Origin of the sequence: Pseudaminobacter soli (ex Li et al. 2025), assembly GCF_029892515.1 — a bacterium.
GTDB classification, from domain to species: Bacteria; Pseudomonadota; Alphaproteobacteria; order Rhizobiales; family Rhizobiaceae; genus Pseudaminobacter; species Pseudaminobacter soli_A.
In genome coordinates this window covers 112,235-567,743 of the sequence record NZ_JARXVF010000001.1, presented here as the reverse complement: position 1 = coordinate 567,743, position 455,509 = coordinate 112,235, and the positions used below count along the sequence as shown (strand labels likewise).

At 62.7% G+C, this 455,509-nt stretch carries 427 protein-coding genes, 7 tRNA genes and 3 pseudogenes (1 of these 437 only partly in view); 247 read left to right on the top strand and 190 right to left on the bottom strand.

Annotation, left to right across the window (positions count from 1 at the left end):
• From M2281_RS02740 to rpsF, 8 genes are all read right to left on the bottom strand, one after another.
• Nucleotides 1-420 carry the 5' portion of a CvpA family protein gene (locus tag M2281_RS02740; protein ID WP_280819555.1) on the bottom strand. Its footprint begins 183 nt before the window's first position, so the window shows 420 of its 603 coding nt (coding positions 1-420); the start codon lies at nt 418-420; its stop codon lies beyond the left edge, outside the window.
• A gap of 53 nt (nt 421-473) precedes the next feature.
• Nucleotides 474-1,871, bottom strand: a complete 1,398-nt coding sequence (radA, locus tag M2281_RS02735; RefSeq protein ID WP_280819554.1) for a DNA repair protein RadA — start codon at nt 1,869-1,871, stop codon at nt 474-476.
• Between the two features lie 44 nt (nt 1,872-1,915).
• Nucleotides 1,916-3,406, bottom strand: a complete 1,491-nt coding sequence (locus M2281_RS02730; protein WP_280819553.1) for a replicative DNA helicase — start codon at nt 3,404-3,406, stop codon at nt 1,916-1,918.
• A gap of 242 nt (nt 3,407-3,648) precedes the next feature.
• Complete coding sequence (locus tag M2281_RS02725; RefSeq protein ID WP_425537698.1) at nt 3,649-3,999, bottom strand: YnfA family protein; 351 nt, start codon at nt 3,997-3,999, stop codon at nt 3,649-3,651.
• Between the two features lie 36 nt (nt 4,000-4,035).
• Nucleotides 4,036-5,331, bottom strand: coding sequence for a cyclopropane-fatty-acyl-phospholipid synthase family protein (locus tag M2281_RS02720; protein ID WP_280819551.1), 1,296 nt, complete (start codon nt 5,329-5,331; stop codon nt 4,036-4,038).
• Nucleotides 5,332-5,485: 154 nt separating this feature from the next.
• A complete protein-coding gene (rplI, locus tag M2281_RS02715; RefSeq protein ID WP_280819550.1) occupies nt 5,486-6,061 on the bottom strand; it encodes a 50S ribosomal protein L9 in 576 nt (191 codons plus the stop codon).
• 229 nt (nt 6,062-6,290) lie between these two features.
• On the bottom strand, nt 6,291-6,539 hold the full coding sequence (rpsR, locus tag M2281_RS02710; protein WP_019170551.1) for a 30S ribosomal protein S18: 249 nt from the start codon (nt 6,537-6,539) through the stop codon (nt 6,291-6,293).
• Nucleotides 6,539-7,030 (bottom strand): 30S ribosomal protein S6, encoded by a 492-nt coding sequence (rpsF, locus tag M2281_RS02705; RefSeq protein WP_280819549.1) that lies wholly within the window; start codon nt 7,028-7,030, stop codon nt 6,539-6,541. Before rpsF ends, rpsR begins: the two co-directional genes overlap by 1 nt.
• A 445-nt stretch (nt 7,031-7,475) precedes the next feature.
• Here rpsF and M2281_RS02700 point away from each other — a divergent pair, with 445 nt between their 5' ends.
• Entirely contained in the window at nt 7,476-9,140 is a 1,665-nt protein-coding gene (locus M2281_RS02700) for a pilus assembly protein (protein WP_280819548.1), read from the top strand.
• Between the two features lie 90 nt (nt 9,141-9,230).
• On the opposite strand, the gene M2281_RS02695 is transcribed toward M2281_RS02700, so the two are convergent.
• Nucleotides 9,231-11,039 (bottom strand): LTA synthase family protein, encoded by a 1,809-nt coding sequence (locus M2281_RS02695; protein ID WP_425537697.1) that lies wholly within the window; start codon nt 11,037-11,039, stop codon nt 9,231-9,233.
• A gap of 371 nt (nt 11,040-11,410) precedes the next feature.
• Here M2281_RS02695 and fabD point away from each other — a divergent pair, with 371 nt between their 5' ends.
• The 7 genes from fabD to gmk all read left to right on the top strand — a co-directional run bounded on the left by fabD (nt 11,411) and on the right by gmk (nt 18,185).
• Nucleotides 11,411-12,352: an ACP S-malonyltransferase gene (gene fabD, locus M2281_RS02690; RefSeq protein ID WP_280819547.1), complete on the top strand. Its 942-nt coding sequence runs from the start codon at nt 11,411-11,413 to the stop codon at nt 12,350-12,352.
• A gap of 61 nt (nt 12,353-12,413) precedes the next feature.
• Nucleotides 12,414-13,151: a 3-oxoacyl-[acyl-carrier-protein] reductase gene (fabG, locus tag M2281_RS02685; protein WP_280819546.1), complete on the top strand. Its 738-nt coding sequence runs from the start codon at nt 12,414-12,416 to the stop codon at nt 13,149-13,151.
• Between the two features lie 323 nt (nt 13,152-13,474).
• Nucleotides 13,475-13,711, top strand: a complete 237-nt coding sequence (locus M2281_RS02680) for an acyl carrier protein (RefSeq protein WP_106572369.1) — start codon at nt 13,475-13,477, stop codon at nt 13,709-13,711.
• 34 nt (nt 13,712-13,745) lie between these two features.
• The gene (gene fabF / locus M2281_RS02675) at nt 13,746-15,008 is read left to right on the top strand and encodes a beta-ketoacyl-ACP synthase II (RefSeq protein WP_280819545.1); all 1,263 of its coding nucleotides are present in this window, start codon (nt 13,746-13,748) and stop codon (nt 15,006-15,008) included.
• A 335-nt stretch (nt 15,009-15,343) separates the two neighbouring features.
• Nucleotides 15,344-16,534 (top strand): endolytic transglycosylase MltG, encoded by a 1,191-nt coding sequence (mltG, locus tag M2281_RS02670; protein WP_280819544.1) that lies wholly within the window; start codon nt 15,344-15,346, stop codon nt 16,532-16,534.
• Between the two features lie 97 nt (nt 16,535-16,631).
• The gene (locus tag M2281_RS02665; protein ID WP_280819543.1) at nt 16,632-17,522 is read left to right on the top strand and encodes a YicC/YloC family endoribonuclease; all 891 of its coding nucleotides are present in this window, start codon (nt 16,632-16,634) and stop codon (nt 17,520-17,522) included.
• Nucleotides 17,523-17,525: 3 nt separating this feature from the next.
• Nucleotides 17,526-18,185 (top strand): guanylate kinase, encoded by a 660-nt coding sequence (gmk, locus tag M2281_RS02660; protein ID WP_280819542.1) that lies wholly within the window; start codon nt 17,526-17,528, stop codon nt 18,183-18,185.
• 202 nt (nt 18,186-18,387) lie between these two features.
• On the opposite strand, the gene rsmA is transcribed toward gmk, so the two are convergent.
• The 6 genes from rsmA to lptF form a co-directional block, all read right to left on the bottom strand.
• Nucleotides 18,388-19,212: a 16S rRNA (adenine(1518)-N(6)/adenine(1519)-N(6))-dimethyltransferase RsmA gene (gene rsmA, locus M2281_RS02655; RefSeq protein WP_280819541.1), complete on the bottom strand. Its 825-nt coding sequence runs from the start codon at nt 19,210-19,212 to the stop codon at nt 18,388-18,390.
• Nucleotides 19,209-20,237 (bottom strand): 4-hydroxythreonine-4-phosphate dehydrogenase PdxA, encoded by a 1,029-nt coding sequence (gene pdxA / locus M2281_RS02650; RefSeq protein WP_280819540.1) that lies wholly within the window; start codon nt 20,235-20,237, stop codon nt 19,209-19,211. The genes rsmA and pdxA overlap by 4 nt, the downstream gene beginning before the upstream one ends.
• Nucleotides 20,238-20,243: 6 nt before the next feature.
• A complete protein-coding gene (locus M2281_RS02645) occupies nt 20,244-21,182 on the bottom strand; it encodes a peptidylprolyl isomerase (protein ID WP_280819539.1) in 939 nt (312 codons plus the stop codon).
• 98 nt (nt 21,183-21,280) lie between these two features.
• Complete coding sequence (locus tag M2281_RS02640; RefSeq protein WP_425537657.1) at nt 21,281-23,725, bottom strand: LPS-assembly protein LptD; 2,445 nt, start codon at nt 23,723-23,725, stop codon at nt 21,281-21,283.
• Entirely contained in the window at nt 23,726-24,814 is a 1,089-nt protein-coding gene (gene lptG, locus M2281_RS02635; protein WP_280819538.1) for an LPS export ABC transporter permease LptG, read from the bottom strand.
• Entirely contained in the window at nt 24,811-26,013 is a 1,203-nt protein-coding gene (gene lptF, locus M2281_RS02630; RefSeq protein WP_280821089.1) for an LPS export ABC transporter permease LptF, read from the bottom strand. Before lptF ends, lptG begins: the two co-directional genes overlap by 4 nt.
• 355 nt (nt 26,014-26,368) lie before the next feature.
• Between lptF and M2281_RS02625 the strand changes: the two genes are divergently transcribed.
• The 10 genes from M2281_RS02625 (at nt 26,369) to M2281_RS02580 (ending at nt 34,295) form a co-directional block, all read left to right on the top strand.
• Nucleotides 26,369-27,868, top strand: coding sequence for a leucyl aminopeptidase (locus tag M2281_RS02625; RefSeq protein WP_280819537.1), 1,500 nt, complete (start codon nt 26,369-26,371; stop codon nt 27,866-27,868).
• Nucleotides 27,869-28,134: 266 nt separating this feature from the next.
• Nucleotides 28,135-28,668: a hypothetical protein gene (locus M2281_RS02620; protein ID WP_280819536.1), complete on the top strand. Its 534-nt coding sequence runs from the start codon at nt 28,135-28,137 to the stop codon at nt 28,666-28,668.
• Between the two features lie 132 nt (nt 28,669-28,800).
• Nucleotides 28,801-29,604, top strand: a complete 804-nt coding sequence (locus M2281_RS02615) for an endonuclease/exonuclease/phosphatase family protein (RefSeq protein ID WP_280819535.1) — start codon at nt 28,801-28,803, stop codon at nt 29,602-29,604.
• 57 nt (nt 29,605-29,661) lie between these two features.
• Nucleotides 29,662-30,111, top strand: coding sequence for a DNA polymerase III subunit chi (locus M2281_RS02610; RefSeq protein ID WP_280819534.1), 450 nt, complete (start codon nt 29,662-29,664; stop codon nt 30,109-30,111).
• The gene (locus M2281_RS02605; RefSeq protein ID WP_280819533.1) at nt 30,108-30,677 is read left to right on the top strand and encodes an AAA family ATPase; all 570 of its coding nucleotides are present in this window, start codon (nt 30,108-30,110) and stop codon (nt 30,675-30,677) included. The genes M2281_RS02610 and M2281_RS02605 overlap by 4 nt, the downstream gene beginning before the upstream one ends.
• A gap of 165 nt (nt 30,678-30,842) precedes the next feature.
• Nucleotides 30,843-31,454 carry a hypothetical protein gene (locus tag M2281_RS02600; protein WP_280819532.1) on the top strand — a complete coding sequence of 204 codons (612 nt, stop codon included), beginning with the start codon at nt 30,843-30,845 and terminating at the stop codon, nt 31,452-31,454.
• Nucleotides 31,455-31,456: 2 nt separating this feature from the next.
• Nucleotides 31,457-32,317, top strand: coding sequence for a 23S rRNA (adenine(2030)-N(6))-methyltransferase RlmJ (locus tag M2281_RS02595; protein ID WP_280819531.1), 861 nt, complete (start codon nt 31,457-31,459; stop codon nt 32,315-32,317).
• A gap of 69 nt (nt 32,318-32,386) precedes the next feature.
• Nucleotides 32,387-32,836: a hypothetical protein gene (locus M2281_RS02590; protein ID WP_280819530.1), complete on the top strand. Its 450-nt coding sequence runs from the start codon at nt 32,387-32,389 to the stop codon at nt 32,834-32,836.
• Between the two features lie 16 nt (nt 32,837-32,852).
• Nucleotides 32,853-33,581, top strand: a complete 729-nt coding sequence (locus M2281_RS02585) for a ribonuclease T2 (RefSeq protein WP_280819529.1) — start codon at nt 32,853-32,855, stop codon at nt 33,579-33,581.
• Between the two features lie 117 nt (nt 33,582-33,698).
• Nucleotides 33,699-34,295: a glutathione S-transferase gene (locus M2281_RS02580; protein WP_280819528.1), complete on the top strand. Its 597-nt coding sequence runs from the start codon at nt 33,699-33,701 to the stop codon at nt 34,293-34,295.
• A gap of 68 nt (nt 34,296-34,363) precedes the next feature.
• Here M2281_RS02580 and M2281_RS02575 read toward each other — a convergent pair whose 3' ends face one another.
• Complete coding sequence (locus M2281_RS02575; protein WP_280819527.1) at nt 34,364-35,032, bottom strand: outer membrane protein; 669 nt, start codon at nt 35,030-35,032, stop codon at nt 34,364-34,366.
• A gap of 405 nt (nt 35,033-35,437) precedes the next feature.
• On the opposite strand from M2281_RS02575, the gene M2281_RS02570 reads away from it, so the two are divergent.
• From M2281_RS02570 to M2281_RS02545, 6 genes are all read left to right on the top strand, one after another.
• Nucleotides 35,438-36,202 (top strand): SDR family oxidoreductase, encoded by a 765-nt coding sequence (locus tag M2281_RS02570; RefSeq protein WP_280819526.1) that lies wholly within the window; start codon nt 35,438-35,440, stop codon nt 36,200-36,202.
• Nucleotides 36,199-38,265: an excinuclease ABC subunit UvrC gene (gene uvrC / locus M2281_RS02565; protein ID WP_425537656.1), complete on the top strand. Its 2,067-nt coding sequence runs from the start codon at nt 36,199-36,201 to the stop codon at nt 38,263-38,265. The genes M2281_RS02570 and uvrC overlap by 4 nt, the downstream gene beginning before the upstream one ends.
• A gap of 124 nt (nt 38,266-38,389) precedes the next feature.
• Nucleotides 38,390-38,980, top strand: coding sequence for a CDP-diacylglycerol--glycerol-3-phosphate 3-phosphatidyltransferase (gene pgsA, locus M2281_RS02560; protein WP_280819525.1), 591 nt, complete (start codon nt 38,390-38,392; stop codon nt 38,978-38,980).
• Nucleotides 38,977-39,243, top strand: coding sequence for a molybdopterin converting factor subunit 1 (moaD, locus tag M2281_RS02555; protein WP_280819524.1), 267 nt, complete (start codon nt 38,977-38,979; stop codon nt 39,241-39,243). The genes pgsA and moaD overlap by 4 nt, the downstream gene beginning before the upstream one ends.
• 5 nt (nt 39,244-39,248) lie before the next feature.
• Nucleotides 39,249-39,719 carry a molybdenum cofactor biosynthesis protein MoaE gene (locus M2281_RS02550; protein ID WP_280819523.1) on the top strand — a complete coding sequence of 157 codons (471 nt, stop codon included), beginning with the start codon at nt 39,249-39,251 and terminating at the stop codon, nt 39,717-39,719.
• Nucleotides 39,720-39,836: 117 nt separating this feature from the next.
• A complete protein-coding gene (locus M2281_RS02545) occupies nt 39,837-40,634 on the top strand; it encodes an META domain-containing protein (RefSeq protein ID WP_280819522.1) in 798 nt (265 codons plus the stop codon).
• A gap of 101 nt (nt 40,635-40,735) precedes the next feature.
• On the opposite strand, the gene ndk is transcribed toward M2281_RS02545, so the two are convergent.
• A complete protein-coding gene (gene ndk / locus M2281_RS02540; RefSeq protein ID WP_280819521.1) occupies nt 40,736-41,158 on the bottom strand; it encodes a nucleoside-diphosphate kinase in 423 nt (140 codons plus the stop codon).
• 182 nt (nt 41,159-41,340) lie between these two features.
• On the bottom strand, nt 41,341-42,039 hold the full coding sequence (locus M2281_RS02535) for a glutathione S-transferase family protein (RefSeq protein WP_280819520.1): 699 nt from the start codon (nt 42,037-42,039) through the stop codon (nt 41,341-41,343).
• 66 nt (nt 42,040-42,105) lie between these two features.
• Here M2281_RS02535 and M2281_RS02530 point away from each other — a divergent pair, with 66 nt between their 5' ends.
• Both M2281_RS02530 and M2281_RS02525 read left to right on the top strand, forming a co-directional pair.
• Nucleotides 42,106-42,618 carry a DinB family protein gene (locus M2281_RS02530; RefSeq protein ID WP_280819519.1) on the top strand — a complete coding sequence of 171 codons (513 nt, stop codon included), beginning with the start codon at nt 42,106-42,108 and terminating at the stop codon, nt 42,616-42,618.
• Between the two features lie 61 nt (nt 42,619-42,679).
• Nucleotides 42,680-44,557 carry an ABC-F family ATP-binding cassette domain-containing protein gene (locus tag M2281_RS02525; RefSeq protein WP_280819518.1) on the top strand — a complete coding sequence of 626 codons (1,878 nt, stop codon included), beginning with the start codon at nt 42,680-42,682 and terminating at the stop codon, nt 44,555-44,557.
• Nucleotides 44,558-44,663: 106 nt separating this feature from the next.
• Here the strand turns inward: M2281_RS02525 and M2281_RS02520 are convergent, their stop codons facing one another.
• The 3 genes from M2281_RS02520 to M2281_RS02510 all read right to left on the bottom strand — a co-directional run bounded on the left by M2281_RS02520 (nt 44,664) and on the right by M2281_RS02510 (nt 45,967).
• Nucleotides 44,664-45,083: a GFA family protein gene (locus M2281_RS02520; RefSeq protein ID WP_280819517.1), complete on the bottom strand. Its 420-nt coding sequence runs from the start codon at nt 45,081-45,083 to the stop codon at nt 44,664-44,666.
• Between the two features lie 93 nt (nt 45,084-45,176).
• On the bottom strand, nt 45,177-45,641 hold the full coding sequence (locus M2281_RS02515; protein WP_280819516.1) for an SRPBCC family protein: 465 nt from the start codon (nt 45,639-45,641) through the stop codon (nt 45,177-45,179).
• Nucleotides 45,638-45,967 (bottom strand): ArsR/SmtB family transcription factor, encoded by a 330-nt coding sequence (locus tag M2281_RS02510; RefSeq protein ID WP_280819514.1) that lies wholly within the window; start codon nt 45,965-45,967, stop codon nt 45,638-45,640. Before M2281_RS02510 ends, M2281_RS02515 begins: the two co-directional genes overlap by 4 nt.
• A gap of 112 nt (nt 45,968-46,079) precedes the next feature.
• Between M2281_RS02510 and M2281_RS02505 the strand changes: the two genes are divergently transcribed.
• Nucleotides 46,080-48,185, top strand: coding sequence for a molybdopterin-containing oxidoreductase family protein (locus tag M2281_RS02505; protein ID WP_280819513.1), 2,106 nt, complete (start codon nt 46,080-46,082; stop codon nt 48,183-48,185).
• An 89-nt stretch (nt 48,186-48,274) separates the two neighbouring features.
• On the opposite strand, the gene M2281_RS02500 is transcribed toward M2281_RS02505, so the two are convergent.
• Nucleotides 48,275-48,997 carry a glutathione S-transferase family protein gene (locus M2281_RS02500; RefSeq protein ID WP_280819512.1) on the bottom strand — a complete coding sequence of 241 codons (723 nt, stop codon included), beginning with the start codon at nt 48,995-48,997 and terminating at the stop codon, nt 48,275-48,277.
• Between the two features lie 96 nt (nt 48,998-49,093).
• Between M2281_RS02500 and M2281_RS02495 the strand changes: the two genes are divergently transcribed.
• Both M2281_RS02495 and M2281_RS02490 read left to right on the top strand, forming a co-directional pair.
• Entirely contained in the window at nt 49,094-50,011 is a 918-nt protein-coding gene (locus M2281_RS02495) for a LysR substrate-binding domain-containing protein (RefSeq protein WP_280819511.1), read from the top strand.
• A 72-nt stretch (nt 50,012-50,083) separates the two neighbouring features.
• A complete protein-coding gene (locus M2281_RS02490) occupies nt 50,084-50,983 on the top strand; it encodes a cation diffusion facilitator family transporter (protein ID WP_280819510.1) in 900 nt (299 codons plus the stop codon).
• Nucleotides 50,984-50,990: 7 nt separating this feature from the next.
• On the opposite strand, the gene M2281_RS02485 is transcribed toward M2281_RS02490, so the two are convergent.
• Genes M2281_RS02485 through purM form a run of 3 tightly spaced genes read right to left on the bottom strand, consistent with a single transcriptional unit; the run spans nt 50,991 to nt 53,322 of the window.
• Entirely contained in the window at nt 50,991-51,509 is a 519-nt protein-coding gene (locus M2281_RS02485) for a SixA phosphatase family protein (protein ID WP_280819509.1), read from the bottom strand.
• Nucleotides 51,510-51,553: 44 nt separating this feature from the next.
• Nucleotides 51,554-52,261, bottom strand: a complete 708-nt coding sequence (gene purN, locus M2281_RS02480) for a phosphoribosylglycinamide formyltransferase (RefSeq protein ID WP_280819507.1) — start codon at nt 52,259-52,261, stop codon at nt 51,554-51,556.
• The gene (purM, locus tag M2281_RS02475; protein WP_280819506.1) at nt 52,258-53,322 is read right to left on the bottom strand and encodes a phosphoribosylformylglycinamidine cyclo-ligase; all 1,065 of its coding nucleotides are present in this window, start codon (nt 53,320-53,322) and stop codon (nt 52,258-52,260) included. Before purM ends, purN begins: the two co-directional genes overlap by 4 nt.
• 226 nt (nt 53,323-53,548) lie before the next feature.
• Here purM and M2281_RS02470 point away from each other — a divergent pair, with 226 nt between their 5' ends.
• Genes M2281_RS02470 through hdaA form a run of 3 tightly spaced genes read left to right on the top strand, consistent with a single transcriptional unit; the run spans nt 53,549 to nt 55,961 of the window.
• Nucleotides 53,549-54,106, top strand: a complete 558-nt coding sequence (locus tag M2281_RS02470; protein ID WP_280819505.1) for a CDP-alcohol phosphatidyltransferase family protein — start codon at nt 53,549-53,551, stop codon at nt 54,104-54,106.
• Nucleotides 54,078-55,247: an AI-2E family transporter gene (locus M2281_RS02465; protein WP_280819504.1), complete on the top strand. Its 1,170-nt coding sequence runs from the start codon at nt 54,078-54,080 to the stop codon at nt 55,245-55,247. The genes M2281_RS02470 and M2281_RS02465 overlap by 29 nt, the downstream gene beginning before the upstream one ends.
• A gap of 12 nt (nt 55,248-55,259) precedes the next feature.
• Nucleotides 55,260-55,961 (top strand): DnaA regulatory inactivator HdaA, encoded by a 702-nt coding sequence (hdaA, locus tag M2281_RS02460; RefSeq protein WP_280819503.1) that lies wholly within the window; start codon nt 55,260-55,262, stop codon nt 55,959-55,961.
• Between the two features lie 162 nt (nt 55,962-56,123).
• Here the strand turns inward: hdaA and M2281_RS02455 are convergent, their stop codons facing one another.
• The 7 genes from M2281_RS02455 to M2281_RS02425 all read right to left on the bottom strand — a co-directional run bounded on the left by M2281_RS02455 (nt 56,124) and on the right by M2281_RS02425 (nt 61,736).
• Nucleotides 56,124-56,456 (bottom strand): hypothetical protein, encoded by a 333-nt coding sequence (locus M2281_RS02455; protein ID WP_280819502.1) that lies wholly within the window; start codon nt 56,454-56,456, stop codon nt 56,124-56,126.
• A 392-nt stretch (nt 56,457-56,848) separates the two neighbouring features.
• Nucleotides 56,849-57,706 carry a flagellin gene (locus M2281_RS02450; protein ID WP_342394243.1) on the bottom strand — a complete coding sequence of 286 codons (858 nt, stop codon included), beginning with the start codon at nt 57,704-57,706 and terminating at the stop codon, nt 56,849-56,851.
• A gap of 1,013 nt (nt 57,707-58,719) precedes the next feature.
• Nucleotides 58,720-58,796: transfer RNA gene (locus M2281_RS02445), tRNA-Arg, on the bottom strand.
• Nucleotides 58,797-58,831: 35 nt separating this feature from the next.
• Nucleotides 58,832-59,137, bottom strand: coding sequence for an ETC complex I subunit (locus M2281_RS02440; RefSeq protein WP_280819501.1), 306 nt, complete (start codon nt 59,135-59,137; stop codon nt 58,832-58,834).
• A gap of 23 nt (nt 59,138-59,160) precedes the next feature.
• A tRNA-Pro gene (locus tag M2281_RS02435) sits at nt 59,161-59,237 on the bottom strand.
• Between the two features lie 98 nt (nt 59,238-59,335).
• On the bottom strand, nt 59,336-60,436 hold the full coding sequence (locus M2281_RS02430; RefSeq protein ID WP_280819500.1) for a transporter substrate-binding domain-containing protein: 1,101 nt from the start codon (nt 60,434-60,436) through the stop codon (nt 59,336-59,338).
• A gap of 127 nt (nt 60,437-60,563) precedes the next feature.
• Nucleotides 60,564-61,736: a cystathionine beta-lyase gene (locus M2281_RS02425; protein WP_280819499.1), complete on the bottom strand. Its 1,173-nt coding sequence runs from the start codon at nt 61,734-61,736 to the stop codon at nt 60,564-60,566.
• Nucleotides 61,737-62,115: 379 nt separating this feature from the next.
• Between M2281_RS02425 and M2281_RS02420 the strand changes: the two genes are divergently transcribed.
• The 4 genes from M2281_RS02420 (at nt 62,116) to M2281_RS02405 (ending at nt 66,386) form a co-directional block, all read left to right on the top strand.
• Entirely contained in the window at nt 62,116-63,153 is a 1,038-nt protein-coding gene (locus M2281_RS02420; RefSeq protein ID WP_280819498.1) for an amino acid ABC transporter substrate-binding protein, read from the top strand.
• A gap of 65 nt (nt 63,154-63,218) precedes the next feature.
• A complete protein-coding gene (locus tag M2281_RS02415) occupies nt 63,219-64,409 on the top strand; it encodes an amino acid ABC transporter permease (protein ID WP_280819497.1) in 1,191 nt (396 codons plus the stop codon).
• A 4-nt stretch (nt 64,410-64,413) separates the two neighbouring features.
• Nucleotides 64,414-65,571, top strand: a complete 1,158-nt coding sequence (locus tag M2281_RS02410; RefSeq protein WP_280819496.1) for an amino acid ABC transporter permease — start codon at nt 64,414-64,416, stop codon at nt 65,569-65,571.
• A 65-nt stretch (nt 65,572-65,636) separates the two neighbouring features.
• A complete protein-coding gene (locus tag M2281_RS02405) occupies nt 65,637-66,386 on the top strand; it encodes an amino acid ABC transporter ATP-binding protein (protein ID WP_425537696.1) in 750 nt (249 codons plus the stop codon).
• Between the two features lie 66 nt (nt 66,387-66,452).
• On the opposite strand, the gene M2281_RS02400 is transcribed toward M2281_RS02405, so the two are convergent.
• Nucleotides 66,453-67,667, bottom strand: coding sequence for an FAD-dependent monooxygenase (locus tag M2281_RS02400; RefSeq protein WP_280819494.1), 1,215 nt, complete (start codon nt 67,665-67,667; stop codon nt 66,453-66,455).
• A gap of 16 nt (nt 67,668-67,683) precedes the next feature.
• Nucleotides 67,684-67,929, bottom strand: coding sequence for a zinc-finger domain-containing protein (locus M2281_RS02395; protein WP_280819493.1), 246 nt, complete (start codon nt 67,927-67,929; stop codon nt 67,684-67,686).
• A 155-nt stretch (nt 67,930-68,084) separates the two neighbouring features.
• Between M2281_RS02395 and M2281_RS02390 the strand changes: the two genes are divergently transcribed.
• Both M2281_RS02390 and ppx read left to right on the top strand, forming a co-directional pair.
• Entirely contained in the window at nt 68,085-70,286 is a 2,202-nt protein-coding gene (locus M2281_RS02390) for an RNA degradosome polyphosphate kinase (protein WP_280819492.1), read from the top strand.
• A complete protein-coding gene (ppx, locus tag M2281_RS02385; protein WP_280819491.1) occupies nt 70,286-71,824 on the top strand; it encodes an exopolyphosphatase in 1,539 nt (512 codons plus the stop codon). The genes M2281_RS02390 and ppx overlap by 1 nt, the downstream gene beginning before the upstream one ends.
• A 74-nt stretch (nt 71,825-71,898) precedes the next feature.
• Here ppx and M2281_RS02380 read toward each other — a convergent pair whose 3' ends face one another.
• The 3 genes from M2281_RS02380 to M2281_RS02370 all read right to left on the bottom strand — a co-directional run bounded on the left by M2281_RS02380 (nt 71,899) and on the right by M2281_RS02370 (nt 74,731).
• Entirely contained in the window at nt 71,899-72,282 is a 384-nt protein-coding gene (locus M2281_RS02380; protein WP_280819490.1) for a DoxX family protein, read from the bottom strand.
• Between the two features lie 166 nt (nt 72,283-72,448).
• The gene (fumC, locus tag M2281_RS02375; RefSeq protein ID WP_280819489.1) at nt 72,449-73,846 is read right to left on the bottom strand and encodes a class II fumarate hydratase; all 1,398 of its coding nucleotides are present in this window, start codon (nt 73,844-73,846) and stop codon (nt 72,449-72,451) included.
• 117 nt (nt 73,847-73,963) lie between these two features.
• Nucleotides 73,964-74,731, bottom strand: a complete 768-nt coding sequence (locus tag M2281_RS02370) for an NIPSNAP family protein (protein ID WP_280819488.1) — start codon at nt 74,729-74,731, stop codon at nt 73,964-73,966.
• Nucleotides 74,732-74,838: 107 nt separating this feature from the next.
• Between M2281_RS02370 and M2281_RS02365 the strand changes: the two genes are divergently transcribed.
• A complete protein-coding gene (locus M2281_RS02365; protein WP_280821087.1) occupies nt 74,839-75,432 on the top strand; it encodes a TetR/AcrR family transcriptional regulator in 594 nt (197 codons plus the stop codon).
• Between the two features lie 15 nt (nt 75,433-75,447).
• Here the strand turns inward: M2281_RS02365 and M2281_RS02360 are convergent, their stop codons facing one another.
• The 3 genes from M2281_RS02360 to groES all read right to left on the bottom strand — a co-directional run bounded on the left by M2281_RS02360 (nt 75,448) and on the right by groES (nt 78,218).
• On the bottom strand, nt 75,448-76,083 hold the full coding sequence (locus tag M2281_RS02360) for a hypothetical protein (protein WP_280819487.1): 636 nt from the start codon (nt 76,081-76,083) through the stop codon (nt 75,448-75,450).
• 124 nt (nt 76,084-76,207) lie between these two features.
• Complete coding sequence (groL, locus tag M2281_RS02355; protein ID WP_280819486.1) at nt 76,208-77,860, bottom strand: chaperonin GroEL; 1,653 nt, start codon at nt 77,858-77,860, stop codon at nt 76,208-76,210.
• 61 nt (nt 77,861-77,921) lie between these two features.
• Nucleotides 77,922-78,218, bottom strand: a complete 297-nt coding sequence (groES, locus tag M2281_RS02350; protein ID WP_106725576.1) for a co-chaperone GroES — start codon at nt 78,216-78,218, stop codon at nt 77,922-77,924.
• 298 nt (nt 78,219-78,516) lie between these two features.
• Here groES and M2281_RS02345 point away from each other — a divergent pair, with 298 nt between their 5' ends.
• The 5 genes from M2281_RS02345 (at nt 78,517) to M2281_RS02325 (ending at nt 82,934) form a co-directional block, all read left to right on the top strand.
• Nucleotides 78,517-78,825 (top strand): hypothetical protein, encoded by a 309-nt coding sequence (locus M2281_RS02345; protein WP_280819485.1) that lies wholly within the window; start codon nt 78,517-78,519, stop codon nt 78,823-78,825.
• 15 nt (nt 78,826-78,840) lie between these two features.
• Nucleotides 78,841-79,434, top strand: a complete 594-nt coding sequence (locus M2281_RS02340; protein ID WP_280819484.1) for a YdeI/OmpD-associated family protein — start codon at nt 78,841-78,843, stop codon at nt 79,432-79,434.
• Nucleotides 79,435-79,701: 267 nt separating this feature from the next.
• Nucleotides 79,702-80,178, top strand: a complete 477-nt coding sequence (locus M2281_RS02335) for a MarR family winged helix-turn-helix transcriptional regulator (RefSeq protein ID WP_280819483.1) — start codon at nt 79,702-79,704, stop codon at nt 80,176-80,178.
• Complete coding sequence (locus M2281_RS02330) at nt 80,175-81,344, top strand: HlyD family secretion protein (protein ID WP_280819482.1); 1,170 nt, start codon at nt 80,175-80,177, stop codon at nt 81,342-81,344. The genes M2281_RS02335 and M2281_RS02330 overlap by 4 nt, the downstream gene beginning before the upstream one ends.
• A 54-nt stretch (nt 81,345-81,398) precedes the next feature.
• Nucleotides 81,399-82,934, top strand: a complete 1,536-nt coding sequence (locus tag M2281_RS02325; protein ID WP_280819481.1) for a DHA2 family efflux MFS transporter permease subunit — start codon at nt 81,399-81,401, stop codon at nt 82,932-82,934.
• Nucleotides 82,935-83,059: 125 nt separating this feature from the next.
• On the opposite strand, the gene M2281_RS02320 is transcribed toward M2281_RS02325, so the two are convergent.
• Nucleotides 83,060-83,692 (bottom strand): LysE family translocator, encoded by a 633-nt coding sequence (locus M2281_RS02320; protein ID WP_280819480.1) that lies wholly within the window; start codon nt 83,690-83,692, stop codon nt 83,060-83,062.
• Nucleotides 83,693-83,979: 287 nt separating this feature from the next.
• Here M2281_RS02320 and M2281_RS02315 point away from each other — a divergent pair, with 287 nt between their 5' ends.
• Together M2281_RS02315 and M2281_RS02310 are read left to right on the top strand one after the other, a co-directional pair.
• A complete protein-coding gene (locus tag M2281_RS02315; protein WP_280819479.1) occupies nt 83,980-84,840 on the top strand; it encodes a TIGR01459 family HAD-type hydrolase in 861 nt (286 codons plus the stop codon).
• 8 nt (nt 84,841-84,848) lie between these two features.
• Nucleotides 84,849-85,832, top strand: a complete 984-nt coding sequence (locus M2281_RS02310) for a bifunctional riboflavin kinase/FAD synthetase (protein ID WP_280819478.1) — start codon at nt 84,849-84,851, stop codon at nt 85,830-85,832.
• Here the strand turns inward: M2281_RS02310 and M2281_RS02305 are convergent.
• Nucleotides 85,809-86,402, bottom strand: coding sequence for an HdeD family acid-resistance protein (locus M2281_RS02305; RefSeq protein WP_280819477.1), 594 nt, complete (start codon nt 86,400-86,402; stop codon nt 85,809-85,811). The genes M2281_RS02310 and M2281_RS02305 overlap by 24 nt on opposite strands.
• A 245-nt stretch (nt 86,403-86,647) precedes the next feature.
• On the opposite strand from M2281_RS02305, the gene M2281_RS02300 reads away from it, so the two are divergent.
• The 3 genes from M2281_RS02300 to M2281_RS02290 all read left to right on the top strand — a co-directional run bounded on the left by M2281_RS02300 (nt 86,648) and on the right by M2281_RS02290 (nt 91,428).
• Nucleotides 86,648-87,418 (top strand): MipA/OmpV family protein, encoded by a 771-nt coding sequence (locus M2281_RS02300; RefSeq protein ID WP_280819476.1) that lies wholly within the window; start codon nt 86,648-86,650, stop codon nt 87,416-87,418.
• Between the two features lie 235 nt (nt 87,419-87,653).
• A complete protein-coding gene (gene ileS, locus M2281_RS02295) occupies nt 87,654-90,575 on the top strand; it encodes an isoleucine--tRNA ligase (RefSeq protein WP_280819475.1) in 2,922 nt (973 codons plus the stop codon).
• Nucleotides 90,576-90,759: 184 nt separating this feature from the next.
• Nucleotides 90,760-91,428 carry a hypothetical protein gene (locus M2281_RS02290; protein ID WP_280819474.1) on the top strand — a complete coding sequence of 223 codons (669 nt, stop codon included), beginning with the start codon at nt 90,760-90,762 and terminating at the stop codon, nt 91,426-91,428.
• A 33-nt stretch (nt 91,429-91,461) separates the two neighbouring features.
• Here M2281_RS02290 and M2281_RS02285 read toward each other — a convergent pair whose 3' ends face one another.
• Nucleotides 91,462-91,914 (bottom strand): nucleoside deaminase, encoded by a 453-nt coding sequence (locus tag M2281_RS02285; RefSeq protein WP_280819473.1) that lies wholly within the window; start codon nt 91,912-91,914, stop codon nt 91,462-91,464.
• Between the two features lie 66 nt (nt 91,915-91,980).
• On the opposite strand from M2281_RS02285, the gene M2281_RS02280 reads away from it, so the two are divergent.
• The 5 genes from M2281_RS02280 to M2281_RS02260 all read left to right on the top strand — a co-directional run bounded on the left by M2281_RS02280 (nt 91,981) and on the right by M2281_RS02260 (nt 98,566).
• Nucleotides 91,981-94,119: a pseudouridine synthase gene (locus tag M2281_RS02280; RefSeq protein WP_280819472.1), complete on the top strand. Its 2,139-nt coding sequence runs from the start codon at nt 91,981-91,983 to the stop codon at nt 94,117-94,119.
• Nucleotides 94,100-94,654: a 16S rRNA (guanine(966)-N(2))-methyltransferase RsmD gene (gene rsmD / locus M2281_RS02275; RefSeq protein WP_280819471.1), complete on the top strand. Its 555-nt coding sequence runs from the start codon at nt 94,100-94,102 to the stop codon at nt 94,652-94,654. Before M2281_RS02280 ends, rsmD begins: the two co-directional genes overlap by 20 nt.
• Before the next feature lie 212 nt (nt 94,655-94,866).
• Nucleotides 94,867-96,354, top strand: a complete 1,488-nt coding sequence (locus M2281_RS02270; protein WP_280819470.1) for a M16 family metallopeptidase — start codon at nt 94,867-94,869, stop codon at nt 96,352-96,354.
• 14 nt (nt 96,355-96,368) lie between these two features.
• On the top strand, nt 96,369-97,727 hold the full coding sequence (locus tag M2281_RS02265; protein WP_280819469.1) for a M16 family metallopeptidase: 1,359 nt from the start codon (nt 96,369-96,371) through the stop codon (nt 97,725-97,727).
• Complete coding sequence (locus M2281_RS02260; protein ID WP_280819468.1) at nt 97,724-98,566, top strand: patatin-like phospholipase family protein; 843 nt, start codon at nt 97,724-97,726, stop codon at nt 98,564-98,566. Before M2281_RS02265 ends, M2281_RS02260 begins: the two co-directional genes overlap by 4 nt.
• A gap of 1 nt (nt 98,567) precedes the next feature.
• Here the strand turns inward: M2281_RS02260 and M2281_RS02255 are convergent, their stop codons facing one another.
• Nucleotides 98,568-99,950, bottom strand: coding sequence for an MATE family efflux transporter (locus M2281_RS02255; RefSeq protein ID WP_280819467.1), 1,383 nt, complete (start codon nt 99,948-99,950; stop codon nt 98,568-98,570).
• A gap of 34 nt (nt 99,951-99,984) precedes the next feature.
• On the bottom strand, nt 99,985-100,401 hold the full coding sequence (locus M2281_RS02250; protein ID WP_280821086.1) for a VOC family protein: 417 nt from the start codon (nt 100,399-100,401) through the stop codon (nt 99,985-99,987).
• 192 nt (nt 100,402-100,593) lie between these two features.
• Here M2281_RS02250 and M2281_RS02245 point away from each other — a divergent pair, with 192 nt between their 5' ends.
• The 6 genes from M2281_RS02245 to lpxK all read left to right on the top strand — a co-directional run bounded on the left by M2281_RS02245 (nt 100,594) and on the right by lpxK (nt 106,195).
• Entirely contained in the window at nt 100,594-101,949 is a 1,356-nt protein-coding gene (locus tag M2281_RS02245) for a TldD/PmbA family protein (RefSeq protein WP_280819466.1), read from the top strand.
• Nucleotides 101,950-101,959: 10 nt separating this feature from the next.
• A complete protein-coding gene (locus M2281_RS02240; RefSeq protein WP_280819465.1) occupies nt 101,960-102,742 on the top strand; it encodes a 3'(2'),5'-bisphosphate nucleotidase CysQ in 783 nt (260 codons plus the stop codon).
• A gap of 78 nt (nt 102,743-102,820) precedes the next feature.
• Nucleotides 102,821-103,075 carry a DUF4170 domain-containing protein gene (locus M2281_RS02235; protein WP_280819464.1) on the top strand — a complete coding sequence of 85 codons (255 nt, stop codon included), beginning with the start codon at nt 102,821-102,823 and terminating at the stop codon, nt 103,073-103,075.
• Nucleotides 103,075-103,866 (top strand): lysophospholipid acyltransferase family protein, encoded by a 792-nt coding sequence (locus tag M2281_RS02230; RefSeq protein ID WP_280819463.1) that lies wholly within the window; start codon nt 103,075-103,077, stop codon nt 103,864-103,866. The genes M2281_RS02235 and M2281_RS02230 overlap by 1 nt, the downstream gene beginning before the upstream one ends.
• Complete coding sequence (waaA, locus tag M2281_RS02225) at nt 103,863-105,173, top strand: lipid IV(A) 3-deoxy-D-manno-octulosonic acid transferase (RefSeq protein ID WP_280819462.1); 1,311 nt, start codon at nt 103,863-103,865, stop codon at nt 105,171-105,173. The genes M2281_RS02230 and waaA overlap by 4 nt, the downstream gene beginning before the upstream one ends.
• Before the next feature lie 2 nt (nt 105,174-105,175).
• Nucleotides 105,176-106,195, top strand: a complete 1,020-nt coding sequence (lpxK, locus tag M2281_RS02220; protein WP_280819461.1) for a tetraacyldisaccharide 4'-kinase — start codon at nt 105,176-105,178, stop codon at nt 106,193-106,195.
• Nucleotides 106,196-106,224: 29 nt separating this feature from the next.
• Here the strand turns inward: lpxK and M2281_RS02215 are convergent, their stop codons facing one another.
• The 4 genes from M2281_RS02215 to M2281_RS02200 form a co-directional block, all read right to left on the bottom strand.
• Nucleotides 106,225-106,467 carry a DUF2093 domain-containing protein gene (locus M2281_RS02215; RefSeq protein ID WP_280819460.1) on the bottom strand — a complete coding sequence of 81 codons (243 nt, stop codon included), beginning with the start codon at nt 106,465-106,467 and terminating at the stop codon, nt 106,225-106,227.
• Between the two features lie 55 nt (nt 106,468-106,522).
• A complete protein-coding gene (locus M2281_RS02210; RefSeq protein ID WP_280819459.1) occupies nt 106,523-107,632 on the bottom strand; it encodes a glycosyltransferase family 4 protein in 1,110 nt (369 codons plus the stop codon).
• A 49-nt stretch (nt 107,633-107,681) separates the two neighbouring features.
• Complete coding sequence (mutL, locus tag M2281_RS02205; RefSeq protein ID WP_280819458.1) at nt 107,682-109,538, bottom strand: DNA mismatch repair endonuclease MutL; 1,857 nt, start codon at nt 109,536-109,538, stop codon at nt 107,682-107,684.
• Nucleotides 109,539-109,603: 65 nt separating this feature from the next.
• Entirely contained in the window at nt 109,604-110,011 is a 408-nt protein-coding gene (locus tag M2281_RS02200) for a hypothetical protein (protein WP_280819457.1), read from the bottom strand.
• Nucleotides 110,012-110,095: 84 nt separating this feature from the next.
• Between M2281_RS02200 and M2281_RS02195 the strand changes: the two genes are divergently transcribed.
• Nucleotides 110,096-110,530 carry a MarR family winged helix-turn-helix transcriptional regulator gene (locus M2281_RS02195; protein WP_280819456.1) on the top strand — a complete coding sequence of 145 codons (435 nt, stop codon included), beginning with the start codon at nt 110,096-110,098 and terminating at the stop codon, nt 110,528-110,530.
• On the top strand, nt 110,530-111,015 hold the full coding sequence (locus M2281_RS02190; protein ID WP_280819455.1) for a GNAT family N-acetyltransferase: 486 nt from the start codon (nt 110,530-110,532) through the stop codon (nt 111,013-111,015). The genes M2281_RS02195 and M2281_RS02190 overlap by 1 nt, the downstream gene beginning before the upstream one ends.
• Before the next feature lie 3 nt (nt 111,016-111,018).
• Here M2281_RS02190 and M2281_RS02185 read toward each other — a convergent pair whose 3' ends face one another.
• Entirely contained in the window at nt 111,019-112,419 is a 1,401-nt protein-coding gene (locus tag M2281_RS02185; protein WP_280819454.1) for a PLP-dependent aminotransferase family protein, read from the bottom strand.
• A 103-nt stretch (nt 112,420-112,522) separates the two neighbouring features.
• Here M2281_RS02185 and M2281_RS02180 point away from each other — a divergent pair, with 103 nt between their 5' ends.
• Nucleotides 112,523-113,386, top strand: a complete 864-nt coding sequence (locus M2281_RS02180; RefSeq protein WP_280819452.1) for a DMT family transporter — start codon at nt 112,523-112,525, stop codon at nt 113,384-113,386.
• Here the strand turns inward: M2281_RS02180 and M2281_RS02175 are convergent.
• Complete coding sequence (locus M2281_RS02175; protein ID WP_280819451.1) at nt 113,381-115,465, bottom strand: putative bifunctional diguanylate cyclase/phosphodiesterase; 2,085 nt, start codon at nt 115,463-115,465, stop codon at nt 113,381-113,383. The genes M2281_RS02180 and M2281_RS02175 overlap by 6 nt on opposite strands.
• A 246-nt stretch (nt 115,466-115,711) precedes the next feature.
• Here M2281_RS02175 and M2281_RS02170 point away from each other — a divergent pair, with 246 nt between their 5' ends.
• Nucleotides 115,712-116,923, top strand: coding sequence for an acyl-CoA dehydrogenase (locus M2281_RS02170; RefSeq protein WP_280819450.1), 1,212 nt, complete (start codon nt 115,712-115,714; stop codon nt 116,921-116,923).
• A 67-nt stretch (nt 116,924-116,990) separates the two neighbouring features.
• On the opposite strand, the gene M2281_RS02165 is transcribed toward M2281_RS02170, so the two are convergent.
• Together M2281_RS02165 and M2281_RS02160 are read right to left on the bottom strand one after the other, a co-directional pair.
• Nucleotides 116,991-118,097: a mandelate racemase/muconate lactonizing enzyme family protein gene (locus M2281_RS02165; protein ID WP_280819449.1), complete on the bottom strand. Its 1,107-nt coding sequence runs from the start codon at nt 118,095-118,097 to the stop codon at nt 116,991-116,993.
• Nucleotides 118,098-118,236: 139 nt separating this feature from the next.
• Nucleotides 118,237-119,220, bottom strand: coding sequence for an isopenicillin N synthase family dioxygenase (locus tag M2281_RS02160; protein ID WP_280819448.1), 984 nt, complete (start codon nt 119,218-119,220; stop codon nt 118,237-118,239).
• 173 nt (nt 119,221-119,393) lie between these two features.
• On the opposite strand from M2281_RS02160, the gene M2281_RS02155 reads away from it, so the two are divergent.
• Nucleotides 119,394-120,581: a glycine C-acetyltransferase gene (locus M2281_RS02155; protein ID WP_280819447.1), complete on the top strand. Its 1,188-nt coding sequence runs from the start codon at nt 119,394-119,396 to the stop codon at nt 120,579-120,581.
• Between the two features lie 72 nt (nt 120,582-120,653).
• The gene (gene tdh, locus M2281_RS02150; RefSeq protein ID WP_280819446.1) at nt 120,654-121,688 is read left to right on the top strand and encodes an L-threonine 3-dehydrogenase; all 1,035 of its coding nucleotides are present in this window, start codon (nt 120,654-120,656) and stop codon (nt 121,686-121,688) included.
• Between the two features lie 24 nt (nt 121,689-121,712).
• Here tdh and M2281_RS02145 read toward each other — a convergent pair whose 3' ends face one another.
• Nucleotides 121,713-122,171 (bottom strand): MarR family winged helix-turn-helix transcriptional regulator, encoded by a 459-nt coding sequence (locus M2281_RS02145; RefSeq protein ID WP_280819445.1) that lies wholly within the window; start codon nt 122,169-122,171, stop codon nt 121,713-121,715.
• A gap of 163 nt (nt 122,172-122,334) precedes the next feature.
• Here M2281_RS02145 and hmgA point away from each other — a divergent pair, with 163 nt between their 5' ends.
• From hmgA to M2281_RS02130, 3 genes are read left to right on the top strand one after another with little or no spacing between them, the layout of a single operon-like run.
• Nucleotides 122,335-123,648, top strand: a complete 1,314-nt coding sequence (hmgA, locus tag M2281_RS02140; protein WP_280819444.1) for a homogentisate 1,2-dioxygenase — start codon at nt 122,335-122,337, stop codon at nt 123,646-123,648.
• Nucleotides 123,649-123,700: 52 nt separating this feature from the next.
• Nucleotides 123,701-124,717 (top strand): fumarylacetoacetate hydrolase family protein, encoded by a 1,017-nt coding sequence (locus tag M2281_RS02135; protein WP_280819443.1) that lies wholly within the window; start codon nt 123,701-123,703, stop codon nt 124,715-124,717.
• A gap of 45 nt (nt 124,718-124,762) precedes the next feature.
• Entirely contained in the window at nt 124,763-125,299 is a 537-nt protein-coding gene (locus tag M2281_RS02130; protein ID WP_280819442.1) for a DinB family protein, read from the top strand.
• 53 nt (nt 125,300-125,352) lie between these two features.
• On the opposite strand, the gene hppD is transcribed toward M2281_RS02130, so the two are convergent.
• Nucleotides 125,353-126,465: a 4-hydroxyphenylpyruvate dioxygenase gene (gene hppD / locus M2281_RS02125; RefSeq protein ID WP_280819441.1), complete on the bottom strand. Its 1,113-nt coding sequence runs from the start codon at nt 126,463-126,465 to the stop codon at nt 125,353-125,355.
• A 134-nt stretch (nt 126,466-126,599) separates the two neighbouring features.
• Here hppD and M2281_RS02120 point away from each other — a divergent pair, with 134 nt between their 5' ends.
• Nucleotides 126,600-127,067: an Lrp/AsnC family transcriptional regulator gene (locus M2281_RS02120; protein WP_280819440.1), complete on the top strand. Its 468-nt coding sequence runs from the start codon at nt 126,600-126,602 to the stop codon at nt 127,065-127,067.
• A gap of 29 nt (nt 127,068-127,096) precedes the next feature.
• On the opposite strand, the gene M2281_RS02115 is transcribed toward M2281_RS02120, so the two are convergent.
• From M2281_RS02115 to aztA, 7 genes are all read right to left on the bottom strand, one after another.
• A complete protein-coding gene (locus tag M2281_RS02115) occupies nt 127,097-127,438 on the bottom strand; it encodes a TIGR01244 family sulfur transferase (protein ID WP_280819439.1) in 342 nt (113 codons plus the stop codon).
• Nucleotides 127,439-127,539: 101 nt separating this feature from the next.
• The gene (locus M2281_RS02110) at nt 127,540-129,615 is read right to left on the bottom strand and encodes a 3-hydroxyacyl-CoA dehydrogenase NAD-binding domain-containing protein (protein ID WP_280819438.1); all 2,076 of its coding nucleotides are present in this window, start codon (nt 129,613-129,615) and stop codon (nt 127,540-127,542) included.
• A 155-nt stretch (nt 129,616-129,770) separates the two neighbouring features.
• A complete protein-coding gene (gene zigA, locus M2281_RS02105; RefSeq protein WP_280819437.1) occupies nt 129,771-130,979 on the bottom strand; it encodes a zinc metallochaperone GTPase ZigA in 1,209 nt (402 codons plus the stop codon).
• Nucleotides 130,980-131,033: 54 nt separating this feature from the next.
• Entirely contained in the window at nt 131,034-132,233 is a 1,200-nt protein-coding gene (aztD, locus tag M2281_RS02100; RefSeq protein ID WP_280819436.1) for a zinc metallochaperone AztD, read from the bottom strand.
• A gap of 160 nt (nt 132,234-132,393) precedes the next feature.
• Entirely contained in the window at nt 132,394-133,332 is a 939-nt protein-coding gene (aztC, locus tag M2281_RS02095; protein ID WP_280819435.1) for a zinc ABC transporter substrate-binding protein AztC, read from the bottom strand.
• 22 nt (nt 133,333-133,354) lie between these two features.
• Nucleotides 133,355-134,221: a zinc ABC transporter permease AztB gene (aztB, locus tag M2281_RS02090; protein WP_280819434.1), complete on the bottom strand. Its 867-nt coding sequence runs from the start codon at nt 134,219-134,221 to the stop codon at nt 133,355-133,357.
• A 9-nt stretch (nt 134,222-134,230) separates the two neighbouring features.
• Nucleotides 134,231-135,076, bottom strand: a complete 846-nt coding sequence (gene aztA / locus M2281_RS02085; RefSeq protein ID WP_280821085.1) for a zinc ABC transporter ATP-binding protein AztA — start codon at nt 135,074-135,076, stop codon at nt 134,231-134,233.
• A gap of 213 nt (nt 135,077-135,289) precedes the next feature.
• On the opposite strand from aztA, the gene M2281_RS02080 reads away from it, so the two are divergent.
• The 4 genes from M2281_RS02080 to M2281_RS02065 all read left to right on the top strand — a co-directional run bounded on the left by M2281_RS02080 (nt 135,290) and on the right by M2281_RS02065 (nt 147,476).
• Nucleotides 135,290-135,634 (top strand): RidA family protein, encoded by a 345-nt coding sequence (locus M2281_RS02080; protein ID WP_280819433.1) that lies wholly within the window; start codon nt 135,290-135,292, stop codon nt 135,632-135,634.
• Between the two features lie 408 nt (nt 135,635-136,042).
• Nucleotides 136,043-144,616, top strand: coding sequence for a GH36-type glycosyl hydrolase domain-containing protein (locus M2281_RS02075; protein ID WP_280819432.1), 8,574 nt, complete (start codon nt 136,043-136,045; stop codon nt 144,614-144,616).
• Nucleotides 144,617-144,861: 245 nt separating this feature from the next.
• Nucleotides 144,862-146,637, top strand: a complete 1,776-nt coding sequence (locus M2281_RS02070) for a glucan ABC transporter ATP-binding protein/ permease (protein ID WP_280819431.1) — start codon at nt 144,862-144,864, stop codon at nt 146,635-146,637.
• A gap of 74 nt (nt 146,638-146,711) precedes the next feature.
• A complete protein-coding gene (locus tag M2281_RS02065) occupies nt 146,712-147,476 on the top strand; it encodes a heme ABC transporter permease (protein WP_280819430.1) in 765 nt (254 codons plus the stop codon).
• Between the two features lie 56 nt (nt 147,477-147,532).
• On the opposite strand, the gene M2281_RS02060 is transcribed toward M2281_RS02065, so the two are convergent.
• On the bottom strand, nt 147,533-147,769 hold the full coding sequence (locus M2281_RS02060) for an Lrp/AsnC ligand binding domain-containing protein (protein ID WP_106725628.1): 237 nt from the start codon (nt 147,767-147,769) through the stop codon (nt 147,533-147,535).
• 132 nt (nt 147,770-147,901) lie between these two features.
• Nucleotides 147,902-148,732, bottom strand: coding sequence for an alpha/beta hydrolase (locus M2281_RS02055; RefSeq protein ID WP_280819429.1), 831 nt, complete (start codon nt 148,730-148,732; stop codon nt 147,902-147,904).
• 206 nt (nt 148,733-148,938) lie between these two features.
• Here M2281_RS02055 and M2281_RS02050 point away from each other — a divergent pair, with 206 nt between their 5' ends.
• From M2281_RS02050 to M2281_RS02025, 6 genes are read left to right on the top strand one after another with little or no spacing between them, the layout of a single operon-like run.
• Complete coding sequence (locus M2281_RS02050) at nt 148,939-151,239, top strand: bifunctional salicylyl-CoA 5-hydroxylase/oxidoreductase (protein WP_280819428.1); 2,301 nt, start codon at nt 148,939-148,941, stop codon at nt 151,237-151,239.
• Nucleotides 151,236-152,000: an SDR family NAD(P)-dependent oxidoreductase gene (locus M2281_RS02045; protein ID WP_280819427.1), complete on the top strand. Its 765-nt coding sequence runs from the start codon at nt 151,236-151,238 to the stop codon at nt 151,998-152,000. The genes M2281_RS02050 and M2281_RS02045 overlap by 4 nt, the downstream gene beginning before the upstream one ends.
• Nucleotides 151,997-152,485, top strand: coding sequence for a MarR family winged helix-turn-helix transcriptional regulator (locus M2281_RS02040; protein ID WP_280819426.1), 489 nt, complete (start codon nt 151,997-151,999; stop codon nt 152,483-152,485). The genes M2281_RS02045 and M2281_RS02040 overlap by 4 nt, the downstream gene beginning before the upstream one ends.
• Entirely contained in the window at nt 152,478-153,290 is an 813-nt protein-coding gene (locus M2281_RS02035) for an enoyl-CoA hydratase family protein (RefSeq protein WP_280819425.1), read from the top strand. Before M2281_RS02040 ends, M2281_RS02035 begins: the two co-directional genes overlap by 8 nt.
• Nucleotide 153,291: 1 nt before the next feature.
• Nucleotides 153,292-154,449, top strand: a complete 1,158-nt coding sequence (locus M2281_RS02030) for an acyl-CoA dehydrogenase family protein (protein ID WP_280819424.1) — start codon at nt 153,292-153,294, stop codon at nt 154,447-154,449.
• A 4-nt stretch (nt 154,450-154,453) separates the two neighbouring features.
• On the top strand, nt 154,454-156,076 hold the full coding sequence (locus M2281_RS02025) for an AMP-binding protein (RefSeq protein WP_280819423.1): 1,623 nt from the start codon (nt 154,454-154,456) through the stop codon (nt 156,074-156,076).
• A 72-nt stretch (nt 156,077-156,148) separates the two neighbouring features.
• Here the strand turns inward: M2281_RS02025 and M2281_RS02020 are convergent, their stop codons facing one another.
• Nucleotides 156,149-156,889 (bottom strand): Crp/Fnr family transcriptional regulator, encoded by a 741-nt coding sequence (locus tag M2281_RS02020; protein ID WP_280819422.1) that lies wholly within the window; start codon nt 156,887-156,889, stop codon nt 156,149-156,151.
• Nucleotides 156,890-157,864: 975 nt separating this feature from the next.
• Between M2281_RS02020 and M2281_RS02015 the strand changes: the two genes are divergently transcribed.
• From M2281_RS02015 to M2281_RS02000, 4 genes are all read left to right on the top strand, one after another.
• Nucleotides 157,865-158,653, top strand: coding sequence for a LuxR C-terminal-related transcriptional regulator (locus tag M2281_RS02015; protein ID WP_425537695.1), 789 nt, complete (start codon nt 157,865-157,867; stop codon nt 158,651-158,653).
• Between the two features lie 355 nt (nt 158,654-159,008).
• Nucleotides 159,009-160,448, top strand: a complete 1,440-nt coding sequence (locus tag M2281_RS02010; protein ID WP_280819420.1) for a hypothetical protein — start codon at nt 159,009-159,011, stop codon at nt 160,446-160,448.
• 300 nt (nt 160,449-160,748) lie between these two features.
• Nucleotides 160,749-162,530: a polysaccharide biosynthesis tyrosine autokinase gene (locus M2281_RS02005; RefSeq protein WP_280819419.1), complete on the top strand. Its 1,782-nt coding sequence runs from the start codon at nt 160,749-160,751 to the stop codon at nt 162,528-162,530.
• Nucleotides 162,531-162,788: 258 nt separating this feature from the next.
• Entirely contained in the window at nt 162,789-163,619 is an 831-nt protein-coding gene (locus M2281_RS02000) for a sugar transferase (protein WP_280819418.1), read from the top strand.
• Nucleotides 163,620-163,624: 5 nt separating this feature from the next.
• Here the strand turns inward: M2281_RS02000 and M2281_RS01995 are convergent, their stop codons facing one another.
• From M2281_RS01995 to M2281_RS01985, 3 genes are all read right to left on the bottom strand, one after another.
• Nucleotides 163,625-163,948: a hypothetical protein gene (locus M2281_RS01995; protein WP_280819417.1), complete on the bottom strand. Its 324-nt coding sequence runs from the start codon at nt 163,946-163,948 to the stop codon at nt 163,625-163,627.
• 162 nt (nt 163,949-164,110) lie between these two features.
• Nucleotides 164,111-165,517, bottom strand: a complete 1,407-nt coding sequence (locus tag M2281_RS01990) for a polysaccharide biosynthesis/export family protein (protein WP_280819416.1) — start codon at nt 165,515-165,517, stop codon at nt 164,111-164,113.
• A 9-nt stretch (nt 165,518-165,526) separates the two neighbouring features.
• The gene (locus M2281_RS01985; protein WP_280819415.1) at nt 165,527-166,399 is read right to left on the bottom strand and encodes a glycosyltransferase family 2 protein; all 873 of its coding nucleotides are present in this window, start codon (nt 166,397-166,399) and stop codon (nt 165,527-165,529) included.
• 263 nt (nt 166,400-166,662) lie between these two features.
• On the opposite strand from M2281_RS01985, the gene M2281_RS01980 reads away from it, so the two are divergent.
• Nucleotides 166,663-167,892, top strand: coding sequence for a glycosyltransferase (locus tag M2281_RS01980; RefSeq protein WP_280819414.1), 1,230 nt, complete (start codon nt 166,663-166,665; stop codon nt 167,890-167,892).
• Here M2281_RS01980 and M2281_RS01975 read toward each other — a convergent pair.
• Nucleotides 167,874-169,019, bottom strand: a complete 1,146-nt coding sequence (locus tag M2281_RS01975) for a glycosyltransferase family 4 protein (RefSeq protein WP_280819413.1) — start codon at nt 169,017-169,019, stop codon at nt 167,874-167,876. The two genes, M2281_RS01980 and M2281_RS01975, sit on opposite strands and share 19 nt — an antisense overlap.
• A 370-nt stretch (nt 169,020-169,389) precedes the next feature.
• Between M2281_RS01975 and M2281_RS01970 the strand changes: the two genes are divergently transcribed.
• The 3 genes from M2281_RS01970 to M2281_RS01960 are packed head-to-tail and all read left to right on the top strand — an operon-like array spanning nt 169,390 to nt 172,615.
• A complete protein-coding gene (locus M2281_RS01970; RefSeq protein WP_280819411.1) occupies nt 169,390-170,487 on the top strand; it encodes a glycosyltransferase family 4 protein in 1,098 nt (365 codons plus the stop codon).
• 43 nt (nt 170,488-170,530) lie between these two features.
• Nucleotides 170,531-171,508, top strand: a complete 978-nt coding sequence (locus M2281_RS01965) for a glycosyltransferase family 2 protein (RefSeq protein ID WP_280819410.1) — start codon at nt 170,531-170,533, stop codon at nt 171,506-171,508.
• 30 nt (nt 171,509-171,538) lie between these two features.
• On the top strand, nt 171,539-172,615 hold the full coding sequence (locus M2281_RS01960; protein ID WP_280819409.1) for a glycosyltransferase: 1,077 nt from the start codon (nt 171,539-171,541) through the stop codon (nt 172,613-172,615).
• A 13-nt stretch (nt 172,616-172,628) separates the two neighbouring features.
• On the opposite strand, the gene M2281_RS01955 is transcribed toward M2281_RS01960, so the two are convergent.
• On the bottom strand, nt 172,629-174,155 hold the full coding sequence (locus tag M2281_RS01955) for an oligosaccharide flippase family protein (protein WP_280819407.1): 1,527 nt from the start codon (nt 174,153-174,155) through the stop codon (nt 172,629-172,631).
• Between the two features lie 173 nt (nt 174,156-174,328).
• Here M2281_RS01955 and M2281_RS01950 point away from each other — a divergent pair, with 173 nt between their 5' ends.
• Both M2281_RS01950 and M2281_RS01945 read left to right on the top strand, forming a co-directional pair.
• A complete protein-coding gene (locus tag M2281_RS01950) occupies nt 174,329-175,756 on the top strand; it encodes a DUF4214 domain-containing protein (protein WP_280819406.1) in 1,428 nt (475 codons plus the stop codon).
• A gap of 149 nt (nt 175,757-175,905) precedes the next feature.
• Nucleotides 175,906-177,162 carry a polysaccharide pyruvyl transferase family protein gene (locus M2281_RS01945; RefSeq protein WP_280819404.1) on the top strand — a complete coding sequence of 419 codons (1,257 nt, stop codon included), beginning with the start codon at nt 175,906-175,908 and terminating at the stop codon, nt 177,160-177,162.
• 24 nt (nt 177,163-177,186) lie between these two features.
• Here M2281_RS01945 and M2281_RS01940 read toward each other — a convergent pair whose 3' ends face one another.
• Genes M2281_RS01940 through M2281_RS01930 form a run of 3 tightly spaced genes read right to left on the bottom strand, consistent with a single transcriptional unit; the run spans nt 177,187 to nt 179,950 of the window.
• A complete protein-coding gene (locus M2281_RS01940) occupies nt 177,187-177,840 on the bottom strand; it encodes a PIG-L deacetylase family protein (protein ID WP_280819403.1) in 654 nt (217 codons plus the stop codon).
• A complete protein-coding gene (locus M2281_RS01935; RefSeq protein WP_280819402.1) occupies nt 177,837-178,652 on the bottom strand; it encodes a sugar phosphate nucleotidyltransferase in 816 nt (271 codons plus the stop codon). The genes M2281_RS01940 and M2281_RS01935 overlap by 4 nt, the downstream gene beginning before the upstream one ends.
• Nucleotides 178,649-179,950, bottom strand: a complete 1,302-nt coding sequence (locus M2281_RS01930) for a class I SAM-dependent methyltransferase (RefSeq protein ID WP_280821084.1) — start codon at nt 179,948-179,950, stop codon at nt 178,649-178,651. The genes M2281_RS01935 and M2281_RS01930 overlap by 4 nt, the downstream gene beginning before the upstream one ends.
• Before the next feature lie 344 nt (nt 179,951-180,294).
• On the opposite strand from M2281_RS01930, the gene rfbC reads away from it, so the two are divergent.
• Nucleotides 180,295-180,837: a dTDP-4-dehydrorhamnose 3,5-epimerase gene (rfbC, locus tag M2281_RS01925; protein ID WP_280821083.1), complete on the top strand. Its 543-nt coding sequence runs from the start codon at nt 180,295-180,297 to the stop codon at nt 180,835-180,837.
• Here the strand turns inward: rfbC and M2281_RS01920 are convergent.
• From M2281_RS01920 to M2281_RS01910, 3 genes are all read right to left on the bottom strand, one after another.
• Nucleotides 180,834-182,153 (bottom strand): DUF4910 domain-containing protein, encoded by a 1,320-nt coding sequence (locus M2281_RS01920; RefSeq protein ID WP_280819401.1) that lies wholly within the window; start codon nt 182,151-182,153, stop codon nt 180,834-180,836. The genes rfbC and M2281_RS01920 overlap by 4 nt on opposite strands.
• Nucleotides 182,154-182,166: 13 nt before the next feature.
• Complete coding sequence (locus M2281_RS01915; protein ID WP_280819400.1) at nt 182,167-183,231, bottom strand: NAD-dependent epimerase/dehydratase family protein; 1,065 nt, start codon at nt 183,229-183,231, stop codon at nt 182,167-182,169.
• A gap of 163 nt (nt 183,232-183,394) precedes the next feature.
• Entirely contained in the window at nt 183,395-184,798 is a 1,404-nt protein-coding gene (locus M2281_RS01910) for a glutamate-1-semialdehyde 2,1-aminomutase (RefSeq protein WP_280819399.1), read from the bottom strand.
• A 225-nt stretch (nt 184,799-185,023) separates the two neighbouring features.
• On the opposite strand from M2281_RS01910, the gene M2281_RS01905 reads away from it, so the two are divergent.
• From M2281_RS01905 to M2281_RS01870, 8 genes are all read left to right on the top strand, one after another.
• Nucleotides 185,024-186,256, top strand: coding sequence for an acyltransferase family protein (locus tag M2281_RS01905; protein ID WP_280819398.1), 1,233 nt, complete (start codon nt 185,024-185,026; stop codon nt 186,254-186,256).
• Between the two features lie 321 nt (nt 186,257-186,577).
• A complete protein-coding gene (locus M2281_RS01900) occupies nt 186,578-187,255 on the top strand; it encodes a helix-turn-helix transcriptional regulator (RefSeq protein WP_280819397.1) in 678 nt (225 codons plus the stop codon).
• Between the two features lie 343 nt (nt 187,256-187,598).
• Complete coding sequence (locus tag M2281_RS01895; protein WP_280819396.1) at nt 187,599-189,134, top strand: ABC transporter substrate-binding protein; 1,536 nt, start codon at nt 187,599-187,601, stop codon at nt 189,132-189,134.
• Nucleotides 189,135-189,247: 113 nt separating this feature from the next.
• Nucleotides 189,248-190,210 (top strand): ABC transporter permease, encoded by a 963-nt coding sequence (locus M2281_RS01890; protein ID WP_280821082.1) that lies wholly within the window; start codon nt 189,248-189,250, stop codon nt 190,208-190,210.
• Nucleotides 190,207-191,073, top strand: a complete 867-nt coding sequence (locus M2281_RS01885; protein ID WP_280819395.1) for an ABC transporter permease — start codon at nt 190,207-190,209, stop codon at nt 191,071-191,073. Before M2281_RS01890 ends, M2281_RS01885 begins: the two co-directional genes overlap by 4 nt.
• Nucleotides 191,070-191,879 carry an ABC transporter ATP-binding protein gene (locus M2281_RS01880; protein ID WP_280819394.1) on the top strand — a complete coding sequence of 270 codons (810 nt, stop codon included), beginning with the start codon at nt 191,070-191,072 and terminating at the stop codon, nt 191,877-191,879. The genes M2281_RS01885 and M2281_RS01880 overlap by 4 nt, the downstream gene beginning before the upstream one ends.
• Nucleotides 191,876-192,622, top strand: a complete 747-nt coding sequence (locus tag M2281_RS01875) for an ABC transporter ATP-binding protein (protein WP_280819392.1) — start codon at nt 191,876-191,878, stop codon at nt 192,620-192,622. The genes M2281_RS01880 and M2281_RS01875 overlap by 4 nt, the downstream gene beginning before the upstream one ends.
• An 89-nt stretch (nt 192,623-192,711) precedes the next feature.
• Nucleotides 192,712-193,506 (top strand): DUF1684 domain-containing protein, encoded by a 795-nt coding sequence (locus tag M2281_RS01870; protein WP_280819391.1) that lies wholly within the window; start codon nt 192,712-192,714, stop codon nt 193,504-193,506.
• Between the two features lie 74 nt (nt 193,507-193,580).
• Here M2281_RS01870 and M2281_RS01865 read toward each other — a convergent pair whose 3' ends face one another.
• A complete protein-coding gene (locus tag M2281_RS01865) occupies nt 193,581-195,593 on the bottom strand; it encodes an amidase (RefSeq protein WP_280819390.1) in 2,013 nt (670 codons plus the stop codon).
• Between the two features lie 142 nt (nt 195,594-195,735).
• Here M2281_RS01865 and M2281_RS01860 point away from each other — a divergent pair, with 142 nt between their 5' ends.
• The 3 genes from M2281_RS01860 to M2281_RS01850 all read left to right on the top strand — a co-directional run bounded on the left by M2281_RS01860 (nt 195,736) and on the right by M2281_RS01850 (nt 198,781).
• Entirely contained in the window at nt 195,736-197,121 is a 1,386-nt protein-coding gene (locus tag M2281_RS01860; protein WP_342394242.1) for an aspartate aminotransferase family protein, read from the top strand.
• 110 nt (nt 197,122-197,231) lie between these two features.
• Nucleotides 197,232-198,002: an SDR family NAD(P)-dependent oxidoreductase gene (locus tag M2281_RS01855; protein ID WP_280819389.1), complete on the top strand. Its 771-nt coding sequence runs from the start codon at nt 197,232-197,234 to the stop codon at nt 198,000-198,002.
• Nucleotides 198,003-198,025: 23 nt separating this feature from the next.
• On the top strand, nt 198,026-198,781 hold the full coding sequence (locus M2281_RS01850; RefSeq protein WP_280819388.1) for an SDR family NAD(P)-dependent oxidoreductase: 756 nt from the start codon (nt 198,026-198,028) through the stop codon (nt 198,779-198,781).
• 18 nt (nt 198,782-198,799) lie between these two features.
• On the opposite strand, the gene M2281_RS01845 is transcribed toward M2281_RS01850, so the two are convergent.
• Both M2281_RS01845 and M2281_RS01840 read right to left on the bottom strand, forming a co-directional pair.
• Nucleotides 198,800-199,477, bottom strand: coding sequence for a GntR family transcriptional regulator (locus tag M2281_RS01845; RefSeq protein ID WP_280819387.1), 678 nt, complete (start codon nt 199,475-199,477; stop codon nt 198,800-198,802).
• Between the two features lie 238 nt (nt 199,478-199,715).
• Nucleotides 199,716-202,598: a DNA translocase FtsK gene (locus M2281_RS01840; protein WP_425537655.1), complete on the bottom strand. Its 2,883-nt coding sequence runs from the start codon at nt 202,596-202,598 to the stop codon at nt 199,716-199,718.
• 215 nt (nt 202,599-202,813) lie between these two features.
• On the opposite strand from M2281_RS01840, the gene M2281_RS01835 reads away from it, so the two are divergent.
• Entirely contained in the window at nt 202,814-203,683 is an 870-nt protein-coding gene (locus M2281_RS01835) for an alpha/beta hydrolase (protein WP_280819386.1), read from the top strand.
• Between the two features lie 9 nt (nt 203,684-203,692).
• On the opposite strand, the gene M2281_RS01830 is transcribed toward M2281_RS01835, so the two are convergent.
• Entirely contained in the window at nt 203,693-204,604 is a 912-nt protein-coding gene (locus M2281_RS01830; protein ID WP_280819385.1) for a LysR family transcriptional regulator, read from the bottom strand.
• Between the two features lie 122 nt (nt 204,605-204,726).
• Between M2281_RS01830 and M2281_RS01825 the strand changes: the two genes are divergently transcribed.
• From M2281_RS01825 to M2281_RS01750, 16 genes and pseudogenes are all read left to right on the top strand, one after another.
• Nucleotides 204,727-207,012, top strand: a complete 2,286-nt coding sequence (locus M2281_RS01825) for a xanthine dehydrogenase family protein molybdopterin-binding subunit (RefSeq protein ID WP_280819384.1) — start codon at nt 204,727-204,729, stop codon at nt 207,010-207,012.
• Nucleotides 207,012-207,974 (top strand): dihydrodipicolinate synthase family protein, encoded by a 963-nt coding sequence (locus tag M2281_RS01820; RefSeq protein WP_280819383.1) that lies wholly within the window; start codon nt 207,012-207,014, stop codon nt 207,972-207,974. The genes M2281_RS01825 and M2281_RS01820 overlap by 1 nt, the downstream gene beginning before the upstream one ends.
• A gap of 50 nt (nt 207,975-208,024) precedes the next feature.
• Nucleotides 208,025-208,570 carry a 3-hydroxyanthranilate 3,4-dioxygenase gene (locus tag M2281_RS01815; RefSeq protein WP_280819382.1) on the top strand — a complete coding sequence of 182 codons (546 nt, stop codon included), beginning with the start codon at nt 208,025-208,027 and terminating at the stop codon, nt 208,568-208,570.
• Between the two features lie 67 nt (nt 208,571-208,637).
• Nucleotides 208,638-209,807, top strand: a complete 1,170-nt coding sequence (locus tag M2281_RS01810) for an ABC transporter substrate-binding protein (protein ID WP_280819381.1) — start codon at nt 208,638-208,640, stop codon at nt 209,805-209,807.
• Between the two features lie 13 nt (nt 209,808-209,820).
• Entirely contained in the window at nt 209,821-210,771 is a 951-nt protein-coding gene (locus tag M2281_RS01805; protein ID WP_280819380.1) for an MBL fold metallo-hydrolase, read from the top strand.
• Between the two features lie 40 nt (nt 210,772-210,811).
• Nucleotides 210,812-211,975: an ABC transporter substrate-binding protein gene (locus tag M2281_RS01800; RefSeq protein ID WP_280819379.1), complete on the top strand. Its 1,164-nt coding sequence runs from the start codon at nt 210,812-210,814 to the stop codon at nt 211,973-211,975.
• Nucleotides 211,976-212,051: 76 nt separating this feature from the next.
• Entirely contained in the window at nt 212,052-212,966 is a 915-nt protein-coding gene (locus tag M2281_RS01795) for a branched-chain amino acid ABC transporter permease (protein WP_280819378.1), read from the top strand.
• Between the two features lie 19 nt (nt 212,967-212,985).
• Nucleotides 212,986-213,969, top strand: a complete 984-nt coding sequence (locus M2281_RS01790) for a branched-chain amino acid ABC transporter permease (RefSeq protein ID WP_280819377.1) — start codon at nt 212,986-212,988, stop codon at nt 213,967-213,969.
• Nucleotides 213,966-214,724, top strand: a complete 759-nt coding sequence (locus M2281_RS01785) for an ABC transporter ATP-binding protein (RefSeq protein ID WP_280819376.1) — start codon at nt 213,966-213,968, stop codon at nt 214,722-214,724. The genes M2281_RS01790 and M2281_RS01785 overlap by 4 nt, the downstream gene beginning before the upstream one ends.
• Nucleotides 214,718-215,419, top strand: a complete 702-nt coding sequence (locus tag M2281_RS01780) for an ABC transporter ATP-binding protein (RefSeq protein ID WP_280819375.1) — start codon at nt 214,718-214,720, stop codon at nt 215,417-215,419. Before M2281_RS01785 ends, M2281_RS01780 begins: the two co-directional genes overlap by 7 nt.
• On the top strand, nt 215,406-216,239 hold the full coding sequence (locus M2281_RS01775) for an aspartate dehydrogenase (protein ID WP_280819374.1): 834 nt from the start codon (nt 215,406-215,408) through the stop codon (nt 216,237-216,239). The genes M2281_RS01780 and M2281_RS01775 overlap by 14 nt, the downstream gene beginning before the upstream one ends.
• 25 nt (nt 216,240-216,264) lie before the next feature.
• Nucleotides 216,265-216,684 (top strand): annotated as a pseudogene (locus M2281_RS01770) (SRPBCC family protein); the annotation flags it as partial.
• Between the two features lie 57 nt (nt 216,685-216,741).
• Nucleotides 216,742-217,212, top strand: coding sequence for a (2Fe-2S)-binding protein (locus M2281_RS01765; protein ID WP_280821079.1), 471 nt, complete (start codon nt 216,742-216,744; stop codon nt 217,210-217,212).
• Nucleotides 217,209-218,024 carry an FAD binding domain-containing protein gene (locus tag M2281_RS01760; protein WP_280819373.1) on the top strand — a complete coding sequence of 272 codons (816 nt, stop codon included), beginning with the start codon at nt 217,209-217,211 and terminating at the stop codon, nt 218,022-218,024. Before M2281_RS01765 ends, M2281_RS01760 begins: the two co-directional genes overlap by 4 nt.
• A 126-nt stretch (nt 218,025-218,150) precedes the next feature.
• The gene (locus M2281_RS01755) at nt 218,151-218,579 is read left to right on the top strand and encodes a hypothetical protein (RefSeq protein WP_280819372.1); all 429 of its coding nucleotides are present in this window, start codon (nt 218,151-218,153) and stop codon (nt 218,577-218,579) included.
• A 106-nt stretch (nt 218,580-218,685) separates the two neighbouring features.
• Complete coding sequence (locus M2281_RS01750) at nt 218,686-218,925, top strand: YdcH family protein (RefSeq protein ID WP_280819371.1); 240 nt, start codon at nt 218,686-218,688, stop codon at nt 218,923-218,925.
• A gap of 65 nt (nt 218,926-218,990) precedes the next feature.
• Here M2281_RS01750 and M2281_RS01745 read toward each other — a convergent pair whose 3' ends face one another.
• Together M2281_RS01745 and aspT are read right to left on the bottom strand one after the other, a co-directional pair.
• Nucleotides 218,991-220,595 (bottom strand): bifunctional aspartate transaminase/aspartate 4-decarboxylase, encoded by a 1,605-nt coding sequence (locus tag M2281_RS01745; RefSeq protein ID WP_280819370.1) that lies wholly within the window; start codon nt 220,593-220,595, stop codon nt 218,991-218,993.
• A 10-nt stretch (nt 220,596-220,605) separates the two neighbouring features.
• On the bottom strand, nt 220,606-222,297 hold the full coding sequence (aspT, locus tag M2281_RS01740; protein ID WP_280819369.1) for an aspartate-alanine antiporter: 1,692 nt from the start codon (nt 222,295-222,297) through the stop codon (nt 220,606-220,608).
• A gap of 331 nt (nt 222,298-222,628) precedes the next feature.
• Between aspT and M2281_RS01735 the strand changes: the two genes are divergently transcribed.
• A complete protein-coding gene (locus M2281_RS01735) occupies nt 222,629-223,960 on the top strand; it encodes an APC family permease (protein WP_280819368.1) in 1,332 nt (443 codons plus the stop codon).
• A 22-nt stretch (nt 223,961-223,982) separates the two neighbouring features.
• Here the strand turns inward: M2281_RS01735 and M2281_RS01730 are convergent, their stop codons facing one another.
• A complete protein-coding gene (locus M2281_RS01730; RefSeq protein ID WP_280819367.1) occupies nt 223,983-224,756 on the bottom strand; it encodes a helix-turn-helix transcriptional regulator in 774 nt (257 codons plus the stop codon).
• A 128-nt stretch (nt 224,757-224,884) separates the two neighbouring features.
• On the opposite strand from M2281_RS01730, the gene M2281_RS01725 reads away from it, so the two are divergent.
• On the top strand, nt 224,885-226,318 hold the full coding sequence (locus M2281_RS01725; RefSeq protein ID WP_280819366.1) for an amidase: 1,434 nt from the start codon (nt 224,885-224,887) through the stop codon (nt 226,316-226,318).
• 24 nt (nt 226,319-226,342) lie between these two features.
• On the opposite strand, the gene M2281_RS01720 is transcribed toward M2281_RS01725, so the two are convergent.
• Genes M2281_RS01720 through M2281_RS01710 form a run of 3 tightly spaced genes read right to left on the bottom strand, consistent with a single transcriptional unit; the run spans nt 226,343 to nt 229,589 of the window.
• Nucleotides 226,343-226,855, bottom strand: a complete 513-nt coding sequence (locus M2281_RS01720) for a DUF302 domain-containing protein (protein WP_280819365.1) — start codon at nt 226,853-226,855, stop codon at nt 226,343-226,345.
• Between the two features lie 51 nt (nt 226,856-226,906).
• Entirely contained in the window at nt 226,907-229,117 is a 2,211-nt protein-coding gene (locus M2281_RS01715; RefSeq protein WP_280819364.1) for a xanthine dehydrogenase family protein molybdopterin-binding subunit, read from the bottom strand.
• A gap of 13 nt (nt 229,118-229,130) precedes the next feature.
• Nucleotides 229,131-229,589 carry a (2Fe-2S)-binding protein gene (locus tag M2281_RS01710; RefSeq protein ID WP_280819362.1) on the bottom strand — a complete coding sequence of 153 codons (459 nt, stop codon included), beginning with the start codon at nt 229,587-229,589 and terminating at the stop codon, nt 229,131-229,133.
• Nucleotides 229,590-229,913: 324 nt separating this feature from the next.
• On the opposite strand from M2281_RS01710, the gene M2281_RS01705 reads away from it, so the two are divergent.
• Nucleotides 229,914-230,945, top strand: coding sequence for a hypothetical protein (locus M2281_RS01705; RefSeq protein WP_280819361.1), 1,032 nt, complete (start codon nt 229,914-229,916; stop codon nt 230,943-230,945).
• Between the two features lie 191 nt (nt 230,946-231,136).
• Here the strand turns inward: M2281_RS01705 and M2281_RS01700 are convergent, their stop codons facing one another.
• From M2281_RS01700 to M2281_RS01620, 17 genes and pseudogenes are all read right to left on the bottom strand, one after another.
• On the bottom strand, nt 231,137-231,763 hold the full coding sequence (locus M2281_RS01700) for a class I SAM-dependent methyltransferase (RefSeq protein WP_280819360.1): 627 nt from the start codon (nt 231,761-231,763) through the stop codon (nt 231,137-231,139).
• Between the two features lie 8 nt (nt 231,764-231,771).
• Entirely contained in the window at nt 231,772-232,440 is a 669-nt protein-coding gene (locus M2281_RS01695) for a pseudouridine synthase (RefSeq protein WP_280819359.1), read from the bottom strand.
• Between the two features lie 207 nt (nt 232,441-232,647).
• Nucleotides 232,648-233,598 (bottom strand): polysaccharide deacetylase, encoded by a 951-nt coding sequence (locus tag M2281_RS01690; RefSeq protein ID WP_280819358.1) that lies wholly within the window; start codon nt 233,596-233,598, stop codon nt 232,648-232,650.
• 61 nt (nt 233,599-233,659) lie between these two features.
• On the bottom strand, nt 233,660-234,757 hold the full coding sequence (locus M2281_RS01685) for a hypothetical protein (protein WP_280819357.1): 1,098 nt from the start codon (nt 234,755-234,757) through the stop codon (nt 233,660-233,662).
• A 20-nt stretch (nt 234,758-234,777) separates the two neighbouring features.
• Nucleotides 234,778-235,389, bottom strand: a complete 612-nt coding sequence (locus M2281_RS01680; RefSeq protein ID WP_425537654.1) for an Isoquinoline 1-oxidoreductase subunit — start codon at nt 235,387-235,389, stop codon at nt 234,778-234,780.
• Between the two features lie 13 nt (nt 235,390-235,402).
• Complete coding sequence (locus M2281_RS01675) at nt 235,403-235,918, bottom strand: (2Fe-2S)-binding protein (protein ID WP_280819356.1); 516 nt, start codon at nt 235,916-235,918, stop codon at nt 235,403-235,405.
• A gap of 13 nt (nt 235,919-235,931) precedes the next feature.
• A pseudogene (locus M2281_RS01670) lies at nt 235,932-238,704 on the bottom strand (xanthine dehydrogenase family protein molybdopterin-binding subunit).
• A gap of 464 nt (nt 238,705-239,168) precedes the next feature.
• Nucleotides 239,169-240,128 carry an L-histidine N(alpha)-methyltransferase gene (egtD, locus tag M2281_RS01665; protein WP_280821077.1) on the bottom strand — a complete coding sequence of 320 codons (960 nt, stop codon included), beginning with the start codon at nt 240,126-240,128 and terminating at the stop codon, nt 239,169-239,171.
• Nucleotides 240,129-240,182: 54 nt separating this feature from the next.
• Nucleotides 240,183-241,442 (bottom strand): annotated as a pseudogene (gene egtB / locus M2281_RS01660) (ergothioneine biosynthesis protein EgtB); the annotation flags it as partial.
• A gap of 291 nt (nt 241,443-241,733) precedes the next feature.
• The gene (gene fahA / locus M2281_RS01655) at nt 241,734-243,032 is read right to left on the bottom strand and encodes a fumarylacetoacetase (protein WP_280819355.1); all 1,299 of its coding nucleotides are present in this window, start codon (nt 243,030-243,032) and stop codon (nt 241,734-241,736) included.
• 4 nt (nt 243,033-243,036) lie between these two features.
• Entirely contained in the window at nt 243,037-243,855 is an 819-nt protein-coding gene (locus M2281_RS01650) for a cyclase family protein (protein WP_280819354.1), read from the bottom strand.
• Between the two features lie 9 nt (nt 243,856-243,864).
• Nucleotides 243,865-244,611, bottom strand: coding sequence for an ABC transporter permease (locus tag M2281_RS01645; RefSeq protein WP_280819353.1), 747 nt, complete (start codon nt 244,609-244,611; stop codon nt 243,865-243,867).
• Nucleotides 244,611-245,357, bottom strand: coding sequence for an ABC transporter permease (locus M2281_RS01640; protein ID WP_280819352.1), 747 nt, complete (start codon nt 245,355-245,357; stop codon nt 244,611-244,613). The genes M2281_RS01645 and M2281_RS01640 overlap by 1 nt, the downstream gene beginning before the upstream one ends.
• The gene (locus M2281_RS01635; RefSeq protein ID WP_280819351.1) at nt 245,354-246,163 is read right to left on the bottom strand and encodes an ABC transporter ATP-binding protein; all 810 of its coding nucleotides are present in this window, start codon (nt 246,161-246,163) and stop codon (nt 245,354-245,356) included. Before M2281_RS01635 ends, M2281_RS01640 begins: the two co-directional genes overlap by 4 nt.
• Nucleotides 246,164-246,171: 8 nt before the next feature.
• Complete coding sequence (locus M2281_RS01630) at nt 246,172-247,146, bottom strand: ABC transporter substrate-binding protein (protein WP_280819350.1); 975 nt, start codon at nt 247,144-247,146, stop codon at nt 246,172-246,174.
• Nucleotides 247,147-247,170: 24 nt separating this feature from the next.
• On the bottom strand, nt 247,171-247,881 hold the full coding sequence (locus tag M2281_RS01625) for a TetR/AcrR family transcriptional regulator (RefSeq protein ID WP_280819349.1): 711 nt from the start codon (nt 247,879-247,881) through the stop codon (nt 247,171-247,173).
• Between the two features lie 221 nt (nt 247,882-248,102).
• A complete protein-coding gene (locus M2281_RS01620; RefSeq protein ID WP_280819348.1) occupies nt 248,103-248,540 on the bottom strand; it encodes an RrF2 family transcriptional regulator in 438 nt (145 codons plus the stop codon).
• Between the two features lie 175 nt (nt 248,541-248,715).
• On the opposite strand from M2281_RS01620, the gene M2281_RS01615 reads away from it, so the two are divergent.
• Nucleotides 248,716-249,696 carry an alpha/beta fold hydrolase gene (locus tag M2281_RS01615; RefSeq protein ID WP_280819347.1) on the top strand — a complete coding sequence of 327 codons (981 nt, stop codon included), beginning with the start codon at nt 248,716-248,718 and terminating at the stop codon, nt 249,694-249,696.
• A 248-nt stretch (nt 249,697-249,944) separates the two neighbouring features.
• On the opposite strand, the gene M2281_RS01610 is transcribed toward M2281_RS01615, so the two are convergent.
• The 4 genes from M2281_RS01610 to M2281_RS01595 form a co-directional block, all read right to left on the bottom strand.
• Nucleotides 249,945-250,715, bottom strand: coding sequence for an alpha/beta hydrolase (locus tag M2281_RS01610; protein WP_280819346.1), 771 nt, complete (start codon nt 250,713-250,715; stop codon nt 249,945-249,947).
• Nucleotides 250,716-250,939: 224 nt separating this feature from the next.
• Nucleotides 250,940-251,221 (bottom strand): hypothetical protein, encoded by a 282-nt coding sequence (locus tag M2281_RS01605; protein ID WP_280819345.1) that lies wholly within the window; start codon nt 251,219-251,221, stop codon nt 250,940-250,942.
• 156 nt (nt 251,222-251,377) lie between these two features.
• Nucleotides 251,378-251,451, bottom strand: a tRNA-Gln gene (locus M2281_RS01600).
• Between the two features lie 132 nt (nt 251,452-251,583).
• Entirely contained in the window at nt 251,584-252,513 is a 930-nt protein-coding gene (locus tag M2281_RS01595) for a lysylphosphatidylglycerol synthase domain-containing protein (RefSeq protein WP_280819344.1), read from the bottom strand.
• A 266-nt stretch (nt 252,514-252,779) separates the two neighbouring features.
• Here M2281_RS01595 and M2281_RS01590 point away from each other — a divergent pair, with 266 nt between their 5' ends.
• Together M2281_RS01590 and M2281_RS01585 are read left to right on the top strand one after the other, a co-directional pair.
• Nucleotides 252,780-254,156 (top strand): Ppx/GppA phosphatase family protein, encoded by a 1,377-nt coding sequence (locus M2281_RS01590; protein WP_425537653.1) that lies wholly within the window; start codon nt 252,780-252,782, stop codon nt 254,154-254,156.
• The gene (locus tag M2281_RS01585) at nt 254,153-254,845 is read left to right on the top strand and encodes an RlmE family RNA methyltransferase (protein WP_280819343.1); all 693 of its coding nucleotides are present in this window, start codon (nt 254,153-254,155) and stop codon (nt 254,843-254,845) included. Before M2281_RS01590 ends, M2281_RS01585 begins: the two co-directional genes overlap by 4 nt.
• Before the next feature lie 32 nt (nt 254,846-254,877).
• Here the strand turns inward: M2281_RS01585 and M2281_RS01580 are convergent, their stop codons facing one another.
• The 4 genes from M2281_RS01580 to M2281_RS01565 form a co-directional block, all read right to left on the bottom strand.
• Entirely contained in the window at nt 254,878-256,329 is a 1,452-nt protein-coding gene (locus M2281_RS01580) for an MFS transporter (RefSeq protein ID WP_280819342.1), read from the bottom strand.
• A 218-nt stretch (nt 256,330-256,547) separates the two neighbouring features.
• On the bottom strand, nt 256,548-256,739 hold the full coding sequence (locus M2281_RS01575; protein ID WP_280819341.1) for a hypothetical protein: 192 nt from the start codon (nt 256,737-256,739) through the stop codon (nt 256,548-256,550).
• 139 nt (nt 256,740-256,878) lie between these two features.
• Nucleotides 256,879-257,241: a hypothetical protein gene (locus tag M2281_RS01570; RefSeq protein ID WP_280819340.1), complete on the bottom strand. Its 363-nt coding sequence runs from the start codon at nt 257,239-257,241 to the stop codon at nt 256,879-256,881.
• A gap of 369 nt (nt 257,242-257,610) precedes the next feature.
• Nucleotides 257,611-257,685: transfer RNA gene (locus M2281_RS01565), tRNA-Asn, on the bottom strand.
• A 187-nt stretch (nt 257,686-257,872) separates the two neighbouring features.
• On the opposite strand from M2281_RS01565, the gene M2281_RS01560 reads away from it, so the two are divergent.
• From M2281_RS01560 to M2281_RS01515, 10 genes are all read left to right on the top strand, one after another.
• Nucleotides 257,873-258,175 carry a hypothetical protein gene (locus M2281_RS01560; RefSeq protein WP_280819339.1) on the top strand — a complete coding sequence of 101 codons (303 nt, stop codon included), beginning with the start codon at nt 257,873-257,875 and terminating at the stop codon, nt 258,173-258,175.
• A gap of 138 nt (nt 258,176-258,313) precedes the next feature.
• Nucleotides 258,314-258,631, top strand: a complete 318-nt coding sequence (locus M2281_RS01555; protein WP_280819338.1) for an RcnB family protein — start codon at nt 258,314-258,316, stop codon at nt 258,629-258,631.
• 224 nt (nt 258,632-258,855) lie between these two features.
• Nucleotides 258,856-258,929, top strand: a tRNA-Cys gene (locus tag M2281_RS01550).
• Nucleotides 258,930-259,016: 87 nt separating this feature from the next.
• Nucleotides 259,017-259,691 carry a protein-L-isoaspartate O-methyltransferase family protein gene (locus tag M2281_RS01545; RefSeq protein WP_280819337.1) on the top strand — a complete coding sequence of 225 codons (675 nt, stop codon included), beginning with the start codon at nt 259,017-259,019 and terminating at the stop codon, nt 259,689-259,691.
• A gap of 175 nt (nt 259,692-259,866) precedes the next feature.
• Nucleotides 259,867-261,249 carry a TolC family outer membrane protein gene (locus tag M2281_RS01540; protein WP_280819336.1) on the top strand — a complete coding sequence of 461 codons (1,383 nt, stop codon included), beginning with the start codon at nt 259,867-259,869 and terminating at the stop codon, nt 261,247-261,249.
• 223 nt (nt 261,250-261,472) lie between these two features.
• Entirely contained in the window at nt 261,473-262,195 is a 723-nt protein-coding gene (locus tag M2281_RS01535; RefSeq protein WP_280819335.1) for a PopZ family protein, read from the top strand.
• Nucleotides 262,196-262,386: 191 nt separating this feature from the next.
• Complete coding sequence (locus M2281_RS01530; protein WP_280819334.1) at nt 262,387-265,170, top strand: valine--tRNA ligase; 2,784 nt, start codon at nt 262,387-262,389, stop codon at nt 265,168-265,170.
• Nucleotides 265,171-265,534: 364 nt separating this feature from the next.
• Nucleotides 265,535-266,704: an outer membrane protein transport protein gene (locus M2281_RS01525; protein WP_280819333.1), complete on the top strand. Its 1,170-nt coding sequence runs from the start codon at nt 265,535-265,537 to the stop codon at nt 266,702-266,704.
• 301 nt (nt 266,705-267,005) lie between these two features.
• Complete coding sequence (locus tag M2281_RS01520) at nt 267,006-267,263, top strand: hypothetical protein (protein ID WP_280819332.1); 258 nt, start codon at nt 267,006-267,008, stop codon at nt 267,261-267,263.
• Entirely contained in the window at nt 267,250-268,071 is an 822-nt protein-coding gene (locus M2281_RS01515; protein WP_280819331.1) for a tetratricopeptide repeat protein, read from the top strand. Before M2281_RS01520 ends, M2281_RS01515 begins: the two co-directional genes overlap by 14 nt.
• 109 nt (nt 268,072-268,180) lie before the next feature.
• Here the strand turns inward: M2281_RS01515 and xth are convergent, their stop codons facing one another.
• Nucleotides 268,181-268,978 carry an exodeoxyribonuclease III gene (xth, locus tag M2281_RS01510; RefSeq protein WP_280819330.1) on the bottom strand — a complete coding sequence of 266 codons (798 nt, stop codon included), beginning with the start codon at nt 268,976-268,978 and terminating at the stop codon, nt 268,181-268,183.
• A 130-nt stretch (nt 268,979-269,108) separates the two neighbouring features.
• On the opposite strand from xth, the gene M2281_RS01505 reads away from it, so the two are divergent.
• Nucleotides 269,109-270,593 (top strand): nucleobase:cation symporter-2 family protein, encoded by a 1,485-nt coding sequence (locus tag M2281_RS01505; protein WP_280819329.1) that lies wholly within the window; start codon nt 269,109-269,111, stop codon nt 270,591-270,593.
• Nucleotides 270,594-270,667: 74 nt separating this feature from the next.
• Here M2281_RS01505 and erpA read toward each other — a convergent pair whose 3' ends face one another.
• The gene (gene erpA, locus M2281_RS01500) at nt 270,668-271,018 is read right to left on the bottom strand and encodes an iron-sulfur cluster insertion protein ErpA (RefSeq protein ID WP_280819328.1); all 351 of its coding nucleotides are present in this window, start codon (nt 271,016-271,018) and stop codon (nt 270,668-270,670) included.
• Nucleotides 271,019-271,094: 76 nt separating this feature from the next.
• Between erpA and M2281_RS01495 the strand changes: the two genes are divergently transcribed.
• The 14 genes from M2281_RS01495 (at nt 271,095) to M2281_RS01430 (ending at nt 287,633) form a co-directional block, all read left to right on the top strand.
• Nucleotides 271,095-272,309 (top strand): deoxyguanosinetriphosphate triphosphohydrolase, encoded by a 1,215-nt coding sequence (locus M2281_RS01495; protein ID WP_280819327.1) that lies wholly within the window; start codon nt 271,095-271,097, stop codon nt 272,307-272,309.
• 50 nt (nt 272,310-272,359) lie between these two features.
• Nucleotides 272,360-274,114 (top strand): arginine--tRNA ligase, encoded by a 1,755-nt coding sequence (gene argS / locus M2281_RS01490; protein ID WP_280819326.1) that lies wholly within the window; start codon nt 272,360-272,362, stop codon nt 274,112-274,114.
• Between the two features lie 102 nt (nt 274,115-274,216).
• Nucleotides 274,217-277,618, top strand: coding sequence for an SPOR domain-containing protein (locus tag M2281_RS01485; protein ID WP_280819325.1), 3,402 nt, complete (start codon nt 274,217-274,219; stop codon nt 277,616-277,618).
• Between the two features lie 145 nt (nt 277,619-277,763).
• Entirely contained in the window at nt 277,764-278,783 is a 1,020-nt protein-coding gene (nagZ, locus tag M2281_RS01480; protein ID WP_280819324.1) for a beta-N-acetylhexosaminidase, read from the top strand.
• A 72-nt stretch (nt 278,784-278,855) separates the two neighbouring features.
• The gene (locus M2281_RS01475; protein WP_280821075.1) at nt 278,856-279,656 is read left to right on the top strand and encodes a segregation and condensation protein A; all 801 of its coding nucleotides are present in this window, start codon (nt 278,856-278,858) and stop codon (nt 279,654-279,656) included.
• A complete protein-coding gene (scpB, locus tag M2281_RS01470) occupies nt 279,653-280,399 on the top strand; it encodes an SMC-Scp complex subunit ScpB (protein ID WP_280819323.1) in 747 nt (248 codons plus the stop codon). The genes M2281_RS01475 and scpB overlap by 4 nt, the downstream gene beginning before the upstream one ends.
• 32 nt (nt 280,400-280,431) lie before the next feature.
• Nucleotides 280,432-281,538 (top strand): ABC transporter ATP-binding protein, encoded by a 1,107-nt coding sequence (locus M2281_RS01465; protein WP_280819322.1) that lies wholly within the window; start codon nt 280,432-280,434, stop codon nt 281,536-281,538.
• Nucleotides 281,539-281,574: 36 nt separating this feature from the next.
• A complete protein-coding gene (locus M2281_RS01460; RefSeq protein WP_280819321.1) occupies nt 281,575-281,808 on the top strand; it encodes a twin-arginine translocase TatA/TatE family subunit in 234 nt (77 codons plus the stop codon).
• Between the two features lie 30 nt (nt 281,809-281,838).
• Nucleotides 281,839-282,552: a Sec-independent protein translocase protein TatB gene (tatB, locus tag M2281_RS01455; protein WP_280819320.1), complete on the top strand. Its 714-nt coding sequence runs from the start codon at nt 281,839-281,841 to the stop codon at nt 282,550-282,552.
• Nucleotides 282,549-283,421: a twin-arginine translocase subunit TatC gene (gene tatC / locus M2281_RS01450; RefSeq protein ID WP_280819319.1), complete on the top strand. Its 873-nt coding sequence runs from the start codon at nt 282,549-282,551 to the stop codon at nt 283,419-283,421. Before tatB ends, tatC begins: the two co-directional genes overlap by 4 nt.
• A 60-nt stretch (nt 283,422-283,481) precedes the next feature.
• On the top strand, nt 283,482-284,792 hold the full coding sequence (gene serS / locus M2281_RS01445; RefSeq protein WP_280819318.1) for a serine--tRNA ligase: 1,311 nt from the start codon (nt 283,482-283,484) through the stop codon (nt 284,790-284,792).
• On the top strand, nt 284,792-285,550 hold the full coding sequence (gene surE / locus M2281_RS01440) for a 5'/3'-nucleotidase SurE (protein WP_280819317.1): 759 nt from the start codon (nt 284,792-284,794) through the stop codon (nt 285,548-285,550). The genes serS and surE overlap by 1 nt, the downstream gene beginning before the upstream one ends.
• On the top strand, nt 285,547-286,200 hold the full coding sequence (locus tag M2281_RS01435; RefSeq protein ID WP_280819316.1) for a protein-L-isoaspartate(D-aspartate) O-methyltransferase: 654 nt from the start codon (nt 285,547-285,549) through the stop codon (nt 286,198-286,200). Before surE ends, M2281_RS01435 begins: the two co-directional genes overlap by 4 nt.
• A gap of 143 nt (nt 286,201-286,343) precedes the next feature.
• Nucleotides 286,344-287,633, top strand: coding sequence for a M23 family metallopeptidase (locus M2281_RS01430; RefSeq protein WP_280819315.1), 1,290 nt, complete (start codon nt 286,344-286,346; stop codon nt 287,631-287,633).
• Between the two features lie 98 nt (nt 287,634-287,731).
• Here M2281_RS01430 and M2281_RS01425 read toward each other — a convergent pair whose 3' ends face one another.
• On the bottom strand, nt 287,732-288,607 hold the full coding sequence (locus tag M2281_RS01425) for an ATP-binding protein (RefSeq protein ID WP_280819314.1): 876 nt from the start codon (nt 288,605-288,607) through the stop codon (nt 287,732-287,734).
• Nucleotides 288,608-288,941: 334 nt separating this feature from the next.
• On the opposite strand from M2281_RS01425, the gene yajC reads away from it, so the two are divergent.
• From yajC to M2281_RS01395, 6 genes are all read left to right on the top strand, one after another.
• The gene (gene yajC / locus M2281_RS01420; RefSeq protein WP_106725745.1) at nt 288,942-289,283 is read left to right on the top strand and encodes a preprotein translocase subunit YajC; all 342 of its coding nucleotides are present in this window, start codon (nt 288,942-288,944) and stop codon (nt 289,281-289,283) included.
• A gap of 51 nt (nt 289,284-289,334) precedes the next feature.
• On the top strand, nt 289,335-291,890 hold the full coding sequence (gene secDF, locus M2281_RS01415) for a protein translocase subunit SecDF (RefSeq protein ID WP_280819313.1): 2,556 nt from the start codon (nt 289,335-289,337) through the stop codon (nt 291,888-291,890).
• Nucleotides 291,890-292,279: an Mth938-like domain-containing protein gene (locus tag M2281_RS01410; protein ID WP_280821074.1), complete on the top strand. Its 390-nt coding sequence runs from the start codon at nt 291,890-291,892 to the stop codon at nt 292,277-292,279. Before secDF ends, M2281_RS01410 begins: the two co-directional genes overlap by 1 nt.
• Nucleotide 292,280: 1 nt before the next feature.
• A complete protein-coding gene (locus M2281_RS01405) occupies nt 292,281-293,138 on the top strand; it encodes a phytoene/squalene synthase family protein (protein ID WP_280819312.1) in 858 nt (285 codons plus the stop codon).
• An 82-nt stretch (nt 293,139-293,220) separates the two neighbouring features.
• Nucleotides 293,221-293,664, top strand: a complete 444-nt coding sequence (locus M2281_RS01400; protein WP_280819311.1) for a hypothetical protein — start codon at nt 293,221-293,223, stop codon at nt 293,662-293,664.
• Nucleotides 293,651-294,580 (top strand): sterol desaturase family protein, encoded by a 930-nt coding sequence (locus M2281_RS01395; protein ID WP_280819310.1) that lies wholly within the window; start codon nt 293,651-293,653, stop codon nt 294,578-294,580. The genes M2281_RS01400 and M2281_RS01395 overlap by 14 nt, the downstream gene beginning before the upstream one ends.
• A 33-nt stretch (nt 294,581-294,613) precedes the next feature.
• On the opposite strand, the gene M2281_RS01390 is transcribed toward M2281_RS01395, so the two are convergent.
• From M2281_RS01390 to M2281_RS01375, 4 genes are all read right to left on the bottom strand, one after another.
• Nucleotides 294,614-295,198: a sugar O-acetyltransferase gene (locus tag M2281_RS01390; RefSeq protein ID WP_280819309.1), complete on the bottom strand. Its 585-nt coding sequence runs from the start codon at nt 295,196-295,198 to the stop codon at nt 294,614-294,616.
• A 180-nt stretch (nt 295,199-295,378) separates the two neighbouring features.
• Entirely contained in the window at nt 295,379-296,788 is a 1,410-nt protein-coding gene (trmFO, locus tag M2281_RS01385) for a methylenetetrahydrofolate--tRNA-(uracil(54)-C(5))-methyltransferase (FADH(2)-oxidizing) TrmFO (RefSeq protein WP_280819308.1), read from the bottom strand.
• Nucleotides 296,789-297,278: 490 nt separating this feature from the next.
• Nucleotides 297,279-297,419 carry a DUF1127 domain-containing protein gene (locus M2281_RS01380; protein ID WP_106727352.1) on the bottom strand — a complete coding sequence of 47 codons (141 nt, stop codon included), beginning with the start codon at nt 297,417-297,419 and terminating at the stop codon, nt 297,279-297,281.
• A gap of 52 nt (nt 297,420-297,471) precedes the next feature.
• Complete coding sequence (locus tag M2281_RS01375; RefSeq protein ID WP_280819307.1) at nt 297,472-297,612, bottom strand: DUF1127 domain-containing protein; 141 nt, start codon at nt 297,610-297,612, stop codon at nt 297,472-297,474.
• A 227-nt stretch (nt 297,613-297,839) separates the two neighbouring features.
• Between M2281_RS01375 and M2281_RS01370 the strand changes: the two genes are divergently transcribed.
• Both M2281_RS01370 and M2281_RS01365 read left to right on the top strand, forming a co-directional pair.
• A complete protein-coding gene (locus tag M2281_RS01370; RefSeq protein WP_342394241.1) occupies nt 297,840-298,961 on the top strand; it encodes a DUF2157 domain-containing protein in 1,122 nt (373 codons plus the stop codon).
• On the top strand, nt 298,961-299,539 hold the full coding sequence (locus tag M2281_RS01365) for a GDYXXLXY domain-containing protein (protein ID WP_280819305.1): 579 nt from the start codon (nt 298,961-298,963) through the stop codon (nt 299,537-299,539). The genes M2281_RS01370 and M2281_RS01365 overlap by 1 nt, the downstream gene beginning before the upstream one ends.
• Nucleotides 299,540-299,615: 76 nt before the next feature.
• On the opposite strand, the gene M2281_RS01360 is transcribed toward M2281_RS01365, so the two are convergent.
• The 7 genes from M2281_RS01360 to M2281_RS01330 form a co-directional block, all read right to left on the bottom strand.
• Entirely contained in the window at nt 299,616-301,253 is a 1,638-nt protein-coding gene (locus M2281_RS01360; protein ID WP_280819304.1) for an ABC transporter ATP-binding protein, read from the bottom strand.
• 3 nt (nt 301,254-301,256) lie between these two features.
• A complete protein-coding gene (locus M2281_RS01355) occupies nt 301,257-302,084 on the bottom strand; it encodes an ABC transporter permease (RefSeq protein ID WP_280819303.1) in 828 nt (275 codons plus the stop codon).
• Nucleotides 302,085-302,089: 5 nt separating this feature from the next.
• Complete coding sequence (locus tag M2281_RS01350) at nt 302,090-303,049, bottom strand: ABC transporter permease (RefSeq protein WP_280819302.1); 960 nt, start codon at nt 303,047-303,049, stop codon at nt 302,090-302,092.
• A gap of 101 nt (nt 303,050-303,150) precedes the next feature.
• Complete coding sequence (locus tag M2281_RS01345) at nt 303,151-304,740, bottom strand: ABC transporter substrate-binding protein (protein ID WP_280819301.1); 1,590 nt, start codon at nt 304,738-304,740, stop codon at nt 303,151-303,153.
• 32 nt (nt 304,741-304,772) lie between these two features.
• A complete protein-coding gene (locus M2281_RS01340) occupies nt 304,773-306,263 on the bottom strand; it encodes an aldehyde dehydrogenase family protein (RefSeq protein ID WP_280819300.1) in 1,491 nt (496 codons plus the stop codon).
• Nucleotides 306,260-307,366: a mandelate racemase/muconate lactonizing enzyme family protein gene (locus tag M2281_RS01335; RefSeq protein ID WP_280819299.1), complete on the bottom strand. Its 1,107-nt coding sequence runs from the start codon at nt 307,364-307,366 to the stop codon at nt 306,260-306,262. Before M2281_RS01335 ends, M2281_RS01340 begins: the two co-directional genes overlap by 4 nt.
• A 24-nt stretch (nt 307,367-307,390) precedes the next feature.
• The gene (locus M2281_RS01330; protein WP_280819298.1) at nt 307,391-309,016 is read right to left on the bottom strand and encodes a GMC family oxidoreductase; all 1,626 of its coding nucleotides are present in this window, start codon (nt 309,014-309,016) and stop codon (nt 307,391-307,393) included.
• 167 nt (nt 309,017-309,183) lie between these two features.
• On the opposite strand from M2281_RS01330, the gene M2281_RS01325 reads away from it, so the two are divergent.
• On the top strand, nt 309,184-310,098 hold the full coding sequence (locus M2281_RS01325) for a LysR substrate-binding domain-containing protein (protein ID WP_280819297.1): 915 nt from the start codon (nt 309,184-309,186) through the stop codon (nt 310,096-310,098).
• Here M2281_RS01325 and M2281_RS01320 read toward each other — a convergent pair.
• A complete protein-coding gene (locus tag M2281_RS01320) occupies nt 310,095-310,532 on the bottom strand; it encodes a hypothetical protein (protein WP_280819296.1) in 438 nt (145 codons plus the stop codon). The genes M2281_RS01325 and M2281_RS01320 overlap by 4 nt on opposite strands.
• Before the next feature lie 927 nt (nt 310,533-311,459).
• A tRNA-Leu gene (locus M2281_RS01315) sits at nt 311,460-311,544 on the bottom strand.
• A gap of 365 nt (nt 311,545-311,909) precedes the next feature.
• Here M2281_RS01315 and tig point away from each other — a divergent pair.
• Nucleotides 311,910-313,388 carry a trigger factor gene (tig, locus tag M2281_RS01310; RefSeq protein ID WP_280821073.1) on the top strand — a complete coding sequence of 493 codons (1,479 nt, stop codon included), beginning with the start codon at nt 311,910-311,912 and terminating at the stop codon, nt 313,386-313,388.
• A 92-nt stretch (nt 313,389-313,480) separates the two neighbouring features.
• On the opposite strand, the gene radC is transcribed toward tig, so the two are convergent.
• Entirely contained in the window at nt 313,481-314,236 is a 756-nt protein-coding gene (gene radC / locus M2281_RS01305; protein ID WP_280819292.1) for a RadC family protein, read from the bottom strand.
• Between the two features lie 51 nt (nt 314,237-314,287).
• A complete protein-coding gene (gene map, locus M2281_RS01300) occupies nt 314,288-315,115 on the bottom strand; it encodes a type I methionyl aminopeptidase (protein ID WP_280819291.1) in 828 nt (275 codons plus the stop codon).
• A 519-nt stretch (nt 315,116-315,634) separates the two neighbouring features.
• On the opposite strand from map, the gene guaB reads away from it, so the two are divergent.
• Nucleotides 315,635-317,137, top strand: coding sequence for an IMP dehydrogenase (gene guaB, locus M2281_RS01295; RefSeq protein ID WP_280819290.1), 1,503 nt, complete (start codon nt 315,635-315,637; stop codon nt 317,135-317,137).
• A gap of 132 nt (nt 317,138-317,269) precedes the next feature.
• Here guaB and rnd read toward each other — a convergent pair whose 3' ends face one another.
• Both rnd and M2281_RS01285 read right to left on the bottom strand, forming a co-directional pair.
• Entirely contained in the window at nt 317,270-318,424 is a 1,155-nt protein-coding gene (gene rnd / locus M2281_RS01290) for a ribonuclease D (RefSeq protein ID WP_280819289.1), read from the bottom strand.
• A gap of 36 nt (nt 318,425-318,460) precedes the next feature.
• Nucleotides 318,461-319,732 carry an MFS transporter gene (locus M2281_RS01285; protein WP_280819288.1) on the bottom strand — a complete coding sequence of 424 codons (1,272 nt, stop codon included), beginning with the start codon at nt 319,730-319,732 and terminating at the stop codon, nt 318,461-318,463.
• A gap of 197 nt (nt 319,733-319,929) precedes the next feature.
• On the opposite strand from M2281_RS01285, the gene aspS reads away from it, so the two are divergent.
• A complete protein-coding gene (gene aspS / locus M2281_RS01280; RefSeq protein ID WP_280819287.1) occupies nt 319,930-321,720 on the top strand; it encodes an aspartate--tRNA ligase in 1,791 nt (596 codons plus the stop codon).
• A gap of 80 nt (nt 321,721-321,800) precedes the next feature.
• Here the strand turns inward: aspS and M2281_RS01275 are convergent, their stop codons facing one another.
• Nucleotides 321,801-322,898: a hypothetical protein gene (locus tag M2281_RS01275; protein WP_425537652.1), complete on the bottom strand. Its 1,098-nt coding sequence runs from the start codon at nt 322,896-322,898 to the stop codon at nt 321,801-321,803.
• 300 nt (nt 322,899-323,198) lie between these two features.
• On the opposite strand from M2281_RS01275, the gene parC reads away from it, so the two are divergent.
• The gene (gene parC / locus M2281_RS01270) at nt 323,199-325,478 is read left to right on the top strand and encodes a DNA topoisomerase IV subunit A (RefSeq protein WP_280819285.1); all 2,280 of its coding nucleotides are present in this window, start codon (nt 323,199-323,201) and stop codon (nt 325,476-325,478) included.
• A 109-nt stretch (nt 325,479-325,587) separates the two neighbouring features.
• Here parC and M2281_RS01265 read toward each other — a convergent pair whose 3' ends face one another.
• The 3 genes from M2281_RS01265 to M2281_RS01255 all read right to left on the bottom strand — a co-directional run bounded on the left by M2281_RS01265 (nt 325,588) and on the right by M2281_RS01255 (nt 328,847).
• Nucleotides 325,588-325,989, bottom strand: coding sequence for a winged helix-turn-helix transcriptional regulator (locus M2281_RS01265; protein ID WP_425537651.1), 402 nt, complete (start codon nt 325,987-325,989; stop codon nt 325,588-325,590).
• Nucleotides 325,990-326,967: 978 nt separating this feature from the next.
• Nucleotides 326,968-327,885 (bottom strand): pseudouridine-5'-phosphate glycosidase, encoded by a 918-nt coding sequence (locus tag M2281_RS01260; protein ID WP_280819284.1) that lies wholly within the window; start codon nt 327,883-327,885, stop codon nt 326,968-326,970.
• Nucleotides 327,882-328,847 (bottom strand): carbohydrate kinase family protein, encoded by a 966-nt coding sequence (locus tag M2281_RS01255; RefSeq protein ID WP_280819283.1) that lies wholly within the window; start codon nt 328,845-328,847, stop codon nt 327,882-327,884. Before M2281_RS01255 ends, M2281_RS01260 begins: the two co-directional genes overlap by 4 nt.
• 283 nt (nt 328,848-329,130) lie before the next feature.
• Here M2281_RS01255 and recA point away from each other — a divergent pair, with 283 nt between their 5' ends.
• Together recA and alaS are read left to right on the top strand one after the other, a co-directional pair.
• The gene (recA, locus tag M2281_RS01250) at nt 329,131-330,213 is read left to right on the top strand and encodes a recombinase RecA (protein WP_280819282.1); all 1,083 of its coding nucleotides are present in this window, start codon (nt 329,131-329,133) and stop codon (nt 330,211-330,213) included.
• Nucleotides 330,214-330,431: 218 nt separating this feature from the next.
• The gene (gene alaS, locus M2281_RS01245; RefSeq protein WP_280819281.1) at nt 330,432-333,095 is read left to right on the top strand and encodes an alanine--tRNA ligase; all 2,664 of its coding nucleotides are present in this window, start codon (nt 330,432-330,434) and stop codon (nt 333,093-333,095) included.
• A gap of 113 nt (nt 333,096-333,208) precedes the next feature.
• Here the strand turns inward: alaS and M2281_RS01240 are convergent, their stop codons facing one another.
• On the bottom strand, nt 333,209-334,423 hold the full coding sequence (locus M2281_RS01240; protein ID WP_280819280.1) for an NADP-dependent isocitrate dehydrogenase: 1,215 nt from the start codon (nt 334,421-334,423) through the stop codon (nt 333,209-333,211).
• 196 nt (nt 334,424-334,619) lie between these two features.
• Between M2281_RS01240 and M2281_RS01235 the strand changes: the two genes are divergently transcribed.
• The 3 genes from M2281_RS01235 to M2281_RS01225 all read left to right on the top strand — a co-directional run bounded on the left by M2281_RS01235 (nt 334,620) and on the right by M2281_RS01225 (nt 336,570).
• Nucleotides 334,620-335,450, top strand: coding sequence for an RNA methyltransferase (locus tag M2281_RS01235; RefSeq protein ID WP_280819279.1), 831 nt, complete (start codon nt 334,620-334,622; stop codon nt 335,448-335,450).
• A gap of 28 nt (nt 335,451-335,478) precedes the next feature.
• Nucleotides 335,479-336,267: a glutamate racemase gene (gene murI, locus M2281_RS01230; protein ID WP_280819278.1), complete on the top strand. Its 789-nt coding sequence runs from the start codon at nt 335,479-335,481 to the stop codon at nt 336,265-336,267.
• A gap of 114 nt (nt 336,268-336,381) precedes the next feature.
• Entirely contained in the window at nt 336,382-336,570 is a 189-nt protein-coding gene (locus M2281_RS01225; RefSeq protein ID WP_106724812.1) for a DUF3008 family protein, read from the top strand.
• A gap of 57 nt (nt 336,571-336,627) precedes the next feature.
• Here the strand turns inward: M2281_RS01225 and M2281_RS01220 are convergent, their stop codons facing one another.
• The gene (locus tag M2281_RS01220) at nt 336,628-337,266 is read right to left on the bottom strand and encodes an NAD(P)-dependent oxidoreductase (RefSeq protein ID WP_280819277.1); all 639 of its coding nucleotides are present in this window, start codon (nt 337,264-337,266) and stop codon (nt 336,628-336,630) included.
• A gap of 146 nt (nt 337,267-337,412) precedes the next feature.
• Here M2281_RS01220 and M2281_RS01215 point away from each other — a divergent pair, with 146 nt between their 5' ends.
• The 3 genes from M2281_RS01215 to ttcA all read left to right on the top strand — a co-directional run bounded on the left by M2281_RS01215 (nt 337,413) and on the right by ttcA (nt 339,637).
• Nucleotides 337,413-337,826 carry a winged helix-turn-helix transcriptional regulator gene (locus tag M2281_RS01215; RefSeq protein WP_280819276.1) on the top strand — a complete coding sequence of 138 codons (414 nt, stop codon included), beginning with the start codon at nt 337,413-337,415 and terminating at the stop codon, nt 337,824-337,826.
• A gap of 209 nt (nt 337,827-338,035) precedes the next feature.
• Nucleotides 338,036-338,653, top strand: coding sequence for a 30S ribosomal protein S4 (gene rpsD / locus M2281_RS01210; RefSeq protein WP_280819275.1), 618 nt, complete (start codon nt 338,036-338,038; stop codon nt 338,651-338,653).
• A gap of 126 nt (nt 338,654-338,779) precedes the next feature.
• Complete coding sequence (ttcA, locus tag M2281_RS01205) at nt 338,780-339,637, top strand: tRNA 2-thiocytidine(32) synthetase TtcA (protein ID WP_280819274.1); 858 nt, start codon at nt 338,780-338,782, stop codon at nt 339,635-339,637.
• Nucleotide 339,638: 1 nt separating this feature from the next.
• Here the strand turns inward: ttcA and M2281_RS01200 are convergent, their stop codons facing one another.
• Both M2281_RS01200 and grxD read right to left on the bottom strand, forming a co-directional pair.
• Complete coding sequence (locus M2281_RS01200) at nt 339,639-340,883, bottom strand: multidrug effflux MFS transporter (protein WP_280819273.1); 1,245 nt, start codon at nt 340,881-340,883, stop codon at nt 339,639-339,641.
• A 98-nt stretch (nt 340,884-340,981) separates the two neighbouring features.
• Entirely contained in the window at nt 340,982-341,314 is a 333-nt protein-coding gene (gene grxD / locus M2281_RS01195; RefSeq protein ID WP_280819272.1) for a Grx4 family monothiol glutaredoxin, read from the bottom strand.
• A gap of 136 nt (nt 341,315-341,450) precedes the next feature.
• On the opposite strand from grxD, the gene M2281_RS01190 reads away from it, so the two are divergent.
• Complete coding sequence (locus tag M2281_RS01190; RefSeq protein ID WP_280819271.1) at nt 341,451-342,284, top strand: phosphodiester glycosidase family protein; 834 nt, start codon at nt 341,451-341,453, stop codon at nt 342,282-342,284.
• Between the two features lie 70 nt (nt 342,285-342,354).
• Here the strand turns inward: M2281_RS01190 and M2281_RS01185 are convergent, their stop codons facing one another.
• The 7 genes from M2281_RS01185 to purC all read right to left on the bottom strand — a co-directional run bounded on the left by M2281_RS01185 (nt 342,355) and on the right by purC (nt 347,533).
• Entirely contained in the window at nt 342,355-342,588 is a 234-nt protein-coding gene (locus M2281_RS01185) for a BolA/IbaG family iron-sulfur metabolism protein (protein ID WP_106724819.1), read from the bottom strand.
• A 99-nt stretch (nt 342,589-342,687) separates the two neighbouring features.
• Nucleotides 342,688-344,904 carry a phosphoribosylformylglycinamidine synthase subunit PurL gene (gene purL, locus M2281_RS01180; protein WP_280819270.1) on the bottom strand — a complete coding sequence of 739 codons (2,217 nt, stop codon included), beginning with the start codon at nt 344,902-344,904 and terminating at the stop codon, nt 342,688-342,690.
• 155 nt (nt 344,905-345,059) lie between these two features.
• Nucleotides 345,060-345,473: a hypothetical protein gene (locus M2281_RS01175; protein WP_280819269.1), complete on the bottom strand. Its 414-nt coding sequence runs from the start codon at nt 345,471-345,473 to the stop codon at nt 345,060-345,062.
• Between the two features lie 60 nt (nt 345,474-345,533).
• Nucleotides 345,534-346,202 carry a phosphoribosylformylglycinamidine synthase subunit PurQ gene (purQ, locus tag M2281_RS01170; protein ID WP_280819268.1) on the bottom strand — a complete coding sequence of 223 codons (669 nt, stop codon included), beginning with the start codon at nt 346,200-346,202 and terminating at the stop codon, nt 345,534-345,536.
• Nucleotides 346,199-346,432: a hypothetical protein gene (locus M2281_RS01165; RefSeq protein WP_280819267.1), complete on the bottom strand. Its 234-nt coding sequence runs from the start codon at nt 346,430-346,432 to the stop codon at nt 346,199-346,201. The genes purQ and M2281_RS01165 overlap by 4 nt, the downstream gene beginning before the upstream one ends.
• Nucleotides 346,433-346,452: 20 nt before the next feature.
• Complete coding sequence (gene purS / locus M2281_RS01160; protein ID WP_280821071.1) at nt 346,453-346,695, bottom strand: phosphoribosylformylglycinamidine synthase subunit PurS; 243 nt, start codon at nt 346,693-346,695, stop codon at nt 346,453-346,455.
• 70 nt (nt 346,696-346,765) lie between these two features.
• The gene (gene purC / locus M2281_RS01155) at nt 346,766-347,533 is read right to left on the bottom strand and encodes a phosphoribosylaminoimidazolesuccinocarboxamide synthase (RefSeq protein WP_106725084.1); all 768 of its coding nucleotides are present in this window, start codon (nt 347,531-347,533) and stop codon (nt 346,766-346,768) included.
• Nucleotides 347,534-347,807: 274 nt separating this feature from the next.
• On the opposite strand from purC, the gene M2281_RS01150 reads away from it, so the two are divergent.
• Both M2281_RS01150 and M2281_RS01145 read left to right on the top strand, forming a co-directional pair.
• Entirely contained in the window at nt 347,808-348,128 is a 321-nt protein-coding gene (locus M2281_RS01150) for a DUF1476 domain-containing protein (RefSeq protein WP_280819266.1), read from the top strand.
• A gap of 106 nt (nt 348,129-348,234) precedes the next feature.
• Nucleotides 348,235-349,044 (top strand): HpcH/HpaI aldolase family protein, encoded by an 810-nt coding sequence (locus M2281_RS01145; protein WP_280819265.1) that lies wholly within the window; start codon nt 348,235-348,237, stop codon nt 349,042-349,044.
• Nucleotides 349,045-349,050: 6 nt separating this feature from the next.
• On the opposite strand, the gene M2281_RS01140 is transcribed toward M2281_RS01145, so the two are convergent.
• Nucleotides 349,051-349,605 (bottom strand): RBBP9/YdeN family alpha/beta hydrolase, encoded by a 555-nt coding sequence (locus tag M2281_RS01140; RefSeq protein ID WP_280819264.1) that lies wholly within the window; start codon nt 349,603-349,605, stop codon nt 349,051-349,053.
• A 108-nt stretch (nt 349,606-349,713) separates the two neighbouring features.
• On the bottom strand, nt 349,714-350,241 hold the full coding sequence (locus M2281_RS01135; protein ID WP_342394240.1) for a GNAT family N-acetyltransferase: 528 nt from the start codon (nt 350,239-350,241) through the stop codon (nt 349,714-349,716).
• A gap of 242 nt (nt 350,242-350,483) precedes the next feature.
• On the opposite strand from M2281_RS01135, the gene M2281_RS01130 reads away from it, so the two are divergent.
• On the top strand, nt 350,484-351,296 hold the full coding sequence (locus tag M2281_RS01130; RefSeq protein WP_280819263.1) for a VOC family protein: 813 nt from the start codon (nt 350,484-350,486) through the stop codon (nt 351,294-351,296).
• 89 nt (nt 351,297-351,385) lie between these two features.
• Here M2281_RS01130 and purB read toward each other — a convergent pair whose 3' ends face one another.
• Nucleotides 351,386-352,693, bottom strand: coding sequence for an adenylosuccinate lyase (purB, locus tag M2281_RS01125; protein WP_280819262.1), 1,308 nt, complete (start codon nt 352,691-352,693; stop codon nt 351,386-351,388).
• Nucleotides 352,694-352,908: 215 nt separating this feature from the next.
• On the opposite strand from purB, the gene M2281_RS01120 reads away from it, so the two are divergent.
• Nucleotides 352,909-353,166, top strand: coding sequence for a DUF2171 domain-containing protein (locus M2281_RS01120; RefSeq protein WP_280821069.1), 258 nt, complete (start codon nt 352,909-352,911; stop codon nt 353,164-353,166).
• Here the strand turns inward: M2281_RS01120 and M2281_RS01115 are convergent.
• The gene (locus M2281_RS01115; protein ID WP_280819261.1) at nt 353,135-354,148 is read right to left on the bottom strand and encodes a P1 family peptidase; all 1,014 of its coding nucleotides are present in this window, start codon (nt 354,146-354,148) and stop codon (nt 353,135-353,137) included. The two genes, M2281_RS01120 and M2281_RS01115, sit on opposite strands and share 32 nt — an antisense overlap.
• Nucleotides 354,145-355,215: a branched-chain amino acid ABC transporter substrate-binding protein gene (locus M2281_RS01110; protein ID WP_280819260.1), complete on the bottom strand. Its 1,071-nt coding sequence runs from the start codon at nt 355,213-355,215 to the stop codon at nt 354,145-354,147. The genes M2281_RS01115 and M2281_RS01110 overlap by 4 nt, the downstream gene beginning before the upstream one ends.
• A gap of 182 nt (nt 355,216-355,397) precedes the next feature.
• Between M2281_RS01110 and M2281_RS01105 the strand changes: the two genes are divergently transcribed.
• From M2281_RS01105 to M2281_RS01075, 7 genes are all read left to right on the top strand, one after another.
• Nucleotides 355,398-355,898: a flavin reductase gene (locus tag M2281_RS01105; protein WP_280819259.1), complete on the top strand. Its 501-nt coding sequence runs from the start codon at nt 355,398-355,400 to the stop codon at nt 355,896-355,898.
• Nucleotides 355,899-355,914: 16 nt separating this feature from the next.
• A complete protein-coding gene (locus tag M2281_RS01100) occupies nt 355,915-356,841 on the top strand; it encodes an AAA family ATPase (protein WP_280819258.1) in 927 nt (308 codons plus the stop codon).
• Between the two features lie 173 nt (nt 356,842-357,014).
• Nucleotides 357,015-358,271 (top strand): vWA domain-containing protein, encoded by a 1,257-nt coding sequence (locus tag M2281_RS01095; RefSeq protein ID WP_280819257.1) that lies wholly within the window; start codon nt 357,015-357,017, stop codon nt 358,269-358,271.
• A 42-nt stretch (nt 358,272-358,313) separates the two neighbouring features.
• Nucleotides 358,314-358,652, top strand: coding sequence for an XdhC family protein (locus M2281_RS01090; RefSeq protein WP_280819256.1), 339 nt, complete (start codon nt 358,314-358,316; stop codon nt 358,650-358,652).
• Nucleotides 358,653-358,654: 2 nt separating this feature from the next.
• Nucleotides 358,655-359,365: an XdhC family protein gene (locus tag M2281_RS01085; RefSeq protein WP_280819255.1), complete on the top strand. Its 711-nt coding sequence runs from the start codon at nt 358,655-358,657 to the stop codon at nt 359,363-359,365.
• A complete protein-coding gene (locus M2281_RS01080; protein ID WP_280819254.1) occupies nt 359,362-360,975 on the top strand; it encodes a molybdopterin-binding/glycosyltransferase family 2 protein in 1,614 nt (537 codons plus the stop codon). Before M2281_RS01085 ends, M2281_RS01080 begins: the two co-directional genes overlap by 4 nt.
• 55 nt (nt 360,976-361,030) lie before the next feature.
• On the top strand, nt 361,031-361,882 hold the full coding sequence (locus M2281_RS01075) for an alpha/beta hydrolase (RefSeq protein ID WP_425537694.1): 852 nt from the start codon (nt 361,031-361,033) through the stop codon (nt 361,880-361,882).
• A 110-nt stretch (nt 361,883-361,992) separates the two neighbouring features.
• Here the strand turns inward: M2281_RS01075 and M2281_RS01070 are convergent, their stop codons facing one another.
• Complete coding sequence (locus tag M2281_RS01070; RefSeq protein WP_280819252.1) at nt 361,993-363,039, bottom strand: DUF1176 domain-containing protein; 1,047 nt, start codon at nt 363,037-363,039, stop codon at nt 361,993-361,995.
• A 196-nt stretch (nt 363,040-363,235) separates the two neighbouring features.
• On the opposite strand from M2281_RS01070, the gene M2281_RS01065 reads away from it, so the two are divergent.
• From M2281_RS01065 to M2281_RS01045, 5 genes are all read left to right on the top strand, one after another.
• On the top strand, nt 363,236-363,724 hold the full coding sequence (locus tag M2281_RS01065; RefSeq protein WP_280819251.1) for a hypothetical protein: 489 nt from the start codon (nt 363,236-363,238) through the stop codon (nt 363,722-363,724).
• A gap of 147 nt (nt 363,725-363,871) precedes the next feature.
• Nucleotides 363,872-364,924: an aldo/keto reductase gene (locus M2281_RS01060; protein WP_280819250.1), complete on the top strand. Its 1,053-nt coding sequence runs from the start codon at nt 363,872-363,874 to the stop codon at nt 364,922-364,924.
• 84 nt (nt 364,925-365,008) lie between these two features.
• Nucleotides 365,009-365,551 carry a formaldehyde-activating enzyme gene (gene fae / locus M2281_RS01055; protein WP_106724840.1) on the top strand — a complete coding sequence of 181 codons (543 nt, stop codon included), beginning with the start codon at nt 365,009-365,011 and terminating at the stop codon, nt 365,549-365,551.
• A 188-nt stretch (nt 365,552-365,739) separates the two neighbouring features.
• The gene (locus tag M2281_RS01050) at nt 365,740-366,642 is read left to right on the top strand and encodes a DMT family transporter (protein ID WP_425537693.1); all 903 of its coding nucleotides are present in this window, start codon (nt 365,740-365,742) and stop codon (nt 366,640-366,642) included.
• Between the two features lie 115 nt (nt 366,643-366,757).
• Nucleotides 366,758-367,273: a hypothetical protein gene (locus tag M2281_RS01045; RefSeq protein ID WP_280819249.1), complete on the top strand. Its 516-nt coding sequence runs from the start codon at nt 366,758-366,760 to the stop codon at nt 367,271-367,273.
• Between the two features lie 7 nt (nt 367,274-367,280).
• On the opposite strand, the gene M2281_RS01040 is transcribed toward M2281_RS01045, so the two are convergent.
• The 3 genes from M2281_RS01040 to M2281_RS01030 form a co-directional block, all read right to left on the bottom strand.
• Complete coding sequence (locus M2281_RS01040; protein ID WP_280819248.1) at nt 367,281-367,637, bottom strand: bleomycin resistance protein; 357 nt, start codon at nt 367,635-367,637, stop codon at nt 367,281-367,283.
• 12 nt (nt 367,638-367,649) lie between these two features.
• Complete coding sequence (locus tag M2281_RS01035) at nt 367,650-367,964, bottom strand: antibiotic biosynthesis monooxygenase family protein (protein ID WP_280819247.1); 315 nt, start codon at nt 367,962-367,964, stop codon at nt 367,650-367,652.
• Nucleotides 367,965-368,097: 133 nt separating this feature from the next.
• Nucleotides 368,098-370,251, bottom strand: coding sequence for a TonB-dependent hemoglobin/transferrin/lactoferrin family receptor (locus M2281_RS01030; protein WP_280819245.1), 2,154 nt, complete (start codon nt 370,249-370,251; stop codon nt 368,098-368,100).
• A 269-nt stretch (nt 370,252-370,520) separates the two neighbouring features.
• Between M2281_RS01030 and hemP the strand changes: the two genes are divergently transcribed.
• Genes hemP through M2281_RS01005 form a run of 5 tightly spaced genes read left to right on the top strand, consistent with a single transcriptional unit; the run spans nt 370,521 to nt 374,628 of the window.
• The gene (gene hemP / locus M2281_RS01025) at nt 370,521-370,730 is read left to right on the top strand and encodes a hemin uptake protein HemP (RefSeq protein ID WP_280819244.1); all 210 of its coding nucleotides are present in this window, start codon (nt 370,521-370,523) and stop codon (nt 370,728-370,730) included.
• Between the two features lie 23 nt (nt 370,731-370,753).
• On the top strand, nt 370,754-371,809 hold the full coding sequence (locus tag M2281_RS01020) for a hemin-degrading factor (RefSeq protein WP_280819243.1): 1,056 nt from the start codon (nt 370,754-370,756) through the stop codon (nt 371,807-371,809).
• Between the two features lie 11 nt (nt 371,810-371,820).
• The gene (locus M2281_RS01015) at nt 371,821-372,717 is read left to right on the top strand and encodes a heme/hemin ABC transporter substrate-binding protein (protein ID WP_280819242.1); all 897 of its coding nucleotides are present in this window, start codon (nt 371,821-371,823) and stop codon (nt 372,715-372,717) included.
• Between the two features lie 40 nt (nt 372,718-372,757).
• A complete protein-coding gene (locus M2281_RS01010) occupies nt 372,758-373,828 on the top strand; it encodes a FecCD family ABC transporter permease (protein WP_425537692.1) in 1,071 nt (356 codons plus the stop codon).
• 8 nt (nt 373,829-373,836) lie between these two features.
• Nucleotides 373,837-374,628, top strand: a complete 792-nt coding sequence (locus M2281_RS01005; RefSeq protein WP_280819240.1) for a heme ABC transporter ATP-binding protein — start codon at nt 373,837-373,839, stop codon at nt 374,626-374,628.
• A 78-nt stretch (nt 374,629-374,706) separates the two neighbouring features.
• Here M2281_RS01005 and rirA read toward each other — a convergent pair whose 3' ends face one another.
• Nucleotides 374,707-375,171: an iron-responsive transcriptional regulator RirA gene (gene rirA, locus M2281_RS01000; RefSeq protein ID WP_280819238.1), complete on the bottom strand. Its 465-nt coding sequence runs from the start codon at nt 375,169-375,171 to the stop codon at nt 374,707-374,709.
• A 362-nt stretch (nt 375,172-375,533) separates the two neighbouring features.
• Between rirA and M2281_RS00995 the strand changes: the two genes are divergently transcribed.
• From M2281_RS00995 to M2281_RS00980, 4 genes are all read left to right on the top strand, one after another.
• Nucleotides 375,534-376,130, top strand: coding sequence for a GNAT family N-acetyltransferase (locus tag M2281_RS00995; protein ID WP_280819237.1), 597 nt, complete (start codon nt 375,534-375,536; stop codon nt 376,128-376,130).
• Between the two features lie 91 nt (nt 376,131-376,221).
• On the top strand, nt 376,222-377,511 hold the full coding sequence (locus M2281_RS00990; protein WP_280819236.1) for a DUF445 domain-containing protein: 1,290 nt from the start codon (nt 376,222-376,224) through the stop codon (nt 377,509-377,511).
• Between the two features lie 81 nt (nt 377,512-377,592).
• Nucleotides 377,593-378,021, top strand: coding sequence for a phasin family protein (locus M2281_RS00985; RefSeq protein ID WP_280819235.1), 429 nt, complete (start codon nt 377,593-377,595; stop codon nt 378,019-378,021).
• Nucleotides 378,022-378,293: 272 nt separating this feature from the next.
• The gene (locus M2281_RS00980; protein WP_280819234.1) at nt 378,294-378,782 is read left to right on the top strand and encodes a MaoC family dehydratase; all 489 of its coding nucleotides are present in this window, start codon (nt 378,294-378,296) and stop codon (nt 378,780-378,782) included.
• A gap of 13 nt (nt 378,783-378,795) precedes the next feature.
• On the opposite strand, the gene maiA is transcribed toward M2281_RS00980, so the two are convergent.
• Entirely contained in the window at nt 378,796-379,446 is a 651-nt protein-coding gene (maiA, locus tag M2281_RS00975; protein ID WP_280819233.1) for a maleylacetoacetate isomerase, read from the bottom strand.
• Between the two features lie 197 nt (nt 379,447-379,643).
• Between maiA and M2281_RS00970 the strand changes: the two genes are divergently transcribed.
• Nucleotides 379,644-380,327 carry a response regulator transcription factor gene (locus M2281_RS00970; protein WP_280819232.1) on the top strand — a complete coding sequence of 228 codons (684 nt, stop codon included), beginning with the start codon at nt 379,644-379,646 and terminating at the stop codon, nt 380,325-380,327.
• Nucleotides 380,328-380,406: 79 nt separating this feature from the next.
• On the opposite strand, the gene M2281_RS00965 is transcribed toward M2281_RS00970, so the two are convergent.
• Together M2281_RS00965 and M2281_RS00960 are read right to left on the bottom strand one after the other, a co-directional pair.
• Nucleotides 380,407-381,744: an ATP-binding response regulator gene (locus M2281_RS00965; RefSeq protein WP_280819231.1), complete on the bottom strand. Its 1,338-nt coding sequence runs from the start codon at nt 381,742-381,744 to the stop codon at nt 380,407-380,409.
• Nucleotides 381,745-381,756: 12 nt separating this feature from the next.
• Nucleotides 381,757-382,998 (bottom strand): FIST N-terminal domain-containing protein, encoded by a 1,242-nt coding sequence (locus tag M2281_RS00960; RefSeq protein WP_280819230.1) that lies wholly within the window; start codon nt 382,996-382,998, stop codon nt 381,757-381,759.
• A 211-nt stretch (nt 382,999-383,209) separates the two neighbouring features.
• On the opposite strand from M2281_RS00960, the gene M2281_RS00955 reads away from it, so the two are divergent.
• From M2281_RS00955 to M2281_RS00930, 6 genes are all read left to right on the top strand, one after another.
• Nucleotides 383,210-383,731, top strand: a complete 522-nt coding sequence (locus M2281_RS00955; protein WP_280819229.1) for a (2Fe-2S)-binding protein — start codon at nt 383,210-383,212, stop codon at nt 383,729-383,731.
• A gap of 119 nt (nt 383,732-383,850) precedes the next feature.
• Nucleotides 383,851-386,205: a xanthine dehydrogenase family protein molybdopterin-binding subunit gene (locus M2281_RS00950; protein ID WP_280819228.1), complete on the top strand. Its 2,355-nt coding sequence runs from the start codon at nt 383,851-383,853 to the stop codon at nt 386,203-386,205.
• 12 nt (nt 386,206-386,217) lie between these two features.
• Nucleotides 386,218-387,021, top strand: coding sequence for an FAD binding domain-containing protein (locus M2281_RS00945; protein WP_280819227.1), 804 nt, complete (start codon nt 386,218-386,220; stop codon nt 387,019-387,021).
• Between the two features lie 149 nt (nt 387,022-387,170).
• Nucleotides 387,171-387,500, top strand: a complete 330-nt coding sequence (locus M2281_RS00940; protein ID WP_280819226.1) for a hypothetical protein — start codon at nt 387,171-387,173, stop codon at nt 387,498-387,500.
• An 88-nt stretch (nt 387,501-387,588) separates the two neighbouring features.
• A complete protein-coding gene (locus tag M2281_RS00935) occupies nt 387,589-388,032 on the top strand; it encodes a hypothetical protein (protein WP_280819225.1) in 444 nt (147 codons plus the stop codon).
• A 99-nt stretch (nt 388,033-388,131) separates the two neighbouring features.
• Entirely contained in the window at nt 388,132-388,656 is a 525-nt protein-coding gene (locus M2281_RS00930) for a DedA family protein (protein ID WP_280819224.1), read from the top strand.
• Between the two features lie 85 nt (nt 388,657-388,741).
• Here the strand turns inward: M2281_RS00930 and M2281_RS00925 are convergent, their stop codons facing one another.
• The 4 genes from M2281_RS00925 to M2281_RS00910 form a co-directional block, all read right to left on the bottom strand.
• Nucleotides 388,742-389,032: a DUF982 domain-containing protein gene (locus M2281_RS00925; RefSeq protein ID WP_280819223.1), complete on the bottom strand. Its 291-nt coding sequence runs from the start codon at nt 389,030-389,032 to the stop codon at nt 388,742-388,744.
• Between the two features lie 236 nt (nt 389,033-389,268).
• Complete coding sequence (locus M2281_RS00920; protein WP_280819222.1) at nt 389,269-389,883, bottom strand: EF-hand domain-containing protein; 615 nt, start codon at nt 389,881-389,883, stop codon at nt 389,269-389,271.
• Between the two features lie 238 nt (nt 389,884-390,121).
• A complete protein-coding gene (locus M2281_RS00915) occupies nt 390,122-390,466 on the bottom strand; it encodes a hypothetical protein (protein WP_280819221.1) in 345 nt (114 codons plus the stop codon).
• A gap of 109 nt (nt 390,467-390,575) precedes the next feature.
• Nucleotides 390,576-390,791: a hypothetical protein gene (locus M2281_RS00910; RefSeq protein WP_280819220.1), complete on the bottom strand. Its 216-nt coding sequence runs from the start codon at nt 390,789-390,791 to the stop codon at nt 390,576-390,578.
• Between the two features lie 42 nt (nt 390,792-390,833).
• On the opposite strand from M2281_RS00910, the gene M2281_RS00905 reads away from it, so the two are divergent.
• Genes M2281_RS00905 through M2281_RS00870 form a run of 8 tightly spaced genes read left to right on the top strand, consistent with a single transcriptional unit; the run spans nt 390,834 to nt 397,697 of the window.
• Nucleotides 390,834-392,291: a hypothetical protein gene (locus tag M2281_RS00905; protein ID WP_280819219.1), complete on the top strand. Its 1,458-nt coding sequence runs from the start codon at nt 390,834-390,836 to the stop codon at nt 392,289-392,291.
• Nucleotides 392,292-392,972, top strand: a complete 681-nt coding sequence (locus M2281_RS00900) for a hypothetical protein (RefSeq protein WP_280819218.1) — start codon at nt 392,292-392,294, stop codon at nt 392,970-392,972. It abuts the gene before it with no gap.
• Nucleotides 392,972-393,577, top strand: a complete 606-nt coding sequence (locus M2281_RS00895) for a hypothetical protein (protein WP_280819217.1) — start codon at nt 392,972-392,974, stop codon at nt 393,575-393,577. The genes M2281_RS00900 and M2281_RS00895 overlap by 1 nt, the downstream gene beginning before the upstream one ends.
• Nucleotides 393,578-393,587: 10 nt before the next feature.
• Entirely contained in the window at nt 393,588-393,983 is a 396-nt protein-coding gene (locus M2281_RS00890; protein ID WP_280819216.1) for a DUF6950 family protein, read from the top strand.
• Entirely contained in the window at nt 393,977-395,788 is a 1,812-nt protein-coding gene (locus tag M2281_RS00885) for a fibronectin type III domain-containing protein (RefSeq protein ID WP_280819215.1), read from the top strand. Before M2281_RS00890 ends, M2281_RS00885 begins: the two co-directional genes overlap by 7 nt.
• 34 nt (nt 395,789-395,822) lie before the next feature.
• A complete protein-coding gene (locus M2281_RS00880) occupies nt 395,823-397,178 on the top strand; it encodes a hypothetical protein (protein WP_280819214.1) in 1,356 nt (451 codons plus the stop codon).
• A 1-nt stretch (nt 397,179) separates the two neighbouring features.
• Entirely contained in the window at nt 397,180-397,434 is a 255-nt protein-coding gene (locus M2281_RS00875; RefSeq protein ID WP_280819212.1) for a hypothetical protein, read from the top strand.
• Complete coding sequence (locus M2281_RS00870) at nt 397,431-397,697, top strand: hypothetical protein (RefSeq protein ID WP_280819211.1); 267 nt, start codon at nt 397,431-397,433, stop codon at nt 397,695-397,697. The genes M2281_RS00875 and M2281_RS00870 overlap by 4 nt, the downstream gene beginning before the upstream one ends.
• Before the next feature lie 18 nt (nt 397,698-397,715).
• Here M2281_RS00870 and M2281_RS00865 read toward each other — a convergent pair whose 3' ends face one another.
• On the bottom strand, nt 397,716-399,653 hold the full coding sequence (locus tag M2281_RS00865; RefSeq protein WP_280819210.1) for an acyltransferase family protein: 1,938 nt from the start codon (nt 399,651-399,653) through the stop codon (nt 397,716-397,718).
• Between the two features lie 362 nt (nt 399,654-400,015).
• Entirely contained in the window at nt 400,016-401,968 is a 1,953-nt protein-coding gene (locus M2281_RS00860) for an acyltransferase family protein (RefSeq protein WP_280819209.1), read from the bottom strand.
• Nucleotides 401,969-402,032: 64 nt separating this feature from the next.
• Between M2281_RS00860 and M2281_RS00855 the strand changes: the two genes are divergently transcribed.
• From M2281_RS00855 to M2281_RS00840, 4 genes are all read left to right on the top strand, one after another.
• On the top strand, nt 402,033-402,194 hold the full coding sequence (locus tag M2281_RS00855) for a hypothetical protein (RefSeq protein ID WP_280821180.1): 162 nt from the start codon (nt 402,033-402,035) through the stop codon (nt 402,192-402,194).
• Nucleotides 402,195-402,245: 51 nt separating this feature from the next.
• On the top strand, nt 402,246-403,097 hold the full coding sequence (locus M2281_RS00850; protein ID WP_280819208.1) for a glycosyltransferase family 25 protein: 852 nt from the start codon (nt 402,246-402,248) through the stop codon (nt 403,095-403,097).
• 785 nt (nt 403,098-403,882) lie between these two features.
• Nucleotides 403,883-404,527 carry a class I SAM-dependent methyltransferase gene (locus tag M2281_RS00845; RefSeq protein WP_280819207.1) on the top strand — a complete coding sequence of 215 codons (645 nt, stop codon included), beginning with the start codon at nt 403,883-403,885 and terminating at the stop codon, nt 404,525-404,527.
• Between the two features lie 126 nt (nt 404,528-404,653).
• Nucleotides 404,654-406,477 carry an ABC transporter ATP-binding protein gene (locus tag M2281_RS00840; RefSeq protein ID WP_280819206.1) on the top strand — a complete coding sequence of 608 codons (1,824 nt, stop codon included), beginning with the start codon at nt 404,654-404,656 and terminating at the stop codon, nt 406,475-406,477.
• Between the two features lie 431 nt (nt 406,478-406,908).
• Here the strand turns inward: M2281_RS00840 and M2281_RS00835 are convergent, their stop codons facing one another.
• The gene (locus tag M2281_RS00835; RefSeq protein ID WP_280819205.1) at nt 406,909-407,541 is read right to left on the bottom strand and encodes a hypothetical protein; all 633 of its coding nucleotides are present in this window, start codon (nt 407,539-407,541) and stop codon (nt 406,909-406,911) included.
• 127 nt (nt 407,542-407,668) lie between these two features.
• Between M2281_RS00835 and M2281_RS00830 the strand changes: the two genes are divergently transcribed.
• The 3 genes from M2281_RS00830 (at nt 407,669) to M2281_RS00820 (ending at nt 409,137) form a co-directional block, all read left to right on the top strand.
• Nucleotides 407,669-408,421, top strand: a complete 753-nt coding sequence (locus M2281_RS00830; protein ID WP_280819204.1) for a hypothetical protein — start codon at nt 407,669-407,671, stop codon at nt 408,419-408,421.
• Complete coding sequence (locus tag M2281_RS00825) at nt 408,421-408,654, top strand: hypothetical protein (RefSeq protein WP_280819203.1); 234 nt, start codon at nt 408,421-408,423, stop codon at nt 408,652-408,654. Before M2281_RS00830 ends, M2281_RS00825 begins: the two co-directional genes overlap by 1 nt.
• A 129-nt stretch (nt 408,655-408,783) precedes the next feature.
• Nucleotides 408,784-409,137, top strand: coding sequence for a hypothetical protein (locus M2281_RS00820; RefSeq protein ID WP_280819202.1), 354 nt, complete (start codon nt 408,784-408,786; stop codon nt 409,135-409,137).
• 106 nt (nt 409,138-409,243) lie between these two features.
• Here the strand turns inward: M2281_RS00820 and M2281_RS00815 are convergent, their stop codons facing one another.
• Nucleotides 409,244-409,951, bottom strand: a complete 708-nt coding sequence (locus tag M2281_RS00815) for a polysaccharide deacetylase family protein (protein WP_280821067.1) — start codon at nt 409,949-409,951, stop codon at nt 409,244-409,246.
• Nucleotides 409,952-410,096: 145 nt separating this feature from the next.
• Nucleotides 410,097-410,354 (bottom strand): hypothetical protein, encoded by a 258-nt coding sequence (locus tag M2281_RS00810; RefSeq protein ID WP_280819201.1) that lies wholly within the window; start codon nt 410,352-410,354, stop codon nt 410,097-410,099.
• A 621-nt stretch (nt 410,355-410,975) separates the two neighbouring features.
• Here M2281_RS00810 and M2281_RS00805 point away from each other — a divergent pair.
• Complete coding sequence (locus M2281_RS00805) at nt 410,976-411,644, top strand: outer membrane protein (RefSeq protein ID WP_280819200.1); 669 nt, start codon at nt 410,976-410,978, stop codon at nt 411,642-411,644.
• A 224-nt stretch (nt 411,645-411,868) separates the two neighbouring features.
• On the opposite strand, the gene M2281_RS00800 is transcribed toward M2281_RS00805, so the two are convergent.
• Entirely contained in the window at nt 411,869-413,080 is a 1,212-nt protein-coding gene (locus M2281_RS00800; protein ID WP_280819199.1) for a tyrosine-type recombinase/integrase, read from the bottom strand.
• Between the two features lie 123 nt (nt 413,081-413,203).
• Here M2281_RS00800 and dusA point away from each other — a divergent pair, with 123 nt between their 5' ends.
• The 4 genes from dusA (at nt 413,204) to M2281_RS00780 (ending at nt 415,700) form a co-directional block, all read left to right on the top strand.
• On the top strand, nt 413,204-414,220 hold the full coding sequence (dusA, locus tag M2281_RS00795) for a tRNA dihydrouridine(20/20a) synthase DusA (protein ID WP_280819198.1): 1,017 nt from the start codon (nt 413,204-413,206) through the stop codon (nt 414,218-414,220).
• Nucleotides 414,221-414,330: 110 nt separating this feature from the next.
• A complete protein-coding gene (locus M2281_RS00790) occupies nt 414,331-414,645 on the top strand; it encodes an ArsR/SmtB family transcription factor (protein WP_280819197.1) in 315 nt (104 codons plus the stop codon).
• The gene (locus M2281_RS00785; RefSeq protein WP_280819196.1) at nt 414,642-415,070 is read left to right on the top strand and encodes an SRPBCC family protein; all 429 of its coding nucleotides are present in this window, start codon (nt 414,642-414,644) and stop codon (nt 415,068-415,070) included. The genes M2281_RS00790 and M2281_RS00785 overlap by 4 nt, the downstream gene beginning before the upstream one ends.
• Before the next feature lie 21 nt (nt 415,071-415,091).
• Nucleotides 415,092-415,700, top strand: coding sequence for an ATP-dependent Clp protease proteolytic subunit (locus tag M2281_RS00780; RefSeq protein WP_280819195.1), 609 nt, complete (start codon nt 415,092-415,094; stop codon nt 415,698-415,700).
• Between the two features lie 6 nt (nt 415,701-415,706).
• Here M2281_RS00780 and M2281_RS00775 read toward each other — a convergent pair whose 3' ends face one another.
• A complete protein-coding gene (locus M2281_RS00775; RefSeq protein ID WP_280819194.1) occupies nt 415,707-416,414 on the bottom strand; it encodes a retropepsin-like aspartic protease family protein in 708 nt (235 codons plus the stop codon).
• A gap of 4 nt (nt 416,415-416,418) precedes the next feature.
• Complete coding sequence (locus M2281_RS00770; RefSeq protein WP_280819193.1) at nt 416,419-416,652, bottom strand: DUF1289 domain-containing protein; 234 nt, start codon at nt 416,650-416,652, stop codon at nt 416,419-416,421.
• 143 nt (nt 416,653-416,795) lie between these two features.
• Between M2281_RS00770 and M2281_RS00765 the strand changes: the two genes are divergently transcribed.
• A complete protein-coding gene (locus M2281_RS00765; RefSeq protein ID WP_280819192.1) occupies nt 416,796-417,785 on the top strand; it encodes a nicotinate-nucleotide--dimethylbenzimidazole phosphoribosyltransferase in 990 nt (329 codons plus the stop codon).
• On the opposite strand, the gene M2281_RS00760 is transcribed toward M2281_RS00765, so the two are convergent.
• Complete coding sequence (locus M2281_RS00760) at nt 417,777-419,312, bottom strand: sensor histidine kinase (RefSeq protein WP_280819191.1); 1,536 nt, start codon at nt 419,310-419,312, stop codon at nt 417,777-417,779. The two genes, M2281_RS00765 and M2281_RS00760, sit on opposite strands and share 9 nt — an antisense overlap.
• 146 nt (nt 419,313-419,458) lie before the next feature.
• Here M2281_RS00760 and M2281_RS00755 point away from each other — a divergent pair, with 146 nt between their 5' ends.
• The 4 genes from M2281_RS00755 (at nt 419,459) to M2281_RS00740 (ending at nt 421,887) form a co-directional block, all read left to right on the top strand.
• Nucleotides 419,459-420,004, top strand: coding sequence for a thermonuclease family protein (locus tag M2281_RS00755; protein WP_280819190.1), 546 nt, complete (start codon nt 419,459-419,461; stop codon nt 420,002-420,004).
• 45 nt (nt 420,005-420,049) lie between these two features.
• Nucleotides 420,050-420,661: a glutathione S-transferase gene (locus M2281_RS00750; RefSeq protein ID WP_280819189.1), complete on the top strand. Its 612-nt coding sequence runs from the start codon at nt 420,050-420,052 to the stop codon at nt 420,659-420,661.
• 4 nt (nt 420,662-420,665) lie between these two features.
• Nucleotides 420,666-421,286: a uracil-DNA glycosylase family protein gene (locus tag M2281_RS00745; RefSeq protein WP_342394239.1), complete on the top strand. Its 621-nt coding sequence runs from the start codon at nt 420,666-420,668 to the stop codon at nt 421,284-421,286.
• Nucleotides 421,287-421,395: 109 nt separating this feature from the next.
• Nucleotides 421,396-421,887 (top strand): Lrp/AsnC family transcriptional regulator, encoded by a 492-nt coding sequence (locus M2281_RS00740; RefSeq protein WP_280819188.1) that lies wholly within the window; start codon nt 421,396-421,398, stop codon nt 421,885-421,887.
• A 318-nt stretch (nt 421,888-422,205) separates the two neighbouring features.
• Here M2281_RS00740 and M2281_RS00735 read toward each other — a convergent pair whose 3' ends face one another.
• The gene (locus M2281_RS00735; protein WP_280819187.1) at nt 422,206-422,463 is read right to left on the bottom strand and encodes a GlsB/YeaQ/YmgE family stress response membrane protein; all 258 of its coding nucleotides are present in this window, start codon (nt 422,461-422,463) and stop codon (nt 422,206-422,208) included.
• 145 nt (nt 422,464-422,608) lie between these two features.
• On the opposite strand from M2281_RS00735, the gene M2281_RS00730 reads away from it, so the two are divergent.
• From M2281_RS00730 to M2281_RS00720, 3 genes are all read left to right on the top strand, one after another.
• On the top strand, nt 422,609-423,046 hold the full coding sequence (locus M2281_RS00730) for a YidB family protein (protein ID WP_280819186.1): 438 nt from the start codon (nt 422,609-422,611) through the stop codon (nt 423,044-423,046).
• An 83-nt stretch (nt 423,047-423,129) separates the two neighbouring features.
• Nucleotides 423,130-423,867, top strand: a complete 738-nt coding sequence (locus tag M2281_RS00725) for an adenosylcobinamide amidohydrolase (RefSeq protein ID WP_280819185.1) — start codon at nt 423,130-423,132, stop codon at nt 423,865-423,867.
• Nucleotides 423,868-424,040: 173 nt separating this feature from the next.
• Nucleotides 424,041-425,681 carry a Na+/H+ antiporter gene (locus tag M2281_RS00720; RefSeq protein ID WP_280819184.1) on the top strand — a complete coding sequence of 547 codons (1,641 nt, stop codon included), beginning with the start codon at nt 424,041-424,043 and terminating at the stop codon, nt 425,679-425,681.
• 120 nt (nt 425,682-425,801) lie between these two features.
• On the opposite strand, the gene M2281_RS00715 is transcribed toward M2281_RS00720, so the two are convergent.
• Both M2281_RS00715 and M2281_RS00710 read right to left on the bottom strand, forming a co-directional pair.
• A complete protein-coding gene (locus M2281_RS00715; RefSeq protein ID WP_280819183.1) occupies nt 425,802-426,017 on the bottom strand; it encodes a hypothetical protein in 216 nt (71 codons plus the stop codon).
• 270 nt (nt 426,018-426,287) lie between these two features.
• Nucleotides 426,288-426,364, bottom strand: a tRNA-Pro gene (locus M2281_RS00710).
• A 470-nt stretch (nt 426,365-426,834) separates the two neighbouring features.
• Here M2281_RS00710 and M2281_RS00705 point away from each other — a divergent pair.
• A complete protein-coding gene (locus M2281_RS00705) occupies nt 426,835-427,155 on the top strand; it encodes a hypothetical protein (protein WP_280819182.1) in 321 nt (106 codons plus the stop codon).
• Between the two features lie 520 nt (nt 427,156-427,675).
• Here M2281_RS00705 and M2281_RS00700 read toward each other — a convergent pair.
• From M2281_RS00700 to M2281_RS00690, 3 genes are all read right to left on the bottom strand, one after another.
• Nucleotides 427,676-427,966, bottom strand: a complete 291-nt coding sequence (locus M2281_RS00700; protein WP_280819181.1) for a hypothetical protein — start codon at nt 427,964-427,966, stop codon at nt 427,676-427,678.
• A gap of 381 nt (nt 427,967-428,347) precedes the next feature.
• The gene (locus M2281_RS00695) at nt 428,348-429,886 is read right to left on the bottom strand and encodes an undecaprenyl-phosphate glucose phosphotransferase (protein WP_280819180.1); all 1,539 of its coding nucleotides are present in this window, start codon (nt 429,884-429,886) and stop codon (nt 428,348-428,350) included.
• Nucleotides 429,887-430,007: 121 nt separating this feature from the next.
• A complete protein-coding gene (locus M2281_RS00690; protein WP_280819179.1) occupies nt 430,008-430,571 on the bottom strand; it encodes a polysaccharide biosynthesis/export family protein in 564 nt (187 codons plus the stop codon).
• Between the two features lie 242 nt (nt 430,572-430,813).
• Here M2281_RS00690 and M2281_RS00685 point away from each other — a divergent pair, with 242 nt between their 5' ends.
• Complete coding sequence (locus tag M2281_RS00685; protein WP_280819178.1) at nt 430,814-432,406, top strand: Wzz/FepE/Etk N-terminal domain-containing protein; 1,593 nt, start codon at nt 430,814-430,816, stop codon at nt 432,404-432,406.
• A gap of 58 nt (nt 432,407-432,464) precedes the next feature.
• Here the strand turns inward: M2281_RS00685 and M2281_RS00680 are convergent, their stop codons facing one another.
• Complete coding sequence (locus M2281_RS00680) at nt 432,465-432,680, bottom strand: DUF2842 domain-containing protein (protein WP_280819177.1); 216 nt, start codon at nt 432,678-432,680, stop codon at nt 432,465-432,467.
• A gap of 152 nt (nt 432,681-432,832) precedes the next feature.
• On the opposite strand from M2281_RS00680, the gene M2281_RS00675 reads away from it, so the two are divergent.
• On the top strand, nt 432,833-433,927 hold the full coding sequence (locus M2281_RS00675) for a COX15/CtaA family protein (RefSeq protein WP_280819176.1): 1,095 nt from the start codon (nt 432,833-432,835) through the stop codon (nt 433,925-433,927).
• A gap of 26 nt (nt 433,928-433,953) precedes the next feature.
• On the opposite strand, the gene M2281_RS00670 is transcribed toward M2281_RS00675, so the two are convergent.
• From M2281_RS00670 to M2281_RS00645, 6 genes are all read right to left on the bottom strand, one after another.
• On the bottom strand, nt 433,954-434,796 hold the full coding sequence (locus tag M2281_RS00670; RefSeq protein ID WP_280819175.1) for an aminoglycoside phosphotransferase family protein: 843 nt from the start codon (nt 434,794-434,796) through the stop codon (nt 433,954-433,956).
• Nucleotides 434,793-435,725 (bottom strand): N-acetyl-gamma-glutamyl-phosphate reductase, encoded by a 933-nt coding sequence (argC, locus tag M2281_RS00665; RefSeq protein WP_280819174.1) that lies wholly within the window; start codon nt 435,723-435,725, stop codon nt 434,793-434,795. Before argC ends, M2281_RS00670 begins: the two co-directional genes overlap by 4 nt.
• Nucleotides 435,726-435,809: 84 nt before the next feature.
• Entirely contained in the window at nt 435,810-436,766 is a 957-nt protein-coding gene (gene speB / locus M2281_RS00660; protein WP_280819173.1) for an agmatinase, read from the bottom strand.
• 226 nt (nt 436,767-436,992) lie between these two features.
• On the bottom strand, nt 436,993-437,466 hold the full coding sequence (rpsI, locus tag M2281_RS00655) for a 30S ribosomal protein S9 (RefSeq protein WP_280819172.1): 474 nt from the start codon (nt 437,464-437,466) through the stop codon (nt 436,993-436,995).
• A 2-nt stretch (nt 437,467-437,468) separates the two neighbouring features.
• On the bottom strand, nt 437,469-437,933 hold the full coding sequence (gene rplM / locus M2281_RS00650; protein WP_280819171.1) for a 50S ribosomal protein L13: 465 nt from the start codon (nt 437,931-437,933) through the stop codon (nt 437,469-437,471).
• Nucleotides 437,934-438,145: 212 nt separating this feature from the next.
• Nucleotides 438,146-438,613 carry a PaaI family thioesterase gene (locus M2281_RS00645; protein WP_280819170.1) on the bottom strand — a complete coding sequence of 156 codons (468 nt, stop codon included), beginning with the start codon at nt 438,611-438,613 and terminating at the stop codon, nt 438,146-438,148.
• Nucleotides 438,614-438,772: 159 nt separating this feature from the next.
• On the opposite strand from M2281_RS00645, the gene M2281_RS00640 reads away from it, so the two are divergent.
• The 5 genes from M2281_RS00640 to M2281_RS00620 all read left to right on the top strand — a co-directional run bounded on the left by M2281_RS00640 (nt 438,773) and on the right by M2281_RS00620 (nt 442,713).
• On the top strand, nt 438,773-439,591 hold the full coding sequence (locus tag M2281_RS00640) for an enoyl-CoA hydratase (RefSeq protein WP_280819169.1): 819 nt from the start codon (nt 438,773-438,775) through the stop codon (nt 439,589-439,591).
• Between the two features lie 13 nt (nt 439,592-439,604).
• Entirely contained in the window at nt 439,605-440,336 is a 732-nt protein-coding gene (locus M2281_RS00635) for a GNAT family N-acetyltransferase (RefSeq protein ID WP_280819168.1), read from the top strand.
• A gap of 20 nt (nt 440,337-440,356) precedes the next feature.
• Complete coding sequence (locus tag M2281_RS00630) at nt 440,357-440,878, top strand: CoA-binding protein (RefSeq protein WP_280819167.1); 522 nt, start codon at nt 440,357-440,359, stop codon at nt 440,876-440,878.
• 141 nt (nt 440,879-441,019) lie between these two features.
• Complete coding sequence (locus tag M2281_RS00625) at nt 441,020-442,303, top strand: O-acetylhomoserine aminocarboxypropyltransferase (RefSeq protein WP_280819166.1); 1,284 nt, start codon at nt 441,020-441,022, stop codon at nt 442,301-442,303.
• Nucleotides 442,304-442,353: 50 nt separating this feature from the next.
• Nucleotides 442,354-442,713, top strand: coding sequence for a cupin domain-containing protein (locus M2281_RS00620; RefSeq protein ID WP_280821066.1), 360 nt, complete (start codon nt 442,354-442,356; stop codon nt 442,711-442,713).
• 4 nt (nt 442,714-442,717) lie between these two features.
• Here M2281_RS00620 and M2281_RS00615 read toward each other — a convergent pair whose 3' ends face one another.
• The 3 genes from M2281_RS00615 to M2281_RS00605 all read right to left on the bottom strand — a co-directional run bounded on the left by M2281_RS00615 (nt 442,718) and on the right by M2281_RS00605 (nt 445,421).
• Nucleotides 442,718-443,374: a CatB-related O-acetyltransferase gene (locus M2281_RS00615; RefSeq protein WP_280819165.1), complete on the bottom strand. Its 657-nt coding sequence runs from the start codon at nt 443,372-443,374 to the stop codon at nt 442,718-442,720.
• A 79-nt stretch (nt 443,375-443,453) separates the two neighbouring features.
• Nucleotides 443,454-444,086 carry a type B chloramphenicol O-acetyltransferase gene (gene catB, locus M2281_RS00610; RefSeq protein ID WP_280819164.1) on the bottom strand — a complete coding sequence of 211 codons (633 nt, stop codon included), beginning with the start codon at nt 444,084-444,086 and terminating at the stop codon, nt 443,454-443,456.
• A 78-nt stretch (nt 444,087-444,164) separates the two neighbouring features.
• Nucleotides 444,165-445,421 (bottom strand): cytochrome P450, encoded by a 1,257-nt coding sequence (locus M2281_RS00605; protein ID WP_280819163.1) that lies wholly within the window; start codon nt 445,419-445,421, stop codon nt 444,165-444,167.
• Between the two features lie 107 nt (nt 445,422-445,528).
• On the opposite strand from M2281_RS00605, the gene M2281_RS00600 reads away from it, so the two are divergent.
• Nucleotides 445,529-446,632, top strand: a complete 1,104-nt coding sequence (locus tag M2281_RS00600; RefSeq protein ID WP_280819162.1) for an NAD(P)/FAD-dependent oxidoreductase — start codon at nt 445,529-445,531, stop codon at nt 446,630-446,632.
• Nucleotides 446,633-446,745: 113 nt separating this feature from the next.
• Here M2281_RS00600 and M2281_RS00595 read toward each other — a convergent pair whose 3' ends face one another.
• On the bottom strand, nt 446,746-446,967 hold the full coding sequence (locus tag M2281_RS00595; protein WP_106724901.1) for a hypothetical protein: 222 nt from the start codon (nt 446,965-446,967) through the stop codon (nt 446,746-446,748).
• Between the two features lie 183 nt (nt 446,968-447,150).
• On the opposite strand from M2281_RS00595, the gene M2281_RS00590 reads away from it, so the two are divergent.
• Complete coding sequence (locus M2281_RS00590; RefSeq protein WP_280819161.1) at nt 447,151-447,723, top strand: peroxidase-related enzyme; 573 nt, start codon at nt 447,151-447,153, stop codon at nt 447,721-447,723.
• A gap of 47 nt (nt 447,724-447,770) precedes the next feature.
• Here the strand turns inward: M2281_RS00590 and M2281_RS00585 are convergent, their stop codons facing one another.
• Nucleotides 447,771-448,718, bottom strand: a complete 948-nt coding sequence (locus M2281_RS00585; RefSeq protein ID WP_280819160.1) for a LysR family transcriptional regulator — start codon at nt 448,716-448,718, stop codon at nt 447,771-447,773.
• 138 nt (nt 448,719-448,856) lie between these two features.
• Here M2281_RS00585 and chvE point away from each other — a divergent pair, with 138 nt between their 5' ends.
• The 5 genes from chvE to araD are packed head-to-tail and all read left to right on the top strand — an operon-like array spanning nt 448,857 to nt 455,454.
• Nucleotides 448,857-449,921, top strand: a complete 1,065-nt coding sequence (gene chvE / locus M2281_RS00580) for a multiple monosaccharide ABC transporter substrate-binding protein (RefSeq protein WP_280819159.1) — start codon at nt 448,857-448,859, stop codon at nt 449,919-449,921.
• A gap of 55 nt (nt 449,922-449,976) precedes the next feature.
• A complete protein-coding gene (gene mmsA, locus M2281_RS00575; RefSeq protein WP_280819158.1) occupies nt 449,977-451,515 on the top strand; it encodes a multiple monosaccharide ABC transporter ATP-binding protein in 1,539 nt (512 codons plus the stop codon).
• A gap of 56 nt (nt 451,516-451,571) precedes the next feature.
• A complete protein-coding gene (gene mmsB, locus M2281_RS00570) occupies nt 451,572-452,699 on the top strand; it encodes a multiple monosaccharide ABC transporter permease (protein ID WP_280821065.1) in 1,128 nt (375 codons plus the stop codon).
• A gap of 3 nt (nt 452,700-452,702) precedes the next feature.
• Nucleotides 452,703-453,674, top strand: a complete 972-nt coding sequence (gene araD1 / locus M2281_RS00565) for an AraD1 family protein (protein ID WP_280819157.1) — start codon at nt 452,703-452,705, stop codon at nt 453,672-453,674.
• Nucleotides 453,675-453,708: 34 nt separating this feature from the next.
• Nucleotides 453,709-455,454, top strand: coding sequence for an L-arabinonate dehydratase (gene araD / locus M2281_RS00560; protein WP_280819156.1), 1,746 nt, complete (start codon nt 453,709-453,711; stop codon nt 455,452-455,454).
• The last annotated feature ends 55 nt before the right edge of the window (nt 455,455-455,509 follow it).

Sequence of the window (455,509 nt, the reverse complement as noted above, 5' to 3'; positions counted from 1 at the left end):
GGACTTGGCGTTGGCAATCCAGGCAGGCGGATTGGTGCCGACCAGCCAGTTGAAGAACATCAGGCCGACCGAGACCACCAGTATGCCGCGCGCGGCGCCGTAAAGGAAGCCCAGCGTGCGGTCGAGCGCGCCGACGCGGGAATCGATGATGAAATCGGCGATCTTCATGGTGACAATCGTCACCACAATCAACGCGACGATGAAGACGATGCCGGCCGAGGCGCCCATCGCGATCTTGTCGTTGTCGATGTGCGGCTGCACAAAGGGCAGTACCCTCTGGTAGAGGAAATATGCCGCCGCCGCCGCCGCGATCCAGGATACGACGGAAAGCACCTCGCGCGAGAAGCCGCGCACCATGGCCAGCATTGCGGATACAAGAGTGAAGCCGACGAGAATTCCGTCAAGCAGCGTAATCGGCATGTCGTTCTCACTCCATCATGACAGCTCGTGCCGTACCGCGCCGCTCGGCCCGGTCAGTCGTCCGTGTTTCGGCGCAGGGCACCCGCAATCCGAACAACGAGGTCCGTGAGTGTCGCGGGTTGGAACGCACCGGACCCGATCCCCCCGGACATTTCCTCGCTGCCCTTCGGCAGGACAGCCTGTCCAAAGCCCAGCTTTTCGGCTTCTTTGAGGCGCTGCTGCGCATGGGCAACCGGCCTAATCGCGCCTGAAAGACTGATTTCGCCGAAATAGACGCAATCGGCGGGCAGGGCAAGACCGGTGAGCGAGGAAACCAGCGCGGCTGCAACCGCAAGGTCTGCCGCAGGCTCGGAAATGCGGTAGCCGCCGGCGACGTTAAGATAGACGTCGTGCTGGCCGAAGCGCACGCCGCAGTGGGCTTCGAGCACCGCCAGCACCATGGCAAGGCGCGGGCTGTCCCAGCCTACCACCGCACGGCGCGGCGTGCCCAGCGTGGACGGCGCGACCAGCGCCTGGATTTCGACCAGCACCGGGCGCGTGCCTTCCATGCCGGCAAAAACCGCGGCTCCCGGCGATTTTGCGTGCCGTTCGCCCAGGAAAAGCTCGGAGGGGTTGGCGACATCGCGCAAGCCCTTGTCCGACATTTCGAACACGCCGATCTCGTCGGTGGGGCCGAAACGATTCTTCACCGTGCGCAGGATGCGGTAGTGGTGGCCGCCTTCGCCCTCGAAATAGAGCACGGCATCCACCATGTGCTCGACCACGCGGGGGCCGGCGATCTGGCCTTCCTTGGTGACGTGGCCGACCAGGACCACGGCAGCACCGGTGGATTTTGCATAGCGGATCATCGCCTGCGCCGAGGAACGCACCTGTGTGACCGTGCCCGGCGCGGAGTCGGCAAGGTCGGTCCACAGCGTCTGGATCGAATCGATGATGACGAGGTCGGGCCGCTTGCCTTCGGCAATCGTCGCCAAAATGTCCTCGACATTGGTTTCGGCAGCAAGCTCGACCGCCGAGCCGGCGACGCCGAGGCGCTGAGCGCGCAGGCGGATCTGCGCCACAGCCTCTTCGCCCGAGACATAGACGATGCGGTGGCCGCGCGAGGCAAGTGCGGCGGCAGCCTGCGTCAGCAGGGTGGATTTGCCGATACCGGGGTCGCCGCCGACCAGAAGCGCCGAGCCGCGCACGAAGCCGCCGCCGGTGGCGCGGTCGAGCTCGCCGATGCCGGAGGCGATGCGCGGCGCGTCCTCGATTTCGCCCGACAGTGAAGTCAGCGTGACCGGCCGGCCTTTTCGCGCGCTGCGCATGGAGGCGGGACCGCTGCCGATGCCGCTGTTTGTGCCTTCCTCGACCAGCGTGTTCCACTCGCCGCAGGCATCGCATTTGCCGGCCCAGCGCGTATGCGCGGTGCCGCAGTTCTGGCAGATGAACTGGACGCGGGTCTTAGCCATGGGCGGCCTCCGGCGGGGTGATCAAGCGGACGGGCACGTAGGCGTTACTCGTGGTACCGTTCCGGCATATGATGCTCTTCCGCCAGGTCCGAGAAGCGGGTGTACTGACCCTCGAATGCGAGATCGACCGTGCCGGTGGGGCCGTGACGCTGCTTGGCGATGATGAGTTCGGCCTTGCCCTTCACCTTCTCAAACTTCAGCCGCCACTCCTCATATTCCGGCGTGCCTTCCTCCGGCTGCTTGTTCTGCAGGTAATATTCGTCGCGATAAACGAAGAGCACGACGTCCGCGTCCTGCTCGATGGAGCCCGATTCGCGAAGGTCGGAGAGCTGCGGCCGCTTGTCGTCACGGTTTTCGACCTGACGGGAGAGCTGTGAGAGCGCGATGATCGGAACATGGAGTTCCTTGGCAAGCGCTTTCAGGCCCGTGGTGATTTCGGTGATTTCCTGCACGCGGTTCTGCGAGTTCTTGGAAGAGCCCTGCATCAGCTGCACGTAGTCGATGACGATGACTTCCAGTCCGCGCTGACGCTTCAGGCGACGCGCACGCGCCGCAAGCTGGGCAATCGAGATACCACCGGTCGCGTCGATGAACAGCGGGATCTTCTGCATGGTCTGCGAGCAGGCGACCAGCTTTTCGAAATCGGTCTCGGTGATTTCGCCGCGGCGGATCTTCGAGGACGAAATCTCGGTCTGCTCGGAGATGATACGGGTTGCCAGCTGCTCGGCCGACATTTCGAGCGAGAAGAAGCCGACCACCCCGCCATTGGCGGCCTTGAACGAACCGTCGGCTTGCTGCGCCGGCTCATAGGCGTGGGCGATGTTGAAGGCGATGTTGGTGACCAGCGAGGTCTTGCCCATGGCCGGGCGGCCGGCAAGGATGATCAAGTCGGAGGGCTGCAGGCCGCCGAGCTTACGGTCGACGTCGCGCAAACCGGTGGAAATGCCGGAGAGGTGGCCGTCGCGCATATAGGCGGCGTTGGCCATGTCGACGGCGGTCTTCACCGCGTCGTTGAAGCTTTCGAAGCCGCCGTCGTAGCGGCCGGTTTCGGCCAGCTCGAACAGGCGCCGCTCGGCATCCTCGATCTGCGACTGCGGCGACATGTCGACAGGCGCGTCAAAGGCGATGTTGACCATGTCCTCGCCGACCGTGATCAGCGCGCGGCGCGTGGCAAGGTCGTAGATGGCGCGGCCATAGTCGGAGGCGTTGATGACGGTGACGGCCTCGGCGGCGAGGCGGGCGAGGTAGTGGGCAACCGTCATGTCGCCGACCTTCTCGTCCGAAGGCAGGAAGGTCTTGAGCGTGACCGGATTGGCCATCTTGCCCATGCGGATCAGCTCGCTTCCGACCTCGAAGATCCTGCGGTGCAGCGGCTCGTAGAAATGCGAGGGCTTGAGGAAGTCCGAGACGCGATAATAGGCGTCGTTGTTGACCAGGATAGCACCCAGAAGCGCCTGCTCCGCCTCGATGTTGTTGGGTGCCTCGCGATAAAGGGGGGCTTCCGCCACCTCGAACTTTCGTGCCGCCTCTGCCATTTTGTCCCCGATCTTGCCCTGTATTCTGCGGTACCAGACACGGACGCTGGCTTGTGAACATTCGCGCCTTGTTTCCCATGATTCACAGCCCGCCCAAGCCATCCACAGGCTGCTTGGCCGGCTATGCGAATCCATGTTGACGCGAATCGTTTGCGTAGATTAGCCGCGGAACGGTAGGAACAAAACAGGAAGCGTGGCGAGTTTCGCCGTAACTCCCTGCAATTTGTCGCCAGTCATCAATGCTACGCCGCGCGCGGCGCGAATAGGATGATGCAGGCGCCGGCGATGCAGACGGCAGCGCCTAAAAAATCCCAGCGATCAGGCCGCACGCCTTCACCGAACCAAAGCCAGGCAAGCGAGGTGGCGATGTAGATGCCGCCATAGGTGGCATAGGCGCGGCCGGCGGCCGATGATTCGACGAAGGTGAGCAGCCAGGCGAAGGCCATCAGCAGGGCAATGCCCGGAATGAGCCACAGCGCCGATTTCTCCAGGCGCCACCACGCCCAGAACGAAAAGCAGCCGGCGATTTCGCAGATCGCGGCCGCAATGAAGATCGGAATGCTCAAGCTGTTTCCCTCCGGCTGTCGGCCCATCATTCCGGGCGCGGTCGCCGGAAGGCAAGAGGCGGGCTATTCGCCCGCCTCGGAAATGCGGCGCCTGGACGACTTGCTCGGGCTCTTCTGCGGCTCAGGCGCGCGCGGACCGTCATGCATGGCGAGCGCCTTTTCGCACTTGCCGATGTAGTCGCGGGTCAGCGGGACAACGTCGTTGCGGCGGGTGAGCTGAATCTGAAAATTCATCATCTCCTGCCAGCGGAACGAGGCCTCCGAGGCCGCGAGATAGAATTCCCACATGCGGCAGAAGCGTTCGTCGTAGATCGCCTTGGCCCTGTCGCGATTGGCCATGAAGCGCTCGCGCCAGACCTTCAGCGTCTCGGCATAGTGGAGGCGCAGGATCTCGATGTCGGTCACCATCAGCCCGGCCTTCTCAATCTCCGGCAGCACCTCGGAGAGCGCCGGGATATAGCCGCCGGGGAAGATGTATTTGCGGATGAAGGCATTGGTGGCGCTGGGCGGGCCGTTGCGGCCGATCGAGTGCAGCACCATCACGCCGTCGGGCTTCAGCAGCGTCGCGCATTTTTCGAAGAAGGTGCGGTAGTGGTTGACGCCGACATGCTCGAACATGCCGACCGAGACGATACGGTCGAAGCGCTCGGTGAGGTGCCTGTAGTCGCGAAGCTCGAAATGAACGTGGTTGTCCAGCCCGTCGGCAAGCGCCCGCTCGCTGGAGACCCCATGCTGCTCGGTGGAGAGCGTCACGCCCAGAACATTGACCTCGAAGTTGCGCGCCAGATAGAGCCCGAGCCCGCCCCAGCCCGAGCCGATGTCGAGCACGTTCTGGCCGGGTTTTAGCCTGAGCTTGGCGGCGAGGTGGCGCTTCTTGGCGAGCTGCGCTTCCTCCAGCGTCATTTCGGGGCGTTCGAAATAGGCGCAGGAATACTGCATGTCCTCGTCGAGGAAGAGCTTGTAGAGCTCGCCCGACAGATCGTAGTGGCGCTGCACATTGCGGCGCGAGCGGCTGGTGGTGTTGAGCTGCTGGAAGCGGCGGAAAGCATGGCGCAGACCCTCGAGCGCCTTGGTCCATGCGACGTCGATGCCGCCCGGGCCCATGTTTTCGAATGCAACGTGCAGCAGGCCGAGAATATCGCCTTTCACCACGTCGAGTTCGCCGTCCATGAATGCTTCCGGCAGCGCCAGCATCGGGTCGAGGGCAATGGCTCGCTCGGCCCGGCGCGTCTTGATCAGGATATGGATCGGGTCGCCGCTGCCGTCACCGAAAGTCAGAGTGGAACCGTTCGAACCGGTGACCGTGAAGTTTCCCTTGCGCACCAAACGTTCGATGATGCGCTGCAACATAAAGTTCATGGCAAACATCCGCATTAAGGCAAAAAATAGGTTTGCCTATTCTGCTTCAAAGCGCCGCAGGTGCAATAGTTCCAGTTTGTACAAAAAAACCCGGGCGAGACGCCCGGGTTCTTGGTCCAGTTCACGAGAGACGAAAGAGTCTCTTCAAAAGTGATCAGGCTTCTTCGTCTTCTTCTGCGTTCGGATCGAAGAAGTTGTCCGGACGGGCGTTCTCGTTGATGTCCTCGCCATAGATGGCTTCGGCGGTATCGAGCTTCTCGCCGGCAGCCTGACGCTCGGCTTCGTCGGCCGTGCGAGCGATGTTTAGCGTGATGGTGACTTCGACTTCCGGATGCAGCGCGATCGCCACATTGGTGAGGCCGATGGTCTTGATCGGGTGGTTGAGCTCGATCTGCGTGCGGTTGACCGAAAAGCCTTCGGCCGTGACCAGATCGGCGATGTCGCGGGTCGAGACCGAGCCGTAGAGCTGGCCGGTTTCGCCAGCCGAGCGCACGGCCACGAAGGTCTTGCCGTCGAGCTTGTCGGCGATCTGCTGGGCTTCGGACTTGCGCTCGAGGTTACGGGCTTCGAGCTGAGCGCGCTGGCCTTCGAACTTGTTCTTGTTGGCTTCGTTGGCGCGGAGAGCCTTGCCCTGCGGCAGCAAGAAGTTACGGGCAAAGCCGTCCTTGACCTTGACGGTGTCGCCCATCTGGCCGAGGCGGGAAATACGTTCGAGGAGAATGACGTCCATCGATCCTGTCCTTTGTCTGTGCCGCAAGCGGCGTGATTCGTTCTGGACGGGTCAGGAAGCTGGTCGGCGCGTGGCGCCTCTGGTCGCTGTCCTGCCAGTCCGGCAGTTAGGGCATTGGCCCAACTCGGGATTTTTTTTACCGCACCCGATGCGGGGAGGGGAAAAGGCGGCGAACCGCCTCTTCCTTGATCTCATACGGCCTGACCGAAATCGGGCAGGCCGGAATGCCTTACTTCACCACGTAGGGCAGCAGGCCGAGGAAGCGGGCGCGCTTGATCGCCTTGGCGAGCTCGCGCTGCTTCTTTTGGCTGACGGCGGTGATGCGCGACGGCACGATCTTGCCGCGCTCGGAGATGTAGCGCTGCAGCAGACGCACGTCCTTGTAGTCGATCTTCGGGGCGTTGGCGCCGGAGAACGGGCAGGTCTTGCGACGGCGATGGAACGGACGCCGGGTCGGGATCTGGTTGATGTCGACCATTATTCTGCTGCTCCTTCAGCCTGTTCGCGCGGACGGCGCGGACCACGATCACCACCGCCATCGCGGTCGCCGAAGTTGCGTGCCGGGCGGTCGCCACGGTCACGGTCGCCGAAGCCACGGCTCGGACGGTCGCCGAAGCCACCGCGCTCACCGCGTTCCGAGCGCTCTTCGCGCTTCTGCATCATTGCCGAAACGCCTTCCTCGTGGGCTTCGACCTTGACGGTCATGAAGCGAAGGACGTCTTCCGACAGACCCATCTGGCGCTCCATCTCGTTGAGAGCGGCCGGCGGGCAGGTCAGGTCCATAAGCGTGTAGTACGCCTTGCGGTTCTTGTTGATGCGGTAGGTGAGGGACTTCAGTCCCCAGTTCTCAACCCGGCCAACCGTTCCGCCGTGCGAGGTGATGACGCCCTTGTAGTGCTCTACGAGCGCGTCGACCTGCTGCTGCGAAAGGTCCTGGCGGGCAAGAAACACATGTTCGTAAAGAGCCATTGTTCTTTGCCTTTCTTCGTTTCCCTGTCCGGTTCCCGGCGGCTAAGCCTCTGCAACTTCTCTTAAACCATCGAGGGCCTGGGGCCTTTCGAGGAGAAGAAAGGAGCATGACGAGACGGTCGAGAGCGGAGACACGGGAGGCGGAAGCACTTCTTGCTTCACACGGTGGCCTCCTTGTGGGAAACCTCCGGCCCTCCGTTCAGCCCCCAGCTGGGACCGGCAGATTGCGCGCGTCTATACAGCATCTGGCGGGGAAGGCAAGGGCAAAGGCCGGATCTGGCCCGGGATTGCCGCCGCAGCCGGTACGCCGGCGGTCCACGTCGTTTCCAAACCGATCCTTAACCACGTCGCAAGAATCAGGTCTGGCAGACGGCTCTGCGCAACAGGTTTTTCACCTTGTTGGTCCAGAGAATCTCGCGAATTTGCGTATTTCTAGGGGGTCACGATGCTGTTGAACCGCTTCTGGCGGTCGAAAAGCGGCAATTTCGCGATGATGTTCGCGATTGCCCTTCCGGCCATTCTCGCTGCCGTCGGCCTTGCGCTCGACGTTACAAACCTCATGACTGCAAGATCAAACCTGCAGAACGCACTGGATTCGGCGGTTCTGGCCGCATCGCGCCTGGCCGATGCATCCAGTTCGCGCACGGACGCCTTCGACGGCTTTTTCCGCGCCAATATCGCCAACCGCTCGGACCTGGTGAACGCCACCGCCAGGTTGAACGTGCAAGAAGGGGTCAATTCGGTCAAGACCGCAGCCACGGCGGAGGCCGACGTGGCTTTGAATTTCGGCTTCCTGTTCGGGAAGAGCGCCCACCTTGTCGTCAATGCAAGCGCCTATGAATCGACGGCCCGGCTGGAGGTCGCCCTGGTGCTGGACAATACCGGCTCGATGGGGGCTTCCAACATGCAGGCGCTGCGTGACAGCGCCAAGAGCCTCATCGACACGCTGGCGACTGTGAAGGCGCAGCGGCCTGAGCGCGTAATACGCGCGGCTTTGGTTCCCTTCGTGACGGCGGTTAACATTAAGGCGGCCGGCTTTTATAGTGACTCATGGGTCGACCTGAGAACGAGCATCCCGGACACCGACAAAGGTCTGAACGGCAAGAACTTTGACCCTGATGCCAACAAGAATCGCACCGGCCACATCAAGCTTTTCAATAACCTGGGCGTAGCCTGGAAGGGCTGTGTGGAAGCGCGCCCGATCAAGTTCAATGCGGATGGATCGGTCGACATGGCAAACTCACCGGGGCTGAATGATACTCCGCCCGATCCGCAAAGGCCCGAAACGTTGTTCGTTCCCTATTTCGCGCCGGACGAACCGGGCGATCCCGCCACCGCGCGCAACGCCGACGATGCGAGCAAAAACTACCAGTTCAACAATTCTTATCTCGCGGACCTCGTGGCGGGCATGCCCAAGACCGACCAGGAACTGGCCAGTTCGAAAACGACCGACGCGGCGTTTCAGTCCACCCAAAGGAATTTGGCCAAATACACTGCCGCCAACGCGAAAACCGGCAAGATTAACGAGGTCGCCCCGCTCACCTCGGGGCCGAACTATGCTTGCGCAACGCCGATCATGCCGCTCACGGATGATCTCAACAAGCTGAAGGCTGAAATCGACAAGATGACCTATTGGAACGGCTCGGGGACAAACGTGGCCGAAGGGATTTCCTGGGGGTACAGGGTATTGTCTCCGACAGAGCCGTTCTCTCAGGGTGACCCGTTCGACTCGGACGGTACGACCAAGGTCGCCGTGGTCTTCACCGACGGCGAAAACAACGTCTTCGGGCAGGGCGGGACATTCAACAAGTCCGACTATGGCGCATACAATTATCTTGCCGACGGTCGCATGGGCTCCAACGTCCGCGCCACAGCCCTCAAGAACGTCAACACCATGACCCAGACGATGTGCTCCGCCTTGAAGGCCAAGGGTGTGCGCGTGTTCACGGTGCTTCTTGGGGCCAGCGCTGATACGACTGCGAACCGCGATCTCTATAGCAAGTGCGCGACCACGCCCTCGAACTACTATCTGACCAAGACCCAGGATCAGCTCAAGGCGGCCTTCAAGGATATCGCCTTCTCGATCTCGCAGCTCTACGTCACCAACTGATGCGGGCGGCGGAAGTCGCAAGGCGCCTTCCGTCCCTCCAAAAGAAAACGGCCCGAAGAGCGATCTTCGGGCCGTTTTCATTGAAGTGGACTACATCGCGGCGGGGGCGTTCAGCATTTCGGGAAAGAAGCTTTCCGCAGCGTGCTGCCTGCCGAAGATCATGTCGTACTGCAGCAGCCGAAAATCGCGGATCGCCGGATCGAGGGTCTTGGATTGCGACCAGTCGGGCGTCGGCTCGTCACTGGTGCTGACCAGCATGTTACGGTCGACCACCCGGTAGCGCGCGCGCATCCCGCCGAGGAAGTCGGTGTAGTAGGGGTGCCTGATGCCGGCCGTTTCCATGAGGTGGTAGGGCAGGAAAGCGGGGCTGATCGAGCCGACATGCTGCGGGCCCGTGTGGTTCGACCAGACGACCAGCGGCGTTTCGTGCTGCACGCTCATTTCCGGCAGCGGCGCGCGGCGGCGGGCGACATTGTTGTCCATGAAGCCGGTTTCGACATAGACCGGCCCCAGCGGCGGCAGGTGGTCGCCGAACATGGCGATGATGGTGTGACGGTCGCGCTTCGTGGCCCATTCCACCAGGCGGGCGAGCGCCTTGTCGCCGTCGGCGGCACCTTCCGCGTAGCTCAGGACCGAGCCGAGCCCGGCATCGCTGATGGAGCCCGAAACGGTGTGCGTCGCGTCCGCGTAGCGGCCCGGCGCGTAGGGGCCATGGTTCTGCAGCGTGACGGCGAAGTAGAAGAGCGGATCGTGCGTGGCATCGGCCTCGTGGATCATCTCCTCGATCAGCGATGCGTCGGAAGCGAGCGGCCCGCGCGCCGCGAGCGGCGGCAGGATCTCCTGCGACATGAAATGCTCGAAGCCGAAGGCCTTGTAGACCGGCGTGCGGTTCCAGAACCAGCCGCCGAAGGGGTGGAAGGCGCGCGTGTCGTAGCCTTCGCTGCGCAGGAAGCTGGCCAGCGAGGGAATGGGGCTGCGCACATATTGCTGATAGGGGATGCTTCCATAGGGCAGGAAGGCGTTGGAGAAGCCGGTCAGCGCCTCGAACTCGACATTGGCGGTCATGCCGCCGAATTCGGGCGAGAAGATATTGCCCGACCGCAGCGATCGCGCATTCGCGATCGGATCGGGGGTAATCGTGATGCCGGGCAGGAGGGTCGGGTCCCAGAAGGACTCGTTCATCACCACGATAATGTCCGGCAGCTGGTCGGGCAGCACGGGCGCGGCCGCAGTTGGGCGGGTGATCGCCTCGATGGCCTCGGCCGAATAGCCGGACGGCGCAGCCACCTTGGCCATGGGCATGTTGAGCGCAAAGGCGAGGGCAAAGCCGTTGCTGTTATAATTTTCTTTCTGGTCCCACATCATTGGGATGATCTGGAGTCGGTCGCGCGCCCAGGAGAAGGTCGCGTAGTCCATGATCGAGCAGAAGAATGCCAGAAGCGGCAAAGTGGCGGCGAGACGCATAAGGCGTCCGCGCATCGTGAGCGTCGGGCGGCGGCGCCAGTATTTCCAGGCGAGCACAAGCACGGCGATGGCCAGGATCGCGCCCACGGCGATTGCCACGGCGGCCAGCGGCCGGTCGCTGGCCAGAAGCGGCATGAGCTCGACGATCTGGCGCGCAAAGAGAAAGTCGGTCGGATAGAGCGGATCGCCCAGGTAGAGCGACTTCTGGTGCCCGACGAAGGCCAGCAGCAGCACCAGCGGCGCTACCAGGAGAAGCGCGTGGTGGGCGCGGCCGAGCAGCGCATCGAGAAAGAGCAGCAGCAGCGAAAACAGCAGCACCGTCGTCCAGCCAGGCTTGAACGGTTGCTGGAAGAATTGCAGCGTCTCGGAGAACGAGCCGCGCGCGATCAGCTCGACGCAGAACACCAGAACGGCGGATATGACGACAGTCGCCACCAGCGTGCCGGCCAGGCGAATCGCGAGCTTGTCGCGCCAGCCGGATATTTCTACTTCGTTACATTCCGGGGCGCTTTGCGCCACTGCGTACTGACTTGCCAACTCGGAACCCCAATCCCACCCCAATCGTCATCTAACTGTCATTGAAATGTCACAAAAGCTAGAGTGACGAAAAGGCAAGTGGAATCAATTCTCCTTACGCTCGCGCAGATGTTCCGTGTGCGCATCAAGAGGCCGGATGGTTCCTCGCCGTTCCGATTGCTGGCGTTGATGAGCCGCACAGGACCGTGGGCGAAGGATGCTCAGCCTTGACTTTCCGGCCTTCCTTGCGCCACACGGCCTTTTAGTGAAACAATTCCGGGAGCCTATTCATGGCCGTCGCATTCACCTTTCCGGGGCAAGGCAGCCAGTCCGTGGGCATGGGCAAGGACCTCGCCGACGCCTTCCCTGAAGCCCGCGCGGTTTTCGAGGAAGTCGACGAGGCGCTGGGCCAAAAACTGTCCCAGATCATGTGGGAAGGCCCCGAGGAGACGCTGACGCTGACCGCCAACGCCCAGCCGGCGCTGATGGCGGTGTCGCTGGCAGCACTTCGCGCCATGGAAGCGCGCGGCTTCTCGCTGAAGGATAAGGTTGCCTATGTCGCCGGCCATTCGCTGGGCGAATATTCGGCGCTTGCGGCCGCTGGCATGTTCTCGATTGCCGATACGGCGCGGCTGCTGCGCATTCGCGGCAACGCCATGCAGGCGGCGGTTCCGGTGGGCGAGGGCGCTATGGCCGCCATCATCGGTCTGGAGCAGGCTGACGTGGAAGCTGCCTGCGCCGAGGCCGCCCAAAACTCCGTTTGCCAGATCGCAAATGACAATGGCGGTGGCCAGCTGGTGATTTCCGGCGCCAAGGCAGCCGTCGAGCTAGCCGCAAAGCTCTGCACCGAAAAGGGCGCCAAGCGCGCGCTGATGCTGTCGGTTTCGGCGCCCTTCCATTCGGCGCTGATGGCGCCTGCAGCCGAGGCCATGCGCGAAGCGCTGGCGGGCGTTGCCAAGCAGGCGCCCGTGGTGCCCGTGGTCGCCAATGTCGTCGTGCAGCCGCTGAGCAACCCGGACGAGATCGTCGCCCGCCTCGTCGAGCAGGTCACCGGCCGCGTGCGCTGGCGCGAGACGGTGGAATGGTTCGGCGCAAATGGCGTGGAGACGATGTACGAAGTGGGCTCGGGCAAGGTGCTCTCGGGTCTTGCCCGGCGCATCGACAAGGAAATCGCCACCAGCGCCATCAACACGCCGGCCGACGTCGAAGCGGCGGTTGCGGCGCTCGCCTGAACAATTGAGAACCAATGACCCCACCCGTGTTAAAGGGTGTGCTCTTGAGATGGAGTCAAAAATGTTCGATCTGACCGGCCGCAAGGCACTCGTTACCGGAGCCACCGGCGGCATTGGCGAGGCGATTGCTCGCGCGCTGCACGCGCAGGGCGCAACCGTCGGCCTGCATGGCACCCGCGCCGAAAAGCTCGAGTCGCTGGCCGCTGAGCTCGGCGACCGCGTAAAGCTGTTCCCGGCCAACCTGTCCGACCGCGACGAGGTGAAGGCGCTCGGCCAGAAGGCCGAAGCCGAACTCGAAGGCGTCGATATTCTGGTCAACAACGCCGGCATCACCAAGGACGGCCTGTTCGTCCGCATGTCCGATGCCGATTGGGACGCCGTTCTTGAGGTCAACCTCACGGCCGTGTTCCGCCTGACGCGCGAGCTGACCCATCCTATGATGCGCCGCCGCAATGGCCGCATCATCAACATCAGCTCGGTGGTGGGCGTGACCGGCAACCCCGGCCAGACCAATTACTGCGCTTCCAAGGCGGGCCTGATCGGCTTTTCCAAGTCGCTCGCCCAGGAGATCGCCACGCGCAATGTGACCGTCAATTGCGTTGCTCCCGGCTTCATCGAATCAGCCATGACCGACAAGCTGAACGACAAGCAGAAGGAAGCGATCATGGGCGCCATTCCTGCCAAGCGCATGGGCACGAGCGCGGAAGTCGCCTCCGCCGTGGTCTATCTGGCCTCGAATGAAGCTTCCTACGTCACCGGCCAGACGATCCACGTCAACGGCGGCATGGCCATGATCTGATCTCTCCGCCCGTTAACCTTTTCCCTTCGGCCGCTTCGCTGAAGGGGGAGGGCAAGGGGCGGATGCCGGGCGGTTTGGGCCGCTCCCGGCCAAATGGTGGCCGGCAAAGCCGATTTCTGTAGATGGTTGCTGCAAAACCGCGCAAAATCGGCGTTTTCGCATTGGACGCACGGCTCTTTTCGTGTAATGCCGCCATGACTATGCGGCGGTTGGGGCTGACGCTCCGCCGCCGTCACCACGTTCCCCAGGGAACATCTTTCAGCTTGATTACCGGCATTCGTGCCGTTAACGAAGACAGACAAATTGAAGACGAGGATGCCCAAATGAGTGACACCGCAGAGCGCGTCAAGAAGATCGTTGTCGAACATCTCGGCGTCGAAGCCGACAAGGTAACCGAAGGTGCCAGCTTCATCGATGATCTGGGCGCTGACAGCCTTGATACGGTCGAACTCGTGATGGCGTTCGAAGAAGAGTTCGGCGTTGAAATCCCCGATGACGCGGCCGAGACGATCCTGACCGTCGGCGACGCCGTCAAGTACATCGACAAGGCCTCGGCCTGACGCTTTCTCAGCTCAGCATTCCGAGATTACCGCGATGAGGCGTGTTGTCGTCACTGGCATGGGTCTGCTTTCGCCGTTTGGCGTTGGTGTGGAGCATGGCTGGAGAGAGCTTCTGACCGGTCGGAGTGCCGCCCGGCGGGTCACAGAATTTGAAGTCGAGGATCTTGCTTGCAAGATCGCGCATGTGATCCCGCGGGGTGATGGGAGCGACAATACGTTCAATCCCGAGGCCTATCTTGAGCCGAAGGAACTGCGCAAGATCGGCGACTTCATCCTTTACGGGATCGCGGCCGCCGACGAAGCGCTGAAGGACGCGGGCTGGGAGCCCAAGACGCCCGAAGACCAGTACGCCAGTGGCGTGATGATCGGTTCGGGCATCGGTGGCATCGAGGGTATAGCGGAAAACGCGCTTATCCTTAAGGAGCGCGGCCCGCGCCGCATCAGCCCCTTCTTCATTCCCGGTAACATCATCAATCTGGTTTCCGGTCAGGTCTCGATCCGGCACGGGCTCAAGGGTCCGAACCATGCCGTGGTCACCGCCTGCTCCACCGGCGCGCATGCCATTGGCGACGCGGCTCGACTGATCATGTTCGGCGATGCCGACGTGATGGTTGCCGGCGGCGCGGAATCGCCGGTCACGCGCCTTTCTCTGGCGGGCTTCGCGGCCTGCAAGGCGCTCTCTACCGGCCGCAACGAGACCCCTGAAAAGGCTTCGCGCCCCTATGATCGCGACCGTGACGGCTTCGTCATGGGCGAGGGTGCGGGCGTTGTCGTGCTCGAGGAGCTCGAACACGCCAAGGCTCGCGGCGCGAAGATCTACGCCGAGGTCGTCGGCTACGGCCTTACGGGCGACGCCTATCACATCACCGCACCTTCCGAGGACGGCGACGGCGCCTTCCGCTGCATGACCGCAGCACTCAAGCGCGCTAATCTGCAGGCGGCTGACGTCGACTACATCAACGCGCATGGCACCTCGACCATGGCCGACACGATCGAGCTCGGCGCGGTCGAGCGCCTGGTTGGCAATGCCGCCTCCAAGATCTCGATGTCGTCGACCAAGTCGTCGATCGGCCACCTTCTGGGTGCTGCCGGCGCGGCCGAGGCGATCTTCTCCATCCTCGCCATTCGCGACAATATCGCGCCGGCGACGATCAATCTGGACAATCCCGAGCGTGAAACGGCCATCGACCTCGTGCCGAACAAGCCGCGCGCGCGCCAGATCGATGTTGCGCTTTCCAATTCCTTCGGATTTGGCGGCACCAACGCCTCGCTGATTTTCCAGCGCTACAACGGCTAGGGCATGATCCCGAAAGGTCGCAGACCTTTCGGGCATGCTTGAAAGACTGGCATCTCATCCGAAGGGTCGCAGACCTTTCGGATGATATCATGCTTGAGAATGGCGGCATGGTCCCGAAAGGTTGCAGACTTTTCGGGAAAAATCATGCTTCAAAAATAATAGCTTGGAGCGAGATCGGTTCAACGAGCAACCATCTTGCTCAAGGCGGGCCGAAAGACCCGTCTTGTCGTGAATTTCGCCATAATCGCCCTTAGGGTCGGGTCGGCCGTTTCGGTAGATTCTGCCCCGTGATCTCTCGGCGGGGAACTGACGCAAAGAGCAAGAGTTGAGGCGCTATGACAACGAGTCCATCCGACGCTGAAATCGGTCGCAGTGCCGAGCCGTCGAAACCGATCGTTCCGAAGAGCGCCAGTGAAGCTCTGCGCCCGCAGGCCGGCACGCCGCCGCCGTCGAAGCGTTCGCGCGCCTCGCGCAACCAGTTCGTGGTTTTCCTGAACTTCCTGCTTTCGACCGTCGTGCTGGCGGTTCTCGCCGGTGGCGCCGCCGTCTATTTCGGCAAGGTCGAATTCGAAGGGCGGGGCCCGACGACGGTCGACCAGACCTTCATGATCAAACCCAGCACCGGCGTGCAGGAGATCGCCGACCAGCTCGAGCGCCGCGGCCTGATCAGCGACGCGCGCATCTTCCGCCTCGGCGTTCGCGCCTATGGCAACGATTCGGCGCTCAAGGCCGGCGAATATGAGATCAAGGCCGGCGCTTCGATGCGCGATGTGATGGAACTGCTGAAGAGCGGCAAGTCGGTGATGTACTCGCTGACCATCCCCGAGGGCCTGACGGTCGAGCAGGCTTTCGAGCGCATTGCCGAGCAGGAAGCGCTTTCGGGCGACATGCCCGCGTCGCTGCCGGCTGAGGGCAGCCTTGCCACCGACACGCAGCGTTTTACGCGCGGGACCACGCGGCAGTCGATCATCGACAAGATGCTTGCCCACCAGAAGCAGATGGTCGAGGAAATCTGGGAGCGCCGTTCGCCCGGCCTGCCGCTGGCCGACATCAACGCATTCGTGACGCTCGCCTCCATCGTCGAGAAGGAGACCGGCCGCGCCGACGAGCGCTCGCGCGTGGCCTCCGTCTTCATCAACCGCCTGAAGAAGAAGATGCGGCTGCAGTCTGACCCGACCATTCTCTACGGCCTGTTCGGCGGCAAGGGCCGTCCGGCGGATCGTCCGATCTACCAGTCCGACATCGACAAGCAGACGCCGTACAACACCTATCAGATCAACGGCCTGCCGCCGACGCCGATCGCCAATCCGGGCCGCGCGGCGCTGGAGGCGGTGGCCAACCCCTCGCAGACCGACGATCTCTACTTCGTGGCCGACGGCACGGGCGGGCATGTCTTCGCCAAGACGCTGGACGAGCACAACGAAAACGTTGCACGCTGGCGCGCCGCGCAGAAGAAGCAGGCCGAGGACGCCGCCAAGGCGGGGGCAAACCCGCCGGCAGACGACGAGCAGACACCGGCCCAATAGGCTATTCTACGAGGCGCGCCGACGAATGCGGCGCGCCTGTTCTTATCTTTCGAGCGGCTTGGGCCGTAGCCTTTCTGGCGGGTATGAGGGCCGCGAGATGACTTTGCAAAGTATGACCGGATTCGCCCGCGCATCCGCCGAGCTTGACGGCTCAACCATCGTCTGGGAGCTGAAGTCGGTAAACGGCAAGACCTGCGAGGTGCGCTTCCGGCTGCCCAACGGTAGCGAGCGGTTGGAGCAGCAGGCGCGCCTAGCCGTGCAGAAGCGTTTTGCGCGCGGCAACATCCAGGCTTCTCTCAACGTGGCCCGCGCTGCTGGCAACACCGGCCAGCCTGTGGTCAATGAAGCTTTCCTGAAAGATCTCGCCGGCCTTGCCAGGCGGCTCGAGGAACAGTTCGGCACCGCCCCGGCGACGGCCGATGGCCTGCTTGCGTTGCGCGGCGTGCTCGAAGTGCCTGAAACCACGGAAACCGAGGAGGAGCGAGCCCGCTTCGACGCGGCCGTGCTGGCTGGTCTGGAAACGGCGCTGGGCGAACTCGAACAGGCCCGCCAGGCCGAGGGCGAGGCTCTGCGCGCGCTACTCGGCGGCCATATCGATACGATCGAGGCGCTGACACTGAAGGCTGAGGCCGACCCGTCGCGGGAGCCAGCCGCTATCCGCGCACGCATCGCCGAACAGGTTGCGCTGCTGCTGGATGCTTCCTCCGCGCTCGACGAGGCGCGGCTGAACCAGGAAGCGGCGTTCCTAGCGACCAAGGCGGACATCCGCGAGGAAATCGACCGCCTCAAGACCCATGTCGCATCGGGACGGGCACTTCTTGCAGCCGGTGGCGCAATCGGACGCAAGCTCGATTTTCTTGCGCAGGAATTCAATCGCGAATCGAATACGTTGTGCTCGAAATCGAACGCTGCGACGGTCACCGCCATCGGGCTTGAGCTCAAGGCGGTCGTCGATCAGTTTCGTGAGCAGGTACAGAATCTGGAGTAGCATATGAGCGCTGAAACAATTTCTTCGAGCGCTATTCGCCGTCGTGGTTTGATGCTGGTGCTTTCGTCGCCTTCGGGTGCGGGAAAATCCACCATCGCCCGCAATCTTCTCGAAAGCGATTCAAGCCTCGAGCTGTCGGTCAGCGTCACCACGCGTGCGCGCCGCGGCAGCGAGATCGAGGGCGTCCACTACCATTTCCGCAGCCAGCGCGAGTTCGAGATCCTTCGCGACAACGACGCGCTGCTGGAATGGGCGGAGGTGCATGGCAATTTCTACGCCACGCCGCGCGAGCCGGCCGAAAGGGCGATGGCCGACGGCCGCGACATGCTGTTCGACATCGACTGGCAGGGCGCGATGCAGCTCAAGGAAAAGATGCGTGGCGACATCGTCTCGATCTTCATCCTGCCGCCGTCGATGAAGGAGCTCAAAGCCCGCCTGAAGCGCCGCGCCGAGGACACCGAAGAGGTCATCGCAAAGCGCCTGGAGAACGCGCGGCTCGAGATCGAGCAGTGGCGGGAATATGACTACGTCGTGATCAACCACGATCTCAATCTCGCCTTCGACGAGGTCCGCGCCATCGTCACCGCCGAACGCCTGCGCCGCGATCGCCGGCCCGGCTTGTTCGACTTCGTGTCGGGCCTGCTGGACGAGAAGACCGAGTAGTTCCCACTTAACGAAGGGGGATAGCTTCTGCCCCCTCATTTGGCCGCTACGCGGCCACCTTCTCCCCGCTGGGGAGAAGAGGAAACTTGCACCGCTGCGTCTCCTCTCCTTTCGGGGAGAGGACGCGAGCGAAGCGAACGGGCGATGGGATCGCAGCCCACCCCGCCAATCTGTCCGCGTGGATGAGAAAAAAGGCCCCGCGTTAGACCGCGTTGGCCAGCGCGACGAATTCCTGAATGTCGAGCGTTTCGGCGCGGCGCGTGCCGTCGATGCCGGTTGTTTCCAGCAGGCGCGCGCCTTCGATACCCTTGAGGCTCTGGCGCAGCATCTTGCGCCTCTGGCCGAAAGCCGCCTCGGTGATGCGGCCAAGCATGCGTACATCGGCCGCCAGCGGTTTTTCACGCGGAAGAAGCTGGACCACGGACGAGGTGACCTTCGGCGGCGGCGTGAAAGCTTGCGGCGGAAGGTCGAAGACGATGCGCGCGTCCGTGCGCCAGCCAGCGAGCACGCCGAGCCGGCCATAGGCGTCGCTGCCGGGCTTGGCGACGATGCGCTGCGCCACCTCGCGCTGGAACATGAGCGTCATCGAGGCATAGAAGGGCGGCCAGTCCTCGACCGTCAGCCAGCGGATCAGAAGCTCGGTGCCGATATTGTAGGGCAGGTTAGCGACGATCTTGACCTTTTCGCCCGGCGCCAGCGCGGCAAAATCGGTCTTCAGCGCGTCGCCGGGGATCACCTCGAGTCGGCCGGGATAGTGCGCCGACACTTCCGCCAGCGCCTCAAGGCAGCGTTCGTCGCGCTCGATGGCGACGACGCGGGCCGCTCCGTTCATCAACAGAGCACGCGTCAAGCCGCCGGGGCCGGGGCCGACTTCGATGACCGTGGTCGAGCTCAGGTCGCCGGCGGAGCGGGCGATCTTGCTGGTGAGGTTCAGGTCGAGCAGGAAATTCTGGCCGAGCGATTTCTTGGCCTGCAGGTCGAAACGCTCGATCACTTCCCGCAGCGGCGGCAGCCCGTCGATGGTCATCTGATGCGGACCTCATTGTCGGCGAGCTGGCGCGCGAGCCGCAATGCGGCGATCAGGCTGTCGGGCCGCGCAATGCCCCTGCCGGCGATGCCGAAGGCGGTGCCATGGTCGGGCGAGGTGCGGATGAAAGGCAGGCCGAGCGTGACATTGACGGTCTCGTCGAAGGCCAGCGCCTTGGCAGGGATCAGCGCCTGGTCGTGATACATGCAGATGGCGGCGTCGTAGCCAGCGCGTGCGCGGGCATGGAACATGGTGTCGGCGGGTAGGGGGCCATAGGCGTCGATGCCCTCGCGGCGCAGCGTCTCGATCGCGGGGAGGATGACGGCCTCGTCCTCGCTGCCCATGGCGCCGCCTTCGCCCGCATGCGGGTTGAGGCCCGACACGGCCAGACGCGGCTTGCCTATGCCAAACCGCCTTTGCAGGTCATGGGCGGTGATGCGGGCGGTTTCCTCGATCATCACGCGGGTCAGCGTGCTGGGCACCTCGGAAAGCGGGATATGGATGGTGACCGGCACTGCGCGGAGCTCGGGGCCCGCCAGCATCATGACCGGCGTGACCGGGTTGCCGGTCTTCAGGCTGGCCAGATGGGCGAGGTACTCGGTGTGGCCGGGAAAGCGGAAGCCGGCATCGTAAAGCGGCTTCTTGGCAATGGGGCAGGTGACGACGGCTGCCGCGTGGCCCGCGAAAACATCCTCGACCGACCGGTTGATCGCCTCGATGATGCCGGGGGCATTGGCGGGATCGGGCTGGCCCGGCGTATCCTTCAGGCCTTCCGCAAGCGGCACCACCGGCAGCGCGCGTGAAAAGACCTTTGACGCTTCGGCGGGCGTCGTCGTCTCGATTACGACCTCGACGCCGATCTGCCGCGCGCGGGCGGCCAGAAGGTCGGGATCGCTCAGGATGTAGAAGGCGGGGGTGTTCGCGGCCGCGCGATCGCGCCACGCGGCAATGGCGATCTCGGGCCCGATGCCCGAAGGATCGCCGCCGCTCAGTGCCAGTATGCTGTCATCGCCTCGGTCGCGCACAACGGATCAGCGCTCAACGATTTTTGCGCGTTTCTTCAGCTCATCAATATAGGTCTTGTTGAGCTGTTCGGCCTGCTGGTCCTGGTTGCCTTCCGACTGGAAGACCATCTTGGCGACCTTGTCGTCCGACACTTCGCGGGCGCTGCAGATGCCGATGAACTCGACGCCGCGCTCGGTCTCGCGGACGCCGGTGGCGCCGCCGACCTTGGTCTTCTTGATCTGGTCCGCCCATTCCGACGGCAGTTCCGGCGCCAGCACGCGGCCCAGGTCACGAACCGTGACGTCGATCAGGCCCTTGGCGAATTCGCGGGTTGTGTTGCAGCCGCCGTATCGGGCGCGCATGGATTCGGCTTCGCGCTTGCGCTTGGCGATCAGGCCGCGTTCCTTGGCCGGAACGACGAAGATCACCTGCTGCAGCATATATTCGGTCGCGGTGGGCTTGCTGCCCTTCTGCTGCAGCATGCGCTGCACCACGTCCTGCTCGCTCATGCTGCCGCCCTGGGAATTGAAGCGGGCGGAGAGCGCCTGGTTCCAGCTCATCTGCGTGCGGATGAAGTCCTTGAAGTGCTGGGCTGTGACGCCGGCATGATCCAGAACCTGGGTCAGCTGCGCGGGCGACATCTTGTTGGAGCTGGCAAACCGCTTGAAGGCGTCCTCGACCTGCTGGTCCGATACCTTGATGTTCAGGCGCTTGATCTCGGCGGTGCGCAGCGCCTGGTCGACCATCTCGTCGCCGGCCAGCTTGTTCAGGTTGCCGGTGCGATGCTGCAGCTTCAGGAAGGCCGCGCGGCGCTGGATGTCGTAGCTGGTGATCGCAGCACCATTGACGACATACTTGATCTCGCTGGCGGCTGCCGGTGCAGCGGTCAGCACTGCGGGTGCTGTGCTGAAAGCAACGAGAACGGCGAAACTGGCTGAAAAGAGGTATTTTCTGATCAAGATCATATTGATCGATCCCCGTCGTCGATTTTCTGCAGAACAGACATATGGTTCCGGATGCCGATCCTATACGGCGAAAGGATGACGGCCGTTCTGGCGGGCCGTCACGGCAAGGCACTCGCGGAAGTGCCACCCGCTGTTCCGAAGTCTCCGAGAGTCCGGAAGGAGATGTTGAAGCCGAAGGTACGTTCGTCCCTCGCGATCTTCTGCGGGTCGCGCTTGGTGATCATGGACAAGGTGTAGGAGAAGCACTCGTCGTCATAGGCAAAGCCGAGCGAGTCCTTTGTCACTACGCCCGATACGATGTCATAGGTGCCGGAACCGAAGGCGCGCCAGTTCACGTGGAAACGGCTGGAGGCGCCGAGCGTCACTTCCTTGCGGTCAAACTCGAAGCCGTAGAGCGGCTGCCTTTGGATGAAGGCATACTGTCCAGCCACAGACAGCGGGCTCGACGAATAGCCGGCCTTCAACTCGGCGCGGCGAATTTCCAGCGACTGCTCATCCAGCCGGGCGCTTGCCGAGGCTGACAAGCCGTTCGGCGAGGCAATGCCGACCAAGCCGACGAAATCGGACGTGTCGTTCTGCAGGCCAGAGAAGGCGCCGGCATTCACGAGATCCGGCGAGTCGAAGGAGTTGCGTCCCGCGAGCTGGTAGGACTGGCCGAAGATCGCGTTGGTCGTCCAGCCATTGTCGTAGGAGCCGGAATAGCGGAAGCCGACATTGGCGCGCGTGCCACCTTCGATGCGGTCATAGCCGGAGAATTTGTCGCGCTCGAACAGGGTGGTCGCGTCAAAGACGAAGCTCTGGGCGTCTTCGTTCGGGCGGCCGAGCGTCGAGGCATAAGGCTCATTCGGGCGAGCGAACACCTGCGCCATCGGCTCGAGAATGTGGGTGCTGCTGGTGGACGAGAACAGGACCGGCCAGCGCAGTTCGAGGCCGGCAGTGGCCATCGCGCGATAGAAGGAGGAGCGGATGTCGGCGACGACACCGAGATTGTCGGCCATGTTGTGGATGGCGTCGATCGATTCCTGGCTGGCGTTGAGGTAGTTGGCATCGGCCTGGAATGCCAGCAGAGGCGTGACCACGAGACCGCCGGGCGTGATGAGGGAGCGCTTCCATTCGGCTTCGCCGGTGATCCGGCCATCGTTGCCCTGGATGCCGGGCACGCGCTTGACGTCCTCGTCAACCTTGTGATGTTTGTGCCACGGATCGGGGAAAAAGGCGACATCCAGCTCGTTGCGATGGATTATCCGCGAATTGGCCTTGAAGTTGAACTCGCCGCCGGCCACCGGCTCATCCGGTGTGTAGTAATAATCGAAGGACGGCAGGACCCAGGGCTGCTTGTCGTTGCGCGCCAGCGGATCGTAATAAAGCAAGTCTTCCTGGACCTGGAACTTCATCCCCCTGAGGTCGAAATAGTTCCGGTCGTTCAAGCCCGTCAGGTAGACCTGGGACAGGTAATCGAACTTGCTGTAGCTGTCGATCTTGTAGGTATAGGCGAAATTCTTGTCGGTCTGCGCGAGGATATCCCAGCCGAAGGCCCAGCGCGGATTGATGTCGAAATTGCCCCTGCTGCCGATCATGCCGCGGAAGCGGTTCGGATGGTCTACAGGCCCGGAGTTCACCCCGAAGCGGCCATTGTCGATGAAGGCGCTGGGGTCGTTCTGATGGATACCAGCGATCTTCAGGCTGTATTCGCCCGAGTTGAAGCGCTGGCGCCACTCGGCTTCGCCCAGAAAACCCTGCTTGGTGTAGCCGCCGGCGGAAACCGTCAGGTCGTAGGTCGGCGAGAGGGCGAAATAGTAAGGAACCTTCAGGCTGGCGCCGAGGCTGGTCTTGTAGTCGACGCTCGGAATCAGGAAGCCGCTCTTGCGCTTCACCGTGGGGTCGGCGATTTCGAAGCTCGGAATATAGGCGATCGGGAAGCCGAAGAACTCGAAGCGCGACCTCTCGAAGCGCACCGTCCTGGTCGTGCCGTTCCAGATGATCTTCTGCGCCTTGATGCGCCAGATCGGCGCCCTGTCGGGCTGCGCTTCGCAGGGAGCACAGGCGGTGTAGACGCCATTGTTGAAGGTGGTCAGAACGCCGCCTTCGCGGGTAGCACTTTCAGCGGCGAAATAGGTCTTGTCGACGGTTTCGACGCGCAGGGCGTTGACGAAGCCGTTGGCGAAATCGTCGGTGACGTCGATCTCTTGGGAAAAGGCCTTGGTGCCGCTGCTGTCGATGATTTCGACATTGCCGCTGGCGATGAGGCGGGAGGTATTGCGGTCATAGGTGACGCGCTGCGCGACCAGCCGGTTGCCGGCATAGTCGATTCGGACCCCGCCGACTGCGGTTACGGTGTTCTTGTCGTTGTCGTAGACGAGCGTGTCGGCTTCCAAAAGCATCTGGGAGCCGGCCGGAATCTTGGGGGCAAGGTTGCCGATCTCCTGCGCGGAAGCCGGCGTGGTGACGGGCATAGCATAGGCGAAAAGGCAAGCGAGGGCCGTTGCGCCGTAGAGGCGTGCCAGGCGAATCGTCTTTTGCGCTGTCGTCAACGCGCCCCCCAACTAACCATCCTCCCTGTACAACAGGAAAGTTACCCCGAAAAACATGGCCACTACCACCGGGAACCAGGCCGCAACGACCGGCGGCACGAATCCCGCATTTCCAAATGCCTTCACCAAAACTGAAACCACATAAAGCAGAAACCCGGCGACGACGCCACCCAGAATCATCGTCGTAGATTGCCCCATCCTTGCAAACTTCATCGACACTGTTGCAGCAATGAGAGTCATCGCGACAAGAAGCAGTGGAAGAGCCATCAGGGAGTGGAACTGCATGGCAAATGCGTTGGCCCTCAGGCCGAAAGACTGGGCCACCTCGATCTTGCTGGGGAGCTTGTAGAACGGGATGGTCTCGGGCTCGGCGAGGCGTTCTTGCACGAACTCCGGCTTGAGATTCGTCGGCACGCGGTCGGTCGCCAGCGCTTCGCCACGCTCGCCATTGCGGAAGAGCGTGACGTCCACCAGCTCCCAGTAGCCGTCGCGCAGGAAGGCGCGCTTGGCGTCCTTGCGTTCGGCGATTTCACCCTTCTGGTCGATCGTGAAGAACACCGCATCGGAGAGCTCAAGCCCCTGATTCAGGATGGCGCGTGCACCGATGATCGTGTCGACACCGTTCGCCTTCTGGTGGATCCACGGCGCGTCGAATGCGGACACTTCGTTGGACGAGCCGGAGCGGATGTCGGTTTCCAGGAGCTGCGAACGCGACAGGCCATGAGCCGCGAGCGGGTTGAGCACGCCGACCGTGATTACGCCGAAAAGCAGCGCGCCGACGCAGGCAGGCAGCAGGAACTGCCAGGCGGAAATGCCGGCGGCGCGGGCGATGACCAGCTCGTATTTGCGGTTCAACGAGATCAGTGTCGCCATGGCCGCAAACAGCGCAACGAACGGCACCGTCTGCTGGATGATCATCGGCACGCGTAATGCCGACACCGAAAGTGCGGTCAGGAAGGTGAAGTTGGGCAGGCCCGAGGTGCGGCTGGAGAATTCGGTGAAATCGATCAGGAATACCAGCGCATAGATGCCGATGAAGAACCACGCCGTGATGGCGGCGTAGCGGCGGAAGAAATAGAGACCGAGCGTCCAACCCATCACGCGGACCCTCCGCTGGTGGTTTCCCTGCGGATCAGGCGCTGCCACAGGCTGGAAAGGAACTCGGTGGAACGGCGCGCCGAGTTCGATATCGCGTCGGCCCATGACATGGGCAGCTCCATCGTCCTGTTGCTTCTGATGAAGCCGATGGCCACGAGCGAGGCGATCAAGGGCACCGCGTAGACAAGCGGACTGAATAGAGGATCGGACGTCGCCTGATTGGTGACGAAGAAGCCCAGCCAGCGCACGAAAAGCGCGATTGCGATTGCCGTGATCATCGGGTGGATGCGACCCTCGCGATGCGAGCGGGCGTCGCCGGCCACGGCAAGCGCGATCAATGCGAACACCAGCGGATACAGCCACTCGGTCAGGCGCCGGTGCACCTCGCCGCGGAACGATTGCGGGTTCTTCTGGAACTGCTTGTCGTTCGGATCCGGGTTCATCAGGTAGGGCAGCGGGCGGTCCTTCGGGTACATCGTGTAGCTGCCCGCTGCGGCGGTAAACGTTGAAAGGTCGAAGGTGTAGGAGGTGAAGCGGATCACCGAAAGGTCGCCGTCGGGCGACTTGCGGTGCACCACGCCGTCGCTCATCACCAGCATGCTCTTGTCCGCATCCTGCAACACCGCGCCGGTCTTGGCGTAGTAGACGAGGTCGGTGCCTGGCTGGCGCGAATCCGCCACGAAGATGCCGCCCAGCTGGCCATCGGGCAGCCTTTCGCCAACCTGAACGTAAAGGCCTTCGTCGACCTTGCGGAAGGTGCCTTCCTGGATCACCAACGACAGGAGATCGGCCTGTGCGGCTGCGACGAGCTGGCGGCCGCGTTCGCGTGAGTAGGGATCGATGCCGTTGTCGACCGCAAACGAGAAGACGCTGGCCAGAAGCGCGAGAATGATCATCGGTCGCGCCACGATGAGGCGCGAGCTGCCGGCGGCACTGATGACGACCAGCTCGGAATCGGAATTCATCGTGGACAGCGTCTGCGCCACCGCGATGATCAGCGCAAAAGGCACCACGATCGGGATGATCGAGGGCAGGATCAGCGTTGCGAGTTCGAAAAAGGTGAGCGCCGATTGCCCGCTGTCGGTGACAAGGTTCAGGCGCGCAAGCACCTGCGTCGTCCACACGATCGCCAGCGTCCACAGCATGGCGCCGAGGAACATCGCGAACGTCCGGCGCATTATGTAGCGTTCAACGACCTTCATATGCCGCGGCGTTCCGTTTCTGTGGTCGTTCATGGCGGCACGCCGCCCTGCCAAGTTCGGCAGGGTATTCACACCGCGTGGGCGGTGGAAAGCGGATCCCGTCCTTCACTGCATTTGCGCGCATGGTGACTCTCGTCGGGAGTGGCTAAGAAACAGCCAAGAAAGCTGGTTAATCAAGTGTTGATCGCGAATCGTCGACTGCTACTAGCAGCTGCGGTCGGTTTGATCGACCGTCTGTGATGAACAGCCACATTGCAGCAAAAAACTGACCGAGCCGGCTTACAGCTTGCCAAACCGCGCAAAACGACGAAATGTCGCGTGAAAACGTGTCCATGATATCGAAAGCAGGCTCTCCATGACATCGATGCCGACCATCAGCTTCGCCAAATTCGCCGCGCCCAAGAAGGGGACCGCAATCGTGCTGGTTACAGAGGGCGGCTCGCTCAGCGCGGCAGCGGGCGCCTGCGATCCGGGCATGGCCTTTTCCCGCGCCTTTCCGGTGGCGGAGTTTTCCGGCAAGTCCGGCAGCTCGGTCGAGGTGCTGGCGCCAGAGGGCTCGCCGCTCGATCGCCTGGTCGCGGTCGGTGCCGGAAAAACGGGCGAGCTCAACGAATATTCCTGGCTGAAGCTTGGCGGGGCAGTCGCAGCGCAGCTGCGCAAGGCCGTCGACGTCACCGTCGTTGCCGAGCTTGCCGACGCCGAGGTCAGCGCGACTGACGCGGCCAATCTCGCGGCTGGCATCCTGCTGCGCAGCTATGCGTTCGAGAAGTACAAGACCCGCAAGGACGACGGCAACGGCAAGGAGGCGACGCCCGCAAAGCCGGCGAAGATCACTATCCAGTGCGCCGACCCGACTGGTGCCAAGAAGGCCTTCGCGAATGCGCAGGCCGTGGTCGACGGCGTCGTGCTGGCACGCGATCTGGTCAACGAGCCGGCCAATGTGCTCGGCCCGGTGGAGTTCGCCACGCAGGCCAAGGAGCTGGAAAAGCTCGGCGTCAAGGTCGAGGTGCTGACCGAAAAGGAAATGAAGAAGCTCGGCATGGGCGCGCTTCTGGGCGTTGCGCAGGGTTCGGTGCGCCCGCCGCGGCTGGTGGTGATGCAGTGGAGCGGCGGCAAGGCCAAGGACAAGCCGGTCGCCTTCGTCGGCAAGGGCGTGGTGTTCGATTCGGGCGGCGTGTCGATCAAGCCGGCCTCCGGCATGGAGGACATGAAGGGCGACATGGGCGGCGCGGCGGCCGTTACCGGCTTGATGCATGCGCTGGCCGCACGCAAGGCCAAGGTCAATGCGGTGGGGATCATCGGCTGCGTCGAGAACATGGTCGACGGCAATGCGCAGCGTCCGGGCGACATCGTCACCTCGATGTCCGGCCAGACCATCGAGGTGCTGAACACCGACGCGGAAGGCCGCCTCGTGCTGGCGGATGCGCTCTGGTACTGCAACGACCGCTTCGAGCCGAAATTCATGATCGACCTGGCAACGCTCACCGGCGCGATCATGGTGGCGCTGGGCCAGAACTATGCCGGCCTGTTCTCCAACAATGACGAGCTGGCCGGAAACCTCTCCACCGCCGGCCAGGCCAGCCAGGAGCGGGTGTGGCGTATGCCGCTGGGCACGGAATACGACAAGCTGATCGATTCCAAGAACGCCGACATGAAGAACATCGGCGGCCGCTATGGCGGCTCGATCACCGCCGCGCAGTTCCTGCAGCGCTTCGTCAAGGACACGCCCTGGGCGCATCTCGACATCGCCGGCACCGCCATGGGCGCGCAGGCCAACGAGATCAACCAGTCCTGGGGCTCGGGTTTTGGCGTGCGCCTGCTCGACCAGCTGGTGCGCGACCACTACGAGGGGTAAGGCGCACCGACACGTCTATGACTGGCGCCGGCGGCATAGGCGGCGCCAGTCCGGTTTGCATCATCACCAAGCGAAATTTGTCGCTTGGGAGATGACGCAAAATCTTTTCGGCTGAAGCTTTAGAACATGCTGAAGCATTCATTAATCATATCTTGAGATGGGTGAGGTAGTGGATCGATATTGATCTGCTCGCGGCATGATGCCGTGGCTGCGAACTTTGTGCATCGTTTCCATGATGGAAGGCGGGTGCGCGATCAGGAGCTCGCATGACCGTTGTATCCTCGGCCAACGTCCCCTTGTCGCTGGTTCTTATGCAGAAGAGGGCGCCCTTCCAGACAAGTTCGGCATCGCCCAGCGCCAATCTCGTCGTAGTGGCGAACGGCCTGGGAAAGACCGCTTACAACGATGGATTGGCAACAGCCTCTTCCGATGACCTGTTCAGCACGAACACGATGGATGTCACCGCGCAAAAGGTGCATCTGGTCGATCGGCTGGCAAAATCGCTTGGCGTCAAGCAGGACGACTATGATTCCGCGTCGTCTTTCTACAAGGCGCTGAAGGCGGAAATTGACAGGGTGAAGCGGAGTCCGAACGGATTGATGAAGATCGCCGAGATCGAGAAGGATCTGGGCCTGACCGATCTCGGCATTTCGGTGGACATGCTTATGAACGCGGTCATGGACCCGTCCGGCGACGACGCCAAGAAGGTGGATGCCGCGCTGGGCAAGGCCGCCAAAGACCTGGCTCAAGGCAAGCCGATCGAAATGGACGAGATCGGAATCTATCGTCCCGTGCGGTAGCCGCCCTCACTTATGATTGGCGGGTTCCCGCTCGCCGGTCCGTTCCCACCGGCGATCCGATGTCGTAAAGGCGTTCCAACGACCAGCCGCGCGCATCTGCGCGTCCTCGGGTAGCAGGGGAGCGAACGACTTTTGCGCATCATGTCGCTGAATGCCTGGGGCGGCAGGGTCCACGACCGGCTCATCCCCTATCTGGCCAATGCGGATCCGGACGTGCTTTGTCTGCAGGAGATGGTTTCGACGCCGACGGTCGACAAGGAATGGCTGATCTACCGGGACCACGATCTGGAGTTGCCGCAGCGGGCCAACCTGCTGCAGGAGGTGGCGGCGGCGCTGCCGTCGCATCAGGTCTTTTTCTGCCCGGCCGCACGCGGCGATCTGTATGACGGCAACGTCGGCTATCCTTCCGAGTGGGGGCTGACGACTTTCGTGCGCCGGACCTATCCCGTGATCGGGCAGGCGCAGGATTTTGTGCATGGCGAATTCAGTCCGGATGGCTGGGGCGAGCATCCACGCTCGCGAAACGCGCATGCGGTGCGTCTCTTCGACTATGAGACGTCGTCCGTAATAACCATTGCCCATATGCACGGCTTGCGCGATCCGGCCGGCAAGGGCGATACGCCGGCGCGCCATGTCCAGGCGAGGCGGTTTGCCGAGCTGATCGACCGGACGCGAAGGGACACCGACAGGCTGGTGATCTGCGGCGATTTCAACGTGCTGCCGGGCAGCGTGACCTTCGCGGCTTTGGCCGAACTCGGGCTGACCGACCTGATCACGACACGCGGATTCACCGATACGCGCACCTCGCTCTACAAAAAGACACCGCGATTTGCCGATTACATGCTGATAAGCGCCAATGTCCCGATCCGCCATTTCGATGTGGTGAAGGAGCCGGAAGTGTCCGATCATTGCGCGCTTGTGCTTGATATCGGCTGAAATCCGGCTGACGCTGTCGGCGTTTCAATCCATCACGCGATCGCGTAGTTTTGCGGCATGGCTGAAGTTCTGTTTTACCATCTGACCGAGTCGACGCTGGAAGAGGCGCTGCCGGCCCTCATTGAAAAGAGCGTGCAGCGCGGCTGGCGCGTCGTGGTGCAGACCGGCACGGAAGAGCGCCGGGATGCGCTGGACGCGCATCTTTGGACCTTCCGCGACGACTCCTTTCTTGCCCATGCCACGGACCGCGAGGCCTATCCGGAGGAGCAGCCGGTGCTTTTGACGACAGGGCAGGACAATGCGAACCAGGCGCGCATTCGCTTCATGGTCGATGGCGCCGTGCCGCCGGATCTGGGCGCTTACGAGCGCGCGGTGTTCATGTTCGACGGCCATGACGCGGGCCAGCTCGAAGCTGCGCGCGTTCAATGGAAGCAGATGAAGGCGGGCGGCCACACCGTCACCTATTGGCAGCAGACGCCCGAGCGGCGCTGGGAACGCAAGGCGTGACGGCGGCGATGGAAGGGGCGGCGGACAAGGCGCCGCGCATCGTCATCATCACCGGCGTGATGGGGGCGGGAAAGTCCACCGTGGCGCAGGCGCTGGCCGAGCGGCTGCCAAAAAGCGTGCATCTGCGCGGCGATCTCTTTCGCCGCATGATCATCGGCGGCCGGGTCGAGATGAGCCCCAACCCGTCGCCCGAGGCCGAGCGGCAGCTCCGCATACGCTACGAATTCGCCTGGGACGTCGCCACCAAATATGCCGATGCCGGCTTCACCGTCGTCTATCAGGACGTCCTTCTGGGCGAGTTTCTTGGCTGGGCGGCGGAACGGCTTGAGGCCTACCGGCCGGCGGTGGTGGTGCTCGACCCTTCGGCGGAGGTGCTGACCGCCCGCGACAAGGCGCGCTCGAAGAACATCTATGACGATCCGGTCTACGGCGCCTGGACGGCAGAGCAGATCCGGCGCGTGCTGCACGATGAGACCCCGCATATCGGCCTCTGGCTCGAAACTTCCGCGCAGACCGTGGACGAAACCGTGACCGAGATCATGACGCGCCTGAAGCTGCCGGGCTGATTGTTCACAGCTCGTCTCTATTTGCCGTGCAATTGGGACGCATTCCTGAAACCGGGCGCGATTTTGCGCGTTATTGGGGGAGACGATCGATCCGGGAGTTCGAACCCGTCGAGATGCCGTCGCGCGTCGTGGCAGACAGGTCCGATGCGGCTGGGAGAGTTCCCGATGCGCACTTTTCTGTTCGTGCTGATCTTTGTGGGAGCGGCGCTTGGTTTTGGCTATCCCTGGGCGGCAGCGCACCTGGTCGGATACAGTCTCGGCGTCCTGCAGGTCTACAACCTGGCCACCGGCTATCACACGATCGAGAAGCAGCTTTCGCCGGACGATGCGCCGGTGCAGGTTCTGGTCGACATGCGCGTGGTCGGCGGCACGAGCCTGGCCAATGGCGGCAACCTCCTGGCCATCACCGTGATGCGTGACGGACAGACGGTGCTGGCAAAGCCGCTGACTTTTGCCGACGCGACATTGACGGACAAGTCGGCGCAGACCAACGAGCGGGTCTATCGCGAGGATGCCGGCCTCATCACCGACATCAAAGGCGGCACCTACAGTTTCGCCATTCAGCCAGGCGACGAGAAGGGCATCTACATCCAGGCGGTGAACATCGTCCTGCGCGCCCGCGCCCTGGGCACAATCGAGGTGTTGCAGATGCTCGGTTTCCTGCTAATGGCTGCCGGGCTCGCCGGCTTCATCTTCGCCGTCCGTCGCGACAGGCGGTTGGAAGAATGGGGGGAACGCTCCATGATGGCGGGCCAGGATCGCGACGACGGGAACTGAACATGAATTACCGCCACGCCTACCATGCCGGCAATTTCGCCGACGTCGTCAAGCATGCCGTGCTGGCGCGGCTGGTCGAATATCTCAAGCAGAAGGACAAGGCCTTTCGCGTCATCGACACCCACGCCGGCATTGGCCTCTACGACCTTTCGTCGGAAGAAGCGCAGAAAACCGGCGAGTGGCACGGTGGCATCTCCAAGCTGCTCGACGCAAAGCTATCACCGGAGGCCGAAGCCCTGCTCGCGCCCTATCTGGAGGCGGTGCGCTCGGCTGATCCCGAGGGCGAGGTTTCGGCCTATCCCGGTTCGCCCCTGATCGTGCGCCGCCTGCTGCGCAAGCAGGACAGGCTGTCGGTGATCGAGCTGCACCCCGAGGATTTTCAGGTTCTGAAGAACCTGTTCGCGGAGGATTTTCAGGTCCGCGTCACCGAGCTCGACGGCTGGCTCGCGCTGGGCGCGCATCTGCCGCCCAAGGAAAAGCGCGGGCTGGTGCTGGTCGATCCGCCTTTCGAGAAGGAAGGCGAGTTCGAGCGGCTGGCCGACGGGCTGGTGCGCGCGCATCGGCGCTGGCCGGGCGGCATCTATGCGCTCTGGTATCCGATCAAGGACCGAAAGACGGTTGCGGCCTTCCGCGAGGCGCTCGCCGAAGCCGGCATACCCAAGGTGATGGACATCCGCTTCGAGGTCAGGCGCCCCTCTCGCGAGCCGCGCTTCGACGGCACCGGCATGATCGTGGTTAACCCGCCCTTTACGCTCGAAAAGGAGCTGAAAGTACTTTTGCCGGCGCTGCACGCGCTGCTGGCCGAAGAGAAGGGGGCCGCGTGGTCGGTCGAATGGCTGGCGGGAGAAAGCGTGCCAGCTTGACCGGCTCGCGGGCTTTGCGCACTATCTCTTTGTTGCATTGCTTCCTGCGATGATTCACGAGGTTGGCTAATGTTCCGCATCGCTCGTCTTGTAATGACGGCCGTTGTCGCGGCCGGTTCACTTTTCACAGCACCGAACTTTTCCTACGCTGGCGGTCTTTTCTGGCAAGAGCCGCAGCCGCAGCCAGTCATAAGCGTCTGCGCCGAATCGCGCTTCCTCAACAAGATCATCCACCGCTTCCGCTACCAGGTGCGGCATGTTCCCGGCCTGCCGGATGTTGAGATAGCGAGCTTCCTGAACATCCATGAGAACCGCTTTCTGCCGCTCGCCTATCGTCAGCCGATCCCGCGGCTCTATTGCGGTGCACAGGCTGTCTTGACCGACGGAACCCAGCACGACATCTGGTACGTTATCGAAGGCGGGATGGGCTTCGCGAGCATCGGCGACAATGTCGAGTTCTGCGTCGCCGGCTTCGACCGCTGGTACGTCTACGACGGCCGCTGCCGCGTGTTGCGCTGAGGCTTCGGTAGGAACGATGAACTGGGTCCGCAATCGCCGCCAGCGTGCTGGCATTGCGGCAGGGCTTGGCCTTGCCCTGCTGCTGGCGTGCGTTGCCGGATGCAAGCCCGCCGGCAATAGCGGGCAGAACAGCGGGCAGGGGCCAGCGGCGTCCACGGTGCCGATCGGTTCCGGCTTCGATTTCTACGTGCTCTCGCTCTCCTGGTCGCCAAGCTATTGCGAGGCGGGCGACGAGGAGAACAACAGCCAGCAATGCCGGGGCGGGCGGCCCTATGCCTTCGTGGTGCATGGGCTGTGGCCGCAATATGAACGCGGCTATCCGCAGGACTGCCCGACAGACCAGCCGCGCGTGCCGACCGAAGCTGCGCGCTCAATGCTCGACATCATGCCCGCCATCGGCCTCGTCGGACACGAATGGCGCAAGCACGGCTCCTGCTCGGGACTGGATCAGGGGCAGTATTTCGAGGTGCTGCGCGCCGCCCGGGACAAGGTGAACATCCCGCCCGAGTTCCGGCGCCTGCAGGACTATCTCACCCCCAACCCGAACGACGTCGAACGCGCTTTCCTGCGCGACAATCCGGGCATTCCCGAGGACGGGATCGCGGTGACCTGCGACCGCCGCTACCTGCGCGAGGTGCGCATCTGCATGACCAAGGACCTGTCGTTCAGGACCTGCGACGAGGTCGACCGCCGCGCCGCCTGCCGCCTGCCCAAGGTGGTGATGCCGCCGGTGCGCGGCGGCTGAAGCTTTTGTTTTTGGAGCATGATTCCGAAAAGTCTGCAACTTTTCGGAATCATGCTCTAGTCAGATTTTCATCGTGTCGTTTGCATCGAGCAGGCGCAATTTTTCCTGGGAGTATCCATGCCGAAAGTCCTCTACTCGTCCGCCTCGCCCTACAGCGCCAAGGTGCGCATGGCGGCAGCCTATGCCGGAATTCCGGTGGAGGCCGTGCCGACCGATACCGGCGCCGAGCCGGCGGAACTACTTGCCGCTAACCCGCTCGGCAAGATTCCGGTGCTGGTCGCCGACGACGGCGAGACGGTTTTCGACAGCCGCGTCATCACCCAATATCTGAACCGGCTTTCCGGCAACGGGCTGTTTCCGCGCAATGCGGAAAAGCGCCTGGATGCGGAACGGCTGGAGGCGCTGGCCGACGGCATTTGCGACTGCCTGCTCGCCCATGTCTATGAGCGCCGCGCACGACCGGAAGAAAAAGTGCATTCGCCCTGGCTGGAAAAGCAGTGGTCGAAGACCTCGCGTGCGCTCGATCTGTTGAACGCCAATCCGCCGAAGCTGCCGAAGAAGATCAGCGCCGGCCAGATCGCGCTGCGCGCAACGATCGGCTATCTGGACCTGCGCTTTGCCGGCCAGTGGGAGCGCGGCCGCGCCAAGCTCAAGCGCTGGGCTGTCCGCTTCGACGAAAAATTCCCCGAGTTGACGCCTTATCTGCCGGCCTAATTCACAAAGAAAAGGCCGGGCGCTACCGAGCGCCCGGCCTTTCCGTCCCGTCCCCAAGGTTGGATGACTTAGAACTTCATACCCAGACCGAACTGGATGCGATGATCGCGAACGCTGACGTCGCGGCCACCAGCGCCGGTGTCGAAGTTCTTGCTGCCGTAGTCGGTGTAGCGGTACTCAACGCGGCCGAAGACCTGCTCGGTCAGCTTGACGTCGGTGCCGACGCCGGCGGTCCAGCCGGTCATCGTGCGCTTGTCGGAGCCGACATCGTCGCTAAGCTTCACGCTCTGCGCAGCGCCACCAGCGGTGATGTAGGGCATGATGTCCGGGCTCACGGCATAGCCGAGGCGTGCACGGAGCGAGCCGTTGAGGCCGCCCTTCACAGTGGCGTTCATATTGTCGCCCTTCAGGCCGCCATAGCCGACATCGCCTTCAACGCCAGCGACGAAGTTGTCCATCTGGAAGTTGTAGCCAGCAAAACCGCCGCCGACAAAGCCGCTGGTGTTGATGGTGTTGTTGATGTCGTTTTCCTTGACGCGGCCCGAGAAGCCGTAGCCGAGGGACACACCGGCATAGGGGCCGGCCCAGGTGTTGAGCGGGGGCTGCTCCATCGGGGCAGCAGGTGCCGGTGGCTCTTCCCTAACCACGTCGGCCGCATTGGCGGGAACAACGCCAGCAAGGGCGATGAGCCCGAACGCAGCCGCCAGAGGGCGCGCGAATTTCAATTTGGCTTCCATTTTTACTCTCCTTAGCCACAGCACTTCAATGCTTCTGTGGGAGACACTCCCGCAGGTCTGGGAGACGACCCGTCGGGGCTGTCTTACGGGATGCAATGTCGGGTCGAAATGCGGCCAGAGCGTACCTTAAATAGGGTCTTTAGCTGGCACCAATGAGGCAGAACGGTGACGTTGCGGGTACGCAACACTCTTGTCAGGAGAGGTGGGTCCGGAGGGCAAAAACCCTCTTGGTTCAATGGCTTGTGGTGCCTATATTGAATCGGATCATGAGCAAGGGGCGCCATTTGGGGCGAATCTTGCAGGCCCGTCGCCACATTGCCGTCAAAGGAACGAACGGGAATTAACTTATCGGGCGTCCAAGTCGGGCAAAAAGCGGAATCGGACGCCGAATTCAGAGGTAGACAGATGAGAAAAGCCGGAAAGACGGCGCTCGTCACGGGCGGCGCAAAGCGGGTCGGCAAGGCCATTGTCGAGGACCTCGCGGCGAACGGCTTTGCGGTGGCTATCCACTGCAATCGCTCGCGCGCGGAAGGCGAAGAACTCGCTGCGGCGGTGGCCGCAAACGGCGGCGAGGCGGCGGTCGTTGTCGCCGACCTGACCGACATGCGCGCCGTTGACGGGCTCGTGCGCAAGGCAACTGCAGCGCTTGGGCCCATCACGCTGCTCGTCAACAACGCCTCGGTCTTCGAACCCGACGAGGTGACGGATTTCGAGTGGCAGGCATGGGACCGGCACTTTGCCGTCCACGTCAAGGCACCCGTGCTGTTGACCCGGCGCTTTGCCGAATCGTTGCCGAAGGAGGCCGAAGGGCTGGTCGTGAACATGGTCGACCAGCGCGTGTGGAAGCCGACGCCGCGCTACTTTTCCTATTCGCTGTCCAAATCCACCCTTTGGGACGCGACGCAGACCATGGCGCAGGCGCTGGCGCCCCGCATTCGCGTCAATGCCATCGGCCCGGGGCCGACGCTGCCGAGCAGCCGCCAGCAGCAATCGGACTTCGATGCTCAGGTCGACGGGCTTATTCTGAAGCGCGGCCCGGCACTTTTGGAATTTGGCGCCACAATTCGCTATCTATGGGATGCGCGCTCCGTTACCGGACAGATGATTGCGCTCGACGGCGGCCAGCATCTTGCATGGCAGACGCCGGATGTTACAGGCATGGCGGAATGAACCCCTCGGATCCGAACCTCAAATCGCTTCACCGCCCGCGGGCGGGCAGGGCCAGCGACGATGTCGCGGGCTACATGCCCGGTCATGAGGTGGAGGAGGACGACGGCCCGGAAGCCGAGCAGGTTCCGGAAGGCCCGGAGCCTTCCTTCACCGCGTTGGACTGGACCCAGAATGGCGACGACGCGGAGAGCAAGGTCGGCGCGGAGGTCATCCAGGAGCTGGTGAAGCGGCTGCCGAATGCGCCCGGCGTCTATCGCATGATGAACGCCACCGGCGACGTGCTCTATGTCGGCAAGGCGCGCAATCTAAAGAAGCGCGTGACCCAATATGCGCAAGGCCGCTTCCACACCAACCGCATCGGGCGGATGGTGCGCGAGACGGCGACGATGGAATTCGTCGTCACCCGCACCGAGATTGAGGCGCTGCTGCTCGAGGCCAACCTCATCAAGCGCCTCAGGCCGCGCTTCAACGTGCTGCTGCGCGACGACAAGTCGTTTCCATATATCATGCTGACCGGCGACCACCCGTCGCCCGGCATTTTCAAGCATCGCGGCGCGCGCTCGCGCAAGGGCGACTATTTCGGGCCCTTCGCTTCGGCCGGCGCAGTCGGCCGCACCATCAATTCGCTGCAGCGCGCCTTCCTCCTGCGCACCTGCACGGACTCGGTCTTCGAAACCCGGACGCGCCCCTGCCTGCTTTACCAGATCAAGCGTTGCTCAGGTCCCTGCACGGGCGAGATTTCGAAGGAGGACTATGCCGAGCTGGTCACCGAGGCCAAGGATTTCCTCTCCGGCCGCAGCCAGAAGGTGAAGACCGAGATCTCAACCGCCATGCAGGAAGCCGCGGAAGAACTCGATTTCGAGCGCGCGGCCATCTATCGCGATCGTCTCGCCGCACTGAGCCATGTGCAGAGCCACCAGGGCATCAATCCGCAATCGGTCGAGGAGGCGGACGTCTTTGCCATCCATCAGGAGGGCGGACAGGTCTGCATCCAGGTGTTCTTCTTCCGCACCGGCCAGAACTGGGGCAACCGCGCCTATTTCCCCAAGACCGATCCGGCCATGGAAGCGGGCGAGGTGATGGGCTCGTTCCTGGCCCAGTTCTATGACGACAAGCCGTGCCCGCGGCTCATCCTTTTGTCGCACGATGTCGAGGAGCATGAGCTGCTGACCCAGGCGCTCGGCACCCGCGCCGGCCACAAGGTGACGCTTACCGTGCCGCAGCGCGGCGAGAAGAAGGACATTGTCGACCAGGCTGTACAGAATGCGCGCGAGGCGCTGGGCCGCCGCCTGGCCGAGACTTCCACCCAGGCGCGGCTGTTGGCAGGCATGGTCGAGACGTTCGGGCTGGAAAAGCCGCCGGTGCGCATCGAGGTCTACGACAACTCGCACATCATGGGTACCAATGCGGTGGGCGCCATGATCGTCGGCGGGCCCGAAGGTTTCGTGAAGAACCAGTACCGCAAGTTCAATATCCGCTCGACCGACATCACCCCCGGCGACGACTTCGGCATGATGCGCGAGGTGATGACCCGCCGCTTCTCGCGCCTGATCAAGGAGCATGGCGACGAGGATGGGGCCGACGCTTCGGTCGACGACGGAGCCTTCCCCGCCTGGCCCGACGTGATCCTCATCGACGGCGGGCAGGGGCAGATGACGGCCGTTCGTCAGATTCTTGCCGATCTCGGCGTGGAGGATAAGGTAGTGGCGATCGGTGTCGCCAAGGGTGTCGACCGCGATGCCGGCCGTGAGCGATTCTTCGTCAAGGGGCGCGAGTCGTTCACCTTGCCGGTACGCGATCCGGTGCTCTACTTTGTGCAGCGTCTGCGCGACGAGGCGCACCGTTTCGCCATCGGCTCGCATCGCGCCCGCCGCAAGAAGGAGATGACGCGCAACCCGCTGGACGAGATCAGCGGCATCGGGCCCGGCCGCAAACGGGCGCTGCTGCTGGCCTTCGGCACCGCCAAGGCGGTGAGCCGCGCGGCGGTGGAGGATCTGATGGCTGTTGATGGCATCTCGGAGTCTATTGCGCGAACCGTCTACAACCACTTTCATGAGAGCTGAACGTTTGCGGGCTAAAAATAGCGATGGGCCAGCGCTTTCCATCGGTTGACCCCCTAGGGAGGTATCTGATTTGAGTACGAATGCCGAAAGCGGCACGAACCAGAGGGTTGGTAGCGGAAATAAGATGGGCAAGCGCGCGTTCAACCTTCCCAACATGCTGACTTATGCGCGCATCCTTGCGGTGCCGCTGATTGTGCTGTGCTTCTTCCTGGAAGGACGGCTGCGGTCGAGCGACTTTGCCCGCTGGTCAGCACTTGCGCTGTTTCTGGCGGCGAGCATCACCGACTATTTCGACGGTTACCTGGCGCGTGCTTGGCAGCAGACCTCCAATATCGGCCGTATGCTCGACCCGATCGCCGACAAGCTCTTGGTTTCCACCTGCCTGCTGCTTCTGGCTGCTGACACGGATCGCACGATTGCCGGCTGGACGCTCTGGGCCGCCATCATCATCCTCTGCCGCGAGATATTGGTTTCGGGCCTGCGCGAATATCTGGCTGCGCTGAAGGTCAGCGTGCCGGTGACGCAGCTTGCCAAGTGGAAGACGACGATCCAGATGATCGCCATCGGCTTCCTGCTGCTCGGGCCGGCGGGCGACAAGATCGTGCCTTACTGGACGCAGGTGGGCATCACGCTGCTCTGGATTTCGGCAATCGTCACCCTCTATACCGGCTATGACTATTTCCGCGCTGGCGTGAAGCATATTATCGACGAATGACCGAGCACCCGACCAAACTTGTTTATTTCGCCTGGGTCCGCGAGCGGATCGGCAGGCCCGAGGAAGAGCTTGCGCTGCCCACTGAGGTGGAAACGGTGCGCGACTTGTTGCTTTGGCTGAAGGGGCGGGGCGAGGAATATGAAAACGCCCTGCAATATCCCGAGGTGATCCGCGTCGCGATCAACCATGAGCATGTGGACCACCGGGAGAGGATCGCGGGCGCGCGCGAGATCGCGCTCTTCCCGCCCATGACCGGAGGCTGACCGCCGTGACGGTTCATGCCACGCCCATCGTGCGCATCCAGCGCGAGGATTTCGACATTCAGGCCGAGATCTCGCGGCTGACGCGCGGGCGCGCCGATATCGGCGCGGTGGTGACCTTCACCGGCCTTTGCCGCGACGAGGCGGGGCAGCTGGCGGCGCTGGAGCTCGAACACTATCCCGGCATGGCCGAGGCCGAGATTTCGCGAATTGCGGCCGAGGCGGTTGCGCGCTGGCCGCTGCAGGGGCTCAGCGCCATTCATCGCTTTGGCAGGATCGCGCCGGGCGAGAACATCGTCCTTGTGGTGGCTGCGTCCGCTCACCGGCAGGCCGCCTTCGAAGCGGCGAATTTCATGATGGACTATCTGAAGTCGCGTGCGCCCTTCTGGAAGAAGGAGCACCGCGTCGACGGCTCCGAAGGTGGCTGGGTCGAGGCCAAGGAGGCCGACGACGCAGCGGCGGCACGCTGGCGACGTTAACCAACGAATAACCATAGCAAGTACGGCCGAATTACAGTCGGAAACTTACCGTCATTGCGACATGGAACGACCGCATTCATCTGTCCAACTGCTGTTACGAAACGGAGGACAGGGACCATGCTGGACAAGCTTGCCGAGTTCGTAATTTTTGGGTTCGCGCCGCTGATCGTTGGGGCGCTGGTGATGCCTACTCAATCCCGTGCGGAGGAGAAGGTGATCGCCGGCGAAGTCGTGTATCGAGAGCGCATTGCCCTGCCACCGAACGCGGTGCTGACAGTCCAGCTGGTGGACGAAACTCCCACGGGCGCGCCGGGAACCATCATCGGCCAGCAGACCATTGCGAATGCCGGCCAGGTGCCGATCAAGTTCGAGGTCAGTTTCGATCCCATCGTCATCCGGCCCGGTACGAAATACGCGCTCGAGGCCAGTATCACCGTCGATCACGCGCTGTGGTTCGAGAACGACGAGCGCTACCAGCTTGAGCCGCTGACTGCTGGCCCGCAGACGCTGACGCTGAAGATGGTCAGCAAGTCCGGCGACCAGTCGATGCTCAAGAAGTCGATAAGTGTCGAGCCGCCGGCCGGCATCTTCGACACCATCTGGCTGGCCGAGGACATCGAGGGAAGGGGCGTCATCGACGATGCGCAATCGACCTTCAAGGTGAGCAGCGACGGCTCGGTAAGCGGTCGCGGCGGCTGCAACAGCTACTTCGGCAAGGCGGCGGTCGAGGGCAACTCGATCAAGGTGGAGGGCGTCGGTTCGACCTTCATGGCCTGTGCGCCCGCGCTGATGGATCAGGAGAAAAAGCTGTTCTCGGCCCTTGAGAAGGCGGCCAGCTTCCGCATCGATGAGGGCAAGCTCTATCTCGCCGACAATGAAGGGCGCGACGTGCTGCGCTTTGCCAGCCAGGGCTGACATCCACAGCTAGCTGAACGACGGGCAAGAAAAAAGCCGGAGCTTGCGCCCCGGCTTTTCAATGAAATCAGGTACTTGCACCCGAATTCGGAATCAAGATTTTAGCCGACGATCTCGGTGTCGGAGAACCAGTACTTGATTTCCTGGGCAGCGGTCTCAGCGGCGTCCGAGCCATGCACCGAGTTTTCGCCGATCGACAGGGCGTGAACCTTGCGGATGGTGCCTTCGTCGGCGCTGGCCGGGTTGGTGGCGCCCATCACTTCGCGGTTCTTGGCAATCGCGTTCTCGCCTTCGAGAACCTGAACGATCGTCGGGCCCGACGACATGGATTCGACCAGCTCACCGAAGAAGGGGCGTTCCTTGTGGACGGCGTAGAAGCCTTCGGCCTCGCGGCGGCTCATCCAGACGCGGCGGGAAGCGACGACGCGCAGGCCGGCATCCTCGAGCATCTTGGTGATGGCGCCGGTCAGGTTGCGGCGGGTGGCATCCGGCTTGATCATCGAGAACGTGCGTTCGATCGCCATGGTATTTCCTTGTGCAGATGGGGTGGAGATGGTGGCGGACCCTATACAGGGCGTCCGCCTCATTGCCAAGTGGCAGGCGCCCACCCAGCGCGCGGAATCCGAGGCTCCGCGCGTTCATCGCGTGCATTTTTCAGCGGATGGCGCCCGATCTGAAGCCGAACGGCCACACTAGGGTGATGGGATCAGGCTGCCGCTGCGGCCGTCACCTTGCGCGCCAGCCCGCCATGCAGGTCGAGGCAGCGCTCGAACCACTCCGCGACGGGATCGTTGGATGCAAGATAGGGGTAGGGCGATGTCACGCGCACCCACTGGAAGGCGCCAAAGACGATATAGTCCGCGAACAACGGCCCCTTGCCGCCGATGAAGGGCTGGTAGCCCAGCATGCTGCGCAGCGGCTCCAGCGAGGCGCGGAAGGCGGCAAGTCCAGTGTCGCGGATGGCCGGCACGTCCTCCAGCTTCTTGCCGAAGCGCGCTTCGCGGCTCTCGCGGAAATAGGGGAGGTTGTCGTTGTCCTGGGTGGCGTAGATGTCCATCAGCGCCGCAGCGCCGAGATAGGGATGGATCGTCAGCTGCGACCAGCGCTCTATGAAGCGGGCCATGGCCTTGCCGCCTTCGCCGCCGAACAGCGTCGGCCGGTCCGGATAGGCTTCGTCTAGATAGAGCGCGATCTCAAACGAATCCGCCACTACCGTTTCGCCGTCGCGGATCACGGGCACAGTCTTGGAGAAGCCGCCTTCGACCTTGGGCACCTCGGTGAAGGTCGTCGGCACGCTGCGGAAGTCGAGCCCCTTGTGGGCCAGCGACATCGCCGTCTTCCAGCAATGCGGGCTGTAGGGGCGCGTGGGGTCGCGACCGACGAGATCGTAGAGAAGAATGGTCATTGCACTTCAATCCGCAACAGGTAGGTATGGGCCATATTCCGTCGTTCATGCTCCGAAGGGAAGTCCATGAAACAGCATTTCATGATGTTTGCGGCCTACAATGCTTGGGCCAACCAGCGCATTTACGATGCCGCCGCCAAGCTCACCGAGGAGGATCTCGCTCGCGACACCGGCGCTTTCTTCAAGTCAGTGATGGGCACGCTCAATCACATTCTCGTCGCCGACCGGATCTGGATGAAGCGCTTTACCGGCGAGGGCGATGCCCCCTCGCAGCTCGACGCCGTGCTGTACAAGAACTTTGAAAAGCTCCACGCGGCCCGCGAGGCGGAGGACGCACGGATCCTGGCCTGGATCGACGGCCTCAGCGCCCAGGCGGTGGCCGGTCGCTTCAGCTACATGACGGTCACCGACATGCGCACGATCTCGCAGCGGCTTGCCCCGGCGCTGGCCCATTTCTTCAACCACCAGACGCATCATCGCGGCCAGGCGCATATGGGCCTCACGGTGCTCGGCCAGCCTTCGGTCCAGCTCGATCTGGTCGCATTCCAGCGCACCGAAGAAGGGCGCGCCTTCGCCTGAAGCCGCTCTAGCAGGAGCCGTGGGCCTTGCGATCCGCAAGAGTCCAGTGCAAAAGCCCGCAATGCTTATTATCAACGACCTTTCCATTCGCGTCGCTGGACGCCTGCTTCTGGATCATGCTTCGCTCACCCTGCCGGCGGGAACGAAGGCGGGTCTGGTCGGTCGCAACGGCACCGGCAAGACGACGCTGTTTCGGGCGATCACCGGCGACCAGCCGACCGAGACGGGCTCGGTCAGTCTGCCCAGGAGCCTGCGCATCGGCCAGGTGGCGCAGGAAGCGCCGGGCACCGAGGAGCCGCTGATCGAGATCGTGCTCAAGGCCGATCTCGAGCGCGCAGCACTTCTGGAAGAGGAAAAGACGGCAACCGATCCGCACCGCATCGCCGAAATCCATGTGCGCCTCGCCGACATCGACGCGCATTCGGCCGAAGCGCGCGCCGCGACAATTTTGGCAGGTCTGGGCTTCGACGATGCGGCGCAGAGGCGCCCGGCCTCGTCCTTCTCGGGTGGCTGGCGCATGCGCGTGGCGCTCGCTGCGGTGCTGTTTTCGCAACCTGATCTTTTGCTGCTCGACGAACCGACCAACTATCTCGACCTCGAAGGCACTCTGTGGCTCGAGAACTATGTGTCGAAATATCCGCACACGGTTCTGCTGATCAGCCACGATCGCGACCTGCTCAACCGCGCGGTCAATTCCATCGTCCATCTCGACCAGAAGAAGCTCACCTTCTGGCGCGGCGGTTATGACCAGTTCGAGCGGCAGCTGGCCGAGCAGCGCGAACTGCAGGAAAAGAACCGCGTGAAGCAGGACGCGGCGCGCAAGCACCTACAGTCCTTCGTGGACCGCTTCCGCGCCAAGGCCACCAAGGCCAGGCAGGCGCAGTCGCGTATCAAGGCGTTGGAGCGCATGAAGCCGATCGCGGCGCTGGTCGAGGACAATGTCCGTCCGTTCAGTTTCCCCGAGCCGGTCAAAACGGTGGCCTCGCCAATCGTGGCGCTGGACGGCATCAATGTCGGCTATCAGCCTGGCAGCCCGATCCTGCGCAAGATGACCCTGCGCATCGACAATGACGACCGCATCGCGCTGCTGGGCGCCAACGGCAACGGCAAGTCCACCTTCGCCAAGCTGCTGTCCGGCCGCCTGAAGGCGGAATCCGGCTCGATGACGATCGCGCCGGGGCTCAAGGTCGCGATCTTCGCCCAGCATCAGCTCGACGATCTGCGACCTGAGGAAAACGCCTACGAGCATGTGCGCCGGCTGATGCCGGACGCGCCGGAGGCGAAGGTGAGGGCGCGTGTCGCCCAGTTCGGCCTTGCTACGGAAAAGATGAATACGCCTGCCAAGGATCTTTCCGGCGGCGAGAAGGCGCGGCTCTTGATGGGGCTCGCGGCCTTCGACGGCCCGAACCTGTTCATCCTCGACGAACCGACCAACCACCTCGACATCGACAGCCGCGAGGCGTTGATCATGGCGCTGAACGATTTTCCCGGCGCGGTAATCCTGATCAGCCACGACCGCCATCTGCTCGAAGCGACCGCCGACCGGCTTTGGCTGGTCAAGGACGGCACCGTCAATCCCTATGATGGCGATCTCGAGGACTACAAGACGCTGGTGACGGGCGTATCTGGCGATCGCCGCGAGAAGCGCGAAGCGGAAAAGGCATCCAAGGCCGACCGGCGCCGCGAGGCGGCCGCGCGCCGTGCAGCACTTGAGCCGGTGGCCAAGGAAATCCGCGCCACCGAGGCGCTGATGGACCGCATCCGCAAGCGCATCGACCTGATCGAGGACGAACTGGCCAACCCAGCGATCTACGAAAAGGATCCGTCGACCGCCACGCGGCTCGCCAAGGAGCGCTCGCAACTCACCACCACCCTGGCCGGCCACGAGGACAAGTGGCTGGCGCTTTCGGCGGAGTATGAGGAAGGCACGGCGGAGTAGCTGCCCTAGAGCGGGATGACGTCTCCTTGAAACGTCATCTCGCTCTAAGCTATTGTTTTGGAAAATGATCTCGTTCGAAAAGCCAGCAACTTTTCGGGATCATGCTCTATCCGGCCGCCGGCGGCATGCGGGCGAAAGTTTGCAGCGCCGGATCGATCCTGTCCCAGTCCTGCGCGGCCTCTGTCCAGAGCACCATCTGCGGTTGATAGCGCTCGGGCTCGTCCAGCGTGCCGGCCCTGACCACGAAGATGTCCGGCACGTCGGGAAACAGCATGTAGACCGGCGTGCCGCAGGTCTGGCAGAAGGCGCGGCGCTTCACCATGCCCTGGTCGCCGGTGAGATCGAAGCTCCCGGCTTCGCCATGCACTATGGCCGCTTGGCGCGGAAAGGTGAGGTAGGAGCCGTGGCCGGTGCCGCTATCCTTTTGGCACTGTCGGCACTGGCAGTCACTGGTCACGATGGGCTCGGCCGTCACTTCGTAGCGGATCGCACCGCAGGCGCAGCCGCCTGTATATGCTTTCGTCATGTCCGTTCTCCTCCAGTTTGCGTAGGGCGCGAACCATCGCTCGCCGGGCAGTTATCGCTGCCCGGTCGCCAGTCATTCCGCCCGTGTCGATGTTCAGTTCAGGTCGTCTGCGATGGCGCCGAGCCTCGGCACCACCTTCTTCCACCCACCGCCCATGTTGCGGTAGGCGGTCTCGTTGCGCGGCATCTCGAAGCCGGCATGGGTGAGCGTTACGCGCGTTCCGGCCTCGGCGGGTTCGAGCGCCCAGGTCACCACCGTATCGAGTGACGAGCCGTAGCCCTCATTCCCATCGTGCCCGCCCTTCCAGGAATAGGCGAAGCGCCGGTTCGGTACTGCCTCGATCACTTCGCACCGGATGGTGCCGTCCCACTGACCGGCCGGAGTGGTGTGGAAGGTGAAGCGGTTGCCCACCACGGGCTCGAAGCCTGAGGGCTCCATGAACCAGCGGGCGATGAGCGCGCCGTTGGTCAAGGCTTTCCAGATCGTCTCGGGCGCGTGCGGAAAAACCTCCTGCACAACGATGTCTTGCGTGCCGGATTTCAGCTTGATGTCGGTCATGGGTCGATTTCCTTGAGCAGGGTTCTGAGATCGGCGAAGCGGTCGCGCCAGAAGACGCCGTAATGGCTCATCCAGTCGAACAGGGGTGCCAGCCCTTCTGGCTCCGCGCGATAATAGACGTTGCGGCCTTCGGGGCGTTCCGCCACCAATCCGGCCTGTTTCAGCGACTTGAGGTGCTGCGAGATCGCGCCCTGCGTCACGCCGCTGCCGCGGGTGAGTTCGGCCACCGTGATTTCATCGGTGGACACGATCCGCTCGAACACGGCTCGCCTCGTCGGGTCGGCCAGTGCACGCATGAGGGTCGTGATGGGTGCGCTTTCGATCATGGGAAACCAATTAGTGCATACTCATCGATTAGTCAACACTAATTGGTTTGATCTCCGTCGAAGCGGATGCCTGGCTCTATTCCGCGAGGGCAAATAGGGCTAAACAGGCGGCATGAACCAGCACGCCTCGATCCGCATCGGCCACTCGGCCTGCCCGCATGACTGCCCGTCCACCTGCGCGCTCAATGTCGAGCTTCTCGATAACAACCGCATCGGGCGCATCCATGGCGCCAAGGACAACAGCTATACGGCCGGCGTGATCTGCGCCAAGGTCGCGCGCTACGCCGACCGCATTCACCATCCCGACCGGCTGATGAAGCCGCTGGTGCGCGCCGGCGCCAAGGGCGAGGGGAAGTGGAAGGAGGCGAGCTGGGAAGCGGCACTCGATCTCGTCGCCGAAAAGTTTATCGCGGCGGAGGAAAAATACGGCGCGGAGACGGTCTGGCCCTATTTCTACGCCGGCACGATGGGGCTGGTGCAGCGCGACGGCATCGAGCGGCTGCGCCATGCGAAAAAGTATTCCGGCTTCTTCGGCTCGATCTGCACCAACCTTGCCTGGACCGGCTATGTGATGGGCACCGGAGCCCTGCGCGGCTCCGACCCACGCGAGATCCTCAAGTCGGACTGCGTGGTGATCTGGGGCACCAATGCCGTGGTCACGCAGGTCAATGTCATGACCCATGCGGTGAAGGCTCGCAAGGAGCGCGGCGCCAAGATCGTCGTCATCGACATCTACGAAAATGCCACCATGAAGCAGGCCGACATGGGCCTGGTGCTGAAGCCCGGCACCGACGGAGCATTCGCCTGCGCGGTGATGCATGTGCTGTTCCGCGATGGGCTGGCCGACCGCGACTATCTCGAAAAATACACCGACGACCCGAAGGGGCTGGAGGCGCATCTTGCCACGAAGACGCCCGAATGGGCGGCGGCGATCACCGGGCTGTCGGTCGAGGAGATCGAGACTTTTGCCCGGCTGGTTGGAACCACGAAAAAGACCTTCTTCCGGCTCGGTTACGGCTTCTCGCGCCAGCGCAACGGCTCGGTCAACATGCATGCGGCGCTGTCGATCCCGGCGGTCACCGGCGCCTGGCAATATGAGGGCGGCGGCGCCTTCCACTCCAATTCGGGCATCTACAAGCTCAATGCCGAACTGCTCGAAGGCACGAAGTTTCGCGACCCGAAGGTCCGCTATCTCGACCATTCCCGCATCGGGCCGGTGCTGACCGGAGCCGAGGACGCGCTCTATGGCGGGCCGCCGGTGACGGCGATGCTGATCCAGAACACCAATCCGGCCAATGTCGCGCCCGAGCAGCGGCTGGTGGTGCAGGGCTTTATGCGCGAGGACCTGTTCGCTTGCGTGCATGAGCAGTTCATGACCGATACGGCCAGGCTCGCCGATGTCGTGCTGCCGGCAACGATGTTCCTCGAACATGACGACATCTACAAGGGCGGCGGCAACCAGCATATCACGCTCGGCCCCAAGCTGATCGATCCGCCGGAAGGGCCGCGCACCAACCATTTTGTCATCGAGGAATTGGCCAAGCGGCTGGGCGTGGCGCATCTGCCGGGCTTCGGCCTCACCGAGCGCCAGCACATCGACCACATGCTGGCCAAGCGCGGACTGGGTGACTTCGACGGCATGAAAGAAAGCCGCTGGGTCGACCTGCAGCCGGAATTCGAGGATGCGCATTTCCTGAAAGGCTTTGGGCATCCGGATGGCAAATTCCGCTTCAAGCCGCAATGGAACGGCGGCATCGCGCCCAACAAGCCGCCCAAGAGCATGGGCATATTCGGCCCGGTGAACCAGCTGCCGGAGTTCCCCGACCATGTCGAGCTGATCGAGGTGGCGGATGCCGAGCATCCGTTCCGCCTCGCAACATCGCCGGCGCGCAATTTCCTCAACTCGACCTTCGCCGAAACACCGGTGTCGCGCGAGAAGGAGGGGCGGCCGGAACTGCTGATCCACCCCGAAGACGCTGCGGCACTCGGCGTTGCGACCGGCGACCGTGTCGAAGTCGGTAACCAGCGTGGCGAGGTGGTGCTGCATGCGCGGCTGTTCGATGGCCTGAAGCGCGGCGTGGTGATCGCTGAGGGCATCTGGTCGAACTATGCGCATGAGCGCGGCGAGGGCATCAATGTGCTGACCGGCTCGGACGCCCCCGCACCCTATGGCGGTGCTGCCGTGCACGACAACAAGGTGTGGGTGCGGGCGGCCTAGCTTTGCAGCGCAAGCACAGTTTTGGTCACAATTGAAACAGGTTGGGCGCCATCCCCGGATGGCGCCCGATCCATATTGAGGCGGAGATATCAGGCCGCCAGGGCTGCGCCCATGTCGCGCAGCACGTCGGCGAGCGGGGTCAGCCCCTTCATCGCGCCGCTGCCGATGGCCGGCTTGCCGTCTTCGATCGCAACCGCGAAGCGGAAGGACGGATCGGCCTCGATCCGCTGGCGCAGGGCCAGGATGCGTGGATAGTCACGCGGGTCGATCGCCTTGTGGAACTCCACCCAGCGCGCCACGCCGGCGAAAACCGCGTCCGCCAGTGTCGGCCTGTCGCCCACCAGATAGGGGCTGTCGCCGATCATCGCCTCGAGCTGTTCGTGGCGCTTGGCGACGAAGCTGCGGCCGAATTTGCGCAGCGTCTCGCGCTCTTCCTCGGTGACCTCATCCGCCTCCAGCGCTACCCATAACGGGACGAACGCGCTGGTGAAGGAGGTGTTGAGGAAGGCGATAAACTGGTGCATGCGGTCCGCTTCCGGCGTGCCCGGTTCGAAGCTGATGCGGCGCTCGGGATCGCGCGCCTCCAGCCAAAGAGCGATCGCCATCGTCTCGGTAAGCACGCGGCCCTCTTCGGTTATCAGCGCGGGCGTTTCCACCCGGCCATTCAGGCGTTTGTAGGGCTCTTCGCGCATCTCGCCCAGCATGTCCACGCGGGTGAGGCGGTAGGGCTGGCCGAGCCATTCGAAGGCGGCAACGAGCCCGGCCGACGAGCCAAGCGGAAAGCCGGAGGTGAGGATCGGTTCAGGTTTCATTTGGTTCTCCATTGTTGATGCAACGGATATAGCTTCGTGGACTTTCGGCCTATAGACGGGTGAATTGAAACTTAATGTCCATGTGAGTAGACTTTCATGTTGAACCTCAACGACCTTCATTTTTTCGCCCAGGCAGTCGAAAGCGGCGGTTTCACCGCCGCCGCGCGGCGCCTCGGCTGCCCGAAATCGACGGTCAGCAAGCGCGTCGCCGCTCTTGAAGAGGCACTCGGCGCGCAACTGATCCACCGCACCTCGCGCAACTTCACGCTGACGGATGTCGGGCGTGACGTTTACGATCATGCGCGGGCGGCGATGATCGAGGCCGAGGCGGTCGAGGCCGTCGTGCATCGGCGCCTGGCGGAGCCGAGCGGCATCGTGCGCATCACGACCTCGGTGCCGAACGCGCAGTTTCGTCTCGCGGACCGGCTGCCCCTGCTGGCGCGGCAGTATCCGAAATTGCTCATTCAGCTGCATGTCACCGACCGTTTCGTCGATCTGGTGCAGGAGGGCTTTGACATCGCGCTGCGCAGCCATTTCGCGCCGCTGCCGGATTCCGAACTCGTCCAGCGGCGGATGAGCGAGGAGCCGATAACGCTGGTGGCGGCACCCGCCTATCTCGCCGAGCATCGCGAACCGGCGACGCCGGATGAACTTGCCGGGCACGACGGCCTGATGAGTACGATGACGGCGAAGGTCTGGCGGTTGAGCGACGGTGGCGGTCGCGCCGTGGAGGTCGCGCCGCAGCCGCGGCTTTTTGCCGATGAATCCGTTCCGTTGCTGAAGGCGGCGGAAGCAGGTCTCGGCATCGTCTGCCTGCCGGAACTGGTCTCGGCCGAGGTGGTGAAGCAGGGGCGGCTGGCGCGGGTGCTGCCGGGCTGGACGGCGGGCAGCGTCACGACAACGATTCTTACGCCGCACAAGCGCGGGCAGCTTCCCGCCGTGCGTGCGGTGATCGATTTTCTGCTGCAGAAGGAGGCGGCTGATGTCCATGCGGCGGGGTGGATGGCTGGTTGAGGGCGGGCATCGGCCCTCCAATCATCGCCCATATGGGTCTAGCGTGGCCTTGGAGGCGATTGGGAGATTGCGATGAGCGGCGAGCACCAGCATGGCGACATCAAAAGCACGCCCGCGTCGCGCCTGTGGATGGCACTGGGGCTGACCGGCTTCTATTTCCTGGTCGAGCTGATCGGCGGCTTCGTCACCGGCAGCCTGGCGCTGATTTCCGACGCCATGCGCATGCTGACCGACACGATGTCGCTGGCGATAGCACTTCTGGCCATCCATCTCGGCCGCCGTCCGGCCGATCTCTTGCGCACCTATGGCTATGCCCGCTTCGAGATATTGGCGGCTGCTTTCAACGCGCTGCTCCTGCTGGGCGTCGCCTTCTACATCCTCTACGAGGCCTATGCGCGCCTGTTCGCGCCGGAGCAGATCGCCTCGCTCGGCATGCTGGCCATCGCGGTCGTCGGGCTGGTGGTCAACCTGGCATCTATGCGGCTGCTAAAGAGCCACAAGGACGAAAGCCTCAATGTGAAGGGCGCCTATCTGGAGGTCTGGGCCGATATGCTCGGATCGCTGGGCGTCATCCTCGGCGGTGCGGTCATCTGGCTGACTGGCTGGCTTTGGGTCGACTCGCTGGTTGCGGTGGGCATCGGCTTCATCATCTTCCCGCGCACCTGGAGGCTGCTCAAGGAGTCCCTGCACATCCTGCTCGAAGGGGTTCCGCCGGGCATGGTCCTGTCGGATGTGGAAGCGGCAATCGTCGCCGTGCCGGGCGTTGCTTCCGTGCACGACCTGCATCTTTGGGCCATCACGCAAAGCAAGCCTTCGCTCACCGCGCATGCGGTGCTGGCGAATGGGGCGGATCCGGAGGTGGTGCGGATCGCCATAGCGGCGATATTGCAGGAGAAATTCGACCTGCATCACACCACGCTGCAAATGGAACGCGAGAGCTGCCTGTCAGCCGAGACCGTGACAATCCACTGATCGCGGGTCAGGCCAGGTCCTTCGGCCGCAAGCATTCGAGCAGGCGCGCGCCGCCGAATTGCAGTTCGTCCCAGCGCCCGGTGAACTCCAGCCGGGCAAGGCCTGCGGTCGGGAATTTTTTCCGCAACTGCTTTATCGCCGTTTCATCCGAGCCGTTGCCCGCCAGCCGCGTAGCAAAATCTTCCAGCCCTGGATTGTGACCGAGCAGGAGGAGCGTACTGACGATTTCAGGCGTTCGATGCACCTCTGCCAGCAACTGCTCCGCCGAGGCCTCGTAGAGCGAGTCGCGAAAAGTCGGACTGGGGGCGTGCTTGAGGCCGGCCGAAACCAGCTGCCATGTCTCGCGGGTCCGCGCCGAAGATGAAATCAGCGCCATCAGCGGGTGCCAGCCGCGTGCCTCGATGGCTTGTCCGATCAGGGGCGCGGCTTGGCGGCCGCGCGGCGCCAGTGGCCGGTCGTAATCCTGGAGCTGGGGATTGTCCCAACTCGACTTGGCATGACGCAGGAGAAGCAGTTCCTTCCGCATGCGACCCTCCGGTCTCGCAACCTCTGGTAAGTTAGGGCAGCGTCCTACGGCGTGAAGCGGGCCAGCGCTTCGAGGTCGACCGGTTCGCTCGAAGGACCGGGGGAGGTGACGAGGCCGTTGTGGCTGGGCGATTCGAAGTCGGCGAAAACGGTCCGACCGCCTTCCATGCGGGCCTTGCCTTCGGCCACCAGGCGCAGGGCCATGGGGTAGAGCGCGTGCTCGGCACCCAGCACGCGGGCCGACAGCGTTCTCTCGTCGTCGTCGATCAGCACCGGCACTGCCGACTGCGCGATGATCGGGCCGTCATCCATCGCAGCCGTCACGAAATGCACGGTGCAGCCGTGGATGCGAAGCCCGGCGTCCAGCGCACGCTGGTGGGTGTCCAGCCCCTTGAGCAGAGGCAGCAGGGCAGGGTGGATGTTGATCATCCGGCCCTGCCACTTTTCGACCAGGCCCGTGGTCAGCAGTCGCATATAGCCCGCAAGGCAGACGATCTCGGCGCCGAGCTCGACAAGTGTGGCATCGATCGCCGCGTCATGCTCTTCCTTGCTCGGAAAATCGCCGCGCGAGACGACGCGCGTGGCGATGCCCTTGCTGGCCGCAAGGCCAAGCCCTCCCGCCCCGGCCTTGTCGGAGATGACCCCGACGATCTCGGCCGGAAAGGCGCTGTCGTCTGCGGCGTCGATCAGCGCGGCCATGTTGGAGCCGCGACCGGAGATGAGGATGACCGTGCGCTTGCTGGCCTGGGTCATAGCGCGATGGTTCCGCGATAGATGACGCCGGCGTCGCGGCGCGGCACGATGCGGCCGATCGGCTCCACCGTCTCGCCGGCTTCCTGCAGCACTGCCGCTACTTGTGCGGCCTGGCCGGAGGCGACCACCATGACCATGCCGATGCCGCAGTTGAAGGTGCGCATCATTTCATTGGCTTCCACGCCGCCCGTCTTGGCGAGCCACGAGAACACCGGCGGCACATCGATCGCGTCGAGGTCGAGTTCGGCCGAGAAATCGGCCGGCAGCACGCGCGGGATGTTGTCGGGGAAGCCGCCGCCCGTGATGTGCGCCAGCGCCTTGATGCCATGTGTGTTGCGGATGGCGCGCAGCACCGACTTCACATAGATGCGCGTCGGCTCGAGCAGCGCTTCGGCCAGCGTCTGGTCGTCGGCGAAGGGGGCGGGGTCGTTCCAGTCGAGGCCGCTCGCCGCCACGATGCGGCGCACCAGCGAAAAGCCGTTGGAATGGACGCCGGAGGAGGAGAGGCCAAGCAGCACGTCGCCCTCGACGATGTCGTCGGTGGGCAGGAGCTGGCCGCGCTCGGCCGCGCCAACGGCAAAACCGGCAAGGTCATAGTCCTTTTCCTGATACATGCCGGGCATTTCAGCCGTCTCGCCGCCGATCAGCGCGCAGCCGGCCTGCCGGCAGCCCTCGGCGATGCCGCCGACGATTGCCGCGCCCTGTTCGGGGTCGAGCTTGCCGGTGGCGAAATAGTCGAGGAAGAAAAGCGGCTCCGCACCCTGCACCACGAGGTCGTTGACGCACATGGCGACAAGGTCGATGCCGATGGTGTCGTGCTTGCCGGCTTCGATGGCGATCTTCAGCTTGGTGCCGACGCCGTCATTGGCCGCCACCAGCACCGGGTCGGTGAAGCCGGCCGCCTTGAGGTCGAACAGGCCGCCGAAGCCGCCGATCTCGCCGTCTGCGCCCGGGCGGCGGGTGGACCGCACCAGCGGCTTTATTTTCTCGACCATCAGGTTTCCGGCATCGATGTCGACGCCCGCCTGCGCATAGGTGAGCCCGTTCTTCTGCTCGCTCATGGCCATTCCTTTTGGTCTCTGCCGTTCAGGCGCGCAGCCGCGCGACTGCATAGATAAGATATAGCCCGGCTCTTCGCATGATACGCCCGGAGCCGCAAGAAGAGCGGCAAGACAGCCACGATTTTGCGGCCGAAATTGGTGGAGAGCACGATGGCATTCGCTGGCATCTTGCAGCCGGCGGTAGTCTCGACCATGTATCCAGCAACGAGAGGGAGACAACGACGTCGTGACGATCGCCAACATGATCACGATTCTGCGGTTCCTGCTGGTGCCGGGCGTGATCTATGCCCTGCTCATCGGCCGCACGGATTGGGCTTTTGCCGGCTTCCTGATCGCGGGTATATCGGATGCGATCGACGGCTTCGTGGCACGGCATTTCAACCAGCGCTCGGTTCTTGGCTCCTATCTCGACCCCATGGCCGACAAGCTGCTGCTCGTCAGCGTCTTCGTCATGCTCGGCATCATGGGCGAGCTGCCGCTCTGGCTGGTCATCGCGGCGGTGTCGCGCGATGCGCTGATCATCTGTGCCGTGGTGCTCTCCACGGTTATCGGTAACCCCGTGGCGATGAAGCCGCTGTTCGTTTCCAAGGCCAATACCGCCGTCCAGATCGTGCTGGCAGCCTTCGTGCTCGCCGAACTTGCCTTCCAGACCCACCACGGTTCCGTCCGCATGGGGTTGATATTGCTGTCCGGGCTCTTGACCGTCACTTCCGCCGCAGCCTATCTCGTTGAATGGCTTAGGCACATGAACGGATATGGCGAAAGCGAAACTCCACACAATTGAAGTGACGCAACAGGAAGAGATGACGGCCGCTTTCCGTCGGCAGATCCGTTTCTGGATCATTGCGGCGGTGGGGCTGGCGCTGTTCATCTACCTGTTCAGCAGCATCCTGCTGCCCTTTGTGGCCGGCATGGTGCTTGCCTATTTCCTCGACCCGGTGGCCGACCGCCTGCAACGGCTCGGCCTGTCGCGCATCATGGCGACGGTCCTTATCCTGATCGCCTTCCTCATTGTGCTCGTGCTGGGCCTCGTTATCCTGATTCCAATTCTGGCCTCGCAGCTCTCCGATTTCATCGCCAAGCTGCCCGAATACCTGACCCGGCTGCAGGGGCTGATCACCAGCTACGATCCCAAATGGATCGAGCAGCGCTTCGGAGTGAACGCCGACAGCTTGCGCGAGGGCCTGAACACGCTTGTGACCACGGGGTTCAGCTTCCTGACGACGGTTTTCCAGTCGATCTGGAGTTCGGGCGTGGCGCTGTTTTCCATCGCCAGCCTGTTCGTGGTCACCCCGGTGGTGGCCTTCTACATGCTGCTCGACTGGGACCGCATGATCGCCACCATCGACAGCTGGGTGCCGCGCGACTATGTCGACACGGTTCGCCAGCTCGCCTCCGAAATCAACGTCGCCACGGCCGGTTTCGTGCGCGGGCAGGGCACACTCTGCCTCATTCTCGGTCTGATCTACGCCGCCGGCCTGACGCTGACCGGCCTGAAGTTCGGCGTGCTGATCGGCCTGTTCGCAGGCCTGATCAGCTTCATTCCCTATGTCGGCTCTCTGGTTGGGCTTGTGCTCTCGGTGGGGCTTGCCTTCGTCCAGTTCTGGCCGGACTGGATCATGGTGGTGGCCGTGGCCTGCGTGTTCTTCACCGGCCAGTTCATCGAGGGCAATATCCTGCAGCCACGCCTCGTCGGCAAGAGCGTAGGGCTGCACCCGGTGTGGCTGATGTTTGCGCTGTTTGCCTTCGGCGCGCTGTTCGGCTTCGTCGGCCTGCTCATCGCCGTGCCGGCGGCTGCGGCTGTCGCGGTGCTGGTGCGCTTCGCAATTTCGCGCTATCTGGAATCGCCGCTCTACAAGGGGCATAGCGAGGCATCCGAGGCGACGCCATCGCGAGCCAAGGGCGACAAGAACACAAGCAATTGAATTTGTAGACTCATGGCCGAAACGGAAAAACCGCGCCAGCTGCCGCTCGATCTCGGCCATACACCTGGCTATTCCCGCGACGATCTCGTGGAGTCACGGGCCAACGAGCAGGCCGTGGCTCTCGTCGACCGCTGGCCCGACTGGCCGGCGCCCGTCGTCGTGCTCGCCGGCCCTGCCGGCTCCGGCAAGTCGCATCTGGCAACCATCTGGCGCGACATGTCCGGCGCACTGCCGCTCGTTGCCTCAGACGTTGAGGCGCATCTGGGCGCGCGCGACGTCGCGCAACCGGTGGTGATCGACGACGCCGATGCCGGCGTGCTCGACCAGAACGGGCTGTTCCATCTGATCAACCAGGTTCGCGGCGCCGGCTCGACGCTGCTGCTCACCGCGCGTCGTTTCCCCAGCACCTGGGGTGTGACCTTGCCGGACCTCGCCTCCCGCCTGAAGGCCGCGGCAACGATCGAGATCGACGAGCCCGACGACCTGCTCTTGGCCGGCGTGATTACCAAGCTTTTCGCCGACCGCCAGATCGAGGTGGACCCGGCCGTGGTGCAATATCTGGTCCGGCGCATCGAGCGTTCGCTGTCGACGGCGATCGGCGTGGTCGACCGGCTCGACCGGGCAGCGCTGGAACAGAAGACGCGCATCACCCGCGCGCTCGCCGCGGAGGTGCTGAACGCCCTCGATGAGGGGCAGGCCGAGTTCGATCTTTAGCGGCGGCCTTGGCCCTTTAGGCGCTGCCGGATCCGCGCGAGGCGGATTACGTCGATCTTGATCGATAGCGCGACGAACAGGAGGCCAGCCAGTGCAGCCACAGCCCCTTCGAGCATGATATAGACCCCGCGCCAGCCCGCAACGATCTAAACGGGTAGACTGTTAGAGGTCGTGCCCGCCCACCACGCCGGTTGAAATCAATGTCTCGAAATACTCAACCTTCAGATCGAAGGATTGCAGCAGATTCTGCGTGCTAGGCTTAACCACAGCATCATCGAAATCGCCTTTGATGAAGTGGGCGGCGGCATCCATATCAGCCCAGAAGCTCATCACGACCAGTTCGTTATCAGTGCCCCTCACCCTGCGGGCGAGGGTGGCCCCGAGGTGGCCTGGAAGTTCGGCCATCTCCACGAATGTCGTCGTTTTGAGGTGTGTTGCGTAAGCCTCCAGCACCTCGTCAGAGCCAGCAACGGCACGCCACGAACGGATAATCATCAAATACTCCCTTGCTTGACCGGACGGGGCGCAGGCCGCGCCCGTGTTTCATCTGCCATCTGCGATAACATCAAACCCGCAATAATGCCGATCATGCCAAGAATTGTTTCGCAATACCTTCCTTGAATCAAAGATGGACAAATTCAAACGCAGCGAAATGCCATGATCAGGTCGCGCAGGGACAATCCAACCCGGGGAAAACACCGTGAATCTGGTTGTGCAGTTCGTAAATATTTGAAATTATTGGCGATCCCGGTGCAACCCAACTTGTTGCGGATCGCGTCCTGCCATTTCGTATCTTGAGATACCGAATTTCGCCGCCGTCGGGCCAAAATAGATAGGCCGCGCCCTGAAAGAGCGCGGCCCGAAGTCTGTCAGCGATACTGGATCGATTAGCCGCGGAAGAGCGACAGGATCGACTGGGCGTTGCCGTTAGCTATCGACAGCGCCTGGATGCCAAGCTGCTGCTGAACCTGCAGCGCCTGCAGACGGGTCGATTCCTTGTTCATGTCGGCGTCAACGAGCTGGCCGACGCCGCGCTCGATGGAGTCGCTGAGCTTCGACACGAAGTCCTTCTGCATGTCGATGCGCGACTTGGCAGCGCCGAGTTCGGCCGCGCCGGTGGCCATATTCTTGAGGCCGTCTTCGACACCCTTCAGCATCTTGTCGAAATCCACGCCCGCAGCCGAAACGTCCAAGTCGAGAATGGACTTCTTGGTGGGGGTGGTGGCCGCATCCACGACGAAGGCGGTATCGAGTATGCCGGTGCCAGCCACACCTACGACCGGCGGAGTGGCGCTCGGGTCTGCAGCGACGGCATCGGCGTCGATGAGGCGCGTCTTCGAGAAGTCGACATCGACCGTGCCGGTCGTCACCTTGCCCGTGGAATCACGGTTGTAGGAGGTCATGACCGAAAGCTTGGTTTCGCTTCCAGTTGGGCTGGTCTTCAGCAGGTTGGAGCCTGCATAGTTGGCGCCAGCGATGTTGTCCTTCAGCTGGGCCTGCAGCGTGGCGATTTCGGTCTGGATCTTTGCGCGGTCGTCGTCCGAAGAGGTCTTGGCCAGCAGCACCTTCTGCTTGATCTGGTCCACGACGTTGATGGACGAATTCATCGCCGTGTAGGCGGTGTCAACCTTGGCTGCACCGAGGCCGAGCGCGTCCTGGATGACCGAGTTGGCCTTGTTGTCCGAGCGCATGGTCGTGGCGATCGACCAGTAGGCGGCGTTGTCCGAAGCCTCGGCGACGCGCATGCCGGTCGAGATGCGGCTCTGGGTGACGGTGAGGTTCTTGTTGGTGGCGTTGAGGCTGGAGAGCGGTCAGAGCGGATGCGTTGGTGAGAATGCTGGACATGTCGTCCTACCCCTTTCGGCGACAATGTTACTAGGGACATGCCGGGAGCCACCGGCCAGAACGGAGCGGCATCATGCCTATGATCCCTTCCGGACCAATCCATTCTCATGACGTCTTTATGACTGAGCGATTCCTATTAAATGGTTAATCTATCAATTAATCTCTGATGTTGCTTGGCTATTACTGAATGTGGCATTTGTTTAGATGTGATTAAAATAGCATAATCGCTTATATGTGTATTCAATTGCACTGAAATCTAAAGCGATGAGACTCGCAGAAAAATACGCCTCTATTTTAGAGTATTATAAAACAAGAAAATAGCAGTTTTACAAACATCTAAAACACCATGCTTGATAGGTTGTGAGCTATGAACCCGGAGGTAGTAATTCGTAAATGACTATTTGACGCTAGGTAAGATTTGCTCATCTCCGATGCTAATCGATGAAAATACCTATGCCATCAGCTGAGGCCGGCGGGACTTTCTTTTGTGCGGGAATGAAGCGAGCAGGGTTCGACGTGAACCATGGAACTATCACTGGCCCGTCGCGACTCCGAGGCGGCTGGCCCTTGTTCTTGGATGATGGAAGTCAGCGGCCGAGATGAGTTTGGTGGAGGACTCTACCGTCGCTTTTCACATGCTCAGGCGCCTGGCAGCGCACGCCATCTACGTTCGCTTGCTGGATGTGACCACACTCGTTCCGATCGGCAGGGAAGGGGTTGGCCCGAAGATCCGGGGCCTAGTGCGGATCGAGTTCTGACTGCAATCCATAGGTGACGCTGACATCGCCGCGAGAGCGTGCCATGCAATCAAATCCACCCGTGGTTTGGAAAAGGGTGGAAACAGGTTCTGCAAACCGGCTGCAAACGGCTCGAATGAAGAGCCTGGCACAGCGCGAGAACCAACTGAAATTGTTGGCGATCCCGGCAGGATTCGAACCTGCGACCATCGGCTTAGAAGGCCGGTGCTCTATCCAGCTGAGCTACGGGACCACAACCATTGGCAACCAGGGCGCGTCGAGTGTGACTCAGTGCGTCCAGGGCATCTTGCGGTCATACTTGAAATTATCCGAATAGGAAATCTGCCGCCGCTTGGCTTCCTTCGGTTCCTGCACGCGATAGTCGATGCCGTATTTCTCAGCATAGGCGATCGCTTCTTCCTTCGATTCGAAGGTCAGGCGAATCTGGCTCTTCATGTCGCGGGAGCTGGTGTAGCCCATCAGCGGGTCGATCTTGCGCGGCAAAGCCGGATCGTATTCGAGCACCCAGAGGCCGGTCTTGGCCTTACCCGACTGCATTGCCGTCTTGGCGGGGCTGAAGATGCGTGCGGACATGCTTTCCTCATCGGTACGTTCGATGGTCGGAGTGGCAGGATTCGAACCTGCGACCCCCTGATCCCAAATCAGGTGCGCTACCAGGCTGCGCTACACTCCGGACCCTTGGGGGCTATAGTGATCAAGGCCTTAGGACGCAAGCCCCATTCCGGGAAAAAGAAGGCGGCATCATGCTGCACCACAGAAATGTTCCGATGGTCAGGGCGCAAAACCGAAATAGCGCGACCTGATGGCCTCCAGATCGCCCCGCTCTTGCGCGGCGAGGACGGCGATGGAAGCCGGGCGGGCGAGGGGGCTGCCGATGGTGAAGGCAAAGCCGTATTTGTCCGGCTGGAAGGTGTTGCCGATCACCTTGAGATGCATGTCGGGGTGCGTGAAGACGAAATATTCGAGCACGGGGCTGTCGGCGACCACCGCATCCACCTCTTCACGCGCCAGCGCGGCGGCGGCCTCGTCGATGTGATCGTACGGCTTGGTGGTGATGAACAGCTTCTTCACATAGTCTTCGGAGACACTGCCGGCCCGCACGCCGACGACCTTGCCGCGAAGGTCGGCAAGACTGTTGATCTCGTTGCTCAGCTCGGCGACGGTCATGACGCTGGCGATGGACGAGGTGAAGTAGGCGATGATGGCGATGCCGCAAACCATCCATATGCCCTGCCAGGTTCGCCCCATCCAGCCGAACAGATTCCTGCGGTTGGTCCTGCCCGAGGTGGCTATCGACATGACATGGTAGAAGTTCTCGGCCATTCCATCGCGCCATCTCGCTGGAAAATCCACGTCGAATCGCCGGTCGAACAGGGTCATGAACATCGTGGCCAGGAAAATGCAGACGGCGATCCAGGCATAGGTCTTGAGATGGCCCGAATCGGCCAGCCGGCCGAAGACTTCCGAGAAGCTGGTCCCGTCATTGGCGGGAACCATGATGCGAAGCCCGGCGTCGAACCATGGATGGGTGAAGTCGACGAGGTTCGCGCGGCTTTCGGTGATGGTCAGATTGGTGACGGCGACATCGACGGCGCCGCTCGAAACCGCCTGCACGAGTTCGCCATAGTTCTGGAACTGGCGGTATTCGGAGACAACCTTGAGCCTGCCGGCCACCTTCTCCCACAGGTCGATCGCCATGCCGGAGTAGCCGTCGCCGTGGCTGACCACGAAAGGTGGGCTGAGATAGACCCCGACATTGACCAGGCGGGGCTCAATGGTTTCTTCGGCGCGTGCTCCTCCGGTGAGAAGGCACAAGATCAGCATGAAGAATACGGCCAGTCCGGCCATCGATTGAGAGCGCGGTTGCCACATTTTCAAGTCGCCGATAGTTACCGAAGCGGCGAATTGTTTCAGACAAACCTTACGATTGTCTTGATCGGGCGCGCAGGCGGGTGCCGCGTGCTGCCGCGGCACCGTGTAATTTCGAACGCTTTGGCGCTTACGCCTCGCTCGCCGCCTTCAGTCCGCGGGCGATGTCGGCCTTGATGTCCTCGACGTTTTCGAGGCCGATCTGCAACCGGATCAACGGGCCCTCATACGGGCCCTTGGCTATGACGCGGTCGCCCAGATAGACGTGTACGGCAAGGCTCTCATAGCCGCCCCAGGAATAGCCGAGGCCAAAGATCTCCAGCGCATCGAGGAATGCATGCGCCTCCTTCTGGCCGCCGCCTTGAAGGACGACCGAGAAGATGCCGCTGGAGCCGGAAAAATCGCGTTTCCAGAGCTGGTGGTCGGGATGGCTTTCGAGGCCGGGATGCAGCACCCGCGCCACGCCCGGCTGGGTCTCCAGCCAGCGGGCGATTTCGAGCGTGCTCTGCTCATGGCGTTCCAATCGCACGCCCATGGTGCGCAGGCCGCGCAGCACCTGGTAGACGTCGTCGGGCGCGGCGCAGGCGCCGAGCGTGAGAAAAGCTTCGTGCAGGCGTTCCCAGCAGGCGGCATTGGCCGAGACCGTGCCCAAGAGCACGTCCGAGTGGCCGGCCGGATATTTCGTCGCCGCATGAATGGAAATGTCGACGCCATAGTCGAGCGGCTTGAAATAGAGCGGGGTGGCCCAGGTGTTGTCCATCATCACCACGGCGCCGCCCGCATGAGCTGCCTTGGAGATCGCTGGAATGTCCTGGACCTCGAAGGTGTTGGAGGCGGGCGATTCGGTGAAGACGACCTTGGTGTTCGGCTTCATCAGTGCAGCGATGCCGGCGCCGACATGCGGGTCGTAATATTCGACCTCGACGCCCAGCCGCTTCAGCATGGTGTCGGCGAAGTGGCGCGTCGGCGCATAGACGGAATCGACGATCAGCACATGGTCGCCCGCCGCCACGAAGGCGAGCAGGGGAACGGTGACGGCTGCCAGGCCCGACGGCACGATGATGGTGCCGGCCGAACCCTCGAGGGCGTCCATCGCAGCGGCCAGCGCGTCGGTGGTCGGCGTGCCGCGGGTGCCGTAGGTGTATTTCTGCGCGCGGCTCGCCATGGTGGCCGCATTGGGGAACAGCACCGTGGAGGCGTGCACCACGGGCGGATTGACGAAACCGTGGTAGTCGCGCGGGTCGTTCCCGGCGTGGGCAAGCCGCGTGTGGATACCCGTATTGGTGAAATCTCGCTTGGCCATGTCGTCCTGCTTGGTTGAGAGCGGCACAGGCATAAAACGGTGAACCTTGCGGCGCAATCTGAGAAAAGCGGGAGTCTCTTGCGCCAGCAGCCTAGCCGGTTGCTTACGAGAGAAAGATAGCCGGAAAACTTTCCTCATGGGAAAGCAGAGACGCTTCGCGAACCGCCGTCGAAGAGCGCTTTTTCACATGCATTTTTCCAATTTCCGCGACGCTGGACCAACGCACTTGACCTCGTGGCAAATATCGCATTCGATGCATTTTCGTGAACGGGAGCACAGCTGGCGCAAGTCATATGCGATGGCGTTCCGGGAAGTGGGTCGGAACCTTGCTGATGCTTTCTCGCGGGGAACAAAAACAAATCAAAGAGGGTAAGCGGGAATGAAAAATCACGTGAAAACCATTTTGGGCGCCGCTGTTCTGGGACTGGCAGCTTCGGCCGCGTCGGTTGCCTCGGCGGATACGCTGGGCGACGTGAAGGCCAAGGGCTTCGTGCAGTGCGGCGTCAACACCGGCCTGGCTGGGTTCTCCGCGCCGGACGACAAGGGCGAATGGAAGGGTTTCGACGTTGATTTCTGCCGCGCTGTCGCGTCGGCTATCTTCGGCGACCCCACCAAGGTCAAGTTCACGCCTACCAATGCGAAGGAACGCTTCACGGCGCTGCAGTCGGGTGAGATCGACCTTCTGGCCCGCAACACCACCTGGACGCTCGGCCGCGATACCGCGCTCGGCCTTAGCTTCGTCGGCGTCAACTACTATGACGGCCAGGGCTTCATGATCAACGCCAAGAAGCTGCCGGGCGTCACCTCGGCGCTGCAGCTCTCGGGCGCTTCGGTCTGCGTGCAGAGCGGCACCACCACCGAGCTCAACCTTGCCGACTACTTCAAGGCCAACAACCTCGAATACAACCCCGTGGTGTTCGAGAAGCTGGAGGAAGTGAACGCGGCCTACGATTCGGGCCGTTGCGACGCCTACACCACCGACCAGTCCGGTCTCTACTCGATCCGCCTGACCCTCGCTTCGCCCGACGATCACGTCGTCCTGCCCGAAATCATCTCCAAGGAGCCGCTTGCGCCCGCCGTCCGTCAGGGCGACGACAAGTGGTTCAATGTCGTCAGGTGGACGTTCAACGCCCTGGTCCTGGCCGAGGAGTATGGCATCACCCAGGCCAATGTCGACGAGTTGAAGAACTCGAAGAACCCCGACATCCAGCGCGTGCTCGGCGCCGAAGCCGGCACCACGCTGGGCGCCGGTCTGGGCCTCGACAACGACTGGGTGGTCAAGATCATCAAGGGCACCGGCAACTATGGCGAGATCTTCGACCGCAACATCGGGGCCAGCAGCCCGCTGAAGATTGCGCGCGGCCTGAACGCGCTATGGACTAAAGGCGGTCTGCAATACGCCATGCCTATCCGCTGAGGATGCGCTAGATTAGAGGGGGGCGCCTGGCGCCTCCCGCTTGTTCTCCGTGCAAAGGAGAAACCATGGTTTCGCAAGAAATGCCTCGCGATGCCAGCGGGGCAGGCGCGTCCTTTATCAACGACCCGCGAATCCGCGGGTTGATCTATCAGGCCGTCCTGTTCGTCTTGCTGGTAGCCTTCGTCTACTGGATCTTCGGCAACACCGTCGATAACCTGCGACGCTCGAACATTACCTCCGGTTTCGGCTTCCTCAACAGTCGGGCCGGCTTCGACATCAGCGAGTCACTGATCAGCTACTCGTCCAGCGACACCTACAGGTGGGCGCTGGTGGTGGGGCTGGTCAACACCGCCGTGGTGGCGGTGGCCGGCATCATCACGGCCTCGATCATCGGGTTCCTCGTCGGCGTCGGGCGGCTTTCGGAAAACTGGCTGATCCGCAAGATCTGCATGGTCTACGTCGAGATCTTCCGCAACATTCCGCCGCTCTTGGTCATCTTCTTCTGGTATCTCGGCGTGCTGTCGGCGCTGCCCCAGCCGCGGGAAAGCATTGCACTGCCCTTCGGGGCGTGGCTGAACAATCGCGGCTTCTTCCTGCCGGCTCCGATATGGGGCGAGGGCGCCTGGCTGATCCCGGTGGCGTTCCTGCTGGCTATCGGGCTGTGCTGGTTCGTCGCCAGGCGCGCGCGCCAGCGGCAAGCGACGACGGGCGAGCAGTTCCCGGTGTTCTGGACCTCGGTTGCGCTGCTCATCGGCTTGCCGCTGCTCGCCTTCGTGGCGGCCGGTTTTCCGCTGACCTTCGATTTCCCGAAGAAATCCACCTTCAACCTGCTCGGCGGCACCCAGATCAGGCCCGAATTCCTGTCGCTCTATATGGCGCTGTCCTTCTACACCGCCGCCTTCATCGCCGAGATCGTGCGGGCGGGCATATTGGGCGTGAACAAGGGGCAGACCGAGGCGGCTTACGCGCTCGGCCTGCGCCGGCGGCCGACGCTGCGCCTGGTGGTCGTTCCGCAGGCGTTGCGCATCGTCATACCGCCGCTTACCAGCCAATACCTCAACCTCACCAAGAACTCGTCGCTGGCCATCGCCATCGGCTATCCCGACCTCGTGCATATCGGCGGCACGATCCTCAACCAGAGCGGCCACGCGATCGAGATCGTGGCGATCTGGATGGTGGTCTATCTCGGGCTCAGCCTTCTGATGTCCGGCTTCATGAACTGGTTCAACGCCAAGATGGCGCTGGTGGAGAGGTAGGCCCATGGCGCAAACGAATCTCTCTTTTGCACGCACCGAGATGGCTGCCGACGAGCGGCCGCCGTCGAAGGAACAGGGCGTCATCGCGTGGCTGCGGAAGAACCTGTTCGCCTCCGTGCCCGATACGATCCTGACCCTGGTCGGGCTCCTTATCGTGGCGATGATCCTGCCGAGGGTGATCGACTGGGCCTTCATCAATGCCCAGTGGACCGGCACCGACCGCTCCTACTGCGCGACGGTTGCGCAAGGCGGCGTCCAACCGGACGGCTGGTCGGGCGCCTGCTGGGCTTTCGTCGGGGCAAAATTCCAGCAGTTCATGTTCGGCCAGTACCCGATCGACCAGCGCTGGCGGGTGATGCTGGCCGGCGCGATCTTCCTGGCGCTGCTGGTGCCATTGCTGGTGCCCAGCGTGCCGCGCAAGCTGCTCAACGCGGTGCTGCTGTTCGGCGTGTTTCCCTTCGTCGCCTTCTTCCTTCTGGTTGGCGGCGTGTTCGGTCTGCCCTTTGTGGAGACAGCGCGCTGGGGCGGCCTGATGGTCACGCTGGTGCTATCGATAGTGGGCATTTCCGTTTCGTTGCCCTTCGGCATATTGCTGGCGCTGGGGCGACGCTCGAAACTGCCGGTCATCAAGCTCGTCTGCGTGGTCTTCATCGAGACGATCCGCGGCGTGCCGCTGGTCACGGTGCTGTTCATGGCGAGCGTCATGTTCCCGCTGTTCCTGCCGGCGGGCATGACTTTCGACAAGTTCCTGCGTGCGCTAGTCGGCGTCGCGATATTCGCCTCGGCCTACATGGCCGAAGTGGTGCGCGGTGGCCTGCAGGCCATTCCGAAAGGGCAGTATGAAGGCGCGGCATCGCTCGGCCTGACCTATTGGCAGACGACGGGCCTCGTCATCCTGCCGCAGGCGCTGAAGCTGGTGATTCCGGGTATCGTCAACACCTTCATCGGCATGTTCAAGGACACCAGCCTAGTCGGCATTATCGGCATGTTCGACCTGCTCGGCATCGTCCGGCAAAACTTCTCCGACGCCAATTGGGCCACTGCTCAGACGCCAATCACTGGATTGGTGTTTGCCGGATTCATTTTTTGGCTGTTTTGTTTCGGCATGTCGCGCTATTCGATCTATATGGAACGCCGGCTCGATACCGGTCATAAAAGATAGGGGAAGGGCCGATGGCCACAGAAAATGCAGTCCGGGCCGATGAGATCCGGGTCGACGCCGGCAAGATGCACATCTCGGATACCGACGTGGCGGTCGACATCGTCGGCATGCACAAATGGTATGGCGAGTTCCATGTGCTCAAGGACATCAACCTCAGGGTCATGCGCGGCGAGCGCATCGTCATCTGCGGCCCGTCCGGCTCGGGCAAGTCGACCATGATCCGCTGCATCAACCGGCTGGAGGAGCACCAAAAGGGCAAGATCGTCGTCGACGGCAAGGAACTGAGCAACGATCTCAAGAAGATCGACGAGGTGCGCCGCGAGGTCGGCATGGTGTTCCAGCACTTCAACCTGTTCCCGCATCTGACGATCCTGGAGAACTGCACGCTGGCGCCGATCTGGGTGCGCAAGATGCCCAAGAAGCAGGCCGAGGAGATCGCGATGCATTTCCTCAAGCGGGTCAAGATCCCCGAGCAGGCCAACAAATATCCCGGCCAGCTGTCGGGCGGCCAGCAGCAGCGCGTGGCGATCGCCCGCTCGCTGTGCATGAACCCGCGCATCATGCTGTTCGACGAGCCGACCTCCGCACTTGATCCGGAGATGATCAAGGAGGTGCTGGAGACCATGGTGGGGCTCGCCGAAGAGGGCATGACCATGCTGTGCGTCACGCACGAGATGGGCTTTGCGCGCAAGGTCGCCAACCGGGTGATCTTCATGGACCAGGGCCAGATCGTCGAGCAGAACACGCCGGCCGAGTTCTTCGACCATCCGCAGCACGAGCGGACCAAACTGTTCCTCAGCCAGATCCTGCACTAGGCGCCACAGACGTCTTGCAAAACAAAAGCCCGGTCTTGGACCGGGCTTTTTTCGTTTGATGCCTGCTCAGCTTGCCGCCGATTCCCAGCCGTAGAGCCAGTCGAGGTCGGCTGCGAGTTTTTCGGGCGGCATGGTTTTCAGCACGAGATTGCGGGCCAGCGCCACTGGCCCCCAGGCCTGCCAGGCGAAATGGTTGAAGGCACCGCGCCGGGCGACCTTTTCAACACGCGGACGGCGTGTCTTTTCCCAAGCGGTCAGGGCAGAGGCCAGGTCGTCGCTGCCGGCGTCGACGAAGGCGGCGAGCGTGTCAGCATCCTCGATGGCCATGGCAGCACCCTGCGCCGCAAAGGGCGTCATGGCATGTGCAGCGTCGCCGACCAGCGCAATACCGGGTGCAGCCCAGGGCGTGGGCTGGCGCACGGTGTGGATCGGCCAGGCGGTCCAGGGGCCGGCATTGCGGGCAAGACCAGCAAGCATTGGCGCCGTGTGGCGCAAGGCGCGCTCCAGCGGCGCGATGTTTGTCTTGTCGGACCAGCCTTCGGCAATGCGCTGGCCGGGCGTGAAGGCGACCAGGTTGAAGGCCGCGCCGCCGCGCACCGGATAGGCGATGAGATGAAAGCCCGAATGCAGGAAGGCCGTCACGTTCTCGTGCGCGCCGATACGCGCGAGGGCGCGGCCGATTTCACTCTCGGCGTTGATCACGGTGCGCCAGGCGATCTCGCCGGAGAAACTGCTTTGGTTACCCGCGCCAATCAGGCCGCGAGTTGCCGACCACACGCCGTCCGCACCGACCAGCAGCAGGCCGGCAGCGCGGTCGGCGGCACTCGGGCGGTCGAAGGTGACGGCGATGCCTTGCTCTTCACGCGCGAAGCCGGTCAGCGCGGAGCCGGTCGCGAGCTTGATGGATGACTGGCGGCCGACGGCTTCGAGAAGCGCGCCTTGCAGGTCGGCGCGGTGGGCGACCAGATAGGGCGCATGCCAGCGCCGCTCGGCGGTGTCGCCTAAGGGAACGCGCGCCAGCTCGGAAAGCGTCCGCGCATCGCGCAGGATCACGCCATGCGGCCGAACCGCCTTGGGCAGCAGGAATTCCAGAACGCCGAGACGATCGAGAATGCGGGTGGCATTGGGCGACAGCTGCAGGCCGGCGCCGACTTCCTCGAGCTTTTCCGAACGCTCATAGACGTCGACGGAAAAGCCCCGTTTGGCAAAGGCCAGCGCCGCGGTCAGGCCGGCAATGCCGGCACCGGCGATAATGACCCGCCTGGACCGCAAAACGTCCATCGTGCCGATCGTTGGATCAGGCCGCCTGGATGACGTAGAGGCAGTTGTCCGGGCGCGTTTCGGTGGGCTTCAGTGAACCGTTGAAACGGAAAAGCGTTGAGCAGTACGGGCACACCTTTTCGGAATCCGCGCCCATGTCGAGGAACACATGCGGATGATCGAAAGGCGGGGTGGCGCCCACGCACATGAATTCCTTAACGCCGATCTCGATGACGGCGTAACCCGCGTCATTCTGGAAATGGGGAATGGAACCGCCGGCCATGGCTATCTCCTGTCGCTTGCATGCCGCTCATAGCAGGCGTTTGTAACATCGCCAATCGCTTTGCAAGCCATGCGAAATCAAACTGTCGCAAAACGCTGTCAGGAGATAAGCTAAGCCGAACAAGCGGCGCTGCGTCGCAAAGGACAGAGAGGGACATGAACGAGTTAAGGCCGGTTCAGACCGAATTTACCACCGTGACCACTGCCGAAGGCGACTCCGGCAATCCCGATCGCTTTGTGAACCGCGAATTCTCCTGGCTGCAGTTCAACCGGCGCGTGCTGGAGGAATCGCAGAACCAGCGCCACCCGCTTCTGGAGCGCGTGCGCTTCCTGTCGATCTCGGCGGCCAATCTCGACGAGTTCTTCATGGTGCGCGTCGCCGGCCTGGCCGGGCAGGTGCGTCAGGGCATTGCCATCCGTACCCCCGACGGGCGCACGCCCGAACAGCAGCTCGAACAGATTCTCGTCGAGGTCGAGCGGCTCCAGGAAGACCAGCAGAAAAGCCTGTCGGAGCTTGCCGTTCTCCTGAAGAAGGAAGGCATCGAGAATGTCACCGGCGATGCGCTGAACAGGGATGAGAAGGCCTGGCTCGAAGCCCATTTCATGGAGCAGATCTTCCCGGTCCTGACCCCGCTGTCGATCGATCCGGCGCATCCGTTCCCGTTCATTCCGAATCTGGGCTTCTCCATTGCCTTGCAACTGCGCCATCTCAAGGACGGCGAGGAGATGACTGCGCTGCTGCGTCTGCCGGTGGCGCTCAAGCGCTACATCCAGCTGCCCGACCGCAGAACCATGGTGCGCTTCATCCCGCTCGAAGAAGTGGTGAACATCTTCATAGGGACACTGTTCCCCGGCTATGAGGTCAAGGGCTCCGGCACGTTCCGCATCATCCGCGACAGCGATATCGAGGTCGAGGAAGAGGCGGAGGATCTCGTCCGGCTTTTCGAGACCGCGCTGAAGCGCCGCAGGCGCGGGCAGGTGATCCGCATCGAGTTCGACAGCCAGATACCGGACGAGCTGCGCGAGTTCGTCGCGACCGAGCTGGGCGTTTCTCCCAATCGCATCAGTGTGCTGACAGGGCCGCTGGCGCTCAGCCAGATTTCCGAGATCGTCTCGCTGCCGCGCGACGACCTGAAATTCCCGCCCTTCAATCCGCGCTTCCCCGAACGCGTGCGCGACCATGGCGGCGATTGCTTCGCGGCCATCCGCGAGAAGGATTTCATCGTCCATCACCCTTACGAATCCTTCGACGTGGTGGTGCAGTTCCTGCGCCAGGCGGCAGCCGATCCTGAGGTGGTGGCGATCAAGCAGACGCTCTACCGCACCTCGAACGACAGCCCCATCGTGCGGGCGCTGATAGATGCCGCCGAGACGGGCAAGTCGGTCACCGCACTCGTCGAGCTCAAGGCGCGTTTTGACGAGGAGGCCAACATCCGCTGGGCGCGCGATCTCGAGCGGGCCGGCGTGCAGGTGGTGTTTGGCTTCATCGAACTGAAGACGCACGCTAAGATGTCGCTGGTGGTGCGCCGCGAGGACGGAAAGCTGCGCAATTACGTGCACTTGGGCACGGGCAACTATCACCCGCAGACGGCGCGCATCTATACCGATCTCTCCTTCTTCACCACCGATCCGTTCATCGCCCGCGACGTGGCGCAGATCTTCAACTTCATCACCGGCTATGCCGAGCCGGCCGATGAGATGATGCTGGCGATGTCGCCTTTTACGCTCCGCAGCCGCATCCTCAAGCACATCTCCGAAGAGATCGAGCACGCCCAGAAAGGGCGGCCGGCTCAGATCTGGATGAAGATGAATGCGCTGGTAGATCCGATGATTATCGATTCTCTCTACGAGGCGAGTCGCGCAGGCGTTGAGATCGATCTGGTCGTGCGCGGCATCTGCTGCCTGAGGCCGCAGGTGCCCGGCCTGTCTGAAAATATTCGCGTTAAGTCGATCGTCGGCCGGTTCCTCGAACACAGCCGCATCTACTGCTTCGGCAACGGCCACGGCCTGCCGTCGGACGACGCGATCGTCTATATCGGCTCGGCCGACTTGATGCCGCGCAACCTCGATCGGCGGGTCGAAGTCATGGTGCCGATCACCAATCCGACCGTGCATGAGCAGGTGCTTGGCCAGATCATGCTCGGAAACATTGTGGACAACCAGCAAAGTTTCGAAGTATTGGCAGACGGAACCTCCCGGCGCGTGGCGCCGGATGAGGGCGAAGAACCGTTCAACGCGCAGGAATACTTTATGACCAATCCTAGCTTGTCCGGACGGGGAGACGCGCTCAAGTCGCATGCGCCCAAGCGTATCGAACAGTTCAAGCGTCGCAGGAAATCCGTTACATCTGAGGTCTGATGATCGCGCGATCCCAGGGCCGGCTACAGGATCGCCGGCCAATATCCGTCATAGACATTGGCTCGAACTCGATCCGCCTCGTCGTCTATGAGGGCATAGCACGTTCGCCTACGGTGCTGTTCAACGAGAAGATGCTGGCGGGACTAGGCCGCGGCATCGTCTCGACGGGCAAGCTCGACCCGGAGGCAGTCACGCGCGCCATCGAAGAATTCCGCCGTTTCCGCGCCCTGTCCGACCAGGCCGGCGCCGGCGACCTTTACGTGATCGCCACCGCGGCAGCGCGCGAGGCCGAGAACGGTATCGATTTCATCCATCGTGCCGAAAAGATCCTCGGCACCGAAATCCGTGTGCTGAGCGGACGCGAGGAAGCGTATTACTCTGCGCTGGGCGTCATTTCCGGCTTCCATCCGGCCGACGGCATAGCGGGCGACCTTGGCGGCGGCAGCCTCGAGCTGATCGATGTCGCGGGCGAAAAGATCGGCGACGGCATCACGCTTCCGCTCGGCGGCCTGCGTTTGCAAGACATGGCCAAGAATTCACCGCTCGCGGCGGCCAAGATCGCGCGCGACGAGCTGGCGCGCGCCAAGCTGCTGAAAGGCGGGCAGGGCCGGGTGTTCTACGCTGTCGGCGGCACGTGGCGAAACCTCGCCCGCCTGCACATGAACACGACGAACTACCCGCTCAGCGTCATGCACCACTACGAGATGGGCATCGAGAGCTCCTTGCCCTTTCTACGGCAGGTCGCAAAAGGCGAGATCGACAAGATCAAGGGCATCGAGGGCGTGTCCAAGGTCCGCCGCTCGCTGCTGCCCTATGGCGCGGCGGTCATGCTCGAAATCATCGCCGCGATGAAGCCTTCCAAGATCGTGGTATCGGCGCTCGGCGTGCGCGAAGGCTTTTTGTATTCGCTGCTTTCGCCGCGCGAGCAGAAGCTCGATCCGCTCATCTCTGCGGCCGAGGAACTGGCGGTGCTGCGTGCCCGCTCGGTCACCCACGCGCATGAGCTGGTGCGCTGGACCGGGCAGACTTTTGCCACCTTCGGGATCGACGAGACAGAGGACGAGGCGCGCTATCGCCACGCCGCCTGCCTGCTGGCCGATATCGGCTGGCGCGCGCATCCCGAATATCGCGGCACCCAGTCGCTCAACATCATCGCGCACGCTTCCTTCATCGGCGTCGACCATCCCGGTCGGCTCTATCTGGCGCTGGCCAATCTCTACCGCCACGAGGGCATCTTCAACGACGGCGGCGCTGCAGAGCTGCGGACGCTGGCGACGCCGCGCTATCTGGAGCGCTCCCGACTTCTCGGCGCGATGTTCCGCGTCGTCTATCTCCTGTCGGCCGCGATGCCGGGCGTCATCCCGAAACTACGCTGGGAAAACCGCGACAACGACACGCTGGCGCTGGTCATCCCGACCGAATGCGGCAACCTGATCGGCGAGCGCCCGGCCGGACGGCTGGCGCAGCTCGGCAAGCTCGCCGGGCGCAAGCTGGTGATGGAAGTGGAGGGCGAGCCGCCCTTCACAGCTTTCAAGTAGCCTTTCCTAACTACCTCAAACGAAAAAGGCCCGGACGAACCGGGCCTTTTTGTTGTCTGCGACAGTGAGTGCGATCAGCCGCGGCGGCCGTCGACCGAATAGGCGCCCGGGCCGAAAGCGGCCAGGACCAGCAAGCCACCGGACATCGCCAGGTTTTTCTGGAAGTTGATGAGCTGCCCCATGTCTGCCCAGTTCATGTGGGCGACGAGCGCAGCGGCGACGCTGAAGATGGCCAGAAGAATGGCGGCGATGCGGGTCTGGAAGCCGATCAGGACGGCGAGGCCGCCAAGAAACTCGACGAGACCGACAACCACGGCCGTAACGGTCGGCATAGGCAGGCCGTAGCTGGCGAAGTACTGCGCGGTTCCGGCGATGCCGGTCAGCTTGCCGAAGCCGGCGAGGATAAAGATGATCGACAGCAGAATGCGGCCGAGGAGTACGATAGCGCTAGTGGGCATGTTTCTTCCCCTGAAGACGATGTTCGATAAACGCGGCGTAACGCGGAACTGGTTTCAAGACGAGATCGAAACTTCCGAACGCATTGTATACCGATTCACACCCAATCGACACTCCGCGTGCACAGGAGTGTCGATTGGGCGTTGATCGTTGGGGACAGGCGGCCGGTCAGCCCGGTCGCGTCATGTCCTCGGGGCGTACCAGGCGGTCGAAGTCCGCCTCGCTGACATAGCCGCCACCGACGGCTTCCTCCCGCAGGGTGGTGCCGTTCTTGTGCGCCGTCTTGGCGATCTTGGCGGCGTTGTCGTAGCCGATGGTGGGCGCAAGCGCGGTGACCAGCATCAGCGAACGCTCGAGCGCGGCCTTGATGTTGTCCTCGCGGGCCTCGATGCCGACCACGCAGTTGTCGGTGAACGAGACTGCCGCATCGGCCAGCAGTTGCACCGACTGCAGGAAGTTGTAGGCCATCAGCGGGTTGTAGACGTTGAGCTCGAAATGACCCTGGCTGCCGGCGAAGGTGATCGCGGCCTGGTTGCCGAACACCTGCACGCAGACCTGCGTCAGCGCTTCGGACTGCGTCGGGTTGACCTTGCCCGGCATGATCGACGAGCCCGGCTCGTTTTCCGGCAGCGCAAGCTCGCCGAGGCCCGAGCGCGGACCCGAGCCGAGGAAGCGGATGTCGTTGGCGATCTTGAACAGCGCCGCAGCGGCGGCGTTGATGGCGCCGTGGCTGAACACCATCGAGTCATGCGCGGCCAGCGCCTCGAACTTGTTCGGCGCGGTGACGAAGGGGATGGCGGTGATGGCAGCGATACGATCGGCCACCTTCTCGGCAAAGCCGATCGGGGCATTGAGGCCGGTGCCGACGGCGGTGCCGCCCTGCGCCAGTTCGCACAGGCCCGGCAGCGTCAGCTCGATGCGCTTGATGGAGGAGGCGACCTGCGCGGCATAGCCGGAGAACTCCTGGCCGAGCGTCAGCGGGGTAGCGTCCTGCGTGTGGGTGCGGCCGATCTTGACGATGTGGTCGAACTGCTTGGCCTTGGTGTCGAGCGCGGCGTGCAGGTGCTTCAGTGCCGGCAGGAGGTCATGGACGATACGCTCCGCGCAGGCGATGTGCATGGCCGTCGGATAGGTGTCGTTCGACGACTGGCTCATATTGACGTGGTCGTTGGGGTGAACCGGCTTCTTGGAGCCCATGGTGCCGCCAAGCAGCTCAATCGCTCGGTTGGAGATCACCTCGTTGGCGTTCATGTTGGACTGGGTGCCCGAGCCGGTCTGCCAGACGACCAGCGGGAAGTGGTCGTTGAGCTTGCCGTCGATGACTTCCTGCGCGGCCTGGATGACCGCCTCGCCGACCTTCGGATCGAGCCGGCCGAGCGCCATATTGGCTTCGGCGGCCGCGCGCTTGACGATGCCCAGCGCACGCACGATCGCCAGCGGCTGCTTTTCCCAGCCGATCTTGAAGTTGCCCAGCGAACGCTGCGCCTGGGCGCCCCAGTAGCGGTCGGTTTCAACCTCGATGGGGCCGAACGTATCGGTTTCGGTTCTGGTTGGTTTGACGCTCACGGACCATCTCCCGGAAAATGTGCAATGTCGGCAATGGCCTACCGCTTTGCACAATGAGCTTCAAGCGAAGATTGGCCAGCGTGCCGATGCAAATCGGTTCAAAGAGACCGACGCCTTTCAGGGGAGCAACGAACGGGCGGTTGGCGCCAGCCGCAGCCGTTCAGACGGGCGCGAGAAGTAGCGTTCCAGCACCGGCAGGACGCCGTGCATCCAGACCGGGTCGGTGGCAAGTGCTGCATCGTGATTGGCCATTGCCAGGGCATCGGTGAAGGCCTGGAAGACGACGAACACGTTTTCGCCAGCGCGCACCGGCAGGCGGGGAAAGGTGTTTTCGGCATGCTCGGTGATGAAGGCTGCAAGCAAAGGGCCGTCGTGACGGGCAAGCCGCTGCCTTGCCTCCTCGGCGAAAGTTGCCGCGAAGTCGGCTTCCGTTCCCGGCTGCAGATGGAAGATGGTGCCGGCGACGACCGAGTAGGATGCCTTCCTGTCCGCGGAATCACGGGAGGCGCCGGAAAGGTCGAACGCGCTGTCGGGCCATGCCGGCGTGAGCAGCAGCACGTCGTCGGAATCGATCATGGTTTCGTTGGCTGCATCCCGGTATGCGGTCCAGACCAGGCCGCCATAGAAGGCGGTGAGAGCGTCGCGTCGCGCCTCCATGTCTTCGAAGCCGCGCAGCCAGACGAAACGGTCGGGCCAGTCGAGGTCCCGGAACTGGCCGATGACAGTCATGCCGGTATCTTCCTGCGGTTCGACCAGATGCGTGTCGAACACGCGGATCAAATCCTCGCGGCGGCCGGATTTCAGCGTGTATTGCCGAAGCTCGACGACCGGCGAAAACAGCCGGGAGCTACCCATCACATGCGTCGTCTTGTTACCCTCGCTCATCGTTCCTCCAAAAACAGGGCAGTCAACCTGTTTGGATAACAGACCGGTTGCCCGGTTTTGTCAATCTGCTAATGTCAGTATGGTTTTGGAGGGTATCCGTGACGTCGATGCAGAACGCGCCGCGCAGGCGCACGAACGATCCTGAAGGATTGCGCCAGAAGGTGCTGGATGCAGCCGAACACGCCTTCCAGGCACGCGGCTATAATGCGACCAGCCTTGGCGACCTCATGCAGGCCGCCGGGGTGACCGGCGGGGCGCTGCATCATCATTTCCCGACCAAGAAGGCGATCGGCCTTGCCGTCATCAACGAGCGCGTGGCGCAGGCGGTTGAAGAAACCTGGATCGGGCCGGTGGTCAGCGCCGCATCTGCGCGCGAAGGCGTGTCAGGGGTTTTTGCTGCGGTTGCCGGCGAACTGGAGCGGCAGGGTTTTGTGCGCGGATGCCCGCTGAATAACCTAGCTCACGAACTGTCCTTGGCCGACCCCGAGTTTCGCGCGGCGCTGGCCCGCATCTTTGCCGATTGGCAGGCCGCGATTGCAAAAAAAGTTCGGATGGACCAGGGCGAGGGGCGCGAGGACCACGGCACCGACCCAGATCGTTATGCCGCCATGGCCGTCGCCACTTATTCAGGCGCCATGTCGATGGCAAAGACTTCGCAGGATGCGGCCGTCCTGCGGCTGTGCGCCGAGGCGATGCTTTAGGCGAGATAGGCTGGATTACTCCAACAGCGGCTTTATCGCGGCATAGCCGACAGTTGTTTCCTGGGCCGTACCTTCGTCGTAGCGTTTGGCCAGTACGGCCTGGAGGTCAGGAGCGTAGAGGGCGGTCCAGGCGTCCAGTTCTTCGCCGTTGCCTTTCTTCTTGACCAGCTTGATCGCGAGTACGTCGTAGGTGCAGCCGCCAAGGCTGAAATTCTCCTTGCCGGTGACGTTTAAATCCAGAACCACAGGATCGGCCGTGTCTTCTAGCGGCAGGAGCTCGACAAATTCCAACTTGCGATGAGCCCCGGCTTTTAGCGGGAAGATTGCGCGCATATCGGAATAGGGCACTATCGCGAATTGGCCGGTCTTGCTGGTCCGGAACAACTCGATCAGGCCACCCAGGAAAAACTGCGTCTGCGGCGGCTCGGATTCGAAGGAATTCGAAACCTGCATGACCATGTCGTCACCGGAGTTCTTGAACACGCTGCGGATGCCAGGGCGCTCGAGCACAAAACCGTCCTTGATGGTCGCGGCTCCGGGACAGTCGGACGCGTATGCTGCGCCTGTGAAGCTCAAGCTGGCTAGTAATGCCGCAATAATCTTGGACAAGATTGTTCCCCCGCAACTGCCCCTGTTGCGCATATCAATCATTTACGGCGGAAGATTTCAATGATGCGCAAATGACCTTTCTGGTCGCGTATCCGATCATCTTTCTCGTGCAAACAAAAAGGGCGCCTGAGGGCGCCCTTTCCGTATTTGGAGCCGAGTGGCTGGATTAGAAATCCATGCCGCCCATGCCGCCCATGCCGCCGCCAGGCATACCGCCCGGCATGCCGCCAGCGGAGTCCTTCTTCGGAGCTTCGGCGATCATGGCTTCGGTGGTGATCAGCAGGCCGGCAACCGAAGCGGCGTCCTGCAGGGCCGTGCGAACGACCTTGACCGGGTCGACGATACCGAAGGCGATCATGTCGCCGTATTCGCCGGTCTGGGCGTTGTAGCCGAAGGTGGCCGTCTTGTTCTCGAGAACCTTACCGGCAACGATCGAGGCTTCAGCACCGGCGTTCGAGGCGATCTGACGGATCGGAGCCTGCAGGGCGCGACGAACGATGTTGATGCCGGCAGCCTGGTCGGCGTTCTCGCCGGTTGCCTTGATGCCTGCGGACGAACGCAGCAGAGCAACGCCACCGCCCGACACGATGCCTTCTTCAACGGCCGCGCGGGTTGCGTTGAGGGCGTCGTCGACGCGGTCCTTGCGCTCCTTGACCTCGATTTCGGTCGCACCGCCGACGCGGATCACAGCAACGCCGCCAGCGAGCTTGGCGAGACGTTCCTGCAGCTTCTCCTTGTCGTAGTCCGAAGTGGTCTCTTCGATCTGCTGCTTGATCTGGGCAACGCGGCCCTGGATCTCGCCCTTCTTGCCGGCGCCGTCGACGATGGTGGTGTTCTCCTTGGAGATCGACACCTTCTTGGCACGGCCGAGCATGTTGAGCGTGACGTTCTCGAGCTTGATGCCGAGGTCTTCGGAGATGACCTGGCCACCGGTGAGGATGGCGATGTCTTCCAGCATGGCCTTGCGGCGATCGCCGAAGCCCGGAGCCTTGACGGCAGCGATCTTCAGGCCGCCACGCAGCTTGTTGACGACCAGCGTGGCCAGAGCCTCGCCTTCAACGTCTTCCGAGATGATGAGCAGCGGCTTCGAGGTCTGCACGACGGCCTCGAGGACCGGCAGCATGGCCTGGAGGTTCGACAGCTTCTTCTCGTGGAGCAGGATGTAGACGTCCTCGAGATCGGCGACCATCTTGTCCGGGTTGGTGACGAAGTACGGCGACAGGTAGCCGCGGTCGAACTGCATGCCTTCGACGACTTCCAGCTCGGTCTCGGCGGTCTTGGCTTCTTCAACCGTGATGACGCCTTCGTTGCCGACCTTCTGCATCGCCTCGGCGATCATCGAGCCGATTTCCTTCTCGCCGTTGGCCGAGATGGTGCCGACCTGGGCGACTTCTTCCGAGGTCTTGATCTTCTTCGAGGACTTGACGAGGTTGGCGACGACTTCGGTCACGGCCAGGTCGATGCCGCGCTTCAGGTCCATCGGGTTCATGCCGGCGGCAACGGCCTTGTGGCCTTCCTGAACGATGGCCTGGGCCAGAACGGTCGCGGTGGTGGTGCCGTCACCAGCGATGTCGTTGGTCTTCGAAGCAACTTCGCGGACCATCTGCGCGCCCATGTTCTCGAACTTGTCTTCCAGCTCGATTTCCTTGGCGACGGTGACGCCGTCCTTGGTGATGCGCGGGGCGCCGAAGGACTTGTCGATGACGACGTTGCGGCCCTTCGGACCGAGCGTCACCTTCACAGCGTCGGCGAGGATGTTGACGCCGCGCAGCATGCGCTCGCGGGCATCACGGGAGAACTTTACGTCTTTAGCAGCCATTTCTAAGCTCCTGGAATGGGCACGGGGCCCGGAATTTCAATGGATGGGTAGGGAGGCCGAATTAGCCGATGATGCCCATGATGTCGGATTCCTTCATGATCAGAAGGTCTTCGCCACCGAGCTTGACTTCCGTGCCCGACCACTTGCCGAACAGGACGCGGTCGCCGACCTTGACGTCCAGCGGGACGAGCTTGCCAGCTTCGTCGCGTGCGCCGGAGCCGACAGCGATGATCTCGCCTTCCTGCGGCTTTTCCTTGGCGGTGTCGGGGATGATGATGCCGCCGGCGGTCTTCTCTTCGGACTCGACCCGGCGAACGACCACGCGGTCATGAAGCGGGCGGAACTTCGACTTTGCCATTTTGCTTATCCTTGGTGCGGATGTTGAAAAAGATTCCTCCGTCCGGGTCACCGGACCTCAGTTAGCACTCGCTTGGGGAGAGTGCTAACGCCACGGTGAAATAAGCGTGAGCCCTGACCGAGTCAAGGAGCGGAACTTGTGTTCGAGACTTCATCCACCATCCAGCGGTTGCCGCCTATCCAGGTTTGCGGCATAACGCATCCAGCTCAGATGTACGTGGGCCTCGTATAAAGGCAGTTCATCCGGCCTGGGCTCTGATCGCGCAAGCATTGCTTGCGCGCGGAGCTGGGATATTGCGATGTTAACCATATCTGAAGAATTCGAGGGCGAGCGCCCGTATTCCGATCCTGCCTCAACTGCCCTCCCGGCGGCTCTCCGGCTAGCATCCAGACCGAGCCGCGCGTCGAAGGCGACCGGCGAGGGGCGCCGGTGGGGAAAGTACATCCACTGGTCGCGCAAGGATGTTGCCGAATTGAAAAGGCTGGCGGAGGACAACATGTCCGCCCCGTCCATCGCGCGCCGCTTCAACCGGTCGGCACGCGCCATTCGCTCGCGCGCGGCTCGCGAAGGCGTTAGTCTCGCGGTGCGCGGGGGGGCAGAGGACTAGGTTGCAGAGCGGATCATGACAGAGAGCAAGCTGAATCCCAAAGTCGATGCATTTTTGGGAGACGCCAAGAAGTGGCGTGAAGAATTCGAGAAATTGAGATCGATAATTCTTGAAAGCGGCCTGACGGAGGAGCTGAAATGGGGCAATCCCTGCTACTCCCTTCAGAAAGCAAACATCGTACTAATCCATGGATTCAAGGAATATTGCGCGCTTCTGTTTTTCAAGGGCGCCCTGATGAAGGATGCCAACGGCATCCTGATCAGGCAGACAGAGAACGTGCAAGCCGGGCGCCAGATACGGTTTACCGGCGTTCAGGAGATTGCCGAGATGGAAGCCGTCTTGAAGGCTTATGTTCAGGAAGCCATCGAGGTGGAAAAGGCCGGCTTGAAAATCGAGCATAAAAAGACCGCAGAATTCGCAGTCCCCGAAGAGTTTCAGAGCAAGCTCGATGAAATGTCTGATCTGAAGGCCGCTTTTGATGGGCTGACGCCGGGGCGGCAGAGAGCATACATCCTCCATTTTTCCGCGCCAAAGCAATCCAAGACGCGAGTGGCGAGGATTGAAAAATACGCGCAGAAAATTCTCGATGGCAAAGGACTGGATGATTAGCCAGTCCGGTCACAGTGAGAGGAGCTCGCTGTCTGTGATCTCGCCAGTTCTCACGGGAAATACGGCATAGTCGACGGCATTGAGTGGAAGCCTGGCTGCTCCTTGGGTGCGCCTGCCTGGCCCGGTTCTGAGCCCTTTCGGGCGTCATTGGGCCCGTTGGGTGCTTCATGCATTTTGCGAATCCTGCCTGTCTTTTGCCGGATCACAAAAAGTTGAGGGACCTGCCGGCTGCTTGAGTAATAAGCACGCTTATAATATATGCCGCTCATGAAATTGGACGGTACGGAAAGACTGGGCTTCCTCATTCATGATGCTGCGCGGCTGATGCGCAAGCGTTTCGAGACGCTTGCGAGCGGCCATGGCCTCTCGTCGGCGCAATGGCGCCTGCTCGTCAGGGTGGTGAAGGACGAGGGCGTGACGCAGGCGCGTCTGGCCGAGGTGCTCGAAGTCGAGCCGATCAGCGTCTCGCGGCTGGTCGACAGGATGGAAGAGGGCGGCTGGATCGAGCGCCGGCAGCATGCAAGCGACCGCCGCGTGCGCCTGATCTTTGCGACCGACAAGAGCCGCCGGGCCTTTGAAGCAATCAAGGGCTTTGCCGGCGAGGTTTTTGAGCAGGCTTTGACGGGGCTTTCGCCGGAAGAGCGGCAGACGGTCCTTCGTGGCCTCATGACGATTGTTGATAACCTGTCGGACGGCGAGGCGCCGTGCCAGCAACAGGCAATGGATAAAGGTGCAGCAGCATGAATGCCGTGTCGAAAGTTAAGGACGAGGTGACGGAGGTCGAGGCAGACAAGCTTTCGCCTCCGGTTTCTGTTGCGCCGCAGGTGCAAGCGACTCCCGCGCCGGTGCGCAAGCGCAAGGTCGGCCGCACGCTGCTGATGCTGGCGGTGCCTTTGGCGCTGGTCGCAGGCGGCGGCTATGTGTGGGTGACCGGCGGCCGCTACCAGGAAACCGAAAACGCCAATCTGAGACAGGCGAAGGTGTCGATCGCCTCGCAGGAGGCCGGTCGCGTCATCGGCGTGAATGTCGCCGACAACCAGATGGTCAAGGCGGGGGACGTTCTTTTCGAGGTCGATCCGGAGCCGTATCGGATCGCGCTGGCGCAAGCCGACGCCTCGCTGGCCGCAGCACGGCTCAATGTCGAGCAGCTTCGCGCCGCCTACAGCCAGGCGCTGGCGCAGGAGCGCGTGACCTCCAACGACGTCACCTATTACCAGTCGCAATTTGACCGCGCCTCCGAACTGGTGAAGCGCGGCATCAACTCCGAGTCGTCGCTCGACCAGGCAAAGCGCGACCTGACCAAGGGGCAGGACGAGCACGCCGCTGCCCAGCAGGCGGTGGCGAGCGCCCTGGCTGCCCTAGGCGGCAATGTCGACATCGTAACCGACAAGCATCCGACCGTGCTCGCAGCGCTCGCCGCGCGCGACAACGCCGCCTATGCGCTGGACAAGACCACCGTTCGCGCCCCGGCAGATGGCGTGATCGCCCAGGCGTCGTCCTTCAAGATCGGCCAGTTCGTCGGCGTCGGCTCGCCCCTGTTCAGCCTGGTGGAAACCGGTGACATCTGGGTCGATGCGAATTTCAAGGAAACCCAGCTCACCAACATGAAGCCGGGCCAGAAGGCCGAGATCACGCTCGACACCTACCCGAACCAGCCGTTCGAAGCGACCGTCGACGCGATCGGCGCCGGCACGGGTGCCGAGTTCTCGCTGCTGCCGGCGCAGAACGCCACCGGCAACTGGGTGAAGGTCACGCAGCGCATTCCCGTGCGGTTGAAGGTCGATACCAGCGATCTCGGCGTGGCTCTTCGCACCGGCATGAGCGCCTCGGTGTCGGTGGACACGGGCGTCAGCCGCGGTCTTCCGGGCCTGTTTTCGAGCGCGGTCGCGTCGGGCAATTCGACCAAGTAATTTCATGGAGGCGTCCGTCGCATATGGCGGGCACCTGACCACAGGTCCGTTTCAATGAGTCCGACACCCCACAGCGAAGTTCCGCATCGCGGGCTGATCACGATATCGATCATGCTTGCGACGGTGATGCAGGTGCTCGACACCACGATCGCCAATGTCGCGCTGCCGTCGATGACCGGCGATCTCGGCGCGTCGGCCGACACGATCAACTGGGTGCTGACGTCCTACATCGTGGCTGCCGCCATCATGACGCCGTTGACGGGGTGGCTTGCCGATCACTTCGGCCGCAAGGAACTGTTCCTTATGTCGGTTGTCGGCTTCACCGTTTCGTCCATGCTCTGCGGCATCGCCTGGAGCCTGGAAACGATGGTGCTTTTCCGGCTGCTGCAAGGCGTTTTCGGCGCGGCGATCGTGCCGCTGTCGCAGACCTTCCTGCTCGACATCAACCCCAAGGAGCGCCACGGCCAGGCCATGGCGCTGTGGGGTGCCGGCATCATGGTCGGGCCGATCATCGGTCCCACGCTCGGCGGCTGGCTGACCGACAGCTTCAACTGGCGCTGGGTGTTCTTCATCAACCTTCCCGTCGGCATCATCGCCTTCCTGGGCTGTGCGGCCTATCTGCCGGCGGTCGCCAAGCGTTTTCGCGGCTTCGATTTCTTCGGCTTCGCCATGCTGTCGCTCGGCGTTGGCGCGCTGCAGTTGATGCTCGACCGCGGCGCCGAGGTGGACTGGTTCTCGTCGGCCGAAATCTGGATCGAACTCGGTCTTTCGATCATCGGCTTCTGGGTGTTCATCATCCATCTGGCGACCGGCAAGGACACCTTCATCGACGCCAAGATATTCACCGACCGCAATTTCGCGACCGGTCTGGTGTTCATCTTCATCGTCGGCGTCATCCTGCTCGCCAGCATGGCGCTGTTGCCGCCGATGTTGTCCAACATCTTCGGCTACCCGACCGTCACGACGGGCATGGTGATGGCCCCGCGCGGCGTCGGCACGATGATATCGATGATCCTCGTCGGCCGGCTGGTACGGATGGTCGACCCGCGACTGCTGGTCGTGACGGGGTTGTTGCTGGTGGCGCAGTCGCTTCACACGATGTCGGGGTTCACGCCGCAGATGGACGACTACCTGATCATCCAATCCGGTGTGATCCAGGGTCTCGGTCTGGGTCTGGTGTTCGTGCCGCTATCGACGATTGCCTTCGCAACGCTTGACCCGCGTTTCCGCACGGATGCGACGGCCCTGTTCAGCCTGGTGCGCAACATCGGCTCGTCGATCGGCATTTCGGTGGTGTCGGTGCTGCTGACGCGCAACGTATCGATCAATCACGCCGAGCTTATCGGCAACATCACGCCGTACAATCCGAACCTGCTCAAGCTGTCTCCCGGGGCAGCCGCTGGCGACCCGGCGGCGCTGGCCCAGATCGACGGGTTGGTGACCCAGCAGGCGGCGATGATCTCCTATATCGACGACTTCAAGCTGATGATGATCGTGACGCTGTGCGCACTTCCGCTGGCTCTGATGCTGCGCAGGCCCAAGATGGCCGCGGCGGGAGGCGCTGCCGCACCCGCCGCGCACATGGACTGATTACCGGGATCGGGCCGCTCCGGCGGTCCGCTTCCTCGCCCGTCACTGTCTGACCTCCCGACGTGGCGAGACATGCGCACCTTCTCCTTTGACCGGGGAAGGTGCGCTTCTTTTTTGAAGGCTGGTTAGCGCTGGGCCTCAGTTGCCATGCGCAAGGCGAGCCCCACCAGAACCGTCCCCATCAGCCAACGCTGCACCACCAACCAGAACGGACGGCCGGCAAGGAAGGTAGCGATCGAACCGGCCATCAGGGCAATCATGGCGTTGACGGTCAGGCTGATGGTCACTTGCGTGACGCCCAGCGCCAGAAGCTGGGTGAAGACGCTGCCGAGCTTGGGGTCGATGAACTGCGGCAGCAGCGACAGATAAAGCACCGCGACCTTCGGATTGAGCAGGTTGGTCATCAGCCCCATCATGAAGAGCTTTTTGGGCCGATCCTTGGGCAGCTGGCGGACCTGAAAGGGCGAGCGGCCGCCGGGCCTCAGCGCCTGCCAGGCGAGATAGAGAAGATACATCGCACCCACAAAGCGCAGCGCGTCATAGGCATAAGGCACGGCCAGGACCAGGGCCGTGATGCCAAAGGCGGCGCATAATATGTAGAAGACAAAGCCCAGGGCCACGCCACCGAGCGAGATCAGCCCAGCCATCGGTCCCTGCGAGAGCGAGCGCGAGACGAGGTAGATCATGTTCGGCCCGGGCGTCAGCACCATGCCAAGGGCGATGAGCGCGAAGGCGGCGAGCGTGGAAAGCGTAGGCATGGAGATTTACCCGGATGGCTGTTGCGCAATGCATGCTGCCGCAGTGCGGTTTGCCATGCCGTCCGGTGCGGCGCTTCGGGCGGGTCGTATGCACTATCCTTGCCGAACTCGTAGTTTTCAAGGCAGCTGGCGAGCCAAACTGTTGCGCCAGCGCTTTGGGTGGAAGCACCAGATCGGGCTTGGCCCGACCGAAAGGTGGTGACACGAACAAGCGCTTCGGTTAATTCCGGTGCCGCTTGGGCACCCGCCCACGCCCATTCCAAGACTGCCGACAGTGAGGACATGCCATGACGGGGTCGCCCGAAATAATCGGATCGCTGGACGCCGTCACGGATCGCTACGGCGCGATTCTGTGCGACGTGTGGGGCGTGATCCACAATGGCGTCGACGCCTTCGATGAGGCCGGCATTGCCTTGCGCCGCGCGCGGGAGAGGGGCCTGGCGGTGGTGCTGATCACCAATTCGCCGCGTCCGCACGAGGGCGTGGAAGCGCAGCTGGCCGCAATCGGCGTGCCGGACGATGCCTGGGACCGGGTCGTCACCTCCGGCGACGTCACGCGCGACCTGATCCGCACCGCGCCGCGCAAGATCTTCCACATCGGCGCCGAGCGCGACCTGCCGATCTATGATGGGATCGACTGCGAACTGGTCGAGGAATTCGAAGCCGATGCGGTGGTTTGCACCGGGTTGGTCGACGACGAGGTCGAGACGCCAGAAGACTATGCCGAGATGCTGCAGCGGCTGCGCTCGCGCAATCTGCCCTTCATCTGCGCCAATCCCGACATCATGGTCGAGCGCGGCGACAGGCTGATCTGGTGCGCTGGCGCTTTGGCGCGTGACTACACGCAGCTGGGCGGCCGCACGCTGATTTCGGGCAAGCCGCACCGGCCGATCTATGTCGCGGCGCTGAAGGCGGCTTCCGAATTGCTCGGCCGCGAGGTTTCGCCCTCCGAAGCGCTGGGCATTGGCGACGGTATGCTGACCGACATCAAGGGCGCGGCCGACAACGGGCTCGACGTGCTCTACGTTTCCGGTGGGGTGCATGCCGCCGACTATGGTGACCCGCTTGCGCCGGATCCTAAGCGCCTGTCCGAGTTCCTCCAAAAGCATGGCCATCGCCCGCTGGCGGTCATCCCGCGGCTTCGGTAGAAAAACGCATGAACAAGTCCTTCCAGCGCATCACCGGCACCCAAAAACTTCCTGAATCGCTGCGCGGCGGTGTCGTCGCGATCGGCAATTTCGACGGCGTTCATCGCGGTCATCAGGCGGTGCTGGATCGTGCGCTGGACGAAGCGGCGAGGCATGGCGTGCCGGCGCTGGTGTTGACCTTCGACCCGCACCCGCGCACCGTGTTCCGGCCGGACGTACCGCTGTTCCAGCTGACGCCTGCGCCGATGAAGGCGCGGATCCTGGCCGATCTCGGCTTCGCCGCTGTGGTCGAGCAGCGCTTCGACCGCGAATTCGCTTCGCTCGACGCGGAGAGTTTCGTCACTGAGATCCTCGACGCCAATCTCGGCATCTGCCATGTGGTGACGGGTTTCGACTTTCATTTCGGCAAGAACCGCCAGGGCGGCCCGGCCTTCCTGATGGAAGCAGGCGAGCGTCACGGCTTTGGCGTGACGCTGGTCGATGCCTTTCGCGACGAGGGAGCCGAAATCGTCTCCTCGAGCCGCATCCGTGAGCTTCTCTGCGAAGGGGAGGTGGCGCAGGCCGCAGGTCTGCTCGGCTATCACTATACGGTCGAGGCCGAGGTGACGCGCGGCAAGCAGCTTGGCCGCACGCTCGGCTTTCCCACCGCCAACATGGCACTGCCGGAAAGCTGCGGCCTGAAGCACGGCATCTATGCGGTGCGGTTTCGCCGCGCTGACGGCACGCTGCATGACGGTGTGGCCAGCTTCGGCCGCCGCCCGACGGTGGACACCGACGGCGCGCCGCTGCTCGAAACCTTCCTGTTCGACTTCTCCGGCGATCTCTATGGCGAAACCTGCCAGGTGTCGCTGTTCGGATATCTGCGTGGCGAGGTGAAGTTCGACGGACTCGAGCCTCTCGTCGCACAGATGAAGCGCGACGAGCAGGAGGCGCGAGCGTTGCTTGCCGGTGTCAGGCCCCTGTCGGAGCTAGACGGCACTCTTGCTTTCTAGCCTGGGCGCGTTCTTCAACGCGATGCCGAAGGCGATGTAGGCCCAGCCCTGGAAGACCAGGTCGACCGCCAGGAACACGCCGAGCACCCACAGGCTGCTGACCGGCCAGCGGAAGGCGATGATCAGGCCGACCAGTATCGAAATGATGCCGGCCGCCACGACCCAGCCCCAGCCAGGCGCGCTGCGATCCGAAAACGCCACCCACAGACGCAGAATGCCCGCGGCGATAAGGGCGACCGCCAGCAGGAAGGTCAGCGCGATCGAAGCCAGCAACGGGTTCCAGAAAGCCAGGAAGCCGGCGATGGCATAAAGCAGGCCGCTCAGGAACCACCAGAAGAAGCTGCCCCAGGTCTTCACGCCGAAGGAGTGAATGATCTCGACTATGCCGCCGACCAGCATCAGGATGCCGATGACATAGACCGAGGCAATGGTGGCGATGAACAGATTACCGAATGCGATGCCGCCGAAGATGAGTAGCAATATTCCCAGAGCTATGAACCAGCCCCATTTGGTCCGTGTTTCCATGAGTGCTTTCTTGATGTCGTCGGGCATGTCGGAATTCAAAGTCATGGTCGCCACCTCCAATGGTGATGATGAAGAAGTCCCGGCAAAACGCCTGGTAAAGAGGTAGCGCGTCTATTTGGTCCGTCCAGATACCTAAATGGTTGGCCCGTTTGACAAAGACCGGCCCGATCTCATCGGATTTAAGTCAAATTTTACCAAATATGCCCCACTGCTCCGCCTACGAGCGGTTGTGTTTTGAGTACGCGCGGGGAGTAATGGTGTTTTGCAATAGAATGTCGGCAGCCCTGTCGATGGCTGTCGTCCTTGGTTTTTCGGGCGGCCCCGCTGCCGCCGACAGCTGGTTCAGCGGCGATTGGTATCTGCAGGTGGGCGCGGCAGGCTTCAGCGCCCCCAAGTTCGAAGGCGCGAAGGGCCGCATTTTCAGCGCTTCGCCGCTGATCTCGCTGGGCAGGGCGGGCTCGCAGGTGCGCTTCACCTCGCGCAACGACAACATGTCCTTCTCCATGCTCGATGTCGGCTCGCTGCGGGCTGGCCCGGTTGGCAAGATCGTCTGGGGCCGCAGCAGCGGCGATGCGGACGAAACGAAGGGGCTCGACTCGGTCAAGTGGGGCCTTGAGGCCGGCGGCTTCGCCGAAGTCTACCCAACCGACTGGCTGCGCGTCCGCGGCGAGGTGCGCCGAGGCTTCCGCTCGCACAGCGGCGTGGTGACCGACGTGTTCGTCGATGCGTTCCAGGATGTGACCTCGACCGTGCGCATTTCAGGCGGCCCGAGGCTTCAGATCGGTTCGGCCAAATATCTCGATGCCTATTACGGCGTGACGCCCGCGGAATCGGTCCGTTCGGGCCTGCGGCCCTACAAGGCCGACACGGGCCTGAGCGCGGTCGGCGTCGGCGGCGAGATAAAGTGGCGAACCACCGATGCGATCACCACCAGCGCGTTCGGCGAATATCGGCGGCTGATGGGATCGGCCAAGGATTCGAGCCTGGTGCGCCAGCGTGGCTCGGCAAACCAGCTGATGCTCGGCGTTTCGGCCACCTATCGCTTCGATTTCACCATGTAGCGAAGGCAATATCGCCATTATATGCTTTATTCTCTTGGCCGGCTCCATTAAAAGCGCGGCCATGAGATGTCTCGCGCCCGTCTTCGCGATTGCTATACGAATTACGGGCCCGGCCTTCCGGGCGGCCTGACGCTGCCCGAAAGTCCGGGATGTTTGCCTGCGCGCCCATGGCGCTTCCCCGATATGACAGTTGAACGCCCGTTGCGGCTTCGCCGGGCAATCCGATGGCAAGACAATGACTGATACGTCCGAAAAACTCGATTATTCCAAAACCCTCTATCTGCCGCAGACCGAATTTCCCATGCGTGCCGGCCTGCCCGAGAAGGAGCCGGTGACGGTAGCTCGCTGGCAGAAGATGGATCTCTACAAGCGCCTGCGCGAAAGTGCTGCTGGCCGCGAAAAGTTCGTGCTGCATGATGGCCCGCCCTATGCAAACGGCAACATCCATATCGGCCATGCGCTGAACAAGGTGCTGAAGGACGTCATCACCCGTTCGTTCCAGATGCGCGGTCGCGATTCGAACTATGTGCCGGGCTGGGACTGCCACGGCCTGCCGATCGAATGGAAGATCGAGGAAAAGTATCGCGCCGCCGGCAAGAACAAGGACGAGGTGCCGGTCAACGAATTCCGCCAGGAATGCCGCGATTTCGCGTCGCACTGGATCTCCGTGCAGACCGAGGAGTTTTTGCGGCTCGGCGTCGTCGGCGACTTCAAGAACCCCTACACGACCATGGCCTTCCACGCCGAGGCGCGGATCGCCGGCGAGCTGTTGAAGTTCGCCAAGTCCGGCCAGCTCTATCGCGGCTCCAAGCCGGTGATGTGGTCGGTGGTCGAGCGCACCGCGCTGGCCGAGGCCGAGGTCGAATATCAGGACTACGAGTCCGACACCATCTGGGTGAAGTTCCCGGTCGACAAGGGCGTGCCTGAACTGGAAGGTACCCATGTCGTCATCTGGACGACCACGCCCTGGACCATCCCAGGCAACCGTGCCGTCAGTTATTCGCCGCGCATCGGCTACAGCCTCTATGAGGTGACGGCGGCCGAGAATGATTTTGGCCCCCAGCCTGGCGAGAAGCTGATCTTCGCCGACGCCCTGGCCGAGGAGGCCGCGACCAAGGCTAAGGTCACCCTGAATCAAATCCGCAGCGTCTCCGTTGAAGAGCTTGGAAAGCTTGTGCTTTCCCATCCGGTGGAAGGTTTGGGCGGGGGCTATGAATTCCCGGTGCCGATGCTGGCGGGCGAGCATGTCACCGACGACGCCGGCACCGGCTTCGTGCACACCGCGCCCGGCCACGGCCGCGAGGACTTCGATGCCTGGATGGATGCCGTCAGGGATCTGGAAAAGTACGGCATCGACACGCGTATCCCCTTCACGGTCGACGATGCCGGATACTTCACCAAGGACGCGCCGGGTTTTGGCCCGGACCGCGAGGGTGGGGCGGCGCGCGTCATCGACGATCACGGCAAGAAGGGCGACGCCAACAAGGCGGTCATCGACGAGCTCATCAAGCGCAACATGCTGTTTGCGCGCGGCCGGCTGAAGCACAGCTATCCGCACAGCTGGCGCTCGAAGAAGCCGGTCATCTTCCGCAACACGCCGCAGTGGTTCGTCTACATGGACAAGGAGCAGGGCGACGCCACCACGCTGCGCAGCCGCGCGCTGAAGGCCATCGACGACACCCGCTTCGTGCCGGCAGCCGGCCAGACGCGCCTGCGTTCGATGATCGAGGAGCGGCCGGACTGGGTGCTGTCGCGCCAGCGCGCCTGGGGCGTGCCGATCGCGATCTTCGCCGACGTCGACGGCAATGTGCTGGTCGATGAAGAGGTCAATGCCCGCATCCTCGACGCCTTCGAGAAGGAAGGCGCCGACGCCTGGTTCGCCGAAGGCGCGCGCGAGCGCTTCCTCGGCAGCCGTGCGAACGAGGGCTGGACGCAGGTGATGGACATCCTCGACGTCTGGTTCGATTCTGGTTCCACACACACCTTCACGCTGGAGGATCGCCCCGACCTCAAATGGCCGGCCGACGTTTATCTGGAAGGCTCCGACCAGCATCGCGGCTGGTTCCATTCCTCGCTGCTGGAGAGCTGCGGCACGCGCGGCCGCGCGCCCTACAACGCCGTCGTCACCCATGGCTTCACCATGGATGAGGAAGGCCGCAAGATGTCGAAGTCGCTCGGCAATACGGTGGTGCCGCAGGACGTCATCAAGCAGTCGGGCGCCGATATCCTGCGCCTGTGGGTGGTGACGACCGACTATTGGGAAGACCAGCGCCTCGGCAAGAACGTGCTGCAGACCAATATCGACGCCTACCGCAAGCTTCGGAACACCATCCGCTGGATGCTCGGCACGCTCGCCCATGACGAGGGCGACGTGGTGCCGGTGGCCGAGATGCCGGAGCTGGAGCGGCTGATGCTGCACCGGCTGGCCGAACTCGATGAGATGGTCCGCAAAGGCTATGATGAATTCGAGTTCAAGCGCATCACGCGCGCGCTGCTCGACTTCATGGTGGTGGAGCTTTCGGCCTTCTACTTCGACATCCGCAAGGATGCGCTCTACTGCGATGCGCCCTCGAGCATTCGCCGCAAGGCCGCCGTGCAGGTGGTGCGCCATCTGTTCGACCATCTGGTGACGTGGCTGGCGCCGATGCTGCCCTTCACCACCGAGGAAGCCTGGCTCGAGCGCTATCCTTCGGCCGAATCGGTACATCTGGAGCAGTTCCGCGATGTGCCGGCCGACTGGAAGAACGAGGCGCTGGCCGAGAAGTGGCGCAAGATCCGCCAGGTGCGCAGCGTGGTCACCGGTGCGCTCGAGCTCGAGCGGGCCAAGAAGGCCATCGGCTCGTCGCTCGAAGCCGTGCCGGTCGTCTACATCGCCGATGCCGCTCTGGAAGCTGCGATGGCCGATGTCGACATGGCCGAGATCAGCATCACAAGCGATCTGGTCGTCTCGCACGATGCCCCGCCGGCGGACGCTTTCTCGCTGCGCGAGGTTCCGGGCGTTGCCGTGGTGGTCGGGAAGGCAGAGGAGAAGGGCCTGCGCAAATGCGCGCGTTCCTGGCGCTACACCGACGATGTCGGCTCCGACGCGGAGTTCGCCGATGTCTCGGCTCGCGACGCGGCCGCACTTCACGAACTGGAGGCCTTGGGGCGACTTTGATGCAACACCTCGGGGGGCACCGACCGCGCAGTCGTTGCCCTTCGGGGGCTCTTGGGTTAAAAGCCCGACATCCGGCTGACAAATTGTCGCCGGATTCCCGTCGGATGACGGTGCGGGGACTACCGGACGCCAGTCCGGTGGCATTCGGCGAAGCGAGAGGCGGTTTGCAGTGAAATTTTCTGGCATGACTGAAAAGACGCGCGCGCGGGTCGCACTGTTGGCCCTCGTGGCTGCCGGACTCTCGGTGTCGGGTTGCGTGAGCTCGCCCACCTATGGCACCGACAAGACCTCGACCGAGCAGCTCGTCGGCGACGTCAGCGGCATTCTTTCCGTGGCGCCGAAGCACCGCGAAAGCATCGACTACAAGCCGCGCCCGGATCTGGTGAAGCCCAAGGCGGGCGAGAGGCCGAACCTGCCGGCGCCGCAGCAGAACATCGTCACGGCCGACAATTCAGTCTGGCCGGAATCGCCGGAACAGCGTCGCGCCCGCCTGCGCGCCGACGCGACCGCCAACCGCGACAAGCCGGGTTGGACGCCGGGCATCCAGGGCGATACGGAGGCGCCGTCCTCGGCTGACCCCGCGTCGTCCAGCGGCTCGCAGCGCGCTTTTGAATCCGGCATTCTCAAGCCCGGCAACGATAAGGCACAGCGCGAGGCCTTCAATAAGCGCCTGGCCGAGAGCAAGCAGGGCAGCGCGACGACGCGCAAATTTCTGAGCGAGCCGCCGCTTGACTATCGTCAGCCTTCGGCGAACGCACCGGTCGGTGACGTCGGCGAGGACGAGTACAAGAAGGAACGCCGTCTGAAGGCCGCTGCGGGCAAAAGCAGCTGGCGCAGCATCTGGCCCTGGTAAAGAGGGCCAGTCGTGTTTCCGTAGCTGCGAGCTTCAGGGTTCGCGGCGCGCCTGAAAAAACTCCTTGAGCAGTGTCGCGGCGTCGCTTTCAGCGATGCCCGGATAGATATCCGGCGTATGATGGCAGGTGGGCGAGGCGAAAAACCTTACGCCGTTGACCACCGCTCCGCCTTTTTCGTCCGCTGCCCCGTAATAGAGACGACGGATGCGCGCGAATGAAATGGCGCCGGCGCACATGGTGCAGGGTTCGAGCGTGACATAAAGATCAAGATCGGTCAGCCGCTCCGCCGATAGCTTCTGCGAGGCTTCGCGGATGACCAGCATTTCGGCATGCGCGGTGGGGTCGTTCATTTCGCGCGTGCGGTTTCCGGCGCTGGCGACTACCTTGTTGCCGCTGGCCAGGACCGCGCCGACCGGCACTTCGCCGCGTGCTGCAGCCGCTTTGGCCTCGGCAAGCGCCAGCGCCATGAAATCCGGTCGTTTCAAGCCGTTATTCTCCTCGCAAGTGTGAAGTGTTCCTGTTATCTACCGCCCCGGAAAGGCAAATGCCACATGGATGACGATCGAAAGAAATTTCCGCGCAAAGGCGGACCAAAGCCGGGCGGACCGCGCGGGCGCGATGGCGCGCCGCATAAGGGCGGAAAGCCGGGATTCTCGGGCAAGCCGCGCGCCGAAGGGTCAAAGCCCTTCGTGAAGCGCGACCGCGATGGCGATGAACGCCCCAAGCGCGAATTCCGCCGGGACGACCGCCCGCGCGAAGACGGCGAAGCCGGCTTCCGCCGGGGCCCGCGGCCCGAGGGCGCAAAACCCTTCGTCAAGCGCGACCGTGACGGCGGCGATCGGCCCTTTGCCAAGCGCCGCGACGATTCCTATGGCGCCGAACGCCCCAAGCGCGAATTCCGCCGGGACGACCGTCCGCGCGAGGATGGTGAAACCGGCTTCCGCAGGGGGCCGAGGCCCGAAGGCGCAAAACCCTTCGTCAAGCGCGACCGCGACGGCGGAGATCGGCCCTTTGCCAAGCGCCGCGACGATGCCTATGGCAGCGAACGGCCCAAGCGCGAATTCCGCCGGGACGACCGCCCGCGCGAGGATGGTGAATCCGGATTCCGCAGGGCCCCGCGCGCCGAAGGCGAAAGACCTTTCGAGAAGCGTGGTCCGCGTGCGGGTCGCGCCGAACGGGCGGAAGGTCGCGGCGAGGAGTTTTCGCGCGAGAATCGCAATCAAGAGTTCCGTGGCGAACGGCCGGCACGCCGGTTCGAGGGCCAGCGTCCTCCGCGTGAAGGCGGCTTCGGAGGCCGCCCGCGCCCCACGGGCGACAGGCCGAAAGGTCCGCGGCCGGCGGGTGCCGGGCGCAAGCCCTTCGCCCATGACAAGGCTGCGGTGGAAGACGCACCGGGCGAACGCATCGCCAAGCGTCTGGCACGCGTGGGCATCGCCTCGCGCCGCGACGCCGAGGAGCTGATTGCGGCGGGCCGCGTGCGCGTCAACGGCCAGGTGCTGACCTCGCCGGCGTTCAACGTCATGCCGCAGGACCACATCGAACTCGACGGCGAGGTCATTCCGCCGGTCGAGCGGACGCGCCTGTTCCTGTTCCACAAGCCGGGCGGCGTGGTGACGACCAACCGCGATCCCGAAGGCCGCAAGACCATTTTTGACGTCCTGCCGACCGATCTGCCGCGACTGGTGACCGTCGGGCGCCTCGATATCAATACCGAGGGCCTGCTGCTGCTGACCAATGACGGCGGGCTGGCACGCGTTCTCGAACTTCCGGCCACGGGCTGGCTGCGCCGCTACCGCGTGCGCGTTCACGGCAAGGTCGATGAGAAACAGCTGGCCGGCCTGAAGGACGGCATCGCCGTCGACGGGGTCTTCTACGGCGCCGTCGAGGCTTCGCTGGACCGCGAGCAGGGCACCAATGCCTGGCTGACCATCGGCCTGCGCGAGGGCAAAAACCGCGAGGTGAAGAACATCCTCGGCGCGCTCGGCCTCGAAGTGTCGCGCCTGATCCGCATTTCCTACGGACCGTTTCAGCTCGGCGAACTGCCGGAAGGCCATGTGCAGGAACTGAGCGGACGCATGCTGCGCGACCAGCTCGGCGAGCGGCTGATCGAGGAATCCGGCGCCAATTTTGATGCCGACATCCTGAAGCCTTTCTCGAACAAGCCGGTCCGCCGCGAATTCGAAAGGCACTCCGAGGCCGATGCGCCCGCCAGGGCGCCACGTGCGCCGCGTCCTCTCGACATCGGCGAGGGCGGACTGATCAAGCGCAACCGCAAGCGCGACGACGAGCGTCATCGCGAAGACATGCGCGACCGCCTGCAGACGAAGCCGGATCGCGGGTTCAAGGCCGATCGTGGCGATAAGCCCGAACGCGGGCCGAAATTCCCGCGTGGCGAAAAGCCGGGCGAGCGCGCCAGCCGTCCTTTCGAGACGCCTGGTACGCGCAAGGCCAATGTCTGGATGGCGCCGGGCGCTCGTCCGATCGGCAAGGGCAAGGTTGCCGCCAAGGCGGAAGAGTCTGGCCACAAGTCGGCCAAGCATCACGGCAAGCCTTTCTTCGACAAGGCCGGCGGCGGCAAGTCGGGTTTCGGCAAGCCGCGCCGTGAAGGCGACGAGGGCAGGGGATCGAATGGCGGCGACCGTCCGTCGGGTCCGCGGAGGGGTAAGGGCGATGCGGATCGTCGGCGGTGAGCTTCGCGGCCGGCCTCTGGCCACGCCGCGCAGCAATTCCATCCGGCCGACCACTGATCGCACCCGCGAGGCGCTGTTCAATGTGCTGGCCCACCGCTACGCCGACCGACTGGAAGGCGCGCGGGTGCTCGACTTGTTCGCCGGCACCGGCGCGCTAGGGCTTGAAGCCATATCGCGCGGTGCGTCCTTCTGCATGTTCGTAGAGGAGTCGACAGAGGGGCGCGGATTGATCCGCACCAATGTCGAGGCATTCGGCCTCACCGGCCGCACCAAGATCTTCCGGCGCGATGCCGCCGGTCTCGGCCCGGCCGGAACGGTTCAGCCGTTCGGCCTGGTTTTTGCCGACCCGCCCTATGGCAAAGGGCTCGGCGAAGCCGCCCTCCGTTCGGCCTTGAGCGGTGGCTGGCTGGAGCCGAACGCGCTGTGCGTGGTGGAGGAAACGGCTTCCGTTTCCTTCGAACCCGGACCTGATTTCGTCGTCGTCGACGAGCGCGGTTACGGTGATACAATCATTCGATTGATTGAGCGGAACTAGGCTCCGCAATAGCTCTGGACGGGTTCACTGCGTCATTTGGCGACGATTTTTTGCGTCCCAAACTCCACTTTTCTGGCCCGTGGTCCAGTTTTGGCCTCTTTTCGTTTGCCAGATGACGCTGTGTCAACTTTTGGGAATGCTGTGCCGATTACTATATCTGGTGCTGGCAGACTCGGGGACCCCAAAAACAACCAGAAGCCAAGGAGCCATTGATGACTTTTGACATAGAGCGGTCCACGCGGCGTCGCCGCGTCGGTGCCGCCTCTCTCGCATTGCTGCTCAGCACGGCAGCAGTGCCCGCATTGGCGCAATCCGCGCAAACCAAACAGGACGTCGCCGATTTCACTCTCGGCAACGGCATGGAAGTCGTCGTCATTCCCGACCACCGCGCTCCCATTGTGACGCAGATGGTTTGGTACAAAATAGGTAGCGCCGACGAACCGCCGGGCAAGTCCGGCATCGCGCATTTCTTTGAACACCTGATGTTCAAGGGCACGACCAACCACAAGGCTGGCGAGTTCGGCGCCAAGGTCGCCGAAATCGGCGGCAGCGAAAACGCCTTCACGTCCTACGACTACACCGCCTTCTACCAGACGGTGTCGCCAGATGCGCTCGAGACGATGATGAGCTTCGAGTCCGACCGCATGCGCAACCTGATCCTCACCGACGATGTGATCGGGCCGGAGCGCGAGGTCATTCTCGAGGAGCGCCGTTCGCGTATCGAGGGGAGCCCTGAAGCGCTGCTCGGCGAGCAGATCCAGGCCACCCTTTACGAGAACCATCCCTACCGCATCCCGGTCATCGGCTGGATGCACGAGATGGAGCAGTTGAACCGTCCGGAAGCGATCGAGTTCTACAATCGCTACTACGCACCCAACAATGCGGTCCTGGTCGTGTCCGGCGACGTCGAGCCTGAAAAGGTTCGCGAAATGGCCGAAAAGACCTACGGCAAGGTAGCACGCGGGCCGGATCTGCCGCCGCGCGTTCGCCCGACCGAACCCAAGAAGCCCAGCATGCGTACCGTCACCATGTCGGATGAGCGCGTGACCGTGCCGGGCTATTCCAAGTCCTGGGTGGTTCCTTCGTATCATACCTCCAAGAACGGCGAGGCAGAGGCACTCGACCTTCTGTCCGAGATCCTTGGCGGTGGCACGCGCAGCCGACTTTACCAGCAGCTTATCGTGAAGGATGGGTCTGCCAACGATGCCGGCGCGTCCTACGACGGAGCTTCGCTCGATGACACCAGCTTCATGGTCTACGGCTCGCCGCGCGACGCCGAAGGGCTTGAGGGTCTGGAAACCGGCATCGACGCGCAGATCGCCCGCATCGTGAAGGACGGGGTGAGCGACGAGGAGCTGCAGAAGTCCAAGAAGCGCTATCTGCGTGCCATGGAATTCGCACGCGACAAGCCGTCCGCCATGGCCAACCTCTATGGCGCCGCGCTGGCTACCGGCAGCACGGTGAAGGATATGGAGACGTGGCCGGATCGGATCCGCGCTGTTACTGCCGCCCAGGTGCAGGCAGTCGCGGCCAAGTATCTGAACCCGGACCTTGCGGTCGTCGGCTATCTGCTGCCCAAGCAGGGCAGTGCCGAACCGGATACGGCCGAAGCGCCTTCCGAAGGCCCCATACCGACCAGAGCACAGCCTGGTAGCGAGTCGCCGGCCCACGGGCCGATGATCGGTGGCCCCGTCAACTGAATCGGAAAAGTCTCATGACAATGAATTTGAACATGCGCGCCCGGACGGTGGCGGCCGCCACTGCCGTGGCGACCTCGCTGCTCTTGTTCGCGCTCCCGGCGCGAGCCGAAATGAAGATCCAGGAGGTGAAGTCGTCGAGCGGTGTCTCCGCTTGGCTGGTCGAGGACTACTCGGCGCCCATCATCTCCATCCGCTTCTCCTTCGAGGGCGGCACCACCCAGGACCCGAACGGCAAGGACGGTCTCACCACCCTGATGACCGGGATGCTCGACGAGGGCGCCGGCAAGCTCGACAGCGAGGCTTTCCAGTCGCGCCTCGACGACGCGGGTGCCGAGATGCAGTTCAGCGCCGGCCGCGACTCGATCTCCGGCTCGATGCGCACGCTTGCGGACCAGAAGGCCGACTCGTTCGAGCTCCTGCGCATGGCTATCAACGAGCCGCGTTTCGACAAGGAGCCGCTCGAGCGCATTCGCGCCCAGATGGTTTCGGGCATCCTTGCCGCCGCGCACGATCCGGAGGCTGCTGCCCAGGTCAAGTGGGCGAATGCGCTCTACGGCGACCACCCCTATGCCCGGCACAGCGAGGGCACCGAGGAGTCGCTTGCATCGATGAAGGCCGACGATCTGCGCGCCCTCCACAAGGCGATCTTCGCCCGTCAGAAGCTGAAGGTCGCCGTCGTGGGTGCGATCGATCCCGCGACGCTGAAGACCGATCTCAACAAGCTGTTCGGCAACCTGCCGGAGAAGCCTGCCCTGCAGTCGGTTCCGGATGTGCAGGCCAAGCTCGGCCAGGAGCTTCACGTCGACTATCCGTTGCCGCAGACGAGCATCACCTTCGCCTATCCGGGCGTTTCGCGCGATGATCCGAACTTCTTCGGCGCCGTGCTGATGAACCACATCCTCGGCGGCGGCACCTTCAGCTCGCGCCTGTTCGATGAGGTGCGTGAGAAGCGTGGCTTGACCTACGGCATCTCGTCGTCGCTGATGAACCAGGCCCATTCCAGCGGGCTGATGATCAGCACCTCGACGCGCGTCGACAAGGCCGGCGAGACGCTCGACGTCATCCACGACGTGGTCGACAAAATGGCCAAGAACGGCCCCGAAGAGGCCGAACTGGCTGATGCGAAGAAGTATCTGGTCGGCTCCTACGCGATCAACAACCTCGACTCGTCGACCTCCATTGCAAGCACGCTCGTGGACCTGCAGGTTGAGAAGCTGGGCATCGACTACATGCAGCGCCGCGCTGAACTGATCAACGCGGTGACGGTGGACGACGTCAAGGCGGCTGCTCGCAAGCTCTTGAGCGTCAAGCCGTCGGTCCTCATCGTCGGTACGCCCATGGCTACCGCCGCCAGCATGGGGAGCAAGGGGTGAGCCCGACCTTCGCCGTCGCTTTCGGCGGCGGAGGCGCCCGCGGCCTCGCGCATATCCACGTCATCGAGGCTCTGGACGAGCTCGGCATTCGGCCTGTGTCGATTGCCGGCTCGTCCATCGGCGCGATCATGGGGGCGGGGATGGCCTCCGGCATGTCCGGCAAGGAAATCCACGACTATGCGCGCTCCATTCTCGGGCGGCGATCCGAAGTCGCTGCCCGTGTCTGGCAGGCGCGGCCCGGAACCTTCTCGGAGATGATGGAAGTCGGCCTCCGGGTCAGCCAGTTCAGCATCGAGCGCATACTGAAGGCTTTCCTGCCGCCGCAAATTCCGGCCACGTTCGAAGAACTGAAGATTCCGCTGCGCGTGGCCGCGACCGATTTCTACGGCCACAAGCTCGCCGTCCTCGGCGAGGGCGAACTGAACTCGGCGCTGGCAGCATCGGCGGCCATTCCCGCCTTGTTCAGCCCCGTCAAGCGCGATGGCCGGCTGCTTATCGACGGCGGGATCTACAATCCCGTGCCGTTCGATCTGGTCACCGGCGACGCCGATATCGTGATCGCAATCGATGTCGTCGGTGCGCCGTCCAATGGCCGCGGCCGCAAGAGCCCCAAGTCGATCGACCTGATGTTCGGCGCCACCCAGCTGATGATGCAGTCCATCACAGCCTGCAAGCTGCTGCACACCCGGCCCGACATCATGCTGCGCCCGCCGGTTTCCCGTTTCCGGATGCTCGATTTCATGAAGATCGATGCCGTGATGGGCGAGACCGTCGCCATCAAGGATCAGTTGAAGCGCGCCGTCGATCTTGCCCTGACGAAGCGCCTGCAACACGCTTGAGCTAAGTTGCTGTCGGCGCCTCTTCGGCTTCGGACGGCGTGGATTCGCTTGCCAGCACCCGCACCACGCGGAAGCAGACCAGCACCGACACAACGCCGAACACCACCGCGCCCAGCCCCCAGCCGGCGATGACGCCCTTGGCGCCATAGTAATGGGCGCCGGCCCAAACGAAGGGAATGACGCCCAGCGTCGAGCGGCCCCAGTTGAAGACGGTGGAGTAGGTCGGGTAGCCGAGATTGTTGAAGGCCGCGCTCGACACGAAGATCGCGCCGTTGAACAGGAAGCTGCCGGCCGCAAACACGCAGAAGAACACGATAAGATCGCGCGACAGGCCCTGCGCGCGGAAAATGTCGGCGATCGGTTGAGCGAAGATCGCGAGCAATGCCCACACCGCAAGCACATAGACGATCGTGAGGACAAGGCTGTCGCGCATGGTCGTCAGCAGGCGCTCATATTTATGAGCGCCGAAATTCTGGCCCAGGATCGGACCGACCGCGCCCGACAGCGCGAAGATGACACCGAAGGCCACGGGCACGATGCGGCCGATGATCGCCCAGCCGGCCACCGCCTGGTCGCCGAAGGCGGCGATTTCGGCCGTGACATAGGCGTTGCCGACCGGTGTCGCGACCTGCGTCAGCACCGCCGGCAAGCCGATGGCGAAGAATGGGCGAGCCGCCTGTTTCAGTCGCTGCCAGTCAGGCCGGTGGATCAGGCGATGTGCGACATGCGCGCCGTGGATGCCGATGGCGAGCATGACGAAGCGCGACACGACAGTTGAGATCGCCGCGCCTTCGAGGCCAAGCCCAAAGCCGAAGATGAACAGCGGGTCGAAAACCGCGGCAGCCAGGCCGCTGCCGAGGGTCACATACATGGCCCGCTTGGCATCGCCCGTTCCGCGCAATATGCCCGTCGTGCACATGCCGAGCGCCATGATCGGCGTCGAGAACAGCACGATCTGCAGGAAGCGCGTCGACAGTTCCAGCGTCTGGCCGGTGGCGCCGAGCATCACGTTGAGATCGCGCAGGAACGGCCACACGGCCAGGCTGATCAGCAGGCTGCTTACGCCCATGAAGACCATGGCGGCACCGCCCATCTGTGCTGCCTCCTCGCGGCTGCCCCTGCCGAGCGCGCGCGAAACCAGCGCGCCGCAGGCGATGGTGAAGCCGATGGCGATGGACAGCGTGAAGAATAGAAGCGTCGAGGCAAAGCCGACCGCAGCCGTCAGTTCCTCGATGCCGAGCAGCGAGATGTAGAACAGGTTGAGCCCGTCGACGATGAAGATCGCGATCAGGCCGATCGAGCCGGTCGCCGTCATCACCAGCACATGGCGCATGGTCGAGCCGGTGACGAATTTTGCCATCTGGCCGGGATGCTTCTGGCTCATGAACTGTCTTTCAGAAACGTGGGGCAGTTGAAACTTAGTGCGCGAACACCTGTTCGAGCGACCTGAACCCCTTGAATTCGAGCGCGTTGCCGGAAGGGTCGCGAATGAACAGGGTCGCCTGTTCGCCGGGTTCGCCGACAAAGCGGATCATCGGCCGCTCCAGCCAGTCGACGTCGTCGCGTGCTTCCAGGCGGTCGGCAAGCGCCTGCCAGTCGTCCATCAAAAGCGCGACGCCGAAATGCGGGATCGGCACCAGCTTGCCGCCGACCTGGCCGTCATTTGCGGCCGCGGCGGCGTCGGGCCGCAGATGCGCCGACATCTGGTGACCGAACAGGTCGAAATCCACCCAGGTGTCGGACGATCGCCCGATCGCGCAGCCGAGCACGTCGCGGTAGAACGCACGGGTCTTTTCCAGGTCGCGAACGGGGAAGGCGAGGTGAAAGGGCGTCATGCTGTCGGTTCCTTGGTGCGGCGGGACGATGATCGCGTATCCTGGCGCGATTGTGGCCATGATTTTTCGCCACAATGCTGCGATGAGTCTTCAGCCCAACCCATTGCACAAGCGGGGTCGGAACAATAGATGGTTCAGGTGGCGGCCGCGCCGAACGGAGCGAACCACGCAACCATTCCTGGGAAAATCCACATGAATGCCACTTCCGAAGCCGCAAGAGACGCCGCCAAGCTGACCGACCGCGTTGCCGCGCTCGTCGAGGCGGCGAAGAAGGCAGGAGCCGACGCCGCCGACGCCGTGGCCGTGCGCGGCCGTTCGACCAGCGTTTCGGTGCGGCTCGGCAAGGTGGAAGGCACCGAGTCTTCCGAGAGCGAGGACGTGTCGCTGCGCGTCTTCATCGGCCAGCGCGTTGCCAGCGTTTCGGCGACGGCCGCATCCGACCCCGCAGCTCTTGCCGAGCGCGCCGTCGCCATGGCGAAGGTTTCGCCCGAAGACCCCTACCAGGGGCTGGCGGATGCCGCGCTTCTCGCTAAGGCCATCCGCGACCTCGACCTGATGGACGATACGACCGTCTCGGCCGAGCGGCTGAAGGCGGATGCGCTGGCGGCCGAAGAGGCCGCGCTCGCGATAGCCGGCGTCACCAATTCGGGCGGCAGCGGTGCCAGCGCCGGCATGGGCGGGCTGGTGCTCGCCACCTCGCACGGCTTTGTCGGCCAGTATGCCGGAACGCGCTTTTCGATCTCGACCAGCGTGATCGCGGGCGAGGGCACGGGCATGGAGCGCGACTACGACTTTTCCTCGCGCCTGCATTTCGCCGATCTGGATTCGCCCGAAACCATCGGCCGCAATGCCGGCGAACGCGCCGTGCGTCGGCTCAATCCGCGCAAGGCCAAGACCGGGCCGGTCAATGTGGTGTTCGATCCGCGCGTGGCGCGCGGCATTGCGGGCCATCTGGCCGGCGCCATCAACGGCGCTTCGGTCGCGCGCAAGACCAGCTTCCTGCGCGACATGATGGGCAAGCAGGTGGCGGCCGCTGCCATCACCGTCATCGACGAGCCGCTGCGCGTGCGCGGGCCCGCGTCGCGCCCCTTCGACGGCGAAGGCATCGAGGGCGACAAGCTGGTGATGGTCGACAGGGGCGTGCTGAACCACTGGTTCCTGTCGGTCTCGGCGGCGAAGGAACTCGGCTTGAAAACCAACGGCCGCGGCGTTCGCAGCGGCTCCTCGGTAACGCCGAGCTCGACCAACCTTTCGATCGAACCGGGCGACCGCGCGCCGGAAGACCTGATCCGCTCGCTCAAGAGCGGCTTCTACGTCACGGAAGTCTTCGGCCAGGGCGTCAACATGGTGACCGGCGAATATAGCCGCGGCGCTTCGGGCTTCTGGATCGAGAATGGCGAGCTCGCCTATCCGGTGTCGGAGGTGACGATCGCCTCCAACCTGAAAGACATGTTCCTGAACATGACCCCGGCCAACGACCTCGATCGCAACTTCGGCACGGCCGCTCCCACCTTGCTCATCGAAGGGATGACGCTTGCCGGCAGCTGAGACATCCGGCATGGCGGACCACGCTGAGGACCTTGCGCTGTTGCTCGATGCCGCGCGCAAGGCAGGCGCTATTGCCATGCGCTATTTCAGGCAGAACCCTGAAGTCTGGATGAAGAGCGGCCAGTCGCCGGTCAGCGAGGCCGACTATGCGGTCGACACCTTCCTGCGCGAGACGCTAACGGCGGCGCGGCCCGACTATGGCTGGCTGTCTGAGGAAACCGCCGACAGCGAAGCCCGGCTTTCGGCGCGCCGCACCTTCGTGGTCGACCCCATCGATGGCACGCGCGGCTTCCTCGAGGGGTCCAACAGCTGGTGCGTGAGCCTTGCGGTGGTGGAAGAAGGCCGCTCCATCGCGGCCGTCCTCGATTGCCCTGCGCGCGGCGAGATCTTCGAGGCGATGCCCGGCAAAGGCGCCCGCAAGAACGGTATTGCGATCGGCGTTCGCAGGCCAGGCGTGGAACTCGAGATGGGCGGTCCGAAGCCTTTCTTCGACGCACTGCCGGAGGAATGGCGCGAGCGCATCCGCCGCGTGCCGCACATTCCTTCACTTGCCTATCGCCTGGCGCTGATCGCCGAGGGCAGGCTGGATGCCACTTTCGTCAAGCCCAACGCCCATGACTGGGACATCGCCGCCGCCGATCTAATCCTGCGGGAAGCCGGCGGCCTCATTCTCGACGCAAACGGCACGCCTCCTTCCTATGGGGGTGCCGTCACGTCACATGGCACCCTCGTAGCCGGCAGCGGCGACCTCCTTGCCGCCATCTCCGGACTGATTGCCGCCGCGGAGCGCTGAAAGCTGCGGAAAAGGTTTCAAAACGAGCGTTTTTGCTCTAGGTAGTGGCAACTTTGCCAACACGATTCAGGAATTCCCATGACCGAGGAAGACGGAAAAAAACAGCTGTTGCACCTGGTATTCGGCGGCGAGCTGAAGTCGCTCGGCTCGACCGAATTCCGCGACCTCGATGCGCTCGACATCGTCGGCATCTTCCCTGACTACAAGTCGGCCGAAGCTGCCTGGAAGGCGAAGGCTCAGGCAAGCGTCGACAACGCGCATATGCGATATTTTGTGGTTCATCTGCACCGGTTGCTCAATCCGGAGACCAATAAGGCATCCGGTCAGAACTGATGGACAATAAGACAGTGGCGCCGCCGGTCGCCCGCGCGGTGGCCCGGAAGGGGCGTAGCAGCGGCGTCGTGAAGAATTTTTGGCGCAAGATCCGCAAGCCTTTGGCGCAGTCCCGCTTCGCCAAGGGTACGATTGCGAGCTTCCTGGCCTATGCGCTGCGCTTCGTGCGCTTCACCAATCTTCTGTCCAAGGATTCGTCCAACCTCACGGTGGCTTATCAGGAACTGTCGCCGGCCATCATCGCGCTCTGGCACGGCCAGCACCTGCTTGCGCCCTGCCTTCTGCCCAGGGGCGAGAAGATGCTCGCCATGGTTTCGCGCAGCGCGGACGCGGAACTGAACGCGCTGGCGCTCGAGAAGCTCGGCTTTGAGGCCGTGCGCGGCTCGGGCGGGCGCGAGGACACGCGGCATCTGGAAAAGGGCGGTGCACGCGCCCTGATCACGCTGAAAAGGGCGCTCGACGACGGCAAGAACGTTGCCATGATCGCCGACATCCCGCACGGCACGCCGCGTGAGGCCGGGCTCGGCATCATTACCCTGGCGCGCCTCTCCGGCCGGCCCGTGGTGCCGCTGGCGGTCACCACCAGCCGGCGCAAGGTGCTGGAACGCACCTGGGACAAGACCACAATCAACCTGCCTTTCGGCCGCAGCGCCGCCATGCTGGGCGAGCCGGTGTTCGTGCCGGCTGATGCCGACAATGACCTCATGGAACAGAAGCGCCGGGAACTGACCGCCTCGCTGAACCGCGCGACCGAGCAGGCCTACCGGGCCACGGATGGTGGCCGCTCATGAGCGAACGTTGGGCGCGCGCATTTCTTTCGACCTATAGCCTGGCGGGGTCGCTTGCCTATCCCGTGATCGGCACCTATGTCGCCTGGCGCTCCCACAAGGGCAAGGAAGACCCCGTGCGCCGCCGTGAACGCTATGGCCGTGCGGGTTTTGCGCGTCCGGAGGGGCCGCTGATCTGGTTCCACGCCGCGAGCGTCGGCGAGACCCTGGCCGTTGGGCCGTTGATCGAATGCATTCTTGACTACGGCATCAACGTGGTGCTGACGACAGGCACTGTGACGTCGGCGAAAGTGGCCGATGAACGCTTCGGTCATCGCATCATCCACCAATATGTGCCGCTCGACCTCAAGCCCGCGGTCAGCCGTTTTCTCGATCACTGGCAGCCGGACCTCGCCATCATCGCCGAATCCGAGATCTGGCCGATGACTATCATCGAACTCGGCAATCGCCGTGTGCCGCAGGTTCTGGTCAATGGGCGCCTGTCGGATCGGTCTTTCCAGTCCTGGAAGAAGCGCGCGTTCCTGGCCGAGGCGCTTTTCGAGAACCTTGCGCATGTCGTGGCGCAGTCCGAGCTCGACGGCGAACGCTTTGCCGCCCTCGGCGCCCGGCCGGTGACGGTTTCCGGCAATCTCAAGGTCGATACACCTCCGCCGCCCGCCGACGAACGCGAGCTTTACATGCTGCAGCGGCAGATCGGCTGGCGCCCGACCTGGGCGGCCGTCTCGACCCATGAGGGCGAGGAGACGATCGCGGCGGAAGTGCATATGCGGGTGCGCGGGCGCCATCCGGGCCTGCTGACCATCATAGTGCCGCGTCATCCAGAGCGCGCCACCGCGTTGGCCGAAGAGTTTGCGGCGCAGGGCCTCAATGTCGCCCGGCGCAGCACGGGCGACCGGATCACGTCCGACGTCGATATCCTTCTCGGCGATACGATCGGCGAGATGGGCCTCTATCTTCGCCTGACCGAAATCGCCTTTGTCGGCCGCTCGCTGGTCGGGGAGGGCGGACAGAACCCGCTGGAGCCCGCAATGCTGCAGACGGCGGTGCTGGCTGGGCGCAACGTGCAGAATTTCCGCGACAGCTATCAGAGGCTGATCGATCGCGGCGGCGCCAAGCTGGTGCGCGACGGCGACATGCTGGCCGGTGCGGTGAACTTCCTGCTCCTCAACGAGACCATCCGGCGCAAGATGATCGCCGCCGGGATGGCGACGGTGGAAGAGATGCGCGGCGCGCTGGCCATTACGCTGAAGGCGCTCGACCCGTTCATCCAGCCCCTGATCGTCAAGTCGCGCCTCAAGGGGGCGCAATAGGCATGGCGAGCGAGGCGCCGCCCTTCTGGTGGAAAAAGCCGGATTGGCGCGCCTATACGCTGTCGCCTTTTTCCGCCCTTTACGGGGTGGTGGCCGGCCGCCGCATGGTGACGGCCAAGCGCGAGCGGTTCGACCTGCCGGTGCTGTGCGTCGGCAATTTCACGGTCGGCGGCTCGGGCAAGACGCCGGTGGCCATCGCGCTGGCCGATGAGGCCAAGCGCATGGGGCTTTCGCCCGGTTTCCTCTCGCGCGGCCATGGCGGCAGCTTCGGGCAGCCGCATATCGTGGATACGCATCACGACACTGCCAAATATGTCGGCGACGAGCCGTTGCTGCTTGCCGAGCATGCGCCGGTGGCGGTCACGCCGAGCCGCGCCGCCGGCGCCAAGCTTTTGGTGGAGCAGGGGTGCGATTTCCTGATCATGGACGACGGCTTCCAGAGCGCGCATATCCATATCGACTATGCGCTGCTGGTGGTCGACGCGCGCTACGGCGTCGGCAACGGCCATGTCATTCCCGGAGGGCCGCTGCGCGCGCCGCTGGTCTCGCAACTGCGTTTTGCCGATGCGGTGCTGAAAATGGGCGAGGGCACCGCCGCCGACGCCATCGTGCGCAAGGCCTCGCGCGCCGGCAAGGCAGTCTATGAGGCCGCCGCGCGGCCGCGAAACGAGCTGGCCTTTGCCGGACGCCGCTTCCTGGCCTTTGCCGGCATCGGCCATCCGGAAAAGTTCTACGACACGCTGCGGCGGGCCGGCGGCATGGTGGATATGACGCGTTCCTTCGGCGACCACCATGTCTATGAGGAAGACGAATTCAACGAACTGTTGGCCGCGGCGCGAGCCGGCGGTCTCGAACTGGTGACGACCGCCAAGGATGCCGTGCGCCTGCGCCATGGCGCGCCGCAGGCTTTCCTCGATCGGATGGGCGTTCTGGAGATCGACGCGGTGTTCGAGCTAAACCACGCGCCGCGGCTGATCATCCAGGAAACGCTGGAAATCTGGCGCCGCAGGCGGGCAAGCTAAGCGCGGGGGAAGCCCCCGCGGCTGGTCGCTTATTTGGAAGCGCGCCGTACCCGTAGTTCGGGATTGGCCTCGAGTTCGCGCTGCAGCGAGACGCTGGCGCTGACATAGGGCTCCTGGCGCGCGACGCTCCAGTACTTCAGCTCATCGAGCGGAATCGACTCGCCGGTGACGACGCAGCGCACGAATGCTCCCGGGCTGGTGACCTGAAAGTCGCCGTCGAGATAGCGGATGCGGGCTTCCCGGGCGCCGGGGCCCTCGAAACGGTTCATCATGGTCGTGCTCAATGCCTGTGTTGCAGGATTGTTCCGCCACAAATCGCCGGCAAGGTCAAGCGAAAGGCTTAATCTCGTTGCCCGGCTTATTGCCGCAATGGGCCGCGCGCGCATGTTCGAGGAAGATATCGGCGCAGGCCGCCCAGCTGTAGCGTAGCGCCTTGGCACGCGCCGCCTCCCGGGAAATGCCGACAGCTTCGAGCGCCGCCTTCTGCAAGTCCTCCGACAGTGCACCGCCTTCGCCATCGCCAAGCACGTCGATAGGGCCGGTGACGGGATAGGCGGCAACCGGAACGCCGCTCGCCAGCGCTTCCAGAAGCACGATACCGAACGTGTCGGTGCGGCTCGGGAAGACGAAGACGTCGGCACTGGCATAGATGTCGGCGAGTTCCTCGCCGGTCTTGGCGCCTACGAAGGAGACGTTCGGATAGACGGTGCGCAGTCGTTCGAGATCCGGGCCGTCGCCGACCACCAGCTTGCTGCCGGGCAGGTCGAGATCGAGGAAGGCGGGCAGGTTCTTTTCCACCGCAACGCGGCCGACCGACAGGAAAATCGGTCGCGGCAGGTCGAGCACCTGCGGCCGGTCCGGCCGGTAGTGCTTCGTGTCCACGCCGCGCGTCCACGGCTTCACATGCAGGAAACCGCGTTCGGCAAGCTCTGCCGCCAGCGAGGGCGTCGCCACCAGCGTGCCGCTGCCGGCATTGTGGAAGCGCCGCAGCCAGGCGTAGCTCCAGCGCTCGGGAACCGGCGCACGGGCGCTGAGATATTCCGGGAACCGGGTGTGGTAGCTGGTGGTGAAGGACAGGCCGTTCCGCAGGCAGAAGCGGCGCGCGAGCATGCCGAGCGGGCCTTCGGTGGCGATGTGGATATGATCGGGCCGGGCACTGCGGATGCACCTCGCGATATGCCACGGCGTGACCAGCGCCAGCCGGATGTCGGCATAGGAGGGCAGGGGAATGCTGCGAGAACCCTGCGGGGTGAGCATCTCGACCACACAGCCCTTGGCTTCCAGCTCTTCCGAAAGCCGCTCCAGCGTGCGCACCACGCCGTTGATTTGCGGATGCCAGGCGTCGGTAACGATCAGGATTCGCTGAGCCGGCTCACACACCGCCTCATGAGGTCCGGAAAGGTGGTTGGCCGACTCTCCGGCCGTTTCGCTCTGCATGGGCGGCTTTCATCACGTTTCGATGACAGCCGCGTGACGGAGTTGATCCTCACCGGCGCCCGAACAGGCGCTCGATATCGGCGAGCTTGAGCTCGATATAGGTGGGGCGGCCGTGGTTGCAGGTGCCCGAGCCGGGCGTGGCCTCCATCTGCCGCAAGAGTGCGTTCATCTCCTCTGGCAGCAGCCGTCGGCCCGAGCGCACCGAGCCGTGGCAGGCCATGGTGGCAGCGATCTTGTCGAGCCGGGCCTTCAGCGTCTCGGTGGTGTCGTTGTCGGCGATCTCGTCGGCAAGGTCGCGCACGAGCTGCGCCACGTCGGTCTCGCCGAGCATCGCCGGCGTCTCGCGCACCGCGATCGCACCGGGGCCGAAGCGCTCGATGCCGAGGCCGAACTGGCGCAGCGTCTCGGCGTGCACGGCAAGGCGCGTGGCATCGTCTTCCGGCAGGTCGACGATCTCGGGCAAAAGTAGCATCTGCGCGGGCAAGGGGCGTGAATGGATCGCGTTCTTCAGCGCCTCGTAGACCAGCCGCTCATGCGCGGCGTGCTGGTCGACGATGACGAGCGAATCCGCCGTCTGGGCGACGATGTAGTTCTGATGCACCTGGGCGCGCGCGGCGCCGAGCTGCATCTGGAGCAGCGCCTCGGAAATTTCCGCCTGGCCGGCGCGGGCATCGACGCTGGCGGTCGAGGGGCCGGTGTCGAAGCTTGCCTGCACGGCTTCCGCAAAGCCGGCTCCCGTAGGCTCCAGCGGCCGATGGGGCGAGCGCGCGGCGTCGAAGCCGGCACCGCTCGCGGCCCGGAAGCCGGGATTGAAGCTGCGATGCCCATTGGCCGGGCCGGGATGGCCATAGCTGGCCGCGCCGGGGCGGAAGGCGCTCATCATGGCCGAAGCGCCGGACGTCGCCGAGCGCAGCCCCGCCTTGGCGAGCGCTTCGCGGACGGCGCCGACGATCAGCCCGCGCACCAGCCCGGGATCGCGGAAGCGCACGTCGGCCTTGGCCGGATGCACATTGACGTCGACCGTTGCGGGATCGAGCGTCAGGAACAGTACGGTGACGGCGTGGCGATCGCGCGGCAAGACGTCGGCATAAGCGCCGCGGATGGCCGAGGCGATCAGCTTGTCGCGCACCGGTCGGCCGTTGACATAGGCATATTGCTGCAGCGCGTTGGCGCGCGAATAGGACGGGATCGAGACGTGGCCGGCGAGGCTCACGTCCTCGCGCATGGCGTCAATCGCAATGGAGTTTTGCGGAAATTCCTTGCCCATGACCTGGGCGACCCGGGCAAGGCGGCCTTCGGGCGTGTCGTCGGTAGCCGGCAGTTCCATCGTGCTGCGGTCAGGGCCGGAGAGGGAGAAGCGTACCTGAGGGAAGGCGATGGCGATGCGCTTGACCACGTCGCCGATTGCCGTGGCCTCGGCGCGCTCGCCCTTCATGAATTTCAGCCGCGCGGGCGTGGCGAAGAACAGGTCGCGCACCTCCACCGAGGTGCCGCGATTGGCTGCTGCCGGCCGCACCGAGGAGACGTTGCCACCCTCGATGGAAATCTCGGCGGCCGCATCGGCTTTTGCCGTGCGCGAGCGGATGGTGAGCCGCGAGACGGAGCCGATCGAGGGCAGCGCCTCGCCGCGGAAGCCGAGCGAGCGGATGTCATGGATGTCGTCGCTCAGCTTCGACGTGCAGTGGCGCGAGACGGCGAGCTCCAGCTCAGGCTCCGGAATGCCCGAGCCGTCGTCGCTGACACGGATGAGGTTCAGGCCGCCGCCAGCTGTGGCGACCTCCACGCGGCCGGCGCCTGCATCGAGAGCGTTCTCGACCAGTTCCTTGACCACGCTTGCCGGACGTTCGATGACCTCGCCGGCAGCGATCTGGTTGATCATCGTATCGGTTAACTGACGGATCGGCATGCCGCCATATTACCCGGATTCGAGGCCGGCGGAAAAGCCATTCGACGATTTGCGATCCGCAATCGTCAGACCATCCGCGCGATCGCCATGCAGATGACGGTGATCACCAGCAGAGCCGCTGCGATGCGTTCGCCCTTCGACATTCTTGCGCGCAGCGATGCCTGCTCGCTCTGGCTCGCGCCGACAAGCTTGCGGCGCGCCGATCCGACGAATGCGCCTTGCACGCCGGCCGCGGCGACAGCTGCAAGCGCGCCGACGGCGAGCACCTGCTCCATCGGGCCGAAATTGGGCTCATGGAAGAAGTGCCACAAGAGCAGGCCGGTGAGCATGGCGACGACCGCGGCGCCCATCTGCGAGGAGAAGAACTTTTCGGCCTGGATTTCCGGTGCGCGGGCGAGCGTGATCGTGCTGCCGGCCCAATAGACGCCGGTGATCACGTGAAGGGCAATGGTGACGATGTAGACATACTGCATGCTATTCTCCCTTGCAGCTTTCTGCTCTTAAGCGTTAGAAATCTAATTATTCGATGTCAATCTATATCGTGCTATTGTCGGTTCATGACGCCACCTCGCCACCCGCCCATCGGCCTTTCGCTCAATCGCACCGCCCGTCTTGTCGGTCGCGCCTTCGATGATGAGCTCGGCCGTGCCGGCGGCAGCCTGCCGGTGTGGCTGACGCTGCTGACCGTGAAAATGCGCAAGAGCGCCAGCCAGCGCGAACTGGCGGCTGCGATCGGCGTCCAGGGCGCAACGCTGACCCATCATCTGAACGGGCTGGAAGCCGCGGGACTTCTGGTGCGCCGCCGGGACCCAGCCAACCGGCGAACGCATCAGGTGGAGCTGACGCCTGCCGGCGAAGAAAAATTCCTGCAGTTGCGCGAGGCGGCCATTGCCTTCGACAGGCGCCTGCGCGACGGCTTTGACGAACAGGAGATTGCGATGCTCGACCGGGCGCTGGCTCGCCTTCGCGGCAATGTCGGAGAGGAAGGGTGATGTCGCAGTTTCGACTGATCGACGGCACCGCCACGCATGTCGATGCGGCGGCCGGGATCTGGGCTGAGGCGACGGCCAGGCGGGATCGCGATGCGGACGTGGCGCCGCTCGAACTTGCGCGACCGATCATCCAGCGTGTCCTCGACGGTTCATCACGTGCGTTTCTGCCGGTCGTGCTCGCGGGCGAGGTAGTTGCCGCATTTGCCGCCATCGCGCCCGTAGACGAGGCGAAAGACCGCGAAGCGGAAATCCACTATCTCGGCGTCGCGACCGCCTGGTGGAGACGTGGCGTGGGTGGTTTCTTGCTGGAGGGCGTCGCGCGGGAGCTGAAACTGCGCGGCTTTGTGCAGGCGAGGCTTTCCGTCTACGCCGACAATCCTTCGGCGGTCAGGCTCTATGAGCGCATGGACTGGCGAGTGCACGGCGAGGGCAAAATCCACCCGCGTTCTGGCAGGCTGGAGCGGGAATATCGACTGGTCCTGTGAGCCTCAGCCCATCGCCCGTTCGAGCACCGAAAAGACGCGCGGATCGAGCGACTGCGCCACGTTGAAGCGCAGGAAGCCATTGGCCGATTGAGACAGGCTGAAGGCGTTGCCGGGCGCCAGCACGACATTTTCGGCCAGCGCGCGCCGCGCGATGGTAGCCGCCTCCATACCATCCGGCAGGCTGCACCAGAGGAACATGCCGGCGCGCGGCTCGATCCAGGGCGTTAGGCCGAGCTTCTTCAAGCGCGGGCCGACCTCGCTCATTGCGCGGGCCAGCCGCTCGCGCAAGGCTTCGACATGCTTGCGATAGCTGCCGTCCTTCAAGAGGGCGTGCACCAGCTCGGCCGAAAAATGCCCACCGCCGAAGGAAGTGGCGAGCTTGAGATCGATCAGTCCCTCGATCCAGTCCGGCCGCGCGGCGACGAAGCCGCAGCGCACCGCTGCCGACAGAGTCTTGGAAAAGCTGCCGATATGGATGACGCGCTCAAGCCCGTCGAAGGCGGCAAGCCGCGGCGCCGGTTCGGGCTCGAAATCGGCGAAGATGTCGTCCTCGATGATGGTCAGGCCATGCTGTTCGGCGAGCTTCAGCAGGCGGTGTGCGGTCAACGGTGACAGGGTCGCGCCGGTCGGATTGTGCAGGCCGGAATTGGTGATGTAGAGGCGCGGCCGATGCTCCGCGAGCGCCTGGGCGAAGGCTTCGAGGTCGGGCCCCGTCGGCGTGTAGGGAACGCCGATCACCCTGGCGCGGTGCGCCCGCAGCATGGCGTGGAAGTTGAAGTAGCATGGGTCGTCGACCAGCACGGTGTCGCCGGGTTCGAGCAGGAAGCGGCAGAGCAGGTCGATGGCCTGGGACCCCGATTCCGTCAGCATGATCTGGCGCGGCTCCGCCTCGATGCCATGCTCGGCCATGCGGCGCGACAGGAGCTGGCGCATGGGCTTCAGCCCGAGCGGCGGGCTGTAATCGGTGAGGTCGACCTGTTCCGAACGCGCCAGCGTGCGAAGCGCCCGCCGGATCGCTTCGTCGGGCATCCATTCCCGGGGCAGCCAGCCGCAGCCGGGCTTGAGCATCGTGTCGCCTGCTTCCAGAGACTGTCGCGACACCCAGAGAGGGTCGACCTCACGGTCGAGGCGCGGCCCTATCTCGGCCAGCGAAAGCGGCGGCAAATGGCCGGCGACATAGAAGCCTGCGCCGCGCCGCGAGCGGATCAGGCCTTCGGCGGCAAGCCGGTCATAGGCTTCCACTACCGTCGATTTCGAAACCTGCATGGTTTCGGCAAAGCCGCGGATGGAGGGGAGTTTTGCGCCCGGCGCCAAGGTGCGAGTGGCGATGCGATGGCGGATCGCCTGCATCACCTGCTCGACCAGTGTGCCGGTTTCGTCTTCGACGCGTTGCTGCAAAGTCATCCGTACTGGTTCCGTGAGCAATACAGTTTGACAAACCTGTACCGCACTGTCTCTGGCAGCGCCAGCCGGCAAGATCGATACCGCGTTCAAACAGGAGCGTGGCATGGACAAGTCGGCGAGCGGTTGGATCAACGGGTTTCTCGGCGTGCTGATCTTCAGTGGCTCGCTGCCGGCCACGCGCGTGGCGGTTGCGGATTTCGATCCCGTGTTCCTCACGGTCGCGCGCGCCACGATCGCCGCGCTACTAGCGCTTTGCCTTTTGGTGGCTTTCCGCGAAAAGCGGCCGTCGCGCGAGGATCTCGTGTCGCTCGTGGTGGTGGCGCTGGGCGTGGTCGTCGGCTTTCCGCTGCTGACCGCGCTGGCGCTGCAATATGTCACCTCAGCCCATTCCATCGTTTTCATCGGCCTGTTGCCGCTGGCGACCGCGATCTTTGGCGTGCTGCGCGGCGGCGAGCGGCCGAAGCCGGCCTTCTGGCTGTTTTCGGGGCTGGGCAGTGCGCTCGTCGCGGGCTTTGCGCTGACGCAGGGCATTGCCGCCTCGCCGGTGGGCGATCTTCTGATGCTGGCGGCGATCGTGGTCTGCGGCCTGGGCTATGCCGAAGGGGCAAAACTGTCGCGCAAGCTCGGCGGCTGGCAGGTGATTTCCTGGGCGCTCGTCGTGTCGCTACCGGTGATGGGGGCGCTGATGCTCTACACCATGCCTGCCTCGTTTGCCGATGTTGGCCGCGATGCGTGGCTTGGGCTCGGCTATGTGTCGCTGTTCAGCATGCTGATCGGCTTCGTCTTCTGGTATCGCGGGCTAGCACTCGGCGGCATTGCGGGGGTGGGGCAGTTGCAGCTTCTGCAGCCCTTCTTCGGCTTGCTGCTGGCCGCGACCCTGCTGCACGAAACCATCGGTTGGTCGATGCTCGTCGTCAGCGCCGCCGTCGTGATGTGCGTGGCAGGCGCCAAGCGCTTCGCTTCATAGGTCGGCCGCTTCGCTTTCCGCCAGGGGGCGGTCCTGCCCGGAGCGCTTTGCGCTGTAGGTGACGAGCCAGTCGCGCGCCTCATGGTCGGGCATGGGGAAGGCGATGGAATAGCCCTGCACCTGGTCGCAGCCGATGGCGAGCAACGTGTCCAGCTCGCTTTGCGTTTCGGCGCCTTCCGCTACGACTGCGATACCCATCCCGTTTGCGAGGTCGGTGATGGCGCGCACGATCTTGGCGTTGTGGCCGTCGGCATCGATGTTCTGCACGAAACGGCGGTCGATCTTCACGCGATCAATCTCGTTGGGGCTGACATGGGTGAGCGAAGCATAGCCGGTGCCGAAGTCGTCGAGCTCAAGGTGGATGCCGGCCGCGCGAATGTTGCGCAGCTTGGCGGCGATGCCGCTCTTTTCGTCATCGAGGATGACAGACTCCACGATTTCCAGCGACATCTTCTCGATCGGCAAACCTTCCTGTTCGAGCGTCTCGAAGAGAAACTGCTCGAAATTCGGCTCGCGCAGTTCGGTGCCTGAGGCATTCACGGCAAGCCGGCCGAACTCGATGCCCGCGCGGTGCCAGGCGGCGGCCTCCCTGATCGCCTTGGTGATGATGATGCGGCCAATGGCGGCCATCAGGCCGCATTTTTCGGCGACGGGAATGAACTCGCCCGGCGAAACCATGCCGCGCTCCGGATGCCGCCAGCGCACCAACGCCTCCACGCCCACCGTGCGGCCGCTGCTCAGCGAAATCTGTGGCTGGAAGTAGACGCTGAAGGTCTCGTCGGCGATGGCGAGCTTGATGTCGTTCTCGAGCTGCTTGCGGTGCTCGAGCTCGTTGCGCAGATCTTCGCAGAAGAAGGCGTAGCCCGAATTGCCCGCCTTCTTGGCCGAATAGAGGGCGAGGTCGGCGTGCACAAGCAGGTCTTCGGCGTTGTCGGCGTCGAGCGGATAGATGGCAATGCCGGCGCTGGCGCCCGGAACGATGGTTGCCCCGTGGAGGACGATCGGCTGGCTCAGCCGCTCGAGAATACGTCTCACCACCTGGTCGACATCGTTGATGGTTCCCGCACCGCTGAGCACGATGACGAACTCGTCGCCGCCAAGTCTCACGCAAAGGTCCGAAGCGCGGCAGGCATTGCGCATGCGCTGCGCCGAACTGATCAGCACGCGGTCGCCGGCGGCGTGGCCGAGCGTGTCGTTGATCTGCTTGAAGCGGTCGAGGTCTAGCTGGACGACGGCCAGATTCTCGTTTCGCCGCCTGGCGTTGGCGATCAGGTTTTCGAAGTGGTCCATCAGGAAGGCGCGGTTATGCAGGCCGGTCAGCCCGTCATGCGCGGCGATGAAGGCCATCGAGTTGCGGGCCTCGACCAACTGATGCGTCCGGCGCAGGATCATCTTCGACATGGGGCGGAAGATGAACAGCGCAACCAGCAACACCGCGCCGATGATGGCGTAGAACAGCATCCGGTGGCGGTCGAGAAGCTCCGTCACCCTCCGATTTGCCTGGGCGCTCAGCCTTTCGCCGAGCGCCGAGTAGCCCGCCAGCGCGGCGTTCGCCAGCGACTCGTCGAGGCGAATACGGTCGCTGCCTCCCTTGTAGCCATGGATAGAGTTGCCGATGCCCAGTTGCGACTCGAAGGCGGCAATGAAGCGCCAGCTGCCGGCGACGAGACCGGTCGAGAAATAGTCGAGATGGAAGGGGTCGCCGTAGAGGACGTTTTCGAGCGTCGTCTGATCAAAACGCTTCAGCAGATTGGGTTCGTTTCCCACCTGTTTCAGCAGGTCGTCGTAGTTGCGTTCGAACTTGGTATTCACGACGCGCAGTTCGGCGACGAGAGGGGGCTGCTGGTCGCGCGGTATCGAAATGACGGTCCTGGCAAGCGACACCAGCTTCTGCGACAGCATCTTCTGCTTGGTGATGACGTCGAGCAGGTTCTGGTCGCGCTGCTGGGCAGTGTTGATCTGCTGCAGCAGCAGGAACGAGGACATTGCCATCACCACGATGATGGCAAGAGCGGCCCAATAGGCGCGCTTGATGAGCAGCAAGAGCTTGTCCGAACCGGAATCGGCCTCTTGTGACATGTTTCGTCCGTCCCCCTGGACCTCGTCTTCCCACAACCAAGAATGCAACCAAACAGTTAACGTGTGCCCAACGAACCGCCCCAGAAAGGCCCTTGCGGCCGGGTTTTGGCCAAAAATGGGTGGTTTTCGCCAGTTTTGCGCCGGAATTTCTAGTCTCGCCGGCTGCAACTGCTAAAAGCCTTTTGCCCTGAGCCACGATCCGCGCTAGAGTGATATTTCAAGCTTCAAACAAATCTGGAAAACGTCATGAACATCGAAAACAAGGCGAGCGCCGTCGCCAGCTTCGTCTGGGATGATCCCTTCCTGCTCGACGGTCAGCTGACCGAGGACGAGCGCATGATCCGCGACGCGGCCGCCGCGTTTGCCGCCGACAAGCTGGCGCCGCGCATCGAGGAAGCCTATCTCGACGAGAAGACCGATCCGGCGATTTTCCGCGAGATGGGCGAGGCGGGGCTGCTCGGCGTCACCGTGCCGGAAGTCTATGGCGGGCTGGGCGCCAACTACGTCACCTACGGCCTGATCGCGCGCGAGGTCGAGCGCGTCGATTCCGGCTACCGCTCGATGATGAGCGTACAGTCGTCGCTGGTCATGTACCCGATCTACGCCTACGGCTCGGAGGACCAGCGCAAGAAATACCTGCCCAAGCTGGCCTCGGGCGAGTGGATCGGCTGCTTCGGCCTGACCGAGCCGGACGCCGGCTCCGACCCGGCCGGCATGAAGACGCGGGCCGAAAAGACCGCGAGCGGCTACCGGATCTCCGGGTCCAAGATGTGGATCTCGAACGCGCCGATCGCCGACGTGTTCGTCGTCTGGGCCAAGCTCAAGGGCGAGGACGGCAAGGACGCCATCCGCGGCTTCGTGCTCGACAAGGGCATGAAGGGGCTGTCGGCGCCGAAGATCGCCGGCAAACTGTCGCTCAGGGCCTCGATCACCGGCGAGATCGTCATGGACGGCGTCGAGGTCGGCGAGGACGCGCTGCTGCCCAACGTGTCGGGCCTCAAGGGGCCGTTCGGCTGCCTCAACCGCGCCCGCTACGGCATTTCCTGGGGCGTGCTCGGTGCGGCGGAAGACTGCTGGCACCGGGCCCGCCAGTATGGCCTCGACCGCAAGCAGTTCGGCAAGCCGCTGGCGGCAACGCAGCTCTACCAGAAGAAGCTCGCCGACATGCAGACCGAGATCGCGCTCGGCCTGCAGGCCTCGTTGCGCGTCGGCCGGCTGATGGACGAGCACCAGTTCGCGCCGGAGATGATCAGCCTCGTCAAGCGCAACAACTGCGGCAAGGCGCTCGACATCGCCCGCCAGGCGCGCGACATGCATGGCGGCAACGGCATCCAAATCGGCTACCACGTCATGCGCCACGCGCAGAACCTGGAGACGGTCAACACCTATGAGGGCACGCACGACGTGCACGCGCTGATCCTCGGCCGCGCCCAGACCGGCATCCAGGCGTTCTTCTAAGCCTTTTGGGGCTCCTTATTCGGCCGCCGGTGCGCAGTATCGCGCCGGCGGCCTTTTCTTTTGCTGTCTAGAGCGTGCAGCTGAACAGCGGCGCGCCAAGAGCCTCGGTTTTCACCCGGACGCCCAGGCCCGGACCGGACGGCGGCGTCATCTCGCCATCGGCAATCGCAAAATCCGCATCGGCATTCGAAACGGTCACCCAGTTGTGGAAATCGACTGTGTGCTGCCTCAATCCTTCCGGGGTCGAGAGCATCAGGCCGGAATAGGCCGCGGTGTCGATCTCGGCGCCGCCGGTATCTTCGATTGTGATCTTGAGATTTTTGGCGATGGCGATGTCGCGCAGAAGCTTGGCCTTGGTCAGGCCGCCGACGCGCGCGAGCTTGATGGTAATCCCGTCGATCAATCCGTCAGCAATCGCCCGCAACAGCACATCCGCGCTGTCGATCGTCTCGTCGAGCACCAGCGGTCGGTCGCAGGCGCGGCGGATGGCAAGGTTTTCTTCGTAGCTCGCGCAGGGCTGTTCCAGCGTGTAGTCGAGGTTCCGCGTCGCCGTCAGGAAGCGGCGCGTCTCGGCCGTGCCCCAGCTCGCATTGGCGTCGCAGAACAGAACCGTGTCGGCGGGCACGGTCGCGCGCACCGCTTCAAGGCGGGCAATGTCCTCGTTGACGTCGAGGCCGACCTTCACCTGCAGGCGGCGATAGCCTTCAGCGATGTATTTTTGCGCGCGGACGGCCATTGCGTCCGGCGCCTGCTGGGCGATCGACCGGTAGAGCGCAAGGCTTTTGCCTTCTGCGCCGCCGGTCATGCTGGCAAGGGAAAGCCCGCTGCGCTGGCCCGCGAGATCCCAGAGCGCCATGTCGATGGCGCATTTGGCGTAAGGGTGCCCCTTCAGCAGCAGGTCCATACGGCGGTTGAGCGCTTCGATGCCGGAAGCGTCGGCGCCTAGCAGTTGCGGAGCAAGCTCGCGCATTGCGGCGCGCGCGCCTTTGGCAAAAGCCGGATCATAGAAGCTGCCGAGCGGCGCCATCTCGCCATGGCCGCGCGCGCCGTCGCGCGTTGTGATCTCGACGATCGTGGAGTCAAAGCCCTCGGCGCTGCGCCCGCCCGAACAGCGATAGGTGCCGTCGCGAAACGGTTGCCACTGGCGGTAGAGGCTTATGCTGGCAATTGTCATTCGGCGGGCTCCGGAACAAGGGTGAGGCCGCATTCGAGCGGCCGCCCACGGTAACCTGCCTCGCAACCGTCTACGCCGACGGAAGCGGCAGCCGGGCGCGTCGCATTTATGACAGCTGCGCGCCCGACTTCTGGTTGGTTTATTTGGTCGTCGACTGGAACTTGCTCATCAGATAGGGGCCCGAAAGCACCGGCTGGTACTTCGGCTCTTCGCCGGGCTCGAGGCACTGCTCGAGGCAGACGATCTCGGCGTCCCAGTTCGGCTGGTGGAAGAAGGCCAGGGACTGGCGACGGTCCATGCCGCCGTCTTTCGGAGAGGGGTTCACCACGCGGTGCATGGTCGACACCCAGCGATCGTTGGTCCACAGCGCCATCAGGTCGCCGATATTGATGACGAAGGCGCCCGGCACCGGCGGCACCGGCGTCCAGTTGCCGTCAGGCGTGATGAGCTCCAGGCCCTTCGAGCCTTCCTGCGGCAGCAGGATGGTCAGGCTGCCATAGTCGGTGTGCGCGCCGGCGCGCAGCTGGCCGGGCTTGGGCGGCACAATCTGCTCGGGATAGTTAAGGGCACGCAGGGCGCTGATCGGCGCGTCGATGAAGCGCTCGAAATAGTCCTCCGGAAGCTTCAGCGCGACCGCGAACAGCCGCATGATGCGAGCCGCCAGGTCTTCGAGGGAGGTGTAGTACGCCTTCCAGGCGTCGACAAAACCTTCCGGCGCCTCGGGCCAGATCGTCGGCGCGTAGCAGAAGGCCAGCGCGTCCTTGTCGGTCATGCCGTTCGGGGTACGCTGCGGGCCGCCGTTAAAGCTTTCCTTGAGGTCCGGCGGGCTGTCGACATCGCGCGACTTGGCCAGCGCTTCGAGCTCGGGTCCGAGATAGCCATAGGGGTAGCCCTTGTAGGGCGCCTTGGATTTCTGCTTCTGCTCGGGCGGCAGGTCGAAGAAGTCATGCGCCTTGCCCCACACCGCGTCGATCACCGCCTGCGGCACGCTGTGATTGGTGATGGCGAGGAAGCCGGTGGAGCGGCAGATCGCGTCGACCTCGGCGCCCAGCCGTTCACGTTCGGCCGCGTCCGCCTTCTCGAATTTCCCGAGGTCGAATACTGGAAACTGTCCACCAACCATTGCATGCTCCACGTGGTATTGAATTCGCGGCGATCCTATCGATGCCGTGCGAAGCGATCCAGTCGCCCGCGACGAATTCCCACGGATCATCGACGTCGCCGGGTCGTATTTCCTGTAGCTTTTCGGAAGGCATGCGGCCACAGTCGGCCAACTTCAAACGGGACAAGACGGCGATGAGCGCAACATTCCTTTCCCATCTCGAAGCGGAGATTTCCGGGCTGAAATCCGCCGGGCTCTACAAATCCGAACGCATTATCAACTCGCCGCAGTCGGCGAAGATCGAGGTCGGCGAGCAAGAACTGCTGAATTTCTGCGCCAACAATTACCTCGGCCTGGCCGACAACATGGCGCTGCGCGACGCAGCCAAGGCAGCACTCGACCGCTACGGCTATGGCATGGCGTCGGTGCGCTTCATCTGCGGCACGCAGGAAGAGCACAAGGAACTGGAGGCCCAGCTTTCGTCCTTCCTCGGCATGGAGGATACGATCCTCTACTCGTCCTGCTTCGACGCCAATGCGGGCCTGTTCGAGACGCTGCTTTCCGAGGAAGACGCCATCATCTCAGATGCGCTGAATCACGCCTCGATCATCGACGGCGTGCGCCTCTCCAAGGCGAAGCGCTTCCGCTACGCCAATAACGACATGGCCGATCTCGAGGTGCAGCTGAAGGAGGCGCAGGATTGCCGCTTCCGGCTTATTGCTACCGACGGCGTGTTTTCGATGGACGGCATCATCGCCAACCTGCCGGGCATTTGCGACCTTGCAGAGAAGTACAATGCGATGGTGATGGTGGACGACAGCCATGCCGTCGGCTTTGTCGGCAAGCATGGGCGCGGCACGCCCGAATATTGCGGCGTCGAGGGCAGGGTGGACATCCTCACCGGCACGCTCGGCAAGGCGCTGGGCGGGGCTTCGGGTGGCTACACCGCGGGCAAGCGGCAGATGGTTGACTGGCTGCGCCAGCGCTCGCGGCCCTATCTGTTCTCCAACACGCTGGCGCCAGCGATTGCGGGCGCTTCGCTGAAGGTGCTGGAACTGATCGAGGGCGGCGAGGCTCTGCGCGAAAAGCTCTATGCCAATGCCGCGCAGTTCCGGGCCGGCATGTCGAAGCTCGGCTTCAAGCTCGCCGGTGCCGACCATCCAATCATCCCGGTGATGCTGGGCGACGCGGCACTGGCGCAGGATATGGCGCAAAAGCTGCTCGACCATGGCATCTATGTCATCGGCTTTTCGTTTCCGGTCGTGCCGAAAGGCAAGGCGCGCATCCGCACCCAGATGTCGGCCGCGCATTCGGCCGCGGACATCGATCGTGCGGTTGCGGCGTTTGGCGTGGTCGGGCGGGAGCTCGGCGTCATTAAATGACCGGCAGTCCGATACTACATTGAAGGTCGCCGGAAGAAGGATTCCGGATCAACGGTTTCGAGGAACAAGATCATGTCGAACATGATGCGCGCGCTGGTGAAGGCCAAGGCTGAACCGGGCATCTGGATGGAAGAGGTGCCGGTGCCGGACATCGGCCCGAACGACGTGCTGATCAAGGTGCGCAAGTCGGCCATCTGCGGCACCGATGTGCATATATATAACTGGGATCAATGGGCGCAGAAGACGGTGCCGGTGCCGATGGTGACCGGCCATGAATTCGTCGGCGAGGTGGCCGATTTCGGCCCCGGCGTGAAGGACTACAAGGTTGGCCAGCGCGTGTCCGGCGAAGGCCACATCGTTTGTGGCCATTGTCGTAACTGCCGCGCGGGACGCGGGCATCTCTGCCGCAACACGATGGGCGTGGGCGTCAATCGGCCGGGCTCCTTCGCCGAATATGTCGTGCTGCCGCAGCACAATGTCGTGCCGATCCCAGACGATATTCCCGACGAGATCGCGGCGATCTTCGATCCGCTCGGCAATGCCGTGCACACCGCACTTTCCTTCGACTTGGTCGGCGAGGACGTGCTGGTCACCGGCGCCGGCCCCATCGGCATCATGGGCGCGCTCGTGGCGCAGTGCGTGGGTGCGCGAAAGGTCGTCATCACCGACATCAACCCGACGCGTCTCGACCTGGCCCGCAAGCTCGGCGTGCATCACGTCGTCGATGCTTCGAAGGAAACCCTGCGCGACGTCATGCGCGAAGAGGGGATGACCGAAGGTTTTGACGTCGGCCTCGAAATGTCGGGTTCGGCGGTCGCCTTCCGCGACATGATCGACACGATGAACAATGGCGGCAAGATCGCCATTCTGGGCATCGCCCCGACCGGCTTCGAGATCGACTGGAACAAGGTCATCTTCAAGATGCTGCATCTCAAGGGCATCTATGGCCGCGAGATGTTCGAGACCTGGTACAAGATGATCGCGCTGGTACAGGGCCCGCTCGACGTGTCGGGCCTGATCACCCACCGCATCGGCATCGACGATTTCCAAAAGGGTTTTGACGCGATGCGCAGCGGCAGTTCCGGCAAGGTGGTGATGGATTGGTGAGCTAGGCTTCACCGCAAATCCGAACTAATCCTCTGACGGATTGAAATTCAGAATGGATTGCAGCGCTTGCAATCCATTCTGCAGCGCCTCGCGCTCTTTCGCACCGAGTTTGCCGAGCAGCTCCGTCTCAAAAGCCTTCGCCAGCGGCACCATCTCGCGATAGGCGGCAAGGCCGGCTTTCGTCAGCGACAGGTGCTCGGTGCGCCGGTCGGCGGGATCGGGCTTGCGCGTCAGCCATTTGCGCTCCTCGAGCGCGGACACGGCGCGCGAGACCTTGGTCTTGTGCATGGCCGAATGCGCGCCGATGGCCGTGGCGGTCATCGAGCCATATTGCCCGAGCGTGGCGAAGGTACGCCATTCCGGCCGCGTCAAGCCATGGCGATCCCGATAGGTCTTGGCGAACTCACGGCTGACGGATTCCGCAAGCCTGTTCAGCCGATAGGGTAGGAACTCTTCGAGGGGGAGGGTGTCGTCGCTCGCCATTGCGCTATCTCGAATCCCAAGATCGGCATTTGCGCCTTCATCCGTGAGGATGTCCCCAAATAGCCGCCGCCTGTGTCAGCCCAGTGGCGAAAGCGATGCCATTGATAGTTACATTTTCAATGGTTACGAATGTAACGAATAGAGTCAATCATGGGAGGATGCCATGGCCCTTTCCTATATGCCCGGCTTCGGCAACGATTTTGAGACAGAAAGCCTCCCCGGCGCGCTGCCCCAGGGGCGCAACTCGCCGCAGCGGCCGGCCTACGGTCTCTATGCCGAGCAGCTTTCCGGTTCGCCTTTCACCGCTCCGCGCGGTGCCAACGAGCGCTCCTGGCTCTACCGCATCCGGCCGAGCGTGAAGCATACGGGCCGGTTCAAGCCGGTGGAATATCCGTTCTGGAAGACCGCGCCCAATGTCGCCGACCATGAATTGGCAATCGGCCAGTATCGCTGGAATCCCATTTCCGTTCCGAAGGAATCCACCGATTTCCTGGCGGGTTTGCGCACCATGACCACGGGCGGCGATGCGCTTGGCCAGAGCGGCATGGCCGCACATCTCTACGTCGCCAATGACGACATGACCGACAACCATTTCTTCAACGCCGATGGCGAGTTGCTGGTCGCGCCACAAGTTGGCGGCCTGCGCTTCATCACCGAAATGGGCATCATCGAGGTCAGGCCGGGCGAGATCTGCATCCTGCCGCGCGGGCTGGTGTTCAAGGTCGAGATGATCGACGGCCCGGTGCGCGGCTATGTCTGCGAAAACTACGGCGCCAAGTTCACGCTGCCGCATCGCGGGCCTATAGGCGCCAATTGCCTGGCCAATCCGCGCGACTTCAAGACGCCGGTCGCCTGGTTCGAGGAGAAGGAGACGCCGTGCCGGCTGATCGTGAAATGGTGCGGCAAGTTCTATGCCACCGAACTCGACCATTCGCCGCTCGACGTGGTCGCCTGGCATGGCAACTACGCGCCCTACAAATATGATCTTGCGACGTTTTCGCCGGTCGGCGCGCTCCTGTTCGACCATCCCGATCCGTCGATCTTCACGGTGCTGACCGCGCCGTCCGGCGAGGAAGGCACGGCCAATGTCGACTTCGTCATCTTCCCGCCGCGCTGGTTGGTGGCAGAAGACACATTCCGCCCGCCCTGGTATCACCGCAACATCATGAGCGAGTTCATGGGGCTGGTCCAAGGCCAGTACGATGCCAAGGAAGAAGGGTTCGTGCCGGGCGGCGTCAGCCTGCACAACATGATGCTGGCGCATGGGCCCGACGCCTCCGGTTTCGAGAAGGCGTCGCGCTCCGAGCTGCAGCCGGTGAAGCTCGACCACACCCTGGCCTTCATGTTCGAGACGCGCTTTCCCCAGATGTTGACCCGCTATGCCGCCGGGCTGGACACGCTGCAGGACAACTACATGGACTGCTGGAAGGGCCTGAAGAAACGTTTCAACGGCACGCCGGAAGGCGATTGGAGTTGAGCGCGACGCAGTCTAAGCTCCGTCCAGAAACACCAAGAGGGGAAGGACGCCTATGAAACTGGCTACGCTCAAGAACGGCTCGCGCGACGGAAAGCTCGTTGTTGTGTCGCGGGATCTGACGCGCTTTACCGATGCGTCGTTCCTCGTGCCGACATTGCAGGCCGCTCTCGATGACTGGCGGCGCATCTCGCCGCATCTGGCGGCGCTGGCGGAATCGCTGGAGCATGGTGCCGTTCCCTCGCAGCGTTTTCACGAGCATGACGCGCATTCGCCGTTGCCGCGCGCCTATCAGTGGGCGGACGGCTCGGCTTACGTCAACCATGTGGAGCTAGTTCGCAAGGCACGCGGCGCGGCCATGCCGGAAAGTTTCTGGACCGATCCGCTGATGTATCAGGGAGGCTCGGATTCCTTCATCGGGCCGCGCGATCCGATCCCGCTCGCCGACGAGGCCTATGGCGCCGACATGGAGGCCGAAATTGCGGTCATCGTCGACGACGTGCCGATGGGCGCAAGCGTGGACCAGGCGCGTGACGCGATCCGCCTCATCATGCTGGTCAACGATGTCTCGCTGCGCGGCCTGATCCCGGCCGAGCTGGCAAAGGGCTTCGGCTTCTTCCAGTCAAAGCCGTCGTCGGCCTTCTCGCCGGTGACGGTGACGCCGGACGAACTCGGCGACGCGTGGGACGGCGGCAAGGTCAGCCTGCCGCTGATTGTCGATGTCAACGGCAAGCCCTTTGGTCGCGCCAATGCCGGCGTCGACATGACCTTCGATTTCCCGCAGCTGATCGCCCATGCCGCCAAGACGCGGCCGCTGGTGGCCGGCACCATCATCGGCTCCGGCACGGTGTCGAACAAGCTCGACGGCGGCCCGGGCAAGCCGGTGAGCGAGGGCGGGGTCGGCTATTCCTGCGTCGCGGAGCTGCGCACCATCGAGACCATCGAAAGCGGCGCGCCGAAGACGCCGTTCCTGCATTTTGGCGACACGGTGCGCATCGAGATGAAGGACCAGACCGGGCATCACTCGATCTTTGGTGCGATCGAGCAGACCGTCGAAAAATATGGAGGGTGAGGGGCCGAACTCTGGTAGGCCTCCTGGAACTAGGAGGACCGGCAGATGGACTTGGTGACTCACAACCGCCAGATGGCGCGCAACAATCGCTGGTCGAACGACCGGCTCTATCGCGCCATCCTGGCACTCCAGCCCGGCGAATTCGAAGCCGCGCGCGTGAGCTTCTTTCCCTCGATTAGGGAAACGCTCAACCACATCTACGAAGTGGACCTGTTCTATTTCGACATACTGGTTGAGGGCGGCGAGGGGCGCGCGATTTTCGATCGTTTTGTCCCCTATGACGACCCGGCAAGGCTTGCCGCTGCGCAAGCCGAGCGGGACGGCAAGCTGATCGCCTTCTGCGATGGGCTCGAAGCCGCCGACCTTGATCGCCGCGTGCCGACGGATCGCGGCGCGGCTGGCATCATTCCCGAAAGGATCGGTGACCTTCTGGCGCATTTGTTCCTGCACCAGATCCACCATCGCGGCCAGGTGCACGCAATGCTCGCGGGCACTTCGGTCACGCCGCCGCCACTGGATGAATTCTTCCTCGACTACGACCTGCGCTTCAGGAAGGACGAGGTCGAGCGGCTGGGGCTCTGACGACCAGAAAGGCCGGATCGACGGTTGCCGCCGATCCGGCTGATTGAGACGGCTTACTCCGCCGCCTGGATCTTGATCACGCCGCGGCGGATCTGGTCTTCCTCGATGGATTCGAAGAGTGCGCGGAAGTTGCCTTCGCCGAACCCTTCGTCGCCCTTGCGCTGGATGAATTCGAAGAAGATCGGGCCGATCACGGTTTTCGAGAAGATCTGGAGCAGGATCTTGGTCATGCCGCCATTCACCACGCCTTCGCCGTCGATCAGGATGCCGTGCGTCTTCATGCGTTCGATCGGCTCGTCATGGCCGTGTACGCGCTTGCGCGACATCTCGTAATAGGTGTCCGGCGGGCCGGGCATGAATTTCAGCCCGTTGCCGTCCAGCTTGTCAGTGGCGTCGTAGATCGCGTCCGTGCCGACGGCGATGTGCTGGATGCCCTCGCCATTGTATTTGCGCAGATATTCGGCGATCTGGCTGGTGTCGTCCTTGGACTCGTTCAGCGGGATGCGGATCTTGCCGCAGGGCGAGGTGATGGCGCGGCTGACCAGCCCGGTGATGCGGCCGTCGATGTCGAAATAGTGGATCTGGGTGAAGCCGAACAGGTCGCGGTAGAAGTCCCACCACTTGTCCATGTTGCCGCGATAGACATTGTGGGTGAGGTGGTCGAGGTAGTAGAAGCCGACGCCTTCCGGCTTGGGGTCGCGCTCGCCCAGCCATTCGAACTCGGCGTCATAGGCCGAGCCCTTCGAGCCGTACTTGTCGACGAAATAGATCAGCGAGCCGCCAATGCCGACGATGGTCGGAACGTCCAGCGTCTTGTCGCTGCCTTCATAGGGCGTGGCGCCCTTGGAAACAGCATGGTCGAAGGCGTGCTTGGCATCGACCACACGCCAGGCCATGGAAGGCGCGCAGGGGCCGTGCTGTTCCACGAACTTCATGCCGTGCGAGCCGGGCTCGGCGTTCAGCACATAGTTGATATCGCCCTGGCGCCAGATGGCGATGTTCTTCGTCCGGTGCTTGGCAACCGGCACATAGCCCATGCGGGTGAACAGTTCGGAGAGCTTTTCCGGCTCGGTATGGGCGAATTCAACGAACTCGAAGCCGTCGGTGCCGGCGGGGTTGGCCGCGTTGATGCTGGCGGGCGGCGCGTCGTGAGGGAAGGGTCCCATAGTCTCCTCCTGCGGCTCGAAGCCGCGATTTCCATTGACGCAGATGATACTCCCGGCGGCATGCATTGTGCTTGCATTCGAAACCCCAAAGTGCTCGAAATGCGCATGACATGTGCATGTGGGGTGGAAATACCATGGATGACGCGCGCCTTGATCAATTTGATCGCAAGATGCTGTCATTGTTGCAGGCGGACGGTAGGCTCACCAACAACGACCTGTCGGAGCGCGTGAATCTGTCGCCATCGCAGTGTTCGCGGCGGCGCCAAAGGCTGGAGGACGACGGTTTCATTCGCGGCTATCGCGCGGTGCTCGACCGCGACCGGCTGGGCTTTCCGCTGGTCAACGTCATCTCAGTGACGCTCGCGACCCATAATCGCGACAACGCGCAACGCTTTGCCGATCTCGTCGCCAGATTGCCCGAGGTGCAGGAGGCGCACGCTTTGACCGGCGAGATGGACTACATTTTGAAGGTGGTGACGCCGGACCTGAAGTCGCTGGCGGAATTCGTCAACGGCGTGCTGCTGCCGCACGAAGCCGTGCAGCACGTGAAGACTGCGATCGTGCTGCAGACGTTGAAGGAAACGTCGGCCCTGCCGCTCTGAGCGGCAAGGCCAAGTGGGGTTGAAAGGCCTTAGCCTTTGACCTGCTGCGCGGCCAGGAACAGGTTGGTCGAGCGCGCGCCGGAACGGCAATAGGCAAAGACCGGGCCGTCGAGCTCGTCCAGCGCATTGGCCATGGCCTGTGCATCCTCGATGGTGACGGGCTGGCCGCTGAGCATCGGCACATGGCGGAAGCCGAGACCGGCAGCTTCCGCGGCGGCGCGGATTTCCGAGGCCGAGGGCTGGCCGGGCTGCTCATCGTCCGGGCGGTTGCAGATGACGCTCTTGAAGCCTGCCGCCTTGATGGTGGCGATGTCTTCGGAGGTGATCTGTCCCGAGACCGAATAGTCGTCGGAGATCTGGCGATATTCCATGGTGCTCCTCACAGGCGCTTTTTAACGATTGCGGCAAAGATAGTGCTAGCCGCCGGGTTTCGCGAGGCATGACTTTGCCTCGCGAAGGAATTTCCGTGTTCTCAAGCTGCCGCGTCCGCCAGCTTGCCGGTTTCGGCGGCCTTGCGCAGCAGTTCGGCGGGCTTGAAGATGTCCTTGCCGGTGCGGGCATGCCAATAGTCGAGCCGCTCGACGATCTTGCCGAAGCCTTCGAGGCTGGCCCAGAACATCGGGCCGCCCTTGCCAATGGGGAAGCCGTAGCCGTTGACCCAGACCATATCGATGTCGGAAGCGCGTGCGGCGATGCCTTCCTCGAGGATTTTCGCGCCCTCGTTGATCAGCGGATAGAAGGTACGCTCGATGATTTCCTGGGACGAAATCTCGCGCCGCTCGATGCCGAGTTCCTTGGCCTTCTCCTCGATCAGGGCCGCGACCTCCGGATCGGGGGTCGGCGTGCGCGAGCCGCTTTCATAGAGATACATGCCGCGTCCGGTCTTCTGGCCGAAGCGACCCTGTTCGCAGAGCGTGTCGGCGATGATCGCCTTCTTGCCCTGGGCCTTGCGGTTGCGCCACCCGATGTCGAGGCCGGCAAGGTCCCACATCTGGAACGGGCCCATCGGCCAGCCGAAATCGGTGAACACCTTGTCAACCTGATGGGGCGTCGCGCCTTCGAGCAGCAGCGGCTCGGTTTCCGCACCGCGCGCGCCCAGCATGCGGTTGCCAACGAAGCCGTGGCACACGCCGACGACGACCGGCACCTTGCCGATCTTCTTGCCCACCGCCAGCGCCGTCGCCAGTACGTCGGGCGCAGTCTTGGCGCCGCGCACGATCTCTAGAAGCTTCATCACGTTTGCCGGCGAGAAGAAGTGCAGGCCGAGGAAATCCTGCGGCCGGCTGGTGGAGGCGGCGATTTCGTTGACGTCGAGATAGGAGGTGTTGGTGGCGAGGATGGCGCCGGGCTTCGCCACCGCTTTGATTCTGCCGAACACTTCCTTCTTCACCGACATTTCCTCGAACACGGCCTCGATGATGAGGTCGCAATTTGCGAGATCGGCATAGTCCGTGGAGGGGGTGAAGGCGGCCATGCGCTTGGCTTTGGCCTCTTCCGTCAGCGAGCCGCGCGAGACAGAAATCGCGTAGTTCTTCTCGATCGTGCCGAGGCCACGGTCGAGCGCCTCGCGGCTCATCTCCAGCAGGGTGACCGGGATGCCGCCATTGACGAAGGCCATGGCAATGCCGCCGCCCATCGTGCCGGCGCCGATGATGCCTACGCGGGCGATGTCTCGCGGCTTCACATCCTTGCCGACGCCCGGCACCTTGGCCGCCTCGCGCTCCGCGAAGAACAGATGGCGCTGCGCCTTCGACTGGTCGCCGGCAACCAGCTTGGCGAAGATCTCGCGTTCCTTGGTCTGCGCTTCGTCGAAGGGCAAAGTGAGCGCATTGCGGACGGATTCGGCGCAGGCGACCGGCGCTTCCAGACCGCGCGCCTTCTTGGCGAGTTCTGCCGCACGCGCGTCGAAAGCGGCGAGATCGGCATGTGCGATCAGCTCGTTGCGATCGCGGACGGCGACAGCTGGCTTGCCGGACTTCGCCTGCTCGCGTGCAAAGGCGACGGCCTTGGCGACGAGGTCGCTTTCGACAACCGCGTCCACGAGGCCATTGGCAAGCGCATCCTTGGCGCTGATCGGCGTGCCGGAAACGATCATGTCGAGCGCCTTGAGCGGGCCGACGAGGCGCGGCAGGCGCACAGTGCCGCCGCCGCCGGGCAGTATGCCGAGCTTCACCTCAGGCAGGCCGAGCTTTGCGCTGGCCTCGGCCACGCGGAAATGGCAGCCGAGTGCCAGTTCCAGCCCGCCGCCGAGCGCAGTGCCATGGATGGCGGCCACCGCCGGCTTGCCGAGCGTTTCGAGCGCTGCGATCAGGTCGCGCAGTTCCGGCTGCTGCATCGGCTTGCCGAATTCGGTGATATCGGCGCCGGCAACGAAGGTGCGTCCGGCGCAGGCCAGGACCATGCCGGCCACGGATGGCTCGTCACGCAGGGCGGTGAGGGCGGCCATCAGCGGCTCGCGCACATGAAAGCTCATCGCGTTGACCGGCGGATTGTCGATGGTCACGATGGCGATCTCGCCGTCGCGTGCGATGGTCACGGCCTCGGTCATGCGAAAAACTCCCTTATGGCGCCGATGGCGCCGATAGCTGGCTTCGTCGAGGGAGGGTTGGCGTAAAGATGCCCGACCTCCCTTCAGGACATGCGCCTGAGTATGTGATGAGGGGAGGCCGGGTCAACCGCCTTGGGAGGCTTAGCATAGATGGCTCAGGCGGCTTGCGCCCAGTTCGGGAACGGGTCGGGCAGGTCCTGCCAGCGCTGCGGCACGAAATCCGTGTCTTCCACCAGGCAGGCATCCAACTCGGCGCGGATGCGTACCTCGTTCATGGGATGGGCGCCGATGAAGACGATTTCCTGCCGACGGTCGCCCCAGACGGGATCGAGATAGGGCTTCATCGCGGCATGCCATTCGGGATGGTCGGGCCACCGCTCTTTCGGCACCGCGGCCCACCAGAGGCCACGCTTTTCAGTGCGCACCAGCGCGCCCGCCTGGCTAAGCTCACCGACATGATGCGGCCGCGTCGCGAGCCAAAAGAAGCCCTTGGCGCGCACCACGCCCGGCCAGGAGCGGTTGATGAATGCCTGGAGCTTGACCGGATCGAAAGGACGGCGCTCGCGATAGACGAAGGAGCGGATGCCGTATTCGTCCGTCTCGGGCACATGGCTGCCGAAGCCGTACAGCTCCTTGTACCAGAGCGGATGTTCCTGCGCGCGCTCGAAGTCGAAGCGGCCGGTTTCGAGCACTTTGTCGAGCGGAACCCGGCCGAACTCCGCCTCGACGATCTCGGCGTCCGGGTTCAGGGCGCGCACGATGCGCTGGGCCGTGTTCCGCTCGCCGGGGCGTGCGGCGTCGATCTTGTTGAGAACGACGACGTCGGCGAATTCGATCTGCTCCACCAGAAGATCGACCAGCGCCCGCTCGTCGCCGTCTTCCGCCGTCTCGCCGCGGTCGCGCAGGAAGTCGCTGGAGGAACAGTTTCTCAAAAGATTGGCGGCGTCGACAACCGTCACCATCGTATCGAGCTTGGCAATGTCGGAGAGGCTGTCGCCCCTCTCGTCGCGGAAGTCGAAGGTGGCGGCCACCGGCAACGGCTCGGAAATGCCGGTGGATTCGATCAGCAGATAGTCGAACCGGCCTTCGGCTGCGAGCCGGCGGACCTCCTGCAGCAGGTCATCGCGCAGCGTGCAGCAGATGCAGCCATTGGTCATCTCCACGAGCTGTTCGTCCGTGCGTGACAGGTTCGCGCCGCCGTCGCGCACCAGCGCGGCGTCGATATTCACCTCGCTCATGTCGTTGACGATGACCGCCACGCGGCGGCCTTCGCGATTGTTGAGCACATGATTGAGGAGTGTCGTCTTGCCGGCACCCAGGAAGCCGGACAAAACCGTGACGGGAAGGCGTTTTTCGAGGGGCATTGGATAATCCTTGAAGGGGAAGGTGGCCCGGCGCGCTTGCCGGGCCGCTCGCATTCAGTGCGTTTCGCCGGAGCCGCCGACAGCGACGATGTTGAAGGGCTTGCCTTCGATGGCGATGTCGCGGTTCTTCTCGAAGCTGGCGGCATCGATCACGTGCAGCGTGCTCTTCAGTGGGTCGGTGACGAAGATCGCATCGCCGGCGACCGCCACGCGCGGGCGCGGATCGCTCCAGTGGCCGTCCATGCTGTAGGGTTCGGTCAGTGCCAGCGACTTGACGATCTCGCCGGAAACCACGTCGAGCCGGTGCAGCTTGCCGTCCTCGGTGAAGACGTAAGCGAATTTCGGCCGTACGGGATCCACCGCGAAATGCACGCGCCGCGTCGGCAGCTCGATGCGGCGGAAGGCATCGTCGGCCGTCGGATCGATGAGCACCACAGCGCTCGGGCCGTAGTTGCCGAGGAAATATTGCAGGCCCTTGCCGCCGAGCAGCATGGTCACCTTGCCCTCCGGCAGCTTGTCCGAATAGGGCAGGAACTCGATCGACGGCTCTTTTTCGCCGGCTTGCGCGATCAGCAGCCCCTTGGCACAGGCGATGGCCACGAGATTGCCGGACGCCGCTTCGCCATGCAGGTCGGGGCAGGAATGGAGATCGCTGACCCGCGCACCCTCCGCGTCGACCACGCGAATGCCCACGAGCAGTTCTTCCGGCTTCGCCTTGTTGGGCTCGGTCAGCAGGACGTGATCACCGAAGGCAATGGCGACGCCGTGGTGCGGGGCCGCCGTTTTGACCTCCCGGATCGACGGCGATCCGGCGAGCGTGTCGCCTTCCGAGACGATGCGGGCAATGCCTTCGCCATCGAAGAACAAGGCAACGTTGCCGCCATGATCCACGAAATGCACCGGCTTGGTGCCGGCAATTGCAGTATCGAGCAGCTTGGCGTCTTCAACCTTGAGATCGCCATGGTCGCCGTGATCGCTGGCGGAAATCCCGCTCGAGATTGCCTGGACGATGTTGCCGTCCCGCTGCACAGCAAAGACGGTCTTGCCGCTGTCGCTGCGATAGAGGCCGGCGGGCGCCTTCGTGTTGAAGGTGGCAAGCTCGTTGCCGTTCAATGCGTCGAGCACGTGAACGACCGGCTCGCCGTGATCGGAGATGAACAGCCGCCATGCCGTTAGCTCGTCGGCGAGGCTGGCTGTTGCCGACAGGCCGGTCAGAAGCGCAGCGGCCGAGACGGTTCTGAAGAAGCGAAACATGGTCTTCCTTTCGAAATGTAATAACATAACGTAGACAGTTCTGAAAAAGGCGGGAGCGCATCCCGCCTTCAGGGGGCACGGGGCCGATGGTGATGGAGTGATCCGGAAAAGTCGCTTTGCGTCAGTATGTTAGCGAGGCTTTCGGAATCATTTTCTCCGCTCAGCTTCCGACGATCGCGCCTTTGATGGTCGCCACGTTGTGGTGCATCATGTCGATATAGGTCGAGGCGGGGCCATCGGCGGGCGAAAGCGCGTCCGAATAGAGCGTGCCGCCGACCTTCAGGCCGGTCTCGGACGCGATCTGCTCGATCAGCCGTGCGTTGGTGATGTTTTCGACAAACACTGCCGAGGCCTTGTCTTCCTTCACCTGCTTGATCAGCGCCGCGACGTCCGCCGCCGATGCTTCGGCTTCCGTCGAAATGCCTTCCGGCGCGAGGAAGGCGAGGCCGTATTCGTGCTCGAAATAGCCGAAGGCGTCATGCGAGGTGATGATGATGCGCTTGTCTTCGGGGATCGAAGCGATGGTCGCCTTCACGTCTTTATCGGTCTCCGTCAGCTTCTGCGTATAGGCCTCGGCATTGGCCTTGTAGGTGTCGCAGCCGTCCTTGTCCGCCGCGCAGAAGGCGTCGGCGATGTTCTTCACATAGATCTTGGCATTGGCGATGGACTGGAAGGCGTGCGGGTCGATGTCGCCATGGTGATGGTCCGCGTGGCCGCCTTCGGCTTCGCCCTCGGCAAACTCTTCCTTCATCTTGATAGGCTCGACGCCCTTGGTCAGTTCGACGATCGAGGCCTTTGTGGCACTGGCCTCGACCAGGCGCTGCAGGAAGCCTTCGAAATGCAGGCCGTTGACCAGCACGACATCGGCCTTGTTCATGGCCATCGCGTCGGCCGGCTTGGGCTCATAGACATGGGCGTCGCCGTCCGGTCCCACCAGCGTGGTCACCTCGATGCGGTCGCCGCCGACATTTTTTGCAAAGTCCTCGATGATCGAGAAGCTGGCCACCACTTTCAGCGGCCCGGCGAAGGCCCCGGCGAAGCCGAAGGGGGTTAATGTTATAACACTCACAAGGGCGGCGAGCCGAAGGGACTTGAGCATTGGGAGGTCTCCTGTGGTTGGATCAGGCGGTTCTGTGGCGGTGGCGGCGCATGCGCGTGTTGAACACGCCGCGCGTGCCGAACACGGTCGAGACGAAATAAATCAGTCCGGCAGAGAGGATGATGGCCGGCCCGGAGGGCAGGGAGGCATGATAGGACATCAGCAACCCAGCGATGCAGGAGACGAAGCCGATGACAATGGCGAGCGCGCACATCGGCTCGACGCGGGTCGTCCAGAAGCGGGCGGCGGCGGCCGGCAGCATCATCAGGCCGACGGACAGCAGCGTGCCAAGCGCCTGGAAGCCGCCGACGAGATTGAGCACGACCAGCCCGAGGAAGATGAAATGCACCGGCGTGCCGAGCCGGCTCACCGAACGCAGGAACAGCGGATCGAGGCACTCGGCCACGATGGCGCGCCAGAAGATGCCGAGCGTCACCAAGGTGATGACCGATATGGCGGCAATCAGCGTCAGGGCCTCGTTGTTGAGGGCGAGCACGGTGCCGAACAGCACGTGCATGAGGTCGACGCTCGATCCGCGCAGCGAAACCATCAGCACGCCGAGCGCCAGAGAGATCAGGTAGAAGGCAGCCATAGAGGCGTCTTCCTTCTGGACGGTGAAGCGCGAGACGGCGCCGGCGCCCATGGCGACGATGACGCCCGCGATCAGCCCGCCGATGGTCATCGGCACGATCTGCAGGCCGAAGAACAGAAAGCCGACGGCTGCGCCCGGCAGGATGGCGTGCGCCATGGCGTCGCCGGTCAGGCTCATGCGACGCAGCATCAGGAAAACGCCGACCGGGCAGGCGCCCAGCGACAGCATCAGCGAGCCCGCAAGCGCGCGCTGCATGAAGCCGAATTCGACGAAGGGGGCGATCAGGAAATCATACATGGCGCGAACTCACGCTGCCCGGGGGCCGGACTCGTGGTCCGGGCGTTCGTGAATTTCGCCATGTTCGTGATGGTGATGGCCGGCGTGGTCATGCGAGTGGCCGTTCAGGTGCTCGTCCCAATGGTCGGGTTCGCACCAGGGTGCGTTCTCATGCCAGGCCTCGTCGAAGTGGCGGGCGCGAAGAAGGTTTTCAGGCCGTAGCGTTTCCTTCGTCTCGCCCCAGGCGATGGGGCGGCGGGCCATGAGCAGCGTTTCGGGAAAGTGCTCGCGCACCAATTCTAGGTCGTGCGCTACCACCATCACCGTGCGCCTTTCTCCGTGCCAGCGCTTGATGAGCTGGATGAGGTCGCCGATCGTCTTGGCGTCGACCGCATTGAACGGCTCGTCGAGCAGGATCAGCTCCGCATCCTGCACCAGCACGCGGGCAAACAGCGCTCGCTGCAGCTGTCCGCCCGAAAGCGTATCGATCGGGCGGTTTTCGAAACCTTCGAGGCCGACCGCCATGAGCGCCTTGGCCATCTCCTCGCGATCTTCCTTGGTTGTGCGTCCGAGCAGGCCCCTGCGGGGCCAGAGACCCAGCGAAACCAGGTCGATGATGCGGGCGGGAAAGGAGCGGTCGAGTTCGGATTGCTGCGGCAGGTAGGCGATGCGGGCACCCCTGGTGTTCAGGCAACTGCCGGCCATCGGCTTCAGCACCCCGACGATGCCTTTCATCAGGGTCGACTTGCCCGAACCATTGGCGCCGACCACCGCCGTCAGCGAGCCGGTTTTCACCGAGCCGTTGAGGTGATGGACCGCCGGATGGCTGTGGTAGCCAAGCGTCAGGTCGCGAAATGTCAGGCAGGCTTCGGTCATCACGGCATTCATGCTGCTGGCGATCTCCGCTCTGGATATGTGATGTTATTACATTAGTCAACGGTATGGAGAAGGTTGGCGATTTTGAGGCAAGTCCGCCGCAGCCCCATAATGGATGGGGAGATGTGGGGGATTCGTTGGGGCCGCCCTTGCCCGGTTGTGTGCGTAAATCTAAAGAAGGCTCGGCAAAGACCAACAGGAAGGAAGCGAGCCATGACCATTCGCCGCATCGATGTCGGCCCCCGCATGAGCGACATCGTCATCCACAACAACACGATCTATCTGGCCGGCCAGGTTGGCACTCCGGGCGCCAGCGTCACCGAGCAGACCAAGGCCGTGCTTGCCTCGATCGACGAACTGCTCGCCAAGGCCGGTTCGGACAAGACCAAGATCCTCCAGGCGATCATCTGGCTCGCCGACATGAACACCTTCGGCGAAATGAACGCCGTTTGGGACTCCTGGGTCGCGCAGGGCCATACGCCGGCTCGCGCCACTGGCGAAGCCAAGCTGGCCACGCCGGACTACAAGGTCGAGATCATCATCACGGCCGCGCTCTAAGCGCATCAGTCACGTCTCTGACGACTTGCCATGCCGCCGCTTCGCCGGCGGCATGGCTTTATCCGGCCTTCGGATGAGCCGACTTTTCCCTAGGTTCGGGTGTAAGGGTGACCCGTCCGAAGGGCGTATGCAGATCTCGCCACTTTGTGCGGTTCGCTTGCCGCGAATATGGTCGAATATGGGCCGTCAAACACGAAAAAGCCTGAATTCGCACCTTTTGTCTTCGCATTGATTCAAATGGCATTTTTGACAGGGAAGTGTCCGACACATTTCCACCTTTCTCCTAGCACAGGGGAAATAGCGGTACGGCCGGCGATTCATGCAACCAATCGTCATCCGAACTGTTCTGGCCGTACAATGGCTGTGCCCATGGCACGGCCCGATTGCTGTTGAGCGGATTTGATATTGATGAATGTGCAGACCGACCCCGCCACGCTGGAAAAGGTAGCCGCCAGTGTCCCTCTGTCCGTCGAGCAGCCCATCCGCTCGAACTTCTTGCCTGAAGATCGCCTGACTGCCCTGGGCGCGGCCCTCGCGGGCAGGGAGGTAGATCAGCTCTACGGGCTGGAGGCATTCGATTTCCAGGCGCGTATTCGCGAGAATGCCGAGAAGATCCTCGAAGTCTATCGTGCCACCAACACTGCACAGGCGCGCGGCGAGCCGATCACGCCGGCCGCCCAATGGTTGCTCGACAACAATTACCTGGTCGAAGAGACGATCTTCCAGGTCAAGCGCGACCTGCCGCGCCGCTTCTACAACGAGTTGCCGACCATCCAGTTGGCCAACGGCGTCGCGGTGCCGCGCACGCTGGCGCTGGCCTGGGTCTATGTCGCCCATTCCGACAGCACCGTTTCCGCCGACATGTTCAAGGCGCTGGTTGACGGGTACCAGAGCGTCGAGCCGCTGCGCATCGGCGAATTGTGGGCGCTGCCGTCGCTGCTTCGCTTCGTTCTGATCGAGAATCTGCGCCGGCTTGCCCTGCGCGTGAACCGCACCCATGAAATGCGCCGGATCGCCAACGACGTGGCCGACCGGGTGCTGGCCGCCGGCGACGGCGAGGCGCGGCGCACGATCCTGACCCACTATGCGGACCATGCGCGCGACACGACCTTCGCAACCCAGTTGCTCTATCGTCTGAGGGACGGTTCGCAAAATGCCGGCCAGGCGCTGCAGTGGCTGGAAGACCAGCTCGAAAAGTCAGGTTCGGACTCCGAAGAGATCATCCGTACGGAACACCAGACGCTGTCGAGCGGCAACGTCACCACCGGCAACATCATTCGCGGCCTGCGCCTGCTCAACGATGTGGACTGGACCCTGTGGTTCGAGTCCGTCAGCCCGGTCGATGAGCTGCTGCGCCAGCGCACCAATTTCGCAGAGCTCGATTTCCAGTCGCGCGACCAGTACCGCACGGCCATCGAAAATCTGGCCCGCCGCTCCAAGCGTTCCGAATACGAGGTCGCCGAACGGGCGATCGAGATGATGGAGGACGAAGCAAGCAGCGGCGCGGAAGCCGGGCAGGGCGGTCGCTACAACGACATCGGCTTCTATCTCGTCGGGCCCAAGCGGCCCGAGTTGGAGCGCTCCATCGGCTATCGCCCGGCCTTCAAGCTGGCTTTCAAGCGCGCCTTCAAGCGCACCGGCTGGCTGGGCATTGCCGTACCAGTCCTCGCGCTTACGGTGCTGCTGCTGGCGCTGACCGGCTATGCCCTTGCCGGCATCGGCCTTTCCGGGCCGGCGATCGCGCTGATGCTGGTGCTGTTTTCGCTGCCGGCGAGCGAAGGCGCCATGGCCTTCTTCAACACCATCGTCATGCTTTTCCTCAGGCCGACGCGGCTGGTAGGTTACGACTTCAAGGATGGCGTGCCGGTCGAGGCACGGACGCTCGTCGTGGTGCCGTCCCTGATCGGCTCGCGCGACGATGTCGAGGAAAACATCCGCCAGCTCGAGGTGCACCACCTCGCCAACATGCATGGCGAAATCTACTACGCGCTGCTGTCGGACTGGCCCGACAGCTCGGCCGAGCAGACCCCCGGCGACATGGAGATCCTCAATCATGCGCGCGAGGAAGTCGCCAAGCTCAACAGGCGCTATCCCGTCGAAGGCGCGCCACTGTTCCATCTCCTGCACCGCCGCCGGCTCTACAATCCCTCGCAGAAGTGCTGGATGGGCTGGGAGCGCAAGCGCGGCAAGCTGCATGAGCTGAACCTGCTGCTGCGCGGCGATGCCGACACGACCTTCCTGCCGCCGGATGCTCCGCTGCCGGAAAACATCGTCCATGTGATGACGCTCGACGCCGACACCAGGATGACCCGCGATGCGGTCAAGCGCCTGGTCGGCAAGATGTGCCACCCGCTCAACCGTCCCGAATTCGATGCCGCGCATCACCGCGTGACTTCCGGCTACGCGATCCTGCAGCCGCGCGTCACGGCTTCGCTCACCACGGGCGACGACGCTTCGTTCTTCCAGCGCGTCTTCTCGTCAAATCGCGGACTGGACCCTTACGTCTTCGCCGTGTCCGATCTCTATCAGGACGTCTATGGCGAAGGCACCTTCACGGGTAAGGGCCTCTATCACATCGACGCCATGGAGGCGGCGCTGAAGGGGCGTCTGCCCGAAAACGCCGTTCTCAGCCACGACCTTCTCGAAGGTGCGCTGGCCGGCTCTGCGCTGGTCACCGACGTCGAGGTCGTCGAAGACTATCCGACCCGCTACTCGGTCGACGCCTCGCGCCACCATCGCTGGGCACGCGGCGACTGGCAGCTTCTGGGCTTCATCTTCGATCCGAAGTCCGGCGTGCCGGCGCTGTCGCGCTGGAAGATGGTCGACAACCTCCGCCGCTCGCTGACGCCGATCTTCTGGGTCATGGCAGCGATTGCCGGCTGGACGCTGCTGCCCTTTACCCAGGCGGCGCAGTGGCAGGCGCTTCTGATCCTCGTCCTGTTCATGGCGCCCACCTTCGACATCGTCGACTCGATCCTGCCCAAGACGCGCGACGCCACGCCGCGCGGCCATTTCAGCGCCTTGTCTCGCGACATCGCCTTCGGCACGGCAATGGTGGCGTTGCGCATCGTACTGATGGCGCATCTGGCCTGGATGATGGGCGACGCCATCGTGCGCACGCTCTATCGCCTGTTCGTGAGCCGGCAGAACCTGCTCGAATGGCGCACTGCCTCTCAGGCCCACAAGACCGGCGGCAACGACCTCTACTCTTATTATCGCATGATGCGCGGGGCGGTGATCATCGCCATCGCCGGCCTTGCCATTCCGGTGGCAGCCGACTCGACCGGCGCCTTTGTTGCCTTCTTCTTTGCGATCTTCTGGGCCGGCTCGCCCGCTTTCGCGTGGCTGATCAGCCGCTCGGCAGAAACCGAGGACCGGCTGCGCATATCGCGTGATGACGTCCAACGGCTCCGCATCGTCGCGCGGCGGACCTGGGCCTATTTCGAGAAATTCGTCAATCCGGCCGAGAATTTCCTGCCGCCGGACAATTTCCAGGAGACACCGCAGCCGGTGCTCGCGCACCGCACGTCGCCGACCAATATCGGCGTCTATCTTCTGTCTATCGTATCGGCGCGCGACTTCGGCTGGATCAGCCTGGGCGAGGCTGCCGATCGCATCGATCAGACTATGAGCACGATCGAGAGGATGCAGCGCTATCGTGGCCATCTCTACAACTGGTACGAAACCACCAACCTCAGGCCGCTTTCGCCGCTCTACGTGTCGGCGGTCGACAGCGGCAACCTTGCCGGCCATCTGATCGCGGTCGCGGCGGCTTGCGCCGAATGGGCGGAAGCCCCGTCCGTGCACCTGCAAGGCGATTTCGACGGCCTGCTCGACGCGGTGGAAATCCTTGGCGAGAGCCTGGACGATCTGCCGGACGACCGGCGCCAGCTTAGGCCGCTGCGCCAGCGCCTGCGCGACCGTATCGACGGCATGAGCCGCGCGGTCGAGACCATCAAGGAACAGCCCGAGATGGCGTCTATCCGCACCATCAATCTGGCGGTGCTGTCGGGCGAGATCCGCAAGCTGGCGAGCGCCATTCATACTGAGGTCGGAACCTCGCGCAGCGAGGTGCTGACCGAATGGGCCGCCAAGCTCGAGGCGGCCTGCGAAGCGCATGTCCACGACGCCCACAGCGACGAGAAGTCGATCGAGGCGCTGCGTGCCAAGCTGAAGAACCTTCAGGAGCGGACGCGCCGCTTCGCCTTCGAGATGGATTTCTCCTTCCTGCTGCGGCGCGAGCGCAAGTTGCTCTCGATCGGCTACCGCGTCGAAGAGCACGCGCTCGACGAGAGCTGCTACGACCTTCTCGCCTCCGAGGCTCGCCTGACCAGCCTGTTCGCGGTCGCCAAGGGCGACATCTCCACCGAGCATTGGTTCCGCCTTGGCCGTCCGATCGTCGAGATCGGCTTCAAGGGCGCGCTGATGTCCTGGTCGGGCTCGATGTTCGAGTACCTGATGCCGCCGCTGGTGATGAAGGAGCCGCAGGGCGGCCTGCTCAACCAGACCAGCCAGCTCATCATCCGCCGGCAGATGCAGTATGGCCGTTCGAAGGGTATTCCGTGGGGCATCTCGGAAGCGGCATACAATGCCCGAGACCGCGAGATGACCTACCAGTACACCAATTTCGGCGTGCCGGGGCTCGGCCTCAAGCGCGGTCTGGCGCAGAACACCGTCATCGCGCCCTATGCGACCGTGCTGGCAGCCCAGTTCATGCCGCATGAGGCGGTGCAGAACCTGGCCCGCCTACGCCGCATCGGCGCGCTCGGGCGCTACGGCTTCCATGACGCCGTGGACTTCACGCCGCAGCGCGTGCCGGAAGGCACAAACCATGCGGTCGTCTACAATTACATGGCCCACCATCAGGGCATGTCGATTGCGGCCGTTGCTAATGCTATATTCGAAGGGCGCATGCGCGACCGCTTCCATAGCGATCCGGTCATCGAGGCTGCCGAGCTTCTGCTGCAGGAGAAGGCGCCGCGTGACATTCCGGTCGCCACGGTCCGCACCGAGGCCGACGAGCGAGGTAAGCTGGAGGTGGTTGAAGAGAGCCCCGACACCCGCCTGATCGTGGAGCCGGCGCGTGCGTTGCGCGCGACCAACCTGTTGTCGAACGGCCGCTACTCGGTGATGCTCACGGCGGCCGGCTCCGGTTACAGCCGCTGGAACGACCTCGCAATCACCAGGTGGCAGTCGGATCCGACCGAGGATCGCTACGGCAGCTACCTTTTCCTGCGCGACAGCGAAACCGGTGATTGGTGGTCCGCCACCACTGAGCCGAGGCGCGCTGTCTCCGAGCACTCCCAGACGCTGTTCGGCGACGACAAGGCAAACTTCGTCAAGACCGTCGGTACGCTACGTTCGGAGGTCGAGTGCATCGTGGTTTCCGAAGGAAATGGCGAGGCGCGGCGCATCACGATTGCCAATGACGGCATCGCCGACCGGCATATCGAAATAACGTCCTATGCCGAACTCGTTCTGGCCCAGGAAATGGCCGATGCGGCCCATCCGGCGTTCTCGAAGATGTTCGTCGAGACCGAGATTGCCAACAGCAACAGCGCGATCTTCGCTACGCGCCGCAAGCGTTCGGCGAGCGAACCCGACATCGTCATGGCGCATTTCATGACCGATTCCTCGGGCATCTCGCGCGATACGGAAGCCGAAACCGACCGTCGCGCCTTCCTTGGCCGCGGGCGCAGCATCGCCAATCCCGCCGCCTTCGACCAAGGTGCGCGGCTGGGCGGCAATGCCGGCTTCGTGCTCGACCCGATCGTTTCGCTGCGCAGCCGTGTTCGCGTGCCGGCCAACAAGAAGGTGACGCTGACCTTCTGGACGGTCGTGGGTGCCAACCGCGAAGAGGTCCAGGAGGCCATGTCGCGGCTTGATCATCCCGAAAGCTACCCGCGCCAGGCGATGCTGGCCTGGACCCGTTCGCAGGTACAGACCCGCCACTTCGGGCTCAGCCTTGCGGATGCGGCGAACGTCCAGAAGCTGGCGCGCTATCTGCTCTATCCGGATCAGTATCTGCGCGTACCGGCCGAGACGGTCGCAACCGGGCTCGGGCGGCAGTCGGCCCTGTGGCCGATGGCGATCTCGGGCGATTTCCCGATCTTCGCAGTCAGGATCAGCGACGTCGCCGATCTGGAGATCGTGGCCCAGGCGCTGCGCTTCCAGGAATATATGCGGGCGAGGGGGCTTCTTACCGACCTCGTCATCGTCAACGAGCAGGCCTCGTCCTATGTGCAGGACCTGCAACAGGCGATCGAGTCGCTGGCGGAAAACAGCCGCATGCGCGGCAAGGAGCTTGGACCGCGCCAGCACATCTTCGCCGTGCGTCGCGACCTGATGGACGAGACGTCCTACAAGACCCTTCTGGCCGCGGCACGGATTGCCCTGCATACGCGCAACGGCACCATCTTCGACCAGATCGAACGCGCCGAAGCCAGCGCCCTGCAGGCTCGCGATGCGTTGAACGCGTCGGAAACGCTGAGTGCCAGCGAAATGTCGGACGATATGCGCTTCGGCACGCCGGCCTTGCCGGTCGCAAGCGCCGCATCCAACCGCCCGGCAAGCGGCGACGGTCTTGTGGGCTGGAACGGCTTCGGCGGTTTCGACCGCAACGGCCGCGACTATGTCGTGCGCCTGACCGGCTACCGCTCCACGCCACATCCGTGGATCAACGTCGTCGCCAATTCAGGCTTCGGCTTCCACACCTCGGCCGAGGGCGCGTCGTTCACCTGGAGCCGCAACAGCCGCGACTTCCAGCTGACGCCGTGGACCAACGATCCGGTTGCGAACCGGCCGGGCGAGGCGATCTATATCTACGATCATTCCGAGGGACGGGCGTTCTCGCCTTTCGCGGCGGTGCTGCGTGATCCTGCGATCACCTACGAAGCCCGTCACGGCCAGGGTGTCAGCACCTTCACGGCAACCAAGGGCAAGCTGTCTACGGAGATCACGCAACTGGTCGATCCGGTCGATTCGGTGAAGCTCTCGCGCCTGCGCATCCGCAACTCGGGCTCAATGCCGGCGCGACTGCGGGTTTACGCCTATGCCGAATGGGTGCTGGGCAACAACCGGCCCAAGTCCGCGCCGACCATCGTGCCGTCGCGTGATCTCCTGACCGGGGCGATGCTGGCCAGAAACGCCTATAGCCTCGACTATGGCGACCGCGTTGCCTTCCTGGCGAGCGACGGTGACGCGCAATCGGTGACCGCCGATCGCAACGAGTTCATCGGCAGGGCCGGGACGGTCGAACATCCGCATGTGGTCGTGCGCGGCTTCGACCTGTCGGGCAAGATCGAGGCCGGCGTCGATCCGTGCGCAGCGATCGCGCGCGACATCGAGGTGCCGGCGGGCGGCGAGGCGACCATGCTCTTCCTTCTCGGCGATGCCGGTTCGCAGGAGGAGGCAAGCGAGCTCGTGGTGCGCCATCGCAAGCGCGACTTCGACGAGCGCCTAGCCGAAAACGAGCGCAACTGGCGCGGCTTCCTTGACACGCTGCAGGTGGAGACGCCTGACGCGTCGTTCGACGCGCTGGTCAACAACTGGCTACCCTATCAGGCCCTTGCCTGTCGCATCCGGGCGCGCACGGCCTTCTATCAGGCAAGCGGCGCCTTCGGCTTCCGCGACCAGTTGCAGGACACGCTTGCGCTGTTGATGCACGATCCGAAGCTGGCGCGTGACCAGATCGTCAACGCCGCGCATCGGCAGTTCCCCGAAGGCGACGTGCAGCACTGGTGGCTGCCCCGCACCGGGGCCGGAGTGCGCACCACCATATCGGACGATGTCGTCTGGCTGGCCTTCGGTACGGCGTACTACGTGAAGGTGACCGGCGACGCCTCCATCCTCGACGAGATGATCCCCTTCATCGACGGCGAGGAGCTCAAGGAGGGCGAGCACGACGCCTTCTACGTGCCTGAAATATCGAAGAAATCCGTCACGCTTTACGAGCACTGCGTGCGCGCGCTCGATCTGGCCATCGCCCGCACCGGCGCCACCGGCCTGCCGCTGATGCTTGGCGGCGACTGGAACGACGGCATGAACCGGGTCGGCGAGAAGGGGCGCGGCGAGAGCGTCTGGCTCGGCTGGTTCCTGCTCAAGACGCTTGGCGACTTCGGACAGCTGGCCCGTACTCGCGGCGAGGCCAAGCGCGCCGAAAAGTGGGACAAACACGCCCGCAAGCTCAAGCAGGCGCTCGAGAACGCGGCCTGGGACGGCTCGTGGTATCGCCGCGGCTCCTTCGACGACGGCGCGCCACTCGGCTCGCGTGATTCCGACGAGTGCAACATCGACTCGATCGCGCAGTCGTGGAGCGTGCTGTCCGGCGACGGAGATCCGGCGCGTTCGAAGACGGCGATGGACTCGGCGATCGACATGCTGGTCGACGAGGATCTTCGGATCATCAAGCTGTTTACACCGCCCTTCGCAAACACAACTGAAGATCCCGGCTACATAAAAAGTTACCCGCCGGGCGTTCGCGAAAATGGCGGACAGTACACCCACGCTTCCACTTGGTTTGTCATTGCGCTGGCGGAAATGCGGCGGGCCGATGACGCCTACCGTTGCTTCAGCATGCTCAACCCGGTCAACCACTCGCTCGACGAAGCGGCGGCCGAGCACTATCGGGTCGAGCCCTATGTCGTTGTCGCGGACATCTATTCCGAAGGCGACAAGGCCGGCCGTGGCGGCTGGACCTGGTACACGGGCTCGGCCGGTTGGCTGTATCGCGCGGGTGTGGAGGCCATTCTGGGCATTCGCCGCGAGGGGCAGCAGCTGTTCGTAGACCCGGTCCTGCCAGCGTCCTGGCCTGGCTACAAGGCCACGCTCAAGCTCGACGGTGCTACTTACCGCATCAGCGTCGTGCGCGAGAAGGGGGTCAGGAAGGTCAGCCTGGAGGTCGACGGCAAGCGTTCGACGAGCCCCTGCTTCGAGCTCAAAAGCAGCGGCGAGTTCGAGGTGACGGTTCGGATTCCGGGGTAGTTTCCAAGAATATTTTCAAGACTGGCGGCCGGGCGTACCGGCCGCCATTATTTTGCCGTAAGGGTGCCATTTTTCTTTAATTCTCAACCCGTTACGCGATCACGGCAGATTACGGGGCGTTTCTCGATGTTGTTTCGAAAAACCGGAACCAAGTCTGTATGTGAGCATTGTCTTGCGGTGCGGCAGGCAATGCTTGTTTCGGCAATGAGGGGCTGCACCGCCTAAGTTCTCACGAGGTGAGTTTCGTGTCGTTGCTGCAGGTGTACTTTCGAGCGCTACGGTATCTAGCTGTCGAAAAGAAACGCGTCTTCTTGATCTGCTCGGCTAACATCGTTTTGGCGATGGTTGCTATTGCAGAGCCGGTTTTGTTCGGCCGCGTGATAGACTCCATCTCCGAGAAAACTGAACTTCTGCCGACGCTGGCTCTCTGGGCGGGCCTGGGCGCCTTTAACATCGTCGCCTACGTTCTCGTTGCGCGCGGCGCCGACCGGCTAGCGCATGCCCGCCGCGTGGCAGTGCTGTGCGAATCCTTCGAGCACGTCATCACCATGCCGCTGTCGTGGCATCAGGAACGCGGCACCTCCAACGCGCTGCACACCCTGCTGCGCGCGGTCGAGGCCCTGTTCACCCTGTGGCTGGAATTCATGCGCCAGCACCTGACGACGGCCGTGGCCCTAGTGCTGCTGGTGCCGACCGCGATTTCGCTCGACCTGCGCATGTCGCTGGTGCTTCTGACGCTGGGCGTGTTCTACCTCGTCGTCAGCCGCGTCGTCATGCACAAGACCAAGGACGGTCAGGCCAAGGTGGAGCGCCATTACCAGGAGGTGTTCTCCCACGTCACCGACTCGGTCAACAACGTCTCGGTGCTGCAGAGCTACAACCGCATCTCCCTCGAGACCCAGAAGCTGCGCAGCCATGTGCGCGACCTGATCGATGCCCAGTATCCGGTGCTCGACTGGTGGGCGCTTGCCAACGCGCTGCATCGCCTGTCGTCGACCGTCTCGATGATGATCGTGCTGATGATCGGCGCCCTGCTGGTGTCGCGCGGCGAGTTGCGCATCGGCGATGTCGTCGCCTTCACCGGCTTCGCCTCGCTGCTCATCAGCCGCCTAGACCAGATTTCGAACTTCGCAAACCAGATCTTCGATTCGCGTGCCAAGCTCGAGGCCTTCTACACGCTCGAGGACTCGGTCGCTGACCGTCAGGAGCCTGCCGGCCTGAGCGATCTGGAGAACGTCACCGGCCATGTCCGCTTCGAGAATGTCGGTTTCGAGTTCTCGAACTCCGGCCAGGGCGTGCACGAAGTCTCCTTCGACGTTCCCTCCGGCCAGACCGTTGCCATCGTCGGCCCGACGGGTGCCGGCAAGACCACGATTATCAATCTGCTCCAGGGCGTCTACGCGCCGCAGAACGGCCGCATACTCATCGACGGCACCGATACGCGCACCGTCACCAAGAAGTCGCTGCGCCAGTCGATCGCGACCGTGTTCCAGGATGCCGGCCTGTTCAATCGCTCGATCGAAGACAACATCCGCATCGGCCGCGAGAATGCCAGCTATGCCGAAGTGCACGCCGCTGCCCAGGCCGCGGCCGCCCAGGACTTCATCCTCAACAAGTGTGATGGATACGACACCAAGGTGGGTGAGCGCGGCGGGCAGCTCTCGGGCGGCGAGCGCCAGCGCATCGCCATCGCCCGCGCCATCCTGAAGGATGCTCCGATCCTGGTGCTCGACGAGGCGACGAGTGCGCTCGACGTCGAGACCGAGACGCGGGTGAAGGATGCGATCGATGCGGTTCGCCGGGATCGTACCACCTTCATCATCGCCCATCGCCTGACCACCGTCCGCGATGCCGACCTGGTCATCTTCATGGACCATGGCCGTATCGTTGAGATGGGCGGCTTTGCCGAACTGTCGGCAACCAATGGCCGCTTCGCCTCGCTGTTGCGCGCCGGCGGCCTGCTGACCGACGAGGATGTGCGTAGTCTCAGCCACGTGTCGGCGCAGCCTGAAGCTGCATAACTACGAACGGGGGAGGCCGCCTGCGGCGACCTCCCGCATTGCAGGGGCACGCCGCTCAGGGTAGATAACCCGCTATGAGTGAAACAAGCGCACGGCCCGGCCGCTGGATCGATCTGGCAAACCCCACACGCTTCATTGCGCTGGCCGACCGGCTGCTGCCGTGGCTGGCCGGGCTTTCGGCGCTTCTGCTCGCCGTCGGGCTCTACATGTCGTTCGCTGCGCCGGAGGATTACCAGCAGGGCAGCACCGTCCGCATCATGTACATTCACGTGCCTTTCGCCTGGATTTCCATGATGTGCTATTCGCTGATGGCCTTGTCCTCGCTCGGCACGCTGGTCTGGCGTCACCCGCTGGCCGACGTCTCGCTGAAGGCTGCGGCGCCCATCGGTGTCACCTTCACCGCGTTGGCGCTGATTACCGGCTCCATCTGGGGCAAGCCTATGTGGGGCACCTGGTGGGTGTGGGACGCGCGGCTGACTTCGGTCTTCGTCCTGTTCCTGATGTATCTCGGCATCATCGCCTTGACGCGCGCGCTCGACGATCCGACGCGCTCGGCACGGGCCGCCGCGATCATGACGCTGGTCGGCTTCGTCAACATCCCGATCATCAAATTCTCGGTCAACTGGTGGAATACGCTGCACCAGCCGGCATCGGTGTTCCGCATGGGCGGACCGACCATCGACCAGAGCATGCTGTGGCCGCTGATGGTGATGGCCGTCGGCTTCACCCTGCTGTTCTTCGCGCTGCATCTGATGGCGATGCGCACCGAGATCATGCGCCGCCGCGTAATGGCCATGCGCTATGTCGCTGCACGCCGCGCCGACCGCAAAGCCGATTAAGAACAAGGGATTGGATTGCGGCCTTGAATCAAGGCCGCAACAATTCTTGCGCGTTCTCAGAACGCCTTGAAGGTGAGTGTCGTCAGCGAGCGCACGATGCCCGGCACATTGGCGACGTTCTCGTTGATGAACTTGCCGATGTCGACGTCGTCGTCGATGTAGATCTTCATCAGGAGGTCGTAGTCGCCGCTGGTCGAATAGAGTTCGGATGCGACCTCCCGCTCATAGAGTTGGTCCGCGACCGCATAGGTCTGGCCGGGCACGCATTGCAGTTGGACGAAAACGGTTTTCATTGTGCTCTCCTGACACGAGATTCGACCGCCGCTTGAGGCTTTCGATCCAACATCTCGTCTAGACTCGATAATCCGGTCAGCCACTGCGAGATCCATGCCGGCCAATCGCAGCGGTGCCGTGTTTCCGCTGTCTTACACGCCGAGCAAAGTCCGCACCAGCCTGTGATCGGGGTCGGCAAGACCTTCGATCACGTCGAAATGGTGCCGGTCGGCTTCTTCCACGCTCGAAACCTCGACCGTGAAGCTGCTCCAGAGGTTTTCGAGCAGGCTGTTCTGACGAACGAATTCGGGTCGCTCGTTGGCGCCCACCCAGCAAGTGATGTCCATGCCGTCGAGCGGCTCGAGCAGCGCAGCACTTTCCGCGCGCGCTTCCGCCATGTCGAGTCGCAGGGTCTCGTTCATCTCGGTGTTGAGCAGCGGGCGCAAATCATGCAGGCCGGAGATCGAAACGGTCTTGCGCAGGCGCGCGGCCACGTCGCGCTCAAGCGGCGACGTTGCGGTGTTCATGCGGCTGACCAGATGGCCGCCTGCCGAGTGTCCTGCAATGCGCAGCGGACCTTCGATCTCGCTGGCAGCGGCATTGATGGCCGCGCCGATCTGGCGAGTGATGTCGGAGATGTGCGCTTCCGGCGTCAGCACATAGGAAGGCATTGCCACCGCATAGCCATGTGCGAGTGGTCCGGCCGCCAGATGCGACCATGCCGATTTGTCGAAGGCCATCCAGAAGCCACCATGCACGAACACCGCGAGGCCCTTGGCATTCGCCTTCGGCAGAAAAAGATCGTAGCGGTTGCGCGTATGCGGGCCGTAGGCGATGTCCTCGCGCAGGCGCCCAGCACTGCGTATCTCATCGCGGAAGGCCGCTGCCGCGCTTCCCCACTTTGCCGGGTAGTCGTCGCCGCCTGGAATGTATGCCGAGTTCGAATAGGCATCGTCCCAGTTCGTGATCTTGTTTCCCGACATGTTTCCCCTCCCGTTTCGGTGTCGCCGATGGCTTCGCGCCTTATCGGTCATCGCCGCGCCAGCGCGCAAGTGCCAGCGTGGCCGCACGCGCATGCGCAAGCCCAGGCAGATTTGACGACTGAGGAATTAATTTCAAGCTTGAAATTTCATGCTTGAAATTATCGCGGGTCGGTGTCATCTTTTTCCCATCAGAAGGAGTTGCGCCGATGAAGATCGCCTGTCTTGGAGGAGGGCCGGCCGGCCTGTACTTCGCAATCAGCATGAAGCTGCGCGACCCGTCCGCGGAGATCGTCGTGATCGAGCGCAACAAGCCGGACGACACGTTTGGCTGGGGTGTCGTGCTCTCCGACGAAACGCTGACCAACCTTGCCGCCAACGACCCGGTGAGCGCAGCTTCGATCCGCGCCCATTTCGCCTATTGGGATGACATCGCCGTCCATTTCAAGGACACCAAGACGGTGTCGAGCGGCCACGGTTTCTGCGGCATCGGCCGCAAGCAGTTGCTGCTTCTCTTGCAGGCACGGGCGAAAGAGCTTGGCATCGAAATTCGCTTCGAGACCAATGTCGACGACGTCGCGGCCTATGCGGAGCAGTATGATCTCGTCGTCGCTTCCGATGGCCTGAACTCGCGGACCCGTACCGAATTCGCCGACAAGTTCGAGCCGGATATCGACGTTCGCGCCTGCAAATTCGTCTGGCTCGGCACGCATCAAAAATTCGACGACGCCTTCACCTTCATCTTCGAAGAGACCGAGCACGGCTGGGTCTGGGCGCACGCCTATCAGTTCGACAACGACACGGCGACCTTCATCGTCGAGTGCAGCACCGAGACCTGGGAAAAATTCGGCTTCGGCGAACTGAGCCAGCAGGAGAGCATCGAGGTCTGCCAGCGCATCTTTGCAAAGCACCTCGGCGGCCACGCGCTGATGACCAATGCGAACCACATTCGCGGCTCGGCCTGGCTGAACTTTCCGCGCGTGCTGTGCAAGCGCTGGTCCTACAAGAACATCGCGCTTCTGGGCGATGCGGCGGCAACCGCGCATTTCTCGATCGGATCGGGAACCAAGCTGGCGCTTGAGAGCGCGGTTGCACTTGCCGAATATGTGCATACCGAAAAGTCGCTCGAAACCGCTTTCGCCCGCTATGAGGACGAGCGTCGCGTGCAGGTGCTGCGCCTGCAGTCGGCCGCGCGCAACTCGCTGGAATGGTTCGAGGAGGTGGAGCGCTATTTCGACCTCGACCCGGTGCAGTTCAACTATTCGCTGCTGACCCGCTCGCAGCGCATCAGCCACGAAAACCTGCGCCTGCGCGACAAGGCGTGGCTGGAAAGCGCTGAGGGCTGGTTCCAGGAAAATGCGGGAGCGCAGCAGGGCACGCGCCGTGCCCCGATGTTTGCGCCATTCAAGCTGCGCGGCATGGAGCTGAAGAACCGCGTGGTGGTTTCGCCGATGGCGCAGTACAAGGCCGTGGACGGCACGCCGACCGACTGGCACCTCGTGCACTATGGCGAGCGCGCCAAGGGCGGGGCAGGGCTTCTCTATATCGAGATGACCTGCGTCAGCGCCGAAGGCCGCATCACGCCCGGCTGCCCCGGCTTCTACGCGCCGGAGCATGAAGTCGCCTGGAAGCGCATCGTCGATTTCGTCCACACCGAGACGGAAGCCAAGATCTGCGCGCAGATCGGCCATGCTGGCCGCAAGGCCTCGACCTGCATTGGCTGGGAAGGCACCGACAAGCCGCTGAAGGAAGGCAACTGGCCGCTGCTGTCAGTTTCCGACCTGCCGTGGTCTGCCGAAAACCAGACGCCGAAGGCGATGACCCGTGCCGACATGGACCTGGTCCGCGACCAGTTCGTTTCGGCTGCGCAGATGGCGGATCGCTGCGGCTTCGACATGCTCGAAATCCACGCCGCGCACGGCTATCTGCTGTCGTCCTTCATCACGCCAGTCACTAACAACCGCACCGATGAATATGGCGGCTCGCTGGAAAATCGCATGCGCTATCCGCTGGAGATCTTCCATGCGATCCGCGACGTCTGGCCGGAGAATAAGCCGATCTCGGTTCGTATCTCGGCCAATGACTGGGTCGGTCCGGAAGGCGTGACGCCGCAGGAAGCGGTGGAGATTGCTCGCGTCTTCCAGGAAGCCGGCGTCGATATCTGCGACGTCTCGGCCGGCCAGACCACCAAGTCCGCACGTCCGGTCTATGGCCGCATGTTCCAGACGCCGTTCTCCGACCGCATCCGGAACGAGACCGGCATGGCGACCATGGCCGTGGGCAACATCTACGAGCCGGACCACGTCAATTCGATCCTGCTCGCCGGCCGCGCCGATCTCGTCTGCTTGGCCCGTCCGCACTTGACCGATCCCTATTGGACTCTGCGGGCCGCCGCGACGCTAGGCGATACGGCCGAGGCATGGCCGGATCCGTATCTGCCGGGCCGCGACCAGCTTCGCCGCCTTGCCGAGCGCGCCGCCGAGATGGCGGCACAGGATCGCGCCGTATGAGTGATCTTGCCGGAAAGCGCGCACTGGTAACCGGCGGCGGCTCAGGCATGGGCGCGGCAATCGCCCGCGCGCTGGCCAATGCCGGTGCGACAGTCGTCGTTTCAGGACGGCGCATGGAAGCGCTTCAGGAAGTGGCAGAAGGCTCCAAAAACATCATCGGCATGACCGCCGATGTGACTGACGAAGCTTCGCTGAAGACGCTGTTCGATAACATCGCCGCTGAAGTCGGCGATCTGGATATCGTGATTGCCAATGCGGGCGCGGCCGAAAGCGCTCCCTATCATCGCACGGGGCTCGACCTCTGGCAGCGGATGATGGACGTCAACCTCACCAGCGTCTTCCTCACCTTCCAGCAGGCGCTGGCGAGCGGCATGATGAAGCGCGGCGAGGGCAGGCTGGTGGCGGTCGCTTCCACTGCCGGCCTCAAAGGCTATGCCTATGTCTCGGCCTACGCAGCGGCCAAGCATGGCGTGATCGGGCTGACGCGCTCTCTGGCGCTTGAACTGGCCGGGACAAGCATTACGGTGAACGCCGTCTGTCCCGGATTCACCCTTACGCCCATGCTCGAGCGCTCCATCGAAAACATCATGCAGAAGACCGGCAAGAGCCGGCAGGAAGCCGAGGCCGCGCTCACCAAGACCAATCCCCAAGGCCGATTCGTGCTGCCGGAGGAGGTGGCGCAGGCGGTGATGTATCTCTGCGGGCCGCATTCGGCCTCGATGACCGGACAGGCACTGTCTGTTTCGGGGGGAGAAGTATGAGCGTCACGCAGACTGACCAGCTTCCGCATTCTGACCGCCAGCGCGTGCGGGTCTGGTTGCGGCTCTTGAAGGTCACGAAAATCGTCGAGTCCGTGGTGCGCGAGAACCTGCGCGCCGAGTTCGACACCACGCTGCCGCGTTTTGACGTGCTGGCCGCGCTCTACCGCTTCCAGGACGGGCTCAAGATGAGCGAGCTTTCGACGGCGCTGCGCGTGTCCAACGGCAATGTCACCGGCATCATCGAGCGGCTGGTGACCGACGGCATGGTGCTGCGCGTGCCGGTTGAGGGCGACAAGCGTGCCACCCTCGTCCGCCTGACCAAAAAAGGGCACGACGAATTCTCGAAAATGGCGGAAGCGCATGCCCGCTGGGTCAATGAGGTCCTTGCCGACCTCACGCCCGAGGAATGCGAGCAGGTGATCGGCATTCTCGATGTCGTCGGCCACTCGCACAAACAGACTGCTGAGGTAAGTGATCATGACTGATATGGCGGGTTACGTCGCAAAGCATTTCCTCTGGCGTGTGGAGGACGGCATTGCCGTCGTCACGCTGGACCGCCCCGAGCGCAAGAACCCGCTGACCTTCGACAGCTATGCCGAGCTGCGCGATGTGTTCCGCGCGCTGGTCTATGCCGACGACATCAAGGCGGTCGTGTTCGGCTCGAATGGCGGCAATTTCTGCTCGGGCGGCGATGTGCACGACATCATCGGCCCGCTGCTCGACTTGGACATGAAGGGCCTGCTGCGCTTCACGCGCATGACCGGCGATCTGGTGAAAGCCATGATCAATTGCGGCAAGCCGGTGATCGCCGCTGTCGACGGCGTGTGCGTCGGCGCCGGCGCCATCGTCGCCATGGCCTCCGACATCCGCCTCGCCACGCCCGAGGCCAAGACCGCCTTCCTGTTCACCCGCGTCGGCCTTGCCGGCTGCGATATGGGCGCCTGTGCGATCCTGCCTCGCATCATCGGCCAGGGCAGGGCATCGGAACTGCTCTACACCGGCCGCACCATGAGCGCCGAAGAGGGCGAACGCTGGGGCTTCTACAATCGCCTCGTTGACGCCGCTTCGCTCGATGCCGAGGCGATCGCGCTGGCCCGCCGTCTCGCTGACGGTCCGAACTTCGGCCACATGATGACCAAGACCATGCTGAACCAGGAATGGTCGATGTCGATCGACCAGGCCATCGAGGCCGAAGCGCAGGCGCAGGCCATCTGCATGCAGACGCAGGACTTCAAGCGCGCCTACGACGCCTTCGTCGCGCGCGAAAAGCCGGTCTTCAAGGGCGACTGACATGGCGGACCGCAGCTTCCTGAACTGGCCCTTCTTCGAAGAGCGCCACCGTATCCTCGCCGACACGCTCGACCGCTGGGCCGCCGCCAATCTTGCCGACATCGACCATAGCGACGTCGATGCCGCCTGCCGCGAACTGGTGGCCAAGCTGGGCGAGGGTGGCTGGCTCGAATATTCGGCCGTCGATCCCGACGTGGCGGTCAGCAGGCTCGACGTGCGCAGCCTCTGCATCATCCGCGAGACGCTGGCGCGCCATGACGGCCTCGCTGACTTCTCCTTCGCCATGCAGGGCCTGGGCACTGGCGCGATCTCGCTGTTCGGCCGGGTGGACCAGAAGCGCGAGTGGCTGAGCCGCACGCGGGGGGGCGCCGCCCTTTCGGCATTTGCGCTCAGCGAGCCGAAGTCCGGCTCGGACGTCGCCAATCTCGACCTTGCTGCGCGCGAGGACGGCGACTTATACGTTCTCGACGGCGAGAAGACTTGGATTTCCAACGGCGGCATCGCCGACATGTACACCGTCTTTGCCCGCACCGGCGAAGCGCCGGGCGCCAAGGGCATTTCGGCCTTCATCGTGCCGGCTGATACGCCGGGCCTGTCGATCGCCGAGCGGCTGGAGGTGATCGCGCCGCATCCGCTCGCAAGGCTGTCGTTCGAAAACTGCCGCGTCCCGAAGTCGGCCATGCTTGGCAAGCCGGGCGAAGGTTTCAAGATCGCCATGTCTGTGCTCGACGTGTTCCGCTCGACGGTTGCTGCCGCTGCGCTCGGCTTCGCTCGCCGCGCGTTGGACGAGGCCGTTGCGCGTTCGACCTCGCGCGAATTGTTCGGAGCTCCGCTTTCCGATTTGCAGATGGTGCAGGGCCACATCGCTGATATGGCGCTCGACATCGACGCGTCTGCTCTCCTCGTATATCGCGCAGCCTGGCTGAAAGACTCCGGCGCCCCGCGGGTCAGCCGCGAGGCGGCCATGGCAAAGCTTTATGCGACCGACCGCGCCCAGAGCGTCATCGACAAGGCGGTGCAGATCCATGGCGGCGACGGCGTGCGCAAGGGGAGCGTCGTCGAAAGCCTCTATCGGGAGATCCGGGCGCTGCGCATCTATGAGGGCGCGTCCGACGTACAGAAAGTCATAATAGCCAGGCAGACACTGGCGGGAGGATAACAAAATGCTGGGACCATCGGCGCACACCGACACTTTTACACGTGACAACCTGCCGCCGATGGAGGAGTGGCCCGACCTGCTGCTCGACGGCTTCGATTATCCCGAAACCCTCAATGCCGGCGTCGAGTTCACCGACGCCATGGTCGCCAAGGGCTTTGGCGACAACATCGCGCTGATCGGCAATGGCCGCCGCCGCACTTACAAGGAACTGACCGACTGGTCGAACCGCATCGCGCATGCGCTGGTCGAGAACTATGGCGTCAAGCCTGGCAACCGCGTGCTGATCCGCTCGGCCAACAATCCGGCGATGGTCGCCTGCTGGCTGGCCGCCACCAAGGCGGGTGCGGTGGTGGTCAACACCATGCCGATGCTGCGCGCCGGCGAACTCGGAAAGATCGTCGACAAGGCTGAGATCGAGTTCGCGCTCTGCGACACGCGCATCCTCGACGAACTCGTCGCCTGCGCCAAGACCTCAAAATTCCTCAAGAAGGTCATCGGCTTCGACGGCACCGCCAACCATGATGCCGAACTCGACCGCATCGCGCTCGACAAGCCGGTGAAGTTCAACGCGGTGCCGACCAATCGCGACGACGTCGCGCTGCTGGGCTTCACCTCCGGCACCACGGGCGAGCCCAAGGCGACGATGCATTTCCATCGTGATCTGCTCATCATCGCCGATGCCTACGCCAAGGAAGTGCTTTCGGTAACGCCGGACGACATTTTCGTCGGATCGCCGCCGCTTGCCTTCACCTTCGGCCTGGGCGGCCTGGCGATCTTTCCGCTACGTTTCGGCGCGGCGGCAACGCTTCTGGAGCAGGCCACCCCGCCGAAGATGATCGAGATCATCGAAACCTACAAGGCAACCATCAGCTTCACCGCACCCACCGCCTATCGCGTCATGCTGGCAGCCATGGACAAGGGCGCGGACCTCAGCTCGCTGCGCGTCGCGGTCTCGGCCGGCGAGACGCTGCCGGCGCCGATCTACAATGCGTGGATGGAGAAGACCGGCAAGCCGATGCTGGACGGCATCGGCGCTACCGAGATGCTGCACATCTTCATCACCAACCGCCTGGGCGATTCCGCACCGGGCTCTACCGGCAAGCCGGTGGGCGGCTATGAAGCCAGGATCGTCGACGAGGATATGAACGAGAAGCCGCGCGGCGAAGTGGGTCGGCTGGCGGTGCGCGGCCCCACGGGTTGCCGCTACATGGCCGACAAGCGCCAGAAGGCCTATGTCCGCAACGGCTGGAACCTGACGGGAGACGCCTTCTATCAGGACGAGGACGGCTATTTCCATTTTGCCGCCCGCTCTGACGACATGATCATCTCGGCCGGCTACAACATTGCCGGGCCGGAGGTGGAGGCGGCGCTCTTGAGCCACGCCTTCGTTTCCGAATGCGCCGTCATCGGTGCGCCCGATGAGGAACGTGGCCAGGTCGTGCAGGCGCATGTGGTGCTGGCAAAGGACGTGCCGGCGGATGCCGCCACGATTAAGACGCTGCAGGACCACGTCAAGGCGGTGATCGCGCCTTACAAGTATCCGCGCTCGATCAAGTTCATCGATGCTCTTCCGAAGACCGCGACGGGCAAGATCCAGCGCTTTGTGCTGAAGGACGCAGCGCAGTAGCTATTGACTGCTAGGATAGCTGCCGGAACTTTTGTTGAGGGCGATCGACCGTTTGGCGGAAGATCGCCCGATCTATTTCGACGCCGGCACATTCTGGTCGAGATAGGTGAAGTCGAAGCCTGTGATCTCGGCCAGTGCCTCCCGGTCGAGGAAGGTGACTACGCCTTCTCGAAAGACCAACAGGTTTGCTTCGCGCAACTGCCGCAGAACCCGGTTCAGGTGAATGGCGGTCAGGCCGAGCGCGTCTGCCAGTATGCTCTGCGAGAGGGGGCAGCTGTAGCTGTCGGCGGTTCCGCGCCCGATGAGCTTCATGCGCACGCCGAGCTCCAAGAGGAAGTGCGCCGTCCGGGTCAGGGCATCGCGTCGTCCGATGCTGACGAGGTGTTCCACCACCATTGCGCCGTCGCGTGAGGCTGCCCATAGCAGCGCCAGCGCCAGACGCGGTGTGCCGTGGAATACCTCCCAGAGCCGCTCGGTGTTGATCCGGCTAACTTCGATGTCCGTCAATGCGACAAAGCTCTGGTCCGAGGTTCTGAGCAGCAGGCTGCGTACGCCGAGGAAGTCGCCAGGGATCTGGACATCGATGATCTGTCGCGCTCCGTCGTGCAGACGCTTGTACGAATAGGCCCAGCCCTCTCGGAGAACATAGGCTGCGTGGCGATGCTGGCCCTCGTAGACAATTTCCTTGCCAGCGTTGACCAGGGTTCGCGGGCCCTGGAGTTTTTCCAGCGCAGCGGCATCCTCCGGTTTCAGCTGCATGAATGCTGAAAGCTTCCGGGACAGTGCATCTACCTGCAAAGGCATCAGCTTCATTGGTTGGGCATCATCCTGTCTGTCACATCGTTCGATTAAGACCGAGTCAGCAGAAATGTCTGCGCGGTTAATTTTGAAATGATCTTGGGATGCTTGTCTATATATCTGCTCTAGATCTGCAGATATTGCTCAATTGGCTATGATTATAATCTATGACAGCAATGCATATATAAATCCTATATATGATCTGTACGATTGTTGTTAAAATTAAGGCGAATTAAGTATTCACCGTCACGCAGGAATTGGCCTTCCACTGCCTATTCGGTGTGCCATCCCGCCATTATCGATGGACTCTCCTTGGCGGCCACTGCTCCCGGTCAAGGGATATCGACGTCGTGCATCGGCCAAGGGGATGGGGTTTGTGACGCCTTCGGGCGCAAATTCACGAAAGCGGGAACCGCGCCGGCCGGCAGCTGCGTCTTGGGCCAGGGGCGAAAGGCTTGGGCCAGATGGCGCGCTGAAGTTGTGTCAGGATGTAGTGCTTTTTGTTTACGGTGGCGCCCGTTTTAATTTCTGGATTGGAAATGGAAGTACGTTGCCAAATGGATGTGAGTCAAATTCGGTTGCCTTGGCTCTGGTTTAGAAAAAATTACACGAAAAATAGTATAGATAAAATTTCCGTTACAAGTAATTCGTGTTTCGTTTTTGAGGTGGGCGCAATTAACGTGATCTAAACCTGGTTATCTACTTTCAAAAATAATGTAAACAAACCATTAACATGGATCAGTATCGCTACCACCAATATGTGTATATTCAGCATATGGATGAGGCATACCCTCGGAATTGGATGTCGATATACATCCGGATCATCCGGAACTAAGTTTTTCGCTCGTTTTGTTTAGTATTGCGTCAAGCGTGGGAAGTGCATCTAAGGCGTCGTGTCTATCGACGCCTCCGCAGATGCACGAGTGGGGTGAAAACATGATAAGTTCAGCAGCTACGAATGGCGGCCATTTGTCTGTCAACGGGAAGTCGATAAACCTGTCGCCTACCGTTGTGGATGGATTGACCGCATCTAAAATGGCGACGGCTTCCAATGACACTGATGCTCCCGACGGTCTGGAACAGTCTGCTCGCTCGCTTGTAATCATCGACAATCGCGCTCTTGATCGAGAGTGCTTCGCGCGCAGCATCGCCCTCCATAAGGAGGAGATGGAAGTACTGGCGTTCGGGTCCATCGAAGAGTGGAAGCGGAAGGAGGCGGAGTATCCGCCTTTGGCGGCGATCCTGCTCAATGTCGGCGGGCGCAGGATCACCGAGCCGGATGTGGCACGCGAAATTGCCAAGCTGGCGTCGGATTTCGCAACGACACCGGTGATCGTTCTGGCCGACACCGATGAGTTGTCCCAGATCCTAAAGGCGTTGGAATACGGTGCGCGGGGCTATATCCCGTCATCCGTCGGCATCGATGTGTGTGTCGAGGCGATCAGCCTGGCAATGGCCGGGGGCACTTTCGTGCCCGCCAGCAGCGTGCTGGCCGTAAGGCAGACGCTGGCATCCGGCGGCGAGACCGCGCCTCCCATGGGCGGCATGTTCACGCTGCGCCAGGCGGAGGTGGTGGAGGCCCTGCGACGCGGGAAAGCCAACAAGATCATCGCCTACGAGCTCAATCTGCGGGAAAGCACCGTGAAGGTGCATATCCGCAATATCATGAAGAAGCTCAAGGCGACGAACCGCACAGAAGTCGCCTACAAGATCAACGACCTTTTCCCGGGGGATTTTCCTCAACCCGCCGTCGGTAGGTCGGGCAGCTGGCACAGATAGGGCTGACCTGCTGCTTTGACATCGACCTCGCCAACCTGACCTGGCGAGGAACCATAGCATTGCGCAAGGCGCGGGCCCGAAAACCATGCGCGGTTTTCGGGCTCGTGTATATTCGCGGGTGAGGGGGGCACGCGCAGCCCTGTCTGGCTTGTAAAATGGGCGGACCAAACTAGCTGACTGCCCATGCCACACATCAGTTCAACGCCACAGTTGCGTTGGGCGTTGCTCCTCTTGATCCCGTTGGGAAGGGGTAGGGCAGATACCGCTTTTGACCTGCTTGTGAAGGCAGTCGCTGCCATGAGCAAATGTGCGAGCGGTCGGATTTTGACACAGGGTGCACCCAGGTCATCGGCAGATGCAGTTCTCCGTTATCGGACTGATCGTATGCTTCGCGGTCCTGATCGCCGGCTTCCTCGCTCGCGGTACGCTGATTGTCAGCCTAATCGCTTCCCTGGCCTTTGGTGCGACGGCAGTGGTGGCTATTTCCTCGCTGGGTGGCTCATCGCCCTTGATCTACACCTATTTCGCCATCTTGCTTATCGCTTCGGTCGCAGCGCGAAGGCTGATCTGGCGCGATATCGGAATGGTCTTTGGCCAGGTAAAGCCGCTTTGGGTGCTTTGCTGCCTGATGGTCTACGCCGCGGTCGGTTGCTGGCTTCTGCCGCGTCTGTTTGCCGGCCAAACGACCGTTTTCGTGCAATCGCAGTTGAGGCAAGGCGTCGTTGAATCGGTGCTTGAGCCGGTCTCGGCCAACATATCGCAGACGGCCTATTTCGTCCTTGGCGGCCTGGTCACCATAGCGCTTTGTGTGCTGCTGCTACGTTCGGAGCGCATGGACCAGATAAGGCGCGGCTTCTTTTTTTTGTGCGTGCTGCATGTGTCGATGGGGATGCTCGATCTGTTGGGCAAGATCGCCGGAGCAGGCGATGTCTTGCAGCCGATCCGCACCGCGAGCTACGCGATGCTCACCAATGTCGGCCAATCGGGTTTCTTTCGAATTGCGGGAGGCTATTCGGAAGCGTCGGCCTTCGCCGGCGCGTCTCTGGGCTGCCTTGGCTTTACATACACATATTGGCGGAAGACCGGCTGGACGCCGGCCAAGTGGCTTACCCTTGTCTTGCTCGCCCTGACCCTCCTTTCGACCTCCAGCACTGCCTATGGTGGCTTGGCCGTACTTGTGGTTCCGGTTGCCATTTCGCTGCTTGTTGCCGTGTTGAGTAACCGGGTGAAGAAGAGTGATTTGCAGATTGTCGTTGCCCTTGTGGTCGTGTTGCTCGTGGTTTTGGCAGTCACGCTCTACGACCATCGCATCTTCGATCCGTTTGCCCGCCTTCTGAATTCGGTGGTCTTCGACAAGGGCAACACGAGTTCGGGGCAGGAGCGTGCCTATTGGAACCTGAAGAGCCTGCAGGCCTTCGGCGATACGCAAGGGCTCGGCATCGGCTTCGGCAGCTCGCGCGCGTCCAGCTGGCCCATCGCCGTCCTGTCACAACTCGGGTTCCTTGGAACAGCGATGATGGCGGCGCTGCTCTTCGTCGTGGCTCGCGGCTTGCACGGGGTGAGGGATTGGGTTGACCAAGAGACGGATGCAGTGGCGTCTAGCGTTCAGGCCTGTGCGCTGGCGGGAATTGTCGGCGGATCGCTGGTCAGCGGAACCGCCGACCCCGGGATGATCTTCTTCATAGCCCTTGCAGTCATATCGGCGACCAGGGCTCGCGCTCGGCTGAACGCAACGGCGATCGAAGGTGATTATCTGCTGACTACGTCTATGCCCGTTGCCGCCCAAAGGACATGATTTGCCATCGAAGGGCCCTGGCGTTCGGTGGCGGTCGCGTTGGTTAGGCCGTGGGTCAGATATTGGGCCGGAAGGGAGCGCGTGTCTTACCCCGGTCGGCGCGGCACCAGGATAAGCATCCTACCTCATTTGGCGGCGTTTACGTCGCGCCTACTCGGACTAAGCTTACATGGGTGCCTTGCCGATGAGGTTGCACAGAGCATTCGCGCCTGAATGTGCGGCTCAACGTCATCGACTGCACGCAAGAAGCACCACAGGAGGAGCTGTAGCCGCCTCCGGTAATCGGATCTGGATCTAGCGATGGACCGTCGTCTGCCCCCCTCTTGGCAAAGCGCATTCGACCGAAGCGCGAAACCCGAGGGCGATTTCGTCGGCTTGGCAGATATCGCTTCATTCCTGGGGCAATATCTCCGCACAATTCTCGGTTTCATTCTGTGCGCCCTGTTCCTTGGATGGTTTTACATAGCCACCACTGATCCCGTTTACACCGCCCAGACACAGTTGCTCATCGAGCCGAAGATGCCGCAACTGCTCCAGCAGCAGGCCGAACTGAACCTCACGCTCGACACGGCTCAGGTCGAGAGCCAGATCGCCGTCATGCAATCCGAGAAGATCGCAACGATGGTGATCAACCAGTTGAAGCTGAAGGACGACCCGATTTTCAACAGGTCACAGAACCTCGGGTTCCTGGCGCGCTTGAAAAAGCTTGGCGAGCGATGGGAGCTTAGCCACTCCTCACAAGCGGATGAGTCCAGGAATCTATCGGATTTCGAACGCGATCGGATGACGATGGGCGCCTATATTGGGGGACTGGATGTGCGGCGCGTCGGCGTGTCCTACGCGATAACCATCTCCTTCCGCGCGCTCGATCCCGACACCGCTGCAAATGTCGCCAACGCGACGGCCGATGCATTCATGCGCGAACAGCTGGAAACGAAGTTCACCTCGGCTCGCGAGGGAGGTAGCTGGCTCGAGCAGCGATTGAACGAGCTGCGGACGCAGATGAACACCGCCACGAAAGTCGCGCAGGAGTTCCGGGCACGGCACGACTATGGCATTGGCGAAGACAGTTCCATTGGCTCCGGCAGCGCGGCCGGCAAGAATGCTCCTACGCTCGAGGAACTCGAGGTGGCTGCGAATACCTACCGCAAGATGTATGAGAGCTTTTTGCAAGCCTACACCAATTCGGTCAGCCAGCAGTCGTATCCCGTGGCGGACGCACGCGTGATCACCAAGGCGACGCGACCGCTCGCGGCCAGCGATCCGCGGCGCAGGCTTGTCTATGCATTTGCGGGCCTGGGCGGCTTGATGCTGGGGTTGGGAGTCGCCTTTCTCCGCTTTACGCTGGATCGCAGCATCCGTTCCTCTCGGCAGCTGCGCGAGGATTTTGGCCTGGAGTGCATAGGCGAGCTGGCGCCGATCCCGGCCAGGCGCGCGAAGCTCGATGCGATCACAACGCTGCCTTCGTCGAAATACAGCGTAGGTCTCAGGAGGGTCAAAACCGCCATCGACCTGCACGATCCGGGCCGCCCGCTGAAATGCATCGGAATAGCGTCGTCCTTGCCCTCCGATGGGAAGAGCTCCTTCGCGAGCAACCTTGCGATGCTTTATTCGATGTGCGGCGAGCATGTCCTCGTCATCGATGCCGACATATTCCATTCAGTCTTGAGCCATGGGCTGCTTGGGGCCATCGATCCCGTCCAGGCGACAGAATGGTCGATCTTCGAGAACATCGCGCCGAGCCGCAATGGAAGGGTCGACGTTCTACCCAGCTCGGTTGTCGATGCGAAGAACCTGCTCACGCAGCGAAACCTGCGCGCCGCTCTGGCGGAATTACAGGGCTACGACATGATCATCGTTGATCTGCCACCATTGACCGTTGGGGCAGACAGGCTTGCCGTCGCCACCTGTCTGGACGGGGTCGTGCTGGTGGCTGAATGTGGAGCGACGCCCGCCGATCTCTTCGGCGAATTGGTCCAAATGTTGCATGCAGGCAAGACGCTGGTAATCGGCGCGGTCATGACCAATGTGCGTGCCGCGCGGGTCAAGGAAGGTTACAGGCGAGGCCAACGGGCTCGCTGAAGCATTGCCGCGGTCAGCCGGTCGCATGCCGACGGGCGTCTTTCAAGTCAACCAGCCACCAAAGCGATTTCTCTTCTTCGCGGAGACTCGACGACGCCCGGCGTCGGCCAGATTCTCCGCGTCGCATTTAGGGCGAGTGGCTAATACCTTTGGATCAGAGGGTAGGTAGTGGCAGATTTCAATACAACCTTTGCCGCTGTTGCGCCTGGGCGCACGACGCTGGAAATTAGAGCCAGTTAGTGAGTGGACGTGTAGCTCATGTCTGTAAACGCAATTGGCAAATCATCTTCTCGCCGCCGCTCCTTTATTCGCGACCGCAAGCAGCGTTTGGGAACGGTACGTGGCCCTCAGCGTCATGTCTCTGGCGCCGCGAACGACGGCGTCCAGATTTCGAGCCAGCTGCTTGCTTCCGAGACAGAGGTTGCGCCGAACCAGGACGATGCGACCCCGACGAGCGCCGGATCGCCATCCGCGCCCATCGGGGGAAAGCTCAAGAGGGCAGCGGACATCGCCATCGCCCTCTGCGCCCTCGCAGTCGCCTCACCGATCATGCTTATCGTTGCTGTGATCTTGAAACTGAGTGACGGCGGAGCTGCAATATTTTCTCACAATCGCATCGGCTTCGGCGGCGCTTCTTTCAGGTGCTACAAGTTCCGGACAATGGTCGCCAATTCGGGCGAGGTGCTGACCCAGCATCTTGCGTCGAACGCTGAAGCTGCCGTGGAATGGGAGGAGACCCAGAAGCTCCGGGATGACCCGCGCATCACCGCCTTTGGCCGGTTGCTGCGCAAGTCGAGCATCGACGAGTTGCCGCAGCTGTTCAATGTTCTGAAGGGCGAGATGAGCTGCATTGGCCCACGTCCCATCGTCGCCGAGGAGCTCTCCCGTTATGGTCCTAATGCTGCCGACTATCTCTCCGCCAGGCCTGGTCTCACGGGGCTCTGGCAGGTTACTGGCCGCAGCAGAACCGACTATCCCAGCCGCGTCGCGCTCGACAGCAAATATGTAAACAACTGGTCGCTGTGGGCGGACGCAGTCATCCTGGTTCGCACGATCTTTGCGGTGATGCGGTTCGACGAAGCCTCGTGAGCGAGCTACCTGCGCGGGCTGTCGGTGTGCCGCCACATGCCGCCGGCGACCAGCCCGGCAAGATAGGCGCACTGCAGCATCAACAGCGGAAACAAGATCCTCGGCAGCAACGGCCCTTCAAGCAGGAACCCGGCTGCAATGGCCGTCGCAACTGAGGCGGCAAGAAGTGCCGGGACACGGAATTTGAGCCCCAGCAGGAAGCCAACCGCGGCAACCGTAACAAGGCTCCAGAACACGCGTGTCATCTCCCCGGTGATTTGTCTTGTCGCGCCGTTCTGCATCGAAACAGCCCTTGGCTGGAGTGAAATCTGGCTGGCCTGCTTTTGCAAGCGTTACTCGATCGACTGCTTAAGATTTCCCAGACGCGTTGAACTCGGAACACATCTCGCGAGAGGAGGCCGCTATAGGAGCTGGCCAAGGTCTGCCCGTCAACTCGTCTGGGGCCTGGACCTGCCAGGATCACTTTAGTGATTGGGGCGCAGCGGTCCCAATCACTGTGTCTGCGTTGACGTGGCGGCCGCTTGCGCGTCGGCAGACGGCGTTCTCATCGCAGGTAGATCAGACAAGCCGCTTTCGTTCAGTATTGCGAGGGAATCCTCTTCGATCGGCGAAAGCGGGATCTTGATCTTGAGCGTATCGCTCGGTTGCAAAGCCGTCGTTTCGGTGGCCGCGAATTCCGATGCTGTTCCGTCGGGCATTGGGCGAACGATGGTATAGGAAGGTTGGGCCTCTTCGTTGCGCGATTGCGCGAGCAGGCGCGGCGTCGTCACTTCGGAATCGTGCAGCATCTGCACGGCGGTCTGGGCCTTGCGTGAGATCTCGTTCATCTGAGCCTGCGTTTCGCGCAACGATTCCGAAACCTCCGTCGCGTGCTTGTTCTTGGCCTCCAGAATGGAAATGTCGGCGCGGCTGATCTCCTGACGGGCGCGAAACACTGCGGTTTCGGCGGCCAGCCGATCGCCGCGGATCTGGGCCACCGTCCGCTCCAGCGACATCTCGCGGGGCGCAGCCGTAAGGCCCTTGCTGACGAGCGAGGAGACGCCGGTCAGTTCCTTCTCAACCAGCTCGATCTGCTTGTCATAGAGGGTAAGCTGCTCTTCGAGAGCCTGGAGTTCCTTGGCCAGAAAGTCCTTCAGATCGCCGAGGGCCTGGATCTGCGTTTTTATGCCATCCTGGCGTGCCTTGAAAATCAGGCGCTCCTGTTCCATCGCAATGGTCGCAGCGTTGTCCTGGGTGCGTTTGGTCAGTTGCTCGGGAAAGGCGATTTCGTCGGCATTGTTCAACTCCGCTTCCAGCCGTGCCTTGCGCGCCATGAGGTTGATGCCGGAAAGCGTCAGCAGGCTAAGGTCGCCCCGGCCGGAGATGACCTCACGGGTCAATCTGCCCGTGCCGTCGTCCCTGGTCCTGAGGCCACCGGCAATGCTGAGGGCCTGAAGGACTGTCAGGCCGGGACGGTAGGGAAATTCGCCGGCGCTCTTGACGTCACCGACGACGTAGAATGGCCTGAACTGGACCACTTCGACCGCGACATTCGGCGGCCGGCCAAGCCCCATATGCGTCATGAGCAGGTTGCCGATCGCGGTGCCGAGTGCGCCGGTCGTTGAGCCGGCTGCATCGATCTCGCCGACGAAAGGCAGCGACAGGGTGCCATCGGCGCCGACGGTGAACTGGTCGTTCAAGGCCGGCCATCCGAAGGCGCTGTCCTTCGACGCCCGCCATTCGTATATTTTGAGGCGCACCTTGTCCTGTGGCCCCAGCAGATATTCCGTGGCCACGGCACCGTGCAGCCCGGATGCACCGGCAACCAGCGACAGGGTCAGGGCGGCAAGTGTGTTGCGGAAACGTCGGCTGCGTGGCGTATTCGACAGAGACGTATTTGACGGTTGCTGAGTGCTCACGCGAGGCTCCTAAATTTCCAGAATGTATTCGGGCTGGATGCGCCCGATCACCAAATGGGACATGGCAAGAAGATTGCCCCACAGCCTGCCGCGCCGGTCGATATAGGGCTCGGGCCGCATGCTGCGAACGATATTGGCGGCGATATTCCGCAGCATCAGCGGAAGCGCGAAGCTCGCCGGCACCGAGCCCTTCCTGATCAGGTAGACAGGATTGACGATCTGCGAGTAGCCGAAGCGGACGCCGCTAATGCGCCCGGTCTTGATGCCGAGATGAATGCCGACGATCGAGGAAACACCGACCACGCGGCCTTTCTTCCTGAGCTGGCTGGTGAAGTCGATGTCCTCCTGCCAGCCGTAGAGCACCAGCCGTTCGTCGAAGCGAAGCGTGCCGATGCTCGCCTCTCTGATCGACATGTTGCAGCCATAGGCGCCGACATGGTTGGCAATGCGGGTGACGACGCACGGTTCGGCCTTGGCCCTGTCCAGCGCGTCCATGGCGTCTTCCCAGGTGACGCCGGCATTGCGGGCACCGTCCAGGATCACGTCGCCCATCACGACAACCCAGTCGTCATGGGCCGCGAACGAGGCTTCGACACGCTCGAGATAGTCGTCTGCGGGAACGAAGTCGTCGTCGAAGAAAGTGACTATGTCGAACCGCCGGGCGACGTGTTCGAGCACGTTGTTGCGTTGAGTGGTCAGGCCCTTCTTGCCGAAGATCACGCTCACGGGAAAGCGGGCGCTTTGGACGGAGCCGACATGGGTTGCATCGGGGGCGGCAATGATGACCTGGTCCGGCAGCCGCGACTGACGCTCGAGATGGGCGAGCAGTCGTGTAAGTTGCTCGCTGCGGCCAAGCGTCGGTATCGCTACGACAAGTCTCATGCGCAACCTCATGCGATCGTCCAATGCCGTCGCGCCGCCGCATCGAACAAACCGTTCCGGCAAGCGTAGTCGCGGGGTCGGAGGATCACAGCCTGTACAAAAGGATCGGAAGTTTCCGCCAATACTCCCTACGACGTACATAGCCGGCGTTCGATCGTGTGCTTCGACACGCGAGGCAGGTCGGGCCGACACCCGTTTGGTCAGCTTGTAGGGGATTGGCCGCAAATCGACATTGGCATGGACGAGGATTTCGAGAGACGCCCATGCGACACACCAGTCTGGCCCAACTGGAAACGGCAGACCACTATCTTTCAACGCCGTCTTCTGCCGCGAGGGTGGCCGGTATCGACCGCAACAGCCGGATCGCCGTGGTGCACGACTGGTGTCCGGATTTCAGGGGCGGTGAGCGTGTCTTGGCGCGTATCTGCAGCCAGCTCCCGAACGCCGAGATCTTCACACTGTTCGATTTCCTGCCGGAGCCGGTGAAACAGCAATATTTCCACGACGTGGAATTCCATGCTTCGGCGGCCAACAGGCTGCCGATGATCAGGAAGTACTACCGCGCCCTGTTTTTCCTCTGCCCGTTCCTGATCGAGCAGTTCGACGTTACCGGCTATGATGCGGTGATCAGCTCTTCGGCGGCGTTTTCGCGGGGCGTCATCACGAGGCCCGACCAGCCGCACCTGTGTTATGTGCACAGCCCGGTCCGTTATGCCTGGGACGAGCAGTTCTCCTACCTCGACCAGGCAAATATGGGCTTCGGGCCCAAGGGCATGCTTTTCCGCTATATGCTCCATCGCCTGCGGGAATGGGACACCAGAACCGCGCACGGGCCCGACCTGATGCTGGCCAATTCCACCTACGTGCGCACGCGCATCAAGCGCATCTATGGCCGCGACGCCAGGGTAGTGTTCCCACCTGTGTCGCTTGGCGAGCTCGCCTATGTCGAGGACAAGGACGACTACTACGTGTCCGCATCCTTCCTCGCGCCCTACAAGCGGACGGATCTCGTGATCGAGGCCTTCAACGAAATGCCGAGCCGACGTCTGGTCGTGGTCGGGGAGGGGCAGCAGTCGGCCAGATTGCGTGCGCTTGCAGGCCCGAACGTCACCTTCGCCGGCTTTCTCTCGCGCAATGACTATGTGCGGACGATCGCCCAGGCCAAAGCCATGGTCTTTGCCGGGTGCGAGGATTTCGGTATCGCGCTTGCGGAGGCGCAAGCTTGCGGCACACCGCTAATCGCGTTCAGCCGTGGCGGTGCGACGGATATCGTCAGGCGGCTTGGGGTTGCGGAGAGGCCTACCGGAGTGCTGTTCGATAGGCAGACCATCGCAAGCCTCAACGAGGCCATTGACCGCTTTGAAGAGAGCGGCGGCGCGATTACGCCCGAGTCCTGCTGGCACAACAGCTTGCGTTTCTCGGAGGAGCGTTTCGACCGCGAGTTCGGGGATGCGGTCGACAGCGTGCAGTCGCCTTACACAGGTATTGCGTGATTGGGGTCGCCGAGGTGCTGAATAAGCTCCGCCGATGGCAGGCCCCCGGCCTTCCACATCGCATGCAAGTAAAGTTCCGCAGAACGCTTCCAACGATAGTGGGAAATGCGTGCGAGCCCGCGTTCAATCATGTCGCATCGCCTCGTCGGAGACGCATTCAGGGCCATGAAGCGGTCGAGCCATTCGGCCGAATTGTCCGGCGAGGCATAGAGCGCGGCATCGCCGCAGATCTCGGGCAGGCTGGCACGATCGGACACCACCACCGGGCAGCCCAGCGCCATGGCCTCCAGCGGCGGCAGCCCGAAACCCTCGGTGAGTGACGGGAAGGCAAGGCACATAGAGTCACGCAGCAAGGCAGCAAGCTCGGCATCTGAAAGCCGGCCGAGCCAAAACACATTCGCCGCGCTTTCGAAGGTGGGCTGCTTGAAGATGCGCGGATCTGAGACGCCCACGACGGCAATCTTGAAGCCTTCGGCGTGGAGCTTGTCGGCCACATCGATGATCAGCCGGGCGTTCTTGTGAGGCGCGGCGCTGCCCAGGAGCACGATCGTGGTGGGGCCGGCTGCCAGGCGCGTTGCATCGGAGTGCCTTAGCCGCCATTCAAGCGCATGCTCATGCCCGTTGGGAGCAACGAGGATATTGTCCGGACGGCAGATACCATGCCTGACGAGTTCGCCCGCCGAAAAATGGGAGACCGTCGCGACAAACTCGGCCTTGTGGCCAAGGGCGGGCACCAGGGCGCGATAAAGCGCGCGGAATGCCGGTGAATAGCTCTTTGGGTAGTTGCGCGTGTTCGTGTCGTGGATACACACGATCTGTGTGTTCGCCAACACCGGGCCGGTATTGCACAGGCTGAGCAGTCCCCTGCCATGAAGATTGGCCGGCAGCACGAGCTGCTCCCACAGATGGCCTCTCAAAGGGCCGACGGTACGGGTGGAAATGACCGACAAGGGCAGGTCCAGCGTCGCGTCGGGTGGCGCCAGAAGTTCCAGGTTGAGGCCGCGGGCGATCTCCGGATGACTGGTAAGCAACTGGTCCAGCTCGGTCACGATCTGCCGTGCGTAGCGCTGAACGCCCGTCAGCTTCTGCGCAAGGAAACGGCCATTGATGGCCCAGTATTGTCGCATGGGGCCTCACGGGTCGAACGGATGACACGGTGGACAGTCTGGACCGGCGGTTTGCGGTCGTCATTTAGTCCATTGGGACGCCGCCGTGGGGGCGCATCGATAATTTGTTGCCGCACCTTCTCCCTATGGGACGCCAAGGTGTAGGCGCATACCTCCATCGTTGGAAAGTCGGTTCTGGCTGCGCGGTGTTAGGCTGGGATCTTCTGAGCGCGGCATCGAGCCGCCGATCCGCGAGGTGCCGCGACCGATGGGCAAAGCCGAGGTTCCCAGACAGCAGGATATTTTGGGCACGGCGGACAACGTCATCCCTTTTTCGCGGGGGCCCGTCACCACAACGGGTATGGGGGCACCTGCCGTAGTTGCCGGCAGCATGCGAAGGCGACGGTGGACGATCAACGGAGATTTCGTCGCGCTTAACACGACAGGCGTGGCGCGCTATGCGCGCGAGGTGACGCTTGCCCTCGACGCTTTGATCACCGAGGGACACCCGCTGGCTCGCGACCTCAGCCTCGACATGGTGGCGCCCAGGCCCGCGCAGCTGCCGCTACGCGCCATCGCCGTGCGCGTCGTCCCGGAATATTCGAAGCCGCGCCTGCCGCAATTCTGGGTTCAGGCGCAACTGCCGCGACACGTTCCCGGCGGTCTGCTGAGCTTCTGCAATCTCGCTCCCGTCACCGTCAAACATCACATCGTCTGCATCCATGACCTGCATACCAGGCTGATGCCGGACAGCTATGGGCGGCTGTTCCGCTGGGCGCACCGGCTGATCCTGCCGCTCTTGGGCCGTCGCGCGGCACACCTGACGACCGTTTCGCAGCTGTCGCGTCAGCACCTCGTGTCGTACGGCGTTGCTCCGGCCGACAAGATCACCGTGACCTACAACGGCAGCGATCATGCGGCGAAATGGAACGCTGGCCGGTCGAACCTGCGGTCCGAGCGCCGCTATGTCCTTTGCCTTGGGCGCCCACAAAAATACAAGAACCTTGAACTTCTGGCTCGGCTCGCACCGCTCCTGGATTCGATGGGGCTGGATTTATGGATGGCCGGAGACGCGGACGAGACCGCGGTCTCTTCGATCGTCTCGCCTGTTCCGTCCAATCTCCGGCTGCTTGGCCGCATTAGCGATGACGACTTCAAGAAAGCGCTGGAGGGTGCGCTGTGCCTCCTTTTCCCCTCGCGGATCGAGGGCTTTGGCCTTCCAGCCGTCGAGGCTATGGCAAGCGGCTGCCCGGTTGTTGCATCGACGGCGCCATGCTTGCCGGAGGTATGCGGTCAGGGCGCGCTTTATGCCGATCCGGATGATCTGGGTGCCTGGGCCGATGCCGTCGGTTCCCTACGGTTCAATCCGAAGGTGCGGCAATTTTTCGTCGAAGCCGGCCTGAAGCAGGCAAGCCGGTACAGCTGGCGCGGCATCGCCGAGACCTATCTGCAGCTGATGGCGGAAGTGGACGCCGAGTCAGCCGAATGAGGTTCGCCGGGCAGGCGTGTCGGGCTACAGAGGAATTTTGGATGTGAGCGTTGAAGTCGTCATTCCATGCTATAACTACGCGCACTTCCTTGAGCAGTGCGTGGGGAGAGTGCTGTCGCAGGCGGTCGACGATCTTAGGATCGTCATCATCGACAACGCATCGACCGACGACAGCGTCGCGGTCGCGAAACGCCTCGCCGAACGCGATAGCCGCATCGAGGTCATCTGCCATGAAAAGAACCTCGGTCCGCATGCCTCCTTCAACGAGGGTATAGACCGCGCCTTAGCCGACTATCTCTTGATCCTCTGCGCCGATGATTTGCTGGTTGAAGGGGCGCTCGGGCTGGCCATCGAGGCATTGGAACAGATGCCCGAGGCAAGCTTCGCCATCGGAACCTATGCAGAAGTTCGACCGCTTGAAGAAGTGGGCAACGGGGCCACGACAAACGTTTGGAACGTAGCCGATGGGGCCGATTTCATCAGGCGATGTTGCTCATCGTTCGATCACGTTGCTGCCTATGCTATCCTCGTCCGTAGGTCGGCTCAGATGCGGGCTGGGTACTATGACCCGAGCTTGGTTCTCTGCGACGATTTCGAGCTGGTGCTTCGGCTGGCACGCATCGGGCAGGTCATCGAGCTGCCCACGCCGCTTGCAGTTCGCCGGATCCAGTCCGGGAGCATTTCGCAACCGGCATGGAACGACAAGCTCCGCCTGCTCAAGGAACGCCAGGCGGCGCTGGACTCATTCTTCGCCAAGGGTCGAAAAGGGCTTCCGGATGCGGGCAAGATCTATCGGATAGGCCTTCAGCGCATCGCCGAGGCAGCGTTCTGGTCCGCGGTTTCTCACTTGGCGAGAGGCAAGCCGACAATTGCGCTCAACCTGTTCAAATACGGATATTCGCTGAGACCGGCGACCATGCTGCTTCCCCCGTTCGCCTATCTGGTTCGGACAAATGGCACCACGAAGCGCGCCAAGGCGGTGATGCTGGAGGCGTTCGGCCGACGCCATGGTGCTTCGTAGTATGAAAAGGACAGTCTCGGGTTGAGTGCGTTGCTTCTCGACAACTCTCTATCGATCGTGAACCGTACCGGCGCCTACTATCTCGCCAGGGATATCTGCTGCGAGTTCGTTCCAGTTCATGCCGATGTCAGATACTGGCGCTTGGGGTCCCATGCTCCCGAAGGCTTGTTCCGCAAGATTATAGCGCGGTTGATGATGCTGGAAATCGGCTTGCTGGGGAACAGCGACCGCTTCCTGATCGGTAGCAAGGCGGACGCCGGCGGCTTTCTAGTCTTTCTCGATCCGCTCTATGTCCTGCGGTCCCGGCTGGCGAGCAGGGACATCGTGTTGTGTCATGACGTGGGGCCTTTGACGCACAGCGAGCTATATGACCCGCGGACGGTCGAGAACTACCGTCTCGCCTATGACAAGATTGCTCGCGCGAAACCCGGCATGGTCTTTGTAAGCGATTGGTCGCGGGCATGCTTCGGCTCGATTTTTGGGACGGACTTTCGACAGCTGACCACGATACCGCTCTATGTGCGGACCGAACTGTTCAACGGTCACGCCGAAGCCGTGCCTGCGCTTGAGGGGCGCCCGTTTTTCCTCACGGTAGGAGCGCTCGAAACTCGCAAGAACCAGGTCGCTGCCTTGAAGGCGTTTCGCGATGGCCGTTTTTGGGATCAGGGCATCGCCTATGTGCTTTGTGGTGCGAGGGGAGCCGGCCACGAGGAGATCTCGGCCCTGGCGGCGAACGAGCCGGGAGTGTTCATGCTGAACTACGTGCCCGACGCGCAACTGCGCTGGCTCTACGGGCATGCAGAGGCGTTCGTCCTGCCTAGTCTCCTCGAAGGCTTCGGCATGCCTGCCCTCGAGGCTGCCTATATGGGATTGCTGCCAATCGTTTCGGCCGACAGTGCGCTGGTGGAAGCCGTAAGTGGCGTCTGCATGGAGGTTTCCCCGCACGATCACCGGTCGATCACCGACGGGATGCGTCGGGCTTTGGTGCGAAGCGGGGCCGAGAAGATGCAGACCAGTCTGGCGCTTCGTCAGATGGCCGTCGGCGCGACGAAGGAAAGGTTCATCGGGCAGTGGCGGGATCTTCTCATATCCAAACAGGTCGCTTGAAACAGTTGATACGCTACTCGGCCGGCTGCGTCGGGGCCAGTCTGACCATCCGGCGAATAGCCGCGTAGGCATGGCCGACTTCCTGGAGAAGCGGATGGCGGGTTGCGCGCAGGGCGAGCAGCCAGCCGGCAGCTGCGAAGATTCCCGAGACGGCGACCTGCAGGATGGAAGGCGCAGAGCTTAGGTCCGACAAGACGAGCACCAAAGCCGGACAGGTGGCGCTTGCTACCGCCACCAGAGCACTTCGCCCTACGGCCGCAAAAAGCTCTCGCCACCGCAGACCGAGACGGCGGCGCAGGAATGTCAGGGACAGGTATGCCTGGAGCGGAGTGATGATCAGCATGCTCCAGGCCGCCGCGTGCAAGCCGCCGACAGCGGTCGCGACCAGCAGGATAGCCAAGGAGGCCGGATAGGCGATGAGCGCCCTGATGCATACGTCCCTTATCGCCCCCAAGGAAACCATCACCGGGTAGCCGATTTCAGCGGAGAAACTGAAGAGCGACGCGATTGCGATGATCCGTACCAACGGAACGGTGTCCTGCCACTGGCCTCCGAGGACCAGCCCGACCACCGGATCTGCAAGGAGGGCAATTGCCAACAGTGCCGGCCATTGGAGGGCTGTGACTATTTCCAATGCGTTCAGATATGGCTTCTTGAGGTCCTGGCCCTCGCGTACCGATGCCGAGAAGATCGGCAAGATGGCCGGTATTGTGCCACTCAGCACGAGCCGGTCGGGAATCTGGCAAATCATCGTGGCGCGGCTGAACAAAGCCGCCGCGTGCGGCGCAAGAATGTTTCCGAGCAGCAGGTAGGGCACCATTTCGTAAGCCTTGAACATAAAGGCGGTCAGTCCGTTGTAGCCGCCAAACGCGACCATGCGCCTCCAATGCCGAAGCGTGGGCCTGAAGATGGAAAGGCGCGAGTATATTGCGATCGCCAGAAGGGCCGTGAGGCAGGCATTGGCCAGACCGGCGCCGGCAAAACTCATGTAGCTGAAACCCTGCCGGGCAAGGATAATCGTCGTGACCGACGTCACGATCGCTCCGCCCATGTTGATGATCGCCACCTTGCCGAAGGCCATCTCACGGCGCAGCAGTGCGACTATCAGCGTCGGGAAGACGTCGATCAGCATGCAAAGCGATATGATCCGCAGGTAGGGCACCAGGCCGGCCTGGCCGAAGGCTGACGCCAAGGGGCGGGCAAAGACCGCAAGCCCGCCGACGATCACCAGCGTAAAGCCAAGCATGACCGTGAAGGCACTCTGAATATCTTCGCGGGCGAGTTCACGATGCTGGATGAGGAAAGAAGTGCTGGCGAACTCGCGGGCCGACGACGCAAAGCCGACAATCGCCATCCCGACCACCGAGATGCCGATTTCCGACGGCGTCAGGATGCGCGAAACCACTGCGACGGTAAGGAAATTGAGGATGAGCGCGACATAGCGATCGCTCGTGCTGAGCAAGAGTACGCGTCTGATGCCCGCCATCCACCATGATCCCATGCGCAGCCAGCGGCCGGACACTGCGTCCTGCCGGGCCATGGATTGTTTTCGGAAAGCTGCGGCGCGTCATGCCCGCTATAAGGTGGGTGGCTACCGCCATAAGGGGTAAGCGCCCCCGGTCGTCCCCAATAAGGGTGCGTTGCGGCCCGAACACCGGCGGCTAGACTTTCTGTCCTGGCAAAAAAGGAATGCGTTTCTTGGTGATCAGGCAATTGACACTAGCCATAGGTGTTCTTCTGGGACTGGCCACCGCCGCCTCAGCTGAACTGCTGTGGGGGGCAAATGGCCATCCGTTCAATGCCTATTCCGGGGTCATCAGCATCGAACGCCAGCTCGACTATGTGAAGGACCTCGGAATGAAGTCCTATCGGGTCAACATCTCCGGCCCGAGTGCCATCGATGCCCTGGCGGCACTGGTGAGGGAAGGAAAGAAGCGCGGCGTCGAAATTCTTCCCGTCGTCACGCCTGGCATGGATCTGGACAAGGAAGACACTGACGCGCTGTACGAGAAGGCTCGAAAGCTGGCCTTCATGCTGGGGAGCCGCTTCAAGGGACAAATCGGCGTCTGGGAACTCGGCAACGAGATGGAGAACTACGCGATCATCCAGCCCTGCGAGATGCGCGACAATGGCCAAAAATATTCTTGCGAATGGGGGCCTGCTGGTGGCGACGGGCCGCTGGACTACTTCGGCCCGCGGTGGAAAAAGGCCAGCGCGGTCCTCAAGGGTCTGTCGGTAGGCATGAAGCAAGCCGATCCGGCAGCGCGCAGGGCAATGGGCACGGCCGGCTGGGGTCACATCGGCGCATTCGAGCGGATGCAGCAGGACGGCATCGAGTGGGACATCTCCGTCTGGCACATGTATGGCCAGGATCCCGAATGGGCTTTCAAGGAAATCGTCCGCTACGGCCACCCGATCTGGGTCACCGAATTCAATAATCCCTACGGAAGCCAGCATGGCGAAGAGCAGCAGGTCGAGGGCCTGATCGAGACCATGAAACAGCTGCGCGAGCTTCAGGCGAAATACAATGTCGAGGCCGCCCACATCTACGAGCTTATGGACGAGACATATTGGGCCCCGGATTTCGAGGCTTATATGGGGCTCGTTCGATTGACCGGCAGCAAGGCCAAGGGTTGGACGCCGGGAGAACCAAAACCGGCCTATTTCGCCGCAAGGAATCTGATACGCGGAAAGGTGCAGTCGGCTTTTCCTCAGCGCGAATGCGATCTCAATGCGACGAGCAAGGACGAGCCGCTTGAAGTACGGCAGGCCGCTTTTGCCTATTGCCTGGTGCTCGGTCGTCAGGGCTCGGCGGAAGAAGTCGCGCGCCGCGCCAGCGAGATCGAGCGCGGAGAGCATACTTTCAACGGCTTGCTCATCTCGATGCTTCGCTCCGAAGATTTCAGCTTGGCCTCCGCCGATTTCGGCATGACCGATCGCGACTATGTCAATTTCCTGTTTCGCTGGCTGCTCGACCGCCCGGCGGATGGCCAAGGACTGGAGAGCTACTCGAGGCAACTGCGGGACGGTTCGATGACGCGCGCCAATGTGGCGGGGGGCATCGTCACCTCCTCGGAATTCGCCGGAAAATATGCGGCGACCTTGGTTATGCAAGCCGCGGACACTATTCCGCCCGGCTGATCGAGGGGCAGGCACGATGTTTTGCCGGCTCACCGCAAATCCTTCGCCGTCTTCAGCGTGCCAGGGCCGTTATTCTCACGACTGGATCCTCGAATTGACCGACAACAGGAGCAAAGCCAGTGAGCGCGAACAACGACGTTTCGCCGGCATTGGAGCGCGACGTGTTGCTGCCAGACCTCGCTTCGGCCCCTCGCTCCGAGGTGGCCGCGCGGCGGACCAGGGCAGCACCCAGTCGCATCGCCCTGTTCGGGCTTTTCGGCGCCGGCAATCTCGGCAACGATGGGTCCTTGGAGACGATGCTCGGGTTCTTGAGACGTGCACGCCCGGACGCCCAACTGTTCTGCGTGTGCGACCAGCCCGAGATTGTCTCTCGGTCGATGAACATCGACACCGTGCCGATCCGCCCGCTCGGCCCACCAAGTCAAAGCAAGTTCCTAAGGATGTTGAGCAAGCTGCGCGATGCCGGTCACGCCTGGCGGCACATCAGCAAGGCGGACCTGATGATCATCCCGGGCACAGGCATCCTCGACGATTTCGGCGAGCGGCCGCAGGGCATGCCGCTGAAAATCCTGACCTGGTGCCTCGCGGCTCGTCTTGCCGGCACGAAGATAGCGTTCGTTTGCATCGGGGCAGGGCCGATCAGGCATCGTCTCAATCGCTGGTTGATGACGTGGGCGGCCGGCCTGGCTCACTACCGGTCCTACAGGGACGAGATGTCCAGGGCCTTCATGGAGAGCGTCGGCTTCGATACGACTGACGACCCAATCTACCCTGACATTGTATTCAAGCTGCCTGTGCCGGCTGTTTCGTCTTCTACCTCTACCGATCCCGGCCGTCTGACTGTTGGCGTTGGCGTGATGACCTACCGGGGCTGGTACGGCTATGCCGAGGGCGCCGATCAGATACTCGACCGGTATATTGAGAAGCTGTCGGAGTTCGTGGTTCATCTGCTGGACGACGGGTATGGCGTCCGTCTGCTCACTGGTGAGCTAGGTGACAGCACCGCGGTGGATGCATTGCTCGCCCGCGTTCGAACAGCACGTCCGCAGGCCGCCGAAAGCATAGTTGCCGAGCCATGCTGCTCGCTTACTCACCTGATGGAACAGATGTCGCAGACGGACATTGTCGTTGCGACCCGATTCCACAACATCGTCTGCGCGCTAAAGATGGGCAAGCCGACGATCTCGCTCGGCTATGCGAGGAAGAACGATGTGCTGATGGCCGAGATGGGCCTGGGCGACTATTGCCAGCACGTCGAACAATTTAGCGTCCCGACGCTGATCGAGCACTTCGACACGGTTGTCGCGAACCGCGACGCTCTTGCGCAAAACGTCCGACAGCGCGTTGCCGATTATGATCGGCAGCTCAGCCGGCAGGAAGAGTTTCTGCTTTCGGAATATCTCTAGGCGCGCGCCGCACGGGGGCACTAATCAGAGCAGGCGCGCCTTGCGCATGAAGAAGGCTTCGGCAAAAAACTCCGGTGCCCGGCACTCGACGCCGCGCAGGCGAGAAAGTCCTTCGAAGGTCGCGCGATCGAACCAGTCCTTCGAGCGCTGCGTGCCGAAATGCTCATGTAGCAGCGAGATCTTGCGGTCCATGGCCTTGGCTGTCAGGGGAACGTAGATGTTTGGCTGGCCAAGGTCGCCGTCCCATTTGGGGATCTCGTATTCTAAGACAAGATGGTCGCGAAATAGGTTCCAGGTCAGCTGGTTGATCTCGCGATGATCCTGATGCGCGTCATTGCGCGCATGGGTGAGAACAAGATCGGGAGAGACCCGGCTCCTGACACCGATCAGCCAATCCTTGATCGCCCGGCTCTGGTCGGGAAAATAGCTGTCCTCAAACTCGCCGAGCTCTATCGAATAGCGCTCGGCGCCCTGCAAGAACGCCTCGGCTGATGCCCGTGCTTCGGACGCTCGCTGGCCGGCGGCGCTGAGAATGGACCAGTGAACATCGAGGCGAACGCCGCTGGCGATGAGGCTGATGATGGTGCCGCCGGCGCCGATCTCGATATCGTCCGAATGCGCGCCCAGGCACAGGACCGACAGCCGTTCGCCGCTCCGCGCGAGGCCAAGGCTTCTCATGAAGTGGCCTTGATCACGTTGCGTCGTGCGCGCTCGGCCCGCATTGCAGCGTTCCAGGGCATGTCGCCATGCTCGACCATGTCCTCCAGCGACTGCCAGTCGCGCAACGTATCCATGGACCGCCAGAACCCTTCATGCTTGTAGGCCATCAGCTTGTTGTCGGCGATCAGGCGGCTGAACGGCTCGAGCACCAGTTCCTCGCCCTCCCGCATGTAGTCGAAAATCTCCGGCCGGAAGATGAAGTAGCCGCCATTGATCCATATCTCCGACGTATCCGTGGTCCGGAAAGCGCGCACGCGGCCGTCCTGAGCGATGTCCGCCAGATGGTAGGTGAGGGGAGCGCGCACGGCCAGGAAACAACCATACATGCCGGACGCCTCGAATTTGGCGATCATGTCGTTGAGGTCGACATCCGTCAGTCCGTCGGAATAGTTGGCCAGAAACATCTTCTCGCCCATGACCTGATGGCGGGCCGCCCATAGGCGCTCGCCGATATTGCGCCAGATGCCGGTGTCGAGAAGCGTTACTCGCCAGTCCCTGACGGCTTCGTCGAGCAGCCGGATGTCCCTGCCACCGTCCGAAACCACGCAATCCGCAAATGTCTGCGGACGCGAGTTGAGGAAGAAATCCTTGATGACGTTGGCCTTGTAGCCAAGGCAGAGCACGAAATCGTCGTGGCCATAGTCGCTGTACCACTGCATGACATGGCGCATGATCGGTTGCTGGCCGAGCGGGATCATCGGCTTGGGGACGGCCTCCGAATATTCGCGGATGCGGGTGCCGCGCCCGCCACAGAACAGGACGACTTTCATCTGCAAAACTCCGCCGGGTCGATGATCATGACAAAGGGGATGGGCACGACGAATTTCGCGCGCCAGGCCGCCACGTGGGACATCTGCCGGATGATCTCATCCTTGAGGTTCCAGGGCAGGACGAGGATGTAGTCGGGCTTGGCCTCGTCGATTGCCGGAACCGGAAGTATCGGTATGTGCATTCCCGGCGTGAAGCGGCCGTGCTTGTAGGGATTTCGGTCGACGGTGAAATCGAGGAAATCGGTGCCGATGGCGCAGTAGTTGAGGAGCGTATTGCCTTTGCCCGGCGCGCCATAGCCGCAGATGCGCTTGCCCTCGCGCTTGGCCGCGATCAGGAAGGCCAGCAGGTCTCGCTTGGCTTCCTGCGCCTTGTCGCCGAACGAGGCGTAGGTCGCAATGTCGGCCAGCCCATGGGCCCGCTCGCGGGCGAGGAGGTCGATGACGTTGAAGGAGACCGGCCGTTCGTCCTCCTCATGCGCGAGATAAACGCGCAACGAGCCGCCATGGGTGGGCAATTCTTCGACGTCGATGAACTTGAGGCCATGGCGGCGGGCCATGATGTCTATCGTAACCGCCGAGAAGTAGGAAAAGTGCTCATGATAGATCGTGTCGAACTGGTTTTCGGCGATCAATCTCTCGACGTGGGGAAACTCGAGCGTGACCCTGCCGCCCTGCTTTAGCAGGATCTTCATGCCGGCGACGAAGTCGTTGAGGTCCGGCACCTGGGCCAGCACATTGTTGCCGATGATCAGGTCGGCGTGAATGCCTTCGGCGACCAATTCCCGTGCAAGCCGCTCCCCGAAGAAATCGACCCGTGTGGGAACGCCCTTTTCGATCGCGGCGCGCGCCACATTGGCGGCCGGCTCAATGCCGAGCACCGGAATGCCCATGGGCAGGAAGTGCTGCAGCAGATAGCCATCATTGCTGGCAAGCTCGACGGCGAGACTTTCCGCGCCGAGCCCAAGGCGGTCCGCGATCGCTTCGCAGTATCGCTTGGCGTGAGCCACCCAGCTGGTCGAGAACGAGGAGAAATAGGCGTATTCGGTGAATATCGCCTCGGGGCTCACATATTCCTTCAACTGCACCAGATAGCAGCTGTCGCAGACCATGACCTTCAGTGGAAAATAGGCCTCCATCTGGTCGACATCTTCTGCCTGCAAGAAGCTCTCGCAAGGAGGCGACATGCCGAGGTCTACGAATGTGTGCTTAAGGCGCGAGCCACAAAGCCGGCAGGTCGTTGCAGGAAGTGCCTCGGCGAGTGTGCGGAATTTCTCTATTTCCTTCGTCTGGAAATTCATCTCTTCCAACCCCCAACGCTCCGACATGAGCCCACATCGTCTGGCCGGCGTGCGGACCATGCAGTGAGCAATGCTGTCTTGCCGATCGTAGGTTAGGCGCTCGCGTCCGCGGTCTCGATTTGCCCTTACGATGCTTGCCGTCATCCGATCGTGCACCGAGGTCTTAAAGGGCAATGTCCAAAAGGTTAGGCGCAGTGCTCTGGTGGTGGTGCATCATTCCGAATGAGTAGGCACTGCCGAAGACCATCCGGCATTGGGGTAAGCCATTGCATTCGGTCGGTTGTCTTCCCCGCTGCGTTTACGAGGCGAAAAATCGGCCAGTGTTGGCTGAAGCGGGTGGCAGCGTGCGGTTCCTCGAGACGAAGCTGAGCGGGGCATGGCTGATCGAACCGGAGCCCATCGTCGATGAGCGCGGCAGCTTCACGCGCACTTTCTGCGCCAATGAGTTTGGCGACAGGGGTCTGGAAACCCGCTTCGTGCAGAACAGCCAGTCTGAGAATTTGTTCAAAGGCACGCTTCGCGGCATGCACTTTCAGCTGGCGCCGCATGCCGAGGTCAAGCTGGTTTCCTGCATCCGAGGCGCGATCTACGACGTTATCGTCGACATGCGGCCCTCGTCCCCATCGCGCTACAAATGGGTCGGCTATGAGCTGACGCCTGAGAATCGCCGTCAGCTCTATGTTCCGGCCGGCTTCGCCCATGGGTTCCAGACCCTCACGGACGACACAGTAGTCTCATATCTGATCTCCGAGTTCTACACGCCGCAGGCGTCGTTCGGCGTCAGATATGACGATCCAGCCTTCGGAATCGCTTGGCCGATGGTGCCTACTGCGATGTCGGAGAAGGACCACAACTGGCCGCTCATCCAAGACGTGGTCTCGGGTTAGCCGACGTCGGCCAGGAGGCCGTTCAGGCGCAGCAGTTCGGCAGCACCCGCCAGTTCCTTGAATTCAAGGCCCGAGCGCTCGGCCATGTCCAGCAGCGAGTGCTGGCCGTCCGCCAGGTTCAGAACCCAGAGCAAGCTCATCGCGCTGAGACCGGTCGATTTGTCGCCGCCCAGCGCCGCATAGAGACCGCGCCGGCCAAGCTGCGGTTCGCCTTTCTGGCAAAGGCTGAGGGGCGTCCAATTGCCCTCGACGATGTCGATGACTTCCGTGACGATGCGATAGGATTCCGCCAAGTGTTCAGGCCGAATGAAGTCGAGATTGTCGGCGGAGGTGTGGTACTCAGGGAACGCGCCGAAGGCGCTGCGCTGGAATAGCCCGACCGGCAGGTTGAAGCCGGGCGAGCAGAATTGCCGCTCGTCGTAGCCGTAGGGCGAAAAGTCCAGTAGCGTCGCGGGTTTCGGGCAACGAGAAAGCACATGCGCCATCGCGCGGTCGATGAAGGCATTGCCGCGCCGGCTGCGCTTATAGGTCGGCCCGCCGCCGTCGCCGACACAGGAAACGACCAGGCCATGGTCTATGCGCTCGGTGACGTCTTCATTGCGAGAAAGCCAGGCAAGCGAGCCGATCGTGCCCGGCGCGAACAGGAAGCGATAACTGTAACGCGTTTCTCGCGATTTCAGGCCGGCAGCCAGGCAAGCAAGCAGGGCCAGCCCCGAGCAATTGTCGTTTGCAAGCGAGGGGTGGCAGATATGGGCCGAAAGCAGGAATTCCCGCTCCATCTCGCCACGGTGCAGGTACTCGCCATAGGTGAGGGAGCCTTCCTTGAACTCGGTGTCGATCTCGACGTGATAGTCGCCATCGCGCAGTTCCGCGAGGCGATTGTGCGCCATGCAGAAACCCCAGTTTTCACTGTAGTAGGAGGTCCGATAGGGGATCAGATCCGGCTGCTCGGGCAAGGTGTGGACGTGGCGCTTCAGCTCATCCAGCCGGACCGTACCGCGAAACGGCGCGCTGTAGTTCAGCACATGCAGATTGTGGTCGGCGAAGTCGACGACCTTTTCGCCAGCAGCGTTCCTAATCGTCGCGCTGCGGATGACCCATTCCCTGGGAATGGTCCAGTCGAAAGCCTGTGTGCCCGTCGCCACCTCATGCCGTTCGAGCTGTATGGTTTCGGATAAGACCTCCAGCGTCTGACGCACGCCGTCGCCAGTGATGCTCCGGCAGATCGGATAGAGCCGCGCAGCCAGCTCATAGATCCACTGGCCCATCGCATCGTGGTGCGGGGCCGAGTCAATGATGGATGTCGGCTGATCCATAGAAATCGCCGGATCAGCTGGCCGCAGCGCTGAGGTCCGCCGGCTGCGGTTCACAAATCCGCATCTGCTTGTCGATCAGGCCGTTATTCATCAGGTGCCGAATGTGCCCAATGCGCTGGAAGCGCGGGCCTTCAAACTCCGCTAACGTCAGGTTCGAGCCGGTATAGGCCACGTAGAGCTGCTCTGCGCCTGCACGGGCATCCCATTGCGGCTTGAAAGCGGGCAGCACGCGCGCGATCTTCTCGAAGCTTACGCTGTAGGAGCGCGTATCCGGGCCGGCGTCCGCCGCATATTCCAGCCTGCAGCCGGGAACAACTTCGGCGACGATCGCCGCAATATCGCGGATGCGGTAGTTGTGGCCGGTCTGGCCGACATTGAAGGCCTCGTTGTGGACCAGTTCGCGCGGTGCTTCGAGACCAGCGATGAAGGCACGGGAAATGTCCTCGATATGGACGATCGGCCGCCATGGGCTGCCGTCGGATTTCAGCAGGATGACGCCCTCGGTAACCGCCCAGGCCACCAGATTGTTGAGCACGATGTCGAAGCGCTGACGCGGTGACAGGCCATAGGCCGTTGCCGGCCGGAAATAGGTCGGCGAGAAGCTGTCGTCGGCCAGCTTGGAAATGTCCCGCTCGGACATGACCTTGGACCAGCCATAAGGTGTCACCGGCTTCAACTCCCCGGTCTCGTCGACCAGGCCGTCACCGGCCTGCCCGTAGTTGCTGCATGACGAGGCGTAGAGAAAGCGGCGTACGCCGGCAGCCTTTGCGGCGACGGCAAATTTGACGCTCGCACGGTGATTGATGTCGTAGGTGAGCTCGGAGTCGAGATTGCCGAGCGGATCGTTCGACAGGGCGGCCAGATGGATGACAGCATCGAAGCCTTCGAGATCGGGTGCTTCGACGTCGCGAATATCCTTGCTGATCGACGGTACATCGGCCAGGGTCCCGCCGGGCGTATATGTACAGCGTCGGTAGAGATCGCTGTCATAGCCGGCCACCTGATGGCCCGCTCGCAGCAGCATCGGCACCATGACCGAACCGATATACCCCTGGTGACCTGTCACAAGAACCTTCATTGCAAAACCTCTTCGCAAAATTCGGCGGTGCCCCGAAGGCTAGCCTGTGACGATAGGGCGGACGATGAAGCCAATCGGTGACGCCGGTTCTTCTTTTGGGCCGACTGAGGGTAGGCCCATGCCTCTTTTGGTGGACTGTTTCGGCTGCATGACCGCAAGCGCCCTAGGATGCTCTCGCTGGCAGGAACGCCTCGTCCGGTCTGTCGGCAGGCGGTGCAGCACTGGCGGCGCTTTCCGGGTTTTTGTTGAAGCGGCGGTACACGACCTGGGACGGCCGGCCCATTAGGTGCCTTTCAACGCCGTCTTCTAGCGCCCGGGCGTATACGGCCAAAGCCCCGTCGACGGCCTCGATGGTGGCGGCAACCGCCGCGTCGTCATGCGTGTAGCTGACGACCAGCGAGGGCATCAGAACACCGCGCGCAATCGTCTCCTGCAGGAACAGCGACCGGTATGCCTGCGATGGTTTGCGGTCTTGGTCGAGCGCAGCATAGGCAAGGCAAGACGCGCGGCCCACGACCTTGAAATGATCTTCCACCCCGTGGCGCCTTGCTGCTTCCTCGATGCCTCTCCTCAGTTTCTGGCCTTGCCGGTAGAGGTGCTCGATCACCGGCTCGTTCTGGAAGATACGCATCGTGGCGATGGCCGCGGCAAGTGCGTGGGTTTCGGCTCCGTGCGTCGTCGAGAGCAGGAAGACGCGCGGGCGATCCGTGTGATTGAGACCCCCAAGGCGCATATATTCGCGCTTGCCGGCCAGTGCGGAGACGGAGAAGCCGTTGGCCATGGCCTTGCCGAAGCAGGACAGGTCCGGCTCGATACCGTATTCGGCCTGCGCGCCGCCAACATTCCAGCGAAAGCCGGTGATCATCTCGTCGAGGATCATTAGCGCGCCGTTTTCGCGGCAAAGGCGCTGCAGTTCGTGTAAGAAGTTGTCTTTCGGCTCGTCGCTACGCGCGGCCTCGAGGATCACGGCCGCAACTTTTCCGCGATTTTTCGCAAACATTTCCTTCACGCTGGCGATGTCGTTGTAGTGGAAGGTCACCGTCAGGGTTCGCACGGCTTCGGGCACGCCAGCGTTCATCTCGGTAGTGCCTATGAACCAGTCATCGACCGAAAAGAAGGGATGGTCGGCGCAGCAGGCGACCACGTCGCGGCCGGTATAGGCCCTCGCAAGCTTTAACGCGCCGGATGTGGCGTCGGAGCCGTCCTTGCAGAACTTGACCATTTCCGCGGTCGGGATCAGGTCAAGAAAGGTTTCCGCGGCCTCAACCTCGATGCTGGCCGGCCGCGTGAAATTGCAGCCGTCGCGAAGTTCCCGTTCGACCGCCTGCAGCACCTTCGGATAGGCATGGCCAAGGCCGACGGCTCGATTACCCATGCCGTATTCAATGTAGCGGTTCCCGTCGACGTCCCAGACGTGGCAGCCCAGACCGCGCGCGATGAAGCCGGGCGCGAGAAGCGGATATTGGTCATCGCCCTTTGCATAAGTGTGGCTGCCGCCCGGTATCAGACGGTGGGCGTGTTCCCGCAACCGGGCTGATTTCTCGAAGCGACGAGATTGTTCAGACATTGGCCATCCCCAACGAAGCGGTTGTCAGGCCATTAGTTTACAAGCCCGTTCGTCGGCAGAACTTTCCCCAAACGATGTCCAGGCATCATCCAATCCGGGTAGGTCGGCCGGACCCGGTACATCCATTTGCGCGCGTTCAGTTGTCCTGTGGCGGGGAGTATCGTCTGCCCACGGTCTTAACGGTCCGGCCTGTCACCGAAATTCCGTAGGGGCTTTTGGCTTACGATGATTTGGGCTTCCGCTTGCGGTGTCGCCGCGTTCACGGCCGTCACTGCATTTGCTCTTTCGCGCCGAAGGAGCTCTTCGTCAGCGTCCGCAGGGTCGGAAACCCAGCCGATCGAAGTCGGTCCTTGGCGTCCAGGCCTGCTCGGCGACGTCTGGAGGGTCCTCCGCTCCAGACTGAAGGCGGAGTATCGTTCGCAACAAACGGCAGCCACCGCATCGGCCGAACGCCGATACTGGGGGAACATTCAACTGCTGCGGCTGATCGCGGCCTACGGCATCGTCTATGTCCATCTCGAGCCGGCCTTCGCGGCTATCCCTGCCGGAAAAGGCTTGATCGATATGCTGCGGTTCGGAACGGACCTGTTTCTGGTGGTAGCCGGCTTCCTGACGGCCCAAATCCTTGGGCGCTGCGGCAAGTCCGGATTGGCCTATCTGCGGGATCGGGCCATTCGCATATTGCCGCTCTATTTCCTCTTTACCGTTCTTGCCTTCCTCGTGAAGAACTACGCAACCGGCGCCGAGCCGCACACGATGCGAGAACTTTTGATGTCGCTCGCCTTCGTCCCTTACGGGCCGTATCCGATCCTGCACCCAACCTGGACCTTGGTCGTGATCGTTGAATTCAGCGTCATCACGGCGGCATTTCAGCTCGCGAACGTGCGGCATGGCGTGTATCTGGCCGCGGCGTTCGTAGCCGCGCTCACGCTGATGGGGGGGCAGTTTCATCCCACCAACCGCGTACTGAGCGCGTATACCGATCCGATCCTGATGGATTTCGTCTTCGGCGTCTTGATCTACAAATTTGTCACGAGCCGAGCCGCGACCGCTTTGCCGAAGCCGACCCTATTGCTGACCGCGGTTGCGATTATCGCCATCTGCACAGGGGCGGTAATATTGCGGCCCTATCTTTGGCCGTCCGTGCCACGCCTGCTCGCCTTGGGGGTTCCGACGTCTGGAATCCTGCTTGGCGCGGTAATCCTTGAGCAGGTTGGATTGGCCGTGAATCTCGAGTTGGTGAACCTTCTCGCAAAGTGCACGTATTCGATCTACCTGTGCCATCAATTCGTGAACGGCGTGTCCGAAGAAATCCTGTCATACCATCAGGGGACGATCTACGTGCCAATGGCAATTCTTGCCGCAACGCCATTCATGGTCACGTGCATTGCCGCCGTCATATTCGTCTGCATTGAGGCGCCGACTACGCGGTATCTGTCGCGCGTGCTCCGTTCTTGATTTTCGCGTCGAGCTGCATTCTCCAAACCGGATGATCGCAAACTCCATCAGCCCACTTTGCAGTTGCTTCGCGCAAGGTCTTGAAATCGCTCACCCTAATCCTTCCGGATGACAATGGATGTAAGTTGCTTTGCCAACTTCACCCCGCCGGTGGCCACGTCTCAGCCGTATTGGGTTGTCGTGATTGGTGCCTCTTCGCGCTATGGTTCATGTGCCGAAACCTATCCCGGCACAGTCAAAACTGCATGAAGGTGTGTTGCGTTGGCCGATATCATTGCAGAGGGCGAAACCGGTATCAAATGGGCCGGGCGGGCGGGCAGAGTGTCAGAACCTCAGCGGGTGGTCCTATTCATCGCGAGGCTCGGCACGGTTTCGGAAAGCCTTGTCTACGCGCTTGAGCACGAGCTTCCCTGGGTGATCGTGGAGCAAGTCGAAAGCGTTGAGGAAGCTTGCGCGAGCTTCGCGCATTCCGTGTCGCTGATCCTGGTTGACGCAGCGCTGCTTAAGGCGGCCGAAGCCAGGGCCGCCGATCTTTCTCTCCTGCATCCGCAGGCATTGACGGCCGTCATCGAGGTCGATGAGCGCAATCCCGCCTTTTCGGTCTCCGATATCTTCGGCTCGCGCCTCGTGCGGGGCGTGCTGCCGATGAACCTCAGGCTGGATGTCTGGCTGTCGGTCGTTCGCCTGATGCTGCGCGGCGGGGAATATTTTCCGGCAGGTCTGGTCTATGCATATGCGAAGAAACTCGCCGATGAGCCGGGCGGCCCCCCGGGGCAGGAAGTGCGAGGTCGCACTCATGTAGGCGACCTCACTGCCCGCGAGGTTCAGATCCTGGAAATGGTCTCGCGCGGGCTGCAGAACAAGAGCATCGCCGCAGCGTTCCAGCTGTCCGAGCACACGGTCAAGATCCACCTCCACAACATCATCAGCAAGCTAGGTGCCCACAACCGCACCGAGGCCGCCGCGCGCTTCCGCGACCTCCAGACAAGCGGACTTTGATTTTTCGCGTTGGTAGCCCCCGCATGAACACTGCGGAGTCGTTTCGCATGCCGCTGCGGCATGCGATGCCGTCGAAATGCTTATGTCGACGGCCAGTCAAATCTGGAATGGATTTCCAGAAAATCCTTTGAATCGAATTTTTTATCTCCTCGGCATTGCACCCGCCCCACTGTATGTTGAGCACAAATGAGCGGCCCGACAGTTGCGGAAAACTCCGGGTCAAGCTCACGTCGTCTCAAGGCAAGCGGGCGCGCCCTTTGCCGTGGATCGACGGGGTGGGGGATGGTTCGAAAATCGTCTGCTTTCCCTGTAGCAACGAAGTTATGTGTCAGGAGCAGTTTGAATGATTGGTGCAACGGCCCTGTTGGGCAAATATTCGGGCCGGTACGGCGTGCGCGCCCTTGCGGTCACGGCCGCTTTCGTCGGCTTCCTCTCGGCGAGTTCCGCCCTGCAGGCGGCGGAGAACTACGATGCCGACGCGTCGATTAAGATCGGCTCGCTCTATGAGCCGCAGAACCTCGACAACATCGCCGGCGCTGGCCAGGGCATCAATGAGGCGTTCAACAGCAACGTTTATGAGGCGCTGTTCCGCCTGACCGACGCTGGTTCGGTCGAAAAGGTGCTGGCCAGCGACTACAAGGTCAGCGACGACGGCCTGACCTACACCTTCACCCTGCAGCCGAACGTGAAGTTCCACTCGGGCGATCCGCTGACCGCCAAGGACGTGAAGTTCAGCATCGAGCGCGTGGTCGGTCCCGATTCCAAGAGCTCGCGCAAGAAAAGCCTCGAGCCCATCACCTCGATCGAAACGCCGGACGACAACACCGTCGTCATCAAGCTTTCGTCGCGCTCGATCTCGCTGCCCTACAATCTGAGCTATGTCTGGATCGTCAATGACGCCGCCAAGGACCTGACGTCGAGCGAAGACGGCACCGGCCCCTACAAGCTGGAAGACTGGCGCCGCGGCTCGACGCTGTCGCTCAAGCGCTCCGACGGCTATTGGGGCGAGAAGCCGACGAACGGCGAGGTGGTGTTCAACTACTTCACAGACGCAACCGCGCTCAACAACGCGCTGCTGACCGGCGCGGTGGACGTCATTACCGGTGTTCAGAGCCCGGATTCGCTCGCCCAGTTCAAGGACAATGCTGAATTCACAGTCGGCGAAGGCAAGTCCACCACCAAGGAACTATTCGCCTTCAACGATCGCGTGGAGCCTTTCAACGACGCCAAGGTGCGCAAGGCGATTGCCCGCGCCATCGACAAGAAGAAGCTGCTCAACTCGATCTGGGGCGAATACGGCACGCTGATCGGTTCCTTCGTGCCGCCGACGGACCCGTGGTATGTCGATCTCACCGGCGTCGATCCGTATGACGTGGACAGCGCCAAGGCGCTGCTCGCCGAGGCCGGCCACGCCGATGGCTTCACCTTCACGCTCGACACGCCGAACTACGATCCGCATCCGATCGTCGCCCAGTTCATCAAGAGCGAACTGGCCAAGGTCGGCATCACGGTCAACATCAACGTGATTACCGCCAACGAGTGGTACACGAAGATCTACAAGGCGCACGATTTCCAGGCGACGCTGCAGGAGCACGTCAACCACCGCGATATCGTGTTCTACGGCAATCCTGACTTCTACTGGGGCTACAACAACCCCAAGGTCGTGGACTTGATCAAGTCGGCTGAAACCAGCACCACGACGGACGAACAGACCGCCAAGCTCACCGAAGCAAACCGCACCATCGCCGAGGATGCGGCCAGCAGCTGGCTTTATCTCTATCCGCAGATCGTGATATCGAAGGCCAACGTCAGCGGCTATCCGCTCAACGGGCTGAACTCGCAGTTCTTCGCCTACGGCATCAAGAAGAGCGCGGACTGAGCCTGAAATGCTGACACCGCCGCCTTATTAGGGGCGTCGGGCTGTGCTGTATCGAACATCGTGCGGAAACCCTTCCGCACGATGTTTCTGTTGGGGACGAAAGGAACTCGCTTATTTTCGCCTATGTCCTTCGGCGGCTGGCCATATTGGCCCTGTCGCTCCTCATCGCATCGCTGGTCCTTTTTGTGCTGCTCCGCCTGCTTCCCGGCGATCCGGCCAATGCGCTGCTGTCGGTGGGCGCCGACCCGCAGCAGATCGAAGCCGCGCGCGAGCAGGTCGGCTCGAACCTGCCGCTCGGGCAACAGTTCCTTCGCTTTGTCGGCAGCCTCGCCAGCTTCGACCTCGGCAATTCCTTCATCAGCCGTGCGCCTGTGGCCGACGAGATCGTCGCTCGCCTGACGGTCACCCTGCCGCTGACCTTGCTGGCCTTCATCCTTGCGATCGTCATCGCCGTGCCGCTCGGCATCGTTTCGGCGGTGAAGGCGGATCGCTGGTATGGCGCCGCCATTTCGACTGTCTCGCAGCTTGGCATCGCCATTCCCGTCTTCTGGGTCGGCATCCTGCTGGTCACGGCCTTCGCCATCAACATCCGCGTCTTCCCGTCCGGAGGCTTTCCGTCGCGTGGCTGGCACGCGCCGGCCGAGGCGCTGCGCGCGCTGACCTTGCCGGTGCTGACGCTCGCCATTGTCATGTCCGCCTCGCTGCTGCGCTATGCGCGCGCGGCAACGCTGGACGTGCTGGGCAGCGACTATCTGCGCACCGCTCGTGCGCTCGGCTCCAGTTTCACGGAAGCGCTCGTCCGGCATGGCATCCGCAACGGTGCTGTGCCCGTCATTTCCATTCTCGGCATCGAGTTGGCCTCCGCCTTCCTGGGCGCCGTCGTGGTCGAGCGGGTCTTCACGCTGCCGGGCCTTGGCTCGATGCTGCTGCTCGGTATCCAGCAGCGCGACTATCCCAATGTGCAGGGCGTGCTCTTCGTCTCGACGCTTCTGGTGCTTCTGGTCGGCTTCACTGCCGATCTCGTTCAGCGCCTGATTGATCCGAGACTGCGCGACAAGGCAGGAGCCGCGTCATGAGCGCCGCCGACGAACTCACGCCCGCAGTCGTTGCGGCCGCTCGCAAGCCGCGCTGGTCGCCGACCTTCACCATCGGCCTGATCCTGGTCGGCATTCATGTCGCCGTCGCTTTGCTCACGCTGTTCTGGACCCCTTACGATCCAACCGGCACGACGGGTGGCCGGCTCGAGGCGCCGTCCTTCATCCATTGGGCAGGCACCGACCGGCTGGGACGGGATTTCTTCACCCAGATCATGATCGGCTCGCGCATCGCACTCATCGTCGGGGCCGGCGCGGTCGCCATCGGTGCCGCCATCGGCGTCACCATCGGACTGCTCGCGGCCTTCGCCTCGCGCTTTCTCGACGATGCGCTGGCTGCCACGCTGGACATCCTCATCGCCTTCCCGACGCTGCTCCTCGCAATGCTGGTGGTGGCGGCAAGCGAAGGCGCAAGCCTCTGGTCGGCCATTCTGGCGCTTGGCATCGCCATGTCGGCGATCGTGGCGCGGCTGACGCGCATTCTCGCCAAGCGCGTGCTGCAGAATGACTACATCACCGCCTCGCGAACCTCCGGAACGTCATGGCCGGGCGTGGTGGTCAGGCATGTGCTGCCCAATATCTGGCCGACGCTCAGCGTCAATTTCGCGCTGCAGTTCGGCATCGCTGTGATTGCCGAATCTTCGCTGTCCTATCTCGGCCTTGGCGCGCCACCGCCCAACGCCTCATGGGGCCGGCTGCTGCAGGAGGCGCAGGGAACGGTCTACACGGCCCCGATCGGCGCCATCGCTCCGGGCATCGCGCTGGTGACGCTGGTGATCGGCATCAATCTCTTGGCCGACGGCCTGCGCGATATCGGCGACCCGACGAGGAGGATCTCGCGATGACGCCGCTCCTTTCCGTCGACGGGCTCACGCTGAAGACCGGCGTCAAGACGCTGATTTCCGACCTGTCGTTCTCCCTGGGTGCCGGCGAGCGCATGGGGCTGATCGGCGAATCCGGCTCGGGCAAGTCGCTGACCGCGATGGCGGTGACGGGCCTGTTGCCCAAGTCGATTGCGCCTGCCGGCTCGATCCATCTCGACGGCCAGCAGGTCGTCGGCACGCCCGACCGCGCGCTGAACGGCCTGCGCGGCTCTTCGGTTGCTGTGGTGTTTCAGGAGCCACTGACCGCGCTCGACCCGCTGATGAAAGTCGGCAGGCAGGTGGCGGGGCCACTGGCACGTCGCCTGGCGCGCGAAGGCAAGTCGCCCTCGCGCCGCGAGGTAGAGCGCGAGGTGCTGCAGTTCCTCGACCATGTCGCACTGCCGCAGCCGGAGCGCATTGCCAATTCCTATCCGCACGAGATTTCGGGCGGCCAGCGCCAGCGCGTGGCGATTGCCATGGCGCTCGCCTGCCGCCCAAAACTGCTGATTGCCGACGAGCCGACCACCGCGCTTGACGTGACCACGCAAGCGGAAATCCTCAAACTGCTCGACAGCCTGGTGCGCGAGGTTGGCATGGCACTTTTGTTCATCAGCCACGACCTGCCGGTGGTTGCCACGGTGGTGGACCGCGTGACGGTGCTGCGCAATGGCCGCGCGGTGGAGGAGGGGCCGGTGAAGACCGTCTTCGACCAGCCCCGCCACGACTACACGAAGACGCTGGTCGAGGCCGCCCGTTCCTTCGACAACGCACTTGAGGGAACGGCATGACCCTGCTCGATGTGCGCGATGTGACCTTCGGCTATGGCCGGCAGCGCCAGGTGCTGCATGGCGTTTCCTTTGCGGTGAAAAAGGGCGTCAGCGTCGGCCTGGTTGGCGAGTCCGGCTCGGGTAAGACGACCATCCTGCGCCTGCTTCTTGGACTGACCAAGCCGACCGGCGGCACGATCAATTTTGCTGGCTCTGTCCTTGATCCTTCGAGCCGCGGCTTCATGCGCGACTATCGCCGCTCGGTGCAGGCCGTGTTCCAGGACCCGTATTCCTCGCTCGACCCGCGCCAGAAGGTGCGCGACATCATTTCCGAGCCGCTGCAGTCGCTCCGCATTCCGGGCGCGCATGGCGAGGCCGTGCCCGCTGCGCTCGATGCGGTTGGCCTGCCGGCGGACGCCATCAACCGCTATCCGCATGAGTTCTCCGGCGGCCAGCGCCAGCGCATTGCCATCGCCCGCGCCATCGTCGCCCGGCCGCAGCTCGTGCTGGCCGACGAGGCGGTCAGTGCGCTAGACCTGTCGACGCGCATTCGCATCGTCGACCTGTTCAAGCGGCTGTCGGAAAACATGACGCTGGTGTTCGTCTCGCATGACCTGGGCGTAGTCGCCTCGCTCTGCGAGGAGATCATCATCCTGGAGCGCGGCCATATCGTCGAAAGCGGCAAGACCCGCGCGATACTGGACGCCCCTCAGCACCCCTATACGCAAAAACTTCTGGAGAGCGTTCCGCGAATGCCTCGTTAGCATTTGGACCATGATGTCGCCCGAAAACCGGTTTCCACTTTTCGGCATCATGGTCTAGGGCTTTCGCGGACAAACCAAAGGTAGGCAGCATGACGACTGAGCACGACTATATCCGCAGCATCGAAGACTGGCGCGCCAAGCGACTGGCCCATCTTAAGGCCGACGACGGCTGGCTCAACATCATCGGCCGCTGGTGGCTGGAGCCGGGCGCGGTGACGGTTGGTTCTGCCGAGGACAACGACATCCTGCTTTCGGCCGGTCCCGCTTATGTCGGTACGCTGACGCAGGGGTCAGACGGCGGTGTTTCCTTCTCGCCGGCGGATGGCTCGCAGCCGCTCCTGCTGAAGCTCGACAAGAAGCACCCGCCGCGCTTCACCGCCGGCCGGTTGCTGCTGGAAGTGACGACGCTCAACGGCCAGAACGCGCTGCGCGTGCGCGACACGGAGTCGACCGAGCGCGATGATTTTCGGGGCATCGACTCGTTCCCGACCGATCCGAGCTGGCGCATCGTTGCCGACTGGATCCCGCTGGAGAAGCCGATCGAGATGACCGTCGACACGGTGCTGGGCATTCCGACCGATGTGACGATCACCCACAAGGCCGCCTTCACGCGCGATGGCGTCCGCTATGAACTGCTGCCAACCCACGGCACGCCGCAGATGCCGCAATTCGTGCTGCGGGACCAGACCGCGCGCGACAAGACTTATCCCGCCTCGCGCTTCCTCTTTGGCGAGGACATCACGGCCGACACCATCGTGCTGGACTTCAACAAGGCGATCAACCCGCCCTGCGCTTTCAGCGTCCATGCCGTGTGCCCGCTGCCGCCGGCGGAAAACGTGCTGCCGATCCGCATCGAGGCCGGCGAACTCAAGATGCACGACTGAGGCAGCGCTCGGCGTGTGCTGAATGTTCCAAAATGGAAGGCATAACCGGAAACCCGGTTATGCCTTATTGGCGGTCACGCTATGCCGCCTGTCACCGCGTAAGCACCAACGGTGCGCCCGTCCTTGAGGCGGATGACTGCGGTGACGATCGAGCCGTATGAACCGCGCCAGGCGCTGTGGAATCCCTTGTGCGTCACAGCAGGGACGACGACATGGCTGCTAAAGCACGTGCCTGCTGGCTGCATGTCTATGGGTTCACCATTGACGTGAACCTTCAGTTCGGCGCCGTCCGCCGCGTCCAAGTCGATCGTGACAAGTATCTCGTCGTGCTCGCCCTGGTGTCGCGTCTCGGCATGAAGCGCAATCTTCGGCATTGTTGCCCCGGTGGTTTCAGTCCGCTCGCGCGGGATAAAAACATCGTCGGCGAGTTCCGGCGTTCTTGGCGGGTGCGTGCGGCGCGAGCCGGAGCGCTCAAAATCTCCGGCCAGGCGAAGAAGCAGCGTGTCGTCATAGGCCTTGCCGGCGAATGTCAGGCCGACCGGCATGCCGATATCCGCCATCGTTCCCATCGGGACGGTGACGGTCGGAATGCCGAGATGCCGCGGCACCAGATTGCCGTTCGAAACCCGGGTTCCGTTGCGCCAGGCAAACCGCGCGGAAGCCTCGTTTACATCAGCATCGGCCGGGCCGACATCAGCTGCGGCGGGGAACACGACTGCGTCGAGGCCCTCGGCGTCCAGCCAGTTCTCGAAGTCGATCCGGCGCGTTTCCTCCAGCCCCTTCAGGCCGCGCTCCAGATGCGGGATGTTCTCGAGATCGGTAACGCCTTGCCGGGCCCGCTTCACATAGTTCGCGAGATCGATGTCGTCGCCATAGCGGTCGGGCAGGGTGCCCGGCGGCTGCGGGAAGATTTTTGCGCCGTCAACCGAAGCCAGATCCGGAATGGTCGGGTCGGCATTGGCGCGCAGGAAATCGTCCCAGGACCATATGCTGAGGTCCCAGATTTCCCGTTCGGCAAATTCTTCGGGAACCAGACCGCGATCCACCATGGATTTTGCGCCGGGCCGGTCGCGCTCATAGTTTGAGACGACCGGAAAATCGACCTCCACCACGGTCGCGCCAAGCCGACGGAGGTCAGCCGCCGCCTGCTCCCATAGCTCGATCCCCGAAGCACGTGTCTCGATCGGCGCATCGGCGCCGGTGTCGCGACCGATATACATGCGCGGCACGCCAATCCTTTTGCCGGCTAATGATCCTTCAAGCTCAAGTTCGGTGTAGCGGGACGGACGCAGGGCCGAGCTTGGCGGAATGGAGACCCATGGCTGGACCCGCCAGAAATCGCCGCGCGTTGTATGATCGTCCGCGACGATGACGTCGAGGAGTTCGAGCAGGTCGCCGACGCTTCGCGTATGCGGCACCACCACGTCCATCGTCGGCACCAGCGGCCAGTTGCCGCGAACCGAAATCACGCCCCGCGATGGCGTATAGGCGACCAGCGCGTTGTTCGAAGCTGGCGCGCGGCCCGACGACCAGGTTTCCTCGCCCAGCCCGAAGGCTGCGAAGCTTGCGGCCGTCGCCGTGCCCGAACCATTCGAGGAGCCGGATCCGAAGGCCGCGGTGAGGTAATCGGCATTGTAGGGGCTTTCGGCGCGGCCATAGACGCCGCGCTGCATGCCGCCATTGGCCATGGGCGGCATGTTGGTGAGCCCGATTAGGATCGCACCGCCGGCGCGCAGCCTTTCGATGGTGAAGGCATCTTCATTGGCGACCAGGTGCTCGAAAGCGGGCGAGCCGGAGGCCACAGTCAGGCCGGCGACCTTGTAGCTGTCCTTGGTCGTGTAGGGGATGCCGTCGAGCGGGCCCAGCGTTTTGCCACTCCTGCGGCGCTGATCGGAGGCCGCGGCCTCTCCGAACATGGTCGGGTTGAGCACCGGAACCGCGTTCAAGGCGATGCCGTGCCGGTCGTAATAGCCGATCCGCCTGAGGTAGGCCGCGACCAGTTCCACGCTGGTGATCGTGCCGGCATCGAGCGCCTTGCGCAGTTGCGGGATGGTGGCTTCCACGACGTGGAGATTGTCTTCAGTCATCGGTCGGTCCTGTGATGGCGGCGTGTTGGAAGGCATTGTGATCACGATGGCGTGGAATGATGATCACGATATGTCAGTATCATTGACATTCTAATGGTCTCAAAATATCGAATGTGATCATGATTTATCGGAGGGGCATAAATTGAACCTGCAAAACCCAGCTTTGGCGGAGGTCGAAGCTCGCGCCAGCGCCATGTTGTCCGTCGAAACTCGCATATACACTGAGCGGCGTCCAAAGGCATTGGCGTCCACGCAGGCAGGCAACGGCTTCTTCGATGGTGTGCCGATGCACTGGATGCTCGATTGGCCGATGCCGTTCCCCATGATCGTCGACAAGGCCAGCGGGGTCAGGCTCATCGACATTGACGGCAACGAGGTTGTTGACTTGTGCCTCGGCGACACCGGCGCGATGTTCGGCCATGGCCCGGCGCCCATCTTGCGCGCCCTCGAAGGCGTGGCGCATCGTGGCCTGACGACCATGCTGCCTTCGGCCGATGCCGACGTGGTGGCGTCGCTGCTTGTCGAGCGCTTCGGCCTGCCGCGCTGGCAGATCGCCGCCACTGCAAGCGATGCCAACCGCTTCGCCATCCGCGCCGCCCGCGCCGTTACAGGGCGGCGCAAGATCCTGGTGTTCGACGGTTGCTATCATGGCTCGGTCGACGAAACTCTTGTCGATCTCGTGGACGGCAAGACCCTCTCTCGTGCGAGCCTGCTGGGGCAGGCGGTCGACCTTGGCGAGAACACAATTTCCATTCCGTTCAACGACGAAGAGGCCCTGCGCGCGGCGCTTGCGTCGGGCGAGGTGGCTTGCGTGCTGACCGAACCGGTGATGACCAATTGCGGCATGATCCTGCCTGAGGAAGGCTTTCATGACAGCCTGCGCCGCCTGACCCGCGAGACGGGCACTCTGCTGTTGCTCGATGAAACCCACACGATCTCGTCGGGGCTCGGCGGCTATACGGCAGTGCACGGCCTGGAGCCGGACATTTTGGTCATGGGTAAGCCGATCGGCGGCGGAATTCCCGTCAGCATCTGGGGCATGACGGCCGATGTCGCGACCCGCCTCGACAAGGCAAGGAAGGCGCGCGACACGTCGGGGCATTCGGGCATCGGAACCACGCTTTCCGGCAGCGCGCTGCAGTTGGCCTGCCTGCGCGCAAGCCTTGAGCAGATCGTGACCGCCGAAACCTACGCCCGCATGGCGCGGCAGGCCGACGTGATCGACGAAGGCCTGCGCGCTGCCATCGCCAATTGCGGCCTGCCCTGGACGGTGACACGCGTCGGGGCGCGTCTCGAAGTGGTCTTTACCGATTCACCCGTGCGCAACGCCGTGGACGCGCGCGCTGCCGCTTCTTCGATTGTCGAATCCGCGCTGCATCTGGCCTTGCTCAACCGCGGTTTTCTCGTCACGCCGTTCCACAACATGATCCTCGTTGCGCCTCCGCTGGAAGAGCATGAGGCGCAAGGGCTCGTGCGCGCCTATCGCGACGTGCTCGGCGAACTCGCTGCGTCCAAGGCCGTGGCGTGAGGCTGTAAACGCGCCCGTCGCGCTTGCACCGCGGCGGGCATTTTGCAATTGACGGGCGGCGGCGCCACGGTGCCGACGTTGCTAAAAACAGTCTGTGGAGGAGTGGGCCTATGTCGCGCAAGACGGTGATGATTGCAGGTGGCGCGGGCGGGATGGGCATCGCAACCGCGCTGCGCTTTGCGGCTGACGGCAACCGCATCGTGGTCGCGGACCTCGCAGGCCCAAGGCTCGACGAGGCAAAGGAGCGGATCGAGGCAGCCGGCGGTGAGGCGCTGTGTCTCGCCTTCGACATTCGCTCTGTCGAGGCATGCAAGGAGGCGGTCGCTGCGGCTGCGGAATGGGGCGGCGGCATCGACGTGCTGGTCAATGCGGCGGGCGTCTGGCTCGAAGGCCCATCCGCGGATGTCAGCGAGCAGGACTGGGACCGCGTGCTCGACATCAACCTCAAGGGCGCGTTCTTCCTGATCGCGGCGGCTACGCCTCACCTGATCGCCTCGCGCGGAGTGATCGTGAACATTTCGTCGGATGCGGGCCTGGTCGGCAACAACGGCGCGGCTGTCTATTGCGCCTCCAAGGGCGGCTTGGTCCTGCTGACCAAGGCGCTTGCGCTGGAACTTGCGCCGCATGGCGTGCGGGTCAATGCCGTGTGCCCGGCCGATGTCGCAACGCCGATGATCGAATACCAGGCCACGACCTATGGCGGTGGCGATCCGGATGGCTACAAGCGCAAGCTCCTGTCGCATTACCCGCAGGGCGATGCGGCCCGCTTCATCAAGGTCGAGGAGATTGCGTCGCTGATCCATTTTCTTTGCCAGCCGGTCGCTGCGCCAATCACCGGCACGGCGCTGCCGATCGATTTCGGCGTGACCGCGGGCTATTGAGCCAGCACCAGGGAGGAGTATCCATGCAACCGAAATCCAGAACCGCACTCGTCACCGGCGCGGGCGCGCCCGACGGCATCGGCATTGCGATCGTACGCTCCCTGGCCAAGGCCGGGCTGTCGGTTGCCATCACGTCGTCCTCCAATCGCATCTTCGAGCGGGCAGAGGAGCTTCGCGCGGAAGGTATTGGGGTCAAGGCAGCCGCCGCGGACTTGACCGATGCCGCACAGGTCGAGCGCCTGCATGCGGAGATCGGCGACGTCGACATCCTCGTCAACAATGCGGGAATGGGAACCGCCGCGCAGCCGGCCGTCCAGAAACTGTTCATGGAGTTGACCGAGAGCGACTGGAATCGGGGGATCGACGTCAGCCTGAAGACGGCATTTCTGGTCACGCGCGCCTTTCTGCCCAAGATGGTCGAGAACGGTCATGGCCGCGTGGTCAATATCGCGTCGGTCACCGGCCCTTATGTGTCGAACGAAGGCGAGTCGGCCTATTCAGCCGCCAAGGCCGGAATGGTGGGCCTGACCCATGCGCTCGCGCTGGAGGTCGCCCGCCATGGGATCACGGTGAACGCGGTCGCGCCAGGATGGGTCGAAACCGGTGCCTCGACGTCGGAAGAGCGCGAAGCCGCGCGTCGTACGCCTCCTGGCAGGGCGGGCTCGCCCGACGAGATCGCTGCCGCCGTGGTCTTCCTCACCTCCGACGGAGCGAGCTACGTCAACGGCTCGGTTCTGGTGGTGGACGGCGGCAACATCCTGCAGGAGCGCAAGGGCTAGTTCCGGCTACTGCACCCCTCAAGCGTCGTCGTGCAAGGTCTGGCGCAGAAGATAGACACTGTCGAGAATGTCGGCGTGGATCGCAAGCTTTAGAGCTTCGGCATCCTTTCGGCGGATCGCGTCGATGGCGATGGTGTGCTTGTCGATGACGTTGGTGGCTTCGACGAGATTGTAGACCGTTCGCATGAATGGTCCGAACTGAACCCAGATGCTTTCGAGCAGCGGCACCAGCACTTCGGACCCTCCGGCCCGGTAGAGTTCGAAGTGGAAGCGGTAGTTGGTCAGCATGTAGGCGTCGGCGCTGCCGGAACGGTAGCTCTCGTTCATCTCCGTGTCGAAAGCGATCATCCGTTCGAGCCGGGCGGCGTCCACATAGGGAAGCGCGCGCGCCGCGCAGATCGGCTCGAGGGCCACCCGCGCCAGCATCAGTTCTTCGAAGCGGGGCAGGGTGAGCCGGGGTACGCAAACGCGGCGGTTCTGCTGGATCTCCAGCGCATTTTCAGCGGCTAGCCGCCGGATGGCTTCTCGCGCGGGCATCATGCCCACGTCCAGCATCTCGCTGATGCTGCGCAGGCTGATGGCTTCGCCGGGCGAAAAGCGGCCGGTTATCAGGTTCTCGCGCAGTGTCTGGTAGACCTGCTGGTGAACCGGCGCGAAAGCGGGATCGACGGCATCGTTGGCCTGCTGCACATCCACCTATGACGCCCCTTTCGTTCCCGGTCCTGATGTCGGTGAAAAGCCTGCTCAGGCGAGTCCCTGATCGGCCTCCCACAGCCGCGCCGGAGTATAAGCCTTCACAGCGATCGGACAAGTTCGGGCGCGCTGAACTTGAAGCGCGCCAGGGGAGGGGCAGCTCTCGCGAAATCGCAAGGATCCGCCGGTCTGCCGGCCTGGCAGATAGGGCAGGGGGCGGCAGAAGCGCCCCCGCCGCCGATCAATCCATATCGTCCTTGTCCGGTCCGCCGGCATGGTCGCGGCGACCCAGAAGGATCTCGCGCTTGCCGACATGGTTGGGCGCGCCGACGATGCCTTCCTTTTCCATGCGCTCGACCAGCGAGGCTGCGCGGTTGTAGCCGATGCCAAGGCGGCGCTGGATATAGGAGGTGGAGCATTTCTTGTCGCGCAGCACCACCTTCACCGCCTCGTCATAGATCGTGTCCGCATCCTCGGCGGCAACGGAACCCTTGTCGAAGACAGGTGCCTGTTCGGCTTCGGGCTCCTCGTCGTCCTCGTCGGCCGTGACCGTTTCGAGGTATTCGGGGCGACCCTGGGCCTTCAGATGCGCAACGACATGCTCGACCTCGGCGTCCGAAACGAACGGGCCGTGGACACGGGCTATGCGCCCGCCGCCTGCCATGTGCAGCATGTCGCCCTGACCCAGCAGCTGCTCGGCGCCTTGTTCGCCCAGAATGGTGCGGCTGTCGATCTTCGACGTCACCTGGAAGGAGATGCGGGTGGGGAAGTTCGCCTTTATCGTGCCGGTAATGACGTCGACCGAAGGACGCTGCGTGGCCATGATCAGGTGGATGCCGGCCGCGCGCGCCATCTGCGCCAGACGCTGGATGGCGCCTTCGATTTCCTTGCCGGCCACCATCATCAGATCGGCCATCTCGTCGACGATGACGACGATATAGGGCATCGGTGCCAGGTCGATTTCCTGCTCCTCGAACAGCGGCGCGCCCGTGCCTTTCTCAAAACCGGTCTGCACCTGCATGACGACGACCTCGCCATTTTCGCGGGCGACAGCGGCACGTTGGTTGTAGCCGTCGATGTTGCGCACCCCGAGCTTCGCCATCTTGCGATAGCGATCCTCCATCTCGCGCACGGCCCACTTCAGCGCCGTCACGGCCTTTTTGGGGTCGGTGACCACGGGCGTCAGCAAATGCGGGATGCCGTCATAGACAGAGAGTTCCAGCATCTTCGGGTCGACCATGATTAGCCGGCACTCTTCCGGCGTCATGCGGTAGAGCAGCGACAGAATCATGGTGTTGATCGCCACCGACTTGCCCGAGCCGGTGGTGCCGGCGACGAGCAGATGCGGCATCTTCGCAAGCTCGGCAATCACCGGCTCGCCGCCGATCGTCTTGCCCAGGCAGAGCGCCAGCTTGCAGCTGGTCTTGCGGAAGTCGTCCGATTCGATCAGCTCGCGGAAATAGACCGTTTCGCGCGTCTCGTTCGGCAATTCGATGCCGATGACGTTGCGGCCGGGCACGACTGCGACGCGTGCGGAAATGGCCGACATGGAGCGAGCGATGTCGTCGGCAAGGCCGATCACGCGGGAGGATTTCACGCCCGGCGCCGGCTCGAATTCGTAGAGCGTCACGACCGGGCCGGGGCGGACATGGATGATCTCGCCGCGCACGCCAAAGTCTTCGAGCACGCTTTCCAGTAAGTCGGCATTCTGCTCGAGCCGCTCTTGCGACATGTAAAAACCTTGTCCCGCCGGCGGTTCCTGCAGGAGGTGTTCGGAAGGAAGCGCATAGCCGTCGACCGCGCCGGGCTGCGTCGCACCGCCGACTGGCGGCAGCGTCGTGCGCGCGGTCGGAACCGGCATGGTGATTTCCACTTTCCTGGCCGGTTCGGGAGCGACTTCCTTCTCCGCAACAGGGGCTGCAGCCGCTTCCGCCACCGGGACCGCCGCAACTTCCACAACCGGAGCCGCCACAATTTCCACGGCCGGAGTCGCAGCGGCTTCCACTACGGGCACAGCCACGGCTTCCACCGCAGGGGCCGCGACAGCTTCGGCTGGCGGGACAGTGACGGTTTCGATTGCGGTCGTCGTTATCGCTACCTCCGCCGGCGCGGTAGCCGCCTCCACAGGGGCTGCGACGGCCGGAGCCAAGACAGGGGCTGTGACGCTGGACGCTATGACGGCAGCTGGCGTGAGCTGTACGGCTTCGGTTGCGCAGGCTTCAAGCGTTTGCTCGCTCTTATCGGCTGCAACTGGCGAGACCACTACTTCCGGCAGGGCAGGGGCGGCCTGCGCGGCGGGGTGGCATTCGATGACGCGATAAAGCGCGGCGATCTCGGTTGCTGCCGAACGGAATTGCTGCTGGCTCCAGGTCACGGAGACGCCGGCGTTCAGCGGAATGAGCGTCGGCTCATCCATGGCCACAGGCGACACGAATTCGAAGAAGGCGTGGTCCGAAAGGAAGGACCATCGGGTGTTTTCGGTTTTGGCCGTTTCGAACAGCGCGACTTCGGGTTGATGAGCGGGCTCCTGGGGCGCTGCCCGCGGTGCTGCGGTCGCTGCCGGGAGAGTTGCCTGGGCGACCGACGGCAGGACCTGCGCCATTTCCACGACGCGGTGCAGCGAAGGGGCTTTGCCGGCCGGCGTCGCCGACGCTCCAGGCTTTCCGGTGCCAACTGCCGGCTGAGCGACTTGTGCTGCAGACGGACGGCTTGGCGTCGATATGGAAGGGGCGGATGCGATGGGCATTGGCGTGGGCGTTGAAGCGGTTGGGGCGGGCTGCGTGGTAGGCTGACGCGAAGTGGCGTTCATGGCATTCGTCTGTGGTTGCACGATCTCGGTTTCGCCCTGAGGCGAACGGCGCTCCATCAACTCGCGCTCGGGCGTGCGGGTGAAGCGGACGTTGGGTGCCAGGAAGAAGTGATCCTGCATGGTGGAATGGACAAAATAATTTTCGGCCGTGGCAGCCTTCGCCTGAGCCGCTTTGCGCGGGTCGAGCTTCGGATTGCGGCCGGCTGCCGCCGCGTGCGGCGCACCGTTCGGCGCATTGCGCCTGTCTTCAATACGATCTGCCTCGCCTTCAACATGCGAAGCCAAGGGCGAAAGGTAGGTTCGATGGAAGGTCATGGATCCTGTACTCAAGATTCGCCGAGGAGATGTCCGTTGAGCAATAGGAAGCGAGTGGTTAACAGATCCTTCCAGTGGGGGTGTTTCGGTGGTCGCAGCGACGCTCGGCGCGACGGGCCGGACGCATTTCCCGACGCTGGAACAGCCGAAAGTGGTGGCTGACGTCATTCGCGCTTTCGTAGGCTGACGGCCAGGAATCGAAAACGGAGTTGCGTATGAGCGTTCTTGCCGAAGAAGCCGGCTGGCCGCGGGAAATCATCGATCGCGACTACAGCGCGCGGGCCTCGGTGACGCCCGAGGTTTTCGAGGCCGAGATGCGCAAATACCGCCGCCGCTCGGAAGAGATGCGCGGCCTCGCCACCCATCTCGACGTCGTCTATGACGCCGAGAGCGGGCAGACGATCGACATCTACGGCACCGGGGCGGAGCTGCGCCCAGTCTTTGTGTTCATCCATGGCGGGTACTGGCGGATGCTCTCCAAGCACGATTCCGCCTTCATGGCCGGCATGCTCGCAAGCCACGGCATCGCCACCGCCGTGGTCGACTACAGGCTGGCGCCCGAGGTCACGCTGGAAGAAATCGTGCGAGAAGTGCGCGCGGCCGTGAGCCTTCTTTGGAAGAACGGGCGTGCCTATGGGATCGACCCTGACCGGATCTATGTCGGCGGAAGCTCCGCCGGCGGCCATCTGACGGGCGCGGTTCTGTCCGGTGGCTGGCACGACGTATTCGGCATTCCGGAGAACGTCATCAGGGGCGCCATGCCGATCAGCGGCCTGTTCCATTTGGCCCCGATCGCCAAATCCTTCGTGCAGGGCTGGATCAAGCTGGATGACGGCATGGTGGAGCGGCTGAGCCCCGCGGCCAATATGCCGCGCGTCGGCTGCCCCATCGTGGTCGCCTATGCCGGCGGCGAGCCCGCTGGCTTCAAGCGGCAGTCGATGGAATATGACCGTCTTTGGCGTGCGGCCGGGTTTCCCTCGCAGCTTATTGAGACCAAGGGGCGCAACCACTTCGATGTGCTGCTCGATCTCGCCTCGGAGGACACCGAGCTGTCGCGCATGCTGGTTCAGCTGATCAAAGGCTGACGTTTCGCTTCAGCTTGTCTCGCGCGGCGTGAGCTGCTGCGCATAGCGCCGCACGATGGTGGCGAAAGCCGAGACGGCCGGGGAGACCGACCGGCCTGTGGCGTGGATCAGCGAGACCTCGCGGGAAATATTGGGGGCGGTGAGCAGCTTGCCGACGACCTTGCGGTAGCGCGCTGCGGCAAGCGCATAGGTGGGCAGAACCGCGACGCCAAGGCCCGATTCGACCAAAGCGATGGCGGTGGTGACCTGGGTCACCTCATAGGCGGGTTTCAATGCTATCTCCGCCGCTTCGAAGCCGACTTCCACCAGAAGCCGGATGCCGCTGTCGCGCGTGAGGGTGATCAGCGGCTGGTCTTCCAGCTCACGCCAGGGGACGGAGATCGCGCCGTTGAACGGGCTGCGATGGTCGCAAAACAGCATCAGGCTGTCCCGCACCAGCGGCACGCGCTCTATGCCCTCTTCCGCCGGCGAGAAGGTGCCCAGGCCGCAATCGGCCTTGCCGCTGCGTACGCTGTCGATGATCTGTTCGGTGCCGACGTCGGCCAGCTGGACCGAGATGCCCGGGTATCGCTTCTGGAACTCCGCAATGGCCTGCGGCAGCACGACGGCCGCCAAAAGGGGCGGGGCGGCGATGCGCAACCGGCCACGCCGCCTCTCCGCCAGCTCGTGCACGCTTTCCACGGCGTGCTCCAGCTCTTCCAGCGCCTTGGCGGCAGAGTTGCGGAATTCGCGCCCGGCGTCGGTCAGTTCGACGCGGCGCGTGGTGCGGTCGAACAGGCGCACGGCGAGTTCCGCCTCGAGGTCCTTGATCGCCTGGGAGAGCGCGGGCTGGGCGATGTTGAGCCGCTTCGACGCGCGCGAGAAATTGCCGAGTTCGGCAACGGCGAGGAAGCTTTCGATCTGCTTGATGGTGATTTTCACGGGTGACTCATGACTTATCGTGTTTTCCTATCAATTAATACAATGAATGATGATTGTCATATAGATGGTGGGCGTGTTTCCTACATCTTGTGAGGGGCGCTGGTGCGGCCGCGGAGGAGTTCTTGGACGTAACGGGTGCGATAGGCGACACCGCCAACGGTTGGATGGGACGCAGTGTCCTCCGCCGCGAGGATCGTCGCCTCGTGACCGGCCGAGGCGCCTATGTCGACGACCATCTGCCGGAAGGCTGCCTGCATCTGGAATTCGTGCGCAGCCAAGTCGGCCACGGCAAAATTCTCAGCATCGATTGCGATTCTGCGCGCGAGGCTGAAGGCGTGGTCGCGGTGTTCACTGCCGCCGACCTCGATGGTCTCGGCGATTCGGCAGTCAACTTCCTTCTCGCAGACATTGCGCCGACGCCGCTGCGCATGCTTGCGGGCGATGTCGTCAGCGCTGCCGGCCAGCCCATAGCCGCCGTGGTTGCCACTTCGCTTGCTGCCGCGCGCGATGCCGCGGAGCTGGTCTATGTCGACATCGAGCCGCTGCCGCTTCTCGTTGGCGACGAGCGCAAGCAGGTACTGTCGCATGGCTTGCAATCGGGCGAGATCGAGGACGCCTTCGCTGCTGCCGCGCATGTCGTCAGCGTAGAGGTCGAGCACTCGTTGCTTGCGCCGATGGCGCTTGAGCCGCGGGCCGCACTTGCCAGCTTCGAAGGCGATTTCCTGACCGCGTGGTTCTCGACCCAGACGCCGAACCGGGCGCGCGATGACCTTGCGCGCATCCTCGGCCTGCCCTTGGCGCAGATCAGGGTTGTCGCGCCGGATGTCGGCGGAGCTTTTGGAGGCAAGGCTTCGATCTATCCGGAAGACGTCATGGTAGCCTGGGCGTCGAAGGAACTCGGGCGCCCGGTCAAGTGGTGTTCCACACGCGGTGACGAACTGCTCGCAGCCTCGCATGGGCGCGGCGGCACCACATATGGCGAGATGGCGTTGTCGGCCGACGGCAAGGTGCTCGGTTTGCGGGCGCGACTTTCGTTCCGGCAGGGGCACTGGATGCCGTTCAGTGCGGTCGTGCCGGCGCGCAATGCCGGACGGATCCTGCCTGGCCCCTACCGGGTCGGCGCTGTCGACATCGGCATCAAGGGATTTCTGTCGCATGGCGCGGCGGTCGGCATCTATCGCGGCGCCGGGCGGCCTGAAGCCACGATGCTGATGGAGCGGCTGATGGACGAGGCGGCGCGCAAGCTCGCCATCGATCCCATGGAAATCCGTCGTCTCAACCTGATCCCGGCAGATGCATTCCCCTACAAGACCCCAAACGGTGAAGTGCTGGATTCGGGCAATTATGGGCTGCTAATAGAGAAAGCGATCGCCTGCTCGGACTATGCGGAGCTGCGCGCCCGGCAGGCGCGTCGCCGCGAGGCCGGCGAGGTCGTCGGCATCGGCGTCGGGCTCTACATCGAGCCCTGTGGTCAGGGCTGGGAAAGCGCTGGCATTTCGCTTTGCCGGGATGGTTCTTTCGTTGCGACGACCGGGTCGAGCGCCCAGGGACAGGGCCGCGAGACGGCGTTCTCGCAGATCGTGGCCGATGCGCTGAGCATTTCGCCCGACCGCGTCGCGATCAAGCACGGCGACACTGCCGAGGTGCCGAGCGGCATCGGCGCCTTGGCCAGCCGCAGCACGGCCATCGGCGGCGGCGCCATGGTGCGCGCCTGCGATGCGCTGTGCGAACAGATTGTTCAGGCCGCCGCCGAGCCGCTGGAGTGCGATGCAGGCAGTCTGGTCTTCAGCGACGACGGCGTCACCGCAGGATATGGAGCGGGCGGGCTCGTGTCCTGGCGCGACCTGGCCGAACAACTGATCGGCACGGATGGCGATCCCAAGGATCAGGCGCTTTCGAGTTCCGTGGTGTTCCACGCCGATGGCGAAGCGTGGGCGAGCGGTTGCTGCCTGGCCGTCGTCGCCATCGACCGCGACACCGGTGTGCTCGCCATCGAGCAACTTTTGTGGGTCGATGATGCCGGCCGCATCCTGAACCCGCTTCTGGTTCGCGGACAGCTTGTCGGTGGCATGGCGCAGGGACTCGGCGAAGCGCTGATGGAGCGCATCGTCTATGACGAGGACGGCCAGCTGCTGACCGGTTCGCTGATGGACTATGCCGTGCCGCGCGCCATCGACATGCCGTCGGTCCGTATCGAGAAGATCGAGACGCCGTCGCCCACCAATCCGCTCGGCGTGAAAGGCGTGGGCGAGGCGGGCTGCATCGGCATTCCGGCGGCGGTGGTCAATGCCGTCAACGACGCGCTGGCGCCCTTCCGCGCCGGCAATCTTCAAATGCCTCTCACCAGTGAGAAAATCTGGCTCGCCCTGCAGGGCTCGGCGGGCACCGACAATCAGGTGGACGATTGATGAAATACACGAAGAAAGACGCCAAGGCCCATTCGCGGGCGACGATGAAAGGCATATGGGCCGCGGCGCTCACGCCCTTTACGCCTGATCATGCGATCGATGAAGATGGCGTTCGCCGCAACTTCGACCACTGGATCGAGGACCTCAAGATCGACGGCTTCTTCGTTGCCGGCAAGCAGGGCGAGTTCTTCTCGATGTCGGTCGAGGAGCGCAAGCGCAGCTTCGAACTGGCGGTTGAGGCTTGCGCCGGCCGCGCCCAGACGATCATGTCCTGTTCGGACCAGAACATGGATGTGGTGATCGACCTGGCTAAGCACGCCCAGAAGGTCGGCGCCGACTACATCGTCGTGCATGCGCCGATCCTGCACTTCTTCAAGCGGCAGGACGAAACGCTGCTGAACTACTATCGCACCATCGCCGAGAAGGTCGATATCGGCATTGCGCTCTGGAGCCATCCCGACAGCGGCTATCTGATGAGCCCCGAGCTCTGCAACCAGCTGGCCGATATCGAGAACGTCGTTGCCATCAAGTACAGCGTGCCGCGCCCGATGTATTCGGAGCTGACGCGTCTTGCCGGCGACCGCATCCTGGTCAGCACGGCGTCTGAGGAAGAGTGGCTGGACAATATCCTCGAGCTCAACTGGCAGCTCTATCTGTGCTCGTCGCCGCCCTACCTGATCCAGAGCAAGCACGACACCCGCATGCGCGAATACACCGATCTCGCCTTTGCCGGTAAGGCAGAGGAAGCTCGCCGCGTGCGCGACAGTCTCGATCCGGTGCGCGCCGCGCTCAAGGATACAAGGCCTGCGGAGAAGCCGCATTCCCACCAGAAATACTGGCAGGAGTTGCTCGGGCAGGTTGGCGGCGCGGTGCGTCCGCCGCTGCTAGAGCTTACCGAGGAGGAGAAGCGCGCCACGCGTGTCGCTTTCGAGAGCTGCGGCCTGAAGGTCGGCCGGAACTGACCCTAAAGGCGGCGTCAGCGCGGCGCCGCCCAATTTCACGGAGGAGAAACATGAGCAGACGCCTTTCCGCCTTCAGCTTCTCGAAATGGATCGACGAGCACGCCCACCTGCTGAAGCCGCCGGTCGGCAATCAGCAGATCTGGGAAGATGCGGACATGATGGTCACCGTGGTCGGTGGTCCGAACAAGCGCACCGACTATCACGACGATCCGGTCGAGGAGTTCTTCTACCAGCTCAAGGGCGACATGATGCTCAAGGTGGTGGACAACGGCAACTTCTACGACGTGCCGATCCGGGAGGGCGAGATCTTCCTGCTGCCGCCGCACGTTCGCCACTCGCCGCAGCGCCCGCAGGAAGGCTCCATCGGCCTCGTCGTCGAACCCAAGCGCCAGCCTGATCAGCTCGATGCCTTCGAATGGTACTGCTTCGAGTGCAACGAACTGGTGCATCGCATCGAGGTCTCCCTGAAGAGCATCGTGCGCGATCTACCGCCGCTCTATCAGGCCTTCTATGCCAACGATCAGGCGCGCACCTGCCCGAAATGCGGCACGATCCATCCAGGCAAGACCCCGCCCGAAGGCTGGGTGAAGCTCTAGGCTTCTCAGAACCGTTGAAAGTGCCCGCCGAAATTCGGCGGGCCGGCTTACCCAGGAATTCCAAGGCATGAAATTGAAGTCCTCTATGCTGGCCCTTGCGGCCGCCTCGCTGTTTGCCACGAGCGCGCTGGCGCAGGATCCAGTCAAGATCGGCATGATCACGACCCTGTCCGGCCCGGCCGGCTATCTCGGCCAGGATGTGCGCGACGGCTTTCAGCTCGCCATCGACATGGAAGGCGGCAAGCTCGGCGGCGTGCCGGTGAATGTGCTGGTGGAGGATGACGGGCTCAAGCCGGGCAACGGCCGCCAGATCGCGGAAAGATTCCTCAACGACGAAGGCGTAAAGCTATTCACCGGCATCGTCTTCTCCAACGTCGCGGGCGCGACTGTGCCGGAGATCGTGGATGCCGACGCCATCTTTGTCAGCCCCAATGCCGGGCCGTCCGAATTCGCCGGCAAGGGCTGCAACTCGAACTATTTTGTCCTGTCCTGGCTGACCGACACCATGCAGGGCAGCGCTGGAGAGAACGCCACCGACCTCGGCTACAAGAAGGCCTTCGTGCTGGCCCCGAACTACCAGGCCGGCAAGGACGCCATCGCCGGTTTCAAGCGCTACTTCAAGGGTGAGATTGCGGGCGAGATCTACACGCGTCTCGACCAGACCGACTTTGCCGCCGAGATGGCGCAGATCAAGGCTGCCAATCCCGACGTCGTGTTCCAGTTCGAGCCCGGCGGCCTCGGCATCGCCTTCCTGCGCCAGTACCAGCAGTCGGGTCTGCTCGGCGCCATTCCGATGGTGATTGCCGAGCCGTCGATGGACCATGCCATCCTCAAGGCCGTGGGTGATGCCGCCGAAGGCCTCAACGTTTCGGGCGCCTGGAACACCGACCTCGACAACGACACCAATCGCGAGTTCGTCGCCAAGTTCCAGGAGACCTACAAGCGCACGCCGACCATGTATGCGGCGCAGGGCTACGACACCGCGCTCGCCATCACCTCAGCGCTCAAGCAGACCGAAGGCAATGTCGAAGACGTCGATGCCTTCCGCGAGGCGATGCTGAAGACCGAGTTCAAGACCACGCGCGGCAGCTTCAGCTTCGGCAAGAACCAGCATCCGGTGCAGGACTGGTACGCCATGCAGGTCGTGCGTGACGATGCCGGCAACCTGACGCTCAAGACCCGCAAGAAGCTCCTGTCGGCACATGGCGATCCCTTCGCTGGCGAATGCAAGCTGTAAGGGCGGTAGCGCGATGAAGGTCGTCAGGCGGCACATCCCCGAGCTCGACGTCGAACTGGAGCGGCTTGAAGCCGGTCCGGTGACGGTCACCTGCATTCCCGACATGGCGAATGTCGCCTGGCCGGCCAAGGCCATCTTCCCTGGACTTTCACGCAGTGATCTCGAGAGCGCGGCTCAGCGCTCTCCGGCCGGCACAGTCGACCCCGAAGGCGAGACGGTACGGCTGAGCTTCAATTGCTACGTGATCCAGACCCCGGACTATGTCGCCCTCATCGACGGCGGCATCGGCAATGACAAGGAGCGGCCACACCGGCCGGCCTGGCATCGCCGTCAAACCAGGTTCCTAGACATTCTTGCGGCGATGGGCGTGTCGCCCGAGGATGTCGGGATCGTCATCAACACACATCTGCATGCCGATCATGTCGGCTGGAACACGAGGCGGGAAGGCGAAGTCTGGCGGCCAACCTTTCCGAATGCCCGCTACGTCGTGTCCGCGGACGAACTCGCTCACTGGACCGCTCTCCATAGGGCCGATCCGGAAGAGCAGACGCTGCATGGCGCCTTTGCGGATAGCGTGTTGCCTATCATCGAAAGCGTCGGGTTCGAAACGGTGGCCGCGGATGCGGACGTCGCTGCGGGCCTGCGCCTGCGGCCGGCTCCGGGTCACTCGCCCGGCATGGTGGTCGTCTCGCTCGCAACCGGGGAGGGGGATGTATTGTTCCTTGCTGATGCAGTCCATCACCAGCTTCAGCTCGGCGACGACAGCATCGTCTGCAAGTTCTGCGAAGATCCTGAGCAGGCGCGTGCGACGCGGCTAAGCCTGCTTGCCAATGCCGCTGCGGGAAATACAGTGCTGGCACCTTATCACTTCCCCGCTCCGGTCTTTGGTCGGCTCAAGGCGGAGGGGGCTTCTTACCGGTTCCATCCGCTCGATTTCGCGGAGGCCGGCGAGCCGGCAAACTAAAGATGCGCGCTCACAGGCGTCGCTAGAGGAGGAGTGACCTATGATTTTGAAGAAAGCATTGCTTGCCATCTCGATTTCGGCCTTCGCCGTGCTGCCGGCTCTCGCACAGGATCCGGTGAAGATCGGCATGATCACGACGCTGACCGGCCCGGCCGGCTATCTCGGCCAGGACGTGCGCGACGGCTTCAAGCTGGCCATGGAGGACGGCAGGCTGGGCGGCGTGCCGGTCGAGCTCGTTGTCGAGGATGACGGCCTCAAGCCCGGGCAGGGCAAGCAGATCGCCGAGCGTTTCCTCAACGAGGACAAGATCAAACTCTTCACGGGCATCGTGTTCTCCAATGTCGCCGGCGCGACCGTGCCGGACATCGTGGACAACGGCGCCTTCTATGTCAGCCCGAATGCCGGGCCGTCGAACCTCGCCGGCAAGGAGTGCAACGAGAACTACTTCGTCGTCTCCTGGCAGAACGACAGCCTGCATGAGAGTGCCGGCCAGCTCGCTACCAATCTCGGCTACAAGAAGGCCTTCGTGCTGGCCCCGAACTACCAGGCCGGCAAGGATGCGCTCGCCGGCTTCAAGCGCTACTTCAAGGGCGAGATCGCGGGCGAGATCTACACGCGTCTCGACCAGACCGATTTCGCAGCCGAACTGGCACAGGTGCGCGCTGCAAAGCCGGACGTGGTGTTCCAGTTCCATCCCGGCGGCCTCGGCATCACCTTCCTGCGCCAGTATGAGCAGGCCGGCCTGATGAAGGAAATCCCGATGGTCGTGGCCGAGCCGTCGATGGACGGCGTGACTCTTGCCGCCGTGGGCGATGCGGCGGTAGGCCTCAACCTGACCAGCCACTGGAATTCGGACTTCGACAACGCGGCGAACAAGAAGTTCATGGATGCCTGGAACAAGACCTACAATCGCCCGGTCACCTACTATGCCGCCCAGGCCTACGACACCGCGCTCGCCTATGCATCTGCCCTGAAGGCCACCGGCGGCAATCTCGACGACGCCGACGCTTTCCGCGAGGCGCTTCGCAAGGCCGATTTCGAATCCGTTCGCGGCAAGTTCGCCTTCGGCCCCAACCAGCATCCTGTGCAGGACTGGTACGCGCTCAAGGTCGAAAAGGGTCCGGAGGGCAAGCCGATCATCAAGACGGTCGGCGAGGTCTTTAAGGACCACGGCGACGCCTACTCGGCCGAATGCAAGATGTAAGCCGGCTCAGGCCAGTTGGGGGAGGCGGCATCATCGCCGCTTCCCTCTCATTCCCACTCTCTCGAAGTAATCCCGAATGACGCTCTTTCTCGAACAATTGCTGAACGGCGTGCAGTTCGGCGTCATGCTGTTCCTGCTCGCGGCGGGCCTGACGCTGATCTTCGGCATCATGGGCGTCATCAACCTGGCGCACGGCTCGATCTACATGATCGGCGCCTATGCCGGCACCTGGGTGGCGGCTGAAACCGGTTCGTTCTGGCTTGGCATACCCGCCGGCCTTGCCGCGGCCGCCTTTGCGGGCGTGGTGATCGAATTCCTCGTCGTGCGAAGGCTGTATGGCCGCGATCATCTGGACCAGGTGCTGGCGACCTTCGGCCTGATCCTGGTCTTCAACCAGGCGATCACCATGCTGTTCGGGCGCCAGCCGCTGTTCGTCTCCATGCCGGCACTGCTCGACGGCTCGGTCGAGTTGCTGCCCGGCCTGTTCTACCCGGTCTATCGCCTGGCAATCATCGTCGTCGGCCTGCTCGTCGCGCTTGGGCTCTACCTGCTCATCAACAAGACGCGTGTCGGCATGTTGGTGCGGGCGGGTTCCACCAATCGCGAGATGGTGCGGGCGCTCGGCGTCGACGTGCGGCTGCTCTATACGCTGGTCTTCGGTCTTGGTGCATTGTTGGCCGGCCTGGCGGGCTTCATGGCGGGACCGATCCTTGCCGTGCAGGTCGGCATGGGCGAGCAGATTCTGATTACTACCTTCGTGGTGGTGGTGATCGGCGGCGTCGGTTCGATCCGGGGCGCGTTCTTCGCCAGCCTCGTCCTCGGCATCGTGGATACCAGCTTGCGCGCCTATCTGCCCGGGCTCCTGCGCCAGATCATGGTGGGACCGGAGGCGGATGCGCTGGGCGCAGGCATCTCCTCCATGGGCGTCTACCTTCTGATGGCGATCGTCCTCCTGATCCGGCCGAAAGGCCTCTTCATCCGAAATTCCTGAATTGGGCGCTGCTTTGCCAATGGAAACTTCACTCAAGCGACCCGCACTGCTCGCAGGCCTGCTGATCGCGCTGATCGCACTGCCGGTTGTGGCGGATGCCGCCGGCTTTGCGGCGCTCACCTCGCTGGCGACGCGCGTGCTCATCTACGGCATCGCCGCGGCGAGCCTCAATTTCGTGCTCGGCTATGGCGGCATGGTCAGCTTCGGCCACGCTGCGTTCTTCGGCATCGGCGGCTATACGGTGGGCATTCTCTACCAGCATTATTCGCTCGGCGAGCCGCTGTTCGGCTTCATTCCCGGCACCAATCAGATGCTGATCACCCTGCCTGTCGCTATCGTACTGAGCGGCGTCATGGCGGCGATCATTGGCGCGCTGTCGCTGCGCACCGGCGGCGTGCAGTTCATCATGATCACGCTGGCCTTCGCCCAGATGCTGTTCTTCCTGTTCGTCTCGCTGAAGACCTATGGCGGCGACGACGGGCTCATCATCCGCCGCGCCAACGAGTTGCCCTGGCTCAACATGCGCGACAAGCACACGGTCTACTATGTCTGCCTGGCCATCGCCGTGCTGTTCTTTGCGCTCCTGTGGCGCATCGTCAATTCGCGCTTCGGCAACGTCATTGTCGGCCTGCGCCAGAGCGAAAAGCGCATGGCGGCGATCGGCCTGCCGGCCTATCGCTACAAATTGGTGGCCTTCATCATCTCCGGCATGGGCTGCGGCCTTGCCGGCGCGCTGATGGCCAACTTCCTGCGCTTTGCCAGCCCCGACATGATGCACTGGACCAAGTCCGGCGAGCTGATGATCATGGTCATCCTCGGAGGCGTCGGCACTTTGTTCGGCCCCTTGATCGGTGCCGCCGTGTTCATCGTGCTCGAATCCCTCCTCGCGTCCTGGACGGAGAACTGGCAGCTCGGGCTCGGCCTCATCCTGCTGTTCGTGGTGCTCTACACGCAAGGCGGCGTTCAGGCGCTGGGTGCACGGCTTGTCGGGAGGCGCGCATGATGCAGCCGATCCTCAACGTTCGCGGACTGGTCAAGCGTTTCGGCGGCCTGCTCGCCACCGACCATGTCGACCTCACCGTCATGCCCGGCGAGATCCACGCGCTGATCGGCCCCAACGGTGCCGGCAAGACCACGCTGATCTCGCAGCTGATGGGCGAGCTCAAGCCGAATGAGGGCACCATCGAACTCGCCGGCAAGCCGGTCGACGATCTCTCGACGGCCAAGCGCGTCTCGCTCGGGCTGGCGCGCACATTCCAGATCACCTGCCTGCTTCCCGATTACACGGTGCTCGACAACGTCGCCATCGCCATACAGGTGCTGCAGGGCCACAGTTTCCGCTTCTGGGGCAATGTGCGCGGCGAAGCCGCATTGCGGGAAGAGGCGCGCAAATATCTCCACACGGTGGGGATGGAGCGGCGCGCGGATGAATTGGTCGCCAACCTCTCGCATGGCGAGCAGAAGCAGCTCGAACTGGCCGTCGCGCTGGCGACCGAGCCCAAGCTCCTGCTGCTCGACGAGCCGATGGCGGGCCTCGGCCATGCCGAGAGCCAGCAAATGATCGGCATCCTGCGCAACCTGAAGAAACAGGTCAGCATGCTGCTGGTCGAGCACGACATGGATGCGGTCTTTGCGCTTGCTGACCGTATCTCAGTGCTGGTCTACGGCCGCATCATCGCCACCGGGTCGGTCGACCAGATCAGGGACAATCCGGAGGTCCGCACGGCCTATCTGGGCGAAGGAGAGGAAGTGTGCTGAGCGTCGCCAAGCTGCAATCGGCCTACGGGCCGAGCCAGGTTCTGTTCGATGTCGCGCTGGAGATCGGCGAAGGTGAGGTGGTGACGCTGCTCGGCCGCAACGGCATGGGCAAGACCACCACCGTCAAGTCGATCATGGGGCTGCTAAAGCCGCTGTCGGGCGAGATCCGTTTCACCGGCCGCGAGGTGTGTGGTGCGACGCCCGAAACCGTTGCGCGGCTCGGCGTCGGCCTTGTGCCGGAGGGACGCCAGACATTTGCGACACTGACGGTGCGCGAGAACCTGGTGGCCACAGCCTCCAACCGTCTCGGCCGCAAGGACCCGTGGACGCTGGAGCGGGTCTACAAGCTGTTTCCGCGCCTGCGCGAGCGCGCCAACCAGGCCGCCGGCACGCTTTCTGGGGGCGAGCAACAGATGCTGGTCGTCGGTCGCGCGCTGATGACCAATCCCAAATTGCTCATCCTCGACGAGGCGACCGAAGGCCTTGCCCCGGTCATCCGCGCGGAAATCTGGAGCTGCATCGAGGCGCTGAAGGCAGAGGGACAGTCGATCCTTCTGATCGACAAGAACCTTCATGTGCTGAAGCGCCTGGCCGATCGCCACTACATCCTCGAAAAGGGGCGCACCGTCTGGTCAGGAACCAGCAACGACCTCACGCAGAACGCCGAATTGGTGCAGCGCTATGTCGGCATTTGACAAGGCGGCATCGGCGCGGCCGTTGCGCATCTGCTTCGTCGGCTGGGGCGCAATTGCGCGGCGCGTCGGCGAAATCCTCGCCGACAGACAACTGTCCGGCGTCGAGATCGCGGCAGTCGCGGTGCGCGAGGCCGGGCGTGAGCGCGCAGATCTGCCTGCGACCACAACGCTGATCGCCGGCCCCGAAGAACTCGCCGGGCTCGACATCGACATGGTCATCGAAGCTGCGGGCCGGCCGGCCGTCGCCCTCTGGGGCGAGGCAGCACTTCGGCACGCCAGGAGTTTTGTCGTTTCGTCGACGAGCGCTTTCTGTGACGACGCGCTGCTCGACAACCTGCTTTCCACGGCGCGCGAGACCGGCAGTCGTATTGTCGTGCCTTCGGGCGCACTCGGCGATCTCGGCGCGCTTGCAGCCGCTTCGATGCTGCCGGTGGACGAGGTGGTGCACACCATCGTCAAGCCGCCGCGCGCCTGGCAGGGCACCGGGGCGGCAGAGGTCATCGATCTCGACGCGCTTGCAGAGCGCTCGGAATTCTTCGCCGGATCCGCGCGCGAGGCCGCAGATTGCTTCCCGCAGAACGCCAATGTCGCGGTGATCTCGGCGCTGTCGGGCATCGGCCTCGACCGCACCCGCGTCGTTCTGGTGGCCGATCCGGCCGCGACGCGCAACGGCCATCGCGTCCAGGCGTCCGGCGCCTTCGGCCGGCTGGACATGACGCTTGAGAACGAAGCGCTCAAGACCAATCCCAAATCATCCGAAATGACCGCCCTCAGCCTGGTGCGGCTCATCGAAAACAGCGTCGCGCCCCTCGTGCGCTAACCGGCACAAGATCGGGAGAACAATAATGGACATGTCGAACAGCCAGCGCATCGATGCGCCGCGCGCGGTCGTCTGGGCGGCGATCAATGATGCCGAGATGCTCAAGAAGTGCATTCCGGGCTGCGAGGAGATCGAAAAACTTTCCGACACCGAAATGGCGGCCAAGGTCGTGCTCAAGGTCGGCCCGGTGAAGGCGACCTTCAAGGGCAAGGTGACGTTCGCGAACGTGGTCGCGCCCGAGGCGCTGACATTGGTGGGCGAGGGCTCCGGTGGCATCGCCGGCCATGCCAAGGGCTCGGCTGACGTGAAGCTCGAAGAGGATGGCGAGGCGACGATCCTGACCTATCAGGTCAAGGCGCAGATCGGCGGCAAGATCGCCCAGCTCGGCTCGCGCCTGATCGATTCCACCGCGCAGAAGCTGGCCAAGGAATTCTTCAGCCGCTTCGAGACGGAACTTGCGGAGACCATTGGCGGGCTGACGCCTTCTCCGGATGAAATGCGCATGACCCAACTGACCCTTCACATCAACGGCCGCGAGGTCACCGACGAGGTCGAGACCCGCACGCTGCTAGTCGAGTTCCTGCGCAACCAGCAGCGACTTACGGGCACCCATGTCGGTTGCGACACCAGCCAGTGCGGCGCCTGCGTGGTCCATGTCGATGGCGTGGCGGTGAAATCCTGCGCCATGCTTGCCGTGCAGTGCGCGGGACGGCAGGTCACAACCATCGAAGGGCTCGCTGCCGGTGACGAAATGCACCCGATGCAGCAGGCCTTCCACGAGCATCACGCGCTGCAATGCGGCTTCTGCACGCCCGGCATGATCATGTCGGCGGTCGACATGGTGCGGCGCCACGACGGTGTGCTCGATGAGCACACGGTGCGCGAGGAGCTCGAGGGCAACATCTGCCGCTGCACGGGCTACGAAAACATTGTCACGGCCATTCTCCACGCCGCGGAGGCGATGGCTCGATGAACCGCTTCGAATATGCAATGCCCTCGACCGTGGCCGAGGCGGTCCAACTGCTTGGCAGCAACGAGGAAGCAAAACTGCTCGCCGGCGGGCAGACCCTGTTGCCGACGATGAAGCAGGGGCTAGCGGCCCCCGAGCTCCTGATCGACCTCAACGGCATCGCCGAAGTCGGGCAGCTCACAGTGTTGGACGATGAGATCCGCGTCGGCGCCATGTGTCGGCACGCGGCGGTCGCGGGGTCGGTCGCCATACGCGAGCAGGCGCCGGGGCTTGCCGAACTTGCCGGCATGATCGGCGACGCGCAGGTCCGCAACCGCGGCACGCTAGGTGGCTCGGTCGCCAATAACGATCCGGCGGCCGACTATCCGGCCGCACTGCTGGCACTCAATGCCACGGTGAGAACCGACCGCCGCGAGATCGGCTCTGACGACTTCTTCGCCGGGCTGTTCGAGACGGCGCTGGAACCCGGTGAGGTGATCCGCGAGGTGTCGTTCCCGTTTTGCCGGCAGTCGGCCTATGTGAAGTTCCGCAATCCGGCCTCGCGCTTTGCCATGGCAGGGGCTTTCGTTGCGCACCATGCCGATGGCGTCCGGGTCGCCATTACAGGCGCTGGCTCTGACGGCGTTTTTCGCTGGTTCGAGGCCGAGGAAGCGCTGAACGAGGATTTTGGCGAAGAGGCGCTCACAGGACTGGCGGTCGATCCATACCTGATGCTGAGCGACCTGCATGCGGGCGCCCAATACCGCGCCAATCTCGTTGCGGTCATGACGCGCCGCTCGGTGAAATTCGCCGCCGCGCGCAGTGAGCCGGAGTAGTCGTTCAGTCAGGGCGGGCCAGAATACCCGCGGCAGACGCCATCATTCTAATGCAGCCTCGTTGTATGTGACCGCGACGCCAGCTAGAGCTTGCTTATTCAAGGTGAGCTCATGCTTGGGGGAATAATGAAGATCATCCGAACCGGCCTGGTCGCTGTGGCAATCGCGGCCGGACTTACCGGCAGTGCGTTGGCCTATGTGGAGGGCGACGATTACACTGCCGTCAGCTCCACGGCTGAGAGCGTGACCGGCGACATACAGTTTGACGATTTCAGCATCACCTTCGCGAACGGCAGGACCCTCGAATTCGCCGAGCTCGTCGCCGACCATTTCATTGTCGGTGGCAACACGGTTCCGGCCTCGGTCTACAGCGTCAGAAAACCTGCCGATCCGGTTCTCAACAACGGCAATCGGCTCTGTGGCTCAGGGAATGTCTCCTATATCGCAGCCTGGAGTACCGGCGACGATCTGACCGCGCTTGCCGTCTTCACCGGCGACGAAGCGCCGGCCAGCGACGAGGAAATGTGCGCGTCCTATACCTACGAGAACCAGTAGGCGGTTTGGGGCTTGGCACCGGCTGCTCGTCTCCTAGCTTGACTTGAATCAAAGTCGTTTTGGCGTCGCCGGCTATGCTTGGCCGGAAACAAAGCAAGGAGACAACATGTCCAACACCCCTCACACGCTCGGCGAGGAATTTCCCGGCAAGCTGGAGGTCATCCATGCCCTGAAGGCCAAGGATAGCCATTTCGCCCGCGTCCTCGAAGAGTATGACGAGGTGAACGACCAGATCCACAGGGCGGAGACCAACATCGAGCCGATCGGCGAGACGGCCGAGACCGAGTTGCGCAAGCGTCGTCTGGTGCTGAAGGACGAGATCGCCAAGGCAATTGCCACGGCATAAGTCGCCTCGGAGAACGGTGTCCATCACAAGTTCTGTCGCGGTCGCAATCGGGCCGCGACGGAGCATCATTTCTTCGACTTTGTCTTCTTCAGGTAGGTCTCGTGGACCTCTTCCGCCATTGCGCGGAGCGAGCGGCCGATGGCGGCATATTCGTACTCGTCGAGATTGGCGAGCGATGCGCGGCCGGCCGGATGCAGCGTGCCGAAGCCGCTGCCAGGAAGAAGCACGATTCCCGTCTCGTTGGCGATGCGGAACAGAAGCTCGGTGGGCGCCACGTTCTTCTTCACCCAGGCCGCAAAATCGTCGCCATAGAGCCTGCGGGCGATGTCCTCCAGGTCGAGCAGCGTGTAGTAGTCCACCTCGTTCTTGCCCGATTGTGCGGGAAGACCCAGCTCGCGATAGAGCGCGGCTTCGCGCCGGCGAATGACCTTCTTGAGCTGGCGCTTGTAGTCGTCGTTCTCGTCCATCATCGCAAACAGCGCACACAGCACCATCTGCACCTGCTGCGGCGTTGAAAGGCCGGCAGTGTGGTTGAGGGCGACCGTTCGGCTGTCGGCGACCAGCCGGTCGATGAACTTGAGTTTTGCCACGTCCGGCACCAGGGAAGCGTAGCGTCCGGCAAGCTCGGTCCGGTCGGACTTGGGAAGCTCCTTCAACGCAGCGTCCACGACGTTGCGCTTGTGCATGGCGACGACGCCCAGGCGCCAGCCCGTAGCGCCGAAATACTTGGAGAAGGAGTAGACCAGTATCGTGTTGGCCGGGCAGGTGGCGAAGAGAGACCGAAAATCGTCGGCAAATGTGCCGTAGACGTCGTCGGTGAGGATCATCAGGTCCGGGCGCTTTTCCTTGACGATGCGGGTGATGCGCTCGAGGCTGCGATCGTCCATCTTCACTGAAGGCGGATTGCTCGGATTGATGCAGAAGAAGATCTTCACTGCCTTGTCGAGCAGCTTATCCAGTTCCTCATCCGGATATTGCCAGCCCTGGTGCGGGTCGGCGTTAATATGGACTTCCTTGAGGCGATAGTTGTTCAGCTCAGGTATCTCGATATAGGGCGTGAACGCCGGCATGCCGATCGCAACCGTGTCGCCTTCCTCCAAGAGCTTGTTCTGCTTGAGCGAGTCGAAGATGTAGGTCATCGCAGCCGTGCCGCCCTCGACCGCGAAGAGATTGAAGTCGCCCGGGCTCATGAAGCCGCCGACCATTTCCCGGACGAGATAGTGCTTCACGATCTCCTCGCTTATCCGCAGCATGCGGGGCGGAACCGGATAGTTGCAGCCGAGTATGCCCTCGACCATTTCGTGAAGATATTCGGATGCCGACAGGCCAAGCTGGTCGCGCACATAGGAGAGGGAGCGGCCCAAAAACGTCACGCCAGGCATGTCCTGATGCTCGGCGATGAAGCGCTGGAAGCGGCCTTCGATGCCCTCGATCTTGGGCAGGCCGCCGATGCCGTTTGCCATATAGGAATAGGACAGCTCGGACTCGGCGATGGCAAAGAGGCCAAGGCGGAAGAATGCGCGGCGCGGCAGCGTGGCCAAGAAATTGGGATTGCCGCGGCCGGCATTGAGCATCAGCCGGTTTGTCTTGCTCGAGGCCACGCCGATGAGCGCGTCCTTGAGTTCGAAGGGGCTGAGTTTCGCATATTTGCTGTAGTCGATGTGCGGCATGACCTTCTCCCTAGGCAAATGCAACGACCAGCGGCCCGAGCAGCGTCAGGAACACGTTGGCCAGGGCATAGGTGATGGCGAACGGGGTTGTGGGGATGGAGTTTCCGGCCTTGTCGAGGACTTCGCCGAAGGCTGGGTTCGCGCTGCGCGAGCCGGCCAGCGCACCGGCAAAGATCGCCGTGTTGTCGTATTTCAGCACGTAGCGGCCGAAGAGCATGGTGACAATCATCGGCAGGATGGTGACGACCACGCCGATCAGGAAAATGGTCAGCCCGCTCGATATGATGGTCTCCACCGCCTGCCGCCCGGACTGAAGCCCCACCACCGCGACGAAGCCTGCAAGGCCGAGATCGCGCAGCAATGTCGATGCGCCTATCGGCATGTTGCCGATGGCCATGTTTCGGCTGCGATACCAGCCAAACAGCAGGCCTGACAGAAGTGCGCCACCACCGCTGCCCAGCGTCAGCGGGATGGAGCCGATGCGCAGCACCACTAGGCCCATCAGCAGGCCGACGACGAGGCCGAGGCCATGGAAAACGAAGTCGGTCTTGTCGCTGGGAACGATGACGGGACCGATCGCCTTTGAGGCGCGCTGAAGGTCATGGTCGGTGCCGTAGAGCGTCACCACGTCGCCGGCTTCGATGGTGGTGCCAGGGTCGAGTGGCAGCGGCTTGTCGGCACGCTTGAGGCCGACCACATAGACGCCGTGGCGCAGTTCGGCATCGGCCGTCTGCCTGATTTCAGCGACGGTCTTGCCGACGAATTTCGGGCTGGTGATGGTCACGTCGCGGAGGGCAACGACAACATCCATGCCGTCGGAAGATTGCAATTCGGTGCCGATGATGCCAGCTGCGTCGACCACCCCGGCGCGCCGGCCGGCAAGCAGGATCACGTCGTTGGTCTGGAGGCGAAGATCGGGCTGCACGCCGATGATCTCGCCGCCTCGCTTGACGCGCTCGACGGTAATCGGTGAATCGACCGAGGCGCTTTGCTCGATCTCGGCGATGGTGCGACCGGCACCCTGCGCCACCCGGTAAATGCGCCCGACGAGTTCGGGTGCGGCGGCCTGTTCGCCAGGACCATAGACGCGGACGCCGGCAAGCAGTTGCGCCTGCGCCTTGATGGCATCGTCGCGGATGCTGCGGCCCATGAATTTCGGCAGCACGTTGACGCAGATGATGATCGCGCCGAAGGAGCCGAAGATGTAGGTCACCGCATAGCCGACCGCGACATTGCTCTGCAGGCGCTGGACCTCGTCAGCCGCAAGCCCGAGCTTGCTGATGGCCGAGCTGGCGGTGCCGATGATCGCAGACTGCGTAAGACCACCGGCCGCAATGCCCGCGGCGAGCCCTTTGTCGAGGCCGAACATGCGCGCCAGCACAACGACGGTGATCAGCCCGCTGAGCGCAAGCACGACCGCCATGGCGATCTCGCGCAACGAGTGCCGTCCTAGCGAGCGGAAGAACTGCGGGCCGCTTTCGAAGCCGACCGCATAGATAAACAGGGCGAAGAGGAGCGACTTCACCCCGTTGTCGATCGAGACGCCCACCTGGCTGATGATGACGGCGACCAGTAGCGAGCCCGCCACGCCGCCCAGCTGGAACTTTCCAAAGTGGATCTTGCCAATGGCGTAACCGCCGGCAAGTGACAGAAACAAAGCGATTTCGGGAGATTGTTGAAAAATCTGGTGAAGCCAGTTCATCCAATCCTCCGAAAACAACCTTTTCGGGAGGCAGATAGCGCGCAGAACGCGAATTCAAGGTCATCCGATGGACCGCTTCACCTCCTTCCGTATCGGTGAAGTTTCGGAAAAGTCATCTCCCGATCATCGAGGCCACATTTCGTCCCGAACTTTCCCGTTCAAAGAGCATCATGACCGCGCGAAGCGGCCTTCTCTAACCCCTTGGGATTATGTTCGGAGGCATCACTCTGCGTCATGATTTTGTGACAAGAATGCGAGCGACTACGCGCCGAAGGCTCCTATCCAACGGCGAGCGCTACGCATCGGATGCAAAACCGTTCGGAGTGGAACAATGAAAGAAACCGTGAAACTGGACCGGGCGCTTGGCCTTTGGTCCGTTGTGCTATTCGGCCTCGCCTACATGACGCCGATGATAGTCTTCGGCACGTTCGGCGCGTTGGCCACCGCCAGCCAGGGCACCACCGCCATGGCCTATCTGATCGCCTCGGGGGCGATCCTGCTCACCGCAATCAGCTATGGCGTGATGGCGCGCGTCTATCCGGTCGCCGGCTCGTCCTACACTTATGCACGCAAGTCGATCAGCCCTAGCGTCGGGTTTCTCGTCGGCTGGGCGGTGCTGCTCGATTATTTCTTCCTGCCGATGGTGATCTGGCTCATCGGCGCGGCCTATCTCACCTCCGCCTTCCCGGACATCCCGGCATGGGTCTGGATTGTGGCCTTCATCATTCTGACCTCGATGGTCAATGTCATCGGCATCGTGTTCGCCAACCGGGTGAACTTGATCCTCATGCTGGTGCAGTTCGCCATGCTCGCCGCCTTCGTGCTGCTTGCGGCCCGCTATGTCGTGGCTGCCAACGGAGCCGGTGGCCTTGCTTCGGTCGAGCCCTTCTTCAAGGCAGACATACCGTTCTCGGCTTCTGTCGCAGGCGCGGCCATTGCCGCCTACTCATTCCTCGGCTTTGACGCGGTCTCGACGCTGACCGAGGAAACCCGCGACGCACGGCGCACCATGCCCAAGGCGATCCTGATGACGGCGCTGGCCGGCGGCTTCATCTTCGTGCTGGCGGGCTATGTTACGCAACTTGCCCATCCCGGCTTCGAGTTCGCTTCGGTGGATGCGGCCGCGACGGAAATCGCCAAGGCTGTGGGCGGCGATCTCTTCGTTACCCTGTTCCTGGCGACGCTTGTTGTGGCGCAGTTCACCTCCGGTCTTGCCGCGCAGGCCAGCGTCGGCCGGCTGCTTTATGCCATGGGCCGCGACAACGTCTTGCCTTCCTCATTGTTTGGCCGTCTGCATCCGACGTTGCACACCCCGATCTTCAATCTCGTGCTCGTCGGCATCGTCGGCATGCTTGCACTGACGATGGATGTCACCACCTCGACCTCTTTCATCAACTTCGGCGCCTTCCTTGCCTTCACGGCCGTCAATGTCTCCGTGATCGTCCTCTACCTCAAGGGCGAGCAGCAGGTCCGTCCGCTCGGCGTCCTCATCGGCCTAATAATCCCGGCGGTGGCTGCGGTCTGCGACGTGCTTCTGCTGCTCAACCTGGACAGCCACGCCAAGGTGCTCGGCCTGGTCTGGCTCGTGCTCGGTGTCGTCTATCTGGGCTACCTGACGCAGTTCTTCCGTGTCGCTCCGCCGGAGATGGACTTCGCCGAGTAATGCAGGCGAACGGACGCGACCCTCAAGCCAGGAACAGCCGGAAGAGCTCGGCCTGGCTTGAGATGTTCAGCTTCGAGTAGATTTGCCGGCGATGCACCTTGACTGTGTTGGGCGAGAGCGACAGCAGCGCGGCAAGCGAGAGGTTGGAATGTCCCTTGAGGATCAGCGTGACGATCTCGAGTTCCCGGCGCGTCAGCAGCGGGTGCTCGATACGCTTCGACGGCCTCGGGGCGGCAGCGAGGGCAAGGCTGGGAAGTTGAAACCAGTGCCGCTCTCCAAGGGCGCACACGACGGGGGCGGCCGCGCGCAGGCGCTGCAGTTCCTCGTCGGCGAACAGCTCCGCTCCGCCGGTCCGAGACAGCGACAGCACTGCGCAAAAATCGTCTTCGAGCTTCATCACGAAGCCGATCTCGTCGACGATCTGCGTGGTGACATAGTGGAGCCGGTAGTACTCGGTCTGCCGAAAATCGTCCGGCGCGAGTTCCCGCATGACGATCATGCGCTGGCTGCCGTCGCCTCGGACGGCGTCATAGAACGGATCGAGCACGAAGGTGCCGCCAAGATAACGGTCGACGATGATGGAACGTTCGACAACGATCTTCTCGTTGTAGAGATCGAAGGCATGGCCGTCGGGCGAATAGACGAAGCCGTTCATCATCTGGAATGGCGCAAGCAGGCCGAGTGCGGAGGCAAGCGCGTCCGGAAAGCCGCGCGAGCCGATCCGGCCGGCCACGGTGCCGAGTGCGGCGTTCCATGCTTCGAAACTCGGGGGCCTGGTTTGCGATCTGGGCGTCATGTGGCGAGCGGACTGTTTTTCCTGCGGTTCGCACACATTCAGCAGGCGCGGCTGCGCAGCGCAAGTCCATATCCGATGTTAGCTGGCTTCACGGCCCGCAGCGCAGCCTTCTTGAGGGAGACGACGCATTGACCCATCCGCTTGATCTGCCGACTGCCGAGATCGCTGCCGGCATCCGGTCAGGCGCCTTTAGCGCCGAAACCGTTGTGGCAGAATCGATCAGTCGCGCCAAAGCTATAAGGCCTGCTCTCAACCCGTTCGTACTTATCCGCGAGGAAAAGGCGCTGGAGGCCGCCCGGGCCGTCGACCGCGCGATTGCGCGCGGCGAGGCGAGGGGGGCACTGCTTGGAGTTCCGTTCGCCGCAAAGGATCTGACGCCGACCGAGGGCGATCTGACAACGCTTGGTTCCTGGACCCGGCAGGACTGGGTGCCGACGGACAGCGCTCTCTGCATCCGCCGCCTCCAGCAGGCAGGCGCCATCCTGGTCGCCAAAACCACGACTCCGGAATTCGCCTATTCCAGTATGACGACAAGCCCGCGCTGGGGCACAACCCGCAATCCCTGGAACCGGGAGCGTACTTCAGGTGGCTCTTCCGGCGGCTCGGCCGTCGCTGTGGCGACGGGCGTCGTGCCCTTCGCGGAAGGAACGGACATGGGCGGATCGGTGCGGATCCCGGCGTCCTTCTGCGGCGTCGTCGGTCTGAAGCCGAGCCTCGGTCGAATCCCGATGACCATCCTGCCCAGTGTCTTCGACAATATCTCGCATTTCGGCTCGCTGGCATGTCGGGTCGGCGACGCCGTTGCCTTCATGGCCACGGCCGCAGGTCCCAGCGATGAGGACATTTCCTCCTTGCCCATCGGCTTCAATCCTGAAGACGCCGCGGCAAGGGACCTGAGGGGGCGACGCTTCGCTCTGTCGATCGACCTCGGCTATTACGCCGTGCAGCCGCAAGTCGAGACCGTCATTCGCCAGGCCGCCGAAACCCTCCGCAGGGCCGGCGGGGTGGTGGAGGAGGTGTCGCTGCCATGGACGCGGGCCGTCAACGACGAATGGTTCGATCTCTGGTGCGTGTTCATGTCCGCCTTCTTCGGCCAGGAGGTCGAACGCTACCGCGACCGGATGGACCCGGCAGTGGTCGCCATGATCGAGCGCGGCGGGAGCATGGGGGCAACGGCCTATAAGCAGGTGGAGCTTCTGCGCACGGCAATGTGGCGCGACCTTGCAGCCCTGTTCGAGCGCTACGAGGCGCTTCTGTGCCCGACTTGTGCGGTGACCGCGCCGCTGGTGACAGAGACGGATGACGACTATGTCGCGACGTTGCGGGATGGCCGCTACAAGGGGTTGGACGTGACTTGCCCCTTCAACATGGTGCCGCAGCTTCCGGCCCTGTCGCTGCCGGTTGGGGTGGCCGAAGATGGCTTGCCCGTCGGTTTACAAATCGTCGGGCGCCGCTTTGCCGACGAGCAGGTGCTCTCCATCGCCGCCGCCATTGAAGCCTTGATGCCGCCTGCACGGCTCCCGCGTTCGCTTGAGCCGAGCCCGGCCGCCAGCAATTGGTAGCCGATCAAGCTGCGGAGGTCTCGCTCAGCTGTCAAGAATAGCCGCCACAAGCGCTGCGACCTTTGCATCCAATGCTTCCGCAGCGCTGCGCAGGGCTGAATTTTCTCGGTCGATCGCGATCAGCGACGATGGCTGGACGTAGGTCAGCGTCGTGCCTCCGTCCGGGGCATCGACCACCAGCATTTCCACCGGAACGAACAGTCCGGCCGAGATGTCTTCGCGGATCATCGTTATGGCAATCAGCGGGTTTCCATAAATCAGCCGGATCGCATGCCGCCGGATTCCGAAGCGCGCGATCCAGCCGCCGTGATCGATCTCCGAAAACAGCATGAAGCCGCTTTTGCCGACAAACCGCGCCTCGATTTCCCTGGCGTAGGCCTGCTCGTCAGGTGTCTCCACCGCCAGGCGCGCAAGCGTGGGGATGTCGGTGTGGCCGACCTGGGCGTGGAACCGTCTGAGGTCCTCGTCGAACGGTAGATCGGTCTTTGATACAAGCCTGGTTCCGCTGAAGGTCTTGGTTTCGGTGTGCGCCGACATTTTGACCGCCTGCTAACTCGGTTGTCTTTGACGTCCGATGCGAATTCGAGCCTAGCCTTGCCGCTTCAACTCCGTGGGATCGATGGGCATCTTGCGCAGGCGCTTGCCGGTTGCGGCAAAGACCGCGTTGGCAACCGCGGGGACGATGGCCGAGGTGCCGCACTCGCCCATGCCGCCCGGCGACTCGGTGTTTTGGACAATATGCACCTCGATCGCCGGCACCTCGTTCATGCGCAGCATCTGGTAGGTGTCGAAATTGGTCTGCTCGACACGACCGTTTGCGAGGGTGATCTTGCCGTAGAGCGCCGCCGTGATGCCGAAATTGATCGCACTCTGGATCTGTGCCCGGACGGTGTCGGGATTGACGACTGTGCCGCAATCGACGGCACAGACGACCCGCCGCACGCGCACCGTGCCATCGTCCGCAACCTCGACTTCGGCGACATGCGCCATATAGGTCGCAAAGACGAACTGGAGGGAGACGCCACGGCCAGTCCGTTCCGGCAGTTTCTGGCCCCAGCCGGCCTTTTCGGCGGCAAGCGCGAGGACGGCCTTGCCGCGCGGCGACCGATCGAGCAGGGCCAGCCGATAGGCGACCGGGTCCTGCTTTGCTGCTGCGGCCAATTCGTCCATGAAGCTTTCGGTGACGAACACATTGTGCGACGGGCCGACGCTGCGCCAGAAGGCGGTCGGAATGCCCGGCGGCTCTTTCTGGACATATTCGACGTGAAAGTTCGGCAGGGCATAAAGCAGATTTATCGCGCCTTCTGTCGTGTCGGGATCGAGCCCGTTGCGGAAGAAGGGGGGCGCCCAGCGAGCGGAGACCGAGGAACCGGCGAAGCGATTGTTCCAGGCGACCGGTGCTCCTTTGTCATCAAGCCCGGCGGAAAGACGGTCGTACCAGTAAGGCCGGTACATGTCGTGCTGGATGTCCTCTTCACGGGTCCAGACGACCTTCACCGGGCCGTCGACGTGCTTGGCGATCTCGACGGCGCGAATGACGCCATCGGCCTCCAGCCGCCGGCCGAACCCGCCGCCGATCAGATGATTGTGGACCACGACCTTGTCGAGCGGCAGGCCGGCGGTCGTCGCCGCCGCCGCCTGCGCGCGTGCCAGGGCCTGGTTGCCGACCCATATCTCGCAGCCGTCCTTACGGACATGGGCGGTGCAGTTCATCGGCTCCATCGTGGCATGCGCAAGGAACGGAAGTTGATACTCGGCCTCGACCTTGGTGGCGGCGCCCGCCAGTGCCTTGTCGACGTCGCCGATGTTCTGCGCCACGGCGCCGGCATTGCGCGTCGCTGCCTCCAGCTCGTTGACGATCGTCTGCATGTCGACCGCCGCGTGCGGGCCGTCGTCCCATTCGATCGCCAGCGCCGCCAGGCCCTTCTTGGCCGCGCCCATGTGGTCGGCCACGACGGCCACGGCGTCGTCGAGGCGCACGATCTGGCGAACGCCGTTCACCGCCTTGGCGGCCGCGTCGTCGACGCTTTTGACCTTGCCGCCGAAGACCGGCGACTGCGCCAGCGTCGCGATCTTGACGCCCGGTGGCCTGGCGTCGATGCCATAGATGGCCGTTCCGTTGACCTTTGCCGGGGCGTCGAGGCGCTTGGCCGGCGTGCCGATCAGCGTGAACTGGTCCGGGCGCTTGAGCTCGACATGCTCGGGGACGGGCATGTGCGCCGCAGCGGCGACAAGTTCGCCATAAGGGATGCGTCTGCCCGTCTCCTCGTGCAGCACTTGCCCGCCTTTGGCGCTGCACGACGAAGCGGCGACGTTCCAGTGCTGCGCCGCCGCGGCGATCAGCATGGTTCTGGCAGTCGCGCCCGCTTGGCGAAGCGGCAGCCAGGCCGCGCGGATGGCGCTCGAGTTGCCGGTCGCCTGGACGCCGCCCAGCGCAGGATTGCCGTAGAGCTTTTCGTTCGGCGGTGCATGCTCCAGCCGCACCTGCGGCAAGTCGACCTCCAGCTCCTCGGCGATCAGCATCGGGATCGAGGTGTAGGTGCCCTGTCCCATCTCGACATAGGGCATGACCAGGACAACCTGCCCGTCGCTGCCGATGCGAATGAAGGCGTTCGGTGCGAACTCGTCGCCGTCGGCGGCAAGGGCGGCGGCGTCCGTGCCAAAGCCCAGTCGCAGGCTGAGCAGCAGGCCGCCGCCGACGGCCGCGCCGACTTGCAGGAACTTGCGGCGCGACAGGCTCGCCGTAGAGGACCTGGAATCCAGGGTGGTGGTTTCGGAAGTGAGATGATCGTTGGTCATGAGCGGCCCCTTGTCAGCTCGATTGCGCGGCCTGCTTGATGGCTTCGCGGATGCGCAGATAGGTCCCGCAGCGGCAGATGTTGCCGGACATGGCGTCGTCGATGTCGGCATCTGTGGGGTGCGAGTTGCCCGCCAGCAGCGCGGTGGCCGACATGATCTGGCCCGACTGGCAGTAGCCGCACTGAACGACCTCATGGTCGAGCCAGGCCTTCTGGATCTTGGCGCCGGCTGGCGTTGCGCCGATGGCCTCGATCGTCGTGATCTCGGAGGTTCCGACACTGTCGAGGGGCGTGATGCAGGAGCGTGTGGCAACGCCGTCGACATGCACCGTGCAGGCGCCGCACAGCGCCATGCCGCAACCGAACTTCGTGCCCGTCATGCCCAGGATGTCGCGCAGAACCCAGAGCAGCGGCGTGTCGCCGTCGGCGTCGATGGTATGTTTTTGCCCGTTGATGCTAATCGTGGTCGCCATGGTCGGCTCCCTTCGGTTCGTCATCCCCCGGTTAGGGCCCGAGAAACAAAGGTAGGGCGTTGCAGCGGGCGGTAAACGCCACGAAAGCCGCTTTTCCTGTCCGGCGCGAATGCTCGGCAAGTCACGTGCGGGAGGACCGACCGACCAAAGAGATCAATGCGGGGCAATCATGGCCGCAGGCCGAAACCCGCCGCTTTCTCGGCGTTTTCGCCCCAAAATGGTCGCAAGCGCGTCCTGAAACGGTCCCACGCGCCTGATGAATTCCAGTTGGACCCTCTACGACAATCAAAAAGTGGGACGCGCAGGGGATGCGCGATCTGGGATATGCGAGCTCTTTGTGTTGCACTCATCGCCATGCTGCTGGCCTCAAGCCTGGCCCTGGCCGCGGCGCCGATCCAACATAGCAAGGAGGGCGTGCTCGTCTGGATGAACACCTACGATCCCAACCGCGATCTTGCCCGCGCCCCGTCGGTCATGAAGATGGCCAGCGACGTCGGCGCCCTGAGCGATCCGGAAGGGTCTGGCATGTATGTCGGTTTCATGGCCGGGATGATCGGCTCCAAGCCGGATAAGGCCGACAACACCATCAAGAAGCTGCTCGTCCTGCGCCCCGTCGACCATTGGGCGATTGTTCGCGCCATCGCCTATTCCGGCCATCCCGACTGGCGTGGGCTTATGACCCGCTATGGTCCGCAGATGCCGACCCGCAAGCTGATGGTGCAACGCTATCTCGATGGCAAGCTGCCGACCCCGGACACTCCCGTGGAAGAGGTGAAGACCACGTGGAAAGACCGTGCCAATCCGACCAAGTGGTTCGCCAAGAAGGACACGGACGAGAAGGAAATCCCGCTCGCCGAGCGTCCCGAGACGCTCGACATGTATTGGGGCTACTATTTCGCCTCGCGCAGCCCCCAGCCGCTCGAGCGCATGATCAAGATGCTGCCCTGGGCGGAAGAACGCGACAGCGTCGAAAGGCTGACGATCGGCAGCATGGCGAAGTACACGATTGCGATGAACGCATCGCGCGACACCAAGCTGCTCGGCCAACTCAAGACGCTGCAGGCGCAGCAGACCGACAAGAAGACGTCAAAACAACTCGGCGAGGCGATTGAAGCAGCGGAGACCGCCGAAGTTTCGCCCCTGAGAAAGATTGCGCTTGGCCGGCTCGAGGATCTCAAGCGCATGGGCCCTGGCTCCAAGCGCGACACCGTTTGGTGGGGCAAGCTCGGGCAGGGCGTGATCTCCCTCGGCTGCGTCGCCGCCGCGGCCACCGGCCAGGTCGCCCTTGGCCTGCCCTGCGTGCTGGGCGGCGCGGCCTCCTCGGCGGCCCTCTACTACTGGGGCACGCCCCAGTGATCGGTGAGACAGCGCTACGAATCTAAGCTCTGCGGTTTCTTTAATCTCTCACGGACTGGCTTGAAGGCAGCCAACGAGGGTTGGTCGGCTGGTGAGAAAAAAGAGTGCTCTTGCCTGGCTTCTCAGAGGACACGCGGGACGAGATCTGGTTGAGGCGACTGCGCACTTCAGTGCCGGGCATCCTGAACCGATCAGGTTGTTTTCGCGATCTTGGCTTTCACGAAGACGTCGTAACGGGTGCTCTTTCCCAAGATCTGATGGGAGGGTTTGGGTAGTTCTGGCATCGGCTCCGCACGCAGGGGCCACTTGAGCACCACTCGGTTGCGCGCAGTTTCCAAGGCGACCTGCATGAGTTGCAAGGCGTCGGGATCGGTGCCGACGATTTCGCGGATCAGCCGCATTTCCTTCTTCACCAGGGCGGTGTTGCCACGTGGCGGGTGCATCGGATCGACCAAGACCACCTGCGGGTTCAGTTGTGGCAGCAGGGCGCATGAGTCGCCGTGGATCAGCGTCATCCGCGCAACCGTTTCGGCATACTGCCCTCCCTGCGCCCGGGCGCGATCGAGCCCTTCGGCAAGGAGGTCATGCATCGTCTTGGAGCGCTCGACCAGGGTGACTCGCGCACCAAGCGACGCCAGAAAAAACGCGTCACGGCCGAGGCCCGCCGTGGCGTCCACAATTTCCGGCGTGATGCCGGGCGCAAGCCCTGCGGCTTTCGCCAAAGCCTGCCCACGCCCCTCGCCAGAGCGAAAACGATGACCGGTCGCGCCGCCGACGAAATCGACGATCAGGGATGTTGTGTCGACGTTCTGCGCCATCGTCGCTCTCAGAAGGGCACGGGGGCGGTGAAGGTGACGGCCTCGCCACAGGGATGACGAAAGCTCAGTTCTTCGGCGTGGAGAAGCAGGCGGTCTGCGGCTGCCAGGGCCGCGCCTTCCGCATAGAACTCGTCGCCCAGGATCACGTGACCCAACGCCTTCATGTGCACGCGCAACTGGTGTGTGCGTCCGGTCAACGGGAAAAGGCGCAGGCGCGTGGTGTTCTCGCCGTATCCGAGAACGCGCCAGCGCGTCTGCGCGGGCTTGCCGTGCTCATGGTCGACGCGATGCCTGGGTTTGTTGTCCGGGTCGATCGCCAAAGGCAGGTCGACCAGTCCTTCCTCATCCTGGACCCGACCCCAGACCTCTGCCACATAGGACTTCGTGGTCGTGCGCGCCTCGAATTGGGCCGCAACCGCGGCATGAGCCTTGCGGTTGAGCGACATCAGCACCAGGCCCGACGTGTCCTTGTCCAGTCGATGAATGATGAGGGCTTTGGGAAATTTTTCCTGAACACGCGTCGCCAGGCTGTCCGCGAGCGCCGGGTGTCGTCCGGGCACAGAAAGAAGACCGCTCGGCTTGTCGAGCACGAGAATGTCTGCGTCGCGATGGAGGATCGAGACGTAGGGCTCCAGCGGCGGATGATAGACGGGAAAAACGTCTGATAGCGAATTCATGGCGGCCATCTACCACAGAATTGAGCCATGTGGAAAACAGCGTGGCCAACTGTCGGTATTTGCACGTGGTGAGAGAAGCCATGATTGGGAAGCCGCATTAGGCAGCGCTGTCACATTGCTTGAATTGTTGCCGCACGCTTGTGTCGCCTGAATAGGCGCGCTGACGGTTTTCAGCGTCCCGGCAGGCAGTTTGCGCGTTACCCGAACCTAAAGGGACTGGCCGGCGGCGCGCAACAACGCCTCGACATCCGTCAGCCAGACAAGATCGTTTCCTTTGAGGCTTTGCAGGACGCGCCGCAGTGCAGCAGTCCCGGCAGGGGCGCCGACGACAAAGGGATGAATGCCAATGGCGACCACTGTCGCTGGCCTCTTGGGGTCGGCAGCAGCCTCGCGCGCAAGTTCGCCCACATAGTCGGTCCACAGCCGCTCGAGATCGTCCGCCTCCTTGAAGCGAGAGAGGTACTGTCCCATGTCCACGACGCTCGGCGGGTAGGGCACCAGCACCAGCGGCGCCGGCTTTGTGTCGAGCTGCGACAGCACATCCGAATCCATGCCGTCGAGGGTGTATCGGATGCCTTCCGCAGCACTTGCCTGAAAGGTCTCCCCATCGGGATAGACGCTCGGGCTCGACCAGCCGATGCTGCGAACGCCGGTGCTCGCCTCGATCATGTCGAGCGTCTTGCGGATATAGGCACGCTGTGCCGCGGGCCCTTCGGACAGGGGCAGAAGATCGGTGGAATTGTTGAGCCCGTGGGCGATGATCGGCGCCGTGGGAACGAGCGTCCGAAGGGCTTTCCACGTTTCCGGCTGGGCCCGCGGGAACTCGGCATTAAGCGCCAGGCTGAGCGGGACGCCCATCTCCTTGAACAGCCGGCCGGCGCGTGGCAGGCCGAAATTGATCGCGTACTGTCGAAATCCCTCGTCGACGAGATCGGGCGTACGCCCGGTCATATCGGGGCGGAAGTTCGGCCCGTGTCCGTGCCCCCACGTTTCGACGTAGAGGACGAAGGCCACGGCAACTTTTTTGCCCCCCGGCCACGATGCGACAGGGATGTCCTGCCGCGGCAGGCCGGTGATCCAGTCCTTGCCGGACTGCGCCGCCGCAGGGGCGAGCGCGAGGATGACGGCAAGGAGAAAAGCGAAACTCGGCTTACGCATGTCCAACCTACGTGCTTGCGAGGCCCCCGGGCGCAGGCTTGCTGCGTCCGGGGATCGCCGCTCAATGAAGGTCGTCGAGAGACGCGGCACCGGACCCGCCAGAGATGAGCCCCGGCCACTGATTTGAGCCGAACGGCACCTGAGGCGGCAGGAACGGATCCTTTCCGCGCGCTTTCATTTCCGAGATGATGGTCTTGCGAGCATCGCCACCCATCAACTCGTAGTCCATCAGATGGTAGTTGTTGAAGAACAGTCCCCCGACCGAGCGGTCGGAGATGATGCGAACCAGGGACGTGAGCATGTCATCGGGCGTGGTGGTGAACGAGATGGTCTCGATGAGCACCAGCCGGTCATTGATCGCTTCCGGGCCGAAATATTGCGCAAGCACGCTGAACAATACGTTGTTCTGGCGCGCCACATAGATCGTGTTGCTGGCCCCGTAGGCCTGATCGAAACTGCCGCCCAACTCCTGCTTCCAGCCGTCGAGCACGCTCATCCAGTGCTTCACCTGGGTCTCCGCCGCCCAGGAGATCGCGTGGCGCACAACGGGCGCCTGCTTCTTGGCGAACGCCTGGACCGCATCGAGGCTGATCACGCCCTTGGCGAGGGTATCCTCCATGAAGGCGACGTTGTTCTCTAGTATGGCGCGCGAGTTCGGCCGCCATTCATCAGGCATTTCCGCCGAGCCGATCCCGTCCAGGGCACTCTTCATCTCCGTCAGATAGGCGCGCATGGGGGCGACCCAGGACTTGTCGCCCGGATTGTCCACGTAGGGCAGAACCACCTCCGATATGGCCATGGTGCTGTGTCCGAGCGACTTCATCACCTGATAGACCTTGGGAACGGAAGGCGCCTCAAGTGGCGGCTGGCCGGGCCGGTAGAGCAGCATGCGCCCACCCGCGCCCGAAAACAGTGCGAGGATGACCGGGTGCTTTCCGAGAATGTTCTGGCGGAAGGCCACCCCCGCATTATCGTAGAGCGAGAACATGGTGGTGTTGAGCTGGAGGACGTTTCGGGTAGCAAGGTCCTGCGCAGACGGCGATTGCGGCGGCCCGGAAATGGGGTTCAGATAGCCCGGCAATTCGGCCGCCGTGGCACCGGACAAAATCGACGCAGCGATCGCCGCAGCCGCAGCGAGACCGACAGACGCACGTCTCATCGCTTTCTCCTTTGTTGCGATCAGTTAGGGCAGGCGGCCCCGGTCTCAATCCAGGCCTGGAGCAGAGCCTTCGCCGCTTGTTGCGTTCCGGGCGCCGGCGAACGACCTCCGCCCGGGTGCCAGGCCCAGCCGACCAGCGTGTCCTCGCCGATATGCTGGACGAGATCGTCGAGCGAGCGCCCACCATTGCGCGTGGGATCCTTGATCTGGGCGCAGATTTCGCTCGGCGTCTTGCCTTCCCAACTCATCTCGGCAGGCGCGAGATGCCAGGCAGGATGTCCCGGCACACCTGCAGGTTCGAAATTGGCACCGCGGTGGCAGTTGGAGCACCGCAGGCTCGCGAGCCCAAAGCCGTCCGGCCCCCGGAAGACGGGTGGCTGATGTGGACGCGCCGCATCCCCTTGCCTCGGCCGATCGGAGGCGGGATGGCAATCGGTGCAGCGCGGATTGGTAAGGACCTTGCCGAGCTCGGTGAAGTAGGCGGCCGAGCGCTCGGCCGGGTCGGTCATGGACGCAAAGGTCTCCGGTGCCGCAAGCGTGCCGCCGAGGGTTGAGAGGGCAAAGCACACCGCAGGAGCGAGCATGCTGGCCGCCGCAGCGAGGATCATCATGAGACGCATGTCGATCGACATTGCTGGCTCCCCGTCAGGTCAGGAAGCGGTGGGCGTCGGCGAGCACGACATCGCGCACGGCCTGATGGTACTTCACATAACCCGAGCAGCGGCACAGATGGCCGTCGAGGGCCTCGACGATGGTGGCTTCGAGTTCCGCGCGCGCGATCGGTGTCTTTTCGAGGCGCTCCAGCAGCACCTGGGCCTCATTGAGGAAGCCGGGGGTGCAATAGCCGCACTGGAAAGCGAAATGGGCGACGAAGCTCTTTTGCAGCGGCGTCAGCTCGCCGTTCTTGGCGTGACCCTCCACCGTGCGGACCTTGAGCTTGTCGAACTCGGTCGCCGCCACGATGCAGGTGGGCATGGTGGAACTCGTGCCGTCCGCGTGATCGACGATGACCGCGCAGCTCAAACATTGGGCGGCGCCGCAGCCAAACTTCGTTCCCGTCATGCCCAACACCTCCCGAAGGAAGTCGTTCATGGTGAGGTCCTCGCGCACCTCGATGGGGCCATAAGCGCGGCCGTTGATGGAAAGCGAGATAGCGGGCAAAGCAAGTCTCCCTTCACAAAACACGCCGGACGTCGTCTGGCGTGACCGGCAAGGCCTGGAAGCGATGGCCGATGGCGTCGTAGATGGCGTTGAGAATGGCCGGCACCACCGGGATCATGACCACTTCGGCCATGCCCTTGGGCGGCTCATTGGGCGCAACGGGCGGTAACACCTCAACCTCCAAGGCGTGGATCGGCAGATCGGAGGCGCGCGCGACCACATAGTCGCCGAGGTTCCAACGCCCGTTGCCCGGACCGTCCTCGAATGGCGGCAAGTTCTCCAGAAGCGCGTAGCCGACACCCATGGGCAAAGCCCCCCTGAGTCTGGCCGAGCACCACGTGAGGGGATAGCACCTGCCCACACTCCAGCACGCTGTAGGCCCGCGTAACGCGCACCGCACCGCTTGCCTTGTCGACCTCGACCCGCACGAGCGTGCCGCAACTTGACGTGAAGGACGTGCCGATGCGGTTGTAGGTGGCCGGCGGGAACGCAATGAAGCTGCGATCGAGCACCTTGAAGGGCCTTTCGCCGCGGCGCACCGCGAGCGCGTCGATGTCGGCGGCCCATTCGAGGCCATCCAGGGGGAAGGCTGCCTGCGCCCAGGCCCATCGCGAGAAGGCGTGGGCCATGGCGCCCGTGAGAGCGCCCATGGCATGGGCCTTGGCGGCCACCTCCTCCTGGGCAAGGGGCGGCAAACCGGACAGGATGAGCATCCCGTCCTGCCAGAAGGCCTCATCCCAGAGAAAGTGGCGCGGATCGTTCTGGTCGATGCCCCACAGGGCGAGTGCCGCCGGCCACATGCCGAAGCGCAGGATGATACGCGCCGCCTCGGCTGCCGCCTGGGTTCCGACATGAGCGCCGATGGACGCGCTGGTGGGCGAGCTGACGGCCGGCACCCAGCGGGGGTTGCGGGACGCCGTGTCCTGCTCTTCCTGTGTGATCGCATACGGATCGCCCGATGTGACGAGGCCCAGAGCCTCGAAAGCATCGATGCGGGCAACGGACACCTCGTCGGCCATCCGCCCGAGGAACTGCGCCACGCGATTAGCCACCGCAGTGCCGATGCCGTTGCCCATCTCCACCGCGTCGCGGAAGATCCGAATGCGCCCTGTGGGATCCACCTCCACCCGGCCGAGGGCGCAGTCGGCACCGGTACCATAGTCTTTGGCGCACACCGCAAGGCCGGTGCCGACCAGCGTGCCGGCGGAAGCTGCCTTTTGCGCCTGCGCGCGGTCGCGCCAGAGGGCGTGGTCTTCGAGCTTGTCGAGGATCTCCGGCGTGCGCACCGACACGGTCCAAGGGTTGCCGGTCATGGTGAGGCCGCCGGCCTTCAAAAGGTTGCGCCGTCGCAGCGTGATCGGATCCAGGCCGATGGCCTCGGCCGCCTCGTCCACCAGCGTCTCCAAAGCGGCCGTGGTCTGGAGGACGCCGTAGCCCCGCATGGAGCCCGCCGTCACGCCGCGCGAGTGTTCGGCCAGCGTCGTCACGTCCACTTTCGGAATGTCGTAAATGCCAATTGCCGAGGTGGCGGAGACCGCCGCCACGCTGGCCGAGTAGTTGGCGAGCCCGCCGCCGTCGAGGATGTGGTCGGCGGCGAAGGCACGCATCCGCCCCGTGGCACGGTCAAAGGCCACCTGTGAGCGCATCTCGAAGGCATGGCGCTTGATGCCACCTTGGAACTGCTGGAAACGGTCATGGGCAAGCCGGATCGGCCGGCCCGGCAGGAACATTGCCGCCAGCGCCACGTAAAGCGGGAAAGGGGTGTGGTCGCGCCCGCCGAACCCGCCGCCCAGATGGGCGAAGTGGGTCTCGATGCGCTCCGGCCGCAACGCGGGCGCCGCCTCTCCGAGCAGGTGGCCGAGTGCCTCGCTGGCCCCGAGGGGCGACTGCACGCCGATCACGAGCTGGAGTGCCTTCGCCTTGGGATCGTACCAGGCGAGGCCGCATTCCGGTTCCAGGAACATGGGGTCCACGGACTGGGTGCGGAAGCTGCGGTCGAGCACCAGCGTGCCCGGGTCCTTAGCGGTAATGAAGGCACGAATTTCCTCACCATAGGTGGCGCCTTTCTTGTACTGGCCACCTTCGGGGGTGGGTAAGGGTCGCCAGACGGGCCGCCCGCCCGCCTCTAGGAAGCCAGGGCTGATCCAGCCTTCCATGAGCGGGGAATAGACATCCGGCGCGCCCGGCGCATCGCCCGCGACGCGGGTGAAGCGAAGCGCGGCGTAATTGGGCTGCGCCAAAGGCCCGGTCTCGGCGCCAAGCTTGATCGGGCTCGTCTGGCGTAGCAGGACACGGGCGCGGTCGTAAGCATCAAAGGTCTCGAAAAGGAGCAGCGCCACGGGCTGGCCCAGATAGAGCGGCGTTTTCCCCACGGGGCAGAGGAAGTCGCCCGCATAGAAGGGGGGCACGCGGGTTCCGGCTCGCGCGAGGTCTTCCGCCGTCACTATCTTGGTAGGCTGCGCGCCGGCGTCGAGCGCTGAAAGATCGAGGCCTGCGAAAACGTGGGCGGCGTCTGTGGCGCGTATGAGAAGGGCATGGGCAGTGGTGGGCGGCCATCCATCCATGTCCGCTGCGCGGAAGTCGGATGCATAGAGCTTGGCCCCGGTGACCTTGGCGACGGCGTCGATCCGCCTTGTCGAGCCATGCGCGGGACGGGGACCTGCGGTACCGGGAAGTGTCTGTGTCTCGTCGAACCGACCCGCCTGCGCTGAGGGCAGGCGGGTCATGGCCAGCATGATCCCGCTGGCCCCGACCCAGGTCACAAACTCACGCCGCGAGAGATGCATGCCATCGCACTCCTTGCAAAAGTACAATGTATGAACCGAGTACCTTTGGTACTTCAGGGTAGCGAAAGGCTCTTCTATTCGAATGAAACATTAAAAGTATTTGATGAATGTGGGAATTTCATTTGGCTTAGGCGCGGGATCGCTTCTGCATTCTTCCACTTGTCGCAATAATTCATTCATTCTAGACGGGCAGGATTCGATAAGCCGGATTGCTAATAACTGCCCGCGCAATCACTGCGTGTCTATTCAAGCGATATACACCCCTTTTGGTTGCATGGCAAAGGCACTATTTGCTGTATCGACTGCAGAGCAGAGCCCAACACTCCAGAAGACCGCACTTCGAGAGGCCGGCTGCGAGCTGCTGTCCGGCTGGTTGGTGCCGTGGACACGTAGGTGTCCTGGCCGCTCATTTTGAAAACAGTAACCGAAGGGCACGATGGCGATGCCGGCCGCTACAGGCGCCGTTACCCTGGTTGGTTGGCGGCATCGGCCTCGTTTGCGAGAACATGGATCGAGAACCAGCCATCGCTATCTGTCCAGACCCTGATGGGCCGCCAACCGGCCTCGCGGGCGAGCGCGTGGAAGGCCTCCACGGTATATTTGTAGCTGTTCTCAGTGTGGATCGTCTCGCCTTCCGCGAAATCAAACGAATAGCCGTCGACCGACACGCGCTGAGTTGCGCGGCTTACGAGATGCATCTCGATGCGCGAGTGCCCGCGGTCGAAGAACGCTCGATGCTCGAATGAACCGAGATCGAAATGGCCGTCGAGCTCCCGGTTGATACGGGCAAGCAGATTGAGGTTGAAACGGGCGGTTACGCCGGCAGCGTCGTTATAGGCGGCGTGGAGGACGGCCTCGTTCTTTACGAGGTCAACCCCGACGACCATCACCGCGTCCGTGCCGAGGCTCAGGCCGGCATGATGAAGGAAGGCAGCGGCGTCCGGCGGCTCGAAATTGCCGATTGTGGAGCCTGGAAAGAAGCCGACCCGCGGCATCGTCCCAACGCTCGCCGGCAGGTCGAAGGCTCTTGTGAAGTCGGCGGCGACCGGTAGTACATCCAGGGACGGAAATTCGCGCCGCAAGGCTCCGGCCTGTTCTTCCAGAAACTCGGCGGCGATATCGACGGGCACATAGGCTGAGAGCTCTCTTGCCGCACGCAGAAGAATGCGCGTCTTGGCACTCGAACCATTGCCGAATTCTACGAGCGCCCTGCCTGCGGGCAACAGCTTGGCGATTGCCTCGGCGTTCTCGGCTAGGATGCCGCGCTCCACTCGGGTCGGATAATACTCCGGGACCTGCGTGATCTCCTCGAAAAGACGCGAGCCGGCTATGTCATAGAAATATTTCGAGGGGATGCGCTTCGGCCTTGCCTGGAGGCCCGCCAAGACATCGGCCGCGAAATCGGAGGTCGCCTCGCCCTCCATTTCGGGAGGGCGGGCTTTTCGTGCAGGCGTCGCTTTCGTTGCGGCATGGTCAGGATGATCGACGAGGCGCAGTCCGGTGAATTGCCAGCGCGCCTGGGGGCAGAAGAAGTTGCGATAGCTTTCTCGGGCGTGACCTTCCGGCGTGGCAAGCGAACTGCCGCGCAGCACCATCAGATTGACCATGAACTTGCCGTTATATTCACCGAGTGCACCGGGCGCTGCACGGTAGCCGGGATAGGGCAGATAGGCGCTGCGCGTCCACTGCCACACCTGGCCGAAGGCATCGTCGAGCATACCGCTCCGCGCCGCCACTTCCCATTCCGCTTCGCTCGGGAGATGCTTGCCGGCCCAGCGGGCAAACGCGTCCGCTTCATAATAACTGATGTGGCAGACCGGCAGGTCGGGATCGACGGGCTCGAGACCGGCGAACGTCAATCTGAACCAGGCGCCGTCGACCTCGCGCCAGTAGCCAGGCGCTTTCCACTCTTCCGCCTGGACGGCCGCCCAGCCGTCCGAGAGCCAGAGCGTCGGCGTCTCATAGCCGCCATCGCCCATGAAGTGCATCCACTCACCATTCGTGACAAGCCGAGGGGCGATCTGTACCGGACCGACCAGCACTCGATGCGCGGGACCTTCATTGTCATAGAAAAAGCCGTCGCCATCATATCCGATCGTGTGGACCCCTTCCGCGAGTTCGACGAACTCGCGGGCCTTGCCCGCAGTCACCGGCCAGCGCCAGCCGGATTCATATGCCGGCAGCACCGGATTTTGTGCGAAGGCATGCAGGATGTCGGTCAGCATCAGTTCCTGATGCTGCTGCTCATGATGAAGCCCGATCTCCAGAACCGGACATGCCGTTGCAAACAGCTCATTGTCGGCCGCGGTGATAAGGGCGCGGACAGCCGCGTCGACATGCTGTCGGTAGGCGGTGACTGTCTCGACATCCGGGCGGGTGATCAGTCCCCGCCTCGGTCGCTCGTGACGCGGCCCGGCGCTGACGTAATAGGAATTGAACAGGAAGGGGAAGCGTTCATCGAAAACGCGGTAGTTTGCCGCGTATGGCACCAGCAGAAATTGCTCGAAGAACCAGGTGACATGGGCGCGATGCCATTTGATCGGGCTTGCATCGGGCATGGACTGAACGAGCTGGTCCTCGGCGGAAAGCGGCGCGGCGCGCCGCTCGGTCTCGGCCCGAACGGCCTCATAGGCTGCTATCCAGTCGGCGCGCGACGCGGACGCCGATAGCTGCAGGATTGGCGCCGATGTGCTCGGCGGATCGGATCGCTTCAATGCGGGAGACGTGGCGGCAGGCATCGATACCTCCGGGTCGGGTAAACGCATCGGTGGTCAGCAGGATTGCATTGGCTCCCGACAACATCTTGTCATGAGATAGGCCGGCGGCGGTGCACGCGGCCACGCCAGCGGGATTAAACTAGGGCAGTCGGCCGATCTGTCAGCAATGCGGCCGTTCTCCTCACGAGAGTGTGAGAGATCAGGCGATCTGCGCTGATCAGCTTAAAGTTGGGCGCGGGGGCCACGGCGATCCACTCCCCCGGGGCCATGCCGGTTTTTCGAGCCGCTCGATCAGTGTTCAACAGACTGACATCAGATGCTTATTGCAGGCAATATCGAACCCTTGCATTCACCAAAGCCGATCCGAGCAAAGCCAGGCCGCTCGCAATGCCCCCGGACGGTGAGCGTGTCGCCGTCTTCGAGGAAGCTGCGAGTATCACCATTTGGGAGCGGAAGTGGCCGCTTGCCGCCTTCGCTTGTTTCCAGCATCGAGCCCTTTTCGCCGTCGCGGTTTCCGGACTGGGTACCTGTCCCAAGCAGGTCGCCAGCGCGAAGGTTGCAGCCATTGCGGGTGTGGTGGGCGATCAATTGGGACGGGGCCCAGTAGGCGTCCTGATAGTTCGAACGGCTGAATTTCTGGGCAGCGCCGCCAACCGGTTCCAGCCAGGCTTCGAGGGTGATGTCCAAAGCTAGTCTGTCGGTTCCGTGCGACGGGTTGAGATAGCTGAAGGCAGATGGGTCGTCGGCGCTCCGTTGTAAAGGCGCCCGGTACGGAGCCAGCGCCTCCATGGTCACGATCCAGGGCGAAATGGTCGTCAGGAAATTCTTGGCCAGGAAGGGGCCGAGCGGCATCGACTCCCAAGCCTGGATGTCCCGCGCGGACCAGTCGTTGAGCAGGCAGAGGCCGAACAGATGATCCTCGGCCTCGTCGACGGTTATGGGAATACCGCGGGCATTTCCGGGGCCGACGAAGAGGCCGAGCTCGACCTCATGGTCCAGCCAGCGCGACGGGCCGAAAGTGATCTCCGTTTCACCCGGGATGCGGGTCTGGCCGACCGGGCGGTGAAGCGGTGCGCCGCTGATCTCGATCGACGACGAGCGTCCATGATAGGCCATGGGCAGCCATTTGAAGTTCGGCAACGGCGGCGCACCGGGAGGAGCTAGGACTTTTCCGGCATTGATCATGTGGTGCCAGGACGTGAAGAAGTCGGTGAAATCGCCGATGACGGCGGGCAAGGCAAACTCGGCATCAGCCTGAGTAACCAGGCAAGGCAGCAGTTTCTCGCGCGCATCCGAGCCTTCACGCAGCGAACGGGAAAGTGCTAGCCTGAGTGCGGACCAGGGTGCTGGACCGGCGGCCATCAAATCGTTGAGGGTTGCGGCACCGGCGAGCTTCGCGATTTGCGCCGCAAGTCCGGAGAAGACGTCCGTTGCCGATGCTGCGGACATGTCGAGGATCTGGTCGCCGATGGCAATGCCGCCACGGAACTGCGTTTCGCCGCGACGGCGAAAGACGCCATGCGGCAGGTTCTGGATCGGAAAATCGGTACCGTCCAAATTTGCCGACGCCACCCAGCTGCGAAGGTGCGGGTCATGGGTCTCGTTGAGCATCGGTTCACACCTTCTTGGCGGGGAGGGAAGGCGAGCCTGGCATCAGAGCGTCGTCGAAGATGGCGACGGCTCGGGTCCAGGCGGCGGACGCGGCGCGGATCTTCACCGGAAAGCAACTGACCATGAAGCCGGTCGAGGGCAGCTCTTCGAGATTGTGCAGCTTTTCGATGTGACAGTAGCCGATGTCGCGGCTTGCCTTGTGTCCTTCCCAGATCAGGGACGCGTCGCCGGTTTCGGCATATCTACGCGCAGTATGCGGAAATGGCGCATCCCAGCTCCAGGCATCGGTACCGGCCACCCGAACGCCGCATTCGAGCAGATAGAGCGTCGCTGCCCGTCCCATGCCGCAGCCGGCGCTGAGATAGTCGGCTGTGCCGAAGGCGGCACCGGCACGCGTGTTGACGACGACAATCTCCAGGGGCCGCAGTTGGTGGCCGATGCGTTGCAGCTCCGCTTCGACATCGGCGGGCTGCACGACATAGCCGTCCGGAAGATGGCGGAAATCAAGCTTCACGCCAGGCTGAAAGCACCAGTCGAGATCGACCTCATCGATGGCAATGGCGCGTACGCCGCCATCCATTGTCGACGCGAAGTGGTAGGGCGCATCGATGTGGGTGCCGTTGTGGGTGTTGAGCTGGATTTCCTCCACCGCCCAGGCTTCCCCGGCGGGCAGGTCTTCGCGCTGTAGTCCCGGGAAAAATCGCGCCAGGTCGCGAAAGCTCTCCTGGTGATCGATGTAGCGGATCTTTGGCTGGATTCCGGGCGGGTCGGAAGGGACGTCGTTTTCAAGCGGGACGGAGATATCGATCAGGCGACGGGCCATGTGAATTCCTCAGCGATGATTTTGCCAGGAGAGTGCGCGGCGCTCGACGGCGGCGAGCAAGGCGTTGCAGCAGAGGCCGATCAGGCCAAGCAGCATGACGCCGGCGAAGAGGTCGGCGGAGCGGAAGGACCTCGCGGCGAACAAGATCGCCCGCCCCAGGCCCTGCTGCGAAGTCAGCATCTCGCCGACGATCGCCAGGATGAGCGCGACTGTCAGCGCCAGCCGCATCCCGGCCAGTGCATCGGGCAGTGCATTGGGCAAGCCGATCTTCCAGATGAAGGCAGCACGCGACAGGCGCAGCATGCGGCCAACTTCATTGAGGCGTGGTTCGATGCTGGCAAAGCCGTGGATGGTTGCAAGAAGAACTGGCCACAGCGAGCCGAAGGCGATGACCGCAAGCACCATGTTTGGCGTGAAGCCGAACAGACCGATGAAGACTGGAACCATTGAGGAAGCAGGTAGTGGCCGCAGCACTTCAAGGGTCGGCATGAGCCACGCACGAAGCGTGGATGAGATTCCGATCAGCGAACCTAGTCCGATGCCGATCAAACATGCCAGCAGCCAGCCATAAGTCATGTGCTCAATGGTGTTGAGGGTGAGAAGGCCGAGATTGCCATGCGTCAATCCGTTCAACAGCGCCTGGCTTGCCGCGATCGGCGACGGCAAGAAGACACGTGAGACGAACCCGCTGGCGGCCATCGCCTGCCAAAGGCAGAGTAAGGCGGCGACAACCGCGATCCCCTTGATCCAGCGCATCACTGAAGCCCTCCATAGTGGGCGAACAGTCTTCGCTGCAGAGAGAGGAGCCCGGCACCGATGCTCCAGCCGAGCAAGCCGGTCCAGGCAAGCATGGCGAAGAGGTTTTCGGGGTGCAGGGTCTGTTGCGCCAGGATCATGCTGTAGCCGAGGCCCTGCGGGTTGGCAGCGATTTCTACGGTAACGGCAACGACCAGCGCGACGCCGACGCAAAGCCGAAAGGCGACGAAAATGCGCGGCAGAGCCGCAGGGATGATCAGTTTAAGAACGCTGCTCATGGGCGTGAGCCGAAGCACTTGTGCAACTTCGAACAGCCTGGGCTCGACCTGAGCGACAGCGGATTTGGTCAGCACGAGCATCGGCCACAGGCATGCAAAGGCAATGATTGCAATTTCTAGGCGCCATCCGAATCCGAATGCGAGCAGGGCGATCGGGATCATCGCAACGGAAGGGATGGGACGGAGCAATTCGACGCTCAGGGATGCCGCATCCGCCACCGTACGCGACAGGCCCAACCACAAGCCAAGCACAAGGCCTAGACCGCCGCCCAAGACCACGCCGGCCAGAGCGGAGCCGAGCGTTTCGAACGTGGCCCGCCACAGCGTGCCGTCGGCGGCGAGTTCTGCAAATGCGCTGGCTGCAGCACTCGGCGCCGCAAGGGCATAACTTTGCACGCCGTGCATGGCGAATTCAGCAGCGCTGACGAGCACCAACGGCACCACCCAGCCGCGCCATTTCCCGCTCATGCTCCTCCCTCCTGGATGAAGGAGAAGGCGGCCCGCCGGAGCTCGAGAAAGCGCGGTTGTTCACGCGTGGCAAGCTGGTCGCGCGGCCGCGGTAGGTTGACGTCAAACACCCTTGCCACACTCGATTGGTCGGGCTTTGGTCCGGTTCGCAAAGCCACGATGCGATCGCCCAGATAGATGGCCTCGTCGAGATCATGGGTGATGAACAGCATGGAGGTGCCGCTCTCGATGACCAGTTTCAGCATCTCGTCCTGCAGCCCTTGCCGGGTCATGGCGTCGAGCGCGCCGAACGGTTCGTCCATGAGCAGCAGCTTGGGCTCCTGCGCCAGCGCCCGCGCTATCTGGACGCGCTGCTGCATGCCACCGGAGAGCTGACCGGGATATTTTTCGGCATGGGCCGAAAGCCCGACCTTGCGCAGCAGCACATCAATGCGCTGTTGGCGCTCGCTGCGCGGGACTTGTCCGGCTTCCAGCGCGAGGCTGATGTTGCCGGCCACTGTGCGCCATGGCAGCAAGGCCCTCGCATAGTCCTGGAAGACGATGGCGACGTCGGCGGCCGGTCCTGCGACCGGCTCGCCGTTGCGCATCACCATGCCTTCGGTCGGTTTCAGCAACCCCGTCAGCAGCCGCAACAAGGTGGTCTTGCCGCAGCCTGTCGGCCCGATGACGCAGACGACTTCCCGATGGCCGATTTCGAGGTCGAGCCGGTTCAGCACGCGGCGCGCGCCGAAATCCAGAGCCACGCCGGAGAAGCTGGCAAGCGGCGGGGGCGAAGCCGTCTGCACGATGTTGAGCATCGCAGGCATCACCGTGCCTATGCCGCGATGAGTGCGCCGAGATCTGGCGCCTTAGACAGATAGCCTTGATCAACCAGCGCGTCGGCCCAAAATTTCATATGCGCTTCGGTGAGCGTCGACTGCAGGTCCGGGAACGGAATGGCGGCAAGTACCTCCGGCGGCACCTTGAAATAGGCGCCCATGGCCTGCCGCGCGGCCTTTTCATCCTGTCTGGAGAAAGCGACCGCGTCGGCGAGCGCGGCACGGAATGCTGCTACTGTCTCGGCATTTTCTGCGGCCCAGTTGCGGTCGGCCACGTAGACATCAGCGGCCATGCCATTGGGAAAGCTCTCAGCAAAGCCCGGAATGACAACGCCGGTGCCCTTCGCTACCATCATCTTGACGAAGGCATTGATGGTTACCACCGCATCGACATTGCCGGCGGCCAAGACCTCGGGTAGCTGCGGGAATGGGATTTCGACGAAGTCGACCTTCGAGGTATCGACGCCTTGGCCTTTCAACCACGCAACGCACATGATGTGCAGCGCCCCGGTGAGGCCCGGCACACCAAACCGCTTGCCCCCAAGATCAGCCGGCTTGGTGATGCCCGTCTTGGCGCCGGCAACCACGCCGACCGCCTCGTCCGAACCGCGATGACCGGCGCTGGCGGCGATGCCGACAAGATCAATGCCGCTGTCGACAGCCGTCAGGAATACCGAGGGCGTGGTGCCGCCGATATCCAGCGATTTCGAAACAACCGTGGCAGGAACGTTGGAGGTCAGCGTGATGGTCTGCAGGCTGACATCCAGGCCGTGCTTGTCAAAGAAGCCCTTTTCCTTGGCAATGTAGGTGGCACCAAATTCCGGCCCTTCGGTATAACCGACGACCAGTTTCGTCGCCGCCTGTGCCCGGCCTGCCGTCAACGCCGGCATGATGATGGCGCCTGCAGTCAGCGCGCCGAAACGCAGGACGTCGCGCCGCGAGGCAATAAATCTACTCCCCAGATCTTTCATTTCATTCCTCCCATTTGTTGTTCTTTACCGCGGTAGCGTGCCGCGGAAGCCGGATGCGATGAAGCGCATAAGCAGTGCCTTGGCTTCAGGGTCGTCAACGCCGATTTCACCGCGCGCCAGGCGGGCGGCGCGCTCCCCGGAAAGCAGGAAATGCAGCATGGCGCCGATGGCAAACTGGTAGCACCAGGCGGCCTGGCCGCGACTGGCGCCGGGGCATGCTGCAAGCAGCGCATCGATAAAGGCATGTGCCATCGGGTCGAAATATTGGCGCTCCAACCGGTCGGCATCGGGAGCCGGGGCGGCGAGGTCGCGCGCGGCCATCACGGCGAAATACTGCCCTTCGGGGCTTGCATGCATGGCCAGGACTGGGCCAACGAAGGCTTCGACGATCTTTTCGATCGCGTCTTTCGTGCCGCTGACGGCCACTACTTCCTGCAGCGCTGCCAGGCGCTGGTCGATCGAGCCCTGCCATGACTCGAAGATCGCTTCGTAGAGCTCGTTCTTGGAGCCGTAGTAATAGCCGATCAGTGCGAGCGGCACGTCAGCCTCGGCGGCAATCTGGCGGATCGAGACGGCATGGAATCCATGCAATGCGAACAGCTTTTCCGCAGCGAGAAGGATGTTCAGTCGCCGATCCGGCTGCGGCGGGCGCTGCCCTTTGCGGCCGACGGCCGTGTTGCGCGCCGGCACATCCGCGGTCGTCGGAAGCTTTCTGGATGCTGCGATTTTGGCCATGCGTCAGCTTTCCTTGATCGATCGTTTCTATGTTTGTACGATCGTACAAGAGATGTATACAGTCGATCAATGGCTGTCGTCAACTGGCCCACAGAACTGGCTTGACGGCATGCATGTTGGCGAAGCTTGCGAAGCGCCGCAAACTTCCTTCCGCGACACATGTGCGGGGACGTCATCAAGGCCAACAGCCAGAACGTCGCTGGCAGCGTCGGCTGTTTTTCCTAGTTGGCTGCCTGCTCGCCACTAGCGGCGAGTGCGATCCGGGCGATCTCCGCCAGTGTGGTGGTGGCGTAGATTTCCAGCAGCTTGGCTTCGGCGGCAGCGTGGGCCGCTTCGAGAACCGCATTTGACGCCCGCTCGACGGGGCAGGAGGGGTGGTCGTGCGAAACCCCCGGCGACAGGACCGCCCCCTTGTGCAGGGCGCGCTGGACATCCAGGACCGTGATGTCGTCCAAGGTCCTCGACATATTCCAACCGCCACCGCGGCCGCCTTCGGATTCGACGATCCCGTGGTCGCGCAACGCGCCTAGCGTCCGGCGGACGACAACCGGATTGGTGTTGAGCATCTGCGCGATCCGCTCGGATGTTTCCTTGCCGCCGAGCAAGGCCATGTGGACGAGCACATGCAGCATCCGGGCAAGCCGACCATCGCTTTTCATCCGCAGGCCTTTCCGAAACAATTAAAGTTACGCTGTATTGATTTTCGCCTTTTTCTGTAACATAGATTGTTACGCATGGAAAGGAACATCCATGCGGCGTCGCCAATTTCTGTTCGCTGCGGCGGCCTTGGCTCTTCCCACCCCGCAGGTCGCGGCATTTCCGCAGGAGACCGTCATGAACGAAAAGACCATCCAGACGCGGACGCTCGACATGAGCATCCTCGACGAGGGGGCTGGCCCTCTGGTGTTGCTCTGCCACGGCTTCCCTGAGACGAAACACGCATGGCGACACCAGATCGCCGCTCTCGCAAAGGCCGGTTACCGCGCCGTCGCGCCGGATATGCGAGGCTACGGCAAGACGGATGTCCCGGCCCATGTCGACCAATATACCGTCTACCACTGCGTGGGCGACATGGTTGCGCTCCTGGACGCCCTGGGCGAGGAAAAAGCCGTCATTGTCGGGCATGACTGGGGAGCCACGATCGCCTGGCAGGCGGCGCTTCTCCGCCCCGACCGATTTCGGGCTGTCGCAGCTCTAAGCGTGCCGATGATGGGCCAGCCTCCGGTGCCGCCGACGAAAATCTTCCCCCAGACCGACGCGGCGCTGTTCTATGCCCTGTACTTCCAGGCACCCGGGGTCGCGGAGGCCGAGTTCGAGGTCGACCCGCGCCTCACGCTCCGCAAACTGCTCTTCGCCGCCAGCGGCGAGGCGGGGCCGCGGAAACCCGGGGGCGGGACGCCCAATCCTTTCGGCATGGTCAGCCGCAGTACGGGATTGCTTGCGAGCCTACCCGATCCGGCAGCACCGCCCGGCTGGCTCCCGGCCGCAGACTTCGATCGCCTCGTCGATGCCTTCCGGACCTCGGGCTTCAGCGGCGGCCTGAACTATTACCGCAACCTGGATCGCAACTGGGAACTTCAACAAGCCACGGCGGGGGCCAAGATCGCCATTCCGGCGCTGTTCTTGATCGGCGAGCGCGACACCGGCCTGAGCATTCCCGGCATGGACCAGATCATCGCGACCATGCCCAGCCTTGTTCCGCAACTGCGCGGATCGCATATCCTGCCCGGCGCGGGTCACTGGCTGCCGCAGGAGCGGCCGTCGGAGGTATCCGCGTTGATCACGGAGTTCCTGGGACGGCTCGGAAACGACTAAGCTAAACAACTGGCCAGCGCTCGGTCGGCTGCTGCGACCCGTAGCGGGCCAGGTCATCGCCGTCACTCCAATTGTCATGTCGGCCGTACCTGAACTGCACGTCGACCTTCCAACATCGCCTGCTGATGGGGGAAACGCCTACGACTCGAGGCCGCACGGGCTGCGGCCTCGCCGAAAACGGGCATCTGTCACGAGCGATAGACGATCAATCGTTGGCGTGCGCGCTCGAGGATGCCTTCGATGTCGGATCAGCGAGCGGCTGCTTCCTCGATTACAGCCGCGACCCCGGGAGCCTTGGAGAGCATGATCATGTGGCTCCCCTTCACCGTCGTCGTCTTGGCCTTGATCGTCTTGGCCATCTGGGCCTCGAGCGCCGGCTGGATCGCCCGATCGTTTGCGGCCACGATGTACCAGGAGGGCTTACTATGCCACGCAGCCGCGCTGAGATTGCCCCCCAGAGCTTTGACGCTGGTCGGCGACTGGGCGGTGAAGAGCAACTCCTTTTCGGCGGGCGTCACATCCTGCGCGAAGTCATCGAAGACGCCGTTCTTCGTCAGCTTGATGAAACCCTTGTCATCGGGTTTCGCTTCTGCGGCCAGGGGCGCTGGATCGACGGTGGCATTCAAGGCGCCGGCGGACTGACCGGCATCGGGGGCGAAGGCAGCGACATAGACCAGAGCCGAAACCTTTGGATCGTCGCCGGCTTCGCTGATGACCGCGCCGCCGTAGGAGTGGCCGACCAGCACGACAGGCCCGCTCTCGCGCGCAATCTCCCGCTTCACGGTATCGGCGTCATCGGCCAGCGACGTCAACGGAAGCTGAACCGCCGTCACATTCAGCCCCTTGGCGGCCAGGATCGGAATGATCTTGGACCAGTTCGAGCCGTCGCCCCAGGCGCCATGGACCAGGATCACGTTCTTTGCGGGTTGCGCCATGGCCGCGCTGGAAAGCATGGTGAGACCGACGATTGACGCAGCGGCAATCGAAAAACGTAGGTTTGGAATGTGTGTCTTGATCATGCCAATCGCTCCTTGAATATTTGCGAGGCGTCGACAAAGTCAGCGCGCGCACCAGAGCCCCCAGTCAAACTTGCTTATCCGCATCTCACGGGAAGTATCGTCCCCGCTCTGACCAAGACAGCCGTCTTGCCAACGATTTCATCTCAACGCCGGGTGAGCTAGCCAGTTCCAGAGGAAGTAAATCAATGATCTAGCGCAGCCCTCACGACCACTTCAGACAACCGTCATCGGTGGTGGCAAACTGGGTAAAGCAGACATTGTTCGAGAAACTCCCCGCTGCCAGCTTTGGGGTCGTAAGCGGTCCGGCAGCCTTCTGGCAGTAGCGCCGAGAACCGCCGGATGCCGTCTTTCACTGCGGGACTGCGCGCGAGTTTCAATTGGCCCAGATAGTTTGCCCGGATGGCGGCGATATGAGAGGCAGACACACCGTGTTTCAGGACGCGTGCCCGCCAGTAGAAGATGTTGCCGCGGCGGATCAGGTTCTCGACTTCGTGGCGGATCGCCATGACGTGACGGCCTTTGCTGGCTCACCGGTGATTTCGGTTCCGGGAACCGTGGGCATCACCTGTGGGCTACAGTTCTGGGCATCAGGTCGCCATTGATGCCAAAACGGGATCCGGCACGACTGGAAAATCGAGGAAATGGCGGGATTTAGCGAGATTTGGCTGGGGAACCTGGATTCGAACCAGGACTAACGGAGTCAGAGTCCGCTGGTCTACCGTTAACCTATTCCCCAGCAGCGGTGCTCATCCGAGACACCTGCGCCGCGAAGCAGCGTTGGCTGCCGTGTGCGGGGTGCGTTGTAGCCATCGGCGGAAAATAGTCAAGCGCCCAATGCGTTTCAATTCACGTTTGATCCGCAACTTTTTTAGCTCCGGCGCGAAAACTCCGTTTTCTCGAAAATCAGCACCACGAACAGCGCCAGGATCAGCGGGATGATCAGATAGAAGAAGCGGAACACCAGCAGCGCGGCCAGAACGGCAGCCGGGTCCATATCCGACAGGCCGGCCAGGAAGACCACTTCCAGCACCCCAAGGCCGCCCGGCGCATGCGATATCAGCGCCACCGAGAACGAGACGACGAACACGCCGAGCACGATGAAATAGCCGGGATTTCCCTGGGCCGGCAGCGCGAAATAGATGATCGCCGCCGCCGCCATCAGTTCGATCGGTCCTATGAGCAATTGCTGGGCCACGATCGGCAGGCGCGGGTAGACGATCTGCAGGCTGCCCAGCTGCAACGGCTTCAACCGCAGCCAGCTACCGAAAATGTAGAGCCCGATCAGTGCGAGAATCACTATGCCGGTGGTGCGCGAGGCCGAGATCGGCAGCACGTCGACGAATCGCTCCAGCACCTGCGGCTCCGCCAGGAGCAGGATTGCACCGAGAAGCAGGGCGCCGAGCACGAAGGTGAACGAACACAGCGCCACCAATATGCCGACCTCTTTGCCGGTCAGGCCACGAGTCGCATAGGCGCGATAGCGGATGACCGCCCCCGAGAGCACCGAGCCGCCGATATTGTGCGACAGCGCATAGGTCGTGAAGGAGCACAGCGTGATGAAAAGGAAAGACACCTTCTTGCCGAGGTGACTGAGCGCGATGTGGTCGTAGCCGGCCAGCGCCGCATAGGCGACAATGGAGCACATTCCCGCCAGGATCCATCGGTGGATGGGAATGGCGCTCAGGCCATCACCGACGTCCTCCAGCGAAATGCCGCGCAGTTCGTGATAGAGCAGCCAGGCCGAGAAGGCGACTGCACTAAGTCCGATCACGGGCCAGATATAGCTCTTCCATTTCATCGTGTTGCGGCCATGCCTGCGAGGTCTCCTTCGTCACATCGGGGAAGGCGGAGCCGGACCCGGTCCGCATGCGTGGTGCTGCTCAAGAAATGCCCGATGAAAGCCGGCTGTTCAACTGGGAAGGAGGCCTCTGGGCCGCTGCAGCCTAAATTTCGCTGCCGGGCCTTGGTGATCGGACGTTGCGCTGCTATCTTCGGCCCAACTCGAAAAAATGAAGCGTGTGCAGCGTCCGTCAAGGTTCGCGCGGCGCAAGAAGGACACATAAGGTGGAAGACCCCGAACCCGGTGCGAGGGCGCCGGAAGCGGGTGCGTCCAGGGGAGACCGGCTGCCGCGTAGCGGCTCGGCGAACCGTCCGGCGAATCCCAAGAAAAGGGCGCCGGGCCATCGATCTGCCGAGCGGCAATCGAAGGCAGATGCACCTCAGCAAACGCAGAAGGGCAAGAAGCGGCGCAAGCGCAAGCGTGGCCGGAAGGTTTTTGCACGCGACGGCGCGGCATCGCAGACCGGTCAGGCACCGGCCGCGGGACGTGCTGGTCCGGCTCCGGCTGCCCGTCGGACCTCTCCCGAGACCGCAAACGGTGGTTCGTCGCCTCTGATCAGGAGACCGGACGCGCCGCGCCGCAACGATGCCGGCGAATCGCCTATCTTCGCCGCGCTCGATCTTGGCACCAACAATTGCCGGCTGTTGATGGCGGTGCCGGGGCGACCCGGACAGTTCCGGGTGGTCGATGCCTTTTCGCGCATCGTCCGTCTCGGCGAGGGCTTGAGCAGCAGCGGGCGGCTTTCTCGCCCGGCGATGGACCGTGCGGTGGAAGCCCTGAAGATATGCGGCGACAAGCTGCGCAGCCGCTCCATCAAGCGCGCCCGCCTTATTGCCACCGAGGCTTGCCGTTCGGCCGAGAACGGGGCTGAGTTCCTCGATCGTGTCGAGGCCGAGGCAGGGCTGAAGCTGGAAATCATCGACCGCCAGACCGAAGCCCGGCTGGCGGTTTCCGGTTGCGGCTCGCTGGTCGAGCGCGACACCAATGGCGTGGTGCTGTTCGACATCGGCGGTGGCTCGTCCGAGATCGCTCTGATCGACTTGTCGGGCAGGCGGTCGCCGCGCCTGGCCAACCACATCGTGTCGTGGACGTCGCTGCCTGTCGGCGTGGTTTCGCTGGCAGAACGCTTCGGCGGGCGGCACGTCACTCCGGACATATTTTCGGCCATGGTCGACGACGTCACCGGGCTGATCGCCGCGTTCAAGGAGCGCGACCGAATCAACCATCTGATGGACAACTCCCGCTTCCACCTGCTTGGCACGTCCGGCACGGTGACGACGCTTGCCGGTGTTCATCTGGGCCTGGAGCGCTATGATCGGCGCCGGGTAGATGGCCTGTGGATGGATAACGCCTCGGTCGACGGCATGATCGAAAGACTGCTCGGCTGGGATTTTCAGGCGCGCGTCGCCAATGCCTGTATCGGCGCCGACCGTGCCGACCTTGTACTGGCCGGCTGCGCCATCCTGGAAGCGATCCGCCGGGTCTGGCCCTCGGAGCGCCTGCGTGTCGCGGATCGCGGCCTGCGCGAAGGCATATTGAGCGAACTAATGGCTGACGACGGCGTCTGGCGCCGCAACTGGCGAAACGGACTACGCCAATGACGAAGAAACCTGAAAAGCCGGCTGCCGGCACCCGCGTTCTCAAAACGCGAATCAAGAAGAAGAGCGGCCTGAAGGAATCGTCGCGCCGCTGGCTCGAACGCCACATGAACGATCCTTATGTGCAGCGTTCAAAGGCTGACGGTTATCGCTCGCGCGCGGCCTACAAGCTGATTGAGATCGACGACCGCCACCATCTGCTCAAGCCGGGCCTGAGGGTGATCGACCTTGGCGCGGCGCCGGGCGGCTGGTGCCAGGTAGCGGCGGCGCGCACGAAGTCGACGCCGGAAAACCCGCACGTCGTGGGCATCGATTATCTCGGGATGGATCCCGTGCCCGGCGCGCCCGTGCTGGAGATGGATTTTCTCGACGATGAGGCGCCGGCCAAGCTGATCGAGATGCTGGGCGGTGAGCCGGATCTGGTGCTGTCGGACATGGCGGCCCCTACCACGGGCCATCGCCGCACCGACCATTTGCGCACCATGCATCTATGCGAGGTGGCGGCGGATTTTGCGATTTCGGTGCTGAAGCCGGGCGGCCATTTCCTCGCCAAGACCTTTCAGGGCGGCACCGAGGGCGAACTGCTGACGCGGCTCAAGCAGAATTTCCGCTCCGTGCATCACGTCAAGCCGCCGGCCTCGCGCGACGAATCGGCCGAGCTCTATCTGCTTGCCAAGGATTTCAAAGGCTGACGCGCCGCTAGCCCCGCAGGTTCAAGTGCCGGTCAGTCGGGCCGGCGCGACGTAAGCGGAGCACTGGTCTGTGAACTGCCCGATGGGGGCTCGATTTCGCGCGTCGCGCGGCCTTTGTGGCCCGAAACCGCACTGCCCGCGTCGGCCGGCAACTCGATGAAGAAGAATGCCGCCGTTGCCGAAATTGCGGCGACCAGGAAGAAGGCGGTGTGGAAGTCGCCCAGCACCAGTGGCCCGCCATGTAACTGCGTGCATACTTCCAGGATGCCGCCGGCCACTGCAACGCCAAGCGCGATGCTGATCTGCTGGAACACTGCGGTAATCGGCGTTGCCTTGCTGGCATCCGCCTCCGAGACCTCGGCGTAGGCGAGTGCGTTGACGCCGGTGAAGAACATCGAGCGGATGAAGCCGCCGACCAGCAGGATGGCGAGCATCACTGGATAGGACGTCTCCGGCGAGAAGAAGCCGTATATCGCGATGGTTGCGCCTGAAATCAACGAGCCGAGGATCAGCACGCGGCGGAAGCCCGCCACCCTGAACAGCCAGGCGGTCACCAACTTCATGCCGATGGCGCCCATTGCCGAGACGAAGGTGATCATGCCCGATTGGAAGGGCGTCAGGCCGAAGCCGATCTGCAGCATCAGGGGCAGCAGGAAGGGCACCGCGCCGATGCCGATGCGAAACAGGCTGCCGCCGACCACTGCGGAGCGGAACACCTGGTTCCTGAACAGCCTGAGTGCCAGCAGCGGGTGCGGCGCCACCTTGGCGTGGCGCAGATAGATGAGACCCGCCAGCAGGCCGATCACCAGAGTTACGACGCCGACGAGCGGGGGCAGGGCAGGCAAGCTGACCACGGACAAGCCGAATACCACGCCCGAGGCCGCGATACCGCTCAGGATGAAGCCCGGCACGTCGAGCGGCGGAACCCCGATCGAATCGGTTTCGGGCAGGAAGCGGGTCGCCAGCCACATGCCAATGACGCCGATGGGCACGTTGATCAGGAAGATCCAGTGCCAGGTGAAATAGGTGGTGATGAAGCCGCCGACCGGCGGCCCCACGAGCGGTCCGACCAGCGCGGGAATTGTCAGCCAGGACATCGCGGCGACAAGCTCGTTCTTCGGCGTCGAGCGCACCAGCACCAGCCTGCCCACCGGCGTCATCATGGCCCCACCCATGCCCTGCAGGAAACGGGAGACGACGAAAGCAGGCAGCGAATTGGAAATCGCGCAGGCAACGGAGCCGACGACGAAGACGGCGATGGCGGCGCGGAACACGTTCTTGGCGCCGAAGCGATCGGCCATCCAGCCGCTGATCGGAATGAAAACGGCCAGCGACACCAGATAGGCCGTCAACGCCAGCTTCAATGCGATGGGACTCGTGCCGATATCCGTCGCGATCGCCGGCAGCGACGTCGCGATCACCGTCGAATCCATGTTTTCCATGAAAAGGGCGACCGCGAGAATGAGCGGAATGGTGCGATTCACAAAACTGTCCCGGAACATATCGCCGGACGGCGCGAACGCGTCGACCAGGTGCAATTAACACGAGCACGGCGGATATGTCGTCGGTTTTTGGCCGAAGCAAGAAGCTTGCCGTTGGGCCAGGGGCCTCGCGGCGTCACTTCTGCGTGAGAAGAACCGGGGCTACGCAGTACCTAGCGCCCCTCGACGCCAAAGCTACGATGAACGTGGTGAACAAATCCTTAGCGCGCGCCCGACCTTCTTTGCGGAAACATGACGACCTCGCCTTTCGGGGCCGTATGCTCAGCCGTCAGCACGGCTTCGACCAATAGCTCGATGGCTTCATTGAGCTGTCGGCTGGTCGCGTCGCGGCCCTGCAGATGTTGTTGCGCTTTTTCCAGCAATTGCCGCGCGGTGGCAAAGTCCGACCTCAATGTGAGCCTCCATTCGCCCCCCGTTGCCGAAATTGGCTCAAGGCACTTGCGAAAGGATCAAGGAAATAGGTCGAATTTTACCGATCACGGCTGACGCAGGGGCAGGGGCTTATTGGCAACGCGGTCTTGCCGCAAGTCTTCACTGGCCAATGCGCACAATACAGTTCTTGGCCATGATTTCCTGGCCGATGGCGATGAGTTCGCCTTTCACCTCGGCGATCTTCGCCTCGCGCTCGGTCGGCGAGTTGATCATCGACTGAGTCATTCCGGTGAGCGCGCCGCTGATCAGGTCGGCGCGGTATCGCTCGCTTTGCGCCTCGATCAGAAGATCGCGGATTTGTACCCGCCGGTCGCGCTCGGTTATCAGCATCGGACAATCGAGGTTCTTGAAGCGCGCGTCATTTACCGTCTTGGCCTCGATCGCATCCGGCGGCGTTGCGCAGCCTGCGAGAGCCGCAGTGCCGGCGAGCACAACAACAAAACTCCAACTCGTCATCTGCATGCCTGCGGCCTTGCCCTGCCCATATGGCGATAATTTGCGTCTTTGTCGGATCGACGTGGCAAGACATGGAACGTCGGAGCCGCCGCGCCTGCCGGCGCGGTAGGTGCCATGACCGTGGACCGCTTACAACCTATTGATTCGATGCATATGCGAGCGGAGCCCGCGTTGCGACCGGAATGGCTACCGGCCGGCGCATGTACTCGCCGATTCAGCGATTTGACCGATGAGATTCCTGGACGCAGCCAATCGTCGTTGGCTGCCCTTCAACTCACAGTTAAGGGGAAGGACCAGCCTGACACCACGCCGAGGCGAAGAGTGAAATTGCCGAATGACGATGTCTGGAAGTGTTGACGAGCTAAGCCAGTGAAGTGGCTCCCCGGGCCGGATTCGAACCAGCGACCAACCGGTTAACAGCCGGTTGCTCTACCACTGAGCTACCGGGGAACAGTTGCTCGTCAGAACGAGGCTGCCTATAGCAAACACTTCTCGGCTTTGCAAAGCGGGAATGTGATTTTTTTGCTGAATAAATTTGGCGGCTACCTCGAAAAGGTGATGGACCCCTTCATATGTAAGGCTTTTCGCGGCCGCGCAGGCGGGCCGTTTATCCACAGGGAGGGAGAGGACGCGTCATATGGCCGAGAAGGAAACGCCTGTCGGCGAGTCGTCGCGCCGTACGATTTCGATTCTGGGTCGCGAGATTCGTTTGCCGGAATCACGAAACAAGCGCATCGCCCTCGGCGTCGGGCTTACGATTCTTGGTCTGCTCGGCTTTCTGCCGATTCTTGGCTTTTGGATGATTCCCGTCGGACTGCTGCTGCTTTCCTACGAGTTCGCATTGATTCGTCGTTATCGCCGCCGCGGAATCGTTCGTTGGAAGCGATGGCGCAAAGGAGGTGACGAGGGGGATCGAAACGGCGATTCGCAGTCGGGGTGATTCCAGGCCGATTCCGGATTGCTGCAGGTTTGCCCCGCAACATGTGGATTTCATTACGAAATTGTAATGGGTTCGTTCAGTTTGCGTTCATCCCCGGCCGCCTAGGTTCCTTGCGTTGAATTGATAAAGGAGCCTCCCATGAAGCGCATCGTCCTTGCTCTTACCGCCCTGTCCGTCCTTGCAGCCCCGATTGCGGCGCAGGCGCAATCCGGCTACGGCAATCAGGTCGAATATCGCCACGGCCACAAGCATCAGCACCACAAGCCGGCCCCCAGGCCGCACTGGGCCAAGGGCAAGCGCCTGCCTGATTGGCAGCGCCGGCACGTCGTTCGCGACTATCACCGCTACGGCCTCCAGCGTCCCGCCCGCGGCCAGGAGTGGGTGCGCGTCGATAACAGCTATATTCTCGTGAATATGGCGTCCGGCATCATCGCCGGCATTATCGGCGGCCGCTGATCCGGCAATCGAGACTACTGAAAAGGGCGGCTGAAGGGCCGCCCCCTCAATTTACTATAAGAGCAAAATACTCGCCTAAAGGTGGTGTGCGATGCGGTGACGCCCGTCATTGGGGTGCCAATCATCACAAATGGTGCGGGGAAAGTTTCGCGAACAGCGTCAGACAGCTTGACGCAAAATATCAGGCAACCTATTGAACCCCCGTAGAACGCCGGCAGCGGCGAGGCCTCGTGGCGGAGTGGTTACGCAGAGGACTGCAAATCCTTGCACCCCGGTTCGATTCCGGGCGAGGCCTCCAATCTGCCGCATCCGGTCCTACAGTGGACCGACTGTTCTACCCGGTAAGAAATGCGCAGTGCTGGCGCCGAGACGGGTTGTTTTGGGTATGAATACTGACTTTTCCGAACAGCGCGTGAAAATGGTTGACGGACAGGTCCGCACCACCGACGTGACGGACTCGGGCGTGCTGGATGCCATGCTTACGGTTCCGCGCGAAGCATTCGTTCCCGTCAAGCGGCAGTCGCTCGCCTATATCGACGAGCACATCGAGATCACGCCAGCCGAAGCCGGCAAGCCTGCACGCTATCTCATGGAGCCGTCGCCCTTTGCCAAACTGGTGCAGCTTGCCGATGTGCGCCCGACCGATTTCGTGCTCGATATTGGCTGCGGCACCGGCTATTCGGCCGCGGTCCTCTCCAGGCTAGCAAGCTCGGTCGTTGCGTTGGAAAGCGATTCGGCGCTCGCCGACGCTGCCACTTCCACCCTTTCGAGCCTTGGTTATGACAATGTCGCCGTGGTGCAGGGCCCGTTGCAGGCTGGTTACGCGGCGGAAGCTCCCTATGATGTGATTTTCCTCGACGGCTCGGTTGAAGACTTGCCTAAGGCGTTGTTTGATCAGCTCAAAGAGGGTGGTAGACTCGTCGCCGTCGAGGGTCAGGGCAATGCAGGTGTTGCCCGTCTATTTATTAAGACTACTGGTGTTGTCACCGGCCGCAGGGCATTTAATGCGGCAATTAGGCCACTGCCGGGATTTGAACGCGCTCGCGCATTCGAATTCTAAGCAGGAAAGTCTTGCGACTGTCCTGCCATCGTGGTGGCCTCACGGTGAACCATTGCTGAATACTCGTGCCTGAGTCGGGTTTGGGGGTCAGCAGGGGGTATTCAAGGATCGTTCGAGGTGGGCGTCTGTCTGCTCGGCCGTTTCTGCTCCCACTGAAACGGATGAGGGACAAGTCGTGTCGTTTTTGCGCAAAGGCATTCTAGCTGCCGTCTTTTTCTCTGCCACCGCGCTCTCCACGGTGCCGAGCTTCGCTGAAAACATTTCCGGAGCTATGGCGAAGGCCTACCAGCTGAATTCGACCTTGAATTCCGGCCGTGCCGGCGTGCGTGTGACCGACGAGAGTGTTGCGATCGCCAAGTCCGGCTATCGTCCCACCATTCTCGGCGTCGGCAATATCAACTATACCTCGACGCTAAACCAGCGAATAACCGCCGCCAATTTCGGCGTGCAGCTCAACCAGACGCTGTTCGACGGTTTCCAGACCAAGAATAATGTCGCGGGCGCCAAGTCGAACGTGTACGCGGCCGACGAAAATCTGCGCAACACCGAGATGAACACCCTGTTCAACGCGGTCAGCGCCTATATGGACGTGATTCGGGATAGGCAGATCGCTATCCTGACCGAGCGCAATCTCGAGTTCCTCGACGAGCAGGTGCGTGCTTCGCAGTCGCGTCTGGACGTCGGCGAGGGCACCCGAACCGACGTTGCACAGGCTGAATCGGCTCGTTCGACGGCCATTTCCCAGCTGGCGGCGGCGCGCTCCCAGGTCGCGATCAGCGAAGCGATCTATCTCCAGGTTGTCGGCGAGCAGCCGGGCAAGCTGAGCCCTGCCGCCCCGATCTCGAAGATGTTGCCGAAGGGGCTGTCGCAGTCCTATGCGCTGGCTGCAAACCAGCATCCGGCAATCCTGTCTTCGCAGCATCTGGTCGATGCGGCGGGATTTGGGGTGAAATCGGCGGAAGGCGCGAAACTGCCGCAGCTGACGGGTTCCGCATCGGCGTCGCGCAATTTCCAGGAGACTAGCGGTCTCCAATCCAATGGGCTGCCGGGCGTCAGCCGAAACACGTATAACACGGCAAGCGTCGGTGCCACGCTGACCATCCCGATCTATCAGGCTGGTCGTGACGATGCCATCGTGCGCCAGAACAAAGAAACGCTCGGGCAGGCTCGCATCCAGGTCGATGTCGTTCGCGATCAGGTGCGTCAGCAGGTTTCGTCGGCTTGGGCGTCCTATGAATCCGCGAAGCAGGGCGTCGTTTCCAACCGCACGGCCGTCTCGGCCGCACAGCTCGCGCTGAACGGTGTCGTCGAAGAGCGCAATGTCGGTCAGCGCACCACGCTCGACGTGCTTATCCAGCAGAGCAACGTCATCACCGCTCAAATCAGCCTCGCCACCTCCGAGGCGCAGCTCGTGGTTGCCAGCTACGGCATCCTGCAGGCGACGGGCCAGCTCTATGCGGGTCGGCTAGGCCTGAACGTGGCCGAATACAACCCGGAAGAGCATTACAACGCCGTCAAGGACAAGTGGATCGGCTTGCGGACGCCGGACGGCCGCTGACATTAGATAGCCGGCCAATGCCGAATCGGATCAGGGAGGCGCCCGCAACGGCGCCTCCTTTTGCATTCACGAAATGGTTTCTAATCTGTTGAAATCGCAAGCGCCCCGACTTTGGGGATTCTCGGCGTTCAATCGGCGCGTTACCCTATAAGCATTGATTCGAACCCCTTCGGGCGATGCCGAAGCGGTCGCTGAATTGGGGCACAGGGCGGCGGACGTGACAATGGCACAGGCAAACAGCGTGCAGCGCGAACCTTCGATGGAAGAGATCCTGGCTTCCATTCGCAGGATCATCGAAGACAGCGACACCGTCCGCAAAGGCCCCGAAGACATGACGGCACGGGTCGATGTCCGCGACGAGCAACTGGACAACGCCGTCATCGAAGTTGACGCTTTCCGTGCCGAGTTGCGGGCTGCTCGCGCGCCAGAAGTTGAGCGCACTCCGACGCTTGCGGACGTGCAGGCTAGGATCGCCGCCGAGGAGTCAGCTGCGCCCGAAAGTCTTACGGCGCATTTCGAACCCGAGATGCCTGCCGTGCAGGAACAGCTAGCCGAAGCGCCGGCGGTCGCGGTGGCCGAATGGAATGTCGCCGTCGAACCTTCACCGGAACCCGACGCGAGCTTCGATGTCGAGTTCGAGGCAGCTTTGCAGGATTTTCCGGTTGAGCAGCCGGTGGAAGACAAGGCCTCGCTGCCCGAATCCACTGCGGCAGCGCCGCGTGAAGTCGCAACGTCGGCCATTATTTCGGAGCACACCGGCCGCCAGGTTGCCGCCGCTTTCGGCGAACTGTCCGAGGCGTTTGCTGCCCGCAGCCGCAAGACCTTCGACGAAATGGCCGCGCAGATGCTGCGGCCGATGCTGCAGGACTGGTTGGACAACAATTTGCCGACGCTGGTCGAGCGTCTGGTCCGCGAAGAGATCGAACGGGTCGCGCGGGGCGGCTGAGCCATCGCCGAACCATTTGCGGCAGGCATGTCTGCATCAAAAGAACCCCGGCCTCGTGCCGGGGTTTTCTTTTGCGCTGTCCATGCTTCAACCTACATGCAGGCAACCAACCGGGGCCGCCGCTGTTGACTCGACAATGGCCTTCCGATTTACACCGAGTAATAAATTCCGCACGAACGGATCGATTTCCCATGCTTGAGAAGACTTACGACGCAAAGACCGTCGAACCCAAGATTGCCCTTACCTGGGAGGAGGCGAATGCCTTTCGGGCCGGCGCGGGCTCGCAGCCGGGCGCAGAGGCCTTCTCGATCGTAATTCCGCCGCCGAATGTGACCGGCTCGCTGCATATGGGGCACGCCCTCAACAACACGTTGCAGGACATTCTCGTGCGTTTCGAGCGCATGCGCGGCAAGAATGTGCTCTGGCAGCCGGGCATGGACCATGCCGGCATCGCCACCCAGATGGTGGTCGAGCGCCGGCTCATGGAAAAGCAGATCCATCGCCGCGATCTGACCCGCGAGGAATTCGTGGAGAAGATCTGGGAGTGGAAGGCCGAATCCGGCGGCGCGATCTTCAATCAGCTCAAGCGCCTCGGCGCTTCCTGCGATTGGTCGCGCGAGCGCTTCACCATGGACGAGGGCCTGTCCAAGGCCGTCCTCGAGGTTTTCGTCACGCTCTACAAGCAGGGCCTGATCTACAAGGACAAGCGCCTTGTGAACTGGGACCCGAAGCTTCTGACGGCCATTTCCGACCTCGAAGTCGAGCAGTTGGAGGTTAACGGCAATCTCTGGCATTTCCGCTATCCGATCGAGGGTGTGGTCTTCGATCCGGAAGATCCTTCGACCTACATCACCGTTGCTACCACCCGGCCGGAGACGATGCTGGGCGACACGGGCGTGGCTGTCCATCCGGAAGACGAGCGCTACAAGCATCTCATCGGCAAGAACGTCATCCTGCCCATCGTTGGCCGTAGGATTCCCGTCGTCGCCGACGAATATTCCGATCCTGAGAAGGGCACTGGCGCGGTCAAGATCACACCTGCGCACGACTTCAACGACTTTGAGGTCGGCAAGCGCCACAAGCTGCGCGCGATCAACATCATGACCACCGAGGCGACCATCTACCTCAAGGACAACGAGGACTTCCTCGAAGGCCTTGAAGTGACGCCGGCCCGCCAGGAGCTGTGGAACCAGCTGAATGGCATGGACCGCTTCGAGGCGCGCAAGCTGATCGTGCAGATCATGGAAGAGGGCGGGCTGCTCGCCAAGATCGAGCCGCATCGCCACGTCGTGCCGCACGGCGACCGCGGCGGCGTGCCGATCGAACCCTTCCTGACCGACCAGTGGTATGTGAATGCGGGAGAGCTCGCCAAGCCGGCGCTGGCGTCGGTTCGCGAGGGGCGCACCAATTTCGTGCCCAAGAACTGGGAAAAGACCTATTATGACTGGATGGAGAACATCCAGCCCTGGTGCATTTCGCGTCAGCTCTGGTGGGGCCATCAGATTCCGGCCTGGTATGGGCCGGACGGCCATGTCTTCGTCGAGAAGACCGAGGAAGAGGCGCTCGACGCCGCCGTCGAATATTATCTGGCGCTGGAGGGGCCGTGGAAGGCCTGGGTCGAGGACAAGCTTGAGAACTTCAAGCCGGACGAGATCCTGACCCGCGACGAAGACGTGCTCGACACCTGGTTCTCGTCGGCGCTGTGGCCGTTCTCGACGCTGGGCTGGCCCGACAAGACGCCCGAACTCGAAACCTACTACCAGACTGACGTCTTGGTGACGGGCTTCGACATCATCTTCTTCTGGGTCGCCCGCATGATGATGATGGGCCTGCATTTCATGCATGAGGAGCCGTTCCACACGGTCTACGTGCATGCGCTGGTCCGCGACAAGAACGGCGCCAAGATGTCGAAGTCCAAGGGCAACGTCATCGACCCGCTGGAACTGATCGACGAATATGGCGCGGACGCGCTGCGTTTCACGCTCGCGATCATGGCCGCGCAGGGCCGCGACGTGAAGCTCGACCCCGCCCGCGTCGCCGGCTATCGCAACTTCGGCACCAAGCTGTGGAACGCCACGCGCTTTGCCGAGATGAACGGCGTTGCGCGCAACGACGAGTTCTGGCTGCAGGATGCCAAGCTTACCGTCAATCGCTGGATCCTCACCGAGCTGGCGCGTGCCACTCGCGAGATCACGGATGGCATCACCTCCTACCGTTTCAACGAAGCGTCGGGCGCTGCCTACAAATTCGTCTGGAACACCTTCTGCGATTGGTATCTGGAGCTCTTGAAGCCGGTCTTCATGGGCGAGGACGAGGAAGCCAAGGTCGAAAGCAGGGCCGTCGCAGCCTTCGTGCTCGACGAGATCTACAAGCTCCTCCACCCGTTTATGCCGTTCATGACAGAGGAGCTTTGGGCGCATACGGCCGGCGAAGGGGAGGAGCGCACGTCGCTTCTATGCCTCGCCAGCTGGCCGGAGCCTTCCTTCGATGACCCTGAGGCGGCTGCCGAAATCAACTGGCTGGTCGATCTCGTGTCCGGCATCCGCTCGGTTCGTTCGGAAATGAACGTGCCGCCGTCGGCCATGGCGCCACTGGTTGTGGTCGGCGCCAATGAACTGACAAAGGCAAGGCTCGAGCGCCACGAATCGGCGATCAAGCGGCTGTCGCGCGTCGAGACGATCACCCTTGCCGATGTGGCGCCGAAGGGTTCGGCCCAGATCGTCATCGGTGAGGCAACTGCCTGCCTGCCGCTCGGCAGCCTAATCGATCTGACTGCGGAGGCCGCACGCCTGCAGAAGGAACTGGCCAAGGTGACGGAAGAGGTCGCACGCATCCACAAGAAGCTATCGAACGAAAAGTTCGTCGCCAACGCTGCTCCCGAAGTGGTGGCTGGCGAGCGCGAAAAGCTGGTCGAATTCCAGGAGACGCAGGAGAAGCTGAACCATGCGCTCACACGGGTTCGCGAGGCTGGGTGAGGGGCCTATACGCACCTGATTCCAGGTGCCGCCGAGGGCGGTGCCTGCCTCCGAAACGGGCGTGACCGTGGGTCAGTTATGCGATTGCTAGGCAATTTTCGCCGCATTGTTGCCATAAAGTAACAAGAGGCTCGAAACCCGGTTAAGATGCCGGATTTCGGGCCTTTTTCGTCCTGGGATGCGGAAAAACCCGGCCAATTTTGTTCAAATTCGGGTTGTTTTTAGCGGTTTGACGGGGTCGAAAATCGGCCGCGGACCTATCAGGCTTGTCCGCGAATTGCCTCATCCCAAAAAGGTAGTTGCACCCACCGAAAGAAGTAGCTCTAGCTTCAACTACGTACTTTGTATGGGAGAGGGAATTTTCGTGAATGCAGTGCGTTTGAGAACGGCTTTCGGTGCCGGCTGCCTATCGCTCGCAATCGTCGGATCGGCGAGCGCAGGCGGCTTTGCTCGTGGCTCGGCCGATACCGACATTCTGTTCGAGGATGGCAATTTTGCCATGCGTGCGGGCGTTACCTATGTGAGCCCGAACCGTAAAATCAGCTCGAGTGCCAATCCGGCACTGGTGGGCACCAACTACACGTCGGACTATGCCATCCCTTCTGCGGCTTTCATGATCAAGCCGATCGATGCATTTCGGTGCGCCGGCACTTTAGTACAGGCTTTTGGCGGAAGCGGGGACTACGCCGCGCCGAAGCCGCCGACGGGCAAGAAATCGGAAGAGTTCACGGTTGACGAGCTCGGCCTTACATGTGCGGTAAAGTTCTCAGCTGGCTACGGCAACGCTTATATTCTGGGTGGTGCCTTCCAAGAGACTTTCAATTATGGTCGGGTGAACGACTTTTCAATTTTGGGCTTGCCGGCCGGCACGACGGCCAATCTGCAGTTGAAGGGCGAAGATACTGGCTACCGGATTGGTGCTGCTTACGAAATCCCTGAAATCGCCTTCCGCACTCAGTTGATGTACCGCTCCGGTACGTCTTACGGTGCCGAGGGCACCTTGAGAGGTCCGGCTGGCATATTTGCGCCAGGCTTGCCTGTTCCCCCGCTTACCCAGATTGCGATACCAGTCTTGGGTTACGGCAACCTGCCGCAGAGCGTGGAACTGAAGCTGCAGAGCGGCATTGCTCCGGGCTGGCTTGCGTTCGGTTCAGTCAAGTGGTCCGACTGGAGCGTTCAGAAATCTCTTGATGTTCGTGTAAAAGCCAATGGCGCGCTCATTAGCCAAGACACTTACAACTGGAAGGACGGCTGGACTGTCACCGGCGGTATCGGCCACGCCTTCAATGAAAACGTTTCGGGCGCGCTCAGCCTCACTTGGGATCAGGGGGTTGCCACAGGCTGGGATCTGTCGAGCGATACCTACACGGTCGCTGCCGGCGGTGTGCTTAAGGACAAGTTCGGCGGCGAACTGCGCGGCGGGGTCGGTGTGACTTATCTCAGCTCTGCGCAGGAAACCAAGAACCTGTTCAACACATCCGTCGACAGCGGCTGGGCGTTCGCGGTCAACCTTGGTTACAAGGTCAACTGGTAACCGATTTGAAATGCTGATTGCAAAAGCCGGGCACTGCCCGGCTTTTTTGCGCGCGGGCGCAGCCGGTTTGTTAACGCCCCGGGCGCAGCATGGCCCCTATGTCTTCCCGAGCGGGCTGCCTGTCGATGATCACCTCAAGGTTTGTGATGTTTCGGCAACAGTCCCCGCGGAAGGAATGCGCTACAACGAATACGGGTAAATTCGCCGCGTTCCCGCCATAAACCCGGAGCACCCCCAAAGGGTCTTCGGACAGAGCTAAAGACCGAGACGAAAGCAACCGCTTTTCGCGGACAGGAAAGAGATGGACGCCAAGGTGATCTGGAAAGCGAAACGTGACGGGGCCGCAGGAGCGGCAACGCTGCTGCTTCGCGCCCGCCTTAATACCATCATCCATTTGGCTGAGGAACTCTTCGCCGGGTCAATACGTTGGAGGGCTCGGCAAGCTGGTCAGCGCTTCGGCGCGGCCTGGAAGCATGCACAAACCGCTGGGTTCGCTCGGCATTGGGCCGTCACGATTTTTGGCGGCGCGAAAGAAATACACTGCTATGCAGATATTTGACGTCGTGAGAACAACACTGCTGTCGGCCGTCGTTGCCGCAGCCACCCTCGGCGGTGCCGGGGGCGCGATGGCGTTCGACGACAAGGTTTTCGACGACAACGGCGCGGTGAAGCCCAAGTCCAGCCCGTGGGCGGTGTTCCAGTTCGGCTTCTCGGCCTACAAGAACGGCCACAAGGACCAGGCCGTGGAGGCCTATCGCTACGCCGCCGAGAACGGCCAGCTCGGCGCTACGTGGAAACTTGCCCGTATGTATGCGGAAGGCGACGGCGTTGACCGCAATGATTTCGAGGCTTTCAAGTTCTACAGCGAAATCGTCGAGCAGGACGTGGAGCCCGGCAGTCCGGAAGAGAGCTACGTCTCCGACGCGCTCTTCGCGCTCGGCAACTATCTGAAGAAGGGCATTCCCGACAGCCCGATCAAGGCGAACAAGGTCGCCGCGCAGGAATATTACATGCGCGCCGCCGCCAACTACCGTAACCCGGACGCCCAATTCGAGATGGGCAAGATGTTCCTCAAGGGAGACGGCGGTGTGAAGGCCAGTGTCCGCCAGGCCGGTCGCTGGTTCCAGCTTGCGGCCGAGAAGGGGCACGCAGGTGCGCAGGCAACGCTTGGCAATCTCCTGTTCCAATCGGGTAAGGTCGTGCGCGGCCTGGCCATGATGACGGCCGCGCTCGACCGCGCGGCTCCTGCCGATCAGCCCTGGATTCGCAGTATGCAGGAAGAGGCATTTGCGCTCGCCGGCGAAGCCGATCGCCGCACAGCCATTGCGCTTGCCGAAGATATCCTGACCAAGGGCACCGCCCAGTAGCAGGCAGCGAGTCGCTGCTTGCGGCACTCGCAGCAAAACCTGCGTTCAAAATAATCTTACGAAACAGAAATTTGGCGCCGGATCCGGATTCGGTTTCGCAAGAGCCGCGTCAACTTTGGCTCGCTTCGAGCCCCAGTTCCGCGACCACCGGTACGTGATCCGAGGGCTTTTCCCAGGCCCTCACGTGCTTTTCGATCGAGGCGGATGAAAAGCGATTGGCCGCTTCCGGCGACATCAGCAGGAAATCGATGCGGATGCCGTTGTTCTTCTGCCAGGCGCCGGCCTGGTAGTCCCAGAAGGTATAGATGTCCGGCGCGTCGGTGACGGCGCGGATCGCATCGGTGAAGCCGAGGTTCAGCAGGCGGCGGAAACCGCGCCGGCTTTCAGGCTGGTACAGCGCATCTCCGAGCCAGGCATCGGGATTGCGGGCGTCGATGGGTTCCGGAATGACGTTGTAATCGCCGGCGAGGATCAGCGGTTCCTCGAGAGTAAGGCGCTCCTTCGCCCATTTTTCCAGCCGCGCCATCCACGACAACTTGTAGGGGAATTTTTCGGTGTCGATCGGATTGCCGTTGGGCAGGTAGAGCGAGACCACCCGCAGCACGCCCTTGTCGGTCGAGAACACGCCCTCGATGAAGCGCGCCTGCTCGTCACTGTCATCGCCCGGCAGGCCGCGGTGGACCTCATCGAATCGAATCTTGGACAGGATGGCGACGCCGTTAAAACCCTTCTGGCCGTGCGTTTCGACGTGGTAGCCGAGGGCCTCGATCTCGGCGCGCGGAAACTGGTCGTCGACCGACTTGATCTCCTGCAGACAGACGATGTCGGGCGCGCTGTCCTTCAGCCAGACTAGCAGGTTGCCGAGGCGTGCCTTGACGCCGTTGATGTTCCAAGTGACGATTTTCATGAAAACCGAGCGACTATTTCAAAGAATTGCTTGATAGTGGAATCCGATAGGCGAGTCGATCCTGCAATATCCTTGGAGGGAAGGAAACCCGGTCGAAGAACCGGGCGGCAGAAGAATGGGAGCCTAAGTCATGCCTTCTACCACGCATCCCGTGGACGAGGTGCTTCCTGCACCACGTCTTGCTGCGCTTGGCATCCAGCATGTGCTGGTCATGTATGCCGGCGCCATAGCAGTCCCCCTTATCGTCGGTCGCGCATTGAAACTGGAGCCGGAACAGGTCGCGTTCCTGATTTCGGCCGACCTCTTCGTTTGCGGCATCGTCACCATCATCCAGTCGCTGGGTGCCACGCAATGGTTCGGCATCAAGCTGCCGGTCATGATGGGCGTGACATTTGCGGCCGTCGGCCCGATGGTGGCCATGGCAAATGCCAATCCCGGCCATGATGGCGCGCGGATGATCTTCGGCGCCATCATCGGGGCCGGCGTCGTGGCCATGCTGATTGCGCCGCTGATGGGGCGCCTGTTGCGCTTTTTCCCGCCGGTGGTTACCGGCAGCATCATCCTGGTCATCGGCGTTTCGCTGATGAAAGTCGGCGTCAACTGGATTTTCGGCAACCCCGTGGGGCCGACCGCGCCTCATCTGGTTGCGCCCGAACATGCCGAATGGCTGAAGACGGTCACCGCGCTTGCCGGCGTCGAAGGAACCGGCGTGCCGGCGCTGCCCGACAAGCTGTCGCTGGCAGCGACCGCGCCCAACGCCGCCTATGCGCCGCCGTCGCACGTTGCGATTTCAGCCATTGTGCTTGTTTCCATCCTGCTCGTCGCCAGGTTCGGCAAAGGCTTTGTGGCCAATATCGCGGTTCTGCTCGGCATCGTCATCGGCGCGATCCTCACCGCCGCGCTTGGCATGATGAATTTCGACAAGGTCGGCAATGCCGGCTGGTTCGCCCTCGTGACGCCGTTTCATTTCGGAATGCCGATCTTCAACCCGATCCTGATTGCGACCATGTCGCTGGTTATGATCGTGGTGCTGATCGAGTCGACCGGCATGTTCCTCGCGCTTGGCGAAATGACCGGCAAGCGCCTGACGCAGCCCATGCTTTCGGCGGGCCTGCGCACGGACGGCCTCGGCACCATCCTTGGCGGCCTGTTCAACACATTTCCCTACACCAGCTTTTCTCAAAATGTCGGGCTGGTCGGCGTGACCGGCGTGCGCAGTCGTTTCGTCTGCGTTGCTGGTGGCGTGATCCTGATCGTGCTCGGCCTGATCCCGAAGATGGGAGCTTTGGTCGAGGCACTGCCCACATTCGTTCTAGGCGGGGCAGGGCTGGTCATGTTTGGCATGGTGGCGGCGACCGGAGTGCGCATCCTGTCGGCGGTCGATTTCAAATCGAGCCGCAACAACCTGTTCATCGTCGCCGTCTCGCTCGGCTTCGGTATGATCCCGCTGATCGCGCCGGATTTCGAGATGTGGATGCCGAATGCCATTCATCCACTGATCGAATCCGGCATTCTGCTCGCGTCGATCTCGGCCGTCTTGCTCAACTGGTATTTCAACGGCGCCGTCGGCGAAGCCGGCGATCTGCGTGACGCTGCGATGTCGACGGAAACCTGAGTGGAAAAACACCGCCCAAGAAAAAATGCCGCGTCAGCGGCCTTTTGTTTGTGTGCGTGGCGGTTTCGCCCGGGTCAGATGGAAAAGCTTGTCCCGCAGCCGCAGGAGGCGACAGCGTTCGGGTTCCGGATCTGGAAGGACTGGCCCATCAGGTCGTCAACGAAGTCGATGACCGATCCGCCCATGTAAACCAATGAAAGATCGTCGATCAGCACGATGGCGCCGTCCTTTTCGATGGCGACATCATCGTCGTTTCGGTCCGAGACGAGATCGAATTTGTAGGAAAAGCCCGAGCAGCCGCCGCCCTCGACGGATATGCGCAGCCCGATCTTGCCGGGCTCGGCGGCAACGATTTTTGCGATCCGCTTTGCCGCGGAATCGGAAAGTTCTACATTCTTCATGATGGTCTTGGCGTCAGCGCCCATCGGCGTCACCTTGCTTTCGCGTTGTCACCATAGGTATGAAGCGGCACGAGGCAAGTCAACTGCGGTGGCACCGGACATGGCGAATGAGCTTGGCGATATCGGCTTCGGCTACCGGCCCCGCGCGCCCTATGCCTGCGATCCGGCGCGTTCGCGCGGGCGGCTCTTCGCGGAAGTTGAAAGTCCTACCCGCACGCCCTTCCAGCGCGATCGCGACCGCATCATTCACTCGACCGCCTTCCGCCGGCTCAAGCACAAGACCCAGGTGTTCATCGCGCACGAGGGCGATCACTACCGCACGCGGCTGACCCACACGATCGAAGTCGCCCAGATCGCGCGGGCTCTCGCCCGCGCCTTGCGCTGCGACGAAGATCTCGCCGAAGCCGTGGCGCTGGTGCACGATTTCGGCCACACGCCGTTCGGCCATACCGGCGAGGACGCGCTAAACGAAAAGATGGAGGCCTGGGGCGGCTTCGACCACAACGCGCAATCGCTCCGCATCGTCACGCGGCTGGAGCGCCGCTACGCCGAGTTCGACGGCCTAAACCTCAGCTGGGAAACCCTTGAGGGGCTGGTCAAGCACAACGGTCCACTGACCGACGCTGCCGGCAATGGGTTGAAGGGTGCGGTGCCGCAGGCGATTCTCGACTACAGCCAGGTCCATGATCTCGAGCTCGACAAGTTCGCGAGCCTCGAGGCGCAGTGCGCGGCAATCGCCGACGACATCGCCTACAACACCCATGACATTGACGACGGCCTGCGCGCCGGTCTTTTGACGCTCGAGATGCTGGAGGACGCGGCTCTGCCGGAAACGATCCTCAAGGCCGTGCGCGAGCGCTATCCGACACTCGATGAACCGCGTATCTGCCACGAGCTGATGCGCCGGCAGATCACAATCCTCGTCGAGGATGTCATCCGCACCGCGACCGCGCGGCTGGCGGCCCTGAATCCGCAAAGCTCCGCCGACATCCACGATGCCAAGGCGGCCATCGTCACATTTTCGGACGAGATGATTCCCGTCGAAAAGCAGCTCAAGGCGTTCCTTTACAAGAATATCTATCGCCACGAGGAAGTGATGCGGGTGCGCCGAGGTGCGGATCAGATTGTGCGCGACCTCTTCGACGCCTATTTTGTTGATCCGCGCGCCATGCCCGAAGGGTGGCGCGAAGGCCTCGATCGCGCGGAAGACCGCATCAAGGCGCGCCATGTCGCCGACTTCCTGGCGGGCATGACCGACACCTACGCGATCAAGGAACACCGTCGTTTGTTTGACCGAACGCCGGATTTGAGTTAGGCGAAACCGTTTCCCAGCTTACGAAGCTGAATTTTTCCAGAGCAGGCACCATGAACATCTTCGCCGATTTCAACGAGCGGATCATCAAGGTCGTTGAAGGCCTCGACCTGAAGGACAAGGACGGCGGCATCGTCGACGTCACGCGCATTGCCGTCGAGCCGCCGCGAGATGCCACCCATGGCGACTTGGCGACGAATGCCGCGATGGTGCTGGCGAAGCCCACGGGCCAAAACCCGCGCGCGCTTGCCGAAAAGATCGCCGAGGCACTGCGGCAGGACAAGGACGTTGCTGCCGTCGACGTTGCCGGCCCCGGCTTCGTCAACCTGCGGCTCACCGATGGCTTCTGGCAGTCGCATCTGCAGGACGTGCTCAAGCTTGGCGCTGATTACGGCCGCTCCAAGCTCGGCAAGGGCAAGGTGAATGTCGAGTATGTCTCGGCCAACCCAACCGGGCCCATGCATGTCGGTCATTGCCGTGGCGCGGTGGTGGGCGATACGCTCGCCAACGTCCTGGCCTTCGCCGGCTATAACGTGACCAAGGAATACTACATCAACGATGCTGGCGCGCAGATCGACGTGCTGGCGCGCTCGGCCATGCTGCGCTACCGCGAAGCGCTGGGCGAAGAGATCGGCGAGATCCCGGCTGGCCTTTACCCGGGCGACTATCTGGTGCCGGTCGGCCAGGCGCTGGCCAAGGAATTCGGCGACGGCCTGCTGCGCAAGCCGGAAGCCGAGGCGATCGCCATCATCAAGGAGCGGACCATCGAGGCCATGATGGCAATGATCCGCGAGGATCTGGCGCTGCTCAATGTCCATCACGAAGTGTTTTTCTCCGAGCGCACGCTGCACGCCAATGACGGGGCCGCGATCCGCTCGGCAATCACCGACCTGACGCTCAAGGGCCATGTCTACAAGGGCAAGCTGCCGCCGCCCAAGGGCCAGAAGCCCGAGGACTGGGAAGACCGCGAGCAGACGCTGTTCCGGTCCACCGATGTCGGCGACGACATCGACCGGCCGCTGGTCAAGTCCGATGGCAGCTTCACCTATTTCGCCGCTGACGTTGCCTATCTCAAGGATAAGCTGCAGCGCGGCTTCAACGAGACGATCTTCATCCTGGGCGCCGATCATGGCGGCTACGTCAAGCGCATGGAAGCGCTTGCGAAAGCCGTTTCCGGCGGTTCGATGAAGCTGACGGTTCTGCTGTGCCAGCTCGTCAAGCTCTACCGCGCCGGCGAGCCGGTGCGCATGTCTAAGCGTTCGGGTGATTTCATCACACTGCGTGATGTGGTCGAGGAAGTCGGCCGCGACCCGATCCGCTTCATGATGCTCTACCGCAAGAACGACGCGCCGCTCGACTTCGACTTTGCCAAGGTTACAGAGCAGTCGAAGGACAATCCGGTGTTCTACGTGCAGTATGCTTCGGCACGCTGTCACTCGGTCTTCCGGCAGGCAGCGGAGCAGTTGGGCGAGGGGACTTTCGACAGCGCATCGCTTGCCGCGGATGCCGCACTTCTCACCGATGAAAGCGAGATCGGCCTGATCCGGAAGCTGGCAGAATATCCGCGTTTGATCGAGTCGGCTGCGCTTGCGCTGGAGCCTCATAGACTGGCGTTTTACCTGTATGACCTAGCGTCGACCTTCCACGGACACTGGAATCGCGGCACGGACAACCAGGACTTACGTTTTGTTAAGGTTAACGACCGAGAATTGACGCATGCCAGACTTGGGCTGGTGCGGGCTGTATCCGACGTCTTGACGTCTGGCCTGGCGTTGATCGGAGCGGAAGCGCCCACCGAGATGCGCTAGGCCGCTGGGGAAACCTGTCACCTTTTGCCCACATTGCGCTGGTAAGGCCCAACCTTACGTGACGTACAACACGTCCGAATAGTGCGAGTTTCGGGAAAGAGTATGGCAGACAGAACCCAGCTGAGAGTCGCCGATCGGGAAGGTTTGTCGAACGATGATCCGTTCGCTGAACTTACCCGCATCATGGGATTTGATCCGCGTGAGCCTGCCCGGCAGCCTGAGCAGTCGTCGGCCGATAATATTCTTGGCGACGACTTCGGCATCGACCTCGAAAAGGAGTTGATGGGCGAATTCGGCGAGTTGGCCGAGCAGGGCGGCGAGGTCGTGGCCTATACCCCTGCCGAGCAGCGTTATGCTGCTTCTCAGCCGACGGAGCCTGCTCACGAGGAAGCAGGCTACGAGGCCGAATCTGCCTACCAGCCGGCATATGAGACCGAAGCCGGATACCAGCCGGCTTACGAGGCGGACGCTGCGCACGAGCCCGCCTACGCGCCTGAAGCTACCTATCAACCTGCCTACGAAGCAGAAGCCGCATACGAACCCGCCTCCGAGGCCGGCGCTGCCTACCAGCCTGCTTACGAATCCGAATCCGCCTACGCGCCTGAAGCTACCTATCAGTCTGCCTACGAGGCCGAAGCGACATACGAACCTGCCTCCGAGGCCGGCGTTGCGTATGGCGCTGCCTACGAGGCTGAGCCTGCTTACCAGCCTGCCTATGAGGCTGAAGTTTCGCACCAGCCTATCTATGAGCCGGAATATGAGCCGGCGGCTCAGTACGAGCCTGCCGCCTACGCTGCTGAAGAGCCCGTCGTCGACGGATTCGATCAGGCCCTGGCTTCGTCGCTGGAAGACGAGTTCGCCATTCATGGCGATTGGCAGCCTGCGGAAGAAACGGCGCAGGCAGACGAATCTGTTCCCGCTTACGACCATGTCTCCTATGCCCAGCCCGTCGCCGAGCAGCCTGCTGACGCTGCAGCCTATGCCGCCGATGACGACTTCGTCGCCGAATTCGACGCCGCGCTGGCTGACGTCGACATGGATTTCACTGCTGCGCCTCTGGTCTCTGCCGGCGGCCCGAGCTTTGAGCCGCAGGTCGATCTCGATGCCGAGCTCGAGCACCGGCTGCAGCACGAAATCATGCCCGAAGCTTTTGTCGAGCCTGAAGTGGCTGCCCCGAGCCTCGAAGACGAACTGAACGCGCTGCTCGGCAATATGTCGCCATCGCACGCGATGGCGAACGAGCCGGTTGCCGTCGCTGCGCCTGTCGTCGCCGATGACGAGCCGGTTGCCTATTACGACGAGCCCGCCGGCCATTACGAGCAGGAGCCTGTTGCCTATTACGAGCCGGAGCCTGCCGCCCACTATGAGCAGGAGCCCGTTGCTCATTACGAGCCGGAGCTTGAGGCTGCCGACGTAGCCCCTGTCGCCTCGTACCAGGACGAAACTCCTGCCTATCAGCAGGATGTCGCGGCAACCGACGATTTCGATCTCGGTCTCACGGATGAAGACTTCCTGACCGAAGCGCCGACCGCTCCGGCCGAGGAGCCTTCTTATGGTTCCCGCAGCGATTATTCCTATTCGCGCGGCAATTTCCGCCTGCAGTCGGCGGAAGACTATTACTCCGCTCCGGTCGCGGCCTATGAGGCGCCTGTTGAAGCTGAAGAACCGGCCGTCGAGCCCGTCGCCTATGCACCCGAGCCGGAGTTCGTGCCGGCCGCTGAGGCTGAAGTCGAGCCGGACTTCGACCTGAGCTTCGACGACGATGACTTCGATGCGGCCTTCGCCAAATCCATCGAGGAGCCGGCTGCTTTCGCCGCCGAGACCGATGACGCGGAACAGCCGAAGGCGGAAACCGCCGAAGAAGAAGATCCCTACGCGGAACTCGCAGCCCTGACGCAGTCCTTTGCGTCGACTGCCTCCACGCCCCCCTCCTGGAACCCAGATTCCGCGTCAGCCGCGGAGCAACAAAACCCGCAGTATGAGCAGATGAGCTACGACCGGACCCAGCATTCGACCTCGGGTTTTGACGATTATCCGGATATCGAGACCGTGGATGTGCCCGAGCAGGCCGTCGCTTTGGCCGATGACCTCGATCTGCCGGAACTGACCTTCGAGGAGGACGTGCCGACGGTTGCCGCATACGACGACATCGATGCGGAATTTGCGAGCCTTCTCAATGACATGAATTCGCCCGAGCCGGCTGCTCCGGAGCCCGCGAAGCCGGCGGCCGCGCCGGTGGACGACTTTGCCGCCGATTTCGAGCGCGAATTCCAGTTCGAAGACCCGACCTATCAGTCCGACAGCTACGCCTATCCGGCGGCAGCGGCCGCTGGTGCTGTTGCAACGGCCGCGGCCTTTGGTGCCGCTGCCCCGCGCTCGGCCTACGCACAGCCTGTCAGCACGGCTTCGAACGCAGGCGACATGTTCGGCTCGGCCGCACACGGCCAGCAGCAGGCCGGGTTCGAGTATGACCCCGATCTCGATGACGAGATGAGCCTGCCCGCCTATGGCGAGGCGGAAGAACGGCGTCCGCAGCGTCGCGGCGTGCTGATCGCCGCGATCATCGGCGGCGTTGTGGTCCTCGGAGGTGTTGGCGCCTTCGCTCTGTCGCGTGGCGGCGTGGGTTCCGGTGTGCCGGCCATCATCAAGGCCGACGACGGTCCGGTGAAGGTGCGTCCGGAAAATCCGGGCGGCACCGCAGTCGCGAACCAGGACAACAAGGTCTACGAGACAGTCGCGCGTACGCCCTCCAATGAGCCCACTCAGCAGAAGCTCGTGACGACGTCCGAGACGCCGGTCGACATGACTGCCCAGGAAGCTCCGCTCGACGAGGAAGAAACCATCGTCGGCACCGATGAGACGTCGCCCATGGGCAAGTCGGAAGATCGTATCCAGCAGGCGATCCAGGACGACGCCGGTCCGGTTCAGAATACGGAAGTCGCCGCGGTTGCGCCGCGCAAGGTTCGTACGATGGTCGTCAGGGCTGACGGCACTTTGGTGCCCCGCGAAGATCCGGCTCCGGCTCTGGCCCCGGCTGTTGCCGCCAAGCCGGCCCCGGCTGCTGCAACTCCTGCAGCCGCAGTGGAACCGGTTCCGGCCGAAGCGGCCACGGCGCCCAAGCCGGCCTCCAAGCCGCAGCCTTCGGCGACCCCGGCCTCGGTGGCTGTTGCCCCGTCGCGTCCGTCCGATCAGCCGGTCGATGTCGTCGGCGAGGTCAAGCCCGATAAGGTTGCAGCGCTGAGCACCAATGCCGGCGCGGCGGGTGAGTGGGCGATGCAGATCGCTTCGCAGCCGAGCGAGGCGGCCGCGCAGTCGTCCTATCAGGACCTGTTGCGCAAATATGGCAACGTGCTGAACGGGCATCCGGCCAGCGTCGTCAAGGCTGAGATTGCCGGCAAGGGTACCTTCTGGCGCGTCCGCGTGCCTGCTCCGACCCGCAACGACGCCATCGCGCTTTGCGAAAGCTACAAGGCAGCCGGCGGTAGCTGCTTCGTCTCGAAGTAAGGGCTCGCCCTGGCCGAGGCATGATGAGATCGAAGACCGGCGCTGCCCGCGCCGGTCTTTGCATTTGGAACCGCCGGCAAAGCCCGGCCGCGAACCGAAAGTGGGCGGATTCCCACGGCAGCCGCGATGCTCTAGTTTGGAAATCATGACCGAATCAAAATCGATGATCCTCGGCTGTGCAGGGAAAACGCTGACCCAGGACGAAATCCGCTTCTATGGCGATGAACGTCCCTGGGGTTTCATCCTGTTTGCTCGCAATGTCGGCGAGCCGGAGCAGATCCGCGATCTCGTCGCCTCGATGCGCGAGAGCGTCGGGCGGCCGGATGCGCCGGTGTTCATCGATCAGGAAGGCGGCCGTGTACAGCGACTGCGCCCGCCGCTTGCGCCCAACTATCCGGCCGGAGCTGCCATTGGCGATCTGTACAGGAAAGATCGTGAAGCGGGGCTGCGCGCCGCATGGCTGCTTTCGCGCCTGCATGCTTTCGATCTCCTGAACCTCGGCGTCACGGCAGACTGCCTGCCGGTGCTCGACGTTCCGATCGAAGGTGCAAGCGACGTCATCGGCAGCCGCGCCTATGGCAAGGACCCTGAGACCGTTGCCACGCTTGGCAAGGCCGCAGCGGAAGGCTTGTTGGCCGGCGGCGTGCTGCCCGTGATGAAGCATGTTCCCGGCCACGGTCGCGCATTCTCGGACAGCCATCTCGAACTGCCTACCGTCACCACGCCGATCGAGGAATTGCGTGCCCATGATTTCGCCCCGTTCAAGGCGCTAAATCACCTGCCGGCCGCAATGACGGCGCATGTGGTCTATGCAGCGATCGACCCGAATGGTCCGGCAACCACATCGGCCAAGGTGATCAAGGATGTCGTGCGCGGCGAGATCGGCTTTGACGGTCTTCTGATAAGCGACGATACCTCGATGAAGGCACTTTCTGGGGATTTCCCCTCGAAGGCGGCTTCGATCCTTGCGGCGGGATGCGATCTTGTCCTTCACTGTAATGGCGTGATGGAAGAAATGGCGGGCATCGCATCGCGCACGACCGCGCTCGAAGGCAAATCGCTGGAGCGCGCCGAGCGTGCCCTGACTTACATTAACCAGCGCGACGCAGCCGACGAGGCGGCGGTTCGCGCCGAGTTCGCAACTTATTTCGAGGCCGCAGCATAGGAGCGTCGGCCTCAGGGAGAAGGCACGAAGTTGGCGGAAGCCTCTGGAAGCCAGGCCCCCAAGGCCGCACCGATGGACCGCCTGTGGGCGGACAGTGACGAGTCTCGCGGCGTCAGCGAGCCGGCGCTGCTCATTGATATTGCCGGCTTCGAAGGTCCGCTCGACCTGCTCCTGCACCTGGCGCGCAACCAGAAGGTCGATCTCTCGCGGATTTCGATCCTGGCGCTGGCCGAGCAATATCTGACCTTCATCGACAGTGCGCGAGCCGTGCGGCTCGAACTGGCCGCCGACTATCTCGTCATGGCCGCCTGGCTCGCCTTCCTCAAGTCCAAGCTTCTCATTCCCAAGCAGGCAGACGACGAGGGCGAGAGCGGCGAGGAAATGGCCGCGGTTCTGCAATTCCGCCTGAAGCGGCTGGAAGCGATGCGCGACGCTGCCGCCCGGCTGGTCAACCGTAATCGGCTTGGCCGCGATGTCTTTGCCCGCGGCATGCCCGAGCTTGTCGTGGTTGAGAAGCGCAACGAATATTCCGCCTCGCTCTACGACCTGCTCACGGCATATGCGATCCAGCGGCAAAGGCGGGCAATCACCAATGTGCGCATTGCCCAGCGCGGTGTCTGGTCTCTCAAGCAGGCGCGCGACATCCTCACCCGCCTGGTCGGCGAGTTCAAGGAATGGACCGCGCTCGACCAGTTCCTGATCTCCTATCTCACAACGCCGGAAGAGCGGGCGACGGCGATTGCCAGCTCCTTTGCGGCGACGCTCGAGCTGGTGCGAGAAGGTCATCTTGAAGTCAGGCAGCAGGATGCGTTTTCGCCGCTCTACCTGCGCAGCCGCACGGCCGCCGCAAAACTCCCCGAAGGTGCGTCATGAGCGAAAACAGCGCCAACGCAAACATCATCCCGTTCTTGATCGACGACGAAGCCGATGATGATACGGGCGAGCTCAACTCCGCCCCGCGCCGCTCCTTGGATGAGGCCATGCGTATGGCCGAGGCGATCGTGTTTGCGAGCACTGAGCCGGTCAGCGAGCGTGCGCTTGCCGCCCGTCTTCCGGAGGGTGTGGACGTGCGTGCCACGATGCTGGAGCTCCAGGAGGTCTATTCGAGCCGCGGCGTCAATCTCGTGCGCGTGGCTGATGCCTGGGCGTTCCGTACGGCCGGCGACCTGGCCTATCTGATGAGCCGAGACGCTATCCAGCAGAAGAAGCTGTCGCGGGCGGCGCTGGAGGTCCTGGCGATCATCGCCTACCACCAGCCTGTGACACGCGCGGAGATTGAGGAGATCCGCGGCGTGGAGACTTCGAAGGGCACGTTGGACACGCTGCTGGAAACCGAATGGGTGCGCATGCGGGGCAGGCGGCGCACGCCCGGACGGCCGGTTACGTACGGCACGACCGACAAGTTCCTCGATCATTTTGCATTGGAGGAAATCCGCGATCTGCCCGGCATGGAGGAACTCAAGGGGGCAGGGCTGCTGTCGGCGCGCATGCCGTCGAACTTTGCCATTCCTCTGCCGCCGTCCGATCTTGACCTGCTGGGCGACGATGAAGATCCGTTGACCGATGTCGATCTCGAGGAACTCGGGCTGTTGACACCTCGTGCGCTGGATGATTGAGCAGTGCCAGGCGCGCGAGAGACTGTATTCACGTGAAGACTGAAACTGCGCAGACGGCAAATCGTGTGAGTGCGGGCGTTACCTTCGCCGCGCGCCTCGCTTTCGAGAACATCTGCCATTCCTTTGGAGCCGGGGCGGAGACCCTGCGCGACGTTTCGCTGACGGCAGAGCCGGGCGAGGTGCTGTGCCTGCTCGGGCCCTCCGGCTCCGGCAAGACCACGCTTTTGCGGATCGCTGCCGGCATCGAGGCGCAGACTAGCGGACGCGTGCTGCTCAATGAGCGCGAAATTGCTGGTCCCAACGTGTTCCTGCCGCCGGAAAAGCGCTCGATCGGGCTGGTCTTCCAGGATTTCGCGCTGTTTCCGCACCTGACCATTCTGGACAATGTGCGCTTCGGCCTGACTGCGCTGTCGGTGGAAGAAGCGCGTAGCGAGGCGATGATTGCGCTGTCGCGCGTCGGCCTTGCCCATTATGCGGGGTCTTATCCCCACGTCCTTTCAGGCGGCGAGCAGCAGCGCGTGGCGCTGGCGAGGGCGCTTGCGCCCCGGCCTGCCGTTCTCCTGATGGATGAGCCGTTTTCGGGCCTTGATTCTCGGCTGAAGGACAATGTGCGCGCCGAAACGCTGGCCATTCTGCGCGAAAGTCGCGCGACGGCCATCGTCGTCACCCATGATGCGGAAGAGGCCATGCGTATGGCCGACCGTATCGCGCTCCTCAAGGGGGGCAAGCTGGTGCAGGTCGGCAGCGCCGAAGAACTCTATCTCAGGCCGGCGAACCTTTTCGTCGCGGGATTCTTCTCCGAATTGAACGTCTTCGACGGGCGCGTTCGCGATAAATTCGTCGATACGCCGGTGGGCAAGGTGGCCGCGCCGGGCATTGAGGACGGTTCGGCGGCCAGCGTCGCCGTGCGGTTGACCGGCTTCGACGTTAGCGAGACGGCCGGCGAGGTTCAGGCGCGGATCTTGTCGCGTCGCTTCCTCGGTGTCGTGGAATTGCTCGAACTTGCCGTTTCGGGTGCCGAGGTTCCGGTGCGTGCGCGTATACGCTGCGGCGCATTGTCCGCAAAAGCACGTGACATCTGGCTTTCCTTGCGCAAGTCTGACGTACTTCTGTTTGAAACACAGCGTGAAAACGCATAGATCAATCCTCAGGAAATCGTACGAGAGAGAGTTACCATGGGTTCCTTTTCGATTTGGCACTGGCTCATCGTGCTGGTGGTCGTGCTGCTGCTGTTCGGCCGCGGCAAGATACCGGAGCTGATGGGCGACATGGCCAAGGGCATCAAGAGCTTCAAGAAGGGCATGTCCGACGAGGATGACGACGAGAGCGCCAAGCCCACCGACGCCCGCACCGTGGAGCATCGTGCCGACGAAACCGTCCAGACGAAGGAAAAGACCAGCAAGAGCTGAGGCGCTTTCCGCTAGTCGGGTTGGGTAAACATGTTTGATATCGGCTGGAGCGAATTGCTCGTGATCGCGATCGTGATGATCGTGGTCGTCGGGCCCAAGGACTTGCCGCGCATGCTGCGCACGTTCGGCAAGACGACGGCGAAACTGCGGGCCATGGCCGGCGATTTCCAAAGGCAGTTCAACGAGGCGCTCAAGGAGGCGGAGCTTGACGATGTCAAGAAATCCATCGACGACCTGCGCAGCCTGAACCCCGCGGAGCAGATCAAGAAGCAGCTCAATCCTTTCGAGCAGGCGGCTTCCGACATTCGTTCCGGGCTGGACTCGATCAAGCCGGCATCTTCCCCGGCTCCGGCGCCTGCAACCGATGCGGCCCAGCCGGCGGAGCCCCTGAAAGGGGGCGCTACGGCAATGCCCGGCGCTGCGGGCTCGGAGGCGACAGCCGCCGCGCCGGTCAATCCGGAACCCGTTCAGGTCGCAGCAGCTTCGGCCCAGCCGGAGCCTGCGCCTGCAAAGAAGACCAGGGCGAAGGTGGCGCCTAAGGCAGATGCCAAGGTGTCCGCGCCTAAGGTGGCCTCCAAGTCTGCCGAGACCAAAGCCGCCAAGGCCCCGGCTGTGAAGCTTGCGGCCAAGGCTACAGCAAAGCCGGCGGCGAAGGCCGCCGCGCCGAAGTCCACCAAAACTGCGGCAGCCGCCGAAAAGGCCAAGCCCGCCGCCAAGAAGACAGCAGCTGGAAGCGCCAAGTGAGCGAACGGGACGACGAAATCGAAAAATCATCGGCGCCGCTGATCGAGCATCTGATCGAACTGCGCAAGCGGCTGATCTGGTGTCTGGGCGGGTTCTTCGTGGCCTTCCTTGCTTGCTTCTTCGTTGCCAAGCATCTGTTCAACCTGCTGGTCATCCCCTTCAAGTGGGCGACGGCCTGGGCCGGACTCGATCCGCACAAGGTCGAGCTGATCTACACCGCGCCGCAGGAGTTTTTCTTTACGCAGATCAAGCTGGCCATGTTCGGCGGTATCGTCATCGCCTTTCCGCTGATCGCCGCGCAGATCTACAAGTTCGTGGCGCCAGGCCTTTATCGCAACGAGCGCCGCGCATTCCTGCCGTTTCTGATCGCGTCGCCCATCCTGTTCGTGATGGGGGCCTCGCTCGTCTACTTCTTCTTCACCCCGATGGTGATGTGGTTCTTCCTGGCCATGCAGCAGGCGGGAACCGACGACCAGGTGCAGATTTCGCTGCTGCCGAAGGTTTCGGAATATCTCAGCCTGATCATGACGCTGATCATCTCCTTCGGCCTCGTGTTTCAGCTTCCGGTTATCACGTCGCTGATGACACGCGTGGGCCTTCTTTCGGCGGAGGGGCTTGCCAGCAAGCGCAAATGGGCGATCGTTCTCGCCTTCGTCGTTGCTGCTGTGCTGACGCCTCCGGACCCGGTGAGCCAGATCGGTCTTGCCCTTCCCACCATCCTTCTTTACGAGGTTTCCATCTGGGCCGCCCGGATGATCGAACGGAATCGCGAACAGGAACGCGTGGCGCGTGAGAACGAGGAAGCCGCCGAATCAGCAAGCGAGAAAGCTTCGCTGCAAGGTTCAGGCGACGGTACCACCGCGAGCTGACCGCCTTTCGATCCGCCGTCGCGGCCGTGATTTAACTCATTACTGCGACGGACCCTTGCCATGCTTGATATCAAATGGATTCGCGAGAACCCTAAAGCCCTCGTTGATGCGTTGGTGAAGCGCGGCCAGTCGTCCGACGCCGCTCAGGCTTCGGTCGACGACCTGCTGATCAAGGACGAGTCGCGCCGCGCGCATCTTGGCGAGCTGCAGGTCAAGCAGGAGCGCCGCAATGCCGCTTCTCGCGAGATCGGCAATGCCATGCGCAACGGCGACTCGGCGCTGGCCGACCAGCTCAAGACCGAGGTCGCCGACATCAAGGTCTTCATCCAGAACGGCGAGGCGCGCGAGCGCGAGCTGGACAAGGCGTTGAATGACGCGCTGGCAGTTGTGCCGAACGTGCCGCTGGACGACGTGCCGATGGGTGCCGACGAGCACGACAACGTCGAACTGCGCAAGGTCGGCGAAGTTAAGCAGCGCTCCAATTGGGTGAAGGAACACTTCGAGATCGGCGAAGCGCTCGGCCTGATGGATTTCGAGCGCGCTGCAAAGCTTTCCGGCAGCCGTTTTACGATTCTCAAGGGCCAGCTTGCCCGGCTCGAGCGCGCGCTCGGTCAGTTCATGATCGATTTGCACACCACCGAGCACGGCTACACTGAGGTGCAGCCGCCGCTTCTGGTGCGCGACGAGGCGCTGTTCGGCACCAACCAGCTGCCCAAATTCGAGGAAGACCTGTTCTTCACCCCGCACGGCGAGAGCCGCCTCGGCCTCATCCCGACTGCCGAAGTGCCGCTGACCAACCTGGTGCGCGAGGAAATCCTCAACCAGGAGCAGCTGCCGCTGCGCGTGACGGCGTTGACGCCGTGCTTCCGTTCCGAAGCGGGATCGGCGGGCCGCGACACCCGCGGCATGCTGCGCCAGCACCAGTTCTACAAGGTCGAGCTGGTGTCCATCACCGATGCCGAAAGCTCGCTCGCCGAGCATGACCGCATGACGCAGTGCGCGGAAGAAGTGCTGAAGCGGCTCGAGCTTCCGTTCCGCACCATGGTTCTGTGCACGGGCGACATGGGCTTCGGTGCGCGCAAGACCCACGACATCGAGGTTTGGCTGCCCGGCCAGAACACCTATCGCGAAATCTCGTCCTGCTCGGTCTGCGGCGATTTTCAGGCCCGCCGCATGGATGCCCGCTATCGTCCGAAGGACGAGAAGGCGACCCGCTTCGTGCACACGCTGAACGGCTCCGGTACGGCTGTGGGCCGCGCGCTCATCGCTGTGCTCGAAAATTACCAGAACGAGGATGGCAGCGTAACCATTCCTGAAGTTCTCCGCCCTTACATGGGCGGCGCGACGAAGATCGAGGCGAGCCGGTCCTGATGCGTATCCTTCTGACCAATGACGACGGCATTCATGCCGAGGGCCTTGCTTGTCTTGAGCGCATAGCCCGTACGATCTCGGACGACGTATGGGTAGTCGCGCCGGAGACCGACCAGTCGGGCTTCGCGCACTCGCTGTCGATTTCGGAACCCCTTCGCCTGCGCAAGATCGATGACCGTCACTTTGCGGTTCGCGGAACGCCCACCGATTGCGTCATCATGGGTGTGCGCAAGGTCATGCCTGAGCCGCCGGATCTCATCCTGTCCGGCGTCAACTCGGGGTCCAACCTCGCCGACGACGTGACCTATTCGGGCACCGTGGCCGGCGCGATGGAAGGAACGATGCTCGGCATTCGTTCGATCGCCCTGAGCCAGGCCTACAATGTCGTCGAACAGACCCGCATGGTGCCGTGGGATACGGTGGAAACCTTGGCGCCGGCCCTGCTGCGCAAGCTTTTGAAGATCGACCTGCCTGCGGGCACCTTCCTCAACGTGAACTTTCCGAACTGCCCCCCTGAGGAAGTGGAAGGTCCCACGGTCACAAGCCAGGGCAAGCTGGTTCACAGCCTGTGGCTGGATGAGCGCGCCGACGGCAGAGGGTTCCCCTACTACTGGCTGCGTTTCGGCCGTGAAGCGCCGGAATTGAAAGAGGGCACGGACGTTCATGCGGTGAGAAGCAAGCGCGTCTCCGTCACGCCGCTGAAGCTCGATCTGACCGCCTACGAAATTCGGGATCAGCTGACGAAGGCGCTGGAATGAATTTTTCCACTGATGACCGCGAGGGTTTCGCCGCTTTTCTCTTGAGATTGCGCGGACGCGGCATCGTCCCGAAAGACATGATCACTGCGTTCGAGGCGACGCCGCGGCGCGCCTTCATTCCCTCGCAATGGCAGAACCTCGCATGGTCGGATCGCATGATTCCGATCGAGTGCGGTGAGACCATGGAAGGGGCCGATCTGCAGGCTGCGGTCATCGCCGCTCTCAACATCGAACCGACGAGCCGTGTTCTGGAGATCGGGACCGGCTCCGGCTACACGGCGGCGGTCATGTCTCGGCTGGCAGCGCGCGTCGTGACGGTCGACCGCTACAAGACGTTGACCGAGCAGGCCAAGCAGCGCTTCGAAGCGCTTGGCATCGCCAATGCCTTCGTGCGCCAGACGGACGGTTCGAACGGTCTGCCGGGTGAGGGGCCGTTCGACCGGATCGTGGTCTGGGCTTCGTTCACCAGCCTGCCTCGTCCATTCCTGGATCAGCTGTCGAGCGGCGGCACCATGGTCGCGCCGATCGGTCCCGACGAGGGCGAACAACTCATGTCCAAGCTCAACAAGCTCGGCAGCCGCTTCGAGCGCGAAGACATCGGCGTTGTGCGGTTCCAGCCCATCTCTCAAGGCGTTGCCGTCGCCATTTGACCAGCCTTCCGCATTGCGGATCGCAGCTTCCGAAACCTCGCGATAGGATTCGTTACCGCCGACCGTCAGCGTCTTAACCGACCAGTAACATTAACGCGCTTTAATCATGGCCAGTTTCGGTTGTGGTTACGCGGGTTATTACGATGCGGTTCAGTATTTTAGCCAAGAACGAACGCATTTTGGTGCGCGGCGCTGCCGTTTTTCTCGTCGCTGGCATGGCTGCCGGCTGCAGCTCCGGCGTTGCGCGATTCGGTGGCGGCGGTATCGACGACGTCTTTACGGCGTCGACGCCCAATCAGCGTCAGATCATCGGGCAGAATCAGCCCTATCCGGGCGACACGCAGGTGGCGCCGCTGGCAAGTGCCGAGACCGCGCCGGTGACGCGCAGCACCCTGACGCCTGTTTCTTCCCAGCCGCTTCCCCCTCCGGTCTCGCCGGGGCAGTCTGCGCCGATGGCCTCAAATACGATGCAGCCGGTTCCTGTCACGAGCCATGTCGACCAGACGGTTGCCGGGAGCGCCAAGCCGCTCGCCCCCGCCCACGATACCAAGGTGGCGGAGGCCAAGCCTATGGCTGGTGCGACGGGCAACCAGCCGGGCAAAAAGGCGCCAGGTCTTGGTGCGCCGGAAGGCACCCTCGGCGTGCTGCCGCAGTCGCAGCAGCCGAAGGCGGGTGAAAACGCCCAGCTTGCGAGCGCCGCCAACAGCGCGAAGGGCGCGGCTGCTGCTGGCACCTACAAGGTGCAGCAAGGTGACACGCTTACCAAGATCGCCAAGAGGAATGGTGTCAGCGCCGAAGCTCTGAAGGCGGCCAACGGCATGAACGACGGCACCGTTCGTATCGGCCAGACGCTGCGCATCCCCGCGGCCGGCGCTCCGGCTGCCACGACCACCGTGGCGGCTGCCGCGCCGACGCGGGACCCGGTCGTGACGAGTTCTGCTCCGGCCAAGCCAGAGAACTCTGACGCGTCCAAGATGGCTTCCTATACGCCGCCCAAGAAGAGCGACAAGGTCATCGAGCAGGCCGAGGAAGTTGCTGCAATCGCTCCGGACTCGACCGGCATCGGCAAGATGCGCTGGCCGGTGCGTGGCCGCGTCATCTCCGCCTATGGCAAGGGTGGCGGCAAGGCCAATGACGGCATCGACATCCAGGTGCCGGAGGGTACTTCGGTCAAGGCCGCCGAGAACGGCGTTGTCATCTACGCCGGCGATGGGCTGAAGGAGTTCGGCAACACGGTTCTGGTGCGCCACGAGAACGGCCTTGTCACCGTCTATGGCCATGCCAGCGAGCTGAAGGTGACCCGCGGCGAGAAGGTCAAGCGCGGTCAGGAACTCGCCCTGTCGGGCATGAGTGGCAGCACCGACACGCCGAGACTGCATTTCGAGGTACGCAAGAACTCGACTCCGGTCAATCCGTCCGGCTATCTCGAATAAGAGACGGAAGACGCTTGGCCGATCTAAGGATCGAAAAAAACCCGCCCATTGGGCGGGTTTTCTGTTTGGAATGACGGCTTGGAGCGTTGCAGGAACGCTCAGTCCTTGAGCGGCTGACCCAGTCGTCCTGCCAGGTCCTGGATGAACTGCCATGCGACGCGGCCCGAGCGGCTGCCGCGCGTCGTCGACCATTCCAGCGCTTCCGCCCGCAATGCGCCGGCGTCGATTTTCAGCTCGTGGTAGCGGACATAACCGTCGATCATGTCGAGGTATTCGTCCTGCGAGCATTTGTGGAAGCCGAGCCACAGGCCGAATCTGTCTGACAGCGACACCTTTTCCTCAATGGCCTCGGAGGGATTGATTGCGGTCGAGCGCTCATTGTCGATCATGTCGCGCGGCAGGAGGTGCCTCCGGTTCGAGGTCGCGTAGAAGATCACATTGTTCGGCCGCCCCTCGACGCCGCCTTCGAGCGCCGCCTTCAGCGACTTGTATGAAGTGTCGTCGTGATCGAAGGACAGGTCGTCGCAGAACAGGATGAAGCGGAAAGGTGCCGTCTTAAGGATGCCCATCAGCTTGGGCAGCGTGTCGATGTCCTCGCGATGGATCTCGATCAGCTTCAGCGGCGCCTCGTCCGAGCGCGCGGCGTTGATCGCGGCATGGGTGGACTTGACCAGAGACGACTTGCCCATGCCGCGCGCGCCCCAAAGCAGCACATTGTTGGCCGGGAGGCCGGCGGCGAAGCGTTCGGTGTTGTCGACCAGTATGTCGCGCACACGGTCCACGCCGCGGATCAGGCCGATATCGACGCGATTGACCCGATTGACCGGTTCCAGATAGCCGGGGCTCGCCGCCCAGACGAAGCAATCGGCTGCGTTGAGATCCGATTGGGGAATTGGGGTAGGGGCGAGCCGGCCGACGGCTTCGATCAGGCGATCGAGTTTCTGGGTCAGAACTTCGAGGGTATTCTCAGTCATTTCCGCGTTCCGCAATCTGATGAACACTTGTTCGGCGCGACATTGGTTAGATTGAATCAGTCGCGCACGTAACAAGATAGTTAGTGCGCGAATCCGCGGCCGCTTGCGCAGATGAACTTGCCCGTTTCGGTGCAGGAACCTGCTGAAAACCAGCCTTGGCCGATGATTCAATCTAACCGCATGGTCCCTAAGGCTGTAACATGGGCAATGAGCCCGGGAAAGCAGTTGTCTAGGCTGCCTGCGCAGTTGCAAAGGTAGCTCCAACCACTATATTCCGCGCAACTTTCGCAAGAGGGCTCGCGCCGAGCTCTCCCTCTATTTTCAGGAGTTTATGATGTTCGTGACACCGGCATACGCCCAAGGCACCACCGGCGCCAGCCCCGACATGTTGATCAGCGTTCTGCCGTTTGTCCTGATCTTCGTCATCATGTACTTCCTGATCATCCGTCCCCAGCGCCAGCAACTCAAGAAGCGCGGCGAACTGCTGGCCGCCATCCGTCGCGGCGATACGGTCGTGACCGGTGGTGGCCTGATTGGCAAGGTCACCAAGGTGGTCGACGACAACGAACTCGAAGTCGATCTCGGCAACGGCCTCAAGGTGACTGCGCTCCGTTCCACGATCGCCGATGTTCGTGTTAAAGGTGAACCCGTCGCCAACCAGAACGCGAAGAAGTAACGCGCCTTCCGGCGCGGGTTTTTCGTAAGGCCCTGAACCGACGGAACACGGATGCTATACTTCTCGCGCTGGAAAACTCTTTCGATCTGGATCGTCATTGCGTTGGGGCTGCTGTTTGCAGCCCCAAATCTGTTTTCGCGCCAGACGCTCGACGCCTTGCCGGACTGGCTGCCCAAGCGGGCGCTGACGCTCGGCCTCGACCTTCAGGGCGGCTCGCATGTTGTCCTTGCGATAGATCGCGACGATCTGGCCAATGAAGCCCTGGCCGCCGCGCGCGACCAGATCCGTACCGTCCTGCGCGATGCAGGGATCGGGTACACCGGCCTTTCCACGAGCGGCAGGGTGGTCGAGCTTCGCGTGCTCGAGGCCAACGAAGTCGACAAGGCCAAGCAAGCACTGGTCTCTTTCGTCCAGCCGGTGCAAACGGGCCTGTTCGGCTTCAAGTCCGTAACGGAAATGAGCCTCGGCGAGCCTGAACCGGGCCTGCTGCGCTATACGCTCACCGATGCTGGTCTCGACTACCGCATGAGGCTGGCTCAGGAGCGTTCGATCGAGGTGATCGGGCGGCGCATCGAAGAGTTCGGGACGGCTGGGCCGATCATCCAGCGTCAGGGCAAGGACCGCGTTTCCGTGCAAGTTCCGGGACTGCAGGACCCGCAGCGCCTGAAGGACATCCTCGGCCAGACCGCAAAACTCAGCTTCCGGATGGTCGACCTAAGCGTACCTGTGCATCAGGCTGTGTTGGGACAGCCGCCGTCTGGTTCGTCCGTCGTCTACTCTTTCGACGATCCGCCGGTTCCCTATCTGATCGAGGATCGCGTCATCGTTTCCGGGCAGAACCTGGTCGATGCCAAGGCGACCGTCGACGAACAGATGAAGGAGCCGACGGTTTCCTTCACGCTCGATCAGGTGGGGGCTGAACGCTTCGGCAAGGCCACCCAGGAAAATGTCGGACGCCTGTTCGCCATTGTCCTCGACAACCAGGTGATTTCGACGCCGCAGATCCGTGAGCCTATACTGACCGGTACCGGAAACGTCGCCGGCAATTTCACCGAGCAGAGCGCCAGCGATCTGGCGATGCTGCTGCGCGCCGGCGCGCTGCCGGCAAACCTGACCATCGTCGAGGAGCGCTCGGTCGGCCCGAGCCTCGGGGCCGACTCCATCACGGCCGGTCAGTTCGCAGCCCTGATTGGCGGCCTTCTGGTCCTGGCATTCATGATTGCCTCCTATGGCAGCCTCGGCATCATCGCCGATCTGGCGCTTGCCGCGAATGTCGTGCTCATCATTGCCGTTCTTTCGGCTTTCGGCGCCACGCTGACCATGCCCGGCATTGCCGGCATCATCCTGACCATCGGCATGGCCGTGGACTCCAACGTGCTCATCTATGAGCGTGTCAAGGAAGAGCGGCGCGAGGGCAAGTCGCTCGTGCAGGCGCTCGACGCCGGCTTCTCGCGCGCTGCGGCCGCCGTCATCGATGCGAATGTCACCACGCTCATCGCCGTGGTCATCCTGTTCTTCCTCGGCTCAGGGCCTGTGCGCGGTTTTGCTGTCACCGTTGCCATCGGCATCGTCACGACCATCTTCACCGCCTTCACGCTGACGCGCTGGCTCGTATCGGTCTGGTTGCGTACAGCGAGGCCGAGGGAAATTTCCCGCGGCCTGATCCGGCTGGTGCCGGAGCGCACGGCCGTGCCGTTCATGAACATGCGCAAATATGCGTTCGCCCTGTCTGCAGTCGTTTCGATTGGCGCGGCCGTCATGTTCATGACCAAGGACCTGAACTATGGCGTTGACTTCGTCGGCGGCTCGCTGATCGAGATAAAGGCCAAGGACGCTGAGGCCGATCCGGCAGATGTGCGTGCCCGGCTTAGCGAACTTAACGTCGGGGAAGTCCAGGTCCAGGAATTCGGCTCCAAGCGCGATCTCCTGATCAAGCTCGCCTCGCAGGGCGGCGGCGACAATGCCGAGCAGTCCGCGGTCGAGAAGGCCCGCATGGAACTCGAGGACGACTATGATTTCCGCCGCGTGGAGGTTGTCGGGCCGACGGTTTCCAACGAGCTCGCCAAGGCTGGAACCTGGGCGGTGCTGGCGGCGCTGGCGGCGATGCTGGTCTACATCTGGGTCCGTTTCGAGTGGCACTTCGCCCTAGGGGCGGTGGTTTCCACGCTGCACGACGTGATCGCGATGGCGGGCCTCTATGTCGTGGCGGGCATCGAGTTCAACCTTGCAAGCATCGCGGCGATCCTCGTGACCGTCGGCTATTCGATCAACGACACGATCGTGGTCTACGACCGCATTCGCGAGAACCTGCGCAAGCACCGCAAGATGCCGATGCGCGAGCTGATCGATCTTTCGCTCAACCAGACGCTTTCGCGTACCGTGCTCACCGGCGTGACGACGCTTTTGGCGCTGGGCGCGCTCTATACCTTCGGCGGCGAGGTCATCAGCTCCTTCACCTTCGCCATGATCTTCGGCGTGCTTTTCGGCACCTATTCGTCGATCTTTGTGGCCGGCCCGCTGTTGATTTTGTTCAAGCTGCGACCCGATATGTTCGATAATGACGATACGGCTCGGACCTCGGTAGCCGCGCAACCCGCAAAGCTTTGATCATGGCAGGCATTGTTATCCGAGAAGCTCATTTCCCCGGTCGGGCTCCGATCGAGGCTTACGGCAATGGCGGCTTCCGTTTCGCCGACATGTCGCATCGCGGCTCGCTGCTGTGCGTGCCGTCCGGCATCTATGGCTGGGAGCCCGCGAACCCGGCAGCGCTTACAGTCGACGATTTCGCCCGCGTTCTGGCCGAAGCCGGGGATATCCAGATCCTGCTCGTTGGCACGGGCACGGATCTGCGTCCGCTGCCGGCCGCATTGCGCGCCGCGCTTCGCGAGGTCCACATCTCGGCCGATCCAATGTCGACCGGCGCTGCGGTGCGCACCTACAACGTGCTCTTGGCCGAAGACCGGGCGGTTGCCGCCGCATTGATTGCCGTCGATTGACATGGAAGAACACGCCAAGATCGTGATGGAGGCGGTACGGACCGCCGACCGCGACCGCTATCTCAGCGCGCTTTATGCGCCGGAAGACAAGCGGCCGGCCTTGTTTGCGCTTTATGCCTTCAACGCCGAGATCGCCGGGGTGCGCGACCGCATTCGCGAGGCGCTGCCCGGCGAAGTGCGCCTGCAATGGTGGCGTGACGTCCTTGCTGCCGGCAATATTCAGGCTGCCGCCGGCCATCCGGTGGCAGAAGCGCTGATCGGGGCGATCGACACCTACGGCTTGCCCGTGGACGCGCTCCAGAACTACCTCGATGCACGGATTTTTGACCTCTACGACGACCCCATGCCGTCGCGGAATGATCTCGAAGGCTATTGCGGGGAGACGGCGGGCGCGATTATCCAGCTGGCCTCCATGATCCTCGAGCCGGAGGCTGCGCCGAGTTTCGCGGGCCTTGCCGGGCACGCCGGCTGCGCGCAGGCCATAACTGGGCTCTTGCGGCTGCTGCCGCACCACCGCGCACGCGGCCAATGCTTCGTGCCGCGCGATATTCTCTCCGCGGTGGGGTCGTCGCCGGAAGAGTTCGTCTCGGGTGACGGCGGCGCTGGGATGCCCGGCGCGCTGGCGGCGATGATCGCGCTTGCCGCTGAGCATCTTGCTGCTTTCGAACGTGGCGCGCGGGAACTGCCGGTCAGTCTGCGCCCGGCATTTCTCCCGGTTGCCCTGACAGGCGCTTACCTTACCAGCTTGCGTAAAATGGGCAGGGAGCCTGCAACCGTCCCGGCAGAGATCGCCGGCTGGCGCCGGCATGCTTTGCTGTTCCGGCACGCCGCGCGCGGTTGGAAATCGAATCACATTTGACGTAAACGTCAGCTATGTTACTCCTCTTGCGTCGTCGTCTCCGTGAACGGAGCGCGGCTCTGGGGGAGGAGAATTTCGGCTCATGAGCCTGCCGGTCCTTATCGCCATTGTGGTGGTCGGGATAGCTCTGTGCGTTGCCGCGGTGCATTTCACCGGTGGCAGCAAGCAGGCGACGCTTGCCGCCGAAGATGATGCCATGCGGCGCTTCGGCGAGGATTTTCCCGACGAAACGATTTTCAGGGTTCGCCTGACAGAGGATCGCCGCACGGCGTTCCTGGTCCTAGACGGCAATAGAACGGGCATCGTCCAGACCATCGGCGACCGGTTCCTGACGCGCATCATTACGCCACCGGACATCGACTCGATTGAATTCGGACGGTCCGCCAAGCTGTCGATCCGCTTCAAGGATTTCACCTGGGGTGGGGGACAGTTTGCGTTCGGCGCTGCCCATGATGCCGGCGCGGTGCTTCAGGCTCTTGGTGGCGGCCCAATATCCAGGCAGGGGCGTGAAAATGGAGAGCTATGAGTTTCCGCAGGTAACGCAGCTTGCCATTCCTTTCTTCGTCCTGGCGATCCTGATAGAGCTCTGGCTCGTCCGGACTGGGCGGGCCAAGGGTTCGTTCGAAACGCGCGACACGCTGACGAACCTGATGATGGGCACCGGTAATGTCGTTGCCGGCCTGCTGCTCGGCTTCGTTTCCTACGCCGCTCTGCTGTGGGTGTGGCAGTTCCGCCTTTTCGACCTTGGCTTGTCGCCCTGGGTTTTCGTAGCGGCCTTCCTGCTCGATGACCTTCGCTACTACTTCTATCACCGCATCGCCCACCGCGTGCGCTGGGTATGGGCCGAGCACGTCAATCATCATTCGAGCCAGCACTACAATCTCTCGACCGCTCTGCGTCAGAGCTGGACGGGGCTGTTCACTGGCATGTTCGTACTGCAGGCGCCCTTGGTGCTGCTCGGTATCCACCCGGCGGTAATCGCCTTCGTCTACGGCTTCAACCTGCTCTGGCAGTTCTGGATCCACACCGAGACGATCGGCCGGATGTGGGGCTGGTTCGAGTTCATCTTCAACACGCCCTCGCATCACCGGGTGCACCACGCCACCAATGCGCGATACCTCGACGCGAACTTTGCGGGCACGCTGATCATCTGGGACCGCATGTTAGGCACCTTCGTCGAGGAAGTGCCCGAGGACCAGCCGCGCTACGGTATCGTCAGGAACATCGGCACGTTCAATCCACTGAAGGTCGCGTTCCACGAATGGATCGGCATGTTCCGCGACGCGTTCGCGCCCGGCCTGACAGTTTGCCAGCGTCTCGGCTATCTGTTCCGGCCGCCGGGCTGGAGCCATGACGGATCGCGCAAGACTTCCGAGGATTTGAAGGCCGATTATGTGCGCCGCAACCCCGCCGAGGCGGGTAAGCCGGGGCTCACGGGCTAGAATACCGCCGCAGTTCGTCAGACCCACCTCTTCTCACGGCCTTTTGCGGATGTGCCTTTTGCTGTCGCCGATCGAACGAATGACGAGCGCCGGATTCCCTCCGACCAGGGTATTCGGGGGAACGTCTTTGGTGACGACCGAACCCGCGCCAACAACGGAGTTCTCGCCGACGGTAACCCCGCCAATGATCGTTACGCCGGCTGCGATCCAGACGTTTCGTTCGATCACGATGGGCTTCGCGATCACGAAAGCGCGCCGCTGGGAAGGTTCAACTGGATGGCCCGACGTGATGATGCTCACATTCGGCCCGATCATCACATCATCGGCAATGTCGATCCCGCCAAGATCGTACATGGTGCAATTCTGGTTGATGAATACATTGCGCCCAACGCGGATATTCTCGCCGCCGGTGGTGTAGAATGGTGGGATCAGCGAAAAACTGTCGTCCACCTTGCTGCCGATGAGATCGCTGAAAACAGCACGAATTTCTTCCGCATCATCGTACGTCAAGCGGTTGAGAGCCGGTGTGATCGCCATCGCTCGCCTGACGCTGGCCACCATGGCCGCTGATTCCGGCGTTCTCCTGGGAATTACCTTGGTGCCGTCCTCATTCGACATTCACTATTTTCCTCGGGCTGCAGTTGAGCGTGCGTTTCGGCGCACGAGGGCGGCACCGAGATTCGCCAAGTCTAGCCAGAAAGTGGAAGGGCCGGAATCCACCGAACTGAGACGTTCGCCGCGAAGAACAGCTTGATGCCTTGCGCCGAAAGAAAAAGCCCGCCGAAGCGGGCTTTTTGTTTACTCGGCCGCCTGCGCAGCATCCGGGATGCCGAGCCATGCGCGGCAATCGGCCAGCGCGCGCGATGTGATCGCATGGCGCTTGGCAACGATCTTGTCCTTGCCGCGCAGCCGCTTCCCTTCGACCTTCGGCGCCTCGATGGGCGGGAAGAGGCCGAAATTCACATTCATCGGCTGGAAGGAGCGCTTGCCGGGCTCGTCGTCGGAAACGATGTGCCCGCCCGTGATGTGGTTGAGCAGCGCGCCAAAGGCGGTCGTGACGGGCGGCGGCGAAACCTGCTGGCCGAGCAGCTGGGCGGCGGCGAAGCGCCCCGCGAGCAGGCCGACAGCGGCCGATTCGACATAGCCTTCGCAGCCGGTGATCTGGCCGGCAAAGTGCAGGCCAGGGCGGCTCTTCAGCTGCAGCGTCGTGTCGAGCAGCGTCGGCGAGTTGATGTAGGTGTTGCGGTGCAGGCCGCCGAGGCGGGCGAAATCTGCATTCTCCAGCCCGGGAATCATGCGGAAGATGCGCACCTGCTCGGCATATTTCAGCTTCGTCTGGAAGCCGACCATGTTGTAGAGCGTGCCCAGCGCATTGTCCTGACGGAGCTGGACGACCGCATAGGCCTTCACCGTCGGGTTATGCGGATTGGTCAGGCCCATCGGCTTCATCGGGCCGTGGCGCAGCGTCTCGACCCCGCGTTCGGCCATCACCTCGATAGGCAGGCAGCCATCGAAATAGGGCGTGCCTTCCCACTGCTTGAACTCGGTCTTGTCGCCGTCGATCAGAGCCTGCACGAAGGCTTCGTACTGCGCCTTGTCCATAGGGCAGTTGATATAGTCCTTGCCGGTGCCGCCGGGGCCGACCTTGTCGTAGCGGGACTGGAACCAGCAGATATCGAAATTGATCGTGTCGAAATGGACGATCGGAGCGATTGCGTCGAAGAAGGCGAGCGCATCGGCCCCCGTGTTCTGCGCGATAGCCTCAGCCAGCGACGGCGCCGTGAGCGGCCCGGTGGAGATGATTGCGTTCTCCCAATCCTCAGGCGGCAGGCCTGTCACTTCCTCGCGCTGGATGGTGATGAGCGGATGCGCCTCGAGCTTGGCCGTGACAGCGGCGGAAAAGCCATCGCGGTCGACCGCGAGCGCGCCGCCCGCCGGCACCTGGTTGGCATCGGCCGAACCCATGATCAGCGAGCCTGCCAGCCGCATCTCGGCGTGAAGAAGGCCGACGGCATTTGCCTGCGCATCGTCGGAACGGAACGAGTTCGAGCAGACCAGCTCGGCAAGGCCGTCGGTCTTGTGGGCGTCGGTACCGCGAACCGGCCGCATCTCGTGGAGAATGACGGGGACGCCGGCCTGCGCTGCCTGCCAGGCTGCTTCGGAGCCGGCGAGGCCGCCGCCGATGATGTGCAAGGGTTTTGTTGTCATGGTTGGGAAATAAGCCGCCCAGCTGGGGAAATCAATCGGCGCGTGGCCGTGTCCGAAAACGACAACACCCGCCGGGGGAGGAGGTCCGGCGGGTGTCGTTAGAGTGGTCAGTGATCGGGAGGAGGTGAACACTGACCTTATTCGTCGGGCCCGGGAGGAGGTAGGCGCCGACAAAATTCCTTTCGCCAATTGAAGGGGGCGAAACCCTTGAGAGAACAGCACCCGCCGAGGGAGGAGGTTCGGCGGGCGCCGTTAGGGTGGTCAGTGATCGGGAGGAGGTGAACACTGACCTTATTCATCGGAACCTGGGAGGAGGTAGGCGCCGACGAAATTCTTTTCGCCATTGAGGGTGCGAAGGCCCTTGAGAGAACAGCACCCGCCGAGGGAGGAGGTTCGGCGGGCGCCGTTTTGGTCGGTCAGCTATCGGGAGGAGGTGAAGGCTGACCGTATTCGCCGAAACCCGGGAGGAGGTAGGTTCGGCGAAATTCGATTAGATCGAGCGGCGTGCGACCGAGTGGATTTCGCTGCGGCTGATGCCGAGGTCGGTCAGTTCACGGTTCGACAGGCGGCTCAGCTCGGAAACGGTCTCGCGATAGCGGCGCCAGTTGCGGAAATTGCGGAGGATGTTCATTTTTTCTTGCTTTCTTTTAACGTACGGGTGGAGCCGGATGGCCCCGGAAAAATCAGATCGACTTGCGCGCGACGAAGTGGATGTCGCTGCGGCTGATGCCGAGGTCGGTCAATTCGCGGTTCGACAGGCGGCTCAGCTCAGACACGGTTTCGCGGTAGCGGCGCCAGTTGCGGTAATTGCGGATCAGGTTCATGGTTGGGCTCGTTTCGTCTTCGGTTCGTTTTTTCAATCGCTGTTTACGAGGCGTAAATAGGCCCGGGCGCTATGCATTAAAAGAGCAATTGGTGCATGGCAGCAATGCGTTTTGTGCATTGCAATATTAATCGATTTTAGCGGCTGTGACGCAAATGTGGCGGAATCTTAAAAAACCCGTGACAACAAGGGTTTGAAGGTGGTTCTTTTGTCGCAGACAGGTCTGGAGTGAGTGCATTGGCGGGCTATTCGGCACGGGTGAAGCAGGACATTGAGCGATGGGTCGACAAGGGCCTGATCGACGCCTCGACGGGGGATGCGCTGGGGCGCGACGTGGAGGCGAATGAAAGCCGCCTGTTCAGTTTCGGCTTCGTGCTGGCGGTCATGGCGGCCCTGCTTCTGGGCGCAGCACTTCTTCTTCTGGTGGCCGCGAATTGGGATGCCATTCCCCGCCTGCTGCGCGTGCTCGGCCTGTTTGCCATCATCTTCGGCAGCTATGTCGGCGGCGCATTGCTCAAGTCGCGTGGGCAGAATGCGATTGCCGAGGCCCTCTGGCTGGTCGGCGCCGCCGCCTTCGGCGGTTCAATCGCGCTGATCGGTCAGATGTATCATCTCGAGGGCGACGAGAGCGCAGCCTTGCTGACATGGTGCTTCGGCACCGGACTGGCGGCGCTGCTGCTGCGCTCAAGCCTGCTCACCGTGGCCGGGGCGGCCATAGGTATAGCCTGGATGGTCGTCGTCGGCTTCGACGGCTGGGAGTTCCGCCACTCCACGCATTTCTATCTGGTGGTCGCGGCTGCGCTCTGGCTGGTTTCCTATTGGACGCAGAGCCGCGCGGCGCGGCACCTCATCCTGCTGTCGCTCGTGCTCTATGCCTGCCTGCTGGTGGCCCACCACAATGTGTCCGACGTCGGCATAGGGCTGACCTTGTTGTCGGCGGCGCTTTTTGCTCTCTGCGTGGCCGCACCGGCGGCGGTGGATGCCGTCTTCCGTATCGACGGCCTGCTGCCGGTTCATTGCCTCATCGGCTTCCTCACCGGCATGCTGCTCGTCCAGGTCGATCAACTCGACTACACCGGGCGGCTGGTGATGTCGGCGCTCGTCGTGTTCGCGGGCATTGCGACCGCACTTTACTTCGCCGGCCGTGACAGCCGGCTGTTGCGCTGGATTGCCTATGCCGGCTTTGGCCTCGAACTCTGCTTCATCTATGTCCTGACGATCGGCACCATGCTCGGCACCGCCGGGCTGTTCTTGGCGTCGGGCATCGTGCTCGGCATAATCGCCATCGTCATCATCAGGGTGGAGCGACGCATCGGCGGCGGTACGATCAAGCAGGCAGGAGCAGCGTGATGAAAAACAGGCTTCTTATCTCGGCCGTTGTCCTCTCGCTGATCCAGATCGGCTTCCTGTCGTGGATCATTGGGTCTCGCGCGATGATCCTTCGCAACGGGCAGGAGGTGCTGCTCAAGGTCGAGCCCGTCGACCCGCGCGACCTGCTACGTGGCGACTATGTCCGCCTGGGCTATGAGGCCTCCAGCGTTCCGGCCAAGCTGATCGTCAACCGCGATGCCGATGCTTCGGCAAGCGTCGACGGTGCGATCCATGTACGCCTCAAGAAGGGCGAGGACCGCTTCTGGCATCCGGTGGCCGCGGCATTGGGGACAGGCTTCGCAAACGCCCCCGGCGAGGGCGAGGTGGACGTGCTTGGCACCAATTCTTCGGGCTGGCCGCAGGACGAAGAGGCCGTGCTGCATGTCGATTACGGTATCGGCCGCTTCTATCTTCCGGAAGGCGAAGGAAAAGCCGTCGAGCGGGACATGCGCGTGCGTAGCTTCGGCATCCTGGCCACCGTCGACAAGGACGGCTCGCTCCAGATCAAGGCGCTGAAGGACGGGGACACCACGCTGTTCTCCGAGCCGCTGTACTAAGGGCCCGGCAATGCTACCCGGCGCATCTATGACGCGCCGGGTAACTTCCCGCAGAGAGCTTACAGCAACTCGAGGCCTAAGCCGGGACCTCCCGGTTCGCCATCGTGCGGCGGGTCAGCCAGTCGGGGTCCATCTCAGGCACCGATTGCAACAGGTGCGTGGTGTATGCGTGCTCGGGGTTGGCGAAGACGGTTTCGACCGCGCCCGTTTCGACGACGCGCCCGTACTGCATCACCACCACCTCGTCGGCCACGGCCTTCACCGTCGCCAGGTCGTGCGTGATGAACATCAGCGCAAGGTCGCGCTCCTTCTGCACCCGCGCCAGAAGCGCCAGGATGCCGGCGGCCACGAGCTGGTCGAGCGCCGAAGTCACCTCGTCGCAGATGATGAACTTCGGTTCCGCCGCCAGCGCCCGGGCGATGCCAATGCGCTGCTTCTGCCCACCTGAAAGCTCCGTCGGCCGCCGGTCCATATAGATCGCCGGATCAAGCTCGATCTGCTCGAGCAATGCGCGGATGCGCTGCTCCTTCTCGCGGCCCTTGAGGCCGAGATAGAATTCGACCGGCCGCCCGATGATGTCCCGGATGGATTGGCGCGGATTGAGCGCCGTATCAGGCATCTGGTAGATCATCTGGACGTGACGAAGGTCTTCGCGGCTCCGGGCTAGATAGTCCGTCGGGAGCTTGCGCCCTTCGAACAAAACCTCGCCGCGCGAGGGCTTCAGAATACCGCTGATGACGCGCGCGGCCGTCGATTTCCCCGATCCGGATTCGCCGACAACCGCAACAGTCTGGCCGCGATGGATGTCGAAGGAGACGTCCTCCAGCACCTTGGCCGCGCCATAGCCCGCGTCGATATTCCTGAGGCTCAGCACGGGCTGCGCGCCGGTGCTGCGCTCCTGCCTGGGGCGTTCCAGCGAGCGCACCGCCCACAGGGACTTTGTATAGTCCTCCTGCGGCTCGGAAAGCATGGTCCGGGTCGCGGCCGTCTCGACGGCGCGGCCGTTTTTCAGCACGGTGATGCGATCGGCCATCTGGGCGACGACGGCAAGGTCGTGGCTGATGTAGATCGCCGCGGTGCCGAACTGCTCGACTATGTCCCGGATCGATGCAAGCACCTCGATCTGGGTGGTGACATCGAGCGCGGTGGTCGGCTCGTCAAAAATGATGAGATCCGGCTTGCAGGCCATGGCCATGGCCGTCATGGCCCGCTGCAGCTGGCCGCCCGAAACCTGGTGCGGATAGCGAAAGCCGATGCCCTCCGGCTGCGGCAGGCGCATCTTGCGGTAAAGTTCGACGGCGCCTTCCTCTGCCTGTGCGCGCGGCATCACCTTCTTGACGACCGGCACCTCGCAATGCTGGTCGATGAGCTTGTGCGCCGGATTGAAGGAGGCAGCGGCGGACTGGGCTACATAGGCGATCCGCTTGCCGCGGAAGTCGCGCCGGACGTGCTCGCCACAGCGGGCGAGATCAATGCCGTCGAAGTCGACGGAGCCGGAGACGATGCGGCAGCCATCGCGGGTGAAACCCATCGCGGCAAGGCCGAGCGTGGATTTACCGGCACCCGATTCCCCTATGAGGCCGAGAACCTCGCCGCGCGCCAGGTCGAGGTCGATACCGTCAACCAGTCTCGTCCAGCCGTTCGAAGATTTGCCCTCGATCCGCAAATCGCGGATCGTCAGCAAGGGAGAGCGATCTTTGCCGACGGTCTTCATGGCTCAGTCCTTCAATCCGCTCGAGCGATGCAGCATCCAGTCGACCACGAAATTGATCGACACGGTGAGCAGCGCGATCGCTGCAGCCGGCAGCAGCGGGGTAATGTCGCCGAAGCTGATGAGCGTGGCGTTTTCCTTCAGCATCGAACCCCAGTCGGCGGTCGGCGGCTGGATGCCCAGGCCGAGGAAGGAGAGGGCAGCGATGAACAGGAACACGAAGCAGAAACGCAGGCCGAATTCGGCGACGAGCGTTGAGGCGATGTTTGGTAGCACCTCCTTCACGACGAGCCAGCCAAGGCCTTCTCCGCGCAGTCGCGCCGCCTGGATATAGTCCATCACGACCACCGACTGGGCCGAGGCGCGGGCGAGGCGGAAGACAGGCGCGACGTAGATCAACGCGATGACAAGCACCATGCTTGCAACCGAAGCGCCAACGATGGTGAGCAGCATCAGCGCAAGGATCAGCGAAGGGATCGCCATGATCACATCGATGATGCGTGAAAGCAGACGATCCGTCATGCCGCCAACCACAGCGGCCACGATGCCGAGCAGCGAGCCGACGGTGAAGGCGATCGCCGTCGTCAGCAAAGCGAGGCCGACCGTATTGCGCGTGCCATAGATCAGGCGGGAGAACATGTCGCGGCCGAGATTGTCGGTTCCGAACAGGAACTGGCTGCTCCAGGGCTCGTATTGTTCCCCGACGATCGCGGTCTCGCCATAGGGGGCGATGACCGGCGCAAATATCGCGATGACGGCCACCAGCAGGATCACGGCCGTACCGAACAAGGCGGTGCAAGGGGCGGTTCTCAAGGTCTGAAAGAAGCGGGTCATGGCCATTACCTCCGTTCGCCCATGAGGCGCGGGTTGGTCACGATCGACAGCACGTCGGCAATGAGGTTGAGCAGGATGTAGGCGGCGGCGAAGAGCAGGCCGACCGACTGGACCACCATGACGTCGCGATGCGTCACGGCATCGACGAAGAGCTGGCCGAGGCCGGGATAGACGAACACGACCTCAACAACCACGACGCCGACGACGAGATAGGCGAGATTGAGCGCCACGACATTGATGATGGGCGCCAGCGCATTGGGAAGCGCGTGATAAAGGATGACGCGCAGCCGGCTCATGCCCTTCAGCCTCGCCATCTCGATATAGGGGCTTGCGAGCACGTTGATGATTGCGGCCCGGGTCATGCGCATCATGTGCGCCACCACCACAAGCACTAGGGTGAGCGCAGGCAGGAAGGAGCGGTAGACGAGCTCGCCGAACGGCATGCCGGCATCGATGTTGGACAGCGAGGGAAACAGCGCCAGCCGCACCGACAGGAACAGGATCAGCACATAGGCGACGAAGAATTCAGGCAGCGACACCCAGATCAACGCCACCACGTTGCAAAGGCGGTCGAAGATCGAGTTGCGGTAAAGCGCGGCCAGGATGCCGAGGGTCAGCGCCAGCGGGATCGAGACCGTGGCGGCAAAGGCAGCCAGGAACAGCGTATTGCCCAGCCTGACCGACAGGAGTTCGGAAATCGGGCGATTATTGGCGAGCGACGTGCCGAAATCGCCCTGGACGGCTCCGAGAAGCCAATGGAGATAGCGCTGGACCGCGGGCTGGTCGAGCCCCAGCTCGCGCCGGAACGCGGCGACGGTCTCGGGCGTGGCGGACTGCCCCAGGATCTGCTGTGCGAGGTCGCCCGGCAAGAGCTCCACGCCGATGAAGATCAGCGCCGAGACCGCGATCAGCGTGATGACGCCGAGCGCCAGCCGCTCCCCCACGAGGATCCAGATACGTCCCATGCCGCCTCCCTGGCTTCGTTCGGGATGCCGGCTTCTCCCTGCCGTCATCCAATGACACTGCCGGGAAGCGTGGCTTCCCGGCAGAGCCTGTGTCGTACCTATTAGGCCATCCACCAGCGCTCGACAAAGCGCAGGCTGTCGAGGTTCCACTGCTCGCTCAGCTCGCCGTGCTGGACCTGGTCGCGCAGCGCGAAGACGTACTGGCCGAACATCGGGATGAGCGCGCCGCCATCGTCGCGGCACAGGCGCTGCATCTCGGAGTACATTTCCGCACGCTTGTTCTGATCGATCTCGGCGCGGGCCTCGAGCAGCAGAGCGTTGAAGCGCTCGTTCTGCCACTTGGTGTCGTTCCACTCGGCGTCCTTAGAATAGCCGGCGGTGAACATCCAGTCCGGGGTCGGGCGGCCGCCCCAGTAGCTGGTGCAGAACGGCTTCACCAGCCACACATTGGACCAGTAGCCGTCGCTCGGCTGACGGACGACCTCGATGTTGATGCCGGCCTTCTTGGCCTGCTCGGCATAGAGCAGCGAAGCGTCGACCGCGCCTTCGAAGGCAGCTTCCGAGGTGAACAGCTGGACATCGAGGCTGGAAAGCCCCGCCTGCTTCAGGTGGAACTTGGCCTTCTCCGGGTCATAGGCGCGCTGCTCGATCGTCGCATCGAAGAAGGGCATCGACTTGGCGACCGGATGGTCGTTGCCGACCGTGCCGTAGCCGCGCAGGATCTTGTCCACGAGTTCCTCGCGGTTGATCGCCAGCTTGAGCGCGGTGCGGACATCGCGATTGTCGTAGGGCGGCGTGTTGACGTGCATCGGCATCGTGTAGTGCAGCGTGCCGGAGGTCGTCTCGACGCGCACGCCCGGCGCGCGCTTCAGGAGATGGATGGTTTTCAGGTCCGGACGGTCGACCACGTCCACCTGGCCGGTCATCAGCGCGTTCATACGGGCAGCGGTGTCCGAGATCGTTGTGATCTCGACCTGCTCGAAATGCGCGCGGCCTTCCTTCCAGTAGCTTTCGCGGCGCTTCAGCTTGATGCGCACGCCCGGCTCGAAGCTTTCCACCACATAGCCGCCGGTGCCGATGCGGCTCATCGGATCGATCTTGCCGTCCACGGCCTGCTTCACGCAGAGGTGGTAGTCGGCGAAGATGTAGGGGAAGTCGGCATTGCCGGTGGTCAGCGTGAAGACCACGGTGTGGTCATCGGACGCCTTCATTTCGGCGATCTGGGCGAGAACCGGCTTCACGGCCGATTTCGAATCCTCGCCGCGGTGATAGTCGATGGAGGCGAGCACGTCGGCGGCCGTCAGCTTCTTGCCGTCGGAGAACTCGACATCCTTGCGCAGCTTGAAGGTCCAGACCTTCGCGCCCGGCTCGGCCTCGAAGCTCTCGGCCAGTTCGGGGGCGATGGCGCCGCCCGGGGCGAACTCGGTGAGGTGGTTGAAGACCGCATAGTTCGTAACGAACATGAAGTCGTTGTTGTAGGTCGCGGGGTCGAAGGAGTCCGAGGTCGAACCCTGCAGGAAGCCTACGCGCAGCGTGCCGCCCTGCTTGGGCGTCGCCTTCTCGGCCTGGGCAAGCGCCGAAGAAGCCATGGACAGGCCGACGCCGAATGCCAGCGCGCCCGTCATGAAGCCGCGACGGTCGATCTGCCCGCCGATCAGCGAGCGCTTCAGTGTATCAAGATGGTCGTTCATCCGTTCCTCCTTGGGATGGTTGATATCTCTGGTCAGTGTCGGATCGTGATCGCCTTCGTCCGGGTATAGGCGTCGATACCTTCGAGGCCTTTTTCGCGCCCGAAGCCGGACTTCCTGTTGCCGCCGAACGGCACTTCGATGCCGCCGGCCCAATAATCATTGACCGTCACCTGGCCGGCATCGATGGAACGGGCGAGGCGAAGCGCCTTGCCGACATCACGCGTGTAGATGCCTGCGACGAGCCCGTACTCGGTTGCATTGGCGATGGCGATAGCCTCGTCCTCGTTGTCCACGACTTGTACGGCGAGCACCGGACCGAAAATCTCCTCCTGGATTGCAGGGTCGGTCGTGGCGACATCGTCGATGATCGTGGGCTCGAAGAACCAGCCTGCGCCGGTTTCCGGATCGACCGCGGCCTGTCCGCCGGTAACGATCCGGCAGCCGCGAGCGCGTGCGGCGTCGACATGGCCGGCGATGCGGCTGAGATGCAGCTTGGAATTGATTGCGCCGACGTCGGCCGTCGAGAGGCCATGACCGAGTTTCAGGGCGCGCGCCTTCGCGATCAGCTTTTCCAAGAGCTCGTCATGGATCGAGCGTTCGACCACTAGGCGCGAACCCGCCGAGCAGATCTGGCCGGCATTGGAGAAGATCGCCCAGAGCGCCCCGTCGACGGCCCTGTCCAGGTCGCAGTCGGCAAGCGCGATGAGGGGCGATTTTCCGCCGAGTTCCAGGGTGAGGCGGGTGACGTTCGGCGCGGCTGCCTGCATGACGCCGACGCCGGTTGCGACCGAGCCGGTGAAGGTGACATGCGCGATGGAGGGATGACGCACCAGCGGCGCGCCGGCATCCTGGCCTAGCCCGGTGACGACGTTGAGAACACCGGCCGGCACGCCGGCCTCATGCAGCCATTGCGCCAGGATAAGAGCCGTGAAGGGAGTGGTTTCCGCCGGTTTGGCAACCACCGCGCAACCGGCGGCCAGCGCCGGGGCGATGCCACGGGCAAAGGTCGAGGTCGGGTAGTTCCACGGAATGATGTGGGCCGTGATGCCGACCGGTTCGCGTTCGGTCCAGCTCGTCAGGCCGGGGCCGAGGGGGATCGAGCTGCCCTGGAGCTTGTCGGCCACACCCGCATAATATTCAAAGAAGCGCGCGCAAGACTGAACGTCGCCACGGGCTTCGACCAGCGTCTTGCCGGAATCGAGCGTTTCAACGAAGGCCAGATACTCGCCTCGTTCGCGGATCAGTGCCGCGGCGCGATTGAGGATCTGGCAGCGCTTGGCAGGCGGCGTATCCCGCCAGACGGCAAGGCCCTTCTCTGCCGATTCGACGGCTTTTGCGATGTCGTCGGCGTTGCCTGCGCTGAAGCTGGCAAAGGCGCGACCCAGGCCGGGATCGTAGCTCTCCAGCATGTCGCCGAAGCTTCCGGGCACGAAAGCGCCATGGATGAAATGCCCGCTGGGCAGTTCTTCGACTGCCCCGGTTGCGAAATAGGCCTTGGCCAGATCCTCGGCAGAGCGCGTCATGCGGCCACCTCGCTTAGCTGGTAGCGCGACTTGGCGAGCCATTCGGGCGAAACTTCCACGCCCCAGCCCGGACGGTCGGTGATGGTCACCTTGCCGTCGGTCACCCCATAGGGGTCCTCGACGAACAGCCCTTCCTGCCACGGATAGTAGTCTGGGCCCTCGATCGAGAATTCGAGATACTTTCCGGCGTTCGGGATCGCGCGCAGCAGATGCATGGTGAAGAGCGTCACCAGCCCGAGATTGGCAGCGTGCGGGGTGCAGGGCAGGCCGGCAGCTTCCGCCATGCGAGCCACCTGCAGGGTGCGCGTCATGCCGCCGAGATAAAGAACATCCGGCTGGACGATGTCGACCGCCTTCATGGCGACCATACGCTTCCAATGCTGCATGTCGTAGTCTTGCTCGCCGCCGGTCACGTCAAGCGAAAGCGCCTCCGTAACCTCGCGGGTTTGCTCCATTTCCCAATAGGGGCAGGGCTCTTCGAAATGCTCGACGCCATTGGCCTCGAGCATCTGCCCGACCTCGATTGCACGATGCGGCGAATAGCAGGAATTTGCGTCCACCAGCAGTGCGACATCAGACCCCAGCGCCTTGCGTATCGTCGGCACGATGGTTTCGGTGCGGCCTTCCCACTCGTCGCGGTCGTGCCCGCATTCGGAGCCGATGCGGAACTTGAAGGCGTCGAAGCCATCGCGGTCGCGCAGGCGAAGAAGCCGCTCCGCCTCTGCCTCAGGCGTGATGTCGCGGCGCATAGAGGAAGCGTAGGCCCTCAGGGTGCCGGGTGTGCCGCCGAGCAGTTCCACCACCGGCTTGCCCTCGACCTGGCCGTGCAGGTCCCAGATGGCGGTGTCGAGGCCGGACATGGCGCGGTAGAGATACGAGCAGGCGAACTTGTGCTCGCGCTCGGGAATCTCGCTCACGAGCGCATCGAGATCGGCGGTGTCGCGACCCAGCGCCCATGGTGCGATCTGCCGGTGGAAGACGCTTGCGGTGATGTCCGAATTATAGGTGGACAGCTGGCCCCAGCCGATGGCGCCATCCTCGGCGGTCAGGCGGACGAAGCCGACATAATCGTTCGTGAAGGTCTCGAGCTTACGGATTTTCAAGGCAATTCCATTCCATGCGGGGGGTCAGGCGGACCGGCGCGAACGATCCTTCAGGATCAGGCTCGCTGCGCGATGGGCGAGCATGATCGTGGGAGCGTTGGTGTTGCCGGACGTGATGTTGGGAAAGGCCGATGCGTCGACGACTCTCAGGCCATCGATGCCGAACACCTTCAGTTCGGTGTCGGTCACGGCGGTCGCTTCGTCGCGCCCCATCCGGCAGGTCGAGACCGGATGGAAAACGGAGCCGCAGCGCTCCCTGAAATCTTCGAGGATCGCTTCGTCGTCGAACCCTTGGACATCGGGGGCCATCGCCTCCTTGGCGAAGCGGCGGATGGCATTCGTCCGCGCCATGCGCTGGATCAGCCGGCCGCCGGCGATGACGTCGTCGTGGTCTTTCTGGGTCGACAGGTAGTTCGGCACGATGCGCGGCGCGGCAATCGCCTCGGGCGAGGCGATGTCGATGCGGCCGCGGCTGGTCGGGCGGGTCGGCTGGAATGAAAGGATGAAGCCGGGGAAGGGATCGGGATTGATGATCGGCCGCTTGTTGCTCGGCGCGGTCGTGTAGGTGACCGGGTTGAGGTAAAGCTGCTGGTCCGGCCGCTCCAGTGCCTCGTTCGAGCGCACGAAGCCGCCGCACTGGTTCACGCTGAGGCTGAGCGGGCCGCGCCGCGTCAGCACATAGCGCGCGCCCTGGAGGACCTTGCCCCACCAGGGCGAAAGCATCGAATTCAGGGTCGGCTCGGTCGCCTTGTAGTAGTAGTTGATGCCGAGGTGATCCTGCAGATTGCCGCCGACATTGTCGTTGGCGTGCACCACGGCGATGCCCATCTGCCGAAGCAGCGCGCCGGGGCCGATGCCCGAGAGCTGCAGCAGCTTCGGTGAGTTAACGGAACCGGCGCTGACGATGACTTCCTTGCGCGCCTTGAAGATCTGGCGGCCGGACTTGAGCAGGACGGAGACACCGGTGGCGCGATGCGCTTCGACCACGATGCGCTCCACCATGGCGTCCTTCACCAGCGTAACGTTTGGCCGCTTCAATGCCGGCTTCAGGAAGGCATCGGCCGCAGACCAGCGCTTCCCGTTTCGAGTGGTGATGCGGTAGTGGGTCACGCCTTCAGGCGAGGGGCCATTGCAGTCCTCGGTAACGGGCATGCCCATCTCCTCGGCCATCGCGAAATAGTGCCGGTTGGAAGGGTGAATCTCGCGCCTGACATTGCTGATGAACAGGGGGCCGTGGCCCTCGATGGTGCCGTCTTCGCCGATGCGGCTTTCAATGGCTTCATAATGGGAGCGAACCTCGTCCCATCCCCAGCCCTTGGCTCCGGCGGTCCGCCAATCCTCGAAGTCTCCGGGCATTCCCCGGCAATAAATCAGCGCGTTGATCGAGCTGGAGCCACCGACGACCTTTCCGCGCGGCCAATAGCTCTTGCGACCCCCGGTCTCGGGGTCCGCTTCGGTGTGGTACATCCAGTTGATGCGCGGATTGAAGAAGGTGCGGCCATAGCCAATCGGGGTCTTGATCCAGAAACTGTTGTCCGAACCGCCGGCTTCCACCACCAGGACGCTGCTTGCGCCATCCTTCGAGAGCTGGTCGGCCAGCACGCATCCTGCCGAGCCGGCACCCACCACGATGTAGTCGAATTCGGCCAAGCGTCGATCCTTCCCCGGGTTTCCTCCGCTTGAGGCTGCCCCGTGGCAGTAAGCCAGCAAAAGGCAGCAATCCAGCAAGCCGGCGGAATATCGACGCAGGGTTTGCAATGAGTCAAACAAAGCTTTATCGCTGTTAGACCCCATTTCATTTGAAGCTCGTTCGGCCGATGTCGTTTGCCTTGCCCCCCTTGCAGTGGTTGCGCGCCTATGAAGCATCTGCGCGACTTTCGAGTTTTTCAGCGGCGGCCGCGGAGCTGAATCTGACGCCAGCGGCCATCAGCCACCAGGTGCGTGCATTGGAACAGCGCCTGGGGTTCCAGCTCTTCGAGCGGCTCGCTCGCGGGCTGCAACTGACCGATATCGGACGGGCATACCTTCCGAGCGTGCGCAAAGCTTTTGACGAACTGGCTGTAACCACGGTCGGACTATTCGGACGGGATCATGACACGCATATAACAGTGCGTACTCCGGTCCTGTTCGCCACCAACTGGCTGGCACCGCTGCTGCCGAAATTCTATGCCGCCTTTCCGCACATCAAGCTCAGGATCCTGACCGCGATCTGGGCGGATACCAGCACCAATGTCGATGTCGACATTCGATTCGGCGACGGGCAGTGGAGCGAATTCGAGGTGCACCCGCTGTTGAGAGAGCCGTCGATCCTGGTGGTGCGTGAGGACACGAAGCTGCCGGAGGGCAGCGATCGCGACAAAGTGCTCGCGCTTCTCGATCACGGCGTCGTTCACATCATGGGCTGTGAGGATCGCTGGACGAAGCTTCTGCGCAAGCACGACATATCCGACCGCAAGGTACGGGTCAGCACCATGACCGACAACTCGCTTTTTGCGATCAGGCTGACCTTGGCCGGCCTGGGACCTTGCGTGGTGCAGCGAAGCTATGCGGAGCCTTTTCTGAAAGAAGGTCTCACGGCGCCGCTGACGGAAGGCATCGAGATCGATGAATCGCACTACATCCTGACCGCGCGTTCGGCCGAACGGACCACGCCCGAAGCCATCATCTTTCGCGAATGGCTCGTTGCGGAATGCCGCGCGGGACGAGACGAGGCGTCAGAACGCCCGGCTTAAGGCTTGTCGGCTTCGAAGCGTGGTTTGGCGATCCACCCGACATAGGTGAGATAGAGCCCGATAAGCGTCATGATGCCGAAGCCAAGCTGTACGAGAGGCGCGTGCTGCATTGCCGCCTCTCCGCCGCTCAGCATGAGGTTCGGAACAACAATCAAAACTGCACCGCGCAAGGCCAGGAACCAACCGAGCAGGGATACGAGGACTGCGGCGGGGCTTGTCCAATACTGATGGAAGGCGATGATGATGACGCCGAAAAGGAGCAGTATCGCGCCGGTTATCCAGACTACGCTGCTGTTGCTGAAAAAGTCCGTAAGGATCTGGCCCATCTGGGGCATTCGATAGATGACGGTTGCCGTTACGATCGCCAGAAATGGACCAAGCACACGCGCAAAGGCCCGCGTACGCAGTGCGGTGCTGCTTCTTTCCTTCATCATTCGATGTTTGTAGGGCGGTTTGTTGATCAGGGCTACGGTTTTCCCTGACCTGACTGGCAGTTCATTCTTAGCTAAATTGCTTGGATGGTCTGGGAGATTTGACCATTTTCGCCTAAGTCGCCCGCCTCGGTCTGCCGAGGCGGGCCTTTTCATGGGTACCGCTAATGGGAGTGCGACCTTAGCCGCTCAGCAGTTCTGGTAAGGGGCGCAAGGACCTCCCCACCCGTAACCCATGTAGTTCTGCCCCCTGTAGTAGGCGTTGTAGCCCGGATCGTCGCCGGCGCCTTCAGCGTGGTCACCGCCGCGGGATCCTATCCCATGGCTATGACTGCCACCGTTGGGGCCGTGACTACCAGCGCTGGCGCTATGGCCGCCGCCGCCAGGTCCATGACCGCCGCCACCGGATCCATGGCCGGATCCACCGGCTAGTGCTGATGTCATCAGGGCAATTGTCAGCGCAGAGGCTGTTAAGACTCTCATGAACATCCGAGAGCTCCTTCTACTAGCGTCGCAATAGGTGCGACCCGGCCAAACCTCCGCTAAACGTCGTGGTTCCAAGCAAACAGTTCACATTCGCTTTGAAAGGCGATGTGTCGCGCCCGTGTCCGTGATCTGCCGTTACTGGAAGCACCCGCGCGGCTACCGCCTGCGGATTCTGGGCCGCGTCCTCGGCGGCTTGAGACTTGATCCTCGCCTCTCCCAAATCAAATGTGGAAAGTGCGGGCCCGTCGACTGCAAATCATCGATCTGGAAGGTGAGGGCGCCGGCACCATACGAATCCACCGCCTGGCTACGATCAAGCCAGGGCGTTCCGGTTGAGCGGGAGAAGTGGTTTATGCGGCGGCAGGAAAAGCCATCAAGCCTTACGCGGCGCAAAAATATGCTCGCAAATCAATTAGATAGGTGAAAATCTGGCGCTGGTGTTTGTGGTGCGGATGAAGGGACTCGAACCCCCACGCCTTTCGGCACCGGAACCTAAATCCGGGGCGTCTACCAGTTCCGCCACATCCGCATTGGCAATGGCATTCTCACGCGGGCATCGTTCTGTCAATGCAGCAGTCGAACGATGCCCCCAAAGATAAGGGCATTCAACCGGTCTTGGTACGCGAAGAGTGTTGAAAAATCAGTCCGTCTATGACAAAAGGCGTGTCAAATGTGACGGGTTGTGAATTCACGCTTCGAACGAGTGCGGTAAGAAGCAGTAAAAACAAAGACTTACCCAGTCTGGAGCGTATTGAAAGCAATGGCTGTGATGGCGGAACCATCCCAGTGGGATTGCTTCACCCGTGCCGAAGGACTATCCCGCCACGAAGATCTCCGCAGGTCGAGCGGTTTGCCCGTTTGCCCGGTGGCAGTCGTGAAAACAAAGGTTTGATGATGCAGGTTACCGAAACTCTCAATTCCGGTCTTAAGCGCGAAATCAAGGTAGTCGTTCCGGCCGGCGATATGGAAGCCAAGCTCGTCGAACGGCTCAATGACGCCAAGGACAAGGTTCGTCTCAATGGCTTCCGTCCGGGCAAGGTGCCGATGCAGCACCTGCGCAAGGTCTACGGCAAGTCCTTCATGGCGGAAGTCGTGAACGAGATTCTCTCCAACTCCACGCGCACCATCATTGCAGAGCGCGGCGAAAAGGCCGCCATGCAGCCCGAGGTCACCATGACCGAGGACGAGAAGGAAGCCGAGAAGATCCTCGCCGGCGGCGCCGACTTCGAATTCCAGCTGTCCTACGAGATCATCCCGGCCATCGAGATGAAGGACTTCTCCAAGATCGCCGTCACCCGCCAGGTCTTCGACGTGCCGGATGCCGAGATCGACGAGCAGGTCAAGCGCATTGCCGAATCCTCGCGCTCCTACGAGGCGAAGAAGGGCAAGGCCGAAGAAGGCGATCGCGTCACGATCGACTACGTCGGCAAGATCGGCGGCACGCCGTTCAACGGCGGCACCGGCAGCGACCAGCCGCTGGTCCTCGGCTCCAAGGAATTCATCCCGGGCTTTGAAGACCAGCTGGTCGGCACCAAGGCCGGCGACGAGAAGGTCATCACCGTGACCTTCCCGGAAAACTATGGCGCTGCTGAACTGGCCGGCAAGGAAGCCACCTTCGACGTCACCGTCAAGGAAGTAGCCAAGCCGGGCGAACTCGAAATCAACGACGAGACCGCGAAGAACCTCGGCCTCGAGTCGCTCGAGCGCCTGCGCGAGATCGTCCGCGGCCAGCTCGAGAGCCAGTTCGGCTCGATGACCCGCCAGAAGGTGAAGCGCCAGCTGCTCGACCAGCTCGACGAGAGCTACAAGTTCGAGGCTCCCTCGAAGCTCATCGAGGCCGAGTTCACCAACATCTGGAACCAGGTGCAGCGTGACCTGGCCGCCGCAGGCCGTACTTTCGCCGACGAAGAGACGACGGAAGACGAAGCCCGCACCGAATACCAGCGTCTGGCCGAGCGCCGCGTGCGTCTGGGCCTGGTTCTGGCCGAGATCGGTGAGAAGGCTGGCGTGCAGGTCAACGACGAGGAAATGCAGCGCGCGCTGTTCGACTTCGTGCGTCGCTACCCGGCAAACCAGCAGCAGGAAGTCTTCGAGTTCTATCGCAGCAACCCGAACGCGCTGGCCACCCTGCGCGCTCCGATCTTCGAAGAGAAGGTCATCGATCATCTGCTGACCCAGATCGCCGTGACTGACCAGAAGGTCAGCAAGGAAGAGCTGATGGCAGAAGACGAGGAAGAGGGCGCCGACGAGGCCAAGGCCGAGAAGAAGACCAAGAAGGCCGCTGCCAAGAAGGCCGACGACGCTTCGGCCGAAGAGCCGAAGAAGAAGGCTGCGCCGAAGAAGAAGGCCGCCAAGGAAGGCGACGCCGAGTAAGCGTCTTCCCATCGGAAGAACAGAAAAGGCCGCTCTCACCGAGCGGCCTTTTTCTTTGGTGATTCAACAATATTCGGCTGGCTGCTGATCAATCAGATCAGCAAGAGGCCCTTCATGCTGGCATAGGCCTTCTTGCCGATGACGATGTGATCGTGAACCGCGATGCCGAGCGGTTTGGCCGTGTCGATGATCGTCTTCGTCATCTCGATGTCGGCCCGCGAAGGGGTCGGGTCGCCCGACGGGTGGTTGTGCACGAGTACGATGGCCGTGGCCGAAAGCTCGAGCGCCCGGCGGACCACCTCGCGTGGGTGGGCCGGCGTGTGGTCGACCGTGCCGACCTGCTGCACCTCGTCGGCAATCAGGGCGTTCTTCTTGTCGAGGAAGAGGATGCGGAACTGTTCGCGCTCCTCGAAGGCCATGGCCCCCCGGCAGTATTCGAGCACCTGGCTCCAGGATGAGAGGAGCTCGCGCCCCTTGATCTCGCCGCGCGCCAGGCGCCGGGCGGCGGCGGCCACGATCTTGAGGTCCAGCGCCGCGCCTTCGCCAATGTCGTCGACCTCGCGCAGGAGATGCTCGGGCGCTCCCAGCACTTCCGCCAGCGAGCCAAAACGTTTCAGCAGCGCCTTGGCGCGCTCCTTGGTGTCCGCGCGCGGGATGGAGCGGAACAGCAGCAGTTCGAGAATTTCATAGTCGGAAAGCGTTTCCGGGCCCGCCCGGCGAAAACGGTCGCGCAGGCGCTGCCGATGGCCGAGATAATGCGGCTTTTCCTCGCGCGGCGGGGAAGGTTTTAGAGATTGCGGCGGCCGCTCGGCAAAGAATCCGCGCTCGTCCTGCCCGTCGTCGGCCATACAGCGTCCCCCCGTGATCGCCGCTGGGCGGCGAGTTCCCGGGGAGAGATACTATGAAGGCAGGCCCGGTCGGTCGAGTCCCTTGGGCGACAGCGTGAAAATTTCACAGCCGGTCGACGTCACGCCGACGGTGTGCTCGTACTGCGCCGAGAGCGAGCGGTCGCGCGTGACCGCCGTCCAGCCGTCGGAAAGCACCTTCACATGCGGACGGCCGAGATTGATCATCGGCTCTATGGTGAAGATCATGCCTTCACGCATCTCCACGCCCTCGTTCGAATTGCCGTAGTGCAGGATGTTGGGCGCGTCGTGGAAAAGCAGGCCGACGCCATGGCCGCAGAAATCGCGGACCACCGAGCAACGCTCGCCTTCCGCATAGCTCTGGATGGCAGCGCCGATGGCGCCGGTGCGCACGCCGGGCCGAACCGCGGCGATGCCGCGCAGCAGGCACTCGTAGGTGACTTCGAGCAGGCGCTCGGCGGCGCGCTTGATGGTGCCGACCGGGTACATGCGGCTCGCATCGCCGTGCCAGCCGTCGAGGATGTAGGTCACGTCGATGTTGACGACATCGCCCTCGCGCAGCGGCTTGTCGTCGGGAATGCCGTGGCAAACGACGTGGTTGATCGAGGTGCAGGTGGACTTGGTATAGCCGCGATAGTTCAGCGTGGCGGGCAGGGCGCCGTGGTCCATGCCGAATTCGAATACGAAACGGTCGATCGCATTGGTGGTGACGCCCGGCTTGACGATGTCGGCAAGCTCGTCGAGGCAGCGCGCGGTGAGATTGCAAGCCTTGCGCATGCCCGCAAAGGCCTCCTCGCCATAAAGGCGAATCTGACCGGTGTTGCGCAATGGGGCCGTTTCGGCGTCCAGATAGGTGACCATGGGGATAGACCTGCGTATCGAAAGGTGAGCGCGCCAAGGGGGCGCTGCAACCGCCCTGATGTGACACCTGAACGCGCCGGCTTCAAGTCCTATCAGCCCAGACGTGACCAAAAGGCCCGATTTTGCGTCGTTCAAAGGATTGAATCACCAGTTAGCGAGGAAAGCCCAATCGTCAATTGTTGGCAGTGCTTACTTAACATGAGAAGGGAGTTGACCGGAGCGGAGGCAGAGGGCAATTTCTCGCCGCGCCGCCCCCTAATGGCGGCGCCGTGGGTCGGGGAACCGTCGGATCGAAGATCCGATGATGTGCCGGATTTCACGACGGTGGTGCCGGTTTCGGGCGGGGGGCTTGGAACCGGCATCATCTGACCCGATCTCTATTACGGGTAAAACTGCACGTGGCGTGGCTTTCCTTTGGCGCTTAGACGTGATACGAGCCGGTGCCATTCCTGAAGGAACAGACGAGTCAGCGCAGCTCACCCGAGCCTCAGCGCTCGTTTCCCGTATTGAGGACTTGGCATGGCAAAGATCATCGAAACTGCAACTGGCGCAACCGCGCTGACATTTGACGACGTGCTGCTCCAGCCCGGTCATTCCGAGGTCATGCCTGGCCAGACGGATATCCGGACCGTGATTGCCGGCGACATCGAGCTGAACATCCCGATCCTTTCGGCGGCCATGGACACCGTCACTGAGGCGCGCCTAGCGATCGCCATGGCGCAGGCCGGCGGCATTGGCGTCATCCACCGCAACTTCACCCCGGCCGAGCAGGCCGAGCAGGTGCGTCAGGTCAAGAAGTTCGAGTCGGGCATGGTGGTGAACCCGGTCACGATCGGGCCGGACGCCACGCTCGCCGATGCGCAGGCGCTTATGCGCGCGCACGGCATTTCCGGCATTCCTGTGGTCGAGAACGGTGGCAAGGGCGGCCAGAAGACCGGGCGTCTCGTCGGTATCCTCACCAACCGCGACGTGCGCTTTGCGACAGATCCCGGCCAGAAGGTCTACGAGCTGATGACCCGGGAGAACCTGATCACGGTCAAGGAAACCGTCGACCAGAGCGAAGCCAAGCGCCTTCTCCACCAGCACCGCATCGAAAAGCTCCTGGTCGTGGACAATGCCGGCAACTGCGTAGGCCTGATCACGGTCAAGGACATGGAGAAATCGCAGCTCAACCCCAACGCCGCGAAAGATGCGCAGGGCCGCCTCCGTGCCGCTGCCGCCACCAGCGTCGGCGACGACGGTTTTGAGCGCGCCGAGCGCCTCATCGATGCCGGTGTGGACCTCTTGGTCATCGACACGGCGCACGGTCACTCGCAGCGTGTTCTCGACGCTGTGGCCCGCGCCAAGAAGCTTTCGAATTCGGTGCGCATCATGGCCGGCAACGTCGCCACTGCGGCCGGCACGCAGGCCCTGATCGATGCCGGCGCGGATGCCGTCAAGGTCGGCATCGGGCCGGGTTCCATCTGCACCACGCGCATCGTCGCAGGCGTTGGCGTTCCGCAGCTCTCGGCTATCATGTCTGCGGTCGAGACGGCGCAGAAGGCCGGCGTGTCGATCATCGCCGACGGCGGCATCAAGTTCTCCGGCGACCTCGCCAAGGCCCTTGCGGCGGGTGCGAGCGCTGCCATGATCGGCTCGCTACTCGCCGGCACGGAGGAGAGCCCGGGCGAGGTTTATCTGCACCAGGGTCGTTCGTTCAAAGCCTATCGCGGCATGGGCTCGGTGGGCGCCATGGCGCGAGGCTCGGCCGACCGCTACTTCCAGGCCGAGGTTCGCGACACGCTGAAGCTGGTGCCCGAGGGCATCGAGGGGCAGGTGCCGTACAAGGGCCCGGTGGCCGGCGTCCTTCACCAGCTCGCCGGTGGCCTCAAGGCTGCGATGGGTTATGTCGGCGGCAAGGATCTGGTGGATTTCCGCGAGCGCGCCACCTTCGTGCGGATTTCCACCGCAGGCCTGCGGGAAAGCCATGCGCATGACGTGACGATCACGCGCGAAAGCCCGAATTACCCGGGCGGCTTCTGATCGACGCAATAGTTTGATCGGGCCGGCATGCATCGCACTTGATGCATGCCGGCCCGATTTTTTATTCTGGGCTGGAAAAATTGGCGGGCGATAAGGTCGCCACGCCGCCGCCGAACGAGGCCGCGGCCCTGACTATTCCGTCTCGAAAGTCACGATCTTCCTGCGCTCGAACTTGAGCGCGAGTTCGCCGCGCACCAGGCGCGATGCGATATTGCCGAACACTTCCTTCCGCCAGCCATGCATGGCCGGCACGTCAGCCTTCTCGCCTTCGGCCGCGATGCGGTCGATGTCATCGCTCGAAGCCAAGACCTTGGCGGCCACGCCTTCCTTGTCGGCGACCTGCCGCAGCAGGACTTTGAGCAGCTCGGCTGCGGCACTCGTGCCTTCGGGGGCCTGATGCTGCTTGGGCAGCTTCGGCAATTGGTCCTTGGGCAGCTGAAGCGCCTGATTGACGATTTCGAGCAGTGCTGCGGCGCTGGAAGAGCGCTCCCAGCCCTTCTGGATCGTACGCAGGCGGGCGAGGGCGGCCGCGTCGCGCGGCTGCTGCTGGGCGATCTCGTAGATAGCGTCGTCCTTGATCACCCGGCCACGCGGCACGTTGCGGTCACGCGCCTCGCGCTCGCGCCAAGCGGCCACGCTTTGCAGCACGGCAAGCTCGATCGGCTTGCGCAGGCGCATCTTCAGCCGCTTCCACGCATCGTCGGGATGCGGATCGTAGGTCTCGCGGGAGGTCAGGACCTCCATCTCCTCATTCAGCCAGTGGGCGCGATTGTCGCGCTCGAGCTGCGCCTGGAGATGCTCGTAGACCTCGATCAGATGCGTCACGTCGGCCAGCGCGTAGGTCAGTTGCTTGTCGGAAAGCGGCCGGTTGCGCCAATCGGTGAAGCGCGACGACTTGTCGAGCTGGGTGCCGGTGACCTTCTGCACCAGCTGGTCATAGGAAACGCTGTCGCCAAAGCCGCAGACCATCGCCGCCACCTGGGTGTCGAACACCGGGTGCGGGATGAGCTCGCCGAGATGGAAGATGATCTCGATGTCCTGCCGCGCGGCGTGGAAAACCTTCGCCACCGCTTCGTTCGCCATGAGCTCGAAGAACGGCTTGAGATCTATGTTTGGCGACAGGGGATCGATCAGCGCGGTCACGCCGGGCGCGGCCATCTGGATCAGGCAGAGTTCCGGCCAGAAGGTCGTCTCGCGGATGAATTCGGTGTCGACAGTGACGAACGCCGACTTGCCGAGTGCGGCAATGACGGTTTCGAGCTCTTGCTGGGTTGTTATGATGTGCATGAAATTTCGTTAACAGAATATGGACGGTATTTCCTTTCAGTCCGAGACGCTTTCGTCAAGCGCCGCGGCCTGCGGACGACGGACGGTATCACCTTTACGGCGCGCGAGCCGGGCAAAAACCGTGGATGTGCGCAACAGCGCGATGAACCGGCCGCGCCGATTGGCGGGTACCGCGCTGCGAACCCCCATGCGATAGATGATGATCACGATGAAGATCGAGTAGATCGCCGCCATAAAGCCGAACAGCGCATGCGGCCCCCAGAACTGCATGACGGTCGAGGCGGCGAAGGGGCCGGCGATTGCACCGATCGAATAGAAGAGCATCAGCGCCGCATTCACCAGCACGAATTCGTGCTTGTCGGCCCGGTCGTTGGCATGCGCAGCCGACAGCGAGTAGAGCGGCATTGCGAACGAGCCGAAGATGAACACCAGTCCGAAATTGGCCAGGGCCGTCTTGCCGGCCATCGTCGTGATGACGACTGCCGCCAGCATGGCGAAGGTCGTCGTCAGCAGTAGCACCTTGCGACGATCCCAGCGGTCCGACAGGCTGCCAAGGGGATATTGGATGATCGCGCCGCCGATGATGCCGACGCACACGAAGGTCACCACATCCGCAACCGACATGCCGATCTGCTGGGCATAGACGGGGCTCAACGTGCGGAAGGCGCTGTTGGTGACGCCGACGGCGATGCAGCCGATGGAGCCCAGCGGCGAGATGCGCCACACGCGGCCGAGGTCGAGCTTGACGTCTTCCGGCGCCTTCGGGTTGGAACGGTCGCCCAGCGAGACGGGCACCAGCGACAGGGTGATCATGATCGACATCATGGCAAAGATGGCAAAGCCGCTCGCGCCGAAAATCGGGATCATGAACTGCGCGCCGGTGACCGAACCGATATCGATGATGCGGTAGAGCGCCAGCACGCGCGCCCGGTCATGATTCTGTACGCCGGAATTGAGCCAGCTCTCCATGACGGTGAAGAGGCCGGCAAAGCAGAAGCCGGTGATGAAGCGCATGGTCGACCACATCACCGGATCGATGACGAGGACCAGAAGCAGCGTGCCGGCCGAGGCGATCGCCGCAAGCGCCGAAAACGACCTGACATGCCCGACGGCCTTCATGATGTGCGAGATCGCCATGCAGCCGAGCAGGAAGCCGGCGAAATAGGTCGTTCCCATGAAGCCGATGGTCGAGGGCGAAAAGCCTTCCTGGGCGCCGCGCAGCGCAATCAGGGTGCCTTGCAGGCCGTTGCCGCCGAGCAGAAAGCCTGCGGCAACGAGAAGCGGGATAAGCGGGCGTATGGAGGACATCAGGCAACGATCAGGTGGAGAAATGGCAGTAGTGACCTATAAGACGCATCAATGCCACCCCCAATCCCTCTGGGTATTGGACCAAAACGCGGCATTGCCTTGACAAAATCTAGTACCCATGCGCTTTTCGCGCAAATTTTCGAGCTGCGCGCCGAAGCGTCGGCACGGCCAAGCAAACTCCTGACCGGAATTTCATCATGCACCGTTACCGCTCTCACACTTGTGGCCAATTGAGGAAATCGGATGTTGGATCGATCGTTCGGCTGTCGGGCTGGGTGCATCGTGTCCGTGACCATGGTGGCCTGCTGTTCATCGACCTGCGCGACCACTACGGTCTGACGCAGATCGTCGCCGATCCGGATTCGCCCTGTTTCAAGGTCGCCGAGACCGTTCGCGGCGAATGGGTCATCCGCGTCGACGGCGAGGTCAAGGCGCGCACCGGCGATACCACCAACGCGAACCTCGCCACCGGCGAGATCGAAATCTTCGCCCGCGAGATGGAAGTTCTGTCGGCCGCCAAGGAGCTGCCGCTGCCGGTCTTCGGCGAGCCGGACTATCCGGAAGACATCCGCCTCAAGTATCGTTTCCTCGACCTGCGCCGCGAGACGCTGCACCGGAACATCGTTGCGCGCACCAAGATCATCGCCGACATGCGCAAGCGCATGAACGATGTCGGCTTCACCGAATATTCGACGCCGATCCTGACGGCTTCCTCGCCGGAAGGCGCGCGCGACTTCCTGGTGCCGAGCCGAATCCATCCCGGAAAGTTCTTCGCGCTGCCGCAGGCGCCGCAGCAGTACAAGCAGCTGCTGATGGTTGCCGGCTTCGACCGCTATTTCCAGATCGCGCCCTGCTTCCGCGACGAAGACCCGCGCGCCGACCGCCTGCCGGGTGAATTCTATCAGCTCGACCTCGAAATGAGCTTCGTGACCCAGGAAGACGTCTGGAACACGATGGAACCGGTCATGCGCGGCGTGTTCGAACAGTTCGCCGAAGGCAAGCCGGTCACGCAGACGTTCCGTCGCATTCCCTACGACACGGCCATCCGCACCTATGGCACGGACAAGCCGGACCTGCGTAACCCGATCGAGATTCAGGCAGTCACGGAGCACTTTGCCGGTTCGGGCTTCAAGGTGTTCGCCAATATGATCGCCAACGATCCGAAGGTCGAGGTGTGGGCGATCCCCGCCAAGACCGGCGGCAGCCGCGCCTTCTGCGATCGCATGAACTCCTGGGCGCAGGGCGAAGGCCAGCCGGGCCTCGGCTATATCTTCTGGCGCAAGGAAGGTGAAAAGCTCGAGGGCGCCGGCCCGATCGCCAAGAACATCGGCGAGGAGCGCACCGATGCGATCCGCCAGCAGCTCGGCCTTGAAGACGGCGATGCCGCCTTCTTCGTCGCGGGCGACCCGGCCAAGTTCTACAAGTTCGCCGGCGAGGCGCGTACTCGTGCGGGCGAGGAACTGAACCTCGTCGACCGCGACCGCTTCGAGTTGTGCTGGATCGTCGACTTCCCCTTCTACGAATGGCTGGAAGAGGAAAAGAAGATTGACTTTGCCCACAACCCGTTCTCGATGCCGCAGGGCGGCCTGGAAGCACTCAGCACCCAGGATCCGCTCACCATCAAGGCCTACCAGTACGACATGGTCTGTAACGGCTACGAGATCGCGTCGGGCTCGATCCGCAACCAGCTTCCCGAAGTGATGGTCAAGGCGTTCGAGCTGACCGGCAAGTCGCGCGAGGAAGTCGAGGAGCACTTTGGCGGCCTCTACCGCGCGTTCCAGTATGGCGCCCCGCCGCATGGCGGCATGGCGGCCGGCATCGACCGCGTGATCATGCTGCTCGTCGGCGCCAAGAACCTGCGTGAAGTGACGCTGTTCCCGATGAACCAGCAGGCGCAGGATCTCCTGATGAACGCGCCGTCGGAAGCGACCCCGGCACAGCTTCGCGAGCTGTCGCTGCGCGTGGCGCTGCCCAAGAAGGAAGATTGAGAACCGCCCGTAAGCGTTTCTCACCGCAATAAAAAAAGCCCGGCAGCGATGCCGGGCTTTTTCGTTTCCAAGTCCGAGGCTTACTCTTCGTTGGCCTGGACCGTGACGCCGAGCGTCTTGGGCAGGTCGAGCGGGTTGGCCATGGCGCCCGCGGCGATGAGCGCGAAGGGAACCGAAGCGGAAGGCGCGGCCTTGACTTCGATGCTCTTCGGCTCTTCCAGGAACTTGTTGACGGCAGCGCTAATCTGGCCGGACAGGTCCGGATTGTTGAGCTGGGACGTCATGAACGGCGCGACGGCCTTGGCCTGGTTGGCGATGTCGGTCGGCTGCACGCCCTGCTGCTTGGCAACGTATTCCAGCACCTTGCCGGTCAGCGAGTCGTCGTCGAAGCGCACGCTCGCACCTTCGAAGGTCAGTTGCTGCATGAGGCCCAGCATGGCCAGGCCTTGGGCCGATTTGTCAGCGCCTTCGGGCTGGTCAGCCATCTTCTTCTGCAGGTCCTGCAGGGATTTGAGGAAAGCCAGCGTGTAGCCGCCGAGATCGAAGGTCACGCCGATGGTGCCGGCATTCTCGATCGAGATGTCGTTCTGCGACAGGGTCAGCCGGCCGGTGGTGGGGTGCCAGGAGCCAGCCGATTCGACATAGCCGCTGATGGACTGGTAGCCCATGCCGTCGATGACTGCCTTCGTCTGGGCGTCGTCGATCGCGCTCAGATCGGCGGTGAACTTCTCGATCGAGCTGGTGAACTCCAGCGCATTGCCGTCCGCGGGGGGCGTCATTTCGACCGAGAGATTGGACATCGTGAACACCGGCTTGTCGGCCATCTTGACGTCCAGGCTGGCGAGCGAGGCGGAATCGTACATCGCCATCGAGCCGAGCGCGTCGGTCGAACCGGGAGCCGGCAGCACGACGCCCGAGAGCACCAGCGAGCTGATGTCGACCGAAGCCTTGTCTTCAGCGAAGTGGTACGGCTCGGTGGTGACCGTATCGATCTTGTATCCGCCGTTCTCTTCGCTCACGCCCTCGAAGGTGAGCTTGCCGATCGAAAGGCGCTCTTTTTCACCGGGGGTGCCGAAGGTCACGCCTTCGAAGACCATCTTGGAGGAATCGCCGTTGACCTCTTTCCAGTCGACATCCATGTTCTGGGAGGCTAGGAGCTCCTTGAAGCGCTGGGTCACGGCAGTTGTGTCCTGCGCGTAAGCCGCGTGCAACGGCATCGCAAGAAGAAAGGTCGACAAAGCGAGCTTTTGAAAAGTCGTGCGGATCATCATTGCTGGTCCTTGAGAAAAAACTACTGTGCCGTTTCCAGTCATGCCTGACCCGGAAACGAGCAGCTCGCGAGGAGCATGCTCAAAAATCCACGAAAAAGGCAATCGGAAGATGACGCGTCCTGGGCAGTAAATGCCCATGCCCGGGCTTGCGCTTTTGCTTCAATTCGCCCTCTTGCCGCGAATCGCACGGTCGGATAACCGAAAACGATGGGAAAAAGGCTCTTGCCGCCGGGTTCCGGCGATGGCGATCATATTGAACCGGTCGATCTGAAGAAGGCGCTCGAAGAGCGCTATCTTGCCTATGCGCTGTCGACCATCATGCACCGTGCGCTGCCGGACGTGCGCGACGGGCTCAAACCCGTGCACCGGCGCATCATGCATGCGATGCGGCTGTTGCGCCTCAACCCCGACCAGGGCTTTGCCAAGTGCGCCCGCATCGTCGGCGAGGTGATGGGTAAGTTCCACCCGCATGGCGACCAGTCGATCTACGACGCATTGGTGCGCCTGGCGCAGGACTTTGCCGTTCGCTACCCGCTGGTCGATGGGCAGGGCAATTTCGGCAATGTCGACGGCGATAACGCCGCTGCCATGCGCTACACCGAAGCGCGCATGACCGAGGTGTCGGTGGCGCTATTGGAAGGCATCACCGAGGATGCCGTCGATTATCGGCCGACCTACAACGAGGAAGACGAGGAGCCGGTGGTTCTGCCCGGCGCCTTCCCGAACCTGCTTGCCAACGGCTCGTCGGGCATCGCGGTCGGCATGGCGACTTCCATTCCGCCGCACAATGCCGCCGAGCTTTGCACCGCCGCGCTGCACCTGATCGAGCATCCCGACGCGAGCGTCGACGATCTCGTCAGCAAGGAGCCGGGCGACGGGCTAGTGCAGGGGCCGGACTTCCCCACGGGCGGCGTCATCATCGACAGCCGCGCCTCGATCCTCGACGCCTACGAGACGGGCAGAGGCTCTTTCCGCGTCCGCTCCCGTTATTCGGTTGAAGACCAGGGCCGCGGCACCTGGAACATCGTCGTCACCGAAATTCCCTATCAGGTGCAGAAGGCGCGCCTGATCGAGAAGATCGCCGAGCTTCTGGTGGCCCGCAAGCTGCCGCTGCTCGAAGACATTCGCGACGAGAGCGCGGAGGACATCCGCCTCGTTCTAGTGCCCAAGAGCCGCACCGTCGACCCGGGCCTGTTGATGGAATCGCTGTTCAAGCTCACCGAGCTCGAAAGCCGCTTCCCGCTCAACATGAACGTGCTGTCGCGCGGCAAGGTGCCGAACGTCCTGTCGCTGAAGAGCGTGCTGCAGGAATGGCTGGAGCACCGCAAGGAAGTTCTGGTCCGCCGCTCCAAGCATCGGCTGGCCGAGATCGAGCGCCGGCTGGAAATCCTTGCCGGCTACCTCATCGCCTATCTCAATCTCGACGAGGTGATCCGCATCATCCGCGAGGAGGACGAGCCCAAGCAGGTGATGATGGCCCGCTGGTCGCTCACCGACATCCAGGCCGAAGCGATCCTCAACATGCGCTTGCGCGCATTGCGCAAGCTGGAAGAGCTCGAGATCCGCAAGGAGCATGACGCGCTCAGCAGCGAGAAGGACGAGATCGAGCGACTGCTGGCTTCCGACGAAAAGCAGTGGAAGACGATTGCCTGGCAGGTCCACAAGGTGCGCCGCGATTTTGGCCCCGAGGAAAGCCCCGAGGTCGGCAAGCGCCGCACCACCTTCGCCGACGCGCCCGACCACGATCTGAACGATATTCAGAACGCGATGATCGAGAAGGAGCCGGTCACCGTCGTCATCTCCGAGAAGGGCTGGCTGCGGGCGATGAAGGGCCACCTCAACGACCATTCGCTATTCACCTTCAAGGAGGGCGATGGGCTCAAGCTCGCCTTTCATGCCCAGACCACCGACAAGATCCTCGTCTTCACGACGGGCGGCAAGTTCTACACCATCGGCGTCGACCGTCTGCCGGGCGGTCGCGGCCATGGCGAGCCGATCCGCATCATTGTCGACATGGAGAACGATCAGGATATCGTCACCGCCTTCGTGCACGACCCGTCGCGCAAGCTGCTGCTGGTCTCGACCGAGGGCAACGGCTTTGTCGTGCCGGAGCCGGACGTCGTTGCCAACACCCGCAAGGGCAAGCAGGTGATGAACGTCAAGCTGCCGGACGAGGCCAAGCTCTGCTTGTCCGTAACGGGCGACCATGTGGCAATCGTCGGTGACAACCGCAAGCTACTGGTATTCGCGCTTTCCGAAATCCCGGAAATGACGCGGGGCAAGGGCGTGCGCCTGCAGCGCTATAAGGACGGCGGCGTGCTCGACATCAAGCTCTTCGCCATGACCGACGGGCTGAGCTGGCAGGATTCGGCCGAGCGCACCTTCGTGCGCAGCCGCGAGGAACTGATCGAGTGGATCGGCAACCGCGCCGCGGCCGGCCGCATGGTGCCCAAGGGTTTTCCACGCACTGGTAAATTCGGCGGATAAAAACTTGTCCCGGAAGGTCTAGGACCTTTCGGGCAAGATCATGCTTCAAACACGAAAAGGCGAGATGGCGAAGGCCAACTCGCATTAGTGTCCGAAACTTGACGATCGGTCAGACTGCGTTCGCGCCTGGCTGATCGCGGCCGACCGTGTGCCTGCGCGAGATCGGCCCGTGCTGCTTTGACCACGCGATGAGGGTCTCGAATACGGGCTGCAGGCCACGGGCGGCCTCAGTGATGTCGTATTCCACACGCGGGGGCATTTCTTCATAGGCCGTGCGCTTGACGAGGCCATCAGCCTCCAACTCGCGCAGTTGGACGGTCAGCATGTGCTGGGTGATGCCGGGAAGCGCTCTGCGCAATTCGCCAAATCGGTGGGTGCCCTGTGCCAGCAACCACATGATCTCGATTTTCCACTTACCGGTGAGCGGCCGCATGGCCTCGATGAAGTATTTGTAGGGAACTTCGCCGTCAGTGTCTGGCTGGCTCGCTACGGGATGTGCAATCTTGTTCATTGAATTTCAACGCAATTCCAAATTTCCCCCCGCGTGGGGAGGTAACGCGGGAAGCGCGAAAATGGGCATTTACAGTCAAGAAATGAAGACCAAAGGTGACCTCGATTTGCCTGATCCCATCACGATTTGTTGAACATGTCGTAACATTCTTGACGTGGTTGTGATCTGGCGCGATTCGTTAAGGTTTTTCAGCTCTGGGAGAGGGACATCGAACCAGACTCCGCGCTTGTCTTGAAGGGTACAGCTATTCATCGCCACGCCCGGTTCTCACCGTCTGGCTATTTCAAAGAACGCTCCCTTTCGGAAGACTGGGAAAACGGGCGGTCGTCGGACGCGCTCGTTTAGGTAAATCTTGCGGCCCTTGGACCGCCCGTTCGATGCGCTTGCCTGGGTTTGTTCGCCTCCGCATTCGCGCGGCCAGCCACACCCTGGGCCCGGACTTGGGGATTCATCATCCAGCAGCGCCACCGTTAGCGCCACCAGCCCGGACATCGTCGGCCTCCACGCTCATCCGGTTCATGACCCGTGTTCCCGGTGAGGCCGATGCGGACATTATGTGGGAGGTGGAAAGGTGGGGGAGAAAATGGGCGTCGATTTTCTTTCGGCGCGAGTGATTTCAATTGGTTCGCGCCAGAGTCGTGGCAAATTCATCCACAGACCGGGTTCCGATTGGGCGTGCCTGCACCGCTGCGGCAGCTTTGGCCGACCGGCATGGATCCCCGGGAGCTGCGCACTTCGCTGCGCTCGTGCTCCGGCCCGAGGATGACGAAGTGGGTGGGGCGGCGCGGCCAATCTTCGCCCCTCGCTCCGCTGTCGCCCGCGCTCGGGGCGCGAGGATGACGAGGGGCCCCTGCCGGCGTCATTGCGGCCAAGAGAGCGCGGAACGGGTTTCTGGCTAAACAGAGGGGCGTTCAGCCAGCCGCCTTCGTGTCGGCACGCGCTACCCCACGAGAGAAGCGCGTGCGCAATACTTGCTTGTTAGAGCGCCTTGGCGATCTTTGCGGCGAGGCGGGCGTTGTTTTCGACCAGCGCGATATTGGTCTTGAGGCTCGCGCCATTGGTCAGTTCGAGGATGCGGGCGAGCAGGAAGGGCGTAACCGACTTGCCCGAAACGCCCTGTGCCTCGGCGTCGCGCTGGGCAGCGTCGATGTAGCCGGCCATGGTCTCGACCGGGATTTCGTCGGCAGCCGGCACCGGGTTGGCAACCAGCATGCCGCCTTCGATGCCGAGCGCCTGGCGCGTGCGGAAGAAGGCGGCGATGTCGGCGGCCGCATCGAGGCGCAGCGGCGCGGCATAGGGCGAAATGCGCGACCAGAAGGCGGGCATGATGTCCGAGCCATGGGCGACGACCGGCACGCCGCGCGTTTCCAGCACTTCCAGCGTCTTTTCGATGTCTAGAATGGCCTTGGCGCCGGCCGAGACGACGATCACGGGCGTGCGCGCCAGCTCGTCGAGGTCGGCGGAGATATCAAAACTCTTTTCGGCGCCCTTGTGCACGCCGCCGATGCCTCCGGTGGCGAAGACGCGGATGCCGGCCAGCTGAGCCGCAATCATGGTGCCGGCAACCGTGGTGCCGCCGGTGCGGTCCTGCGCGACGGCAAAGGCGAGGTCGGCGCGCGAAAGCTTCATGGTGCCGGTGGTCTTGGCCAGTGCCTCGCGCTCGGCGTCGGAGAGGCCGACTTTCAGGCGGCCGTCGATGACGGCGATGGTGGCAGGTACTGCGCCTTCCTCGCGGATGATCTTCTCGACATTGGCAGCCATTTCGCTGTTCTGCGGATAGGGCATGCCATGGGTGATGATGGTGCTTTCGAGCGCCACCACCGGCTTGCCCGAAGCGAGCGCCTCGGCGACCGGGGCGTGGATGTCGATGAAGGGGCGGGCGGTTTCTGGCGTCATGAAATGTCTCCGGTTGAGGCGCCTAAATGCATATCCTCGGCCTCGGGCACAAGGGACAGCACTGCGGCAAATTCCTTGGCCGACAAATCCGGCACGGATTTGTCGCTTTCCACCGCCAGCACCGCGGCCGCGACACCTTCGCGCAGCGCGGCACGCAGCGGCAGGCTGCGCAGCATGGCAACCGTGGTGGCGCCGGCCAGCGCATCGCCCGCGCCGGTCACGTCCACCACCTTGCGCGCCGGCGGCGGCGTGATGGCAAACAGCTCGTCGCCGTCAAAGCCGATCACCGAGCTTTCGCCGGCAGTGACGACGCCCCGGGCAAGGCCGCGCTGGCGCAGAGCCTGAATCGCTGCCGCAATGTCGGTGTCGTCGGTTTCGGCCAGGGCGCGGATTTCGCGGCGGTTCATGAACAGGCAGGAAAGGTCGGAAAGCAGGCCGCTGAGCCGCACCACCTTGGCCGGCGAGACGGCGACAACGAAGACCGGCTTGCCAGCTGCAGCGCCCACCAGGCTGCGCAGGGCTTCGGCCGGCAGGTTGGCGTCGCACATTATGGCGTCGGCACTGGTGACCGCCTCGCGCAGCTTCGAGCGGCGCATCTGCTTGGGGAACGCCAGTTCATAAAGCATCATATCGGCAAAGCCGGTGATGACGTCGCCTTCGCGGTCGAGGATTGCGGTGTAGCTCGGCGTCGTGCGGTCGAGGAACACGGCCGAGAGGTCCAAGATGCCTTCCTCGGCGATGGCGCGAGCCACCATCTCGCCGGCTGCATCGCCCCCGCGCACCGACATCAGCGAGGCCTTGGCGCCGCGTCGAATCGCGTCACGCAGCGCGTTGAAGACGCCGCCGCCGACGTCCTCGCGCATGGTGCCGGGGTTGGAGGCGCCGGGTACATAGACGCCACTGACCTGGCCGCGCCGGTCCACATGCGCGCCGCCGACGGCCAGAATGTTGGGAGATTTCATGCGTGTGTCCTGTCGAAACGAACCGGCGCGGACCTTATGATCTCGCAGCACGGCGGGCAATGCGCGGAAACGAATCGTCCCGGTGCCGCTTCATGCCGATGAAAGCCGCGGAGCGCGGCGCGCACACCAAAGTGTGATAGCCGTGTACAAAAATGGAACAAATTTGAAAATTAACTTATATTCAATAGCTTAACGTCTATTGCCAAAACGGAACAAAAAAGGTACAAAGCAATCAAAGAAGGGGAATTTCCGGCCTTCATTGACGTCCAAGGGGTAATGTATCATGGCTCAAAATTCGTTGCGGCTTGTTGAGGACAATTCGGTGGACAAAACTAAGGCTCTGGATGCAGCGCTGTCGCAGATCGAGCGCGCTTTCGGCAAGGGCTCGATCATGCGTCTCGGCGCAAATGAGAAGAGCGTCGAGATCGAAACGGTTTCGACCGGCTCGCTCGGCCTAGACATTGCGCTTGGCGTGGGCGGTCTGCCGCGCGGCCGTATCGTCGAAATCTACGGCCCGGAAAGCTCGGGCAAAACCACGATGGCGCTGCACACGGTGGCCGAGGCACAGAAGAAGGGCGGTATCTGCGCCTTCGTCGACGCCGAGCACGCGCTCGACCCGGTCTATGCCCGCAAGCTGGGCGTCGATCTGGAAAACCTGCTGATCTCACAGCCCGACACGGGCGAGCAGGCGCTTGAAATCTGCGACACGCTGGTGCGTTCGGGCGCCATCGACGTGCTGGTGATCGACTCGGTTGCAGCACTTACGCCGCGCGCCGAAATCGAGGGCGAGATGGGCGACGCGCTGCCCGGCCTGCAGGCTCGCCTGATGAGCCAGGCGCTTCGCAAGCTCACCGCGACCATTTCGCGCTCCAACACCATGGTCATCTTCATCAACCAGATCCGTATGAAGATCGGTGTGATGTTCGGTTCGCCCGAAACGACCACGGGCGGCAACGCGCTGAAATTCTACGCCTCGGTGCGCCTCGACATCCGCCGCATCGGCTCGGTCAAGGACCGCGACGAGGTCGTCGGCAACCAGACCCGCGTCAAGGTGGTGAAGAACAAGCTGGCCCCGCCCTTCAAGCAGGTCGAGTTCGACATTATGTATGGCGAGGGCGTGTCCAAGACCGGCGAGCTAGTCGATCTCGGCGTCAAGGCCGGGGTCGTCGAGAAGTCGGGCGCGTGGTTCTCCTACAATTCGCAGCGTCTCGGCCAGGGCCGCGAGAATGCAAAGCAGTTCCTGCGCGACAATCCCGACACGGCGCGCGAGATCGAGATGGCGTTGCGCCAGAATGCCGGCCTGATCGCCGAGAAGATGCTCGACCAGGGCGGTGAAGAAGGTTTCGACGAGGCTGGCGAGGCCTAAGTCTCGCCGCATCTCGGAGGTTTGGGAGGCCGCTGGCGTTCGCGCCGGCGGCCTCTTTGCATGATGCGGGTTCCCGGGCGGCCTTCCGGGGCTTTCGTGGCCGCGCCCCGGAAAAAGCGTCGGCTTTCGGCGTTCTGGACAGGGTAGAATGCGAAGGCTAAAAGGCCATGTTCATTTTCCGCCTCCCGCGTGGGCGGATTTCTCGTAAAGGCAGGTACATGAGCGGCGTAAACGAAATCCGGTCGACCTTTCTCGACTACTACCGGAAGAATGGCCATGAGGTGGTGCCGTCGAGCCCACTCGTGCCGCGCAACGATCCGACCCTCATGTTCGTCAACGCCGGCATGGTGCAGTTCAAGAACGTGTTCACCGGGCTCGAGACGCGCAACTATTCGCGTGCGACGACCGCGCAGAAGTGCGTGCGCGCCGGCGGCAAGCACAACGACCTCGACAATGTCGGCTACACCGCGCGCCACCACACCTTCTTCGAGATGCTCGGAAATTTCTCCTTCGGCGACTATTTCAAGGAGCGTGCGATCGAGCTTGCCTGGAACCTGATCACCAAGGAATTCGGTCTCGACCGCGAAAAGCTGCTGGTCACCGTCTACCACACCGATGACGAGGCGGCTGACTTCTGGAAGAAGATCGCCGGCCTGCCGGACCGGAAGATCATCCGCATCCCGACCAGCGACAATTTCTGGGCGATGGGCGATACCGGTCCGTGCGGCCCGTGCTCGGAGATTTTCTACGACCACGGCGAAGGCATCGCCGGTGGCCCTCCCGGCAGCCCGGATGAGGACGGCGACCGCTTCATCGAGATCTGGAACCTCGTCTTCATGCAGTTCGAGCAGGTGACGAAGGAAGAGCGCGTCGCGCTGCCGCGTCCGTCGATTGACACCGGCATGGGGCTGGAGCGCATCGCGGCCGTGCTGCAGGGCAAGCACGACAATTATGACATCGACCTGTTCCAGGCGCTGATCCGCGCGTCGGAAGAGGCGACCGGCGTCAAGGCCGAGGGTAAGAACCGCGCCAGCCACCGCGTCATCGCCGACCATCTGCGTGCGTCGAGCTTCCTGATCGCCGACGGCGTGCTGCCGTCGAACGAGGGCCGCGGCTATGTGCTGCGCCGCATCATGCGTCGCGCCATGCGCCATGCGCAGCTTTTGGGCGCCGCCGAGCCGCTGATGTGGCGCCTCGTGCCGGCGCTGGTGCGCGAGATGGGCCAGGCCTATCCCGAGCTGGTGCGCGGCCAGCCGCTCATCACCGAGACGCTGAAGCTCGAGGAAACGCGCTTCCGCAAGACGCTGGCGCGCGGCCTTACGCTTCTTTCCGATGCGACCGACACCATGAACAGCGGCGACCGCCTCGACGGCGAGACCGCCTTCAAGCTCTACGACACCTACGGCTTCCCGCTCGACCTTACGCAGGATGCGCTGCGCCAGCGTGGCATCTCCGTCGACACGGACGGTTTTAATACCGCGATGGAACGCCAGAAGGCCGAGGCGCGCGCCAACTGGGCGGGCTCGGGCGAGGCCGCAACCGAGGCCGTGTGGTTCTCGGTCAAGGACAAGGTCGGTGCGACCGAGTTCCTCGGCTACGACACCGAGCAGGCCGAGGGCGTTGTCGCCGCGCTGGTGAAGGATGGCGCTGTCGTCCAGTCGGCCGATGAGGGCGACACGATCGACGTCGTGGTCAACCAGACCCCGTTCTACGGCGAGTCGGGCGGCCAGGTTGGCGACACGGGCACCATGTCGGGCGAAGGCTTCGCCATCGAGATCACTGAGACGCACAAGAAGGGCGACGGCCTCTTCGTCCACTCCGGCAAGGTCACCAAGGGCAGCGTCAAGATCGGCGCGCCGGTGGAGATGAAGGTCGACCACGAGCGCCGCACCCGGCTGCGCTCCAACCACTCGGCCACCCACCTCATCCACGAGGCGCTGCGCGAGGTGCTTGGCACCCATGTGGCGCAGAAGGGCTCGCTGGTGGCGCCGGAGCGCCTGCGCTTCGACTTCTCGCATCCCAAGCCGATTTCGGCCGAGGAGCTTGAGCGCGTCGAGACCATGGCCAACGAGATCGTAACGCAGAACAGCCCGGTCGTGACCCGCCTGATGGCGGTGGACGATGCCATCGCCGAGGGTGCCATGGCGCTGTTCGGTGAAAAATACGGCGACGAGGTGCGCGTCGTGTCGATGGGCACGGGCCTGCATGGCGACAAGGCCGGCAAGTCTTATTCGACTGAGTTGTGCGGCGGCACCCATGTCGGCGCCACGGGCGATATCGGCCTGGTGCGCCTGGTGTCGGAAGGCGCGGTGGCGTCCGGCGTGCGCCGCATCGAGGCGTTGACCGGCGAGGCCGCGCGCCGCCATCTCGACGAGCAGGACCGTCGCCTGAAGGCGATCGCGTCGGCGCTAAAAGTGTCTCCGGCCGATGCGCTGTCGCGCGTCGAAGCGCTGGTCGAGGAACGCCGTAAGCTCGAGCGCGAGCTGACCGAGGCGCGCAAGAAGCTGGCACTCGGCGGCGGCTCGACCGGCAATGGCGCGGTCGCCGAGAACGAGACGGTTGCCGGCGTGGGCTTCATGGGCCGCGTGGTTTCCGGCGTGTCGCCCAAGGACCTCAAGCCGCTGGCTGACGAGGGCAAGAAGTCGCTCGGCTCGGGCATCGTCGTGTTCGTCGGCACGGCAGAAGACGGCAAGGCGAGCGTGGTCGTCGGCGTCACCGACGATCTCACCCAGCGTTTTAGCGCCGTCGATCTGGTGCGCGTCGCTTCCGCCGCGCTCGGCGGGCAGGGCGGTGGCGGCCGGCCCGACATGGCGCAGGCCGGTGGCCCCGATGCAACCAAGGCCCAGGCGGCGATCGACGCCGTGAAGACCGCGCTCCAGTAAGCGCGACTGATCCATTCGCTCCGGGGCGGTGACTCCCGGAGCCTCCCGACAAGAATACGGATACAAAAAAGCCCCGGATCGCTCCGGGGCTTTTTTCGTTCAGGCGTCTTGCCTTACGCAGCCATGGCCGCGCGCAGGTTCTCGTCGATCTTGTCGAGGAAGCCGGTGGTCGAGAGCCACGGCTGGTCCGGACCGATCAGCAGCGACAGGTCCTTGGTCATGAAGCCGGCTTCCACGGTCTGCACGCATACATGCTCCAGCGTGTCGGCGAACTTCTTGAGCTCCGCATTGTTGTCGAGCTTGGCGCGGTGGGCGAGGCCACGCGTCCATGCGAAGATCGAGGCGATCGAGTTGGTCGAGGTTTCCTCGCCCTTCTGGTGCTGGCGGTAGTGGCGGGTGACGGTGCCGTGCGCGGCCTCGGCCTCGACGGTTTTGCCATCCGGCGTCATCAGCACCGAAGTCATCAGGCCGAGCGAGCCAAAGCCCTGCGCCACGATATCCGACTGCACGTCGCCGTCGTAGTTCTTGCAGGCCCAGACGTAACCGCCGGACCACTTGAGCGCCGAGGCGACCATGTCGTCGATCAGGCGATGCTCGTACCAGATCTTCGCCTCCTTGAACTTTTCGGCGAATTCGGCGTCGAAGACCTGCTGGAAGATGTCCTTGAAGCGGCCGTCATAGACCTTGAGGATGGTGTTCTTGGTCGACAGATAGACCGGCACCTTGCGCTGCAGGCCATAGTTGAACGAGGCACGGGCGAATTCGGCGATCGAATCGTCGAGGTTGTACATGCCCATGGCGACGCCGGCGGACGGCGCGTCGAACACGTCGTATTCGATTTCCTTGCCGTCCTCGCCGACGAACTTCATCGTCAGCTTGCCCTTGCCGGGGAACTTGAAGTCGGTGGCGCGGTACTGGTCGCCGAAGGCGTGACGGCCGACGATGATCGGCTTGGTCCAGCCCGGAACCAGGCGCGGCACGTTCTTGCAGATGATGGGCTCGCGGAAGATCACGCCGCCCAGGATGTTGCGGATGGTGCCGTTGGGCGACTTCCACATCTTCTTGAGGCCGAATTCCTCCACGCGGGCTTCGTCCGGCGTGATGGTGGCGCACTTGACGCCGACGCCGTACTGCTTGATCGCGTTGGCCGCGTCGATCGTCACCTGGTCGTTGGTGGCGTCGCGGTTCTCGATACCGAGGTCATAGTACTTCAGGTCGATATCGAGATAGGGGTGGATCAGCTTCTCTTTGATGAACTGCCAGATGATGCGGGTCATCTCGTCGCCGTCGAGTTCGACGACCGGATTATCCACCTTGATTTTTGTCATGGAAATGCCTCGTTCTGGGAGCGGAACGCAATTGTTCCAACGGGTTTGCGAAGGGAGTTCGGGCCCCTATAGCAAAGCGGGGGTGGGCGCGCAAACGCTACCGCCGGGGCAGGCGCCGGCGCGGGACGGGATGTTTCGTTTCCCGGCGACTTGTGCGAGATAGGGCGCCGGCAAACGCAGGTTTCAGTTAAGGACAATGGCAGGCACCGATCACGACAAACCCCTGATCACCGGAGGCCCGGCGATTATACTAGTCGAGCCGCAGCTCGGCGAGAACATAGGCATGGTGGCGCGCGCCATGGCCAATTTCGGCCTATCGGAATTGCGCCTGATCAATCCGCGCGACGGCTGGCCGAGCGACAAGGCGCGCGCGGCGGCCAGCAAGGCCGACCATGTCATCGACGGTGTGGTGGTGTTCGACACGCTGGAAGAAGCGGTGGCCGACCTTAACTTCATCTATGCAACGACCGCGCGCGAGCGCGACGGCTTCAAGCCGGTCCGCGGCCCCGAGCAGGCGAGCCGCACACTGCGGACGCGCACCGTCGCAGGCGAGCGCACCGGCATCCTGTTCGGGCGCGAGCGCTTCGGCCTGTCGAACGAGGAAGTCGCCATGGCGGACGAGATCGTCACCTTCCCGGTCAATCCGGCCTTCGCCTCGCTCAACATCGCGCAGGCCGTGCTCTTGATGTCCTATGAGTGGATGAAGTCGGGCTTTGGGGCTGAAGAGACGCCGTTTTCCGGGCCGGAGGTGATGCCGGCCAGCAAGGAGCATCTCAACGGCATGATCGGCCATCTGGAATCAGCGCTCGATGCGCGTGGTTATTTCCGCCCGGCCGCGAAAAAGCCGAAGATGCTGGACAATCTGCGCGCCGTGCTGACCCGACCGGCATTCACGCTGGAAGAGATCAAGCTGCTTAGAGGGATCATTTCTTCGCTCGACTATTTCTCGCCCAAGACGCCGAGAGGCTCCGGCCACCCGGAAAGGAAGGCGAAAGAAGATCGTGATAGGCATAGTAAAAGCGACTAGGTCGTAACGGACGAGGAACGCTGAAAACATGACCGACCGGCCGGTGCTGATGTTCGATTCCGGCATTGGGGGGCTCACCGTGCTGCGCGAGGCGCGCGTGCTGATGCCCGACCGCCGTTTCGTCTATGTGGCAGATGACGCCGCTTTCCCCTACGGTGACTGGGAGGAGGATGCGCTAAGAGTGCGCATTGTCGACCTGTTCGGCGAACTCTTGGAAAAGCACAGGCCGGAAATCGCGGTCATCCCCTGCAATACAGCCTCGACGCTGGTGCTGTCGGACCTGCGCGCGGCCTTTCCCGGCACGCCTTTCGTCGGCACGGTGCCGGCGATCAAGCCCGCGGCAGAGCGCACGCGCTCGGGGCTGGTTTCGGTGCTGGCCACACCTGGCACCGTAAAGCGCGCCTATACGCGCGACCTGATCCAGTCCTTTGCCAATGCCTGCCATGTACGGCTCGTCGGCAGCCAGAGCCTCGCCCGCATGGCGGAAGCCTATATCCGCGGCGCACTGCTGGACGATGCGGCCATCCGGGCCGAGATCGAGCCCTGCTTCGTCGAACAGGACGGCCAGCGCACCGACATCGTGGTGCTGGCCTGCACGCATTATCCGTTCCTGGCCAATGTTTTTCGTCGGCTGGCGCCCTGGCCGGTTGATTGGCTGGACCCGGCCGAAGCGATCGCGCGCCGGGCGCTGTCGCTCATTCCGGCTGCGTCGAAAGCCGAGCCGGAGCATGATCCGGACGTGGCGATCTTCACCTCGGGCGGCGCCGATTTCCTGACCCGCCGCCTGATGCAGGGCTTTGGGCTGAGCGTCGCCTAGAGCACTTTGCAGCCTCGCGTCGCACAAATGCGGCTCAATGGTCGCACTGTCTTCCTGGAACATTAGGGAAGGCTGATGGGTTTGCCCCTGGGTCACAACAGGGAGTGTTGAACCATGCCTGCAACTTCGAAAGCCCAGCAGAAAGCCGCCGGCGCGGCGCTTGCGGCCAAGCGCGGCGAGATCAAGGTGAGCGAACTCAAGGGCGCGTCGAAACAGATGTTCGAATCGATGAGCGAAAAGCAGCTCGAGGAATTCGCCGAGACCAAGCTGAAAGGTCTGCCTGAGCACAAGACCAGGCACTGAACCGGGCTTGCATGGGAGCACCGCGCAGGGTTGCGCGGTGCTCCTTTCTTTTGGCTGCTAGTAGCCCACGGTAAAACGCTTGCCGGTGTGCTTGCCCGTCTCGGCCTCGTCGGCGATTGCTACCGCCAGGTCCTCGACGGAAATCCGGCTTTCGCCCTTGTCGTCGAAAACAGGCTTGTCCGCGCCATAGCGGAACTTTCCGGTGCGGGCGCCGGGCGCCAGCATGATGGGCGGCGAGATAAAGCTCCAGTCGAGCCCCTTTTCCTGCCGGATTTCGTTCAAAGCATCGCGTGCGGCACGCGCGCCGTCCTTGTACAGGGCGGGAAATTCGGGCGTATCGACGATCTGCACGCCGGGCGCGGCTTCGAGGCTACCCGCGCCGCCGACCACGATCAGGCGCGACTTCGCGGCCTTGGCTGCCTTGACGATGTCGCGGGAGCCGTTGAGGTGCTTGTTGTAGATGTCGGGGTCGCCCCAGCCGCCATTGAAGGCCGAGATGGTGGCGGCATTGCCTTCGAGCGCCTTGGCGAGCGCGGCGACGTCGGTGACGTCGACTTGGCTGACGGTGACGCCCGGCAATTTCTCTACCTTGTCGGCATGATGCGCGATCGCGGTGACTTCCCAACCGCGCGACGCGGCTTCCTTAAGAATGGCCTTGCCGACGAAGCCGGAGGCGCCGATGAGAGCGACTTTCATGGATGTTCTCCTTGTCCCCGCCCTTTGCAATCGCGACAGGTCGGGTATAAATCGTAATCAGGTTATCAACGGTAACCATATAGGGGAGGCCGGAGAAACCGGGAAGAACGCATGATTTCGTGCTCAGGTAACAGCGAGGGAACCGCATGGATGCGCATGTGAAAACCGAAGGCGCGGCACCGCTGCTGCAGACTCATCCGGGATTTGAGCGCGGCGCGAACGGCAGCTGCCCGATGCGCGACGTGTTCGACCGTATCGGCGATACCTGGAGCCTGCTGGTGGTAATCAATCTCCAGCCAGCTCCGATGCGCTTCAATGCGCTGCGTCGCAGCATCGAGGGAATCTCCCAGCGCATGCTGACTGTCACGTTGCGCTCGCTGGAGCGGGACGGGCTGGTGCGCCGCACCGTGCGGCCGACCACGCCGCCCGAGGTCGAATATGCGCTGACGGATATCGGCCAGTCGATCGCGGTGCCGATTGCGGCGTTGGGCCTATGGGCGCAGCAGAACCAGCCGTTGCTGCAGCAGGCGCGCGAGCGTTTTGATGCGGCAAATGCATGAGAAACGCCCGATGGCGTTGACTTTCCACGCTTAGTCGCCTATCCACCCGCCAGCCGCGCAGCAATGTGCGGTTTACGTGTCCCGTGGGTTTTTCCGCCAGCTTTGCGCGGAAGATCCTGTCAGGCCTCGAAAACGGGGGCCAGAGGAGGGCGCGTTTCCTTCGCTCGGAACACGGTGTTCCGTGCGTATTTTTTTTGAAAGGGAATGCGATGAGCAAGCGCGAATCCGCAAAATACAAGATTGACCGCCGTCTTGGCGAAAACATCTGGGGCCGTCCGAAGTCCCCGGTCAACAAGCGCGAATACGGCCCCGGCCAGCACGGCCAGCGCCGCAAGGGCAAGCTGTCGGACTTCGGTCTGCAGCTGCGCGCCAAGCAGAAGCTGAAGGGCCACTACGGCGACATCTCGGAAAAGCAGTTCCGTAAGACCTACGACGAGGCCAACCGCCGCAAGGGCGATACGCCGGAAAACCTGATCGGCCTGCTCGAGTCGCGCCTGGACGCGATCGTGTATCGCGCCAAGTTCGTTCCGACGATCTTCGCTGCCCGTCAGTTCGTCAACCACGGCCACATCAACGTCAACGGCCGCCGCGTCAACATCGGCTCGTTCCGCTGCAAGGCCGGCGACGTGATCGAAGTGCGCGAGAAGTCGAAGCAGCTGACGATCGTTCTCGAGTCGGTCGCTCTGGCCGAGCGCGACGTGCCGGACTACCTCGAAGTCGACCACAACAAGATGGTCGCCACCTTCCAGCGCGTTCCGGGCCTGTCGGACGTTCCGTTCGCCGTGCAGATGGAACCGAACCTGGTCGTCGAATTCTATTCGCGCTAATTTGGCCGCGAAATTCGAATTTATCGGAAAGGCCGCCCTCGAGGCGGCCTTTTCTTTGCCCGTTGCCCTCTGCCGGGCGTTGTTCTAATTCGGGCTCATAAACCGACCGAGCAGGAATAAACCGCCATGAACGTGATGCCGGAACCTATCACCGATCTGGAAGGCGATGCCTGCCACCCCATGTTCCGCGACACGCCCTCGGGCGTGGAGTTCAACAAGCTGCGCAAGCGGCTGCTGCGCCAGACGCGGCAGGCGCTGGACGACTTTTCCATGATCAAGTCCGGCGAACGCTGGTTGGTGGCGCTATCGGGCGGCAAGGATTCTTATGGCTTGCTGGCGTTACTGCTCGACCTGAAGTGGCGCGGCTTCCTGCCGGTGGATCTTCTGGTCTGCAATCTCGACCAGGGCCAGCCGAACTTTCCAAAGCACATCCTGCCGGACTTTTTGAACAAGCACGGCATTGAGTACCGCATCGAGTACCAGGACACCTATTCGATCGTCACCGACAAGATCGACGAGGGCAAGACTTACTGCTCGCTCTGCTCGCGCCTGCGGCGCGGCCACCTTTATCGCGTCGCGCGCGAGGAGGGCTGCTCGGCGCTCGTGCTCGGGCACCACCGCGAGGACATTCTCGAAACCTTCTTCATGAACCTCTTCCACGGCGGCCGGCTCGCCGCCATGCCGCCCAAGCTGCTCAACGACGAGGGCGACATGCTGGTGCTGCGTCCGCTGAGCTATTGCGCGGAAGCTGACATGGAGAAGTTCGCCGAGGCGATGCAGTTTCCGATCATCCCCTGCGACCTCTGCGGCAGCCAGGAAGGCCTGCAGCGCAACGCCATGAAGGCGATGTTGGACGATATCGAGCGGCGCATGCCCGGCCGCAAGGACACCATGATCCGCGCGCTGACCAATGTGCGGCCGAGCCATCTGCTCGACCGCAACCTGTTCGATTTCGCAGGGCTGATGGCGCCGGAAAGCGCCTGACCTAGACCGGCTTGTTGTGCGGCTGGAACAGCCGGCCCTTCTCCGCAATCAGCACGAAGACCAGCCCGACCACCGACACGGTGAAGTAGCCGATGGCCAGCGGGGTGGTCGTGCCGTCGAACGACTGGCCGATCAGCGCGCCGATGGCGCCGCCGCAAGCCGTGCCCATGAAGCCCAGCACCGACGATGCCGTGCCGGCGACGTGGCCCAGCGGCTCCATGGCCAGCGCGTTGAAGTTCGAGCCGATGAGGCCGAACTGGAACATCGCCAGCGCGAAAAGCGCCAGGAAGAGCGGGAAGGGCAGGTAGCCCAGCATCAGCGACAGCGTGAACCAGATGAAGCTCACCGTCATGAAGCCGATGAGCGCGCCATGTGACAGACGGCGCATGCCGAAACGACCGACCAGGCGCGAATTCAGGAACGACGACAGCGCCATGAACATGGCAACGCCCGCGAACACCACCGGGAACATGGTGCCCAGATCATAGATGCCGACATAGATCTGCTGCGCGGAGTTGATGAAGCCGAACAGCGCGCCGAACACGATGGAACTGGCGAGCGTGTAGCAAAGCGCAACCCGGTTGCTGAGCACGATGCCGAAGCCGCGCAGGATAGTCATCGGTGTGAACGGCCGTTTGTCGGCCGGGTCGAGCGTTTCGGGCAGGCGCACCCAGATCCAGATGCCGGCGAGAAGGGCCATCACAGCCATGAAGCCGAAGATGAGGTGCCATTCGCCAAAAATCATGACGACCTGTCCGACGCCCGGCGCGATCACCGGCACGATCATGAACACCATCATGACCAGTGACATCACCTCGGCCATTCTGCGGCCGCCGAAGACGTCGCGGATGATTGACACGCTGATGACGCGCGTAGCGGCCGAGCCGATGCCATGCACGAAGCGCATGGCAAGCAAGGCGCCGAACGAAGGCACGAACATCGCAGCACCCGCGGCCAGCACATAGATGGAGATGCCGAGCAGCAGCGGCGGGCGGCGCCCGAAGCGATCCGCCAGCGGGCCGTAGGCCAGCTGTGCGAATGCAAAGCCCAGCAGATAGGCCGAGATCACATATTGCCGGTGGTTTTCGTTCTCGACGCCGAGACTGGCGCCGATCTGCTGCAGGCCGGGCAACATCATGTCGATGGCCAGCGCGTTGAGTGCCATGAGCATCGCCATCATGGCGATGAACTCGAACTTGCCTACGCCTTTGAGGCGCGTTTCAGATACTGCTGTCGAAGCGTCCATTCTGACCCCGTCGAAACGCCAAATAAGGCGCCGGAACGGCCGGCGCCTTCGCTGGAAGTCCCGACGAGATGCCGGAACGGTTATTGCTTGTCAGGCTATCAGGCGGCCCGTGTGGTTACGCCCTTGCCTTCAAATAGGGCCTGCAATTCGCCGGCCTGGAACATTTCGCGGATGATGTCGCAACCGCCGATGAACTCGCCCTTCACATAGAGCTGCGGGATGGTCGGCCAGTTCGAATAGTCCTTGATGCCCTGGCGCAGCTCCATCGAGGTCAGCACGTCGATGCCCTTGTAGTCCACGCCGACATAGTCGAGAATCTGGACGACCTGGCCGGAGAAACCGCACTGCGGGAAGCCGGGGGTGCCCTTCATGAACAGGACGACGTCGTTGTTCTTGACCTCGTTGTCGATGAAATCCTTGATAGCGCTCATAATGATCTGCCTTTCATCGCCCGCACGCGCTGGGCCGTGATATTCGTTCTTCAAATAACCTCATTGACCGGGTGAGACAAGGTCGACCCCTGACAATGGCGGAAACGGCGGCAACGCGAAAACCGACGGGAAAACCTTGCTCCGCACCACCTCACGCCTCATCAAAGGTTCGACGATCCTCGCGACTGCGCTGGTCGTTCTGGGATGCATTGCCGCGGTCGCCTTCTGGCCGAAGCGCAAGCCCGTACGCCCGGTCGTCGCGCCCCTAGTTGCGGTAGCACTTCCGGCGCCCTGCCGCGATCTCAGCTTCGAAGGCACCGACCATATCGTCTGCGAGATCGATCTGCGCAGCTACGATATCGGCCTGTTCCACAAGGACGCCGACGGCAAGCCCTACCGCGCGCTAAAGAACTTCGATGCGGCAATGAGCGGGCAGGGCAGGCAGCCGGTCCTGTCGATGAATGCGGGCATGTATCACGAAGATTTGTCCGCAGTCGGCCTGCTGGTCGAGGACGGCCGGCAGACCAGCCCGATCGAACTGGCAAGCGGCATCGGCAATTTCTTCATGAAGCCGAATGGCGTCTTCAGCATTCGCGCCAATGGAACCGCCGCGATCACCGAATCGGCTGCCTATGCCGCGGCACCGCCCGTGGACGCCTTCGCCACTCAGTCCGGCCCGCTGCTGGTCATCGACGGCCGGTTGCATCCCCGTTTCGAGGAGAACGGCACGTCGCGCTACATCCGCAACGGCGTGGGTGTGCGCGATCCGCACACTGTGGTGCTGGCGATCTCCCGCCAGCCGGTCAGCTTCGGCAGTTTCGGCCGCCTGTTCCGCGATGGGTTGCAATGCCCGAACGCGCTTTATTTCGACGGCGCGATCTCGGCCTTGTCGAACGGCAAGGACATGATCATCGGCGGCGCCAGCCCCGTGGGGCCGATATTGGCGGTGTTTGCAAAGACGCAGCCGTAGTCGCACGACCGAGTTGCTCAGTCCGGAGCCAAATTGGCTCCGGCGATCGGCCGGCTGAAACGCTCTCGGCTCAGTCCGGGGCGCTGGTCTGCAGGGCCAGCGCGTGCAGCACGCCGCCCATGTTGCCTTTCAGGGCCTCATAGACCATCTGGTGCTGCTGGACGCGGCTCTTGCCGCGGAAGCTTTCGGCCACGACCTCGGCAGCATAATGGTCGCCATCGCCGGCAAGGTCGCGGATCGTGACCTTGGCATCGGGAATGCCGTCCTTGATCAGCTTTTCGATGTCGCGTGCGTCCATTGCCATGAAGGAGTCTCCAATCTCACTCCTTCAGATATGGCCGTTGCGCAGAGCGAGGTCAATCGTCAGGCGATGTTCAGAGTGAGGAACATCGCCCTTTGACGATCAGGCATCCATGAATTTCGGGAACCACGATTCATGGGCTTCGCGCATCGCGGTGACGGCAACTGCGCTGGCGTCGCCCAGCTTCAATTCGCTGCCGCCGGTGGTGCCGATCCAGGGCGCGAAGACGCCCGTATCTTTGACGCGCTCCTGGTAGAACCAGTCGACGCGGTCGCGCGGGATCGTCACGAGATAGCGGCCCTGGTCTTCGCCGAAGAAAACAGGAATCGGCGACAAGTCCTTCAATTGGTTGACGGTTGCGCCGATGCCTGAAGCCATGGCCATCTCGGCGAGGCCAACGGCAAGGCCGCCATCGGAGAGGTCGTGCACGGCGGTCGCAATGCCGTCGGCGATGAGGGCGCGGACGAAATCGCCCACCTTCTTCTCGTGCTCCAGATCGACCGCCGGCGGCGGGCCGTCGGTGCGGCCATGGATGTCGCGCATATAGACCGACTGCGCCAGATGCGTGCCCCAGGAGGCCGGCGCGCCGATGAGCAGGATCGCGTCGCCTTCGGCCGCAAAGCCGATGCGCGCCATCTTCGACCAGTCGCGGATGAGGCCGACGCCGCCGATGGTCGGCGTGGGCAGGATGCCTTGGCCGTTGGTCTCGTTGTAGAGCGAGACGTTGCCCGACACGATCGGGAAGCCGAGCGCGCGGCAGGCGTCGCCGATGCCGGTGACGGCCTTGGCGAACTGGCCCATGATCTCGGGGCGCTCGGGATTGCCGAAATTGAGGTTGTCGGTGGCGGCCAGCGGCTCGGCACCGGTCGCGGTCAGGTTGCGCCAGCATTCGGCCACGGCTTGCTTGCCGCCCTCGTAAGGATCGGCTTCGCAATAGCGCGGCGTCACGTCCGACGAGAAGGCGAGCGCCTTGGTGGCGTGGCCTTCCACGCGCACCACGCCGGCGTCGCCGCCAGGAAGCTGTAGCGAGTTGCCCTGGATCAGCGTGTCATACTGTTCCCAGACCCAGCGGCGGCTCGACATATTGGCGCTGCCAAGCAGCTTGAGAAGGGCGTCGGCCACGTCGGCCTGAGGGACGTCGTCCTTGGCCAGCGGCTCGCGCTTCTTCGGCTCCGTCCACGGGCGATCATATTCGGGCGCCTGGTCGCCGAGTTCCTTGATCGGCAGGTTGGCGACTTCCTCGCCCTGATGCAGCACGCGGAAGCGCAGGTCGTCGGTGGTCTTGCCGACGATGGCGAAGTCGAGCCCCCATTTGCGGAAGATCGCCTCGGCCTCTTCCTCCTTTTCGGGCCACAGAACCATGAGCATGCGCTCCTGGCTTTCCGAGAGCATCATCTCATAGGCGGTCATGCGCTCTTCGCGCACCGGCACCACGTCGAGGTCGAGCTCGATGCCGAGATCGCCCTTGGCGCCCATTTCGACTGCCGAGCAGGTGAGGCCGGCAGCACCCATGTCCTGGATCGCGATGACCGCGCCCGAGGCCATCAATTCAAGGCAGGCTTCCAAGAGGCACTTTTCGGTGAAGGGGTCGCCCACCTGCACCGTGGGGCGCTTTTCTTCGATGTCGTCACCGAATTCGGCAGACGCCATGGTGGCGCCGCCGACGCCGTCGCGACCGGTCTTGGCGCCGAGATAGACCACCGGCAGGCCGACGCCTTCGGCCTTGGAGAGGAAGATGCCGTCGGTCTTGGCGAGACCAGCGGCGAAGGCATTGACCAGGATGTTGCCATTGTAGCGCGGGTCGAAATTAACCTCGCCGCCCACCGTCGGCACGCCGAAGGAATTGCCGTAACCGCCGACGCCGGCAACGACACCGGCCACCAGATGCCTGGTCTTGGGATGATCCGGCGCGCCGAAGCGCAGCGCGTTCATTGCCGCCACGGGGCGAGCGCCCATAGTGAAGACGTCGCGCAGGATGCCGCCGACGCCGGTCGCCGCGCCCTGATAGGGCTCGATGTAGGAGGGGTGGTTGTGGCTCTCCATCTTGAAGACCACGCAGTCGCCGTCGCCGATGTCGACCACGCCGGCGTTCTCGCCCGGACCCTGGATGACCACGTCGCCCGTCGTGGGCAGGGTGCGCAGCCACTTCTTGGAGGATTTATACGAGCAGTGCTCGTTCCACATGGCCGAGAAGATGCCGAGCTCGGTGAAGGTCGGCTCGCGCCCGACAAGGTCGAGGATGCGCTGGTATTCGTCGGGCTTCAGCCCGTGCGATGCGATCAGCTCGTCCGTGATTTTCACGGTGTTGGAAATGGTCATGGGATCGGGCCTTTTCCGTCAGTTCGGCTTCGGAACATTTCTAAAGCGTGAAATGCCAAGGTCTGCAAGGATTGCGATGACGCATGGCACAAGATAGCGGTGTCATAGTGCGGGCAGGGGACCTCTCCGCTTTTTTCAGTCCCTTGCCCATCCGGTCAGGCCGCGCTGCCGCAGTCGCTCCTGCCCCTTGCCCAGCGGTCGAGATCGGCATTGATACGCGCGCCGAGCGGCTCGCTCGTCAGCGGGCCAAAATGCTCGAGGCGGCTCGAATTGCCGCGCGCCTGCACGACCAGCAGCGGCAGGCCGCCATAGTTCTTGGCCGGAACCAGCAGGAAGCGTGGCGTGCCGCCGAAGGCGTTCAGCTCATTGGCCATGCGATATTGCCTGAAGGCTGGGTCCTTGCTGGCGAACCAGCACTTGTGCGCGGCAATCGCCACCTGCTCCATGGTCCTCAGCGATGCGCTCTTGCCCGAGCCAGCAGTCGGGCTCGAAGGCTTGGAGCCGGACTGGCAAGCGCCAAGCGCAAGCAGCGCCGAAAACACTGCGGAAACCATGCAAAGCTTCTTCATGCCGCGACATTCGCCTTTTCAAATCTCTGGGTTGCGGTCGGTGGGATTTTTCTGAGCCGTTCAGGCCGCCACGCCAAGCGCGCTCTCGAAAAGCCCGCGCCCATCGATGCCGCCATGGGCCGGTTCGATCAGGTTTTCGGGATGCGGCATCAGGCCGAGCACGTTGCCCTTGTCGTTGACGATGCCGGCAATGTCGTTGATCGAGCCGTTGGGGTTGGTGCCTTCGGCATAGCGAAATACCACCTGGCCCTGGCCCTCGATGCGCGCCAGCGTCTCGGCATCGGCAAAATAGTTGCCGTCATGGTGCGCGACCGGGCAGCGGATGATCTGGCCCGGCTGGTAGCGATGGGTGAAGGCGGTGTTGGCATTGGCCACCTGCAGCTTCACCTCGCGGCAGACGAATTTCAGCGATGTGTTGCGCATCAGGGCGCCCGGCAGCAGGCCGGATTCGACCAGGATCTGGAAGCCGTTGCACACGCCGATGACCTGAACGCCCTTAGCTGCCTTTTCGGCCACGGCGCGCATGACCGGCATGCGGGCTGCGATGGCGCCGCAGCGCAGGTAGTCGCCATAGGAGAAGCCACCGGGGATGACGATCAGGTCGACATCGGGGATTTCGGTGTCAGTCTGCCAGATGGTGACGGGTGCGGTGCCCGAAATCTTGGTCAGCGCCGCGATCATGTCGCGGTCGCGATTGAGGCCGGGGAGGACGACGACGGCAGATTTCATTTCGGTTCGTAAGGCCTTTGCGTTTCGGCGAGTTCGCGCAGTTCGAGACGGCGTTCTATGCGATCGAGGCGATCTTCGTGGCGATCCAACCTTCGGTTCACACCTGCAAGTGCTTCCTCCGCGCCAGTCATTCGCCGCTTGATCTCCTGGAGGTCGAATCTCGCTTCGGAGAGATCTGAATGAATGCGCTTGAGCAATTCATACATCAGGTCATTTGTGACTTCTGTCACCGCCGCCTCCGGCTTCAACCTCAGGTTATGGACACACTATAGTTCTCGATGACCGTGTTCGCCAGAAGCTTATCGCACATGGCCTTGAGGTCGGCTTCGGCCTTGGCGGGGTCGGTGCCTTCGATCTCGAGGTCGAACACCTTGCCCTGGCGCACCGAATGCACGCCGTCGAAACCGAGGCTGTCGAGTGCATGTTCGATCGCCTTGCCTTGCGGGTCGAGCACGCCGTTCTTGAGGGTGACGGTTACGCGGGCCTTGATCACGGGCATTTCACTCCGAGAAGTCGACTAAAAGTTGTTCGGGCGCGTTTTTGAACGCGCCCGAGGATTTGGTTCAGTGCTTTACGAGGACCGGCCCGGTGGGGCGTGGCGGCTCGTTTTCATTCATGATGCCGAGCCGGCGCGCCACTTCCTGGTAGGCTTCGACGAGCCCGCCCATGTCGCGGCGGAAGCGGTCCTTGTCGAGCTTGTCCTGGGTGTTGACGTCCCACAGACGGCAGCTGTCGGGCGAAATCTCGTCGGCGACGACGATGCGCATCATATCGCCCTCGAACAGGCGGCCGCATTCGATCTTGAAGTCGACGAGCTGGATGCCGACGCCGAGGAACAGGCCGGAGAGGAAGTCGTTGACGCGGATGGCGAGCGCCATGATGTCATCGATTTCCTGCGGGCTTGCCCAGCCGAAGGCGGTGATGTGCTCTTCCGACACCATCGGGTCGTCGAGCGCATCGGCCTTGTAGTAGAACTCGATGATCGAGCGCGGCAGCACGGTGCCTTCCTCGATGCCGAGGCGCTTTGCCAGCGAGCCGGCGGCGATGTTGCGCACGACGATCTCGAGCGGGATGATCTCGACTTCCTTGATCAGCTGCTCGCGCATGTTGAGGCGGCGGATGAAGTGGGTCGGAATGCCCATCCGGTTGAGATGGGTGAAGATGTGCTCGGAAATGCGGTTGTTGAGCACGCCCTTGCCGTCCACGATGTCGTGCTTCTTCTTGTTGAAGGCGGTGGCGTCATCCTTGAAGAACTGGATCAGAGTGCCCGGCTCAGGTCCTTCATAAAGGATCTTGGCCTTGCCTTCGTAGATGCGGCGGCGATTTTTCATCTCATTGTTCTCTGAGTTCAAGGGCCGACGGCACGGAGGCCGCTCCCTGGCATCTCGCGCGCGAAGATCGCGGCGCTCATGGGGTTTCAAGGGGTCTCTATCCCAAACGCGCCGTTTGCTCAATGAGCAATTCTGCGCGATCAACTGCTTTTGCAAGCAAAATGCCGCAGTGCAGCATAGTAGTGCCTATATTGACCGGCAAACGGCTTTCGGTTTGTGTTGGCCCAACCCATATACTCAGTCGCGAATCGGCATTGATCCGGAGGAATTGCGTATGACCAGTATGAAGGACCGCGAAGAGGGCTTCGAGAAGAAGTTCGTCATGGACGAGGAATTGCGGTTCAAGGCCATGGCCCGGCGCAACAAGATGCTCGGCCTCTGGGCGGCTGAAAAGCTCGGCAAGACCGGCCCCGACGCCGAGGCCTATGCCACGGAAGTGGTGATGTCGGACGTCGAGGAAGCGGGCGACCACGACGTGTTCCGCAAGATCCGCCGCGATTTCGACGCGGCTGGCGTTGAGCAGTCGGATCATCAGATCCGCCGCACGATGGACGAAATGCTCGCCGTCGCAGCCCAGCAGATCAAGAATAGCTGAGCGACCTGCGCTCTGGACCAACGAACCGCCCGCTTGCCGGGCGGTTTTTCTTTGCCTTGGCAGTCGTTTCCGGTTCAGATGACGGCAAATCCGAGGAGCCTTGCCCATGACGATCGCATCCCGCCTGAACGCCGGTGAAACGCTGCTCACGGCCTGGTCCGGCATACCGGACGCGCTGACGGTCGAGATCGTGGCCGCCCAGGGTTTTGATGCGGTCACGCTCGACATGCAGCATGGCGGGCACCACGAGGACAGCATCCTGCGCAGCATCGTGCCGGTGCTTCGTGCGGCCAAGCATCCGGTGGTGCGCATTCCGGTCGGTCGCTTCGACATGGCCAGCCGTGCGCTTGACTTCGGCGCCGAGGCGGTGATCGCGCCGATGGTCAATTCGGTAGAGGATGCGCGCCGTTTTGCGGCCGCGATGAAGTATCCGCCGGTGGGCGAACGCTCCTGGGGGCCGACCTTCGCCGCACCGCGCTACGGCAGCAAGGATCCGGTTGCCTGGCTGCGCGAGAGCAATGCGACGACTGTGTCCTTCGCCATGATCGAAACCAGGGCAGCGCTAAACGTGCTCGACGGCATTCTGGCGACACCCGGCATTGACGGCATCTTCGTCGGTCCGGCCGATTTTTCCATCGCCTGGACCGAGGGAGAGACCGTGGACGCGACGCTTGAAGACATGATGGAAACGCTGGCGCGTATCGCGGCCCGGGCGAAGGTGGCAGGCAAGCATGCCGGCATCTTCGTGGTCGATGCCGGCATGTGCGGCCGATTCGTGGAGATGGGCTACCGCTTCCTGGCGCTCGGCACCGAGCATCGCTACATCTCGCTGGGCGCCGAAAGCCTGCTCAAGACCGCGCGCGACACCCTCGGCGCGCCGCAGGCCCGCAAGGGTTCCGGGAAAACGGGTTACTGACCCGGCTCAGCCAGGCAGTCGCGACAGGAAGTTCGCAAAAGCCATCGAGCCTTCTGGCCATGGACCGTAGCCGGCGTCAGCATTGATGTGGCCGGCTTCTCCGGCATGGATCAGCTGCGAGCCCCAGGCTGCGGCGATGTCGGCGGCCATCTCCTGCGAGCAGAACGGGTCGTTGCTGCTCATCACCACCACTGACGGAAACGGCAGCGGATCGCGCGGGTAGGGGCCGAAGGTCATCAGGTGCTTCGGCCGGATCTCAGGATTGGCGACGTCCGGCGGAGCAACCAGGAAGGCACCGGCAACCGGCTTCGTGAACAGCGGTACGGCGTGGATGACGGCCGGCACCCCGAGCGAATGGGCGATGATGACGACCGGCTTTTCAGCCTCGTTCACCGCGTTTGCGACCGCTTCCACCCAGTCCTCGCGCACGGGCTTGGACCACTCCGCCTGCTCGACGCGGCGCGCCGTCGAGAGTTTTGACTCCCAGCGGCTCTGCCAATGGTCCGGCCCGGAATTGGTGTAACCGGGAACGATGAGGATATCTGCGTCTTTGACCTTCATGATCGCGCATGTAGCGACGCCTTCGCCGCGGTGCAACCTTCAAGGCGCTCGAATGAGCAGTGATCCCTTGGTCGGCCCACGGCAAGTGCACGCAACAACTCCTTCCCGTTATAACTCCATGTGCACGATTTCGATTGGGTCTCCGCCCACGCCATGGGAGAAAAAGCCTCTCTCGATCGTGCGAAAACCATGCTTCCGATAAAAGCCCTCGGCATTGATCGTGGACTCGACCTTGATCGGGCCTTTGTGCCCCAAGCGGGCATTCTTGATGCCGATTTCGAGCAACTGCTTGCCGAGGCCTGAACCGGCTGCTTCCTCCAAGAGGAATAGCCGGGTGACCTCTCCGGGCTCGGTGTCGACAAAGCCGACGATCCTGCCGTTTTGCTCGGCGACGACCATTCGCCCCATGGCGATGAGGTCCTCATAGTATTCCGTAGTGCGATTTCCCATCCAGCCGTCGATCTGCCCGGACGAATAGTGGTTTTTCGCAAGCGCGCGTACGGAAAGGCGCGTGACGTCGAACACAGCTTGGCCATCGCCTTGATGAGCGGGGCGCAGGGAGAAGGATTGCTCGGTGTTCATGAACCGCACTCGGATAAGATCTTTGCTTACCCCAGTTAGCAGAAGGGCAGCCAATGCGTCTTCGCTTATCGCCGCTTGGTACAATCGGTAATTGCGGCAGCGCCGTCGCTAATCGATCTAGTGAACGCGGTGTTCGCAACTTGCTGCCTTGTGTGAACGGTGTTGCTGGTCGATTTATTGGGAGACGAAACAATTGCGTCGGCCGGGAATTTGAACCTGACACGACGCAAACTGGTCGGCAGCGCCGCTTGTTCGCCCTTGGGGCGACGGTGGGTGCCGGCCGCACGGAGCCGAACATGAGCGAACTGCCATTTGCCGCCACCACGCCGGTCAGCGTTTCCCGCGTCGGCCTCAAGGCGAAGGACGCCGACAAGCTCGCGGCCTACTACCGGGCGGTGGTGGGCCTCGATGAGCTGTCGCGAGACGGCTCGGTCATCACACTTGGCGTGGGAAGCCGGCCCCTGCTCGACATCGAGGCCGATCGGGCGGCAAAGCCGGATGATCCGCGCAGCGCCGGACTGTTCCACACCGCGTTTCTGTTGCCCGAGCGCGCCGATCTCGGCCGCTGGATCCGGCATGCGATCGACCACCGCATCCCGGTCGACGGCACATCCGACCATCTCGTCAGCGAGGCGCTGTATCTGACCGATCCCGAAGGCAACGGCATTGAAATCTATGCCGACCGCCCACGCGAAAACTGGAAATGGCACGGCTCGCACGTCGAAATGGCGACGATTGGCCTGAATGTGCCGGACGTGCTGGCTTCGGTGCCGGCCGACAATGCGGAGTGGAAGGGCGCGCCGGCAAACAGCGTTATCGGCCATGTGCATCTGCGCGTCGGCGATCCGAAGGAAGCCGAGGCCTGGTGGAACAAGGAATTCGGCTTCGACACCATGGCAGTGTATGGCGGGCAGGCGGTGTTCCTGTCGTCCGGTGGTTATCACCACCACATCGCCGCCAATTCCTGGCAGAGCCCGCATGCCGGCAAGCGCGACGCCAGCCGCACGGGCCTGAGCTGGGTCGAGATGCGCTCGGCGAACGCCAAGGCGAACGAGACCCGGGAAGACCCTTGGGGCACCGTGATCAGGACGGTGCCAGGCAAGGCTTGACACTAATCGAATACAAAAGAAAAGGGCCTGCGCCACGCTGCGCAGGCCCTTCTTTTTTTAGGAAGTCTGTGACTCTCGGTTTCGCGAGATCAGCTTTCTCCGAACACCCGCTTGAAGATCGTGTCGACATGCTTGGTGTGGTAGCCGAGGTCGAACTTTTCGCGGATGTCCTCTTCGGAAAGTGCTGCGCGCACTTCCTCGTCGGCCAAGAGTTCCTCAAGGAAATCCTTGCCTTCTTCCCAGACCTTCATGGCGTTGCGCTGGACGAGGCGATAGGCGTCCTCGCGGGACACGCCGGCCTGCGTCAGCGCCAGAAGCATGCGCTGCGAATGCACCAGGCCCCGGAACTTGTTCAGGTTCTTCATCATGTTTTCGGGGTAGATCACCAGCTTCTCGATGACGCCGGCGAGCCGGTTCAGCGCGAAGTCGAGGGTGATCGTGGTGTCGGGGCCAATGGCGCGCTCGACGCTCGAATGGCTGATGTCGCGCTCGTGCCAGAGCGCCACGTTTTCCATCGCTGGCGTGACCGACATGCGCACGAGGCGCGCGAGGCCGGTGAGGTTTTCGGTCAGCACCGGGTTGCGCTTGTGTGGCATGGCCGACGAGCCCTTCTGGCCCGGCGAGAAGAATTCTTCTGCCTCGAGCACCTCGGTGCGCTGCATGTGGCGGATTTCGATCGCGACATTCTCCATCGAGGAAGCGATGACGCCGAGCGTGGCGAAGAACATGGCGTGCCGGTCGCGCGGGATGACCTGCGTGGAGACGGGCTCCGGCGCTAGACCGAGCTTGGCGCAGACATATTCCTCAACATAGGGATCGATATTGGCAAAGGTGCCGACCGCGCCCGAAATGGCGCCGGTGGCGATTTCTGCGCGCGCGGCAACCAGGCGAGCCCGGTTGCGCGACATTTCGGCATAGAAGCGGGCGAAGGTGAGGCCCATCGTGGTCGGCTCGGCATGGATGCCGTGGCTGCGACCAATGCGAACCGTATCCTTGTGCTCGAAGGCGCGCGTCTTCAGCGCGGCCAGAACGCGGTCCATGTCAGCCAGGAGCAGGTCGGCCGCACGCACCAGCTGGATGTTGAGCGTGGTGTCGAGCACGTCCGACGAGGTCATGCCCTGGTGGACGAAGCGGGCGTCGGGACCGATGAATTCGGCCAGATGCGTCAGAAAGGCGATGACGTCATGCTTGGTGACGGCTTCGATCTCGTCGATGCGCGCCACGTCGAACTTGGCCGCGCCGCCCTTTTCCCAGATCGTCTTCGCCGCTTCCTTGGGGATGACGCCGATCTCGGCCAGCGCATTGCAGGCATAGGCCTCGATCTCGAACCAGATGCGGAACTTGGTTTCCGGCGACCAGATGGCCACCATTTCCGGGCGCGAATAGCGAGGGATCATGTCGAGCTGTCCGTTAAGCGTTGAATGGGGGGCTCCTAACAGACCAAGCCCCATTGCTCAATGCATGGAGCTTACCAGCAAATGGAGGTCGGGGGCAGATATGCATCCAAATCCGCCACGAGGCGTTATCCGGGCAAGCCCGCCGAAGGGAGGATAGAGCCGTGACCGCCGCCGACCAGTTACGCGAAGAAGCCATTCATCAGATCCGCGAGCACATGGAGGTCATCGGCGCCGATGGCGTGCATATAGGCTCCGTCGAGGCGGTGACCGGCCAGCGCATCATGCTTTCGAAGCAGGATAGCGGGCAGGGCTCGCACCGCCATCACAACCACTTTATCCCGCTAGCACTCGTGGCCGAGGTGGAGGGCGACAAGGTGCGCCTGTCGGCCAATTCGGATGTCGCCGTCACCTTCGAGGAAGAAGAGGACGGCCACCAGCCGATCACCTCGACAGCGAAGACCACACAGGCATGAGGTCGCCGGGCGCGGGCGTCGCCGAATACACCGCCCGCGCGATGGCGCGCGCCATGGTGGCTCCCGCTGCTGCGTAAAGGTCGGTGATGTCGTCGGCATCGGGTGCGATGCCGCTCTTTCCAGTGGCCAGCGCGAAGACGAGGTCGCCGTCCATCGGCGTATGGGTCGGCCAGATGGCGCGGGCAAAGCCGTCATGCGCGGCAATCGCCAGGCGCTTGGCGGCAGGCTTGGTCAGAACCGCGTCGGTGGCGATCACGGCAATCGTGGTGTTGGCGCCGGCGACCGGCCGCTGTCGGAATTTCAGTTCGATGTCGGTCGCTTCAGCAGGCAGAGGCGAGGGCAGGCCAAGCCCGCCGAACTCGTCGCCGATCTCGAAATGCGCGGCCCAGAAATGCCGGCTGCGACCGACCGTGACCGCGCCGACGGGATTTGCCGCCACCAGCGCGCCGATGGTGATGCCGTTTGGCAGAACGGTCGAGGCCGAGCCGAGCCCACCTTTCAGGCCAGCCACGAGCGCGCCAGTGCCGGCGCCGGCGGTGCCAATCTCGAAATCGACGGCTGCGTTCTGCACCGCCTCGTAGCCGAGCTCGCGATAGGGCGGATAGCGGCCCCAGTTCTTGTCGCCGCCATTGATCAGGTCGAACAGGATGGCGCCGGGAACGAGGGGGACGCGCTGGTCGGCCACGGCAAAGCCGATGCCGCGCTCGCGCAGCGCCGCCTGCACGCCAGACGCGGAGTCCAGCCCGAAAGCCGAGCCGCCTGAAAGCACCACGGCATTGATCGCCTCGACCGAATTGTGCGGCTCAAGAAGATCGGTCTCGCGCGTGCCGGGCGCACCGCCCAGCACCTGCACGCCGGCCACCGCCAGCTCGTCGCAGAGCACTACGGACACGCCCGATTTCAGCTTCGCGTCAGCGGAGTTGCCGACCTTCAGCCCGGCGACGTCGGTGATGAGATTGCGGGGGCCGGCCTTGAAGCTCATTGCACCTCCACGGGCACGAAGCGCGTCCCGTCGTAGCGCAAGACGCGGTACGGGTTGTCGGACAGATCGCCCTTGGCATCGAACCTTACAAGGCCGATTGTCGTCTGGAAATCATGTTCGGTGAGCGCCTTCTTGAGGTCGCCGCTCGCGCTCGCATCGGCCGCCGCCGCGCGGACGACTTCGACGGCCGCATAGGCTGGCAGGACATAGCCGTCGGGGATGACCCCATTGGTCTTGAATTTCTCGGCCACGGCGGGTTCGGCGACCTCCTGCCATTCGGGCAGGGCGATCATCAGCGTGCCGGCAGCCAGCGGCACGGGACCAGGGGCCGCGCGTAGGGTTTCACCGCCGGCGAACACCATGTTCAAGCCGATCTTGCGGGCATCGCGCGCCATGATCGCGACGTCGTCGCGGTCGCCGCCGACGAAGACATGCGTGGCCCCCGCCTTGCGCAGGCGGCCGACGAGTGCGACCTGGTTGTCGAGTTGAGGCCGGAACGTGTCGTTGAAGACTGGCTTCAGCCCGTCCTGCTGGGCAGCAGTGCGAAAGCTCTCGGCGAGTTCGCGGCCATAGATGGTGCCGTCGTCGACGATCGCGAACAGCTTGTCGCGCCAGAGCCTTGTCAGCAGCCGGCCAGTCGCTTCGTGTTCGCTGTCGGCGCGGGGGGCAAGGCGGAACACCGGCCAGCCGGCTTTTTCGCGCTGGTCAGTGAGGCTGTCGGTGCGCACGCCGATGGTGATGACGGGAATGCCGGCATCTTTCAGGATCGGCATCGCAGCTTCGATGGCTTCGCCGCAAAGGAAGCCGACCACGGCCTGCACCTTGGCTTTGGCGAATTGCTTGGCGGCCTTTGTGCCGCCATCGGCCGTGCAGGCATCGTCGACGATCTCGAGCGTCACCGAGCCGTCTTCAGCTGCGGCCTGCACGCCGGCGCGGATCTGCGCGCCAAGGACGGCCGAGGCGCCGCTGAGCGGAGCCGCCACGCCAAGGCGCAGCGCTTCGGCATGCGCCGACCCGGCCATGAACAGGCCAGCCAAGGCGCCTATGACGAAACGTGCAATCCGCATGCCTTTCCCCACTGCCGGCGAGCGATAGCCGGCGTCATTTCGGGCCAAGACGTAAAGGCTGCCCCGAATTTCCGCAACAAGCTAATTCCTTGACTTACTTGACTGGCCCAAGCCGCCTTGCTTGTGACGCGGTAATAGCGGGCATATATAGCGGGCAACTGACAATCGCGGGAATCTCTCTGGTGTTGAAGAAATATGATGTCGAGCCGCAGGCCTATCGCGACGCGATGGCTCATTTCGCCGGTGCTGTCCATGTCGTGACGACCGACGGCAAGGCTGGGCGACGTGGCGCAACCGTGATTGCGGCCTGCTCGGTTTCCGACACCCCGCCGATGATCCTGGTGTGTCTCAACCGCGAGAACCCCAACAACGATCTCTTCATCAAGAACGGCAATTTCGCGCTCAACACGCTTGCCGCGCATCATCAGGAGTTGGCGGCGGCCTTCTCCGGCATCACCCGCCTGCCCACCGAGGAGCGTTTTGCTCTCGGCGAGTGGGAGACGATTGCGAGCGGCGCGCCGACGCTGACCGACGCGCTGACCGTGTTCGACTGCGAACTCGTCGACACCAAGGACCTCGCCACCCATCGTGTGCTTTTTGGCAAGGTGACAGGCCTGCGGGTGAGCAATAACTTCAAGCCGCTGATCTATCACGATCGCGGCTATCACGTACTCGGCCGGTGAGGCCCACGGAGACGCAATGAGCGACGCGGCACGGCCGGTACCCGACTCCATCGACGAAACGCTGGAGATGCTGACAGGGGCCGATTACGTTGCCGACCGCGCGCTGGCGACGGTGCTGTTCCTGAGCCTGCGCATGAAGCGCCCGCTGTTCCTCGAAGGCGAGGCGGGCGTGGGCAAGACCGAAATCGCCAAGGTGCTGGCCAGCGGGCTTGGCCGCCGGCTGATCCGCCTGCAATGCTATGAAGGGCTCGACGTTTCCTCTGCCGTCTATGAGTGGAACTACGCCGCCCAGATGATCGAAATCCGCATGGAGGAGGCGGCCGGCGAGGTCGACCGGCGCGACATGGAGCGCAACGTCTTCTCCGAAAAATACCTGATCCGCCGCCCGGTGCTCGAGGCACTGACCGGCAAAGCGGGGGCCGCACCGATCTTCCTTATCGACGAGCTCGACCGCACCGACGAGGCTTTTGAGGCGTACCTTCTCGAAATCCTGTCCGATTTCCAGGTGACGGTGCCGGAACTCGGCACGATCAAGGCCGAGGAGCCGCCGATCGTCATCATCACTTCCAACCGCACGCGTGAAATCCATGACGCACTGAAGCGGCGCTGCCTCTATCACTGGGTCGACTATCCCAATGCCGCGCGCGAACTGGAGATCGTGCGCCGCAAGGTGCCGGACGCCAACCGTCGCCTGTCCACCGAGGTGGTGAATTTCATCCAGAAGCTGCGCGAGATCGAACTGTTCAAGGCGCCTGGCGTGGCCGAGACCATCGACTGGGCGAGCGCGCTGACCGAGCTCGACAAAGTCGCGCTCGATCCCGAAACGGTGTCCGACACGATCGGCGTTCTGCTGAAATACCAGGACGACATCGCGCGCATCCAGCAAGGCGAAGGCCGCCGCATCCTCCAGGAAGTGAAGGCCGAGCTGTCGGCGGCGGAGTAGTTGGTGATGGTGGCGTGGTGTCGATTTACCCCCACCCCTAACCCCTCCCCACAAGGGGGAGGGGAACTGTTTCGCGCTTCCGTTTTCCTCTCGGCCGACATTGCCGAATCTGGTGCAGGAAGCACTTCCGCAAGTCTCCCTCCCCCTTGTGGGGAGGGGTTATGGGTGGGGGTATGACCCTAGGAGCTACCCGAAAACCCTCAGGATCTGTGCCCGTTCCCGACGGGCGCATTGCCGACAACATCGTCTATTTCGCCCGCACGCTGCGCAAGGCGGGCATGCGCGTCGGCCCGTCCTCGGTGAAGGATGCTATCGAGGCAGTGCTGGCCGCCGGCATCGGCTCGCGCGAGGATTTTTACTGGACGCTGCATGCGGTGCTGGTCACGCGCCACGAGGACCATGCGACTTTTGATGAGGCGTTCCGCCTGTTCTGGAAGTCGCGCGAGCTGATCGAGAAGATGATTGCCATGTTCTCGCCGGTCGCGCCCGACAATCGCGAGAAGCAGAAGCCGCGTGCCGCCGAAAGCCGCGTGGCGGACGCCATGTTCGAGGGGCACCAGAAGAGCCAACCCGTCAGCGAGATGCCCGAATTCGAGATTGACGCGCGTTTCACCGTCTCGGGCAACGAGGTGCTGCGCGGCAAGGATTTCGCGCAGATGACGGCGGCCGAGATCAGCGATGCCAAGCGCGCCATCGCCCAGCTGCAACTGCCGTTCGACACGGTGCGCACGCGACGCTACCAACCCGACACGCGCGGCCGCACCGACCCGCGCGCCATGATGCGCTCGGCCGCCCGCACCGGCGGCGAGCTGATCCTGCCGAAATTCCGCTCGGCCCGCGAAATCAGTCCGCCCATCGTGGTGCTGGCCGATATTTCCGGCTCGATGAGCCAGTACACGCGCATTTTCCTGCATTTCCTGCACGCGCTGACCGAAATGCGGCGGCATGTGCACACTTTCGTCTTCGGCACGCGGCTGACCAACCTGACCCGCCAGATGCGCCATCGCGACCCCGACGCCGCACTTGCCGACTGCTCGGCGGCGGTGAAGGACTGGTCGGGCGGTACGCGCATCGGCGACGCACTGCACGAGTTCAACCGGCTTTGGTCGCGCCGGGTGCTGGGGCAGGGCGCCGTCGTGCTGCTGATTACCGATGGGCTGGAACGCGATGACGTGGGAGAGCTTTCGGCGGAGATGGCGCGGCTGCACCGCTCCTGCCGGCGGCTGATCTGGCTGAACCCCTTGCTGCGCTTCGAAGGTTTTGAGGCGCGGGCGCGCGGGGTGCGGGCCATGTTGCCGCATGTTGACGAATTCCGCGCGGTCCACAATCTCGATGCGCTCGCCGATCTCTGCGCTTCGCTGGACCGTCGGACGACCGTCGATGTCGACCCTCGGCGTTGGCTAGGGATTGGCAGTTCCAAGGCCGCGTGACCATATAAAGCAGGTCCTTATCGGGGCCACGGAGGAGCAGTCATGGAGAACACAGCCCATCTGGACGAAAGCCGCGACCCGCTGCTCATCGCCGAAGAGTGGATGAAGAGCGGCCGGGATGTCGCCGTCGCCACCGTGGTGGAGACATGGGGCTCGGCACCGCGCCCGGCCGGCAGCTGCCTGGTCATCGACTCGGAAGGCAATTTCCAGGGCTCGGTTTCCGGCGGATGCGTCGAAGGCGCGGTGATCGCCGAGGCCGCCGACGTGATCGAGAGCGGCAAGCCCAGAGTGCTCGAATTCGGCGTGGCCGACGAGACCGCCTGGCGCGTGGGGCTTTCCTGCGGCGGCCGCATCCGTGTCTATGTCGAACGGCTGGGCTGATCATGGACCCGTATCATCTCAAGAAGCTGAACGCCGAACGCCGCGCCCGCCGCGCGGCCGTACTCGTGACTGATCTCGGTGACGGCCGCGACCGCCTCGTGTGCGAGGGTGACGTGGTTGCGGGCGAACTTGGCGTCGCGATTGCCGAAGCTTTTCGCACCGGTGCCTCGCGCGTGGTGGAGGCCGAAGGCCGCAGCTTCTTCCTCAACGCGCATCTGCCGCAGCCGCGGCTGGTGGTGATCGGCGCGGTGCATATCAGCCAGGCGCTGGCGCCGATGGCGCAGGTGGCCGGCTATCCGCTGGAGATCATCGACCCGCGAACGGCCTTTGCAACGCCTGAGCGCTTTCCCGATGTCACGCTTCATCCCGAATGGCCGGAAGACGTGCTGAAGCTGCATCCGCTCGACAGCTACACCGGTCTGGCGGCACTCACGCATGACCCCAAGATCGATGACTTTGCGCTGAAGGCGGCGCTGGAAGCCGGCTGCTTCTATGTCGGCGCGCTGGGCAGCCGGAAGACCCATGCCAAGCGCGTGGAACGGCTGATGGCGATGGGTGTGCCGGCCGAGCGGATCGACACGATATTCTCGCCGATCGGCATCGACATCGGCGCGGCGAGCCCGGCAGAGATCGCGGTCGCGGTTCTGGCGCAAGCGATCCGCGCATTCCGGTCGCGGGGCGCGGCACGGCAGCCCAAGGGGGAGGCGGCGTGAAGTTCGGAACGGTCAGCATTGATCAAGCCGCAGGCGCGGTGCTGGCGCACTCGCTGACTGCTGGCGAGCGGCGGTTCCGCAAGGCACATCTCCTGAACGCCGACGACATCGCGTTCCTGAAGGCGACCGGTATCCGCGAACTGGTCGTTGCACGGCTCGATCCGGGCGATGTCAGCGAAGACAAGGCGGCTGAGCGCATTGCGCGCGCGCTTATGGTGCGCAATGTCGAGGTGAAGGCGGCGGCGACCGGCCGCGTCAATCTTCATGCTGAAACAGCCGGTGTGTTCATCGTCGACAAGGCTTTGGTCGATGCGATCAACGCCGTCGACCCCGCGATCACGCTGGCGACCGTTCCCGACTATGCCGAAGTGCAGGCCGGGCAGATGGTCGCCACGGTCAAGATCATCCCCTTTGCCGTAGCAGGTGAGCTGGTCGATCAGGTGGTGGCGCTGTGCGCTGGGCGCGAGGCCTTTGCCATAAAACCGTTCCGCGCGCTGCGCGTGGGCATGATCCAGACCGTCCTGCCCGGCATCAAGGGCAGCGTGCTCGACAAGACCTCCGCGATCACGGTCGAGCGGCTGGCGCGCTCGCAAAGCGAGATCACCGAGGAACGACGCACGCCGCACGAGGCCGCGCCGGTGGCCGAGGCGGTCGAGGCGCTGGTGCGCGACAACGACATGGTACTGGTGTTTGGCGCCTCGGCCATGTGCGATTTCGAGGACGTCATCCCGGCGGCCATCATGAAGGCCGGAGGCCGGGTCATCCGCGCCGGCATGCCGGTCGATCCGGGCAACCTGCTTGTGATCGGCGAGATCGGCGGCAAGCCGGTGATCGGCGCGCCGGGCTGCGCCCGCAGCCCGAAGGAGAACGGTTTTGACTGGGTTCTGGACCGCGTGATCGCCGGCCTGCCGGTATCGGCAATGGACATTGCCGGCATGGGCGTGGGCGGCCTTCTGATGGAAATCCCGACGCGGCCGCAGCCGCGCGAGGCGCGCGAAAGGCCGGTTTCCGCGAAGGTCGGCGTCGTGGTGCTGGCGGCCGGCCGCTCAAGCCGCATGGGTGGGCCCAACAAGCTGATGGCGCTGTTCGGCGACCGGCCGCTCATCCGCCTTACGGTGGAGCGTGCGCTGGCGAGCAATGCTGCGACCACCGTCGTCGTTACCGGACATCAGGCCGACAGGATCGAGGCCGCGCTTTCGGGGCTCGCCGTGAAGTTCGTGCACAACCCGGATTTCGCGACTGGACTTGCCTCTTCGCTGAAGGCAGGGATTGCGGCGCTGCCGCCTGATATCACGGGTGCGTTAATCGTGCTCGGCGACATGCCGGGTATCACTGCTGACGACCTGAACCGTATGATCACGGCGTTCAAGTCGGGCGGCGGGCGGCCGGTGGTGCGCGCCACTCATGAAGGCCGCCGCGGTAACCCGGTTCTCCTGCCGCGCTCGCTGTTTCCCGCCGTTGCAGGCTTGCAGGGCGACACCGGCGCGAGGCATATCGTGGAGGCCGAGGGGGCCAATGCCGTCGATGTCGAGATCGGCGCGGGCGCTGCCCTCGACGTCGACACGCGCGATGCGCTGGAAAGTGCCGGCGGCGTGCTGCAGGAAAGGTGAGCGGGGACGCATGACATTTCTGGTTCGGTGGCGCAGCGCCGTTGCTGCAGGGCTGATGGCGCTTGCGATGCCTTCGCTTGCTTTGGCTGACGGGCTGACGCTCTCGCCCTTCAAGGACGACCTCTTCGCCTATCCCGGCGTGCTCTCCACCGGCGATGGCGGGGCCTACATGGTGGTCGACTACCGCGAGATGCGCGATATCAATGCGCGCGACGAAATCCCCGAACGGCGTGTGCGCGGACAGTACATCTCCACCGGCGTGCGCAGCGTGCAGAATGATCTCGTCCTGAAGACCGATATCGGCGACATCCGCCACTTCGCGGTGGGCAAGCAGCAGGGCGCGAAGCTGATCGTCATCTACCTGCACGGGCAGGGCGGTAGCCGCAAGCAGGGCGTCGACGACTTCACCTTCGGCGGCAATTTCAACCGTGTGAAGAACCTGATGGCCGAAAATGGCGGCCTCTATCTCTCGCCCGATTTTCCCGATTTCGGCGACAAGGGCGCAGCCCAGATCGCCGCGCTGATTTCGCATTATGCTGAAGCGTCGCCGGGCGCGTCGGTCTTCGTCGCCTGCGGTTCCATGGGCGGGTCGCTGTGCTGGAAGCTCGCCGCCGATAAGACCGTCGCGCCGCACCTTTCCGGTCTGTTGCTCCTCGGATCGCTATGGGACGAGGACTTTTTCACTAGCGCGGCCTTCAAGCGCAAGGTGCCGGTGTTCTTCGGCCAGGGCAGCCACGACATCGTTTTCCCGATCGAGAAGCAGGAAGCCTTCTTCCGCTCGATCTCGGCCAAGTCGCCCGGCTATCCGACGCGCTTCGTGCGTTTTGAGACCGGCACGCACGGCACGCCGATCCGTATGACCGACTGGCGCGGCGTGCTGAACTGGATGCTGTCGCTCAAGCGCTGACCTGGAGCGAGATGCTTTCTCGTTGAATTACGATCTCGCTCTAAGTTTTTGTTTTTGCCGCATGATCTTGTCCGAAAAGTCTGCAACTTTTCGGGATCACGCTCTAGAGGTCAGGGTGCCGAGTTGTAGTCCAAAATGGTCTCGGGATTGACGATACCGTCATAGGTGGCGTCCACGTCGTATTCCACGAGGCTGAAATCGCCGTTGCGGAACAGCCAGGTGCCGTTCGATGAGGCGTCGCCCTTGGCTCGCCACTTGCCGTTCGACGTGATGGTGTGGGCCTGCGGATCGTAGGTCGAGTTGATCAGCGCGTTCTCGGCGCGGAAGCCGGTGATGTTGATGGCTTCGACCTTGCCCTCGGTATTGTTGCCTTCGTAGTGGATGTCGAGCTCGGGTGTCGCGAAATGCAGCTCGCGCAGGCCCCGTGCCTCGTCGGCCAGATAGTAGACATGGATCTGGTTGTAGGCGCCGGAGGTGCAGAAGAAACGAATGAGCCGCGCCTTGCGTTCGGGGCCGGCCGCGCCTTCGTTCCCGTCGTGATAGGTGATCGTGTAGTCTTCCGGCTTGGTGGCGTCGTCGGGCTGGCCCGGCGCCAGTGAACTGCACTGCGCCGAACGCGTAGCCGCGAATGCGGCCTTGGCCTCTTCCAGCACTTTGTCCTTGGGGGCTGGGGGCGGAACGTCGCCGCAGCTTGCCGGCAGCGCTTCCTCCAAAGATTTGTCGCTGGGCTTCAGCTCGCCCTTTTCGATGTGCAGCCCCACGAATGGCGGCTCGGCCTGGATCTGCGGATTGGAAAGCCGCGCCGTGTAGCAGCCGGCAAACACTTTTTGGCTGCCGTCCTTGCCGTGCGCGAGGATGGAAACGGGGATGTAGTAGATGATGCTGCCGGCCGCACCTTCCGAGCTCGGCTCGCCCACCAAAGCGCGCACTTCTTCAGTGTCCTTGAAGCCGTCGACGAATTCTTCGAAATTCTCGGTCGGCTTGGCTTCGCCGAAATAACTCCAGGCGCGCGTGTATTCCTGCCGGTCCACCGCATTGTAGAACGAACGCACCAGCGCGGCCGCATCGGAGCGGTCGTCCACGTAAGCCGGCTCGGCGGCGAGCGCGTGGGCGCAGGCCAAGGTCGAGGCGGTGGCGGCAAGCAAAAGTCGTTTCATCAGGCGAATCTCCCCGGGCCGCTAGTATCTCAAAGGGATTGCGGCAGGGTCGTGACGTTCAAGTGCTACCAAAGCGCACTGTGAATGGAACGGACGGCAAGTAAATTTCTTTTGCTGTCGCCAAGCCATTTTTAACGAGCGCTGGATAGTGTCCGAGCCAAGTCCGATCGCGTGGTGACGGCACAGGGAGAGTATCGTGGGGACCAACACCGATAGCGATTTTGCTTCGTTGCTCGACGACCTCTTCGTCGCTCGGGCGATGGCTGAGGAAGCGCCAGCCAAGCCTACGATTCCATTCGACTATCTGGCAGTCGCCGACGAGCTCTATTCGGGCCGCATCAAGGTTGCGGCGGAAGCTGCCAAGGCCGAATACCGCGAAGCGAGCGAAACCTTTGAGGCAGGATTCGCCGCCCTTCTGTCCAGCCTCGACGAACTGGTGGCCGAGCGCGCGGAACCGCAGGAAGAACTGCCGTCGGTCGATCCCGAGACGATCGCCCGCGAGCTCAATCTGGCCGCCGCCAAGGCCAGCGCCGACTTCAGCCGGTTGCGCAGGACATTCGCCTTCCACAATCATCCGGACCGTGTGGCGCCGCATCTGCGCCAGCGCGCCATGGTGCGCATGCAGGTGGCCAACATGCTGATCGACGACGCCAAGCGCCGGGCGACCAAGGCGGGCAAGCGCTAATTCGAGCATTTTGCAGCCAAGCGGAATCGCTTGGCGTCGCACAAATGCGGCTGGCTAATGCCACTCTGGAGTGCCGGCCGATCATCGGCTATGCATGCGCGTCCTTCCCGAGCGCATACGCGCCAGCCTGACATTCCGGAGACTTTTATGGAAAAGCGCCGCATAGGCCGCACCGACCTTTCCGTCTCGAAAATCTGCCTCGGCACCATGACCTGGGGCCAGCAGACCACCGAGGCGGAGGGCCACGCCCAGATGGACCTCGCCTTCGAGCGCGGCGTCAATTTCCTCGACACGGCCGAGCTCTATTCCATTCCGCCCAAGCCCGAGACGCAGGGGCTCACCGAAAGCTACATCGGCAACTGGATGAAGGCGCGGGCAAACCGCGACCGCGTGGTGGTGGCCTCCAAGGTGGTGGGTCGCACGGCAAACGAGTGGTTCAGGGGCGGGCGCCCCTCGAAGCTGGTGCGCGCCGATATCCTCGATGCCATCGACAAGTCGCTGGTGCGTCTGCAGACCGACTACATCGACCTCTACCAGATCCATTTCCCTGACCGGCTGATCACCTGGGGCTCGAATCCTACGCGCATTGCCACCGAGCCGACCAAGCGCGCCGAGGACGAGACACCGATTGACGAGACGCTGGCCGTGTTCGACGAGCTGGTGAAGGCGGGCAAGATCCGTCACCTCGGTCTTTCCAACGAAAGCTCCTGGGGCGTCATGCGCTTCGTCGCCGAAAGCGATCGCGGCGTCGGCCCGCGCGTGGCCTCGGTGCAGAACGCCTACAACCTCGTCAACCGCACGTATGAGGTGAACCTTGCCGAGACCTGCGAGCGCGAGGATGTGTCGCTGCTTGCTTACTCGCCGCTGGCGCAGGGCTATCTGACCGGCAAATACGACCACGGCGCCCGTCCGGAAGGCGCGCGCACCACGCTGTTCGACCGCGGCCAGCGCTACGAGACGCCTTATGCGGCCGAAGCGCTGCTCGCCTATAACGAGCTCGCGCGCAACTTCGGCATGGAGCCGGCGCTGTTTGCAAATGCCTACGTCACCAGCCGCTGGTTCGTGACCTCGAACATCATCGGCGCGACCTCGCTGCCGCAGCTCGAAATGGCGCTCGATTCGGCCGATGTGGCATGGACCGAGGAAATGCAGAATGCGGTCGACGACATCCACCAGCGCGTCGGCAATCCCTGCCCGTAACCGCCACGACGAGTCGCTTTGGCAACTAGACCCGGCGGAATGAATCGCTAAGCTCCGCCCGGAAACGAGGAAAGGGATTCCGCAATGACTGACATCTGGTTTCGCACGGGCGAGGCGACGGTTCTGGCCGCCGAGGGGCAGGCGACGGACGCCATGCCCGAGGTTCTGATCGGCTCGGTGAAGGGCCCCGTGGGCCAGGCTTTCGCTTCGATGATGGGCCAGGCCAAGGGCCACACGCGCATGTTCGTGGTGCGCGACCTCAACCAGCTCGTGCGTCCGGCCACGATGATGACCACCAAGGTCACCATCAAGAACATGGCCTATGCGGAACTGCTCGGCGGCGTCGTGCAGGCGGCCACCGGCGACGCCATCGTCGATTGCCTGGCCGAAGGTATCCTGCCCAAGGACGAGGCCGACGAGCTGTGCATGATCATCATGATCTGGCTCGATCCTCGCTGCGCCGAGGACGAAAACCTCGACAAGAAGGATCTCTACCGCACCAACTACGAGGCGACCAAGATCGCCATCTCGCGCGCCATGACCGGCAAGCCGACGGTTGACGAGCTGATCGCCAACCGCAAGACGGTGAAGCACTACGCGCTGGACGGCGTGATCGACTACGAATGATCTTTTGCGGCGCTTGGTGCTGCCGGAAACTCCCGAAGACGCCGTCCAAAGCGGCGTCTTCTTTCATTTGGGACGAAAAGCGCTGGCCCCCCGCTTTGCCGGTCTTGGCTAAACGCATGTCCGAAGCGCGGCGCTATGTAGGCGCCAAGCGGCCTGCGGCCGACATTGATTTCCAACTAGGTTCCAACATGAGCAGCGCAACGACCGTAACGAGTGCCACTTCGGCGTCGCAGCGCCTTGCCTTGACGGCGCTGATCCTGGGCGCTGCCACCATCGGCTGCTCGCCCATTTTCGTGCGGCTGTCGGAAGTTGGCTCGCTGACCACGGCCTTCTGGCGCGTGGCGCTGGCCATGATACCGCTGCTGATCTGGTCGGGCGCGACGTCGGGCAGCGTGCAGACGGAAAGGCGCCCTGCCGGTCTCAAGGACAGGCTGGCCCTGATCGTGCCCGGCTTCATGCTGGCGGGCGACCTGGCCGCCTGGCACATCTCGCTTCACATGACGTCGGTGGCCAATGCCACGCTGCTGGCCAACATGGCGCCCATATTTGTGACGCTCGCCAGCTGGCTTCTGTTCCGGACCCGCATCAGCGGGACCTTCATGGCGGGGCTGTTCCTCGCGCTCGTCGGCGTCGTGGTGCTGAAGGGCGGGCCTGCCGCATTTACGGGCGGCAACATGGCAGGCGACGCCGTCGCGATCGTGGCGGCCATATTCTATGCGGGCTACATGCTCTCGCTGGCGCGGCTGCGCAGCCAGTTCTCGACCCTGACCGCCATGCTCTGGACCACGGGCTCGGCTGCGGTTTTCATCCTGCCGATGGCGCTGGTCTTCGAGACAGGCTTCTGGCCGCAGACGCTTTTTGCCTGGGCGATGCTGCTGGGGCTGGCGTGGATGACACATGCAAGCGGGCAGGGTTTGATCATCTATGCGCTGGCATGGCTGCCGCCGGCCTTCTCATCGCTCACCTTGCTGATCCAGCCGGTGATGGCTGCGATCCTGGCCTGGCTGATCCTGGGTGAGGCCATCGGGCCCATGCAGGCGATTGGCGGCGCCGTGGTGCTGGCGGGCATTTTCGTCGCGCGACGGGGTTAGCCGGCTGGCAAGTTGGCAATTGTGATAACCGAACTTTGATTAGCCATACGTTGTGTTAGCTGGCGAAACGAATAGACAGGATTTCGTTCCGAAATTCCGTCGAAAAGCCACGCCGATGAACCACCGCATCCTGTTCGGTTCCTATCCGATCCCGCGCTTTGCCAATGTGGCGAACCACAACTTCCTCGTCTGGACGGACGAGGAGGGTAGGCCGCTGTTCGAAATCAACGGCGGAGCCAGCAATCCCGACGGCAGTTTCAACTATGCGGCGGCCTTCAGTCGGCTGACGGCGGTGCAGACGGACTATGCGCGGCGCAACCCGCGGCTCTATCCGGAGTTCTATGTGCGGCCCACCTCGCGCACCGTGCCGCTTTTCGAAGCGGGGTATGGCGAGGTTGCGGCGAGATGGCGGGCCGGGGTGGAAATGGCCGAGCGAATTGCGGCCGCGGGCCTGCGCTATTCGTTCCTGACGCAGAACAGCAATTCGGTGGCGAGCACTGTGGCGCGCAGTATGGAGCTTTCCGTGCCGCGTGCTGCGCTGGGCATCCTGCGCGCGCCGGGCGGCCGCAGGCGGCTGAGGCCGGCCGACATTCAAGGATCGCGCCACGCCCGATCCATGAACGCCCGTTGATCGTGGTTCACACCTCTTCGGGCGCGCAGCCGAAGCGCAGCAGGTTGCCGTGCGGGTCGTGGATATAGAATTCCTTCATGTTCCACGGCCGTACGGTGAAGGGGCTGAGCTTTTCGACACCGCGGCCCGAAAACTCGGCATGTAGCGACGGCACCTCGCCGCCGCGGATGTAGCAGGACGACACCGGCGGCAGCGCCAGGTCCGGCGTGTACCAGAAGTGGATCTCCATCTCGCCACGGCGGACGATCAGATAGTCGTCCATCTCGGGCTGCACGACCGCGAAGCCGAGTTGGTCACGATAGAAGTCGCGGCTCGCCTTGATGTCGGGCGAGGGCAGGACTGGAATGGTGCGCGCGTAGTCCATCGCCGGTTGGCCTCACGCGCCTTCGACGACCGAAAAGCCCTCGAACTGAGGGTGGCCGATATAGAGCGGCTTGTTGTTGCCGGCATTCTTGTGGGCCGCGCGAAAGTTCTCCGACTTGGTCCAGGCAACGAAATCATCGTGGCTTTCCCACACGGCGTGTGAAGCGAAGAGGGTGTAGCCTTCCTCCTCGTTGACCGGCCCGCGCAGCAGGTGGAACTCCTTGAAACCCTTCATCTCGGCAAGGCTGGAATCGCGGTTCTTCCAGACGTTCTCGAACGCCTCTTCCGAGCCTTTTTGGACCTTGAAGCGGTTCATTGCGATGTACATGGGTCGATCTCCTTTGGGTCGGCCGGGCAGCCAGTTTGTCGGTAAGTCAGAGATTAAATGGCCGGGCGCGGACGCCCGGCCAGGGTTGGCATGACGTGAGCGGGGCGCCATGCCGGTCGTCAGTGACCGATGATCAGCCCCCGAAACGCATGGTTGCGCCGAGCTTGAACGTCACGCCGGGCTCATAGAGCGCGCTTGTGGTGCTGGCGTTCAGCGGGTTGGTGTATTTGACGTCGAAGATGTTATCGACGCGGAAGTTCACGTTGAGGTCGTTCGTCGCCTTGTAGGTGGCAAACGCGTTCACCAACGTGTAGTCCGAGGCGTAGTTGTTGCCCTTCGGCGCGCCGTTGTACTGGACCTCGCCGCCGAGCACGAGCCTGTCCTCCAGGAAGCGGAAGCCGAGCTGGCCGGTGACCTGCGAGGAGGGGATGGTGGCCAGGTCTTCCTGCTCGCCCTTGTAGGACACGGTGTAGCCGTCGATGATCGACGCCGACAGGCCGAGGAAGCCCCAGGCAGCGTCATAGACGCCTTCAAGCTCAAACCCTCTGATCTTGGCGTTGGCAAAATTCTGGTACTGGTAGCAGATCGGGATCGCGCCGGTCACGCGCGGGCAGCCGCTCGTCGGATCGTAGGCCGACAGCGTCGCGCCGCCGATATAGTCAGCCACGTCGTTGTTGAAATAGGCCGCCTTGAGGCGCAGCGCGTCGTCCGGTTGGATGAAGCCGTCCTGCTTGTAGTTGATGCCGAATTCCCAGGTCTTTGCCGTCTCGGGCTTGAGGTTCGGATTGGGCAGGAACGGGAATTTCACGCCCGACGGATGCAGGCCGCTGATCAGCGTTTCGGTGATCGTCGGCGAGCGATAGCCTTCGGCATAGGTGCCGTAGACCTGCAGGCCCTGCAGCGTGCCTTCCTGGAAGGGCGACACACCCACCGTGATGCGCGGTGACAGGCGGTCGCCCGAGGCCGCGCCGGAGTTGCCATCGAGCTTGTAGCTGTCGTAACGCAGCGCGCCGATGACCTCGAGCCACTCATAGGTGAGCTTGTCCTGGATATAAGCGCCCGACACGCGGCGCTTGCCCGAGGGGGTGTAGACATCCATGCCGCCGCCGGCATTTGCGGTGACGACGTCGTCGCTCACCCAGTCGCCGCCATAGGTCAGCTCGTGGCTGGCAAAGCCGGTGTCGAAGCGCGAGGTGTTCCAGATGTCGAAGCTGTAGGTGCCGAGGTCGTATGTCGTCTGCGAGCCGGCGGGCACGACGATCGGCGCGCCGGTGGTCGAATCGAACTGGTTGACGTCCTTCAGATAGGTCTGGCCGAGGTCGGTCTTGTTGTAGGCGGCGTTGATGTGGAGGTCGAGCCAGCTGTTTTCGTCGTCGGTGACGTTGTAGCGGCCGGTGAAGGTGTTCTGCTTGACGTCCATGTCATAGGCGTTCGCGCCTTCGGTCCAGCTGTCATTGGCGCCGACCCAGCCGAGCTTCAGCTCGCTGTTCTCCGTCGGGCGGATGGTGGTCTTGAGCATGCCGTTCAGCACGTCGAAGCCGGTGCCGGGAACGGTGTCGCCGCCGCCATCCTTGTAGCTGCCGTAGTCGCGATAGACGATATTGCCCAAAACGTCGAAGGCGTCGTTGAAGCGATAGGCGCCGGTCGCGCTGGTGGTCCAGCCATGGCCGTTGGTTTCATAGATGCCGCTGACCGAGCCTGCCCAGGTCTCGCCGTCTCGCAGGAAATCCTCGGCGTCCTTGGTCTCGTAGAAGACCACGCCGCCGATTGCGCCCGAGCCGTAAGTGTTGGCCACCGGGCCGCGGATGACGTCGACCTGTTTGACCAGCTCAGGATCGAGCCAGAACATCGACTGCGTGCCGTGGCCGGAGCGCTGGAAATTCTGCCGCGCGCCGTCGACGATGACCGCGACGCGTCCAAAGTCCTGCAGGCCGCGGATGTTGATGCTGGAGGCGGTGCGGTTTGCGTCGGACTGCGCCGCCACCCCCGGCACGCCGAACAGCACGCCCTGCTGGGTCGTCGCCATGCGGCGCTGTATCGACTCGGCATCGACATGGCTGACCGACGCCATTGCGTCGATGGCGCTCTCGTCGGTGCGGCTGACGACCGTGATCTTGTCCAAAAGCGTGACGCCGTCGCCACTCTCTTGCGCTGCCTGTTCGGTCGTTTCCTGATTCTGCGCCTGGTTGCCGGCTTCCTGCGCCGAGGCTGAAACCACGCCGATGGAAATGGCCGCGACGCCCGCCATCAAGGCTGTGGCGCGCATCGCGCCCAGCCTGAACTTCATTGCTCCGTCGCCCGACGGAGTCCCCACTTCATGAGCCAACAGCCCCATACCCTTGCTTCTCCAGTGTCTGCTGATGCGGGCTGGCCTGGAGGCTGGCTGGCACTTTCATTCGAACCGGAGCGTTTTAAATCTTGACTCGTTTACTCCGGTATTGCACTGACTAGATAACATGATTGATCGAGTCAAGTTTGATTTCGCGCCCATCGACCCGATCGGTGGACAACGAAATCGGTGACGCAAGGCAGCGGCAAACAAGGGGTCTACCGACCATGAACAGCCACCATCAGGACGCTTTTAACCACCGTGCAAGGAAGCCCGTCGTCGAGTCGGGCCAACGGCAGGAAACGTCGCTCCTGTCGATCCGTACGGTCTCTAGTGCTGCGCTCTTCGAGGGCGAGCACGAGATCGGCATCGATCATCATGGGTCGTTGTACCGGCTGAAAATTACCCGTCAGGGCAAGCTCATTCTCAACAAGTAATTCCGTATCAGGGGGTCTGAATCATGGATGCTCGCGTAAAGCCCGCGCCGCACGAAATCCGTCTGGCGAGAGCCGAAAATCCGAAGATGCGCGAGCGCGATCTCGCCAGCCAGCTCGGCGTCTCCGAGGCTGAGCTGGTCGCGGCGCATGTCGGCGAGGGCGTCGTGCGCCTTGAGCCACGCGTCAACGATCTGCTGACTGGCCTGGAGGCCGTGGGCGAGGTGATGGCGCTGACCCGCAATGAAAGTGCGGTGCACGAGAAGATCGGCGTCTACGACAAGGTCGTCACCAGTGACCAGACGGCGATGGCGCTGGGCGAGAATATCGACCTGCGCATTTTCCCAAAACGCTGGGCCTTCGGCTTTGCGGTCGAAAAGCGCGATGGCGATGATGTGCGCCGCAGCTTCCAGTTCTTCGACAAGGCGGGAACGGCCGTGCACAAGGTGCATCTGCGTCCGTCCTCCAATGTCGAGGCCTATGACCAGCTGGTCGAAAAGCTCCGTTCGGAGGACCAGAGCGGCACCCTCGACATCGACGACACCGATGTCGTCGAGGCGCCCGTCATCGAGACGACCGCGACGGTGGAAGAGCTGCGCGACCGCTGGAGCAAGCTCACCGACACGCACCAGTTCTTCGGCATGCTGCGCACCCTGAAGCTCGGCCGCCAGCAGGCGCTGCACATGGTCGGCGAGGATTACGCCTGGCGGGTCGAGAACGATGCGCTGACGATCATGCTGGAGAAGTCTGTCGAGACCCAGGTGCCGATCATGTGCTTCGTCGGCAATGACGGCTGCATCCAGATCCATTCGGGGCCGATCCAGAACGTCAAGCCGATGGGGCCTTGGATCAACATTTTCGACGAGACTTTCCATCTGCATTTCCGGACCGATCACGTCCAGGAACTCTGGGTGGTGCGCAAGCCGACCACGGACGGCCATGTCACCTCGCTGGAAGCCTATGACGCCAAGGGCGAGCTGGTCATCCAGTTCTTTGGCAAGCGCAAGGAGGGCCAGGACGAGCGCGTCGAATGGCGCGAAATCGCCGAGAGTCTGCCGCGCCTGACGGCGGCCGCCGCGTGAGGATGAAGAGCATGTCGATATTCAGCCGTTCCATGCGGGTTGCCGCGATTGGTGTTGCGCTGGCGCTTGGTTCGCTCAGCGTGGCGCAGGCCGAGGAGGGCAAGACCGCATTTCCGGATGCTTCCCGCATCGCGGCCGTTGGCGGCTCGATCACCGAGATCGTCTATGCGCTGGGTGAGGAGGGCAGGCTGGTCGCGCGCGACTCCACCAGCACCTATCCGGAAAGCGCGCTGAAGCTGCCCGACGTCGGCTATATGCGGGCACTGTCGCCCGAGAACGTGCTGTCGGTCAATCCGTCCGGCATCCTCGCATTGGCAGGCAGCGGGCCGAAAGAGGCTGTCGACGTGCTCAAGAAGGCGAGCGTGACCTACATCGAGGTGCCCGAGGCCTTCGACCATCAGGGCATTCTCGACAAGGTGCGCATCGTCGGCCATGCACTGGGCGTGGACGACAAGGCCGCGACGCTGGCGAAGTCCATCGACGCCGACCTGAAGGCGGCTGAGGAACTCACCGCCAAGGTCGGCGAGCGCAAGCGCGTGCTGTTTATCCTCAGCATGGAGGGCGGCAAGATCCTTGCTGCCGGCAACCACACGGCCGCCAATGGCATCATCAAGCTTGCCGGCGGCGTGAATGCGATGGAGGGCGTGAACGGCTACAAGCAACTGACCGACGAGGCCGCGCTGACAGCCAGGCCTGACGTGATCCTGATGATGGATCGTGGCGGCGGCGACCACGTGCTGGCGGCAGACGAGGTGTTTGCGCATCCCGGTCTTGCTTCGACCCCCGCGGCCAAGACCAAGGCGCTGATCCGCATGGATGGCAGCTATCTGCTGGGCTTCGGTCCGCGCACGGCAGGCGCCATCCGCGATCTTGCGACTGCGCTCTATGGCGACCAGATCAAGGGCTGAGCGTACCGTGGTTGACAGCGTGGCCGGCAACGTCGGCAACATGGAGAGGCGCGCGTCGGCGGGCGACCGTTCGGCGCGCGCGAAATTCGCGATCGTCCTTCTGGCAGTTCTGCTCGGCGTGACAGTGCTGCTGAGCCTGGCGTCCGGGGCGTCCGACGCCTCGGCGCTGGCCGTCGCGCGCGACTGGCTGTTTCCGTCGATGTCAGACGGCTCGGCACTGTCCGAGCGCGACCGCATCATCGTCTATGACATTCGCTTGCCGCGCGTGGTGCTGGGCGTGCTGATCGGCTCGGCGCTCGCCGTTTCGGGCGCGGTCATGCAGGGCCTGTTCCGCAACCCGCTGGCTGATCCGGGCCTGGTCGGCGTGTCCGCAGGTGCCGGGCTCGGCGCCATCGTCGTGATAGTTCTGGGCGGCACCGTGCTCGGCCCGCTGCTGGCGATCTTCGGCATCTTCACCCTGCCACTTGCTGCCTTCGCCGGCGGTCTTGCCACGACGATGGTTCTTTATCGCGTCGCTACGCGACGAGGGCAGACCTCCATCGCCACCATGCTCCTGGCCGGCATCGCGCTCGGGGCCATGGCCGGCGCGTTCTCCGGCATCATGGTTTATCTCGCCGACGACCGGCAGCTGCGCGACCTGACGTTCTGGGGGCTCGGCTCGCTCGCCGGGGCCACCTGGACCAAGATTGCGGCCGCCGGGCCGATCATCGCGCTGGCGCTGATCGCCTCGCCGTTCATGGCGCGGGGCTTGAATGCGCTGGCGCTGGGGGAGGCGGCGGCACACCATCTCGGCATTCCCATGCAACGGTTCAAGAACGTTGCCATCGTCTCCGTTGCTGCGGCCACCGGCGCTTCGGTCGCGGTCAGCGGCGGCATCGGCTTCGTCGGCATCGTGGTGCCGCATCTGCTGCGCCTGCTCATCGGACCGGACAACCGCTATTTGCTGCCGGCTTCGGCGCTGCTCGGCGCCTCCATACTGCTGCTTGCGGATGCAGTCAGCCGCACCATCGTCGCACCGGCCGAATTGCCGATCGGCATCATTACCGCCGCCGTCGGTGGACCATTCTTCCTGTGGATCCTGCTGCGCAAGCGCGGGCTCCTGGACCTTTGAGTGCAGCCATGATCGAAGCCCAAAATATTTCCGCCTCCATCGGCTCCAGGCGCATCATCTCCGAAGTCAATTTCGAGGTGCGCCCGGGCGAGATCGCGGCCATCGTCGGGCCCAACGGGTCGGGCAAGACCACGTTCCTGAAGGCGCTTTCCGGCGATCTTCCATGTTCTGGCCGCGTGGTAATCAACAACCGCGATATGGCCGGGCTAAAACCATGGGAGACGGCTTCGATGCGCGCCGTGCTGCCGCAGGCAACAGTGCTGTCGTTCCCGTTCACGGTGCATGAGATCGTAAAACTCGGCCTGATGAGCGGGCGGTCCGGAGCGCTGGCCGGTGAGGAGCGCAATCTCCCGGAGCGTGCCTTGGCGCGCGTGGACCTCGACGGTTTTGCCGGCCGCTACTACCAGGAGCTATCCGGCGGCGAGCAGCAGCGCGTGCAGCTTGCCCGCGTTCTCTGCCAGGTCTGGTCGCCGGTGCTGGACGGCAAGCCGCGCTACCTGTTCCTCGACGAGCCTGTCTCCAGCCTGGACATCAAGCACCAGCTGATCATCATGGACATCGCTCGCGACTTCGCCCTGCGCGGTGGTGGCGTGGTCGCGATCCTGCACGACCTCAATCTGACGGCGATGTATGCCGACCGCATCTTCGTCATGCATCGCGGACGACTGGCGGCGGCCGGCACCCCACAAGAAGTGCTGAGCGACGATCTGATTTCGCAAGTCTTCGAGTGCCGCCTGAAAGTGGGCAGGCTTCCGGCCGGCAATACGCCCTTTGTCCTGCCGCAGTCGGCGCTGGTTTAGAGCGCCGCATTCGCCTTCAAAACAAGAAAGCCGCGCCCGAAGGGGCTGCGGCCTTTGTTTTTCCAGCGATAGGTCGACTTACGCAGCCGGCGCGCGGCGCTCGGCGAGTTCGTCGATGCCGAGCAGTGCGCGGACATTGGGGCGCGCCTTGATCAGGTCGTCGATCGTGTGCTTGGCGAGCACCGCAAAGAAGGCGTTCAGCGCCTCGCGCAGGGCCGAGTTCAGGCCGCAGCTGTCGATGAGGGGGCAGTCGGCCGCGTCGTTTTCGAAGCATTCGGCCATGGCGAAATTCTCTTCCGTCACCCGCACCACGTCGAACAGCGTGATCTTGTCGGCCGGGCGGCCGAGCCGGACGCCGCCATGGCGCCCGCGAACCGTCTCCACCAGCCCAGCTTCGACCAGCGGCTGCAGGATCTTGAACAGGAACAGCTCCGACACCGTATAAGCGTGGGCAATCTCGGGAATCCGGCTGAGCCGGTCGTTGTTGGCGGCGCAATACATCAGGATGCGTATCGCGTAGTTTGTCTGGCGCGTGAGCCGCATGGTTGTTCCTTCGCGATGCTGCCCGGATCATGCATGCGCAATGCGCTCGCACGAAATTTCCGGCCAGTACTGGCACTGCAATCGACTCGATCAGCAGGGATCGGTACTCTTCATACCGAATATGGCGTACAGTTTGGAATAATTCCAGACTGGAAACGACAATACTTTCCCATGTTTGTCAAGTTTATGGCGGCGGCTGCTTTCGTGGGGCCGGGCAGCCCTGCGCTCAGGGAATAGCTGCCATGAAACCCGCTCCACAATTGACTTTTACGTAAGACGAGCTTGCATTTCGTGTTGCAGTGCACAATATTGGCGGTGTTCGTAGTCGTAGACTCGAGGGAGGAGCCCACGAGGAGTACGACATGCAGAAGTCTGCATCCCCCCAGGCCCCGCTCACGGGCATCATCCGGCAACTCAGGCCATCGGATCTACCGCGTTTTCGCGAGCATCTGCTGCGCCTCGACACCGAAAGCCGGCGCGACCGCTTCAACGGCTTTGCCGACGACAGTTTCGTCACCGCTTATGCCGATCGCTGCTTTGCAAAGGGCACGACCGTCATCGGCTATGTCGAGGACGACCGTGTGCTCGGCGCGGCCGAACTGCACGAGCGGCCGGAAATCGACGAGCCGACGGGCGAGATCGCCTTCAGCGTCGAGCGCGAGCTTCAGCACCGCAGCATCGGCGGAAGCCTGTTCGAGCGGCTGATCGCCAATGCGCGCTGGCTCGGCTACACGCGGCTCTTGGTCACTACCCATCCGCAGAACCAGGCGATGAAGGCGCTGGCGCGCAAGTTCAACGCTTCGCTCTCCTTCGACGCCGGCGAGACGGTGGGCGTGATCGAGCTCGACCCGCCCGCGCCGGTCTTCAGCAAGGCAGCTTCCAGCCCTTTTGTGATGACTAGGGGGGCGCGCGCCGGCGCCCCCGCGTTGCCGCCTTCTGTGGCCTTCATGCATTCCTGATGTGTGCGCGATAAGCCCGGCCTCCGCGATGGCAGGTGGCGTGCGTGTGAGCGAATGGTAGTGTAACTGCCATTCGCTACCGGAATTGCCCATGTCACCGAACGACACCATCGCTACTACAGACTTTCGCGACGATGCGGCCAAGCTTGCAGCTCTCCGGCGCACCAAGCTGATCGCCACCGGCGCGCTTTGCCTCTGCGTTGCAGTGTTTGCCACCGCCAAGATCTACCAGCCGGTCTATCCGTGGCTGGGCTTCGTCGCAGCCTTTGCCGAAGCCGCAACCATCGGCGGCATAGCCGACTGGTATGCCGTGGTGGCGCTGTTCAAGCGGCCGCTCGGCCTGCCCATTCCCCACACCGCGATCATTCCCGCCAATCAGAACCGCATCGCCGACAATCTCGGGCGCTTCATCGAGGTCAATTTCCTGGCGCCCGGACCGGTGCGCGAGAAGCTGAACGAGGTGGACTTTGCCGCGCTGGTGGCCGACTGGCTGTCCGACCCGCAGCGGGCCGACGCGCTGTCGCGCTTCGTCGCGCAGCTGGTGCCGCAAACGCTCGCGGCGATCGACCGTTCGGGCCTGCGCAATTTTGTGGCCGAGCGCATGGTAGCCGAGCTCGACAAGGTGCGGGTCGCGCCGCTGGCGGCCGAACTCCTGTCGGCATTCACCGAGGACCGCCGGCACCAAAAACTCTTCGACCAGTTCACAAGGGTGATTGGCCGCTTCCTATCGGACGAGGAAGCGCTGACCTCCATGCGTGAAAAAATCCGCAAGGAACTGCCGTCGCTGTTCAACCTGTTCCGCGCCGACGCCTATCTCTTGAAGAAGATCGTCGCGTCGGCAGCCTCGCTTCTGGAAGAGGTGCGCAACGATCCCGATCATCCGATGCGGCACGAGTTCGACCGCTTCGTGCACAACTTCATCGACGACCTGCGCACGTCGAAGGCGTACGCCCGCCGCGCCGAGGCGATGAAGCGCGATTTCCTCGCACGGCCAGAGCTGAAGACGCTCGCCGGCGATGTTTGGGAAAGCCTGCGCAGCCTGATCGAGCAGGATGCCGCCGCACCGGATTCGAAGATCCGCGCGCACCTCGCGGGCATGTTCGTGGAGGTCGGCCGCAATCTTGCCAGCGACAAGGCGATCCGCGCCGACATGAACCAGGGCTTTGTCGTGGCGCTGGCATCCTTCGTCGAAAGCCAGAAGAGCGGGGTGTCCGGCTTCATCGCCGATCAGGTCAAGCGTTGGGACCTTGGCCAGTTGACCCGTCTGATGGAGATGAATATCGGCCGCGATCTGCAATATATCCGCTTCAACGGCATGATCATTGGCGGCATGGCCGGGCTGGCGCTCTACGTCGGAGAGCTACTCCTCCTGGCGAATTGACCTTGCTGGTCCCGGCCCTATTCTGACTGGCAGCTCCGTCCGGAGCCCACACGCTCCGTTGGGAGCGCAAGGAGGACAGGAATGGCCAAGAAATCCGAGTCCGACACTTTCACCGGCATGTTCACCCAGCTCGGCGACGCGTTGAAGATGCCGCGCGTCGACGTCGATGCTATCATCGATCACAACCGCCGCAACCTCGAGGCCCTGCAGAAGGCGGCGAGCGCCTCGGCAACGGGCGCGTCCGAGCTGATGAGCAAGCAGCGCGAGATCTTTCAGGAGACGCTGCGCGAAATCACCGACATGGGTCAGAATTTTCGGGCGGGAAATCCGCAGGAAATGATGACCAAGCAGGCCGACTTCGCCCGCCGATCCTTCGAGGCGGCCGTGAAGAATGCGGGTGACAGCGCTGAGATCATGAGGAAGTCGGGCAGCGAGTCGCTCGACATATTGCGCAAGCGTATCCATGACGCGATGGAAGAGATCCGTAGCGGCTACGATAAGAAGAAGTAGCCCGCGTAGATAGCGTTGTCGCCGGACGCGATTTTAAGCTCGCGATAGAGGCCGAGGAATTCGAGAAATCTGCCTGGCGACGGGACGTTGCCGGGCAACTTGGCGCCGCCATAAGGCGCTTGAGGGGCCGTTTTTCAGCATAAATGCCTTTTGTCACGCCAAATAAGCTGCTACGTCCGGCGCCGATTGACAGGAAACGGCTTGCCGTGACCGGCGGCCGGCCATCGCTCGATTGAACGAAGGCGTGGCGCGCTGACGCACGGAGGTAGCTTATGTCGAAACCGGCACCGACTTTCGAGATGCTGCGGGGAATGGCCGGGCAGGAACTCGGCGTCTCGGGATGGGTCACGGTCGACCAGAGCCGCATCAACCAGTTCGCCGAATGCACCGGCGACCATCAGTGGATCCACGTCGACACCGAGCGCGCCAAGCGGCGCAGCCCATTCCGTTCCACCATCGCACATGGCTATCTGACGCTGTCGATCATCGGGGCGCTCGGGCAGGATCTCGGCGCCGTTCCTGAAAACACGCAAGCCGCCTTCAACTATGGGCTGGATCGCGTGCGCTTCATTTCGCCGGTGCGTGTAGGCTCGCGCATCCGACTGCGCTCGACCATGATGTGGATGGAAGATCGCGGCCCCGGCCAGTACCTGATCAAGGCGAACAACGTGGTCGAGATCGAAGGCGAGGAAAAACCCGCACTGATCGCCGAAACGCTGATCATGTTCTACGAACGCCGCACGAGGCCTGTACAGGCCTGACGCTTCGGGCCGATCACTCCGCGTCGGGCTGGTTCTTCGGTGCAGCCTTGATGAAGGCGGGCAGTTCCATGCAGTTCGCCACGATCCGCGAGATCACGGGGTAGGGCGTCATATCGACGTCGAAGCGGGCGTTGTTGGCGACCTGCGCGACCAGGCAGATGTCGGCGAGGCCGGGCGCGTCGCCGTGGCAGAAGCGGCCCGTCTCCGGGCTCTCGGCCAGGATTTTTTCCAGCGGCTCGAAAGTCTCGTTGACCCAGTGGCGGAACCAGTTGGCGACGTCGGCATCGCTGGCGCCGAACAGCGCGCGCAGCGAGGTCAGGATGCGCAGATTGTTCACCGGGTGGATGTCGCAGGCGATCATCTGGGCCAGCATGCGCACACGCGCGCGGCCGAGCGGATCTGCCGGCAGAAACGGCGGCTCGGGCGCCACCTCGTCGAGGAATTCGATGATGGCCAGCGACTGCAGCAGCACATGGCCGTCGGTCCAGACCAGTGCCGGCACCAGCCCTTGCGGGTTGACGGCCAGATAGGGTGGCTCGCGATGCTCGCCATGGCGCAGGTGGTGGGCCACGTAAGCGTAGCCAAGTCCTTTCATTTCCAGCGCGATCCTGACCCGGTATGAGGTCGAGGACCGGAAATAGTTATGCAGGACGATCTCACCCATCAGAACCTCCCTGTGCCGTCGTCGCGTCCCCGCAGGGACAGTCGATGTACTATTTGCCAATAATCGCTTGCGGCTGGCTCGGCTACTCTTGAAACAGGCGGAATGAATCGAGGACGCGGAAAAGACACCTGTCGGGCCGGCGATTCCGGTGTGGGACATGCCCTTGATTCACCTGGTTGCATGACGGAGTGTTGGCCATGAGCGCTGCCAACGACAAAGCCCGATTCCTGATCATCGACGATCATCCCCTCTTTCGCGAGGCGCTGCATAGCGCGGTGCGCATGGCCTATCCGGAGGTCGATACGGTCGAGGCGCGCTCCATAACCGAGGCGCTGGAGATACTGGCGGGCCCAAAGCCATTCGATCTCGCGCTGCTCGACCTCAGCATGCCCGACGTGCACGGCTTCGAGGGTCTGTTGCAGCTTCGCACCCATCACCCGCGGCTGCCTGTGGTGGTCGTTTCGGGCCATGAGGAACCCAAGATCATCTCCGAGGCGCTGTCCTACGGTGCGGCGGGTTTTATCCCGAAATCGGTGCGCAAGAGCGACCTTGCCGCCGCCATCCGGGCGGTGATGGACGGCGCGATCCACGTGCCGGAAAACTACAAGCCCCAGGCGCTCGACGCCGAAAGTGCGGACCGGGCCGAAATGGCGCGTCGACTTTCCAAGCTGACGCCGCAACAGCTTCGCGTGCTGCAGATGCTGCGTCAGGGGCTCCTCAACAAGCAGATCGCCTATGAACTGCAGGTTGGCGAGACGACGGTGAAGGCGCATGTCTCGGAAATCCTGCGCAAGCTCAACGTCTACAGCCGCACCCAGGCGGTGATCGAGGTCTCGAAGCTCGACAATAACGACCTGTTCCGGGATCCGTCGGGATTTTGAGGATTGGGGGAGGCGCGCCGAGGCCAATCCGTCTGGAGTCCTACTGCCTTACTGCCCTATTCCCCTACTCCCCATTTCCTCACGCCAACAGATGCGCCAGCAGTGCCCGGAGTTGCGCCGGCTTTAGCGGCTTGCGCATCAGTTCGACACCGGCGTCGCGCGCTGCCTGCGCCACCGTTTCCGAGGTGTCGCCAGTGACGATCAGCGCCGGCACGTCGCGCTTGAGATAGTCGCGCACGGCTGCGATGGTGACGCTGCCGAGGTCGCCGCCTTCCAGATGCTGGTCGGCGATGACGATGTCGGGAATCCAGGCCGTGTCGCCCAGGGCCTCCACCGCCTGGATGGTCGAGGCGGCCGATCTCACCGTGCACTGCCAGCGCTCCAGAAGCACCGTCATCGCATCCTGCACGTCGGGCTCGTCCTCGATCAGCAGCACCTTGGTGTCGAACAGGCCGTAGCCACGCGGCCGCTCCTCGACAGGGGCAGCGGGAGTTTCGACGAAGGCAGTTTTGGCGGCCGGCACATCGAGATGGAATATGGTTCCGCGCCCGACGACCGAGGTGAAGGTGATCGGATGGCCGAGCGCGCTCGCCATGCGGCGCACGATAGACAGGCCGAGTCCAAGCCCGCCGCCGGCCGGGTCTGCCTCGGCTGCCTGGGGCGCGCGGTGGAACTCCTCGAAGATCGCCTCGTACTCGTCTTCGGGAATGCCGCAACCGGTGTCCACCACGTCGATCCTGACGGTGCGGCGGCGGTGGCGTATGCCGACCAGCACGCCGCCGGTGCGGGTATAGCGGATGGCGTTGGAGATGATGTTCTGCAGAATGCGGCGCAGCAGCGTGCGGTCGGAGCGCACAACCGCATTGGTGGCGCGAAAGCGGAGTTTCAGGCCCTTCTGGTCCGTCACCGGTTGGAAATCAGATTTCAGCGAGGCGAACAGCGGCTCGAGCGCGACGTCGGTGATCTCCGGCTGGACCACGCCGGCATCCAGCTTGGAAATGTCGAGCAGGATGCGCAGCAGCTCTTCCATCGTTTCCAGCGAACGCTCCACCTGCTGCACCAGCTTGCGGCCTTCCTCCGTGGTCTGCACTTCGGCAAGCGCCGAGACGGTGAGGTGGGCGGCGTTTAGGGGCTGCAGGATGTCGTGGCTGGCAGCGGCGAGGAAGCGCGTCTTGGAAAGGTTGGCGCGCTCGGCATTTTCCTTGGCGGCGACGAGGTCGACGTTCGACACTTCCAGCCGGCGCAGGGTGGCGCGAAGTTCCTCGGTGCGGCTGCGCACCCGGTTTTCGAGATTGATCGCGGTCTGGAAAAGCGAAAACGCGTTGCCCTGCTGGTCCATCGAGCGCTCGACGCGCGAGATCAACGCCTCGTTGATCTTCTTGAGCCTTTCGATGTCGTGAACGTCACGGATGGGCATGTTTGCTTGCCATCATTCCGCCGCTTGTTGCTGCTGCCCGAAAGCGATGCCGGTGAAGGTCTGGTTTAGATGCATTGAACGATATTGCTCGCCATAGGTTCCAAATCCGACCACCCGGTTGGTACGATACAGTTCGGAAATGTCGCGGAATACCTGGCGATTGCGTGCATCCAGCCTTCTGAGCACGCAGTCGAAGCCCAAAATCATGTCGATGCCGCCAAGGCGCTCGCTGACATTCTTGAGCGCGGCGCGGGTCGATTCCACCATGCCGGTCGGCTCGGCGATGGACAGCACGACGCCATCGTCGATGGCGCAGTAGAAGGTCAGCGAGCCGTCCTTGTTCATCTTCTGGATGGAGCGGCAGTAATATTCGCCGCCCACCTTCACGACCACCGGATGCGAGGCGAAGCTGAGGGGCGTCATCGCGCTGTGCACGATGCCCACGGCTGCGGCGAATTCCTCGGCGGCCACGCCGGCGTTGAACTCGCGGACGATCCGCCGTTCCGGGTCGGAGGCGGTGACCACGAGTTTTTCTCCGGTCGGAACAAAGTTCTCGGTCTTGAAGACGTGGAACGGCACGTCGGTGGCGATCAGGATGACGATGGCGCAGTCGCTGCCGACATGGCCGTTGGAGATCAGCGTGGTGGTCTCGAACTTCAGGTTGTCGCCGGCCGAGCCGCCGATCAGTGGAATGTCGTCCAGCGCCCAGTGAAGCGCCGAAGTCACCGCTTCCTCGGCGTAGGAGAGGCCGTCAATGAGGCAGATGGCAAAGACATTGCCAGATCGGGCCGAACCGGTGCGGGCATGCAGGTTGCGCCGCAGCCCTTCCACCTCGCCGGCGACCTCGTCCATGCGGGCGGTGGACAGGTTTTCGATCGTGGCGCTCACTGCGGTGAACGAGCGCTGCGGAAACAGGATCGCCACGACGTGCCCGTCTTCGAGACCGGCGGGCGTGATTTCGCCCGCTGTGGAGCAGCCGGCATGGGCAAGATCCGGCGCGTGGCGCGTCAATGCATCGGACAGCGCCCTGGCGCTCATCATCGACTGGGAAAAGAAGAACAGGGCAAAACCGGCATCAATGGAGGATGCTTCGCCAGCGACCGCGCGGGCAAATTCATCGGCATCGGCCCTGTCATAGGTAAGGGCCGACAGACCGCAAGCATAGCTTGTCCGCGAACAGACCAGCGCAGGTTCCTCCCCAACCGGCCGATCGACGTCTTCCTCCCGCGCCGCCGGCGTACACGTCGCAGGCATCATTGTACCTGAAGTTGAATTTGGCAATGCCTTGGGTCTTGGTCCAAGCAGGCAGGCCGTGTGCGAAAGTACAATATGCGGACTCAAGGGGGGCCTTGCATTCTCGCTATGTCGGAATACGAAATACGCTTTCGTCATCTACTGTGGCGATTGCAGTCAAGCCGTGCGCAGACCTTACCGGCGCGACGGCGCGGGCACCGAGGGAGGTTACATGTCGGAAGTATCGTTGGTTGTGAACGGCCGGCGCGTGAGCGGCGTGGTCGAGGATCGCACGCTGCTGGTTCATTTTCTGCGCGAGCATCTGGGACTGACCGGAACGCATGTCGGCTGCGACACGTCGCAATGCGGCGCATGCGTCGTGCATGTGGACGGCAAGGCCGTAAAATCCTGCACCATGCTGGCCGCGCAGGCATCGGGGTCGACGGTGGTCACCATCGAAGGGCTGGCCGATGGCGCGGATCTGCATCCGGTCCAGGCGGCTTTCAAGGAAAACCACGCTCTGCAGTGCGGCTTCTGCACGCCGGGCATGATCATGGCCTCGGTCGACATCATCAACCGCCATCCCGACGGGCTGGACGAGGCGACGGTGCGCGAGGAACTCGAAGGCAATATCTGCCGCTGCACCGGCTACCACAACATCGTCAAGGCGGTGCTGGCCGCTTCCAAGGCCATGAGCAAGAGCAAGACCAAGACCAAGGGCAAGTCGGCGAGCAGGGCAAAGCAGGCAGCGTGACAAAAGTCGGGCGCGGGGCAGCGAACGGATTAGCGCAAAAGGGCCGTATCCGGCCGTTCTTTCCCTACCGTTATTCGCAATCCGCTTTTCGCTTCTGAAGGTTCTGGAGGAGAACTTCGATGGGCATTGAAGGTATCGGCGCGCGGGTGGCGCGCAAGGAAGACAAGAGATTCATCACGGGCGCGGGGCGCTACGTGGACGACATGGTGGTTCCGGGTATGAAGCACGCGGCCTTCGTGCGCAGCCCCTACGCCCATGCGCAGATCAGGAAGATCGACGTGAAGGCGGCGCAAGCCATGCCGGGCGTCATCGCGGTGCTGACCGGCAAGGAACTGAAGGCAGACGGCATCGGCAATCTGATCTGCGGCTGGATGATCCATTCCAAGGACGGCTCGCCGATGAAGATGGGCGCCTGGTCGCCGCTTGCCGTTGACAAGGTGCGCTATGTTGGTGACGCGGTGGCCATCGTGGTTGCCGAGACCAAGGGCCAGGCGCGTGATGCCGCCGAGGCCGTCGAGATCACGTATAAAGAGCTGAAATCGGTCGCAGAGGTGACAGAGGCCGTAGCCAAGGGCGCACCGCAGATACATCCCGAAGCCGAAGGCAACCTGATCTTCGATTGGGAGATCGGCAACGTCAAGGAAACCGAGGCAGCCTTCAAGAAGGCGGCACACGTGGTCAAGATGGACGTCGTCAACAACCGTCTGGTGCCCAACGCCATGGAGCCACGCGCAGCACTCGGCCACTACGACAAGGCCGAAGACCACTACACCTGCTGGACGACGTCGCAGAACCCGCATGTCGCGCGCCTGGTGATGAGCGCGTTCTACAACGTTGCTCCGGAGAACAAGCTGCGCGTCATTGCGCCCGATGTCGGCGGTGGCTTCGGCTCCAAGATCTACATCTATCCCGAGGAGATCGTCTGCCTGTGGGCTTCCAAGAAGTCCGGCGTGCCGGTCAAATGGGTGGCGGATCGCACAGAGAGCTTCCTGTGCGACGCCCATGGCCGGGACCATGTGACCCATGCCGAGATGGCGTTCGACGAGAACCACAAGATCCTCGGTTTCAAGGTCGACACCATGGCCAATCTCGGCGCCTACATGTCGCTGTTTTCGTCCGCAACGCCGACCTATCTCTACGCGACGCTGCTCTCGGGCCAGTATGACATTCCGGCCATCCATGGGAATGTGAAGGCGCTCTACACCAACACCGCTCCTGTCGACGCCTATCGCGGGGCAGGGCGGCCTGAAGCCGCCTTCCTCGTGGAGCGCATGATGGAGGTGTCGGCGCGTCAGTTCGGCATGTCGCCGGCGGAGCTCAGGCGCAAGAACTTCATCACCTCCTTCCCGCATCAGACGCCGGTGATCATGAACTACGACGCGGGTGACTTTGCAGCCTCGCTCGATGCGGCCATGAAGGAGGCTGACTATGCCGGCTTTGCCAAGCGAAAGGCCGAAGCCGCCAAGCGCGGCAAGCTGCGCGGCATCGGCATGAGCTGCTACATCGAGGCCTGCGGCATCGCACCCTCGGCTGCGGTGGGCTCGCTCGGCGCGGGCGTCGGCCTTTGGGAATCGGCCGAAGTGCGCGTCAACGCGGTGGGCACCATCGAAGTGCTGACCGGCTCGCACAGCCACGGGCAGGGGCATGAAACCACCTTCGCCCAGCTCGTTGCCGGACGCCTCGGCGTGCCACTCGACTCCATCTCCATCGTCCATGGCGACACCGACAAGGTGCAGATGGGCATGGGCACCTATGGCTCACGCTCCGGCGCGGTGGGCATGAGCGCGATCTCCAAGGCCCTCGACAAGGTCGAGGCAAAGGCGAAGAAGATCGCAGCTCACCTCATGGAGGCCGACGAGGGCGACATCGTCATCGAGAACGGAGCGCTCAAGGTGGCCGGCACTGACAAGAGCGTGCCGTGGTTCCAGGTGGCCCTCGCCTCCTACACCGCGCACAACCTGCCGGCCGGCATGGAGCCGGGCCTCAAGGAAACTGCGTTCTACGACCCGTCGAACTTCACCTTCCCGGCCGGTTGCTACATCTGCGAGGTCGAGGTCGATCCCGATACGGGCGTGACCCAGATCGTACAGTTCGTGGCAGCGGACGATTTCGGCAACGTCATCAATCCGATGATCGTCGAGGGCCAGGTGCATGGCGGCATTGCACAGGGCATTGGCCAGGCGCTTCTGGAGGGGGCCCATTATGACCCCGACAGCGGCCAGTTGCTGACGGCAAGCTACATGGACTACACCATGCCGCGTGCCAACGACCTGCCCTCGTTCAAGGTTTCGACCTCGAACACGCCATCGCCGTCCAATCCGCTCGGCATGAAGGGTTGTGGCGAGGCGGGTGCAATCGGTTCGCCGCCAGCCGTCATCAACGCCATCACCGACGCCATCGGCACGGAAAACCTGACCATGCCGGCGACCCCGCAGAAGGTGTGGGCGGCGATCCGCTCGGCCACGAAGCACTGAGGAGGAACGATCATGTATTCGGTCAATTATCATCGCGCTTCCTCGGTTGCCGATGCCACAAAGCTCATCAAGAAGGGCGACGCCAAGTTCCTGTCGGGCGGCATGACGCTGATCCCGGCCATGAAGACGAGGCTCGCCGCACCCTCCGATCTCGTCGATCTCAACCACATCGCCGAGCTCAAAGGCATCAAGATCACGGGCAAGACCGTGACGATCGGGGCGGCGACCACGCATTATGAGGTCGCCAATGACGAGAAGCTGAAGAAGGTTTGCCCGGCAATTTCCGAGCTTGCCGGTGTGATCGGCGACCCGGCCGTGCGCTATCGCGGCACGATCGGCGGCTCGATCGCCAACAACGATCCGGCTGCGGACTACCCTGCCGCGCTGATGGCATTGGACGCTACCGTGGTGACCAACAAGCGGCAGATCCCGGCAGACAAATTCTTCAAGGGCCTGTTCGAGACGGCTCTGAAGGATGATGAGATCATCACCGCCGTGACCTTCACAGCACCCGCGAAGGCAGCCTACCAAAAGTTCCCCAACCCGGCCTCGCGCTACGCCATCGCTGGCGTGTTCGTGGCCAAGGGCAAGGACGGTGTGCGCGTGGCGGTCACCGGGGCGGGCGACGACGGCGTGTTCCGCCCGAAGGAAATCGAGGCGGCGCTGGCGAAGAAATTCGATGCTGCCGCGCTCGATGGCGTGAAGGTGGCCTCGGCCAATCTGATGACCGACATGCACGCCTCGGCCGATTACCGCGCCAATCTGGTTTTGGTGATGGCCAAGCGCGCAGTTGCGGCGGCGAACGCGAGGGCGTGAGCCGAAGCTAAAGATGAAAGAGGGGCCGCTTGCGGTCCCTTTTTGCTGGGCGCACCGCTGGATGTAGTCGTGCGCGCAGCGGGTTTTTGACTTGCCTGCCGCCGATTGGCTAGATGGCGATGAAAGCGTTCTCAAGCAGGCAGGGAAGAGTGAAGATTTACTGGAAGATTGGACTCGGCGTCGCGGCGCTGCTGGCCGTCGCGCTCTTTGTCGTCTGGTATCAGGTCGCGTCGATCGGGCACGAGGCGCTGCGCGACGTGGCCACACAGGCCAATCTCTGCAAGACGGTCGGCTGTTCCGAAGGGATCGACGAGGCGTCGTCCTATCTCGCCGAGGAGTTCGGCCTGTCGCCGCGGCTCGTCGAATGGTGCACCGGCGTCGACACGCTGTCCGAGCGGATGGGCAGCAAGGGGCTGGTCAACCGCTCCTGGTGGATCATTCTCCTCTACAAGCCTTGCGGTGAGCCGATCCTAGAATGATCAGGCGACAGCATTCGTTGAGCTAGAGAATCAATAGCTATTGCCGGAACGACATCCTCGAGTAAGATAATCTTGCGGAGGGGATGATATGAAAATAATTCCGGCTCTTTGCGCAGTTTTATTTGTTTTTGTCGAGAACGCTTGGGCAGATCAAGTGGTCGAGACATATGATGGTCGCCAGGTGCTGCTGGGCGACGACGGTACTTACAAGTTCCTGGGTGGCGAACAGAAGCCGGACAGTAAGTACAAGCAGGTCAGCATTACTGATCTCAAGCTCGATATCGAAAGTATGCGTGGCCAGGCAATCGAGACTGCGGCGAGGGCCACGTCGGTGGGCGGAATGGTGATGCTGTCCGACCCCACGCAGGTGTTTGATTCAAATCCGGTCAGCACGGATTCGGAAAAGCTCAGCGGAAGTGATCGGCAGTACCTCCTTACGAAATGCAACTTGGGCTGCAAGATCACGGTTCGAGGGGTGATAAAGGAAGTGCTCTTCCGGGGCGGCATCGAGCTTCACGAGCTCGTCTACTGACGCGCTAGGCCAGTTCTTTCGGCGACCCGGCAACCAGGGGCGCCGGGTGAAGGTTTACCGCCGGGCGGCGGCCGACGCGGTGCCGGAAGAGAGGCGCACATGCATCTGGTGCAGAACAGCGTTGCCCTGATCGAACCCTACATCGCGGCCTATGGCTCCCTTGCCGTCTTCGTCATCATCTATTTCGAGTCGCTCGGCGCCCCGCTGCCCGGCGAGAGCCTGCTGGTGGCAATCTCGGTATTTGCCGCCCGCGGTCACATCGACCTCGCCCACGCTCTGACAGCGGCGTTTTTCGGGGCGATATTGGGCGACAGTACCGGTTATCTGATCGGGCGCTTTGGCGGCCGTCCGCTCCTGTTGCGTTTCGGCTCCTACATCGCGCTGACGGCCGAACGGCTCCTCAAGCTCGAGATGGTGTTCCGTAGCAAAGGCATCTGGATCGTCATGAGCGCGCGCTTTTTTGCCGTGCTCAGGCAGCTCAATGGGCTTGTCGCGGGCAGCGTCGCCATGCCCTGGCTGCACTTTCTGTTCGCCAACATCATTGGCGCAGCGGCATGGGTGCTGGTTTGGGGTCTTGGCCCCTATCTGGCAGTGGACACTTTCGAGGCCATTTTTCGGCGATAGAGCGGAGGCCTGACAGAGGCGCTTGGCCTCAAAATGAAAACCGCTTGCCGGCGGGGCCAGCAAGCGGTTTTGAATCGGAAGGGAATTACGCGGCGAGCCACTCCTCGGCCGCTTCCATCGTTGATCCAGAAATCGGGTCGGGCACGAGAATGCCACGCGAGCGGGCGAACGCCCTGAACGCGATATAGGCCGCCTTGATGTCGGCGTCGTTGGTAAGAGCGTTGCGGCAGAGGTTGAGAGCCATGAGATGCATTGGCCCGCGGTTGCCGTTCCATTCCACCAGTGCCTCATAGGCTTCCCAGACATTGTCGACGTTGCGGGGGAAGCCGAGGCCGACAAAGATCGCGATAGGCTGTTCGAAGCGCTTGTTGGTCATGAGTGTCTCCAGCTGCGGGAACCCGGGGTTGGATCCAGGTTCCACGTTACAAGGGGCGGGGCGGAACGCTCGAGTTGGCTGTTGGTTGCATCGCTGTCCGACAAAAGTTCATGTTGATCCCGCGCCGCCGGCACGACGGATGCAAAAGTTCCGCTGCGGATATGGCTGGCGACGCCGGAACGTGGTGGGCGCCGCCGTGCAATGAGAGCTCGGAACTGGCCCGATTGGCCGTGCTTTTATCTGCGCAAGAAGGCCTGGATATCGTCGAGGGTGATCCTGCCGGTCTTTCTGGTGTCGATGGCGTCGAACAGCCGTTTCATGACCGCCGACACTTCATCGAAGCTCAGCGAGCCGTCATTGTCCGTGTCGGCTATTGCAAACAGCACTTTTAGCGGAATCGGGATTCTCCTGCCATGCATCCTTTCCATCATCGGTTCGGGAGGCATCATGCGCGGACGCCCCTGCATCTGTCCGGGCATGCCCCCCTGCATGCCGGGCATCGGCCCGGGCATTCTCTGCTGAGGCATCATTCGCTCGGGCGGCCGCACGGGCATCTGCCGTTCGGGGGGCATCATGTTCTGGCCCGGCTCTTCAGGCTCTTCCTCGTAATATCCGTCCGAGGGGGGCGCTGCCTGCGTGACAGTCGAATTGTTCTGATCCTGGGGCGACTGTGCAAAGGCGCTTGTCATCATGCCCGTGGTCACGAGCACCGCCGATAAAGTGAGGCTCTTCAACAGCATCGATGTCATGGAATCCTCCATGCTCCCCGTCGCCGGCGGGCGGCGGGAGCCATTCGTTGAGGCTGACTTCTGTTCCAGGCGTAGGCCGACGACCGCAGCGCCCGCCGCCACGCGGGCTCGGTAAATCACGCGGCCAAGCCCGTCATTCTGTGGGTTGCGCACGCCATGCGCGGCGGTCGCGATTTAACGAACCGTGCGTCAGAAGGTTGCAAGAAGGTCGGTGCGGTATCCGCGGCGAAGGGCTACCGATGCAAGGCAGGAGATCGATCTGCTCGCAGAGCAATTCGTCGATCGCCTCCTTACGGGAGACCCAGCTTTACCCTACGGGAAATCCAATAGGGCAGCGACCTCAGAAGCCGCGCTCCTCGTCGACCCATTCCTCGGGCGGAATCGGGAACGGCTGAATGGTCCGGACAATCCCGCCTTCTCCAAGCTCCTGAATTTGCTGTTCGATTGCTTCCCGCAGCGGCATGACAACGTCCCACACCCCGGCGGCAAAATCGCGCGCCAGGTCGTTATCTGTGTTGCGGGCTTGATATTGCGCCTTGTCGCAAAACCGTTTTGCGTCGGCGCCCACGCAAAACATGGCCCGTTCAGGCAATTGGGTGACGATGCTCGCGACAATAGTGAGCAGCGCCTCCATCTTGCCCGAGTCGTACGCCGATTTCCTCCGGCTGTCTTCAGACTCTTCCATCCCGCAGTCCCCCTCCCGGAATCTGGTGATTCGGATAGGGTAACGCGTTCCGCAGCGCCGTGGAACGGGGGGGGCGAGACGGCCGGGTGCGCCGGCCAAAATTTTTTTTCTACGCCTTCAGATCGAGGCCGGCGACAGTGCCTTGTAGTTGCTGAAGCGCGGTCAGCGTGCGCGTGAACGACGCGGCAGACGCGTGTTCCTGCCGCGACTTCGCGCGATCGATCGCCGTCCGCAGCGCCGAGAGAGCATCGAAGGACGAACTGTCGTAGGTCGCCGCCGAGGGGCCGCCCGGTCCGGCGTAGGCTGTGGCCGCTGGTGCCATCATGCCGATGAGACCGGTTGAGGCTATGCCGGGGCTGCGTGGGACATGATCACCGACGGGATTTCGCTCGCGGCCGGAGCGATCAAGGACACCTTCCTGGCAGCGATCAATCTCATGGTCGACGCCATGGGCGGAGTCGAGGTGGCTTGGTCTGACGTTTTCGACTTCATCAAAGATGCCGCAAACAAGATGATCGGCTACCATTTGGCCATCGTCGACACGGTGGCGACGGCCTTCACCCAACTGCCAGCCGCCATTGCCGATGGCGTGATCGGCGCCATGAACACCATGGTCAGCTACGTCGAAATAGGCATCAACAAGGTTGTCGATGCCGTGAACACGGCCATCGAAGCCATCAACTCGCTCGGATCTTGGGCGGGCATGGATGGCATAGGCAAGATCGATCCGGTGGAGCTCGGTCGGCTCACAAACAGCTATGCCGGCGCCGGCGCAGCGGCGGGCAAGGCTTTAACCGACAACATCAAGAATGCGTTCACAAAGGACCACATTGGCGACGCGCTTGGCGAACTGCGCAAACGCGCGAACGACCGCGCGGCGGCCAAAACGGCTGGCACCGATGACGCAGCAGTGCTCAATAGCCGCGGGCCGCGCGGGGCTACCGGTGGCGGTGGCGGCGGCAAAGGTGGGCGTTCAAAGAAGGACGATCTGCAGCGCGAGATCGAGAAGATCAAGGAGCGCACCGCCGCCCTGCAGGCCGAAACGGCAGCGCAGGCGCAGCTCAATCCGCTGGTCGACGATTACGATTACGCGATCACCAAGGCGCGGGCGACGCAGGAGCTGCTGAATGCCGCGCAGAAGGCCGGCATTGCCATCACGCCGGAACTGCGGGCGCAGATCGAGCAGTTGGCCGAAGGCTATGCGCAGGCGACCGTCGCGGCCAACCAGCTTTCGGAATCGCAGGACAAGGCGCGCCAGGCCGCCGAGGACATGCGCTCGCTCGGCAAGGATGTCTTCAGCGGCTTCATTCGGGATATGAAGGCTGGAAAGTCCGGCGCCGAAGCCCTTGCCAGTGCTCTGAGCAAGATCGGCGATAAGCTGCTGGAGATTGCAGCAAATGCTTTGTTCGATGGTGGCGGCAGCCTCTTTGGCGGCATGTTCGGCAGCATCGGCAAGCTGTTCGGATTCGCCCATGGTGGCGTCGCCGCACACGGTCAGCCGCAGCCGATGAAGACCTTTGCCAAAGGCGGCGTTGCCAGCTCGGCGTCGATCTTTGGGGAGGCGGGGCCAGAAGCGGCGGTTCCGCTTCCGGACGGTCGCCGCATCCCTGTCGATCTCAGGACACCGAACCAGAGGGCAGGCGGCTCCAGCGACATGGTGCATATCAAGCTGCAGGACGACAGCGGTCGCATGGCCGATATCGCCGATCAGCAAATCAGGACTGCGTCTGGGACCATTGTGCGGGTATCAGTCGAGCAAAGCACCAAGGCCGTGAAATCGCAAATGCCGGCGCTGCTGGCGAATGCGCAGACGAGGCAGATGTAAATGGCGACAATCCTTTGGCCGATCTGTGTGCTGCCAGTTCAAAACCCACTGATCAGCATCGCCTCGCGATCTCTTACTGGGCCGGCGTCGGTTTCCGGAAAGTCTCAAACAGCATCGTCAGACGCCGGTCTCTGGAAGGCGACCTTTGGCAATGTGGTCGTGAACAATCGTCAGAGAGTGATTTGCTGGCGCGCCATTGAGACGCTTCTGGAAGGGCGATTGAACGCAATCCTGATACCTCGGGGCCGAGACTATCAGCCTCGCGTGGGAGGTTCGCTCGATGCAGATTTGCTGGCAGCAGTGCCGCACTCGGATGGCGGGCTGTTTGACGATGGCAGAGGCTACATCGGGCAGGTGACCAATGTTCATCTAGCCGGATCGGTTGCTCCACGCGCTGTCTCAGCCTCGATCATTATCAAGAGTGGGGGGCGGATCGAGCCTGGACAAGACTTCTCAATCGGGGAACGGCTCTACCGATTGCGGTCAGTGAACTACACCTCACCAACTGCTGCCGCGATCACTTTCAGGCCACCGCTACGGGAAGCCGCGGCGCTCGGCGATCGGCTTGAGTTCGATGATCCAGTCTGTCGCATGAAATTGGCAACTGACGACGCCATGGATCTCGAACTGGCGCTACGCCGCTTCGGCAATCCGACGGTCAATTTCATCGAGGATGTGTGATGGATTTCTTCACCCCCGAGCAGATTGAAATGCTCTCGCAGACGACCGTTCGGCTCGATCTGCTCGTCGAGTTTCAATTCACGTCCGGCATCACCCGGGTCTGGAACGGTAACACGGAACTGCAATCCGGCATCGAGGGCGGCAACTCGAAGATATGGAAGCCGATGTATGGCTCGGGCCAGATCGACGGCCTGTCGCTGCCAACCGGGGCCACGGCGGAATCTGTCAATTTCACCGTATCCGGCATCCCAGAGGACAAGATCGGCCTTCTGGCAAAGGCGCTGGAAGAATCGCCGCAGGTCGCGCAGCGGCTGGTGACTGTCTATCTGCAGCTCTTCGATGCCGACTGGCAGCCATTCGGGGTGCCGATCGGCATCTGGTGGGGCTTCATGCAGCCGCCGCGCGTTGCGCGCTCGCAAATGCAGGACACCGAAGGCGCAGTCCAATCCGTCAGCCTGACGGCCGAAAACGCCTTCTTCAACCGCGCGCGCCCGCCGTATGGCCGCTACACCGACCGCGACCAGCAGAAGCGCGCACCGGGCGACAAGTTCCTGCAGTTCGTGCCGTCGCTGCTGTTCAAGACCTTCGAATATCCGCGCTACTGAAGATTTGCCTATGACCGTTGAAGAATTCATCGCCGCCGAGGCTGCGAAGCCTTTCGCATGGGGCGAGACAGATTGTGCGTCCACCGCTGACCGCTGGGTCGAGCAGGTGCGCGGGTTTTCGCCCATGGCGCTGTTCGGCCGGCGCCATCGGACCCGCGACGAGGCCATGGCATGGCTCGCCGAGCCGGGCGGCATCATGATCGCCTTTTGCCAGGTCATGCGCATGTCCGGGTTGCGGCAGATCTTCTCGCCGCAGCTCGGCGATGTTGGCATGGCCATTCTCGACCGACGGGCGTGCATCGCCATCCATGCCGGCCACTGCTGGTTTTCCCGTCATGAAGACGGGCTGGTCGGCGTGCCTCTCAACAACGTCTGGAGAGCATGGGAGGTGATGCCGCGATGTTGAGAACGTGCAACCTTCACCTCGAAAGCTCAACCTCGTTCTACGGCCCGAGCGTCAATCATACCGGCTTCATTGAGGGCGCCATTCTGCTGGCGCTGACCTCGGCCGGCGTTACCGGCGCCGCCCTCGGCATCGCCACCACGCTGCTCACCTATGGCACCGTGATCGGGCTCAGCATCGGCCTGAACTTCCTCGCGTCATCGCTGTTCCGCCCGCCGCAGCCGAAGCCCGAAGACATGCAGCAATCCGTGCGGCAGCCGACGCAGCCGCGCACGCGCCACTATGGCCGTGTGAAGGTCTCCGGGCCGTGGGTGTTCGCCGAGGCCAAGGACGGCGGCTTTCACAAGGTGATCGCGCTGGGCAGCGGTCCGATCGACGCCTTCGAGGAGGTCTGGATCGATGACAGGAAGGTGGTACTCGACGCCGGTGGGGTGGTGACGACCTGGCCGTGGAACAAAGGTGGCGCGCGCGTCCTGTTGCGTCGCGGGCTCGGCCTGGAGACCGTCTACCCACAACTTCTGGGCAATTTTCCGGAGTGGACAGCGGCACATCGCGGTGACGGCATTGCCAGCCTCTATGCGTTTCAGACTATCTGCCCACAAGAAGACTATATGACGCGCTGGCCGAATGGCATCAACACGACCTATCGTGTGGTGATGCGGGCCGCGACGGTCAAAAACCCGATGACCGGAACGGTCGCCTGGAACGACAATGCCGCCGCGGTGGTGCGTGACTACATCACCCATCGCGACGGCATGCGGTTGCCGGAGGCCATCGTCTCGACGCCCCTGGCGCAGGCCGGCTTTATTGCTTCCTACGGCCGTTGCCAGGAAGCCATTCCGCTCAAGGGGAGCAGCACCGAAGCGCGCTACCGGCTGTGGGGCAGCTACAGCCTCGACGAGCGGCCGGCCGATGTTCTCGGGCGTATGCTGGCCTGTTGCGACGGCCGTCTGGTGCCAACTCCGGACGGCGGGCTGACGCTCGACATCGGCGGGCCGGACGCAGCCGACGTTGTGCTCGGCCCGGATGCGTTCACCGGCTTCAGCGAGCTCGGGCGCGGCCGCGATATCCTGTCCACCGCCAACACCATCCGCGCCACCTTTCTCGACCCGACCGGCGACTATCAGGCAGCGGACGCCGACCCATGGGTCGATGCCGAGGATGTCAGCGAGCGCGGCGAGATCGTCGCCGACCGGCAGTTCAACATGTCGCCGTCGCACTCGCAGTGCCGGCGCCTGATGAAGCTGGAGGCCTATCGGGCAAACCCGAAATGGGTCGGCACGTTCCAGCTCAATCTGCGTGGCCTTGCCGCCTTCGCCAAGCGCTATGTCCGCATCCAGTATCCGCTGTTCCAGATCGATGAGCGCGTCGAGATCCAGGACTTCAAGTTCATCGTCGGCGAGGGCGGCATCCTGACCGGCGTGGCCATCCAGGTGCAGTCGATGCCGGTGGCGGCCAGCCAATGGGATCCGGCGCAGGAAGAGGGCGAGGCGCCGGTGGCCGACGATTCGGAAGGCAGTGGCGTTCCGATCCCGGCCGCACCGCTCGTCGACATCATCGCCGGCCCGAAGGCGCGCCTGTCGTTCTCGCCACCGCCCAGCACCGCCTTTGTCTATCAGGTGCAGTTCAAGAAGGTGGCTGATGCCGACTGGACGCTGATCGGGGAGATTGCGCCAGAGGCCACCTCGGTCGTCACCTCGGTGCTGGCGGCTAGCACACAATATCAATTCCAGCTGCGCCTGATCACCACCGCCGTTGGCTTTGCCGGCGACTGGTCGCCCTCGACCACGGCGACGACACCGGCCTGACGCCATTTTCTGAAACTGCATTGGAGCAATTGGCATGGTTTCCAACGCCAACACGATCTTTCGTGACTTCGAAACCGACGGGGTTCCCGCATCTGGCCCGCACAGCCCGCGCAAGGTGGAAATCCGCGAATGGGGGGGCTGGATAGAACAGCTGCACGCGGGGATCCAGGCCGGTGGCGGCCTCGTCTTCCAGATCAAGGCGGCAATGACGCTTGGTCATGCCGCCAACCAGATGGCCTGGGTCATCGCCGATCCGGTGACGGCCAACAATGGCATCTACCAGAAGCTGGGCGGCTCCGGTGCCGGATCGTGGGTTCGGATCGGCGATCTGCCATATTCGTTCATCCGGGCGTCGAACACCGGTGCAGGAACGCCGAACGCGATCAAGGCCACGAGCGTCATGCCGATCCCGACTGCGGATGGTGCGGCGCTGATCACCGTCAACGTGACGGACCACAACACGGGCCCGGCGACGATCGCCTTCAATGGCGATCCCCCGCTGGCGATCAAAACCAGCAGCGCCCATGATGTTGCCGCCGGCGGGCTGCAGCCGGGCATGATCTTGGCTGGCTATGTCAGCGGCTCGACGCTCCGTCTCCTCACCGATCAGGCAAGCGCGGCAATCCAGGCGGCGGCCGAAGCGGCGCAGGCGGCCGCGGCAAGTTCGGCGACCAACGCTGCGGCAAGTGAAGCGCTGGCCAAGAAGTGGGCAACGGAAGCCGAGAATACGGAAGTCGCGCCCGGGCTGTTTTCCGCCTTCCACTGGGCACAGAAGGCGGCATCCTATGTTCTGGGCGGCATAGCGGCGGCGATCCATGGCGCACCGGCCAAGGCAACACCAGTTGACACAGACGAATTCGGCTACGCCAACAGCGCGAGCGGATTTGGCCTCGTCAAGATGACGTGGACGAACGTCAAGGCCGCGCTCAAGGCTTACTTCGACTCGATCTACGCAACTGCCGCCCAAGGCGCACTGGCAAGTGCCGCATTACCGAAGACGGGCGGCGTACTCACCGGCGCGGCCGGCGGCGATCCTGGCGCCGGCAAGCTCAACGCGAGCGAGTTGCAGCAGAACGGCACAGCTATCGCCAACGCGAAATACGTGTCCAAGGCGTGGGTTGTTTTCAACGGCATCGGCACCGTAGCGGTATTGGATAGCCTGAACGTGTCCAGCGTGACGAGGAACACTACAGGGCTATACGTGGTGAATTTCACCACGCCGAGACCGAGCGCCGACTACGCCATCGGCTGGAGCGTCGGCGTTACCAATGGCATTGTCGCGGCGCGCGTTACGTCTAAGAACACCACAGACTTCGCTATCTCAACGATGAACTCAGCCTTCACCGGGGCTGACTGCGCTTACGTGAGCGCATGCGTGTTTGGAGCCTGACATGACAAATCTCATCATCTATCCGAATGGCTCGGGGGTGGCTGTGGTCACGCCTTCCGGCACGCTCCCTTTGTCGGAAGTTGCCCGCAAGGACGTGCCGGCTGGCGTCCCTTACCGCATTGTGGATGAAGCCGATCTACCGTCTGATTACAGCGAATTTGACCGATGGACCGCTGATTTCAGCAACCCAGACGGTTACGGCATCGGTGCGGTGACATGGTTTGCGGAACGGGCTGCCAAGGAGGTCGAAGAATGAGCGTGATCACCATTCGCCTTACTCCTCCGGCGCCAGTTCCGGATAGCGTATCGGCGCGGCAGTTCAAGCTTCAGCTTCTGGCCTCCGGCTTGCTCGATGCCGTTGAGGCGTGGGTTTCCTCCCAAGATCGCTCGGTCCAGATCGCCTTTGAATACAGCGGCTCCTTTGTCCGTTCCGAGCCCATGATGCAGCAGGGCTTTGCCGCGCTTGGCTTCACCGAAGCAAAGATCGACGCCTTCTTTGCAGCGGCTGCCAGCCTCTAACGCGGCTGATTTGTCGCTCTATAGAATCGCGTCGCGTAATTTCTCAACGAGCAGTCTTTCACCGTCTGCCGTCAGGTGGTGAAGGTCATAGTACAGGGGAAGCCCGTTCTTGCTTGGCTCGCAATCTTGCCGGCACAGCACTTCCGTTGGGTCAATGAAGCGAACATCAGGATGTTGTGACATCAAGCTGTAAACTCCCGCAATCTCGTCGGCGCGTTGAGTTTCAAATTCCGTACGCGACAGGCCGCAACCGTCTCCTTCGCGAAGGAGGCATAGCGCTATAGGGCGCGAAAATACCGGTGTAGGCCCGACTACAACTATCCTGCTAACACCGAGCGCCTTTAGCCAAGTAATCGTGTTGCCTAGGCCGGTCTTGATTATGGTGCTTCTGCCTTCTTTGTTGGCGAGCCACAGCGATTTCAGAACGACAAAGCTGGGCGTGCGCCCTGTCTGTCGAGCCACATCTTCTACGGCGCTTTTGGCACGTTCCGTGCAGTTGCTGCGGTCGATTGGGGACCGAACACCAACCCCCAAAAGGGGAGGGCATCCCTGTTCTACGACAATAGCCAACCTGCTGCCGGATTCCTGCGCTATTTCATTGATCGTGGGATAGCCAGTTTCGGCGTGAGAGTCGCCTAAGAGAAGCCCGTATGGAGCCCTGGCGAGGTACTCCACGCATTCTGGCGTTGCCACTTCAGTTTCCGTCAGAGCGCAAGGGTTCTCTACGTATATTTTCTCTCTGTCGACGCGGTGGAGATTCAGGTCGGCCGTGTTTCGTTCTGCAATCGGCTTGCTGACAAAGAGAACGCTCGCCGCCGTCAAGGTCATGAGCGCGCAGGCCAAAACACCGGCTGCAAAGATTCTCTTGTCGCCAAGGGCGGCGATGATCTTGGCGCGGTTCAGCTTCATTGGCCTTTCGACCATGAAATAGGTGAGTACGGCCAGCAAAAGCCCGAGGATCGCAACAGCGCTGTCCCCTATCAGGTCGCGCGAGCCGTATCGCCAGATGCGGCCAAAGCTCAAAAGCGGCCAATGCCACAGATACCAGGAGTATGAGACGAGGCCGATCCAGGCCAGCGGCCGAACTGCCAGTAGCCTCACGGTTGCGGTTCCCGGTCTCGCCAGCCCAACGGCCAGCAGCGCGACGGCACCGAACACCGGCACTAACGCGCGCCAGCTTGGGAAATTCAACGAGCTGTCAAACCCAACAACGGCGCCGACGATTGCCAGCGCGCCAACCAGTCCTAGAACTTCGACCGCCAAAGGCTTTGCTCGCGTAAGACGAGAGGCAAAGTACGCCGCAGAACCACCGGCAATGAACTCCCATGCCCTGAACGGCGCAATGAAGAAGGCATACGGCCGGCTGCTCATGCTGGCCATCAAACAGGCGGCAAACGACAGGCCGGCAAGCAGCAGGGTGGCACGCCTGATGCCGCGAGGCAGGCAGAACGCAATAATGAACGGCGCGGCTAGATAGAACTGCTCCTCGACCGCGAGCGACCACATGTTAAGCAGCGGCTTGAGGTCAGAGACGGTCTCGAAATACCCTTGGCGCTCAAAGAAGTAGTGGTTCACCAGCATCATTGATGACCACAAGAGCTGGTTGCCGAACTCTTTGAACTCCTGCGGGGTAACGAGCACGAAATTCGCAATCGCTGCGCTCGCCGCCAGCACGAGGACAAATGCCGGTAATATGCGAATGGCGCGCCGGGAGTAGAAGCGCCACACGTTGAATGTGCCGGCCCGGCTTTCTTGCACGATCTGGTTGATGATCAAGTAGCCGGAGATGACGAAAAACACGTCAACGCCGACGAACCCACCTGCAAAACCAGGCACCCCTACGTGATAGAGAACAACAGCCAATATCGATATGGCCCGAAGGCCATCGATAAACGGAATGTTGCTGCTCTGCACTGAAACGGCCGAAGCACCGGCCACCGTCACCCGCTGATTCATAGCGGATCAATCGCATTTTCGATTCGCAAACTCAATCACGGCGCGCGTCGCAACCAATTCAACCGTCTTCGAATTTCGCGCCGTCCTCCCGCACCCTGCGGGAATGATGACGGCTGCACCCTATGGCGGCCGGGGCAACGCCGGACCGAACAACGGCTTGACCTATCGAGGTCGCGGACTTTGCCAGATCACCGGCAAGGAGGTGTGCACGAACCTCGGCAACCTGCCGCGATCTAGTTTGGTTTCACACCTTTTCCGAGATGGAAAAGGTGATGAACGGCCAGCGGGTGCAGCCGACAGTTGAGGCGTTCCTTGCTGAACTGCCATCCATCGAGGGGCTGGCTCTCTAAGGCCTCTTTCCTTCACAAAATCGCATCTCGCAATTTGTCAATGAGTATCATTTCGCCGTCTGCTGATAGATGGTTAGTGTCAATATATAGAGTAACTCCGTCTATGCGCGGCTCGCAATCAGGGCGGCATAGTACTTCTGCGGGGTCGATAAACCGAATATCGGGGTGGGCCGCCAGCACGTTGTCAAAGGCATTCATGATTTCCGCGCGCTGAATTCCAAACTTGTCTGCCGAGACGCCACAGCCTTGTCCACGTCGCAAGGCGCACAGAGGAACTGGATCAGCGAAGCTTGGAGTCGGCCCCACAATTATTATCTTGTTAGTCCCGAGAGCCTTCAGCTGGCTGATCGTATTCTCAAGGCTTTCGCGGAACTTTACGTCCGGTTCATCGAGTCCAGCGTTGAATGCTTTGATCCAATAGGACTTGAGCACAACAAAGTCTGGCGCGTGTCCAGCCCGTTGCACAAGGTCGCTTACTGCCATCCGCTGGCGGTCTGAGCAATCCATATCGGGATTGAATCGCGTGTGAATACCCGCACCCCAAAGTGGTGGACACGAGTGCTCGACGACAAGACCCAACCGAAGTCCACTACCTTCCGCGACACTGTATAGCGCTGGATAGGCTGTTTCGGCATGAGAATCTCCCAGGAGAATACCATATGGAGCGCCGGAAAGGAGCTTGGTACATTCCGTCGATGCGCTACCGCTATCGAGCAAAGCGCATGGGTTGCTGGGGTATATTTCGTCCGTGTTCACCGGATTCAGGTTAAGTTGGGCATAGTTTCTTTCGGCATTTGGCTTACTGATAAAGAGAGCGCTTGCAGCCGCCAAGGTCATGAGTGAACAGGCCAAAACACCGGCTGCAAAGATTCTCTTGTCGCCAAGGGCGGCGATGATCTTGGCGCGGTTCAGCTTCATTGGCCTTTCGACCATGAAATAGGTGAGTACGGCCAGCAAAAGCCCGAGGATCGCAACAGCGCTGTCCCCTATCAGGTCGCGCGAGCCGTATCGCCAGATGCGGCCAAAGCTCAAAAGCGGCCAATGCCACAGATACCAGGAGTATGAGACGAGGCCGATCCAGGCCAGCGGCCGAACTGCCAGTAGCCTCACGGTTGCGGTTCCCGGTCTCGCCAGCCCAACGGCCAGCAGCGCGACGGCACCGAACACCGGCACTAACGCGCGCCAGCTTGGGAAATTCAACGAGCTGTCAAACCCAACAACGGCGCCGACGATTGCCAGCGCGCCAACCAGTCCTAGAACTTCGACCGCCAAAGGCTTTGCTCGCGTAAGACGAGAGGCAAAGTACGCCGCAGAACCACCGGCAATGAACTCCCATGCCCTGAACGGCGCAATGAAGAAGGCATACGGCCGGCTGCTCATGCTGGCCATCAAACAGGCGGCAAACGACAGGCCGGCAAGCAGCAGGGTGGCACGCCTGATGCCGCGAGGCAGGCAGAACGCAATAATGAACGGCGCGGCTAGATAGAACTGCTCCTCGACCGCGAGCGACCACATGTTAAGCAGCGGCTTGAGGTCAGAGACGGTCTCGAAATACCCTTGGCGCTCAAAGAAGTAGTGGTTCACCAGCATCATTGATGACCACAAGAGCTGGTTGCCGAACTCTTTGAACTCCTGCGGGGTAACGAGCACGAAATTCGCAATCGCTGCGCTCGCCGCCAGCACGAGGACAAATGCCGGTAATATGCGAATGGCGCGCCGGGAGTAGAAGCGCCACACGTTGAATGTGCCGGCCCGGCTTTCCTGTACGATCTGGTTGATGATCAAGTAGCCGGAGATGACGAAAAACACGTCAACGCCGACGAACCCGCCCGCAAAACCAGGTACCCCTACGTGATAGAGAACAACAGCCAATATCGATATGGCCCGAAGGCCATCAATGAACGGAATATTGCTGCTCTGCACTGAAACGGCCGAAGCACCGGCCACCGTCACCCGCTGATTCATATCGGATCAATCGCACTTACACGCAGAAATCTCAATCACGCCAGAAGGCGGGAAAGGACATGCCATGGACAAAACCGTTCCGGCCGGAGCGGCGATGCTGCTCGGCTTCATCGGCGACATCGAGGCTCCGAAGGGCTACGGCACCATCTACGGTAACAACCAGGGCAAGTTGCCAAAGCCGCTCACCAGCATGAAGCGCAGGTTGGGGAATGAGTGTCAGTTGTAAGTCCATTCTGGTCATGCAATAGCTCGTACAGGGATTGCATGGGGCTTCGCATTGTTTAGTGTATTCTTAATAAACATGGATCTGGCGCGTGAGCGTCGGGAGCGAATGCGCTCTCTGTTTAAGGCATTTGGGCTTGAATACGAGCGTATAGCGGCAGTCGATGGATCTACGCTGTCGGACGACACTATCAAAGGCCTTGTGAGGCTTTCGCCCGGAATGGCACCACCAACACCGGCTCAAGTTGGTTGCTTCCTTAGCCATAGAATGGCCTGGGAGCGAGTCGCCAATGGCGACAGAGATTACGGCCTTATTCTTGAAGATGACGCGATATTTGCGCGCAATTTCAGGTCGGTCGTTGCTAATCGAAAGCTGTTCAGAGGATCTCCAGATATCATCAGGCTCGAGGGGTGGCCGGATGTGGTGTTGACTTCTGGCGGCAGCAAGAGGATCGGCCACGGTTACAGGCTCCACAACCTCACATGGGACACATACGGGACTTGTGGCTATCTCGTGTCGCGGCGAGCCGCCAAGGCTTTGCTAAAGATGGCCGAGCACTACACGTCGCCAATCGACCACATGCTGTTTACCGCCAGCAGTGACATATACCAGACGCTGGATATCAAGGCGTTGGTGCCTGCCGCATGCTATCAGTATCTTTGGTATCACGGCGAAGCCGAAGGTCCGTTGGCCTCAACCATTCCATCTTTGGCCCATTCAACCTCGGAGTCTCCTCCGCCTCCGAAGTTGGAGAAGGAAAAAGAACCGCTCTCTGTTAAGATTTTCAAAGAGCTGAAGCGCACAAGGATCAAAGTGACGCGTCTTGCGAATGGCCAGAGATGGAAATCGATTGATTTGCACCCAATTGGCCCCCTGAACTTGACCGTGCATTTATCGGATATTTGACCTGTCGTTGTTGGCCAAAACTGTTTCTATCCAGCGTCGTTCAGCATCCCAACAGTGGCCGTTCCAGCCTGAGTGCGAGAACCCAAATAGATGTATGGCGGCGTCTGGATACTGGTCGTGAAAGTAATCTATGACCAAAGCGCCAGAGGACGGGATGACATCTTTTCTTGCGCCATGGCTTATCAACGCATGCTCCGTGGCGACCAGACGCGACATGGGTATGAAGCTGTACGGGCGGCGCTGCACAACAGATCGCAGGATCTCCGCCGTATAATCTGGTGGGCACCCGTCCAATCTAGGGCGGCCATTCAGAAAGCTCGGCAGTTCTGTCGGGTCAGCCGTTAGCAAAAACTCTTTAGCCGTCCGACGAACGGTTGAATTGATCAACTTTGGGGATTTCGCGAACTCTTCCCCGGGGTGAGACCAATTCACTACCACAAGGACATCGGTTCGTTTTCCGGCTCCACCATAGTTGCTCGCTCTGTTGAAGCGCACAACGATATCTGCTGCGTCAATCACAGCCGAGGATTTGCGGTCAACCTTGCCGTTGCCGACAATAGCAATTGTTCGTGGCTTGGAAGTCCTGCCCTTTGGCTGTCTGGAAAATGCTCGAAGGATGGTGGATAGCGGGATTCTTAGCATATAAGGGGCCTCTGAAAGCGATTCCTAGCGCCTAATATCGCTAATCGCGCAACTACAACATACTGCTGCAGGTGGTATGAACGGCTAACGATGCCAACGTGTTCGACTGATACATTGCAACGCTTGTTATAAAGTGATGATTCATGGGTTTCTTGCGCAATTTTCGGATCAAAATTGGCCTGAAAAAGGCTCCTGAAAGCCGCCCTACCTACATTAGGCCGCCAAACATTCATGCTCCAGTTGATGTTGGCGAAGTTGTTGGCGGCAAATTCGATAGGCGGCCAGATATCACGCGATTGCTGCCGATGGGTGGTATAGGGATTGAGCTTGGAGTCGCGAAGGGGTGGTTTTCCCATCAGATACTAGCAAACTCGCGGCTTGATCATCTCTTCAGTGTAGATAGATGGGCTGGCGATCGCGGCCATGATGTGAGTGAATATAAGGATGCGTTACGACTGCTGCTTCCATACAAGGAGCGGAGTACATGCCTTCGGATGTTATTTAGTGAAGCCTTGGACCTCTTCCCTGACGGCTACTTCGACTTCATATATATCGACGGATATGCCCACACTGGCCAAGAGGGAGGGGAAACGCTAAAATCGTGGTGGCCGAAACTGAAGGTTGGAGGCCTGTTCGCCGGCGATGATTACGGGCCGGATTGGCCGCTTGTTATGCAAGAGGTTGACAGTTTTGCCTTCGAGCATGGGCTTGAATGCATGACACTGACGCCAAAGGTGGTTGAAAGTGAGTTGTCCCACTACCCGAGCTGGCTGGCATTTAAGAGATAAGCTTGTACTCGGTAGTCAACCTCTATAGGCAAGCCGTCTCGATGACGCTATTAGGATCGCCGAACGAACCGCGTGGCGGGCGCGGTAGCGCAATCTTGACGGACGATCTTTAATTTGAGCTCTAGAATGAACAGTGGGACCAAACCCGACAGCGGCGAAATCATTGCCGTGATCAAGCGCGTGCTTGCGGAAAACGGCCGCGAATATAAGCGGCCCTATATCATTGCTACGTTCTGCATGATCGCGGTCGGGCTGACGACCGCCTTTCCTGCATGGGTCATCAGCAAGGTTATCGACGATGTGTTTTATCGTCAGGACACCGGCTTGATCGCACTCATCAGCCTGGGAATTGTCGGGGCGTTCACGATCAAGGGCGTGGCCGGCTACGGGCAGGCGGTGATCCTGGCCAAGGTCGGCAACAATCTCGTCGCCCGCTACCAGCGCCGAATATTCGACCACCTGATGAAGCTCGATGTCGGCTTCTTCTCGCAGCAACGGTCCGGCCACCTTGCCGCGCAGATCAACCAGAATGTCGGCGGCATACGCGACCTCTTGTCGATGACGCTGACGGCGGTGGCGCGCGACTCCGTCTCGCTGATCTCGCTGGTGGCGCTCATGTTCTGGCAGGACCCGCTGCTGTCGGTGGCCGCCTTCCTCATCGGCCCGCCGCTGGTGATATCGGTCAACTACCTGATGCGGCGGCTGCGCTCGATCACCCGGCAGGCGGTGGAGATCAACTCACGGCTGATCGGCTCGATGCAGGAGGCCACCCAGGGCATCAGCGTGGTGAAGGCCTTCACCATGGAAGACCAGCTGTCGCGGCGGATGATCAAGATGATCGACCACGCCGAGGAACGCTCCAACAAGATCGCCACGGTTTCGGAACGGCTGACGCCTATTGTCGAAATACTGGCCGGCATCGCGGTTGCAGGCATCGTCGCCTATGCAGGCTTCCGCTCCGCCTATACCGGCCAGCCGCCCGGCACGATCGTTGCCTTCATCACCGCGCTGCTTCTGGCTTACGATCCGGTGCGCCGGCTGGCCAAGCTGCAGGTCGGGCTCGAGCGCTCGCTGGTCAATGCGCGCATGATCTACGAGATCCTCGACCTGACCCCGCAGCAGGGCGACGCGCCTGACGCCAAGGCAATCAAGGTCGGCAAGGGCGAGGTGCGCTTCGACAACGTTTCCTTCGCCTATGGCGAGGACCTGCCGGTGCTGACCGAGGTGAGCTTCGTGGCCGAGGCCGGCAAGACGACGGCCATCGTCGGCGCTTCCGGCGCCGGCAAGACGACGCTGACGGCGCTGCTCGAACGCTTCTACGACCTCGACGGCGGCAGCATCATCGTCGACGGGCAGGACATCTCCAAGGTGACCAAGCACTCGCTGCGCAGCTCCATCGCCTATGTCTCGCAGCAGCCATACCTGTTCGAAGGCACCATCGCCGACAACATCCGCTATGGCCGCGAGGACGCTACGGACGACGAGATTCGCTTTGCGGCGACGCAAGCTGCCGCCGACGAGTTCATCCGCCAGCAGCCCAACGGCTATGACACGGCCGTGGGCGAAAACGGCGTGACGCTTTCGGGCGGCCAGCGCCAGCGCATCTCGATCGCCCGCGCCATCGTGCGCAACGCACCGATCCTGCTTCTGGACGAGGCCACCTCGGCCCTCGACAATGAATCAGAGGCGCGTGTGCAGGGAGCGCTGACGACGATAATGAAGGGGCGCACCACGATCGTGATTGCCCATCGCCTGTCGACGGTGATCAATGCTGACCGCATCGTCGTAATGGAGGCCGGCCGGGTGATTGAACAGGGCACGCATGAGGAACTGCTGGCCAACCCGCAGGGCACCTATGCGCGCTTTTACCGCCTGCAGAACAAGAAGGGTCTCGACCTGGTAGACGACACCGCGCAGGATGAGCGTTTGAGCCTGGGCGCCATCAGTTGACATGCCTATCTAACTCATGAACCGCCAAGCGCCATTACAAGCAGGATGAAGGTGGGGCCATTTCCAGCCTCTGGGCCCCATCGCCGTAGTCAGGCATCTATCTGGTCCTAGCTCCCCCGCCGCGCCAAAGCGCTAATTGCTGAGTTACCGGACTTCGAATGGCTTTGATCGCCTTCTCGGCAACAAGGATATAGGCACAGCAGGTTGAGTTCGTGAATCTTTGCCACGAACATCGGGGTTACATGGCCAGCACCGTGGCCACTTGGGCGGCAGATGCTGCGTCCTTTATCGCCTGGCGCGACGTGGTCTGGGTGTACGCCTTTGCTGAACTTGACAAGCTGCAGAGTAAATAGCGACCCCAGATTGGCATCAAGGACTTCATCGCGGAGTTCCCTGCGCTCGCCTGGCCTGCATCTTGACCGAGCGCAACTTCACGCGCGCCACGCGCTAGGTATGATATGGCGCAAATTGTGCTTGGTGCGTCGAAGCTGGTAGCTGGCCTGAGATATCAGTGGCGGCGTAATCGTGAACTGCCCAAGATGCTGCTTCCAAACTTCTGGGTCGCCCTCCCATTCATTGTCGTTGTCGTTATCTGGCGCCGGCAGGATCAGATAAGGTTTGTGCGCACAGCGCGATGCGATCACCTTGGAAAGTTCGTGGAACGCATCCTCTCCCATCGGTTTCGCGAGCACAAAAAGCGTCGAGAGGTAATTCGAGAAAGCGTTGCGCACCCGTCTCGCCCATTCATCGTGTTTGGCTCGGGCCTCCGGGTAGAGAAGCGTCAACTGCTCACCGGTGATGCCGCCAGGAAACTCATGCTGGTGTTTCACGCGGTGCTGTCCGTGCCACACATGGCCGTTCTCAACTACCAGGTCGTCACGCTCGAACATGCCAGAGAAATCGCGGTAGATATATTCGAGCAGCGCGGCATCTGGCGTGATTTGCCAATCGAACACGCCACGACGACCAATGCGCGTGACGTGTTTGCCAAAGACGAGTTCCATGTTGTGCTTAGCCCGGCAGGATGAGCCAAGGCTTATCGCCTGCTGAAAATTCTTCCGCATCAATCTTCCCCTCTCAGACAGACTTTAGCCGGCATCACCAGGTCATTCAATCGTCTTCGAATTTCGCGCCGTCCTCCCGCACCCTGCGGGAGTGATGACGGCTGCACCCTCACAGAAAGGAACTTCCATGGACAAGACCGTTCCAGCCGGAGCGGCGATGCTGCTCGACTTCATCGGAGATATCGAGGCGCCCAAGGGCTACGGCACCATCTACGGCAACAATCAGGGCAAGTTGCCAAAGCCGCTCACCAGCATGACGGTGGGCAAGGTGGTCGATGCACAAGCGTCTTGGACAAAGCAGTTCAAGTCGTCGGCCGCCGGTCGCTACCAGTTCATGCGCAAGACGCTGCAGGAACTCGAGAAGGCACTTAGCCTGCGCGGCAACCAGCTGTTCGACGCCGATCTGCAGGACCGACTCGGCTATCACCTGCTCAAGCGTCGCGGCTATGACGAGTTCATGGCCGACCAGATTGACCGCGCCGAATTCGGCAAGCGGCTGGCGCAGGAGTGGGCGTCGCTGCCAGTGCTGGCGACTGTCGCCGTGGGCAAGCGCAAGGTGGTGCGCGGCCAGAGCTACTATGCCGGCGACGGGCTCAACAAGGCGCTGGTGGCGCCCGAACGCGTCGAGGCCGTTCTGGACAAGGTCAAGGCGGCGAAGTCCGAAGCCGAGCCAGCGGCAAAGGCTGACACCGCGCCGCTGGGCAAGTCCAAACGCCTGTGGACCTGGCTGACGACTGGCGGGACAGGTGTCGGCGTCCTTTCCGGTGTCGCCGGGCTCGATGTCTGGCTCCAACGTGGCATCGGTGTCCTGCTCATCGGGCTGGCGGTCTATGCCATCGCCACCATGCCAGACGTGCGCAAGAGACTGGGGCTTGGCTGATGCGCGAGTATCTCGTCATCGGCGGCGCGGTCATCGCGATCGCGCTCCTCGGCATCAGCCACTGGCAGGGCTTTCAGCGAGGCGCGGCGTCCGAGCGCGCCGCAACCCTCACCCGATCAATCGACCTCATCCGCGAAAGGAGCAAGACCAATGCGGAAATCAATCGTCTTGATGCCGCTGGCCTTTGCCGCGAGCTTGGCGGCCGGTGGGTGCAGCCTGACACCTGCGAATGACCGCGCCGGCTTCGAACTGCTGACGCCTTCGCCAGCGACGCGACAGTTCATCATCCGCAATGATGAGTCTTTCGCGCGTCAGGTTGCCGCTCACAATCGAATCTGCAACAGCCAGCATGGGTGCCGGAAATGACGTTGGGCCAGATACTGGAAGCGCTGGGCATCAATGGCTCCGTGGTCGTCGCCGGGCTTTCCGGTGGCATCTTGCGTGCGCTGTCGCGGAAGAAGTTGAAGGTGCGCGAGGTGATCCTGTCGCCGATCTGCGGCGCACTGGCTGCTGCCTATCTTACCCTGCCGATGGTTCATTACCTCAAGGCAGTCGGCTGGCCTCTGCCCGCCGAGGATGCCCAGGTCATTCTCGCCTCTGCCTTCCTGATCGGCACCTGTGCGATGTGGATCTCAGACATCGTGTTTGGGGTGGTCGCGCGCCGGTTCAAGATGCAGCCGCCTAGTGACCACACCATCGATACTCTCATGAAGTGATTGATCGTCGGCTAAGCTGCCTTGAGTTAACGACAATCCGCACTTGCATTAATCCGCCGTTGGTCAGGTATTCAAGACGAAGACAATCGTCATCTGAAGCATCAGTTCACCTTGTGAGGCACTTCTTGAGGAAATGTAGCCAGGTGTGCTTGCACCGGATCGTCAGGCGCGGCAGCCCAAAGGGGTCGTCTCCCTTGCCTGCGCGCCGCCGAGTGGTTGTCGTTGCGTAATCATAGCCCGCATCGCGCGCGAGCTTGCGCATATCGGCATTTTCGTCGCCATAGGGGTAGCAGAACGAGGTCACCGCTTCGCCAATGATGTCCTGTAGTTTCTCGCGCGATTGGGCGATCTGCTTTATTGCTTCCTCGAAGGGAACTTGCGGCAGATGCACATGGTCGAGTGTATGCGAGCCGACTTCATGCCCGAGTGCCGCCCATTCCCGTAAATGCGTGGCCGACATGCAGGGAGCCGGCGCCACGCCGAACGGAATGTCCCAGGCATTTCGCCCGCCGACCTGGTTGGCGACGAAGAAATTGGTCGCCGTGAAGCCATGCTCCTGCAATACGGGCAGAGCTTTTTCGTAGACGTTGAGAAAGCCGTCGTCGAAGGTGATTGCTGCGACTTTGCCGGTCTTTTCGCCCCGGATATAGGGCATCGCCTCGCGTAGCGATAAGCCCCGATAGCCAAGCCGTTTCAGCCAGTTCATTTGGCGACGGAACGCGTCAGGATGAACGGTAAAGCTGCGAAATGGTGCGCTCCGGACAGGCGGAATATCGATCTGGTGGTAGAGAAGGATCGGTATTAACCTTGGCATCAACGGGTTCCGCTTGAGTATTTGACGAACTGCCTGCGATAAAACGGCCACAGAATTTCGCGCGTGAGTATTCAAACAGAGATTTCTTCTGCTTGATCGCGCTGCCGGCAATACTTTCCGAAAATGCTAAAATAGCAACCGCTAGTCATCTTTGCATACATAACGATAGTTTAAAATTACAATACATCACAATAGTAGAATGAATAGCAACAAATAATTGCAGCGTAGCTGCGTGCGGGAGTTTCTGGCGAAGCGCCTCGTTATTGGAGCCGTACTGCTTGCAAATTGCATCCTCCGCATCGGTCCAGACAGGATCGCCATTGGGAGTTGCTCCGCGGTATTGGATACGGCGTCTGGCGCGGTCGGGAGCGTCGGCATTGCGGGTGTATTCCGTCAAGTGCATTCCATTCTCCTCTCACCCCCTGCCGGTTCTGAGCGAAGCAACGAGAGGCGCTTCGATCAACCGGAGAAGCCGCGCAATTCCCGCAATACCCGCCTTCCCTAACGGTAGGTGTTAATATCTGTTGATGGCTGAGCAGCGCCGGTCTCCGCCGCGTACCGTGATTTTGTCGCGGGCCAGTTCGCAAGGCCAGCGCATGGAAAGATCACCAAGCTGTTGCCAGGTGTGATCAGTCGAACCAAGGTTTTCACTCCAGAGAATGTGAACATCATGCGCCACGCGGTCGAACGCGTCCGCACCGAGCGACGGCTGCCGCCTCGCGGGGCCGAAGCAGAACGTCTCGCCGCTAAGGCGCTCGACCTTTTCAAGGCTGGCTACATCAGGGAGGCAGCGCTCTCCAGAGCGCTCAAACTCCAACACAGAGCTGGAGAACGGGCAGGGGCTTCTATCGTTCCGGCTGCCTAGCCGCGCTGCCCTTTCCGAACCTGATGCTCCTACTTATATTAGAGATATAGCATTGAAATGCCTAGGAAACTTGTCGGCAGTGTTGCGGAGCTGCAACAGACTTTTTGGCTTTCATCGCCTAGCTGTTAACTGCAATTCTTACCTGATTTGAGGAATCCAATGTTTTCGAAACGCATCGCCGTCCTGGCTGCATTTTCCACCATTCTGTCGACCGGCGCCTTCGCCGCAGATATCGTCGTACCGGAAGTCATTCCGGTATTCAGCTGGACCGGTGCTTATGTCGGCCTGAACGCCGGCTTCGGCGGCGGCAAGTTCAAGCATGAGTTGCCCGTCGTTGGCCCTGCCCCGTCCTTCAACCCCTCGTCCAATGGTTTCGTTGGTGGCGTTCAGGTCGGTTATAACTACCAGATCGACCAGTGGGTCGTGGGTGCCGAGGCTGATTTCCAGGGCGCCAGCATCAAGGGTGAAACCGATCTTGGCTCCTTGGTGGGAGGGCCCAAACTCGGCACTAAGCTTGACTGGTACGGCACGGTGCGTGCGCGCGCCGGCGTGCTGGCAACCGATCGCCTGCTGGTCTACGCAACCGGTGGTCTCGCCTATGGCCACACCAAGACATTCATCGAGGACGCTGTCTTCGGTATAAGTGAGTCGAAGACCAAGGCCGGCTGGACGGTCGGCGCAGGCGTCGAATATGCTGTCACCGATCACGTCAGCCTCAAGACCGAGTATGCCTATACCGATCTTGGCAAGGCACAGGTCCTCGAGGGTATGATCGACCGGAAGGTCAACTTCCACACCGTCAAGTTCGGCATCAACTACAAGTTCTGATCTGCACTCCCGCGGTGACCTCTGGCCCCGGCGAAAGCTGGGGCCTTTTACTTTGGGCTGGCTGCCAATGTCGCCAGGACTGCAAAATCGGTAACGTTTTTGTGCAAATCCGCCGAGGCTAGAGGCGCGAGCGATCGATTCTGGCCAGCGCCGCAAAGCGACGGAATATCAACGCGCTAGGTAGTTCTTTGGTGTATGGGAAACTGGTGCGGACGGCGCGCACTCTACCCAGCGCTGCGACGCGAGCGAACTGCTGCGCCTTCCGCTTCGTGCCAACGCTCCGAACGCAAGCGCCGTGGCAATTCGCCCTTCTTCATGATCCGCAATCCACTGATCGGCTTCGCGGCCTCAACAATCCACTTCCATCCGGCGTATTTGTCTCCGACCTGCCGGATATGTGTGTATCGCTGTAAGCTTTGCCATGATCTGTGACCGCTCACAGATGCAACATTCGGAATGTTCTTGCCCATTTCGAACTGGCGCGAAATGCCCTCGTGACGCAGATCGTGGAAGTGCAGTCGTTCCGCGTCTGGCATGTCTTCCGTGTTGATCTCAAGAAGTAGGCAGGCTCTGGTAAATGCCGCGCCGATGGCGTCTGTCGTGTAGGGGAAGATCTCATCGGCAAGCTTCGGCATCGAAAGGGCGACTTGCAGCGCTTCGTCGGGCAAGTCGCACCAGATGTGGTTGCCTTCCTTGTTTTCGGGGTCCTTCATGTCGCGGACCAGCACACGTTTGCCTTCTGTGTCGAGATCATCCCACCGAATGCAGACGATCTCCTCCTGCCGGCGTGCCGAGAATATCCCGAACACAATGATTTTTTGCATGGGGGTGACCGTGCGGCGGCGCTTTTGACGCTCGCCGAAGTAGACCATGAGTTTATCAAGCTCTCCGAGAGTGGGGCGACGTTCGCGTTTGGTCGACTTCTTCACGAGCCCGAGCCGCTTGGCGACCGTCCAAGCGTCGTCCATCGCTCTCGGCTCCAAGTCATAACCCCACGCGGCACGAGCTATGGTGAAGATCGAGCCAAGGTGCGAAAGATAGTTTCCGACCGTCTGCGGGACCACGCCGGTCGCGAGCTTTTCCTGGGCAAACTTGACAATGTCGGTGCTGCCGATCTGCGAACAGCGCTTACCGGCAATAGTAAAATCCTTGATGGACCGGAGCACCTGGGCTTTCGTCTTGCCTAGCTCCTTGTTCGATTCCCGGATGTATTGATCAATGACGTCTGCCAGTGTCGGATTGCCAGCCTTCAGGCTGTCCAGCGCTCCAGGCTTCGAAAGTTCCTTCTCTCTTTTCTCAAGCCAGGCCGCCGCTGCCTGACTTCGGTCAAAGGTCTTGTTCTCTCTATGCGCGATCTTGCCGTCGCGCTTAATGACTAATTGCGCTAGATAGCCAACGGATCCATCTTTGCGTTTGCGTGGTGTGATCGCACCCATGGCCCCGTCTCCAGCGGTACAACATGGCCGCAGAAGTACAACATTGTTGTACTGGCGACAACCAAATGCGACGAAATCCGCAGAAATACGCGGAAAATGCGTAGGACAAATAACGAAGCTAGAATGAACAAGAGAGCCGAAAAAGATAATAATTACAAGGAGTTTAGGCTTGCGATTGCACCGATGATGGACTGGACGGACCGTCACTGCCGGTTTTTCCATCGTCAGCTTTCGCGCAATGCGCTGCTCTATACCGAGATGGTCGTGGCCGACGCCGTGATCCACGGTGCGCGCGAACGGCTTTTGGCGTTTTCGCCGGAAGAGCATCCGGTTGCGCTGCAGCTTGGCGGTTCCGATCCGAAGAAGCTGGCCGAGGCCGCAAGGATCGGCGAGGAGTTCGGTTACGACGAGATCAACCTCAATGTCGGCTGCCCGTCCGACCGCGTGCAGTCCGGTACTTTCGGCGCCTGCCTGATGAAGACGCCGGAGCTGGTGGCCGAATGCGTGGCTGCCATGCGGCAGGCGGTGAAGATCCCGGTCACCGTCAAATGCCGCATCGGCGTCGACGAGCAGGACCCCGAGGTGGCGCTCGATGCGCTGGCCGATGCTGTCTTCGCGACGGGTATAGAAGTGCTGTGGGTGCATGCGCGCAAGGCTTGGCTCGAAGGCCTGAGCCCCAAGGAAAACCGGGACATTCCGCCGCTCGACTACGATCGCGTCTATCGGCTGAAGGCAAAGCACCCGAACCGTTTCATCGGCATCAATGGCGGCATTCAGACTCTAGATGAGACCGCAAAACATCTCGAGCATGTCGATGGAGTCATGCTCGGTCGCGCCGCCTACCATACGCCCGGTATCCTGGCCGAGGCCGATGCGGTGGTATTTGGCGAAGCCGCGCGGGAATTCGACTATGCCGCCTTGATCGACACGATGGCTGCCTATGCCGCGCGCCATATCGAAGCGGGCGGCCGGCTCGGCCATGTCACGCGCCATATGGTCGGGCTGTTCCATGGCCAGCCCGGTGCACGGCGCTTCCGCCAGATTCTCTCCACCGACGCGACGCGGCCCGGCACGGGACCGGAAGTCCTGTACAGCGCCTTCGCCGCCGTCGAGCAGGAACGCGCCAGCCGCGCAGCCTGATATCTCCTGCACACTCAACGTTCGACGCCCGGTGGCTACCTTGGCCGCCGGGCGTTTTCGTATTCGGAAGCGCCTTGCCAAAACGATAAGCGTACACTTATATGTGTTGCATGATCGAGTCTGAAATCTTTCGCGCCCTTGCCGACCCCACGCGCCGCGCCGTCTTCGAGCGGCTGGCCGACAGGGAAATGAGCGTCGGTGATCTCAAGTCGGGCTTTGCCATTTCGCAGCCGGCGGTGTCCCAGCATCTGGCGGCCTTGCGCAAGGCGGGGCTGGTCGCCGAACGGCGCGACGGACGCAACGTGTTCTACCGCGTTGCGCCGGAAGGACTGACGCCTCTCGCAGGCTGGGTGGAGCGCTACCGCAGCTTCTGGCCGGAGCGCGTGGAAAGGCTGAAGGACGTGCTGAAGGAAATGGACCAATGAGCGAGCAGCCGAACGAGCCGCATGACGAGATCGTGGTCGAGTGCACCCTGCCGGATGCGCCGGAAAAGGTGTGGCGGGCGCTGACCGTGCCCGAACTGCTCGGCGCCTGGCTGCTGCCCAACGATATGCAGCCAGTGGAAGGCGCCCGGTTCTCATTCGATGGGGCACCGGGCGAGGGCGGCAAGGTCGAATGCGAAGTGCTCGACATCGAGCCGCACCGGCTGATCCGCTATTCCTGGCGTGACGCCGGAACCGTGCGCGACGGGCTCGCCACCGCCGTCACCTTCCGCCTCGATCCAGCCGATGGCGGCGGCACGCATCTGCGCATCGTGCATGAGGCCCGGGTTGTCGCCTTGCCGGTCGCGCGGCCGCAGACCCTTGCCGCCAATACAAACCGCCCCGCCACGATGGCGCTGGCTGCCTGATCGCCTCACAGGAGAACGCACATGAGCGGATTGAGCAATCTCGTGCCGATGGTCGTCGAGCAATCGAGCCGCGGCGAACGCGCCTTCGACATTTTCTCGCGCCTGCTGCGCGAGCGCATCATCTTCATCAACGGGCCGATCGACGACAATGTCTCCGCGCTGGTCTGCGCGCAGCTCCTGTCGCTGGAATCCGACAATCCGAGGAAGGAAATCTCGCTCTACATCAACTCGCCGGGCGGGGTGGTCAGCAGCGGCCTGGCGATCTACGACACGATGCAATTCATCTCGAGCCCGGTGTCCACCGTGTGCATGGGCACCGCCGGATCGATGGGCTCCTTCCTGCTCATGGCCGGCACGGCAGGACGGCGCATCGCGCTGCCCAATGCCTCGATCGTCCTGCATCAGCCGTCGGGCGGCTTTCAGGGGCAGGCATCGGACATCCAGCGCCACGCCGAAGACATCGTCAGGCTGAAAAAGCGCCTCTATGCGCTCTACGCCAAGCACTGCGGACGTACCCTCGAAGAGGTCGAGCGCACGCTGGACCGGGATTATTTCATGACGGCCGAGGAAGCGCTCGACTGGGGCATCGTCGATCATATCTACGAGCGCCGCGAACTGACGGCGGCGTAGAGCGGATCAGTCGCGGAGAATCATCCGGTCGCCGCGGATGTCGAAGCCCGACAGCGAGCTGAGAAAATTCATGCCAAGCAGGCTTTGGCTGAGCATGCCGGGCGCTGCCACCAGCACCGTCTGGTTGCGGCGGCTGATGGCGCCCAGCTCGATATTGCGTGCCACCACGCGCGCCGCCGTGGCGTCGCCATTGGCGGTCGAAACAGGGATGGTGAAGTCGAGGTCGGACGGGTTGAAGCCGGCCCGCTCGGCATCGGCGGCCGTCAGAACGGTCGCGGTCGCGCCGGTGTCGACCAGCGCGCGGACCGGCGCGCCGTTGATGTTCAGCCGGGCCTCGAAATGGCCGTTCGGCGATTTCTCGAGCGTTACCGTGGAGCGGCCTTCGGAATCGGTCAATGAAAGCGGGCTGCCGGGAACCAGACCGGCGGTGACGCGGTTGGCTACGTCCTGCAGCTCGTAGCGGTACTGGTAGCCGGCGATCAGAACCAGCACGAGGAGTAGCCAGAGGCCGAGATTGCGGACGATGTCGCCGAAGTGGTGCCGCGCGTTCAGGATGCCGGCGCCGATGACCGCGCCGAATATGCCGAGATAAAGCACGCGGCCCATTGTGTTGCTGGAGATTCCGGATGCGTCGCCGCTCATGTCGTTGACGAGCAGCAGCAGGAGGCCGATGCCCATGACTGCCAGAACGATCCAGATTCCGCGCCCTGCCATAGGTTCAGACCGCTTGATCTCTTTCGCGCGCCATGCGCGCACGCCGCGTTTCGCGGCGAGGGCGGCGTTCCACCGTCTCGAGCCGCGCCGGCAGTTCAGTCATGACCTCGCGCCGCCGCTCGGGCGTCATGCCTATCCAGCCGGAAATCTCCTCGCGGGTGCGCCCGCAGCCAAAACAGTAACCGGTCTTCATGTCGACCGAGCAGACGAGGATGCAGGGCGATTCAATGGCCGTCATGGAGCCTTCCCGTTGGTGCTCTCCAAATGGGACAGCTGTGGCGGCAATGCAAGTCCCAGCTGTACGAGACGTTTCGGCCATTGTGCCACGAAGCCAACGCGGCTATGCCGCTGCCAACGACCATTCTCCCAGGTTAAAACGACATGACCAGTGCGCTTCCTTTCGACGATTTTCGTACCCTGATGACTCGGCTGCCGGCAGGCGACGAGGCTGCGGGCGAACGCGTGCGGGCGCAGTTTTCCAAGGCCGAAAAGCCGGTGGGTTCGCTTGGTAGGCTCGAGGAGCTGGCCGCGTGGCTGGCAACTTGGAGCGGCCGGCCGCCGGCGGTCAATCGCCCGCTGGTGGCGATCTTCGCCGGCAATCACGGCGTGGCGCGCCACGATGTTTCGCCCCGTTCGGTCGAGGCGACGGCGCGCGCGGTGGAGCTGACCGCCGCCGGCGGCGCGGCGATCAACCAGATCTGCCTTGCCAACGATGTCGGCCTCAAGGTGTTCGACCTGGCGCTGCACTTGCCCACCGAAGACATCACGCAGGACGCGGCGCTGGACGAGCGCGGCTGCGCGGCAACCATGGCCTTCGGCATGGAAGCGATCTCGGGAACGGACCTTTTGTGCATTGGCGACCTCGGCGTGGGCAACTCCACCGTGGCAGCGGCCATGCTGGCTGCGCTGCATGGCGGCACCGGCGCCGATTGGGTCGGCGCGGGCTCGGGCGCGGACGCCACGATGATCGCCCGCAAGGCGAAGGTGGTCGACGCCGCACTGGCTTTGCACAGCGCCCACCTGAAGGATCCGCTGGAAGTGCTGCGCCGGGTTGGCGGACGGGAATTCGCCGCGATTGCCGGCGCCATCATCGCTGCTCGCATGGAAAAGGTGCCGGTGATCCTCGATGGACTTGCCGCGGTTGCATCCGCCTCGGTGCTTTATGCGCTCACGCCGCGCGCGCTCGATCATTGCGTGGTAGCGCAGGCATCTCCGGAGCGTGGTTTCGGCAAGGCGGTTGAAAAGCTCGGCATGAAGCCGCTGCTCGATCTCGACATGGCCCATGCCGAAGGAGCGGGTGGTGCACTCGCAGCCGGGCTGGTGAAGGCCGCAGCACTTTGCAGCACGGGGATGGCCGCGGCACTACGCTGATTGGCGACGGCGGCCGGCGGCCGCCACGGCCTTGGTCGGCAGTGCGGGCAGCACTTCCATGACCCGCGACAGCGGGAAGATGGCGATCGCCTCGGTGCCCTCACGCAGCTTCGAGTGAAGCTGGAATTCGCCGCCGTGCATGGCGATCAGGCCCTGCACGATCGGCAGGCCGAGGCCAGTGCCTTGCTCCGCACTCTTGATGGCGATTGAGCCCTGGCCGAAGGCCGAAAGCACGACCGGGATTTCTTCAGGCGGAATGCCCGGTCCATTGTCCTTCACCGACAGGTATTGGCCGCCACCGGCGGTCCAGCCCACGCGCACCAGGATTTCGCCGCCGGGCGGGGTGAACTTGACGGCGTTCGACAAGAGGTTGAGCGCGATCTGCCGCACCGCGCGCTCATCGGCATAAAGGCGGGGCAGCTCGGCCTCGAATTGCTGCACGATGCGCAGATCCCGGTTGTGCGCCTTCAACTCCATCAGGTGGCAGCATTCTTCCACGATGTGCAGAAGCTGCACAGGCTCCTCGTTGAGCTGGTAGCGCCCTGCCTCGATGCGCGAGAGGTCGAGGATTTCGTTGATGAGGTTGAGCAGGTGCTGGCCCGAATCGTGCACGTCTTGCGCATAGTCGCGATAGGTCGCGTTCTGCATCGGCCCCAGCACCTCGTTCGACATGACTTCCGAGAAGCCGAGAATAGCGTTGAGCGGCGTGCGCAGCTCGTGGCTCATGGAGGCCAGAAAACGCGACTTGGCAAGGTTGGCCTCTTCGGCACGGCGGCGCGCCTCGTCCGACATCGACTTTGCGGTTTCGAGTTCGGCGATCAGGCCGTCCTTCTCCGAGCGAAAGGACAGCAACATGACCGAGGAGCGGTTCAGCCGGCTTGCCACATAGGCGAAGAAGGGCAGCGAAAGCGCCAGAAGCGCGGTCATCAAGAGATCAACCGCTTCCGGCGAATGGGAGATGCCGACACCGTAGATCACCACCGGCAGCGCGAAGGTGACGAGCAATGCGCCACGCAGCGAGGACGCGATCAGGGCGGTCGCGGCCATAGCCAGGAGCAGTATGACCGCCTTGACGATGGGGAACTGCTCGAGCTGGCACTCTTCGCAGCCGATCCCGGCGAAATAGGCCCAGCCGAGGCCGGAGAGGAAATGGCCGATCAGGAAAATGCGCTTGACGCCCTGCGTGTCGAGCTTGGCCAGATCCATCTTGCTGACGCGGTGCGCCACCAGCGCCAGGCCCGCATAACAGGTGGTGGTGAGCATCGCCCAGATAAGGATTTCGCCCCGCATGCCGGCGATCAGCCCCGCCACCGTAATGACCAGAACCAGGAGCGGGATTGCTGTGGCACTGCCGGTCATGGCGTGGGCATGCAGCCTCAGAAGATCGCGGTCGAAGGCGAGCGCGCCAGGGCGCTGGGCGAGGCGGTCGCGTGTCCTGCGCACGGCGCGCGCGACATCGCTGTTGCGGCGCCGTTTCGTGCGATCCACAATGTTCTTGTCGGCGATGTCGGAGCGCAGCAACGCCATTTGAGGTTTCAATTTATGCGAGCAATCGATTTCAGACGCTTAGGCTACGCTGGAATAATTAAGAGACTATTTGCCATATGCTTCGAATGACGCGATATCGCCCGCTTTCAAGGCCTTTTACCAAATCGCGTGGTGCCTTCCGAACGGTGTTCGACATCTGCCTCGCTGTGGCGATTCTCGGCATGCTTGCGGTCGTGGCCGCACGCTTCGACCGCATGGCTACGCGTCAGGACACCGGCTCGGTCATCGTCAATGACGGCGATACCGTCACGCTGAATGGCGAGCGCATCCGGCTCATCGGCATGGACGCGCCCGAATACATGCAGATCTGCAACAAGGGCGGCGTCGACTACCCATGCGGGCGCCAGGCGCGGGAAGTGCTCGTCAGGCTGATCGCCGGCAGGAGCGTCACCTGCGAGGGCTCGAAGCGCGACCGCTACAGTCGGCTTCTCGCCGTCTGTAGGGCAGGCGGCGTCGATCTCAATCGCGCGATGGTCGAGCAGGGCTGGGCGGTCGCCTATGGCGATTACACCGACGCCGAACGGATGGCGCGCGATCGCCGCGCCGGCATTTGGACCGGCACCTTCGAGCAACCGAGCGACTGGCGCGCCAGCCATCGCAAAAATGCCGAACCCGTAAACCATACCGGCGGCTGGTTTCTCGACTGGCTGCGAGAAATCCTTCGGTTTTAGCGAGGGCGCGCTATAGTGCGGCCAAACATACTGCGGGAGAGCGATGTGAGGCTGTATGATGGTGGGCGGGCGCCCAATCCGCGCCGGGTACGCGTATTCCTCGCCGAGAAGGGCATCGCGGTGCCGATGGTGGCGGTCGACATGGCCGGCTTGGAGCATAAGAGCGCCCTGATGACGTCCCGCAACCCCTTGCAGCGCTTGCCGGTGCTGGAGCTGGACGACGGCACGATCCTGACCGAGTCCGTGGCCATCTGCCGCTATTTCGAGGAACTTCATCCCGAGCCGGCATTGTTCGGGCGCGGCGCGCTGGGCAAGGCCAAGGTCGAGATGTGGCAGCGGCGGATTGAACTGAATCTCTTCATGTGCGTGGCGGCAGCCTTCAGGCACATCCATCCGGCGATGAAGGAGTGGGAGGTGCCGCAGGTTCCGACATGGGGCGAGGCCAACAAGCCCAAGGCCCTCAGTTTCCTGAATATCCTCGATCGCGAACTCGCCAGCCGCGAATTCGCCGCCGGCGACGAGTTCTCCATCGCCGACATAACCGGCCTGATTGCCGTCGATTTCATGAAGCCGGCCCGAATCCGGGTTCCCGAGGAATACGGCAATGTGATCCGCTGGCATCAGGCGCTGTCGAACCGGCCGAGCGCTGCCGCCTGACACCATGACTGCGAAAGAACTGGATCGCCTGACGGCGCAAATCCGCGCCTGCCGCATCTGTGTGGAGGAACCGCGCGGCCGGCCGCTGCCACATGAGCCGCGGCCCGTCGTGGTGGCGTCCACCAAGGCGCGCATCCTGATCGCGGGCCAGGCGCCGGGCACCAAGGTGCATGCCACGGGCATTCCGTTCAACGATGCTTCGGGCGACAGGCTGCGCGACTGGCTCGGCGTCTCCCGCGAGGAGTTTTACGATCCCGCCAACTTTGCCACCGTGCCGATGGGTTTTTGCTTTCCCGGGCAGGATGCCAAGGGCGGCGACCTGCCGCCGCGCCGGGAATGCGCGCCGCGCTGGCGCCAGCCGCTGATCGACCTGATGCCCCAGATCGAGCTCGTGCTGGCGATCGGCATCTATTCGCAAGGATGGCACATCGGGGCCGGCCGCGGTGCCTCGCTCGGCGAGACCGTCATGAACTGGCGCGCCATCTATGCCTCAAATGAACGGCCGCGCGTCATCCCGCTGCCGCATCCTTCCTGGCGCAATTCCGGCTGGCTGAAGAAGAATCCATGGTTCGAAACGGAATTGCTCCCGTTTCTGAAATCGGAAATACGTAATCGTCTTGGCTGATTTCATTGCAATGCCGTTGCGTAAAATCACGCCTGTCGGAGAATTCCTTTCTTGCGAAGGAAGCTGGTTGTAGCGATTATGCGGAGAAAATTTTTCTCTCGGAGCCGCTATGGACCGCCTTGACCGCAAAATTCTTCGTCTTCTGCAGGAAGATGCGACCCTTGCCGTGGCGGACATCGCCAAGAAGGTGGGGCTGTCGACGACGCCCTGCTGGCGCCGCATCCAGAAGCTGGAGGAGGAGGGCGTCATCAAGCGCCGCGTCGCCATCCTCGATCCCGAAAAGATCAACACGCGGGTCACCGTTTTCGTATCGATCCGCACCAATTCGCACAGCCACGAATGGCTGCGACGCTTCTCCGAGGTCATCCAGGATTTTCCGGAGGTCATCGAGTTCTATCGCATGAGCGGCGACGTCGATTACCTGCTGCGCGTGGTCGTGCCCGACATCGCCGCCTACGACGCCTTCTACAAGCGTCTCATCGCCAAGATCGAGATCCGGGACGTTTCCTCGGCCTTCGCCATGGAGCAGATCAAGTACACCACCGAGCTGCCGCTGGATTACATGTCGCTCGACAAGGAGGCGGGCTCCAACGCCGCCTGATCCTGCTTCGTAAGTACGGCCCATACATCAAAAGCCCCGCTTCGAGCCCGAAGCGGGGCTTTTGCTTATTTTGACTTTCGAAAGCCATGACCTGCCGCCTGCTAACGGGCAGGCGGTTGCTGCATTTAATAGGAATGGCCTTCCATGCCGGTCCGGGGGAGGGACTGGGCAAGCAAGTAGAGATTTCCGGACGGCGGGCAGAACACCGTCGACCGATCTATGTGAAAATAACCACTCTGCGGCTTTTCAGGCTCGATCTGCCGCAGAGCCTACAAATTACAAAGGGTCCCCGGTCTAATGGCTGTCCCGGGCCTTTATTTATGCGCCCCTTCGTCCCGCCAGCGCGTGGTAGAGCCATAGCACCACCACGGCACCGATAACCGCCACGATGAGGCTCCAGATGTTGAAGCCCGTCACGCCGGCCGTGCCGAAAAGGTTGAAGATGAGACCGCCCACAATGGCGCCAACGATGCCGAGGACCATATCCATCAGCATTCCTTGGCCGCTGCTGTTGACGATCTTGCTACCCAGGAAGCCTGCAATGAGGCCGAGAACGATCCAACCGATGACTGACATCTCGATGTGTCTCCGTTTCCTTTGCCGGTAAAGATTTTCACAGGAAACGAAGAAACACAACTATTGCTCGCAGACTTGAAATGGCGGCTTGCCGCCCCACAATTCCTTCCATCGGGGTCGGATTTTGTCATGACAGGAGGTCCTGATGGGACTTTTTGACGACGCTGTGCCGGGAGGCAATATCGGCAAGCCCTTGATGATTGCGCTTGGCGCGCTCCTGGTGGGCAAGATGCTGAGCGGCAGCAAGAGCCAGCCTGACGCCAACGCTCCGGCATCGCCTCAGGGCGACGAAGGTGGCCTGGCTGGCGGGCTTGGCGGCCTTCTCGACAAGTTGCGGGCAAGTGGGCAGGGCTCGACGGCCGACTCGTGGGTCGGCACTGGGCAGAACCAGCCGATCAGCCCCAACGATCTTGGCCAAGCCATCGGCCAGCCGACGCTCAAGGCACTCGCCGACCGCGCCGGCATGAGCGAAGAGCAACTGCTGCAACAGCTTTCGGCCGCCTTGCCGGGCGTGGTCGACAAGCTGACGCCCGGCGGTAATGTTCCGCAACAGGAGCAGATCGCCTCGCTGCTGAACCGGTAGCGCATCGGGCCTGCGCCTTTTTCAAAGGCACGGCCGTTCGTCGTGCCTTCAGTGCCGTCTTGCGCGTTCTTTTCCGAGCGGGCTTGCCGTCGGCCCTCGTCGATGTGACAAGCCTGGTCATGGCAGCCTTCTCGATTTCCTGCATGGGTTCCTTCCTCGTCGCGGAATTTGCGTCCCGGCAGACGATGCTCAGTTGGTCGCTGACCCGGCCCGGTTTTGTCTCCACGCGAAAAGTGGCCTGGCTGCAGGTCAGGAACGCTGACCTGTCGCTCGATGTCGATCCGATTGCGCTGCTCGAAATGAAGATGGGGGAAGCCGGGCATGAGGACGCGGTCCAGCTGATGACTTCGCGCGCCGTCCGCAAGCATCATTTGGCTGCGGCTTCGTTCGGTGAGGCCAATGCCTCCTGCCTGGCGACGGTCGGTCTCGGCAATGCCGGCCGGGTTGGCGAAAGCCCGGCTGCCTCCATGCCGGCCGGGACGATCAACTTGCTCGCCCATGTCGACCGGCCGCTCACGACGGCAGCGCTGATCGAGGCGATGTCGATTGCTACGGAAGCGCGCACCGCTGCGATCATCGATCTGGATTGGCGCCTGGACGGAAGGCCCGTGACCGGCACGGGAACCGACTGCATTGTCGTCGCGGCGCCGGACGGCGAAAAGCCGGAGCAATTCGCCGGGCTGCATACGGATATCGGCGCTGCCATCGGCCGAGCAGTCTACGACGCCGTCAGGCAGGGTGGCGAAGTTTGGGTCGCCGAGCAGGCCGGATCGGAAAGCGGCATGGAAGGCGAGGCGCTTCTTGCCGTGTCTGCCGATTAGATTTCTTCGTAAAATCCACATTGCAAGGTTCACGCGGCGCGACTTACCGGTGTCGAAGGTTGCCTGCGTCCAAAGCTGAGGTCAAAAGTCGCATTGGTGATTCATGACTTTGCCGCAGGTGCCTGCTGGTCATGGAAGACCTTGCTTGACAACGACTGCAGCAAAGATGGCCCATGGAAACAATATCGGTAGTACTGGTCATGATGGTGGCCGTGGTGGTCAGCGGCGCCATCACGCGCGCTTTGCCCATTGCCGTGCCGCTCCCGCTTGTTCAGATCGCACTCGGGGCAGCCATCGCTTCGGTCGCCAATTTTGGCGTCGAGCTGCAGCCGGACATCTTCTTCCTGCTCTTCCTGCCACCGCTTCTGTTTCTCGACGGCTGGCGTATCCCGAAGGAAGGGCTGTTCCGCGACAGGAATGCGATCCTCGGTCTTGCCCTCGGGCTGGTAGTGTTCACGGTCGTCGGCGTCGGTTTCTTCATCCACTGGCTGATCCCGGCAATGCCGCTGCCAGTCGCCTTTGCACTTGCGGCGATCGTATCGCCAACCGATCCGATCGCGGTTTCGGCGATTGCCGCAAGGGTGCCGATCCCCAAGCGACTGATGCATATCCTGGAAGGGGAATCGCTGCTCAACGATGCGTCCGGCCTGGTCTGCATGCGCTTTGCGGTTGCGGCCGCGCTCACGGGCGCGTTTTCGCTGGCCGCCGCCTTCGGAACTTTCCTATGGGTGTCGATCGGCGGCATCGTGATCGGTGTTGTCGTCACCTGGTGCGTGACGCGTGCGACGGTTCTGATTTCCCGTCGGTTTGGCGAAGAGACCGGCTCGCAGATCCTGGTCAGCCTTCTCATTCCATTTGCGGCCTATCTTTTGGCCGAGCATCTGCATTGTTCGGGCATTCTTGCCGCGGTCTCTGCCGGCATTACCATGAGCTACGCCGAATTCCTCGGCAAGGTTCTTGCCGTCACCCGCGTGCGGCGGAGTGCGGTGTGGGACACGGTTCAGTTCGCGACCAACGGCATCATCTTCGTGTTGTTTGGCGAGCAACTGCCGACGATTGCCGCGCGCGCGGCCGACGTGGTTCGCGAAACCGGACATCACGAACCGGTGTGGCTGCTTATCTATGTCATTGTCATCAATGCCGCGCTAGCCGCCTTGCGTTTCGTGTGGGTCTGGACGGCCCTGAAGTTCACCATGTTCCGGATCCGCCGGCGCGGGCAGAGCATGGCAGCACCGGGCTGGCGCCTCGTGGCCGCGACGTCGCTGGCAGGCGTGCGCGGGGCCATCACCCTCGCTGGTGTGCTGACCCTGCCGCTGACGACCTATGACGGCTCGCCGTTTCCGGCCCGCGACCTTGCCATCTTCCTGGCTGCCGGCGTTATCATCATGTCGCTGGTTGCGGCCAGCATCGGACTGCCGCGCGTTCTGAGGGGGCTGAGGTTGCCGCCGGCGCCCGAACTGGACGCAAAAGAAGTGCGCGCGCGCGTTGCGGCGGCGGAAGCTGCCATCCACGCCATCGAAAAGTGCCAGCACGACATGGGCAAGGGGCGCGCGGATGCGGACGTTTACGCCGATGCGGGTGCCCGGGTGATGGATATCTACCGCCGGCGCATCGACGGATTCTCCAAGACCGGCAAGGAGGCCGATCTCGCTCGCCATGTCGGTACGATCGAACGGGAGCTGCGCCTCACCGGGCTGCGCGCGGAACGCGACGAGATCAGTCGCCTGGCACGCGGCGGAAAGATTTCGGACGAGCCGGCACGCAAACTGGTCCGCGAGATCGATCTGCTCGAGGCACGAATCAGCATGCACTGATTCGTTCGTCCGCTCAGGGGACAAGGTTCGGCTTGAATCGGACAGGTTCGATTGCGGCGGTGATAGTGGCAACCGCGAGTTGGGCGCACGCCGTTCTCGAAAAGAGCGAGTCCGAGATACCTAGCCGAGTTGGATTGTCGGTAGCATTCTCTGCAAAACGACCCGTATTTCGTGGTATTTCGGATCGTTTTTACTCATGGAAATTGCTTCGTTTGCAATAGCCACAAATTCTGAGGTCGTCAGGACCCCCTTTTTGTGAAGATGAATTGCCAAGGTTGTCGAGAAATTGAGCGATGCAATAATCGCTGCACTCGCATCAAGCGTCTGATAGTTCATTGTCACCCCTCCCACTGAACTTTCATACCAAAGAAAAGCTGTGCGGGCGAGTCGAGTGGGACAGTGGCGCCGTGCGTTGCGGGGCGTTCCGTCCGATTATTTCAAATCAACGTGGAGCGCTTGGGATTATGAGAACTGCGAAGCGCCAATCGCTTCAGGACTCGGGGCTCGATATTCCGAACTGCGGATCTGAGCTCGTCAAAGCCATGCTTGGCCAGTCGGCCAGAACCCCGACATCGCAGCCAAATGTTTATTTCTTTTAGGAGAAAATGGTCGGAGTGGCGGGATTCGAACCCACGACCCCTTGACCCCCAGTCAAGTGCGCTACCGGGCTGCGCTACACTCCGAACCGGCGCAAGGGATATATATTCAGGGGGCCGGGCGCAAGGCCTATTTCGAACCTTTTGTGTTAAGCTCCATCATTTGCGGTGAAATTCGAGCCAGTTGGACAATGCGCCCGACGGTGTACGTGACCCGTGTGGCCACTCGGATACGTTGAGGTTCAGGCAGCCGCGTTTTCAGACTGTGTAATTTGGGAACCAGCGTCGAGGCGCTGGAAGCGCGGACCACCGTGTTGATGGATTGGTTGCTATCTGAACCACGGTAATACTGGCTGGTGAGCTGCAACTGATGGTCATGATCCGTTGTAACGACCATGACAGACACAACAGAGAGAGAAGGCTTCTTGGCTAGGCCATTCTCGGTGATTTCCCGAAGATGTTACTACTTTCGATGCACATCGTTTCTCCAGAACGGAACCTGTGTACGTCATTTGCGTTAAATTGTTGTCAAAGTGAGAGGGGTGCGGAGGTAAGCGATGCGTACCCTTACTATTGTAGCGGTATTGGCAACACTGAGTGGTTGCACGACTGAACACTATGTCGCCAAGGATTATGGCGGCGCACTTTACGGCATAACTTTTCCGGAATTTGTGGCAAACCCGCGCCGCGAGCGTGAGCATAAACCGGAAAAGCCTGAGCATAAGCCCGGGAAGCCCGAGCATGGACACAACCCTGACTCTGGTGGTTACGGGTTTGGACAGGGCTGGGGCAACCAGGGGCAGGGCTGGGGCAACGCTGGAAACGACCACGGCCATGGCCATGGGCATGAGCGTGGTGGAAGTGGCCGTGGGTGGTAACGAAGCCAGCCCCTGCGAATCGTCTTGAGCTTAGCGCCTCTGGTTCGACTCGATCTTTGCGATCTCGATAGCATTGGATTCGTCCAGTCGAGATCAAAGGGGTCTGGTCGAACCGGAGGCGCGAAACGCTATGGCAACCCTGTTTGCTTGCCAATTGACTCGTCTCCGCTTCGGTCTTCATCGTGGCTCGACTGAGTTCAGGCAACTCGCCTGCCTGGGCTATTTTCGACGATGCAAATTGATTCCCGGAATCAAGTCGTGGGGTCCCTCAATAAACCCCGCCTGGCCGATGGTATGAAGGCTTTTGGGCGTCAACTCGAACATCCGAATTTGGACGGCCAGGGACGCGCGTTACTGAAATATGCGCTGTTGGTAATGATGAAGCCGCGGCGCCTTGCCCTCAGGCAGACTCTGCTGCGGCAATAAAAGCTGAATGGTGGCCGGCTACGCTCTTGGAGTAACCAACCACCATGCCAGCTTTCACATCCTGAAATGATCAAGCAGGATCAGCTTGCCGCTATCAGCGGGGGTGGTGCCCGTGTGATCCGTTGAAATTGCCGTTGCCGTTGCCGTTGACCGAGCCCTTGTTGAAGTTGCCGTTCAGGTTGCCGTTGAACGAGCCCTTGTTGAAGTTGCCGTTCAGGTTGCCGTTGAACGAGCCCTTGTTGAAGTTGCCGTTCCCGTTGCCGTTGAACGAGCCAGAGTTGCCGTTGCCGTTCCCGTTGCCATTGCCATTGCCACCACCGCCATCGGCAGTCGCAAAAGCAGTCATCGCGAGGAGGGCAGTTGCGGCGATGATGAGTTTCTTCATGTCAGGATCCTTTCATCCGAAATCATTTGAGACAGGCTTCAATGATCAGTCTGTTGCGGTTCCCGCTCGTGTGGGTGCCGTAACCCTTTGACTATCAAATTTAATCAGAGCGACAGCAATTCAGGATAAGTACCTGCTGCCTTCGGAGGATAGGGTATCCGAAAGTTGTAGTTTCTACTGACCGAGCAAGGGAAAAGCCTGACGGGAAAATCCTGTCAAAGGCAACCGGGCCAGGAGTTGAGCAGCTCGGCCAACTAGAGTTCGTAAGATGTCGGCTCGTTCACCACGAAGCCGGAAATGAGCACGCTGAAGCCGATGGTCGTGTCGAAACCAGCGCCATAAGCCTAGCGTCGATCGCCCCTTACGACAGGCTGTGCGCGCTTAATAGGCGTTTTCCATATTGAGGAGACGGATCGGCGTCAGGAACAGGATTTTTAGATCGAACCAGAGCGACCAGTTCTCGATATAGTCGAGGTCGTATTCCGTCCGTTTGCGGATTTTCTCGTCGGTGTCCATCTCGCCACGCCAGCCATTGATCTGGGCCCAGCCGGTGACGCCGGGCTTGACGCGATGGCGGGCGAAGTAGCCGTCCACCACCTCGTTGTAGAGCAGATTGTGCGACTGGGCGGCCACCGCATGCGGGCGTGGACCGACCAGCGACAGGTTGCCGAGCAGAGAATTGAAAAACTGGGGCAGTTCGTCGATGGAGGTCTTGCGGATGATGCGGCCGACGCGGGTGACGCGCGGATCGTTCTTCGTCACCGTCTTCTTCGCCGTCGGATCGGACTGGTCGGCATACATCGAACGGAACTTGTAGACCTCGATCACCTCGTTGTTGAAGCCGTGGCGCTTCTGTTTGAAGAGGACAGGGCCTTTGCTGTCGAGCTTGATGGCGATGGCGGTGGCCAGCATGATCGGCGAGAAGACGATGATGCCGAACAGGCTGAAGAATATGTCGAAGGCGCGCTTGGCGACCGAATCCCAGTCGTTGATTGGCTTGTCGAATATGTCCAGCATCGGCACGGAGCCGATGAAGGAATAGGAGCGCGGCCGGAACTGCAACTGGTTGGAATGCGCCGACAGACGGATGTCGACAGGCAAAACCCAGAGCTTCTTGAGTAGCGACAGCACACGCCTCTCCGCGGCGATCGGCAGCGAGACGATCAGCATGTCGATGCGGGCGATGCGCGCGAATTCGATCAGCTCGTTGATGTTGCCGAGCTTGGGGTAGCCGGCGACGATGGGCGGCGAGCGCCGGTCGTCGCGGTCGTCGAAGATGCCGCAGATGCGGATGTCGTTGTAGGGCTGCCTCTCCAGCGCACGAATGAGCGTTTCGGCCGCCTGGCCGCCGCCGACGATGACCGCACGCCGTTCCATCGAACCGTTGCGCGCCCAGCGCCGGATGAGCTGGGCCATGACCAGACGCAATCCGAAGACCAGAAGGAAGCCGAGCACGAACCAGGCGCCGAACAGAAGGCGCGAAAAATCGCTCGAGATCTTCAGGAAGAAACCCGCAACCGCAAGCAGGGCAAAGGCCCCGGCCCAAAGTAGCAGCAGCCGTCCGGCCTTGGAGAGCGGGTGGAGAAGGCTACGGATCTGGTAGAGGTCGCTGATCTCGAAAAGGACCACCGTCAGCAGCGAGGTGCCGCCGATGATCACTGGATAGTCCCACAAAAGGCGCGTATCGAATCCGACATAGCCGGCAAACAGCGCCGCTCCCGAGATGAACAGCAGGCAGAACTCGACAAGGCGCATGACGCCACTGACCATCACAGGCGAAGTCGTGTCGCGCCTGTACTGGGCCGCGACCTGCTGGGCGACCTTGTTGAGTTTTACCGGCTGCGACTTTCCGGCTGCCTCGTCGTCCACGAAATTGCGCACGGCGTCGGCGGAAAAGCGGCGGGCGGAGTCTTCTTTCATGGTGTGATCCGTAAGCTTACGCCGGATCATTAGCGCCGAGGGGCTAAGAAACCCTTGAGACGACCGGCTATTCCGCCGTGCTCGACCGTCGTCCGTCCACGATTCTTCGGGGAATCAGGTTCTAGAAGAGCCGCTCGCGAACATAGATTGTGTCGCCCGGCAGCAGCGGATCGCTGGTTTGTACCCTGCCGGTCATCACTTTGCCGTTGATGTCGCGCGTGACGTCGACATCGGTCTGGTTGGCGCGAGGCGAGAAGCCGCCGGCGATCGCGATCGCCTTTTGCGCCGTCAGGCCAGGCACGTAGGAATACTGGCCTGCCGCGCCCACTTCGCCCATGACGAAGACCGGCCGGTAGCGCTCGACCTCGACCGAGACGTCTGGATTGCGCAAGTAGCCCTGGCGCAGCTTGGTGGCGATGGCCGCTTCGAGCTTCTGCGGGGTCTGGCCGCGAGCCGGCACCGGGCCGATGAGCGGGAAGGCGATATAGCCGGACTGGTCGATGCTGTAAGTGTTCGTCAGCCCCTCCTGTTCGAACACGGTGACGCGGACGCGATCGCCGGGGCCAAGTTGGTAAGGCTGGTTGAGCACTTCATGAAAGGCTGGCGGGGCAGGGTGGTAGCTGGTGCAGCCGGCAAGCAGGGCGGCGGCCAGAAGTGCGCAGCAGATCGAACGGGAGCTTCGCATGACCAAGCGGATACCTTCGGCTATGTGCCGGACATGCCCCGGCGGAATTTGATGTGCTCGTTATTGCTTTGTTAGGGTTAATGGCCGGTAAAGCGCGTTAATTTGGATGCAACTTTTGATGGCGGTAAGTGCCAAGATGGCCGGCGATTTCTAGAAAGGAGTGCATTCCGCGTGGCAATCTTAACGGCTGGGTTACCATAGATATTTACCATCACTGCTGTCCGATACTGGGAGCAGGATGCATGTCTGGCATTCAGTCAACTGCTGGCGACATAGATGTCGACCTCAGGAAGCTCTGCGCTTCGCTAGCGGGGAGCTGGGTGCGAATCCTGGTGGTGGCTCTCGTCGTGACCGGCGTTGCGTTCGCTCTGGCCTCGATGCTGACGCCCCGCTACCGGGCCGAGACGCGGGTGCTGATCGAAACGCGCGAGTCGGCTTCCACACGAACTGAGCCTGCCGAATCCGACGGCCCCATCCTCAATGAGGAGGGCGTGGCCAGCCAGGTCGAGGTGATCTCGTCGACCGACATTCTCAAACAGGCGGCCAAGGATCTCGGGCTCGCCAAGCTGGCTGAGTTCGACCCCTCGGCGGATATGTCCTTGCCGTCGCGGCTGCTGATCATCGCGGGCCTCAAGGCTGATCCCCGCGAAATTCTGGCCGAGGAACGCGTACTGAAGGCGATGCGCGAAAGGCTCAATGTCTACCGGGTGGAGAGGTCGCGCGTCATCGTCGTCGAATTCTCGTCTCGGGACCCCAAGCTTGCCGCCGAAGTGCCTGACGCCATCGCCGATGCCTATCTCAAGGTTGGCCAGGATGCCAAGCTGGCCTCCAATTCCGATGCCTCCTACATGGTTTCCTCGGGCAAGGATCGCAGCTATCTGCCGGCCGATGCCCGCATCTTCTCGCGCGCGGCAGTGCCGTCCGAACCCTACTTTCCGAAGATCATCCCGATCGTCAGTGCGGCCTTCGTTGCTTCGCTGCTGCTGATGGCGGTGGGCACTCTGTTGCGGGAGTTGTTTTCGGGTCGCGCCATGCGTCCTGCGCCGGGTGCACGGTTCGCGCCGGTAGAGCAGGTGGCGATGCCGGTCGTGATGCGTGACGAATCCGCTGAGGATGAGCCTCTTGCCGAAATGCCGACGGCCTCTGAACTGGCGAAGCCCAAGACGATGGTCAGCGTATTGCCTGAGGCGCCGCGCTCGGTGGAACGGAGTACGCCGCTGGCGCGGCCGGTTCGCAAGCTGGGCGAGATCGGCATCGAGCGCGCGGCCGAAAGGTTGATTTCGGACGGGGCCACCTGCGCCATCTTCGTCTCGCCGGAAGGCGACGAGGCTGCCGCGACCGCCGTGCTGGTGGCGCGCGAGATTGCCGATGTCGGCCTGCGCGTACTGCTGCTCGATCTCACGACTTCGGGCGCGGCCTCGCGACCGATGCTGGATGGCGGGCGCTATCCGGGCATCACCAACCTCCTGGCCGCGCAGGCGCAGTTCACCGATGTGATCCACGCCGATCACTATTCCGGCTGCCATGTCATACCGGTAGGAACGGCCGATCCGGCACGCGCGATGCGCGCCGTCGATCGCCTGCCGATCATCCTCGAATCGCTGACCACCGCCTATGACATCGTGGTGGTGGAATGCGGACCGATCGATGCGGATGGCATTCGTCGGCTGGTGGGCGAGGGAACAGAGGTTATCGTCAGCCTGATCGAACCGGGCGAGGAGATCATGGTCGCGGCGGAAAATCTGCGCGCGGGCGGTTTCCCTGGGCTGATCCTCGTGACGCCGTCAGGCTACGAGCGGCCGAATTGGCCAGCGACAGGTCGCAACGCTGCCTGATGCCTGATGCGGCGGCTTGTGGCCGGCTCGTTATGCCTGATGTGACGGAAAAAGTCGGTCAGTTCTTCGGCTTGCGCTCGATGATCAGCCACTTGATGATGCCCATGGCGGGCAGGATCCACAAAAGGCCGGTAAACAGGAAGAACAGGAAGTGCACCAACGGGCCGGATTCGCCCAGGCGCGCCACGGCAACGGTGGTTGCGACCAGCGAATAGACGATCACCAGCAGGATCAGCAGGATCGTTCCGATGAGCTTCTTGAGGCGAATGGGCATGGTTTTTCCTTCGCGGCCGTCCTAGGACTTCTTGGGACGGGGCGCAAGCACAACTCCGGCGCGACGGCGTGTCGCGCGCATGACAGCCTTGTAACCGCGGCCGCGATGGTCCACCACTCCGGCGGGTTTCGAACTGGCCGGGAACGATTGCCATGTCCGCAATGACGAACACTGCTGCACCGCTTGCCATGCGCGACAGGGAACTGCGCGACCGCAAGCTCGTGCGCTATTGGCTTTATGTCGTGCTGGTGGTGCTGTTTGCGCTGGTGATGGTGGGTGGCGCCACGCGCATGACCGGCTCCGGCCTGTCGATCACCGAGTGGAAGCCGATCCATGGCGTCATCCCGCCGCTCAACCAGGCCGAATGGCAGGAAGAGTTCGAAAAGTACCAGCAGATCCCGCAATATGAGCAGATCAACAAGGGCATGACCCTTGAGGAGTTCAAGGGCATCTTCTGGTGGGAGTGGGTGCACCGCCTGCTGGCGCGCGGCGTGGGCTTCCTGGTTGCTGTTCCGCTGGTCTTATTCTGGCTTTCCGGCCGGCTCGAGCGCGGGCTAAAGCCCCGGCTTGTCGGCCTCCTGGCGCTGGGCGGGCTGCAGGGCGCGGTCGGCTGGTGGATGGTCGCCTCGGGCCTCACCGAGCGCGTGTCCGTCAGCCAGTATCGCCTCGCGATACACCTGACCTTCGCCTGCGTCATCATCATGACCGTGACCTATATTGCGCGAGGGCTTGCGACCTATACCGAGGCGGCGGCAAGCCGCGCGGTGCAGCGCTTTGCCGGCATCATGGTGCTCCTGGTGCTGGTGCAGATCTATCTCGGCGCACTGGTGGCGGGGCTGCATGCCGGCCTCACCTACAACACCTGGCCGCTGATGGATGGCGCCGTCGTCCCGGGCGATCTCTTTGCCATCGATCCCGCATGGCGCAACCTGTTCGAAAACCCCAAGACGGTGCAGTTTATCCACCGTATGTTCGCCTACACCGTGCTGGTGGTGGCGATCTGGCACGCGCTGGCGACCAGCCGCGCACTGCCAGGCACGACCCATGCGCGCCGTGCCTGGGTGCTCGCAGGCCTCGTGCTGGCCCAGGCTGCGATCGGCGTGGCCACCTTGCTGACGCAGGCCGACATGCATTGGGCGCTGCTGCACCAGGGCTTCGCCATGGTGGTGCTGATCTTCGCTACCGCGCATTGGCGGGGCACCAAGGGAGCCTACCCGCTGCCGACCGAAGTGGTCGTCAGAAGCTGATCCACCGTTTCATGCTCGGATAGCGGTCAGTAGCTCCGGCGCACGTCGCGCACAGCGGCTGCCACAGCCAGCTCGCGGCTTTCATCCTTCGCGTTGCCGTCCTCCGCATGCCAGGCTGCCGAAAGGCAGCCATAGGCGAAGGCATGGTCGAGAATGGCGGCAGGGTTCTGTCCCAACGCCTTGGCGAATACCTCGGCCATATGAGCGATCCGATCCGGGTTCAGGCAGAGATCATCGCGGTCGAGCGGATTGTAGAGCAGGTTGGCAGCATCGAAGGCCGGGTCGCCCAGAACGCCTTTCGGATCGATGACCAGCCAGCCACGCGAGCCGTGCATGATGTTTTCGTGGTGGATGTCGCCGTGCAGCGGTCGCATGTCGCACGGATTGCTCAGCAAGCGCTCGGCGATATCGGCCGCTTCGACATAGATGCTTCGCGTGCCCGCAGCGCGGTGGGCGTCAGCCCTCTCGAAAAGGCTGACAAAACGCTCGCGCAGCAGCTGCAGATCGGGTGGGAGAGGGGTGTCTGACGGCGAGAAAAGCCGCTCCAGCATTTCTGCCGCGATTTCGGTCGCTGCATTGTCGCCATCCGCATTGAGGTCGTCGACCAGATGCCGTTCGCCGGCATATTCGAGCAGCATGCGCTTGCCGTCGAGGCCAAGCAGTCTGACCACCCCCTCGCCATTGCGCCAGGCAAGGTAGTGCGCGCCGCGCAACTCATCCTCGACGTCGTCGAAAGGCTTCAGGTCCTTGACGATGGCGGGCGTGCCGTCCGCAAGCCGCACCTTCCAGATGCGGCTCGAAAAGGTCTCAGTCAAAAGGACGGGGTCGCCGGCCTCCCAATGGGCAGGGAAAACCGGCGCATCGTTCACTGGTTGAGGCCGAGCATCAGGTCGAGGTTCTGCACGGCAGCCCCTGAAGCGCCCTTGCCGAGGTTGTCGTAGACGGCAATCAGCAATGCCTGCGCGCGGGCATCGTTGGCGCTGACATAGAGCTTCATCTTGTTGGTGCCGTTGTAGATCTCTGGCTGGATATCGGCGCTGCGTTCGAAATCGACAAGCGGCGCAACCTCGACCACGCCGCCCTTCAGACCGGCATAGTGGTCCGCGATCGCGGCATGGAGCTCGGCGCCGGTCGGCACCTTCGGCAGCATGCCAAGCTGCAGCGGCACGACCGTAATCATGCCCTGCGCAAAATTGCCGACGGCCGGCTGCATGATCGGGTCATGCGAGAGCTTTGCGTAGGCGCGCAACTCCGGCGCGTGCTTGTGCTTGAGCATCAGGCCATAGGGCAGGAATTCGGGCGAAGCCTCGCCCTGCGCTTCGTAGTCCTCGATCATCTGGCGACCGCCGCCGGAATAGCCGGAGATGCCGTTGACGGTGACGGGCAGTTCAGCGGGCAGTAGGCCGGCGGTGACCAGCGGGCGAAGGCCTGCAATCGGGCCTTGCGGCCAGCAACCGGGATTGGCAACGCGCATGGAGGCAGCAATCGCCTGCATCTGGGCCTTGTCCATTTCCGGGAAGCCGTAGGTCCAGCCTTCGGCCACGCGATGCGCGGTCGAGGCGTCGATCACCCGCGTGGTGTCGTTTTCGATCAGCGAAACGCTTTCACGCGCCGCATCGTCGGGCAGGCAGAGGATCGCGACATCGGCCTTGTTCAGGAACTCGGCGCGCGCGGCCGTTTCCTTGCGTCGTTCGGCAGGCACCGAAATGACTTCCAGATCGTCGCGGCCCGCGAGCAGAGCCCTGATCTGCAGGCCCGTCGTGCCGTGTTCGCCGTCGATGAAGATTTTCGGTTTCATGTCCTGTCGTCCGTAAGAAAGCATTTTATTCCAGAGGCTTGAGCCGGGAACCGGACTCAAGCCCTGAACTTTGGGGCGGCTGCGTCAGGCGCTTTCGCGCACCTTCCGCTCTGCCAGGAGGCCGATATAGTGCATCGCCACCGTTGCACCTGCGATTGCGGTTATATCGGCGTGATCGTAGGCCGGCGCAACCTCTACGACATCGGCGCCGACAATGTCGATCTGCGTCATCTGGCGCAGGACCGACAGGATCTTGGCTGAAGAAGGGCCACCCGCGACCGGCGTGCCGGTGCCCGGTGCGTAAGCCGGGTCGAGGCAGTCGATATCGAAGGTCACATAGGTCTTCTTGCCGCCGGTGCGCTCGGCGATCGCATAGGCGATGTCAGAAGCGCGCATCTCCTCGACCTCGTGGCCGTAGAGGATCTTGATGCCGAAATTGTCCGGCGCGTGGGTGCGGATGCCGATCTGGATCGAGCGGTCGGGATCGATGATTCCCTCGCGCACCGCGCGCGCCACGAAGGAGCCGTGGTCGATGCGCTTGCCGTCGTCGTCCCAGGTGTCCTGATGGGCGTCGAACTGCACCATTGCCAGCGGACCGTGGATGGCGGCATGAGCCTTGAGCACCGGCCAGGTGACAAAATGGTCGCCGCCGAGCGAGAGCAGGAAGGCGCCGGACTTCAGGATCTTGGTGGCCTCGCGTTCGATCGTGCCGGGCGTCTTCTGGTGATTGCCGCTGTCGAGCAGGCAGTCGCCGTAGTCGACCACGCCGAGACTGTCGAACAGGTCGAGATTGAACGGATATTGCGGGTCGCAGTCGAAGATTGCCGATGCGCGGCGGATGGCCTGCGGGCCGAAACGCGCACCTGGACGATTGGTGACGGCGGCATCGAAAGGAATGCCCCAGACGACCACCTCGGCGCCCTTGACGTTCTTGGTGTAGCGCCGGCGCATGAAGGACAGCGCCCCGGCGTAGGTGGGATCACCCGAACGACCGGTGTTCTTGTTGGCCGTGAAAGCGTGGTCGATGGATTTTGCAGGCATCACGATTTCCTAAAACAATCAGGTGGCAGGGAGATGAAGCGCGCTGGAATTGCGTGCCTCGGCTCAAATACGATTTGGCCTCTATAGCATCCCCGAAGGGAATGTGGATTCCCTTTGGCCCTTATCTCGATATGCCACCCATGCGTCACGGCCATGAAAAAAGGCCGCCCGGAGGCGGCCTTTTCTGTCGGCTGCTGTAAACAGCGCCGAAACGGTTCCGGAAAGCTTAGCGCTTCGAGAACTGGAACGAACGGCGGGCCTTGGCCTTACCGTACTTCTTACGCTCGACGGTACGGCTGTCGCGGGTCAGGAAGCCGCCCTTCTTGAGCACGCCGCGCAGGGCCGGCTCGTAGTAGGTCAGCGCCTTGGAGATGCCGTGACGGACCGCACCGGCCTGGCCGGAGAGACCGCCGCCGACAACCGTGGCGATGATGTCGAACTGGCCTTCGCGGTTGGTCGCAACGATCGGCTGTTTCAGGATCATCTGAAGAACCGGACGGGCGAAGTAAGCCGCAAATTCCTTGTCGTTGACGATGATCTTGCCGGTGCCGGGCTTGACCCAGACGCGAGCGATCGCGTCCTTGCGCTTGCCGGTGGCATAGGCGCGGCCCTGCTTGTCCAGCTTCTGGACGTGGACCGGAGCGGCCGGCTGTGCGGCGGCAACGGTGCCGAGATCTGCGAGCGAGTTGAGCTCAGCCATGATTACGAAGCCTTCTTGTTCTTGGCATTCAGAGCGCCGATGTCGAGGACTTCGGGCTGCTGGGCGACATGCGGGTGGTCGGAGCCGGCGTAGACGCGCAGGTTCTTCATCTGGCGACGGCCGAGCGGGCCACGCGGGATCATGCGTTCCACGGCCTTCTCAAGCAGACGCTCCGGGAAGCGGCCTTCGATGAGCTGGCGAGCGGTGCGCTCCTTGATGCCGCCGGGGTGGCCGGTGTGCCAGTAGTACATCTTGTCGGTGTACTTCTTGCCGGTCAGCACGACCTTTTCCGCGTTGATGATGATGACGTTGTCGCCATCGTCGACGTGGGGCGTGAAGGTGGGCTTGTGCTTGCCGCGCAGACGGTTGGCGACGATGGATGCGAGACGGCCGACGACGAGACCTTCGGCGTCGATCAGCACCCACTTCTTCACCACGTCCGCAGGCTTCTGCGAAAAGGTTTTCATGGAACTAACTTTCGTTGGACCTTCCGGGGAAGGCGTTTCTTGTTGCTTGGTTTGGAAGGAAGCGGCTGCCACCTGCCAAATACAAAACCGCGGCCTAGATGGGGCCGCTGGTCAGGCTGGGCTTATAGGCGGAGTGTTATCTTGCGTCAAGTGTCAGGGCCTGATGCATATCCCGGAAAACGACATGAAAACAGTGGCTTGGCGTTGCGGTATTATTTTACCTCATGCGCGTGATGTCGTTTGGGTGGAATCGAATAGGTTCCGGTTGCGTGCGCCACTGTGTGTTGGTCCGGTCCAGCCACGATGTCGATGTCGAACACCATCAGGCTTTTGCCCATCTTCAGGATGCGGCAATGGCCAAGGATCTGGCCGGCTTCGGCCTTGCGCATGAAATTGATGTTGAGGTTGGTGGTAACCGATAGCGCATCCGCGCCGGCGTGGGAGAGCACGCAGACATAGCCGCCAATGTCGGCCAGCGTAAACAGCGACGGTCCCGAAACCGTGCCGCCCGGGCGCAGGTGCCGCTCATCGGCATTCAGCTGCACCGTGCAGCCCCCCGGAAACACCTCGGTCACCTCATAGGCGGCGTAGTCGGCATTGAGCTGGGGATAGGCCGACTTCAGAAGATCGTTGATCTCGGCGGCGGTCATCTGCGGGGTGAGCTTGGTCTGGGTGGGCATGTCTTGTTAGTCCGTTCGAAAACCTGCCGTGGAAAGCAGCCGGGTGCGCGCACGAAAACTTGCGCGACAGCGACGCCATAAAAGCCGCTTGCCCCCTGTTCTTCAACCCGAGCCGTGGTAATTCTTTGGTCCAGATGAAGCAGTTTCGGAGAAGAACCGTTGGCTGAAGTCCTTGCCATGAAACCCGCGCCCGAGGGCCCTGTCATTTCCGTCTTCAAGGATGGCGTGCTGAGGCTCACGCTCGCAAACCCACCGGCCAACGCACTGTCGCTGGCGACAATGGCCGCATTGCAGACCGAGTTCGACCGGGCCCGGGATGACGGGGCGGTGCGGGTGATCGTGCTGGCGGCCGGCGGCAAGGTCTTTTGTGCCGGGCACGACCTGAAGGAAATGACGGCCCATCGGGCCGATGCCGACAGGGGTCGAGCGTTTTTCGAGCAGACCATGGCCGCCTGCTCGCAACTGATGCAGACGATCGTGCGCCATCCCAAGCCCGTCATCGCCGAGGTGGCTGGGCTGGCCACTGCCGCCGGCTGCCAACTGGTGGCGAGCTGCGATCTCGCTATCGCGTCCAACGAGGCGACGTTCTGCACGCCCGGCGTCAATATCGGCCTGTTCTGCTCGACGCCCATGGTGGCGCTGTCGCGGAACGTGTCGCGCAAGCAGGCGATGGAGATGCTGCTCACCGGCGAGACCATTGAGGCCACGACCGCGCGGGAATTCGGTCTGGTTAACCGTGTCGTGCCGCCGGAATACCTGACTCAAGTCGTGAGCAAATATGCGCAAACCATTGCGTCCAAATCACCTTTGACGCTCAAGATCGGCAAGGAAGCCTTTTACGAGCAGGCCGAGATGGGCCTCGCGGAAGCCTATGAATATGCCGCGCGCGTGATGGTCGAAAACATGCTGGCGCGCGACGCCGAGGAAGGCATCGGCGCCTTCATCGAAAAGCGCAAGCCGGAGTGGAAGGGGGAATAGTCCCGGTCATGGCATGAGCAACGCCGAACTGAACTGGCGGGTGGAAGAGGCGTGCCGAGAGGGCTGGCCTTCGGCCGAAAGCGAGGTGTTCGAAGGCTGGCTGCTGCGACGGTCGGGCGGCAGGATACGCCGGACGAATTGGGTGAACCCCTTGCCGGGAAAGCGCGGTGAGGCGAGCGCGGTCATCGATGTGGCCGAAGCCTATTATGAGCGACACCGCCAGACGCCGATCTTTCGCGTGCCGACCATCGCCGGCGAACTGGAAAGCGCACTCGACCGAGGCGGGTATGTGCCGGAAGTCGAAACTGTCGTCCTGTTCCGTGAACTGGACGGCTTTGCCGTAGGCGGTGATGAACGAACCGCCATCACGACCGAGCCGAGCGAAGCCTGGCTCAACGCGCGCCATCGAATGTGTTGCGAAAGCGAGCATGATCGCCAGGTGTTTCGCGACACGGTCGGGCTGATCGGAAGCCAGAAGGCGTTCGCTTCAACGCGCGTTGACGGAGAAATCGTCGCCGTCGCCTATGGTGTCATCCACGACCGGCTACTCGTTCTGGAAGCGGTCGAGACCGACACGCGGTTCCGGGGCAAAGGGCTCGGCTTCAGCACCACCAGCGCCTTGCTGAACTGGGCGCGCCAGATGGGCGCCGAAGCGTGCGGCCTTCAGTGCGTGGCCGACAATCTTCCGGCTCGCGCGCTTTACGCGTCCCTCGGCCTCGGGCAGCAACTCTATCGTTATCACTAACGGAGGAAGAAGCCGGAAGCATGAACCACGACACATACGAAAATTCCTACATCGCCGACATTCTCAACTCGGTGAAGACCATTGCCGTCGTCGGCGCCTCGGCCAACGAGGTGCGGCCGAGCTATTTCGTGATGAAATATCTGCTCGCGAAGGGGTATTCCGTCATCCCGGTCAATCCGGGGCAGGCGGGCAAGGAAATCCTTGGCCAGATGACCTATGCCCGGCTTTCGGACATTCCGGTGCCGATCGACATGGTCGATATTTTTCGCGCTTCCGAGGCGGTGCCGGGGATCGTCGATGAGGTGCTGGCGCTTGGGCACTTGCCCAAGGTGATCTGGATGCAGCTCACCGTGCGCCATGACGAGGCGGCCGCGCGCGCGGAAGCCGCCGGCATCAAGGTGGTCATGAACCGTTGCCCGAAGATTGAATATGCCCGGCTGGCAGGCGAAATCGGCTGGAATGGCGTCAATTCCGGCGTCGTCTCGTCCAAGAAACCGGTCATGCGGACGGGATTCCAGAGCTTCGGCGTCCGTCGGCAGTAATTGTATTCCCCCGGCAGCCGCATATAAGCGTTGGATCGCCTAACGGCGGCCTGTACCGCAGAATTTTGTTCTTTGCTTTCCGCGCACAGCTCCGCCAAGAATAGCAAGAATTTTCACGCAGGGCCTCTCGGAGAGAAAACAATGTCCCAACGCACCCCCGGTTTCAACACGCTCGCCGTCCATGCCGGCGCAAAGCCGGACCCGGCCACCGGCGCGCGTGCCACGCCGATCTACCAGACGACGGCCTACGTGTTCGACGACGTCGACCATGCCGCCTCGCTGTTCGGTCTGAAGGCGTTCGGCAACATCTACACGCGCATCATGAACCCGACCCAGGCGGTGCTTGAGGAGCGCGTGGCGGCTCTGGAAGGCGGCACCGCGGCGGTGGCAACGGCTTCGGGCCACGCAGCGCAGCTTCTCGTCTTCCACACCATCATGCGCCCGGGCGAGAATTTCGTTGCCGCCAGGAAGCTTTATGGCGGCTCGATCAACCAGTTCGGCCATGCCTTCAAGAATTTCGGCTGGGAAGTGCGTTGGGCCGACATCGATGACGTCTCGTCCTTCGAGAGCCAGATCGACGAAAAGACCCGCGCCATCTTCATCGAGAGCCTTGCAAACCCCGGCGGCGTGTTCGTCGACATCGAAGCGATCGGCAACATTGCCCGCAAGCACGGCCTGCCGCTGATCGTCGACAACACCATGGCCAGCCCCTATCTGGTGCGCCCGATCGAGCACGGCGCGGACATCGTCGTGCACTCGCTGACCAAGTTCATCGGCGGCCACGGCAATTCCATGGGCGGCGTCATCGTCGATGGCGGCACGTTCGACTGGTCTAAGTCGGGCAACTACCCGATGCTCTCCGAGCCGCGCCCGGAATATGGTGGCGTCGTGCTGCACGAGACCTTCGGCAATTTCGCCTTCGCCATCGCTGCCCGCGTGCTAGGCCTGCGCGATTTCGGCCCGGCGATCTCGCCCTTCAACGCCTTCCTGATCCAGACGGGTCTGGAAACCCTGCCGCTGCGCATGCAGCGCCATTGCGACAACGCGCTGAAGGTGGCCGAGTGGCTGTCCAAGCACGACAAGATTGCCTGGGTGTCCTATCCGGGCCTGCCGGGCGATAAGAACAATGCGCTGCAGCAGAAATATTCGCCGCGCGGCGCAGGCGCCGTCTTCACCTTCGGCCTCAAGGGCGGCTACGAGGCGGGCGTCACGCTGGTCGAGTCGCTGGAGCTGTTCTCGCACTTGGCCAATATCGGCGACACCAAGTCGCTGGTCATCCATCCGGCTTCGACCACGCACCGCCAGCTCTCCGACGAGCAGAAGATCGCCGCGGGCGCCGGTCCGGACGTGGTGCGCCTGTCGGTCGGCATCGAGGATGTCGCCGACATCATCGCCGATCTCGAACAGGCTCTGGCCAAGGCCTGACCGAACCATTGCGCCCGGTCTGTCTGGCCGGGCGCAAAGCATTGCCTGAAATGGGGGAAAGCGTGACCAAAAAATTCCTGGGCTTCGACATTGCCAGCATCGAGCCGGAGGAGGGCGCGCCCGCCGAAGGGCGTCTCATCTCGGGCAATCCACGCTTCCGCACCTGGAATTTCGAGGAGGCCGAAGGCGGCGTCTATGCCGGCGTCTGGGAATCGACGCCAGGCAAATGGCGCATCGAATATGATGAGTGGGAGTTCTGTCACATCCTCGCAGGCATCTCGGTCATCACCGAGGAAGGCGGCGAGGCGCGCACGGTGAAGGCCGGCGACCGTTTCGTCATCCGCCCCGGCTTCAAGGGAAGCTGGGAAGTGATCGAGACCACCCGCAAGGATTATGTGATCCGGCTTTGAGCGGTCATGCGCTGCCCTCGTCAAATCGGGTGGACGCAAGCTCCAGCGCCTCAATGTCGTTCGCGCAAAGCAGCGGCTTCAGCGCCTCGAATTTCGCGGGCGCCCAATCATAGATCTTGAGGGCAAGCAGTTTGTCGACCGTTGCCGCCGCGAAGCGGAGTTTTACAGACACCGCCGGATTTCCTGCAACAACGGAGTAGGGCGCCACATCCTTTGTCACGATGGCGCCTGACGCAATGATTGCGCCCTCGCCAATGGTGATGCCGGGCAAGATCATCGCTCGCATGCCGATCCAGGCCCCGTCGCCAATAACAGTGTCGCCCTTTCCGGCATAGGCATCGATGATGAATTCCGGGAAGGGGTACAGGCTGAACCAGTCGGTACGGTGAGTGTGGTTGCCACCCAGCAGGATCACAGCCTCCGCACCGATGCAGACGTAATCGCCTATGTGGAGTTGATCGATCGGCCAGGCGGGTTCCCACGCCTTCAGGCTATAGTCATCGCCGTAGAGATAACGGACCACGCTTTCTTCGAACGAGCCCGACCAGGCGTTGCTGTAGTAGCTGTGCACACCACGAATGTGGATATTCGGATTTCTGACTGTTTCGTGCAGATACTCCACCTTCGACCAGTGTTTTGTCGCTTCGTGGGGCTTGATCATCGCGTATACTCTATAGAATCTTTGGATTTTCTCGCGCAATCGATGCGCCGAGATCGCTATTTGTCGTCCTCTGCCGCAGTTACGGTTGCCGTGCCTTCCAGAGTACATTCAGCGCTTTGATGTCACCGCTGCAGAGCAAGGGCATTGCCTCCTTGATCTGTTCGAGCGGCCAGTCCCACCAGGCCATTTCCAGAAGCATGGCAATCTGCTCGTCGGAAAACCGTTTGCGGATCGGCTTGGCCGGGTTGCCGCCGACGATGGTGTAGGGCTCGACATCCTTGGTCACCAGCGCGCGGCTGCCGATCATCGCGCCGTGCCCGATGCGCACGCCGGGCATGATCATCGCTTCCGCGCCGATCCAGACGTCGTTGCCGACGACCGTATCGCCCGCAGGCTGGTAGGCGTTGATCGCGCCGGCGAATGCCGGTTCCTCCGACATGAAGAAGAACGGGAAGGTCGAGATCCAGTCGTTACGGTGGCCCTGGTTGCCGGCCATCATGAAGGCGGCGCCCGTGCCGATGGAGCAGAAGCTGCCGATGATCAGCTTGTCGACATCGTCACGGTCCGGCATCAGATAGCGGGCGCAATCGTCGAATGAATGGCCGTGATAATAGCCCGAATAATAGCTGTAGCGGCCGACGATGATGTTCGGATTCGTCACCTGATCGGAAAGCAGCTCTCCCCGAAAAGGGCTTTCGAAATAATTGGTCATGTTGTTCTTACTCGTCCGTTGCGCCGCCATAGCGGCGGCGCCTGAGAAAATTGACCACGGACGGTAGGCTTGAGGCCGTCAGAACTTGACGTTCAGCCTTTCCAAACCGTGGAAATGATAGGTGTCGCGGTAGAGCGGTTCTTCGGCCAGCGCGATCTGCGGCAGCCTGTCGAACAGTATCTTCAGCGAGGCCTGCATCTCCAGCCGCGCCAGCGGCGCGCCGATGCAGAAGTGGATGCCGGCGCCGAAGGACACGTTCTTCTGATCGGCGCGGCCGGGCTGGAACTCATGCGGCACATTGTAGGCCTGATGGTCGCGGTTGGCGCAACCCAGAAGAAGGCCGATCTGCTCGCCCTGTTTCAGCGTGAGATCTTCAGCGGCCTCGATCTCGCCATAGGCGTAGCGCGTGAACATGTGCAGCGGCGCGTCGTAGCGCAGGCATTCCTCCACCGTCGCCGCCGTCTCTTCCGGAGTCGTGAAGAAGCGGCGCGGATCGCCGCCCTGCTTGAGGATGGTGCGGACGGCATTGCCGGTCTGGTGCACGGTCGCCTCGTGGCCGGCGTTTAGCAGCAGGATGGCCGAGGAAACCAGCTCGTCCTCGCTGAGCTTTTGGCCGTCTTCCTGCGCTGAAATCAGCAGACTGAGCAGGTCGTCGCCGGGGTTCTTGCGCCGTTCGACCACATAGGCGCGCAGGAAGTCGGAAAATGCCTTGGACGAGGCATTGGCCCTGTCCTCGGTCTCGCGCGTGCGGCCGTGCATGTACATGGCGACCATGTCGTGCGACCAGCTCAGGAGCTGCGGCCCCATCTCCACCGGCACGCCCAGCATTTCGGCGATGATAGTGATGGGCAGCGGCGCGGCGAAGGCCGGCAGCAGGTCGACCTGGCCATCGGCCTCGAAACCGTCGATCAGTTCGTTCGCAAGCGCCTCGACGCGCGGCCGCAGGCGTTCAACCTGCCGCGAAACGAAGGCGCGATTGACCAGCGTGCGGAGCTGCGTATGCACCGGCGGCTCGAGCTCCAGCATCGAGTTGGCCTCGATGGCGTCGAAGGCCGTCAGGTGCGAGCGATCGCCCACATAGCCCTGGTCATCGGCCGCACCCTCGGGCTTTTCGCGGCCGAAACGGCGGTCGCGCAGCAGGCGGTTGACGTCCTCGTAGCCGGCCAGGCACCAGAAGCCGAAATCCTCCCAGAAGAAGCTGCGCGCATTGGCATGCAGCCACTCATAGGCTTCATAAGGGTTCTGTACGAAGCGCGGTTCATGCGGATCGAGCCGCAGGCGGCGGGTGGCGAAGTTGTACTTCAGGTACGAAAGCGGGGCGTCGAGATTTGTCATGAGCGCCTCTTTAGCGCGGCTTGCCAAGCAAGTTCCAGAGCCTATCCTGTCGCGCCAACATCTTTGATTTGATCCAGTGCGTTCGCCTGCGAGGAGGGGTTTGCTGCATGAATGTGATCGTTGTCGGCGCCGGCATTGCCGGGCTTTCGACTGCCTGGGCCCTGACCAAGGCCGGACACCAGGTCACGATCGTCGAGCAGGGGCCTATCCCCAATCCGCTTGCGGCCTCGGGCGACCATCACCGCATCATCCGGCGTGCCTATGGCGCGGCGGCGGGCTATGGCCGGCTGATCACCCAGGCCTATGAGGCGTGGGACGAGATGTGGGCCGATCTGGGCGTGTCGCATTACGACCCGCGCGGCTTCATTTGCGTATCGCGCGAGGCCGGCGACGAGGCCGAGCAGATGCGCGAGGGGTTGAAAGCCGGGAACTTTCCCTTCGAAGTGGTCGAGCCGGAGGAAGCCGTAAAGCGCTGGCCGTTCCTCGAAGCCGGCACTTTCAGATATGCCTTCTTCTCGCCGGAAGGCGGGGTGCTGCATTGCCGGAAGATCGCGGCCGGCCTTGCCGACTGGCTTCGCGCCAATGGCGCCAATGTCTATGAGAACAGCAAGGTGACCGAGATCGATGCCGAAGCCGGCAGGCTGGAGCTGGCGAGCGGCGAAACGCTGCGCGGCGACAAGATCGTGGTGACGGCAGGCGCCTGGGTGCTGAAACTCTTTCCCGAGCTCGGTTTCGACCTCACCACATATCGCACGGCCGTGGTCTATCTCGGACCGCCGGCTGAGCTGCAGGCGGCCTGGGAAAACGCCCCTGTGGTGCTCGATGTCGGCGGCAAGACCGACGGCTACATCATTCCGCCCTCAGGCGGTGCGGGGCTCAAGTTCGGCTCGGGCCTGCACAAGGTCAAGACGAGCGACGCCGACTGGAACCGCATGCCGGTGAAAGGCGAGGGTGAGGCGATCCGCAACCTCTTTGCGCCGCCGATCGCGCGGGCGACCGAATATGCGGTGAAGGAAGTGGTGACTTGCGCCTACACCTTCACTGCTGACGAGCGTTTTTTCGCGCAGGAGATCGGCAAGTGTCTGATCGTGTCGGCCTGCTCGGGCCATGGCTACAAGTTCGGCGCTTCGGTCGGGCGCCGTGTGGCGGCGGCTGTCGACGATGGCGATCAGGCTGGCCTGCTGGCCTGGCTGCGCGCGGAAACGGCCTGATACCAGGGGGCGTCGACGTGCGTCCTTCGAGACCCCTTCGACAAGCGAGGCGACAAAACATGAGCGCCAAAAGTATCCGCCTGCGCCGAAATCGCTCCGGCGCAGGCGGCAGCTCAGGCCCGACCTTCGATCCCGAGGCGATGCAGCGCCGATGCCAGTGTCGTGGTCTGCGTCAGGCCCAAAACCTTGCGAATGGTTTCGGGGCTTTCGCTGACCACGGTCTGTCCCACGACGTGGGTGATGATGGCGCCGCGCCCGTGCTCCTTGATGGAAACGAGATGGGTGGTGTTGAGGTAGATTTGCTTGCCGTCAAAATCAGTAAGTGCGATCCACATGCCTGTCCCCTTGCAATCGATGAACCCATTGCAATCTCAGGCCGGATGAACTGCCCCCGCTATGGAGCCCACGTACATCTGAGTATCTGAATAGTCCCGCAAAATGCCCCCAATTGCAACGGGGCGCGGATCGGGCGCCTGGCCAGGGCGCGTCCAAGAGTGAACATGCAAGGAGAGAATGCGATGACTTCCCACCCAATCAGCCGGTTTCCCGTCCCGAGGATCGAGGACCTGCCAGCTGATATCGCCGAGCGAATCCTGGCTGTTCAGGAGAAATCCGGTTTCGTTCCGAACGTCTTTCTCGTGCTGGCGCATCGGCCCGACGAGTTCCGCGCCTTCTTCGCCTATCACGATGCTTTGATGGACAAGCCCGGCAACCTGACCAAGGCCGAGCGCGAAATGATCGTGGTTGCCACCAGCAACGCCAACCAGTGCCAGTATTGCGTGGTCGCCCACGGCGCCATCCTCCGCATTCGCGCAAAAGACCCGCTGATCGCCGACCAGGTCGCCATCAACTACCGCAAGGCCGACATCACGCCGCGCCAGAAGGCCATGCTCGATTTCGCCATGAAGGTGTCGGCACGCGCCTATGAGGTCGGCGATGACGACATGGAAACGCTGAAGGCCCATGGCTTTTCGGAAGACGACATCTGGGACATTTCGGCCATCTCCGCCTTCTTCGGCATGTCCAATCGGCTTGCCAACGTGACCAGCATGCGCCCGAACGACGAGTTTTACACGCTCGGCCGTGGCTGAGGGGAGCTGAAGCGCTCGCTTCTCTATGAAGCCGACAGCCACCTTGCTCAGGCAGAACCCCGCAGCCGGGCGGCTTCGTCAAGCACCAGGGCATGCAGACGGCCGGCCGCCGCGGAGAGGCGGCGGTCGCGGCGGGCGATGATGTGATAGGGCGAGACCTCGATCGGAACGGCGAGGTCTACGACAGCGAGCGAGCCGGTGCCGGTTCCTTCCATCAGGCGCGCCACCTCGAGCGACATAGGCGCGATCATGTCGGATTCGACCAGTAGCGCCATCATCAGGACAAGCGATGACGTGGCGACCACGTCGGCGGGCACCGGTAGGCCGGTATGGATGAAGGCGGCCTCCACGGCCTGCCGGATCGGCATGCCGCGCTCCTGGATGATCCATGGATAGCCGGCGAGCGCGGCGAGCGCCACGTTGCGCCGAGTGGCAAGCGGATGGCTGCTGCGAACCACGCAGCGCACGGTCTCGATCTCGCCGGGAACAATATCGAAGGCATTCACATCCGAATCCGGCAGCAGGCGGCCGATGATGAAATCGTAGTCGCCTTCCTCCAGGCCGCGCATGAGCTGGATCGACGGTCCCACATCGACGCGCAGCTCGACATGGGGCGTGACTGCCTTCAGCCTGCGGATGGCCGGCACGAGAATACCGACGGCAGGACCGGTGACCGCGCCCGCCTGGACGAGGCCGCTGCGGCCCTCGCGCTCCTCCTGCATTTCACGCGCAAGATTCTGCATTTCCGTCAGCACCGTGTGGGCGCGGCGGACGAGAATTTCGCCGAGCGGGGTCGGCGTCATGCCGCGCGGATGGCGCTCGAACAGCGGCGCTCCGACGAGCCGTTCGATCTCGGCAAGGCTGCGCGAAGCGGCGGGCTGGGTGAGCGCCAGTGACTGGGCCGCAGCCTGGATCTGCCCATGCTGGGCGATCGCCGCCGCGAGCCGCAGATGGGCGAGCTTCAGGAAGGGCAAAGACGGAAGGGAAGTGGACATCGCCGATATACCAATTATGGTATGGATATTGGAAATAATTCGATTTGCTCGTTATGTCGATAGGTCCTATCTCTGGCTATCCGTTTTTACGGAAGAGGTTTCGGGGTTGGAGGAACCCCGTCCAAGAGGGAGGACACAATGAAATTGAGGTTTCTCGCGGCGACTGCCGCGCTTGGCGCGTGCCTGCTCGCAGCTCAGGCATGGCCTGACAGCAAAGGGTTGGTCGGCATCGCCATGCCGACCAAGTCGTCGGCGCGCTGGATCGACGACGGCAACAACATGGTCAAGCAGCTGACGGCGGCCGGTTATGACACCGACCTGCAATATGCCGAGGACGATATTCCCAACCAGCTCTCGCAGATCGAGAACATGATCACCAAGGGCGTGAAGGTGCTGGTGATCGCCTCGATCGACGGGACCACGCTGACCAACGCGCTGGACAACGCAGCTGCAGCCGGCATCAAGGTGATCGCCTATGACCGCCTGATCCGCGAAAGCGATGCCGTCAGCTACTACGCCACTTTCGACAACTTCAAGGTTGGCGTCCAGCAGGCTTCCTCGCTGGTCAAGGGCCTGAAGGATCGCTTCCCGGATGCAAAGCCCTGGAACGTCGAGCTCTTCGGCGGCTCGCCGGACGACAACAACGCCTTCTTCTTCTACAACGGCGCCATGTCGGTGCTGCAGCCGATGATCGATTCAGGCGAGATCGTCATCCCGTCGGGCCAGATGGGCATGGACAAGGTCGGCACGCTGCGCTGGGACGGCGCGGTGGCTCAGGCCCGCATGGACAACATCCTGTCCGCCAACTACTCGCAGAAGCAGCTGAACGGCGTGCTTTCGCCCTATGACGGCCTGTCGATCGGTATCCTGTCCTCGGTCAAGGGCGTCGGCTACGGCTCTGGCGACCTGAAGATGCCGGTCGTCACCGGTCAGGACGCCGAGGTTCCGTCAGTCAAGTCGATCATCGCCGGCGAGCAGTATTCGACGATCTTCAAGGACACGCGCTCGCTCGCTGGCGTCACGGTGAAGATGGTCGATGCCGTGCTCCAGGGCACGCAGCCGGAAATCAACGACACCAAGACCTACGACAACGGCAAGATGGTCGTTCCTTCCTATCTGCTGGAGCCGGTCTCGGTCGATGCTTCCAACTACGAGGAAGTGCTCGTCGGCTCGGGCTACTACAAGGCCGACCAGCTGAAATAAGGTCTCGGCGGGGTGAGGGGGCGTCGGCGCCCCCTCGCTCCGACGGAGGAACGGCATGACTGCGCTTCTTGAAATGCGGGGGATCGGCAAGTCCTTTCCGGGCGTGCGGGCGCTCAACCGCGTCGACCTTCGGGTCGAAAAAGGTGAAATCCACGCCATCTGCGGCGAAAACGGCGCCGGCAAGTCGACGCTGATGAAAGTGCTCTCCGGCGTCTATTCGCACGGCTCCTATGAGGGCGAGATCTTCTATGACGGCCGCCCCATGGCCTTCCGCGGCATTCGCGACAGCGAGGCCGAAGGCATCATCATCATCCATCAGGAACTGGCACTGGTGCCGCTGCTCTCCATCGCCGAGAACATCTTTCTTGGCAACGAGGTGGCGACGCGCGGCGTCATCAACTGGCCGCTGGCCTTCCAGCGCACCGATGCGCTTTTGAAGAAAGTCGGCCTCAGCGAGGCGCCGACGACACCGGTCGAAAAACTCGGCGTCGGCAAGCAGCAGCTGGTCGAGATCGCCAAGGCGCTCGCCAAGGACGTCAAGCTCTTGATCCTCGACGAGCCGACGGCCGCGCTGCAGGAGAACGACAGCCAGAAGCTGCTCGACCTACTGCTCGAGTTGAAGGCCCATGGTGTCACCGCCATCATCATTTCCCACAAGCTCAACGAGATCCGCCGCATCGCCGATCGCGTCACCGTCCTGCGCGACGGCTCCACCGTCTCGACGCTGGCGCGCGAGGACGTGAGCGAAGAGCGGATCATCCGCGACATGGTCGGGCGTGACATGGCCCATCGCTATCCCGAACGGACGCCTCAAATCGGCAAGGTGCTGATGGAGGTGAAGGGCTGGAATGTCGGCCATGCCGACCAGCCGCGCCAGATGATCCGCGACGCTGGTTTTTCCGTCCGGCGCGGCGAGATCGTCGGCATTGCCGGCCTGATGGGCTCGGGGCGCACGGAACTTGCCATGAGCCTGTTTGGCCGCAGCTACGGCCGCTACCTATCCGGCGAGGCGACCATCGACGGCAAGCCGGCCGACCTGTCGAGCGTCAGCCGTGCGATCGAAGCCGGTCTTGCCTATGTCACCGAAGACCGCAAGGTTTTGGGCCTGATCCTCGATGAGCCGATCACCAGCAATATCTCGCTCGCCAATCTTTCAGGCGTCGCCAGCGGCTGGGTTCTAGGCAAGGGCCGGGAGAACAAGGTTGCCGAGGAGTATCGCCGGGCGCTCAACATCCGCACGCCGGGCGTGCACCAGCGGGTGATCAACCTTTCGGGCGGCAACCAGCAAAAGGTGGTGCTGTCGAAATGGCTCTTCACCGATCCGCAGGTGCTGATCCTCGACGAGCCGACGCGCGGCATCGACGTCGGCGCGAAATATGAAATTTACGCCATCATGAACGACCTGGCGGCGCAGGGGCGCGGCATCGTGATGATCTCGTCCGAAATGCCGGAACTGCTCGGCATGTGCGACCGCATCTACGTCATGAATGAAGGTCGCGTCATCGGCGAACTTCCCAAGGATGAGGCCAGCCAGGAACGCATCATGGGCCTCATCATCAGGGACGGAAACGTGAACAGGGAGCACGCAGCGTGACAAGCGCCATCAATACCCTGCGGGTGCAGCTTGGGGGCAACCTCCGCGAGAACGGGATGATGCTGGCGCTGCTCGCCATCGTCTTCTTCTTTCTCGTGGTGGTGCGCGCCGTGCAGGACGTGGACTTCCTGTCGGCGCAGAACATCACCAACCTGTTCCTGCAGAACTCCTACGTCATCATCATGGCGCTCGGCATGCTTCTGGTGATCGTCGCTGGGCACATCGACCTTTCGGTCGGCTCGGTGGCCGCCTTCACCGGCGCGGTGGCGGGAACGCTGACGGTCTATGCAGGCTGGCCGGTCTATGCGGTTATCCCGACGGTGCTCGTTGTCGGCGCGCTGATAGGTGCGGCGCAGGGCTACTGGATAGCCTTCTGGCGCATCCCCTCCTTCATCGTCACGCTTGCCGGCATGCTGGTTTTCCGCGGCCTGACGCTATGGCTGCTGGCCGGCCAGAATATCGGCCCGTTTCCGCGTGCCTTCCAGTCGCTTTCGACCGGCTTCATCCCCGACATCTTCGGTGTCGACCGCCCGAACGTCACGGCGCTCCTGATTGTCGTGCTCGCTATCGCGGCGCTCGTCTGGCGTAGCCTCAAGAGCCGCGACCAGGACATCGCTTTCGGCATGGAGGTCGGTTCGTCCGCCATGTTCTGGCTGCGCAACTGCCTGATCGCCGTGGCGCTGCTTTTCGTGGGCTGGAAGCTCGCAAGTTTCCGGGGCCTGCCCAATGTGCTAATCGTCATGTCGGTGCTGATCGCGGCCTATAGCTTCTTCACCAACCAGACGACCACCGGCCGACGCATCTACGCCGTCGGCGGCAACGAGAAGGCGGCGCGGCTTTCGGGCATCAAGACCGAGCGGCTCGTCTTCCTCACCTTCGTCAATATGGGCGTCCTTGCTTCGCTGGCCGGTATGATCGTCACCGCTCGCCTCAATTCGGCGACGCCGAAGGCCGGCGTGGGCTTCGAGCTCGACGTAATCGCGGCGGTCTTCATCGGCGGCGCCTCCATGTCCGGCGGTTCCGGCAAGGTGGTCGGCGTGGTCGTCGGCGCGCTGATCATGGGCATCATGAACAACGGCATGTCGATCATGGGCGTCGGCATCGATTACCAGCAGGTTATCAAGGGGCTGGTGTTGCTGCTCGCCGTCATCTTCGACGTCTACAACAAGAACAAGCGGGGCTAGGCGATGCTTCTCAGTCAGATCAGGGGCGGCGGCGTCGCGGTGCGCGACGGCGCGGCGGCCACGGCGCGGCTCATTCCCGGCGCGACCATTTTCGACCTCGCGACGGAGGCGATTGCCCGGGGGCGGCCGCTTGCGAGCCTTGTTCCCACAGGCGGCGCAATACTGGATCTTGGCGAGCTGGCGGCAATGAGCGCGCTCGATGTGCCGCTGCGCCATCCCGATCCGTCGCGAATGTTCCTGACAGGCACCGGCCTGACCCATACCGGCTCCGCCTCGGCGCGCGACGCCATGCATGCGCCGGCCGAGGGGCTTTTCGACAGCATGAAGATGTTCCGCATGGGGCTCGAAGGCGGCAAGCCGGCGTCAGGAAGCGTCGGCGTGCAGCCGGAATGGTTCTACAAGGGCACGGGTGCGACGGCGGTGGCGCCGGGCGGTCCGCTTGTCTCGCCGGCCTTCGCGCTCGACGGCGGCGAGGAGCCCGAAATTGCCGCCTTTTATCTGATCGCGCCTGACGGCACGCCATGCCGCGTCGGCTTCTCGCTCGCCAACGAGTTTTCCGACCATGTGACGGAGCGGATCAACTATCTGTTCCTCGCCCATTCCAAGCTGCGGCCGGCTTCCTTCGGGCCGGAACTGCTCGTCGGTGACTTGCCCGAGGATATCCGCGGGACATCGCGCATCCTGCGCGGCGGCAACGTCATCTGGGAAAAGCCTTTCCTCTCGGGCGAGGCGAACATGTCCCACTCGATCGCCAATCTCGAACACCATCATTTTAAATACGGCCTGTTCCGCCAGCCGGGCGATCTGCACGTACACATGTTCGGCACGGCGACGCTTACCTTTGCCGACGGCGTCAAGCCGGAGGAGGGCGATGTCTTTGAAATCTCGGCGCCGGATTTCGGCCTGCCGCTCGCCAATCCGCTGGCGATCGCGAAGGATCCGACCGAACGCGCCGTCGCCGTCAAGGTTCTGTGACGGCAACCGACTGATCAGGAAAGAGAGACCGACTATGAGCCGTTTCACGCCCAAGCCGTGGCCGCGAAAGCTGCGTTCGCAGGAATGGTACGGCGGCACCAGCCGCGACGTTATCTATCATCGGGGCTGGCTGAAGAACCAGGGCTATCCGCACGACCTGTTCGACGGAAGGCCGGTGATCGGCATCCTCAACACCTGGTCCGATCTCACCCCTTGCAACGGCCATCTGCGCGAGCTTGCCGAGAAGGTGAAGGCCGGCATCTGGGAAGCCGGCGGTTTCCCAGTGGAGGTGCCCGTCTTTTCGGCATCTGAAAACACTTTTCGTCCCACTGCGATGATGTTCCGCAACCTTGCGGCATTGGCCACGGAAGAGGCTATCCGCGGCCAACCGATTGACGGCTGCGTGCTGATGGTGGGCTGCGACAAGACCACGCCGTCGCTGCTGATGGCGGCAGCCTCTTGCGACCTGCCCTCCATCGTCGTTACCGGCGGGCCAATGCTGAATGGCTGGTTCCGTGGCGAGCGCGTCGGCTCGGGCACGCATCTGTGGAAGTTCTCGGAGGCCGTAAAGGCTGGCGAGATGACACAGGCCGAGTTCCTGGAGGCAGAAGCCTCGATGAGCCGTTCGACAGGTACCTGCAACACGATGGGCACGGCTTCCACCATGGCCTCGATGGCCGAGGCGCTTGGCATGGCGCTTTCCGGCAACGCCGCAATTCCTGCCGTCGACTCCCGCCGCCGCGTGATGGCGCAGCTGACTGGCCGCCGCATCGTGCAGATGGTCAAGGACGATCTGAAGCCGTCCGACATCATGACCCGCGAGGCCTTCGAGAATGCCATCCGCGTCAACGGCGCGATCGGAGGCTCGACCAACGCCGTGATCCATCTTCTGGCCATCGCCGGCCGCGTCGGCATCAATCTGACGCTCGACGATTGGGATCGGCTCGGCCGCGAGGTGCCGACCATCGTCAACCTCATGCCGTCCGGCAAATATCTGATGGAAGAGTTCTTCTATGCCGGCGGTTTGCCCGTGGTCATCAAGCGGCTCGGCGAGTCGGGGCTTTTGAACAAGGATGCGCTGACCGTTTCGGGCGAGACGATCTGGGACGAGGTGAAGAACGCCGTCAACCACAACGAGGACGTCATCCTGCCGACCGAGAAGGCGCTGACGCAGCATGGCGGCATCGCGGTGCTCAAGGGCAATCTCGCCCCCAATGGCGCGGTGCTGAAGCCTTCGGCGGCCTCGCCGCATCTCCTGAAACATCGCGGCCGCGCGGTCGTCTTCGAGGACATCGACGACTACAAGGCCAAGATCAATGACGACGCGCTCGACATCGACGAGACCTGCGTCATGGTCATGAAGAACTGCGGCCCCAAGGGCTATCCGGGCATGGCCGAGGTCGGCAATATGGGCCTGCCGCCAAAGGTGCTGAAGAAGGGCATCACGGACATGGTGCGCATTTCCGACGCGCGCATGTCGGGCACGGCCTATGGCACGGTGGTGCTGCACACTTCGCCAGAGGCCGCGGTCGGCGGCCCGCTGGCGGTGGTGAGAAATGGCGACATGATCGAGATCGACGTGTCCGCGCGGCGTATCCATCTCGATATTTCCGAGGAGGAACTGCAGGCGCGGTTGGCCGTGTGGGCGCCGAACGCGCCGGCGCCACAGGGCGGCTATGCGCAAATCTTCCACGCCCATGTCCAGGGCGCCGACACCGGCGCGGATTTTGATTTCCTGCGCGGCTGCCGCGGCGCGCCGGTCGGCAAGGACAGCCATTAAAGCGGAGCCGCTGCGCTTCCGGCAGACTGCCGAAATATCTGACGACGAAGGCAAA

Coding starts and splice junctions, on each gene's coding strand:
- radA (WP_280819554.1), bottom strand. CDS start 1,871: ATGGCTAAGACCCGCGTCCAGTTCATCTGCCAGAACTGCGGCACCGCG.
- M2281_RS02730 (WP_280819553.1), bottom strand. CDS start 3,406: ATGGCAGAGGCGGCACGAAAGTTCGAGGTGGCGGAAGCCCCCCTTTAT.
- M2281_RS02725 (WP_425537698.1), bottom strand. CDS start 3,999: ATGGGCCGACAGCCGGAGGGAAACAGCTTGAGCATTCCGATCTTCATT.
- M2281_RS02720 (WP_280819551.1), bottom strand. CDS start 5,331: ATGAACTTTATGTTGCAGCGCATCATCGAACGTTTGGTGCGCAAGGGA.
- rplI (WP_280819550.1), bottom strand. CDS start 6,061: ATGGACGTCATTCTCCTCGAACGTATTTCCCGCCTCGGCCAGATGGGC.
- rpsR (WP_019170551.1), bottom strand. CDS start 6,539: ATGGTCGACATCAACCAGATCCCGACCCGGCGTCCGTTCCATCGCCGT.
- rpsF (WP_280819549.1), bottom strand. CDS start 7,030: ATGGCTCTTTACGAACATGTGTTTCTTGCCCGCCAGGACCTTTCGCAG.
- M2281_RS02700 (WP_280819548.1), top strand. CDS start 7,476: ATGCTGTTGAACCGCTTCTGGCGGTCGAAAAGCGGCAATTTCGCGATG.
- fabD (WP_280819547.1), top strand. CDS start 11,411: ATGGCCGTCGCATTCACCTTTCCGGGGCAAGGCAGCCAGTCCGTGGGC.
- fabG (WP_280819546.1), top strand. CDS start 12,414: ATGTTCGATCTGACCGGCCGCAAGGCACTCGTTACCGGAGCCACCGGC.
- M2281_RS02680 (WP_106572369.1), top strand. CDS start 13,475: ATGAGTGACACCGCAGAGCGCGTCAAGAAGATCGTTGTCGAACATCTC.
- fabF (WP_280819545.1), top strand. CDS start 13,746: ATGAGGCGTGTTGTCGTCACTGGCATGGGTCTGCTTTCGCCGTTTGGC.
- mltG (WP_280819544.1), top strand. CDS start 15,344: ATGACAACGAGTCCATCCGACGCTGAAATCGGTCGCAGTGCCGAGCCG.
- M2281_RS02665 (WP_280819543.1), top strand. CDS start 16,632: ATGACTTTGCAAAGTATGACCGGATTCGCCCGCGCATCCGCCGAGCTT.
- gmk (WP_280819542.1), top strand. CDS start 17,526: ATGAGCGCTGAAACAATTTCTTCGAGCGCTATTCGCCGTCGTGGTTTG.
- rsmA (WP_280819541.1), bottom strand. CDS start 19,212: ATGACCATCGACGGGCTGCCGCCGCTGCGGGAAGTGATCGAGCGTTTC.
- M2281_RS02645 (WP_280819539.1), bottom strand. CDS start 21,182: ATGATCTTGATCAGAAAATACCTCTTTTCAGCCAGTTTCGCCGTTCTC.
- lptF (WP_280821089.1), bottom strand. CDS start 26,013: ATGAAGGTCGTTGAACGCTACATAATGCGCCGGACGTTCGCGATGTTC.
- M2281_RS02625 (WP_280819537.1), top strand. CDS start 26,369: ATGACATCGATGCCGACCATCAGCTTCGCCAAATTCGCCGCGCCCAAG.
- M2281_RS02620 (WP_280819536.1), top strand. CDS start 28,135: ATGACCGTTGTATCCTCGGCCAACGTCCCCTTGTCGCTGGTTCTTATG.
- M2281_RS02610 (WP_280819534.1), top strand. CDS start 29,662: ATGGCTGAAGTTCTGTTTTACCATCTGACCGAGTCGACGCTGGAAGAG.
- M2281_RS02600 (WP_280819532.1), top strand. CDS start 30,843: ATGCGCACTTTTCTGTTCGTGCTGATCTTTGTGGGAGCGGCGCTTGGT.
- M2281_RS02595 (WP_280819531.1), top strand. CDS start 31,457: ATGAATTACCGCCACGCCTACCATGCCGGCAATTTCGCCGACGTCGTC.
- M2281_RS02590 (WP_280819530.1), top strand. CDS start 32,387: ATGTTCCGCATCGCTCGTCTTGTAATGACGGCCGTTGTCGCGGCCGGT.
- M2281_RS02585 (WP_280819529.1), top strand. CDS start 32,853: ATGAACTGGGTCCGCAATCGCCGCCAGCGTGCTGGCATTGCGGCAGGG.
- M2281_RS02580 (WP_280819528.1), top strand. CDS start 33,699: ATGCCGAAAGTCCTCTACTCGTCCGCCTCGCCCTACAGCGCCAAGGTG.
- M2281_RS02575 (WP_280819527.1), bottom strand. CDS start 35,032: ATGGAAGCCAAATTGAAATTCGCGCGCCCTCTGGCGGCTGCGTTCGGG.
- M2281_RS02570 (WP_280819526.1), top strand. CDS start 35,438: ATGAGAAAAGCCGGAAAGACGGCGCTCGTCACGGGCGGCGCAAAGCGG.
- uvrC (WP_425537656.1), top strand. CDS start 36,199: ATGAACCCCTCGGATCCGAACCTCAAATCGCTTCACCGCCCGCGGGCG.
- pgsA (WP_280819525.1), top strand. CDS start 38,390: ATGGGCAAGCGCGCGTTCAACCTTCCCAACATGCTGACTTATGCGCGC.
- moaD (WP_280819524.1), top strand. CDS start 38,977: ATGACCGAGCACCCGACCAAACTTGTTTATTTCGCCTGGGTCCGCGAG.
- M2281_RS02545 (WP_280819522.1), top strand. CDS start 39,837: ATGCTGGACAAGCTTGCCGAGTTCGTAATTTTTGGGTTCGCGCCGCTG.
- ndk (WP_280819521.1), bottom strand. CDS start 41,158: ATGGCGATCGAACGCACGTTCTCGATGATCAAGCCGGATGCCACCCGC.
- M2281_RS02535 (WP_280819520.1), bottom strand. CDS start 42,039: ATGACCATTCTTCTCTACGATCTCGTCGGTCGCGACCCCACGCGCCCC.
- M2281_RS02530 (WP_280819519.1), top strand. CDS start 42,106: ATGAAACAGCATTTCATGATGTTTGCGGCCTACAATGCTTGGGCCAAC.
- M2281_RS02525 (WP_280819518.1), top strand. CDS start 42,680: ATGCTTATTATCAACGACCTTTCCATTCGCGTCGCTGGACGCCTGCTT.
- M2281_RS02520 (WP_280819517.1), bottom strand. CDS start 45,083: ATGACGAAAGCATATACAGGCGGCTGCGCCTGCGGTGCGATCCGCTAC.
- M2281_RS02515 (WP_280819516.1), bottom strand. CDS start 45,641: ATGACCGACATCAAGCTGAAATCCGGCACGCAAGACATCGTTGTGCAG.
- M2281_RS02510 (WP_280819514.1), bottom strand. CDS start 45,967: ATGATCGAAAGCGCACCCATCACGACCCTCATGCGTGCACTGGCCGAC.
- M2281_RS02505 (WP_280819513.1), top strand. CDS start 46,080: ATGAACCAGCACGCCTCGATCCGCATCGGCCACTCGGCCTGCCCGCAT.
- M2281_RS02500 (WP_280819512.1), bottom strand. CDS start 48,997: ATGAAACCTGAACCGATCCTCACCTCCGGCTTTCCGCTTGGCTCGTCG.
- M2281_RS02495 (WP_280819511.1), top strand. CDS start 49,094: ATGTTGAACCTCAACGACCTTCATTTTTTCGCCCAGGCAGTCGAAAGC.
- M2281_RS02490 (WP_280819510.1), top strand. CDS start 50,084: ATGAGCGGCGAGCACCAGCATGGCGACATCAAAAGCACGCCCGCGTCG.
- M2281_RS02485 (WP_280819509.1), bottom strand. CDS start 51,509: ATGCGGAAGGAACTGCTTCTCCTGCGTCATGCCAAGTCGAGTTGGGAC.
- purN (WP_280819507.1), bottom strand. CDS start 52,261: ATGACCCAGGCCAGCAAGCGCACGGTCATCCTCATCTCCGGTCGCGGC.
- purM (WP_280819506.1), bottom strand. CDS start 53,322: ATGAGCGAGCAGAAGAACGGGCTCACCTATGCGCAGGCGGGCGTCGAC.
- M2281_RS02465 (WP_280819504.1), top strand. CDS start 54,078: ATGGCGAAAGCGAAACTCCACACAATTGAAGTGACGCAACAGGAAGAG.
- hdaA (WP_280819503.1), top strand. CDS start 55,260: ATGGCCGAAACGGAAAAACCGCGCCAGCTGCCGCTCGATCTCGGCCAT.
- M2281_RS02455 (WP_280819502.1), bottom strand. CDS start 56,456: ATGATTATCCGTTCGTGGCGTGCCGTTGCTGGCTCTGACGAGGTGCTG.
- M2281_RS02450 (WP_342394243.1), bottom strand. CDS start 57,706: ATGCGCGTCGCCGAGGCTTCGGACAACGCCGCCTACTGGTCGATCGCC.
- M2281_RS02440 (WP_280819501.1), bottom strand. CDS start 59,137: ATGTCCGCACGCATCTTCAGCCCCGCCAAGACGGCAATGCAGTCGGGT.
- M2281_RS02430 (WP_280819500.1), bottom strand. CDS start 60,436: ATGTGGCAACCGCGCTCTCAATCGATGGCCGGACTGGCCGTATTCTTC.
- M2281_RS02425 (WP_280819499.1), bottom strand. CDS start 61,736: ATGGCCAAGCGAGATTTCACCAATACGGGTATCCACACGCGGCTTGCC.
- M2281_RS02420 (WP_280819498.1), top strand. CDS start 62,116: ATGAAAAATCACGTGAAAACCATTTTGGGCGCCGCTGTTCTGGGACTG.
- M2281_RS02415 (WP_280819497.1), top strand. CDS start 63,219: ATGGTTTCGCAAGAAATGCCTCGCGATGCCAGCGGGGCAGGCGCGTCC.
- M2281_RS02410 (WP_280819496.1), top strand. CDS start 64,414: ATGGCGCAAACGAATCTCTCTTTTGCACGCACCGAGATGGCTGCCGAC.
- M2281_RS02405 (WP_425537696.1), top strand. CDS start 65,637: ATGCACATCTCGGATACCGACGTGGCGGTCGACATCGTCGGCATGCAC.
- M2281_RS02400 (WP_280819494.1), bottom strand. CDS start 67,667: ATGGACGTTTTGCGGTCCAGGCGGGTCATTATCGCCGGTGCCGGCATT.
- M2281_RS02395 (WP_280819493.1), bottom strand. CDS start 67,929: ATGGCCGGCGGTTCCATTCCCCATTTCCAGAATGACGCGGGTTACGCC.
- M2281_RS02390 (WP_280819492.1), top strand. CDS start 68,085: ATGAACGAGTTAAGGCCGGTTCAGACCGAATTTACCACCGTGACCACT.
- ppx (WP_280819491.1), top strand. CDS start 70,286: ATGATCGCGCGATCCCAGGGCCGGCTACAGGATCGCCGGCCAATATCC.
- M2281_RS02380 (WP_280819490.1), bottom strand. CDS start 72,282: ATGCCCACTAGCGCTATCGTACTCCTCGGCCGCATTCTGCTGTCGATC.
- M2281_RS02370 (WP_280819488.1), bottom strand. CDS start 74,731: ATGAGCGAGGGTAACAAGACGACGCATGTGATGGGTAGCTCCCGGCTG.
- M2281_RS02365 (WP_280821087.1), top strand. CDS start 74,839: ATGCAGAACGCGCCGCGCAGGCGCACGAACGATCCTGAAGGATTGCGC.
- M2281_RS02360 (WP_280819487.1), bottom strand. CDS start 76,083: ATGATTGATATGCGCAACAGGGGCAGTTGCGGGGGAACAATCTTGTCC.
- groL (WP_280819486.1), bottom strand. CDS start 77,860: ATGGCTGCTAAAGACGTAAAGTTCTCCCGTGATGCCCGCGAGCGCATG.
- groES (WP_106725576.1), bottom strand. CDS start 78,218: ATGGCAAAGTCGAAGTTCCGCCCGCTTCATGACCGCGTGGTCGTTCGC.
- M2281_RS02345 (WP_280819485.1), top strand. CDS start 78,517: ATGTTAACCATATCTGAAGAATTCGAGGGCGAGCGCCCGTATTCCGAT.
- M2281_RS02340 (WP_280819484.1), top strand. CDS start 78,841: ATGACAGAGAGCAAGCTGAATCCCAAAGTCGATGCATTTTTGGGAGAC.
- M2281_RS02335 (WP_280819483.1), top strand. CDS start 79,702: ATGAAATTGGACGGTACGGAAAGACTGGGCTTCCTCATTCATGATGCT.
- M2281_RS02330 (WP_280819482.1), top strand. CDS start 80,175: ATGAATGCCGTGTCGAAAGTTAAGGACGAGGTGACGGAGGTCGAGGCA.
- M2281_RS02325 (WP_280819481.1), top strand. CDS start 81,399: ATGAGTCCGACACCCCACAGCGAAGTTCCGCATCGCGGGCTGATCACG.
- M2281_RS02320 (WP_280819480.1), bottom strand. CDS start 83,692: ATGCCTACGCTTTCCACGCTCGCCGCCTTCGCGCTCATCGCCCTTGGC.
- M2281_RS02315 (WP_280819479.1), top strand. CDS start 83,980: ATGACGGGGTCGCCCGAAATAATCGGATCGCTGGACGCCGTCACGGAT.
- M2281_RS02310 (WP_280819478.1), top strand. CDS start 84,849: ATGAACAAGTCCTTCCAGCGCATCACCGGCACCCAAAAACTTCCTGAA.
- M2281_RS02305 (WP_280819477.1), bottom strand. CDS start 86,402: ATGACTTTGAATTCCGACATGCCCGACGACATCAAGAAAGCACTCATG.
- M2281_RS02300 (WP_280819476.1), top strand. CDS start 86,648: ATGGCTGTCGTCCTTGGTTTTTCGGGCGGCCCCGCTGCCGCCGACAGC.
- ileS (WP_280819475.1), top strand. CDS start 87,654: ATGACTGATACGTCCGAAAAACTCGATTATTCCAAAACCCTCTATCTG.
- M2281_RS02290 (WP_280819474.1), top strand. CDS start 90,760: ATGACTGAAAAGACGCGCGCGCGGGTCGCACTGTTGGCCCTCGTGGCT.
- M2281_RS02280 (WP_280819472.1), top strand. CDS start 91,981: ATGGATGACGATCGAAAGAAATTTCCGCGCAAAGGCGGACCAAAGCCG.
- rsmD (WP_280819471.1), top strand. CDS start 94,100: ATGCGGATCGTCGGCGGTGAGCTTCGCGGCCGGCCTCTGGCCACGCCG.
- M2281_RS02270 (WP_280819470.1), top strand. CDS start 94,867: ATGACTTTTGACATAGAGCGGTCCACGCGGCGTCGCCGCGTCGGTGCC.
- M2281_RS02265 (WP_280819469.1), top strand. CDS start 96,369: ATGACAATGAATTTGAACATGCGCGCCCGGACGGTGGCGGCCGCCACT.
- M2281_RS02255 (WP_280819467.1), bottom strand. CDS start 99,950: ATGAGCCAGAAGCATCCCGGCCAGATGGCAAAATTCGTCACCGGCTCG.
- M2281_RS02250 (WP_280821086.1), bottom strand. CDS start 100,401: ATGACGCCCTTTCACCTCGCCTTCCCCGTTCGCGACCTGGAAAAGACC.
- M2281_RS02245 (WP_280819466.1), top strand. CDS start 100,594: ATGAATGCCACTTCCGAAGCCGCAAGAGACGCCGCCAAGCTGACCGAC.
- M2281_RS02240 (WP_280819465.1), top strand. CDS start 101,960: ATGGCGGACCACGCTGAGGACCTTGCGCTGTTGCTCGATGCCGCGCGC.
- M2281_RS02235 (WP_280819464.1), top strand. CDS start 102,821: ATGACCGAGGAAGACGGAAAAAAACAGCTGTTGCACCTGGTATTCGGC.
- M2281_RS02230 (WP_280819463.1), top strand. CDS start 103,075: ATGGACAATAAGACAGTGGCGCCGCCGGTCGCCCGCGCGGTGGCCCGG.
- waaA (WP_280819462.1), top strand. CDS start 103,863: ATGAGCGAACGTTGGGCGCGCGCATTTCTTTCGACCTATAGCCTGGCG.
- lpxK (WP_280819461.1), top strand. CDS start 105,176: ATGGCGAGCGAGGCGCCGCCCTTCTGGTGGAAAAAGCCGGATTGGCGC.
- M2281_RS02215 (WP_280819460.1), bottom strand. CDS start 106,467: ATGATGAACCGTTTCGAGGGCCCCGGCGCCCGGGAAGCCCGCATCCGC.
- M2281_RS02210 (WP_280819459.1), bottom strand. CDS start 107,632: ATGCAGAGCGAAACGGCCGGAGAGTCGGCCAACCACCTTTCCGGACCT.
- mutL (WP_280819458.1), bottom strand. CDS start 109,538: ATGCCGATCCGTCAGTTAACCGATACGATGATCAACCAGATCGCTGCC.
- M2281_RS02200 (WP_280819457.1), bottom strand. CDS start 110,011: ATGCAGTATGTCTACATCGTCACCATTGCCCTTCACGTGATCACCGGC.
- M2281_RS02195 (WP_280819456.1), top strand. CDS start 110,096: ATGACGCCACCTCGCCACCCGCCCATCGGCCTTTCGCTCAATCGCACC.
- M2281_RS02190 (WP_280819455.1), top strand. CDS start 110,530: ATGTCGCAGTTTCGACTGATCGACGGCACCGCCACGCATGTCGATGCG.
- M2281_RS02185 (WP_280819454.1), bottom strand. CDS start 112,419: ATGACTTTGCAGCAACGCGTCGAAGACGAAACCGGCACACTGGTCGAG.
- M2281_RS02180 (WP_280819452.1), top strand. CDS start 112,523: ATGGACAAGTCGGCGAGCGGTTGGATCAACGGGTTTCTCGGCGTGCTG.
- M2281_RS02175 (WP_280819451.1), bottom strand. CDS start 115,465: ATGTCACAAGAGGCCGATTCCGGTTCGGACAAGCTCTTGCTGCTCATC.
- M2281_RS02170 (WP_280819450.1), top strand. CDS start 115,712: ATGAACATCGAAAACAAGGCGAGCGCCGTCGCCAGCTTCGTCTGGGAT.
- M2281_RS02165 (WP_280819449.1), bottom strand. CDS start 118,097: ATGACAATTGCCAGCATAAGCCTCTACCGCCAGTGGCAACCGTTTCGC.
- M2281_RS02160 (WP_280819448.1), bottom strand. CDS start 119,220: ATGGTTGGTGGACAGTTTCCAGTATTCGACCTCGGGAAATTCGAGAAG.
- M2281_RS02155 (WP_280819447.1), top strand. CDS start 119,394: ATGAGCGCAACATTCCTTTCCCATCTCGAAGCGGAGATTTCCGGGCTG.
- tdh (WP_280819446.1), top strand. CDS start 120,654: ATGTCGAACATGATGCGCGCGCTGGTGAAGGCCAAGGCTGAACCGGGC.
- M2281_RS02145 (WP_280819445.1), bottom strand. CDS start 122,171: ATGGCGAGCGACGACACCCTCCCCCTCGAAGAGTTCCTACCCTATCGG.
- hmgA (WP_280819444.1), top strand. CDS start 122,335: ATGGCCCTTTCCTATATGCCCGGCTTCGGCAACGATTTTGAGACAGAA.
- M2281_RS02135 (WP_280819443.1), top strand. CDS start 123,701: ATGAAACTGGCTACGCTCAAGAACGGCTCGCGCGACGGAAAGCTCGTT.
- M2281_RS02130 (WP_280819442.1), top strand. CDS start 124,763: ATGGACTTGGTGACTCACAACCGCCAGATGGCGCGCAACAATCGCTGG.
- hppD (WP_280819441.1), bottom strand. CDS start 126,465: ATGGGACCCTTCCCTCACGACGCGCCGCCCGCCAGCATCAACGCGGCC.
- M2281_RS02120 (WP_280819440.1), top strand. CDS start 126,600: ATGGATGACGCGCGCCTTGATCAATTTGATCGCAAGATGCTGTCATTG.
- M2281_RS02115 (WP_280819439.1), bottom strand. CDS start 127,438: ATGGAATATCGCCAGATCTCCGACGACTATTCGGTCTCGGGACAGATC.
- M2281_RS02110 (WP_280819438.1), bottom strand. CDS start 129,615: ATGACCGAGGCCGTGACCATCGCACGCGACGGCGAGATCGCCATCGTG.
- zigA (WP_280819437.1), bottom strand. CDS start 130,979: ATGCCCCTCGAAAAACGCCTTCCCGTCACGGTTTTGTCCGGCTTCCTG.
- aztD (WP_280819436.1), bottom strand. CDS start 132,233: ATGTTTCGCTTCTTCAGAACCGTCTCGGCCGCTGCGCTTCTGACCGGC.
- aztC (WP_280819435.1), bottom strand. CDS start 133,332: ATGCTCAAGTCCCTTCGGCTCGCCGCCCTTGTGAGTGTTATAACATTA.
- aztB (WP_280819434.1), bottom strand. CDS start 134,221: ATGTATGATTTCCTGATCGCCCCCTTCGTCGAATTCGGCTTCATGCAG.
- aztA (WP_280821085.1), bottom strand. CDS start 135,076: ATGACCGAAGCCTGCCTGACATTTCGCGACCTGACGCTTGGCTACCAC.
- M2281_RS02080 (WP_280819433.1), top strand. CDS start 135,290: ATGACCATTCGCCGCATCGATGTCGGCCCCCGCATGAGCGACATCGTC.
- M2281_RS02075 (WP_280819432.1), top strand. CDS start 136,043: ATGAATGTGCAGACCGACCCCGCCACGCTGGAAAAGGTAGCCGCCAGT.
- M2281_RS02065 (WP_280819430.1), top strand. CDS start 146,712: ATGAGTGAAACAAGCGCACGGCCCGGCCGCTGGATCGATCTGGCAAAC.
- M2281_RS02060 (WP_106725628.1), bottom strand. CDS start 147,769: ATGAAAACCGTTTTCGTCCAACTGCAATGCGTGCCCGGCCAGACCTAT.
- M2281_RS02055 (WP_280819429.1), bottom strand. CDS start 148,732: ATGTCGGGAAACAAGATCACGAACTGGGACGATGCCTATTCGAACTCG.
- M2281_RS02050 (WP_280819428.1), top strand. CDS start 148,939: ATGAAGATCGCCTGTCTTGGAGGAGGGCCGGCCGGCCTGTACTTCGCA.
- M2281_RS02045 (WP_280819427.1), top strand. CDS start 151,236: ATGAGTGATCTTGCCGGAAAGCGCGCACTGGTAACCGGCGGCGGCTCA.
- M2281_RS02040 (WP_280819426.1), top strand. CDS start 151,997: ATGAGCGTCACGCAGACTGACCAGCTTCCGCATTCTGACCGCCAGCGC.
- M2281_RS02035 (WP_280819425.1), top strand. CDS start 152,478: ATGACTGATATGGCGGGTTACGTCGCAAAGCATTTCCTCTGGCGTGTG.
- M2281_RS02030 (WP_280819424.1), top strand. CDS start 153,292: ATGGCGGACCGCAGCTTCCTGAACTGGCCCTTCTTCGAAGAGCGCCAC.
- M2281_RS02025 (WP_280819423.1), top strand. CDS start 154,454: ATGCTGGGACCATCGGCGCACACCGACACTTTTACACGTGACAACCTG.
- M2281_RS02020 (WP_280819422.1), bottom strand. CDS start 156,889: ATGAAGCTGATGCCTTTGCAGGTAGATGCACTGTCCCGGAAGCTTTCA.
- M2281_RS02010 (WP_280819420.1), top strand. CDS start 159,009: ATGCAGTTCTCCGTTATCGGACTGATCGTATGCTTCGCGGTCCTGATC.
- M2281_RS02005 (WP_280819419.1), top strand. CDS start 160,749: ATGGACCGTCGTCTGCCCCCCTCTTGGCAAAGCGCATTCGACCGAAGC.
- M2281_RS02000 (WP_280819418.1), top strand. CDS start 162,789: ATGTCTGTAAACGCAATTGGCAAATCATCTTCTCGCCGCCGCTCCTTT.
- M2281_RS01985 (WP_280819415.1), bottom strand. CDS start 166,399: ATGAGACTTGTCGTAGCGATACCGACGCTTGGCCGCAGCGAGCAACTT.
- M2281_RS01980 (WP_280819414.1), top strand. CDS start 166,663: ATGCGACACACCAGTCTGGCCCAACTGGAAACGGCAGACCACTATCTT.
- M2281_RS01975 (WP_280819413.1), bottom strand. CDS start 169,019: ATGCGACAATACTGGGCCATCAATGGCCGTTTCCTTGCGCAGAAGCTG.
- M2281_RS01970 (WP_280819411.1), top strand. CDS start 169,390: ATGCGAAGGCGACGGTGGACGATCAACGGAGATTTCGTCGCGCTTAAC.
- M2281_RS01955 (WP_280819407.1), bottom strand. CDS start 174,155: ATGGCCCGGCAGGACGCAGTGTCCGGCCGCTGGCTGCGCATGGGATCA.
- M2281_RS01940 (WP_280819403.1), bottom strand. CDS start 177,840: ATGAGAAGCCTTGGCCTCGCGCGGAGCGGCGAACGGCTGTCGGTCCTG.
- M2281_RS01935 (WP_280819402.1), bottom strand. CDS start 178,652: ATGAAAGTCGTCCTGTTCTGTGGCGGGCGCGGCACCCGCATCCGCGAA.
- M2281_RS01930 (WP_280821084.1), bottom strand. CDS start 179,950: ATGAATTTCCAGACGAAGGAAATAGAGAAATTCCGCACACTCGCCGAG.
- M2281_RS01920 (WP_280819401.1), bottom strand. CDS start 182,153: ATGGATCAGCCGACATCCATCATTGACTCGGCCCCGCACCACGATGCG.
- M2281_RS01915 (WP_280819400.1), bottom strand. CDS start 183,231: ATGAAGGTTCTTGTGACAGGTCACCAGGGGTATATCGGTTCGGTCATG.
- M2281_RS01910 (WP_280819399.1), bottom strand. CDS start 184,798: ATGTCTGAACAATCTCGTCGCTTCGAGAAATCAGCCCGGTTGCGGGAA.
- M2281_RS01905 (WP_280819398.1), top strand. CDS start 185,024: ATGATTTGGGCTTCCGCTTGCGGTGTCGCCGCGTTCACGGCCGTCACT.
- M2281_RS01895 (WP_280819396.1), top strand. CDS start 187,599: ATGATTGGTGCAACGGCCCTGTTGGGCAAATATTCGGGCCGGTACGGC.
- M2281_RS01885 (WP_280819395.1), top strand. CDS start 190,207: ATGAGCGCCGCCGACGAACTCACGCCCGCAGTCGTTGCGGCCGCTCGC.
- M2281_RS01880 (WP_280819394.1), top strand. CDS start 191,070: ATGACGCCGCTCCTTTCCGTCGACGGGCTCACGCTGAAGACCGGCGTC.
- M2281_RS01875 (WP_280819392.1), top strand. CDS start 191,876: ATGACCCTGCTCGATGTGCGCGATGTGACCTTCGGCTATGGCCGGCAG.
- M2281_RS01870 (WP_280819391.1), top strand. CDS start 192,712: ATGACGACTGAGCACGACTATATCCGCAGCATCGAAGACTGGCGCGCC.
- M2281_RS01865 (WP_280819390.1), bottom strand. CDS start 195,593: ATGACTGAAGACAATCTCCACGTCGTGGAAGCCACCATCCCGCAACTG.
- M2281_RS01855 (WP_280819389.1), top strand. CDS start 197,232: ATGTCGCGCAAGACGGTGATGATTGCAGGTGGCGCGGGCGGGATGGGC.
- M2281_RS01850 (WP_280819388.1), top strand. CDS start 198,026: ATGCAACCGAAATCCAGAACCGCACTCGTCACCGGCGCGGGCGCGCCC.
- M2281_RS01840 (WP_425537655.1), bottom strand. CDS start 202,598: ATGACCTTCCATCGAACCTACCTTTCGCCCTTGGCTTCGCATGTTGAA.
- M2281_RS01835 (WP_280819386.1), top strand. CDS start 202,814: ATGAGCGTTCTTGCCGAAGAAGCCGGCTGGCCGCGGGAAATCATCGAT.
- M2281_RS01820 (WP_280819383.1), top strand. CDS start 207,012: ATGAAATACACGAAGAAAGACGCCAAGGCCCATTCGCGGGCGACGATG.
- M2281_RS01815 (WP_280819382.1), top strand. CDS start 208,025: ATGAGCAGACGCCTTTCCGCCTTCAGCTTCTCGAAATGGATCGACGAG.
- M2281_RS01810 (WP_280819381.1), top strand. CDS start 208,638: ATGAAATTGAAGTCCTCTATGCTGGCCCTTGCGGCCGCCTCGCTGTTT.
- M2281_RS01805 (WP_280819380.1), top strand. CDS start 209,821: ATGAAGGTCGTCAGGCGGCACATCCCCGAGCTCGACGTCGAACTGGAG.
- M2281_RS01800 (WP_280819379.1), top strand. CDS start 210,812: ATGATTTTGAAGAAAGCATTGCTTGCCATCTCGATTTCGGCCTTCGCC.
- M2281_RS01795 (WP_280819378.1), top strand. CDS start 212,052: ATGACGCTCTTTCTCGAACAATTGCTGAACGGCGTGCAGTTCGGCGTC.
- M2281_RS01790 (WP_280819377.1), top strand. CDS start 212,986: ATGGAAACTTCACTCAAGCGACCCGCACTGCTCGCAGGCCTGCTGATC.
- M2281_RS01785 (WP_280819376.1), top strand. CDS start 213,966: ATGATGCAGCCGATCCTCAACGTTCGCGGACTGGTCAAGCGTTTCGGC.
- M2281_RS01775 (WP_280819374.1), top strand. CDS start 215,406: ATGTCGGCATTTGACAAGGCGGCATCGGCGCGGCCGTTGCGCATCTGC.
- M2281_RS01765 (WP_280821079.1), top strand. CDS start 216,742: ATGACCCAACTGACCCTTCACATCAACGGCCGCGAGGTCACCGACGAG.
- M2281_RS01760 (WP_280819373.1), top strand. CDS start 217,209: ATGAACCGCTTCGAATATGCAATGCCCTCGACCGTGGCCGAGGCGGTC.
- M2281_RS01755 (WP_280819372.1), top strand. CDS start 218,151: ATGAAGATCATCCGAACCGGCCTGGTCGCTGTGGCAATCGCGGCCGGA.
- M2281_RS01750 (WP_280819371.1), top strand. CDS start 218,686: ATGTCCAACACCCCTCACACGCTCGGCGAGGAATTTCCCGGCAAGCTG.
- M2281_RS01745 (WP_280819370.1), bottom strand. CDS start 220,595: ATGCCGCACATCGACTACAGCAAATATGCGAAACTCAGCCCCTTCGAA.
- aspT (WP_280819369.1), bottom strand. CDS start 222,297: ATGAACTGGCTTCACCAGATTTTTCAACAATCTCCCGAAATCGCTTTG.
- M2281_RS01735 (WP_280819368.1), top strand. CDS start 222,629: ATGAAAGAAACCGTGAAACTGGACCGGGCGCTTGGCCTTTGGTCCGTT.
- M2281_RS01730 (WP_280819367.1), bottom strand. CDS start 224,756: ATGACGCCCAGATCGCAAACCAGGCCCCCGAGTTTCGAAGCATGGAAC.
- M2281_RS01720 (WP_280819365.1), bottom strand. CDS start 226,855: ATGTCGGCGCACACCGAAACCAAGACCTTCAGCGGAACCAGGCTTGTA.
- M2281_RS01715 (WP_280819364.1), bottom strand. CDS start 229,117: ATGACCAACGATCATCTCACTTCCGAAACCACCACCCTGGATTCCAGG.
- M2281_RS01710 (WP_280819362.1), bottom strand. CDS start 229,589: ATGGCGACCACGATTAGCATCAACGGGCAAAAACATACCATCGACGCC.
- M2281_RS01705 (WP_280819361.1), top strand. CDS start 229,914: ATGCGAGCTCTTTGTGTTGCACTCATCGCCATGCTGCTGGCCTCAAGC.
- M2281_RS01700 (WP_280819360.1), bottom strand. CDS start 231,763: ATGGCGCAGAACGTCGACACAACATCCCTGATCGTCGATTTCGTCGGC.
- M2281_RS01695 (WP_280819359.1), bottom strand. CDS start 232,440: ATGAATTCGCTATCAGACGTTTTTCCCGTCTATCATCCGCCGCTGGAG.
- M2281_RS01690 (WP_280819358.1), bottom strand. CDS start 233,598: ATGCGTAAGCCGAGTTTCGCTTTTCTCCTTGCCGTCATCCTCGCGCTC.
- M2281_RS01685 (WP_280819357.1), bottom strand. CDS start 234,757: ATGAGACGTGCGTCTGTCGGTCTCGCTGCGGCTGCGGCGATCGCTGCG.
- M2281_RS01680 (WP_425537654.1), bottom strand. CDS start 235,389: ATGTCGATCGACATGCGTCTCATGATGATCCTCGCTGCGGCGGCCAGC.
- egtD (WP_280821077.1), bottom strand. CDS start 240,128: ATGGAGGGCGAGGCGACCTCCGATTTCGCGGCCGATGTCTTGGCGGGC.
- fahA (WP_280819355.1), bottom strand. CDS start 243,032: ATGCTCAACGAGACCCATGACCCGCACCTTCGCAGCTGGGTGGCGTCG.
- M2281_RS01650 (WP_280819354.1), bottom strand. CDS start 243,855: ATGGCCCGTCGCCTGATCGATATCTCCGTCCCGCTTGAAAACGACGTC.
- M2281_RS01645 (WP_280819353.1), bottom strand. CDS start 244,611: ATGCGCTGGATCAAGGGGATCGCGGTTGTCGCCGCCTTACTCTGCCTT.
- M2281_RS01640 (WP_280819352.1), bottom strand. CDS start 245,357: ATGAGCGGGAAATGGCGCGGCTGGGTGGTGCCGTTGGTGCTCGTCAGC.
- M2281_RS01635 (WP_280819351.1), bottom strand. CDS start 246,163: ATGCCTGCGATGCTCAACATCGTGCAGACGGCTTCGCCCCCGCCGCTT.
- M2281_RS01630 (WP_280819350.1), bottom strand. CDS start 247,146: ATGAAAGATCTGGGGAGTAGATTTATTGCCTCGCGGCGCGACGTCCTG.
- M2281_RS01625 (WP_280819349.1), bottom strand. CDS start 247,881: ATGGCCAAAATCGCAGCATCCAGAAAGCTTCCGACGACCGCGGATGTG.
- M2281_RS01620 (WP_280819348.1), bottom strand. CDS start 248,540: ATGAAAAGCGATGGTCGGCTTGCCCGGATGCTGCATGTGCTCGTCCAC.
- M2281_RS01615 (WP_280819347.1), top strand. CDS start 248,716: ATGAACGAAAAGACCATCCAGACGCGGACGCTCGACATGAGCATCCTC.
- M2281_RS01610 (WP_280819346.1), bottom strand. CDS start 250,715: ATGATCAAGACACACATTCCAAACCTACGTTTTTCGATTGCCGCTGCG.
- M2281_RS01605 (WP_280819345.1), bottom strand. CDS start 251,221: ATGGCGATCCGCCACGAAGTCGAGAACCTGATCCGCCGCGGCAACATC.
- M2281_RS01595 (WP_280819344.1), bottom strand. CDS start 252,513: ATGAAATGGAAGAGCTATATCTGGCCCGTGATCGGACTTAGTGCAGTC.
- M2281_RS01585 (WP_280819343.1), top strand. CDS start 254,153: ATGACGAAGAAACCTGAAAAGCCGGCTGCCGGCACCCGCGTTCTCAAA.
- M2281_RS01570 (WP_280819340.1), bottom strand. CDS start 257,241: ATGCAGATGACGAGTTGGAGTTTTGTTGTTGTGCTCGCCGGCACTGCG.
- M2281_RS01560 (WP_280819339.1), top strand. CDS start 257,873: ATGGCCGAGAAGGAAACGCCTGTCGGCGAGTCGTCGCGCCGTACGATT.
- M2281_RS01555 (WP_280819338.1), top strand. CDS start 258,314: ATGAAGCGCATCGTCCTTGCTCTTACCGCCCTGTCCGTCCTTGCAGCC.
- M2281_RS01545 (WP_280819337.1), top strand. CDS start 259,017: ATGAATACTGACTTTTCCGAACAGCGCGTGAAAATGGTTGACGGACAG.
- M2281_RS01535 (WP_280819335.1), top strand. CDS start 261,473: ATGGCACAGGCAAACAGCGTGCAGCGCGAACCTTCGATGGAAGAGATC.
- M2281_RS01530 (WP_280819334.1), top strand. CDS start 262,387: ATGCTTGAGAAGACTTACGACGCAAAGACCGTCGAACCCAAGATTGCC.
- M2281_RS01520 (WP_280819332.1), top strand. CDS start 267,006: ATGGACGCCAAGGTGATCTGGAAAGCGAAACGTGACGGGGCCGCAGGA.
- M2281_RS01515 (WP_280819331.1), top strand. CDS start 267,250: ATGCAGATATTTGACGTCGTGAGAACAACACTGCTGTCGGCCGTCGTT.
- xth (WP_280819330.1), bottom strand. CDS start 268,978: ATGAAAATCGTCACTTGGAACATCAACGGCGTCAAGGCACGCCTCGGC.
- M2281_RS01505 (WP_280819329.1), top strand. CDS start 269,109: ATGCCTTCTACCACGCATCCCGTGGACGAGGTGCTTCCTGCACCACGT.
- erpA (WP_280819328.1), bottom strand. CDS start 271,018: ATGGGCGCTGACGCCAAGACCATCATGAAGAATGTAGAACTTTCCGAT.
- M2281_RS01495 (WP_280819327.1), top strand. CDS start 271,095: ATGGCGAATGAGCTTGGCGATATCGGCTTCGGCTACCGGCCCCGCGCG.
- argS (WP_280819326.1), top strand. CDS start 272,360: ATGAACATCTTCGCCGATTTCAACGAGCGGATCATCAAGGTCGTTGAA.
- M2281_RS01485 (WP_280819325.1), top strand. CDS start 274,217: ATGGCAGACAGAACCCAGCTGAGAGTCGCCGATCGGGAAGGTTTGTCG.
- nagZ (WP_280819324.1), top strand. CDS start 277,764: ATGACCGAATCAAAATCGATGATCCTCGGCTGTGCAGGGAAAACGCTG.
- M2281_RS01475 (WP_280821075.1), top strand. CDS start 278,856: ATGGACCGCCTGTGGGCGGACAGTGACGAGTCTCGCGGCGTCAGCGAG.
- scpB (WP_280819323.1), top strand. CDS start 279,653: ATGAGCGAAAACAGCGCCAACGCAAACATCATCCCGTTCTTGATCGAC.
- M2281_RS01460 (WP_280819321.1), top strand. CDS start 281,575: ATGGGTTCCTTTTCGATTTGGCACTGGCTCATCGTGCTGGTGGTCGTG.
- tatB (WP_280819320.1), top strand. CDS start 281,839: ATGTTTGATATCGGCTGGAGCGAATTGCTCGTGATCGCGATCGTGATG.
- serS (WP_280819318.1), top strand. CDS start 283,482: ATGCTTGATATCAAATGGATTCGCGAGAACCCTAAAGCCCTCGTTGAT.
- surE (WP_280819317.1), top strand. CDS start 284,792: ATGCGTATCCTTCTGACCAATGACGACGGCATTCATGCCGAGGGCCTT.
- M2281_RS01435 (WP_280819316.1), top strand. CDS start 285,547: ATGAATTTTTCCACTGATGACCGCGAGGGTTTCGCCGCTTTTCTCTTG.
- M2281_RS01430 (WP_280819315.1), top strand. CDS start 286,344: ATGCGGTTCAGTATTTTAGCCAAGAACGAACGCATTTTGGTGCGCGGC.
- M2281_RS01425 (WP_280819314.1), bottom strand. CDS start 288,607: ATGACTGAGAATACCCTCGAAGTTCTGACCCAGAAACTCGATCGCCTG.
- yajC (WP_106725745.1), top strand. CDS start 288,942: ATGTTCGTGACACCGGCATACGCCCAAGGCACCACCGGCGCCAGCCCC.
- secDF (WP_280819313.1), top strand. CDS start 289,335: ATGCTATACTTCTCGCGCTGGAAAACTCTTTCGATCTGGATCGTCATT.
- M2281_RS01405 (WP_280819312.1), top strand. CDS start 292,281: ATGGAAGAACACGCCAAGATCGTGATGGAGGCGGTACGGACCGCCGAC.
- M2281_RS01400 (WP_280819311.1), top strand. CDS start 293,221: ATGAGCCTGCCGGTCCTTATCGCCATTGTGGTGGTCGGGATAGCTCTG.
- M2281_RS01395 (WP_280819310.1), top strand. CDS start 293,651: ATGGAGAGCTATGAGTTTCCGCAGGTAACGCAGCTTGCCATTCCTTTC.
- M2281_RS01390 (WP_280819309.1), bottom strand. CDS start 295,198: ATGTCGAATGAGGACGGCACCAAGGTAATTCCCAGGAGAACGCCGGAA.
- trmFO (WP_280819308.1), bottom strand. CDS start 296,788: ATGACAACAAAACCCTTGCACATCATCGGCGGCGGCCTCGCCGGCTCC.
- M2281_RS01380 (WP_106727352.1), bottom strand. CDS start 297,419: ATGAACATCCTCCGCAATTTCCGCAACTGGCGCCGCTATCGCGAGACC.
- M2281_RS01375 (WP_280819307.1), bottom strand. CDS start 297,612: ATGAACCTGATCCGCAATTACCGCAACTGGCGCCGCTACCGCGAAACC.
- M2281_RS01365 (WP_280819305.1), top strand. CDS start 298,961: ATGAAAAACAGGCTTCTTATCTCGGCCGTTGTCCTCTCGCTGATCCAG.
- M2281_RS01360 (WP_280819304.1), bottom strand. CDS start 301,253: ATGAAGACCGTCGGCAAAGATCGCTCTCCCTTGCTGACGATCCGCGAT.
- M2281_RS01355 (WP_280819303.1), bottom strand. CDS start 302,084: ATGACCCGCTTCTTTCAGACCTTGAGAACCGCCCCTTGCACCGCCTTG.
- M2281_RS01350 (WP_280819302.1), bottom strand. CDS start 303,049: ATGGGACGTATCTGGATCCTCGTGGGGGAGCGGCTGGCGCTCGGCGTC.
- M2281_RS01345 (WP_280819301.1), bottom strand. CDS start 304,740: ATGAACGACCATCTTGATACACTGAAGCGCTCGCTGATCGGCGGGCAG.
- M2281_RS01340 (WP_280819300.1), bottom strand. CDS start 306,263: ATGACGCGCTCTGCCGAGGATCTGGCCAAGGCCTATTTCGCAACCGGG.
- M2281_RS01325 (WP_280819297.1), top strand. CDS start 309,184: ATGTCGTTTGCCTTGCCCCCCTTGCAGTGGTTGCGCGCCTATGAAGCA.
- M2281_RS01320 (WP_280819296.1), bottom strand. CDS start 310,532: ATGATGAAGGAAAGAAGCAGCACCGCACTGCGTACGCGGGCCTTTGCG.
- tig (WP_280821073.1), top strand. CDS start 311,910: ATGCAGGTTACCGAAACTCTCAATTCCGGTCTTAAGCGCGAAATCAAG.
- radC (WP_280819292.1), bottom strand. CDS start 314,236: ATGGCCGACGACGGGCAGGACGAGCGCGGATTCTTTGCCGAGCGGCCG.
- map (WP_280819291.1), bottom strand. CDS start 315,115: ATGGTCACCTATCTGGACGCCGAAACGGCCCCATTGCGCAACACCGGT.
- guaB (WP_280819290.1), top strand. CDS start 315,635: ATGGCAAAGATCATCGAAACTGCAACTGGCGCAACCGCGCTGACATTT.
- rnd (WP_280819289.1), bottom strand. CDS start 318,424: ATGCACATCATAACAACCCAGCAAGAGCTCGAAACCGTCATTGCCGCA.
- M2281_RS01285 (WP_280819288.1), bottom strand. CDS start 319,732: ATGTCCTCCATACGCCCGCTTATCCCGCTTCTCGTTGCCGCAGGCTTT.
- aspS (WP_280819287.1), top strand. CDS start 319,930: ATGCACCGTTACCGCTCTCACACTTGTGGCCAATTGAGGAAATCGGAT.
- parC (WP_280819285.1), top strand. CDS start 323,199: ATGGGAAAAAGGCTCTTGCCGCCGGGTTCCGGCGATGGCGATCATATT.
- M2281_RS01265 (WP_425537651.1), bottom strand. CDS start 325,989: ATGAACAAGATTGCACATCCCGTAGCGAGCCAGCCAGACACTGACGGC.
- M2281_RS01260 (WP_280819284.1), bottom strand. CDS start 327,885: ATGACGCCAGAAACCGCCCGCCCCTTCATCGACATCCACGCCCCGGTC.
- M2281_RS01255 (WP_280819283.1), bottom strand. CDS start 328,847: ATGAAATCTCCCAACATTCTGGCCGTCGGCGGCGCGCATGTGGACCGG.
- recA (WP_280819282.1), top strand. CDS start 329,131: ATGGCTCAAAATTCGTTGCGGCTTGTTGAGGACAATTCGGTGGACAAA.
- alaS (WP_280819281.1), top strand. CDS start 330,432: ATGAGCGGCGTAAACGAAATCCGGTCGACCTTTCTCGACTACTACCGG.
- M2281_RS01240 (WP_280819280.1), bottom strand. CDS start 334,423: ATGACAAAAATCAAGGTGGATAATCCGGTCGTCGAACTCGACGGCGAC.
- M2281_RS01235 (WP_280819279.1), top strand. CDS start 334,620: ATGGCAGGCACCGATCACGACAAACCCCTGATCACCGGAGGCCCGGCG.
- murI (WP_280819278.1), top strand. CDS start 335,479: ATGACCGACCGGCCGGTGCTGATGTTCGATTCCGGCATTGGGGGGCTC.
- M2281_RS01225 (WP_106724812.1), top strand. CDS start 336,382: ATGCCTGCAACTTCGAAAGCCCAGCAGAAAGCCGCCGGCGCGGCGCTT.
- M2281_RS01220 (WP_280819277.1), bottom strand. CDS start 337,266: ATGAAAGTCGCTCTCATCGGCGCCTCCGGCTTCGTCGGCAAGGCCATT.
- M2281_RS01215 (WP_280819276.1), top strand. CDS start 337,413: ATGGATGCGCATGTGAAAACCGAAGGCGCGGCACCGCTGCTGCAGACT.
- rpsD (WP_280819275.1), top strand. CDS start 338,036: ATGAGCAAGCGCGAATCCGCAAAATACAAGATTGACCGCCGTCTTGGC.
- ttcA (WP_280819274.1), top strand. CDS start 338,780: ATGAACGTGATGCCGGAACCTATCACCGATCTGGAAGGCGATGCCTGC.
- M2281_RS01200 (WP_280819273.1), bottom strand. CDS start 340,883: ATGGACGCTTCGACAGCAGTATCTGAAACGCGCCTCAAAGGCGTAGGC.
- grxD (WP_280819272.1), bottom strand. CDS start 341,314: ATGAGCGCTATCAAGGATTTCATCGACAACGAGGTCAAGAACAACGAC.
- M2281_RS01185 (WP_106724819.1), bottom strand. CDS start 342,588: ATGGCAATGGACGCACGCGACATCGAAAAGCTGATCAAGGACGGCATT.
- purL (WP_280819270.1), bottom strand. CDS start 344,904: ATGACCATTTCCAACACCGTGAAAATCACGGACGAGCTGATCGCATCG.
- M2281_RS01175 (WP_280819269.1), bottom strand. CDS start 345,473: ATGAAGAAGCTTTGCATGGTTTCCGCAGTGTTTTCGGCGCTGCTTGCG.
- purQ (WP_280819268.1), bottom strand. CDS start 346,202: ATGAAATCTGCCGTCGTCGTCCTCCCCGGCCTCAATCGCGACCGCGAC.
- purC (WP_106725084.1), bottom strand. CDS start 347,533: ATGAAAAATCGCCGCCGCATCTACGAAGGCAAGGCCAAGATCCTTTAT.
- M2281_RS01150 (WP_280819266.1), top strand. CDS start 347,808: ATGACCAGTATGAAGGACCGCGAAGAGGGCTTCGAGAAGAAGTTCGTC.
- M2281_RS01145 (WP_280819265.1), top strand. CDS start 348,235: ATGACGATCGCATCCCGCCTGAACGCCGGTGAAACGCTGCTCACGGCC.
- M2281_RS01140 (WP_280819264.1), bottom strand. CDS start 349,605: ATGAAGGTCAAAGACGCAGATATCCTCATCGTTCCCGGTTACACCAAT.
- M2281_RS01130 (WP_280819263.1), top strand. CDS start 350,484: ATGAGCGAACTGCCATTTGCCGCCACCACGCCGGTCAGCGTTTCCCGC.
- purB (WP_280819262.1), bottom strand. CDS start 352,693: ATGATCCCTCGCTATTCGCGCCCGGAAATGGTGGCCATCTGGTCGCCG.
- M2281_RS01120 (WP_280821069.1), top strand. CDS start 352,909: ATGGAGGTCATCGGCGCCGATGGCGTGCATATAGGCTCCGTCGAGGCG.
- M2281_RS01115 (WP_280819261.1), bottom strand. CDS start 354,148: ATGAGCTTCAAGGCCGGCCCCCGCAATCTCATCACCGACGTCGCCGGG.
- M2281_RS01110 (WP_280819260.1), bottom strand. CDS start 355,215: ATGCGGATTGCACGTTTCGTCATAGGCGCCTTGGCTGGCCTGTTCATG.
- M2281_RS01100 (WP_280819258.1), top strand. CDS start 355,915: ATGAGCGACGCGGCACGGCCGGTACCCGACTCCATCGACGAAACGCTG.
- M2281_RS01095 (WP_280819257.1), top strand. CDS start 357,015: ATGACCCTAGGAGCTACCCGAAAACCCTCAGGATCTGTGCCCGTTCCC.
- M2281_RS01090 (WP_280819256.1), top strand. CDS start 358,314: ATGGAGAACACAGCCCATCTGGACGAAAGCCGCGACCCGCTGCTCATC.
- M2281_RS01085 (WP_280819255.1), top strand. CDS start 358,655: ATGGACCCGTATCATCTCAAGAAGCTGAACGCCGAACGCCGCGCCCGC.
- M2281_RS01075 (WP_425537694.1), top strand. CDS start 361,031: ATGGCGCTTGCGATGCCTTCGCTTGCTTTGGCTGACGGGCTGACGCTC.
- M2281_RS01070 (WP_280819252.1), bottom strand. CDS start 363,039: ATGAAACGACTTTTGCTTGCCGCCACCGCCTCGACCTTGGCCTGCGCC.
- M2281_RS01060 (WP_280819250.1), top strand. CDS start 363,872: ATGGAAAAGCGCCGCATAGGCCGCACCGACCTTTCCGTCTCGAAAATC.
- fae (WP_106724840.1), top strand. CDS start 365,009: ATGACTGACATCTGGTTTCGCACGGGCGAGGCGACGGTTCTGGCCGCC.
- M2281_RS01050 (WP_425537693.1), top strand. CDS start 365,740: ATGAGCAGCGCAACGACCGTAACGAGTGCCACTTCGGCGTCGCAGCGC.
- M2281_RS01045 (WP_280819249.1), top strand. CDS start 366,758: ATGAACCACCGCATCCTGTTCGGTTCCTATCCGATCCCGCGCTTTGCC.
- M2281_RS01040 (WP_280819248.1), bottom strand. CDS start 367,637: ATGGACTACGCGCGCACCATTCCAGTCCTGCCCTCGCCCGACATCAAG.
- M2281_RS01035 (WP_280819247.1), bottom strand. CDS start 367,964: ATGTACATCGCAATGAACCGCTTCAAGGTCCAAAAAGGCTCGGAAGAG.
- M2281_RS01030 (WP_280819245.1), bottom strand. CDS start 370,251: ATGAAGTTCAGGCTGGGCGCGATGCGCGCCACAGCCTTGATGGCGGGC.
- hemP (WP_280819244.1), top strand. CDS start 370,521: ATGAACAGCCACCATCAGGACGCTTTTAACCACCGTGCAAGGAAGCCC.
- M2281_RS01020 (WP_280819243.1), top strand. CDS start 370,754: ATGGATGCTCGCGTAAAGCCCGCGCCGCACGAAATCCGTCTGGCGAGA.
- M2281_RS01015 (WP_280819242.1), top strand. CDS start 371,821: ATGTCGATATTCAGCCGTTCCATGCGGGTTGCCGCGATTGGTGTTGCG.
- M2281_RS01010 (WP_425537692.1), top strand. CDS start 372,758: ATGGAGAGGCGCGCGTCGGCGGGCGACCGTTCGGCGCGCGCGAAATTC.
- M2281_RS01005 (WP_280819240.1), top strand. CDS start 373,837: ATGATCGAAGCCCAAAATATTTCCGCCTCCATCGGCTCCAGGCGCATC.
- rirA (WP_280819238.1), bottom strand. CDS start 375,171: ATGCGGCTCACGCGCCAGACAAACTACGCGATACGCATCCTGATGTAT.
- M2281_RS00995 (WP_280819237.1), top strand. CDS start 375,534: ATGCAGAAGTCTGCATCCCCCCAGGCCCCGCTCACGGGCATCATCCGG.
- M2281_RS00990 (WP_280819236.1), top strand. CDS start 376,222: ATGTCACCGAACGACACCATCGCTACTACAGACTTTCGCGACGATGCG.
- M2281_RS00985 (WP_280819235.1), top strand. CDS start 377,593: ATGGCCAAGAAATCCGAGTCCGACACTTTCACCGGCATGTTCACCCAG.
- M2281_RS00980 (WP_280819234.1), top strand. CDS start 378,294: ATGTCGAAACCGGCACCGACTTTCGAGATGCTGCGGGGAATGGCCGGG.
- maiA (WP_280819233.1), bottom strand. CDS start 379,446: ATGGGTGAGATCGTCCTGCATAACTATTTCCGGTCCTCGACCTCATAC.
- M2281_RS00970 (WP_280819232.1), top strand. CDS start 379,644: ATGAGCGCTGCCAACGACAAAGCCCGATTCCTGATCATCGACGATCAT.
- M2281_RS00965 (WP_280819231.1), bottom strand. CDS start 381,744: ATGCCCATCCGTGACGTTCACGACATCGAAAGGCTCAAGAAGATCAAC.
- M2281_RS00960 (WP_280819230.1), bottom strand. CDS start 382,998: ATGCCTGCGACGTGTACGCCGGCGGCGCGGGAGGAAGACGTCGATCGG.
- M2281_RS00955 (WP_280819229.1), top strand. CDS start 383,210: ATGTCGGAAGTATCGTTGGTTGTGAACGGCCGGCGCGTGAGCGGCGTG.
- M2281_RS00950 (WP_280819228.1), top strand. CDS start 383,851: ATGGGCATTGAAGGTATCGGCGCGCGGGTGGCGCGCAAGGAAGACAAG.
- M2281_RS00945 (WP_280819227.1), top strand. CDS start 386,218: ATGTATTCGGTCAATTATCATCGCGCTTCCTCGGTTGCCGATGCCACA.
- M2281_RS00935 (WP_280819225.1), top strand. CDS start 387,589: ATGAAAATAATTCCGGCTCTTTGCGCAGTTTTATTTGTTTTTGTCGAG.
- M2281_RS00930 (WP_280819224.1), top strand. CDS start 388,132: ATGCATCTGGTGCAGAACAGCGTTGCCCTGATCGAACCCTACATCGCG.
- M2281_RS00925 (WP_280819223.1), bottom strand. CDS start 389,032: ATGACCAACAAGCGCTTCGAACAGCCTATCGCGATCTTTGTCGGCCTC.
- M2281_RS00915 (WP_280819221.1), bottom strand. CDS start 390,466: ATGGAAGAGTCTGAAGACAGCCGGAGGAAATCGGCGTACGACTCGGGC.
- M2281_RS00910 (WP_280819220.1), bottom strand. CDS start 390,791: ATGATGGCACCAGCGGCCACAGCCTACGCCGGACCGGGCGGCCCCTCG.
- M2281_RS00905 (WP_280819219.1), top strand. CDS start 390,834: ATGATCACCGACGGGATTTCGCTCGCGGCCGGAGCGATCAAGGACACC.
- M2281_RS00900 (WP_280819218.1), top strand. CDS start 392,292: ATGGCGACAATCCTTTGGCCGATCTGTGTGCTGCCAGTTCAAAACCCA.
- M2281_RS00895 (WP_280819217.1), top strand. CDS start 392,972: ATGGATTTCTTCACCCCCGAGCAGATTGAAATGCTCTCGCAGACGACC.
- M2281_RS00890 (WP_280819216.1), top strand. CDS start 393,588: ATGACCGTTGAAGAATTCATCGCCGCCGAGGCTGCGAAGCCTTTCGCA.
- M2281_RS00885 (WP_280819215.1), top strand. CDS start 393,977: ATGTTGAGAACGTGCAACCTTCACCTCGAAAGCTCAACCTCGTTCTAC.
- M2281_RS00880 (WP_280819214.1), top strand. CDS start 395,823: ATGGTTTCCAACGCCAACACGATCTTTCGTGACTTCGAAACCGACGGG.
- M2281_RS00875 (WP_280819212.1), top strand. CDS start 397,180: ATGACAAATCTCATCATCTATCCGAATGGCTCGGGGGTGGCTGTGGTC.
- M2281_RS00870 (WP_280819211.1), top strand. CDS start 397,431: ATGAGCGTGATCACCATTCGCCTTACTCCTCCGGCGCCAGTTCCGGAT.
- M2281_RS00865 (WP_280819210.1), bottom strand. CDS start 399,653: ATGAATCAGCGGGTGACGGTGGCCGGTGCTTCGGCCGTTTCAGTGCAG.
- M2281_RS00860 (WP_280819209.1), bottom strand. CDS start 401,968: ATGAATCAGCGGGTGACGGTGGCCGGTGCTTCGGCCGTTTCAGTGCAG.
- M2281_RS00855 (WP_280821180.1), top strand. CDS start 402,033: ATGGACAAAACCGTTCCGGCCGGAGCGGCGATGCTGCTCGGCTTCATC.
- M2281_RS00845 (WP_280819207.1), top strand. CDS start 403,883: ATGGGTTTCTTGCGCAATTTTCGGATCAAAATTGGCCTGAAAAAGGCT.
- M2281_RS00840 (WP_280819206.1), top strand. CDS start 404,654: ATGAACAGTGGGACCAAACCCGACAGCGGCGAAATCATTGCCGTGATC.
- M2281_RS00835 (WP_280819205.1), bottom strand. CDS start 407,541: ATGCGGAAGAATTTTCAGCAGGCGATAAGCCTTGGCTCATCCTGCCGG.
- M2281_RS00830 (WP_280819204.1), top strand. CDS start 407,669: ATGGACAAGACCGTTCCAGCCGGAGCGGCGATGCTGCTCGACTTCATC.
- M2281_RS00825 (WP_280819203.1), top strand. CDS start 408,421: ATGCGCGAGTATCTCGTCATCGGCGGCGCGGTCATCGCGATCGCGCTC.
- M2281_RS00820 (WP_280819202.1), top strand. CDS start 408,784: ATGACGTTGGGCCAGATACTGGAAGCGCTGGGCATCAATGGCTCCGTG.
- M2281_RS00815 (WP_280821067.1), bottom strand. CDS start 409,951: ATGCCAAGGTTAATACCGATCCTTCTCTACCACCAGATCGATATTCCG.
- M2281_RS00810 (WP_280819201.1), bottom strand. CDS start 410,354: ATGCACTTGACGGAATACACCCGCAATGCCGACGCTCCCGACCGCGCC.
- M2281_RS00805 (WP_280819200.1), top strand. CDS start 410,976: ATGTTTTCGAAACGCATCGCCGTCCTGGCTGCATTTTCCACCATTCTG.
- M2281_RS00800 (WP_280819199.1), bottom strand. CDS start 413,080: ATGGGTGCGATCACACCACGCAAACGCAAAGATGGATCCGTTGGCTAT.
- dusA (WP_280819198.1), top strand. CDS start 413,204: ATGAACAAGAGAGCCGAAAAAGATAATAATTACAAGGAGTTTAGGCTT.
- M2281_RS00790 (WP_280819197.1), top strand. CDS start 414,331: ATGATCGAGTCTGAAATCTTTCGCGCCCTTGCCGACCCCACGCGCCGC.
- M2281_RS00785 (WP_280819196.1), top strand. CDS start 414,642: ATGAGCGAGCAGCCGAACGAGCCGCATGACGAGATCGTGGTCGAGTGC.
- M2281_RS00780 (WP_280819195.1), top strand. CDS start 415,092: ATGAGCGGATTGAGCAATCTCGTGCCGATGGTCGTCGAGCAATCGAGC.
- M2281_RS00775 (WP_280819194.1), bottom strand. CDS start 416,414: ATGGCAGGGCGCGGAATCTGGATCGTTCTGGCAGTCATGGGCATCGGC.
- M2281_RS00770 (WP_280819193.1), bottom strand. CDS start 416,652: ATGACGGCCATTGAATCGCCCTGCATCCTCGTCTGCTCGGTCGACATG.
- M2281_RS00765 (WP_280819192.1), top strand. CDS start 416,796: ATGACCAGTGCGCTTCCTTTCGACGATTTTCGTACCCTGATGACTCGG.
- M2281_RS00760 (WP_280819191.1), bottom strand. CDS start 419,312: ATGGCGTTGCTGCGCTCCGACATCGCCGACAAGAACATTGTGGATCGC.
- M2281_RS00745 (WP_342394239.1), top strand. CDS start 420,666: ATGACTGCGAAAGAACTGGATCGCCTGACGGCGCAAATCCGCGCCTGC.
- M2281_RS00740 (WP_280819188.1), top strand. CDS start 421,396: ATGGACCGCCTTGACCGCAAAATTCTTCGTCTTCTGCAGGAAGATGCG.
- M2281_RS00735 (WP_280819187.1), bottom strand. CDS start 422,463: ATGTCAGTCATCGGTTGGATCGTTCTCGGCCTCATTGCAGGCTTCCTG.
- M2281_RS00730 (WP_280819186.1), top strand. CDS start 422,609: ATGGGACTTTTTGACGACGCTGTGCCGGGAGGCAATATCGGCAAGCCC.
- M2281_RS00720 (WP_280819184.1), top strand. CDS start 424,041: ATGGAAACAATATCGGTAGTACTGGTCATGATGGTGGCCGTGGTGGTC.
- M2281_RS00715 (WP_280819183.1), bottom strand. CDS start 426,017: ATGAACTATCAGACGCTTGATGCGAGTGCAGCGATTATTGCATCGCTC.
- M2281_RS00705 (WP_280819182.1), top strand. CDS start 426,835: ATGCGTACCCTTACTATTGTAGCGGTATTGGCAACACTGAGTGGTTGC.
- M2281_RS00700 (WP_280819181.1), bottom strand. CDS start 427,966: ATGAAGAAACTCATCATCGCCGCAACTGCCCTCCTCGCGATGACTGCT.
- M2281_RS00695 (WP_280819180.1), bottom strand. CDS start 429,886: ATGAAAGAAGACTCCGCCCGCCGCTTTTCCGCCGACGCCGTGCGCAAT.
- M2281_RS00690 (WP_280819179.1), bottom strand. CDS start 430,571: ATGCGAAGCTCCCGTTCGATCTGCTGCGCACTTCTGGCCGCCGCCCTG.
- M2281_RS00685 (WP_280819178.1), top strand. CDS start 430,814: ATGTCTGGCATTCAGTCAACTGCTGGCGACATAGATGTCGACCTCAGG.
- M2281_RS00680 (WP_280819177.1), bottom strand. CDS start 432,680: ATGCCCATTCGCCTCAAGAAGCTCATCGGAACGATCCTGCTGATCCTG.
- M2281_RS00675 (WP_280819176.1), top strand. CDS start 432,833: ATGTCCGCAATGACGAACACTGCTGCACCGCTTGCCATGCGCGACAGG.
- argC (WP_280819174.1), bottom strand. CDS start 435,725: ATGAAACCGAAAATCTTCATCGACGGCGAACACGGCACGACGGGCCTG.
- speB (WP_280819173.1), bottom strand. CDS start 436,766: ATGCCTGCAAAATCCATCGACCACGCTTTCACGGCCAACAAGAACACC.
- rpsI (WP_280819172.1), bottom strand. CDS start 437,466: ATGGCTGAGCTCAACTCGCTCGCAGATCTCGGCACCGTTGCCGCCGCA.
- rplM (WP_280819171.1), bottom strand. CDS start 437,933: ATGAAAACCTTTTCGCAGAAGCCTGCGGACGTGGTGAAGAAGTGGGTG.
- M2281_RS00645 (WP_280819170.1), bottom strand. CDS start 438,613: ATGCCCACCCAGACCAAGCTCACCCCGCAGATGACCGCCGCCGAGATC.
- M2281_RS00635 (WP_280819168.1), top strand. CDS start 439,605: ATGAGCAACGCCGAACTGAACTGGCGGGTGGAAGAGGCGTGCCGAGAG.
- M2281_RS00630 (WP_280819167.1), top strand. CDS start 440,357: ATGAACCACGACACATACGAAAATTCCTACATCGCCGACATTCTCAAC.
- M2281_RS00625 (WP_280819166.1), top strand. CDS start 441,020: ATGTCCCAACGCACCCCCGGTTTCAACACGCTCGCCGTCCATGCCGGC.
- M2281_RS00620 (WP_280821066.1), top strand. CDS start 442,354: ATGGGGGAAAGCGTGACCAAAAAATTCCTGGGCTTCGACATTGCCAGC.
- M2281_RS00615 (WP_280819165.1), bottom strand. CDS start 443,374: ATGATCAAGCCCCACGAAGCGACAAAACACTGGTCGAAGGTGGAGTAT.
- catB (WP_280819164.1), bottom strand. CDS start 444,086: ATGACCAATTATTTCGAAAGCCCTTTTCGGGGAGAGCTGCTTTCCGAT.
- M2281_RS00605 (WP_280819163.1), bottom strand. CDS start 445,421: ATGACAAATCTCGACGCCCCGCTTTCGTACCTGAAGTACAACTTCGCC.
- M2281_RS00600 (WP_280819162.1), top strand. CDS start 445,529: ATGAATGTGATCGTTGTCGGCGCCGGCATTGCCGGGCTTTCGACTGCC.
- M2281_RS00595 (WP_106724901.1), bottom strand. CDS start 446,967: ATGTGGATCGCACTTACTGATTTTGACGGCAAGCAAATCTACCTCAAC.
- M2281_RS00590 (WP_280819161.1), top strand. CDS start 447,151: ATGACTTCCCACCCAATCAGCCGGTTTCCCGTCCCGAGGATCGAGGAC.
- M2281_RS00585 (WP_280819160.1), bottom strand. CDS start 448,718: ATGTCCACTTCCCTTCCGTCTTTGCCCTTCCTGAAGCTCGCCCATCTG.
- chvE (WP_280819159.1), top strand. CDS start 448,857: ATGAAATTGAGGTTTCTCGCGGCGACTGCCGCGCTTGGCGCGTGCCTG.
- mmsA (WP_280819158.1), top strand. CDS start 449,977: ATGACTGCGCTTCTTGAAATGCGGGGGATCGGCAAGTCCTTTCCGGGC.
- mmsB (WP_280821065.1), top strand. CDS start 451,572: ATGATGCTGGCGCTGCTCGCCATCGTCTTCTTCTTTCTCGTGGTGGTG.
- araD1 (WP_280819157.1), top strand. CDS start 452,703: ATGCTTCTCAGTCAGATCAGGGGCGGCGGCGTCGCGGTGCGCGACGGC.
- araD (WP_280819156.1), top strand. CDS start 453,709: ATGAGCCGTTTCACGCCCAAGCCGTGGCCGCGAAAGCTGCGTTCGCAG.